Below are 338,043 nucleotides of genomic sequence, written 5' to 3'. Positions count from 1 at the left end.
CCAAATTCCGAAGTCTGACGCGTGTCGCATGCCAATGCCTCATGGCAGCCGCAGCCCAGAACATCAAGAAGATCGCAATCGCCCTCACAAGGGCCACTCAGCCAGCCATGGCATGAGGCAGAAGGATCTTCATTGCCTCATTCGAACGCGGCCGGCAAACCCGGTGGTTCGCATAAAACAAAACCCCGCCAAAAAATGACGGGGTTTGTCAGCGGTCTGAGCCGCCTGGAAACAGGCGGCTTTTGTGTGTTTTGGGGCGTCGTCATGCTTCTTGAGTGTCAGGAACAGCCACAAGCATAAATGACCATGCATGAGCGCGATCGCCGAGTTGCGGTCGACAACCATCCTGCGACATGGCGGCCATGAAAATCGGCTGCGTCCCCTCGATGGAATAAAGCTGCGACGTGCTTTATGTGTCTTTCCAAAGTCCGGAACTGAACGGGAGGCTGGATGATACGGCGGTCTTTTCTCACCCTTTTGCTGGCGACCCTGACACCGGTTGCCGGTCCGCGTCATGCACGAGGTGAAGACATGAATGCCGATTGGCTGATCGCCCCCCACCATGGAATAGGGCGCCTCACTTTTGGCCTTTCTGCAGATGAAGTCGCCGCGTTTGCCCCTGTCTACGGTGAACAGGGTAGCCTCATTACCTATGCCGAAAAGCCCGCCGCGATCGAGGAAATGATCGCCCTTAATCGCTCATCTTTGTCGGACGAGACAATTGAAATCCTCAGACAGTCCGCACGAGATCTCGAAAACCGGGCTTCACAGAACCTGACGAAGGGGCGCGTGCCGGTCCTGCTCGAATATCAGGACAACAGACTTGATGGCGTTGCCGTCGAAGCCGGACATACAGAGGCCCATTTTGCGGGGCAGCGGGTCTTCTCACTCGACGCCCGCGAGGTTCTGGCGTTGTTCGAGTGCGCCAATGGAGCGCCCGGTCGATACAATTCCACCGAGGCGGCGTTCGACAATATTGCGGTTTCTCTCTTCTCCTTCAGCATCACGTCGCCATCGGGAAAGGTTTATCCGATGCCGAGGACCAATCCGAATTTTCAGGAGCGCTCAGTGACAGTGCGCCTTGCCCCCTACAGGCCTGCGCACGAACTCGATCAATTCGTCGAATTCTCGTTTAAATAAGGCGATGTACAGCGGAAGCACCGGGAGTAACATGCTTGCAGAGTTTCTGAGAACCGGAACCATATTCGGCATCACCAACGACGACATGTTCGATGACGTGCTCGGCAAGGTCCGACGCAGCGACTATCACCTCGATTCCCATAATCAGCATGACGTAATACTTCATAATCAGCTTCGGTGGGAAATCTGGTGGGAGACTGGTTACAAGACCGGCAGGATCTGGATCCATTTGAGAGGACTTGCCCGAAGGTTGGGGATCACCGGACAAGAGGATCTGATGGCCTGCCTCGCACGGTACGATCTGAGCGTCTCGGAAATACGGAAGACCTCCGATGAAGAGAATCTCATCTGCCTTTCAAATGAACTGCAGATCGTGGTGGAAACCGGGACTGGCGGATTTGAGATCATTTATGTAGCGAGATCTTATTGCTAAAGCGGCTGGCATTCGCTTGGGAACGTGTGGATCTCACCGCCACCCCCCATTTCGCTGATGGACGCCATCACAAACTTTGGCTGGTCGTCCAACCCTCTCCCCGCTAGTCATGACTGACAAACGTCAAATCCGCGGGAGAATACCCATGCCGACCGTCCGTTATGTCACCCTCGATGTTTTCACGCAGACGCGTTTCACCGGCAATCCGCTCGCCGTCATTCTCGATGCGCAGGGTTTGAGCAGTGCGGACATGCAGGCCATCGCCACGGAATTCAACTATTCCGAAACGACCTTCGTTCTGCCGCCGCAGGATCCGCAAAACAGCGCGCAGGTGCGCATCTTCACCCCCACGATGGAAGTGCCATTTGCCGGCCACCCCAATGTCGGCACCGCTTATGTACTTGGCCAGCAGGCCGAAATCTTTGGCAGGCCGGTGGGCGAGACACTGCGTTTCGAGGAAAAGGCCGGTCTTGTCGAAGTGGCGCTGAAACGCGAAAACGGCAAGGTGACGGCTGCCTCCATCCGCGCGCCGCAGGCTCTGAGCACCGGCAGCACGGTGGATGTGCAAAGCGTCGCCGATTGCCTGTCGCTCGATCCCGAAAACATCCGCACGGAAAATCACCAGCCGCGATACGCATCGGTCGGGCTGGCATTCGTGTTTGCCGAACTGGATGGGCTGGAGGCGCTCGGAAGAGCGCAGCCCGATCTGGCTGCATTCAAGACGGCGGCGAAAAAATATCCCGGAGAGGGCCTCGATTTCCCGATCTTCCTTTATGTCCGCGACCCATCCCGCCCCTGGCATATTCGCGCCCGCATGTTTTCGCCGCTCGACAACGTGCCGGAAGACCCGGCCACCGGCAGCGCCTCGGCCGCCCTTGCCGCCTATCTGGTCGAAACCAGCAGCGATCTTGAGCCAGACGGCACGACTGCCATCACCATCGAACAGGGCGTGGAAATGGGCCGCCGCAGCCTCATCCAGCTTGAGGTCACGAAGCGCGCCGGCAAGGTCAGCGATGTTCTGGTCGGCGGGAGCTGCGCCATGGTGATGCGCGGCGAACTGGATTGCTGAAAGAGCGGTTCACGTAAAATCTCGGAGCAGCAGCGTCACCGCCCACAGCACGAAGGCCAGCACGGCCAGCTTCCAGAAATCGGCACGCCGCTTCAGCCCCGGCAGGCCGAGCGGCTTGATGATCTGCACCACCATGGCGGCCAGAAGCAGCAGTCCGATTATCTTCGTCATTCAAACCAGCATTTCTTGCAAACCAGCATTTCTTGCGTGCCCGCCACAGGCTGGACATTTTTTGGATCGACCACAGATAGGCTCAGGCAGCGGGATTCGGAACGACTTTTTTCATAACTCCGAACCTATAGTCCGGCAGCCCTCCATTCGCTGCCCGACCAGCTTAGACGGTCGGGCGTGCTGACACACGAACAGTACGGTCGAACATACGCATGAGACGCAATCTTCTGCCTGTCCTCGCCCTTCTCTCCGGCACGCTTTTCCTCTTTCTCGGCAATGGCTTGCAGGGCCTTCTCCTGCCCCTGCGCGGTTCGCTGGAAGGTTATTCCAACGAAGCACTCGGTTTTCTCGGCACATCCTGGGCCGCCGGTTTTGTGGTCGGCTGTTTCGTGGCGCCCAATGTCGTCAGGCGCATCGGCCATGTGCGCGCCTTTTCCGGCTTTCTCGGCCTCATCTGTTTGAATGTGCTGCTGACCGGCATTCTGGTCGACCAGACGGCATGGCTGACCTTGCGCGCCATCACCGGTTTTTCGACTGCCGGCACCTCGATGATCATCGAAAGCTGGCTGAACGAACGCGCCACCAATGAAAGTCGCGGCGCGATCTTCTCCTTCTATATCGCCATCACCCTGTTCGGCGTGGTCGGCGGCCAGATGATGGTGATGTTCGCGGATGTCTCGACGCCGCTTCTCTTCATGCTCTGCGGCATTCTTTATTGCGTGGCGCAATTGCCGACCACGCTCTCCAAGGCGGCCTCGCCGCAACCGCTCAAACGTGTGCGGCTGGATCTGCCGAGCCTTTACGCCCATTCGCCGATTTCCTTCATCGGCATCCTGCTGATCGGTATTGCCAACGGCGCCTATGGCACGCTCGGCGCGGTTTTTGGCGCCCGTGCCGGGTTGGACCAAACCTCGATCGCCGCCATGGTGTCGATCACCATTTTTGCCGGCGCCATCATGCAGTTTCCGGCCGGCCGCCTCTCCGACCGTATGGACCGCCGTCACGTTCTGGCCGGCCTTTCGGCAGCCGCCGCGCTCGCGGCACTTATCCTGCTCATCGTGCAGCCCAACAATGTCACGGCCATCATCATTCTGGTCGCCATCTATGGCGCCATGGCGAACGCGCTTTATCCGATCGCCGTTGCCCATGCGAATGACTTTGCGGCGCCCGAAGACTTCGTAAAGGTGTCCGGCGGCCTGCTTCTCCTGTTCGGCATCGGAACGATCATCGGCCCAACTCTCGGTGGCCCGGTGATGACGGCACTTGGGCCTTACGCCCTGTTTGCTGTCACGGCCGGTGCGCATATACTCATTTCGGTTTACGCGATCATTCGCAGCCGCATCCGTGCGGCCGTGCCGGTCGATGAACGCGACACCTATACGACCGCGCCGGCCGGCAATGCCCTGCTCGGCACGCCGGAGGGCCTGGCGCTTGATCCGCGCGCCAGCGCCAATGTTGAAGCCGGCAGCGATGCGACTGAAGAACAACGCCGCGCCACGGCCTGACACTGGAATCACAAGGTCAAACGGGAGGACACCATGACCTTTCTTGATGACGACCGCCCGAAAAAACCGCTGGCCCACGAGGTCGGCCAGGACCTCTCCACCCTGTCCGTCGATGAACTCGACAAGCGGGTAACGCTGCTGCGCGAGGAAATAGCAAGGCTGGAGGCGGAAAAGGCCAGAAAGGCATCAGGCAAGGCGGCAGCGGAAAGCCTCTTCAAATCCTGAACCGGATAGTCAGTCGTGGAGCAGAATAATTGATAAAAATAACATTAAATTCGGCTGTTTTAACCGAATATTAAGCATTCTAATTCATTACTATCCACATCCAGTTCTTCTGGTGTCAGACGGTTTTCCCTTTGGTGAAAGGGTCTGATTTTCTCCCTGTTTTACCTTGAGAGCCGCCTTTGCGGCTCTTTTTTTTGGGTTTACGCAGCTATCCTGTGGGAATTAACCCTTCCTTAAGAATTGGCTTGCGGTTTTAAGCTATCAGTACCATCTTGATGCGGAAGACAGACGAGGGCGGAACCTTTGGGCCTCCTTCGTCATTGCCTGATCAAGTTGATGCGTTAGCAGGATTTACCCCATGTCAGAACAGGTATTGAATACCGTCAGTTTCGCAGGCCGCGCAGCTTCGTCCTCGCAGTTCAAGTCTCTGTATTCTGAAGGTATGTCGCTGGTGGAAGAAACCGCCGGTTACCTGGATGGCACGGGCCGCGCAGCGTCCAAGGTTCTGCCGCGCATGGCATCGGTGCTTTATGCAGCCGAATCCATGCGGCTGACCACCCGCCTGATGCAGATGGCCTCCTGGCTTCTGCTGCAGCGTGCGGTCAACAATGGCGAGATGAGCCGGGATCAGGTGATTTCCGAAAAGAGCAAGGTTCGCCTCGACGGCTTTAACGTCGATCGCAACGCTCCGGGCTGGAATGATCTTCCGGAAGGTTTCCGTGATCTGGTCGAACGCTCGCTGCGCCTGCAGAACCGTATCGCCATTCTTGATCGCGAGATCTACCGTCCAGGTGAAGCCAAGCTTCCCGACAACGAAAACGGCGTGCGCGCCCAGCTGAACCTGCTGAGCACCGCGTTTTCGAACTGATCCACTTTCTACGCATCCAAGCACAAATTTTTCAAAGCGGACTTCGGTCCGCTTTTTTTTATGCTGAATCCTTGGTTATTCCCCGGGTCCGCCGCGCTCAGTGATATCGGCAAAAATGCCGGCCATGTTGCGCAAGGCGGATTTCGACAACGAGCCGAGCACATGTTCGTTCGGCGCATGCTGGCAGCAGCCGCCATAGCTATGCGGCACCCAGACGGTGGGCAGGCCGAGAATTTCGGAGAACGCGTCATTGGGAAGAGAACCGGCCAGATTGGGCAGGACATGCGGTGGCTTGCCCTCTGTCCGCTCCAGCGATTCGGTCACCAGCCGTACCCACGGATGATCCGGTGAAACACGTGTCGCCCGAAACGCTTCGCCACGCGTGGCGCGCAGCTCGACTCTCTCGAAACCATGGGAATCCAGATGCCGGCGCAGGGCGGGCAGAATGTCTTCCGGCTCGGTACCAACCACAAAACGCAGCTGGCAGGTGGCCCGCGCCACGCCGGAAATGGCATTGACCGGACAATCCGGCACACCACTGGTCATGGCGAGCACGGCAAAACTGTTCCATCCGAAGGCACGCTCGGCCGGTGTCAGCCCCTCCTCGCCCCAATTTTCTTCGACCGGAGGACCGTCGCTGCCCATCGGCAGACCGGCAAGCGCTGCGCGAACATCTGATGTCAGAGAGGTCGGTCGCCATTCCGGCACCCTTATCTGTCCGCGCACATCGGTGATCAAGGCAATCGCATGCAGAAGCACGATGGCCGGGTCGGAAATCAGCCCGCCGAAATTACCGGAGTGATAGGCACCCGGCCGAAAATCGGCGACGAGTTCAAAATTTAGCGCCCCGCGCGAGCCCATGAACACGGTGGCGGTGTCGGCCTGCAAACGCGGCCCGTCGGAGGCAATCAGCACATCGGCGCTGAGAAGCTCCCGGTTTGCGCGGAAAAACTCGCGCAAGCCAGCCGAACCTGTCTCCTCCGACATCTCGACGATCACCTTGACGTTGAAGCCGAGCTTTCCGCGCTCGGCGAGCAGAAACCCAAGGGCGCGAAAATTGATGAGATGCTGCACCTTGTTGTCGGCGGTGCCACGCCCGTAGATGCGGTCGCCTTCCACAACCACATCAAACGGCGAAAGCCCCTCCCGCCAGGCGCCTTCCTGCGGGTTGCATACATCACCATGACCATAAATCAGCACCGTCTTCAGCGCCGGATCCTCAATGCGAGAGCCGACAAGCAGCGGCGCACCGCCGGGCAGCGGATTGTCAAAAATCTGCGTGTGAAAATCCATCTCCCGCAACATCGGCTCGATGGCATCGGTGAGATAGTCCATCAGGAACGGCGCCTTGGACGGATCCTGACTTTCGCTTCGAATGGCGACAAGGCGGGTCAGGTCGGCAAGAAAGCGGCCATCATCGAAATAGGTCTCGGCGCGGGAAATAACCGCCTCACGCTCACCGGCCTTCGACTGACGTGTGTTCGCCGCATCCATCGTCCCGCTCCGTGTTGTTTTGGTTGTGGAGAGTGTAGCGTCGCGAAAGGATCGAAGGCCAGCGGAAATCGAGCGCGAGGACCGTGGTTCGGCCACACTTGCCGAAAACCCGGCAAGCGCTTATATTTCTGGAGCAGGAGACAGAGCGCAAGCCCTGCCTCCCGTCTCTTAGGCAAGGAATTGGACCCGCACGGATACCAGCCAGGTCGTGCGGGTTTTCCTTACCGTCAGAGTGATACTAAATGGGATGAACCACATAGATCATCTCCAGTTCAGCAGCGAGGCCTTCGCCTAAAGGCCGGAGCGGCCCATCCTCCCCGGTGCGCCCTGGCAATGCGCATCTGCTTTCGCTGCGGAAGTCATTATTCTCATCGCAGCTATCCACACACGTGAAAGCAGCCACAAAACAACCTTAGATTTAACTCGTAAATCTGCAAGCAGCAGATTTATCGCCGAGTGGATCGGCTCTTATGGTCTCGCGCCAAATCCAGGAACCTTGTCTTGATGGCGGCAAACAGGCCCGGCGGAATGAAGCCGTAAGCGAACGGGCTGTCAGCCCCGGCAATCCGGGACAGACCGGCATTCGGCCATTCATCGACATTGTGCTCGGAAACGATGACCCAACTGGGCAGATCATCCAGACCAAGCGCACGCTTCACGGCCGCCGGAATTTCAACTCCAACCACGGCGCCGGAAGGCGGACTATGGGTGATTGGCAAAAGAACCACGTATCGCGGTTGCACAACTTTATCGCTCGCCGCGACCAGACAGGCGGGCCGGTCTTTCCCTTGCTCGCGACCGCCGGCGGCTTCGTCCGCCCAGACATAATCATAGCGCACGACAAGACCAGGCTTCGGGTCCGGCAGCGCCATCAGCCACCTATTTCAGAAGATCATCGAGCACCTTGTGCTCAGGCGCCATCTCCGCCGTGTCGACGGCATCGATAATGGCGTCCAGCGCATCGGCCGTATGGTGTTTTCTCTGCGCCGCCGCCCGCAACCAGTCGTAATGGTCTGCCGACATCAGCACGAGTTCACGACGCCCGTCGCGCGTGATCTCCACAGGCTCCTGCTGGGCCTGCCCCTGATACTCTTCGAGCTTGCGCCGGAATTCGGCCGAGGCCACCTTGCGCATGAGCGCCATCCTTTTCGCGAAAACCAAGCTAGAATTATATGGCGATGCTGCAGATCAGCAAGGCGGATATTCTCGCCGCCCAAAACACAAAAAAGCCCGGCTTGCGCCAGGCTTCTTGCATTCCAAAACAAGCAGGAATTAGAGGCCGAGGCCGCCGAAACGCTTGTTGAACTTGGAAACGCGGCCGCCGCGGTCCAGCATCTGCTGGTTGCCGCCGGTCCAGGCCGGATGCGACTTCGGGTCGATTTCGAGGTTCATGACCTGACCTTCCGAACCCCAGGTCGAACGGGTTTCGTACTCGGTGCCGTCGGTCATGACGACTTTGATGACGTGGTAGTCGGGATGGATGCTGGCCTTCATGACACTCTTCCTGATAGAGGGCTCATTTGTCACAGTGAAGCGCCGAGCCCTGAACGATAAATTGAAGCCTGGACCGGTTTCCGTTCCGAGCTTCCCAATTTGATGCGGAGCCTATACAGGAAGGTCACCGAGAGTACAAGTGCCCGCAACCGACCGTCGGCACATGACCGATCAAGAGGACTATTGTGGCCGATATCCAGGAAAACCAGACCAAGACCCGCCGTTCACCGCAGCCTTTGATGCGTCTTATGCCGCATGTGCTGCGCTATCGCGGCATGGTTTGCGCGGCAATCCTCTTCCTGACGCTCGCCGCCATCACCACGCTGGCCCTGCCCTTGGCGGTGCGCCGTATGATCGATCATGGTTTTGCCGCCGCAGACGGCGGATTCGTCAACAACTATTTCGGTATGATGCTGGTTCTGGCCTCGCTTCTCGCGCTCGCCAGCGCCATGCGCTATTATTATGTCATCACCATCGGCGAGCGCGTCGTCGCCGATATCCGCCGTGAAGTTTTTTCCCGCATCGCGGCGCTCTCCCCGTCCTTCTTCGACGTCAACCAGTCCGGCGAACTGGTTTCGCGCCTGACGGCCGATACGACCCAGATCAAGTCCGCCTTCGGCTCCTCGGCCTCGCTGGCGCTGCGCAATCTCATCCTCTGTCTCGGGGCGATGGTGATGATGATCTATACCAGCCCTGCCCTTTCCGGCATGGTGCTGGGTGCGATCCCGCTGATCGTTTTTCCGCTGGTCGCCTTCGGCCGTTCCGTGCGCCGCCGCTCGCGCGCGGCACAGGACAAGCTTGCCGAAACCTCCGCCTTTGCATCGGAAACCATCGGCGCGGTGCGCACCATCCAGGCGTTTAACGGCGAACAGGAAGCCGCTACGCGCTATGGCGCAACCGTCGAATTCGCCTATGACGCCGCCCGCAACGCCATCCGTTCACGCGCACTTCTCACCGGCGTCGGCATTTTGCTCGTGTTCGGCAGCATTGTCGGCGTGTTGTGGTATGGCGCGCAGAACGTTCTGGCCGGCACGATGAGCGCCGGCACGCTCGGCCAGTTCGTGCTTTACGCCGTGCTTTTGGCAAGCTCGCTTGGCCAGCTGTCGGAAGTCTGGGGCGATCTTTCGCAGGCCGGTGGTGCAGCCGAACGGTTGATGGAACTGCTCAACGAAGTCCCGGCCATCCGTGATCCTGAAACACCCGTCGCCCTGCCCTCGCCGGCGCGCGGCGAAGTCGAGTTCGACAATGTGTCTTTTGCCTATCCGAGCCGCGTCAGCGCCGTCACGCTCAACAGCCTGTCTCTGAAGGTGAAGGCCGGCGAAACCGTCGCCATCGTCGGCCCGTCGGGCGCCGGCAAGAGCACGATCCTCTCGGTTCTGCTGCGTTATTACGATCCGATTGCCGGCAGCGTGAAGCTGGATGGAATCGACGTGAAACAGGCACGCCTCACCGACCTCCGTTCGCGCATGGCCATCGTACCGCAGGATGTCACCATCTTTGCCGCTTCGATCCACGACAACATCGCCTTCGGCAAGCCAGACGCCACACGGGATGAAGTCCGCGCCGCCGCCATCGCCGCACAGGCCGATGGTTTCATCTCGGCGCTCGACAACGGTTACGATACGCTGGCCGGCGAACGCGGCATCACGCTCTCCGGTGGCCAGCGCCAGCGCATCGCCATTGCCCGCGCCATCCTGAAAGATGCGCCGGTGCTGCTGCTTGACGAAGCCACCTCGGCTCTCGATGCCGAAAGCGAAACGCTGGTGCAGAAGGCGCTGGACGGGCTGATGAAGGATCGCACCACGATCGTGATTGCCCATCGCCTTGCGACCGTTCTGAAGGCCGATCGTATCGTCGTCATGGAGAACGGCCATATCGTCGAACAGGGCACCCACCACAGCCTTGCCGCCGATGACGGGCTTTACGCCAAGCTCGCACGCCTGCAGTTCGACCGCGGACTGGAACGCCCGAACGGCCTCACCCACTGAAACGCAGTTAATATACTGCTAATACACTCATGTTAGCCTGACCTAACGATCATCCATTTGCCGAATTGTCTCGGCATGGATGACCGGTGGCTTTCTCGCCCCGGAGAACGAACGGCCCGGCGAACGGAAAGACATGCAGCGTTCCGATTCTCAGAAGGGCTCAAGGCGTTTCGACGGCATGGATGTCACCACCCAACTGGCCCACGCGCCAGCCTCCCTCCCCCTCGATGCACTTCTCGATGAGGTGCAGTACCGCACATTTCTGTATTTCTGGGAGGGCGGCCATCCGGAAACCGGCCTTCCCTTCGAAAAGCGCCGTGCCGACGGTTACATGGCGACCGATGCGGTGGCGATGAGCGGTGTCGGTTTCGGCCTGATGGCGCTGCTGGTCGGCTCCGAGCGCGGCTGGATTTCGAGAGAAGAATGCCTCGAGCGCACCGCCCTCATCGTCAAGAACCTTTTTCGCGCACCACGTTTCCACGGCGCATTTTCCCATCTCATCCATGGCACGACCTGCGATGTCCTGCCCTTCTCGCAGAAGGACGACGGCGGCGATCTGGTTGAAACCGCGCTGCTGATGCAGGGCCTGATCTGCGCCCGCGAATATTTTGCCGGTGACAACAAAGCCGAAAACGAACTGCGCGAAAAAATTACCCGCCTCTACGACGAAACCGACTGGCGCTGGTACACCCGCGGCGACGATGACGGCCCGCTTTACTGGCACTGGAGCAAGGACCACGACTGGATCATGAACCTGCCGATCACCGGCTGGAACGAATCGCTCTCGGCCTACATCCTCGCCGCCGGCTCCAACACCCACCCCATCGATCCGCAAAATTATCATTCCGGCTGGACGCGTAACGGCGCCTTCGTCAACGGCGAGAGCTATTTTGGCACCCGCCTGCCCTTCGGCGAACCGCTGGGCGGGCCGCTGTTCATGTCGCAATATTCCTTCTGCGCGCTCGATCCGCGCGGGCTGGAAGATCGTTATGGCGATTATTGGGAGCAGGTGGTGGCGCATGCGCGCATCAACCACGATTATTGCCTCACCGTGCCGGAATACCGCAAAGCCAATGTCTGGGGCCTGACGGCCTCGGAAATCCCCTATGGCTACGCCGCCAGTTCACCCACCGAGGATTTTGGCGCGATTGCCCCGACCGCCGCGCTCTCCAGCTTCCCCTTCCTGCCGCGCGAGGCGGAAAAAGCCCTGCGCGCCTTCATGGCCTTCGACAATGGCGCCCTCTTCGGCCCACTCGGTTTTGTCGATGCCTTCACCCCATCAGGCGACTGGACAGCCCCACATTACATCGTCATCGACCAGGGCCCGATCGTCGCGCTGATCGAGAATTTTCGCACCGGACTTTTGTGGGACCTGTTCATGAAGGCGCCGGAAGTGCGGCGTGGGCTGGCAAGGCTGGATTTTCAGGTGGGCAACCAGCATTCGAGGTGAATGCTGGAGAGGGTTGGATCAGCAAGCGAAATCGAATTTCATGTCGCGGAAATCCAACTGCGCATTGCCTCCACCAAAATTGTACCCTCCAAAGTCCTCTTCGAATTCGATGTAATACGGACTGAAGTCAGGCGTGTTCTGCGCAGGGCGCATTGTACCGCCAATGTGGTTGGCCGCATGGCCATCAGCCCATTCATGTTCCCGCCAGTTCTCGATTTCGGTCTTTCCATCAAGCCAATAGAAGAAAGGTCGATAACCGCCTTCCTCTGGCTCTTCGCCGTAATAATCACGTGGCGGCATACCGGCATTGGGATCATTGGCTCGTGCAGTCCATGTCAACGGCCGGTGGACATGCCTGTCGCCCACCTCTTCACCAGAGGAAGCGGGGCTCGCGGTAAAAAAGTCCGAAGAATTAAAAGCACCTTTCGACAACCACAGAGGTGGCGGCACCATGCCGACCAAAGAACTGTCGACGGCAGGCGGCGGCATACACGGTCCGGCGTCAAACTCCTCGCGTGTCAAAAGGATAACCGCATAAGCACAATCCAGTATGTCGTACATCCGGTGGGTTCTGGGATGCGCCATGCAGGCCCGCTCCCAGAACGGCCGGAGTTGCGGATCGCCGGGCGGAGCATCGCCGGGTATTTCGATCACAGATCTTGTGCCCTCATACCCCTGAACATGCGACCCGTCATTGTGATCGGGTGAGGTCGCGAAGAAGGAGAGAGCGGCGATTTCAGACCCGTGAATGCGATACTCTTCGGGCAGCAAAATCGTGAAACCGTGCATCATCGGATAACCGCTCCACGGATCGAGCGGCCACTCTTCGGGACCGATGCCGGGAGGAAGGCCATAACACCAGCCTTGTCCGCCCTGCTGTTCCGGCGCAAGCACCAGCTCTGAAACCTCGATATCGTAAGCTTTCATCTGCCCTCTCCAACAAGCATTCACGCCCTCTTGCATTGAGGAACAGTCAATCAACTTGCCGCTACCCTCATCGCTCCGTCAACTTCAACTCGATACGCCTGTTCTGTGAACGCACATCCGGCGTGTCGCCCTCGGCGATAGGCTGAAATTCACCAAAACCGGCAGCAACCAAACGATTGGCCGGCACGCCTTTGGTGATCAGGTATTTCACCACGGAGGTCGCGCGCGCCGACGAAAGTTCCCAGTTGTCGCGATAACGGCCTGTGCCAGAGAGCGGCGCATTGTCCGTATGACCATCGACGCGCAGCACCCAGTTGATCTCGGCCGGGATTTCCTGCGCCAGTTCCAGAAGCGCCGATGCCAGCTTGTCCATCTCGACGCGGCCGGCATCGTCCAGTTCGTTGCCGCCGACCGGGAACAGCACTTCCGACTGGAAGACAAAACGGTCGCCGACGATGCGGATGTTTTCGCGGTCGGACAGGATTTCACGCAGACGGCCAAAGAAGTCGGACCGGTAGCGGTTGAGTTCCTGCACGCGCTGCGCCAGCGCAACGTTGAGGCGGCGACCGAGATCGGCGATACGCGCCTGCGATGACTGGTCCTTGGCTTCCGACGCCTGCAAGGCACCTTCGACAGCAGCGATCTGGGCGCGCAGTGCGGCGATCTGCTGGTTCAAAAGTTCGATCTGGCTCGAGGCGCGGGCAGAAATCTGCTTTTCCTGGCTAAGCTCATCAGTCAACCTGCCAACACGGGCATTGGCCGCATCGCCGGCACCAGCACCGCGATCGAGCAACGATTGCAGCCGCGTCCGTTCGTTCTCCGAGGTGACGAGTGAGGATTGCAGGTTGGCCAGCGTATCTTCGAGATCGGTCTTGCCGCTCTTTTCCAGCGCCAACAATTCCGTCAATTCGGAAATCTGGCTGTTCAGGCGGTTCAGCACCTCGTCGCGGCCGGATATTTCACGGCTCAGGATGAACTGCGCCAGCACGAAAACCGTGAGCAGGAACATGATGGCGAGCAGCAACGTCGACAGCGCGTCGACGAAACCCGGCCAATAATCGACGCCGCGCTCGCTGCGGCGGTTTCTGCCGAGCGCCATCGCTTATTTGCTCCCGCTTTTGTCGGTAGCCGGCTTTTCAGAGGCCAGCTTTTCGCTCAGCCGGTCGAGCGACTTGCGCATCGCCTTCGATTCCTCCTGCTGCGCCTCGATCCAGTCACGCAGCATCTGCTGTTCGCCGCGCATGTTCTTCACGAGGCCCTGAATGCCCTCGGCGAGATTGGCCATGGCCGACAGCGAACGTTCCGCCTGCGGCCCCCCTTGCGCCTGCGCCTGTGCGGTGGCCAGTTTCTGCAACTGTTCGGTCAGCGCACGCAGTTCATCGACGGAGGCAGGTGCGGCCGGCACGACGCCGGGGGTCACCAGATGCTGATGTTCGCTGCCGACTTCGGTCACGGAAGACAGCCAGTTTTCCAGTTCCGTATAAAACCGGTTCTGGGCGCGACCGGCCTGCAGGTCGAGGAAACCGAGGATCAGCGAACCGGAAAGACCCAGCAGAGAGGACGAGAACGCCGTGCCCATGCCGGACAGCGGCGCGGTCAGTCCGCTTTTCAGTGCGGTCAGGATATCGTTGTTATTGCCGGAGGCCGGGTCCAGGCCCTGAATAACCTCGCTGATCGAGCCGATCGTTTCGATCAGGCCCCAGAACGTGCCGAGCAGGCCGAGGAAAACGAGAAGGCCGATGAGGTAACGCGAGGTGTCGCGTTTTTCATCAAGCCGCGTGCCGATCGAATCGAGAATGGATTGCAGCGTCGCGGTCGACAGCGCCACCTTGCGGCGACGGCCGAGAAGCGCGCGCATCGGCGCCAGCAGTTTCGGCTCGCGACCCACCTTGTCGGCGCTGCCGGCGGCGCGGAACGAGTTGAACCAGCGCACTTCCGGGATAAGCGAAACGATCTGCGCATAGACCAGAAACACGCCGATCAGGAGAACGCCGAGAATCAGGCCGTTAAGGCCCGGATTGGTCATGAAGGCGTGCTGCGCCTGCCGGAACAGGATGGCGGCGATGAAACCGATGATGATCAGGAAGATCGTCATCGTCCACAGGAAGGGGATCGGGTTGGAAAGCTTGTGGCCGTAATCGCGCGGAGCAGATTCGGAAACGTCCACATCCCCCAAACTATCATTCGTCATAAAACAGCCTCCGCAAATCGTGAACGGAAGCTATTTTATAATTGCGACGAATTGAAGTGCCGAAGCACTGGAAAAGCATGAGGATTTTACCCCGCCCGGCAATCTGCCGGGGTGGGGCATCATATCATGCCGCGCTTTTTTAGCGGCTCGGAACCGGACGGTTGGAGACTTCGAGCAGCGCCTTCTGGATCAGTTCATTGCCGGCAACCACGGTCTTGGTCTCGAACATGTTCTGGCCGCCCTTCATGTCGGAGGCAAAACCGCCGGCTTCCTTGATGAGGATCAGGCCGGCAGCCATGTCCCACGGATGCAGTTCGGCTTCCCAGAAACCGTCGAGACGGCCGGCAGCGACATAAGCGAGATCGAGGGCGGCAGCGCCCATGCGGCGCACGCCGGCAACTTCGCCCATCACGTGGCGCAACTCAACGAGGAACTTGCCGTGATTGCCACGGCCGAGATGCGGCACGCCGCAACCGATAACGCAATCGGACAGAACGCGGCGGGCAGCCACGCGCAGGCGACGGTCATTGAGGAAGGCGCCACCGCCCTTTTCGGCAGTGAAGAGTTCGTCGGTCGCCGGATTGAAGATGACGCCGGCAACGATTTCGCCATTGCGCTCCAGCGCGATCGAAGTGGCAAACTGCGGAATGCCGTGCAGGAAGTTGGTGGTGCCGTCGAGCGGATCGACGATCCAGCGATGCGCGCCGTCGGTGCCCTTTTCCTCGCCGCCTTCCTCACCGAGGAAACCGTAGGTCGGACGCGCCTTCATCAGCTCGTCATGAACGATCTTTTCCGCCTTGAAATCAGCCTGCGAGACGAAATCGCCCGGTCCCTTGACGGAAACCTGCAGGTTCTGCACCTCGCCGAAATCGCGGGTGAGAGACTTGCCCGCCTTGACGGCAGCCTGAACCATGACGTTGAGAAGGGCGGAGCGTGCCATGCGGATATCCTTGGGATTTGCCCCGCGCACTCGTCGGGCGGGACGTCTTTTTGTCAGTTTGTCGTGATGTGCGGCTTCATGACCATAAAACCGCGAGAAATTCAAGTGAGGCGCGACATAGTTGACACTTGCCAGTTCATGTCACCTTTGCGACAAGCGCGCCAACACGGGCCGAACTTTCCGGCCGATGCCGCACCAGCAGGAGTTCAAAACTTGCCCATCGCATTGCCGCTGTTCGTCAGCCTTGGCCTGCTGATCACCATGAGTTCTCTTTCGATCGGGCTTGGCGTGGCGCTGCCGGCCGGCACCGAGCTGCCGATCCATTTCACGCTCTGGGGCGAACCAACGACATTCGCATCGGCGGGCGTGGCCTTGTCGGTCCTGCCTGCCGCTGCCGCGTTTGCCACGCTTGTGTTCGCGCTCGCGCCGAGGCTCGACAAGCGTGTTGCCGCCGTTCAGGGCCGCTATCTCATCCTGTGGCTGGCAACCGTGTTCATTCTCGCCATCGCCCACGGCTTCATCATCCGTGGCGCGCTGTTTGCGCTCAAGGCATCGCTGAACTGATCAGCTGCGGCGGAACCGGTTGGCCGCCTCGATCGCCTTTTTCTGCACGTCCTCGCTGATGCCGAGATAAAAATCCTCCAGCGCCGGATCGGGCAGACCGGCACGGCGCGACAACACATACCACTTGGCCGCCTCGACCGGATCCGGCCGCGTGCCGAGCGCATTGATATAAAGATGCGCCAGCTTGTTCTGGGCCACCACATTGCCACGCACGGCAGCGACCCTCAGCCAGGTGAAACCCTTGTCGAAATCGCGCTCGCCGCCGACGCCGTTCACCAGCCAGATGCCCATGTCGAGCTGCGCCGTATCGAAACCGGCCTTGGCGGCCCGCTCCAGAAATTCGCGTGCGCGCCGCGTCTTTTCCGGCGGCAGGTCCTTGATGGCCACATAAAGCTGCGACACCGCATATTGCGCATCCGCCAGCCCCTGCACCGCCGCCTTTTCATAATAGGGCAGAGCCAGCTTCAAACCCTTTTCGCCGGGGTTCTGGGAAATCAGGATCTGGCCCCAGTTGAACTGCGCGGACGAATTGCCGGCTTCGGCCGCCTTGTGCATGTATTCGTCGGCCTTGGCCTTGTCGTGTTTGACGCCGCGGCCGGAAATCAGCATCAGCGCATACTGGAACATCGCCGACGGATCGCCGCCCTCGGCGGCCTTTCCGAACCAGAACGCCGCCGAATTGATATCCTGCTTGATGCCCTGCCCACGCAGGGTCATTTCCGCGACCAGCGCCTGCGAGGCGGCATCGCCCTTTTCCGCCTTGGGAAGCGCGATCGAAAGCGCTGTCACGTAAAGTCCGCGCTGATAGGCGCCGTAAGCTTCATCGATCTTGCCCGTGAACGGTTTTTCCGGCGGCAGGTCCGGCAGTGCCGTTCCCATGCGCTGATAAAGCGTGATGCCGCTCGAAGGAATATCGCCGCCCTGCCCGTTTTCGCCGGCATCACGCGCACCGCGAAACGACTGCGCGCCGGTTTCGAGCGGGCGCGACACCGCGCGCGGTGGCGTTTTCGACTGCTGGGCCTCGGCGACGATCGGCACGAGCGCCGAGACGATTGCCATGGCGGGCATCAGTTTTTTGTACATCGATGGTTTACGGGCGCGGCTCATGAAGCTCATCAAGCGTCAAACCGTGGCGCTTTTTCGTCCAAGGACGCGTTGATTTGTTGAACGGCCGCACGCGGACCTTCCGGGTGCGAAAATACACCCAGGCGCATGGCCACGAATTCGGCGCCGGATTCGGCAACGATCACGGCAGAAGACGCGTCCGTGCCGCCCATGACGATGCAGGGAATTTCCACCATCGCCGCCCACCATTCGCCGAGCGCCACGTTTTTCGGATGCGCTTCCGGCTTGATGTCGCCATCCAGCTTGCCGAAGAAAATGTAATCCGGGCGCAACTCGCCGACTTCGAGCGCCTTGTGGCGATCGGCCGCCGCACCGGCGCCGACCATCAGTTTCGGCGTGAACTTTTCGATCGCCTCGCCAAGCTCTTCCAGCGGGCCGGTGATGTGCAGGCCATCGGCCTTGGAGCGACCGGCCACGCGGGTATCGCCACAGATCATCGCGGCGGCACCTGCCTCCTGAATAAGCGGCACCAGCTTTTCGGCGCGCGCCTGAAAGGCCTGCTCGGCCAGATCATATTGCGGTACGATCACCGATGCGACATCGCCGCCTTCAAGCGCTGCGGAAAGTTGCTCCACAAGCGCTGCGTCATCAGCCAGATCGGGCAGGATCAGCACGAGGCGGCAGCGGTCTTCGGATGCGGACATGGGTGTTTCCATTTCTTTGGTTGCGAGGCGAACCGTTTCCCGGCATCGCGCCCTCGCCTTGTTCTGGCAAATTCGATAAACCGGAGCGGCACAAGGATCAACACCGCTTCATGTTTCTCCCTTCGCTCGATTTCTTTCTGGCGGCCATCCCGGCCGTGATTCTCGTCGGTCTTTCCAAGGGCGGCCTTGGCGGCGCGCTGGCGCTGATGGGCGTGCCGCTGATGGCGCTGGTCGTCGGCCCGGTGGAAGCGGCGGCGATCTTTCTGCCCATCCTGATCGTCATGGATATCGTCGCATTGTGGGCATGGCGCAAATTCAACGACCGCAAAACGCTGCTGATGATCCTGCCCGGCGGCATTGTCGGCATCGCGCTCGGCTGGGCAACGTCTGCCATGGTCTCGGCCGATGCGCTGCGCGTCGTCATCGCGGTTGCCACCATTCTGTTCGCGCTGCGTTATTTCCAGCAGAAATGGATGACGCCCGCCGACCACGAAACTCCACCTTTGCCGCACCGGCCGGTGGCCGCGAACTTCTGGGGCATGCTGTCCGGTTATGCCAGTTTCGTCGCTCATGCCGGCGGCCCGCCCTTCCAGATCTATGTCATGCCGATGCGGCTTGATCCGCGTGCCTATACCGGTGCCAGCGTGCGCTTTTTCGCGCTGGTGAATGCGGTCAAAGTCGTTCCCTATTTCGCACTCGGCGCTTTCGATACGAAAAACCTGACCGCTTCCGCCACGCTTCTGCCTGTCGCCTTTCTCGCCACCATGGCCGGCGCCGCGCTGGTGCGGCGCATGAAGATAGAGCTGTTTTATCCGCTCATGTATGCGCTGGCGCTCGCCGCCGGTCTCAAGCTGCTCTGGGACGGCCTGATGTAAACACCTGCACACGAGAGTGTGACGGGAACAAACATCGCTGCGGTGCACAATGTGTCTTGCTGGGACAGGACCCATGCCCTAGCCTGCCCGCCATGACAGCGATTGATCCCTTCACAGCCATCGCCGACCCCAACCGGCGCCACCTGCTCGAGGAACTCCGGCGAGCGCCGAAAACCGTCAACGAACTGGCGAAGGGACTGCCGATCAGCCGTCCTGCGGTGTCGCAGCACCTGAAGGCCCTGCTCGATTGTAATCTGGTCACGGTGACATCCGAAGGCACACGCCGCATCTATGCGATCAATGTCGGCGGTTTCGACCGGCTGAACCTGTGGCTCGACCAGTTCTGGGGCGAAGACGCCTGAGCCCACCGTTCATTCTCTGCGTTAACCTGCTGAATTTCTTTGCCAACAAATGCCACTTAAGCATCTGTTTACCATAAATATTCTCCTCAGATCCCGAGAACGAAAAAGCCGCCGCTCAAACCATCTCATCATGGGCGATCCGGCGACGGCTCGAAACTCGTTACGTCTTAAATGGGATTAGTGACGCGTAGAACCTTTCAGGCGTTCCAGCTCATCTTTGATACGCAGCTTGCGTCTTTTGAGGTGGGCGATCGCCTGATCGTCCGTGGAGGGAGACGCAAGAACACTCTGAAGTTCGTCCTCAAGACCTTCGTGTTTCTTCTCAAGCGATGCAATATGAGCCTGTACGGTCATGTGGCATTTCCTTCCTTTTCGTACCTGCCTCCAGCCATCCAATCGGTTGGAGGCCTCAGGTTTACGAAGGAAGTGTGACACGATCCGGGTCCGTTGTCGAAGGTGAAATCTTGATAAGAACGGGGCAAAACCGTGGCATTGATAACGAATTATGATCGATTTCTAAAATTAAATTGCGTTCCGTTATTCCGCTACCACCGGCACGCTGAAATCGGCCCGATTTGGTGCTCGGCGCAAGCACCAAGCGACAACATCCGTTCACCATCGTGACGGAAGTTGTGATCAGCGGTAACCGTCACTTCATTTGACGCCTTGTCAGGCTAGTCCTTCTCACCTTTTGATGGTAGGAGCTTGCCCAATATTTAAGGGTCCAAAAGGGCCCGGGCATGAATGGGGACAAAGGTCATGGCCGATCAGGAGCAGGCGGATATCAGGCTCGCACTTGCACGCCTCCGTCAGGAGCACGAGGATTACGACGTCGCCATCAATGCCATGATCGAAGTCGGTGCCGAAGCTCTGCGCGTGCAGCGCATGAAAAAGAAGAAGCTGGCCATCAAGGACAAGATGACCCAGCTCGAAGACCAGATCCTTCCCGACATCATCGCCTGAAAGGTTTTGCCGTGACCGACAGACCCGCCGTCGCCATCATCATGGGTAGCCAGTCCGACTGGGAAACCATGAAGAACGCCGCCGATACACTTGATGCGCTCGACATCGGTTATGAAGCCCGCATCGTGTCTGCCCATCGCACGCCGGACCGCATGTATGAATTTGCCAAGGGCGCCCGCGACGAAGGTTTTAAGGTCATCATCGCCGGAGCCGGTGGTGCCGCTCACCTGCCGGGCATGACCGCATCGCTGACCCCGCTGCCTGTCTTCGGCGTGCCGGTGCAGTCCAAGACCATGAGCGGCCTCGACAGCCTTTATTCGATCGTGCAGATGCCGGGCGGTATTCCTGTCGGCACCATGGCCATCGGCCGCGCGGGCGCCATCAACGCCGCCCTCATGGCCGCCGCCGTACTGGCGCTGTCCGACGAAGATCTGGCCGACCGGCTGGACACCTACCGCGCCGAGCACACCGCATCGGTTGCCGAATATCCGAGCGACGAGGCTCCCTGACTCGAATGAGCAAGACCATGAAGACGATCGGCATTATCGGTGGCGGCCAGCTGGGCCGCATGCTGGCAATGGCCGCTGCCCGCCTGAATTTTTCCACCATCATTTTGGAACCGCAGGCCGATTGTCCCGCTGCCCAGGTAGCGAATGCTCAGATCACCGCCGCTTACGACGATCCGGCCGCATTGGCCGAACTGGCGAGCCGCTGCGATATCGTCACCTACGAATTCGAAAACGTGCCGGTGACCGCCGCCGAAACGCTGGCCCGTTCGGTCCCCGTCTATCCGCCGGCCAAGGCGCTGGATGTGGCGCAGGACCGCCTCACCGAAAAACGCTTCCTCAACAGCTGCGGCATCGAGACGGCCAAATTCCACGCCGTCAACAGCCAGACCGAACTGGAAACGGCACTTGCCGATTTCGGCGGACAGGGTGTCCTGAAAACCTGCCGCATGGGTTATGACGGCAAGGGCCAGCGCGTGTTTCGCGGCGGCGAAGACCTGACCGGCGCATTCGACGCGCTCGGCGGCGTGCCGCTCATCCTTGAAAGTTTTGTCGCCTTCGACCGCGAAGTCTCGATCATCGCTGCCCGTGGCATCGACGGTTCTGTCGAATGTTACGATCCAGCCGAAAACGTGCACCGCAACGGCATCCTCCACACCTCCACCCTGCCCGCCCGCATCGATGATGCGACGGCGCAGACCGCCCGTGACGCAGCGACAAAACTGCTGGCCGCACTCGATTATGTCGGCGTCATCGGCATGGAGTTTTTCGTGATGCCGGATGGCGGCCTGATCGCCAACGAGATCGCACCGCGCGTCCACAATTCCGGCCACTGGACGGAAGCGGCCTGCATCATCTCGCAATTCGAACAACACATCCGCGCCGTCGCTGGTCTAGCCCTCGGCAATCCGGTGCGTCATTCCGATTGCGTGATGACCAACCTGATCGGCGACGATATCGACGCGCTGCCGGAATGGCTGAAGAGCACGAACGTTTACGTTCATCTCTACGGCAAGGCCGAAGCCCGCCCCGGCCGCAAGATGGGCCATGTCACGCAGCTGGTCGATTAAGCCTGCTCCGCTCTCGGCTGCTTGATGAAACAGGTGGCCGACGCGCTTGCCAGCAGATTGCCGTCCGCATCCTTCAGTGTGCCCTCGGCTATGCCGATCGACCGCGAAAGATGCGTCACCCGCGCCTCGGCCACCACATCCTGATCACGCGGTACCGGCCGCATCATCTTTACCCCGAGATCGACCGTGCCGAAACCGATGCCGACATCGAGCATGCTGTGCACAGCGCAGCCTGTCACCGAGTCGAGCAATGTCGCGGCAAACCCGCCATGCACGCCGCCGAGCGGATTGAGATGGCGAGAATCGGCGCGGGCATGGATGACTATCCGCCCCTTTTCCACCTCCATGCCCTTCATTCCCATGGTCTGCGAGATGCTGGCGGCCGGAATCAGCCCCGCCGCGGAGGCCTGCAGCAGTTCCAGCCCCGTCATTTTCATGAAATCCACCACTCTTCCTCCCGTCAAACCATGTATGAGGGGCAGGATTTGCGTTCATTCCCGCATTGTCAATCGCGGTAAAGGCGCATCAACCTGTGGCAAAGCTGCGGAAAATCGGTGCCGACGCCACGAGAAGCCCCGGAAAACCGCGTCATATGGTTGACATGCGCCAACGCTGATTGTATCTCGACGCCAACCTAAAGGCGCGCCATCCTTTGATGAACAAAGCGGTGCGCTTTTGATTGATAGAGACAAGCGGCTTAACGGCCCACAGACTGCTGGATCAGTACAATGAAGATCAAGAACTCGCTTAAGGCGCTGAAGGCTCGTCACCGCGATAACCGTCTGGTTCGCCGCAAGGGCCGCATCTACATCATCAACAAGCAGAACCCGCGCTTCAAGGCTCGTCAGGGCTGATTGCGGATTGCGGCTTTCAACGGAAAGCCGCTGCTTATCACATTGTTGATAAAAGACCGATTTCGGTTTGATATTGAGCGCAGGCGGATTATCTTTTCCGCCATGCGCTTTTTCCGTTTTGCCACCCCGCTGGCCTTCGCCCTCGTTTCCATGCCGCTCGCCGGCCTGATCCCGCCTGGCCCCGCCTATGCGCAGGAAACCCCGAATGGCGCCGCACCGGGCAATAACGACCTGCCGGGCGTAACCATCCCGCCGCAATCCCATGCCCCCGATCAGCCGCTGCCGCCCCTGCCCGAGCGGCATGTGGAAACACCGCCGTCACCGGGAGCGAAACCACAGGAACAGCAGCAACAGGCGCAGACACCCCCAGCCCCTTTGGCCGCCCCGCCCACGGAAAACCTTTCACCAGCGGCAAAAATCGACAGCCTGCTTGCCCAACTGAAACGCGAGAGTAACCCGGACAAGGCAAAAAGCATTGCCGAAGAAATCCAGACCGATTGGAGCGAGTCGGGCAGCCCGACCGTCGACCTTCTGCTGCAATGGGCATCCGAGGCCGTGGAAAAGAAGAACAACGGCGCTGCGCTCGATTTCCTCGACCGCGCCACGATCATCGATCCCGATTTCACCGGCGCATGGCACCAGCGCGCCACGCTGCATTACACGATGGGCGATCCGCGCAAGGCGATGGCCGATATCAGTGAAGTGCTGAAACGCGAACCCCGCCATTTCGGCGCCATCGCCGGCATGGTCGCAATCCTCATGGAAGCAGAGGAAGATGGCGCAGCAGAAAAGGCGCTGGCGCAATATCTCGCCATCTACCCGGCCGACAGGCAAGCCCGCGAGCAGATGGAAAAACTCTCGGAAAAGATCGCCGGCAGCCGTACCTGATCGCTTGGCGCGGCCTGACCGGGCTTCCGCTTTCCGCAATGAGTCGTTTTCAAAACAATAATGACATCTGTGCGGCTGAAACTCGCCGCCCTATGTCTTCGTTATATCGAACATGCATCGCCGCGCCCCCGCCACCGAAAACCCCTCCAGACATTTTCTCCCGATGATCACAGCCCTGATCTGCATCGCTTTTCTTATCGCCGCCGCATTCGCCTTCACCGCATGGCAGTCAGCCGCCATAGAGCGGCGTTTTCCCAATATCGGCACCCTGACGGATGTCGGCGGTTACCGCATGAATGCGCTGCATGTGCCGGCCAGCGACAAGGCCGATCTGCCGCCTCTGGTGTTCATCCACGGTGCCAGCGGAAATCTTCGGGATCAGGAGGCGGCCTTTCTCGCCCCCTTGCGTGGGCGCGCCGAAATGCTGTTCATCGATCGCCCCGGCCACGGGTATTCCGAGCGCGGCGGACCTGAAAACGACACGCCGGACGGTCAGGCCGCCGCCATCGCCAAACTGATGGATGCCTACGGCATCAAACGCGCCATCATCGTTTCGCATTCCTTCGGCGGCGCGATTGCCGCCAGTTTTGCCGTCTTCCATCCGGAAAAGACGGCCGGCCTCGTTTTCCTATCCCCCGCCACCCATCCATGGCCGGGCGGCGTCGACTGGTATTACAGCCTCGCGCCAAAACCGGTAATCGGCTGGCTGTTCACCCGTCTCGTCTCGCTGCCGGCCGGAATGTTCCTGATGGATGGCGCCACCAAATCCGTGTTCAGCCCCAACCACCGCCGCGACCGCTATGTCGAGGAAGGCGCCCCCGCCCTTATCCTGCGCCCCGCCACCTTCCGCGCCAACGCCACCGATGTCTTCAATCTGCATGACTACGTGACCCGCATCGCGCCGCGCTACAAGGAGATCAAGGCCCCAACCGTGATCATCACGGGCGACAGCGACCCGGTCGTACTCGAAGAAATCCACTCGCAGGGCCTTGCCCGCGATATCGAAAGTTCTGAACTGATCATGGTCCACGGTCTCGGCCACAAGCCGGATTACGTCGTTACTGATCTCTGCATCGCGGCCATCGAAAAGGTGGCGGGGCTGGAGCGGGATTTGCAGGCGACGGCACGAGTGGCGGAGGCACGGTTGATGCAGAGCGGTGAGCCGGCCAAGCCGGCGGTGGGCGTAACGATCGAGCGGAACTGATCGCGTCGCTTACGGGCGCGCATGCCGATACACGAGATCGGCCGGATCATGCCGTGCCGCATCCTTGTCTAGCACCGCGCCCAGCCGTTCCGCCAAGCGGCACGAGGCCGCGTTTTCGGGATGGATGTAGCTCACGAGCGTCTCAAGCTTGAGCGTCCGAAAAGCCCAGTGGCGCATCCGGCTGGCTGCCTCGAATGCATATCCTTTGCCTTCGAAACCGTCGTAGAGCATCCAGCCAAGCTCGTGCTCGGGAAACAGCGGCCCGGCATTGATACCTACCTGACCGATACATTGTCCGGCGGCAGCCTCACCTTCGCCCGCCTCGATCATCAGCGAACCGTGCCCAAGAAGATGCCACTGCGCCACATCGTGGCAGAACATACCCCAGGCGATTGCCTCCTGATGCGGGCCGCCCATGTAGATGGAACGATCCGTGGCCATGAAGGCGCAATAGGCCGACCAGTCCTCCATGCGCGGCGCGCGCAGTGTCAGTCGGGTGCCGGCAAGTGTGGGGATCGCGGCAGTCGGCAAATGCATCGTCGAGAAACCCCTTGAAACAGAAACGGCCGGATTGCTCCGGCCGCTCGAATGTCGTGATCAAACCCGAGAAGGCTCAGGCAGCGCTCTGGCCGTCTTCGCCAATGTAGGCGATGCGGACCATGTTGGTGGCGCCCGGCGTGCCGAGCGGAACGCCGGCCGAGATGATGATGCGGTCGCCGGCCTTGCCGAACTGTTCTTCGGCAACGATGCGGCAGGCGCGGTTGACCATGTCGTCGAGGTCGGTCGCATCATGGGTAACCACACAGTGCAGGCCCCAGCAGACCGACAGGCGGCGTGCGGTCTGCACCTTCGGCGAAAGCGCCAGGATCGGAACGTTCGGGCGTTCGCGCGAGGCGCGAAGACCGGTCGTGCCCGACGAGGTGTAGGTGACGATGGCGGCCAGGTTCAGCGTTTCGGCAATCTGGCGGGCAGCGAGCGAAATCGCATCGGCACCGGTTGCCTCAGGCGTGGCGCGCTGTGCGTAGATGATGCTCGGGTAAAGCGGATCCTGCTCCACCTGATGCGCGATCGACGCCATCATCGACACGGCTTCGACCGGATACTGGCCGGAAGCCGATTCGGCCGACAGCATGACGGCGTCTGCGCCTTCGAACACGGCAATCGACACGTCCGACACTTCGGCGCGGGTCGGCACCGGGGCGGTGATCATCGATTCCAGCATCTGCGTGGCAACGACGACCGGCTTGCCGGCGCGGCGGCAGGCGCGGGTCAGCTGCTTCTGGATGCCCGGAACCATTTCGATCGGCATTTCGACACCGAGGTCGCCACGGGCAACCATCAGTGCGTCGGAAAGCTCGATGATTTCCTCGATGCGCTCGAGAGCCTGCGGCTTTTCGATCTTCGACATCAGGCCGACGCGACCACCGGAAATGCGACGCACTTCGACCAGATCTTCCGGGCGCTGCACGAAGGAGAGCGCAACCCAGTCGACATCGTCGGTGGCGAGAACGGCGTCCAGATCGGCGCGGTCCTTGTCGGTCAAAACGCCGACTTCGAGCAGCGTATCCGGCAGGCTGACGCCCTTGCGGTCGGAAATGCTGGTGCCGGCAACGACCGTACAGGTGATCGACTTGCCATCCACCGCCGTTGCCTTCAGCGCCAGCTTGCCGTCGTCGATCAGCAGGCGGTCGCCAACCTTCACGGAAGACAGGATTTCCGGATGCGGCAGGAATACGCGGTTTTCGTCGCCCGGCTCTTCATTGTTGTCGAGCGTAAAGGTCTGACCGGGGGCCAGCGTCACCTTGGTATTGGCGAACTTGCCGACGCGCAGTTTCGGGCCCTGAAGGTCGGCGAGAATGCCGATCGGGCGGCCGGAGCGGGCTTCAACGGCACGAATACGCGTGATCAGCGTGCGCATCATGTCGTGGCTGGCATGGCTCATGTTGATACGAAAGAGATCGGCGCCGGCTTCGTGCAGCTTCTCGATCATCGCCTCTTCGGACGATGCCGGACCGAGAGTTGCAAGAATTTTTACCTTGCGATTACGCTTCATCAGTTCTGGCCTTCTTGCGCGCCGGGTGTGTCGGAAAGCTGGACCATCCAGCTCCCCTGCCGGCCTGTGTCATATTCCTTGAAGCCCATCTTCTGGTAACCGCGGGCAAAGCAGTCTCCGACACCGGTAATCTTGAATTCGTTCTCGGCGACGCACATGCTGACTTCGCCGGTCCAACGGCCACCACGGGCTGAATCCTCGGCATAGAGATAATAATAACGTGATTCCAATTCGCCCTCGATGAGAGTGGCGCAGCTCGAGGCAGGAACCTGCCACCAGCCTTCGGAAATCCATCCTTCCTGGGCGCGGTAACCGATACCGACACCGACGAGATTCTGGGTTCCGTTACACACACGGAAATCGGCGCGCGCTTCGCTGGGCGCGAAAAGCGACACGCCAGCGGCAAGCGCCAGCCCGAAAAGAGTTGGCGACAAAAGGGCGGACATGGAGAACAAGGACGATTTTGACACGGTGTGTGGCGGGGTCCCCTGCTAAATCAGATGCGACTGTCTTGGCGCGATGACGACCGAAAGTCAAACGAAAGTCTAATCGTTTAGCGTCCGTTTGAGAGCCGAATCCTTGTGTTTATGACGCCTTCGCCTTGCCTATCCGCAATCTGCGTGCGATCAAGCTCGCGATTAAAAATCACACAAAACAAACAATTGGTAAGTCGGGCAGCCAGCAATGCAGGACTTCGGTTCCTACGAAATTCTACAGGGAAATTATGACGGCGGGATGGTGCTGCTCGCAGATCACGCCATGAACCGGCTGCCACCCGGTTATGGTTCGCTCGGTCTCGATGAAGCCACCTTCGCACGCCACATCGCCTATGACATCGGCATCGAGGGCCTCACCCGCCGGCTGGCCGCCATGCTCGACATTCCGGCCGTGCTTTGCGGTTTCTCAAGACTGCTGATCGACCCGAACAGAGGCGAGGACGACCCGACCCTGATCATGCGCATTTCCGATGGCGCAATCATTCCGGGAAACCATCCGATCACAAACAGCGAATGGGAGCATAGACTTAACAGCTTCCACCGGCCCTATCATCAGGCCGTCGATTTGACGATCGTCAAAACCGCAGAAAAAAGCGGCAAAACGCCGCTGGTTCTGTCTCTCCACTCCTTTACGCCGACCTGGAAGGGAATTCCTCGCCCCTGGCACGCGTCCGTCCTGTGGGACAGCGATCACCGCGCCGTTCAACCGCTTCTCGACATGTTGCGCGCCGACCCGAACCTGTTCATCGGTGACAACGAGCCTTATGATGGCGCCTTGAAGAACGACACCATGTATCGCCATTGCATGCGCCCCGGCATTCCGCATGCGCTTCTGGAAGTGCGGCAGGATTTGATCGGTGATGACAGGGGCATGGACGAATGGGCCGAGCGGCTGGCGCCGATATTTGCGAAAATGAATGCCGATCCGGCATTGCACGAAACGAAGATTTTTCCGTCGCGCACCGGTCCCTACCCGGCCTGAACGACGCAGACATGAATAAGGAGATCGCATGATGAGCGAACTTACCGAACAGCAGAAAACCGAACTCGAGGCCGCAGCCTTCCGCCGGCTGGTGAGCCATCTGCGCGAACGCAGCGACGTTCAGAATATCGACATGATGAATCTCGCCGGTTTCTGCCGTAACTGCCTGTCCAACTGGTATCTCGACGCGGCGCAGGAAAAGGGCATCATGCTCACCAAGGACGCCTCGCGCGAAATCGTCTACGGCATGCCGTATGAGGATTGGAAAAACCTGCATCAGGGTGAAGCGTCCGACGCTCAAAAAGCCGCATTCGAGAGCAACAAGCCCTCCCACGGGTAAGCCCATGCGCGATTTGGCTTGACCTTGCCCGCACTTCACGGCAGGTGACACCACCCGTAAAATTGTCGAGACTATTTAGGAGGCCCCGATGTCTGATGCCCATGGCGTCGCCCGCGACCAACTCCGCGCCTTTATCGAGCGCATCGAAAGACTGGAAGAAGAAAAGAAGACTATCGCCGACGACATCAAGGATGTCTATGGCGAGGCAAAGTCGATGGGCTACGATACCAAGATCATGAAAAAGGTCATCGCCCTTCGCAAGAAGGACGACCAGGAGCGCATGGAAGAGGATCTCATCCTCGACACCTACCTCTCCGCTCTCGGCATGATCCCGGGCGCCGGCACCGAGGAAGAAGAAGCAGCCTGATCGGCTGCCTTCATCTCCGGACTTTTCATAAAAGGGCGGCAGCGTTTTTCGCGGCCGCCCTTTTCCGTTTCCGTTTCAGGCCGATTTTTCGTTTTCTGCCAGAGCCCTCAACCTCGCCACATCGCGCACCAGCAGTTTCTGGCGCCCGCCGGTCACCAGCCCCCTGCCTTCCCAGGCACTCAGGATGCGTGACACGGTGTGAAGCGTCGTGCCCGTCAGCTCCGCAATGTCCTGCCGGGTGATCGGGAAATCGATGCGCAAACCATCGCCCTCCTCGCGCCCCGCCTGCTCGCTCAGCCGCAGCACCGCATGCGCCACCCGCCGCTCCACGTCCTCGGTCGAAATTTCGCGAATGCGCGTATGGGCCTCCTGCAGGCGCTGGCCGATCGCCGTCATCGCCGTGACGGCCAGCCGCGGATTTTGCTCGATCATCTGCGACCACAGATCCATCGGCCAGCAAAGAGCCACGGCTTCGGACACACAAAGCGCCGTGCCAGGGTAATCGGTTCGCTGCAGAGCCTTGGCGATCCCGAAAAGATCACCGGGATTGACCATGCGCACGATCACCTGCTCGCCCTGCGGCGTAACCTGGCTCACCTTCAGCCGGCCATTCAGAAGCAGAAAGAAATGCGAGGCCGGCGAGCCCTGATCGAACACCGCATCGCCCACGGCGATCCGCCGCGAAACTGCATGTGAAAGCATCACCTCGATATCGCCATCGGCCATGTCGGCGAAAAGCGGAAGGTGTTTGACCAGACCGATATCGAGCTTCACATCCGACCTCCATATTGACCCGCCTCTGCAAGCCTTGGGACCTGACTAACTGCCTCATCTTCATTTTGCTTGCGATTCATCAACGAAAGCCGGAAATTTTCAAGCCAGATCAGGCGAGCATCTTCAGGAGCCTCGCCATGTCCCCCATCGACCAGAGCATTCCCACCCGACGCGGCGCCGTTCCGCGCGGACTTCTGCAGACCGGGCCGGTGCTGTTTTCCTACGGCTTTCGACCGTTTTTCCTCGGCGGCGCCATCTGGGCCTGCATCACCATGGTTCTGTGGATCACGGCGCTTACCGGCCAGATCGAAATCGCTGACGCTTACGGGCTTTACGCCTGGCACGCGCATGAAATGCTGTTCGGTTTCGGCAGCGCCATTCTCGCCGGCTTTTTCCTCACCGCCGTTCCCAACTGGACGGGCCGCCTGCCCGTTTCCGGCTGGCCGCTCGCCGGGTTGTTTTCGCTCTGGTGCCTTGGCCGGCTCGCCATGCTCGCGCCGGACGTGATCGGTGTATTACCGGCCGCAATGCTGGATGCGCTCTTCCTGCCCGCACTCCTCATCATCAGCGCCCGCGAAATCATCGCCGGCAAGCAGTGGAAGAACCTGAAAGTGCTGATCGGGGTTGGTGTGCTCACCGCCGCCAATCTCGGTTTTCACTACGAAACCATTGCCATCGGCGCGCCGGATTACGCCTCGCGCTTCGGCATTTCCGCCTATATCGCCCTCGTCTGCGTCATCGGTGGCCGCATCATCCCGAGCTTTACCCGCAACTGGCTGGCCAAACAGGGCGCGACGCGGTTTCCAACACCCTTCGACCGTTTCGACATGATCACCATACTCACGTCGGTAGCGGCACTTCTCATCTGGTCCGTATCGCCGGAAGGACGCATCACAGCTATCGCCGCAGGCATTGCCGCCGCGATACAATTTGCCCGCCTCTATCGCTGGCGCGGCTGGACGACGACGCGCGAAACGCTGGTGACCATCCTCCATGTCGCCTATCTGTTCGTGCCGCTTGGTTTCATGGCCATCGCTGCTGCCGCACTCGGCTGGATCGACCGGGCATCGGCCATGCATGTTCTGACCGTCGGCACGATGTCGGGCATGATGCTGGCCGTCATGACCCGCGCCACACGCGGCCATACCGGCCGGCAGTTGACGGCATCGAAAATGACGAACCTCTGCTACGCCGCCATTCTTCTCTGCGCGCTGATCCGCCCGCTCTCCGCCATCCTGTCCGCGCATCTCGACGTGATCTATGCGTCGGCCGGCCTGCTCTGGCTATCAGCATTCGGGCTTTATCTCATCGAATACGGCCCGATGCTGATACGCGTTCGCCGCCAGACGATGGGCTGAACCGCAGGGCTATCGCATATGGCACTCGGACGGTGCGCCCAGCCGATCTCCGCCCTTGAGGGGGAGATGTCCGGCAGGACAGAGGGGGTGTTTCTGGTGTGAAGGCCGCTTTCGAAACATCTGCCGCACCGTTGCTCCCCCCCTCTGTCACCTTTCGGTGACATCTCCCCCAAGGGGGGAGATCATTTGGAGCAAGCTGCACCCTCCCAATCCACATGCGATAGCCCCGGGCCGAACCGCGCGCACCACGCAAAGAAAAAGCCCGTGAGGATCGGTCCACACGGGCTTTTGTTGTTTCAGAGGAGTCGGCTCAGAACCGGCCGGGATCGATCGCCACCGGATGCGCCGGTTTGAAACCGTCGTTCATGGCGGCGTTGTCGGTGCTGAACGAACGCGCGGACGAAGCGACACGCGGCGCCTTTGCCGAAGCTTCCGCCTTGCCCTTGCTCTGCGCCCACTGGGCCAGCTTGTCACCGGTCAAAGCGTTGTCGGCAGGAGCCGCATTGGCAGCCGGCGTGACCTTGGCCTGCGTTTTGGCAACCGGCTTCGGCGCATCAAAACCGTCACCGAATACACGGGCAGCGCCGTTCACGGAAGACGGATTGGCAAGTGCCACCTGAACCGGACGCTTGCCCGGAAGCGGAACGGATGCCTCATTCGAGCGGCCATGTTCGGCGCTTCTGGCAAGGGCGGCGACCAGTTCCGGCGTCAGCGCCTGCGAACCTTCGGCCACCTGACCGCCTGCGGCCAGATGCTGCGCCTGCGCGTCGAGCGTGTTCGGAGCCGCTTCGGGTGCTGCGGCGGCCAGCTGCTGCGATTGCTGCGACTGCGGTGCAGGCAGCGATGCATTCATCGGACCGGCAGAGAAGGCCGGACGATGCGCCGGGACCGGCATGGCGGAACCGTTCATTTCGGCCCGGTTGATGGCCGCAGCATAGGCCGTGACCGTGCTGCTTTCGGCATCGCCCCTCATGCCGCGCGGGCCAAGCAGGGTCGGAACCGGGATGTTATACTGCTGCAGATCGGCAAAATTCTCGCCATTCTGCTGGGCCGGCAGGGCTGCCTGAAGCGCATCCTGAGCAGCACTGCGGCCGCCTTGCGAATAAAGCGCATTGGCAAGGCTGGTGCCGTTGTCCTGACGGAAGGCCGGGCGCGACTGCGGAACCGGTGCATCGATATCCGGCGCCTGCGGCTGCGCGGAAGCAACCATGACCGGCGCGCTTTCGCCCTCGTCTGCCGTTGCCGGCGCAGAAGGACGGCCCGGCGCTGCCGGTGCCGGCGTGGAGATGGCATCGGGATCTTCATCCTCGTCGCCGCCGCCAAACAGCATGGCCAGCAGGTTCTTCTTTTTCTTCACGGTCGCGGAAGAGGATACCGATCCTGCCGTGCTGGCAATCTCGATCGAATCCGCACCGACACGCTTCTTGTAATCGGCCAGAGCCTGATCATAACCCGGCAGCGGCTTGCCGTCGGACGGAAGATGGATCGTGTTGCCCTTCGGGAAAAGACGGGCCAGTTCATCACGCGACATGCGCGGCCAGGCGCGAACGCCGCCGACATCGAGATGCACGAAGGGCGAACCGGAGGTCGGATAGAAACCGACGCCGCCGACCTGCAACTGCATGGCGGTGGCGCGCAGGGTCGACAGTTTCACGCCGGGGATGAAAAAGTCCATCGCCTTGCCCTGAGTGTGCTGGCTGTTCTTGGCGACACCCTTGGTGCGCGAACGCAGCATGCCGTTGGTGGCCGGCGAACGGTAGGCGGAAACGATGTGGATATAATCCTTGGCACCGACGCGGCGGTAGACTTCCCAGACGAGGTCGAAAAGACGCGGGTCCATCTTCGTCGGCTCGTTGCGGCGCCAGTCACGCAGGAACTGGTTGAGCTGCGCCAGACCCTTGGGGTCAAAACGGCCATTGCGCTTGAAGACGATCTCCGCCTTTTCGCGCGTATGGGTGTAATAAAGCTTCAGGCTGCGGGTCTCGGCAGACGCAGAGGTCGCCGACACCGCCGACATCAATGGCAGCGCAACCACGCAAAGCGAGGCTGCGGCGACAACGCGCTTGGAAAACGACAGGCAACGTGCAGCGAACCCGCTGCGCCCTGTCCCATTTCCGGGCGTGGTGTTTTCATTCTGATACGGCAAGTCTATCCCCGTCCGATTGACAGCAAAGCCAATGCTGCCTCACATGACTGTGAAATGCGGTGACACCATGGCAAATCCGCCACATGTCCACAAGCAATTCTTTTATAGTCAACAATCGACTTATAAAAGATTGACAGTGTTTTACCAGCCCAGACTTGCGTCAGGATTAACAGGAAAGATCGCCAGGACGGCGACCTCTATGGACCATAACTGGTCTTGATGCCTTTTTCGCACGCTTTACGAGCGGATCAGGCGGCCTCGCGCAGCGGATTGTCCGGATCTATACCGTAGTCCTTGAGCTTGCGATAAAGGGTCGAGCGGCCGATGCCGAGCTTGCGCGCCACCTGGCTCATCTGGCCGCGGTAGAATTTCAGCGCGAACCGGATCAGTTCCTCTTCCACATCCGCCAGTTTGCGAACGTCACCGGTATCGTCGGTGCTGACGATGACATTGTCCGGCACATGCAGCGGCATGTGCTGAGAAGCCATGTCCAGACGTTCGTTGCCGTAGGAGACCGTATCGTCTGCCCGACCAGCACCGGCCGATGCCATCTGCGGCATTTCGACGGCAATCGCCCGCAGTTCTTCCGTGCGGAATTCCGGCAGCTGGGCGGCGATCTGCGGAAAATCCTCTTCCGTCAGTTCGTCGCCGCTTGCCAGAACGACCGCGCGGAAGATCGAGTTTTCCAGCTGGCGGATATTGCCCGGCCAGTCATAGGCGGTCAGCAGCGCCAGCGCGCCGGCGCTGAGCGTCAGCGTGCGGTCGAGCTTCTGCTCGGCGGAAAAACGCTCGGTGAACACGCGGGCGAGATGCGGAATGTCTTCCTTGCGGCGGCGCAGCGCCGGAATGGTAATCGGGAAGACATTGAGGCGATAATACAGATCCTCGCGGAAACGCCCGGCGCGAACCTCTTCGATCAGGTCCTTGTTGGTGGCCGAGATCAGACGCACGTCGACCTTCTGGGTTTTCGAAGACCCGACAGTCTCGATCTCGCCCTGCTGCACGGCGCGCAGCAGTTTTACCTGCACATCGAGCGGCAGGTCGCCGATCTCGTCGAGGAACAACGTGCCGCCATCGGCTTCCACGAACTTGCCGGTATGGCGATCGATCGCGCCGGTGAAGGCACCCTTCTCATGGCCGAACAGGATGCTTTCGACCAGATTGTGCGGGATGGCGCCGCAATTGACGGTGATGAACGGTTTTCCCGAACGGTCGGAACCGCTCTGGATGGCGCGCGCCACCATTTCCTTGCCGACGCCGGATTCACCTTCCAGCACGACCGGAATGCCGGAATGGGCGGCCCGTTCGGCCAGATCGATGACACGCAGCATGTCGGGGCTGGCCGACACGATATCGGCAAAACCGATCGGTCCGGTGCGGCCCTTGCGCACGGTGCGGGTCTTCGTTTCCTTCTGGTCCAGTTTCAGCGCATTGGCGATCGAAGCCGCGATGCGTTCCGGCGAAACCGGCTTCACCACGAAATCGAAGGCACCGGCGCGCATGGCCTGCACCACCGTCTCGATCGAGCCCTGCCCGGTCTGCACGATGATCGGAATATTGAGGTTCAGTTCGTTAGCGGCGTCGAGGAAACCAAGGCCATCGAGTTCCGGCATCATGAGGTCGAGAACGACCGCATTGAACTGCGCGCGGTTGCGCCGAAGGAACTCAAGCGCAATCCGGCCGTTTTCGGCCAGATGGCAGGAATGACCATGACGCTCCACGGCGTTCTTCAAAAGACGACGTTGTACCGGATCGTCGTCCACGACAAGAATGTGCGCAGTCATGCTCGCTCCTGAAATCGTGTTCAGTGCCGTAATGGCACCCATACAGGAGGTTGTGTCATGAAAGGCTTGAACATCCCGTTTTGAGAAAGGCTTGCATTTTAACGGCTTGGCCTCAAAACAGATCAACACGCCCGAAACCTGCTTAGTATATGGCCGGAAACGGCACTTAAGAGATTTAACAGGAAGGAAACCTGCACGATGACGTCCCACGTTCGACCGAATGGCATCAATATCCGCCGCGGTATCGTGGTCGCAGCCGACAGCGCTGCCACATCCGCCGCGACAACGGAACTCGGCGACCTCCCGACATGGCGCCTTGAGGATCTTTACGACAGCCGCGACGGCGCCGCCTTGAAGGCAGACCTCGACAGCGCGACCGAGCGCGCCCGCAATTTCGAAGCCGCGTGGAAGGGTAAGCTGACGGACGCCGCACAGAAAACCGGGGCACAGGGGCTCGGTCCGGCGATTGCCGAATATGACGAACTCGACGATCTTTTTGGAAAGATCGGCTCCTATGCCGGCCTGACCTATTTTTCCGATACGTCCAATCCGGCCAACGGCAAGTTCTACGGTGACGTGCAGGCCAAGCTGACGGACCTTTCCTCTCACCTGCTCTTTTTTGCGCTGGAACTGAACCGTATCGATGATGCCGTCATCGACGCCGCCATTGCCCGCGATCCGGCCGTCGCCCATTACCAGCCATGGATCGTCGATCTCAGGAAAGACAAGCCTTTCCAGCTGGAAGACAAGCTGGAACAGTTGTTTCTCGACAAGTCGATGACCTCGGCCGCCGCCTTCAACCGCCTGTTCGACGAGACCATGGCCGACCTGCGTTTCGAGGTGGATGGCGAAAAGCAGTCGCTCGAAATCACCCTCAACATGCTGCAGGAGCCGGACCCGGAGGTTCGCGCCAAGGCCGCGGCCGCCCTGTCCGCCACCTTCAAGGACAATCTGCGCGTCTTCACGCTGATCACCAATACGCTGGCCAAGGATAAGGCGATTTCCGACCGCTGGCGCGGTTTCGACGATATCGCCGACAGCCGCCACCTTGCCAATCGTGTGGAACGCGAAACCGTCGATGCGCTGGCAGCAGCCGTAAAAGATGCCTATCCGCGCCTGTCGCACCGCTATTATGCCATGAAGGCAAAGTGGCTCGGCATGGAAACCATGAATTTTTGGGACCGCAACGCGCCGCTGCCGGAAACCCCGAATGCCGTCATTCCATGGGCCGATGCCAAGGACACGGTCCTCTCCGCCTACGGCGCCTTCTCTCCCGAAATGGCCGATATCGCCCGCCGTTTCTTCGACGAACAATGGATCGATGCCCCTGCCCGCCCCGGCAAGGCACCGGGCGCCTTCGCGCACCCGGTTGTGCCTTCGGCGCACCCGTATGTTTTGGTCAACTACCTCGGCAAGCCACGTGACGTGATGACGCTCGCCCACGAGCTTGGCCACGGCGTGCATCAGGTTCTGGCCGGCGGTCAAGGCGCGCTGATGTGCCAGACACCGCTGACTTTAGCAGAAACCGCTTCCGTGTTCGGTGAAATGCTGACGTTCCGCGCGCTTCTGGAAAAGACGAAGGACAAAAAAGAACGCAAGGCCATGCTCGCCCAGAAGGTGGAGGACATGATCAACACGGTCGTGCGCCAGATCGCCTTCTACGAATTCGAACGCAAGGTGCATACGGCCCGGAAAGAGGGCGAACTGACCGCCGACCAGATCGGTGAATTGTGGCTATCGGTGCAGGAGGAAAGTCTCGGTCCGGCGATAAAAATCTCGGAAGGGTATGAAACGTGGTGGACCTATATCCCCCACTTCATCCATTCGCCCTTCTATGTCTACGCCTACGCCTTCGGCGACTGTCTGGTGAACTCGCTTTACGCGGTTTATCAGAACGCAGCTCCGGGCTTTCAGGACAAGTATTTTGACCTGCTGAAAGCCGGTGGATCAAAGCATTATTCCGAACTGCTGAAACCATTCGGCCTCGACGCGTCCGACCCGGCCTTCTGGTCGAAGGGCCTGTCGATGATCGAAAGCCTGATCGACGAACTGGAAGCTCTGGACAAGGCGTAAACATTTGCGACGGCCGTGCTCCAAGCCGATATCCCCCTCAAGAGCAGGGTTCTCGCATATGGGATTGAGGTGGTGCCGCTTGCCTCTTCTCCCCGCGCGCGGGGAGAAGATCCGGAGCGTTAGCGAGGAGATGAGGGGCAGCCGCTGGCGTTGAGTTTGCGGCCCTTGCCCCTCATCCGCCTGCCGGCACCTTCTCCCCGTCAAAACGGGGAGAAGGGTCTATGCCGCACCGTTGCTCCCCACTCTGCCACGTCGTGACATCTCCGCTTCAAGGGGGATCATTGGGCGCAAGCCGCGCCACTACATACAAAAACCTCTTCCGTTTGCAGAACCATCACCGAACGACATCCATGCCAGTGGCAATGCCGCATGGCATTCGCTAAAGCAGGCAAAAAAGGGCAACCGGAATTTCGACAGACATGGCAGCTCCTGCCCGCTACGCTCTCTTTCGCGATGACCGCTCCGGCGAGAGCATGGTTTTTGACAACCCGCGCGACATCATCCTTGCCCGCACCGCCGAAGAAATCCTGCCTGCCCTCAAAAAACTGGAGGCAGCAAGACAGGCCGGGTTCTGGCTGGCCGGTTATCTCTCCTACGAAGCCGGCCACATCTTCGAACCCAAGCTGCGGCCACTGATCGAGGACAACAGGGAAACGCCACTGATCGCCATGGGCATTTTCGATGCCCCCGCCGGCAACGATCATTCGCTGGCTACACCGCCAGCCTATACCGACAGAGCGAGCCTCTCCGATTTCCACGTCGGCTGGGATTTCGAAACCTACCGCAGCCGGTTCGAACGCCTGCACCACCACATCAGACGCGGCGACTGTTATCAGGCCAATCTCACCATGCCGATCACCGCCCGCTGGCAAGGTGATGAAAATGCGCTGTTCTGGTCGCTGATCGAACGCCAGCCGGTGCGTTACGGCGCCCTCATCGATCTTGGCGGCCCGACCATCCTGTCGCGCTCGCCGGAACTTTTCTTTTCCGTCGATACCGGGCGCATGATCGAAACACATCCGATGAAGGGCACCGCCGCCCGCGGCAAAAGCGAGGCGGAAGACCGCGCCATCATCGCCGCTATGCTGGCGGACGAAAAAACGCTCGCCGAAAACCGGATGATCGTTGACCTGCTGCGCAACGATATTTCCGCCATCACCGAGGTGGGAACACTGTCGGTGCCCAAATTGTTCGAGATCGAGACCTATCCGACCGTGCACCAGATGGTCAGCCATATCAGCGCCCAATTGTTGCCGGAAACGGGCCTGCCGGAGATTCTTGCCGCTCTCTTTCCCTGCGGTTCGATCACCGGTGCCCCGAAAATGTGGGCGATGCGCATTTTGTCGGACCTGGAGGACGGGCCGCGCGATGCCTATTGCGGCGCGATCGGCTGGTGCGATCCGGCGGGGCCGATGCGATTTTCGGTGGCCATCCGCACGATCTCCCTTTTCAGGGACGGGAATGCGGTCTTCAATGTGGGTGGTGGCATCGTGTTCGATTCCACGGCAGAGGCGGAGTATGAGGAATGTCTGCTAAAGGCAAGGTTCGCGGCGGGAAGCCAGCCGATCTGTCGCTGATCGAAACCATGCGCTGGGAACCGGATACCGGTTTTGCCCGCATCGAGCAGCATATGCGCCGCCTGAAGCGTTCAGCCGATGCGCTGGGTTTCCGTTCCGGCCCCGATGATCTCTTGCAGCGCCTGAAGCTTGCGGCCGAAGGTGAGGCGCCCTTGCGCGTGCGGCTGGAAATGACGTTTCGCGGCAATATCGACATCACCACTTCAGCCTTCAACCCGCTCTCGGACGACACGATCTGGCGCATCAAGATAGCCGAAACGCGCATGCCGTCCGACGACCTGATGTACCGCCACAAGACCACCCGCCGCGAGGTTTATGAAGCTGCCCGCGCGGAATATTCGGTCGAGGACGTGGACGAGGTTCTGCTGCTCAACGAACGCGACGAACTCTGCGAAGGCACGATCACCAACATCTTTGTCGAACAGGCAGACGGCACGCTGACAACGCCGCCGATCTCATCAGGTCTTCTCGCCGGTATTCTGCGCGCCGACCTCATCCGCGAAGGCCGCGCCAAATCTGGCCTGGTGAAAGAGGCGGATCTGGCGGGCCGACAGATTTTCGTCGGTAATTCGCTGCGTGGGTTGATCAAGGCGGAACTGGTGGGCTGAGTCTTCACTTCCGGTATCCCTCAGCGAGCGACTGGCGTTCGCGGCATCTTTCGGCGACCATCGAACACTTCAATGATCTCCACTTGATCCCCCACAAGGCGGTAGATCAGAGAATAAACGGATTGAGGCACGACAAGACGGCGGACATCGGAAACGGCCGTCGCAACGCCCATATTCGGCTGGTCAGCCAAAAACGCGGAAATATCGAGCAGCCTTTTGGCGATACGATTGGCGGCGACGGGATTGTCTTCGGCAATATGAGCGCGAATGCGGGCAAGATCGACGATCGCCTCTCTTGCCCATATCACCGTCATCGGCGTGTCTTTAAAATATCCGGCTCAGGCGGTGGCAGTTCATCCGGCGTCCCCCAGGATCGAAGCCATTTTTCGACAGCGGCATGCGAAACGAAGTCACCGTCATCGGCGCGATCCACAGCTGCCTGCAGATAAAGCCGCTCGTTTTCACGTTCATCCAGATAGGCTGCCAGCGCATCTTCAACGAGAACATTTGCCGGCCGCTGTGTTGCAGCCGACAACTCATCCAATCTGGTTTTCATCTCTTCAGAAATCTGAAGCGACATGATGTGGGACGTCATCAGCAAACACGCCTCTCGTTTGCGGCATCTCTACCACGAAACGAGAGGCGCGAAAACTATGGCTTTCGCCGGTAAAACACCATGCCGCCATGGTGCAGCACATCGTTGCTCACAAAATCGCCATCGGCGGTGAAACCGGTATCGTCCCAATATTCGATATGCGTGCCGGTCACTTCATAACGGCCCTGATAGGCGCTTTCGCGGGTGCCGCGTGCCTCGTCATAGCGGTTGTTGGGCAGAAGCTCGTGGCGGATGCGGCCGTCTTCCGTCACCCACATGCCCACGTAAGGATGGGTCTGGGTTGCTGTTTGGGCATTGGTATTCATAGTGTCTTCTGCTTTGGCAAGATGGACCACCGCGCCAACGGACGCGCTGGCGATAAGAATGAGGCTGGCGGCGACAAACAGGGGATTGCTCATGGCTTTGTCTCCTCGGTGTTTGAACGACGTTCCTCGAAAAGCTGCGACAGGACCTGCGAGGCCGCGATCGCCTTCGGAAAACCGGCCGGTACGGTCACCATGTAGATGACCTCCTTGAGTTCCTCTTCCGAAACGCCCTTGTTGAGCGCATATCCGGCATGGATCTTCATGAAGGCCGTCTCCCCGATTGCTGCAAAGGCGGCGACGGCGGCGAGCTGGCGTGTCCGGTCATCGAGACCGGTGCGAGACCAGACATCGCCCAGCGCATAGGCTTCGGTCGCTTCGGCGAGAAAGGGAAACTCGCGGCGCATGCCTTCCAGATTGGGCTGCGTCATGCCGTTGTTGAGATGGCGGATGACGGCAGCGCCGCGCTCCTTGCGCTCCTCGGTGGTCTGCGCGACCACCGGTTCTGGCAGGAAGCCGAGGGCCGCCACCGCACCTGCGACGGCGATATGGGATCGGATCTGTTGAAACATCTTGAAACTCCTCCTGGTTTCAAAGGATCAAAAAGCCGCCCGGGTCGGGCGCACGACGATCTCGTTGACGTCGACATCCTCCGGCTGCTCGATGGCGAAGCGCACGGCGCGGCCGATGGCATCCGGCGTCAACGCGATGGCGCGATACGTCTTCATGCCTTCGACGGCGACCGGATCGGTGATCGTCGAGGCAAGCTCGCTCTCCACCACGCCGGGATGGATACAGGTGACCCGCAGCTTGTCGTTTTCCTGACGAAGACCATCGGAAATCGCCCGCACCGCATATTTGGTGGCGCAATAGACGGCTGCCGTCGGCGAAACCACAAGCGCACCCACAGAAGCGATGTTGATGATCTGGCCGGACCCACGCGCCGTCATTTCCGGCAGAACGGCGGCGATGCCGTAAAGCACGCCCTTGATGTTGACGTCGACCATGCGGTCCCACTCGTCGACCTTCAGCGAGGACATCAGCGACAGCGGCATCACGCCGGCATTGTTGACGATGACATCCACGCGGCCGAACTCTTTTCGAGCCACTTCGGCAAAGGCCGCGACATCGGCGCGATCGGTGACATCGAGCTTTCGCGTCATCACCTTAGCCCCGGCGGCGCGGATTTCGCTTGCCACTTCTTCCAGTCGGTCGGTACGGCGCGCGCCGAGCACGACGGTCGCACCGGCACTGGCCAGTTCATGGGCGATACCGACGCCGATACCGCTCGATGCGCCGGTGATGAGAACAACCTTGTCCATGACTTTCTCCCTTGAAATTTTCCCGCCGAATTGCGGTTGCCATGAAACTAGGCCTGAAGCATTGTCGCGATAAGACGCTCATCTCTTCACAAACCGGCAAGAAAAACTAACCAATGCTGCCCGATTTCAATGCGCTTGCTGTCTTCGCCCTTGTCGCCGAGGAAAAGAATTTCCGCGCTGCCGCCGATCGCATGGGCGTTACCCGCTCAGCCGTCAGCCAGACGATCCGCAAACTGGAGGAAACGCTCGGCATCGCGCTCGTGTCGCGCACCACCCGCAGCGTCGCGCTGACGGAGGCAGGAGAGCGGCTTTACGTCGAAACCGCGCCGGCGCTTGCCGAAATGCGCGGCGCGCTCGACAGCGCCGCCAGCCTCCACGACCGTCCGCGCGGAAAACTCAATCTGGCGGTGTCGTCGATTGCCGAAAACTTTCTGTCCGGCCCGCTACTGGCGGCCTTCGCAAATGAAAACCCGGATGTGAAAATGCACATCACCGTCACCGACGAGGAATTCGATATCGTTGCGGAAGGCTATGACGCCGGTGTCAGGCTCGGCGAAGTGATCGCGCAGGACATGATTGCCGTACCCGTCTCGGGCGACCAACGGCAACTCGCCGTCGCCTCCCCCGCCTATCTCGCCCGATTCGGCACGCCCACCCATCCGCGCGAGTTAGCCGACCACCGCTGCATCGGCTGGCGCGTTGGCCCACATATCGCGCCTTATCGCTGGGAATTTGAGGAGGATGGCAAGGAGTTTGCGGTCGCCGTCGCCGACACCATCACCACCACCGATATGGCGCTGATGGTCAGCCTCGCGGTTTCCGGCGCCGGCATTTCCTTTGGCATGGAAGACAGTTTTCGAGAACCGATGTCGCGCGGCGAGCTTGTGCCGGTTCTGGAAGAATTTTGCCCGTGGTTTCCCGGCTTTTATCTCTATTACCCGAGCCGAAAAAACATGGCGCCGAAACTGCGGGCACTGGTGGATTATCTGCGGAAGAAGCGGTGACAAGACTACAGGGCCAACCTTGACACAAAATCACCCTTGAGTTGTATTTCTTCAATCGACTGGGGGATTCTATGGAACTTGACGAATTGTTTGGCGCCGCCGTGCCTCCGCAAGCGCATGGGCTTCGACCCGGAGAATCAATTCTTCCGCCACAATCACTGACACTGATCGGCGGCGAGGCATTATCGGCAGGCTCTCTGGCTTTCATGCTGGCCGTTCAGCGAGGTTGCAACGCTTCGGCATTTTTGTCGGAAAGCACCACGTTACTCTGGATCATTGACAAAGAGGGCACTCTTAGGATTGCCATTGAGGAAGCATTCGACATCAACCAGGACGAGCGACGAATACCGTTCATTAACCAGCTGAAGGCTACATTGCTGCAGGATGGATGGAACAAACTTGGCCACCCCGCATTGCTCGACAGTGACAAGCTCGGACGCATAGGCGGCGAAGTGGTGTATCTGCCCGACGACTATGTGTGGGAGATCAACAATCTCTCCGGCAGATATGGTCTTGGCCTTGACCGCTGCGAACAGCATCTTGAGAATGCCGCGTTTCTGTTGCGTGAATACGGACTCGACGTCATAGTCGATTTCAATCAGCTAAGGACCTGACTTATGCCTGACCTTCAGAGCGAGCTTTATTTCGGCCGTGGCCTCAGGCTGACTCGCTCGCAAAGGGCTCGTCTCAGAACCCGTTTCCAGAAAGCATCTTCCGAGCAGGACTTTTTTATCGGCGCAGTGCGCGAGAAAATCCTCGCTGCGGATAACAGTGATTTCCTCTCCCAAAGCGAGGATTTTTATATTCTCGGCGTTCAGGTTGCCGATGTCCTGCCGAAAGTGACGGCAGACGACCTGTGGGACATGATGCACGGTGTGGGTGCTGATCAGATGTATAACCCGCGTTTCGTGGCTTTTTTCCTCGGCTTCACGGGCCAGGAGTTCGCGGCTATCTCCGACCCGAATGCCATCGCTAAAATTAGGGTTCATCTGGAAAACGAAGATCAATGGATCATGGCAGCGGGCTGATAGCGCTGCGCTGCATTTCACATAATCCGCAGCGCCCCTAACCGCCCGTCACCCCTCGCGCCGCTCGACCTCGTAAACACAGCATTTTTTGCCATCGATCTCGTACCGCCCGCCCGCCTTCCATAAGGAATAGGCCGGTTCCAGATCGAGCGTCGGCGATTCACGACGCAGGCCAAGCCGGGAAATCAGTCCGGTCCGCGGCCTCGGTTTGGGCTCCGGCAGATCGGGCTGCAGCAGAAACAGCATCAGCCAGTCCTGCAGCACGTAATCGGCGGCAATGCCGTGACAGGCTTCCTTGAGGCAGTAATGCCAGCTTGGTCGTTTGGGACCCGAATAACGGACCTCGTCGGCAAAGGCGTCCAGCGCATCGCCGGCATCCTCCCATTCGGGATGTTCCGGCTTGCCAGTCACGAATGTCAGGTTTTCAAGCGCTTCGGCATGGTTCGCCTTGCCGCGTGCGCGCAGAAAACCGGCGCGCTGTGCGATGTCGCGTCGCGCAAGTTCAACGAGAACATCCAATGGACGGGCGTTGCGAACCAGCGGGTGGACATGAAAACCTGCGTTTGCGTCGTCCGATGCCTGTATGGATTGTTTGGGCGGCAGATGATCGGAGAACAGCCGCTTCAGCCTCTCGACAAACCTGCCATTATCCGGAAGGTCAGCGAACAGGGCGGCAAACTGGTCGGGCTGCGTTTCCTGGATCAACGTAATGAATTGGCTGTGATCGTTTTCATTCTCGCCCGTAAAAGTCTGCCGCCAGAGCGTTGCGAGATCGTATGCCTCTTCCGAAGCAGCCTCGGCCACCGGCTCGGGCTCAGAGACCACCTCTGCTGCCGGCTCTTCAGGCGGCTCCGGTTGCGGCTGGGGGGCGGGTTCCGGCCGATCTGCAAAACGATGGAGCGGCAGATAGATGGTGGCGACCTTCATGCCCACAGCACCGACAACGATCTCGGTCCCCTCCGGCCACCACGGGCGGCTGTCACGAACCATTTTCGCGCCCATGACCTGGTCCAACCCGCTCCAGAGATCGGCAAGCCGGCGCGCCCATGCCTGGTATTCCGGCGAATCCCCATCCGCCTGCGGACGCGGAAATTCCAGCACCCAGGCGTCGATCAGGTCTTCTCCCGGCCCTATATCGTCATTGGATGTATGGCGGGTGCCGAGAACAAAGCCCTTGCGCCACTCACCCGCAAAAAACGCCAGCCTGGCATGGTTTTCACCACCCGGCGCATAACTGCCATAGGCGATCAGCGCCGAAGAGGCGTTGTCTGCTTCATTCACTATCGTTGCCTTGCATCACTTGGGAAGAATATCGTTTTCGCGGGCGATGCGGATCATCGCCTCGGACATGGCCCCGTCATCAACGGGACCCGTCAGTTCATAAAGCGCGGCATCGAAATCCTCGCCCTTGGTCGCCATAAAATTGCGCCTCTCTTCGATATCCCGAGGATAGGGCGTCGGGAACATGGCAATCCCCTTGCGCACTGCCTCGGCGTGTTTTGTCAGTCCCCAGCCGGTCAATGCCGCCTCCACCTGCGGCATAAAATTGCCGGATGAATTAAAAAAGGCCTGATGCACCGAACCGTTCAACATCTCGTCCTGAAAATACTTGACGACCATGATCTGCGAATAGGGCTTTGGCAGGGCGACGAGACGCGAAAGCACTGCGTCGACGTCGTCATAGGGATCGACACAGGCAAAAATGCCACCAGACAGACGGCGAAAACGGGTTTCCTCCGGCATGTTCGCGCGGATCGGTTCGTAAATGGCTGTCAGCTCCGGTGAGGCTTCGATGCGTTTGACAGCTTCGTCGAGGAGACGAGGCAACTGCCGGAAGCGGGCGTCAAGTTCCTTGAAATAGCGTTCGAAGTCTTTGTCGAGATCGCCTTTCCCTCTGTTCCAGCGCCTGTAGCGCTGCAATTCGGTACCGTAATCTGGGCCGAAATATGCTTTTCCTTCTCGCAGTAGCGCGGCATGCTGGTTCAGGCCTTCAGCATCGAGAACAGCCAGTAGTTCATCCACATGAATGCTGTTTCTCGAAACAAAGAAGGCCTTCAAACCGCCCGGCTTACTGGTCCATTGGCTGCCTGCCACCAGCATGAGGATCGGCCTTTGAATTTCTGGAAAGGTTGCCAAGCCACGCGTGAGTGCCTGTCGTCGTTTGACCGCAGCTTCCTCGCTTTTCACATACTCAAACGTGAACTCGTCGGGAGTTGGTGTCACTTCGCGATCCCTGAAAAAAATATCCGGCAAACCGATTGGAATGGCGTGCTGCGCAATCGCAAACGACATCGGATAGCGTTTCAACCCCTCCAGATCGCAAGCCTTCCTCTCCTCATCCGCCAGCGCCGCCGCCATGCCGCAGCCGAGGAAAAGCACCAGCCAGAAGGCCAGCCACAACGCCCAGCGCGGCAGACCCGCATTGTCCTTCACGGCAGCAATCACCCTGCCCGCTTGTGCAAAAACCATCAAAACCGCCCCGGCAGATACGCCGTCATGTCCATGCCCGATAACCCGCTTTTCCACGTTCTAGGGCGCGGCTTCGAGGTTCCAAGGGCGAAGGGTATATTTCCATGCAGGCAACCGGACATTGACAAGCGACCGGCACACAGCCAGCCTGCGCCTCATGACACCTGCCCAAACGCCACCGACCTACACGCCTTATGACGGTTCATCGCCGCTTTTCACCATCGGCCTGTCGCCGCTCGACCCCGAACGCTGGTTCGAGCCGGATGAAAACCTCGCTTTCGAGCTGGCCGAAAAGCGTCGTCTGGTGGCCGAACATGGCGAAAAGGTTTTGCAGGCAGAAGCGGACACGGAAGACGCTCAACGCGAAGTGCTGGAACGGCTGGCAAACTATCTCCCCACCCGGCACCCCGAAATCTATCGCCGCGAGGGTGACCGCATTCACATGGCCGGGCAGACGGTCGATCTGGCCGACGAGACCATGCTGCCCCTCCACCGTGCCGGTCTTCTGGTGCAGGACGATCTGGTGATCATGCGCCGGGGGGAAAACGGCTGGCGTATCGCCGCCGCCTTTCTCGCCTTTCCCTCATCCTGGAAATTGTCGGAGAAATTCGGCAAGGTGATGGACGAGGTGCATGCGCCGGTTCCCGGTTTTGAAGGTGGAAGCCGCAATGCCGAACTGATCAACCGCATGTTCGACCGGTTGCAGCCCGGCAATCCGGTCAAGCGGATGAACTGGTCGATCAACTGGCGCCACGCGCTTTACCACCCGGTGTCGCTTCCGGCGGATGTGGTACGCGCGACCCCGCCGGAAAATTCGGTGATCCGTGTCGAACGCCAGACGCTGACCAAGCTGCCAATGACGGGCGATATCCTCTTCACCATCCGCATTTATCTCGATCCGATGGCCGCCATCCTTACCCAGCCGGACGCGCAAAACCTTGCCGTCGGCATGGCAGATCAGTTGGAAAGGCTTTCGATCGACGAAGCCGAATATAAGGGTGTGAGCCGTAAACGGGCGGAACTGCTGGCGCTTCTGCGGCAATCGCAACCGGCCTTTGCCGAACCGCAAAAAACGCTTGCAGAATAGTGTCTTGAATGGGCCTTGGAGATGGAACAAACGCTTTATTGTGACGATGAAATATGATCTAGCGCACGCACCAAAAACACGCGTCACAATATCCGTCACATTGGCCCATTATGCGTGAAAGCCTGGCTGCGGCGAAACAACGGCAGTCGATCGTTAGGGAGCATGACATGTCTGACCAGAACTACCCGGTTTATGCCGAAATCACCGGCCCGATCGTGATGATCGGCTTTGGTTCGATCGGACGCGGCACGCTGCCGCTGATCGAACGCCACTTCAAGTTCGACAAGAGCCGGATGGTGGTCATCGACCCGCGCGAAGAACCCGCCGACATGGAAATCCTTGCAAAGCATGGCGTGCGCCACATCAAGGAACACGTCACCAAGGAAAACTACAAGGAACTCCTGAAGCCGCTTCTGACCGAAGGCGAAGGTCAGGGTTTCTGCGTCAACCTGTCGGTCGATACCGGCTCGGTCGACCTGATGAAGATGTGCCGCAAGCTCGACGTGCTTTACATCGATACGGTTGTCGAGCCATGGCTCGGCTTCTATTTCGACACCAACATGAAAAATTCCGAGCGCACCAACTATGCGCTGCGCGAAACGCTGCGCAAGGAAAAGGCCAAGAACCCGGGCGGCACCACCGCCGTTTCCACCTGCGGCGCAAACCCGGGCATGGTCTCGTGGTTCGTCAAGCAGGCGCTGGTCAACCTTGCCAATGACACCGGCGTAAAGTTCGAAGAGCCGGATCAGCATGACCGCGAAGGCTGGGCCAAGCTGATGAAGAAGCTCGGCGTCAAGGGCGTTCACATTGCCGAACGCGACACCCAGCGCACCAAGCACCCAAAACCGCTCAACGTGTTCTGGAATACATGGTCGGTCGAAGGCTTCATTTCGGAAGGCCTGCAGCCGTCGGAACTCGGCTGGGGCACCCACGAAAACTGGATGCCGAAAAACGCCAAGAAGCACAAGAAGGGCTGCAAGGCGGCGATCTATCTGGATCAGCCGGGCGCCAACACCCGCGTGCGCACCTGGTGCCCGACACCGGGCCCGCAATACGGTTTCCTCGTCACCCATAACGAGTCGATCTCGATTGCCGACTATTACACGGTCGAGAAGGACGGCGAAGTCGTCTATCGCCCGACCTGCCATTACGCCTACCACCCGGCCAATGATGCGGTTCTGTCGCTGCACGAAATGTTCGGCAATGGCGGCAAGCAGCAGCCCGTCCTGCACGTCCTGAACGAGGACGAGCTTGAGGATGGCGTCGATGAACTCGGCGTGCTCATCTACGGCCATGAAAAGAACGCCTACTGGTACGGTTCGCGCCTGTCGCTGGAAGAAACCCGCCGCATCGCGCCTTATCAGAACGCCACCGGCCTGCAGGTGACCTCGGCGGTTCTCGCCGGCATGGTCTGGGCGCTGGAAAACCCGAAGGCCGGCATCGTCGAGGCCGACGAGGTCGATTACAAGCGTTGCCTGGAAGTGCAGATGCCTTACCTCGGCCCGGTCGAAGGTCATTACACCGACTGGACCCCGCTCGAAGGCCGCCCGGGCCTGTTCCCGGAAGATATCGACGAGAAGGATCCCTGGCAGTTCAAGAACGTGCTGGTGCGCTGAGCGGGCTGGACATGGAATTCGTCAAACGCCCGCCATCGTGCGGGCGTTTTTCATGTTGAAGAATTGGTAAACCGGCCTTTCAAAGCCAAGCGCTTGCGTTACATAGGGTTTGACAGCATGGTTCCGGCAGCGAGCCGATTTGCGGAGATTAAGAGAATGAAGCTGAAACTGAGCCTGGCGCTGGTTGCCCTTGCCACCTTGAGCGCCTGCGTATCCTCTCCCCCGCCGCGCCAGATGGCAGCCGCCCCGCAACCGCAGGGCGTCGAAGGCACCTGGTCGGATCCGAACGGCATCATCTCCACCTTCCAGGGCGGCACGTTCAACACCCGCTCGACAGACAACAACGCGCTTTTGGCATCGGGCAATTACGTCACCCTGTCGCCGACGCTGGTCGAGATCAACATGACCTCGCTGGTGCGCAAGACGCAGTCCAAGGTCAACTGCGCTCTCGTCAACCTGAACCAGCTCAACTGCACCGCCGACAGCGGCTCGCAGTTCTCGTTGACGCGCCGCAGCTAAGCTTTCGGCCGGGTATACCCGGCAACGACAATCACGGAAAACCGCTTGCGACACGAATGTCGCGGGCGGTTTTTTCTTTTCCAGCCTCACCTGCATTGCAGACCGGAAAAATACCTTATTTCACACCCGGCAGGCGAAACGGCCGACCGGCGCATTGCCGCCTCTTTGTCCGCTGCCATATTCCGCCGTGACCAAGACGGGGAAAACCATGACGACCACCAGCCACACATCCGCCCAGCCGCAATGGACGCTGGCCGATTTTCTCTGCACCTACCGTTATTGGGCGCTGTTTCTGGCCTGGCTGCTGGTGGCTTTCGGCACACAGAGTTTCAGCATCATCATGCCGGCAATCGCATCCACGGCCGGCATCAGTTATACACATGTCGGCCTGTATTATTTGGGTTTCGGCGCCGGCTGGTTCAGCGCAGCAATCCTCGCCTTCGTCGTGGCAGGCAGGTCCGGCAAGGCTGCCCTCATCTGGCCCATGACGATCTGCGCCATCGTCCTTGCCGCCTTCATGCTCATGCCGTCCCTGTGGGGCGCGCCATTGTTCCTCCCCCTGCTGGGGATGTGCATGGGCACGGTGGCAGCGCTTTTCCCGCTCGCAACGGCCGTTTTTCTCCTTGGCGGGCGCCCCGGCAAGATCGACTTCGCCGGTGCCCTGGTGCTGTTGTCGGCGGCCCTGCTCGCCTCCTTCATCGGCCCGATTTTCTCATCCATTCTTCTTGAAATCCTTGGAGCGATATCGGTCATCGCGGTGATGCTCGCCTGCGTGATCATCGCCATGGCACTGATCCTGCCAGCCAAGAACATCGCCTTCGATGATGCTCCGCGCCCACGCCATCAGCCGCTTGCACCGCGAAAACGATCCCCCCTGCTAGTCGCGGTCATCCTGATGGTCGGCGCTATCCTCTGGCTGGCACTTGTCGTCGGCTCCGGGATTTTCGGTCTGAACATGTTCATGTCGAACGAACCATCCGCCGCCGCATTACTCTTCTCGCTGGCGCTGCTGGTGACCAGCTTCGCGGTCGTGATCTATCTTCTCTACTGGGTCTATCGCATCCATGGCGAACTCGCCGGCGCTCAAGCCTCGCAACGCCTTGTCACACCGCTGCCGGCCATGTTCATCGCCCTCCTCGTCCCGCTCGGCCTGCCGGTGCTCATCATGACTTTAGGTGAACTGCTCAACGACCGCGCGACGGACAAGGGGCAGAAACGTCCCCTGTCGATCGGCTGGCTGGCCTTCTGGACATTTTGCGTGCCGCCGATCGCAATCGCCATGATCCAGAATGCGGCAAACCGGAGTTATGAGGGTGGTCAGGCTGTCTGATCACTCACTCTTTTTGACCCTCGGCAAGCGCTTCGTATCACCTGGCCTGCCTTGCTTTTGCGTGCACCGTGGACATCCCGCACCACTGTCATATTTCCGCTTGAACACCCCTTCTGTTGATGAAAGCATGCGCCCCGGAAAGCCTGTCATATTTAAAAACTAGAACGAGGCGGAACGGCTTCGACAGGGGCCTTTTGTAAATGGAGAGAGATATGTTGAAGAGATTGAAGACCGGCCTTCTGACCGTATCGGTCCTGGCCCTTTCCACCGGCGCGGCATTCGCCGATTTCGAACTCAACATCCTGCACATCAACGACCTGCATTCGCGTATCGAGCCGATCAACAAATACGACTCGACCTGCACGCCTGCCGAGACCGAGAAGAACGAATGCTTCGGCGGCATCGCCCGCGTGAAGTCGGCAATCGACGCCCGCCGCGCCGAGCTGCAGGGCAAGAATGTTCTGGTGCTCGATGCCGGTGACCAGTTCCAGGGCTCGCTGTTCTACAGCACCTACAAGAGCGCACCGGTTGCCGAATTCATGAACGGCATCGGTTTCGACGCCATGGCGATCGGCAACCACGAATTCGACGACGGCCCGGATGAACTGCTGAAGTTCATCACCGCCCTGAAATTCCCGATCATCTCCGGCAACACTGTCGCCAAGCCCGGTTCGCTTCTGGCCGACAAGTACAAGGGTTATGTGATCAAGGAATTCGGTGATCAGAAGGTTGCCGTGGTTTCCGTGCTCGCCACCGACACCAATGAAACCTCCTCCCCCGGCCCGGACATCACCTTCGAGGACGAAATCACCTATCTGAAGAAGGCCGTGACCGAGCTTCAGGGCCAGGGCATCAACAAGATCGTCGTTCTGTCGCATGTCGGTTACGTCAAGGATCAGGCGATTGCAGCAGCGGTCGATGGCATCGACGTCATCGTCGGCGGCCACAGCCACACCTATCTGTCGAGCACCGACACCAAGGCTGCCGGCCCCTATCCGACGCTGGTCAAGAACCCGGCAGGCGTCGAGGTTCCGATCGTCACGGCTTACGCCTATTCCAAATATCTCGGCGATTTCACCGTCGTTTTCGATGACAACGGCGCCGTCAAATCCACCTCGGGTGCACCGAAACTTCTGGATGCCAGCGTCGCGCAGGATGAAGCGTTTGTCGCCAAGGTGAAGGAACTCGGCGGCCCGCTCGAAGAACTGAAGAAGAAGGTCGTCGGTTCGTCCGAAGGCATTATCGATGGCGACCGCGTCAATTGCCGCGCCAAGGAATGCACGATGGGCAACCTGCTCGCCGATGCACAGCTTGATCGCGTCAAGGATCAGGGCATCACGCTCTCCATCCAGAATGGCGGCGGCCTGCGTGCATCGATCGATGCCGGCGACGTCACCATGGGCGAAGTCCTGACCGTGCTGCCGTTCCAGAACACCATCGCCACCTTCCAGCTCAAGGGTTCGGATGTGGTGGCAGCACTCGAAAACGGTGTCAGCCAGATCGACGAAGGCGCCGGTCGTTTCGCGCAGGTCGCCGGCATGAAATATTCCTTCGACAAGTCGAAGCCGGCAGGCTCGCGCGTCAGCGACGTGCAGGTCAAGGAAGGCGATGTCTTCGTTGCCATCGACCCTGCCAAGACCTATGGCGTCGTCACCAACAACTACGTGCGCACAGGCGGCGACGGCTACAAGGTGTTCAACACCAACGCCCAGAACGCCTATGATTTCGGCCCCAACCTCGAAAACGCCGTGGCCGACTACATTGCCGCCAACAGCCCGTACAAGCCCTATACGGACGGCCGCATCACCGACCTGACGCCTGCCGATTACAAGCCGGCGCCGAAGGCTGATGCCAAGCCAGCCGCTCCCGCTGCAGCCCCGGCAACCACGGCGCAGGCACCGGCAGCACCCACGCCCGCAGCTCCTGCACCGGCGGCACCGGCCACAACGACCACGGCTCCGGCCGCTGTCGAAGCACCGGGCCAGACCGCGCAGCCGGCCAGCGGCCCGAGCAAATACACCGTCGTCAAGGGTGACTCGCTGTGGACGATTGCCGAAAGCGCCTATGGCGACGGCACGCGCTGGAGCGAAATCTCCAAGGCCAACGAACTGCGCCACCCGGATCTGATCCAGGTCGGCAAGGAACTGGACCTGCCGGCCAAGTAAGGTCCGCCGGGTTAAGACGATTTGTCCTATGCTAAACAGCGGTCCGGGGCTTTCCCGGGCCGTTCTTTGTTTCTACATAAGGGGATAACTGCCGCGCATTCATGCGCGCGAACATCTCGAATTGAGCCGGAAAGCCTTCAATGACCTCTTCCACAGCCGTTTTGCCCGCCAGTCACCCCAAGGTCACGTTCGGCAAGGTGGGCGTGTTGCTCATCAATCTCGGCACACCTGACGGCACCGACTACTGGTCGATGCGCCGTTATCTGGCAGAATTCCTGTCCGACAGCCGCGTCATCGAGTGGTCGAAGCTCTACTGGTACCCGATCCTCTACGGCATCGTGCTCAACAAGCGCCCGCAAAAAGTCGGCAAGGCTTACGAGGAGATCTGGAACAAGGATCTCGACGAAAGCTATCTGCGCACCTACACCCGCAACCAGGGTGAGTTGATGGCCGAGCGCCTGAAAAACCTGCCCAATGTCGTGGTCGACTGGGCCATGCGTTACGGCAATCCGTCGATCGCTTCGAAAATCGATGCGCTGAAGGCGCAAGGCTGCGACCGCATCGTGCTCTTCCCGCTTTATCCGCAATATGCAGCGGCAACGACGGCCACCGTCAACGACAAGGCGTTCGAGCACCTGATGAAGATGCGCTGGCAGCCCGCCGTGCGCACCGTGCCGACCTATCACGACGACCCCGTCTATATCGAGGCGCTCGCCAATTCCGTGCGCAACACGCTGGCCACGCTCGACTGGGAACCGCAGCTGCTGATCACCTCTTTCCACGGCATCCCGCAATCCTATTTCAAGGCCGGCGATCCCTACCAGTGTTTCTGCCAGAAGACCGCCCGCCTGCTGCGTGAAAAGCTCGGCTATTCGGAAAACCAGCTGCGCATCACCTTCCAGTCGCGTTTCGGCCCGGAAGAATGGCTGCAGCCCTATACTGATAAAACGATGGAGGGGCTGGCTGCCGAAGGCATCAAGCGCGTCGCCATCATGAACCCCGGTTTCGTGTCGGATTGTCTCGAGACGCTGGAGGAAATCGCCGGTGAAGCGGGCGAGATCTTCATGCATCACGGCGGCGAGAAGTTCGTCCACATCCCCTGCCTCAACGATAGCGTCGATGGCATGAACGTGCTGGAAGCGGTGGTGCGCCGCGAGCTGCAGGGCTGGGTGTGACAAACGGGGGGAGAGAGGCTTGAAGCGCTCATGGATTTGGCCCGCAGCCCTTCTGCTGGTGAGCGCGGGTATTGCCGGACCATCGTTCGCGGATAATGAGGCCGAAAACAGGATCCGTTTTGCGGAAGCCGAATGCCCCTTCACGCTTGATCTGCCCAGCGATTCCGTGACGACGCATAGCGGTATCAAGACAACGCGTGAGGATACGGCGCATATGGTGACCGGCTTCTGGAGCAGCGCCGCCGCCGATTTTCTCGTCATCTGCCTGTCGGTGTCGGATTACAAGCTGCCGCCCGATGCTGTTGAAAAGTTTTGCAGCGCCGAAAACCCTAATATGGTGGACCGCAGTGAATGTGGTCGCGCCAAACAGTTCGACGGGGTCGAAATCGCTTTTCCGAAAACCGGCCCGGCGGATGGCGTGGCTTATTTCTGGAACTATGAAGCCCACAAGCAAGGCAAGGGCAACATCGGATTCAGGGTCGCTTCGAAACAGAAGGCCCCGGATGAAGCCGAGAAAAAGCGGATCGATGATCTGGCGCGATCTCTTTTCAGCACGATCCGCTGAATGGGTGAACGGCCAGACGATCGCCGTCGATGACGGCATGACGAAGAAGATGATCTACGCCGAATAAGCTCGCGCTTTCGCTGGCAACGTAATGCCGTGGTCGGAAAAATACCGCTCCAGCGCATCCGGCCGTGCCGCGTGGGCGGCACTTGCCACATAACTGTCCGGCCGCATCAGATAGGCGGCATCACGGCCGATCCCCGCCTCCTCGAATTGCGATTGCCACGGAAACACATGTAGAGGCAGGCCGTTTTCACGGCACCATTCCTCCACGTCCGCGCCGGCATAACCATAAACATGCACCTGCCAGCAAAGGTCTCGAAAACCGTCATGGTTGGAGCGGCCGTCACCCAAATCGAACCATGGCAGCCGGTCGCCGCCATGCACGTCGCCCGCCTCGCCACGGCTTAAGTATTCGCCACGATAATTGATCATCAGCTGCGACACCGTGCGGAACATGTAGTCCTTCACCGGCTCGATCTGTGTCGCCACAGGCAAGACCAGTGGCACCAGTTTCGTACGCACGAAACGCGCCATCCAGCCATCGGCAGTCGCCAAGGAAAAGGCCTGGTCGGTGGTGCGCATCAGCTTTCGCGCAAACGCGATCCGTTCGGCCTCGAATGTGTTGAGCAGCCGGTTGGCGGCCGCCATGTCATGCACGCCACCGGACAGAACGGCTTTCAGTTTCCAGGCGAGATTGATGGCATCGCCGATGCCGGTATTCATGCCCTGCCCGCCCGCCGGGCTGTGAATATGCGCGGCATCGCCGAGAATGAAGGCACGGCCCTTGCGAAACCGTTCGGCCACCCGGTGATGCACCCGGTAGGTCGAGAACCAGTTGACCGCCTTTACCTCGATGCCGAGATGGGCGACCGCCCGGTCGTTGAGGTCCTCGAAACGCAGCGCGCCGGCATGCGCCTCGTCCTCCTCCACCGTGCCGACCAGACGGGCGCGACGGCCTTCATCGAGCGGGAAGACAGCCAGGAAATCGGCGCTGTCGAGCGCAATATTGAGTTCACCATTCATCGGCGGCCCGGATGCCTCGACATCGGCGACATAAAATGTCTGCTCGTAGGTGCCACCCGGAAAACCGGCTGAGATGCTTTTGCGCACCACTGAGCCGGCGCCGTCGCAACCGGCAACGAAGGCGGCCTCATACACAGCCTCGTTTCCATCCGGCAGGGTCAGCCGCGCCGCGATGCCATCGGTCGCCTCATCGAATTCGATGAAGCAGGTGTTCCATTCAACCGAGACGCCCAACGCTTCCAGCCGCGACAGGAGCAGCTTTTCATGCACATCCTGCGGATAGATATGCAGGAAGGGATAGGGCGTCAGCCCGCCACCGATCTCGCCGAATTCCGCGCGCGCCTTGCGGTCGCCCTTAACCCACAGATTGACACCGGCGACATGGTGCCCCTCGGACACCACGGCATCGGCCAAACCAATCTGATCATAAAATTCCAGCGTGCGCGCATGCACCGCAAGCGCCCGCGAGGCCGTGCCCGGTCCCGGTGCCTTGGAGATGATACGCACGGCCACACCCATTTTCGTCAGCCATAAGGCAAGAACCAGCCCCGTCGGCCCCGCTCCCACGATCAGCACATTCTTGCGCATGCCTTCCTCCTCCGTATTTCCCGCCGATAAATCTAGCGCAACGGCGACAAAGGCAAAGAAGGAAGGTCAAACGCCGCGTTTGTTGCCCCAGAGGAGAACGTGAAGCTGCGGCAGCACGGTCGCGTAGAACCAGCGATCGGCCGTTACCTTGTCCACCAGCCACAGCATGCGGTCCATGATGCCATCGAGATCGATACGGGCATCGTCGTCATCCGGCGGTGGCGGCGTGTGGTTGCCGGGCTGCAGATAGACGGGAAGATCGGGCAAACGTGCCGCTGCATCCTTGGCAAAGGCATAGTCGGCATCATCGAAGACCACGAATTTCAAACCAATGCGTGGACCGCCTCCCGCGGTGGCGAGACAGTCGGCCAGAATATCCCAATCCGTCTTCATGCCGCTCGATGGCGGTTTTGGCGACAGGACGAGAAAATCGAGGTCGGCAAACCAGTCACGCGCGACACTGCCCTGCGTTTCGATGGCGAACCGATAGCCGTCCTGCTTGCCTCGCTTGATAAGCCCGCCCAGCGGCTGGATGGCAGGGTTACCGCCGGAGAGCGACACGGTCAGCGGCACACCGCCCGACAGATAATGCACCTGGCTCCAGATCGTCTCCACTTCCATGGCCAGCCAGTTATGCCGATATTCGCTATCGACCGCATGCAGCGTATCGCACCACGAACAGCGATAATCGCAGCCGCCGGTGCGCACGAACACGGTCGGCTGGCCGATCAGCATGCCCTCGCCCTGAATGGTCGGCCCAAAGATCTCGCTGATGCGGATCTTTTCTGAAACTCCGCTCATGGACGATACTCGGCCCATGTTTTTGGTGTCTCGCTGACGCGTACGGCAGAGGTTTCCGGCAGGCGGGCCTTACACCAGTCGTAAAAATGTTTCGCCAAAAATTCCGAAGTCACCTTTTCATGGCCAAAAACGTCATTCAGGTGCCGGTGATCGAACTCATCGTCGATATACTGTTTGAGTGGCTTCAGCTCGTGATAGTCGCGCACGAAACCGTCATCATCGAGTTCAGCGGCCGCAAGCTCCACCACCACGATGTAATTATGCCCATGCAGGCGCGCACATTGATGGTCGGCCGGCAGATGCGTCAGCTGGTGCGAGGCGGAAAAGTGGAATTCCTTGGTGATCCGGTACATCAGCGCACCTCCTCGGCCGAAAAGCCGGCCGTGGCGGCCTTCCAGAAATCCGGGTCGGCATAATCCGTCGGGTCGTCGACACCGGCCAGATGAAACGCCTCGCGCCGTTCGACACAGGTGCCGCAACGCCCGCAATGTTTTGTCTCGCCCTTGTAGCAGGACCATGTCTCCACGAACGGCGTCTTATGCTTGGCGCCATCGCTGACAATATCGGCCTTGGAGCCGTTCACATAAGGCGCCAGCAGTTTTACCGAGGCATAACCATCGAGTGCATGTCGCTGCATGGCATCAAAACTGTCGATGAAATCCGGCCGGCAATCGGGATAGATGAAATGATCGCCGCCATGCACGGCGATCGCCACCGCTTCCGCAGCCCGCGCTGCCGCGACGCCAAAAGCGACCGTGAGCATGATCGCATTGCGGTTGGGCACCACGGTGATGCGCATGGTCTCTTCGGCATAATGACCGTCCGGCACATCCAGATCGTCGGTCAAAGCCGAACCGGTCAATTGGCTGCCGATGGCGCGCATGTCGATGATCTGGTGAAACACGCCCAAGCGCTTGGCACAGGCGGCGGCATATTCGAGCTCTACTCTGTGGCGCTGGCCGTAATCGAAGGAGATGAGGCCCATAAGATCGCCCTCTGCGGCGATGCGGTGGGCAAGCGAAACGGAATCGAGTCCGCCTGAGCAGACGACGAGTGTCTTCATGATCGGTGTCCTTGTTTTGTCCGGGTAGGCTGCGACCGGCATTTCTGGGCGGCTGTTTAACCCCTTCGTCCGGGATTGCAAATAACCTTTTCCAACATTGTGATAATCACATCAATTTCGCCCGTTGATTGTATTTTTCACAAACACATATTGAAATACACAACCAAAAAGAGATAATTAATAAACACACCCGCAGGAGATGATTCTTTGCCAGGCCGTACACCTCAGAAGATAGATCGCGATCGTGGCAGGCGACTGAGACAGGCGCTCGGCGCCCGCGGGCCGCAGAAGATGATGGCGCTCGCTGCTGATCTCGGCATTTCGCCGGCGGCGGTCTCCAAATGGATGCAGGGTCACGCCATGTCGATCGACAATGCCAGCCGGCTGGCCGATCTTCTCGGCATATCGCTCGACTGGCTATTATCCGGCGCACCCAACACCACCGACATGACGGGCGCGAAATTGAGCGGCCTTGAAAAGGAGCTGATCGAGCATCTGCGCGACCGCCCCGCCCACGTTCTGCCGCTTCTGACGCGCCTGATCCGCGAAATTCCGGCAAATCCGCAGCGAAGCTGATGAAATCACACCGGAATCTACCCTCTATCCCCTTATTGCTTGTCTATGCCAAGCCGCTTGCATAGGATCGCCGCCGATCAAATGTGAGTTGAAGGGGGTATCCCATGCTGGACCTGACCGGGTTCGATATTTTCGTCATTGGCATCGTCATCCTGGCGATCCTGTTGCTGTTCGCGCTGGTGAAAACGGTGCCGCAGGGCTATTGCTACACCGTCGAGCGTTTCGGCAAATACACGCGCACGCTGCAGCCGGGCCTCAATATCCTGACACCGTTCATCGAGCGTATCGGCGCGCGCATGAACGTGATGGAACAGGTACTGCATATTCCCACGCAGGAGGTTATCACCAAGGACAATGCCAGCGTTTCTGCCGATGCCGTCGCCTTTTATCAGGTGCTCAACCCGGCGCAGGCCGCTTATCAGGTCACAAATCTGGAAGTGGCCGTCCAGAACCTGACCATGACGAACATCCGTTCCGTGATGGGTTCGATGGATCTCGACGAACTCCTCTCCAACCGTGATATCATCAACGACCGCCTGCTGCGCGTCGTTGACGAGGCAGTACAGCCCTGGGGCATCAAGGTCACGCGTATCGAAATCAAGGACATCCAGCCGCCGGCCGACCTCGTCGCCTCGATGGGCCGCCAGATGAAGGCGGAGCGTGAAAAGCGCGCCCAGATTCTTGAGGCCGAAGGTGCCCGTAACGCGCAGATTCTGCGCGCCGAAGGTGCCAAGCAGGCAGCCGTCCTGCAGGCCGAAGGTGAACGCGAAGCCGCCTTCCGCGACGCCGAAGCCCGCGAACGTCTGGCCGAAGCCGAAGCCCGCGCAACGCAGGTCGTGTCGGAAGCCATTGCGGTGGGTGACGTGCAGGCGATCAACTACTTCGTCGCCCAGAAATACACCGAAGCACTGGTGGAAATCGGCAAGGCCAACAATTCGAAAATCGTGCTGATGCCGCTGGAGGCGTCCTCGCTGATCGGTTCGCTCTCCGGCATCGGCGCGATTGCCAAGGAAGTGTTCGGTGGGGACGGCAACGGCCCGACCTCTACTCCATCGGCACCACGCCAGCCGACCATCCGCCGCCCGCCGACCGTGCCGCCGTTCGGCTCCACCGAAAGCTAAGGCGATGGTGATCGAACTCTGGAACAGTTTTGGGCCGTGGAGCTGGTGGATCGTCGGGCTTATCCTGCTCGCGCTCGAGCTGGTCGTGCCCGGCTTTTTCCTGATCTGGATCGGAGCGGCAGCCGTCGTGCTCGGCGCGCTGTCGCTGGCGTTGTGGAACACCAGCTTCTGGGGCTGGCATGTACAGCTTCTGCTGTTTGCCACCCTGTCGATTGCCTTCGCGCTGGCCGGTCGCCGTTTTTACAGCGGCAGCGGCACCAAGACGGACGAGCCCTGGCTCAACCGTCGCGGCGAAAGCCTTGTGGGCCGCACCGCCACGCTTGCCGAACCGATCCTCGAAGGCCGTGGCCGCATCAAGCTCGATGACACGACATGGACCGTGATGGGCCCTGATATGCCGACAGGTACGCGCGTAAAAGTCACCGCGTCGAGTGGGCGCGATCTGACGGTCGAGCAGGCCTGAATTTTGAAAATGCGATCGGCGTCAGGCGACGCCGATCCGCAAAAGGTCGTGGAAATGAATGAGCCCGAGCGGCCTATTATCATCGTCGACCACGATCAGCGCACCGATCTTGTACTGATTGAGCTGCGCCAGCGCCGCCGTTGCCAGAACAGACGGTTTGATCGTTTTCGGCTGGCGGGTCATGATGTCGTCGACACACAGTTCTCCAAGATTGCGCGTCAGATTGCGCGCCATGTCGCCCTCGGTGACGATGCCAGCCAGACGCCCGTCTTCATCCAGCACGCCGACACAGCCAAAATGCTTGTGCGACAGAACGGTGATCGCCTCCACCATCGGCGTGCCCTGGCTGACCAGCGGTACACGGTCGCCGGTATGCATGATGTCGCGCACATGCATCAGGCTCGCTCCCAGCTTGCCGCCGGGATGGAACACGCGAAAATCGGTGGGCGTGAAGCCGCGCGCCTCCAGAAGCGCCACGGTCAGTGCATCGCCGAATGCCATCTGCAACAGCGTCGAAGTGGTCGGCGCCAGACCGTGCGGGCAGGCTTCCTGCGCGTCCGGCAAAAGCAGCACGACATCGGCAGCGCGACCGAGCGAGGATCCCGCATTGCAGGTGAGCGCGATCAGCGGAATGGAAAAACGCCGGGTATAGGCAACGATGCTTTTCAGCTCGGCGCTTTCGCCACCCTTGGAAATGGCCAGAACCACGTCATTCTGAGCGATCATGCCGAGATCGCCATGCGCCGCTTCCGCCGCATGCACAAACGAGGTCGGCGTGCCGGTGGAGGACAGGCTTGCCGCCATTTTCACGCCGACATGGCCGCTCTTGCCGACACCGGTGATGATGACACGGCCGCTCGTTGCAAGGATGACGTCGATCGCCTTGCGAAAAGGCTTTTCCAAACCATTGGTCAAGGCCGCTTCCAGCGCATCCAGCCCCTGTTTTTCAAAGGCGACCGTCCGCAAGGCGGATTCGATGACATCGGCCTGAGATGCAGTTGCAGCGGTGGTTTCGGCAGCGTTCTGGGTCATGGCGTGCATGTAGCGCCGTTGCGATCTGTTGTCTATCGCAACGGCAAGCGCGGATCGCCGCACAAGAAGCCTCAACACATAAGCAACGGATCATTAACCATAGCGCTTTAGGATTGGATAATATCTACCCCTTGCAGGCGACGCGATGTACGGCACAGGAAAACAGGCTCGATCGGGAGCGCCCCGCCAGCGGGCGGTGTTTTCGCACGCAGTCGTGACGCCTAGCCCGGCACCATCCTCAAGCCCTGCCCGCCCGACATGGCAGAACAGCCCGGCTCTGAGCCGCGGCCCGATGCTCCTGCTGCTTGCCTCGACCGTGCTTGCGCCCGGCCAGCTCATGGCCCAGGCACCCTATCCCGGCACCGCCACCACCCGCACGAGTGCCTATTCCACCACGGCCAATGGCGGCACCGGATACGGCACCTCCGCCACTTCGGGCAGATCGGCCACCGGCGCGCTCGGCTCGAACAACGGCATCAGCCCGGTCGCGGGCAACTCGATCCCCACCGATCCCCATGGCGACCCGAACGCTCAGGACGATACTGCGAACGACCCCAACCAGCCGCTCAACGGCCGGCAGGCAGCCGACCAGCAGGGGCTGGTGGACGAAAACGCGCAGGCCGCCGAACTCGATCTCAACCAGCCCGCCGAAGGCCCGCTCAACCCGCCCGAACTCAACCGCGACGGCGTGGAAGATCCCCTCACCCGCACCGATGACGGCATGGGCGTGCGGCTCGGCACATTCACGCTGCGCCCCAGCGTCAACCAGAGCATCAACCACGAGACGGAGCGTACCGGCGCCGGCAAGGCCAGCCGCAACTATCTCTCCACCGCCATTCGCGGCACGCTGTCGTCCGACTGGTCGCGCCATGCGCTGACGGTGACGGGCGAAGGCACGTTCGAAAAGACACTTTCCGGCCGCACCAGCAACAGCGCCGATTTCGAGCCGGAAGGCCGCATCGATACCGATCTGCGGCTCGACCTGTCCAATGACACGATCGCCAATATCACCGGCAATTATGCGCTGGAGCGCGAAAGCAACAGCGATCCGAATGCCGTTTCGGGCGCAGCCACGCAATCGACCGTGCAGCGCTTTGGCGGCGGCGCCTCGATCCAGCGCGATTTCGGCGTGATGCGCGGCACGGCTGCCGTCTCCGTGGCACGCTCTGTTTATGGCGATGTCGATCTTTCCGATGGCACCAGCGTCAGCCGGTCCGACCGCGACCGCACCGGTTTCGACGGCCGCCTGCGCGTCGGTTACGAACTGTCGCCGGCCATCATTCCCTTCCTCGAAGTAGCCGCCGGTCGTGCCGTTTATGACGAGCGTTTCGATTCATCCGGTTATCGGCGTTCGTCCAACAATTACGCCGTCCGCAGTGGTGTCGAATTCGATTTTTCCGAAAAGCTGCGCGGCGAACTGGGCGTCGGCTACATCCTCGCCAAATATGACGACACCCGCCTCGACGATCTCGGCGCCGTCGCCTTTGACGGCAATGCCACATGGTCGCCCCGCCGCGGCACCGATATCGATTTCGGCCTGCGCACGACATTGCAGGATGCAACGGCCGCCGGCGCCAATGGCTGGGCGGAATACCGCTTTTCCACTGGCCTACAGCACCAGATGCGCAACGACCTGATTGCCCGCCTGTCCGGCGCAACGACCCTGCGCGATTTCCCCTCCGGCAGCAACGAGAGCACATATGAACTCGGTGCCGGCATCACCTACCAGCTCAACCGTTATCTCGATCTGACCGGTGACGTGACCTATGAGCACGAGGAAAACGCCGGCGCATCTCCGACCAAAACGGTCCAGATCGGCGCCGGCCTGACGCTGCGCCGTTAACGCAGCCAAAATCCCCTGAGCACGCCCGGACCTATCAATCTGGCAATCTAATTGAATGCCGGACGGCATTTGGGTAATTTTATTGCGTTGCACCACGCGATTTCAGTATTCTTGTGTCTTTTTGTCCGGTTTAAATCCTGTTTCAGCCACTTGTGGAGCATTAACTTCTGTGGCATATAAATTGAGAAATAGGTCAGAAAGACTGTCCTATTTCAGGGAAATCGGATCGGCGATAGGCCGGTTTCACCGCTGACGTTGGCGCCGATCCGGGTTATGCTGCCTCTTTAAGAGGTCGCGGTTCGCCCGGGCGGCGCAGTTGCGTGACGTCAGAACTGTCGCATGAATTTTGGGATGATGTGCGACACCCGTGCCTCGTTCTGCCGAAATAACAGATGCCACCTTGCCGCCTTTCGCGGCCAACAGGAGGAATGACCATGACGAAGACGATTGCCGACATCTCCGGTTTGCAGGCGGTAACGCCCGTGAAAAACGAGGAGAGCGTTCCGTTTGTCGCCTCGGGCATTCCGGGGCCCCAAGGTCTTTATGATCCGCGCAACGAACACGATGCCTGCGGCGTCGGCTTCATCGCCCATATGAAGGGTCAGAAGTCGCACCAGATCGTCAAGGACGGCTTGTTCATCCTCGAAAACCTGACGCATCGTGGCGCTGTTGGTGCCGATCCGCTGATGGGCGATGGCGCCGGCATTCTGGTGCAGATCCCGGACCGTTTTTTCCGTGAGGAAATGGCGAGCCAAGGCGTCACCCTGCCGAAGGCCGGCGAATATGCCGTCGGGCACCTGTTCATGCCGCGCAAGCCGGAAGAAATCGAACATTACCGTCAGGTCGTGAAGGATGTCATCGCCGAAGAAGGCCAGCAGTTCCTCGGTTTCCGCGATGTGCCGGTTGACAATTCCTCACTCTCCAAGGCGCCGGAAATTGCCGCGACTGAACCCTATCACTGTCAGGTCTTCATCGGGGCCGGTCGCGATGCCGCGACCAACCTCGAATTCGAACGCAAGCTTTTCCTGATCCGCAAGGTGATCTCGAACCGCATCTATGACGCGTTCGGTGGCGTCGATCAGGGTTTTTATCCGGTCTCGCTGTCGTCCTCGACCATCGTCTACAAGGGCATGTTCCTGGCCTATCAGGTCGGCGCCTATTACAAGGATCTCGCTGACCCGCGTTTCGAAAGCGCCGTCGCACTGGTCCACCAGCGTTTCTCCACCAACACGTTTCCGTCGTGGAAGCTGGCGCACCCCTACCGCATGGTCGCCCATAACGGCGAAATCAACACGCTGCGCGGCAACGTCAACTGGATGGCGGCCCGTCAGGCCTCGGTTTCCTCGCCGCTGTTCGGCGACGATATTTCAAAACTTTGGCCGATCTCCTATGAAGGCCAGTCGGATACGGCCTGTTTCGACAACGCGCTGGAATTCCTGCTGCGCGGCGGCTACTCCATGGCGCATGCCGTGATGATGCTGATCCCGGAAGCATGGGCGGGCAACCAGTCCATGTCGAAGGAGCGCAAGGCGTTCTACGAATACCACGCCGCCCTGATGGAGCCGTGGGATGGACCGGCTGCCGTCTGCTTCACCGATGGCAAGCAGATCGGTGCGACGCTCGACCGTAACGGCCTGCGTCCGGCCCGTTACCTCGTCACAGATGACGACCGTATCATCCTCGCCTCCGAAGCCGGCACGCTGCCGGTGGCCGAGGAAAGCATCGTCAAGAAGTGGCGCCTGCAGCCGGGCAAGATGCTGCTGATCGACATGGAAAAGGGCCAGATCATCTCCGACGAGGAGCTGAAGACCGAGCTTGCCACCAAGCACCCCTATTCCAAGTGGCTGGACAATACCCAGCTCATCCTCGAAGAACTGAAGCCGGTTGAACCGCGCGCGCTGCGCCGTGACGTGTCGCTGCTCGACCGCCAGCAGGCCTTTGGTTACACCCGCGAAGACACAAAGATCCTGATGTCGCCGATGGCGACCACCGGTCAGGAAGCCGTGGGTTCGATGGGTACCGATACGCCGATCTCGGCCATGTCGGAAAAGTCCAAGCTGCTTTACACATACTTCAAGCAGAACTTTGCGCAGGTCACCAACCCGCCGATCGACCCGATCCGCGAAGAGCTGGTGATGAGCCTGGTGTCCTTCATCGGCCCGCGCCCGAACATTCTCGACCATGAGGGTGCGGCCAACGCCAAGCGTCTGGAAGTGCGCCAGCCGATCCTGACCAATGGCGATCTCGAAAAGATCCGCTCCATCGGCCACACGGAAGACCGTTTCGACACCAAGACGCTGGACTTCACCTACGCCATCGAGCGTGGCGCCGAAGGCATGCCAGAAATGCTCGACCGTCTCTGCGAGCGCGCCGAGGCTGCGGTCAAGGGCGGTTACAACATCATCGTGCTTTCCGACCGCCAGATCGGCCCGGACCGCATGGCCATTCCGGCGCTGCTGGCCACCGCTGCCGTGCACCATCACCTGATCCGCAAGGGTCTGCGCACCTCGGTCGGCCTCGTCGTGGAATCCGGCGAGCCGCGCGAAATCCATCACTTCTGCTGTCTCGCCGGTTATGGCGCCGAAGCCATCAACCCGTATCTCGCCTTCGACACGCTGACCGACATGCATATGCGCGGCGAATTCCCCAAGGAAGTCGATGCGCAGGAAGTGGTCTATCGTTACATCAAGGCTGTCGGTAAGGGCATTCTCAAGGTCATGTCCAAGATGGGCATTTCCACCTACCAGTCCTATTGCGGCGCGCAGATTTTTGATGCCGTCGGCCTGTCGTCCGAACTGGTCGAGCAGTATTTCTTCGGCACGGCCTCCTCGATCGGCGGCATCGGCCTCGACGAAATCGCCCGCGAAACCACGGAACGCCACACGTCGGCTTTCGGCAAGGACCCGGTTCTCGCCTCGACGCTCGATATCGGCGGCGAATATGCCTATCGCATGCGTGGTGAAAGCCATGCCTGGACGCCGGATGTTGTCGCCACGCTTCAGCATGCCGTGCGTGGAAACAGCCAGGACCGCTACCGCGAGTTCGCCGGGCTGGTCAACGATAGCGCCGTTCGCATGAACACCATCCGTGGTCTCTTCAAGATCAAGTCTGCGGAAGAGCTTGGCCGCAAGCCGGTCTCCGTCGATGAGGTTGAGCCGGCGGTCGAGATCGTCAAGCGGTTCTCCACCGGTGCCATGTCCTTCGGTTCGATTTCACGCGAAGCCCATACCACGCTTGCGATTGCCATGAACAAGATCGGCGGCAAGTCGAACACCGGTGAAGGCGGCGAGGAAAGCGATCGTTACCTGCCGCGCCGCGACGGTTCGATGAACCCGGAACGCTCGGCCATCAAGCAGATCGCATCGGGCCGTTTCGGCGTGACCACCGAATATCTGGTCAATGCCGACATGTTGCAGATCAAGGTCGCGCAGGGCGCAAAGCCCGGCGAGGGCGGCCAGCTGCCCGGCCACAAGGTCGATGCGACGGTTGCGAAGACGCGTCACTCGACGCCGGGCGTCGGCCTGATTTCGCCGCCGCCGCACCATGACATCTATTCGATCGAAGATCTGGCGCAGCTGATCTACGACCTGAAGAACGTCAACCCGACCTCCGACATTTCCGTAAAGCTTGTGTCCGAAGTGGGCGTCGGCACGGTTGCCGCCGGTGTCGCCAAGGCGCGCGCCGACCATATCACCGTCTCCGGTTTCGATGGCGGCACGGGCGCATCGCCGCTCACCTCGCTCAAGCATGCCGGTTCGCCATGGGAAATCGGCCTTGCAGAAACCCAGCAGACGCTGGTGCTGAACGGCCTGCGTTCGCGCATCGCGCTGCAGGTGGATGGTGGTCTGAAGACCGGCCGTGACGTCATCATCGGTGCGCTTCTGGGTGCCGATGAGTTCGGTTTCGCAACGGCTCCGGTCATCGCTGCCGGCTGCATCATGATGCGCAAGTGCCACCTGAACACCTGCCCGGTGGGCGTTGCCACGCAGGACCCGGTGCTGCGCAAGCGCTTCAAGGGCACGCCGGAACACGTCATCAACTACTTCTTCTTCGTCGCCGAAGAAGTCCGCGAAATCCTGGCATCGCTCGGCTTCACCAAGCTGGACGAAATCATCGGTTCTTCGGATTTCCTCGCCAAGGACGAGATGCTCGACCACTGGAAGTCCAAGGGTCTGGATTTCTCGAAGATCTTCCATAAGGTGGAAGCACCCAAGGAAGCCACCTACTGGACCGAGCGCCAAAAACACCCGATCGACGATATTCTCGATCGCAAGCTGATCGAAAAGGCCATGCCTGCCTTGGAAAACAAGGAGCCGGTGGTTTTCGAAGCCTCGATCAAGAACGTCGATCGTTCGGCCGGCGCCATGCTGTCGGGTGAGCTTGCCAAGCGCTGGAACGAAAAGGGCCTGAAAGACGACACGATCCGCGTGACACTGACTGGTACCGCCGGTCAGTCCTTCGGCGCCTTCCTCGCACGCGGCATCACCTTCGATCTCGTCGGTGACGGCAACGACTACGTGGGCAAGGGGCTGTCGGGTGGCCGCATCATCGTGCGCCCGCCGGAAAATTCGAAGATCGTTGCGGAAAATTCGATCATCGTCGGCAATACCGTGCTTTACGGCGCAACCTCGGGCGAATGTTATTTCCGTGGTGTGGCGGGTGAGCGTTTCTCCGTCCGTAACTCGGGTGCGATAGCCGTTGTCGAAGGCGTGGGCGACCACGGCTGCGAATACATGACCGGCGGCATTGTCGTCGTTCTGGGTGAAACCGGCCGCAACTTTGCAGCCGGCATGTCGGGCGGCGTTGCTTATGTGCTGGATGAAGTCGGTGACTTCGCCAAGCGCTGCAACATGGCCATGGTCGAGCTGGAACCGGTTCCGGAAGAAGACGACATGCTGGAAAAGCTGCACCACCGCGGCGGCGATATCCAGCACAAGGGCCGTGTGGACGTGTCGGAAGACATGACCCGCCACGACGAGGAGCGTCTCTATCAGCTGATCTCCAACCACATGCATTACACCGGCTCCACCCGCGCCAAGGAAATCCTGGATCGCTGGGGCGAGTACCGTCCAAAATTCCGCAAGGTCATGCCGGTCGAATACCGCCGTGCGCTTGAGGAAATGGAACGCATGCGGATGGGCGTGGCTGCGGAATAGTTCAACTGTCGGCGCCTTATGGTATCAGAGATGATCTGATGATGGAGGTGCCGATGCGTCCTGTATCGCTCAACATGAAAAGCAAGATCATCCGAAAAGACGGTGTTCGGATGGTCGTCATTCCCGAAGAGTTCTTCTTGGTGGGTGAAGAGGTTGATCTTCTTCAGGATCGAGACGGTGTGATCTCGATCTCTCCCGGCGAGGAGTGGGCAAGGGAAGAGTTATGGGCTCGGTTCAATCCATTCGTTGAATGGCAAAATGGGACTTGGCCGAAAGAGACCCCCAAGGGGGACGAAGATTGACCTGACCACTTTGAAACGAGTGGTCTAGACGGTTCAGGTAAGGAAAGAAGCATGGGCAAGGTAACGGGTTTCATGGAAATCGACCGGCAGGTGGCGAAGTACCAGCCGGCCTCCGACCGCATCCGCCATTTCCGCGAGTTCACCATCCCCATGTCGGATGCCGAGGTCACCAAACAGGCGGCCCGTTGCATGGACTGTGGCATTCCCTATTGCCATGGTCCGACCGGCTGTCCGGTGCATAACCAGATCCCCGACTGGAACGATCTCGTCTACAGCAACAAGTGGGAAGAGGCGATCCGCAACCTCCATTCCACCAACAACTTTCCGGAATTCACCGGTCGCGTCTGCCCCGCCCCTTGCGAGGAAGCCTGCACGCTGAACCTCGAAGATGCGCCGGTTGCCATCAAGACCGTCGAGCAGGCGATCGCCGACAAGGCCTATGAACTGGGATACATCGTGCCGCAGCCGGCGACGGTGAAGACCGGCCGCAAGGTCGCGATCATCGGTTCCGGCCCTGCCGGAATGGCGGCTGCCCAGCAGCTGGCCCGCGCCGGTCACGAAGTGCATGTCTATGAACGCGAGACGAAGGCCGGTGGCCTGCTGCGTTACGGCATCCCGGACTTCAAGATGGAGAAGAACTTCATTGACCGCCGTGTCGAGCAGATGACCGGCGAAGGCGTCACCTTCCACTACGGCGTCAATGTCGGCGTCGACAAGCCGACGGAAGAACTGATGGCTGAGCACGATGCCGTCATCTATTGCGGCGGTTCGGAAACTCCGCGTCCGGCCGGCATTCCCGGCGTCGACCTGCACGGCGTATACGATGCCATGCCGTATCTGGTGCAGCAGAACCGCCGCGTCGGCCGTGAAAATATCGACTCGACCGGCTGGCCGGCTGAACCGATCCTCGCCGGTGCCAAGCATGTCGTGGTTGTCGGCGGTGGCGATACCGCGTCGGACTGCGTCGGCACGGCTTTCCGTCAGGGCGCTGTCAAAGTGACCCAGCTCGACATCCGCCCGATGCCGCCGGAAAAGGAAGACAAGCTTGCCGTCTGGCCGTTCTGGGCCACCAAGATGCGCACCTCGTCGTCTCAGGCTGAAGGTGCCAACCGCGAATTCCAGGTGGCGACGCTCGAATTCGTCGGCGAAGATGGTGTTCTCACCGGCGTGCGCTGCTGCCAGGTGGATGAACGCCGCAAGCCGATCGCCGGCACGGATTTCATCATCAAGGCCGATCTCGCCTTCATCGCCATCGGTTTCTCCGGCCCGATGAAGACCGGCGTTGTTTCCGAACTGGAAGGCAAGCTGACGCTCAACACCGACCGTCGCGGCTCCACCAACGTCGTTGCCAACGATCGCGATTACAAGACCTCGATCGACAAGCTCTACGTTGCCGGCGACGTGCGTCGCGGCCAGTCGCTGGTCGTCTGGGCGATCCGTGAAGGCCGTCAGGTGGCACGTGCAGTGGATGAGGCGCTGATGGGCGCTTCGGTTCTGCCGCGTTAAACGCAGCCGCTTCGTTATCGAATATCGGCCCTCTCGCTCACGGCGAGAGGTTTTTTTCTGCCGTCATCGTTTGACGGACAAGCGGAATCACCGCACCTTCATTGCCATGTACATCCTCAAGCGCGGCATCAAGAAGAACCCGGAAAAGCGATGGGCCCTGCCCGATCGCATCTTCTTCGGGCATGGGGCCTGCGCATTGTTGGCAGGCACTTTTCTGCGTTTGCCTCCGCTGCCCGGTTTTCATGCGGAGCGCATCATTCCTGCCGAGGATTTTGCGGGTGGACATGCCTATGTGACGGATGGCGTCATCGTCTTTGACTACCATGGATATTCATTGCGCGAGCGGTTGCTGGCGCACCATGCCAAGGGCTGGTCGAAGAGATATCCCGGATGGAGCTGTTCAATCGAAACCGTCGATTTCGATCTGCTCGACACAGCGGAGTTGAACAGCCGCAAAATGCTGGGGCCGGATCAGTATCTGCATGATGCCATCCCACGCGCGCAGGCTTTTATCGACAAGGTCGATCATGCGGTGGCTTCCGCCAGAGCGCGTGCCCTGCTTACTGCGTCGCCTTGTTGATCCGGTAATCATCCACCCGGCCGGCCGGCGCTTCCGGCAGTTCTCCACGCGTCACCAGAAGATCGCGCGGTGACTGCGTCGTGGCGGGTGCCGGCGCAGTGCCGCCGAGCAGATCCTTGCCGCCGTCGAGGTCCGGATCGGACAGCGCAATCGGCTGGGTGGAAACCACAGCGGCCATCGGTGTGCCTGGCAGCACCGGCAGGGCCGGCAGGTTGCTGCCGTCGAGATTGACCATTTCGACCGGCGGAACATCGCCGAGATAACGCCGCGCGACCTTTTCCACGTAGAAGGCCAACTTTTGGCGCCCGGCCTCGGTCATGTTGATACCGTCGGCGCTGCGCAGGCGCACCTGCTGGCCGTTGACGTCGGAGCCGGTGACGATGAACTTGCCCTCCTCGTCGACAAACCCGTCCCAGATATCGACGAACTCGCCACCGATCTCTTCGGCCTGCGTGCGAAAGATGCCGTTGAGCGTCACCGCATCCGCCGTCATGGATGCGGACTGGAAGGCCGGCAGGCCGACCCAGAGCAGCGGCAGATCGTGGTCGCGGGCAATCTGGCCGAACTCGTTGACGCGCTGCTTGTAGATTTCGAACCAGCGCTCGGTGCGGAATTTTTCGCGCGCATCATTGCTGTCGATCTGCTGGCGGTCATTGGCGCCGATCATCACGACGACGAGCGACGGTTTTTCATTGGCAATCAGTTCCGGCAGCGCCTGCGGCCAGTCGTAATGATCCTGTCGCACCAGACCGGACGCGGTTTCGCCGTGATCGACCACCATGACGCCGGGATTTTCGGCAAAGGCCGTTTCAAGCCCGCCGGCCAGCCGCCCGGCGAAAAAATCGCCGACGACCAGCACCTTTTTGGCATTTTCAAGCTTCTGGACGGGTTCGGGTTTCGGCGGGGCGGCAATCACCGGCGCAACGGCCGGTGCCGTGCGAACAGGACGGCGCGGCGCAGCGGCAGGCGCCGCACGCCGTTTTCGCCGAGGTTCCATCTGGATCACCGACGGATCACGCCTGCGCCGATCGTTGAAGAACAGGTCCATCAGCGTGCGCCGTTGCGGGCGCTCGTAACGACGGTCCTCGAGATAATAACGACGCTCCTGAGCCGCGACAGGCGCAACGAACTCCGGCAGGGCCGTGATCATGGCCACAATCACGAGAATGCCCCGCGTGCCAAAAGTCTTCAGCCGTTTTCCGAGGCCAAGCCCTGCAGCTTTCATGTCCCTGCCGTCCATTTCTTCCGGGCCGCGAATGGACCGCAGCCCGGTTCCAGAGAAAACGTTGCGATCATAATGATGGCATCGTGATGTCAGCGGATGGCCTTCAACAGCGAATGCGACGGTTCGCCATCCTGCTGCATGCCGAGGCGCTTCTGGATGGCGGAAATGGCGGCCTTCGAACCGGAGCCGAAATTGCCGTCGACCTCGCCGTCGTAATAACCTAGCTCCTTCATGCGCGACTGCAACTCGAATTTTTCGGTAATGTCGAGCGTACCTGCCGGGCGCGGCCAGCGCTGCTGCATGCCACCGTAACCGGCGATCTGGTCGGCCAGAAGGCCAACGGCGAGCGCATAACTGTCGGCCGCATTGTATTTCTTGATGGTGAAGAAGTTTTTCATCATCAGGAAGGCCGGCCCGTTCGAACCCGCCATCAGCTTCAGCGTCGCGCGGTCACCGCCGCGTGGAAAACCCTTGCCATTGGGGCGAGTGAAACCGAGCGCTGCCCATTGGGCGATGGTCTTGGTCTGGCCTTCGTATCTGGCGGCACCAGCCGGCAGGGTGGCTTCGTAGCCCCAGGTCTTGCCCGAGGTCCAGCCGTTCTTGGCAAGCAGGTTGGCAGCGGTCGCCAAGGCATCCGGGATCGAATGCCAGATGTCGCGCTTGCCGTTGCCATCGGCATCGACCGCATAAAGCAGGTAGCTGGTGGGGATGAACTGCGTGTGGCCCATGGCGCCGGCCCAGGAGCCGGTCAGCTGTTTTGGCGTCACGTCACCGGCCTGCAGGATTTTCAGCGCCGCGATCAGCTGGGTGCGGCCGAATTTCGAGCGCTTCGGGTCCGCCCATGCGAGCGTGGCCAGCGCCTGCGGCACGTGGTGCAGGCGTTCCGGGTTTTCCAGCGCTGCGCCATAATTGGATTCCATCGACCAGATGGCGAGAATGATGTGCTGATCGACCCCGAACTGCCGTTCGATGGCGTTCAGCAGGCGACCGTGACGGGCCTTCATCTCGCGGCCGATCTTGACCGTATAGGGGTTCACGCGGCTGTCGAGATAATCCCAGATCTTAGACTTGAATTCGGGCTGGTACTGCGCCTTCTGCAACACGTCCTGATCGGGCGTGCTGATGCCTGCAAACGCTTTATTATAGGTTGCGCGGGTAATGCCGCTCTTGGCTGCCGTCTCATAGAAATTTGCGACAAAAGCCTTGAAACCTTGGTCTGCCTGAGCATGTATCGGAGTGACCGCGAGCGTCATGCCTGCGATCATCGAGAGAGCGAGCGCTTGAAAGCGACGGGGGCTGGTCATAGTCATGGACGGCGTATCCGTTGTTCTTCCAGTCAGGGTTTTCACCGGTGATGGCGGCCGGGTTACGGTCAATGTAGAACATCAGAATAAATAAATTCTTTACCATCATAACATCGCTCTGTCATTGCCCCGAAAAGGTTGAAATATATCCCTAGAGACCGGTTCACGGGCGACCGACAGAAAAACAGACTGTGCTTTTAGGAGGCATGAGTGGGACACCAAAAGATTCGTAAGGCAGTATTTCCGGTAGCAGGCATGGGTACGCGCTTCCTTCCCGCGACCAAGGCCGTGCCGAAGGAAATGCTTACGGTCGTTGACAAGCCCGTTATCCAGTATGTGGTGGATGAGGCAATCGAGGCCGGTATCGAACATCTCGTGTTCGTCACAGGCCGCGGCAAAGGCGTTATTGAAGATTATTTTGATATTCAATTTGAGCTGGAATCGCTCCTGAAGGAGCGCAACAAGAATGCCGAACTGACCATTCTGTCCGACATGCTGCCGCAGGCCGGCATGGCAAGCTTCACCCGCCAGCAGTCGCCGCTCGGCCTTGGTCATGCCGTCTGGTGCGCGCGTGATATCGTTGGCAACGAGCCGTTTGCCGTGCTGCTGCCCGACATGATCATGTCCGCCGAAAAGGGCTGCCTCAAGGGCATGGTCGAGCTTTACGAAAAGACCGGTGGCAACATTCTCGCCGTCGAGGAATGCGATCCGGAACAGGCTCACAAATATGGCATCGTCGGCGTCGGCGACGCTGTCGGTGACGGCTTCAAGATCACCCAGATGGTCGAAAAGCCGGCCAAGGGCACCGCGCCTTCGAACTTCTTCATCAACGGCCGCTACATCCTGCAGCCAGAAGTGTTCGACATTCTGGAAACCCAGGAACGTGGTGCCGGCAACGAAATCCAGCTGACCGACGGCATGCTGACGCTTGCCAAAGCCCAAGAATTTGCGGCCTACAAGTTCACCGGCGAAACCTATGACTGCGGCGCCAAGGATGGCTTCATCCTGGCCAACGTAGCCTTCGCCCTGAAGCGTGCGGATATCCGTCCGACCGTCGAGAACGGCCTGAAGGCATTGGTTTCCAAGCTCGGCTGAGTTCTGATTATGTGAAAACAAAAGGCCTCGGAATGATCTTCCGGGGCCTTTTTGTTTGATCCCGGCGGCAAATGCCGTAAGGTCGAAACCTCTCCCGCACCGCTGCGCATTTCGTAACAGGACCCTCCATGTTCTTCGCATCCGACAACTGGGCCGGCGCCCATCCTGCCATCAACGAACGCCTTTCGAAGGAATCCACCCGCTTCGCCTCGGCCTATGGCTCCAGCGATCTCGACAAGTCGATCGAGCTCCGTTTCAACGAGATTTTCGAGCGCGAAGTGGCCGTCTTCTTCGTCGCGACCGGCACCGCCGCCAACTCGCTGTCGCTCGCCAGCATCGCGCGTGCCGGCGGCCTCACCTTCTGTCATTCGGAAGCGCATATCATCGAGGACGAATGCGGCGCGCCGGACTTCTTTTCCGGCATGCGCATGGTCGCGGTCGAAGGCCCGGACGGCAAGATGCTGCCGGAAAATCTCGTCAGCCGCATCGCCCGTTACCCGCAGGATGCCATCCACCACGGCCGCGCCGCCGCCATTTCGATGACACAGGCAACCGAGGCCGGCACCGTCTACACGCTGGAGGAAATCGACGCGATCGCCAAGATCGCCAAGGATAATGGCCTGCCGCTGCACATGGATGGCGCCCGTTTTGCCAACGCGCTGATGGCGCTCGGCTGCACGCCGGCGGAAATGACATGGAAACGCGGCGTCGATGTTCTCTCCTTCGGCGGCACCAAGAACGGCTGCTGGTGCGCCGAGGCGATCGTGTTTTTCGATCCGCAACTTGCCAAGGATTTTGCCTTCCTGCGCAAGCGCACCGCCCAGCTGTTTTCCAAATCGCGTTTCATCGCCGCCCAGTTCGATGCCTATCTGAAGGACGACCTGTGGCTGAGCCTTGCCGGCCACGCCAACGAGATGGCCAACCGCCTGCGCGCTGGTTTCGGCTCGCTCAACAGCGCCCGCCTGGCATGGCCGACCCAGGCCAACGAAGTATTCGCCATCCTGCCAAAGCCCTCGGCAAAAGCGGCGCAGGAAAAGGGTGCCAGATTCTACGACTGGCTGGAACCGCGCGACATGCCGGAAAAAGTTGCCGGCGACGAAGCGCTGATCCGCATGGTGACGAGCTTTGCCACAACCGAGGAAGACGTCGACCAGTTTTTGGCGATCTGCGCTTCGGCTTGATAAAGGTTTGATGATGGTGCGCCCAGCCGATCTCCCCCCTTGAGGGGGAGATGCCCGGCAGGGCAGAGGGGGGTGTTTCTGGCACAAACTTCGCCTTCGTGTCATGTGCCGCAACGTTGCTTACCCCCCTCTGTCACCTTTCGGTGACATCTCCCCCTCAAGGGGGGAGATCATTGGGAGCAAGCGGCACGCACCCAATTTCATAAGCAATCGCACCGCATGCGGAAAAAAGGGAACTCCCTTAACTCACGGCACAATCCGCGCCGTGATCAAACTCGACACCGCCTCCACCAGTGCCGCGTCGGCCCCCCTTCGCGGCACCAGCACGAATTCGATATCCTCCAGATCCGGCAACCGCCCCGGCGCAATCTCCCGCAGACCTGCCGGCGCCATGCTGCGCGGCTGCACCAGCACACCCATGCCGGCCCGTGCCGCCGCCGTCAGGCCGGCAAGACTGCCGCAGGTGCAGACGATCCGCCAGGCGATATTGCTCTGATCCAGCGCCTGCTGCGCCACTTTTCGGGTAATGCTCGGCGGCGGAAAGGCAATCAGCGGCACGGTTTCATCACGCAACAGAACATCGGCATCGCGCGCCAGCCAGACCAGCGGCTCGCGATAAAGCAGACGTCCATGCGTCTCTCCGATATGCCGCTTGGCGAGAACCAGATCGAGTTCGCCGACCTCCTGCATCTGGAAAAGAACGCCGCTCAGCGCCACGGTCAGTTCCAGATCCACCCATGGATGCAGGCGACTGAAATCCTCCAGAATGGCGGTCAACCGGTTGGCGACGACATCTTCCGAAACGCCCAGCCGCAGACGCCCGCGCAAGCGGCTTTCGCCGAACAGCGACGCCACCTTGCCGTTGAGATCCAGCATGCCACGCGCATACCCCAGCAGCGCCTCGCCATCCGCCGTCAGCCGAACCTGATGGGTATCGCGCTGCACCAGTTGCCGACCGAGCGACCTTTCAAGCCGCTGGATATGCTGGCTGATCGTTGATTGCCCGATGCCGAGCCGCTCGGCAGCAGCCGTAAAACTGCCGGCCTGTTGCAACATCACAAAGCTTTCGAGATGATGGAGATTGAGCATGCTTATCCCACTTCATGATAACTGTTAATTCTTGCATCGCACATCATGATAAGAGAAGACGCTCCCCAATCGAAGTAAAATCAGTTTCAGGACATGCCCATGAGCCGCTTCATGCCGGACCGTTTCACCATCATGCTGGTCTGCGCGGTCATCCTCGCTTCCTTCCTGCCGATCCATGGTGAACCCGCCTACTGGTTCGGCATCGCCACCGACATCGCCATCGGACTGTTGTTCTTCCTGCACGGCGCCCGCCTGTCGCGGGAAGTCGTGGTCGGCGGACTGTTGCACTGGCGCCTGCACCTGACCATCCTCGCCACCACATTCGTCATCTTCCCGCTGCTTGGCCTTGCCATCGGCTTTCTGCCTGAAAGCATTTTGCCCGCCCCGCTTTACGCCGGCATTCTTTTCCTCTGCGTGCTGCCTTCCACCGTGCAGTCATCGATCGCCTTCACCTCGATGGCAAACGGCAATGTGCCAGCGGCGATCGTCTCGGCCTCCGGCTCCAACCTGTTTGGCATGTTCCTGACACCGCTTCTGGCCGGCCTCCTGATGTCGACGACAGGCGAAGGTGGCGGCGTCTCCGCCGATGCCATCGAAAAGATCGCGCTGCAGCTTCTCGCCCCCTTCGTCATCGGCCAGCTTCTGCAGCCCTTCATCGGCAACTGGATCCGCGCCCGCAAAAAACTGCTGGCGCCGGTCGATCGCGGCGGCATCCTGATGGTGGTTTATCTGGCTTTTTCGACGGCCGTCATCGAAGGCATCTGGCGCACATTTTCGCTCACCGATATCGCCGCCGTCATCGTGACGGACATGGTACTTCTGGCGGTCGTCATGGTCATCACCATGTATGGCAGCCGCCTTCTCGGCTTCTCCAAGGAAGACGAGATCGCCATCACCTTCTGCGGCTCGAAAAAATCGCTGGCTTCGGGCGTGCCGATGGCCAATGCCATCTTCGCGGGCCAGTCCTCGGCGATCGGCGCCATCGTGCTGCCGATCATGCTGTTCCACCAGATCCAGCTGATGGTCTGTGCGGTGCTGGCCCAGAAATATGCGCAGCGCAAGGTGAAGGTGGAAGACAAGGCAACGGCGGCGGCTTGAGACAAACCGAGGCGATCAGCTGCCACCAATCAGCTTGATCGCCTTGGCCCGGACCTGCTTCAATATGGCGTCAGATGCCCGACTTTTGAGTTGGGCATTTCGCTTGCGCCAATCCACACTTTTCACCTGATCAGCCAGAACGATACTGCCATCTTCTACAACGACCTCGAACGGATAGCCTTTGCGCTTGGTCGTCATAGGGCAGCACAACATGAGGCCGTGCCGGTTATAGATCGCGGGCGTCAGCACAAAAGCGGGGCGGCGCCCGGCCTGCTCGTGACCGGTCTGCGGCGAAAAATCCAGCCAAACAATGTCACCTGTTTCAGGGACATAGCCAGCCGCCGACATCAGAGCCGCTCTCTGCCTACGGGCGCGCCAAAATCGATTTCGTCATGGAGGTTTTCAGGCGTGATCCGAGAGATCATCTCATCGAGATCCAAATCCTGATCTCGCGGTAATTCTATAATCACGCGCCCATTCTGCTCGCTGACATCAACCTCGGTGTCGACGGAAAGATTGGCCGCTTCCATGATCTCGCGCGGGATCGGAATGGAGGCGCTGTCGCCCAGTTTCTTCACGGTCACACGCATGGCAGCCTCTCGCTCAAAGCTCGGGCACATACTATGTCGCGCACCAAATCGCGTCAAACCGCCCAAACAAAAACGCCCCCTTCCGGTGGGAAGGGGGCGCCGTTTTGGCCATTTGACGTGGAGGTCGTCGTCCTGGGAGGATTTTTGGCCTTGCGTTAGTTGAGCTGAGGCTCGCTGATCTGCGCCTCGATGGTTTTGGGCGTATCGACCGGTTCGGCGGCAATCGCGATGCGGCGCGGTTTCATCGCCTCCGGGATCGACCGCAGAAGATCGATGTGAAGCAGGCCGTTCTTCAGCTGCGCGCTCTGAACTTCGACATGATCGGCCAGCTGGAAACGGCGCTCGAAGGCGCGCTTGGCAATGCCGCGATGGAGAAACTCGCTCTTGGAAGCGGCTTCGTCCTCGCTCTTTTCACCCTTGACGTGCAGCACATGCGCACGGGCCTCGATGCTCAGTTCCTTTTCGTCGAAACCGGCAACGGCCATGGTGATGCGATAGGTGTTCTCACCGGTCCGCTCGATATTGTAAGGCGGATAGGTCTGCGCCTGATCGGGCTGGCCAAGGCTGTCCAGCATGGTGAAAAGGCGGTCGAAACCGACGGTGGAACGGTAAAGGGGGGAAAAATCGACGTGACGCATGATGTCCTCTCATGAAGCGACGAGTTGCGGTTTTTGAAGCGCGACATCCCGTTCTGGCGATGCCCGGCCTCTGTTTGCGGACCCGTCATCGGCGCCCGCAGAACCAAGATGGGAATTGCCCTTTCCGCCTTCAAGACCCTTTTTCGCGTTTCCTGCATATGCGACTTTTGCGCGAATTTTAGAAATACTGAAAACGCTCCCACGCAAACCCGACGTCGGAAGCGAATGGCTCCATCTGGCCAGTTTGTCGCAGCCAGAGCGCCGTCAATCCATTCGATGATTGCCAAAAAGCAAATAACCAGTCACAAAATGAACTATCGTCAAAATTGCAGAAACGGATTGTCCTGAAGCCTTCGCATCAGTCGTTTCTGCGATATCGATAGGAACAAAACGATGCATTCCGCTCACCGAGCCGGATGGCTCACTCTCCCCCTGCCCCTTCTCGCCGCCGAACCGGCCGCAGCCCATGTCAAATGGTTCGCCCCCTATATCGTCGGCGCGCCGCCGCAGCCGATCAGCGCCACGCTCACCGACACATGGTTCTGGGCCGGCATCGCGCTCGTGCTGGTGTTTTTCCTCGCCACCCGCGCGGTCGAACAATCCAGCGCCGGCGAACGCATTCTTCTCGGCATGGACCGGATCACCGATCCGCTTTACGGCCGCCTCGACGATTTCGTGCGCTGCGTGGTCGGCGCCTTTTTCATCGCCATCTTTGCGGTCGGCGGTGTTTATCTCACACCGGATCTGAAGACCCCTTCGGAGATCGTTTCATGGGGTCAGCTGCTGATCGCCATGCTGATCTTCTTTCGCCGCACCCAACCGCTTGCCGCCGCCGGCATCATCCTCCTGTGGCTGCTGGCGCTGCGGGATTACGATATCTTTCACCTGCTCGACTATCTGGCGCTCGGCGTCGGTGTCGCCGCCTATCTGGTGATGGAAGCCTCGTCCAATGAAGAACTTCGAAAACACCGTTTTCAGGCACTGCGCTGGGGCGTCGCCATCGCGCTGATGTGGTCCAGCCTCGAAAAATTCGCCTATCCCGACTGGTTTTACCCGCTGGTCGCTGAAAAGCCGTTCCTGACCTTCGGCATGCCGCGCGACGTCTTCATCCCGATGGCCGGCGTTGCCGAATTCACCATGGGTTTCGGTCTGTTGTGGACGCCGCTGGTGCGCCGCCTTTCGGCCGTGGCGCTGTTCGTCATCTTCAATGCCGCCGTCTACCCGTTCGGCCGTATCGACCTGATCGGCCATGCGCTGATCATGGCCGTCATCGTGGCGATTGCCGCCGACCATACCCGCGACGTGTTTTTCGTTCCAAAATTCAAGAATCTGATGGCGGGCGTGCCGATCGGCATTGCAGCGGCACTGGTAATTTTTGCCTCATCCTATTGGGGCCTGCATATCGCGCTTTACGGCCATGAGGGCGATGTGGCGGCAATCCACCGCACCACGCACAGCCCCGACCCCGATCATCCGCACCCGACCGATGCGGCAGATGCGACGCCAATGGCGCCGCAGGGTGGTGGGGGCGAGCATCAGCATTGAAGCGGTGCGGCGTGCCTCTATGACGCCCAAGCAAGCGGAACGGGAAGTCCCCCTCTGGCCTGCCGGCCATCTCCCCCACAAGGGGGGAGAAAACCGGAGGCGACCGCCTGCCTCGATTGAGCTTCAACGGAACGGCCGGGTTAAGCCCCTCCCCCTTGTGGGGAGGGGTTTGGGGCGGGGTCTTCATTACTTGCTCAATGTTTCGCCGAACACCACCGACACCATCAAGCCGCTGCCCTGCCGGTTTTCGATCGACAGCATCAGCCCATAAACCTCACAGATTTCCTTGACGATGGAGAGACCGAAACCGGTGCCCGGCGTCTGGCTGTCCAGCCGCACGCCACGCTCGGTCATGCTGCGGATCTTTTCAGGGTCCACACCCGGCCCGTCATCGGCCACCACCAGGCGGCCATCCTTCCACGAGATGCACACCTCGCCCGAGGCCCATTTCACCGCGTTTTCGGTGAGATTGCCGATCAGTTCGCGCAGATCATGCGCATCGAGCGGGACATTCGGTGGCGCACCGATTTCGATCGTCCATTGCAGCCCCTCGCCCTTAGGCGTGCGCTGCAACGTTTTCACCACCTGCCCGACGATCTTTTCGATATCGGCATCGGTCTGGCGCATATCGGCATTCGCGACGATGCGGCTGCGGGCCAGTTCGTGCTCCACATGCCCACGCATCAGCCGCACCAGTTGCTCTATCTCGTCGGCGATCTCTTCTTGCCCGCGCTCCCGCAGGGTCAGTGCATCGTTGGAAAGCACGGTGAGCGGCGTCTTCAGCCCATGCGCCAGATCGCCCGCCCGTGCCCGCGCCTTGGCCAGCGACTGCGCCTGCTCGCCCAGCAGCCGGTTGACCGCCTCCTCGACGGGAACGAATTCCACCGGCAATGCTCCTTCCAGCCTGCCGCTACGGCGCTCGCGAATGCGGTCGAGCCCCTTGGTCAGGTCGGCGAGCGGTTTCAAGCCATAAAACACCTGCACCAGCGACGCGCCGATCAGAAATGCCGCCAGACCGGCGAGATAAGGCAGAATATCCAGCGCAAATCCACGGCTCGCCTCGTCCAGCGTCTTGGTGTCCGACGCTACCGAAATCTGTACCGGCTTCAGTCCGGCAGGCGCGCTCACCATGATCTGCCGTTCCAGCACGATCAGCCGCGTATCGTTCGGCCCATCCGCTTCATAACGATGCACGGCACCATCATCCGGCACGTCGTCCGGGCTCGTAAGGCTTGTGTCCCAAAGAGATTCCGAACGGAACATGGCGGGCGTCGTGGCATCACCGATCTGCCAGTAAAGCCCGCCATAGGCTTCGGTAAACCGCCGGTCCATTAGGCTGAACGGATGTTCGATACGGCCATCGGCACCAAGGCGGATCGAGCCGGCAATGGTGTTGATATGCCCTTTCAGTTCCTCTTCCAGCCGCCGTTCGAGGCTGGCCGAAAACATCGAGGTCATGAACAGGGCGGCCAGCGCCAGCGCCGAGGGAACGGCAATCAGCGAAACGAGAAGAAAGCGGACGCGGATCGAAAGCGGCCGCTTCATGCAGCACCGATCCGGTAGCCATAACCACGGCGGGTGGTGATCAGGTCCTTGCCGAATTTCTTGCGCAAACGCCCGATCAGCACCTCGACCGAATTGCTCTCGCGTTCAAAGTCCTGCGCATAAAGCTGTTCGGTCAGTTCCAGCTGCGAGACATGCCGTTCGGCATTGGCCATCAGGTAATGCAGGCAGCGATATTCGAGCGGCGTCAGGTCTGCCGGCTCGCCATCCAGCGACACGGTCCGGCTGCGCGGATCGATTTTCATGCGCCCCGCCGACAGGACCGGGCTTGCCGTGCCCTGTGAACGGCGGATGATCGCCCGCAACCGCGCCAGAAGCTCCGGCATCTGAAACGGCTTGGCGAGATAATCGTCAGCCCCGGCATCGATGCCTTCGACCCGTTCCTCCCAGTTGCCGCGTGCGGTCAAGATCAGCACCGGCAGCTCCCGCTCGGCCGCTCTCCAGCGTTTCAGCACGGAAAGCCCGTCCATGGTCGGCAGGCCGAGATCGAGCACGACGGCGGCGAATTCCTCGCTGTCGCCGCGATACCAGCCGTTTTCGCCGTCATGTTCGTGTTCCACGAGATAACCGGCACGCGTCAGGTGATGCGTGATGTCGCGGGCGATCAGCGGGTCGTCTTCAACAAGCAGAATGCGCATGGGCCTCAGTCGTCATCATCATCGTCAACATCGAGAATGGCGCCATCCTTTGCGTCCATCTCGATCTCGTAAAGCCGGCCGTTTGCCTGCAGCACCTTGAATTCGTAAATAAAGCGACCGTCATCCTCATCCAGTTCGACACGGATGATATCGCCCGGATAACGCGCGCGCAGCTTTTTCTGCAGCACGGAAAGCGGCAGCACATCGCCACGCTTCACCGCATCGCGCAGCGTGTCGAGATCCTTCGCAACGCCGGCCGCCGGAGCGGCAAGCAGCAGCGCGGAAATCAGCGACGCTTTTATGAGGACATGGTTCAACATGGACACACAACTAACATTCCCAAACTGAAATTTGGCTGACACCAGCCGTCAGTTATCGATCAGTGGCCGTGACTTAGGGTGGCTTCATCGGCAGGGCAATGGTGCCCGCCATAGACGCCCAAGGAGACCACCCATGAAAAAGCTCGTCCTCGCCGCCACTATTGCCGCCGCCACGCTCACCGCCCTTGCACCGCTATCCATCGCCCATGCGGATGATCGCGACGACCGCCGCTGCGGCAATGTCCAGCTCGACAAGTGGATGACCGAAGCCCAGATGCGCGACCGCGCCACCGGCATGGGCATCGAGGTGCGCGACATCGATATCGATGACGGCTGCTACGAAGTGTCCGGCCGCAACAGGGATGGCCGCAGCATCGAGGTCAAATTCAACCCGGAAACCGGCGAACAGGTTTCCATCGACAGCGACGATTGATATTTTTGACAATGGGCACCGGCGATGGCCGGTGCCCGAAACCAATTTCCCCTTGACCGCAAAAACATTCCGCCTATCGCTTGTGCCATGAGCGAAGCAGAAACCACCACGCCCGAAATCCTGCGGTCGACACCCGACAATCCGGTGCCGCCGAACCATTTTGCCGGTTTTTTCACCGGCCATCGCGGCGCAAAGCTGCGTTATGCCGTTTTCCGTTCGGACATTTCACCGGCGCGCGGCACGATCGTTCTGCTGCATGGCCGCAGCGAATCCATCGAGAAATATTACGAGACGATCCGCGATTTCAACGCCATGGGCCTGTGGGTGGCAACCTACGATTTGCGCGGTCAGGGCGGCTCCGACCGATTGCTGAAAAAACCGAAAAAGGGCCATCTGCGCCGCTTTTCCGATTATGAGCGTGACCTCGACCTGTTTCTCGAACAGATCGTGCTGCCGGATACCCGCCTGCCGTTTTTCCTTGTCGCGCATTCCACCGGTGCCCTGATCGCGCTTGGCGCCGCCCCAAAGCTTACCAACCGCATCGATCGCATGGCGCTGGCAGCGCCATTCGTGGGCCTGACCGGTCAGGCCGTGTCGGAAGGTCTTATCCGCCTCATCGCGGGTTCACTTACCAATATGGGCCTTGGTCAGTTATCCGCCGGCAAGGACCAGAACAACCGGCCATTTGCCGGCAATCCGTTGACATCGGATCCAAAACGGTTTGCCCGCAATGGCGCCATCGGCAAGACGTTTCCGGAGCTGGAACTCGGGCCCCCGACCATGCGCTGGCTGAAGGAAACGCTGAAGGCGGGCCGTCGTATCGCCTCGCAGGCACATCTCACCAACATCACCATCCCGACACTGATCCTGGCGCCGATGCGCGACGGCATCGTGCCCTACGGAAAGCAAGAGGAACTGGCCCGCAATTTTCGCGCCGGCCAACTGGTGAACATTATAGGTGGACGCCACGAACTGTTCAGCGAGGACGATGTGTATCGCGCCCAGGCGCTGGCGGCGATCGAGGCTTTCATCCCCGGCAGCGATGCGGCGCCACTCGTTTCCGACGACGCCGCGGCCTGATCAGAGGATCAGCGGGCGAGCAGCGCCCGCGCCTCTTCATAAACGGCACGGCTGCCGGCGGCGATGATATTGCCGCCCTCTTCCGGCCGCCCGCCATCCCAGGTGGTGATAATGCCACCCGCCTGTTCGATGATCGGGATCAGCGCACCGACATCATAAGGCTTCAGGTTGTTTTCGATAACGAGATCGATATGGCCGCCGGCCAGCAGCGTATAGGCATAACAATCGGTGCCGTAGCGGAACAACCGCACCTTTTCCTCGACCGCCTTATAGGCCGCGAGATCGCTGCCCTCAAAGATATGCGGCGAGGTGGTGAACAGGATCGCGTTCGATAATCCACCACAGTCGCGCGTGCGGATTTGCTGTTCACCGTCCGGGCCGCGATACCACGCCTTTTCACCATCGGCGAAATAACGCTCACCGGTAAACGGCTGGTCCATCATGCCCATTGAGGCGCGACCATTCGAGCGCAGGCCGATCAGCGTGCCCCATGTGGGCAGGCCGGAAATGAAGGCACGCGTACCATCGATCGGGTCGATCACCCAGACATGTTCGCGGTCCAGCCCGATGTTTTCGTGCTCTTCCCCCAGAATGCCGTGATCCGGAAAGTTTTGCTCGATCAGCGCCCGGATGGCGGTTTCGGCGGCCCGGTCGCCTTCCGTTACCGGATCGAAACCTCCCGCCAGCTTGTTGGTGACTGAAGTGCCGGTGCGAAAGCGCGGCAGCGTTTCGGCCTTGGCCGCATCGGCCAGCCTATCGAAAAACGAACGATCTGGAAGCATGGTCACCCCGAAAATTGTGTGCCCGCCCATAGACCACAGTTTTTGACTGAGGCCAATCGGGGCAGATCCGATAGGCAAATGCACATATTTTATGCATTTTAAATTTGTGCTTGACGATTGTGCAATGCGGGAGTAGTTTTCTTCTCGCAGTCTTCGGACTGTAATACCCTCCTTGGGTGTTTCCTCCCTAGACTTGACCGCGCCTCGAGCGCGGTTTTTTTTGGCCGTGCAAAACCGCAGCCTCGCCGGGAAGCGTCCGAAAGAAATCTGGAAAATGAGAAGAGTTATTCGGCAGCCAGAGCCGAATCAGGGCCGAACTCGGCGGCATAATCCGCCATCGAGCCCATGAATTCGGTGAGCGCACGCGCCAGATCATCGAAATCCGGCCGTTTTTTCAGCGTCACTTCGTCGATATAAAGCGCGCGGTTTATCTCGATCTGCAGCGCATGCAGTCCGCGCACCGGCCGGCCGTAATGCTCGGTGATGAAACCACCGGCATAAGGCTTGTTGCGCACGGCGGTAAAACCGAGCCCCTCGAGAAAATACATCGCCGCGCGAGACAACTCGGCGGCGGCACTGGTGCCGTAACGATCACCGATGATGAAATCCGGGCGGATATCCGAACCGGAAAGGCGGATATTGCCGGGCATGGAATGGCAGTCGATCAGCACCGACATGCCGAATGCCGCATGGGTGCGGGCAATCAGCCGGCGTAGGCAGGCGTGATAGGGCTTGTAGATCGTCTCGATGCGCGAAATCCCCTCCTCCACCGTGAGGCGGCGGCGATAAATCTCCATGTTTTCCGCGACGATCCGCGGAATGGTGCCGAGCCCGCCGGCCACCCGCATGGAGCCGATATTGACGTAAGGCGGCAACGCGCCATCGAACATGCGCGGGTCGAGCTCGTAAGGCTCGCGGTTCACATCGAGATAGGCGCGCGGGAAATGCGCAAGCAGCAGCGGCGCCCCGAGATTGGGCGCATGCGAAAACAGCTCATCGACATAATGATCTTCGGAGCGCCTGATCCCCATCTCGTCAAGCCGCGACTCGCTTAAGAACTGGGCGGGGTAATGCCGTCCGCTATGGGGTGAATTGAAGACGAAGGGAATGGTCTGCGACGTCGGCTCCCTCACCTCGAATAGGTCGATTCCGCCCGTCACTCCGCCCATCCACCTTATCCGAAGCCGCCTTTACCATATCGGTAACTTGTTCGTAACGTCATGTTGCCAGTTGCCAGCGGTGAAGTCCATACTATGTAATGACCCACCAATGGCACTCTACACGCCTTCACCGGTTCTTTACCGCGAAATGGCTAATGTAGGGCTAAGAGCCAAATTTTAAACACGACCCACTGACGGTTTTTCAAGACGATGCAAAAAATCCTTCTTGCTGAAGACGATAACGACATGCGCCGCTTCCTGGTGAAGGCGCTTGAAAAGGCCGGCTACAAAGTGTCGTCCTTCGACAACGGCGCCAGCGCTTACGACCGCCTGCGCGAAGAGCCCTTCTCGCTTCTGCTGACCGATATCGTCATGCCGGAAATGGACGGCATCGAACTTGCCCGCCGCGCCACCGAACTCGACCCGGATTTGAAGGTGATGTTCATCACCGGCTTCGCGGCCGTTGCGCTGAACGCAGATTCGAAGGCTCCGAAGGACGCGAAAGTGCTCTCCAAACCCTTCCACCTGCGTGACCTTGTGGAAGAAGTGAACAAGATGCTGGACGCCGCCTGAGGCAAAAGCCTTGTGTCATAAGGGGTTTGAAAAAACTTCAAAAAATCGACACAAAACCAGTTGACGGCGGCACGGCCATATGGTCTATGCCGCCTCACGGAAGGGCGTGTAGCTCAGCGGGAGAGCACTACGTTGACATCGTAGGGGTCACAGGTTCAATCCCTGTCACGCCCACCATCCGTACCCTTGCAAGGCCCTGTTCACACAGGGCTTTTTGCATTTTTGGGCCTCGACACGACATACTGACCTAGAGGTTCATTGAACCTCGTCCGGCACGTCATACCGGCGGCAATTCCCCTCCCCCGAACTGCCGATAGGATACCTGTTTTCGCTCCCACTCATCCCCACTGCCACGCGCATAAAAAACGACAAAAAGTCACATTAAAAAGAATAAACAGCACCGATGCACAGCATCAGCCAATATTACAACATTGCTTTAAACTAAAATTACTAAATAAGAATATTCGAATCTATGTGGCAACTTCGCTACATCTTTTGGGGCAGAGAAAGAATAAAAAGGAACATCGGTTTCGGGAGGATACCATGTTCAAGATAACTGCAATCGCATTGCTTGCCCTTTCTGCCTCGACGTCAGTCTTCGCAGCGGATGCCGTCCAGCAGATCCCGCAGGCGCCCGCCGCGGTCGAGATCGCGCCCTTCAGCTGGTCCGGCGCCTATGTCGGTATTCAGGGCGGCGGCGGATGGCTCGATGCCGACTTCTCGACCGGGTTTGGCAGCGCGACCGAGGATTTCAACGGCGGCATTTTCGGCGGCTTCGTCGGTTACAACTGGCAGTTCAGCAATGGCTTCGTCCTCGGCATCGAAGGCGATGCGGACTACAACTGGAACGAACAGGACGATCTGTTCGGCCTACCCGGCCTTGAAGCAGGCACGGAATGGTCGGGCTCCGTGCGCGGACGCCTCGGTTACGCTTTCGATCGCGCCCTGATTTATGGCGCAGGCGGCTGGACGGCGACACGCGCCTATCTGGAAACCCCGTTCGACAAGGAAAGCGAAACCTTCAGCGGCTGGACGATCGGCGCCGGCGTCGATTATGCCGTCACCGACGATGTCTTCATTCGCGGCGAATATCGCTACAACAATTTCGGCGACAAAGAGATTGCGCCGGGCCTCAATGTCGATCTCGATCAGCACGTCGTGAAAGCCGGCATCGCCATCAAGTTCTAGAGGCTGTCCCCACAGCCCGTGAGAGCCTCGGCGATACCAATCGCCGGGGTTCCGTGCTGTCAGGCGTCCCGCCGAAAGGACATGCACCGCCTCACTCCCCCGCCTTCATCTTTCGTTCGCCATAACAGTCGCTTAGGGCGCGCAATCATTGCGCGTACGGTAAAAACCCCCAGGCGAATTTCCGACCGATTAAAACTTTTGGTCGAATAAAGGCAGGCAAGCGATTGTCAGGTCAGTCGCTTGTTGTCCGGCCGTTTTTTCCGCAGGCCAGGCATTGTGGGGGTAGGCATCAGCCATGACAGGGAACCCGCCGATGATCGGCGCACCACGTGACCGTTCGCTCGTGTTCATTTCAGGATTCCCTCTTCATGATCGACTTTACATCCACGCCCGCCTCAAACGGCCAATCCGAAACCAAGACGCTCGGCTATGTTGCAGCAGCCCTTTTGCTGTTTTGCGCACCGGCAGGCCTCATCCTTGCCTATATCGACCGTAGCAAGGCATCGCCGCTCCTGGCCTCCCACTACAATTATCTGATCGGCACCTTCTGGAAGGGCCTTCTTTTCGCCGTCGTCAGCGTGATCCTCAGCATCATCCTGATCGGCGTGCTTGCCGCCTTCGTCACCTCGATCTGGTATCTTGCGCGCTGCATCAAGAGCATCGTTTATCTGCACCGCGACGAAGCCATCGCACAGCCATCCACCTGGCTGGTCTGACATGATGTTTGCCAGGCATTTTGCACTGAGATCGGCCGGGGCCTGTGCCCTGGTCCTTCTTCTCGCCGGCTGCTCGTCGGAGCCTTCCGCCAGCGACATTACCGATGCGCTCAACCGCGCAATCGAGATGGAAACGCAACAGCTGAACCAGCTTTCCGGTGCGTTTGGCGGCGGGGCCATGAAAAACCCGATGACCGGAATGATGCCGACCGAGGTCACCGATCTGGAAAAGGTCAGCTGCGAGGAAAGCGGCAAGAAGGCCTACATCTGCAATGTGCGCTACACGATGGTCGGCGGCATGTTCGGCAAGGCGGGCCAGACCATGGCGGTTCCGCTGCGCGTCATGCAGACCGATGACGGCTGGATGGCGTCGGCACGCTGATATTCTTCATTTCAAGACGGCGGTCGGTTGCGAGCAGCAAGCGTCCGCCCTTCCCCTTTTCATCGAAAGAGTTTTTGATGCGCCCGCTTCTCGTGTCCCTTTATGCATCCGCCGCACTGCTCGCCGCCTCTGCGGCACATGCCAGCGATGCCGATAATGTCTATTATTCCGGCCGCTTCGCCTGCCATTCGGAAAACTACCTGACCGACTGGAAGATCTCGAAAGATCTGACCGGCAAGATCAAGACCACGGTTTATTACCAGGTTTCCGGCGATAGCTATGTGCGATGGATCGACATGGTCGAGACCAGCACCGCGGATGGCAATGTGCTGGCCGATGAAAAGGGCAATCCCCGATTGGCGGTGGCAGCCGAAGGCAGAACGATCCGCGCCGCATGGCTGAAAGGCGCGCCGGGCCACGAATGCCAGCAATTCACCGTCACGCGCGCAGAAACCCCGCGCGAACGTTTCGACGCCCTGTTCACCGCGCTGGAAACGCCCGCCCCGGACGCTGCTGCCGTCGCGCGCGTGGAAGACCTGTCGAAACAGGTGCCGATCGAATTCACCCTGCCGCAGCTTGACCGGCAGGCCTATATGAAGCGTTATCGGGAAGGCATGGGCAGCTTCTGGAAACGTTATCAGGACAAGGTTGTCGCCGATCTTTCCGCGCTGCCGGTTGCCACGCCCGCAGACCGCACGGTGTTTGCCGAAACCCTCAACACGACCTTCTCCGACAATCTTGCCGGCCTGACCCGCAACGACGATTATCTTTCCGCCGCCCTGAAACTGCTCAGCGCCAGCGCTGACCGCATCGTCGTGGCCGGTGGCCAGCCGGCCAGCGATCTCTACCAGGGCGATGCCACCGAGATGTGCAGCCGCTTCACCGTCCTGCAGGGTGTCAACCAAGGGTTCAATCTGGACAAGCTGGAACTGGCGACCAGCGTGCCTTTCGATTACTGGACACGCGACATCGCCGAACGTTATCTGGCGGCCGCCCCCGCATGCCCGGCCATGCCGGAAGACTATTCAAAGCGGCTCGTGTCGCAATGGCCGAAAATACAGGAGCGGCAGGAGCTGATCGGCGCGCTGCGCAAGGAACAGCAGCGGCTGGCCGCGATGCCGGCCAATGCTGCCACGCTGATTGAGACGAACAACCTGAAGCCAGACCTGAAGGGCATTTCCACAGGCTGGGGACAGTCCGATCTGGTGGCGCGTTTCGTCGAACAGCCGCTCGACATACGCCGTACGGAAGTTTTTGACGGTGCGGTTGCCGAAATCGACACGATTGCCGCCGCCTATACCCCTGACCAGCCCGAGAGCGGCAAGAAGCTGGATGAGGTGTGCAGCGGCCTGCGCGGCCTCTACAGCCTTCCCAACGACCGCACGAAAACCATTCGTGATCGCTGCGAAACGGCGCTGGAAGGCGTCGCGACGAAACAGTCGGCTGCGGCCGTCGAGAAGATCGAGGCCGCCTTCGTCAATGTCGAGCCGGATACGCCGGAGGCCGAAAAGGCCCTGGAACTGTGCCAGACCCTGCCGAGCGACATGCGCCGCAACGCGGCCATGCCGGTCTACCAGCTCTGCCAGACAAAACAGAACGCCCTGCAAAAACGTGCGGCGGACCTGCGTTGCAATGCGGCCCTGACGGCATCGGGCGCCGGTGACGACCTGCTCGACAGCACCATCCTCGTCGCAAAGCTCGGCGGCGACGGCAATGTGAAGGTCCGCGACCTCGTCTGCCAGGTATCGGAACGCAACACCAAGATCACCTTCGAAACCAGCGGCATGCTCATGTGGAAGACCCAGAAGATGCTGATCCATCATGCGCGCGACGAAAAGAAACCGGGTGAACTCGTTCTGGCGCCCCTGGAAGACGGAAAAGCCGACTGGGCGATCACCGTCGAAGACCCGGAAACCAAGTCAGAAATGGAGCAACAGGGCATGACCGCCGACAAGCTCTCCGCCTGCATCACCGGCGCCAGCGGTTGCACGCGCTGAAAACGCGGGATCGGGGGAGCATCACCTTCCCCGACCGACCTTGAGGGACATGGGAGATCGTCATGAGAGCAAAGCTCGGCTTCACCGCACTCGTTCTGGCAGCCAGCCTTGGCAGCTTCGCGCAGGCAGCGGCGCCACATTCCACCTATAGCGAAACGCGCAAATGCCCGGTCGTGGCCGAACGGCCGGACGAGTTCATCCGCGAATGTTCGGGACCGGGCGGCGTTACGGCGATCCTGCATTATGTCGAGGGCAAACTGGGCATATTTTATATGCCGGTCATGAAGGACAAGGATGTGCCGCTCGAACACATGATCGAGCTTTCGACGTCCGCCAGTTATCCCTATGGCGCAAAGCTCGAATGGCGGGTGAATGGCAAGACCGCCTGCGCCGCCGTGCTGCGCACCTATCTTCCTGCGGGTGAAAGGCTCGTCGTGCACGATCTTTCCAACGGAGAGCGACTGGGGCTGGTCAGGACCAACAAGGAGGCACAAACGCTCGCCGACCGCGCCTGCAGCCAGAGGCAGACAAGCCCTGCCCTGACACCGGTCGTTGCAAGTGCCGCCAGCACGCAGACGCCGACAGCCATGCCTGCGCCAGAGGGTGCGCAGAACTTGCAGGAAGCGCTGAGCAAGGGCACGGAACGGTTCGACAAGACCTATATCCAGACCGGCATATCCGGCGTGCAGGATGACGTCACCGAGTGTTACGCGGCACTCAAGCCGCAAGGTCCGCTCGATGCTCTCGCCGAATGCGCCGCACTCGATCTGCGTGCGAAAATGGTGGACCGGGCCATGACCCGCAACATGCCGGATCTCGCCCAGCCCTTTTTCAGCGAACGGCAGGTGCACGGCCGCATCCTCGCCGCAGCCGACCAATTGGCGGGAGGCCAGGCCGCAGCCGGTGCGCTTTTCGCCGAGATAGGGTTGGAAGCGAACATGTCCGGCAGCCAGCCGGAAAACCCGGCACCACGAGGGGAAGACAAGGCGCAGGCGGCATCGTCCGTTTTCGATTTCTCGAAATAGCCGCAGTCAGGCGCAGCAAAACCACAGCCGCCGCTTCAGACACCTTGCAACCAGCCATCACCCATCTACTAAGATGCCCTCCGCAGATATTTCATGAGAAGGGCACGCATGGACAGGCTCGATTGCGACAGGATGTTCGTGGCGGTGGCGGAAAACGGAAGTTTCGCCGCCGCCGCATCCCGTCTCGGCACCAGCACCGGACAGGCGTCCAAACTGGTATCGCGGCTGGAGGCGGAGCTTGGCGTGCAGCTTCTCACCCGCACCACCCGCGCCCTCTCGCTCACCGAAGCCGGGCGCGGCTACCTTGAAGGCATCAAGCCGCTTCTGGAGGATTACGAGGCGCTCGACACCGTCACGCGGCATGCCTCCGGCGCACCTTCGGGAAGGCTCAGGATCAGCGCGCCGATCACATTCGGCACCGCCCAGCTGGCACCGATCTTAATAGACTTTGCCAAACAATACAGCGACATACAGCTGGATGTTAATTTTTCTGATCGAAACGTTAATCTGGTGGATGAAGGTTTTGACGCGGCAATCCGCGTGGGAAAACCGGCCGACAGCAGCCTGATCGCGCGAAAACTCTGCGACAGCCGCGTCGTCGTGGCCGCCTCCCCCGCTTATCTTGCCACCCGCAGCACGCCGAAAACGCCGGCCGAACTGGAAGGCCATGACTGCATCATCGACACCAATTTCCGCGAACCGTTTCGCTGGCAGTTTGCCCGCGACGATGGCGGCACGGATACGGTGATGATGAAGGGACGGCTGCAATTTTCCAACGCCGAGGCCTGCCTTGCCGCCACGCTCGCCGGTTTCGGCATCGCCCGCCTGCCGAGCTTTATCGCCGGCTCATGCCTGCGCGACGGACGATTGACACTGCTGCTTTCCGAGCGTGGTTACGACGATTTTGGCATCTACGCGCTGTATCCGCCGGGGCGGCATCTGGCGCTAAAGGTGCGGGTGCTGGTGGATTTTCTGACCGCGGCGTTCAAGGGGCGGCCGGATTGGGACAAGGGGTGGTAGGAAGGGAAAAATGCGCAAATCAAAAGACATCAAGGAAGATCTGCTTTTATCACTGGCGTCGAAAGCGGATAGCGGATTTCTTGCGAAAGGCTTCAATCGTGCGAGCCGTTCACTTGATTACAAACGAAAGCTTTCGGAAAGCAGTCACTCGCTTTCGCTCAGCGTCAGCTTCAACCCACGCTACGACAATGGAAAAGAAGTCGCTTTTCATCCTTGGATAAGAGTTACGATGCCTGCTGTTGGGAAAGTTCTCGCCGGCCTCATCGACAAGCAGACACATCTTATTGCCGGCAGTGCTGACATGGTCTTGGTGCAGCCAGTCCATTTTGGCGCCCCAAAACCTGAGTATCGCCGGTGGAGCGCTACTGGCGTGTCAGAGATGGAAAATGCGTTGAGCGATATCGCCAGTTTCTTCGAGCAATGGGGGGAACCACTCCTCGGACAATTACAGAATGCTGCAAACTTGCTCGAAATGTACGAAGCGAAGAACACACATTTTATGATAACTCACGACACTTATCTTCGTGCCGCCGCGGCAGCAATTGCCGTTGGAAAGCCGGATAAAGCGATGCAAATTCTAGACGAAAATCTTGGGAAGCCTGGCTTGAGGAAGAAGTATCAAACAATATTTGATGCGGTTGCCAGCTTGAATACGACACCTATTCCCTGATCACATCCGGCCAGGTTTTCCACCTCAATCATCATAACCGCAGCCCGATGAAACTCGCTGATCTCCAGATCGGTCATCAGCACTTGACGTCACGAGGCGGGCCATCCCGTTCCTCCGACCAAGATCTCGCCATTCCTTCCAAATCAGAATCAATCAATCTCATCCCAACCGGATAATCATCACCACGGAACGAGTGCATAACCGGCAACATCATTGCCCCTAACGCAAGGTTTTGCACCCATGACCGACACCCGCACCGCTCCTTACGCCGCCCTCATTCTGCGCCTCAGCCTCGGCATCCTGTTTCTCGCCCATGCCGGCCTGAAGATTTTTGTGTTCACCCCGGCCGGCACGGCTGGTTTCTTCTCTTCGCTCGGCCTGCCGGGCTGGCTTGCCTATGTCACCATCGCATGGGAACTGATTGGCGCCGTCGCGCTCATTCTCGGCGTGCTGCCGCGTCTGGCCGCCCTTGCCATGATTCCGGTCCTGCTCGGCGCCATCTTCACCGTGCATGGCCCGGCCGGTTTCTTCTTCACCAACGAAAATGGCGGCTGGGAATTTCTGGGTTTCTGGATCGTCGGCCTTCTGGCTCTGGCGCTGATCGGCGATGGTCCTTACGCGCTGCGTCCGACAAAGCGGTAAACGACAACAGGCAGGATATCCCGTGATATCCTGCCGCTCCCCGACCGGAAGACAGGAACAGAAACATGCTCGTGGATGGAAAATGGACAGCCGAATGGCACCCGGTTCAGGCAACCGATGCCAAGGGCGGTTTCGTGCGGCAGGTCTCCGGTTTCCGCCACTGGGTAACGCCGGATGGTTCAGCCGGCCCGACGGGTGATGCCGGTTTCAAGGCGGAAAAGGACCGTTACCATCTTTATGTCGCGCATATCTGCCCCTGGGCCTCGCGCACGCTGATCGGCCGCAAGCTGAAAAAGCTGGAAGACGTCATTTCCGTATCCGTCGTCGAGCCAAAACTTTCGGATGAAGGCTGGCGGTTCGGCACCTGGCCGGGTGCAGACACCGACACGCTGAACGGCGCCACCTACATGCACCAGATTTATACCATGGCCGATCCGCATTATACCGGCCGCGCCACGGTTCCGGTGCTGTGGGACAAGCAGACAAAAACGATCGTCAACAACGAATCCGCCGACATTCTGAAAATGCTCAACAGCGGTTTTGGCGCGCTGGCGGATGACACGATCGATCTTTACCCGGCCGATATCGCCGCCGAGATCGATACGCTGGCCGAAGCCTTTTATCCGAAGCTGAACAACGGCGTTTACCGCGCCGGTTTCGCCACCACGCAGGGCGCTTATGAAGAAGCCTTTGCCGACGTCTTCTCCATGCTCGACACGCTGGAAGCGCGGCTTGCCGATGGCAGAAACTTCCTGTTCGGCGATCGGGTAACGGCCGCCGATGTGCGGCTGTTCGTGACGCTGATCCGGTTCGATGCCGCCTATCACGGCATCTTCAAGTGCAACCTGCGCCGCATCGCCGATTATCCGTCCTTGCAGGCCTATACGCTGCGGGTTCTGGCGCTGCCGGGCGTGCGCGAAACGGTCGATATCGACCATATCAAGCAGGGTTATTATTCGATCAAGGCGCTCAATCCGAACGGCATCGTGCCGGTCGGGCCGTTCATTCCGGGCGTGACGAATTAAACTGCGCGTGCCAGTTCCGGCTGCGGCTCCAGTGTCACGGCGTTGCGGCCGGCCTTCTTGGAGCGATAAAGGGCGCTATCGGCGCGACCAAGCGTTGCTTCGAAGGTTTCGCCATCACCGACCAGAGCGATGCCGAAACTGGCGGTGACGGCATCCGCCGAAGCGATGCCGCTCAGCGCCGCCGGCACGCCCTCGCGCAAATCTTCCACCAGCGCCACCGCCTCGTGGATTTCCCGCCCCGGCAAGACCATGGCGAATTCCTCGCCACCGATCCGAGCCACCAGATCGCCCTTGCGGCCGGCCGAATGCAGATGCGCGGCAAAAGCGCGGATCACCGCATCGCCGGCGGCATGGCCAAGCCGGTCGTTGATCGATTTGAAATGGTCGATATCCGCCAGCACCACGACCAGCGGACGGCGGACGGCGCGACCGGAGGCAAAAACCGGCGCCACCTGCTGTTCCAGCCCGCGCCGGTTCAACAGCCCGGTCAGCGGATCAGCGATTGCCTGACGCCGCAGGTCTTCGGCCAGATCTGCGGCAACGATCAACAGGGTCAGAAGGCCGGTGGCAATCATGCCGGTCGGCGTGCCGATGGAAAGAACCGCAAAAAACATCGGCCCACCGATCAAACCGCCATCACGCGCCAGCCAGGCGGCGATGGCAACGCTGCAGATATAGGCGCCGTAACCTGCAAACAGAAAACGCAGCGCCAGAGCCCGGCGGCTTGTGGCCCTGATGGTGACGATGATGATGCCGACCATGGCGGCATCGCCGGCGGCGGTGATGATGCGGTTCAGCATCCGCCCTTCGGCCCCGCCGATGATGAAATAGCAATACAGCAGCGCCGCTGTCGCCACGCCCCAGCAGGCAAATGTCAGGTGGTTGTCGCGCGCCGCACGCAGCCGAAAACCCCAGGCGAGGAAAGCGAAACTGGCAACCGAAGCATGGCAGGCCAGCATGGCCAGCAGATCGCTATGGCCCGACAGCGGCCCGCCGACGATGCGCACGCCATGGCCGATGGCCGCCGCCATGAAGGAAAAGGCCCAGATCAGCGCATGGGTTCTGCGCGCGAACTGCCACCAGGCAACGAACAATGCAAAGCCGATCAGCAGGCTCGCAATGGCGAGGCTGGAGGACGTGATGAGAGCTGACAACATGGCGCTTACGTAAAGCTTTACTCATAAAGAAAAAATTACGGGACGGAAAAAAGCACGGGTTATCCCCCGTTCATGCCGACAAACCGGGGCCAAGACGCGTTCCACCCTCCGCATTGCGACTTTGACAAAAGCCGGTTGCATGCATCCGAAACCGCCTTGCAATCTTTCCCCGCATTGCACAAACTCGCGTCAACGAACATGCGACCGGCCCATTTCACGAGGCTGGGCAAGGGGCGCCCGCAAAGGGCTTTAAGGGGAACGATGTCGATCAAGGCAAGCGTCTACCATCTCACCCATTATATCTACGATAAGCCGGTCCGGCTGGGCCCGCAGATCATCCGGCTCAAACCCGCCGCCCATTCCCGCACCAAGGTTCTGTCGCATTCGCTGAAAGTGAGCCCTGAAAACCACTTCGTGAACCTGCAGCAGGATCCTTACGGCAATTATCTCGCCCGTTTCGTTTTTCCCGACCCCGTCACCGAGTTGAAGATCGAGGTCGATCTGATTGCCGACATGACGGTCTACAATCCCTTCGATTTCTTCGTCGAGGAAGAAGCGACGAAATGGCCGTTCCGCTATCCGCAAGAATTGGCCGAAGACCTGTCGATCTACATGATACCGGAACCGCCCGGCCCGGCCTTGATCGATTACCTGAAGGAACTGGACCTTTCCCCCGAGCAGCCGACCGTGGACATGGTGGTCGGCATCAATGCCCGCCTGCAGCAGGCGATCGGTTATGTCATCCGCATGGAACCGGGTGTGCAGACGCCGGAAGAGACCCTGCTGTCGGCCATCGGTTCCTGTCGCGATACCTCGTGGCTGCTGGTGCAGATCCTGCGCAATCTCGGCTTCGCCACCCGTTTCGTGTCCGGTTACCTGATCCAGCTGACGCCGGACCTGAAGGCGCTCGACGGCCCTTCCGGCACGGAAGTAGATTTCACCGACCTGCATGCCTGGGCGGAAGTTTATCTTCCCGGCGCGGGCTGGATCGGCCTCGACCCGACCTCCGGTCTTCTGACCGGTGAAAGCCACATCCCGCTCGCCGCCACCCCGCATTACAGCAATGCCGCGCCGATTTCCGGCGGGTATTTTGGCGAGGCGAATACGTCCTTCGATTTCGCCATGAACGTCACGCGCGTCGCCGAACATCCGCGCATCACCAAGCCGTTTTCCGATGAAAGCTGGGAGGCGCTCAACGCACTCGGCGAAAAGGTGGACCGCGAGCTTGCCGCGGGCGATGTGCGCCTCACCATGGGCGGCGAACCGACGTTTGTCTCGATCGACGATTTCGAATCCGACGAATGGAACACAGCCGCTGTCGGCCCGACCAAGCGCGAAAAGGCCGATATCCTGATCCGACGCTTGCGCGACCGTTTTGCGCCGGGCGGTTTCCTGCATTACGGCCAGGGCAAATGGTATCCCGGCGAAAGCCTGCCGCGCTGGACCTTTTCGCTCTACTGGCGCCGCGATGGCCTGTCCGTCTGGAACGATCCATCACTGATTGCCGGCGAAGGCCGCAATTATCAGGTGAGCGAAGACGATGCCAGCCGGCTGCTGAGCGCGATTGCCGATGAACTCGATATCGATCCGGATTTCGTCGCCCCCGCTTTCGAGGATCCCGGCGAGTGGCTTCTGAAAGAGGCAAACCTCCCCGACAATGTCGACCCGGCAAACTCCAAGCTGGAAGACCCGGAGGAGCGCAACCGCATGGCCCGCGTTTTCGAACGCGGCCTGACAAAACCAACCGGTTACGTTCTGCCCGTTCAAGCCTGGAATGCGCGCGCCGGCGGCCGCATCTGGCAATCGGAAAAATGGTCGACACGACGCGGCCGTATCTTTCTGGTGCCCGGTGACAGCCCCGTCGGATATCGCCTGCCGCTCGGGTCGCTGCCCTACATCCCGCCAGCGCAATACCCTTACATCAACCCGATGGACCCGACGGTCGAGCGCGAAGAATTGCCGGATTTCGCCAAGGATGCCGGTCGCGCCCAGCAGACGGCGAGTTTTCAGGCGTTTTCGCCGGATCAGCAGCCGCAGCAACGCAACGATGCCGAGATCGGCGGTCATGTGCGCACCGCCATCTCCGTCGAACCGCGCGACGGGCGCCTCTGCGTGTTCATGCCGCCGACCGTTTCGGTCGAAGAGTATCTCGACCTGATCGCATCCGCCGAACGCGCCGCCGCCTCGCTCGACCTACCCGTCCATATCGAAGGGTATGCGCCGCCGCAGGACGAACGCATCAACGTCATCCGTGTCGCACCCGATCCCGGTGTCATCGAGGTCAATATCCATCCGGCCTCCAGCTGGCAGGAAACCGTCGATATCACCACCGCCATCTACGAAGAGGCCCGCCAGAGCCGCCTCGGTGCCGACAAGTTCATGATCGATGGCCGCCATACCGGCACCGGCGGCGGCAACCATGTGGTGGTCGGCGGCGCCAACCCGAATGACAGCCCTTTCCTGCGCCGGCCGGACCTTCTGAAAAGCCTCGTCCTGCACTGGCAGCGCCACCCTTCCCTCTCCTACCTGTTTTCCGGCCTGTTCATCGGCCCGACCAGCCAGGCGCCGCGCATCGACGAGGCCCGCCACGACTCACTCTACGAGCTGGAAATCGCCATGGCGCAGGTGCCCGCCCCCGGTCAGGGGCAAGCGCCTTTGCCCTGGCTGGTGGATCGCCTGTTCCGCAACCTCCTGACCGATGTGACCGGCAATACCCACCGTTCGGAAATCTGCATCGACAAGCTGTTTTCACCGGATGGCCCGACCGGACGCCTCGGCCTCGTGGAATTCCGTGGTTTCGAAATGCCGCCGAATGCCCGCATGTCGCTCGCCCAGCAGCTTCTGGTGCGCGCCCTCATCGCCCGCTTCTGGAAAAATCCGGCACAGGGCGGTTTCGTGCGCTGGGGCACGGCATTGGCCGATCGGTTCATGCTGCCCACTCATGTCTGGGCCGATTTCATGGATGTGCTGCGCGACCTGCGCGACAACGGTTTCGACCTGCGCCCCGAATGGTTCGAGGCGCAGCTGGAATTCCGTTTCCCCTTCTTCGGCGAGGTGGAGCATGAAGGCGCCAAGCTGGAACTGCGACAGGCGCTGGAGCCATGGCATGTGATGGGCGAACAGGGCGCGATCGGCGGCACCGTGCGTTATGTCGACAGCTCCGTCGAACGCCTGCAGGTAAAGCTCGAAACATCAAACCCCGAACGTTACACCGTTGCCTGCAATGGCCGGGCGGTGCCGCTGAAGGCCACCGGAACCTCCGGCGTGTCTGTTGCGGGCGTGCGCTTCAAGGCATGGCAGCCGGCCTCGGGCCTGCACCCGGTTCTGCCGGTTAACACACCTCTTACATTCGACATCTATGATAGATGGTCTGGCCGATCGATCGGCGGCTGCAGATATCATGTTGCCCATCCGGGCGGGCGCAATTATGAAACCTTCCCGGTCAACGGCAACGAGGCGGAAGCACGTCGGCTCGCGCGGTTCGAACCTTGGGGGCACACGGCCGGAAACTATACGTTGATGGCCGAAACGCCCTCGCCCGAATTTCCGCTGACGCTCGATCTGCGCCGGCCACTTGGAGCATGACGAAGCCTTATGTCCACCGGACCGGCAGCCGAACGTTTGACTGACGATGCGCGCGCAAAAGAACCGACCCTCGGTTATGCGGCGCTGCCCGGCGTCGCCGACGAGATGCTGGACGCACACGGCAATATCAGGCCGGTCTGGCGCAAGCTGATCGCCCATCTCGAACGCCTGCCGGTGCGCGAACTGAACGAACGTTTCGCCCGCGCCGACCGTTACCTGCGTGATGCCGGCGTGTTCTACCGGACCTATGACAACAGGGACAATGGCGAGCGCAGCTGGCCGATCAGCCATGTGCCGGTCATGATCGACGAGCGCGAATGGGAAGCGATTTCGCGCGGTCTGGTGCAGCGCGCCGATCTGCTCGAAGCACTGCTGGCCGATATCTATGGCGATAACCGGCTGGTACAGGACGGCATCCTGCCGCCGCAGCTGATCGCCAACAATCCGGAATTTTTGCGCCCGCTCGTCGGTGTCAAACCGGTCGGCGGCCATTACCTGCATTTCTGTTCCTTCGAGATCGGCCGCGGGCCTGACGGCAACTGGTGGGTTCTGGCCGACCGCACGCAGGCGCCATCCGGTGCCGGTTTCGCGCTGGAAAACCGCGTCGCCACCACCCGCGCCTTTTCCGATCTTTATGCCGAAAGCCATGTGCATCGGCTGGCCTCGTTTTTCGGCGCCTTCCGCGATGCGCTGCAGGGCCACCGGCACAACCCTGATGACCGCATCGCCGTCCTTTCCCCCGGCCCGGCCAACGAGACCTATTTCGAACACGCCTATATCGCCCGTTACCTCGGTTTCATGCTGCTCGAAGGCGAAGACCTGACGGTGGTCAACAACCGCGTCATGGTGCGCACCGTGGCGGGCCTGAAACCCATCGGCGTGCTCTGGCGCCGCCTTGATGCCTCCTATGCCGACCCGCTGGAACTCGACCAGAATTCGCATATCGGCACGCCGGGCATGGTGCAGGCGCTGCGCTCAGGTTCGATGACGCTGGTCAACGCGCTCGGCTCCGGCATTCTCGAAACCCGCGCGCTGATGGCCTTCATGCCGACCGTCTGCCGCAGCCTGCTCGGCGAAGAGCCGCTGATGCCCTCGGTTGCCACATGGTGGTGCGGCCAGAAGGCCGAGCGCGAGCACGTGGCGAAAAACATCGACCGTATGGTGATCGGCCCGGCCTATTCCCGCCAGCCCTTTTTCGAGGACAATGGCCAGTCGAAACACGGCACCGCCTGGAGCAAGGTCAAGCAAGGGTCGCTGAACACGTGGCTTGCCAATGACGGTGCAAATTTCGTCGGGCAGGAAGTCGTCACCCTTTCCACCACGCCTGTTTATGTGGGTGGCAAGCTGACGCCACGCCCGATGTCGCTGCGCATCTTTGCCGCCCGCACCGAAAAGGGCTGGCAGATCATGCCGGGCGGTTTTGCCCGCATCGGCTCGGGCGATGACGTGACGGCGATCGCCATGCAATCCGGCGGTTCGGCCGCCGACGTCTGGATCGTCTCCGACAAGCCGGTGCCGAAACCAACGCTTCTGCCGCCGGAAGAAAGCTTTACCCGCAACATGCCGGGTTCGCTGCCGAGCCGCGCCGCCGACAATCTCTATTGGCTCGGCCGTTATATCGAACGCGCCGAAGGGGCCTTGCGCATCCTGCGCGCCTGGAACGTGCGTTACGCTGAATCCGCCGATCCGAATGCGCCACTACTGGCCGATGTCACCCGCTACATGAAGGGGCTGGATATCGACATGCCAAAGGAGGCCATTCCGGCCACCCTGATCCGCAATCTCGACAGCGCCATCTATTCCGCCAGCAACATTCGCGACCGCTTTTCGCCGGATGGCTGGCTGGCGCTGACCGACCTTGCCAAGACGGCAAAACGCTTCCACGAAGTGGTCAAGCCGGGTGACGATGCGGCGCATGCCACCACCATTCTGCTGCGCAAGCTCGCAGGGTTCGCCGGTCTGGTGCATGAAAACATGTACCGTTTTACCGGCTGGCGTTTCCTGTCGATCGGCCGCCATCTGGAACGCGGCCTGCACATGTCCGGCCTGCTCGGCCACATGTCCGGCGCCGACGCACCTGATGGTGCGCTCGACATGCTGCTCGAAATCGGCGACAGCGTCATGACCCACCGCCGCCGCTACAATGTCGCGACCGCACGCCTCACCATCAACGACCTTCTGGGCCTCGATCAGCTCAATCCGCGCTCGATCCTGTTTCAGCTGCACGAGATCCGCAACGAGGTGGAACAGCTGCCCAATGCCAAGCTGAACGGTCAGATGTCACCCTTCCTGCGCGAGGCGACCCGCCTCTATTCCGGCCTTGCGGTGATGACGCCGGAAGCTATGGATGGCGACGTCTACAAACGGCTGGAAGCGGATCTCGAAAAACTGTCCGACATTCTCGGCCAGACCTATCTGCATTGAGGTTCAGTCAGCCGGCCCCATCGGCAGCTTGACGTGACATCACATACGATATCATGTTAACGTCATGATCGTTGTTGACGCAAACGTTCTGCTTTCGGCCATGCGCTCATCGCAAGGAGCGTCGCATTTGCTATTGCGGGAGATGCTTGCTGGAAAAATTCCCTTTGCCGTGTCGCCGCCTGTGGCCTTCGAATACGAAGACCTGTTGAAGCGAGACGGTATTTTCGGTGACGAACCGTGGATCACCCCGGACGAGATCGACACTGTGCTGGATGCACTCTTCAGCCAGGCTCACCTCGTTTCCCCATGGTTCCGGTTCAGGCCGTTTCTGAGCGATCCGAAAGATGACATCTACATCGAATGCGCTTTGACAGCCGGGGCGACATTCATCGTGACGCATGACAGACATTTCCGACATCCAAGCGTGAGTGCATTCGGGATATCGGTCCCGACGCCCGCAGATTTTCTAGCCGAATTCAAGAGAAGGAGATAACCGAGATGAGTACCTACCCTCTCAGAATTGCAGATCATGTCATGGAAGAAGCAAGGCGCGCAGCAGCGGAGGACAACGTATCGTTGAACCAGTTGCTTGCAGCTTTCATCGCTGACGGGATCGGTCACAGGCGCGCCATACTGAGCCTGAAGGAACGCGCAGCGCGCGGCAATATCGAGGCGGCGATTTCAATCCTTGACCGTGTACCCGATATCGCCGCCGAGCCGGGCGATGAACCGGTCAAGGCGCAAACACCCTCTGGCGCCCGTGCGTCTCGTTCATGATAACGAAACCCCCATCTTTCTGCCCTCAAGGAGAGATACCGGCATGCTCTACGATCTCTCCCTGCATATGGGCTACGTGTATGACGTGCCGGCATCCGGCGCGCGCCATGTCATCCGCGTGCTGCCGCTATCCCTGCCCGACCGCCAGCGGCTGATCGCCGGTTCGGTCACGGTCACGCCCAAGGCCGAGGAAAAAACGAGCTTTATCGATTTTTTCGGCCAGCAGGCCACCTCGATCTTTCTGCGCAGCCCGCATGAGAGGCTGGATATCCGCATGCAGGCCCGCGTCTCGGTCGAAACCCCGGCCATCACCGCCGATCTTTCCCCAACACTGGACGTGTTGCGCGAGGAACTGGCGGACCTTCGATCCATCGACGCCGCCTCCCCCCATCACCTGACGGGGACAAGCCCGCGCCTGCGTGAAAACCCGCTGATATCGGCCTATGCGCGCGAGGCCGTGAAGCCCGGCCAGACAGTACGAGAAATTGCCACCGCGCTCTGCCGCCGCATCCACAAGGACTTCACATACGACCCCGAAGCGACCTCGGTGGATACGACACCGGGCGAAGCCTTCGACATGAAACGCGGCGTCTGCCAGGATTTTGCGCATATCATGATCGTGGCACTACGCAGCCTCGGCATTCCGGCCGGTTATGTCTCCGGTTTCCTGCGCACCATTCCGCCGCCGGGCAAGGAAAGGCTGGAGGGCGCCGATGCCATGCATGCCTGGGTGCGGGTCTGGTGCGGTGAAACGACCGGTTATGTCGAGCTCGACCCCACCAACAATATCCCCGCCGGCAGCGACCATATCGTGGTCGGTTACGGCCGTGATTATTCCGATATCGCCCCGGTGATCGGCGTCCTGAAAACCTATGGCAGCCATCAGACGGTGCAATCGGTGGATGTCATACCGCTGAAATAGACGATTTTGTATCGGATTCGGCAAAATCCATAAAATGCTGCGGAATGCTTTAACCGCTCGCCAACGATTGCCGCCGTATGCACGTTATAGGGGAATATAGCGGGTGGGATTGCAATGGACATCGCAGGTAGCATTTCGCGTTTCATTCATGATCGCGCCGGCAACTTTGGAATGATAACGGCAATTCTGGCGCCGGTCCTTCTCGGCGTCGCAGGCATTTCCATCGATATCACCCGCGCCGTGCAGATCCGGGCCGAGATGCAGGCGGTCGCCGATGCCGCGGTGCTGGCCGCAGCGACATCGCTTTCGAACAAGGATGACTTTACCGAAGCAAAGGCGAAGGAACTCGTCAAAACCTTCTATGCCAGCCAGATCATCCAGATCTACAAGATCGGAAAGGAAACGGACGAGCAGCTTCTCGCCCAGGTCAAGGCCATCAAGGATGCGACCAATGTCACGGTCCTCACGAAGCCGAACGGCGCCAAGGGCAAGCTCTACGACGTGATCATCGACTCGAGCTACGTCATGCCGGTCAATTCGCTGACCGCTCTTGTCACCGGCCCATCCATCACGCTTGGCACCAGGAGCGCATCCTACAGCGCCACCGAAAGCCAGAACGCCCTGTCGATGTTCCTCATCCTCGATCAGTCCGGCTCCATGGGCTACAACACCAATACCGTGGAATGCATCAGGAACAACTATTACGGAAATTGCGCCGCTTACGGCTACGTCAAGAAAATGGACGCCCTGAAAAGCGCCGTGGCCAGCCTCCTGCAGGTCATCGAGGAAGCCGATCCGGAACATATATACGCACGCCTTGGCGCCGTTTCATACAACGAAAAGATGCAGTCGCCGACGGGCATGGCCTGGGGCACCAGTGCTGTCGAAAAATATACCAAGGCCCTCAATGCAAATGGCTGGACTAATTCCGGCGAGGCAACGGCATTGGCTTATAATACACTTGCCCCCACCGGGGCCAACTCCGAAAACGCGTTTCACAAGGCGAAGAACGACCAGACGCCCAGCAAGTTCATCATCCTCATGACCGATGGAAAGAACGAAAACGGCAACGGCGCCTTGCTGAGTGCCGACAACAAGACAAAGGCCGCCTGCGATCTGGCCCGCAAGGACAGCAGCAACAGGATCATCGTCTATTCCGTCGCCTTCATGGCGCCGCCGGAGGGTCAGAACCTTCTGAAATATTGTGCAACGACATCGTCCCACTATTTCAACGCCGACAATTCGGCCGAACTCATCGCGGCTTTCAAGGCGATCGGCCAGGAAGCAGCAAAGGGAATGACACGTCTTACGCAATGAGAGATGACGGCAGACCGAACCCATAAATCCTGCCGTTTTATTCGAAATACAGCCCGGACAGGTCGCCCACCTGTCCTAAATAGGACCGATTTTTCCCATTTTCGTCAGGTGACTAAAATGCAATGAAATAATTTAGCCTCCCATCTACGCATTGCCGATAAACCCGCATCCATGGGTTCCAATGGATTGGGCTGGGGCAATGATATTCTCGCATTCTTTCACGCGTCTTCTCAAAGACCGCGGTGGTAACTTCGGCATGATGACCGCGATCCTTGCGCCGCTGGCGCTCGGCTCCGCCGGTATCGCCATCGATCTTACCCGCGCATTTCAGACCAAGACCGAAATGCAGTCGCTGGCCGATTCGGCAGCGCTTGCAGCGGCTTCCATGCTGTCGGAAAAGGACGTCTCCCAAGCGGAGGCAATCGAACGCGCAAAAAATCTCTACGCCGCGCAGATGGTCAACTATCTGAAGACCGGCAAGGAGAGCGACACTGAAATCGCAGCAATGGTTGCCGCACAAAAGGCAGCCTTGACGGTCACCGTCACGGAAAAGGCCAATGGCTCGCGCGGCAAGGCCTTCACGGTCGCGGTGTCTGCGAAACAGGACATGTCGGTCAACGCCATGACGGGTCTGGTCACCGGCAACTCGATGAAACTTGCTTCTGGAAGCACGGCCACGAGCGCGTCGGAATCGACGACTGGTATCTCGATGTATCTTGCACTTGACCGTTCCGGCTCGATGGCATGGATTACCGATACCAAGGATAAGAACAACAGCCGATGCGACAACTATACGGAGCAGTACTGGCCGAACGTAGCGTTTAAATCGCCTTGCTACATCAGCAAAATTCAGGCGTTGAAAACGGCCGCCAACGCCATGTTCAGCTCCCTGAACGCGCTCGACAAAAACTCGAACCTCGTTCGCGTTGGCGCCGTTTCCTATACACACAATACGCAGTCGCCCTCCACCATTGGATGGGGTACGAGTAAAGCAGCCAATTATATCAATGCGTTGCCACAAAAGCCCGTAGACGGAACAGATGCCAATGGCGCCATGACCATCGCATTTAACGCCCTCAAAAGCGAGGATCCGTCAGAACCTGGCGTTCGTAACAAGGACACCGAGGCAAAGATACAAAAGGACAAGGGCAACGATGACGTCAACCGCTACATCGTCCTCATGACCGATGGTAAAATGACCGGTAATAGCGCAGCGACCAACTGGAGTCTTGATCGAGGCGTTCGCCAAAAATGTGCGGATGCAAAGGCTGATGGCATCAAGATTTTCACGGTTGCCTTCATGGCTCCGCAAGAAGGTAGAAACCTGCTGACAGAATGCGCCAGCGACAGCAGCTACTATTATGAGCCGGAAAATATGGAAGATCTGGTCAAGGCTTTCGGCGAAATCGCCGAAAAGGCCGCCAAGGCGACGACCCGCCTGACCAACTGATCCTTCGCGATCACCGCGCTACCAATGACAAGCCCTCGCTGCCCGCAGCGGGGGCTTTGTTATTTCTGGCAAATTTCCAATCATGACCTTGTCGAATGAAGCCGCTCGCCGATATTGCCAGTCCATCATAAGAATGCATAAACTGTGGCTTACTGCATGCCAGACGACTGAATCGGACGACCCTCCCATCCGCTCCTCCAGCAAAGTTGGCGATATCATGAGTACTACCGTCTTTTCCAATGACCTTCCTCATCCCGCTCCGCGTTCCTCGCGCCCGGAAATCATGGCCGAGGAGATCATCGAACGTCTCACCTACCGTATCGGCAAGGACGTACAGGTCGCCAAGCCGCATGACTGGCTGACCGCCACGATTCTCGTGGTGCGCGACCGCATCATCGACCGCTGGATGGAAAGTACCCGTCAGGCCTACAAGACCGGGCAGAAGCGGGTCTATTATCTATCGCTGGAATTTTTGATCGGCCGCCTGATGCGCGATGCCGTCTCCAACCTCAACCTAATGACCGAAATCCGTGATGCGCTGACCTCGCTCGGCGTCGATATCAATGTCATCGCCGGCCTCGAACCCGATGCCGCGCTTGGCAATGGTGGTCTTGGCCGCCTGGCTGCCTGTTTCATGGAGAGCATGGCAACGGTAGAAGTCCCCGCCTACGGGTATGGCATTCGTTATATCCACGGCCTGTTCCGACAGCAGATGGCAGACGGCTGGCAGGTGGAACTGCCCGAAACATGGCTTGCCCACGGCAATCCATGGGAATTCGAGCGCCGCGAAAGCTCCTATGAAATCGGGTATGGCGGCTCGGTCGAAACGGTGGGCGGTTATGACGATGCGCCGCGTTACGTCTGGAAACCGGCCGAACGTGTTATCGCCATGGCATACGACACACCGGTCGTCGGCTGGCGCGGCAAGCGCGTCAACACGCTGCGCCTGTGGTCGGCCCAGCCGATCGATCCCATCCTGCTCGATGCGTTTAATGCCGGCGATCATATCGGCGCACTGCGTGAGAGCAACAAGGCCGAGGCGCTGACCCGCGTTCTCTACCCCGCCGATGCCAATCCGGCCGGTCAGGAACTGCGCCTGCGCCAGGAATATTTCTTCTCGTCGGCCTCGCTGCAGGACATTCTGCGCCGCCACCTGCAGCAATATCCGGACTTCACCAACCTGCATGACAAGGTGTCGATCCAGCTCAACGACACGCATCCGGCCGTCTCCATCGGCGAACTGATGCGTCTTCTCGTCGATGTGCACGGCATGGAATTCGAGGAAGCGTGGGAGATCACCCGCCACACCTTCTCCTATACCAACCACACGCTTTTGCCCGAAGCACTGGAAAGCTGGCCCGTACCGCTGTTCGAGCGCCTGCTGCCGCGCCACATGCAACTGGTTTACGCGATCAACGCAAAAATCCTGCTCGAAGCCCGCAAGGAAAAGCAGTTCGGCGAAGCCCAGATCCGCTCGATCTCGCTGATCGATGAAAGCGGCGACCGTCGCGTACGCATGGGCAATCTCGCCTTTGTCGGCTCGCATTCCGTCAACGGCGTCTCGGCGCTGCACACTGACCTGATGAAGGAAACGGTGTTTGCGGATCTGCACACACTCTACCCGACCCGCATCAACAACAAGACCAACGGCATCACCCCGCGCCGCTGGCTGATGCAGTGTAATCCGGGCCTGACGGGCCTCATCAAGGAAGCGATCGGCGACAAGTTCCTGGATGATACGGAAGCGCTGAGCGAACTCGACAAGTTCGCCGACGACAAGGCCTTCCAGGAAAAATTTTCCGCCGTGAAGCGTGCCAACAAGGTGGCGCTCGCCCAACTGGTCGGCAGCCGCATGGGCATCCGGCTTGATCCATCAGCCATGTTCGATATCCAGATCAAGCGCATCCACGAATACAAGCGCCAGCTTTTGAACATCGTCGAAGCCGTTGCTTTGTATGATCAAATTCGCTCGCATCCGGAACTGGATTGGGTTCCGCGCGTTAAGCTCTTCGCAGGCAAGGCAGCCCCCAGCTACCACAATGCGAAACTGATCATCAAACTCGCCAACGACGTGGCGCGGGTCATCAACAACGACCCGGCGGTGCGCGGCCTTCTGAAAGTGGTTTTCGTGCCCAACTATAACGTCACGCTGGCCGAGACCATGGTCCCGGCCGCCGACCTGTCCGAGCAGATCTCGACGGCCGGCATGGAGGCGTCGGGCACCGGCAACATGAAGTTCGCGCTCAACGGCGCACTCACCATCGGCACGCTCGACGGCGCCAATGTCGAGATGCAGGAACATGTCGGTGCGGAAAACATCGTCATCTTCGGCATGACGGCGGAAGAGGTCGCGGCAAAACGCGCCAGCGAATACAATCCGCGTGAGGTCATCGAGGGCTCACGTGAACTGTCGCAGGCGCTGCATGCGATTGCATCCGGCGTCTTCTCGCCGGATGATCGCAACCGCTTCACCGCCCTGATGGACGGCATCTACAACAACGACTGGTTCATGGTCGCCGCCGATTTCGACGCCTATGCGAAAGCGCAGCGCGATGTCGACCAGATCTGGACCGATACCGCGTCCTGGTACTCCAAGACGATCCGCAATACCGCTCGGATGGGATGGTTCTCGTCCGATCGCACCATCCGTCAATATGCGACGGACATCTGGAGAGCCATATGACGAAATCGCCAAAAGAGCTTGGAGAAAAGGAAGCTCTGGATAAGACCAGGGCTCCCGGTGAGATTCCCCTCTCCGAGATCGAGGCGATCATCAATGGCAAGCACACCAATCCCTTCGCCGTTCTGGGTGTCCACCAGATCGGCGAGGGTTTTATCGCCCGCTGCTTCATTCCCGGTGCCGAGGAAGCCATCGTGCTCACCCTCGACGGCAAGGATCTGGGCGAACTGAAACTGCGCCACGAGGCCGGTTATTTCGAGGGCATGGTGGCCGTCACCAGCCAGCAGCCTTTGCGTTACCGCGCCGCCCGTGGCGATGTCGAATGGGCCGTCACCGACCCCTATTCCTTCGGCCCGGTTCTCGGCCCGATGGACGATTATCTGCTGCGCGAAGGTTCGCACCTGCGCCTGTTCGACAGAATGGGTGCGCACCCGCTCAAACACGAAGGCGTCGAGGGTTTTCACTTCGCCGTCTGGGCCCCGAATGCGCAGCGTGTTTCCGTTGTCGGCGAGTTCAACAACTGGGATGGCCGCCGCCATGTCATGCGGCTCAGGCAGGATACCGGCATCTGGGAAATCTTTGCACCCGACGTGCGCGCCGGTGCAGCCTACAAATATGAAATCGTCGGTGCCGACGGCACGCTTCTGCCGCTGAAGGCCGACCCTTACGCCCGCCGTGCCGAAATGCGCCCGAACACGGCTTCGGTCACCACACCGGAACTCGAGCAGAAATGGGATGACGCCGCCCACCGCGAGCACTGGGAAAAGGCCGACCATCGCCGCCAGCCGATTTCCATCTATGAAGTGCATGCCGGTTCATGGCAGCGCCGCGACGACGGCACGTTCCTCTCGTGGGACGAACTGGCCTCGCAGCTGATCCCTTATGTCACAGATATGGGTTTCACCCATATCGAATTCCTGCCGATCACCGAACACCCCTATGATCCGTCATGGGGTTACCAGACCACCGGCCTTTACGCACCGTCGGCCCGTTTCGGCGAGCCGGAAGGGTTTGCCCGTTTCGTCAACGGCTGCCACAAGGTCGGCATCGGCGTCATCCTCGACTGGGTACCGGCGCATTTCCCGACCGACGCGCACGGCCTTCGTCATTTTGACGGCACCGCCCTTTACGAACATGCCGATCCGCGTCAGGGCTACCACCCCGACTGGAACACCGCGATCTATAACTTTGGCCGCGTCGAGGTTCTTTCCTACCTCATCAACAACGCGCTCTACTGGTCTGAAAAATTCCACCTCGACGGGTTGCGCGTCGATGCCGTCGCCTCGATGCTCTATCTCGATTATTCACGTCGCCACGGCGAGTGGGTGCCGAACGAATATGGCGGCCGCGAAAACCTCGAATCCGTGCGTTTTCTGCAAAAGATGAATTCGCTCTCCTATGGCGCGCATCCCGGCGTCATGACGATTGCCGAAGAAAGCACGTCATGGCCCAAGGTTTCGGCTCCCGTTCACGAGGGCGGCTTGGGTTTCGGCTTCAAATGGAACATGGGTTTCATGCACGACACGCTGTCCTATATGGGCCGCGATCCGGTGCACCGAAAGTTCCACCACAGCGAGATCACGTTTGGCCTCGTTTACGCCTTCTCCGAAAATTTCGTGCTGCCGATCAGCCATGACGAAGTCGTGCACGGCAAGGGCTCGATGATCGCAAAAATGGCCGGCGACGACTGGCAGAAATTTGCCAACCTGCGCTCCTATTACGGCCTGATGTGGGGTTATCCGGGCAAGAAACTGCTGTTCATGGGCCAGGAATTTGCCCAGTGGAGCGAATGGAGCGAGGAGCGCGCGCTCGACTGGAACCTCTTGCAATACCACATGCACGAGGGCATGCGCCGCCTGATCCGCGACCTGAATTTCTGCTACCGCTCGAAACCGGCCTTGCATGCGCGCGATTGCGAAGGCGAAGGGTTTCGCTGGCTGGTCGTCGATGACGACGACAACTCCGTCTATGCATGGCTCAGAATGTCGCCGGGAGAAAAGCCGGTGGCGGTGATCTGCAATTTCACGCCCGCCTACCGCGAAAACTACCGAATTTCCTTGCCGAATGCCGGTCGCTGGCGCGAAATACTCAATACCGATGCCGAGATCTATGGCGGCAGCGGCAAGGGCAATGGCGGCCGCGTGCAGGCGGTCGATGCGGGAGGCACCATCTCCGCCGAAGTGACGCTGCCACCCTTGGCGACCATCATGCTGGAACTGGAATAAAAGCACGCAAGAATTCGAAATTTGGGGAGGATGAAATGACCACGAAACGCGTTCAACCACTCGCACGTGATGCCATGGCCTATGTTCTGGCCGGCGGCCGGGGAAGCCGCCTGAAGGAACTGACCGACCGGCGCGCCAAACCCGCCGTCTATTTCGGCGGCAAGACCCGCATCATCGATTTCGCGCTCTCCAACGCGCTCAATTCCGGCATCCGCCGCATCGGCGTCGCGACACAATACAAGGCGCATTCGCTGATCCGCCACATGCAGCGCGGCTGGGACTTTTTCCGCCCCGAGCGTAACGAAAGTTTCGATATTCTCCCCGCCTCCCAGCGCGTTTCCGAAACGCAGTGGTATGAAGGCACGGCCGATGCCGTCTACCAGAACATCGACATCATCCAGGATCACGGCGTCGAATACATGGTCATCCTTGCTGGCGACCACGTCTACAAGATGGACTACGAGCTGATGTTGCAGCAGCACGTCGATTCCGGCGCCGACGTCACCGTCGGCTGCCTGGAAGTGCCGCGCATGGAAGCCGTCGCCTTCGGGGTCATGCATGTCAACGCCAAGGACGAGATCATCGATTTTGTCGAAAAACCCGCCGACCCGCCGAGCATTCCCGGCGACCCGGACCATGCGCTGGCCTCGATGGGCATCTATGTCTTCCATACCAAATTCCTGATCGAAGCGCTGAAACGCGACGCCGCCGATCCGAATTCCAGCCGCGATTTCGGCAAGGACATCATCCCTTACATCGTTGCCAACGGCAAAGCCGTCGCCCACCGTTTCGCCAATAGCTGCGTGCGCTCCGATTTCGAACGCGAACCCTATTGGCGCGATGTCGGCACGATCGATGCCTATTGGCAGGCAAATGTGGACCTGACCGCCGTCATCCCGACGCTCGACATCTACGACAAGTCCTGGCCGATCTGGACCTATCAGGAAGTCACGCCGCCGGCGAAATTCGTGCATGACGACGAGGACCGCCGCGGCTCGGCGATTTCCTCGGTTGTGTCGGGCGATTGCATCATTTCCGGTTCGTCGCTGAACCGCAGCCTGTTGTTCACAGGTGTGCGCGCCAATTCCTATTCACGCCTCGACGGTGCCGTAATCCTGCCGAATGTGCGCATTGGACGGCACGCTCAGCTTCGCAATGTCGTCATCGATGCCGGTGTAACCATTCCGGAAGGACTGGTGGTCGGTGAAGATCCCGAAATCGACGCAAAGCGGTTCCGGCGCAGCGAAGGCGGGATCTGCCTGATCACCCAGAAGATGATCGACAAGCTCGACATCTGAAGACGAAACGGGGTTTTGAAAACGAACATGCAGGTTCTGGCCGTCGCATCCGAACTGTACCCGCTGGTGAAAACCGGCGGGCTTGCCGATGTGGCCGGTGCGCTGCCCTTGGCGCTCAAACATTATCGTGTCAGCACCAAAACCCTCATCCCCGGTTATCCGGCGGTGATGGCAAAACTGCGCGGCGACACCACGCAGCGCCTGCATTTCGACAACCTGCTGGGCGTCTCCGCCGATATCATCGAAACCCATATCGACGGTCTCGATCTTCTCGTTCTCGACGCACCGGAACTGTTCAACCGCCCCGGTGGCCCTTATGCCGATGCGACCGGCGCCGACCATGCCGACAACTGGCGCCGTTTCGCCGCCCTGTCCTTGGCCGCAGCCCGCATCGCCGCTGGCGAGATGGAAGACTGGCAGCCGGACCTCGTGCATGTGCATGACTGGCAGGCCGGTCTCGTGCCCGCCTATATGCGTTATGGCGACACGCCCGAATTGCCGAGCCTGATCACCATCCACAACATCGCCTTTCAGGGCCGGTTCGATGCCAGCGTTCTGCCGCATATCGGCCTGCCTGCGCATGCCTATGACATCGATGGTGTCGAGTTTTACGGTGGCGTCGGTTATCTCAAGGCCGGGCTGCAGACGGCTTGGGCGATCAACACGGTCAGCCCGACTTACGCCGAGGAAATTCTGACACCGGAATTCGGCATGGGCCTCGAAGGCCTGCTGACCACCCGCGCCGAACACCTGTCCGGTATCGTCAACGGCATCGATACCGATGTCTGGGATCCACGCTCCGATGCGGCTTTGACGACCCATTACAGCGCCGCCACCTTGAAAACCCGCGTCGTCAACAAGCGCGGCGTCGAAGCCCGTTTCGATCTCGATGAAGATGATGGCCCGCTGTTCTGCGTCGTCTCGCGGCTGACCATGCAGAAGGGCATGGACGTGCTGGCCGAACTTGCCGACGATATCGTCGCCATGGGCGCGCGTCTCGCCATCCTCGGCTCCGGCGATCCGTGGCTCGAATCCGAACTTCTCGCCGCCGCCATCCGCCATCCCGGCCGCATCGGCATCAACCGTGGTTATGACGAGCCGCTGTCGCACCTGATGCAGGCCGGCTCCGACGCCATTCTCATTCCGTCCCGTTTCGAACCCTGCGGACTGACCCAGCTTTACGGCCTGCGTTACGGCTGCGTGCCGGTGGTCAGCCGCACCGGCGGTCTCAACGATACCGTCATCGATGCCAACCCGGCCGCAATATCGGCCGGAGCCGCAACAGGCGTGTCCTTCAACGCCGTCACCACCGATAACCTGCGCCGCGCCATCAGGCGCACTGTCGGCCTTTACCAGAGCCCCAAGATCTGGTCGGTCATGCAGAAGCAGGGCATGAAATCGGATGTCTCCTGGGACAAGAGCGCCGGGCTTTATGCCGACCTCTACGCCCAACTCATTGCAAATAAAGGATGACCATGTTCAAGACCGTCACCACCGCGCCTTACAAGGATCAGAAACCCGGCACTTCGGGCCTGCGTAAAAAGGTTCCGGTTTTCCAGCAGGAAAACTACGCCGAAAATTTCATTCAGGCGATTTTTGACAGCCTTGAAGGGTTTGAAGGCAAGACGCTGGTGATCGGCGGCGACGGCCGGTATTATAACCGCGAAGTCATCCAGAAGGCGCTGAAAATGGCAGCCGCCGCGGGCTTCGGCAAGGTCATGGTCGGTCAGGGCGGCATTCTCTCGACGCCTGCTGCGTCCAACCTCATCCGCAAATACAAGGCCTTTGGTGGCATCGTGCTGTCGGCCAGCCACAATCCCGGCGGCCCGACCGAAGATTTTGGCATCAAGTACAATATCGGCAATGGCGGCCCGGCTCCCGAAAAGATCACCGACGCGATCTTTGCCCGCACGCAGGTCATCGATACCTACAGAATAGCTGACGTCGCCGATATCGATCTCGATGCGATCGGAACGTTCGATCTTGCCGGCATGACGGTGGAAGTGGTCGATCCGGTCGCCGATTACGTCACGCTGATGGAAGAACTGTTCGATTTCCCGGCCATCAAGGCGCACATCGCCGGCGGCTTCAAGGTGGTGATCGACAGTATGGGCGCCGTCACCGGCCCCTACGCCGTGGAAATCCTCGAAAAGCGCCTCGGCGCCCCTGCCGGTTCGGTGCGCAATTCCACGCCGCTGCCGGATTTCGGCGGTCATCACCCGGACCCGAACCTCGTTCACGCCAAGGAGCTGTATGACGACGTCATGAGCCCGACCGGCCCGGATTTCGGCGCCGCTTCCGATGGCGATGGCGACCGCAACATGGTGGTCGGCAAGAACATGTTCGTCACCCCTTCCGACAGCCTCGCGATCATCGCCGCCAATGCGACGCTGGCACCGGGTTACGCCAAGGGCATTGCCGGCATCGCCCGCTCCATGCCGACCAGCGCTGCCGCCGACCGTGTGGCGGAAAAGCTCGGCATCGGCATGTACGAGACCCCGACCGGCTGGAAATTTTTCGGCAACCTGCTCGACGCCGGCAAGGCCACCATTTGCGGTGAGGAAAGCTTTGGTACCGGCTCCGACCATGTTCGCGAAAAGGACGGTCTCTGGGCCGTGCTGTTCTGGCTGAACATCTTGGCCGTGCGCAAGGAAAGCGCCTACGACATCGTCACCAAGCATTGGGCCGAATATGGCCGCAACTACTATTCGCGCCACGACTACGAGGAAGTCGACAGCGACGCCGCCAACGGCATGATTGCCGCCCTGCGTGAAAAGCTCTCCACCCTGCCCGGCCAGACATTTGGCGCACTCAAGGTCGAAGCTGCCGATGACTTTGCCTATAACGACCCGGTCGATGGCTCGGTCTCGAAAAACCAGGGTGTTCGCGTGCTGTTCGAAGGCGGCAGCCGCGTCGTTTTCCGCCTCTCCGGCACCGGTACATCCGGCGCCACCATCCGCCTTTACGTCGAACGTTACGAGCCGGATGCATCCCGTCACGCCATCGAAACGCAGGAGGCACTCGCCGACCTGATTGCTATCGCCGACGAGATTTCCGAACTGAAGAAGCGTTCGGGCCGCGATGCTCCGACGGTCATCACCTGAGGTTGTTGCTGCTGAAAACGAAAGGTCGGCGGATGTCGTTACCCCCCTCTGCCCTGCCGGGCATCTCCCCCTCAAGGGGGGAGATCGGATGTGGCGATCTCGTACCCTTTTCGCTTTTCAGCACTGGCAGCAACGACGCATACCGAGATAACACGGCGAGCACGCTTCCAGCGGATCTCCCTTCTTATGGGCAGGGCTATCACACATGGATTGCTCAGGTTGCCGTTCAGCCGATCTCCCCCCTTGAGGGGGAGATGTCCGGCAGGACAGAGGGGGGTATCTGATGCCCTCAAGTCTGACACCCCACCTCGGCGCCACCCTCACCGATACCGGCGCCACCTTCGCCATCTGGTCCTCATCCGCCAAAGAGATCAAACTCTGCCTCTTCGACGATACCGGCGAAACCGCCCGCCACACACTGACGCGCGGCGATGACAACGTTCACCACATCACCCTCCCCGGCATCATCGCCGGCCAGCGTTACGCCTTTCGCGCCAACGGCACCTACGATCCCGATCGTGGCCTGTGGTTTGACCCCTCCAAACTACTGGTCGATCCTTACGCCCGCGAACTCGACCGCCCTTTCCGCCACGATGTCCGCCTGATGCGTTTTGGCGAGGACACCGCCGCTATAGTGCCCAAAGCCATCGTCACAGCGGGCAACCCTATCAAGGTCACAGCGCCAAAATTCAAACCCGGCGGTTTTGTCTACGAAGTGGCGGTGCGCCCCTTCACCATGCTGCACCCTGACGTTCCGGCACATCAGCGTGGCACCATCGCCGCACTTGCCCACCCCGCCGTCATCGCGCATCTCCAAAAAATCGGCGTCGATGCCATCGAACTGATGCCGATCACCGCCTGGATCGATGAACGCCATTTAGCCCCGCTCGGCCTCACCAATGGCTGGGGTTACAATCCGGTCGCCTTCATGGCGCTCGATCCGCGCCTCTGCCCCGGCGGCATGGTTGAACTGCGCGAGACGGTGGCGACATTGCATGAAGCCGGCATCGGCACCATTCTCGATCTCGTTTTCAACCACACCGGCGAAAGCGATCGTTATGGCGCAACGCTCTCCATGCGCGGTTTCGACAATCTTTCCTATTATCGCCATCTGCCGGATGCGCCTGACGTGCTGGTCAACGATACCGGCACCGGCAATACAGTCGCCTGCGACCACCCGGTCGTCCAACGCCTGATCATCGACACGCTGCGCCATTTCGTGACCGAAGCCGGCATAGACGGTTTCCGCTTCGATCTCGCCCCCGTTCTCGGTCGCACGGCAAACGGCTTTGTCCGAGATGGCGGCACGCTGTCGGCCATCCTCGCGGATGACGTTCTGGCCGACCGCATCATGATCGCCGAACCCTGGGATATCGGTCCCGGCGGTTACCAGCTCGGCAATTTTCCTCCCCCATTCCTCGAATGGAATGATCGCGCCCGCGACGATTTTCGCCGTTACTGGCGTGGCGACAACGGCCTGACCGGAACGATTGCCAACGCGCTCGCGGGCTCATCGGAAATCTTTTCCCGCCACGATCTGACGCAAACCCGCAGCGTCAATTTCCTCGCCGCGCATGATGGTTTTACGCTGATGGACCTCGTGTCCAACCAGCACAAGCACAACGAAGCCAACGGCGAAAACAACCGCGACGGCCACGGCGAAAATTTTTCCTGGAACAACGGTACCGAGGGCACGACCGACGATCCGTCCATCCTCGAAAACCGCCGTCGTGATGTCATCGCCCTGCTCTCCACCCTGTTCGTCTCTCGTGGCACGGTGATGCTGACGGCCGGTGATGAAGGCGGCCGCTCGCAGGGCGGCAACAACAACGCCTATTGCCAGGACAACACCATCACCTGGGTGGACTGGGCAAAACTCGATCCGGCCATCATCGCCCACACGGCTTTTCTCTCTGGTCTGCGCAAACGGTTCCCGGCCTTTGCCGACACGACGTTCCTGACCGGCAAGGGCGATGTCGAATGGTTTTCCGCCCGCGGCGAGATCATGACCGTCGAAGACTGGGAACGCAGCGATGTCTCCACGCTGACCATGGCGCTTTCCACGCCCGACCAGACCACCGGCCGCAATGTGCGCGTCGCCGTCCTCTTCAACCGTGGCCATCAAAACATCGAGGCTCGCCTGCCCGGCAACAACTGGCAGACGCTGGCATGTGACGGTTTTATCGATACAATCATGCTGTCGCCGCGTTCTGTCGGTTTCTGCATCGAAACCTGATCTCGCAACCACGCAGTCATTCTTGAATCATGCAATTTTTACAAAGCTCTAGAACACTGGCCGGACATCATCGAGCCATTCAGCCGAGGACAGAACATGCGCCATGAAATTTCACTGAGGGATGTGAAGGATCTCGTCGGAACCGAGATCGGCGTGTCCAGCTGGATGACCGTCGACCAGACAATGATCGACACCTTTGCCGATGCCACCAACGACCACCAGTTCATCCATGTGGACCCGGAACGCGCCGCAGCGGAAAGCCCTTTCGGCGGCACCATAGCGCATGGTTTCCTGACCATCTCGCTGCTGTCTGCCATGAATTACGAAAGCCTGCCGGTCATCCGTGAACAGACGATGGGCCTCAATTACGGTTTCGACCACATCCGCTTCGGCTCACCGGTGAAGACCGGCAGCCGCATCCGCGGCCATTTCACGCTGAAGGAAGCCCGTTTTCGTGGCGGCGCCATGCTGATGACCACCTATGACATCTCGATCGAAATCGAGAACGAAAAGAAGCCGGCGCTCACCGGAAGCTGGACGACGATCGTGCAGTTCGACCCAAAGGATCGGCCCGAGGACGCGTAACCGGAAAAACTGCAATTTTCTGATGCATGCCAGACATTTGCAGTGCTAGGCTGGGAACATTCATCCCCGCTTCCGGAGGCCGCATGTTTCCTCTCTCGCATATGATGAAATCCTTTATCCGCAATGGTCGCCTTACGGTGATCGATGCCGATGGCAAGCGCCATGTCTTTTCCGGCACGTCGGGTCTCGAAGTCACCATGCGGCTGACCGACCCAAAGCTTTACAAAAGCCTCGTCTTCAATCCGGAACTTGCCGCCGGCGAGGCCTATATGGACGGTACGATGCGGTTCGAGGAAGGCTCAACGCTGCAGGATTTTCTCACCCTGTTTTCGGTGAACCGGCTGTCGCTCGGCTCCTACCCGCTGCAAAAGGTGTTGCGGGCGATCAAGATGCGGTTCCGCAAACGCCAGCAGTCCAACCGCAAGGGTCAGGCGCAACAGAACGTCGCCCACCACTACGATCTCGGCAACGAATTCTACAAACTCTTCCTCGACGACAACATGCTCTATTCCTGCGCCTATTTTCGCGAGGAAGGCGAAACGCTGGAACAGGCGCAGCGCAACAAACTGCGGCTTCTGGCAGCAAAACTCGGTCTGAAGCCGGGCATGAAAGTGCTGGATATCGGCTGCGGCTGGGGTGATCTGGCGCTGTATCTCGCCGCCCTCGAAGACGTGCAGGTTCTGGGCGTGACGCTGTCCAAGGAACAGCAGGCGCTGGCATCGCAGCGGGCGCAGAAGGCCGGTTTGGCCGACCGGGTCAAATTCGAGCTTCGGGATTATCGCGACGTTTCGGAAAAATTCGATCGCATTGTCTCGGTCGGCATGTTCGAACATGTCGGCGTGCATCACTACGACGAGTTTTTTGCCAAGATAAACACGCTGATGCCGGATGAGGGCGTGATGGTGCTGCACTCGATCGGCCATATGAGCCCGCCCGGCATGGCAAGCCCGTGGCTTCGAAAATACATTTTTCCGGGCGCGTATTCCCCCGCCCTTTCGGAAGTGTTCGAGGTGGTGGAACAGAACAGTCTCTGGGTGACGGATCTGGAGTTTCTGCGCGTGCATTACGCCACCACTCTTGCCCATTGGAACAACCGCTTTCAGGCGAACCGCGACAAGGTGATCGAACTCTATGACGAACGTTTTGCCCGCATGTGGGAATTTTATCTGATCAGCGCCGAGATGATGTTCCGCACCGGCAGCCAGATGGTCTTTCATATGCAATTATCCAGAAAGCGCGATGCAGCCCCGATCGTGCGCGATTACATCACCGATAGACAACGCGATTATATCGAGCGCGAGAAGCGGCTCGACCTATCCCTTTGAGGCAATGCAGGAGGAACCATATGGCCCATAAGACAGATCGCGAAACCGCCGTGCGTGATGCCTTTCGCAAGCAGATCAAGGCAGCGACGGAGCTTGGCTCCCCCTTCGTCGCACATCTGTGTCGCCTCTTTGCCGAACGTCTGGATCATGGCACCGCTGTCGGCCGCGCCGTGCTGGATTGGCCGGGCGACGCCTCGATCAATAACGATATCATACCGCTGCGGCTGGCCGGCTCACTCCATGCGCTCGTTCTGTCGAGCGAGGACAAGGCCCTGAAGGCGGTTTATCCGCCGAACGAAACCGATGACGACAGGCTATGGCATGCCTTGCTGAACGCATTCGAAAAGCATGCCGATTTTATCACAGAACGACTGCAATCGGCGCCGCAAACCAACGAAATCCGCCGTTGCAACGCGCTTCTGCCGGGTTTTCTCACCATCGCCGATCTGTTCGGCAAGCCATTGGACCTGCTTGAAGTCGGCGCCAGCGCCGGGCTCAACCTGCAATGGGATCGCTACCATTACGATCTCGGCGGTTTCGAATGGGGCGATCCGGCCTCGCCCGTGCATCTGAAGCCGGATTGGCAGGGGCCGCTGCCTCCCGATGCCGAAATCACCATCGCAAGCCGACTCGGCTGCGACTTGAACCCGCTCGACGTCACCTCGGAGGATGACCGGTTGCGGCTGAAATCCTATGTCTGGGCGGATCAACCCGACCGTATGCAACGTCTCGACGCGGCACTCATGCTCGCCGTCGATAACCCGCCACCGGTGGAACGCGCCGATGCGCTGGAATGGCTGCCGCGCGAACTGGTAAAACCACCGACAGGCGCCGTGCGGGTCGTCTACCACTCTATCGCCTGGCAATATCTGCCGGCAGCCTTGCGCGCCCGCGGCGAAGCCACCATTGCCGAAGCCGGCAAACGCGCCACGAAAGACCAGCCGCTTGCCCGCCTGCAGATGGAAGCCGACGACAGACAGGATGGCGCAACGATCAGCCTGCAGATCTGGCCGACGGGCGAAATCCGCGAACTGGGGCGGGTGGATTTTCACGGGCGCTGGGTGAAGTGGAAGGGGTGGTGGTAGATCGCCTCACGATACCGATAGACCGTACGATTTGACGGCACCAAAACACAACCTATGCTCGCATTCATAAGAGTAAGGCTGAGACTATGAGCGGGCTTGATGTCGCGGAAATCGAACAGACAAAACTGCTGGCGAATGCACTGGATCGTGCCTCAACAGCGTGTTTTACGGTAGGAATTGCAACGCCGCTCGCCGGATATGCTTATAACCTTGCTGCGTTCACAACTCTCTCGACGCCTCGAATGGCCGTAACCATCACAGCTTGGCTTTTAGGCGCGGTGATATTACATTACCGTGCCAGACGGATACTCAGGAGACTGGCTTGATGGACTTCTGGTTCTTTTATTCGATTGTTCTGCCCGCAATCGTTGTTCTGCTTGGTTATGTTGCATCCCGCCTGCACGAATGGGACCTCGACCGCCGGCAAAAACTGAAACATCGCCAGCCCGGCGAATGACTTTTCGCGGCGCCCTCAGAGCGCCGCGTCCCTCGCGCCTTCCGCCAAAAGCCCGAACGCATAAGTCGAAAACGATCGCCACACTTCGACCCGGAACGCATCGTCCGCCGTCCGAAGCAGCACGATTTCCACCTTGCCCAAATTGGTGCGCGAGCAGGCACCAACCGGAAACACCGCCAGCGACAGATCCTGCGGGCAACCGGTATTGATGGCAGCCGCCGCACCGGGACCCGATACGATGATTGCCGTGTTGCGGTGGGAAACGTCGGTTGCCGAATGCGGCACGGCGGCTTTTGACGCCGCCTCCACCAAAGCGCTTCCGGTATCCCCGGTACCTTCCGCGATCACCAGCCACTCATCCGGGCCCAGCCACAGCGCCGTGCGACCATTGGCGGAAGCAGATGTTTTCGGTCTTGTCGGAAGATCGACACCGAGTGCCGCCGACAATGCGGCAACATCGGCAGCCACCACCCGCAACGAGATGCGTTCGGCCGGTGCCGCCAGTTCAAGCCGGGCGACGGACGAGCCGCCGTGAGCACCCGACAGCGGAAGGGTCCTTGTTGCGATCTCAGCCCCAAAATCAACCATTGATACGGCCTCCTTCCTTGTCCACGAACACGACGTCGGTCACTTCGACAGCGATCACCTTGTCCTTCATCGGCACGTAAAGAGTCTCGCCCATTCTGGCGCGGCCACTGGCCACCAATGCCATGGCGATCGACCGGCCGAGATTTTCCGACCAGTAGGACGATGTCACATGCCCAAGCATGGTCATCGGCTTCGGCTGGTTCGGATCGGCAACGATCTGGCCGCCCTCCTCCAGCACTTCGTTCGGATCCTTTGTCAGCAGGCCGACCAGTTGCTTGCGCCCCTCCCGCACGAGATCCGGGCGTTTCAGGCCACGGATACCGACAAAATCGGTCTTCTTCCTGGAGACCGCCCAGCCGTAGCCGGCATCGTCCGGCGTGACCGTGCCGTCCGTATCCTGCCCGACGATGAGATAGCCCTTTTCGGCGCGCAGCACGTGCATGGTCTCGGTGCCGTAAAGGCAGGCACCCAAACTTTGCGCACGCTCCCAGATCGCCGACCACACGGCCGGACCGAAATCTGCCGGCACATTGACTTCGAAGCCGATTTCACCGGTAAACGACACACGGAACAGACGCGCCGGCGCGCCCATCACCGTGCACTCGGCAACCGACATATGCGAAAACGCTTCGTTGGAAATGTCGAGACCTTCCACGAACGGCGCGATGATTTCGCGCGCCTGCGGACCCTGAACGGCAATCACCGCCCATTGTTCGGTGGTCGAGGTCAGCCAGACCTTCAGATGCGGGAATTCGGTCTGCAGATAGTCTTCCATATGCTGCAACACGCGCGGCGCACCGCCGGTCGTGGTGGTCACATGAAAACGATCCTCGGCCAGACGCCCGACGACACCGTCGTCATAGATGAAACCGTCTTCACGGGTCATGATGCCGTAACGGCTTTTCCCGGGTTTCAGCGTATCCCAGGCATTGGTGTAGAGCAGATTGAGGAAAGCGGCCGCATCCGGACCCACGACCTCGATCTTGCCGAGTGTCGAGGCATCGAACACGCCGCCGACTTCGCGCACCGTCCTGCATTCGCGGTTAACGGCGGCGTGCATATCCTCGCCGCGGCGCGGAAAATACCAGGCGCGTTTCCAGTTGCCGACATCCTCGAACTCGGCACCCTCAGCGGCTTCGAGATCATGCATCGGCGTCTTGCGGGCCGGATCGAACAGTGGTCCACGCGAGTGCCCGACCAGCGTGCCGTAAGTCACCGGCGTATAGGGCGCGCGAAACGTGGTGAGACCCACCTGCGGGATCGGACGACCCAGCATTTCCGATGCAATGGCAAGGCCATGCATATTGGACAGCTTGCCCTGATCGGACGCCATGCCATTGGTGGTGAAACGCTTGATATGCTCGATGGAATGCATGCCCTCGCGCACGGCAAGGCGAATGTCCTTGGCAGTCACGTCATGCTGGAAATCGACAAAGGCCTTGACTGTCGTATCAGGTCCCGCCCCTTCGGCCGCACCGATCATGCCGCCGGTCCATTCATAGAGATTGGAGCCGGCAAAAGCGATGGCATCGATGCTGTCGGCCCCCTTGTGGCCGGCCATCTCGGCACCGGCGGACAAGGCTTCGCCGATCAGCGTCGACAGATCGTCCGTGCCATTGCAGGCGCCGATGGAGATGCAATCCTGCGCATAGATATCCGGCAGGAAGCGGTCGTTTTCGGCATCGAAACGCAGTTTTCCGCGAGACTGAGAGAAAAGGTGCACCGAAGGCGTCCAGCCGGCCGAGACCAGCAGCGTATCGACCTTGAGCTTGCGGCCGGACTTTTCGCCGTTGCGGGCAACGGTGATGGACGAGACGCGATGACGACCGGCCGTATCGAGCACGGAATGGCCGAGCAGTACCTCGAGCCCAAGCGAACGGGCCTCCGTCAGCACCGCCTCGCCCGGCAGTTTTCGGTTATCGACAATGGCAACCACATCGATACCGGCGCGCTTCAGATCGAAAGCGGCCTCATAGGCGCTGTCATGTGCGGTGTAGACGGCCACGGCGCGACCGACGGCAACGCCGTGATGGTTGAGGAAGGTGCGCGCGGCAGAGGCGAGCATGATGCCGGGACGGTCATTGTTGGCGAACACCATGTGGCGTTCGATCGAGCCCGTGGCGAGGACAACCTTTTTCGCCCGCACCTGCCACAGGCGTTCACGCGGCAGATCTTTCGACGGCAGCGCCAGATGATCGGTAACGCGCTCCACGAGGCCGAGAAAGCCGTGGTTGTAATACCCGAACACGGTGGTGCGGTTGAGCACCGTCACATTCGGCATCGCCTTCAGCTTGGCAGCCGTGGCCTGCGCCCAGTCATAACCATTTTTGCCATCAATCTCGGTCGATGTATCGAAATGCAGCGCACCGCCCACTTTCGGCTGTTCATCAACGAGGATGACCTTTGCACCGGTGGCAGCAGCGGAAAGCGCCGCTGTCAGGCCGGCAACACCGGCACCGGCGATCAGCACATCACAGTGCTCGTAACGGCTGGCGTAATGATCCGTGTCGCCTTCCTTCGGCGCTTCACCAAGCCCTGCGGCACGACGGATGATCGGCTCATAGAGTTTGTGCCAGGCCTCCTTCGGCCACATGAACGTCTTGTAGTAGAAACCGGCGGCAAAAAACGGCGACAGCAGATCGTTGAACGCGCCGATATCGTGTTTCAGCGACGGCCAGCGGTTCTGCGAAGCGATCTTTGCGCCGTCAAAAACTTCCTGCACGGTGGCGCGCACGTTCGGCTGGCGACGGGATGCATCACGCGAGACATCGAGCAGCGCATTCGGTTCTTCCGGCCCAGCGGACAAGATGCCGCGCGGGCGGTGATATTTGAACGAACGGCCAAGCAGATGCACGCCATGCGCCAAAAGCGCGGAGGCAACCGTATCGCCTTCCAGTGCCGTATAGGTCTTGCCGTCGAAGGTGAAACGGGCGGTGCGGGCTGGTGTGTGACGGCCCGCGCCCTTGATGCGGAACGCACCTGAATTGGAGGAAGCGCTCATCGGGCATCTCCTTCCGTCTGTTCCCACGTTTCTATTGTCTTTTCCTCGGCAATCGCCTCGGCTTTTGCGGCGGCTGGAATGGGCTGTTTCGGAAGGCCTGCCTTGTAGGTCATCAGGAACTTGTCGCTCACCGTATCGCGCGCCGCGTTGAAGAAACGACCGCAGCCATGGATATGCCGCCACCGTTCATAGGTGAGGCCCTTTTCGTTGTTGCGCAGGAAAAAGAACTCGGCGAACTCCTCATCCGAAATCGCGGAAATGTTGTCCGGCCGGGCAATATGCGCCTCGCCGGCCCAGCGGAATTCCAGCTCGGACCGCTCTTCCTCGCAATAGGGGCAGTGGATCAAAAGCATCTGGTCTATCCCCTCAAATCAATGCGCAACGGCGGCAGCTGCCGCTTCGTCGATCAGGCGGCCGGTGCGGAAACGGTCGAGATTGAGGCCAGCGGCCAAACGATGCGGCTCGCCTCTGGCGATCAGATGCGCGAACAGGTTGGCGGAACCCGGCGTCGCCTTGAAACCACCCGTGCCCCAGCCGCAATTGACGAACAGGCCCGGCACCGGCGTGACACCCTGGATCGGTGAACGGTCGGGTGTGTTGTCTGTAATGCCGCCCCACTGGCGCATCATTTTGACCCGGCGGAAGATGGGAAACAGTTCGCAGATGGCATCCAGCGTATGCGTGATGATCTGCAGGCCACCGGTCTGGCTGTAGGAATTGTACTGGTCGGTACCGGCACCGATCACCAGCTCGCCCTTGTCGGACTGCGAGATATAGGCATGCACGGTGTTGGACATGACCACGCAGGGGAAGATCGGTTTCAGCGGTTCCGACACCAGCGCCTGCAACGGATTGGAATGCAAAGGCACGCGCACGCCTGCCATTTCCATCACCACGGACGAATGGCCGGCAGCCGACACGCCGATCTTCTTGGCGCCAATGAAACCCTTGGAGGTTTCGACACCCTGAACCTCGCCGCCCGGCCCGCGGCGAATACCGGTGACTTCGCAATTCTGGATGATATGCACGCCACGATCCGCAGCAGCACGCGCGTAACCCCAGGCGACGGCATCGTGACGGGCCGTGCCGCCGCGACGCTGAAGGGCCGCACCATTGATCGGATACCGCGCCGTCTTGGAGATATCGAGGACGGGAACAAAAGCCTTGGCCTGTTCCGGCGACAGCCATTCGTTGTCGATGCCGTAAAGCCGGTTGGCATTGATGTGTCGCTTGAACGACTGCTGGTCGTGGATGTTGTGCGACAGCATCATCACGCCGCGCGGCGAATACATAGTGTTGTAATTGAGATCCTGGCTCAGGCCTTCCCACAGTTTCAGGGAATGCTCATAGATATCCATGCTCTCTTCATAGAGATAGTTGGAGCGGATGATGGTGGTGTTGCGGCCGGTATTGCCGCCGCCGAGCCAGCCCTTCTCGATCACCGCGATATTGGTGATGCCATGTTCCTTGGCGAGATAATAGGCAGCCCCCAGACCATGCCCGCCAGCACCGATGATGATGACGTCGTAACTGGAGCGGGGTTCGGGCGATGTCCATTGCTGGTCCCAGCCCTTGTGAGCACGCATTGCCTCGCGTGCGATGGCGAAAACCGAATATCTGCGCATCTGGCCTCTCTTCCTTGCTCCACCTCAAGGGTCTTTCGACCACCTTGAATTGGGTAATGTCATACCCATCGCAAATCAATATGCGCCGCAATGGCCACTTTGCGACGCCTGAGAGGTTTGTTTCGACACGGAGAAAAACGTAGCTCGCTGCAATTGCATTTTTACACATTAACCACCTGCCGGAGATTGTCTTGCAAGACCCGTACATTTGCGGCTGATTGCGGCAGGAACGGGCGGGGGCATCGCATGGAAAAGCTGTATTCCATTCAGTATCTGCGCGCGCTGGCGGCACTTCTTGTCGTCGTCGCCCATGCCTTTTCGCACCAGATAGGCGTCGACAATGCCCTTGTGGTTCTGGCAGGCCGATTGGGCGTGGTGCTGTTCTTCGTGATCAGCGGCTTCATCATGGTCTATATTTCCGGCTCGGGCGCGTTTTCGCCGGCAACCTTTCTGAAACGCCGCATCATCCGCATCGTGCCGCTCTACTGGCTGTTTACCGGCCTCACCGCGCTGATTGCCGTTGCCGCGCCAAGTCTTTTGCAGACAACCGTCTTCACCTGGCCCCATTTTCTCCAGTCACTGCTGTTCATCGTGCATGAAGCGCCGGGCAGAGGCGGCACCAGCCCCATTCTGTCACTCGGCTGGACACTGAATTACGAGGCCTATTTTTACCTCGCCTTCGCAGCACTGGCCTTCATGGCCGCCACATCCCGCATCCTTCTGCTCACCGCACTGTTTACCGCCACATGGCTGCTGGGCCTCGTCCTTGCGCCACAGGATCCCGTCCTGCAATTTTACCTGAACGCCTCGCCACTCGCCTTTGCGGCAGGCGCCTGGATCGGCTGGGCAAGGTTGAATGGCCAAAACCTGCTCGATCCGCGCAAGGCCGTTCTGCTCGGCGCCATTTCGATGATCGGCCTTGCCCTCGCCCTCCGCGACGACGGCAGCATCCTCTCCGCCAATCTGGGCTTTGCCGGGCAGGTGTTGTGGGCCACCGGCATGGTGATGATCGGCCTGTTTCTGGAGCCGCACCTCAAACGGATATCCCTGGCCGAACAGCTCGGCGACTCATCCTATGCACTTTATCTGTCGCATATGTTCGCCATCGGTGCCGTCACGCAGGTGGCCAAACGCACGATCGGCACCGGAAACAACCTCACGCTGATCGCGACCACGATTGCCTGCATCATCACCGCCTGCCTTGTCGCGATCCTTGTCCATAGCCTTGTCGAAAAGCCTCTGCTTCGCCTCTTTGCCGGGAAACACCCGGCCAACCGGCCTTCCCGGACGAACAGCGTGCCGGCAGCGGGATAGGTCCGCAAAGCTGAAACACCATGAGGTTGAGAGGCGGACGATACATGCCATTTTCCACAATCGCCTCGACACCATCTGGACTTGCCGACAATCTCCTGTTATGAGGCCTGCAAAATCGCACGGTTAACGCCGCGCGCTCGAAACTCTATCGCCGAAAATCCTGCTGAGGACCGGGCGAACACAAACCAAAGGAACGGGATTTCACGTGCAGGTACTAGTCCGCGACAACAACGTTGATCAGGCACTCCGCGCTCTCAAGAAGAAGCTGCAGCGCGAAGGTGTTTTCCGCGAAATGAAGATGCGCGAAAGCTATGAAAAGCCTTCGGAAAAGCGCGCTCGCGAGAAGGCTGAAGCTGTTCGTCGCGTTCGCAAGCTGGCCCGCAAGCGCATGCAGCGCGAAGGCCTGCTGCCGCAGACCCCGCGTCCGGCACGCCCGGCTCGCTAATCTGTCGTTTTTTCGACGTTTTCTCATGCTTAAGAGCGGCGGCGACCTGACGGACGCCGCCGCTTTTTGATTTCTGTCTGGATCCCGCCCTGTCTTTCGGGCCGGCATCCCTGCTCATATGAGGACAAGCGCCTGATGGCTGCCATGACTGCCGCTCACTCCATTTCGCATGGTGTTTCGCATTCCACAGCCACACGGCGCCGCGGCATCGCTCCCATTGCCCTCATTCTGCTCGCAGCAAGCGCATTGACCGCCTGCCAGTCGACTGTGACGTCGATGGACACGATCCGCCTCGACCGGGCTCAAGGGTCTGAACAGAACATCGCTTCCCTGACCTCGGTCATCAACGCCAATCCGCAGGATCCCGAAGGCTATAACGTCCGTGGTTCGGCTTACGGCCGCGCCGGCGATTTCCGCCGCGCACTCGACGATTTCAACCGCGCCCTGCAGCTCAATCCGCAGTTCTATCAGGCCTATGCCAACCGCGCCCTCGTCTATCGCAACATGGGCAAGCCGGTCGAAGCGGCCAATGACTACAACGCTGCCCTGCAGATCAATTCGAATTACGACGCCGCCTATATCGGCCGTGGCAACATCTACCGTCAGGCCGGCCGCACAAACGACGCCTTCAACGATTTCACCAAGGCGATCCAGCTGGAAACCACGGATGGCCGCGCCTATCACGGCCGCGGCCTGATCCTGCAGAGCCGTGGACAGCACGCACAGGCGATCGACGATTTCTCCAAGGCGATCTCGCTGTCATCCACCTCGCCGGAGCCATATAACGGCCGTGGCGTGTCCTATGTCGCGCTCAACGATGACGAAAACGCGTTTGCGGATTTCAACCACGCGATCGAGCTGGACGACAAGATCGCCGAATCCTGGGCCAACCAGGCGCTGGTCTATGAGCGTCGCGGAGACCGGGCACGCGCGGCCAAATCCTATTCGCACGCAGCACGCCTCGATCCGAACTACAAGCCGGCCAAGGACGGCCTCGCCCGCACACGCGGCGGCGCGTGATCCCCGCCAAGCAAAAGCACGGAAAATCGTTCTCGGCCTCGCGTATGCGGGGCCGAATTCGTTTCAGAACCTGAAAACAGAGGCCTCAGCGCAGCAGGAACACGCCGGCGACATTGAGGACGATGAAGACGATCAGACCGCCCAGGAAACCGGCACCGGAAAAGAAACCGGCCGCCATGGCAATCAGCAACACGACAGTGACCATCGTGCCCCATTTGGTACCGGCCAGAAAACCGTCATAGGTCTTTTCGTGCTCGCGATAATCCATCTCGGCGCCCGTCTCGATCGGCCCGCTGCGGTGATGCTCCATGCTCTCTCCTCCAAGAATAAGCACCGGACGACCATATGGCGCCCCTGTGCAATTGATCAATGCGGATCGAAGATCTGTCAAGACTAACTGTGTCTTCGCCGCAGCAGCAACGAAAGTTGCATGAGCGCCATCTTTCAATTTGACGGTCATTTTGTTAAATCGCGAGGAGAGGAAAAGGATGGAAGAGGAACCATCCGGGGGGACAAATGTCGGCATTGCTTCGTTTCAGCAGCCTGATCGACAGGCTTAGCGAGATCATAGGAAAATTTTCCGGTTATCTCGTCTTGTTCTGCTGCCTTGTCAGCGCCGGCAACGCTCTCATCCGCTACACCTTCAACATCAGTTCGAACGGCTGGCTGGAAATCCAGTGGTACATGTTCGCCTTCATCGTGCTGATGGGCGCCGCCCATACATTGCGGCTGAACGAACATGTGCGGGTCGACCTGATCTATGGCGCCGTTTCCGACACAAAACGGCTGTGGATCGACATCGTCGGCTTGACGGTGTTTCTCATCCCGGCCTGCGCCTATCTCGCCTGGATCTGCTTTCCGTTCTTCTGGTTGTCATGGATGCAGGGCGAGGTTTCGTCCAATGCCGGCGGCCTCATCCGCTGGCCGGTCAAGCTGATCATCTTTGCAGGCTTCGCGCTGCTCGTGCTGCAGGGTCTGTCGGAACTCGTCAAGCGCATCGCCGCCTTGATGGGGCTGGCCGCCGTCGACACGACCTACGAAAAACCGCTGCAATAACCACACCGGGAGAGAGACGATGTTCGCTTACGGTGTGATGCCGCCCCTGATGTTCCTCGGCATGATCTGCTTCATGCTCTACGGTTTTCCCGTCGCCTTTTCGCTGGCGGCGGTCGGCCTGTTTTTTGGCATACTTGGCGTGTTTACCGGCCATTTCGAGGAAGTGTTTCTGCAGGCCCTGCCCTTCCGCATCTTCGGCATCGTTTCCAACGACCTGCTGCTGGCCATTCCCTTCTTCACCTTCATGGGCTCCATCCTTGAGCGATGTGGCCTTGCCGAAGACCTGCTCGAAGGCACCGGCAAGCTTTTTGGCGCCATCCCCGGCGGGCTTGCCTATGCGGTCATCGTCGTCGGCGCCATCCTCGGCGCCATCACCGGCACGGTTGCGGCTTCCGTCATCACCATGGGCGTGATCTCGCTGCCGATCATGCTCAAATACGGTTACAACCCGCGCCTTGCCACCGGCGTCATCGCCGCATCCGGCACCATCACCCAGGTCATTCCGCCATCGCTGGTTCTGATCGTTCTCGCCGACCAGCTTGGTCGCTCGGTGGGCGACATGTATCTCGGCGCCATCGGCCCCTCGATCCTGCAGGTGACGATCTTCCTGCTGTTCATTCTGGCGCTGTCGATCTTCCGCCCCAAGGACGTGCCGGCCCTGCCGCCGGAAGCGCGCGGCGAGATGAATGCAGCCTTGGTGATACGCGTACTCTGGGGCATGATCCCCTCGATCGTGTTGATCTTCATCGTGCTGGGAACACTGTTTCTTGGCCTTGCGACGCCAACCGAAGCCGGCGCTCTCGGCGTCGTCGGCGCCATGGGCATTGCCGCCATGCACCGCCGCCTGACATGGGACCTCACCAAGCAAGGCATGCAGACCACCATGCGCATCACCTCAATGGTGGTCTTCATCCTGATCGGCGCCACCTGTTTCAGCCTCGTGTTCCAGGGCATGAACGGCGGCCTGTGGGTCGAACATCTTCTGTCTCACGTCCCCGGCGGCGCGCTCGGCTTCCTGATTTTCGTCAACATCTTCATCTTCTTCCTGGCCTTTTTCCTCGATTTCTTCGAGATCGCCTTCATCGTCATCCCGATGCTGGTACCGGTTGCCAATGCTCTCGGCATCGACCTGATCTGGTTCGGCGTGCTGATCTGCATCAACATGCAGACGAGCTTCATGCACCCGCCCTTCGGTTTTGCGCTGTTCTACCTGCGCTCGATCGCTCCGAAATCGGTAAAAACGAAGGACATCTATCTCGGCGCCATACCGTGGCTGTGCATGCAGCTGATCCTCGTTGCCATCGTCATCTTCTGGCCGGAGTCGGTCACCTACTGGCTGGAAAAGGCCCCGGTCGTGGATCTCGATTCCATCAAGATCGAAATACCCGGCTTCGGCAATGGCGGCGGCACCGGTGGCATGCCCAATTTCGGCCTGCCACCCATGGACGGCGCACCGGCCCAACAGGGCGGCCTGCCGGGAACACCCAATTTGGGCGAGCCGCCAAAAATAAACCCGTAAGGGTTGCCCTTGTCGGAAATGGATAGCGCGCGTATATTGGCGGAGTGAGGGCAGAGTTGGAGCTCTGCCCTCATTTACTACTTGTTGAGGAAGTTGATCCGGAACGTAACTGACCAGCTAGTCCGGGTCTTCCTGAAATGCAGTGTAATGCTCAGTGGTTTCCACATCGCATCACCTCCGGTTCGAGAGCAAGGCTTATGCCTAAGTCGGTGAAGCCCGTCTTCACCGATGCTCCGGCTGGCCTCGGAGCTTTCTGCTTTTTTTTGCTCTCCAACATCTCGACTGTATTCCATGCGTTATCGAACGCAAATAAATACACGCAAAAATTGTATTTGTGGCTATAAAAAATGCCCCGACCTTTCAGCCGGGGCACCTGTGTTCGATCATTCGTTCAGAGCTTGCCGTTGCGCTGCTGGATCATCATGAACGTGTCATAGGTGTATTCGGATAGCTGCATCCACAGATAACCTTCCTTCTTGAAGGCAACCTGATCCTCATAGATCTTCTTGAACCACTCGTTACTGGCCGAAATATCCTTGTAGACCTCCATGGACGCATTAAAGCATGCGTCGAGGATATCCTGGCTGAATGGCCGCAGCACCGTGCCCTGGCCAACCAGCTGCTTGACAGCCAACGGGTTTTTCAGGTCGTATTTCGCCATCATGTTGGTGTTGGCATAAGCGGCGGCATCGGTCAGCGCCGCCTGATATTGTTTCGGCAGGCTGTTCCACTTGTCGAGATTGACGAAGGCATGGATGGCCGGACCGCCCTCCCAGAAGGCCGGGTAGTAGTAATATTTGGCAACCTTGTAGAAGCCGAGTTTCTGGTCGTCATAGGGACCGATCCATTCGGCGGCATCGATCGTGCCCTTTTCCAGCGCCGGATAGATATCGCCGCCGGCGATCTGCTGCGGCACCACACCGAGCTTTTCGACAACACGGCCGGCCAGACCGGCAATGCGCATCTTCACGCCCTTGAGATCATCCACAGTGTTGATCTCCTTGCGAAACCAGCCGCCCATCTGCGCGCCGGTATTGCCGGCGATCATGCCGTAAAGCTTGTGGTTGGCATAAAACTCGTTGAGCAGCTTGTTGCCATTGCCCTCGTAGAACCAGGCATTGGTCAGCCGCGCATTCAGCCCGAAGGGAATGGCCGTGCCGATCGCAAATGTCGGGTCCTTGCCGACATAATAGTATGAGCAGGTATGGCACATCTCGACCGTGCCGGCGCTCACCGCATCCGCCGCCTGCAGGCCGGGCACGATTTCGCCGGCCGCATAGGTCTGGATGGTGAAATTGCCGCCCGTTGCCTCGCTCACACGCTTGGCGATGTCTTCGGCACCGCCCCAGATCGTGTCGAGCGACTTCGGAAACGACGATGTCAGCCGCCAGTTGATTTTCGGGTTTTCCTGCGCAATCGCAGGCGCCGAAAGAACACTTGCGGCAGCGGCACCCGCCCCCGTCACAGCTGCCTTCTTGAAAAATGCACGACGATCCATGTTCACCTCCCGTTGAACTTTTGGCTGAACCTCGCATTGGCATTTCGTCGAACCGGTAACGGGCCTCTCTCCAATCCCGCGACCACATATGAAACAACCATGACGCTTGTTCACTGGCAAGCGCGGCAACCGTGTTTTCGAATGAAGCAGGCGCTGTCGGGCATGAGACTTTGGTCTTAACCGGCACGGCACTATGGCTTTTCAAAATGATGGATATGCAGTGAAAGGTTTCAAACCATCCTTCGACGGCGGCAAGCATAAGCCGGCTTGACTTCCGTCTATTCGCAGCGCCAAAAGTCTCTACCAGACCAGCCTTTCGGAGCCTCCCGCATGCCAAAACCGATCGTCGCCATTCCCGCCGATATCAAGGAGATCGAAGGCGCTCTCTGGCATGCCACACCCAATCAATATGCCAATGCCGCCCTTCATGTGGCGCAGGCCATGCCGATCATCGTGCCGGCCTTCGAAGACGGCAACGATATCGACAGCCTGCTCGACCGTGTCGATGGCGTGCTGATCTCCGGCGCGGCCAGCAATGTTCATCCGTCGCGTTACGGCCTTGAAGCCACCGACAAGGACGGCCCGTTCGATCTGGCCCGCGACGCCACCTCGCTGGAACTGATCCGCCGCGCCATCGATCGCGGCATCCCGCTTCTCGCCATCTGCCGCGGCATTCAGGAACTGAATGTTGCGCTCGGCGGCACGCTGGCGAGCGAAATTCAGGAGGCAGAAGGCATGTGGGATCACCGCATGCCAGAGGACCAGAGCCGCGACGTGCGCTATTCGATCCGCCAGCCTGTCTTCGTCAAGGAAGGGTCGTGTATCGCCAATTATCTCGGCGTGGCCGGCGAAGTGCAGGTGAACTCGCTGCATCGGCAGGCGATTGCCAAGACGGCCCCTAGCCTGCAGGTCGAGGCGACGGCAGCGGATGGTACGATCGAGGCGGTGTCGGTTATCGATGCCAAGAATTTTGCCGTTGGTGTGCAGTGGCACCCGGAATACTGGGCGGCAACGGATCAGCCGTCGCGGCAGCTGTTCGAAGCGTTCGGCGATGCGGTGCGGGCTTATGCGGCGGGAAAGACAGCAGAACCGGCCCGCTAGGTCGCAGTCTGACCTTGCTTTCAGGAATGGTCGGGGTGGTCGATCTCGCCAATATATCGAAGGCGAAGATCGGGCAGGTACAGATCGCGCGGCTGCCTGATCTGGCGATGATCGCCGAACCGTTCATGGCGGTCGATGCCGACCATGACGACGGCATTCGAGTGTTCGATCTCTTGCGCCGGTAACAGCGCGCGCAAGACCGGCGCCCACTCCCTCACCCATGAATGCGCTGCGAAGCGGGTTTCCAGACTGTCGCCCGGTCCGGCATAACTGTATTCGAGAAAATCGTGATCGTATGACGCCTGCCCCATGACTTGCGCAAAGGCGGACAAGGCCAGATGGTCCGGCGTCCCTTCCCGCTCGGCATTCTCATCCGAATAATAACCGTCGCGCTCTACAAACAGGGCGCTCAACGCTTCCTCACTTGCCGCATGGCCGATCCAGACCTGTTGCGTCAGTGTGCGGTCGGGGATGGCATCCGGCGGCACGAGAGGACCTTTTGATATCTCGGTGAGGTCGAGAGACCGCGAAATGCCCAGCAACCTGCGCCACCATACCGGCGAAATCTCATGGAGGGACAGAAGAAGGACACGGCCTTCCGGCAAACACATGCGTCGCGAGAAACCGCTTCCATCCGAAGCCGTGACGGTGATCGTCGCAACACCCGGTTCGCAAGAGACCTGCTTCACCTCGGCGTCATCAAGATCGAACACGGTCCTGTTGTCGATGGAAACCGTCAGCCGGCCCCATGCCTCGGCAATCTCCGGCTCTCGCCTGATCTGCAATCTGCAACGGCTCATGGGCAGGTTTCCGTCAGGCCGGCGTTTCCGGCACCGGCGTAAACACCTGCTTTTCAGCAAACCAGCGGATCAGGTTGTCGACCACGAGATCGGCCATGGCATTGCGGGTCGGCACCGAGGCAGAGGCGACATGCGGCAGCAGCGAGGCATTGTCGAGATCGAGGAAATTGGCGGCCGTGGTGGGTTCCTCGTAAAACACGTCGAGACCGGCGGCGGCGATCGTGCCATTGCGCAAGGCCGCTTCCAGCGCCGCTTCATCCACACTCGAACCACGGCCGACATTGATGAAAACGCCGTTGGGTCCAAGCGCCGTCAGGATTTCGGCATTGATGATCTTGTGGGTAGCGGCAGTGCCCGGCACGATGCAGATCAGCGTATCGACCGCTTCCGCCATCTCCTTCAATGAGTCGAAATGCGTGTAGGACACGTCGGTGCGGGGCGTGCGGGTGTGATAGCTGATCTTCAGCTTGAAGGCTTCGAGCCTCTGCGCGATCTCCAGCCCGATACGACCAAGCCCCAGCAGACCAACATGGCGCCCCTTCAGCGACAGCGGAGACAGCGCAAACGGGCCATCCGATTTCCAGCGGCCACTGCGAAGCCAGTCTTCCGCCACCGGCAGGCGGCGCACCGTGTTGAGCAGAAGACCGATCGTCGTATCGGCCACTTCGTCGTTCAGCACATCCGGCGTATGGGTGACGACAATGCCTTTTGTTGCTGCATAAGCCGCATCGACGCCATCATAACCGACACCGAAATTCGAGACGATTTCGAGGTTCGGCAGAAGATCCATCCATGGCTTTTGCAGCGTGCCGAACAGCGCAACAGCACGCACCTTTGCACGTGTGGCTTCATCCAGCTCCAGTTCGCCGCCCTGACCGGGCACCGTCACCACATCAAAATCCTGTTCCAGCCGCTGCAGCACACGCGGATGAATGCGTCCGGGAATGAGGACGGTGACGGGCTTGTCGGTCATGCTCTGTTTCCTGTGCTTCTCTGGAAAATTGTGGGGCTTATGCGCGCGGGCGATGCGGCCCCGTCGACTGGCGGATGCGCATTTCCGGCTTGATCAGGTGGATGCCGTCAGGCTCATGGCTTCCGGCCAGACGATCGAGCAGCGCACGCGCCGCCAGACGGCCGACCTCGGCCTGCTGGTTGGAAACGGTGGTCAGCGCCGGCACCGCGATCGAGGCCTGTTCGAGGTCGTCGTAACCGGTGACGGAAATATCCTGGCCCACCACGAGGCCAGTGCGGGCAATACCGTTCATCAGGCCGATGGCGACAAGATCATTCCAGCAGACGGCCGCCGTCGGCTTCTGCGGCAGCGAGAGGAAATTCACTGCAGCCTCGAAACCGCCCTGCATGGAACGGGGGCCGGGAATACGCAACTCGGGATCGACCTCGATACCGGCCTTGCGCAGCGCGTTGACATAACCCTGATAACGGTCGCGGCCGGTCGATGTCTGGTCGGTACCGCCGATCATCGCAATGGTCTTGTGGCCAAGCCCGATCAGATGGTTGGTGGCGAGCGAAATGCCGTAACTGTCATCACCGCGATAGGTCGGCAGAGCCGTGCCTTCCATCGAACGGGCAACGAGGATCAGCGGCATGCCATTGGTTTCCGCCAGCCGCACATCCTCGATCGGCGTGCCGATGGCAGGCGACATGATGACGCCATCGCCACCGAGCTGCAGCAGCGTTTCGATGAAATTGCGCTGCTTTTCGACCGAGTCGTAATGGTTGGAGAGAATGAAGGTCTGGCGGTTGCGGTCCAGCTCGGTCTCGATGGCTTTCAGGATTTCGCCGTAGAACGGGTTCATGATGTCATGCACCACGACGCCGATAATGCCCGAGCGCGATGTGCGCAGGCTGGCGGCACGGCGGTTATAGATATAACCCAGCGCGCGTGCCTGTTCCTTGATCTTTTCGCGGGTATCGGAGGCCACCAGCGGGCTGTCGCGAAGGGCAAGCGAAATGGTTGCAGTCGAAAGCCCCAGGCTTTCGGCGATCGTCGACAGCTTGATCTTTTGGGCCACGGGTCCTCCGGCAGTGAGCTGCACCAAACGGAGGCGCAATCGGGAATTAAATTATTAAAACAATTTAATTCCGTTTCGCAAGCTTTGAAATACGGTTTATGTGCGACCTTCAGTCGTCGGCGGGCTGCAGGTTTTCATCCACCGTCCGCAACAGCTTGATCAGCGTCTTGATCTCCTTGTCGGACAGGCCCTTGGCCGCCAGCGCGCCGCAACCGGCGGCGGATCGTTCGATCTGCTCGACACTCTCGCGCCCCAGATCGGTCAGGTAAACCTTGGCGAGACGGCCATCGCTGTCATCGGCACGCCGCTCCAGAAAACCCTGCGCCTCCATGCGGCCGATCGTGCGCGTCATGGTCGGCGCCTTCACGCCCAGCCCGTCGGCCAGATGCCCGGGCGTCATGCCATCCTCTTCGGCCAGCAGCATGATCACGCCGTCCTGGCCGGCATAAAGCCCGCTTTCCGAAAGCATGTGGCTGAGTGCGGTGCGCATGGAACGGGCCGCCTGGATGATCGCCGGAGCGATATCGACAGCCTCGTAAGCGCCCTTCTTTTTGCCGGCCTTGTTTTTCTTCTCGGCTTTTTTCTTGCTCATGCCCTCACCCATTTCTGCCAAGGCGGCTTTGCCTCACCAACGCCTTCCCGGTATAGAAGCCCATCCATAGCGAAAGCCGGGAACCATCGCCAGATGTCCAATGCCGAGATCACGTCCGCCCAGCATCCGGCACGCCGTTTTGCCATGAACGATCCGGCCTTGTCACCCGATGCCCGCCGCGACTGGATCGCTGTCCTGCCGCTCGGCGCGCATGAACAACACGGTCCCCACCTGCCCTTCGAAACGGATGCGCTGATTGCCGAAGGCCTGATCGAACGCATCATCCCGCAGCTGCCCGCCGACCTGCCGGTGACATTCCTGCCCGTCGAATCAATTGGTTATTCGATAGAGCATATGGATGTGACAGGCACAAAAACGCTTGAGTTCGCCGAGGCCATCGAGCGCTGGCTGGGCATGGCCGAAGACCTGCACGGCCAAGGCATCCGCAAGTTCGTGATGCTGAACGCCCATGGCGGCAATTCCCCGCTTCTGACCATCGTGGCGACGGAAGCACGGGTGCGTTTCAACATGCTGGCGGTGGCAACAAGCTGGACTCGTTTCGGCCAACCGGAGGGCTGGATCAAGCCGCAAGACAAGGCACTCGATATCCATGGCGGCGACATTGAGACCTCGGTGATGCTGGCGCTGTGGCCCGACCGGGTGGACATGGCCAAGGCGCAAAGATTTGGCTCGAGGCAGGCGGAGTTTGCGGAAAGCTTCAAACACCTGCGCGCCTATGGCCCGCATGCGTTCGGCTGGAAGATGAGCGACCTGAACGAACAGGGCGTGGCCGGCGATGCGAACGCCGCCACTGCCGAGCGTGGCGAGCAATTGGTGGCGCATGCGGTGGCTGGGATCATCGAGCTTCTGCAGGATGTGGCGCGGTTTGACCCCTCGGTTTTGAGGTAGCGGCAAAACTGGCGATATGCGACAATGCGACCTTCGCTTGAGGCCAAACCGATGACGCTGAATATTCGGAATGAAAAAGCAGATATGCTGGCTCAGGAACTGGCACGGCTCGACGGCACATCGGTGACCGATGCCGTGATCACTGCGCTGGAAGAAACACTTGGAAATCGCGCGTCTGCTTCCCATCGCAAGACGAAAGCTCCCGACGCCGCACCGGAAACCGTTGTGCTCTCCATGGCCGAACAAAAAGCCAGACTGGTTGATCGTCTGCAGAAAGAAATCAGCGCTAAAAAACTCCCGGCCGGTCCGGATGCCGCCCGCAGCCAGGATTTCCTCTATGACGACCACGGTTTGCCCAAGTGATCGTCATCGATAGCTCCGCTTTGGTGGCAATGCTGACAGACGAAGCCACCGCATCCTCATGCCGAACCGTATTCGAAAACGAAAACCTTATCTATATCTCTGCCGGAACAGTCCTTGAGGCATTGATCGTCGCTTTGCGCCGCGGCTTTTATCCACAAATGCAGGAAATTCTGGCCAGTCCCGGCATGGTCGTTGTACCGGTAAACGCGGCGCGCGCCCAACTGGCTGCCTCAGCCTACGCCAAATGGGGCAAGGGCATCCATCCCGCCGCCCTCAATTCTGGCGATTGTTTTGCCTATGCCATGGCGCAGGAATTCGACTACCCTCTCCTCTTCATCGGTGACGACTTTTCCCGCACCGACATCAAGCCCGCCGTCGCAGCCTGATCACCCCGCCGTCATCTTATAACATTAAACCCTTTGAACTCGTCCCGGCTTGCTCTTATATGGGGCGGACCGGATGTCCGGGTCCTAAAAATTTCGCGCCCTAGCGCCACAAAATCTCTCGAGGTTTCCATGACCGAAGCAGCCACCGCAAAGCCCGTTCCTGTTACCGTGCTGACCGGCTATCTCGGCGCCGGCAAGACGACGCTCCTCAACCGCATTCTTTCCGAAAGCCACGGCAAGAAATACGCCGTCATCGTCAACGAGTTCGGCGAAATCGGCATCGACAACGACCTGATCGTCGAGTCGGACGAAGAAATCTACGAAATGAACAATGGCTGCGTCTGCTGCACCGTGCGCGGCGACCTGATCCGCGTCGTCGAAGGCCTGATGCGCCGCCCCGGCCGCTTCGATGGCATCATCGTCGAAACCACCGGCCTTGCCGATCCGGTTCCGGTCGCCCAGACCTTCTTCATGGACGACGATGTGCGCGCCAAGACCGAACTCGACGCCGTCGTTGCACTGGTCGATGCCAAGCACCTGCCGCTGCGCCTGAAAGATAGCCGCGAAGCCGAAGACCAGATCGCCTTTGCCGATGTCATCGTCGTCAACAAGACCGACCTCGTGACGGCGGAAGAACTGTCGGTGATCGAAGAGATCGTGCGCGCCATCAACCCGACGGCACGCATCCACAAGACCAACCGTTCGCGCGTCGATCTGTCCGCCGTCCTCAACCAGGGTGCCTTCAACCTCGAGCGCGCGCTGGAAAACGATCCGCATTTCCTCGAGCACGGCCATGACGACCACGTCTGCGGCCCGGATTGCGATCACGACCATGATCATGGGCACCATCATCACCACGATCACGACCACACCTGTGGTCCGGACTGCGGCCACGATCATCACCATGATCACGGTCACGGCCACCACCATCATTCGCCGGGCGCCGTTGCGGCCATCCATGACCTGACGGTCAAGTCCATCTCGCTGCGCGGCGGCGAGATGAACCCGGAGCGCTTTTTCCCGTGGATCCAGAAGATCACCCAGACGGAAGGCCCCAACATTCTGCGCCTCAAGGGCATCATCGCCTTCAAGGGTGATGAAGAACGTTATGTCGTTCAGGGCGTGCACATGATCGTGGAAGGCGATCACCAGCGTCCGTGGAAGGAAGGCGAAAAGCGCGAAAGCCGCCTCGTCTTCATCGGCCGCAATCTCGATTTCGCCAAGATCGAGCAGAGTTTCCTCGCCTGCCAGGCGACGGAAAAGACACCGGCCTGATCCCGACCGAGCGGTCACTGACGAAATCCATGCGTGAAAGACATATCCACTGATGCCGACTGTTGCACCGCTTGATCTTGAAGGCCATGTCGTCGGGGTTCATTTCCTCGGCGACATTCCGTTCTTTGCCACCGCCGCGGGCACGATCCACCGTCTCGATGGCGGCGAAAAGGTCGAGGAAGCCCATCAGGGCCTGATCACCTTCGTGCGCGATCCATTCAGCAATTCGCTGCTGACAGGCGGCGAAGACGGCAAGGTGCTGCGCATTACGCCGGATGGTTCTGCCACGCTGGTGGCCGAAGCGCCGCGCAAGTGGATCAATGTCGTGGCCGGTGGCCCGCAAAACGCGGTCGCATACGCTTACGGCAAGTCGAGTTTCGTCAAACTGGCAGACGGCACCACCAAGGAGTTCACCGAGGAACGCAGCGTCGAGGCCATCGCCTTCGCGCCAAAAGGCATGCGTATTGCTGCTGCCCGTTATAACGGTGTGTCCATGCACTGGGTCGGCACCAATGCACCGGCGCAGGATCTGGAATGGAAAGGCGCCCATACCGGCGTCACCTTCTCGCCGGATGGCCGTTTCCTCGTCACCATGATGGTGGAAAACGCCCTGCATGGCTGGAAGCTGGACGGCAAGGCGGGTGATGCCCGCCATATGCGCATGACCGGTTATCCCGCCAAGGTGAAATCGCTGTCCTGGTCACCCAAGGGCAAGTGGCTGGCCTCCTCCGGCGCACCGGCCGCCATCGTCTGGCCGTTTGCCGGCAAGGATGGCCCGATGGGCAAGGCACCGCAGGAACTCGGCACCCGCGCCAATATCATGGTCACGCAAGTGGCTTTCCACCCGGCCGAAGAAGTTCTGGCCATCGGTTATATCGACGGCATGATTCTCGGCGTGCGCCTGTCCGATGGCAAGGAAGCGCTGCTGCGCCGTCCCGGCAAGGGCGGCATTACCGGCTTCAGCTGGAGCGCGGATGGCAAGCGCCTCGCTTTTGCATCCGATGCCGGCGATTGCGGCGTGATCGACATTTCCGCCTGATCCTTGTCAGGCGGCCTGAACCTCAAGCCGCCTGCAATTCCTCCGAAAACACATCGACTCCGTCGCGGCCCTCGCGCTTGCGGCGGTATAGTGCCTGATCCGCCTTGTGCAGGATTGCATGCAGCGTTTCCGGCGCGTCGGCCTGTCCGGTCGCCACACCAATGCTCAGCGTCGGACGAACGCAGCAGGCCTGCGCCATGCCGGCCATCGCCACGGCAAATGCACTACGGATGTCTTGCGCCAGCATGGCCGCCTCGTTCAGTGTCCGATCCGGAAGCACGACCACGAATTCATCGCCGCCATGGCGCGCCACAAGGTCGCCCGGCTGAAGCGTATCATGCGCAGCCGAAGCAAAGGCCTTCAAAACATCGTCACCCATGGCATGGCCGCAACTGTCGTTGAGTTGCTTGAAATTGTCGACATCGATCAAAAGCACGGCCAGCGGTCGGCGCGACAGGGCGGCGAAAGCGCAGCTCATGCCGGCACGGTTGAGCACACCCGTAAGTGGGTCATGATAGGCGGCATTTTCCAGCTGCACCTGCGTGCGCTCCGTCGCCATCATCATGATCACCATGCAGCGCAAGGTCAGCAGCAGCATAGCGACGAGACCGAGAGCCGCATGCATCTGGTCACCATTGTGGAACAGTGGCCCGCCACCGAGACTGCCCCACCAGCCCATCACGGCACGCGCGGCATAAAGCGTGGCCGTCAGCGCGAAAAGACCGGAAGCCAGTTCTGCCGAATAGAGCTTTTCCTCGCGCGCCATGCGCCGCGCTTCCCAGGCCACAGCCATGTCGAACAGCGCACAGACGGCCGAAAGGAACACGATGCGCGGCATGGATTGCGACGGTTCGGTAAAGATCAGGAAATAGGGAAGGCTCGGCAGTCCCGCCATCAGAACCACGCTCAAGGGGCTGATCCTGCGGCCGGCGAATTCACGGATTGCCACGACCAGGAATGCGCTGCCGACAATCGTCAGCGTATTGCCGACCGAAATCGACAGGAAATCCGGCGCGATTTCGCGTAGCACGATGAGGCAGGAGGCCAGCCCGAGCAGGATATTGTTGGCACTCCACCACGCCAGCCAGCGGCCAAACCGGTTGGTCGAAAAGGCGGCAAGCTGCACGGCGCCCATGATCACACAGGCGAGTGCCGTCATCGCGTAAACCGTGCGCAGATCGAATGCCATCCCTTCACCCCATCTTCCCGAAGCAAAGTGTAGGCAACTTGTCCTTTACAAAAGATGACAATCACTCGCGTAATGCGAGCAATTCCTAAAGGATTCTTCAGAATGACCGCTAACCCGTTTTTCCGACTAGGGATTTTTTCTCCTCATTGCGATAATGCGCCCGAACCGTCATAACGCCGGCACGGCAGGTGCCGCAGACGGAGAAAACCATGATCCCCTGGATAGTGCTCGACACGGCAAATGTGCCCGGTGGCCGCGACGAGCTGCGGCTGAAACAGCGCGGCTCGGAATTTTCCATCATGCTCGGCACCAACGAATTGATGAACAGCCGTCTCAGCGGTTCCGAGGAAGCCTTGGCAAAACTCTCTTGGGAGAAGATCAAGGGACGCGCGAAACCAAAGATGCTGATCGGCGGCCTCGGCATGGGTTTCACGCTTCGCGCCGCATTGAAGGAACTGCCGAAGGATGCCGAGATCACTGTCGCCGAATTGGTGCCGGCCGTGGTGCGGTGGGCACGTGGTCCGATGGCGGACGTTTATGGCGACTGCCTGTCCGACCCGCGCGTGACGATCCAGGACGACGATGTCGCCGACCTGATCAATGCGCGACCCAAAGCATGGGATGCGATCCTGCTCGATGTCGACAACGGCCCGGAAGCGCTGACACGCGATGAAAACGACCAGATCTATGCCTCACGTGGCCTGCGCGCCGCAAAAACGGCGCTGACGCCGGGCGGCGTGCTCTCCATCTGGTCTTCTGCACCCGATCCGAAATTCACCCGCCGACTGCAGGCCTGCGGTTTTGCGGTGGAAGAAGCCCGCGCACATGCCAATGGACGCGGCAAGGGCGGCGGCGCGCGTCACATGATCTGGTTGGCCACGGCCTGAGATCAGGCCGAGCGCACGGCACCGATGATATTACCGAGCAGCGTATGCAGATCGTCGCGATAGCCGTTGCGCGCAGACGGACCGCTTTCGTTCGAGGTCATCACCACGGTCATCTGCAATGACGGCACGACATACACCATCTGGCCGCCATACCCCCAGCCGAACCAGAGATTTTCGCCGCCGATATTGCGGTTGAACCAGCCATAACCATACCCATCGCCTGAAAAGCGGGAATTCGTGCGCACCTGCCACGATTTGGCGATCCAGTCGGCCGGAATGACCTGTCGCCCCTCGCCCGTTTTGCCGCCATTACGATACAGTTCGCCGAAGGCCAGCAATGATCGCGCCGTCATCGCCATCTGGTTGCCGCCGAGATAGATGCCCTGTGGATCGCGCTCCCACGAACCGATGCGGAAATCTTCCACCGGCGCGAACCATTCGCGCGCCAGTTCCAGCGTCGACTTGCGCCCAACCCTTGTCAGGATGGCGGAAAGCAGATGCGTGGATGCAGTGGAATAGAGCATGTCGCCGCCCGGTTCGCCGTCGAACGGTTCCGACAAGGCAAACCGCACCCAGTTGCCGCTCGAAACCCAGCGCCCGTAATTCGGCCCCGACATCCGCGAAAGCCCCGCCTGCATGGACAGGAGATTGCCGATGGTAATGTCGTTCAGACGCGGATCGGGATTTGCAGGCAGAGCCGACCTGAGGATCGGTGCGATCTTCTGGTCCGGCCCGTCCAGCAGTTTCTTGCCAATGGCGATACCGACCATGGCCGAAATGATCGATTTCGACGCCGACTTGATATTGGTGGAGCCGTTGAGGGAGTGGCCATTAAAGGCACGCTCGGCCAGCGGCTTGCCCTCGCGGTTCACCAGCACGACCTTTAGCGGCGACAGGTCTGCGGCATTGTCGAGCACGGCCTTCAGGCCCGTGGCGGCGGGCTGTCCCTGCGCAAACGCATGGGCGGCGGGAATGAGAAAAGGCAGCGATGCGAGTGCGGAGCGACGTGTCAACATCCCCACAAGCTAGGGCGGACAATGGGCATCACCATGGCGGGAGGCCGTTTTTCACACCAAGGTGAAACACCGTGAATCCGAAAAATGAAAACCCCGCCCCGACATCATGTCAGGACGGGGCTTCAGGGCGTCATGCCCGAGTGTCCCACAGGAGGACACGCCATATTTGTACTTTCGAAAATATGATTACAAGTCGAATAAATGTCAAGCGAGCGTGTTTTTCGCGATCAATCGCAAAAGACAGGCCATCAACGCAAAAACGCGAGCGCCGTTTCCGGCGCCCGCGTCCAGCCTCGTCAAAAAAGGAGTGGCCGGCGCCGCCTCCGTTGCGCCGGCCGGCCCCCTACCGGTCAGTTCTCGCGTCAGAACCGGTAGGTGACACCTGCGCCGATCAGCCACGGATCGATCTTGGCCTTGCCGGAAAGCGGGCCGAGAGCGTCATGGGTGGCGGTCCATTCGGTTTCGAGGAAAATCTTTTTCACGTCGAAGTTCAGACCCCAATGCTCGTCGAACATGTAGTCGAAGCCGACCTGCAGGACGGCACCGAAATCATCCTCGACGTCGACATTGGAGAAGTCGCCCTTGTCGGACTGGTTGTAGAAGAACGAATAGTTCACACCGGCACCGACATAGGGCTTGAAGGCGCCGAAATCGGTGAAGTGATACTGCAGCATCAGGGACGGTGGCAGCAGCCAGGTCTTGCCGACATCCAGATCGCCAAGCGCACCGGTGGTGTTGATCTTGGCATAGGTCGTGCCGAGGATCAGTTCGGCGGCAAAGTTTTCAGTGAAGAAATAGGTGATGTCCAGTTCGGGTACGACCGTATCGCTATATTCAAGACCGACACCGGGTTGACCGTTTACCGAACCCTTGTCTTCGGTGATGACGCCAAGGGCGCGAACGCGAAGCTGCCACGGGCTTTTGGTTGACAGCGCTTCATAGGCTGTCGGCGCTTCCTGCGGTGCTGCCAGATCGGCAGCGGCAGCGCCCATTGCGAAAAATGCAACGCTTGCGCCAGCCAGACAGCTGAGAACCCGTGCGCGATTGATAGTCATAACCCTCTCCTTCAAATCATTGATGATCAAGGATTAGGCGCATGCGGCAGAGTGACGTTTGATCCGGATCAAACACACAAGTGTCGTTGTTCCGACTGCGGCCAAAAGGTCACAGTCGGAACGGATGCATGGGGTTAGTTGGCGGGAACGCCCTTCTGCCAGACGGCCCAGTCGGCAATCACAGCATCGGCCAGCTTGGACCCGACCCGGTAAGCATTGACGGTCGAGGGCATGAAACCACCTGACTTGGCGCTGAGTGATTCGGCTGCCGTCTTGCCTTCCGGCTCGCGGTCGAAATTGGAGGCGGTGCGCAGGACCACGATCCGGTCGAACTGCAACAGACCGGCATCGCCACCGCGCTTCAAGGCGGTCAGCGTGGCATTGTCCTCCATCTGCGTCGTGCAGTAATTGCCCTTGCCCTCGGTCATCAGCGACACCCAGTCGGCCATGCCCTCGGCAATTTTGGTTCCGTGCCAGTAGGTATCGGTGGAGAGCGTGTCGCAGATACTGACAGCGGGAGCGGCACTGCCCGGCTCACCCTTCTTGTAGGCGGCGCGATAGGCTTTCGAATCGTCGTTATCCGAAAGCTCGGTATCCTTGGTGAGCGCAAACGCTCGCTGCAGCAGAGGCTCGTTCAACTGGTAAACTTCGGTGCCCGAGCCCCAAGTCGCCTTTTCACCGGGCTTTTTGGCGCCCAGCGCAACCACGCCATTCGGCCAGTCGGCCGGCACCTGACGCGGATCGATCTCGTGACGCAGACCGGCGTCGACGGCATACCGCGCCCAATGGGCGGAGCCAAGCGTGCCATCGGTCGGGTCTACACCGGCAATACCGGCGATCAGGAAATAGGTATTCTTGAGATCGAATTTGTCGCTATAGACCAGTGCCGAAACCGAGCTGGCCGCATTGGCGAACCCCATGGCCGTCGTCATGACGCACAGACCGGCGGCATCGCAGGCCACCTCGGGATATTCCCTGGAAAGACCCGGAACCGCGATCTTGGTGTCCAGCTTGCGCTCGGTCAGCCACGGCTTGGCCTCGCCGCCGAACATAGTGATGACCATGACTTTTGGCGCGACCGGCTCGCCGGCAACGGCCGGAATCGCCGCCAATGTCATGGAAGCCGCGAAAACGGATGTGGTGAAAAGTGCAGGAATACGCATGAAACCCCTCTTATGATTTTTGAAAAGATTGAACCCGAGAACAGGTCCCCTCCTTTCAATCCATCATCCGGGGCGGGTCAAGCGCCAAAACAAAAACACCCCGCCTCCCTTTTGGGGAGACGGGGTCGGGCAGGATCGGAGATACGCGGAGCCGTGAAGCCCCATCTTGCAAAAGGTGTGCCGCCACACACCTTCCCTGTCTCATGTCATGAATGCAAATACCGGAAGGCTGAACACCGCCGGTTTCTGCGATGACACGTATCAGGCCAGCTTGCGTCCACTCGCCACGATCATGCCAGCGGCATCATCCAGCCAGCCGGCCTTCAGCTCCAACCCCAAAAAACGGGCGCGGTCGCAGGGGCCGGGCATGACGAGATGCCGGGTCTTTTCGGCGAAGAAGCCGAATTTCTGGTAATAAGGCGCATCACCAACGAGGATGATGGCGCCGTGGCCACGCTTGGTGGCTTCGGTGATGGCAGCACGTATCAGCGCGGCGCCAATGCCCTTGCCTTCGCGGGCCGGATCGACCGCGAGCGGGCCGAGCAGCAGCGCATCGACCGGAGCACCATCGGCGGCAACGCCGGCTTCGATGTTCCACAGGCGAACGGTGCCGATGACATGGCCGGTCGCATCACGCGCAACCAAAGCCAGGCCTTCTGCCGGCAGACGGTTGTTGCGGATCTTCTCCGACGACTTCTTGCGACGCTCGGCACCCATGGCGCGATCGAGCAGGTTCTCGCGGGCAACGATATCGGCGGCATTTTCAGCCGTGATCGTGAAGGATTTGGATTTCGGCGCAAGAAATGCGCGTACAGAATCAAGAACAGCGGCCATCTTGGCCTCCCGAACTCAAAACCGTTTCAAACGGTGTCGTCAGATCATTGTGGATTTGCGGCCCCCGCCTGGAGGATCGGGAACCGCGAACTGTTTTACGTCAGGTTTAGATGACGTAGGCCTTGAGCGGATCAAAGCCGTTGAAGGCAACCGCCGAATAGGTCGTCGTGTAGGCGCCGGTGCCTTCGATCAGAACTTCGTCGCCGATCGAGAGCGTGAGCGGCAGCGGATACATGTTCTTTTCGTACATGACGTCTGCCGAATCGCAGGTCGGGCCGGCCAGAACGCAGGGCTCCATCTCGTCCTGATCGCGCGTGGTGCGGATCGGGTAACGGATCGCCTCGTCCATGGTTTCGGCGAGACCGCCGAACTTGCCGATGTCGAGGAAAACCCAGCGATGGTTGTCATTGTCCGACTTGCGCGACACGAGAACGACTTCCGCCTTGATGACGCCGGCATTGCCGACCATGCCGCGACCCGGCTCGATGATCGTCTTCGGCAGGTTGTTGCCAAAGTGCTTGCGCAGCGAAGCGGAGATCGCCTGGCCGTATTCTTCGGCCTTCGGGATGTCGCGCAGGTACTTGGTCGGGAAACCGCCGCCCATGTTGACCATCTGCAGGACGATGCCCTGCTTGGCCAGCGACGAGAAGACGCGCTTGGCATCGGCGAGAGCCGAATCCCAGGCATCGACCTTGGTCATCTGCGAACCGACATGGAACGATACACCGTAGCTTTCGAGGCCCAGCTGGTGCGCGTAGACGAGAACGTCGACAGCCATCTGCGGCACGCAGCCGAACTTGCGGCTGAGCGGCCATTCGGCGCCTTCACCATCGGTCAGAACGCGGCAGAACACCTTTGCGCCGGGAGCGGCACGGGCGATCTTTTCGACTTCCTCGTGGCTGTCGACCGCGAACAGGCCAACGCCAAGCTCGTGAGCGCGAGCAACGTCGCGTTCCTTCTTGATCGTGTTGCCGAAGGAGATGCGGTCAGCAGTGGCGCCGGCGGCCAGTGCCATCTGGATTTCGGCAACCGAAGCGCAATCGAAGCTCGAGCCCATGGAGGCGAGCAGTTCGAGGATTTTCGGTTCCGGGTTTGCCTTGACGGCATAGTAGATCGAGCTGTCCGGCAGTGCGTGGCGGAAAGCCTTGAAATTGCCGCGCACGACGTCGAGGTCGACAACAAGGCAAGGGCCTTCTGGACGCTCGGTACGGAGGAAGTCGAGGATACGTGCAGTCATCGTTCAAACCCTCTGGAGCACCACGCTCCGGCAAGAGGACAAAGGACGTAATGAGTATGCGCCAGCACCGGCCTTTGGAGATGCCGATACCTTGCACGCTCAAACGCGCGATCGATGGACCAACGCCCTGCCAAGAGCTTTGATCCGCTTTGTCTGCCATTGATTGGAGGGTTGTCCCTACCGCACTTCCGGCAATTCAGGTGTGCCTCTACAGAATTGCATGCTGATGGAAAGCATGCAGAGACTTAAAAGGCCCGCACCGTCGTTGCTTCAGGCGTCCTCGCATTTCCCGGTTGGCCGGAATAGCGACTGGAGGGGTTAGTTCCAGGTACCTTACCGATGACCTCACCTTAGAGATAAATCTCAATTCGAGGGTCGGCGGACACCCATGGGCACGTGCGACTTTGGGCAAGGCGGGAGATAAGAATATTCGCTGTCATAATCAAGCGGTTTTTTGAACCTTGGCCAAAATTCTTGAACAAGCGCAGGCAGGGAGAATTTGCATGAATAATGGGGCGAAATTAGACAGGCATATGAAAACGAACCCCTTGTGTTTCCGGGCCGGCTGACGTCTTGCTGGCCGTGAACGCCAATTTGCGAACCGGAGCAAACACTTCGATGGATACACTCACCCGCATGCGCGCCTTTATCGACGTGGTCGAAGCGGAAGGTTTTTCCGCCGCCGCCCGCCGCACCGGCCGCTCCAAGGCGCTTCTGTCGAAATATGTGCGCGAGCTGGAAGACGATCTTGGCGCGCTTCTGCTCAATCGTACGACCCGCCAGTTTTCGCTGACGGAAGCAGGCCACACCTATTTCCGCACTGCTGCCGACATTTTGAAGGAAATCGACAACCTCGCCGACCTCGTGCGCGAGAACAATGCCGATCTCAAGGGCCGCATCCGCGTGTCGGTGCCGCGCACCTTCATCGATGCGCCGGTCGGCCAGTCGCTGATCGATTTTGCCGCCGCCAACCCGGAAATCGCGCTGGAAATCGTCGCCGAGGATCGTTTTGTCGACCTGATCGAGGAAAGTTTCGATCTCGCCATCCGAATCACCCGCCTCGAAGATTCAGGACTGATTGCGCGAAAACTCTCGGATTTCCGGGTCTATGCCGTCGCCACGCCGGATTTCGTTGCCCGCTTCGGCCCGTTCGATCACCCGAGCGACCTGACGGGCAAACCCTTTATCGTCGACACCAATACGCGCTCGCACAACAATATCCGTTTTCAGGATCCGAATGGCGGTGCGCTGTCCGTGCCGGTTGCAGGTCCCATCGAGGTCAACAGCCCGCAGGCAACGCTGCGCGCCGCACAGGCCGGTCTCGGTGCTGCCATCGTGCCGGATTTCATCGTGGCTCCCCATATCCAGTCCGGCGAACTGGTGACGCTGTTCGACGACTATATCGTCAAGGACCGCGGCATCTATGCGGTTTATCCGCACCGCCGCTACCTGCCGGCCAAGGTGCGCAGCTTCGTGGATTTTCTCACCGCATGGTTCCGCAAGGCTCAGGCATGACCAAAAGGGCATGATGTCGAAGCGATAACACGACTGTCATCAGGGAGCCGAAATTCCGTCTTATTTGCGGGTCACTCCACTGGCCTTGATCAGGCCGCATCATTTTGGGCAAAGATAAGCAGACATGAAAATTCTTCGCGCGATATCGACGGCTGCCGCACTCTGTGCCCTGCCCCTGCCCGCTCTGGCGCACCCGCATATCTTTCTGGATGCCAGACTGGAAGCGGTCGCGACTGAAGACGGCCACCTGGCCGAGTTGCGCAATGTCTGGCGATTCGACGAGGTGTTTTCCTCCAGTGTGCTGCTCGATTTCGACAAGAATTCCGACCTGAAGCTCGACAATGAGGAACTGGCCGAACTCGGAGAGGTCATGCGCGCCTCGATGGAGGATTTCAATTATTTCACCACCATCTCGGTCGATGGAAAGGACGTGCCGGTCGCCAAGCCGGGCATTATTCATGTGTCCTGGCAGCACGGCCAGATCCATGTCATTTTTGCCATCAAACCATCGAGGCCGGTGCCGCTCAAGGGCAAGCTCGCCTTCGGCATCTATGACCCATCCATGTACACCGCCGTCAATTTCCCGACGGATAATGACCTGAAGGTCGAAGGCAAGGCATTTGCCGCCTGCAAGCATACCGTGGTGCGCCCCGATCCGGACGAGGTGATCGCGTCGAACAAGGACACGCTGACCGACGCCTTCTTCAACGACCCGACAGGCACCGACATGACCAAACTGTTCGCAACCCGCATGGAGGTGACATGCTGAGCCTGCGCAGCCTCGCGCTCATCGTTTTCGGCACGCTGTTGATCGCCACGGCCGCCCACGCCCAGTCTCCGCTCGGCGTCGGCTCGGCCGAGCCCAGCTTTTCCGTCGGCGGACCGCTGGCACCCTATTTCCAGTGGATCAACACCTACCAGCAGAGTTTCTACCGCTCCCTGACAGGCGCATTGAAGGCGATGCGCGAAGACCCTTGGGCACTGTCCGGCCTGATCGGCCTCTCGTTTGCCTATGGTGTTTTCCACGCTGCCGGCCCCGGCCACGGCAAGGCTGTCATTTCCTCCTACATGATCGCCAACGAAACCGCGCTGAAACGTGGCATGGCGATCTCCTTCCTTTCGGCGCTGCTGCAGGGCGTTGCGGCCATCCTCTTGGTTGTCGTCGCCTATTTTGCCCTGCGCGGCACCGGCATCACGCTGACCCGCGCCACATGGGCGATGGAGGTCGCAAGTTTTGCCATGATCGCGCTATTCGGCCTCTGGCTGCTGACGCGAAAAATCTGGTCGCTGCGCCGCACTGTGCCTCTGCAAGGCCTCGCCATGGCCGCCCCCACCGGCCCGACCGGCCTGCGTTTCGAAGCGGTCGAAGTGCATAGTCATGACGATCTGGAACCCGGCAATGTCTGCGCCGATTGCGGACAGATGCACATGCCGGATGCCGCAGCCATGGGATCCAAGGATTTCAGCCTGCACGAAGCATGGTCGGCGATCCTGGCCGTCGGCATGCGCCCCTGCTCCGGCGCCATTCTGGTGATGACCTTTTCGCTTCTGAACGGGCTTTATCTCGGCGGCGCGCTTTCGGTGCTCGCCATGTCGATCGGCACCGCCATCACCGTCTCCATCCTTGCCACACTTGCCGTGACGGCAAAGGACCTTGCGGTTCGTTTCGCCGGTACGGGCTCCAACCGCGCGCAAAAAATCACGCTCGGCGTCGAGATCGTCGCCGCCCTCTTCCTCGTGCTGATGGGCCTATCGTTGCTGGGCGCCTCGCTACAGGTGTGAGGCTCGACTTCTCCGGCAGCGCAGCCATATTGCCGAGGGGAGACCAGGGCATGAGACAATGAGCGCGGCGACAGGACCGGCACAGGCACATTCGCTCGCACGGCAATGGCTGTCGAGACTGGCCGTCGCCGTCATTATGGTGGCTGGCTTTATCGGCGGCAATTCACTTGCAATGGGCGGACTGCCCGATCTTGAGAAGGCTGGACCTTACTGGCTGGCATGGGCGGGATTCCAGCTCGTGTGCCTGCTGCTTGGCAAGGCATGGGCGCGCAGCTGGAAAGGAAACGACGCCTTCGTAGCCGGCTTCTGCTGGAAGCTGAAAAAAATCCGCGTGCGCATGCGCCGCCGTTTGTTCCCCAATCGGAACTGGGAAGATTATCGCCGCGCCGAACAGTCCATCATTGTATTGTGTGTACCCGTCTCGTTCGTCGCCTTTATTCTGATTTCACTCAGCTTAAAGGTCGGCCTGCTCGTGGGTTTTGCGGTAGTTTTTGCACTGTTGTTGGTCGTGCCTTATTATCGAGACGCCGCCGAAACCCCGATCAACAATGTCATCTTTGCCGGCCTTGTCAGCCTCGCATGGGGCTATCTCTTCGCCACAAGTCTCTAACGATCCCGCCGACGCTGATACTTTGCCCGCAGCCAAAAGATCCAGAAAAAGCAGAGGATCAGCAGCGTGCCGACGATGACCGCAAGCACCGGCGAAAAACCGCCGATCCACAGCACCAGCGACGGCATGAAATAGATCACCACCATGGCGCCGCCGAGAATGAGGGCGGCGGCAATCGCCTGCGATTTCGCTTCGGGCGTCATGCGGTCACCTTTGCGATCTCGGCGCGAATATCTTCCAGCTTGCGTTTCTGCTGGCCTTCTGCGTCAAAATTTTCCGGCGCAAGCCAAGCCTCAAAAGCCTTTCCGATCACCGGCCATTCACTGTCGATCATCGAAAACCATGCGGTATCGCGGTTTTCACCACGCGAAATCAGGTGCTGCCGAAAAACGCCCTCGAACGAAAAGCCGTAACGTTTGGCCGTCACCTTGCTCGGTTCGTTTTCGTTATGGCACTTCCATTCGTAACGGCGGTAATCCAGCCCCTCGAACACGTGTTTCGCCATCAGGTAATGCAGTTCGGTCGACATCGGCGAACGTTTCATCGCCACGCCATGCGCCACGGAGCCCACCTCGACCACGCCGTTTTTCGGGTCAGGCCGCATGTAGCTTGCCATGCCGACCACTTTGCCACCGGCGTTTTCGCGGGCGACCAGCGTCACGAAGCTGGATTTGTCACGCACATTGTCCAGCCATGCGCCAAACGCTTCCGGGGTGTCGTAATGGTCGTTGGGGAAGTAGCGGATCAACTCGTTGATGGCATCCGCGCCACCCAGCGCTTCCCACAGGTCCGCCAGATGTTTTGCCCGATCATAAGGCTCGAGGGTGACGAAACGGCCCTTGAGCGTGACGGGCGCCGGAGCGGCTGGCTTGTAGCTGGAAAGATCGCGCATGAATGCCTCTGCAATTGATCTTTGGGAAGCTAAGCGAGGGTCCTGCGAAAGGCAACGGCAAAGCGGTCGAAGGGCAATCAGGGTATTTTCCCGCTTCGTTTTGGGGTGGACAAACGGGGCAAGGAACCTAATTTGCGCACCGTTGAACAAAATCAAATGACTGTCATCTTAGCCGACGGCAACGACCGGCCGGCGCTTACGAAAGATATTTTCGCTCATTCGATCAACAGAAACGGACGGGAAACACGATGGGACCAGGATCAGCAATGAGGGACGCAAAGCTTGCGACCCAAGCCCCAAAGCAGCAGTCGAAAGCGCCCCAAGGTTTTCGCGAGATCAATCTCAACGTCAACCCTGTCTTGAGCGGCTGCGGCCCGGGCGCGACAGCAACCGGCATTACCTTTGACGGTTATTCGGCCGATGACAGCTATCTGAACAGCCAGTTCCAGTGCGGCGGCAAATACAGCCTCAAGGGCTCGCATTACGAAGGCGTGGCCGGCATTACCGACGACGGCACGACGATCTTCGCCGTCAACAGCCGCATCAACGGCACCTATCGCACCATGATGGGTGCCTTCGATATCGACGGCAAACCGAAGGCACCGACCACGGCACAGGAAAAGATCCTGGCCGGCCTTCTGAAAAATTCCGAACGCCGCATCAAGCCTGACGCCAAGAGTTCTGGCGTGCTGGGCGTGGCAACGAACGGCACCAATCCGCGCGGTGGCGTTTACGTCGGCGACAGGAAGATCGTCTACGATTTCGGTTTCCGCATCAGCGATGATCCGGCGGCCAATGACCCCAAGAAATACGTGGATTTCAGCACAAGCGTCGAAACCGATTTCAACAATCGCGTTACCAGACAGTCCTACGACATCAAGGCGCGCAACGACAAGCTGACCGGTTTCGTCGGCATGGATCGCAACGGCAATGGCAGCAATATGGGCTACCGCGCCGGCGTCGGCTATGCCGATGTTTCAGCTTCCGCGCGCCACACCAACAATGGCGGCGTCAAGACCAGCGAAGTCGATCTCGCCTGGAACATCAACAAGGAAATGACGCTGACGGCATCGTGGCGCCCGGACAATCGTCCGCCGACCGCGCTTCCGGCCTCCACGTTCAAGAACCCCGGCGCGTTTCAGGATTTTTCCAACTATTCGCTGAAGCTCGAAATCAAGCTTTGAGCTGACACAATAAGACAAGGCCTCCCGCGACACACGCGGGAGGCCTTTTTCATGTCCGGCAACCGGTCTTGATCAGGCCTGAACCTTGGCCGCAGACACGGTCGCATCGATATGATCGACCAGCGCATCCGGCAGGTTGAGACGGCCGGCGAGCAGATCGAGATAACCGCGCTCGGCGCGCGTATCCGGCTCGATGGTCAGGCGGGTCGCGGTATAAAGCTCGACCTTCTGTTCTTCCGTGCGGGCTGCGGCAACAAGCTCATCGATATCGACCGGGTTTGCCAGTTCATCGCGGATGAAGGCTTCGGCTTCCGAGCCGAGATCGACTTCATGAACCTTTTCCATGATGTTGGCACGTTCGCTAGCATCGATATGGCCGTCTGCCTTGGCGGCGGCGATCATGGCGCGGATCAGCGTCAGGGCAAAATCGTTGGAAAGCTGCGGTGATTCCAGGCTGAAGGCGCTGTCCGGCGGCGGCAGGGCGATCGGCTGGTTGCTGGCCGGTGTCGGCTGCGGGGCGGCTTCCGGTGCCTTGCCCGACTGGTAATTCTTGTAGGCGAGGTAACCGAGGCCGGCGACAGCAGCGATACCACCAATCGTCGCCACATTGCCGGCCAGCTTGCGGCCGGTCTTGGTGCCGAGAATGGCAGCGGCGAGACCTGCCGACTTCAGGGGATTGTTCTTCGCGATATCGCCGAACTGGCCTGCCCGGTCACGAACGCTTCCCGAAAGACCGGGCACCTGCGAACCGAGGAACTGGTCTAGAAGCTTCTTGGCGTCGAACATTCAAATCTCCTGATCGTGAAACACTGACCCGGAGATAGGGATTGCTGCGCCGAAATCAAAAAAGATGACGAAAATGTCATGAAGCGGCCCGCATGGCGGACCGCCTCATGAAAATCATTCGGCTCAGGCCTTCAGCGCAAAGGCTTCCGAAGCAAGCTTGGTGATGCCGACCCAGTCACCGGCCTCGATCAGTTCCTTCGGGGCAACCCAGGAACCGCCAACGCAGACGACGTTGGGCAGCGACAGGTAATCCTTGGCATTCTTCAGCGAAATGCCGCCGGTTGGGCAAAACAGCGTGCCGGCAAGCGGCGAGGACCATGCCTTCAGCATGGCGGCGCCACCGTTCTGTTCGGCGGGGAAAAATTTCATCACGTCATAACCGGCTTCGCGCAGCGTCATGACGTCGCTCGGCGTGGCCGTGCCCGGAAGCAGCGGAACGGCGCTATCGTTGGCGGCAGACAGCACGCTCGGCGAAACACCGGGCGACACGATGAAGGTGGAGCCGGCCTTGACGGCTGCTTCGTAATCCCTGGAGTTCAGGATGGTGCCGGCACCGACATTGGCGCCTTCCACTTCGGCGGCTACGGCCTTGATGGCGTCGAGCGCTGCCGGGGTGCGCAGCGTGATCTCGATGGCGCGCAGACCACCGGCAACCAGCGCCTTGGCAAGGTTCACCGCCGATTTCGCGTCGTCCACGATCAGCACCGGAACGACCGGCTGCAGCTTGAGGATGGAAAGGACTTTTTCTGTCTTACCGCTCATCATCTTATCCGTTTGAAACGATTAAAGTGGGCTTTGAAATACTCCCCACACCTGACGATGTCGAGAGAAAATGCCGTTGCGACACAATGCGGGGCTGGTCGAAAGTGTCGCATTGCCATAGGTTTGCTGTCAACAAACGGGGTAGAGATGGCCAAGGAAATCGAGCGCAAGTTTCTGGTAGACAATGATGGCTGGAAGGCCGGCGTCAGCGCCACGAATACGTTTCTGCAGGCCTATATCGCGACCGGCGACGATCGCTCGATCCGTGTGCGCATCATCGACGGTAGCAGCGCCCGCCTGACGATCAAGATCGGCCGCGACCTCCTGGTGCGCGACGAGTTCGAATACGACATTCCGGTCGCAGACGCCGAGGAACTGATGCAGGCGGCGATCGGCATCGTTCTGGAAAAGACCCGCCACAAGGTGGAGTATCGCGGCTTCACCTTCGAGGTCGACGAATTCGCCGGTTTCTATCACGGCCTGATCGTTGCCGAAGTGGAGATGCAATCCACCGAAGACCGGCCGGACCTGCCCGCATGGCTTGGCCGCGAGGTGACCGGCGACAAGCGTTATTCCAACATGGCAATGGCGACGAACGAGGATCTGAGCGCGGAGTTGGGCCATGGCCTATCGAATCCGCCCCTCTGAACCGCTCACACAGGAGATTCGCGCGGTTGCGGAAAAGCAGCTTGGCCGTGCCGTCACCCTGTTGGAAGAGCAGCCGGACGGCCAGCACAAGGCGATCCACGATGCCCGCAAGCGGTTCAAGCGGGTGCGCGCGCTCTACCGGCTGATCGAACCGGATGCCAAGGCGTTTCGCAAGGTCGAAAACGCCCGCATCCGCGATATCGCCAAATCGCTGTCGACCGCCCGCGATGCCACGGCCCTGATCGAAACCACCGAATATCTGGTGAGCGATGCAACATCGGCGGAAGAGATCGCCGCGCTCACCTTCGCCTCCAATGCGCTGATCGAACGCCGCGATCGGATCGTGGCGGACGAAACCGATCTTGAGGAAAAAATCACAGCCGCCATCGCGGAAGGTCGGGCGGCCATCGATGCGTTGCAGACACTCGATCTCGGCGACAGCGCCGCCAAGGCGGCAAAATGCCTTGGCAAGGCATGGCGCAAGCAGCGCAATGCGGCCGCATCGGCGCTTGCCGCATGCCATGCCCAGCCGGAAGCCGACGTCTTTCATGAATTGCGCAAATCCGGCCAGATCTACTGGATGCATCTGTCGCTGCTGCGCGACCTCTGGCCATCGGCGATGCGCGCCAAGCACGACGACGCGAAGGTGCTGGTCGAAATTCTCGGCCACGAACACGATCTTTCGGTGCTGACACAGCTGATCAACGAACAGCCGGAGCTGTTTGGCGATGGCGATACGATGGCGCGGCTTCTGGGCGCTGTGATATCCAAACAGCAGGCGCTGCGACATCAGGCACTACGGATGGCCGACTCCGTATTTGCCGATGATGGCGAAGAGGAAAGCCGGATCATCGCCATGCTCTGGAAAGCTGCCGCAGCATCCTGATCGGCAGCATCCTGATCGATTGTCACGATACAGGCCATTGCGAAGACGCGGCCAAAATTGTATTTCCACGCCCATGACCGAAAACCAGACCCTTCCGCGCCCCGAGGCTACGGGCAGCTTTCTCGTGGCCGCCCTCTATCATTTCGCCCGCTTCGACCGTTTCGAAAGCGTGCAAAAGCCGCTGCAGGCCTTTTGTGATGAAAATGGTATCAAGGGCACGCTGCTGATCGCGCGCGAGGGCATCAACGGCACGGTAGCCGGCACGGACGGAGCAATCGCAAAGCTGCTCGCCCATCTACGCGCCATGCCGGAATTTTCCGGGCTGGAGCACAAGGAAAGCCGCGCGTCCAAAATGCCGTTCGTGCGCATGAAGGTGAAGCTCAAGAAAGAGATCGTCACCATGGGTGTCGAGGATATCGACCCCAACCGCATCGTCGGCACTTATGTCGATCCGAAGGACTGGAACGCGCTGATCTCCGATCCGGAAACCATCCTGATCGACACCCGCAACGACTACGAAACGGCGATCGGCATTTTCAAGGGCGCGGTCGATCCGAACACCAAGACATTTCGCGAGTTTCCCGACTGGGTGCGCAACAATGCCGGTCTGCACAACAAGCCGAAAATCGCCATGTATTGCACCGGCGGCATCCGCTGCGAAAAGGCCACCGCCTTCATGAAGCAGGAAGGCTTTGAGGACGTCTATCACCTCAAGGGCGGCATCCTGAAATATCTCGAGGAAGTGCCGCAGGAAGAAAGCCTGTGGGAAGGCGCCTGTTTCGTGTTCGATGAACGCGTCTCGGTCGAGCATGGCCTGAAGGAAGGCAATCACAAGCTCTGCCACGCCTGCCGCAACCCGATCACGGCAGAAGAGGTCACCTCGGAAAAATACGAGGAAGGCGTATCCTGCTCCAACTGCTATGACAGCCGCACGGAAGAAGACCGCCTGCGCTACCGCCAGCGCCAGCTTCAGATCGCGCTCGCCAAGAAGCGCGGCCAGAAACATATCGGCGGCTGATGAAAAACGTCCTGTTCGTCTGCAGCCAGAACAAGCTGCGCAGCCCGACGGCCGAACAGGTATTTTCCGACTGGCTGGGTGTGGAAACCGCCTCGGCCGGCACCAATAACGACGCGGAAAATCCGCTTTCCTCAGAACTTGTCGAATGGGCGGACATCATTTTTGTGATGGAGCGGATGCACCGGACAAAGCTGCAGACGCGCTACCGGGCGGCGATGAAAAAAGCGCGGTTGATTTGTCTGGATATTCCAGACGATTACCAGTTCATGGAACCGGCGCTGGTGGAGTTGTTGAAGGTCAAGGTGGCGCGGTATTTGTGAGGATGCCGGAACGAAAATGTTCGTGCCATTGGCCCCTCAAAAAGACGGGTTGCAGGCATCTGCCTTTAAACACATAATCGCATAATAAACTCTGCATCACTCAGGGTTGCGACAGGGGAGCCAGGATGAATGCACAACGCCCCAGTCAGGCGACCAAGGATAACCCGACTCATGCGCTCAACGAGCAGATCATGCAGTCGCTCATGGAGATCCAGCGCGAACTCTCTTCTGTCACGACAAAGACGGATCGTGTCATCACTGATATCGGCAGGCTGGATGATCGCCTCGACAAGGTCAGAAGCAAGATTTCGCGCTTTGAAGGTGTCGCATTTGGTGCCGGGATCGTCATCGTGCTGTTTGCCAGCATGTTGTGGTGGCTGGTCGGTGATCAAATGACGCAGATCAGGGATCAGCTGCACAGTTTTCAGCAGCAGACCACGCAAAAGGCTCCCTGATCAGCCCCCAACCTCGCGCTGCTCCATCACCATCCGCCCGATCGCATCCCCCGGCATCGGTCTGCCGAAGAAATATCCCTGCAATTCATCGCAGCCGCTGAGCCGCAAGATCTTTGCCTGATCCTCGGTCTCCACGCCTTCCGCCGTCACCGGAATATCGAGCGCGCGCGCCAGCGCCACGGTTGCCTGCAACAGGTCGACGGCACTGCCGCCTTCCGCCACCGTCGCGACCAGTGACTGGTCGATCTTCATGCGGTCGAAACCGAACTGGCGCAGGTAACCGACGCTGGAAAAGCCGGAACCGAAATCGTCGAGCGCGATCTTCACGCCGATCGCCTTCAGGCTGTCGATGGCGGCAAGCGCGCGGGCCGGATTGCGGATGAAATAGCTCTCGGTCATTTCCAGCGTGATACGATTGGGATCGACATCGATATCGCGAAACGTCCGGGCGACATGACCGGCAAAGGCCGGATCGCGGAACTGGCCGGGCGAAATATTGACGGCAAGCCGCAGGTCCGGCCATTGCCGCACGGCCCGGCAGGCGGTGCGCAACACGCTGAGGCCCAACTGATCGATCATGCCGGTCTGCTCGGCAACGCCGATAAAGATTTCCGGGCTGACGGGCCCATGCCCCGGCCGGTTCCAGCGCGCCAAGGCCTCCACAGACACCATGCGCCCATCACGCGCATCCACGACCGGCTGATAAACGACGCCGATCTCGCTGTTTTCGATCGCCCGGCGCAGATCGATTTCCAGCTGGTTGCGCTCCTCGCGCTCGGCATCCATGCAGGGTGAATAGACCGTCCAGCGGCCGCGACCGGCATCCTTGGACTGGTACATGGCCATATCGGCACGACGCAGCAACTCTTCACCGGACACGCTGCCACGCGCGGACACCGCCACGCCGATACTGGTGCCGACCACGGCAACACGCTCGCCGATGACGAAAGGTTCGGCAAAAAAGCCGAGAATGCGCTCGCACAGTTCCGGCACCACCGTTTCCTGCGCGCGCGTGTTCATGGCAATGGCGAATTCATCGCCGCCGACGCGGGCGATGGTCGCTTCCCTGCCGATCAATGCCAACAGGCCGGCAGAAACGCCTCGAATGAGGTTGTCGCCGGTGCCGTGGCCATAGGCATCGTTGACTTCCTTGAACCCGTCGAGATCGAGATAGAGCAGAAGCACGTCATCATTGCCGTTTTGCGCCAACGACACCAGATCGCGCAGGTTGGCGAACAAGCCATAGCGGTTGGAAAGCCCGCTCAGCGTATCGAGCCGCGACAGTTCCACCGCCGCCGCCTCCTCCGCCTTGATCTGGCGCAGCAGCCGTGCACCGCTGACGAACAGCAGAACGAAATAGATCGCCACCATGGCGACCGCACCCAGAACAAGCGGCTGCACCTGTTGAAGGCTGGCGCTGCCCGGCAAGCGCGAGGTCCATGTCAGCCCGCCTATCGGATTGCCGTCGGCATCGCGGATTTCGACGTGATTGGCCCGCCGCTCTCCATTGCCGACAAGGCTGAGGCCGGAGACCACATAGGTCCGCGCCATGGCCGTGATTTCGTTTTCATGCAGATGCCGCAACAGGACGAGATACCGGCGATCGGCCGGCTCGTGATCGATGCGACCACTTTTCTGGCGGACGAGCCCGATGGCGACGGCTGCGATGCCCCGCGGGGTGCGGATGAAGGCATTGCCCTCCGGCATCGCTTCCGGTGCCGAGTTGCGCACACCATCGAACAATGTCGCAAACGAGGGGTCGAAATAGCTCTTGATGGCCCAATCCGCCGGCTCGCCGCCCTCATAGGTCATCAGCGCATGGCCTTCGGCATTCAGAACGACGGCGGCATCAAACAGATTGTTGTTGGCGGTCATCTCGCCAAAATTGCTGATCACCCAGTCCATGCCGTCGTCGGCATAAACATAACGATCGGCATCGTCCCAGGCGGCATAGTCGTTCAGCGTTGCGCCGAGATGGTTGCGAAAGGTCAACAATGCGCCGATCGTGGTCTCGCGCGAGCGTTCGTCGTCCAGCCGGTTGGCGTGTTCACCGACACGATCGAGCGCTGTCAGCACCATACTGGTGACGATGACCATGACAGCCGCAAAGATGACAAGCAGCGAACGCACGAGCGAACGACGCTGCGCGACAGAAGACTGTTTTGGACGCGAAGATAGAACCCGCATATTTTCCCCCGAACCGACGATACGTTGCGAGGGTTCAAATTTTGTTTATCGCGGCGAAATCGCGGGCGCAAACCCCGCCAACGGAAAAGGCGGCCCGACATGGCCGGACCGCCTCTTATAGCAGTGGATGAAGCGACCGGTTTTACCAGGAAGCGATCAGCGCACCCTTGTATTCTTCCTCGATGAACTTGCGGATGCTGTCATCGTGATAGGCTTCAACCAGCGTCTTGGCCCAGGCAGCGTCCTTGTCGGCAGTGCGGACAACGATGACGTTGGCGTAAGGCGACCGTTCACCTTCGATGGCGATCGCGTCCTTCTTCGGGTTGAGGCCCGCTTCCATGGCATAGTTGGTGTTGATGACGGCGGCATCGACGTCATCGAGCGAGCGCGGCAGCTGGGCTGCATCGATTTCGGCGAACTCGATCTTCTTGGTGTTCTCGATAATGTCGGCAGGCGTTACCTTGATGCCGGCATCGTCCTTGAACTTGATCAGGCCCTTGGCGGCCAGAACCAGCAGCGCGCGGCCGCCATTGGTCGGGTCGTTCGGGATGGCGACGGTCGAACCTTCCTTCAGTTCGTCGAGGCTCTTCACCTTCTTCGAATAGACGCCCATCGGGGTGGTGATGGTCTTGCCGATGCTGACGAGATCGAACTTGCGGTCAGCGATCTGGTTGTCGAGGTAAGGCTGGTGCTGGAACGAGTTGGCGTTGATATCGCCATCGTTCAGCGCCTGGTTCGGCACGACATAGTCGGAGAACTCGACGATATCGATGTTGAGGCCCTTGGTCTTGGCGACTTCGGCAACCTTTTCCATGATCTTGGCATGTTCGCCGGCCGAAACGCCGACCTTGATGTCTTCGGCAAGAGCGGAGCCGGCAGCAAGAACTGCAAGCGTAGCTGCGATGATCAGTTTCTTCATTCTGGTGTTTCCTTGTGGTCGGTATGTGGGAGGTATCTTTTTGTTATTTCTGGTTTTTGGCAGAATTCAGTTCTTGCGATTGCGCTTGTCGAAACTGCGGGCCAGCGCATCACCGGCGCTCTGCACGAGCTGGACAAGCACGATCAGCACGACAACGACGGCGAGCATCATTTCCGGCATGAAACGCTGGTAACCGTAACGAATGCCCAGATCGCCCAGGCCACCGCCACCGACGGCACCGACCATGGCCGAATAACCGATCAGGCTGACCATGGTCATGGTGAGTGCGGCCATCAGCGCCGGACGCGCTTCGGCGAGCAGAACCTTGAAGACGATCTGCATCGGGGTTGCTCCCATGGCACGCGCCGCCTCGATCAAACCCTTGTCGATTTCGCGGATCGCCGCTTCCACCAGACGCGCGAAAAACGGGATCGTCGCGATGGTCAAAGGCACGATGGCGGCATTGGTGCCGATCGAAGTGCCGGTGACGAACCGCGTGAACGGAATGATCGCCACGACCATGATGATGAAAGGCGTCGAACGGGTAGCATTGACGATCAGGCCAATGATGCGGTTGACCATTGGTGCCGGGAACAGTTCGCCCCTGCCGCTGGTGGCGAGGAAAATGCCGATCGGCAGGCCGATCAGCGAGCCGAGAAGGCCGGAAATCGCCACCATCTGGCCCGTCTGGCCGAGCGACTTGAGGATAAGGCTGATCATCATCTCAAGCGACATAACCGAGAACCTCCGTGGTCAGGCCGGTTTCGGCATAAAATTGTTCGGCACGCGCAACGACGGCCGGATCGGCGGAATAGGAGACGACCAGCGAACCAAAGGGTTCGCCACCGATTTCCTCGATACCTCCGGCGAGAATGTTGACGTCGGAGCCGAGCTCGGCAACCAGACGGCCGGTCAGCGGCTTGAAGGCGGTCTCGCCAAAAAACACCAGACGAACCAGAACACGATCACCAGCGGACGGCACCTGCTTGATGCTGTTGCGCAGCCATTCCGGCAGGTTGAGCGCCGAGGCCAGAAGCGTGCGCGTCGTCTCGTGGCTCGGGTTGGCGTAGACGTCGAAGGTGCGTCCGGATTCGACGATACGGCCGGCATCGATCACCGCCACATGGCTGGCGATGGTTTTCACCACTTCCATCTCGTGGGTGATCAGGAGAACCGTGAGGTTCAGCTCGGCATTGATGCGCTTCAACAGTTCGAGGATCGACTGCGTGGTTTCCGGGTCAAGCGCCGAGGTCGCTTCATCGGAAAGCAGCAGCTTTGGATCGGTCGCCAGCGCACGGGCAATGCCGACACGCTGTTTCTGGCCGCCCGATAGTTCGGAAGGATAACGGTTGGCCTTGTCGCCAAGCCCGACGAGATCGAGCAGCGGGCCGACCTTGGCCTTGATCACCGCCTTGTCGACACCGGCGATCTCCAGCGGCAGCGCCACGTTGTCGAAAGCCGTGCGCGACGACAGAAGGTTGAAATGCTGGAAGATCATGCCGATCTGGCGGCGCAGACCACGCAGGCTGTCTTCGCCCAGCCCACCGACCTCGATACCATCGACGATCACCTTGCCGGTCGTCGCCTTTTCAAGGCCGTTGACGAGGCGGATCAGCGTGGATTTTCCGGCGCCGGAGCGGCCGATAATGCCGGTGATGGCGCCGCGCGCAACGGTGAGATCGATATCGGCAAGTGCCGTGAACCCGCCTTCGCCGGCAGGGCCAAAACGTTTTCCGACGCCTTCGAAGGCAACCATCGGCACCGCCGATACGCCGGCCGAATGATCGGCCCCGGGCGCGGTGCGGGCAGCCGCTTGTTGGATCGTCATGTCTTACTCTCGGGTGTTGGTCTTCAGAAACTGGCGGCTCTATAGCCGCTTATGCACGCTTTAGCCAATCAGGCGGCACATTCGAAGACAGACACGGACAGCAAGCATTTTTGACGGCTTTCGATACAGGCGATTGCGGCAGAGGATTTCGCACCTCTCTTGAGCGGCATATATGCCTTCAGCGCCGACCGCTGCGAAGGGATGGTTTTCCGTTTGTGCGGCGCGGCAGGAAATAATCTTCCCTCTTTTGCGGATTGGAACCTACTCGTTTGACGATCCGAAAGTCGAGGCCAGCGTGCTGTACCAGTTGCCGCTTTTCTTGATGGTCCGGGCCTGGGTTTCATAGTCCACATAAACGAGGCCAAACCGCATGCGATACCCTTCCGCCCATTCGAAATTGTCCATCAGGCTCCAGGCGAAATAGCCTTTCATCGGATAACCGCCCTTCACCAGATCGGCGACGACACCCAGATGTTCGCTGTAATAGCCGAGGCGCATATCGTCTTCGATCTTGCCATCGACCAGCTCGGTATTATCGCAGGCGCCGTTTTCGGTGACGTAACAATCCGGCAGGTCGTAACGACGGTAAAGATCCTCGACGAGAGACTGCATCGCCGGCGCATAAATTTCCCAGCCGATATCCGTCACCTGATCATTCACGAACGGCGCCGGTTTCGTTGCCGGGAATTCCGCACCTTCAGCCGGATCGGCGGAAACACGCATCGGCGTGTAATAATTGAGACCCCACCAGTCGAGCTTCTGGGAGATGACGGCAAGATCACCCTCCTCCACGACCGGCATGCGATCACCGAGCGCATCAAGCAGCGAGGCCGGATATTCGCCCTTGAACACCGGGCCGAAAAACGCGCCATTGTGGAAATCGAAAGCCCGTTCAGCCGCCGCCTTGTCCTCAGCGGCATCGGTGCCCGCAATGACCGAATGCGCATTCAGCACCAGCCCGACAGGCACTTTTGGCGCGACATGGCGGATGGCTTCGACGCCGAGACCGTGCGCCAAATTGGTGTGATGCATGGCGGCAAGTGCGGCCTCCATGTTGCGTTCACCCGGCGCATGCACGCCGTAAAGATGTGACAGCCAGACGGAGCACCAAGGCTCGTTGAAGGTCGCAACCGAATCCAGCCGGTCGCCGAGCCGCGCCATCACCACCTTGGCGTAACGCTGGAAGGCATAGGCCGTCGAACGCGCCGCCCAGCCGCCTTCGCCCATCAGCGCCAGCGGCAGGTCCCAATGGTAGAGCGTCGCATAGGCCTTGATGCCACGCACCTGCATGCCGTCGAGAAGACGGTCATAGAAGTCGAGCCCCTTCTCGTTGATGCGGCCGGTCCCATCCGGAATGATGCGCGGCCAGGCGATGGAAAACCGATAGGCCTCGACGCCCATGTCCCTGATGAGATCGAGATCCTGTTCGAACCGGTGATAGTGATCGCAGGCGACATCACCGTTATGGCGACCGTAGACACGTCCGGGCATGTTGCAGAAGGCATCCCAGATCGAGGCCTTTCGGCCATCTTCTTTTGCCGCGCCTTCGATCTGGAAAGCGGCGGTGGCGACACCGAAAAGAAAGTCCTTGGGAAAACGTGCGGCGAGAAGCTTTGGATCGGTCATGGAAAGACGCCTGTCTGTCTCTGGAAGCCGGATGCCCAAGCGGTGTAGCCAAGCGGAACCCGCTTGTACAGCACGCAGACGGCAATTCCTCCGGGCAAAAACACGCTCAAGAAATACCACATTTTCAGAAGGATATCAGCTCGAAGAGATGAGAGCATAGGTTTTGCCATCCGTGGCAAATGCGAACAAAGATTGCAGAATATTATGCACATGCGCAAAATTTGCCTGCCAATAGATGTCAATACAACAATTTCAACCAACGCGTTATTGCGCTTTGCCGATGTGCGGCGTAGGGCCGCAGCGTCACATTGCCCTGCGCCAAATTGACGCGTCAGTTCCTGACCCGCCGCGTGGGGCATCTCATGCGGACGAAGGAGCATAAAATGAGAGACGTTCCGGGGCTGCCGTCTCGCCGAACCTTTTTGAAGGCATCGGCGGCAAGCGCAGCCATCGCGGGTATCGCAGCAGTACCTGCCAAAGCTGAACAGAAGCCAGAACCGGTGGCACTCACCGAATACAAGCCGGACTGTCTCACGCCCAGTGAGTGGGCTTTCGTGATGGCAGCAGTGGCAAGACTGATCCCGTCGGATGGCGAAGGCCCCGGCGCGATCGAGGCGCGCGTTCCGGTCTTCATCGACAAGCAGCTTGCAGGCGATTACGGCCGCGCCGCCGACTGGTACATGCAGGGCCCGCACGATGCGGCGGCAAGCCCGCTGCGCGGCTGGCAGACCCCGCTCAACCCGCTGCAGATCTACCAGCAGGCGATCCCCTTCTTCGACGCATGGTGCAAGACCACCCACGGCAAGATCTTTGCCGAACTGGATGCGGAAACCCAGGACAAGGCGCTGACCTCGCTGCAGAAGGACGAGATGAAGATCGCACCGGAACTGCGCGACTTCTTCACCATCCTGCTCGCCAACACCAAGGAAGGTTATTTCGCCGACCCGATGTATGGCGGCAATCACGGCATGGAAGCCTGGAAATATATCGGCTTCCCGGGTGCGCGCGGCTCCTACAAGGAATGGGTCTTGAAGCATAACAAGCCTTACCCGCTTGGCCCTGTCTCCATCTCCGGCGAAAGGGCTTAAAAAACCATGGCACGCACAGAAAAGAAAAAAGACGTCGTCATCGTCGGCCTCGGCTGGACCGGCTCCATCCTCGGCATGGAACTGGCGCAGGACGGTCTGGAAATCGTCGCGCTGGAGCGCGGTCACGACCAGGATACGGTTCCGAACTTCCAGTATCCCAACATGATCGACGAGCTGAAATACGGCGTCCGCCTCGGCATGATGCAGAAGCCGCACAACTCGACCGTCACCATCCGCCGCGATGTCAACGAAACCGCCCTGCCCTACCGCAGCCTCGGCTCGTTCCTGCCCGGCATCGGTGTCGGCGGTGCCGGCACGCACTGGAACGGCCTGAACTGGCGTCCGCAGCTGTCGGAATACCGTCTGCGTTCCTATGTGGAAGAGCGCTGGGGCGCCGGCATCATTCCGGAAGACATGCAGATCCAGGACTACCCGGTCACCTACGATGAACTCGAACCCTTCTTCGATCGTTTCGAGCATGTTGCCGGCATTTCCGGCATGGCCGGCAACGTAAAGGGCAAGATCATCGAGGGCGGCAACCCGTTCGAGGCACCGCGTTCGCGCGAGTATCCGATGCCGGCCATGCCGACCACCTGGGATGGCGCAAAGTTTGCCGAAGCCGCCAGGGCTGCCGGCTGTCATCCGTTCCCGAGCCCGGGCGGCATCGCCTCGCAGGCCTATGTGAACGAATACGGCATGCAGATGGGCCCGTGCAACCACTGTGGTTTCTGCGAGCGTTACGGTTGTTACAACTATTCGAAATCCTCGCCGCAGACGGCCATTCTCGATGCCCTGAAGCGCAAGCCGAATTTCGAATATCGCACACAGGCCGACGTGCTGCGCGTCGAAATGGCGGCCGACGGCAAGACCGCGACCGGCGTCACCTATTACGACTACAAGACCGGCGAGGAAGTTTTCCAGCCGGCCGATCTGGTCATTCTCGCCGCCTACCAGCTGCACAACGTCCACCTGATGCTGCTGTCGGGCATCGGCCAGCCCTATGACCCGGCAACGGGCGAAGGCGTCACCGGCCGTAACTATGCCTACCAGATGAACGGCGGTTACACGCTGTTCTTCAAGGACGAGCACTTCAACCCGTTCATCGGCACCGGCGCGAACGGCATGTCGATCGACGATTTCGGCATGGACAATATCGATTTCGGACGTGAAGGCTTTATCGGCGGCGCCTACTGGCGTTCCGGTCAGACCAATGGTCAGCCGATCCGCTCCATGTCGCTGCCGAAGGGTTCGCCCTCCTGGGGTGCGGGCTGGAAGCAAGCCGTTGGCGAATGGTACGGCCATTCGATGAATATCGGCTCGCACGGTTCGCACATGTCATACCGCGGCAACTTCCTCGATCTCGACCCGACCTACAAGGATCCGCTCGGCCGCCCGTTGATGCGCATGACCTTCAACTGGAACCCGAACGATATCCGCATGACGCAGTTCATGAAGTCGAAGATGGAACCGATCGCCGCCTCGATGAACCCGACCTCGATGCAGGAAGGCTTCAAGAAGGAAGGCGCCATGTACGACGTGCGTCCTTACCAGACGACGCACAATGTCGGCGGCTCCGTCATGGGGGCCGATCCGAAGACGTCTGCGGTCAATCGTTATCTGCAGGCCTGGGACAAGCACAACATCTTCGTGCTGGGCGCCGGCGCCTTCCCGCAGAACACCCAGTACAACCCGACCGGCATGGTCGGCGGTCTCGCCTATTGGGCCGCCCATGCCATCCGCACGGATTACCTGCGTAATCCGCGTCCGCTGGTGTGAGGAGAACATCGATGAAAAAACTCATTCGCGTTCTCGGCGTCCTCGTCGTTCTGGGTATCGTCGCCCTTCTCGCCTTCATCTTCGTGCCGGTGCAGCGCACCGGCCCGGCCACCCAGCTGGCAGCCGATTTCAAGCCGGCCAAGGGCCAGGGTGAATATGTGATGCGCGCTGGCGACTGTCTGGCCTGCCATACGACGGAAGGCGGCAAGCCCTTTGCCGGCGGCCGTGCAATCCAGAGCCCGATGGGCGCGATCTGGACCACCAACATCACGCCCGACAAGGAAACCGGCATTGGCAACTGGACGCTCGACGATTTTCGCGCGGCCCTTTACGATGGCGTGACCCCGAACGGCACACATCTCTACCCGGCCATGCCGTATGAGAACTACCGCAAGATGTCGGAGGAGGACATTGTTGCCCTCTACGACTACTTCATGAACGAGGTGGAGCCGGTCTCCAACAAGGTCGAGGAAACCAAACTCGCCTTCCCGTTCAACCTGCGTTTCGGTCTCAGAGCCTGGAACTGGCTGGCTGCCAATTATGAACCCGGCTTCAAGCCGGTTCAGGGCCAGGACGAGCAGTTCAACCGCGGCAAATATCTGGTTGAAGGTGCAGGCCACTGCGCCGCCTGCCACAGCCCGCGCAACCTGTTCATGGCGCAGGACGGCATCGACGATACGTCGAAGGCCTTCCTGACCGGCGGCGAGATCGACGGTTATTCGGCACCGGATCTGCGCGGGAACAACAGCGCCTCGCAGAAGTGGACGACCGAGCAGATGGCGGCCTATCTCTCGACCGCCCGCAACGCCCATTCCACTGCCACCGGTGAAATGATGCTCGTGGTGCGTGACTCGCTGCAGTACATGACGAAAGAGGACAACATGGCGATCGCCACGTACCTCAAGACGATCAGCGGCGGCCAGTTGCTGAAACAAGCCCCCCCGATCGAAGTCACCGAAACCGAAAAGATGCTGACGGAAGCCAAGGCTGACATGCCGCTCGGCCCCCGCCTGTATCTCGACAATTGCGGTGGCTGCCACTTCGTCACCGGCAAGGGTGCTCCGGAAATTTTCCCGGAACTCGACGGCAACTCGCTTGTCACCGCCAAGTCGCCTAAGGGCCTGATCAGCGTCATTCTGCACGGCGCGGAACTGCCGTCCACGGCCGACCGCCCGATGAAGCTGCGCATGCAGGGCTACGACAACCGTCTGTCGGATGAGGAAATCTCGGCGCTTGCCACCTTCCTGCGCGAAGGCTGGAACAACCAGGCACCGGCCGTTTCGGCAGCCGACGTGAAGGCCGTCCGCGACCTTCCGAAACATTGACAAAAACCCTGCCCCGCCGCGTAAAAATGGCGGGGCAGACACATGATTTTGGGCTCTTTACAAGCGCATTTGAACATGTTCAAAAGCATACCGTAAATTTAATTAGCAATTCAAAATCAAACACATGCGTGAATAAAAACTGAGCAATTGTAATAAATCCGATCACGAAATCGAGAAAAATACCCTCTTTCGGCACAACATGAAAATGTGACCGCCTATTTAAGTAATTTATTTATAGTCTTGACTGTCAAATCACCCTGTAATTCGAGGAATGATTGGCGTGATACTTCGTTTTCCCAAAAATCTTGTTCAGGCCGGCCTTTATATTGAGGCCGTCGAATGCCCAAGTGCCGAATTTCCGCGTCGGCGTTTCATGCTGGAGTCGGAAGAGGATCTGAAATCGATCCTGCTCTCCTCCGCCGTTGACGTGCTTGTCAGCCAGCAGAAAAGCCGGGTGGATGTCGCAGCGCTTCTTGAGCGCGCCCCTGCGGGTTATTTCAAGCCTGCCCCCTTGAGCGAGCCGATGCGGCTGGAAACCAGCGCCGCGCTGGAAGGCGCGATGGATGCCATGCGCCAGGGCCTCGAAGCCATGGTCGATGGCAATATCGACATGACGCATATCACCGAGGCCGCCATCGCTGCCCGTCGCGGTGTCGAAAACGCGCCGGAGCTTTTCGTCGAGATGACCCGCCTGAAGGCCAAGCACAAGGCGACCTATCTGCATTCCGTCGTCGTGGCCGGCCTGATGGCGCAGATGGCCGTGCTGCTTGAATATGATGATGAGATGGTCGAGGAGATCGGCCGCGCCGGCATCTTGCACGATATCGGCAAGCTGCTGATCCCCAATGCCATTCTCAACAAGCCGGGCAAGCTGAACGCCGTCGAATGGCGGATGATCCGCAGCCACCCGGAAATCGGCTATCGCCACATGAAGGATCTCGGCGGCGTTTCCGAACTCATCCTCGATGTCTGCCGCCTGCACCATGAGGCGCTCGACGGCAGCGGTTATCCGCTCGGCCTCAAGGACGACCAGATCATCCCGGTCGTGCGTATCTGCACCGTCTGCGACGTGTTCGATGCTCTCACCAGCGTGCGCCCCTACAAGAAGGCATGGTCAACCGCCGACGCTTTGACCTGGATGTACGACCAGCCGCACATGTTCGACCGCAAGCTGATCCTGCGGCTGGGTTCGATGTTTCGGTAAGGCATCAGCCTCTCCCGCGCATCGGCAATTCCAGCCTGCGCGTGATGCCGATCGCACGGAAAAACGCCTCGTCATGGCTGATGACAAGCAGGGCACCGTCATAGGCGGCAAGTCCCTGCTCCACCATCGCGATCGAATCGAGATCGAGATGGTTGGTCGGCTCATCGAGGATCAGCAACGAGGGCGGGCGTGTTCCGCCCAGCACACAGGCAAGCCCCGCCCGCAGCAATTGACCACCGCTCAGCGTGGAAACCAGCTGCAGCGCCGCATCGGCGCGGAACATGAAACGGGCCAAGGCTGCCCGGCCCGCATTGTCGTCGGCTTGCGGGTTGAGGCGGCGAAAATTATCCCGGATCGTTTCGTTGGCATTCAGCAGGCTCACCGACTGATCAAGCAGCGCATGATCCGTGAACACGCGCACGGTGCCCTGGGATGGCGCGACAGCACCGGTAATCGCCCGTATCAGCGTCGTTTTGCCCGATCCGTTGGCGCCGATGATGGCAACCCGCTCCGGCCCGACCATATCAAACGAGACACCCGACAGGACAGGCGAGCCATCACCATAACCGACGCTCAGATGATCGACCCGCAACACGACCTTGTGGGCCGGCAATCCGGTCGGAGCAATCTGCACTGACAACGGCTGCAATATCTCGATCCGCTCTCTCGCCTCCACAATCGCTGCCGACGCCTGTTGTTTGCGCCGCACCGCCAGCCTGGCATTTTCGCCGCTGGTGACCTCGCTCTGCATTTTTCGCCCACCCGCGGAAATCCGCGGCATGTCGCCCCGGTCTGCCTTGCGTTTGCCGGCGCCATCCCTGCGCGCCTTGCGCTCCACCTGCAATTGAGCGGTCCGGGCGATCTCGTCAAACGTCTTTTCCGCATCCGCCAGATCGTGCTCGGCGGCAGCAAGCTCCAATTGCTTGCGCTCCTGAAAACGGCTCCAGTTGCCGCCATAACGCTTGGCCCCGAGCGTCGTCAGTTCGACAATCGCATCCATGCAGTCGAGCAGTTCACGGTCATGACTGACGACGATCGCCCCCGCCTTCCAGCGTGACAGCAATTCGATGACAGCGATCCGTCCCTCCCTGTCGAGATTGTTGGTCGGTTCGTCCAGCAGGAGAAAATCCGGCTCGCGAAAGACAAGGGCCGCAAGCCCCGCACGCGTGCGCTGCCCACCGGAAAGGGCTGCAAGACGTGTCTCCGGCCCGGCATCGAGACCGACGTCAGAGAGTGCCGCAGCGATCCGTTCTTCAAGCAGCCAGTCGATGGTTGCGATTTCCTCGACTGTCGCGTTGCCCGCAACGGCCTTGCCGAGAAGCGCAAGCTCGGCCGTGACGCCAAAAAGATCGGCAACAGTCGCGCCGTCATCGACCTGCACGCTCTGGCGCATCATGCCGATGCGACCTTGAACGGAGACTGACCCCGTCAGCGGCTGAATGTCTCCGGCAACAAGTTTCAGGATCGTCGTCTTGCCGACGCCATTGCGGCCGACAAGCCCGGCACGCTCAGAACCGAAACTCAGATCTATATTGGAAAAAAGCGGGCGGCCGTCAGGTGTGGACCACGAAAGATTGGACAGCGTTATGGAAGCAGGCATCTATATGATTTCCCTGGATTGCAAGGCAAAGCGGCGTTGCGATCGAGATGAAATCCATGGCTGCACACATCCTGTTGGTGTTGCTGACTGACGGTTTTCTATTCGTGGATAGAGACCAAAGCAAGGCGGGCGGCATCAGGTCTGCCGCCCGTCAGAAGGATCAGAGTTTGACCCAGGCGCCGTTCTTTTTCGAAGAGGCCACGCAGGCCTCGACAAAGGCGACACCCTTCACGCCGTCATCGACGGTCGGGTAGATCACCGCCTTGTCGAGCTTGGTACCGTTCTTTTTGGCGTTGATGGCCAGCGCCGCTTCCGAATAGATCGTCGCAAACGCTTCGAGATACCCTTCCGGATGACCGCCGGGAATACGCGACACGCGGGCTGCGGCAGCCCCTGCGCCTGCGCCATTGCGGGTGATCAGCCGCTTCGGCTCACCGAACGGCGTGTACCACAAGAGGTTCGGGTTTTCCTGGCACCATTCCAGCCCGCCCTTTTCGCCAAAAACGCGCAGTTTCAGGCCGTTCTCATTGCCCGGTGCCACCTGGCTGCACCACAACATGCCCTTCGCGCCTTCCGCGAAACGCAGCATCACATGCGCATTGTCGTCCAATCTCCGGCCCGGCACAAAGCTGTCGAGATCGGCGGCGAGGCTTTCCAGCGTCAGGCCGGTGACGAAGGAGGCCAGATTATAGGCATGCGTGCCGATATCGCCGGTCGAGCCACCAGCGCCAGACTGCGCCGGATCGGTGCGCCACACGGCCTGTTTGGCGCCCGTCTCTTCGGCCGCTTCCGTCAGCCAGTCCTGCGCATATTCCACATTCACCACACGCAGCTTGCCGAGTTCGCCATTGGCGATCATTTCTCGCGCCTGCCGCACCATCGGGTAACCGGTGTAATTGTGGGTGAGGATGAACAGAGCATCGCTTTCATCCGCCAGCTTCTTCAGCTTCTTTGCATCCGCCAGATTGGAAGTGAGCGGCTTGTCGCAGATGACATGGATGCCGCGTTTCAGAAACTCGCGCGCCGCTTCGAAATGCACATGGTTGGGCGTGACGATCGACACCGCCTCGATGCCATCCTTCAGTCGCGCCTCGCGGATCGCCATGTCCTTGTAGGAACCATAGGTGCGAGCCGGATCGAGCCCGAGTTCACGGCCCGATGCCGCTGCCTTTTCCGGTGTCGATGACAGCGCGCCTGCGATCAGATCATACCGGTCGTCCAGCCGTGCCGCCATGCGATGCACCGCGCCGATAAACGCGCCCGAACCGCCACCCACCATGCCGAGACGGATGCGCGGCTCACGCGCCGCTTCCTGTTTACCTTCGATTGCCATGAAATATCTCCTTGAAATGTCTGTGGAGCGGTTGCCCCGCAAGCGGCCGAACGATTGCAAATGGAACTGGGCTCGTGCCGCTTGCTCCCTCCAATCTCCCCCCTTGAGGGGGAGATGTCAGCGAAGCTGACAGAGGGGGGTGAGCAACAGCGCGGCAGATGGATCAAAAGCGATATGCGCACCAGATCCCCCCTCTGCCCTGCCGGGCATCTCCCCCTCAAGGGGGGAGATCGGCTGGGCGCGCCCTTGGCACTCCATATGCAATCACCCTGCCCACCTACGGGGAAGAGGGTGAAGCGCAGCATGCTGCGCTCTTGGTGAGGGGCAACCTATCAGTCCCCTTAAAGCCCCAGCATCCGCCTATTCGCCGCGTCATCCGTACCGCCGGCGGCAAAGTCGTCGAATGCGTGTTCCGTCACCCGAATGATATGCGCCTTGACGAATTCCGACCCTTCTCGCGCGCCATCCTCCGGATGCTTCAGCGCGCATTCCCACTCGACCACGGCCCAGCCGTCAAAATCGTTGGCCGCCATCTTGGAAAAGACCGCGCCGAAATCCACCTGTCCGTCGCCGAGTGAGCGGAACCGGCCGGCGCGCTCTACCCAGCCCTGATAACCGCCATAAACGCCCTGCCGGCCGGTCGGATTGAATTCCGCGTCCTTGACGTGGAACATTTTTATCCGGTCCTTGTAGATGTCGATATTGTCGAGATAATCGAGGCATTGCAGCACGTAATGCGACGGATCGTAGAGCATGTTGGCGCGCGGATGGTTTTTCACGCGCTCCAGAAACATCTCGAAGGTGACGCCGTCATGAAGGTCTTCACCCGGATGGATTTCGTAAGCTATATCGACGCCGTTGGCATCGGCATGGTCGAGTATCGGCGTCCAGCGCCTTGCCAGTTCGTCGAAAGCCGTTTCCACCAGTCCGGCCGGCCGCTGCGGCCACGGATAGATGTAGGGCCATGCCAGCGCCCCGGAAAAGGTCGCATGCGCACCGATGCCGAGATGTTTCGAGGCGGTGATCGCCATCTTGACCTGCTCGACTGCCCATTCCTGCCGTGCTTTCGGATTGCCACGCACTTCCGGCACGGCAAACCCGTCGAAAGCCTCGTCATAAGCCGGATGCACCGCGACCAGCTGGCCTTGCAGATGGGTGGAAAGCTCGGTGATCTCCACGCCGTTTTCACGCGCCACACCGGCCAGTTCGTCGCAATAATCCTTGGAGGTCGAAGCCTTTTTCAGGTCGATCAGCTGGCTCGCCCATGTGGGCACCTGCACGCCGAGATACCCCTTGTCGGCCGCCCATTTGGTGATGCCGTCCCAGGTGTTGAACGGTGCCGCGTCACCTGCAAACTGGCCGAGAAAGATGCCCGGTCCCTTGATCGTCTTCATCAAAAATACCTCCGCTTATACACTTCAGAACATGGAACGAGCGCGCCGGCAAACAACCATGCGCGCTCGAAAAAGGCCGGTCAGAACGGCGAGTCAGGGAAATAGAATTCCTTGGCGTTATCCTTGGTCACCAGCGTGGCATCGAGAATGTATTCGCCGCTGACCGGGACCTGATCGTAGAAACCGCCGGCCGTGAGCTGCATGGCTGTCGCCACCATGGCCGGCGGGTAAAGCACGTCGACCGGCATCATCTTGTCGCCATCCATGACGCGCTTGATCATGTCCTTGGAACCGGCACCACCGACGACATACTGGATGTCGGTGCGCTTGGCCTGCTCGATGGCCTCCAGCACGCCGACAGCCATGTCGTCATCCTGGCACCAGACCACGTCGATCTTCGGATATTTGGTGAGATAATCCTGCATCACGCGAAAGGCGTCGTCGCGGCTCCAGTTGCCGTACTGGCGATCGAGAACCTTGACTTTCGAGCCTTCGATGCCCTTGTCGAAACCGTCCTGACGCTGCTGGTCGATCGGGATCGGCAGGCCGCGAATGATGACGACTTCGGCTTCCGGCGTGGTTTCGGCAATGTATTTGCCGGCGACTTCACCAAGCGCCGGATTGTTGCCGGCCACATAGAGATCGCGGATGGTGTTGTCGTTGACGGAAGGCGCGCGGTCGACCAGCGCCACGAATTTTCCGTCATCCTTGACCTGCTGGATGGCCGAAACCAGCTGATCCGGATCGGTCGGCAGGATGACCAGCGCATCGATGCCCTGAACGGCCAGATCCTGCACGGCATTGGCCTGGCTTGCCGGATCTGCCGATGTTTTCACGATGACGTTGAGCCCCGGATGTTCGGTCATCAACAGCTTGGCGACACGTTCGGCATGGAACACCACGCCAGCCGTCCAGCCATGGTCGGCCGCCGGAATGGACACGCCGATCGTTACCTTTTTTGCTTCCTGCGCCCAGCTGAGCGTGGGTGCCATCACCACCGAGGCGGCCAGTGCCGCTGCGGCAATCCCAAAAGTTCTTCTGCGCATGTTCTCTCTCCCAAGATGAACGGGGTCTCTCCTCCCGACCGGACCCGCCCCAGATGGCCCGGCGTAACCCTAAAACCCGCTATTTCCGCATCAGCGTACGCTGTACCAGCATGGCGATGATGATGATCGCTCCCTGGATCGCGCCGATCAGATATTCGCTGACAAAATTGGAAAGCAGCATGATGTTGCCGACAATTTCCAGAATGAACGCCCCGCAGATCGTGCCCCAGATACGGCCGACGCCACCCCGAAGCGCCGTGCCACCAACAACGACGGCGGTGATCGCCTGCAATTCCCACAGAATGCCGGTCGTTGCCGAGGTCGAACCCAGACGCGGCACATAGATGATCACGGCAACGGCAACGCACAGGCCCTGAATGATATAGGCAATCGTGCGCACCTTTTTGACGGAAATGCCGGAATAGCGCGCCACTTCTTCATTGGACCCGACGGCAATCACATGACGGCCATACCGGGTGCGATAAAGCACGAAAGCGGCGATGGCAGCGGTCACGAAAATCACGATGATCGGGATCGGCATGCCGAACACATCGCCGAAATAGACCGGGCGATACAGCTGCTGCAATTCGCGGTCGCGCACGGTGATCGAGCCGCCTTGGCTCAGCCATGTCGTCAGGCCGCGATAAATGCCCATCATGCCGAGCGTGGCGATAAATGGCTCGATCTTGCCGACCGTGGTGATCAAACCGTTGGTCAAGCCGCAGGCAGCACCAAGGATCAGCGCGAGCATCATCGCCGTAATCAGCATCAGCATCGGATCGGCGACCGCGCCGGAATTCATGAACAGGATCATCAGGCTGGCGACAAAAGCCACCATCGCGCCGACAGAAAGATCGAGCCCTCCCGATGAAATCACATAGGTGGCACCCAGCGCGATGATGGCGATGAAGGCGCTGCGGGTGATGACATTGGTGAGATTGGCGACCGATACGAAATTCGGGTTGGCGAAATACCCGAGCACCAGCAGCAGCGCCAGCGCCACGAAGGGCGCGATTGCGGCCATGTCCCAGTCTTTTGAGGTCTTTGGCGCCTTGGTCGTGTCCGTTGCCACCGCGTTCATGCCGCTTCCCCCGCGCCGGTTTTCACACCTGTCGCCAGCTGCACGATCTCGTTTTCGTTCATGTGGTCCCCTTCCACTTCGCCAACGATCCGGCCCGCGCGCATGACATGGATGCGGTCGCAGATGCCGATCAGCTCCGGCATTTCGGAGGACACGACGATGATCGAGCGCCCTTCCCCGGCCAGACTGGCGATGAATTTATAGATCTGTTCCTTGTTGCCGATATCGATGCCGCGCGTCGGCTCGTCGATGATGACGACCTGCGGATCGAGCAGCATCATCTTGGCCAGCAGCAGTTTCTGCTGGTTGCCACCGGAAAGCTGGCCGGCGAGAATGTTTTTCGTGCCGGTGCGGATATCAAAATCCTCGATCGCCTTGTCCAGAGCATCGCTCTCGCGTTGGCGATCGATCTGGAACCCGCGAATGAATTTGCCGAGCGATGCCAGCGTCAGGTTGGTGCGCAGGTCTTTTGTCAAAAGCAGGCCCTTGCCCTTGCGGTCTTCCGACAGATAGGCGACGCCGGCTTTCAGGCTGGAATGGACACCGGTGAAAGCGACCGGATGACCGCGAAACGTCACTTTGCCTCTTCCCGGACGCAGGCCCACCAGACCTTCCATCAGTTCGGTACGACCGGCGCCGATCAACCCGGCGAAGCCTAAAATTTCGCCCTTGCGCAGGTTGAAGCTGGCATTTTGCGCATAACCCGGCACATCGAAATTTTGGACATTCAGAACTGTCTCGCGCGCCTCGGCCGCATGGCGGTCGGGGTAAAGTTTGGCCACATCGCGCCCGACCATCAGCCGCGCCATATCGGCCGGTTGAAGCTCGGAGGTCTCATGCGAGGCCACCAGCCGGCCATCACGCAGCACGGTGACGCGATCGGCGATCTCCTTCACCTCCGGCAGGCGATGCGAAATGTAGAGCACACCAACGCCCTTGGCGCGGATGTCGCGGATAACGTTCAGCAACGCCTCGGTCTCATGCGGCGTCAGCGAAGCTGTCGGCTCATCGAAAATGACGATGCGATGCGGCACCAACAGCACGCGGGCGATCTGCACCAGCTGCCTTTGCGCAATGGAGAGGCGGGAAACGATGGCATTCGGATCGAGATCGCCCCCAAGATCACGAACCGCCCTGGCGGCGCCCTCGTTCATTGCCCGGTCATCGAGTGCCAGGCCTTTGCCGAGTTCGCGGCCGAGATAGATGTTCTGCGCAACCGTCAGGTCCGGGGCCAGCAGGATTTCCTGATGCACCAGCACGATGCCGTGTTCTTCCGCATCCACCGGCCCGGCAAAGCTCACGGGCTTGCCATCGATGCGCAGCTCGCCACGGGTCGGCTGGTGATTGCCGGCGAGGATCTTCATCAGCGTCGACTTGCCGGCACCGTTTTCGCCGATAATGGCGTGAACCTCGCCTGCCCGCACGGTCAGGTCGATATCCTTCAAGACGTCGACAATGCCAAAAGTCTTGGAAAGGCCGGCGCCTTCCAGCAGCGGCACGGCATGATCCGTCGCTCCCCCGGGCGCAAAAACGCTCATGGGCAGGCCACCAAATTCAGATGCGTCGATACGCGTTTAAACGGAAACGCAGATCGAACGCCAGCCTCCTCGCAAGCGGTCGAATGCATTGATAGTCCTCCTGAATGTGGAGGCTAGCCAAGATTATGAGGTACGTAAAGCAGGAATTGTTGATCAAGCCTCAACCAAATGTGAGCACATAAGATGACAGATTATCAACAATCTTTGCGCGCATTTCCGTTGACGAATTAGTTTATTCTAATATAAATTGCATTTGACTGAAATCGCAGCCGAGGCCCGGCGCGGCGGACCCTCTTCATGAGAGGCGTCGGGCTTCTGGCGCGGGTCAGCCTATTATGAACTTCAAATATTTACGGGCAGAAACGAATTTCGTTTCTGCCCGTAAATGCGCTTTAGCCGCCGATCAAACGTAACGGTTGACGACGTTTTCCAGAAATTCCTGACGACCCGATTTCGGCTCGGGATTGATGTTTTCGCGCTCCACCTTGGCGGCAAGCTCTTCCAGCTTGTACTCACCGCGCAACATCTTTTGCGCGTCCGGGCTGTCCCACTTGGCATAACGCTCGGCCAGCGGCTTCGACAGCGCGCCATCCTCCAGCATCTTCGCCGCAGCTTTCAGACCGCGCGCGCAAGAATCCATACCGCCGATATGGCCGATCAGCAGATCTTCGGGATCGATCGACTGGCGGCGCAGTTTGCTGTCGAAATTGGTGCCACCGGTGGTGAAGCCGCCCGCCAGCAGGACCTGATAATAGGCGAGCGCCATTTCCGGCACATTGTTGGGGAACTGGTCGGTATCCCAGCCGGACTGGTAGTCGTTGCGGTTCATGTCGATCGAACCGAAGATGCCGTGCGCATTGGCGAGCGCCAGTTCATGCTCGAACGTGTGGCCGGCCAGAATGGCGTGGCCCTGTTCAATATTCATCTTCACCTCGTTTTCGAGGCCGTATTTCTTCAAGAAACCGTAGACCGTGGCGACGTCGTAATCGTACTGGTGTTTGGTCGGTTCCTGCGGTTTCGGCTCGACGAGAATGGCGCCCTTGAAGCCGATCTTGTGCTTGTAATCGACCACCATGTGCAGCATGCGCGCCATCTGGTCGAATTCGCGGGAAAGGTCGGTGTTGAGCAGCGTTTCGTAACCCTCGCGACCGCCCCACAGAACATAGTTTTCGCCGCCAAGTTTCTGCGTGGCGTCCATGCAGGTCTTGATGGTGGCAGCCGAATAAGCAAACACATCCGGGTCGGGATTGGTGGATGCGCCCGACATGAAACGGCGGTTGGAGAACAGGTTGGCCGTGCCCCAAAGCAGCTTTACGCCGGTCTCTTCCTGCTTTTGGGCAAAGTAGTCGACGATCTCTTCGAGGTTCTTCGTGTTTTCTGCAAAGGTCTTGCCTTCGGGACGCACGTCGGCATCGTGGAAGCAGTAATAGGGCGCGCCGAGCAGCGAGAACATTTCGAAGGCGACATCGGCCTTCAGCTTGGCCTTCTCCATCTCGCCGTCGTACCAGGGGCGATCGAACGTGCGGCCGCCAAAGGGGTCGCCGCCTTCCCAGGCAAACGAATGCCAATAGGCGACAGCGAAACGAAGATGATCCTCCAGCCGCTTGCCGGCGACGATCTCGTCGGGATTGTAGAAACGATAGGCCAGCGGATTGGTGCTGTCCGGGCCTTCATATTTGATCTTCTGGATATCGCCGAAAAAGCCGGTTTTCATATGGGTCTCCTCCCTGAAAAGATGACTGCAATGTTTATGCATAAATTTGAGGTACGTAAATCATAATATGACGTACGTACCTCATTGCAAGATAAAAGTCGCCGCAGGGCAGCGATATTCAGTTTTGAGATCATTTGGCGGTGAGGTTTCGGCACTCACCGCGTGAGGGGATCGCTCCGTTGAGAAATCAGCCGGCCAACGCCCGGATGGCTGGATACGCTGCGCGGTAACGGGCGTAGGCCGCCTCATAACCCTCGCTCAGGCCGGAGACCGGATCGATGGTCGTTTCCGTCTTCGGTGCGGTGCAGACGGCAACCGGATCGGCACCCGTGGCAGCAATCAGGCCAAGACGGGCTGCACCGAAAGCGGCACCGAAATCGCCATCGGCCGGAATATCCACCGGCACGCCGAGCGAGGTGGCGATCGAGGCCAGCCAGTAGCGCGAGCGCGAACCGCCGCCGATGGCGGTGACCCGTTCGATCTGCGTGCCCGCCGATTTCAGCGCTTCGAGATTGTCACGGATGGCGAAGGTGACGCCTTCCAGCACGGCCTGCGTCAGCACCGCACGGCTCGATTCATGTTCCAGACCGAGGAAGGCACCACGAATGACGGCATCGTTGTGCGGCGTGCGTTCGCCGGAAAGATACGGCAGGAAGGTCACGCCGGACGGCGCCTTCAGCGTCTCGCCGAGTTCCGCCACCAGATCGGCGGCGGGCTTGCCGCTGACCTCCGAATGCCAGTTGAGCGCATCGGTGGCCGAAAGGATGACACCCATCTGGTGCCACGTTTTCGGTAGCGCGTGGCAGAAGGCATGCACGGCGCTTTCCGGCTTCGGCAGGTAGCTGTCGGTGGCGGCAAACAGCACACCGGATGTGCCGAGCGACACGAAGGCAGCGCCGTGGCTGACCGTACCCATGCCGATGGCAGACGCGGCATTGTCCCCTGCCCCGCCGGCAACGACGACACCGTCCGCCATGCCCCATTCGGCAAGCAGTTCGCCGCGCAGTTTTCCCGCCTGATCCGTGCCTTCCACCAGCGACGGCATCTGCTTTTCGGAAAGATCGGTCGCAGCCAGAAGCTCCGCCGACCATTTGCGAGCACCGGTGTCGAGCCAGGAAGTGCCAGCGGAATCGGACATTTCCGAAATATGCTCGCCGGTCAGCCAAAGACGCAAAAAGTCTTTCGGCAAAAGCACCTTGGCGACCTTGGCAAAGATGTCGGGCTCGTTGTTCTTCACCCATGCCAGTTTTGGCGCGGTGAACCCGGGGAATACGATATTGCCGGTCAGCTTGCGGAAGATCGGATTGGCATCGAGCGCGGCTGCTTCCTTGTGTGAACGCGTGTCGTTCCACAGGATGCAGGGGCGCAAAACCTTGTCATCGGCATCCAGCAGCGTCGCGCCATGCATCTGGCCGGAAAGGCCGATGCCTTTGACTGCCGCCAGTTCCTTCGGGAACTTTTGTTTCAGCCCGGCAACCGCTTCCTTGGTGGCACGCACCCAGTGCTCCGGGTCCTGTTCCGACCAGCCGGGATGCGGACGCGACACATCGAGCGAACCATTGGCCGAACCGATGATCTTCTGATCGCCATCGATAAGCAGCGCCTTGACGCCGGACGTGCCGAGATCGAGACCGAGATACATGCTGTTTCCTTTCCTCCCGCCGTTACGGCAGGTTGTCCTTCAAGAAAATGTCTATGCGAATACGTTCCTGCGCGGCGATGACAGGTAGGCCATCGGCCTTCGCCTTCAAGACGCGAATGGCGCTGCGCACCTCGTGCCCGGCATCCTGGTTGAGCACGGCGTCAATGGTGCCGTTTTGCAGAGCCGCACCGGTTGCTTGCGTCAGTTCGTGCAGGATCACCACGGGCGCAGGCGAAAGTGGCTGCGCTTCCAGCACCGGCAGAAGACCGCTATTGCCCGCACCAAGACTGTAGATGCCACAGATATCCGGATGCTGCCGCAGCACATCGCCCATCAGCTTTTCCACCAGCGCCGCGTCATCCCTGCCTTCGACAGCGGGAAGCAGCGTAAAATGCGGAAAATCCTGCACCATGACGGCGGAAAACCCTTCAAGACGCTCGCGGTGGTCGCGCACCATCAAGGAACCGGCCAGCGGCACGATTTTTCCTTGCCGCGCCCCTAGAAAGCGCCCCATCAGCGTGGCGGCGGTGCGCCCGGCGGCGATATTGTCGATACCGGCATAATGATCGCGCGGCGATTGGCTGAGATCGGAAACCAGCGTCACCATCGGAATACCGGCGGCGGCAACACGGCCCGCTGCCTCGCGCACGTCAGGCGCATCGACGGCAACGAAAGCGACACCGGCGGCATCGCCTGCCGCCACCTTGTCCAGCGCGGCAACGAGGGCTGCACTTTCCAGCGCCGGCACATCGATCACTTCAATCCGCGTACGCTCCACACCCGAACGGGCAATCGCCTCTTCCACCTCGCGGCGCAGGCCTGCCATGAAGGGGTTTTCGTTGACCGGCAGGATGAAGACGAAGGGATAAACACGGCTCTTGGCGAGATTGGCGGCAGCAACATCGCGCACATAACCGAGGGCGGCAATCGCCTCCTCGACCTTTACGCGTGTGCCTTCGCGCACGCCCGGCCGGGCGTTCAGCACACGGTCGACGGTGGCAAGGCTGACGCCCGCACTTCTGGCGATGTCATGGACCGTCGGCTTCATGCGCACTCCTCCGCCCGTGTGGTAGCGAAAAAGCTGAGGTACGTAAATCAGATTTTTGGTGCGCGGAGCGGGCGTAAACAGCAAAACGGGGCCGCTGTAGACAACAGCGACCCCGATACGCGCGGTGGATTCTTCGATAAATCAGTGGCCGCCGCCACCACCTCCGCCACCTTGCGGCGCAGGCTTGGAGATTGCAGCAACACCCAAAATCATCATGCCGAACAACACGGTGAGGATCATGAAGACATCACTGAACGACATCACCACAGCCTGCTTGGTTGCCATCTGCACCATCTGCTTGATGGCGCCTGTTGCTCCATCGAGACCGTAGGAATTCAGATTGGCGGCCATGCTGTTCAACTGGTTCACCGCCGCCTGATTGCCCCAATCGAGGTTTTCGCGCAGCCGTTCGTAATGCACGTCCTGACGGTTGGACAGGAGCGTGCTGATGATGGCCAGGCCGACGGCACCACCGAGGTTGCGCGTCAGGTTGAACAGGCCGGACGCACCACGGATACGGGCGGGCGGCAACGTACCAAGCGCGATATTGTTGATCGGCACCATGCACATCATAAGCCCGAAACCGCGCAGGATCTGCGGGATGAACAGCTCATAGAAGTCCCAGTCGGCGGTGATGCCGGTCATGATATAGGTGCCGGCAGCAAAGCTGATGAAGCCCATCACCATCATCGCCCGCAGGTCCATCACGGTCGAAAGCTTGCCCGCAATTGGCGCGGTGAAGAACATCGCCAGACCCGAAACGAACATGGTCTCGCCGATCATCAGACTGTCATAACCACGGATGCGGCCGAGATAGACCGGATAGATATAGGTCAGGCCATAAAGCCCGATGCCCATGACGAAGGAAAAGATCGAACCGAAGGCAAAGTTTCGGTTGGCAAAGGCGGTCAGGTCCACCACCGGAAATTCCGAGGTAAAGGCCCTGTAGAAGAACACGATGGCACCGATACCCGAGGCGATCGCGCCGATGACGATCATGTGGTCGTTGAACCAGTCGTTGGAATTGCCCTCTTCCAGCACATATTCCAGCCCGCCGAGGAACACGCCCATGGCGGCAAGGCCCCACCAGTCGAATTTCTTGAACAGCGACAGTTCGGGCTTGTCGAAATCGATGAAATTCCAGGTGACGATCGACACGATGATGCCGGGAATGATGTTGACCAGAAACAGCCAGTGCCACGAGAAGGCATGGGACAGATAACCGCCGACCGTCGGTCCGATGGTCGGCGCAAGCGTGGCAATCAGGCCGATGATCGGCGAGACGATGGCGCGTTTCGACGGCGGGAAGATCGTGAAGGCCGCAGCAAACACCGACGGGATCATGCCGCCGCCGATAAATCCCTGAATGGCGCGGTAGACGATCATCTGGTCGATATTCGTCGCCGTCGCGCAAAGCGCGCTGGCAATGGTGAAACCGGCCGCCGAAAAGGCGAACAGATACCGCGTCGAGACGATACGCGCGAGCGTGCCCGAAAGCGGGATCATGATGACCTCCGCGATCAGGTAGGATGTCTGCACCCAGCCGATCTCGTCCGAACCGGCGGAAAGGCCGGCCTGGATTTCCGACAAGGATGCCGAAACGATCTGGATATCGAGGATCGACATGAACATGCCGAGCACCATGGCGAAAAAAGCGATCAGCTTTCTCCGGTCCATGGGAGCATCCGCCGGCATGGCTGCCGCAGGCGCAGATCCTGCAGTTGTCGTTGCGCTCCCAGCCATGGGACCACCTCCGCCCGATCAAGGGCCGTTAGATCATCAGAGCCAGTGCTTAGTTCTGCGGTGCCGTGCGCGTGTCGACATCGACGACGACGCTCAAGCCCGCGCGCAGACGGCCGCTATCAAGCGCATCCTGCGGCAGGGCGATACGCACCGGCACGCGCTGGATGATCTTGGTAAAGTTGCCCGTGGCGTTTTCCGGCGGCAGCAGCGAGAAGACCGAGCCGGAGGCCGGCGAGATGGACTCCACCGTGCCGGTGATCGCATCGTCGCTATAGGCATCGACATGCACCTTCACGTGTGCGCCCGGCTCCAGATGCTGGATCTGCGTTTCCTTGAAATTGGCGTCGATATAAAGCTGGCGTGTCGGCACCAGCGCCATCAGCCGCTGACCGGAAGAAACGAGATCGCCTTCCTGCACCGAACGATTGCCGACGACACCGTCATACGGCGCCTTCAGGATGGTGAAGGAGAGATCGCGGGCCGCCTTGTCGCGCTGCAGTTCCAATGTGCGGATCTGCCCCTCGGCTTCGCGCTTCTGGGCGTCGAGGATCTTGATATTGGCCTGCGCGCTGGCAATGGCTGCCTGACCACCGACAAGGTTGGCCTTCGCCTGGTCGAGCGCGATATTGGCGCTGTCGAGATCGGCGGCAGTGCCGGCCGACTTCGCCTGCAATTCGGCCTGACGCTTCTGGGTGATTTCGGCACCGCGAACGGCCGCCTGCAAGGCAACCTGCTGGGCTTCAGCCTGCTCGACACTGGCATTGCCAGCGGCGATCTGCGCATCGATGCGCGTCAGCGACAGTTTTTGCGTTTCGATGGCGGCATTCGCCTGATCGAGTGCATTCTGGTAATCGCCGTCATCAAGCGTCAACAGTGTGTCGCCGGCCTTGACCTGCTGGTTGGCAACGACGTTGACCTTGGAAACGAAGGCCGTCACCTTCGGCGTGATCGTGGCGATATCACCTTCGATATAGGCATCATCGGTGGAAACCATAAAACGGCCGGTCGTCCACCATTCATAACCATACCATGCACCACCGGCGAGAAGCGCCAGCACAACGATCGGCAGAACCACACCGCGCTTCTTTTTCTTCGGCTCGGTTTTCTGCTCGGCGGTTGCCGCAGCCGTCGCCGTGGGCGCTGTCGGCGCATTGGCCGGGGCTTCCGTGCGGGCTTCGGCCTTGTCGTCTTCGACAGCTTCGAGCTTTACGGCACGCTTGGCACCGGAATTTTGAGATGCGTTCATGGTATCGACCATCTACATAGGGAGAGCGGGGCACCAATCGAACCGATCGGTTTAATCGGGCTTGACTTAGAACTTTGCAAAACACATATCAAGGGCCAATCGAACCGATCGGTTCGAAATGATGAAAAAAGGTAAAATGGACAGTTCGAAGACATTGCCGGTTGCTGAAGCCTCCGCGACATCGGGCCGTTTTGCCGCAGGCTCCGACCCGGCAAAGCGCGAGCAGATCGTCGACGGTGCTAAACGCGTGTTCATGCAAAAAGGTTTCGACGCCGCCAGCATGAACGACATCACCCGCGAGGCCGGCGTGTCGAAAGGCACGATCTACGTCTATTTCGACAACAAGGAAGACCTGTTCGTCGCCATGGTGGAGCGCGAGCGCGCCGCCTTCCTGGCAGCACTGCGCACCGTGTTGAAAGACAACGAGAATGTCGAAACCGGACTGCGCGAATTCGGCATCAAGTTCCTCGAACACCTGACCGATGACAAGATCATCACTGCCATGCGCACCGTGCTCGGCGTGCGCGAGCGTATGCCCGATCTCTGCGCCCGCTTTTTCCGTGGCCCGCAGAATTTGCGCACCGTGTTGATTGATTTCCTGACGCTGCATGTCGAGGCCGGCTCTCTCAGGATCGACGACATAGACCTCGCAGCCGGACAGTTCCTCGATCTCGCCAGCGGCAGCTTCTTCAAGTTCCGCCTGTTCGGCACCATGCCGGAAGCCCCGCCCCGCGAAGAGATTGAACGCGTCATCCGCGGCGCCATCCATGTTTTCATGGCCGCGTACGGACAGAAAAAAACAGAACTGCCTGCGGAATAACAGTCATGGAGCGTGCGTATATGCATCACGCGCGCTTGTTTCTCTGAAATCGGCGGCAATATACCTTGTCCAATACGTCACGCCGTTTCAGGAGAACGCTCCCCCATGCAGGACATCATGCTGCTTATCCAGGATCCCACCGCCTGGGTCGCGCTCGTCACCCTTGTCGTCATGGAGGTGGTTCTCGGCATCGACAACCTCATCTTCATCTCGATCCTCACCAACAAGCTGCCGCCGGAACACCGCGACAAGGCACGCAAGATCGGTATCGGCCTGGCACTCGTCATGCGTCTCGGCCTGCTCGGCACCGTTGCCTGGATCGTCCAGCTCACCAACCCGGTTTTCGAGGTGTTTGGCCATCCCTTCTCGTGGAAGGACATGATCCTGATCGCCGGCGGCCTGTTCCTGCTCTACAAGGCGACCAAGGAGATCCACCACAGCGTCGATCCGGTCGACCACAAGGAAGACATGGTCGGCGCCGGCGAAAAGGCCGTGCAGATCACCTTCTCGGCCGCCATCACCCAGATCCTCATCCTCGACCTGGTGTTCTCGATCGACAGCATCATCACCGCCGTCGGCATGACGCCGCACCTGCCGATCATGATCGTCGCCGTCGTTGCCGCCGTCACCGTCATGCTGCTGGCAGCAAACCCGCTCGCCAACTTCATCGAAAAGAACCCGACCATCGTCATGCTGGCTCTGGGCTTCCTCTTGATGATCGGCGCGACGCTGATCGCCGAAGGTTTTGGCGTGCACGTGCCGAAGGGCTACATCTACGCCGCCATGGCCTTCTCTGCGCTGGTCGAGATTTTGAACATGGTCTCGCGTAACGCCAAAAAGAAGAAAACGAGCGGCGATCAGACGCTGCATTGATGAAACGAGAAGGGCGCCGCGAGGCGCCCTTCTTCATTCCGATATCAAGTTGATTTCCAATCTAGAACCCGTAGCGCTCGCATAACGCCGTAACGTCGAAAGCGATGGCGAAACACCGCCACCTTCCAGCCTTGCAATGGCGGATTGAGTGGTGCCGATCTTCTTCGCAAGCTCAGCCTGCGAGAGATTGGCATTGCTGCGGGCACGAACGAGCGCCTCGATCAGGCTGAATTCCGCATCCGCCTTCTCATATTCCGCACGGAACTCCGGGTTCGCCATCAGCTTTTTCTTGAGTTCTGCTATCCGGGTCATGGCTTCACTTCCTTCATTCGTTGCCTGGCAATCGCGAGAGCACGCGGTGGCATCTTCTGTGTTTTCTTGACGAACACGTGCAGGACCAGAACTTTTCGCCCTGTCACCGTCACATAAATACCGCGCGCAATTCCCTCCGACGCTTTCGCACGAAGCTCCCAAAGCTTGCCTTCAAGATGCTTCACATGCGGTTCATGGAGCTTGTCCAGACCAACATTCTCGATCAATTCGATAAGACGGATAAGGCGCGCCTGAAGACCGGGCGGCAAAGCCTCGATCTCGGGATCAGCCGCTCGTGCGTGTCAACGATCCATCTCATGGATGCTATATAGCATTTATGCTATACTCCATCAAGACACCCAGAAACTCACCCCTTCGCCAGTTCCCGCTCCACCGCGTCGACCACACAGCTGTCCTGCGGCTCCACATCCGGTGCAAAGCGCGCGACCACTCGACCATCGCGGCCGATCAGGAATTTTTCGAAATTCCAGACGATCTCGCCGCCATCCTGCAGTTCCAGCCCCAGCGAGCGCAGGCGTTCCTTCATCGGACCATCGCCGGTCGTCGGCAGGTCAATGGATGTCAGCGCCTTGTAGAGCGGATGCTGGTCGCGACCCTTCACCGAGATCTTGGAAAAAATCGGAAATTTCACATCATAGGTCAGCTGGCAGAATTCGACGATTTCCGCATCCGTGCCCGGTTCCTGCTCCTTGAAATTGTTGGCCGGAAAGGCGGCAATCACCAGACCTTCAGCCTGCTTGTCCTCATAAAGCTTTTCCAGCCCCTCATACTGTTTGGTCAGGCCGCATTTGGAGGCGACATTGACGACCATGATGACCTTGCCCTTGTACTCGGAGAGCGCTGTCTGACGCCCGTCGGCCAGCGTGACGGGGATGGACAGAATATCGGCCATGGAAATCTCCTGATGCGGCAATGCGAATGGGCGCACTTTATTCCTTGGCTACCCATTGTCCAGCACGGTAAAAACCCTCAACCATGCGCAGTTGTTTGAAACATTTTTTTCATTGAGGCATTATCTCGCCACTTCCATGCCTCGACCACCCCCCGGAGCCCCATGACAACTCAGCAGATCCTCGCCTTTGCCGTGATTGCGGCGATGATGGCCGTCTTCATCTGGGATCGCTTTCGGTATGACGTCGTCGCCTGTTGCGCGCTGGTTCTGGCCGTGACCGTGGGCGTGGTACCATTCGACAAGGCCTTTTCCGGCTTTTCCGATGATATCGTCATCATTGTCGGTTCGGCGCTGATCGTCTCGGCGGGCGTCGCCCGTTCCGGCATCGTCGATACGGCAATCAAGAAGTTCTTTCCCAACCTCAATGCGCTGCATACCCAGATGGCACTGCTGATGATCGTGGTGGCGCTTTTGTCCGCCTTCATCAAGAATATCGGCGCGTTGGCGATCATGATGCCGGTCGCCTTCCAGTTCGCCAAGAAATCCGGCGTGTCGCCATCGAAATACCTGATGCCGATGGCGTTTTCCGCCCTGCTCGGCGGTTTGATGACGCAGATCGGCACCTCTCCCAACATCGTCGTGTCGCGCATCCGCGAAGAACTGACCGGCCAGTCCTTCACCATGTTCGATTTCACCCCGATGGGTGTCATCCTCTGCGTTGTCGGCATTACCTTCCTGCTGTTCTTCCACTGGCTGGTGCCGAGCCGCACCAAGCAGACACACTCGCTGGAAGAGGCGGTAGAGATCAGCAATTACACGTCCGAAGTGACGATCACGCCGCAATCCACCGTGCTGGAAAAGGCATTGGGCGAACTGCTGAAACTCGGAGATGGCGAGGTAATCGCCAACGCTGTTCTGCGTGGGCATGCACGTATGGCGCCGTTCCCGGATCTGAAACTGCGCGAAAACGATATCGTGCTGCTGGAAGGCCCGTCGAAGGCGCTAGACCGCATTGTCTCCGGCGCAAAACTACAGCTTTCCGGCAAGCCGCTGATGGAAAACGGCAAGGACCAGGCGGATGTGATTTCCATCGAGGCGATCATCAGTCAGGAATCGCCGCTGAAAGGCCTGTCCGCCAAGGAACTGGCGCTGTCCTACACGCGCGGCGTCAATCTTCTCGCCATCAGCCGCCACGGCGAACGGGTGAAGGAACGCCTCAGCACGCTCACGCTTGCGGCCGGCGACGTGATCGTGCTGCAGGGGTCTCGCAAGAACATGCCGGGCATCATGCAGGATTTTTCGCTGTTTCCGCTGGCCCAGCGTGAGGTCTTGCTCGGCACCCGCCGCCGCGCCGTCATTCCGTTGATCATTCTGGCACTCGCCATGGCCGCCACCGCCGTCGGCCTTGCGCCGGTTCCGGTCGCGTTTTTTGCCGCAGCGCTCGGCATGGTCGTCTTCCGTGCCATCCCGCTCACCGATTTCTACAAATCGGTGGATGGCCCGATCCTCGTCATGCTGGCGGCGCTGATCCCGGTCTCGGACAGTCTACGCACAAGCGGCGGCAGCGAACTGATTGCCGGCTGGCTGGGTCAGGCGGCGGCCATGCTGCCGGCATGGGGCGCGCTCGGACTTATCCTGATCACCGCCATGGCCGTGACACCCTTCCTCAACAATGCCGCCACCGTGCTGGTCATGGGGCCGATTGCCGCCAGCTTCGCCACCAATCTCGGCTTCAAGCCGGAAGCCTTCCTGATGGCGGTGGCGATCGGCGCGGGCTGCGATTTCCTCACTCCCGTCGGCCACCAGTGCAACACGCTGGTATTCGGTCCGGGCGGCTACAAATTCTCCGATTATCCGCGTCTCGGCCTGCCACTATCTTTCCTGATCATCCTCGTCAGCATACCGGCGCTGCTCTGGATATGGCCTGTGGGCTAGTTTCGGCCTAAAAATCTTGACGCTGTCCCCTGAATATGGCCTAAGCCTGCACCAATCCCTATTCCCGGAACAGGCTTGGCGCCGCCCGATCTCTGCGGGCAGCGCGCCTTGAAAAAGAGCAGCACAATGATCCATCCGACCCCGCGCGTCCGTATCGCTCCCTCGCCGACCGGCGAACCCCATGTCGGCACCGCCTATATCGCCCTTTTCAACTACCTTTTTGCTAGGAAGCATGGCGGCGAGTTCATCCTGCGTATCGAAGATACCGATGCCACCCGCTCGACGCTGGAATTCGAAGAGCGCGTTCTCGATGCGCTGAAATGGACCGGCCTGACATGGGCGGAAGGCCCGGATGTCGGCGGTCCTTACGGCCCGTACCGCCAGTCCGAGCGCAAGGACATGTACCAGCCTTACGCTCAGGACCTGCTCGACAAGGGCCATGCCTTCCGCTGCTTCTGCACACCAGAGCGGCTGGATGAGATGCGCGAAGGCCAACGCGCCGCCGGCAAGCCGCCGAAATACGATGGCCTGTGCCTGCGCTATAGCGCCGAGGAAGTAACCGCCAAGATGGCCGCCGGCGAAGGCTCCGTCGTGCGCATGAAAATCCCGACCGAAGGTTCTTGCGATTTCACCGACGGCGTTTACGGCGACGTGTCGATCCCGTGGGATTCGGTCGACATGCAGGTGCTCATCAAGGGCGACGGCATGCCGACCTATCACATGGCCAACGTCATCGACGACCACCTGATGAAGATCACCCATGTCGCGCGCGGCGAGGAGTGGCTGGCATCGGTGCCGAAGCACATCCTGCTGTATCGCTACTTTGGCTGGGAAGCGCCGGTGTGGATGCACCTGTCGCTTATGCGCAATGCCGACAAGTCCAAACTGTCGAAGCGCAAGAACCCGACCTCCATCAGCTACTATTCCGCTCTGGGTTACCTGCCGGAAGCCCTGATGAACTTTTTGGGCCTGTTCTTCGTGCAGATCGCCGAAGGCGAAGAGCTGCTGACCATGGAAGAGCTGATCGGCAAGTTCGACCCGGAAGCACTCTCCAAGGCCGGCGCGATCTTCGACCTGCAGAAGCTCGACTGGCTGAACGGCCGCTGGCTGCGCGAAAAGCTGTCACCGGAAGAATTCGTTGCCCGCACGCTGGAATGGGCGATGGAAAATTCCCGCCTGACGGAAGGCCTGAAACATTCGCAGAGCCGCATCACCAAGCTGGGCGACCTGCCGAACCTCGCCGGCTTCCTGCTCGCCGCCGACGTCAACCTGACGCCTGCCTCGTTTGCGGGCCTCAAAACCTCGCCGGAAGATACGCTGCTGATCATCAACACGGTTCAGGCCGACATCGAAAAGATGATCGAATGGAACGTGGAAGCCATCGACGCCGAACTGCGCGCCGTTGCCGACAAGCTGGAAAAGAAGCTGCGCGTCGTCACGCCGCCGCTGTTCATCGCCATGTCCGGTTCGTCGCGTTCGCTGCCGCTGTTCGATTCGATGGCGATCCTTGGCCGTTCGGTGGTGCGCCAGCGCCTGAAGATTGCGGCCACTGTCGTTTCGTCCATGGTGGGCGGCGGAAAGTAATTGCCCAGGTGGCAATTTTGCGCAGACGCCGCTTCGCTCTCAGCCGTCATCCTCGTCCTCGGGTTAAACCCGAGGATGACCCGAGGATCTGCAAGGGTAGCTAAGGATGAGGCGGGGCGGCCCGGCGGAAATGTGATTAGATCCTCGGGTCAAGCCCGAGGATGACGGATGCGGAGAGGTTTCGTCCCCACGGCGCCAGAATGCACCCGGTAACCCCAACGAACACAGCCCTTAAAGGCGAACAACCATGACCGACACCAAGACCGAAACCGCCCTCTCCTCCGACGCCACCGAAGTGCGCGCGCAAAAACTTGCCAAGCTGCGCGAAACCATCGGCGACGTTTATCCGGCGCATTTCCACCGCACCATCACCAACGCGGAACTGGCGGAGAAATACAAGGACCTCGAGGCCGACGTCGAAACGACCGATGTCGTCACCGTTGCCGGTCGCGTTTATTCTTCGCGCAACTCGGGCATGTTCATGGATATCCATGACGCCGGCGGCAAGATCCAGATCTTTTCCCACAAGGATGTGACGCCCGAAGAAGCCCGCAACATGCTGGCCATGATCGACCTCGGCGACATTATCGGCGTCACCGGCATCGTGCGCCGCACCAAGCGTGGCGAACTGTCGATCAGCGCCCGCGAAATCACCATGCTGACCAAGTCGCTGCTGCCGATGCCGGAAAAGTGGAACGGCATTGCCGATGTCGAGATCCGCTATCGCAAGCGCCACCTCGACATCATGAGCAACGAGGAATCGAAGCTGCGTTTCCAGCAGCGCTCAAAAATCGTCTCCGGCATCCGCCGCTTCATGGAAGAAGACGGTTTCATGGAAGTCGAAACGCCGATGCTGCATTCCGTCTATGGCGGTGCAACGGCCGATCCGTTCAAGACCCACCACAACACGCTGAAGCAGGACATGTACCTGCGCATCGCGCCGGAACTGTTTTTGAAGCGCACGCTGGTTTCCGGCCTCACCGACAAGGTTTTTGAGGTCAACCGCAACTTCCGCAACGAAGGCGTTTCCACCCGGCACAATCCTGAATTCACCATGATGGAATGCTACTGGGCCTATGCCGATTACGAGGACATCATGGACCTCGTGGAACGCATGTTCGCCGAACTGGCGGTCAAGATCCACGGCTCCACCGAGTTCATGTACGGCGACAAGGAAATGTCGTTCAAGGGCCCGTTCAAGCGCGTGCCCATGCCCGACGCCGTCAAGGACGTCACCGGCATCGATTTTCTCGCCATGAAGACCGACGAGGAAGCCCGTGACGCCGCCAAGGCTGCCGGTTTCGAAGTCGAAAAGGACTGGACTTGGGGCGAATGCCTCGCCTTCATCTTCGAAGAGAAGGTGGAAGGCACGCTGATCCAGCCGAGCCACGTCACGCATTTCCCGAAGGACATTTCGCCCTTCGCCAAGGAAGTGCCGGGCGAACCGCGCCTCGTCGAGCGTTTCGAGACCTATTGCAACGCCTGGGAACTGGGCAATGCCTTCTCCGAACTGAACGACCCTGAAGAGCAGCGCAAGCGCATGGTCGAGCAGCTGGAACAGGCCCATGCCCGTGGCGAAAAGGACAAGCAGTTGGACGACGAGTTCCTGGATGCGATCGACCAGGGCATGCCGCCGGCCGGTGGCCTTGGTATCGGCGTCGACCGCCTGACCATGCTGCTCACCAACGCCCCGTCGATCCGCGACGTCATCCTCTTCCCGGCCCGCAAGGCCAAGGCGGACTGAGGTCATTTTGGGAACGCGCATCCGCGGGGTGCGCGTCTCGGCCCAGCAAACGAAAACGGCGTCGCTGACGAAGCGGCGCCATTTTCGTTTCATGACATTTCGTCATCCTCGGGCTTGTCCCGAGGATCTAATCACATCAACAATATCAGGCAATTGCAGATCCTCGGGTCAAGCCCGAGGATGACGGAGGAGGCCTCAATGCCCCGCCGGTTCGGTCACTTTTGGCTCAGCTGCCTTGGCCTCATGACCGGCATTGTCCGCCGCATGCTCACCGGCCGCCGCCGTCGTGTTTTCATCGATAACCGGCGCTTCGTCTTTCTTGTCACCAAAAAACATGCCGGTGATGGAGGCAATAAAACCCTTTTCCTGCGGTGTCGAGGCAACCACTTCGCCGCCATCTGGCGGCCCGTGTCCTTCGGCAGCAGGCGCATCATGCCCTTCGGCCGGCGCGGCATCGTGGCTTTCGGCGGCCGGTGTTTCGCCATGACCACCGCCATGACCGGAAGCCTCACCGCCACCATGGCCACTTTCGCCGCCCTTGGCTTTCGCGGAACCGCCATGCCCGCCCTCGGCACCGGCAACCACCGGCTCGATGCAATCGGCAAAATCCGTCAGGCTGGCTGCCATGCCGTCGATATCCTCGTAGGGCAGATCGACGCGCATGCCGTAATATTGGCCTGTCGCATCGGCCGTGCCATCGAGATAGAAAGCGGCGAGCGGATGGTTCATCACACCATCGGGCACTTTTGAAGGATCGGGTGTGTAGATGACCTGCGCGCCAATGGCGCGGCCGCGCATGGCGGCGCGGTCGGTCGGGCCGGACTTGTCGAGAATGGCAACCTGCACGAGATCGGCCTTTTCCGACTTCTGCACAGCCTTGGCCACCCGCACGGCGGTGCGAATGCGCGCCGGACCGTCACCGGTATCGGCAACAACATATTTGCGCACCCAGTATTGATCATCGCGCTTGATCTTCACCGTCTGCACGGTGGAACAGGTGAGGCCATTGATATTGGCGGAAGAGGAGCCGAGATAACCGGCATGGCTGGCGTAAAGCGCTGCCGCACCGCTGCCACCGCCGAGCACGACGATGCCACCCAGGATCAGGGCAAGCTTGCGCGAGAGCCGGATCTTGATGCCTTTCACGTACCAAGCCCCGGCATGGTCTACCCCAACTACTCACTACACATCTGGAATACAGAGCCGATACTCACCTATTCCTATTGAGGAAACTTTAATTCGCTAATGTTTTCCACGCGAAAATGCTGCCAATATTGGTTGTATCCGTGCCGGAATGGCGCAGACAGCCGCTTTTTTGGCACCACCCTGCCCCGTACCCGTTCCGCTCACACCCCCGTGGAACAGGCGGCAAACCCGAAGCCACCATTCGGATGGCTGCTTATTGCGAATAATTCGCAATAGCATTGACAGGATCAAAATCTGCGCTAGTCTTACTTGCAAATGACTTGCAACAGCAGAAACGGTTTCCATGTCCCTTTTGAGAATTGCATGCCTTGGTTTTGGCCTTCTCGCCCTGCCCTTCACCGCGATCGCGCAGGAAAAGCCAAAAGTCGTCACCACTTTCACCATCATTGCCGATATGGCGAAGAACGTTGCCGGTGATGCCGCAACGGTCGAAAGCATCACCAAGCCGGGTGCCGAAATCCACAATTACCAGCCGACGCCGCGCGATCTCCTGCGCGCACGCGATGCCGATCTGGTGCTGCGCAACGGCCTCAATCTTGAACTCTGGTTCGAACGGTTCCTGCAGAATCTTGGCGACGTGAAGAATGTCACCGTTTCGGATGGCATCACCCCGATGCCTATTGCCGGTGGCTCTTACGAGGGCAAGCCCAACCCGCATGCCTGGATGTCGCCGGAAAATGCCGTCATCTACGTTGAAAACATCCGCAAGGGCCTGACCGAGATCGACCCGACCAATGCCGAAACCTATGCCGCCAATGCAAAGGCCTATACGGACAAGATCCGCGCCCAGACTCAGCCGATCCGCGATGCGCTGGCAAAGCTGCCGGAAGACCACCGCTGGCTGGTCACGAGCGAAGGCGCGTTTTCCTATCTCGCCCGCGATTTCGGTCTGAAGGAGCTTTATCTCTGGCCGGTCAATGCCGACAGCCAGGGCACGCCGCAGCAGGTGCGCTCCGTAATCGACGCCATGCGGGAGCATAACGTCAAGGTGATCTTCTCCGAGAGCACCGTGTCCGACAAGCCGGCCAAACAGGTGGCCTCGGAAACCGGCGCATCCTATGGCGGCGTCATTTATGTGGACTCGCTGTCGGAATCCGACGGCCCGGTCCCGACCTATCTCGACCTCCTGCGGGTGACCACCGAAACAATTGCCAAGGGTCTTGCACAATGATGATGGGCAAGACCAAACCAACGGCTACCGGCATCCGCCTCGATAATGTCAGCGTCGCCTATCGCAATGGCCACACCGCGCTGAAACATGCCAGTTTCGAAGTGCCCAAGGGCACGATCACCGCACTCGTCGGCGTCAATGGCGCCGGCAAATCCACGCTTTTCAAGGCCATCATGGGCTTTGTCTCGGTCAACGAAGGTTCGGTCGAGATCCTCGGAATGACCGCCCGCGAGGCGTTGAAAAAGAACCTCGTCGCCTATGTTCCACAATCGGAAGAAGTCGATTGGGATTTCCCCGTCCTTGTCGAGGACGTGGTGATGATGGGTCGCTACGGCCACATGAATTTTCTCCGCATTCCTTCACGCCGTGACCACGAGATGGTCACCCAGGCCCTGAAGCGGGTGAACATGGAGGAATACAGAAAACGCCAGATCGGCGAGCTTTCCGGCGGTCAGCGCAAACGTGTGTTTCTTGCCCGTGCTCTGGCGCAGGAGGGGCAGGTCATCCTGCTCGACGAACCCTTTACCGGCGTCGACGTGACAACCGAGGAGCAGATCATCGCGCTTTTGAAAGCGCTGCGCGACGAAGGCCGCGTCATGCTGGTCTCCACCCACAATCTCGGCAGCGTCCCGGATTTCTGCGACCGCACGGTTTTCGTCAAGGGCACGGTCCTCGCCTATGGCCGAACCGAGGACACGTTCAACGAAGCCAATCTGGAAAAAGCCTTTGGCGGCGTTTTGCGCCACTTCATTCTCGGCGGCCGCGACCTGCATGACGATGAAGACCCGCGCCACGTAAAGGTGTTTACCGACGACGAGCGCCCCTTTGTCACCTATGGCAACGGCAAGGAAAAGCAGACGGAGGCCAAAAATGCTCCAGACGCTTCTTGAACCCTTCACCTACGGCTACATGCTCAACGCCATCTGGGTTTCGGCCCTTGTCGGCGGTGTCTGCGGTTTCCTGTCCGCCTATCTGATGCTGAAGGGCTGGTCGCTGATCGGCGATGCCCTCTCCCACTCCATCGTCCCCGGCGTTGCCGGCGCCTTCATGCTCGGCCTTCCCTTTTCCATCGGCGCATTTCTCTCAGGCGGGCTCGCCGCTCTCGCCATGCTTTTCCTCAACCAGCGCACACGGCTCAAGGAAGATGCGATCATCGGCCTGATCTTTACCTCCTTCTTTGGCCTCGGCCTGTTCATGGTTTCGCTGTCGCCCACGTCGGTCGATATCCAGACCATCGTCATGGGCAATGTTCTCGCCATCTCCCCCGGCGATACACTGCAGCTGATCATCATCGGCACCGTCAGCCTCATCGTGCTGGCGCTGAAGTGGAAAGACCTGATGGTCGCCTTTTTCGATGAAAACCACGCCCGCACCATCGGCCTCAGACCCGATGCGCTGAAGGTGATGTTTTTCGCGTTGCTCGCCGCCTCCACCGTCGCCGCCATGCAGACGGTCGGTGCCTTCCTTGTCGTCGCCATGGTGGTGACACCCGGCGCCACGGCCTATCTGCTCACCGACCGCTTTCAGCGCGTCATCCTGATGGCGCTCGCCATCGGTGCCGGCACCAGTTTTCTCGGCGCTTACCTCTCCTATTTCCTCGATGGCGCCACCGGCGGCATCATCGTCGTCGCCCAGACGGTGATATTCCTGATCGCCTTCGTGTTCGCCCCCAAACACGGCATGCTCGCCTCGCGCCGCCGCCTGAAAGCATCTCTGGAGGCAGCACAATGAGCGATACGATCGACCTCCTGCTTTTCCCCTTCCAGATCGATTTCATGCGCACCGCCTTTGCCGTGACGCTGATGATCGCGCTGCCGATGGCCATCCTCTCATGCTTTCTGGTGCTGAAGGGTTGGTCGCTGATGGGCGATGCCGTCAGCCACGCCGTCCTGCCGGGCGTGGTGATCGCCTATATTCTCGCGATCCCGCTTTCCATCGGCGCTTTCGTGGCTGGCATGGTCTGCGCGCTTGCGACCGGTTTCCTCAAGGAAAACAGCCGCATCAAGGAAGACACCGTGCTCGGCATCGTGTTTTCCGGCATGTTCGGCCTGGGCCTGGTGCTATACGTCAACGTGCAGGCCGATGTGCATCTCGACCACATCCTGTTCGGCGACATGCTGGGCATTCTGCCGTCCGACCTCATCGAAACGACGCTGATCGCGATTGCCTCAACGATCTTCCTTCTCATCTTCCGCAAGGACCTGCTCGTCCACGCTTTCGACGAACAGCATGCAAAAGCCATCGGCCTGTCGACGCGCATCCTGCATTACGGCCTGCTTGCCGTGCTGTCTCTGACGGTTGTCGGCGCGCTAAAAGCGATCGGCATCATCCTCTCGGTCGCCCTTCTTGTCGCCCCCGGCGCCATCGCCTTCCTGCTCACGCGCCGGTTCACGACGATGATGATCACGGCGGTCGCGGTCGCGCTCGGCTGCTCGCTTTTCGGCATCTATCTCGCCTTTTTCCTCGACAGCGCCCCTGCCCCGACCATCGTGTTGTCGATGACGGTCGTGTTCATTCTGGCCTTCGTGAAGACGGTAGTGACAGCGAAAAGAGTGTCAGCCAGTTGAACGCAGAAAGGCCCGCCATTGGCGGGCCTTTGTTCATATCGCATCCGCTAAACCGTCATCCTAGGGCTTGTCCCTAGGATCCAACCACGCCGCCAAACCCGCTGCGTTGCAGATGCTCGGGACAGGCCCGAGCATGACGACCGTTGGACCTTACGCAGCAGCCAGCTGCAGTTCCTTCTTCACCAGATCGCGCAGAGCCACCAGATCCTTGGCGAACAGGCGGATACCGTCCGAGAGCTTTTCGGTCGCCATCTGGTCTTCGTTCAGCATCCAGCGGAAGGTCTTTTCGTCCATCTTGATCGGGGCAACGGCCTCGAACTTTTCAGGCGACAGCTTGCGCTCCAGCGTGCCTTCGGCCTTGTCCAGCTCGTCGAGCAGGTTCGGCGCAATCGTCAGGCGGTCGCAACCGGCCAGCGCTTCGATTTCGCCGACATTGCGGAACGAGGCGCCCATGACGATCGTGTTGATGCCATTGGCCTTGTAGTAATTGTAGATCGAACGCACCGAAACAACGCCCGGATCGGTTTCCGAGGTGTAGTCCTGACCGGTCGACTTCTTGTACCAGTCAAGGATACGGCCGACGAAGGGCGAGATCAAAAATGCCTTGGCATCGGCACAGGCAACGGCCTGGGCGTGGGAGAAGAGAAGCGTCAGGTTGCAATCGATACCTTCGGCCTGCAGCTTTTCGGCAGCGCGAATGCCTTCCCAGGTGGAGGCCAGCTTGATGAGAATGCGCTCACGCTCGATGCCGCGTGCCTTGTAGGCGGCGATGATCTCGTGGGCCTTCTTGATCGAGGCTTCGGTATCGAAGGACAGGTCGGCATCGACTTCGGTCGAAACGCGGCCCGGAACGATGGCGGCGAGTGCGGCACCCACGTCAATAGCCAGACGGTCGGCTACGGCTGCGGCGACGGCGTCTTCATTGCCACCCTGGCTGCGGCCCCAGGCAACGGCTTCCTTCACCTTGTCGGCGAAGATGGAAGTGTTGATCGCCTTCAGGACGATGGACGGGTTGGTGGTGCAATCCACCGGCTTCAGGCGTGCAACGGCTTCAATGTCACCGGTATCGGCGACAACGGTGGTCATGGCGCGCAGCTGCTCTAGTTTCGATGTCATCCGGAAAATCCTCGCTTTTGAAAACCCAACGCCCCACGGGCGTTTCCGATCCCTGGACAGTTAAATGGATAAGATCCGGGGCGGGGTGAGAAGTCAAGACATTTGTCTTCTTGATTTGACATATGTTCCATCCATGACGATATCATGGCATAGACACGAGATAGTGCGCCTGCGGGCAAAAGCGAGGATGCCTTGGCCAAACTCAGACGCGACACCCATACCACCGTTTCGGATTCGAGCTCGCAGCGCCTGCGCGCCGCCTGGCTGTATTACAATCAGGGCCTCACACAGAAGGATGTGGCCGAGCGCCTCGGCATCAGCCGCTCCACCGTCATCCGCATGCTGGACGAGGCGATGAAACGCTCGGAAGTGCAGATCTGGATCAGCGAAGGCGTCGATAGCTGTCTGGAACTCGCAACCCGGCTGGAGCGCGCTTACGGGCTGGACGAAGCGGTTGTCGTGCCTGCCCCCAAGGATGACAGCGCCGAGGCGCTCGCCAGTGCCGTCGGCCTCGCGCTGGGTCAATTCCTCTCCGAGGTCATCCAGAACGACATGACCATTGGTGTCGGCTGGGGCCGCACCATGACGGCCTCGCTTTCCAGCTTTCGCCCGCCGCGCCGGGAAAACTGCAAGGTGGTGTCGCTGCTCGGCGGCATCGTCGCGGTGCAGAAAACCAATCCCATCGATTTCACCTGGCGTTTTGCCGGCCAGCTGGGGGCGGAATGTTTCATGTTCCTCGCGCCCCTTCTGGTCGACAGCGTCGCCACCAAACGCGCACTGATCGAAAAATGCGGCCTCGATGCCGTCTATGATCTCGCCGAAAATCTCGACCTCGCCGTCGTCAGTTGCGGCGATATCGGCCCACATTCGACCTCGCTGTCGGAAGGGTTTATTTCGAAGGCCGAGCTCGACCGGCTGATCTCTGCCGGCTGCGTCTGCGACACGATGTTCAATTTTCTCGATGCGGATGGAAACTCGGTCGATCACAAGCTCAACGAGCGCGTGATGTCGATCGATCTCGACACGCTGAAAAAGGCAAAACACGTCGTGCTCTCCTCCGGCGGCGCCCACCGCGCCACCGCCATCCGCGCCACCATCCGGCGCGTGGGCTGCAATACGCTGATCACCGATGAAGCGGCGGCAATGGAGTTGTTGCGGTTGACGGAAAGCGGCGAACAGACCGCGTCGTGACAACCTGACATTGCTTTTTGCAGGAAATAAAAACACCACCGAAAGCAACCACTGGTTGACTTTATTGCGGCACGTATCGCAATCTCCCGACGTGATCATGAATCACATTTTTTTCACAGGGGGAAGATGAAGATGGATGGACTGCGGTTTATCTGGGCCACGATAGATCCCAACGGCAACGTTCTTGCAAGCAGCGAACAAGTAACAGTAAAGCGTGTGGATACCGGTATTTATGGCATTCAGTTCGGACTGCCTTATAAGGTATTGCCGACTGTCATGGGCTCACAGGTCCTTTTTGGAGGCGATAACCAGAACCCGCTCGACAACGTCGTTTTCCCGATGGTCAGCGAAAACGGCATCACCGCCATCACCGGTGACGCCAGCGGCAGCCGCTCGGATCGCCATTTTTCATTTCTCGCCCTCGGCGTGTAAAACGCGGTTCGTCTTACGTTGAAGGCAAGGGCACATTCTTCGGCGAAACTGAAGGATGTGCCTACCCTTCGATGCGGTAATGCCGCTCCAGCTGATGCCAGCTTTCATCCATCGCGTAAGCCGCCGAAATCAGCGGAATACCGACATGACCGAACAGGATGGAAAGCTGCCGTTCCGACTGCGCTTCCGGCAGTCCGGCCACCTGATTGCTGTAAATCACGGACACAAGCCCGGTACGATCGGCGCCCGACAGGCAATGGATGAGAATGGGTTTTGGCGCATCCTTCAAAAGCGCCACCAGCCTGTCGGCCTCCGGGCCGGTCAGCCGTTTATAGGCGGACATGCCGAAATCGATATGGCGAATGTCCAGCTTGCGGGCCGTGGCCACCTCATCGGCATACCAGGACTGGTTTTCGTTTTCACCGCGCAGGTTGACGATGGTGCGAATGCCGTATTGCTGCACATACCGCTCGATCTGTCCCGGTGACGGCTGTGCCGAACGGTAGAGTTCACCGGCGATGACGGTGTGAAAATTGCCGCTGATCTGCAGGAAACCAAGATAACCGCCACCGACCAGAACGCAGGCGAGCACGCCAGCACCGACACGCCGGACAATGGTTTTTCGCCACCAGGTTTTGAAAACCATGCCATCCGCTCCTTCACCTTCATGCAGGAAAATCTGCCGGTGAAGAAGCGGATAGAAGGCCAAGCTGACAGGATGCTGAAGGCATCCGCCCGTCAGATATCAGACGTTGCCGGCCTCCCAGCCGAGGATCGCCCGCTTGCGGGTCAGGCCCCAGTGATAACCGGTAAGCGCACCACTCTTGCCGACAGCACGGTGGCAGGGCACGACGAAGGAAATCGGGTTGGCGCCGACCGCAGCCCCTACTGCACGGCTCGCCGTCGGCTGGCCGATATCGCAGGCCACATGCGAATAGGTCACCGTCTTGCCGAACGGAATTTTCAAAAGGCTGCGCCAGACTTTCACCTGAAAATCGGTGCCGATCAGCACGATCTGCAAGGGCCGTTCCGCCGACCACTGCGAACGGTCGAAGACGCGAACGATGTAATCCGCCGTCCCTCCGGCATCTTCCACATAAACGGCATTCGGCCAGCGCCGGGTCATGTCATCGAGACAGGCCTGCTGGTCCTCAAAGCCATCGGCAAAGGCGAGACCGGCAAGGCCGCGATCGGTGGCCATGACAAGCGCCCGCCCGAACGGAGACGGATGAAAGCCGTAACGGATGGTCAGCCCGCCGCCCCTGGCCTTCCACTCACCCGGCGACATCGCCTCGTGGGTGACAAAAAGATCGTGCAGACGGCCGGGACCGGACAAGCCAAGCTCATAGGAGGTTTCCAGCAGCGGCAGCCCTTCCACACCCAGAAGCCGCTTGGCATGATCCAGCGTCACCGCTTGCAGAAATGCTTTTGGAGACAGTCCGGCCCAACGTGTAAAAACCTTCTGCAACTGCGTCGGCGACTGACCAAGGTCGGCGGCAATGGCGTCGAGCGACGGCTGAGCACGATAATCGAGCGTGATCAACTCGATCACCCGGCGCACCGTGTCGTAATCCATGCCCTCCGGCGTCACATCCACGGCCGGGCTGGAAATCTTTGCAAGAGCGTTCATGGCATCTCTCCTTTGTCCGGAAGATGGCGGCATGCGGCCGCCAACACCACCCGTTTCTTGCGGTATCGCTTGATTACCCGCTAGATTCTGCGCTTCACCGTGGCAAGCGCGCCCTTAAAAGCCTTGGCAAAACTCTCGCGGTCATCCGGGTTGAGCAAAGAACCGACATCCGTGCGCCTGCCCTCACCCGTCACATACATGCCGGTAATGCCGAATTCCTCATGGCGGTTCACGCCAAAACGCGCCCAGAACGGGTTGAACCGATGCTCCACCGCTTTTCCCGCCGGCGAAATCTTTAGGATCGACAGGTAACTGCGGGTCACCGTCACTTCCTCGCGCGCTCGGCCGGAGCGATAATTCAGTCGGAAGGCACCATAGAGCAACAAAAAATCGAGCCCGAAAAATAGCCCAACCGGCCAGGCGCCGCTCACCATGAAGAACAGGCCGTAGAATAAACAAACGACGCCGGACACGCCGAGCAACACGCGAAAACCCTTAGCACTCAGCGAGCGGTGAGCGGTCAGTTCGGCGGCAAAAACCGGCCGGTCTTCGGAGGCATCCACGTTGCTTTTCTCCGGGTCGAATGGCAGTAAAAAGCCATGGCCATTTCCAAGCTCAAATCCAGCACCCAAACCTTGCAAAAGTCAAATGCAGCACCTGCGACCCGCCGTCGCAAACCCCTGCCGCGCTCCGTCTATTCGAAGGAGGAACGCGAGGAAATGTTTCGCCGCTTCTCCATCCAGCGGCCGGAACCGAAGGGCGAGCTGGAGCATGTGAATCCGTTCACGCTGGTCGTGGCGGTGGCGCTTTCGGCGCAGGCAACCGATGCCGGGGTGAACAAGGCGACACGCGAGCTTTTCAAGATTGCTGACACGCCGGAAAAGATGCTGGCGCTCGGCGAAGACGGCGTGATCGCCCATATCAGGACGATCGGGCTTTTCCGCAACAAGGCCAAAAATGTCATCGCGCTCTGTCGCATGCTCATCGATGAATTCGGCTCGGAAGTCCCCAGGACCCGCGAGGAGCTGGTGCGCCTGCCGGGCGTCGGCCGCAAGACGGCGAATGTGGTGATGTCCATGGCCTTCGGCGTGCCGACGATGGCGGTCGACACACATGTGTTTCGCATCGCCAACCGCATAAAACTTGCGCCCGGCAACACGCCGGATGACGTTGAAGACATTTTGATGCGGGTGATCCCGGAACATTATCTTTACCACGCGCATCACTGGCTGATCCTGCACGGGCGTTACACCTGCAAGGCGCGACGTGCCGAATGCGAACGTTGCGTGATCGCCGATATTTGCAAATATCCGGGAAAGAGCAACGACATCCCCGCGCCCTTGGTGGAGTTGCCGCCGCAGGTGATTGGCATCTGAGCGACAGTACGGCGCGTCTTCAGGGTGAGCCTCTAAGCCATCACCGGCGAGCAGATATGTTTGAGGAAGAACAATGCGTGATGTCTACAAGGACGAGGACTATTTCAGGGCTCAACTCGAGAATGCCGAACGGCGGCAGACAAAATTTCGAGGCCTCATGCAGCAGGACGAAACGGAGCAGGCGCATCAAGCCTCACTGAACTCCCTGTATGACATCCAGCAGAACATTGCCCTCAGTCTGTTTTGTATCGGTACTGGGACCGAAGAGGTCAAGGCTGAACTCAACAAGGCATGGCCGCTCTTCGTAGACCTCATGAGCTACTCTCTTTCGACCTCTTTATCTGAGATGGAGAGAAAGCAATTCGTGCCAGGCGGGAAAGTATCGATTTTCCCGCTGTTGGTCCTGAGTGACTGCGATCCTGTAACCGCGGGATCAATCTTCGCCCTTACCAATTCGGACCTGAATTACCAACTCGACAAGGATCTCAACCGCATAGACGCCGGCTTCGATCCGTTTACCTATGAGTTCGCACGATATTTCGATTTCAAAACCGCGCGCGTCCACCCGGATCTATGCTGGCCGGACCTGTACGGCCCACTTCATGAATGCTTTTCCGCACCAGAAGAGGATAGGTCGCGCATCCTCGCCCTCTATGTCGAAGGCTGGCAGCGCAGGGGGATCAAGGAAGACATTTACATGAAGGATGCCCACACCAAGGCGACCAACAGGAATTTCCGCGGCTACTGGTGCTTCCTCGCTGCCGCGGTTGCCAAGATACTCGATATCGATGACAGCGTCCTGAAATCCCATCCGCACTATCCCTATGACCTGCGCCATGGTGGATCTCTGGCGAGATCTTGAAAAGACGTGTCAACATCCCAGCGCCGCTGGCGGAACTGCCGCCACGGATCGTCGAGCCTATCACCGGGTAACGCTTACCCCACAAAACTCGGGTCGCGTTTCGACAGCGCCTTGTGCAGATGCACCATCAGGCCGGCAGCAAACAGCGGCGTCAGCAGGTTGACGAAGGGGATGGCCAGGAAACCGGCGATCAGCATGCCGGCGAGAAATACGGTGGAGGAATGTTTGGCGCGAAACGCCTTGGCTTCCGCCACTGGGCGAAAACGCATGGCAGCGAATTCGAAAAACTCGCGACCGAGCAGGTAACCGTTGACGAGGAAAAACGCGATCAGGTTGACACCGGGAATAAACAGCATCAGCAGCGCGATGATGTTGCCGACAATGATCACGCCCAGAAACTGGATCGATCCGACAATGGCCTGCCCGAGCGGCAATTCCTTGCCAGGCGGATCGGCCGGATAATCGCGTTTTTCGATCACCTGCGCGACATCATCGAGAAACAGGCCGGCGATCAGGGCCGTCACCGGCGCGATCAGCAGTGCCAGTGCCAGCGCAAGCCCGACACCGAACAGGATGCCGGCGATCAGCGCCAGAAATCCGCCGAATTCCGGCATGGAGGGCAGAAACGCGGCAAACCACGGCCAGACATAGGTGAGCAAAACCTCACGCAGACCGAACCACAGCCCGGCAAGGATCAGCAGCGTCAGACCCAAAGTCTTGAGAAAAACGGCCCGGCTTTCCGGGGCGAAAAGGTTTGTCAGCGAGCGGCGTGCGGCGTCGAGGATCATCGGCGTCTCCTTAGGTCCGCGCTGATATGGGATTTGGCAAGGCTTTCAGCAAGATACGCAAGCGACCGCGATACGATTTAGCCGAGCTGCGCTTCGATCGCCACCTTGTCTAGCACCGAGCGCACGTCGACGATCAGTCCGTTTTCAAAACGATAAAACACGTTTTCCGCAAACCGGATGCGTCGACCGTTCACATCCAGCCCCAGAAAACGCCCCTTGGGCGAGCAGTCGAAGGCAAGTCGGCTGGCCACATGCGGCGGTTCGCACACCAGTCGATCGATATTGAAGCGCAGGTCGGGAATCTGTTCGAAATCATTAACCAGCATGTCGCGATAACCGGAAAGCCCCAGCAACCGGCCATTGTGATGGGCGCTCTCACCGACGAAGCGGCCAAGACCACCCCAGTCCTGGCGGTTCAGGCAGTCGATATAACCACGATAGATCTCGGCAAGCTCAGGCGGCGTCATCATCCAGTCTCCGCAATTCCTCACGGTGCCGGACCATGGCGAGGAACCGCTTGTAATCACGGTGATAGGCCTTGGTCTGCACCGGATCGGCAGCGTGCTCCACCCAGCCCTGATCCATGGCACCGGCTGCGACCTGTAGCGTCTCGTGCAGGCCACCGGCCACGGCTGCCGCCATCGCCGTGCCGAGCAGCACCGCATCTTTCGTGTTCGGCACCACCACTTTTCGGCCGGTCACATCGGCGTAAAGTTCCAGCAGAAGCGGGTTTTGCACATGGCCGCCGGTAATGTGCAACGTCTCGAAGCGGTAGCCATATTGCGAAAGCGCTTCGAGGATATGGCGGATGCCGAGCGCTATTGCCACCGAGGTGCGCCAATAGACACGGCACAGGCCATCGAAGGACGTATCCAGCGTCAGGCCGGAAATCACGCCGGTGGCGCGCGGGTCGGCAAGCGGCGAGCGGTTGCCGTGGAAATCAGGCAGCACATGCAGGTCGGGAGCGAGGTTCGGCCCCTCTTCTGCCCTCAGTTCGGCAATGCGGGCAACGATGCGGGCATGCAGATCGAGCGTCGGCTCACCACCGGCCGCATGCATGCGCACCATATGATCCAGCAGCGCGCCGGTGGCGGATTGTCCGCCTTCCACCAGCCAGTGGCCGGGCAGAAGCGCGTCGTAATACGGCCCCCACAGGCTCTGGCCCGGTTTGGCCTCAGCGTTGAAGGCGACGATACAGCTGGATGTGCCGGCGATCAGCGCCACGCTCTGTTCCAGCGCCTCACCATCCGCCGCCTTGCCGAGCGCACCGAGCGCGCCGGCATAGGCATCGATCATGCCGGATGTGACGACGCATTTCGTATCGAGCCCAAGATCGGCGGCAGCGGCTTTCGTCAGATGACCGATAACGCCACCGACCGGCACCGTCTCTTCCGGCAGGCTGGCGCGCTCCAGCAGATCTTCCAGACCGGCTACACTCAAAAAATCAGCCTGCCAGCCGGGCGTTTCGTGCGAGAGATAGTTCCATTTGGAGGTCAGCGTGCAGCGCGAACGCGCCGCCGATCCGGTGGCCTTCCAGGTCAGGAAGTCGGCGAGATCGAAGACGAAACCGGTGTTTTCCCACGTCTGTTTGTGGTGTCTTTTCAACCACATCAGTTTTGGCATCTGCATTTCCGGCGACAGCGTCTCGCCGGAATATGTCAACACCCTATGGCCGGAAGCATTGAGGATTTCCGCCTCGTTAATCGCGCGGTGATCGAGCCAGACGATGGTGTCGAAACGGCTTTCTCCGCGCGGCGAGACGGACAGCGGCTTGCCCTTTTTATCGCGCACGACCAGCGAACAGGTGGCATCGAAACCGAGCGCGGCGATCTGATGTACGGCAATACCGGCTTCGAAAAGCACCGCCCGCACGGCGCCACAACAGGCAGCCCAGATGTTTTCACTATCGTGTTCGGCGTGGTTTTCGCGGGGGCGGATCATCTCGATCGGCTGTTTGGCACGCGCCAGCAAGTGCCCGCTGCGATCGAAAACCGCAGCCCGCGCGCTCGTGGTGCCGACATCCACCGCGACGATGTGATCACGCATCCGGATTGGTTTCCTGCCCCTATGACCTCGATGAAACCTGCACCCGTTCAGATCGAACGGCTGACGGCAGGTCCCTTGCGACCATCACTATATTTTTGGACAAGGTGGAGCAAATCCGGCATGGCGTCAAATATTGCGTCGGGCTGAAGTTCCTCGATGCGTTCACGATATCCGGCAACATGCGTGTGCGAGCCGCCGGTAAAGGCGAGCGCCGTCATGCCCGCCCTCTGCGCCGCCTCGATGCCGGCCGGGCTGTCTTCCACGACGATGCAGTTGGCGGGGGCATAGCCCATCTTTTCTGCGGCATGGAGAAAGAGATCTGGCGCGGGCTTGCCGTTCTCGACCATCGAGGCGCTGAAGATGTTCGGCTCGAATTTGTCGATGAGGCCGGTCAGCGACAGTGACAGGCGGATGCGTTCCGGCTGGCTGGAGGATGCGACGCAATGGTCGCAGCCGAGCCTGTCCACCGTATCGGCTATGCCGGAAATCGCCTGCAACTCGGTCTTGAACCGTTCATAGAGATCGACACGCAGGCTTTCGAGAAATTCCGGCCCGGTGTGAAATCCGTATTCCTCTTCCATGACCTGGGTCATGGTGGCGAGGCTGCGGCCGAGGAAGCGCGTATAGGCTTCCTCCTCGGCCATATCGATGCCATGGCGATTAAGCGCCGTGACGAGAACACGAACCGAAACCGGCTCACTGTCCACAAGGACCCCGTCACAATCGAAAATCACCAAGGGCCGGTCATTCATGGGATGAAGCCCTTACTTGACGAGTTCGTCGGCGAGATAGAGTTCCAACGTCTTCGCCGTACCCTCAGTCCAAAGCGTCTTCAGCGCATGCGCAAAACGCTTGCGGAAAAGCTCGTTGCCGGAGACTTCGCCAAAGATTTCGTCGAAGACGAGAAAAGCGTCCGGATCTTCCTTGGCCTTGATCGCGGCTGCCTGCAGCTTTTCTGCGCTGGTGTCGTTGAAGGCGATCTTGCGGCCCGAATCCGATGTGCCGGCGAAATAACGGCACCACAAGGCAGACACCAGCGACAGACCGACGATATCGAGGCCTTGATCGAGACGATCACGTGTCGACGGCAGGATGAATTTCGGCTGGCGGTTGGAGCCGTCCTGCGCCAGACGCGGAATGGTATCGCCGATTTTCGGATTGAGGAAACGGTGTTCGATCAGGTCGAAATAGGCGTCGAGGCTGGTATCCGGCACCGGCGGCACGATCGGGATGATCTCTTCCTTCTCCAGCTTGGCGAGGAAGGCGCGGATCAGCGGGTGTTCCATCGCCTCATGCACGAAGTGGATATCGAGCAGTTCACTCGGATAGGCGATCGTTGCGTGACCGCCGTTGAGGATGCGCAGCTTCATCAGCTCGTAAGGGGCAACGTCGGGCACGAACTGCACGCCGACCTCTTCCAGCGCCGGGCGACCGAGCGGAAACTTGTCTTCCATCACCCACTGCTTGAATTCTTCGCAGAACACCGGCCAATTGTCGTCGATGTTGAAATCTTGTCTGAGGATGTCGATTTCGCGCTGACCGGTGGCCGGCGTGATGCGGTCGACCATGGAGTTCGGGAAGGCGACGTTTTCGTGGATCCAGTGGGCGAAATCCGCATCCGACAGCTTTGCCAGACCGATGACCGTGCTTTCGGTCACTTCACCATTGCCCGGAATGTTGTCGCAGGACATGATCGTGAAGGGCGCGATGCCGCGTTCCTTGCGAACCTTGAGGCCAGCGAGGATCAGGCCGAACACGGTTTTCGGCGCCGTCGGGTTCTTGGCATCCTCGACCATTGCCGGATGGGCCGGATTGAAATGGCCCGCCGCGTCGATGAAATAACCACCCTCGGTGATCGTCATGGAGACGATACGGGTCGCCGGATCGGCCAGCTTTTCGATCAGAGCCGCAGTCTCGCCCGGCGCGATGATATCGATCATCGGGGCGGTGACGCGGGCGCCGGTCTTGTTATTGTCCTGCTCGACAACGGTGGTCAGAAAATCCTGCGCCTTCAATTTTTCGCGCATGGCCGCGTCTGACGGCATGACGCCGGCACCGGTGATCGCCCAATCATGACCCTTGCCGGTGTTGAACAGGTCGTCGAGATAGATCGCCTGATGGGCGCGGTGAAAATTGCCGACGCCGAAATGCACGATGCCGTGCGACAGCGTTTTGGGATCATAGGCGGGAATGGCAGCGGTTGCCTTGGCCTGATCCAGCGTGGCCAGCGAAAGTTTTACGGTCATGTCTCGGTCCTCAAGGGTCCAGAAATTTCTGTCTGTGGCCGATCGCCCTCAAGGGGCGGTCAGCCAGCGTGCCCTAACGGGCATCAGCTCATCCAGTTGCCGCCATCGACATTGTAGGTCTGGGCGACGACATAATCGGCATCGCGGCTGGCCAGGAACACGGCCATGCCGGTCAGGTCTTCCGCCGTGCCCATGCGGCCGAACGGTACGGCCTCGCCCACCAGCTTTTTCTTTTCACCGCGCGGGCGGTTCTCGTAGCTGGCAAACAGCGCATCGACGCCATCCCAATGCTCGCCATCGACGACGCCGGGGGCGATCGCATTGACGTTGATGCCGTGCTTGATCAGGTCGAGACCGGCGGACTGGGTAAAGCTGATGATCGCCGCCTTGGTGGCGCAATAGACCGCGACCAGCGCTTCGCCACGACGACCGGCCTGGCTGGCCATATTGATGATCTTGCCGCCCTTGCCGCGCGCAATCATCGACCTGGCGACGGCCTGCAGCATGAACAGCGAACCGGCGACATTGATCGAAAACAGCGTGTCGTAGCTTTTGCGGGTGATCTCGACGATCGGCGCCAGATCGAACAGCGCCGCATTGTTGATCAGGATATCGATGCCACCGGTCTTTTCCTCCACCGTGCGGATGGCCGCATCGATGGATGCCTGATCGGTGACATCCAGCTGCACCGCATAGGCTTTCGGGCCGATTTCCTTGGCGGTCTGCTCGGCGCGTTCGATATTGATGTCGGCGATCGCCACGGTTGCGCCTTCGCGAACATAGGCTTCGGCGAAGGCGCGGCCGATGCCGCGCGCCGAACCGGTGATGATTGCCGACTTGCCTTCCAGTCTACCTGTCACAGTCTTTTTCCTTGATATGACAATCGTATTCTCAGCCGGCGATGCGCAGGCCCTTGTCGTCGAAACGGTGCAGCCTCGTCTCATCCGGCGTGAGGTAAACGGTATCGCCATGATGGGCGCCGAATTCGCCGCTGGCGCGCGCCGTCATCTTGCCGATGCCATCGACATCGAGATGCAGGAACGTGTCGGCGCCGAGATGTTCGGCAACCGAGACCGTGCCTTTCCAGAGACCGCTTTCCTTGGACAGCGTCATGTGCTCGGGGCGGATGCCGGCGGTCTTGGCGCCCTTCGACTGCGCGTATTCGCCCTCGATGAGGTTCATGCGCGGCGAGCCGATAAAGCCGGCGACAAACAGGTTGCGCGGCGTGTTGTAGAGTTCCATCGGCGAACCGACCTGCTCGATATTGCCGCGATTGAGAACGACGATCTTGTCGGCCATGGTCATGGCTTCGATCTGGTCGTGGGTGACGTAGATCATCGTCGTTTTCAGCTGGTTGTGCAGATCGCTGATTTCCAGACGCATCGTGCCGCGCAAGGCCGCATCGAGGTTGGACAGCGGTTCGTCGAACAGGAAGGCCGACGGTTCGCGAACGATGGCGCGGCCGATGGCGACACGCTGGCGCTGACCACCGGAAAGCTGGCCGGGACGGCGCTCGAGATAGTCGGAGAGGTTCAGAATGCGGGCGGCATCCTCGACCTTCTTGTCGATTTTCGACTGTTCCATCTTCGCCATCTTCAGCGGGAAGGCGATATTCTTGCGCACGCTCATGTGTGGGTAGAGCGCATAGGACTGGAACACCATGGCAAGGCCACGCGCGGCCGGTGCGGCTTCCGTCACATCCTTGCCGTCGATGGTGATCGTGCCACCGGTCACGTCTTCAAGGCCTGCGATCAGGCGGAGAAGCGTGGACTTGCCGCTACCCGATGGGCCGACGAAAACGACGAACTCGCCATCGGTGATTTCCAGATCGACAGACGGGATGACCTTGGCCTCGCCGAAATGTTTCTGGACGTTCTTGAGAGTAATGCTGCCCATGAGACCAATTCCTTACTTAACCGCGCCAAACGTGAGGCCGCGAACGAGTTGCTTCTGGCTGAACCAGCCGAGGATGAGGATCGGCGCAATCGCCATGGTGGAGGCCGCCGAAAGCTTGGCCCAGAACAGACCCTGCGGCGAAGAGAACGAGGCGATGAAGGCCGTCAGCGGTGCCGCATTCGTGGTCGACAGCTGGATGGTCCAGAAGGCTTCGTTCCAGGCAAGGATGATGTTGAGGAGCAGCGTGGAAGCGATGCCCGGCACCGCCATCGGCGTCAGCACGTAGACGATTTCCTTCCACAGATTGGCGCCGTCCATACGTGCCGCTTCCAGAATTTCGCCGGGAATTTCGCGGAAATACGTGTAGAGCATCCACACCACGATCGGCAGATTGATCAGCGTCAGCATGATCGTCAGGCCGATACGGGTATCGAGCAGGCCAAAATTGCGGAACAGGATGTAGATCGGCAGAAGAACCGCGACCGCCGGCATCATCTTGGTGGAGAGCATCCACATCAGGATGTCCTTGGTGCGGCGGGTCGGCGCAAACGCCATCGCCCATGCCGCCGGAATGGCGAAGATCAGGGCGAGAATGGTCGAACCGATCGACAGGATCACCGAGTTCGTAAACGGCTTGAAGTAATCGCGCTGCGTCTGCACCGTGATGTAGTTCTCGAACGTACCGGACGGGATCAGGCTGAACCCGTCGATCGCTTCCGGCTCCGTCTTGAAGCTGGTGATGACCGCATAGAGGATCGGGAAAAAGATCACCAGCGCCACGACCCATGCGATGACGGTCCAGACGATCTTGCTTTGCGTGGTGGATTTGCGAGCCATGACCGTCTCTCCTACTTGTCCAGGTTCTTGCCGACGGCGCGCATCAGGAAGATGGCGACGATATTGGCGAGAACGACCGCGATGATACCGCCCGCAGCACCGCCGCCGACGTCGTAACCGAGACGTGCCGTGCGATAGATCAGGAAGGTCAGGTTGGTGGACGCGTAACCGGGGCCGCCATTGGTGGTGACGAGGATTTCCGCATAGATGCCGAGCAGGAAGATCGTCTGGATCAGGATGACGACCGTGATGGCGCGGGAAAGATGCGGCAACGTCAGGTAGATGAAGCGATTGACGAAATTGGCGCCGTCCATCTCGGCGGCTTCCTTCTGCTCGCCGTCCAGCGATTGCAGGGCCGTCAGCAGGATCAGCGTGGCGAAAGGCAACCACTGCCATGCAACGATGACGATGACCGAAAACAGCGGATATTGCGCAAACCAGTCGACCGGCTGCAGCCCGAAGAATTTCGCGATATCGGCCAGCACCCCGTAACTCGGGTGCATGATCATGTTCTTCCAGATCAGCGCCGCCACCGGCGGCATGACGAAGAACGGCGAGATCACCAGAATGCGCACGATGCCCTGGCCGAAGATCGGCTGGTCGAGCAGCAAACCGATGGCAATGCCGCCGATGACGGTGATGGCCAGCACGCCGACCACCAGGATCAGCGTGTTCCAGATCGCCGTGAAGAAGGCCGGATCCGTGTAAAAATACTGGTAGTTGAAGAAACCACCGAAGCTGACGTTTTGCGGCGTCAGGAGATTGTAGTTCTGGAAGGAGTAATACAGCGTCATCGACAGCGGTATGACCATCCAGACGAGGAGTGCAATGACGGAGGGCGCCATCATCAGCCGCGCCAACGTCTTCGTATTCTGCGTTGCCATTTCAGCGACCCTCCCTTGAGTGGCCACGCGCATCGCCTCGGCGGGAGGCGCGCGCTTGGGTATATCTTCTTGTTATGGCTTTTGCCCTTGAACCGTGGGCGGCGGGTGCAGTTGCCCGAAAGAAAGCGGGCAACTGCTGTCCTTGGGAGGACTTTTTACTTGATGTAACCGGCGCGGGTCATATCGCGGGTTGCCGTTGCCTGAGCGGCGGCAAGCGCGTCGTCGACCGTGGACTGGCCGGCGATGACAGCCGAGAACAGCTGACCGACCGTGGTGCCGAGAGCCTGGAATTCAGGGATCGCGACGAACTGGCCACCGGTGTAAGGCACCGGCTTGACGGTCGGCTTGGTGATGTCGGCAGCGTCCATCGCGGCAAGCGTCGGAGCGGCAAACGGTGCAGCCTTGGTGTACTCCTCGTTCTTGTAGAGCGAGGTACGCGTGCCCGGAGGAACGTTGGCCCAGCCTTCCTTGGAAGCGACGAGCGCCGTGTATTCCTTGCTGGTTGCCCAGGAGATGAATTTCTGGGCCGATTCAGCCTTCTTGGAAGAAGCCGGTACCGCAAGGTTCCACGACCACAGCCACTTGCCGTGGTTGTCGATGCCTTCCTTGTTCGGGAACATGGCATAACCGACCTGATCGGCAACCTTGGAATCCTTCGGGTTCGACACGAAGGATGCGGCGACGGTTGCGTCGATCCACATGCCGCACTTGCCCTGCTGGAACAGCGTCAGGTTTTCGTTGAAGCCATTGGAAGAAGCACCGGACGGGCCGGCATCCTTCATCAGGTCGGCGTAGAACTGCAGCGCAGCCTTCCACTCCGGCTGATCGAACTGCGGCTTCCACTGCTCATCGAACCAGCGACCGCCGAACGAGTTGTTCAGAGCCGAAACGAAGGCCATGTTTTCGCCCCAGCCGGCCTTGCCACGAAGGCACATGCCGCTGATATCGGCCTTGCGGTCGGTGGTCTTGCGGGCCGCGTCTGCAATGAATTCCCAGGTCGGCTTTTCCGGCATGGTCAGGCCGGCTTTTTCGAACAGGTCCTTGCGGTACATGATCATGGCGGATTCGCCGTAGAACGGTGCCGCATAAAGCTTGCCGTCCATCGACAGGCCACCGCGGATTGCGGGCAGCAGGTCGTCCATGTCGTATTTGTCACCGAGGCCTTCGAGCGGCAGAAGCCACTTCTGCTTGGCCCAGATCGGAACTTCGTAATTGCCGATGGTGACGATGTCGTACTGGCCACCGCCGGCGGCGATGTCGGTCGTCACGCGTTCGCGCAGGACGTTTTCTTCCAAAGTGACCCACTCGACCTGAATGTCGGGGTTCGCCTTGGTGAATTCGGACGTCAGGCTCTGCATGCGAACCATGTCGCCGTTATTGACAGTCGCGATGGTGAGGGTTTCGGCAGAGGCCATACCGGCAAACGCCAGTGCCGAGCAGGCGCCCAGCAGAACGGTCTTCAATGTCATATCTTCCTCCCGAGAAGATTGGATGCGAGCATTCGCTTTGCTCGTGGGCAATTACTTATCAACGCATGACAGAAGTCAACACGGATTCGTCGCTGCACTGCGACTAAAACGTTTTAAATAATTGAATTTAAACGGTGAAATTTTTGCTCACAGGGAGAGCAACTGCTCAGCAGCCGATTCATCCGTAATCAAGCCATTGATTAGCTTACCCTTGAGGGCCGCAGCCATGGCGGGAATTTTGCGACGACCCTGCGCAATTCCCACAACCGAGCATGTATTCCGCGACGGGATAGGCACGGAAGCGACACGCCCGTTGATGGGGTTGTCGAGCAGTTTTCCATCGTGATCGAAGAACCAGCCGCAGATTTCACCCGCCGCTCCATTCTCAACCAGCATCTGCATTTCCTCACGCTCGAGAAAACCATCGAGGCAGAGTGGGCCGTCCGGCCCAAGCTCGCCGATGCCGACGAAGGTGACATCGGCCATGGCGCCAAGCTTGATGGTGGAGCGCACCAGCGCCTGATCATGCAGCGTCTCGCGTTCCTCCACCGAGGTACACATGACCGGCAGCGGCATCGGGAAATGCCGCGCCTTGATGGCATCGGCCATGGAAAAGATGACGTTGTAATAGGCGGCCGATCCATCCGGCCCGATATTGCCGGTGAGCGACACGATTCGGTGCTGCGGACATTCCATCGGCGGCAGCTGATCGACGGCTGCCTTCAACGTGCGGCCCGTACCGATGGCAACGATGATCGGATCCGGCCGTTTCAGCCAGCGCTCGATTTCGGCTGCAGCCGCTTCGGCAATACCAACCGTGGTCGAAACGGCGGCCGGATCGCTCGGCACGATCTCGATATATTTCAGGTCATGTTTGGCCTTCAGCGCCTCAGCCAGTTCCAGGCAGGCGGCAATCGGATGATCGAGCCGCACCTTGATCAGACGCTCGGCAACGGCGAGCGACACCAGCCGCTGCGCCGATTGTCGCGAAATCCCCATGGCGGAAGCAATCTCGTCCTGGGTGCGCCCCGCGACGTAATAAAGCCAGCCGGCGCGCGCCGCATCGTCGAGCCGTCCCTGCGAATCCGACCGTTTTGCCATGACAGAAAATCTCCTCTGCGATTTGCTGACATGTTTTGGGAGGGACTGTCAAACAATGAAAGATAACAGGCATCAAGCTTTGCAATCAGCTCTCGTTATCCCGGTCGACAGTCCGTAAGGTACGGGCATGGGCTTTCTCACGGATCTGATTGAAAACCTGCTCGCCAAGCGCATGGGGCAGCGTACCGAAAAACCACTCCCCTTTGCGGGCTGGCGTGATGCCGTACGGAATACGATCACGCGCCCAGTTCAAGCGATTGATCTGATCGGTCTTGATCCATGATTGCTCATCATCGAGACCAAGATACCTTGCAACGGCAGCTGGAATTTTGATGGCGGTTTCGGCATGGCCCGGAGGTGCGTGGGTGATGGCACAGAGCAGAACATCCTTCGAACCATCGGCCTTGTCCTTCGCCACCAGCACGATCGCACATGGGCGATCCTTGCCGCTCTCCAAACCCGCATCTGCCTCCTCCTTCCAAAGGAAGTCATAACGAACAACCAAACCGGGTTTAGGTTCTATCGCCACATCATTTCATCAGGTGATCGAGATGCGGCGTCGGCTCTCCCTGGTAACCGCTTTCCAAGTCGGCAAGAATGTCACCGGGCAGAGAATGGACGTAAAAGGCCTGTCGTGTGTCAATGGCTTTCAGCCGGCGATATTCGTCCGCCGAGAGCAGGACAAGGCTTTCCTTGCCATTGTCCGTGACAGATACCGGCTCGCGCTGAGCGAGTTCTTGATAATGCTCGAAATGGCTCTGGAGTTCGGCAGCTGTCACCTTGGCCACGTGATCTCTCCTAATGGCTTTTCAACCTAGCAGAACTTAGGTTTTCCGGCAACGGATGCCGGCAATTCCATGCCAAAACGTGGCTGTCACTAGGCCATCACTTCGGATAGGTTCTCACCCGCTCTATCGACACCGCCACACCATCCTGCATACCGACGAAGATCAATATGCGCGGCGTGAACGGCTCGAAAACATTTTCCTTCGGCCGGGACAACATGACATGCAGATCACCGGGCTTGATGTTGGCATCGCCCTGTTGCGCCGCCTGCTCCGGTGGCGGTACGAAATCTAATTCCATCACCTGAACGTCGGAAAACGGGCCGGCCTCAAGCGCTTCGCGGATCTCGGCTGCCGTCTTGCCGATGATGGTCTGCACCGCCTTCGCTTCAAGTTCCTGGAGCGCTTCTGCCTCGGAGAGGTCATCAGTCTGCGCCCTCCCCTGACCTCCATCAAAAGCGGGCGAAACCAGAACGGCAAAAGCGGCGAGAACAATCCCCGCCGCCCTTTTTATCCGCGATGACCGCGCTCGCCTCATGCCACCTGCACGAGATGCCCCTCGGACACCTCGCGGTACTGCCGGATCGGGGCTACATAATCCACCGGGCGGATCGGGCTCTTGATCTCGTCGGTCGACATGTTGCGCTTGATCGAACGGCGCGACGGATCCGGCACCGGCACGGCGGCGATCAGTTTTTGCGTATAGGGATGCTGCGGATTTTCAAAGACAGCCGCACGCGGCCCGATCTCGACGATTTCGCCCAGATACATCACCGCCACCCGGTGGCTGACCCGCTCCACCACCGCCATGTCATGGGAAATGAACAGAAAGGCCAGTTTCAAATTTTGCTGCAGATCGAGCAGAAGATTGCAGACCTGCGCCTTGATCGACACGTCGAGCGCCGACACCGCCTCATCCGCGACAATGACCTTGGGATCAAGCATGAGCGCACGCGCAATCGCCACACGCTGGCGCTGACCGCCGGAAAATTCATGCGGAAAACGCCGCATCATGTCCGGTGAAAGACCTACCTTGGCCATCAGGTCGGCGGCCTTTTCGCGCGCCTGTTGTTTGGTGCCGAGATTGTGCTCAACGAACGGCTCCATCACCGCCGAACCGACGCTCATGCGCGGGTTGAGCGAGGCGAACGGATCCTGAAAGATCATCTGAATCGACCGGCGCATGGTGCGCAGTGCCGACCGGTCGAGCTGCATCACCTCGTAACCGTCCAGCGTCACCTTGCCTTCGGTCGGCTCGACCAGACGGGTAATGGACCGGCCGGTCGTCGACTTGCCGCAACCCGATTCACCCACGAGAGACAGCGTCTCGCCGGCAAAAAGCTGGAACGACACCTTTTCCACCGCATGAACGGCGCCCGATTTGCGCGAGAACAGGCCGGAGCGGATATCAAACCGTGTCGTCAGGTCTTTCACGTCGAGGATCGGTGTCTTGCCCTTGGCAACCGTGTCGGCGACATCGGCCATGACGATCTGTTCGCCCGTCGTGGTATCGACGATCGGAAACCGCAGCGGCAGTTTTCTTGTCCCCATCGAGCCGAGCTTTGGCACGGCGGACAGCAATGCGCGGGTATAGGGATGCTGGCCGCGGTGAAAAATGTCGTCGGTCGCGCCGGTTTCCACCTGTTCGCCACGGAACATCACGATCGTGCGGTCGGCCACCTCAGCCACCACGCCCATGTCATGGGTGATGAAGAGAACGGACATGCCCTCCTCTTCCTGCAACACCTTGATGAGGTCGAGGATCTGGCCCTGGATGGTGACGTCGAGCGCGGTGGTCGGTTCGTCGGCGATCAGCAGTTTCGGTTTGGTGGCAAGCGCCATGGCGATCATCACGCGCTGGCGCATGCCGCCGGAAAACTGGTGCGGATATTCGTCGAACCGGTTTTTGGCATTGGGAATACGGACCTTTTCCAGAAGCCGGATGACTTCCGCCTTCGCCTCCGCCTTGGAGATATCACGATGCACCATCAGTGCCTCGGAAATCTGCCGACCGATCGGGAAGATCGGGTTGAGCGAGGTCATCGGCTCCTGAAAGATCATGGAAATATCGTTGCCGCGCACACGCCGCATCTGCTCTTCCGGCAGAGACAAGAGCTCCTTGCCGCCGAGCGTCACCTTGCCCTCGATCTTGCTGGTGGCTTTCGGCAAAAGCCGCATGATCGACAGAGACGTCACCGACTTGCCCGAGCCGCTCTCGCCCACGATCGCCACCGTCTCGCGCGGCGCAACGTCGAAGGAGACATTGCGCACGACGGATTTCCACTCGTTGTTCACACGGAACGACGTGGTGAGGTTCTCCACCGACAAGATCGGGGCGACGCCCGTTAAAGAAGGCTGCATCCCATATTCCCCTTGGTTCTTATTTCTTGAACAGTCCCTGTCATTTCCGTTGCCGGCCTCAGGCCGGAAGCGAGGTCTCCGCCAGCGTCACCCAGTAGCTGATGCCGTAAGGTAGCGCCTCATCGTTGAAATCGTAAGCGGCATTGTGCAGGTTGGCGGTGTCGCCATTGCCGATAAAGATGAAGGCGCCGGGGCGCTTTTCCAGCATGTAGGAAAAATCCTCGGCCCCCATATGCGGCGCCATGCCGGTATTGACGGCGCGCTCGCCGGCCACTTTGGCGGCAACGCCTGCTGCAAAATCCGTCTCGGCATCATGGTTGAAGGTCACCGGATAACCGCGACGATAATTGACCTCGGCGGTTGCGCCATGGGCGATGGCTGTGCCTTGCGCGATTTCCGTCAGACGTTTTTCGGCAAAATCGCGGGTTTCCGGCAGAAGCGTGCGCACCGTGCCGGTGAGCTTGACAAAATCGGCAATGACATTGCTCGCCTCGCCGCCATGGGTGGTGGCAACCGTCACGACCAGCGATTTCAAGGGATCAGTCTCGCGCGAAACGATCGATTGCAGGGCGATGATGATATGCGCCGATGCGACCACCGGATCGATGGAACGATGCGGCTGGGCGGCATGGCTGCCGCGACCGTTGACGGTGATCTCGAATGTATCGGCCGCCGCCATTACGCCGCCCTTGGCTGTGGCGAATTGGCCGACCGGCAGCTTTGGCTCATTGTGCATGCCATAGACCTGGTCGATGGCATATTTGTCCATGAAACCGTCATTGATCATGGCAAGCGCACCCGCCCCGCCCTCTTCAGCGGGCTGGAAGATGACGGCGACGGAACCCTTGAAATTGCGGGTTTCGGCAAGGTATTGCGCAGCACCCAGCAGCATCGCCGTGTGCCCGTCATGGCCGCAGGAATGTGCCTTGCCCGGTGTCTTCGAGGCCCATTCCTTGCCGGAGGTTTCAAAAATCGGCAGCGCGTCCATGTCGGCGCGGAAGCCGACCACTGGGCCATCCCCATGCTTGCCCTTGATGATGCCGACGACACCGGTCTTGCCGATGCCGGTTTCGACCGTGTCGCAACCGAACGATTTCAGCTTGTCGGCAACGAAGGCTGCCGTCTCGTAAACGTCATAAAGAAGCTCGGGATTCTCATGGATGTGGCGCCTCCAGCCGGCGACGGTTTCCTGCATTTCGGCGGCACGATTGAGCACTGGCATTCGCAAGACCTCGTTGTTTTATCGTTATTTCCCACTCTATTTTCAGGGATATTGCGACGCGACCGGACCCTTTTGCAAGCTGCAAATTTCCATCTTGAACGAAAAATAGGCCCGTGCTTAGATGGCACAAAATTTGATCACAAGCGCATGGGAACGCAGTGATCACGTTCCTGAACACAAGCCGGCAAGGAGGAATGGAAAAGCATTTCGACTGTAAAAGCAGAGGCTTGAACAACAGCCCCTTGATCGTCGATTTGCATTCTGCGCGTACATCAGCGCATTGTCATATTCACAACTCATAAGAGAACAACAAGGGGAATGGCAAATGAAAAATCTGAAAACGCTTCTGGCCGGCACGGTGGCCGCGCTGGCCTTGGCGATCGGTCCGGCACATGCCGAACGGGGAACGGACGGTGATCTGAAGATCCTGTTCTGGCAGGCCGTCTCGACGATGAACCCGTTCCTGTCCGCCGGCACCAAGGAAATGCTTGCCTCCTCTATTGTCATCGAGCCGCTGGCCCGCACCGATGAAAAGGGCGAGCTGGTGCCGTGGCTGGCCACCGAGATCCCGACCGTTGAAAACGGCGGCGTCGCAAAAGATCTGCTGAGCATGACATGGAAGCTGAAGCCCGATGTCAAATGGTCGGACGGCACGGCCTTCACCGCCGAAGACGTGATTTTCACCTGGAAATATTGCACGGCGCCCGATGGTGGCTGCGCCCAGCGCGCCCAGTATGAGGGTGTGAAAAATGTCGAGGCCGTCGATCCGCACACGGTCAAAATCACTTTCGAAGAACCGAAACCCTACCCCTATTCCGCCTTTGTCGGCGGCCAGTCACCGATCATCCAGGCGGCTCAGTTCAAGGATTGCCTCGGCACCAAGGCACCCGGCTGCACGGCCGCCAACTTTGGCCCGATCGGCACCGGCGCGTTCATGGTCACCGATTTCAAGCCGAACGACGTCGTCACCTTCAAGGCCAATCCGAATTACCGCGATGCCGCCAAGCCTGCTTTCGCCTCCATCACCCTGAAGGGTGGCGGTGACGCGGCATCCGCTGCCCGCGCCGTTCTGGAAACCGGCGAATACGACTATGCCTGGAATGCGCAGGTCGAGCCGGAAGTGCTGGAAACCATGATGGCATCAGGCAAGGGCCGTCTGGAAATCTCCTTCGGCACCCAGGTCGAGCGTATCAACCTCAACTGGACCAATCCGGACCCGGCGCTCGGGCCTAAACGCTCCACCGCCGAAGCCGGCCCGCATCCGGCGCTGAAGGACCCGGCCGTGCGCCGCGCGCTGTCGCTCGCCATCGACCGCGATATCATCGTCGAGGCCGGTTACGGCAAATCCGGCAAGCCGACCTGCAATATCGTGCCCGCACCGGAAGCTGTCGCCTCCACCAAGAATGACAGCTGGTGCCTGAAAGCCGATGTCGAAGGCGCCAACAAGCTGCTGGATGATGCCGGCTGGGTAAAGGGTGGCGACGGTATTCGCGCCAAGGACGGCGTAAAGCTCAATTTCCTCTATTCGACCTCCACCAACTCCGTGCGTCAGGCAACGCAGGAACTGGTGAAATCGATGTGGGCGGAGATCGGCGTCGGCGCTGAACTGCGCAACGCTTCCGCTTCCGTGTTCTTCGGCGGCGATCCGGCAAGCCCGGATACGTTCCAGAAATTTTATGCCGACGTGCTGATGTATACCAACAATTTCGACGGCACCGACCCGGAAAAATATCTGGCGGAATGGCTGTGCGACAAGATGCCGGGCCCATCCAACGGCTGGCAGGGCCAGAACATTCCGCGTTATTGCAACCCGGAGTTCGACAAGCTGGTCGGCACGCTCTCCAAGACGGCAGAGCTGGAAAAACGCGCTGAACTGGCAAAACAGCTCAACGACATGCTGACCGAAGAAGGCGCGCATATCCCGCTTGTCCATCGCGGCGATCAGTCCTCCTTCGCCGTCACGCTGGAAGGCATCAAGATGAACTCCTGGGACAGCCAGGTCTGGAATATCGCGGACTGGCATCGCAAGAAGTGATGGTCGCCGCCGGGCCTCCTGCCGCTTCAGGCCCGGCCGCACCCTATCTCCGCGCTGCCGCATCGTCCGCTTGATGATGCGGCGGTCTTGTAAACCTGCAGCCACCGCCGGTGCCGGAAATGGCCGGCCGTGCTGCAGTCTGGAGACCCCGGATGTTCACATACACATTGCGGCGATTGTTTTTTGCAATCCCGACCCTGCTGGTCATCAGCTTCGTGATTTTCGCGCTGCTGGATCTCGCCCCCAACGATCCGACCGGCGATCTGCCGCTCACCATTCCACCGGAAGTGCGAGAACAAATCCGCGCCTCGCTCGGCCTCGATCAGCCTTTTCTCATCCGTTACATGAAATGGCTGCAGCAGTTTTTCATCAACGAACCGATCAACATTTTTGAAAGCCTCACCGGCTGGCAGTTCGGTGATGGAGAGCGCATGCGCGTCCTGTCATGGGCCACCCGCAGCCCGGTGGTCGATCTCATCGTCCAGCGCCTGCCGCAGACGCTCTGGGTCGTCGGCCTCGCTTATCTGTTCGGCATCCTCATTGCCATCCCGATCGGCGTCATCTCGGCGTACAAGCAATATTCGATCTTTGACCAGATCGGCACATTCGTTTCGATGGTCGGTTATTCGGTACCGACCTTCTTCACCGGCGTGCTGCTGATCGTCATCTTCTCCTCCTACCTGCAATGGTTTCCCTCGGTTTACGACACCAATCTGCGGGTCACGGATTTTGCTAGTTTCATGGCGCAGATGAAACAGATGGTGCTGCCCGTCGCCGTGCTGGCGCTTTACAACGCCTCGCAGATCACCCGCTTCGTGCGCGCCTCCATGCTGGATAACCTGCATCAGGATTATGTCCGCACCGCCCGCGCCAAGGGCGTCAAGGAAAAGGCCGTTCTTCTGGTGCATGTGCTGCGCAACAGCCTGATCCCGGTCGTGACCGTGATTGCGCTCGGCGTGCCGACGATCTTTTCCGGCGCCATCATCACCGAACAGATTTTTCGCGTGAATGGGCTCGGGCAATTGCTGATCACCGCCGTTCAGGGCGCCGACATGCCGCTGGTGCAGACGCTCACCTTCATCTTCGCGGTGCTGATCGTCCTCTTCAACCTGATTGCCGATGTTCTCTACGGCATTCTCGACCCGAGGATCCGTTATGACTGATGTTACAATCACAACCACACCCACCGTGGCGGCCACACCCGCCCGCTCGGCATTCGGCGATATATGGCACCAGTTCCGCGCCCATCGGGGCGGTGTCGTCGGGCTGGGCGTCTTCATTTTCATCGTGCTGGCCGTGTTTGTGGGGCCTTACATCCACACCGTCGCGCCCAATGCCATCAACATTCGCGACAAGAACCAGTGGCCGTCGCTGGCGCATCCTTTTGGCACCGACAATCTCGGCAAGGACATGCTGGCACAGGTTCTGGCCGGTGGCCGCATCTCGCTTGCCGTCGGTTTCACCGCCATGCTGCTTGCCCTGTTTCTCGGCACGCTGGTCGGCCTTCTCTCCGGTTATTTCCGCCGCATCGACGGGCCGCTGATGCGCCTGACCGACCTGTTTCTGGCACTGCCGCTATTGCCGCTGCTGCTGGTGGTGATCATGCTGTTTCGCGACACGCTACGGGCTGCCTTCGGCCCGGAAACCGGCATCTTCTTTCTGGTCGTTTTCGTGATCGGCATTACCAGCTGGATGCATACTGCCCGCATCGTGCGCGGCGATGTCTTGGCTGTCAAAAGTCAGGAATTCGTGCTCGCAGCGAAATCCAGTGGCATGCGAGAATACCGCATCATCCTGCGGCACATCCTGCCCAATGTCCTGTCATCGATCATGGTATCGGCAACGCTCGGCATTGCCTCGGCGATCATCACGGAATCGGCGCTCAGCTTCCTCGGCCTGGGGTTTCCATCCGATTTCCCCACTTGGGGACGCCTTCTTTTCGACGGCGCCAATTTTCTGCAGCTGACGCCATCGCGTGTGCTGTGGCCGGGGCTGGCGATTTCGGCAACCGTGCTCAGCGTCAACTATATCGGTGACGCCATTCGCGATGCGCTCGACCCGCGTGCATTGAAGCATTGAGAAATGCCCAAAAAAGAACTGGCCCGGTTTCCGAGGGAAACCGAGCCAGATCGTCTCTTCGAGGGGGATGAAGAGTTTACCTGGAAGCTTGAAGGGCGGGGGACGGGGGCGCTTCCAGATATAGTGATAACGGACTTGCTCAAAATTGGTTCCGGCGGCTCACAGAAAAAATTCGAAAGTGACCGATTTTTTTAAGCTCCGGCCGGAAAGGCCAACAAAATCATTCCGCAACGTCGAGCGGAAAAGTCAGGCTGTAGGAAATTTCCTTGTCGGAAATCGCATACTGCGCTTTGCCGTTGACCGAGGCCGGAACGACACGCTCGAGAACGGTACTGCCGAAATGACCCTTGAGCGTTTCTTCGTTGACGAGACTGTCATTGGCCGAAGGATCGAGCTTTTCCAGCCAGAACACTTCCAGACTGTCGTGACCATCCACAAGCACACGGCTGCAAGTCACTTCGATGGCGCGGCGGGAGGTCAGAAGCGAGCCGTGGCTGACGGCATTGACGATCAGCTCGTGCAAGGCGAGACCGATATGCAACGAGGCATTCGGCGTCAAAAGCACATCGTCGCCCTTGACGACGACCAGATGCGCATTTTCCGGCAGATATTTCTGGGTCTGCTGTTCGACAAGCTCGCGGAAATACGCGCCGCGCCAGCTACTGTCCGTGATGAGGTCCTGGCTCTGCGACAGTGAATAAAGCCTGCCGCGGAACTTGTTGAGGAACCCGTCCAGCGTGCCGGAATAACGCGCCGTCTGCAGCGCGATGCTCTGGATGATGGCGAGCAGGTTTTTCGAGCGATGGCTGACTTCGCGCAGGAGCGCGCGCAAAAGCCGCTCGCGGTGGCGCTCTTCGGATCGATCGATGATCGTGGTAACCAGATGCATGTCGCCCTGTGATAGGCTGACGGCCTGAACACGGAATTCGAACACATCTTCGGAACCGACGGCGATTTCGATATGCGCCTTGTCGCCGCTCTTCTTGATCGCATCCTTGATCGTGCGCAGCTTGTCGGCGATTTCGTCACCGAACAGGCTGCGGTCGCAGGGCTTTCCACTCGCCGGGATTTCCCAGGTCGACGGCAGATTGGTCACGAACAGATAATCGCGCGCAGCATTCTGGATGATGATGCTGGCGCCGAGATCCACGAGCGCGGGCATGAAGAAGCCTTGGAGCTTGTCATCACTCTCACCGGCCTGCTGCCATGTCAGCTGATGCTGCAACTGCATCACCCCGCCTGCTTGTCTAACTGAAAGGAAGTACCGAATGCCGGGAACCGGCATCCGGTTGATCAAGAATATTTCTTATATTTAGTCAGGTTCGCCTGAACAAGCCGAGAACCAGAGATATGAGCAGAAGAACCAGAAACACATAGAACAGGATCTGGGCAATGCCCGCCGCCGTTCCAGCCACTCCACCAAACCCGAGAGCGCCGGCAATCAGCGCGATCACGAGAAACACCAGAGCGTAGTACAACATGGCGATTTCCTTTCGTTTTCTTGCGAAAGAACGTCGCCATGCCTGCTTTGTTCCTGATCTCAATCAATATCCCGCTGGTCCCGTCAGGCGGCTGCCTTGACGGCCTCATTGAAGAACAGCGCCTGGCTGATCAGCGCCTTCACCATGTCCGGGTTGAACGGCTTGGTGACGAGGAAGGCCGGCTCCGGGCGTTCTCCGGTCAAGAGACGTTCCGGGAATGCGGTGATGAAGATCACCGGCACGCTGGAGGTCTTGAGGATCTCGTTGACGGCATCGATGCCCGAGCTGCCATCGGCGAGCTGGATATCTGCCAGAACCATTTTCGGCTGCGAGGTCTGGAACAGCGAAATCGCTTCCTTGTGTGTACGGGCGACACCGGTGACGCGGTGGCCGAGATCCTGAACCATCTGCTCGATATCGAGCGCGATCAGCGGCTCGTCCTCGATGATCATGATGTCGGTGGCCACCTGGCGGGAAATCTCACGCGATGCTTCGTCGAGAAGCTGTGTCGTCTCATCGGCGCTGATGTCGAGAATTTCGGCGGTTTCCTCGATGGTGAAACCTTCGACCGAGATCAGCAGGAATGCATGACGTGCCTTCGACGGCAAAGCAGAGAGATTGGCGACGGCGCGCTGTTCCCAAGCAAACGGGGATTCGATCGGGCGGATTTCGATGGATGTGGAACCAAAGATCGCAACGAAAAGTTTATACAGCGAAACGCGATCCTTCGACGTCTCGGGAAAGATCGAGATATCGGCAATCAGGGCTTCGAGGACCGCGGCAACATAGGCGTCACCTGATGTCTGCGATCCGGTGACGGCACGAGCGTATCGACGCAGGTAAGGAAGGTGAGACGCGACGCGCGTGGTGAGTGACATAAATAAATTCTCCCCTGAGCCCCAGCGGGCAACTAACTGGCTTGAAACGGTCGGCGACAAAAAAAGTTCCGACCGTAACGGAACTTTTTTGGTCGTCGTGCATTCTGTTGTCAGTGATATCGCAACAGGCTGCCCGCGTGATGAGTGAACAAGATAGCAGAAAAAAAGAAAAAACAATGACGACAGCGCAAGCGAAAGATTACAGGCCCGGTGCGATGCTTCCCAACGCGGCAATCTCGCGCAAGCTGCGCGATTTTTATGATGCCGTACAGGAAGAAGGTATTCCTGACCGTTTTCTCGACCTTCTCGAACGCCTTGAACAGGCCGAGAAAAACGCGAAATCGGGGACGTAACATGACAGAGCAGGAACTTGCCGACCGCGCTTTCAAGCGCGACCTCCTTGCATCCCTGCCTAATCTTCGTGCCTTCGCGGTGTCTCTCACCGGCCGACACGACAAGGCGGACGATCTGGTGCAGGACACGATCATGAAAGCCTGGGCCAACCAGACCAGCTTTACCGCCGGCACCAACATGCGTGCCTGGCTGTTCACCATCCTGCGCAACGAATTCTACAGCCAGATGCGCAAGCGTGGCCGTGAAGTGCAGGATAGTGACGGTCTGTTTTCGGAGCGCTTTTCCGTGCATCCGGAACAATATGGCCGCCTCGACCTTCAGGATTTCCGCAAGGCGCTGGACAAGCTGCCGGACGACCAGCGCGAAGCCATCGTTCTCGTCGGTGCCGCCGGTTTTGCCTATGAGGAAGCTGCCGAGATCTGCGGTTGCGCCGTCGGGACGATCAAGAGCCGCGTCAGCCGCGCCCGCACCCGCCTGCAGGAACTGCTGGGCGTGACCGGCGAAAGCGACTTTGGTCCCGACCCGGGCGATGCCGCCATCACGGCCCGCGCCTTCGGCAGCTGAGCCGCTAGCCCGGACAGCCTCTAAAAGTTAAGTGCGAGGAGAAGAAACGCTGCGATCACTGGTCGCGGCGTTTTTTACCGTTTCGATCAGCGTCTTGTCGTCAAAGGGTTTCAGCACCACCGGCACGTCCGGCCATTTGGCAAAACCGTTGGCATTCACATGCGACAGGCTGGAGAGAACGACTTTTGCTCCGGTCGCGGCAATGCGCCGTGCGGCATCGGCGACATCGTCCTGAATGATGCGCACATCGATCAGCACCACATCGAAATGACGGTTTTCGAGAATATCCGGATAATCGCGCGGCATGGCGATTTCCACGGTGCATCCCAGCGTATCGGCCAGCGCATCAGAAAGCACCTGTTCGCCATCGAGCGCTACCAGGTATTCGGGGTCGACAATGAGAACACGCAAATTCCGGGCGTCCTGATGGTGGTTTGGGCACGAGGCCATCAGGGGTCTAGATCACCCAAATGGGGGTGGGTCTTTATAAAATGATACATTGGATGGATGTTGTCCTCAAATGGTCACAAAAATGGGACGCGAACCAAAGGCCGCGTCCCATTCTGATCATTATGAGTGACGAGTATCAGGTCTCGTCGCTGGAGCCGCCACCCATCATCTTGCCGAGCACCATGGCCAGACCACCGGCAACGGCCACAGCCGCGAGCGGTTTCGAACGGATCACCATCGGCAGGGCGGACATCGCCGCCGTCAGCATCATCGCCTTGCCGCTATTGGCGGCAGCGGCCTGACGACGGCGTTTTTGTTCAGCCCGGTTGGACAACATGATCGCCAGGAAAAAGATCAACGCCACGATAAAGGCCGCGAAAGCCACCACCGCAGCAGCAGCAGCCGGGTGCATCATCGTTGCGAGATAGATGCCGAGAGCGGTCACGCCCGCAACATAAGCCGTCAGCATGAAAAATCCGGCGATCGCATAAAGCACGGCGTTGCGGCGCATTCGCTTGGTGAAAGCGCCGATATCAACCGCAAGCAGCGATGCCAGGATAGGGGCCAGCCCCCCCATGATCAGCGCCGTGCCAGAAGCGCGAACAGGAAGCCGGCACCGGCGGCAATCGCCACCGACTGCAGCGGATTGCTGCGAATCTGGCGTTCGAGGTCCTTCTCAAGCGACAGCGCCTGTTCCCGCGCGGCCTCGACCATGTTGAGCGACGCATCGGCGGCCTCATCCGTGGCACGCTTTACGCGACGGCTGACATTTTCTGCCTTCTGTGAGCCTGCGGCAGCAACAGTGCGTGCGAGAACGGCAATGTCCTCACGCAACTGCGCCAGCTGCAATTCGATCTCCTGCGCATATACTGCCGATGCAGCTTCGCCGGGAATATCCTTGGTTGAATTTACAGGCGCCATGTCAATCTCCTTTGACGATCGTCGAATGGGCGGCTTTCACCGCAATCGAGGACAAAAAGGGGATGTCAGGAAAGCTGACGGCAGATGAAAACCTGCCGAAAAATGCCCCACGACGACCGCCCCAAAACATGTGCCTCTAAAAGGGCACAGGTTTCCTGTCTTCGGTTCACCGCATCAACGCCGGGTCGGGACTTTTGTTCCGAACGCCCGCAGAAATGTAGAGATCACCCGGCAATCGGAGGTTCCGGCCATTTCGGCACGCCGCCAGTCCACGTTTCGAACGCTTTCGACAACCGCAGCACCGTCATATCTGCAAATCTAGGCCCGACGATCTGCAGGCCGATTGGCATGCCGGATGTCGAAAATCCGCAATTGATCGAGGAGGCCGGCTGTTCCGACATGTTCCATGGCACGGTGAAGCCGATATGTTCGAACGGTCTTGCCGGATCGTTGGTGGGCGAGGCCCAGTCAGCCGGATAGGAGACAATCGGATTGGTCGGCGAGATCACCGCATCGACCGTGGAAAACAGTTTTGAACATGCCTGCCGCATGGCGATCGTCTGGTTGAAACCGCGCACCGCCTCGACGCCGGAAACATCCGCCCCGCCTTCCGCCCAGTGCAGGATATAGGGCAGGATTTTCGCCCGCCGCTCCGGGGACAATGCCTCGATATCGCCCCAGAACCGCGCCCGCCAGAACACGTCGAGCCCATCCAGCATGGCGCGCGTCATCACCGGTTCAACCGGCACGATGATGGCACCGGCGTCCTCGAACCGTTTCGCTGCGGCAATCACCGCGTCGCGCACCTCAGCCTCTACTGCAAGGCCGACGCCGGCATCGAGCATCAGGCCGATCTTCATGCCCCTGACGTAGATATCGAGATCGAGCCAGTCGATGTTTTCCGGCGGCAGCGATGTGCCATCGCGCCAGTCAGGCCGGGAAAGCGTCGCCATCGAAAAGGCGGCATCCTCGACTGTGCGGGTCATCGGCCCGGCGCAGCGCCCGACATAATAGGGATCGACCGGAATGCGGCCATGGCTCGGCTTGAAACCGAAAAGCCCGGTCCAGCCGGCCGGAAGCCGCACCGAACCGCCGATATCCGTGCCGATATGCAGGGGCCCTAAGCTGGCGGCACCGGCAGAGGCGGCACCGGCGCTGGAACCGCCGGGGTTTTGGGAAAGGTCCCACGGGTTGCGGCTCAAATGGTGAAAACTGGAAAGGCCGGAGGACAACATGCCGTAATCCGGGCATGTGGTTTTGGCAAAGATGACGGCGCCGTCTTCCTTCATGCGCGCGGCAATCGGTGCGTCCGTTAAAGCAGGCGTCAAGTCCATCGCAGCCGTGCCGAGCGGCACCGGCTGGCCTTCGGTTGCGATCAACTCCTTCAGCGTGACGGGGATGCCATCGAGAGGCCCCAAAACTTCGCCCCTCGCCCAGCGTTCGGTCGAGTTTTTTGCCTGCGCCCGCGCACTTTCCGGATCGTAGAGATAAAGCGCCTGCACATGCGGCTCGAAAACTTCGACACGTGCCTCGATGGCCAGCCAGTATTCCGAAGGAGACAATTTTTTATCGCCGAAAAGGCCGATAAGCTCGCGAATGCTCAATGTCAGAAGATCGTTCATGGCAATATCTTCGCTTTGAAAAGAGTTTGTCGTTCAGTTCCTGTCTCTGGGATCGAGAAGATCGCGCAAACCATCGCCCAGCATGTTGAAACCGAGCACGGCCAGCGCGATGGCCAGGCCCGGCAACAGCGCCAGCCACGGCGCCTGACCGAGATAGGTCTGCGCATCGGCGAGCATCCGTCCCCATGTCGGCGCCGGTGGCGGCATGCCGAGACCGAGGAAACTCAGGCCCGCTTCGGTGAGGATGGCGAGGCCAAGCTGGATGGTGACCTGCACGATGATCTGGTTGGAAATATTCGGCAGAACGTGGGTGAATGTGATCGCCATGCCCGACCGCCCCATGCCGATTGCCGCCATCACGTAATCGCGGGTCCAGATCTGCAGCGCCGCGCCAAAGGTGAGACGGGCAAACACCGGGACCATGAAAGTGGCGATCGCCAAAATGGCGGTGAACCGCCCAGCGCCCAGAAACGCCCCGAGCATCATCGCAGACAGGATCGGCGGCAGCGCAAAGATGATGTCGCAGATGCGCATGACGATCACTTCCGCCCAGCCGCGCTGCGCCGCAACGAAAACACCTACAGCCGTGCCGATACTGGCGCCGATCGCCACCGCCACCAGCGCCGTCGACAGCGAGTTCCAGGCTCCCACCATCAACATGGAGGTGAGATCGCGGCCAAAATGATCGGTGCCCAGAAGACCGGCGGCAAGCGGCGGTTTCAGCTTCAGCAGGATCTGCATTTTCGAAGGTTGCGCCGGCGTCCACACCAGCGACAGAAGCGCGATGGCGACAAGCGCCAGCGTGACGACGAGGCCGGTGACGAGAACCGGGCGGCGCAGGATGTTTGCGATCATTGCGCCTTCGCCCTCAATCGCGGATCGATCACCAGATAGGCGAGATCCACGAGGAAATTCATGATGATGACGAGGCCGGCGAAAAACAGAACAACATTCTGCATGACGATGATGTCGCGTTGCGACAGCGCCTGATAGGCAAGCCGCCCCAGCCCCGGCAGGTTGAAGACGTTTTCGACAAGCACCGCACCGGCCACCAGAAAGGTGAATTGCAGGCCGAGCATGGTGACAACGGGAATGAGTGCATTCGGCACCGCATGCCGCCAGAGTGCCGCCCCCTCACCCAAGCCTTTGGCGCGGGCGGTGCGAACAAAATCCTCACCCATCACTTCAATCACGGAGGTGCGCGCCACGCGCGTCAACACGCCGGCCTGCGCCAGTGCCAGCGACACGGCGGGCAGAAGTAGCGCCTTCAGCCCGGCGCCGATACCGGCATCCCAACCCGGAAAACCACCGGCCGGCATCCAGCCGAGATGTGAGGAAAACAGCAGGATCAGCAGCAGCCCGACCCAGAACCCCGGCATGGCGATGCCGGCATAGGAAAACAGGCCAATGAGAAAATCGACAGGTCCATTGCGATAGCGCGCGGCGGTGACGCCGAGCGGTACGGCGATCGCGACTGACAAAACAACGGCCATCAGCGCCAGAGGCAGCGTCACGGCCAAACGCTCTACGATCAGGCCGGCGACCGGCACGCTATAGGTATAGGAATTGCCGAGATCACCCTGCAGAACGTCGGACAGCCATGCGAGGTAACGCAGAGGCAGCGGCTGATCGAGCCCCATCTGTTTTTGCAGCGCCGCCAGCGTATCGGGGCTGGCCGAGGTGCCGAGCATGATCGACGCCGGATCACCGGGCAGCAGGTTCATGACGGAGAAAACGAGCAGTGAGACGGCGAGAAGCGTGATGATGAGGCTGAGAATGCGGCGGGTGAGGATGGTGATCATGGGAGGGCCGCCATGATTTTAAACCTCGTCGAGGAAGCGACGTCAACGCGGCAGGCGCGAGCTGGTCCCCCCCGCAAGGGGGGAGATCGCTGTGCGGCGCCCTCCTCTCCCCACCAGGAAAACTGCGGCATCACTGCCTGCCCCAACATCACCCTCACTCTTCCCAAAACACATCCGTCAGCACGTTCGACGGGATAGGCTCGTTCTCCCAAAGCCCCTTCAACTTCCCATCCCAAACCCCAAGCTTCGGCATCACGAACAGGAACAGCGACGGCACATCATCGGCCAGAATCTTTTGGGCCTCACCATAAAGCTTCGCCTGTTCCGCCGGATCGGCCGTCTCCTGCACCTTTTGCAGCACATCGTTGAAGGCCGGGTTCTTGTAGTTGAAGTAATAGGGATCGCGGGCGTAGATATCGAGATCCATCGGTTCGGCATGCGCCACGATGGTCATCTCGTAATTGGCCGCCTTCAACACATCCGAGACCCATTTTGCAGGAAACTCGGTGGTTTCGATATTCATCGTCACTCCGATTTCGGCAAACATCGCCTGCAGAACCTGTGCGCTGCGCTGCGCATAGGCCATTTGCGGTGCCTTGATGGTGAAGGTCAGGCCGTTGGCATAACCGGCTTCGGCCAAAAGCGCCTTGGCCTTTTCGACATCATAGGGCCAGGTGCCGGTGAGATCGACATAACCCGGATCATTCGGCGTGTAATGGCTGCCGATCGCAGTGCCGAGACCCGACCACGCACCTTCGATGACGGTGGCACGATCGACCGCCATCATCAGCGCTTGGCGCACCCGTTTGTCGTTAAAGGGCTTGATGGCATTGTTCATGCCGGCAACGACCTTCAATTCGGTATTGCCGATCTCCGTCACCAGCCGCGCATCGCCTTTAAAACTGTCCATCAGTTCCGGCGCGCCGAATTCCGGGAAACCATCGACATCACCCGCCTTCAGGGCAGCGGCCTGCGCCTGCGGATCACCAATGAAACGGAAGGACGCCTTATCGAGCTTTACCGAAACCGCCTTGTTCCAGTAATCGGCATTTTTGACGAGATCGACCTGCGAACCCTTGGCCCAATTGGCGAACTTGAACGGGCCGGTGCCGACGGGTGTCACCTTGTTGTTATCCGCCGTCTTGGGCGCCACCATCACCGAGGCCGGCCAGCCGAGCCAATAAAGCAGGCTGCCGGTCGGCTGTTTCAGCTTCAGCACCAGCGTGGCCGCATCCGGTGTTTCGATCGTGTCGATGGTGGAGAAATAGCGTTTCTGCGGATTGACGCTGTCAGCGCCACGCGCACGGTCGAGCGTGAATTTTGCCGTCAAGGAGTCGAACGCCTCGCCATCGTGGAATTTCACGCCCTGACGCAGCTTGAACGTATAGGTCAGCCCATCGGGCGAGACAGTCCAGCTTTCGGCCAGAAGCGGCACGACCTTGCCGTCGCGGTCGATCGTCGTCAGGCCTTCGAACACGTTCTGCCAGGTCACCTGACCGATCATCACCTGCGCGCCGATGGTCGGATCAAGCCCGCCCGGTTCGACCGCCATGCCCAATGTCACCGATGTTTTTGGCGCTGCAAATGCGTGGCTCTGCGCCGCCAGAACGGCGATACCAGCAACGGTGAGCCCGAGCACCGCGCGACGCGTTACCGATACGAAGGAAGAAAAAGCCATTCGCGTTCCCCATTTGGCAGGTCATCCGATGCCCAAGAACCATCGCCGCCTGTGATTGACAAAAGACTGTCATGTTGCAAGTGCACACACAATGCAGATTTTTGTGGTCTCTGTGTAGCCGAAATCGCTACACGGGGCATTTTGTCAGGATGTCTTCTTGGGCGTCGCCTTTTTCGTGACGGCACCGCGCATAAAGGCTTCGATAAAATCGACCAGTTTTCCGGCGGCAAAGGACAATTGTCGGTCGGGGGCGACACACAATTCCATCGGCGTTTTTACAGCCTTGGCCCCGGCAATCGGCACCGCCACCAGCTGCCCGGCATCGATCTCGCGTTTGACCGAAAGCGCTGGCAGGAGCGTCACCGCCGAGCGCCGCAGCACCAGTTCCTTGAGCATTTCCAATGCGCCGGTGACGAAGACCGGGTCAAGCTCCAGTCCGGCTTTCGAAAACACCTCCTCGAAAGCCTGCCGGGCGCTAAAACTCTTGTCCGGCAGGGCAAGCGGCATCTGCACGAGATCGCGCAGCGTAAATTCCTTTGCACCCGCTGCCGGGTGATCGGCAGAGAGGATCACGTCATAAGTCAGTTCGGAGCGCACCCGCACCTTCAACCCGGATATTTTGGGCGCAAACAGCGCCACCACGACATCGGCCTCGGCGGAAGCCAGCGCCTCTACCGCCTCGCGCGCCGAAGTGATGGCCACCTCGAACCGCAATTTCGGATATTTTAAGCTGAACTCGGCGAGCACGGGGGCGAGCAGGTTCGCCACCGTCGCGCCATTGGCATAGATCACCACCTTGCCGCGCTGCAGGCCCTGCAGATCATCGATCAGCTGATGCACATGCTCCAACTCGCGCAATGTCTTGCCCGCCCGCGCTGCCAGCAGCTCACCGGCAGCGGTCAGGCGGATGCCGCGATTGTTGCGCTCCACCAAGGGCGTGCCAAAGTAATGTTCGAGGTTTTCGATCTGGCGGCTGACGGCGGTGGCGGCCACGCCCATGTTTTCCGCCGCAGCGCGCATGGAATTGGTGCGCACCAGTTCGTCAAAATACATCAGGGCGCGAAGCTGCATGCGGAAAATCCAATATCTGTCGCGGCAAAAATTTAGCCGCGACGAAACCCTTCGCTGGCGACCAGAAGCTGGCGCGTATAATCCTCTGAAAACGCGCGCTTTTCCAGTGCCTCGACCGGCACCGTTTCGACAATCCTGCCGTTTTTCATCACCGCCACCCGTTCGCACATATGGCTGATAACGCCAAGATCGTGGCTGACCATGACGAAGGTCAGGTTTCGGTCTTTTCGGGCCTGTTCCAGCAGGTTGAGGATTTCCGCCTGGATCGACGCATCGAGCGCCGAGGTCGGCTCGTCCAGCAGCAAAATTTTTGGCTCCAGGATCAGCGCCCGCGCAATGGCGATACGCTGGCGCTGACCACCGGAAAGCTGGTGCGAATAGCGGAAACGGAAACCGGCGCCCAAGCCAACCTCATCCAGCGCACGAGCAATACGCCCGTCGATATCGTCGAAACCGTGGATGGCCAGCGGCTCCAGCAGCAGACGGTCCACCGTCTGGCGCGGATGCAGCGATCCGTAAGGGTCCTGAAACACCATCTGCACGGTGCGGTAAAATTCCTTGTCGCGACTGCCGCTCCGGTAAGTGCGACCATCGACGCTGAGCGTGCCCTCGTCGAACCGGTTGAGGCCGGCGACGGCACGCAACAATGTCGATTTTCCGGAACCGGATTCGCCGACGATGCCAAAGCTCTCGCCGGTGGCGACATCGACGCTCACCTTGTCGAGCGCCACATATTCGTCGAAGGTCACGACCATGTCGCGGACGGAAAGTGCGGTCCTATCTGTCATTTTGCCCATCTTCACGCCGACCACTCCGCCTTGCGCTCCAGAACCGGCAGCGGATGCCGGTCGGTGCCGATGGTCGGCAGGCAGTTGAGCAGGCCTTGCGTATAAGGATGTTTCGCCTGCGCCAGATCGGCCGACGGCAGTTCCTCGACGATACGGCCGGCATACATGACGATGACGCGGTCACAGAAGGAGGAAACCAGCCGCAGGTCGTGGCTGATGAACACCAGCCCCATGCCACGTTCGGCCACCAGCTTGTCGAGGATGGACAGCACGTCGAGCTGCACGGTGACATCGAGCGCCGAGGTCGGTTCGTCGGCGATCAGCATTTCCGGCCCGCAGATCAGCATCATGGCGATCATCACGCGCTGGCCCATGCCGCCCGAAACCTCGTTCGGATAAAGCCCGAACACACGCTCGGGATCGCGGATCTGCACCGCTTCCAGCATTTTCAGTGCCCGTTCACGCGCTTCGGAACGGCTGAGCTTTTCATGCGCGAGCAGCGTTTCGATGATCTGCTTGCCGATCGTCATCACCGGGTTCAGCGAATACTTTGGATCCTGCAAGATCATGCCGATGCGTTTGCCGCGAAGATCCCGCCGCTGTTTTGGCGTGGCTTTCAACAGGTCGATGCCGTCGAATTCCAGCTTTGAGGCGGTGATCTTTGCATGGCCCGGCGTCAGCCCCATGATGGCGCGCCCGGTCTGGGATTTGCCCGACCCGCTTTCGCCGACAATGCCCAGCCGTTCGCGACCGAGCGTGAACGACACGCCACGCACCGCCTGCACTTCACCGGTGCGGGTTGGGAAAGTGACGCGCAGGTCGTCGACCGTCAGGAGAGGTGCACTCATTGGCCGGCCTCCTTCGGATCGAGCGCATCGCGCAACCCGTCGCCCAGCAGGTTGAAGCCGAGGCTAACGATCAGGATGGCAAAACCCGGCATGGCCGCGACCCACCACTGGTCGAGAATGAAGCGACGGCCGGAAGCGATCATCGCCCCCCATTCCGGCAGCGGCGGCTGTGCGCCGAGGCCGAGGAAACCGAGACCGGCGGCCGTCAGGATGATGCCGGCCATATCCAGCGTCACGCGCACGATCAGCGACGACAGGCAGAGCGGCATGACATGGCGCAGCACGATGCGGAAGGGCGACGCGCCCATCAGCTTGACGGCCGAGATGAATTCCGAATTGCGGAATGTCAGCGTTTCGGCACGGGCGATACGCGCATAAGGCGGCCATGAGGTGACGGCGATGGCGAGAATGGCGTTTTCGATACCGGGGCCGAGAGCGGCGACCAGCGCCAGCGCCAGAACCAGTTTTGGAAAGGCCAGAAAGATATCGGTTATGCGCATCAGGATCGCATCGATCCAGCCGCCGGCATAACCGGAAACGGTGCCGACGATCAGGCCGATCGGTGCGGCTATGACCGCCACCAGCACGATCACCATCAGCGTCAGCCGCGAACCATGGATCAGGCGGGACAGAATATCGCGGCCCTGATCGTCGGTGCCGAGCCAATATCCCGGCGAACCGGGCGGCAGCAGGCGGGCATTCATCAGATCGCCCTGCACCGGGTTGTGCGGCGCCAGCACATTGGCAAATGCGGCAACAAACAGCAGCAGGATGATGATGCCGAGACCGACCAGTGCCAGCCGGTTTTCGGAAAACCGCCGCCAGATCACATAGGCGCGGCCAAGCCGTGCCTGATGGCGCGAAGTGGGGCGGTCGGAGAGCAGCCAATCGCGGCTATAGGGTTTTGGGGTCTGTTCCACGACGCTCATCGGCTGCGTGTCCTTGGATCAAGCGTGCGGTAAAGAAGGTCGGACAAGAGGTTGATGGCGATGAAAACGGAGCCGACGATGATCGTTCCGCCCAAAACCGCATTCATGTCCGCATTCTGCAGCGAATTGGTGATGTAGAGGCCAAGTCCCGGCCAGGAAAAGATGGTTTCGGTCAGGACCGAGCCTTCCAAAAGACCGGCATAGGAAAGCGCGATCACGGTGATCAGCGGCACGGCGGCATTGCGTAGCGCGTGGAACCAGATGATCCGCGTTTCGGACAAGCCCTTCGCGCGAGCGGCAACGATGTACTCTTGCTGCAGCTCGTTCAGCATGAAGGAGCGGGTCATGCGGCTGATGTAGGCGAGCGAAAAATAGCCGAGCAGCGCGCCGGGCAGAATGATGTGGCGGAACGCATCCCAAAAGACGTCCCACTGGCCCTGAACGAGACTGTCGAACAGGAAAAACCCGGTGATCGGCGTAAACGTGTATTCATAGACGATATCGAGACGGCCGGGATAAGCCACCCAGCGCAGCTTTGCATAAAACAGCACCAGCGACAGAAGCCCGAGCCAGAAGATCGGCACGGAATAGCCGATCAGCCCGACAACACGAACGATCTGGTCGGCGATGCTGCCACGCTTGACGGCGGCGAGCACGCCGAGCGGGATGCCGAACAACGCGCCAAAGACGGTGCCGACCGTGGCAAGCTCCATCGTCGCAGGAAAGACGCGGCGGATATCCTCCATCACCGGATTGGTGGTGAGAACGGAGGTGCCGAAATTGCCGGTCAGTGCGTCGCGGACATAGAAATAGAACTGCTGGTAGAGCGGCAGGTTGAGCCCCAGCTGCTCACGCACGCGTTCCACCACATGCGCCGGTGCGCGGTCGCCGACAATGGCAAGCGCCGGATCGATGGGGATCACGCGGCCGATGAAGAAGGTGACGGCGAGCAGGCCTAAGAATGTCGTGACGACAGTCACCAGAAAACGGAGAACCGCCTTGCCGGTGGAGGAGGACCGGCTACGCTTGCGCCGTGTCGCTGCCGTCGTATCGTTGAGAGTCAAGAAGATCTCCTAGAGCGTGATGCCTATGGATTTGAGGCGGTGCGGCTGGCTCCCAAAGATCTCCCCCCTTGAGGGCGAGATGTCAGCGAAGCTGACAGAGGGGGGTGAGCAACGGTGCGGCAGATGGTTCGAAAGCGGCATTTGCGCCAGCATTACCCCCCTCTGCCCTGCCGGGCATCTCCCCCTCAAGGGGGGAGATCAGCTGGGCGCACCGCCCTCATTCCATATCCGCCGCAATCAGTCCTTCGAGACCGTATGCACAAAGTTCGTATCAAAGCTCGGGCCAAGCTTGTAGCCCTTGAGCTTCGACGAATAGCCTGCCACTTCCGTCTGCTGGAAAACGATCACGAACGGGCTGACCGCCGCCACCTTCTTCTGCAGGTCCTGATAGATGGCGGCGCGCTTGGCGGCATCCTTTTCCAGAAGCGCGCCCTTGGAAGCGTCCGACAGTTCCTTCGGCACGTCCCAGGCATTACGCCAGGCCAGCGTCTTGCTCTTGCCCTCGTCGGAATTGTCAGGGTTGACGGTAAAGGTCTCGGCATTCGAGTTCGGGTCGAAATAGTCCGAACCCCATTGACCGATATAGATATCGTGGGTGCGGGCGCGGTATTTGGTCAGCGTTTGCTTGCCGTCGCCCGGAATGATGCTCAGCTTGATGCCGGCCTGCGCCAGCGTCTGCTGTACGCTTTCGGCAATGCCGGTCACCGGCTGCGTGTTGCGCACGTCCATGGTGACGGAGAAACCGTCCTTCAGGCCTGCCTTTTCCAGCAGTTCCTTGGCCTTGGCGACGTCGAGCTTGTAGGGCTTTTCATCGCTGGCGCCGAGCTGGCCCTTGGGCAGGAACGTCTGGTGGATCTCGCCGATGCCCTTGATCAGCGTCGCGCCGATCGCATCGTAATCGACCAGATATTTCATCGCCTCGACCACTTCCGGCTTGGCGAGGTTTTCGTTTTTCTGGTTGAGGCTGAAATAATAGATCGTGCCTTTTGGTGCCGAGGTGCTCGAAAGGCCGTCCTTGCCTTCGATGGCCTTGAGGTCGTTCGGCTCAAGATTGCGGGCCACATCGATATCGCCGTTTTCAAGCGCAAGGCGCTGGCCCGAGCTTTCCTTCATGTGGCGGTAGATGACGCGCTTCAGCTTCGGCTTTTCACCGTAATAATTCGGGTTGGCCTCCATGATGACGGCTTCGTTGGCGCGCCATGCCATCGTCTTGTACGGGCCGGAGCCGGCGTAACCGGTCTTCATCCATTCATTGCCGAAATCGGTGTCGTATTTGTATTCCGCGCTCGGCGTCATCGGCTTGGCATGTTCCATCACAACCTTCTTGTCGACCACGGAGGCGACGGTGGCTGTGAGAACGTTGAGGACGAAGCTCGGCGCATAGGCCTTGTCGACGGTAAAAGTGAAGGTCGTGGCGTCGGTCGCCTTGGCCTTTTCCGTCACGTTGTCGCCGGTCAGACCGAACTGGGTGAGCAGGAAGGCCGGCGACTTGTCGAGCTTGACGGCACGTTCGAACGAGAAGGCGACGTCTTCCGCCGTCAGCGGGTTGCCGGAGGCAAATTTCAGGTCCGGCTTGAGCTTGAACGTATAGGTCATGCCGTCATCCGACACCGTCCAGCTTTCGGCGAGATCGCCGACCACTTTCGACGTATCGGCCGGATCGAGACCGACCAGCTTGCTGTAGCTGTTGGCGGTCACTTCCGCCGTCGACAGCTCAAAGGCCTCGCCCGGATCGATGGTGATGATGTCGTCGATAGCAAAACCTTCGACCAGCGTATCGGCCGGTGTCGCGGCAAAGGCCTGTGGTGCTGCAAGCGTGATCAGCGCAAGCGCCGCACCTGCGGAAAGAATGCGAACGCGTCTGTTGAGAGAGTTCATCATGGTCGTCGTTCCCGTTGTTTTGTTGCCCGTTATTGTCTTTGTTTTCGGATCAGAAAATGTGGCGGGTCAGGCCTTCTCGCGCCAGGCCTCCCCCAGCACACGCAGCCAGTTCTCCCGGCACAATTTAGCAATGTCTTCAGAAGCGTAGCCCGCGTCCCGAAGGGCTGCAACCAGTTTCTGGTTGCCGGCCGCATCGTGAATATCGGCCGGTACGGTTGCACCATCGAAGTCCGATCCGAGCGCCACGCAATCGATGCCCATGCGCTCCACCATGTAATCGATATGGCGGATCATATCGGAGAGCGGCGTGGCGGCATTGTCGCGCGCATCCGGGCGTAGCATGGTGACGGCATAGTTGAGACCGGCAAGGCCGCGACTTTCCTTGATCGCATCCATCTGTTTGTCGGTGAGATTGCGCGCCACCTGTGTGAGCGCATGCGCGTTGGAATGGCTGGCGATCAGCGGCTGGTCGGTTGTTTTTGCCACATCCCAAAAACCCTTTTCGGTGATGTGGGCGAGATCGATGAGGATGCCGAGCCTGTTGCAGGCCTTGACCAGTTCGAAACCGATATCGGTCAGCCCCGGTCCGGTATCCGGCGACATCGGATAGGCAAACGGCACGCCGTGACCAAAAATGTTGTGACGGCTCCAGACCGGACCGAGCGAGCGCAAGCCGGCCGCGTAAAATACGTCGAGTTCGGCGAGATCGGCGCTGATCGGCTCGCAGCCTTCCATATGCAAAACGGCGGCAAACACGCCGTCTGCCATGGCCCTGCGGATATCGGCGGTGTTGCGGCAGAGGCGCCATGCGCCCGCCTGTTCCAGACGCAGCGCGATAGACGCCTTTTCCATGCCGATCTGCAGCGAGGATAAATATTCCAGCGGGGCGGCGAGCGGCGTCTCGTAATGGCCGTTGGCGTCCGGTTCCTTCAAGATCAGGTCGCCGGAGGGAATGTAGATGGCGCAGATGCCACCGGCGAGACCGCCGATTTTTGCGCGCGGCGCATCGATATGGCCTTGGCTCGTGCCCTTGGCAAATTCGGCGACGGGGTCCCCGCCCCCCTTCATGGTCCTCCAAAGCCGGAGAAGCACGTCGTTATGGCCGTCGAACACCAGTTCCATGAATTTTCCAGATCTCTGCTGCGAATGCGAAGCGCTGATCCTATTCAGAACTCCACACACTCGGCAAGCCGGAAAAAATCATCTTTATTTGGTCCAATGCCCGTCATCGGTCCTGCTCAGCATCGGCGTTCTGAACACACCGACGATCAGGTCGCGCCACTTCGGATCGATATCGGCGATGGTGCCGCGCCAGCGTTCCGATTGCAGCATGGCGGCACCGATCACCACAGGTTCGATACCGATCGCCTCCATCAGCGACAGGCCGGCGAGAATGGAGGAACCGCTGGAAATCACATCGTCGATCAGCGCGATACGGGTGCCGCGCAACAGAGGCAGCATGCGCGGATCGGCATAAAGCCGCTTGCTGTATTCCGGCGTGGTGATCGACGACATCGGCACTGACAACTCGTCGTCGTACCAGAATTTGCGCGAGGTCCCGAGCGGCACGTAACGGCCATGGCCGAGACGGCGGGCAACGGCAGCTGCAAGCGTGAGGCCCAGCGTCGGCAAGCCGACGACGATTTCCGGATCATAGGGTTTGAGTTTTGCTGCCAGCGCATCGGCCAGCGCATCCTGCACGGCAAAACTCGCTTGGTTGATGATCAGCGAAGCGAGCGCATTTTCACCATTGGAGAGATGCCGGATCGGCAGCATGATCTGCCGGCCATCCTCCAGCACCGCCGGATAGAAGGTCTCGAACGGGCCTGCCGGATCAAACGTGTCGGCGGGATAGATTTCCTGCCAGAAATCGTGCGGCTGCATGCGGCTCTCCATCCACGAAATACGGGTTCACGCGAAATAGGGTTCATCGCGATAACGGCCGATCTCCTCGACCAGCCATTCACGGAAAACGCTGACGGGTCGGGAATCGGTCTTGGCGACGGGTGCTACCGCATAATAGGCGCTGGGACTACGCACCTGATGCGGAAAAGCCTGAACAATCTCGCCATTGCGCAATTCGGACTCGATCAGGAACAGCGGCATCAAGGCGACACCAAGCCCGGCAATGCAGGCCTGCGCCACACTGGAAAACTGTTCGAACCGCATGCCCTGCGACGGCGCATCGCGAAGCCCAAGACTCTGGAACCAATGGTTCCACGCCCCCGGCCGCGACGCCATATGCAGCAGCGGTAACGCACGCAGATCCTCTGCACCATTGACCGGATGCGCGGCCAGAAAGGCGGGGCTCGCCACCGGCGCCACCATCTCATCCATCAGAAAGGTGCATTCCGCCCCCGGCCAATCCGGCAGGCCGATATGGATGGCCATATCCAGCCCGTCCTTCTCGAAATCGAAAACGCCGATACGGGTGGCGAAATTCAGCGTGATTTCCGGATGGCGTTCGACGAACCGCGGAATGCGCGGCATCAGCCAGCGCGTGCCGAAAGTCGGCAGGATGGCGAGATTGAGCTGGTCATTATGCGTTTTCGTCATGGCCTTCAGCGAGGCCGAGCGGATCAGCGACAAGGCATTGCCGATCGATTTGGCATAATCCACACCCGCCACCGTCAACCCGACACCACGGCTGGTGCGCTCGAACAGAAGCACGCCCAACTGGTCCTCAAGCCCGGAAATCTGGCGGCTGACGGCGCCTTGCGTCAGCGAAAGCTCATCGGCCGCACCGGAAAAACTGCCGAGCCGCGCCACCGCATCAAAAGCGGCCAGCGCACCGGTAGAAGGCAGCAATCTTCGGCTAGCAGTGATCATGATCCATTCCTATATCTCATGGCGAAATGAGTAAACAACGCTTGCCGTCCGTCAATCCCTCCCGGACAATGCCGGCCACACCTGATATCGGAGGCATCATCGTGAGTTCGCGCACCGCATTTTCCTGGGAAGACCCGTTTCTGCTCGATGAGCAGATCAACGAAGACGAGCGGATGATCCGCGATACGGCCGCAGCCTTCGCCAAGTCCGAACTTTTGCCGCGCGTTCAGGAAGCCTATCTGGACGAAACGACCGACAAGGGCCTGTTCAAGCTGATGGGCCAGACCGGTCTGCTCGGCGTCACCCTGCCGGAAGAGTTCGGTGCCGCCAACGCATCCTATGTGGCTTATGGCCTCGTTGCCCGCGAGATCGAGCGCATCGACAGCGGTTATCGCTCGATGATGAGTGTGCAGTCCTCGCTCGTCATCTACCCGATCTTTGCCTACGGCTCCGACGAGCAGAAACAGAAATATCTGCCGGGTCTCGTTTCCGGCGAACTGATCGGCTGTTTCGGCCTCACCGAACCGGATGCCGGCTCCGACCCCGGCGGCATGAAAACCCGCGCCGAAAAGATCGAGGGCGGGTATCGCCTGCGCGGCGCAAAGACATGGATCTCCAACGCGCCGATCGCCGACGTTTTTGTCGTCTGGGCCAAGTCGGAAGCACACAATAACGAGATCCGCGGTTTCGTTCTGGAAAAGGGCATGAAGGGACTGTCGGCGCCAAAGATCGGCGGCAAGCTTTCGCTGCGCGCCTCGATCACCGGCGAGATCGTGCTGGACAGCGTCGAAGTCGGCGAAGATGCGCTTCTGCCGAATGTGTCCGGCCTCAAGGGCCCGTTCGGCTGCCTCAACCGCGCCCGCTACGGCATTTCCTGGGGTGTTCTGGGGGCCGCCGAAGACTGCTGGTTCCGCGCCCGTCAATATGGTCTGGACAGAAAGCAGTTCGGCAAGCCGCTGGCCGGCATGCAGCTTTACCAGAAAAAGCTGGCCGACATGCAGACCGAAATCACCCTCGGCCTGCAGGCAAGCTTGCGCGTCGGCGAATTGATGGACGCGCACAAGATGGCGCCGGAAATGATCTCCATCGTCAAGCGCAACAATTGCGGCAAGGCGCTCGACATCGCCCGTCAGGCGCGCGACATGCATGGCGGCAACGGCATCCAGATCGAATACCATGTCATGCGCCACGCGCAGAATCTTGAGACGGTGAACACGTATGAGGGCACGCATGATGTGCATGCGCTGATCCTGGGCCGTGCGCAGACGGGCATTCAGGCGTTTTTCTGAGTGCATCTCGTCCGACGGAAGGAAGATTGAGATGAACCAGCCGGATCTGGAATACAAAAGGTCACAATATGATGTGGCCTGGGATTTCATGGTGTTCGGCGGACCGAGACAAGACAGCAGGCTCAATTATCGGATTGAAGATTTCAAGGAGTGGGTGAATGCAAATTTCACCCTCACCAGTTGGGGATATCTGGACCGGTCCATACTTCCCTTTCCACAGTACACGTTCACCCTTCTGCATTCCCATCCAAACCATCTGAAACTGCCCGTTCCATACGAAAGTGAGGAGATAGAAATCGAAGGGCTTGCCTATGACGATCTGAAAAAAGGCTTGGAATTCGAGGTGGCGACACCTCGGTTTATCGGTGGTTTCGTCCGCAAATTCCAGGAACGCTTCCCCGAAAATACGGACATCATCATTGGCATTCACACCCTGACCTTTTCCCGCTTCAACGCTTCGCTGTCGGAGGACGAGGCAATGAACAATATGTTGACCGACGATCTGAACCTGATGCGCGAGCTTGGGATGATCGAATAAGGTCCACCAACCGATCGGCATCAGACCGCGCCCCGTAAACAAATCCGGGCGCACAGGGCGCCCGGACTTTTTTCAGTTCACGTCATGCGACGGATGTCAGAATTCCTGCCACTCGTCCTTCGACGTATCGATCGCGGCATTGCCGGAGAAAGCTGAGGCAATCCTGCGGCCGAGCGCCCGCGCCGGCGATGCGACAGGTGTCTCTGTCGAGCGCGCAACACGGGCGGATGCGAGCATCTCCGAGCCAAGCTTGAACTGGCCGAGCAACTGGTTGAGCGATGCCACTTCGCGCGCCAGACCATGGCTGGCAGCCGTGGATTCCTCGACCATGGCCGCGTTCTTCTGCGTGTCCTGATCCATCTGGTTGACGGCCGTGTTGATCTGCTGAAGTCCCGACGACTGTTCGTGGGCGCTCTCGACGATCGCCGCCACGTGACGGTTGATCTCCTGCACCTCGACCACGATCTTTTCCAGCGCCGTGCCGGTCGCACCGACCAGATCGACACCTTCCTGAACCTGCTCGTTCGACGTGGTGATCAGCGTCTTGATCTCCTTGGCCGCATTGGCGGAACGCTGCGCCAGTTCACGCACTTCCTGCGCCACCACCGCAAACCCCTTGCCGGCTTCACCGGCGCGTGCCGCTTCGACACCTGCATTGAGCGCAAGCAGGTTCGTCTGGAAAGCGATGTCGTCGATGACGCCGATGATATTGCCGATCTCGCTCGAGGACTTTTCGATCCTCTCCATGGCGATGACGGCGCGGCGCACCACTTCACCGGAATGCTCCGCTTCCTGACGGGTGCGCGACACGAGGCTTCCGGCCTCCTGCGCACGTCGGGTGGAATCCTTCACCGTGGTGGTGATCTCTTCGAGTGCGGCGGCGGTTTGCTCGACGGCAGCCGCCTGCTGTTCGGTGCGCTTGGCCAGATCGTCGGCCGCGGCCTTGATCTCGTTCGTGCCGGCATCGATGCCGCGGGCATTCTGCGACACCTGCACGAGTGCCATCTGCAGCTTTTCCGCCGACTGGTTGAAATTGCCGCGCACGCTGTCGAGGCTCTGCGTGAACGGCTGGGAGATGCGATAGGCAACATCGCCATCCGAAAGTTTTGCGAGGCCACTCGCAAGGCTGTCGACGGCAAACTGCACGTCGGCCGCTTCCTGTGCCTTCTGCTTTTCGCGCTCGATACGCTCTTTTTCCGACAGCGAACGGTTGGCTTCGGTTTCCTGTGCAAGACGGTCGCGCTCCAGGGCGTTTTCACGGAACACCTGAACGGCCTTGGCCATTTCACCCACTTCGTCCTTGCGGCCCATGCCGTCGATCTCATCGGCCGTGTTGCCGGCAGCCAGCGACAGCATGCGCTCACGCAAGCGGATGATCGGCGTGGTGATGCCGTGAGACGTCACGAACAGCGCTGCGCCGATGACCGCCAGGAAGATGGCGACAACCGTGACAAGCGTCGTGGTGATCAGCGAACTGTTGTCGGCGGTCAGAACCTTGCTGCGGCTTTCGACGTCGCCCATGCGTGCCAGCAGGAAGGACAGGATGTCGTCGCTGAGCGGATTGACGAGGGCATCCGCCTTTTCCAGTGCAATCTTCGCCTGCGCATCATCCGAGCGGGCTGCAAATTCGATTGCCTTGTCGGTCTGCGCGATGACGGCACGCATTCTGGTGATCAGGCCATCCAGCGCCTGCGCATGTTGCGGCAGCAGGTCACGTGCCCGCCCGAGCTGGGTCACCACATATTCCTTGGTGGAAACATAATCATTGGCAGCGAACTGATACATCGGGTGCTGCGGCTCATAAAACGTGGTCTGGTAGGCCGTCATCGTCAGGCCCACGAGATTGCGGTTGGCGCGCGCCACTTCCAGCGTTGCACGGTTGTCGCGGCTGATGAAGTCGAAATAGGCCTCATCCGACGCCTTGAATTCGGAGGAGAGATAGGCAACGGCGCCAAGGCCCGCGGCACAGATAAGAAAAATGATCGAAAGGATCTTGGTTCGAATACCGGTCTTTTCCAGAAGGGTCATTTTTATTCCAAAAGAGATGATCCGCTCCCTTCCCGTGCCGAAGGTTGGCGGTTTCAGATTTGGCAGAGCACGTCTTCACCCAGTCATTGGGAAGCGGCGCATTGCGTTTGACCGAGACAAGACAAAAAACGACCGGGACCGGCGTCGTGAATCAAAATCGGATGTGCAGACCGCGGCCTCGATATGATTCTTAGCGATAAACAATGTCTTACGAAATTAGTTGAATCGCTGATTATTTTGTGCGGCGCATCAAAATTTGCACCGACTTTGGTGGTGGCGGCCAATTTGCCAGCGATGTCTCGCAGAGATCATTTAGTATTACTTTTCGTCAAGCCGTTGATTGTCGCGTCCATCTATCCTACGTCAGGTCCGCTATTCTTTTCGAGCCGGCCTCCTCCCGGCTTTGTCTACAGCCTCCCGAAAACGAAAGTTGACACCATGACCACTTATCCCGACGTCAAGCTTTTTATTGCCGGCGAATGGCGCGATGCCGTTGCGGGTGAGACCATCGAAGTCACCGATCCGGCGACGGACGAAGTGATCGGCAAGATCGCCCATGCCCGTAAGGCCGACCTCGATCTGGCGCTCGAAGCTGCCGACAAGGGTTTCAAGATCTGGCGTGATACCTCGGCTTTCGAACGCTCCAAGATGATGCGCAAGGCCGCCGATAACCTGCGTGAACGCGCCGATGCGATCGCCTACATGATGACCCGCGAACAGGGCAAACCGCTTGCCCAGTCGAAGATGGAAGTGATGGGCGCCGCCGACACGATCGACTGGTTTGCCGAAGAAGCCCGCCGCACCTATGGCCAGATCATCCCGGCCCGTTTCACCGGCGTTTCGCAGATGGCGATCAAGCTGCCGGTCGGCCCGGTTGCCGCGTTTACGCCGTGGAATTTCCCGATCAACCAGATCGTCCGCAAACTGTCCGCAGCACTCGCCGCCGGTTGTTCGATCATCGTCAAGGCACCGGAAGAGACGCCGGCATCGCCTGCCGAACTGATCCGCGCCTTCGCCGATGCCGGCGTTCCGGCCGGCGTGATCGGTCTGGTTTACGGTGTTCCGGCCGAAGTGTCGGAATATCTGATCCCGCATCCGGTCATCCGCAAGATCTCGTTCACCGGCTCGACGCCGATCGGCAAACATCTCGCTGCTCTCGCCGGCAAGCACATGAAGCGCGCCACGATGGAACTCGGCGGCCACGCTCCGGTGATGATCTTCAACGATGCCGATCTCGACAAGGCGATCGAAATCACCGCCATGTCGAAATTCCGCAATGCCGGTCAGGTCTGCGTCGCACCGACCCGTTTCCTCATTCAGGATGGCGTGGCCGACAAGTTCCTCGACGGTTTTGTGAAGGCCGCCGAAGCCATCAAGGTCGGCAACGGCCTTGAGGCCGACACGGTCATGGGCCCGCTCGCCAACGAGCGCCGCATCCCGGCCATGGAAGCCCTCATTCAGGACGCCGTTTCCGCTGGCGCAGAGCTGAAGACCGGCGGCAAGCGCATCGGCAACAAGGGCAATTTCTTCGAGCCGACCGTTCTTGCGAACGTGCCGACATCGGCCAAGATCATGAACGACGAGCCGTTCGGCCCGGTCGCCATCGTCAACCGCTTCTCTACCTTCGAGGATGCCGTTGAAGAAGCGAACCGCCTGCCCTTCGGCCTCGCGTCCTACGCGTTCACCGGTTCGGTCAAGACTGCCCATGAGCTCGGCCGTCAGGTCGAGGCCGGCATGCTGACCATCAACCACAACGGCCTTGCCCTGCCGGAAGTCCCGTTCGGCGGCATCAAGGATTCGGGTTACGGCACGGAAGGCGGCTCGGAAGCCGTTCAGGCCTATCTCGAGACCAAATACGTCAGCCAGATGAGCTGATCCACCAGCTTCATGTGAATGACGGGACGGCCGGAGTGAAAACTCCGGCCGTTTTGTTTTTGGGATTGTGTGTTCGGGTGAGTTCGAATACGAACAAATAGTGAACATAAAAACGTTGGAGAATGCGACATCTCCCCTTCTCGACGTCATCCTCGGGCTTGACCCGAGGATCCAAAACCAAGCGCTCTGTGGGTGCGGCGTGGATCCTCGGGTCAAGCCCGAGGATGACGACGGGGGAGGATGGATGCCACCCAGCTAATAGCACTGGAAGCCTTGATGACCGATGCCGCGACCGAGGCCGCGCCTCTTCTGAAGGAAATCTTCAATCGCAATCGATTGGAGCATTTCGCCAACGAGACTGCCGCAATCCATCCGGGCTTCGACGGAGAACGGTTTCTGGCACTGGCGTCAGAAGGGCTTGCCGAACTCAGCATCATGCAGCGTCTGCGGCAGATCGCAGTGTCCTTTCACGCCACCCTGCCCGGCCCCTATGAGAAAAACATCGAAATCCTCTGGACGCTGGCTCCGCGCATCAATCACGGTTTCGCCTCCATCACGCTACCGGAATATGTGGCGCTTTACGGCCATGATCATTTCGACCTCTCCATGCAGGCTCTGGCTTTCTTTACGCAGTTCGGCTCATCCGAATTCGCCATCCGCCATTTTCTGCAAAAGGATCAGGCCCACACCCTGAAGGTGATGGAACACTGGTCACGGGACGATAACGAACACGTCCGCCGCCTTGCCTCGGAGGGCTGCCGCCCGCGTCTGCCATGGTCGTTCCAGTTGAAGCCGCTGATCGCCGACCCTGCGCCGGTCGCAAACATCCTTGAAAACCTGCGCAGTGACCCGGCGCTTTACGTCCGCAAATCCGTCGCCAACCATCTGAACGACATCACCAAGGATCACCCGGACTGGGTGCTGCAAAAGATCGCCGGCTGGGATCAGACCAATGCCCACAGCGCCTGGATCATCCGGCAGGCTCTGCGCACGCTGATCAAGAAGGGGGACACGCGGGCCCTGCATGTGTTGGGTGCCGGACAAAAGGCCGAGGTGACGGTCGGCAATTTTACGGTGACGCCATCAGAACTGAAACTCGGCGGCGCGGTAAAAATTTCCGCGCAACTGACCTCGACGGCATCGGCGCCGCAAAAGCTCGTGATCGATTACGCCGTGCATTACGTGAAGAAGGCCGGCGGCACCTCGAAAAAGGTGTTCAAGTGGAAAGAGATGACGCTGGATGACGGTGCCGATATCGAGCTTTCCATCAGCCGCGCCATTCGCGATTTCACCACACGTGTGCATTATCCCGGCAGGCACACGGTGGACTTGATCGTCAATGGCGATGTGCTGGCGGAAGGCGCGTTCGAGATTCTCCCTTAGCGGGCAGCGGAACCTCAGTCGTGTCGCCCGAGTATTCTTGACCGGACCGAATTCATGGGAAATGCCGGACCGGGATCACTCTTGCGTGCCCATGAAATGTCATCATGTCCCAGGATATCGAGAAACCTGAAGCGAGCCTGCAGGGCATGAGCAACCGAAATCAGTGTCTCAAGCTGCTTCTGCGGATACGTGTGCCACCCGCGAAGAGGCCCTCCACGTTCATGCACGGCCTCCATGACCTCACCATCGGGAACTTCCTTGCCAAACCATGTCACGAACTTGCCATTGGCAAGCTTGGTCAACACGCCATAATTGGAAAGCTCGATGCCAATCGAGTGAGAATTGAGTCCGGAAATTTCCCCCCATTGGCTTTTCCCCGCATGCCAGGCTACGCGGTTGAACGGGACGATCTGAGCAATTTTTCCATCGCGTCCGATCAATAAATGAACGGAGGCCTTCGTTTCGTTATCTTTCGCCAATGATTTAAGGTCGGAATCGAACGACGCCCCGGCAGTATAGTGGATCACCAGAAAACGAGCGTTCAAGACACCGCCCATTTTGCTGGTCTCAACCTGATCAACACCACCGTCGGTGGATGTCAGTCTGTTATTCGCGACAGAAAATGCCATGCTTCCCTCCCCAACTGATGCCGAGGTCGATGGCAACATCGCAAAGCGCACAAAAACGTGGCCCACGAACAAGTCTGCGGACTGTTGGCTTTGCGATGAAAATCGAATGTATCGGCACAAGATCCCGATATATTCGATAGCAAACTCAATCAAAGATTGCAATAAAATATGATAGTTGCAATTTTATACCGGAAACACTTTTGCCCTTCTCAGCGTCACGAAACCCGCCTCACCGGCCTTCACTATCCGTTCCGGCTCGACATCGAATTCCAGAGTCTCACTCGCTACGGTCGTTGCGAGCACGCGGCGACCATCGGCGCGGTCGAGCACGCGCGAAATCGTCGCGGCGATGCCCGGCCCTGCGTGAGACCAGTCGAGATCGCTCGGGCGCGCATAAAGCTCGGCCCTGCCATCCGCAACACCTTGAGCCTCGACGGACACATCACCGGCATAGGCACGCCCATCGCGCACCTCTGCAGCAATCACGTTGGCATCGCCCAAAAACTTCATCACGAAGGCCGATTGCGGATCGCGGCACACCTCTTCCGGCGTGCCCTGCTGCACGATCTGGCCATCCTTGAGGATCACCACGCGGTCGGCAAGGTCGAGCGCCTCTTCCTGATCGTGGGTGACAAAAAGCGTGGTAATGCCGAGTTCCGAATGGATTTCCCGCAGCCAGCGGCGCAGGTCACGCCGCACGTTTGCATCGAGCGCACCAAACGGTTCGTCCAGCAGCAGAACTTTCGGATCGACAGCAAGGGCACGGGCGAGCGCCACGCGCTGCCGCTGGCCGCCGGAAATCTGTGCCGGAAAGCGGTCACCAAGCCCTTCGAGGCGGACAAGGCGCAGCAGGTCGGTCACGCGGGCATCGATCGCCGCCTTGTCGCGCTTGACCTTCGAGACCTTCATGCCGAAGGCGATGTTGTCGGCCACCGTCATATGCGGAAACAACGCGTAGTGCTGGAACACGAAACCGACACCACGGTCGCGCACCGGAATGTCGGTGGCATCCTGATCGCCGAAATGGATCGTGCCGCCATCGGAATATTCCAGCCCCGCCACCATGCGCAGGATGGTGGTTTTTCCCGAGCCGGAAGGGCCGAGCAACGCGACAAGTTCGCCGCTGTCGATATCCAGCGACACGTCTTTTACGGCGCGAAAGGTCTCAAAGGTTTTGACGACGTTTTCGAGGCGGATCTTCATGATGTTTTCTCAGCCGGGTTGGCGGTTTTGCGGACGCGGCCCGCACCTTGGCGCTCGAGCAAAACCTTGGCGATGATGGTGAAGACGGCAAGCAATGCCAGAATGGAGGCGGAGGCAAAGGCGCCGGCCGCCTGATAATCGTGATAGAGCAGTTCGATATGCAGCGGCAGCGTATTGGTCTGGCCGCGAATATTGCCGGAAACGACCGACACCGCGCCGAACTCGCCCATCACACGCGCATTGCAGAGAATGACGCCGTAAAGCAGCGCCCATTTCACATTGGGCAGTGTGACAGACAGAAACGTGCGGAAACCGGAAGCGCCGAGCGAGGTGGCCGCCTCTTCCAGATCCCTGCCTTGCGCCTGCATCAGCGGGATCAGTTCGCGTGCCACGAAGGGAGCCGTCACAAACATCGAGGCGATGACGATGCCCGGAATGGCAAACAGGATTTTGATATCCCACGCATCCAGAAGCGGGCCGAACAGGCCCTGCAGACCGTAGACGAACAGGTAGGCAACACCGGCGACAATCGGCGAAACCGAAAACGGGATTTCGATCAGGACCAGCAGAAACCGCTTGCCCCAAAAGTCGAATTTTGTGATCGCCCATGCGGCCGCAATACCGAAGGCAGTATTCACCGGCACGGCAATCAGCGCCGCCAGCACGGTGAGCATGATGGCATGCAGCGTATCGGGATGGATGATCGTGTCACGATAGGTGGCCCAGCCCTTCGAAAACGCCTCGACACCAATGATGATCAGAGGCGCGACGATGACGAAGGCGACCAGCACGAGCACGATGCCGATCAGGCTACGGCGGAAGATGGGATTGTCGCCGACACGCGGCGGCTTTTTTCGGGTGGCGAGCGTACTCATGATTATCCCTTCACCGTATAACGCAGCGCCCGCGCCTGCAGCCAGTTGGTGACGCCGAGCATGAAGAAGGCGGTCAGCAGCAGCACGGAAGCGATGGCGGCGGCCGCCTGGTAATCGTATTCCTCCAGCCGGATGAAGATCAGCAGCGAGGTGATTTCCGTCGACATCGGCTGATTGCCGGCGATGAAGATGATGGCGCCGAATTCACCCAGAGAGCGGGCGAAGGAGAGCGATACGCCAGCCAGAAGCGCAGGTGTCAAAAGCGGCAGGATGACCTTGCGAAAGATCTCCCAGTCCGAACCGCCGAGGGACTGTGCCGCCTCTTCCAGTGCCGGATCGAGGTCTTCAAGAACCGGCTGCACGGTGCGGACCACGAAGGGGATAGAGGTAAAGCACATGGCCACCATGATGCCGAGAGGCGTATAGGCGACCTTCATGCCAAAACCTTCCAGCACCGAACCGAACCAGCCATTATTGGCAAACAGTGCCGTCAGCGCGATACCAGCGACGGCGGTCGGCAGCGCGAAAGGCAGATCCACCATCGCATCGACGATACGTCTTCCGGGAAAGCGATACCGGGTGATGACCCAGGCAAGCGCGAGGCCGAACAAAAGATTGAACAGCGTGGCACCCAGCGCCGACAGCACGGTGACGCGATAGCTCGCCACCGCCCGCGGCGACGACACGATCTGCCAGTAATCGGCAGGCCCCAGGCTCGCGGCCTTGATGACCAGCGCCGCCAGCGGCAGCACCACGATCAGGCCGACATAAAACAGGGTCACGCCCAACGATAGCGGCAGGCCGGGCAGGACATTACGACGTCTCACGCAGTCGGTTCCTTACTCAAAGCAAATCCGGCGGATGGACATCCGCCGGCGGGAAGATGACAGAGCCACCGCACCCTTGCCGTCATCCTCGGGCTTGTCCCGAGGATCTGCTGTGCCCTCGATCTGGCGGCGGCAGATGCTCGGGACGAGCCCGAGCATGACGAAAGAATGAGGCGTCTATTTAAAAATTATCGGCTGCCGTAAAGCTTGTCGAGCGTGCCGCCGGAGGCAAAATGTTCCGACTGGATCTTTGACCAGCCACCAAACACATCATCGACATTGACGAGGCGGATTTCCGGGAACTGATCCTTGAACTCGCCTGCAACCTTCTCGTCATGCACGCGGTGGCCGAACTCGGCTGCAACACGCTGGCCCTCTTCCGTATAGAGGAAGTCGAGATAGGTCTTCGCCAGTTCTTCGGTGCCATGCTTTTTGGCGACCCTGTCGACCACGGCAACCGGGAATTCGGCCAGCAGGCTGACGGGCGGGATGACGCTCAACACCTTGTCCTTGCCATACTGCTTTTCGATGCCGCGTGTTTCGGCCTCAAAGGTGATCAGCACATCGCCCTGACCACGCTCGACGAATGTCGTGGTGGCAGCACGGCCACCGGTGTCGAACACCGGAACACTGTCAAAGATCTTGGTGATATAGGCGTCGATCTTTTCGGCGTCGTCCTTGAACTCTTCCTTCGCCCAGGCATAGGCTGCCAGATAGGTGTAACGCGCATTGCCGGACGTCTTCGGGTTCGGGAAGACGGCGTGAACGTCGTCACGGCCGAGATCAGCCCAACCCTTGATATTCTTCGGATTGCCGGCGCGCACCAGGAAGGCCGGGAAGGAATAGAAGGGCGACGCGCTGTTCGGGAAAGCCTTCTGCCAGTCCTTGGAAACAAACCCCTGCTTCACCAGAAACTCGACATCGGTCACCTGGTTGAAGGTCACCACATCGGCTTCCAGACCTTCGACGATCGAGCGGGCCTGCTTGGAGGTGCCGGCATGCGACTGGTCGATGGTGACGCCCGGATGCGCTTTCACAAAGGCCTCGTTTTCGGCGACGAAAAGCTCGCGGGCGATATCGTAGGAGGCGTTGAGGAGTTTCTGCTCCTGCGCGAAGGCCGGCTGCACGAAAAGAGCGGCGATTGCTGTGCCGAGTATCAGGAGGCGGTTCATCAAAAGTCTCCGGTGGGATTTACGATTGACGCCAACATATGCGGCAATATCGCAGACCACGAGAAACGCGCCACCACACGGCGAGCCGGATTGAGAATTTTACACCAAAGCAGAGGCGGTTTGGCGAGGCCTGTTCCAAGAAGATGAAACAGGCCCCGGATTGCCTCATTCCGCAGCCATCGGCAGGTCGAGTTGTTGCGGCTCGTTCTGCTGGTCGGAAGCGCCATCCTTCTGCTTCGGTTCACGACCGAAAAACAGCGCATAACCGGCCGGCAGCACGAAGATGGTCAGCACGGTGGCGACCATGATGCCACCCATCATCGCATAGGCCAGCGGCCCCCAGAACAGACCCCAGGAGATCGGGATCAGCGCCAGAACCGCCGTCATCGCGGTCAGCATGATCGGCCGGAAACGTCGCACGGCAGCGCCCACGATCGCTTCCGCCCTGTGCATGCCCGCCGCGATATCCTGGTCGATCTGGTCGATCAGGATGATCGAGTTGCGGATGATGATGCCGAGCAGCGCGATGACGCCGAGGATCGCCACGAAGCCGAAGGGCGCACCGCTGATCAGAAGCGCTGCAGCCGCACCGATGATGCCGAGCGGACCGGTGGCGAGAACCAGCATGGATTTGCCGAAATGCTGAAGCTGAACCATCAGCAGCGCCACGATGACCAGCAGCATGACCGGCACCTTGGCAGCGATCGACAGCTGGCTTTCGGCCGCATCCTCAGCCCCACCCTGGATTTCCAGCCGGTAGCCGGGCGGAAGTTCGGCGCGGATATCGCCAAGCTGGTCGTAGAGTTTCACCGAAAGATCGGTCGGCTCGACACTGTCCGGCACGGTCGCCTTGATGGTGATGGTCGGCAGGCGGTCGCGGCGCCATTCGATGCCGTTTTCCAGCACCGGCTCGACACGGGCGATTTGCGAGACCGGCACGAAGGCGCCGCTATCGGTCGGGATATAGACGCTTTCGACAGCCGACAGCAGTTTTCGGGTTTCCGCCGGTTCGCGGGCAACGATCGACACTGTTTCCTCGCCATCGCGGAAATCACCCAGCGGCGCACCGGTCGTGGCGGCATAGAGCATCTGCCGCACGCGCTGCGACGAGACACCGAGCGCACGGGCGCGGTCCTGATCGATGACAAGCTTCATCGACGGCACCTTTTCCAGCCAGTCGTCATGGACAGCACCAAGAACCGGGTTCTGGTGGAAACGTTCCTTCACCTGATCGGCGATACGGCGCACTTCGTCACGATCAGGCCCGAGCACGCGCATCTGCACCGCCCAGCCGACCGGAGGGCCGAGGAACAAGCGATCCACCTTGCCGCGCACCGTCGGGAAATCTTCCGCCAGCGTCTTGCGCAGTTTTTCGATCAGGCGCTCGCGGGACTCGACGTCCTTGGCCATGACGAGCAACTGTGCATAGTTGGGATTGCGAAGCTGCTGGTCGAGCGGCAGGAAGAAGCGCGGTGCGCCCTCGCCGACATAGGTGGCGACAAAGGTCTTGTCCGGATCGGGCAGGATACGGTCTTCCAGCGCCCTTGCCTGCCGTTCGGTTTCCTCAATGGACGTGCCTTCCGGCAGCCACATATCGACCAGAATTTCCGGTCGCGACGATTGCGGGAAAAAGCTCTGCGGAATGAACTGGAAGGACCAAAGGCTGCCGGCGAACACGCCGATCGTGGTCAGCAGCACGATGATGCGGTGCTTGACCGCCCAGCCGACCGAATGGCGCAGGCCGCGATAGAAACGCGTGTCATAGGCATCATGGTGGGTGCCGACATGGGCGCGCTGTTTCAGCAGCATATAGCCGATCCAGGGCGTGAAATAGACGGCCACGAACCACGAGACGACCAGCGCTATACCAACGACGTAGAACAGCGAGCGCACATATTCGCCGGCGGTGGAATTTGCAAAACCGACCGGGATGAAGCCGGCAACGGTGATCAGCGTGCCTGTCAGCATCGGGAATGCGGTGGAGGAATAGGCAAAGGTGGCGGCTTCCAGCTTGGGCAGTCCCTCCTCCAGCTTGCGCTCCATCATCTCGACGACGATCATCGCATCGTCCACCAGAAGTCCGAGCGCAATGATCAGCGCGCCGAGCGAGATGCGCTGCAATTCGATGCCTAAAGTGTACATGATGGCAAGCGTTGCCGCGAGAACCAGCGGAATGGCGATGGCGATGATGATGCCGGAGCGCCAGCCGATCGAGATCAGCGATACGGCCAGCACGATCACCAGCGCTTCCATCAGCGCCTGCGTGAACTCGCCGACAGCCTCAGTGACCACTTCCGGCTGGTTGGAGACCTGATCGACCGACACGCCGACCGGCATTGAGGCGATGAACCGTTCATAGGTCGCCTCGACGGACTTGCCGACATCCGTGACCTTGAAGCCCGGCGCCATCACGACACCAACCTGCACGCCGTCATGACCGTTGAAGCGGTATTTGCGCTCGTAAGGGTCGACAAGACCGGAGGATACGGTAGCGATATCGCCGAGGCGAATGACCTGAGAGCCGGTGCGCAGACGCAGTTCACGCACATCTTCCGGTGTCGTCACGCCTCCCTCCACCGCGATCCGGACGGAACGACTGGAGGTCTCGATATTTCCGGCCGGATCGACGGTGTTTTGCCCTGCAAGGGCGCTCTGGAGGTCGTTGAAGGTGAGATTGTGCTCGGCCAGCACCTTGGACGAGACGTCGATATAGATCTTTTCCGCCTGGTCGCCGAGAATGACGGCCTTTTCGACGCCGGGCGTGGCGAGCAGCATGTCGCGTGCCTGGATGGCGTATTTTTTCAGCTCGGGATAACCATAGCCATCCCCGCTGATCGCATGCAGGGTGATATAGGTATCGCCGAATTCGTCGTTGAAATAAGGCCCGAGCAGACCGCTCGGCAGATCTGTAATGTCACCGACCTTCTTGCGCACCTGATAGAAGGCATCGGCCACGTCACGCGCGGTCGTATCGCCCTTGATCTGCAGCGTGATGATCGTGCTGCCGGCGCGCGAATAGGATTTCACCCAGTCGAGATGCGGGGTTTCCTGCAGCTTGCGTTCGATCTTGTTGGCAACCTGATCCTGCATTTCCTCGAGCGACGCCCCCGGCCACACGGCCTGCACGACCATGACGCGGAAGGTGAAATCGGGATCTTCCTTCTGGCCCATATTCATGATGCCGAGAACGCCGATGATGATGATCAGGCCGAACAGGAAACGGCCGATGCTCGGATGGGCGATCGCCCAGCGCGACAGGTTGAAAGGCTGCTTTTCGGGCACTTCGCCTATGCCGGAATCTGCGCCGGACGGTGTGTGATCGGAGGACGACATGATCTTTTCCCTTTGCCGAGCCGGTTACGAACGGTCAGCGCTGGCGGGCGCCGTCTGCGTATTGCCTTCAGCCTCCGCCGTGGTGGCTCCCGGCACCTTCACCTTCATGTCTTCCGCCATGAACTGTGTTCCGGCCGCAACCACCGCTTCACCGGGCTTGACGCCCTCAGCGATGCGCACGCCGTCATCGGTGAAACCGGCAACGGTCACGATGCGCGAATGCACGGTGCCCTTGGCCTTGTCGACGATCCAGACGATCTTTTTGCCATCCTTTTCGGTGACGGCAGCAAGCGGCACGGAATAGGCGGCCACCGCGCCATCGGTGCGGGCGGTGATCATGCCGGTCATGCCCAGCCGCAACTGCTCGTCATCCGGCAGACTGACACGGACGGCAAAGGTGCGCGACTGGGTGTTGGCGCTGCCCGCAACCTCGCGCACCTTGCCTTCAAGCGTCAGGTCCCGATAGGACCAGAAACTCGCCGACACCGTCTTGCCCGGACGGAACTGGGCGATGTCGTTTTCCGGCACCGCGATCTCGATTTCCTTTTCGCCATCGACGGCCACGGAAATCACCGGCGTGCCGGCGGAAACCACCTGCCCCGCTTCGGCGCTGACGGCGGTGACGATACCGTTCACATCCGACTTGAGTTCCGCATAGGCCACCTGATTGCGGGCCTGTTCAAGCGCCGAGACGGCAGACTGGCGGGCCGACAGTGCCTGGTCGGCGGCGAGCACGCTCTGCTCGAGCTCCGCCTGCGGCGCGATGTTCTTGGAGGCAAGGTTTTCAGCACGACGACGGGCCAGCGCGGAAATCTCCACCTGCTTTTCGGCGGATGCCAGATCCGCCTCGGCGCGGCGCACGGCCAGTTGCAGATCGACCGCATCGAGACGCGCGAGAACCGTGCCGGGCGTCACCCGTTCGCCGACATCGACCAGCCTTTCGGTGATTTTTCCCGCCACGCGAAAACCGAGATCCATCTGCTTTCGCGCCCGCACAGAGCCGGAATAAACGAGGGCCCGGCCTTCATCGGCAGCACCGATTTCGGCAATCTTAATCGGCCGCAAAACTTCTGCAGCTTCAGGCTTCTTCTCTTCCGAACACCCGGCAAGAAGGACGAGCGTGGACGCCAGGGCAAAACCGATGGACAATTTCGAAAACGACGACATGACCGCACTCCCATGCGATTGAAACCCGGCGCACCTGCCCCTCCAGGGATCAGCGCAGCGCCCTGACAGCGAATTCAACAAGATCTTCCGGCGTTGCGTGCCGGCGTTCTGCAAGACAATCTGCAATGATCTGAGGGTGGCACAGCGACACAGTCGCCTGCATGAAACAGTCCGATGCGATTTCGACATCCTGCTGGCGGAACTCGCCGGCCTTGATGCCCTGATCGATCAGCTCCGCGACAAGGACGCGGATCCGCTCGATATGCTCTTCAATCACCTTCCATTGCTGCTCGATGGCCACAACAACCATTTCGTGCACTTTATTCTCATGCAACATGGTTTCAAGTGTCATGCGATGCTGGCCAAGCGCGTAAAGGCGCAAGCCCTCGGCGGCTGTTTTGCCGCTGCGGACATTGGCAACCGCCAGATCATAACTGGCAGCCAGCATGCGCCGGGCCAGCGCCTGATGGATCTCCGCCTTGGAGGCAAAAAATCGGTAGATATTGGCCGGCGACATGCCGAGTTCCTTGGCGATATCGGCCACATTGGTCTTGGTATAACCGTAGTGCCGGAACAGCCGTTCGGCAGTGTCCAGAATGCGCGTAATATTTTCCGACCGCACATCGCCCGCGTGAGAAGGGCCTGCCTGGGCGTTTGCGACGGCATGACCGGCCTGAAGACTGTCGCTCATGTCTGCTCCATTACGACTGACGAATTTTAATTTTCGTCAGTCGTAATTCGACATCACGCCTTTGTCAATTCCTCGGCAACCCTTTCCGAGGAATTATCGGATTCGGAACCAATTCCGTATTAGAGTATTCTTGTGAGATCTTGAGGGAGCGACGGGACGACCATGAATCTGGCCAAGGGCCATCCGGCAATGCTGACGAGCGACGGGCTCTACCAGACGCTTCTGGATTCCATCACCGATTACGCCATCTACATGCTGGATGCAGACGGCCACGTTTCGACGTGGAATTCCGGCGCCGAGCGCATCAAGGGATATAGCGCCGAGCACATTATCGGCCGACATTTTTCGCTCTTCTATACCGAGGAAGACCGTACGCGCGGGGAACCGCAGCGCGCTCTGGCGACGGCCCGCCGTGAGGGACGTTTCGAAAAGGAAAGCTGGCGCCTGCGCAGCAATGGCAGCCGCTTCTGGGCACATGTCGTCATCGACGCGATCCATGACGACAATGGCCATGTGATCGGTTTTGCCAAGATCACCCGCGATAACAGCGAACGCATGGAAGCCCAGAAGGCGCTGGCAAAGGCCCGTGAGGAGCTGTTTCAGGCCCAGAAGATGGAAGCGATCGGCCAGCTGACCGGCGGCGTCGCCCATGATTTCAACAACTTGCTGATGGCGATCATGGGCAGCCTCGAAATGCTGCGCAAGCGCCTGCCGGAAGACCCTTCGCTGCTGCCACTGATCGACAATGCCATTCGCGGTGCCGAACGCGGCGCGGCGCTGACCCAACGCATGCTGGCCTTCTCGCGACGGCAGGAACTGAACGTGTTGCCGGTAGATGTCCCGAAACTCGTATCCGGCATGCGCGATTTCCTGAAAAGTTCGCTCAGTCAGACGCTGACCATCGAGACCGATTTTGCCGACAACCTGCCCTATGTGCAGACCGATCCGAACCAGCTTGAAACTGCGCTGCTGAACCTCATCGTCAATGCCCGTGATGCCATGCCGCAAGGCGGCACGATCACCATTTCGGCGACACCGCAGGATATCACCGAAACGGATGGGCGGCTGAAACCGGGCCGCTATCTCTCAATCAGCGTCAAGGATGATGGCGAAGGCATGGACGCCGAAACCTTGGCGCATGCGACCACACCTTTCTTCACCACCAAGGGTGTGGGCCGTGGCACCGGGCTTGGCCTCTCCATGGTGCAGGGCCTGATCGAACAATCCGGCGGCGCGCTCAGCATAGAGAGTGCGCGCGGCGCAGGCACGACGATCTTTCTCTGTCTGCCGGTCGCCGGTGAGGACGAGGAAATCCTCGAGCCCGAACTGCCGCTGATCCTGCCGGAAGAAATCAGCCGCCCGCTTACCATTCTTGCCGTCGATGACGACGCGCTGGTACTGATGAACACGACGCTGATGCTGGAAGACCTCGGCCACACCGTGATCGAAGCCTATAGCGCAACGGACGCATTGTCGGTGATCAACAGCGGCGAAAATCTCGACCTCGTCATCACCGACCATTCCATGCCGCAGATGACCGGCTCGGAACTGGCACAGGAAATCGCAAGATTGCGCCCCACCCTGCCGGTGATCCTGGCGACCGGTTACGCCGAACTGCCGGCCGGCTCCGACCAGCAACTGCCGCGTCTGGCAAAACCCTTTACGCAGGCGCAGTTGAAAGAGATCGTTGGTACGGCGACACATTGAACCAATGCCCGCCTCCTCGCGTTGATCTGTCGAGAGACAACCAAGGAGGAACGGTCATGGTTTTCAAACCGCCGATGTTTTACGACAAGGAACCGACGATCGAGGTGGAGAACCCACCCGCCGCCGAACTGGAAACCCGCGTCGCCGACGCACTCGCCACCAATTTCGGTGTCGATGCCAGCGATGTGACAGTGGTGGCCGACGGCACGCAGATCACGCTGACCGGTACGGTGCTGGATGGCGCCGAGATTTCACGCGCGACAGAGGTTGCGGCCTGCGTGGATGGCGTCAGCGAAGTGCGCAATTTCATCCGCAGCGGCGGATTTCTGCATTAGGCGACGCCTATCAAACCGGCGGTGTCGCCCTTTGCGCGGCGGCACCCAATATGCCGAGCAAGGTGATCACGAAGGCAATGTAATTCAGCCTTGAAGCGGAATAGGAAGCCACGGCCGCCGGTCCGCGAATGAGGCGCGTCGCGAAATAAATCACGCTATGCGTCACATAGAAAAAAACGAGCGGCCCGAAGAAGAGCTGGCCGACGGCCTCCCCCCAGTTTCCATCTGAAGCCATCTTCGCTGCCGCCACCGCATTGAACAGAACGGCGACCACAAGCAGGATGGAAAAACAAATCAATTGGTGCATAAAACCCCCGGTAAGTACACAGGCCACACCATCATGACCTGACGACACAAAGAAGCCGGGAAGCATCCCGGCTCCTTTCCTGTGCAAACTTCCCCTTACCGCGGCAACGCATAGGCGATCACATAATCCCCCGGCTTGGTGCCGACCGAGCCATGTCCGCCCGCCACCATCACCACGAACTGGCGACCATCTTCCACCGCATAACTCATCGGTGTCGCCTGACCACCGGCCGGCAGCCGTGCTTCCCAGAGCTGCTGACCATTGGTGAGATCATAGGCACGCAGGTAATCGTCGACCGCAGCACCGAGGAAGGCGACGCCGCCCTTGGTGATCATCGGGCCGCCGATACCGGGCACGCCGATCTTGAAGGGCAGCGGCAGCGGCGTCATGTCGTAGACCGTGCCGTTCTTGTGCTTGTAGGCCGTTTCGCCGGTGCGCAGATCGACGCCGGCGACATAACCCCAGGGCGGCGCTTGGCAGGGAACCTGCAGCGGCCCGAGGAACGGCCCCATCTTGACGCCGTAAGGTGCGCCATCATTGCGGTTCAGGCCCTGTTCGCTGCCCTTTTCGCCCTGTCCCTTCGGCGGGATCTGGTCGCGCGGCACCAGTTGCGAAGTAAAGGCGAGATAGGTCGGCATGCCGAACATCACCTGCCGTTCCGGATCCACCGCGACACCACCCCAGTTGAACGTGCCGAAATTGCCGGGATAGATGATCGAGCCTTCCAGCGATGGCGGCGTATATCGGCCATCATACCGCAGCGAATGATAACGGATGCGGCACACCATCTGGTCGAACATGGTGATGCCCCACATGTTGCGCTCTTCCAGTTTCGGCGGCTTGAAGCTCAAACCCGAGGTCGGCTGGGTCGGCGCGGTGAAATCACCGGCAATAGCACCTGTCGGTGCAGGCTCTTCGGTCATCGGAATGATCGGCTCGCCCGTGCGGCGGTCTAGCACATAGATATCGCCCTGCTTTGTGGGGCCAACCAGCGCCGGCACCGTGCTGTTATCGGCCTTTTTCAGGTCGATCAGCGTCGGCTGCGCCGGTACGTCCATGTCCCACAGGTCGTGATGCACGAACTGTTTGACCCAGCGGTCAGCGCCGGTATTCAGATCGAGCGCGACGATCGACGAGGAATATTTCTCGACATGTTCGCTGCGGCCCATGCCAAGCTGGTCGGGCACCTGGTTGCCGAGCGGGATGTAAACGAGGCCAAGCGCTTCATCGACGCTGAACACGGACCAGCTGTTGGGCGAGTTGACGCTGTATTTCTGGCCTTCCGGCAGCGGCGTCGTCTGGCTCGGATTGCCGCTATCCCAGTTCCAGATCAATTGCCCCGTATTGACGTCGAAGGCGCGGATGACGCCCGACTGCGACTGGGTGGAATAGTTGTCGTTGACGGCGCCGCCGACAATGATCTTGTTGCCGGCAATGGCGGGTGGCGAGGTAGAGTAATAATATCCGGCCGGGTTATACGGCATGCCGGTTTCCAGTTGAAGCGTGCCCTTATCGGCAAAACTTTCGCAAATCTGGCCGGTGCCGGCATCGAGCGCGATCAGGCGGGCATCCGAGGTCGGCAGATAGACACGGGCGGCGCATTGGCTGCCGGCGGCGGCTGCCGTATCGGCATAATAGCTGACGCCACGGCAGGTCTGGTGCTGACGGTCCGGGTTGAGGCCGACATTCGGGTCGAATTTCCAGATCTGCTTGCCGGTGGTTGCATCCAGCGCGATCGCCCAATTGTGCGGCGTGCAGAGGAATAGCGTGTTGCCCACTTTCAGCGGCGTCACCTGATAGGTGGTCTCGCCGACATCGTCCGGCAGTTTCACGTCGCCGGTCTGGAAACGCCAGATTTCGGTGAGCGACGCGACATTTTGCCTGTTGATCTGGTCGAGCGGCGAATAACGCTGGCCGTAAGGCGTGCGACCGTATTGATGCCAGTCGCCCGGAGGCACATTGCCGCCAAGGTTCGGCGCTGCCGCAACAACCTCTTCCGGCAGATTACCGGACTGGTCATGCGGATGGAACATCATCGACACCAGCGCCACAAGCACGGCAATGCAGACGGAAACGGCGAGCGGCCGCACGTCGGCGCCATACCGGAAACCGGTGGTGGGGCTGGAAAAACCGAGCGGCCTGCGGATCCATGGCGTCAGCAGCCAGATGCCGAGCACGATGATGACGCCACCACGCGGGCCAAGCTGCCACCAGTCGAGCCCGACCTCCCACACAGCCCAGCCGAGCGATCCGAGAATGATGGCCGCATAAAGCCACAGCGCCAGCGGCCGGCGCATGAACAGCAAAATGGCGGTGAGAACGAATGCGATGCCGGTGATGAGGTAATAGGCGCTGCCGCCGATCAGCATCAGGTGACCGCCACCGGCGGCCAGCGCGATCCCGATCAGAGTGAAAAGGATCGCGGTAATGGTGATCGCCATGTCGGCCCCCTGCTGGAATAGCGGTAACTGTTTTTGCAAATTGCGCAGTTCTGCCGCCCGTCAACCCGACAGGCGGCAGAAATTTCAGCAGCAGCTTATTCGATCACACCACAGGCCAGCCGGTCACCGGCGGCACCGGAAGGCTGCGTCTTGTAATCGTCCGGCTTGGCGTGAACCATCAGCGCGCGACCGACAATGCCCGCCTCGCCCTTGTCGAGCGTCACCGCATCATTGATCACCTGCGCTCTGAGCACGCCATCGGCACCGACATACTGGTTGGGCATGTCACCGGCATGCGGGCCGTTGGCGGCCTCATAACCGTGTTCCTTGCCATCCGGATTGAAATGCCCACCGGCGGATTCATGATGCGAGGCGGCATCGCAGGTGCCGGTTTCATGCACATGGAAAGCCACCCATTGCGAAGCGGGCAGGCCCTTGATCTCGACATTGATCAGCACGCCCGCCGGCGTCGTGCTCAAATCCGCCTTGCCGGCATCCTCTCCCTTGGCACCGACGAATTTTGCCGTGCCCGTGCCCGTAGTGGTGGCGGGCGCCACCTGATCGGCGGCAACCGCAAAAGTGGCGCTGGAAGCCAGAGCGATGGCGGCAAAGGTTGCGATGGTTTTCATGGTGTCTCTCCCTGTTGTTATCGGACGACGTCCGTCAGACGTGGGTCGCCTCGTCTTCGTTGTCCTCGCCCAGTTCAGCCAGGATCTGGTGGCGGGCGCGGTTGAGGCGGCTTTTCACCGTGCCGACGGCGCAATTGCAGATTTCGGCAGCGGATTCGTAACTTTCGCCAAGGATCGCCACCAGCGTCAGCACTTCGCGATAATGTGGAGGCAGTTTCTGCAGCGCTCGCTGCACTTCCTTGGCGCGTGCCGCCACTTCCTGCGAGGCGGCGATCGGTGTGTCGCCGGAGACGTTTTCCTCCAGCCCCGGAGCCTCGCGGCCCAGCACCTTGGCGCGGGTGTAAAACGTGTTGCGCATGATGGTGAACAGCCACGACTTCAGCTTTGTTCCTGGCTCGAATTTGTCGAGATTGCCGAGCGCCTTCATCAGGGTTTCCTGCACGAGGTCGTCGGCATCGGTGGGATTACGGCAGAATGTTCGGGCGAAGGCACGAAGTGCGGGGATCAGCCGGACGATATCGGCGCGTGCAGGATCACTTTTCAATTGTGATTCAGACACCGGGGCGCACCTCTTGCAAAAACTCGACTACGGGATTGACGGGTGCAAACGTCCGCCTGCCGCATTTGGTTCCGCTGGCGGATGACGCTGTCGCATTCGCGCATCAGCCGCAGCGCGAATTGACCGCACGCCCTGCTGCATGGGTGCTTTGCACAGGCCGAGCATTGACTCGGGCCGCCATTCTGCGCTTTCGAATAATTAAACATGTGCCCCTAGGATGAGGCGCTTGGGAGCGATCCAAGAGGCGAGAATGACGAAAGACAGCACGCTTGTTCCCGAAGAACCCGCAACCCTCGGCAGCCGGGTAACGCAGGAAGTCGCCGTTCTCCTCACCGAGATCGAGAAGGAAGACGTGCCGGACCGTCTGCTGAAGCTGGCACAGGACCTGCAAAAGGCGCTTCACGACAAGCTGGCCGACAAGGCCTGACCCTACACGACGGCTCCAACATTTTCCCTTTCGTACGGTTCCGGACAAACGGGAACAATCCGACATCCTGCCGGTTTCTTGGCGGTCGATCAAACGCGACAATTCCGCAAGATCACCCGAGAAAACCAGGAGGACGCCCGTTATGGCAACGACGAAGACGTTGGAAGATCTCTTTTACGAAACCCTCAAGGACATCTACTACGCCGAGCGCCAGATCGTGAAGGCGCTGCCTAAAATGGCCCGCGGCGCACAGGACGAAAAGCTGAAACAGGCCTTTCTCACCCACAAGGAAGAAACCGAAGGCCAGATCGACCGCCTGAAGCAGGTTTTCGAGATCATCGGCAAACGCGCACAGGGCAAGACCTGCGATGCGATCGAGGGCATTCTTTCCGAAGGCGAGGAAATCCTGGACGAGTTCAAGGGCACGCCCGCCCTCGATGCCGGTCTGCTTGCCGCGGCACAGGCTGTAGAACATTACGAGATCAGCCGTTACGGCACACTCGTCGCCTGGGCAAAGCAGCTCGGCATGAAGGAAGCCGCAGCGCTTTTGGCCGAAACACTTGCCGAAGAAAGCAAGACCGACGAGGCACTGACCACGCTTGCCACGAAGGCCGTCAATTCCGCCGCGAAAAAGGCCGCATAATCCAGTTGCACCGCAACATGAAAAGGCCCGCCAACGGCGGGCCTTGCCTTGTCGGATACGATGTCATCCAGATGTCTTTTCAGGGGCGTATCTGGGGATAAGGCGTCGTCACGTTCTGGTCGCAAGGAGCCATTCCGCCATCAAGTTCCTGTCGGCGGAAAACCGGTTTTTGCAGTCTGTGGCGATCGCGTTCGGCGTGCAGATGCGCGGCTTTCAGGCATAGGGCATAGCTTGGATAGGATGCCGACGGCATGCCGCCGATCACGTAAATCCAGCCGGTCGAGTGTGGCAGTATATCGAAGTAGTTTTGCATAACAGATCTCCTCCCGATGCTCGAACGAAGAGATCTGAAAAAGGTTCCGGCAAAAAAAGAAGCACCGCACAAAAATTTGCCTTGCGTAACGGAACTTTTGCGAGTGTCATCTGTTGTGACAATCGGGCGAACGGAGACGTAATCATGGCGGAATCCGAACACGAGTGGATCAGTAAGCGTGCCTACGCGTTGTGGGAAGAAGAAGGTTATCCGACAGGCAAGGATAACGAACACTGGGACAGGGCGCGGCAGGAATATCTGCTGTTTGCACCGCTCGGTGTGACCAAGGGTCTGCCGAAGGGCAAGAAACCCAAGGCCAATGGTGCGGCACCAGAAAAGGTCGCAGCGAAAAAGCCTGAAGCCGTGGCGAAGACGGCAAAGCCGAAAGCGGCGAAAGCAGATGCCAAATCGGTAGATGCAAAGCCGGCTGCGGCCGAACCCAAACCTGCACCGGCCAAATCCGCGCCGGCAAAGCCAGCTGCAAAAGCCGCCAAGCCGGCAAAAGCCAAGGCGATTGCCGCCGAAGCAAAACCGGCTGCCAAGACCAGATCCAAGAAGCTCACCGCGAAATAACACGGTGCCGGCTCTTCTAGTACGCATGGCGCTGCCGCGGAGGCCTCCGCGGCAAACGCATTGTTATGTCTTTATTCGACGAGTTTTGTTGTGAAGCAATGGTTTCGTTTACCTTATGCGTGGAACCTTGAGGTGGACGGCGACGCCCCTTCCCGAGCAGGTCTCAGGCACGTCCGCATGAGCCCCTGCAGGCAGGCATCGAAGGGGCTGCTCATGGGAGGCGGGCATGACCTTTAATGCACCTGTAACCTTCGAACAGGCCGGTTTTCGCGACAAGGCGCGCGGCGCCATCGTTGCACGCAAGAATGTCGGCCGAACGAGCGGCCAGCTGTTTCGTAAGGGGGAAATGCAGTCCATGCGCGTGCTTTCAGTGACATCCGAGGTTTTTCCGCTGATCAAGACAGGCGGTCTCGCAGATGTCACCGGTTCGCTTCCCAAGGCACTCCTGCCTTTCGGCATCGAAACGACGACGCTCGTGCCGGGTTATCCCGCTGTCATGCGCGAGATCGGTAACCACGTACCGCTGCTTGTGTTCGAGGATCTGCTGGGCGAGCGCGCGTCGCTGCTGCATTCCAAAGTTGGCGATCTCGATCTTTTCGTTCTCGACATCCCGACACTCTATGACCGCCCCGGCGGCCCTTATGTCGATGCTTCGGGCAACGACCATGCCGACAACTGGAAACGGTTTGCAGCACTTTCGCTTGCCGGCGCCGAAATCGCCGGTGGCATCCTGCCCGGCTGGCTGCCGGATATCGTCCATACCCACGACTGGCAATCGGCGCTGACCTCGGTCTACATGCGCGAAAAAGGCTGCAAGACACCGGTCGTGCTCACCATTCACAATCTCGCCTTCCAGGGACAATATGCGGCAGATCTGCTGCCGTTCATGGGCCTGCCGGCCAGCACGATGTCGATGGATTGTCTCGAATATTTCGGCGATATCAGCACGCTGAAGGGCGGGCTGCAGACGGCGGATGCGATCATCACCGTCAGCCCCACCTATGCCCGCGAAATCCTGACGCCGCGTTTCGGCATGGGTCTCGACGGCGTGCTGAACGAACGCGTGACCATCCTGCGCGGCATCGTCAACGGCATCGACATGGATATATGGGATCCGGCCACCGACGAACATATTCCCCAGACCTATGACAGCACCAGCCTGCGCCGCAAACGTGCCAACCGCAACGCCCTGCTCGACCATTTTGACCTCGACCGTGGTGACGGGCCGATCTTCTCTGCCGTCAGCCGCCTGACATGGCAGAAGGGCATGGATATGCTGGCCGATACGGCCGACGAGGTGATCTTCAAGGGCGGTCGCATCATCGTGTTCGGCCAGGGCGACCACGATATCGAGCAGAAGCTGCTGGAAACCGCCGCGCGTTTCCCGGGTCGCATGGCCGTGCATATCGGTTATGGCGAACCGACAGCCCATCTCATCCATGCCGGCTCGGATGCCATCGTGCAGCCGTCGCGTTTCGAGCCCTGCGGCCTCACCCAGCTTTACGCCCTGCGCTATGGCTGCGTGCCGGTCGTGTCGCGCACCGGCGGGCTTTCGGAAACCATCATCGATGCCAATGACGCGGCGATCTCCGCCCGCGTCGCCACCGGTTTCCAGTTCCATCCGGTCAATACCGATGGCCTGCGGCTGGCGCTGCGCCGCACGCTGGATGCCTATGCCGACCCCCGCAGCTGGGCCCGCCTGCAGAACCAGGGCATGAAAACAAAATTTTCATGGGAACGCAGCGCCGAGCAATATGCCAATGTCTACAACAGTCTCGTGCGCGGCACGACGACCAGCGATAACAATACCCGCCGTCAGGTCTACTGACGGCGGGCCCGGCGCCGGGCTCGCTTGGTGCGCATCTCGGTGATCGGCAGGCTGGCGGATGGACGATTTTCCAAGGCCATGAAAAGCCGCAGCAGCAGAAACAGCGGCAGCGCCACGATGGCAAGAATAATGCTGCCTTCATGGACCGAAGTCCTGTCCACCCAGATCTCGACGCGAGCCGGACTGCCAAAAATGCCGACCAGCAGCAGCACTGTGCCCAACACGGCGATGGCGACGGCAATGATGCCACCCAGCCAGCCGAGCGAAAGTTTTTCACTCCATTCGAGCAGCACCGCCCCTACCCCGCCGCTTGCAAGGATGAACCCGAGCGTGATCAGATAACTGCGCAGGAAGAGGGTCATGGATCATCCTCATGGCCGCGCCCCGTCAGCTGCTTCCGGATGTGACGGGCGTTCACATAAACGAGGCAAAGCCAGCTGATCGCATAACCCACCGCGCAAAGGGCCATATAGGCGAACAATCGACTGGAAAGTCCGTACCATTGCATCTGCTGCGCAGCAAAACCCGACAGCATCAGAATGACGATTACCACCCAGAATGCGGCGGTAATTTTCCACGGCATCGAAAACTGACGCGAGCCCCCAAGAGAAAACACGGATTTCTGCTTGTTTTTGCCGGCGGTTATGATGCGTCTCCTTCGCGTAAATCTTGGCGAGGGTGATCGCAAAATAAGGCGGGTCAATCAACCCGCCTTACAAGAAAGAAATATTCGACATATTCCGCAAACGTCTTCCTCGGGCCTGTCCCGAGGATCTGATCACACTGCCACGAATTCGACGCAGCAGATGCTCGGGACGGGGCCCGAGCATGACGGCAGTAGAGTGTCTCACGGCCTCCGGAAAAGCACCAGACTTCGGCCTTCCAATTCAAAATCCTTTTCCTTGGTGATCACCTGACCACGTTTGGTCACATCCGCCGTGGTCAGTTCCAGCACCCAGCCGCCCTCGCCGAATTGCGGGATGCGGAACGGCACCGTGCCTTCGAACGGATTGAACAACATCAGCACATCGTGCCAGATGCCCTCTTCTTCCTTGAGGTCGCCACGACCGAGATAAAGGCCGATGGTCGAGCCTTCTTCCCATTGTTCCGCCGTCTGGAAACCACCGCCGGCATTGAACCATTTCACATCCAGCCCGTCGCGCCAGTTTTCGCGGCGAAGCAGCGGCTGTGTCTGCCGGAGACGGATGAGCTGGCGCGTAAACTCGCGCAGCTCCTCGCAGGTCTCCGGCAGGTCCTCCCAGTGGACCCATGAAATATCGCTGTCCTGGCAATAACCGTTGTTGTTGCCCATCTGGCTGCGGCCGAATTCATCACCGGCAAGCAGCATCGGCGTGCCATGTGAAAACAGCAGCGTGGCGAGGAAATTGCGCTTCTGGCGCTCGCGCACCGCATTGATGCCCTCGTCCTCGGTCGGGCCTTCCGCGCCGTAATTGTAGGAGCGGTTATCGCTATGGCCGTCGTTATTGTCCTCGCCATTCGCCTCGTTGTGTTTCTCGTTGTAGGAAACGAGGTCGTTCAGCGTAAAACCATCATGGGCGGTGACGAAATTGACGCTGGCCCACGGACGGCGGCCGCGCTGGTCGTAAAGATCGCCGGAACCGAGCAGTCGTGCGGCGAAATCGGTCGGCACGTTGTCGCCCTTCCAGTATTCGCGCACCGTATCGCGATATTTGTCGTTCCACTCAGCCCAGCCCGGCGGGAAACCACCGACCTGATAACCGCCGGGACCGATATCCCAGGGCTCGCCGATCAGCTTTGTTTTAGACAGGACCGGATCCTGCATGACCGCATCGAAGAAACCGCCGCGCTGGTCAAACCCTTCCGGCTCGCGGCCCAAAATGGTGCCGAGATCGAAACGGAAACCGTCCACATGCATATGTTCCGTCCAGTAGCGCAGGCTATCCATCACCATCTGCAAAACGCGCGGATGCGAGGTGTTCACCGTGTTCCCGGTGCCGGTATCGTTGATGTAATACCGGTGCTGGTCCGGCAGCGTGCGGTAATAGGAAAAGTTGTCGATGCCCTTGAAGGAGAGTGTCGGGCCAAGCTCGTTGCCTTCGGCCGTGTGGTTATAGACCACGTCGAGAATAACCTCGATGCCGGCATCGTGGAAGGCGCGCACCATGTCGCGGAAACCGGCAATGCCGTTCGGGCCGTAATACCGCGAGGCCGGGGCAAAGAAGCCGATAGAATTGTAACCCCAGAAATTATTGAGGCCCTTGTCCAGCAGATGCTGATCCTGCGGGAATTCGTGGATGGGCATGAGTTCGACAGACGTGATGCCGAGGTTCTTGATGTAATCCACGGTCGCCTTGTGGCCCATGCCTTCAAACGTGCCGCGCAGGTTTTCCGGGATCGCCTTGTTCAGCTGCGTAAACCCTTTCACATGGGTTTCGTAGACGATGGTCGCTGGCCATGAAACATTCGGCGAGGCATCCTTGCCCCAATCGAAACCGTGAGGGTCGATGACCTTGCATTTTGGCGTATAGGGCGCGCTATCGAGCTCGTTGAATGTGAGGTCCTTGTCTTCGGCGAGAAGATCATAGGCAAAATGTGCCTCGTTCCACTTGAACTCGCCCACCAGTTCGCGGGCATAAGGATCGAGCAGCAGCTTGTTGGCGTTGAAGCGGTGGCCGGCTTCCGGGTCGAAGGCGCCGTGAACGCGGTAGGCGTAAAGCTGGCCGGGTTTCAGGCCCGGCACATAACCATGAAAGATCTCGTTGGTATATTCCGGCAGTGTCAACCGGGCGATCTCGTGGGTACCGCTATTGTCGAACAGGCACAGTTCGACGCGTTCGGCATGGGCGGAAAAGATCGCAAAATTCGTGCCCTCGCCATCGAAATTGGCGCCGAGCTGGGTCCATGATCCTGCCGTGATCTCGAAATTCTTCACTGTCATATCCATGCCGCGCCACTGAGGGTTAAGATGAGGGTTGAAGGTTCGGCGCAGTAATGATGCAGCGCGGCATTTCGTTCCCTCCTGGCACACGGAAATATGGCAGGTGATGCCCAAAACCTTCCCTCGCTCCAACTCTCCTCTATGTGCGAAGCATGAGCGCACACGCGACAGGAGGAATTTATGCCCGCACTTTCCCCGGAAGAACTGGAAGGCCGCCTCAATGCTCATCGCGAGCTGATGATCACCTGGCTGGCGGCGATGATGGGTGGCGAGGAAACCACGAAAGCCTTGCTGCACAGGCTGACCGAGGACGACACCTTCAAGGATCATGAAGAGGATCCGGGCATTGCACCGGGCGAAGGATTTGCCATCGAAACGGCGGCGGCGCGCGAAAGCCGGTCCATTCTTGAGGCCGCCCGTGCGCGCATGAAAGCGCAGCTGGCACTGGACGGCGCTCAATAAGCTTCCGGACACATATATGGCAAATGTGTGGAACAGAAATGCGCGATCCTCGTTCTTTACTTCACAGTCAGGGAGTAAAAAACAATGACCAAAGAATGGTTCGAAGCCGCCAGTGTCGTTCTTGCAGTTGCCATGTGCGCCATGCTGGTCGTGCCGATCTGAGCGCCGATCCGACACATAAAACCTGCCGACCGTGAGCGGTCTTTTTTAGCGAGATCGCTCCACCGTTCCGATGGAACTTATCCCCACGCCCATGGTTAGCTCTTCATGGAAAAGGTTTCCTTTCGGGAGCAAGACCTTTTCGGGCGACGGGAGAAACACGATGACCCATATTTTGTGGAGACTGAGGCGTCTCTTTACCATTGCTCGGGTGCGGCAACCGGTGAAAACCGGGCTGGGCACCAATCCGGGCCACGAGCCTCATGTGGTCGTGCCGGAAGCTGTCGAGCTTCCGCTGCCGCGATCCCCTCGGGAAGAAATGAGCGTCCCCGCCTCGATCAACGGACGCGATCTTTCCACCGGCCGCCTGTGACACCACGGGCTTTGAACACGGGTAAGGGCCGCAACAGACAACAAAAGGAGAATTGCATGACACAGATCGATTCCGCGCGCATCCTGATCCTCGCGACCGACGGCTACGAGCGCTCCGAACTGCGCGTGCCGCTCGATGAACTGAGGAACATGGGCGCCGATGTGAAAATCGCATCGATCAAGACCGGCCAGATCAAAAGCTGGGACGAGACCGACTGGGGCGACAGCGTCACGGTCGATCTCGAGGCCGCCAATGTCAACGCCGCGGAATTCGACGCGCTGGTTCTGCCCGGCGGGCAGATCAACCCGGACAAGCTTCGTGCCGACCAGAACGCCATGAAGGTGGTGCGCGATTTCGTGCGGAGCGGCAAGCCGGTGGCGGCCATCTGCCACGCGCCCTGGCTGCTGATCGAAGCCGATGCGCTGCGTGGCCGCAAGGCAACCTCCTACCATTCGATCCGCACCGACGTGAAAAATGCCGGCGCATCGTGGAAGGATGAAGCAGTGGTGGTCGATAACGGCATCATCACCTCGCGCTCGCCGGATGACCTGCCCGCCTTTGTCGGCAAGATTGTCGAGGAAGTGCAGGAAGGGCTGCACAGACGCGCTGCCTGAGGCTGTTTGGCATGGAATGAAAGAGACGCTCGCCAGTTTTTTGGCGGGCGTTTTTTCTTTCGAGAGCCCTCAAAAACGGCCTTCATACTCGGGGAGCGTCCCGAGCGTCCGCCGCGGCGCGTTTTATGGCGGCCGGGTTAGATCCTCGGGACAAGCCCGAGGAAGACGAGAGAGGGAGACCTCCGCTACTTACTATTCGCTACTCAGTATTCACTTCCTCATCCCACAAGTTTCAAAAACGCCAGCAGCCGCCGCTCATCAGCCTTGAGACCACTCGTCTCCTTTTCCAACAGTTTTGGCGTCGCCATGATCTTTTCGAGCGGCGACACATCCTCTGCCAGCGCCAGAATGCCCGGATGGATGTAACTCGAGCGGCATACTGCCGGCGTGTTCTGCAATTCCTGCGAGGCAGCCGCCGTCAGCATTTTTATCTTCACGGCTTCATCGTCCGCCACTGCCTTCCAAGCCGCCATGAAGGCGGCAAGGCTGCCGCCCCAGGTGCGAAAGGTTTTGGCCGAAATCGGCAGGCCAGAGGCGGCCGCGAGATAGGCATTCAGCCGCCCGCTGTCTATGCCGCGCGGCACGCCGTCCTCGTCCGGCCAGGAAAACAGCTGGCGGCCCGGCAGATCGGCAATGGTTTCCAGAATGCGTTGCAGTCGTGGATGGCGGATCGTATGGCTGACGCGCTTGCCGCCCTTGGCGGTGAATTTCAGCACCATGCTGTCATCTGACAGGACCATGTGCCGTTTCAAAAGCGTGGTTGCGCCATAGGTCTTGTTTTCCTTGGCGTAAGCGCGGTTGCCGACCCGCAGATGCGTGGCGTCCAGCAGCGCCACCAACGCGGCAATCACCGCCTGCGGACCGACAAGTCCTTCGCCAAGATCGCGTTGCACCTTGCGGCGTATTCTCGGAAGCGCCTCGGCGAAACCGATCATCTGATCGTATTTCAGTTCGCTGCGAAACGATTGCCAGTCGGCGTGGTAGCGATACTGTTTTCGCCCACGGCTGTCGAAACCGGTGGCCTGCAGATGACCGCTCGGATCGAGGCAGATCCAGACGTTTTCATAGGCCGGCGGCAGGCCAAGCGCGCCGATGCGCAGCTTGTGCACCTTGTCCGATAGATGAGAGCCATCCGGCAGCTTGTAGCAAAAACCCTTGCCGCGCCGCAGACGCCGGATGCCCGGCGCGCTGTCGCTGACATAGGTCAGGCCGATGGTGGAAAGAATGGCAAGCCCTTCGCCGGGCTCGGATACGGAATTGGATGAATACGCGTCCATGCGCGCTGAACGGCGATATCGCCCTTCCGGTTCCGTCACGTTTCCGTTCGGTACGGTGGCGGCGAAGCCGAGGCTCTATGCCAGTCACTCTATGCCAGTCGGGCAGCCTCGCGCTTGCGGTCTTCCGCCGTGCGCTCCAGCTGATCGCGGGGTGCCGTCAGCGTCCAGCGGAAACCTTCGACGGGGTATTCGGCATCCGCCCGGCCGCCAAAGGCAGCAGCGGCATGGCGTTTGATGATCGTCGTGCCGAAACCGGTGGCGGACGGTGCGCGCACCGGCGGGCCGCCGCTTTCTTCCCACACCAGCCGCAGCGTCCGTTCGCCGCTTTCGGTTGCGACATCCGACCATGAAATCCGCACCCGACCGTTCTGCGAGGACAGGGCACCATATTTCATCGAATTGGTCGTCAGTTCATGCAGCACGAGGCCGAGATTCTGCACCGCCTCCGCCTTCAGTACAAAATCCTCGCCGCGCATATCCACCCGATCCAGCGTTTCGGAGAAGTTGGACAGATGGATTTCGACGACACGGCGCATCGGCACACCGGCCCATTGTTCGCGCGCAAGAGCCTCGATGGAGCGGCCCAGGCCCTGAAGGCGGGTGCTGATCGCCTTCTGGAACTCCTCCATCGTGGTATCCTGCCGCGCCAGCTGGCGCATCATCGCCTGGATCAGCGTCAGGATGTTTTTCGTCCGGTGCACGAGTTCATGCAGGATCAGATGAATGCGGTCTTCCGCCTGGCTGCGGTCGAAGGAGGCGTTGGAGAGCGCGATCGCCACATGATTGGCTTCGATGATCCTGGTTTCGACCGGCGAGACGATCTCACCCTTGCCGATGCGATCTGCCATCTCGGAGATCTGGCGGATCGGCACGCGCAACTGCCGGGCAACCAACCACGCAAAACCGAAGCCGATCAGCAACAGAAGCGCACTGCCGGCGATCAGGTAACGCCATGTGCTCAGAATGCTTTCCTGCGCAGACGCAATCGGTCCCCAGACGATCACCCGCCAGGATGAATCCGGATGCGTGTAATACCCGTACATCTGGCGCGGCGACCCGCCGACATCCTCGATCGTGCCGTTCTGGCCGCGCATCAGCGACAGCATGCTGGCCGGAAACGGGCTTGCCGCCGTCAGTTCGGTTGCGCCATCGGCCACCACGACCTTGCCTGTCTGGTCGACGATGGCCACCGACCAGTCCTTCGGCAGACCTTCTGTCGACAGCACGTTCTTGAGGTCGGCAACATTCTGCGTCAGGATCAGTGCGCCGACATCGCCGCGCATCTCCTTGGGCAGCGGCAGGGTGACGTTGAACACCCAGTTGCCGCTGGTGGCGCCGCGAAACACTTCCGACACTTCCGTGCGACCCGAACGAAGGGCGGAGGTCAGCGATGGAATATTTCCCATCTTGCCGAGCGCGGTTTCGAACGGCACGCGGGTATTGAGAAGAAGCTGCCCGTCTTCAGCCACCAGAAGCGCATAAAGCGACGTTCCGCGCAGACTGTTTTGCGTGCGGCGGTGAAACGCTTCCAGTTCGCCGCGCTCGATCTCCGGTGAATTGCCAAGCAGACGCAGCGTCGTTGCCATGTCGCGCAACTCGCGATCGATGGCGCGGCCGAGCATCTGCGCGTCTTCCGCCGTTTCGCCGTTGAGTTTTTCGCGCTCGCTATGCTCCAGCTGGAACATCAGGAAGATGACGAAGGCGAGAAGCGGAAGTGCGATGACGGCGGCAAACGCGATCAGATAGGCACCGATGCTCGCCTTGGGGAACAGGTGCGAAAACCTACCCATGCGATACGCTCAACTCTTTCGAGTCCTGCGAATTTTTCGCGGCCCCCGCCAACTGCATTTCGATAATCCCGACCCTCGTCCCGTCCAAAGAGGTTAACGCCTTCTAACCGAATTCGAGCTCGAGGCCAAGTTGGATTGTGTGCGATGCTCATGAAATCGAAATTTTCGTCCGGAATAAACCTATAATTTAAAAGGCTTTTTAGCGATCTCCCGGTTCACGCCCGCTCATAAATGCAAAAGGGAAGCCGCAGTATAACCGGGCTTCCCATGATAAAGAGCAAATACAGAAAAGACTAAAGTCGCAGCCCGCTCTGCGGATCGAAGACGACCGCCTTGTCGAGATTGAAGGCAAAGCGGAATGTATCACCCGCCTGGCAGGATACTTCCGCGCGGGTGCGGGCGGTAAAATGTTTGCCCCCGAGTTCGGCCGTGACAAAGGTATCGGAACCGGTCGGCTCGGTCATGATCACGGGCGCCTCGATCTGGGTCACCGAGCGCGCCTGCGGATCGGCCAGGCCGGTATCGGTGATCGCTTCCGGGCGCAGGCCGAGCAGAACCGACTGCCCTTCGCTCAATGCACCGGCGGCCACCGTCGGCGGAACCGGCACGGTGATCGACTGGTCGCCGAACAGCGAAATGCGGGCCTCAGCGCCGGTGCCGACCACCTTGCCATCCAGCATGTTCATGGCCGGAGAGCCCATGAAATCGGCAACGAACAGGTTGGCCGGAAGATTGTAGATTTCCGCCGGCGTGCCGATCTGCTGCACGGTGCCTTCCTTCAGCACGACGATCTTGGTCGCCAGCGTCATCGCCTCGATCTGGTCGTGGGTGACGTAAACGATGGTGGCATGGGTGTTCTGGTGCAGCGACTTGATTTCGGCACGCACTTCGACGCGCAGTTTCGCATCGAGGTTGGACAGCGGCTCATCGAACAGGAAGACACGCGGCTTGCGCACCAGTGCGCGACCCATGGCGACACGCTGGCGCTGGCCGCCGGACAACTGGCTCGGACGACGGGTCAGCAGATGTTCGATCTGCAGCGTCTTGGCCGCCACTTTCACCGCCGCCGCGCGCTCATCCTTCGGCACGCCGCGCATTTCCAGCGCGAAAGCAATATTCTCTTCCACCGTCATGTTCGGATAAAGCGCATAGGACTGGAACACCATGGCGATGTCACGCTGCGACGGATGCAGGTCGTTGACCACCTGACCGTCGATGACGATATCGCCCGAGGTCAGCGGCAACAGGCCGGCAATGGCGTTGAGCAGCGTGGACTTGCCGCAGCCGGACGGGCCGACGAGAACGAGAAACCCGCCCTTTTCCAGCTCGATATCGATGCCCTTGAGGACTTCGACATTGCCGATCTTCTTGCGCAGGTTCCTGATTTCAAGAAAGCTCATTGTGTTATCCCTTGACTGCGCCGGCCATCAGGCCACGCACGAAATAGCGTCCGGCGACGATGTAGACGAACAGTGTCGGCAGCGCCGCGAACACCGCAGCGGCCATGTCGACATTGTATTCTTTCACGCCGGTGGAGGAGGCAACGAGGTTGTTGAGCGCCACCGTCATCGGCGAGGAACCGCCGGATGAGAAGGACACACCGAACAGAAAGTCGTTCCAGATATTGGTGAACTGGTAGATGACGGTGACGACGATGATCGGTCCCGAGGTGGGCAGCAGGATGCGCCAGAAGATGCGGAAGAACCCGGCACCATCCATCATCGCCGCCTTGATCAGCTCGTCCGGAAACGCCTCGTAATAGTTACGGAAGAACAGCGTGGTGAAACCGAGGCCGTAGATCACGTGGACGAAGACAAGGCCGGTCGTGGTGTTGGCGATGCCCATCATGCCCAGCATGCGCGCCATCGGGATCAGCACTGCCTGAAACGGGATGAAGCAGGCAAACAGCATCATGCCAAAGATGATCTTGTGGCCCGGAAACCGCCATTTTGTTAGCACGTAGCCATTCAATGCGCCGAGAAGCGTCGAAATGATCACCGCCGGAACCACCATCTTGATGGAGTTCCAGAAATAGCCCTTGATGCCGGTGCAGGTAACACCGATGCAGGCTTCGCCCCATGCCTTGGTCCAGGCCGCGATCGATGGCGAGGACGGCAGCGACAGCATGTCACCGCCACGGATCTCGTCGAGCGATTTCAGCGACGTGGTGAGCATCACATAAAGCGGCAGAAGATAGATGGCGGCGAGCAGGATGAGCAGGCCATAGATCACCACGCGGGCGGTTTTTGCCGAGCCGCCGCTGACGGTTTCTTGGACAGCGCCGCTCATCAGCGTTTCTCCCTGAGTTCGGAATAGAGATAGGGAACGATGATCGCCGTGATGCCCATCAGCATCATCACCGCACTGGCCGAGCCGACAGCCATCTGGCTGCGGGTGAACGTGTAGGAATACATGAAGGTGGACGGCAGTTCGGTGGCATTGCCGGGGCCGCCGCCGGTCAGCGCAATCACGAGGTCATAGGATTTGATCGCCATATGCGCGAGCACGATGAAGGCCGAGAGAAACACCGGGCGCAGCATCGGAATGATGATGCGGCGATAGATCTTTGTCAGCGGCGCGCCATCGATCTGAGCGGCCTTGATGATCTCGCCATCAATGCCGCGCAAGCCCGCCAGAAACATCGCCATGACGAAACCGGAGGCCTGCCAGACACCGGCAATGACGACGGTATAGATCGCCATGTCCGGGTTCACCAGCCAGTCGAACTTGAAACTCTCCCAGCCAAGATTGTGCATGGTGTTTTCGATGCCGAGGCCGGGATTGAGAAACCATTTCCAGGCCGTGCCGGTCACGACGAAGGACAGCGCCATCGGATACAGAAAGATCGGCCGCAAGATGCCTTCGGCGCGGATGCGCTGGTCCATCAGTATGGCAAGGCCAAGGCCGATGGAAATGCAGATGCCGATATAAAGCACGCCAAAGATGGCGAGGTTTTTCATCGCCATGTACCAGTTCGGCTGCGACCACAGGCGCACATAGGCATCGAAGCCGACCAGTTTATAGACCGGCAGGATGCGCGAATTGGTGAAGGACAGATAGACGGTCCACAGGATGAAACCGTAGACGAACAGCAGGATCACCGCGAAGGATGGCGCCAGTACGAGCTTTGGAAGCCAGCCGCGCAGGCTGTCGGCAAAATTTCGGCGCGGCGGTGAAGCAGTGGCCGGTTCGATTGTGGTCATGATGATCTCCGGCAGAGTTCGGATAGGCCGCATGTCATTGATACAGAAAGGTTATTCACCCGGCGCCAAACATTCTGACTGTTGCATAGTGCTTTGCGACGGCGCCGCTTGCTCCCGATGATCTCCCCCCTTGAGGGGGAGATGTCACCGAAAGGTGACAGAGGGGGGTGCGTTACGGTGCAACAGATGGTTCGAAAGCGGCATTTGCGCCAGAATTACCCCCCTCTGCCCTGCCGGGCATCTCCCCCTCACGGGGGGAGATCGGCAGGATGCATCCGTTCAGTCCGTCCACAGCCTTCCAAGGAGAGGCGGCAATGACAAACGGAGCTCACCCCGCAGCCCAATCACTTCGCAGCAGCAACCGCTTCCGGCAGACGCTTCAACGCCGTGGCCGTATCGATCTGGCCGTTCAGGTGCTGGGTGATGACGTCGAACACGGCTTCCTTGACGGCGCCGGGCTGGGCGTAACCATGGGCCAGCGAACCGACCAGCGTGCCGGCCTTGGCGGCATCGGCAACATCCTTGATGCCCTTCTTCCCGCAATCGTCGAACTGGTCGCCGGGCACGTCGGTACGGGCCGGGACAGAACCCTTGACGGTGTTGAAGGCGATCTGGAAGGCCGGATCCTCGACAGCAGACGCAAGCTTCATCTGCGCGTCGCGCTTTTCCTCACCCACATCGAACATCACGAACTGGTCGGCGTTGAAGAGAACGTTACCCTGCGTGCCGGGGAAGCGCATGCACACGAAATCGGTGCCCGGCTTCTTGTCGGCGCGCAGCCATTCGCCCTTCGACCAGTCACCCATCTGCTGGGCGCCGGCCTTGCCTTCGATGACGAGGGCGGTGGACAGGTTCCAGTCACGACCGGAGAAGTTCGGGTCGAAATAGGTGCGAAGCTTCGACATCGTGTCGAAGACCTGCTTCATCTGGTCGCCCGAAAGAGCGGCCGGATCGAGGTCGATGACGGCCTTCTTGTAGAAATCCATGCCGCCGGTGGAAAGAACGACGGATTCCCACAACGTGCCGTCCTGCCAGGGCTGGCCGCCATGGGCGAGCGGGGTCAGGCCCTGTTCCTTGAACTTGTCGAGCAGCGCGATCAGCTCTTCGATGTTGGCAGGTTCCTTGCCGCCGGCCTTGTCGAAGGCGGCCTTGTTCAGCCACAGCCAGTTGGTGGAGTGAACGTTGACCGGAGCGGCGATCCAGTGATCGTCGTACTTCGAAAATGCCTGCAGCGCTTCCGGAATGACCTTGGCCCAGCCCTGCTTTTCAGCAAGTTCGTCGAGATTGCCGACAACGCCCTGTTCGGCCCAATCGCGGATGTCGAAACCGAGCATCTGCACAGCGGTCGGCGGATCACCGGAGGTGACGCGGGCACGAAGCGCCGTCATGGCCTGAACGCCGGAACCACCGGCAACCGGCATGTCCTTCCAGGAAACGCCTTCCTTGGCGAGATTTTCCTTCAGCACGTTGAGCGCTGCGGCTTCACCGCCGGCAGTCCACCAGTGCAGGACTTCAACTTCTTCCGCAGCTTTTGCCGAACCGGCAGCCAATGCAATGAGTGCAGCACCAGCAGCGAGGCTGGCGAAGTTACGCATATTCATGATGTCTCTCCCTCAAATCCGGGCTCCTCTCCGGATATGCAAATTTATAACGATACAACTACGGTAGGTGTCAACCCGTCATTTGCAGTTTGTCAACGAATGTACATATTCATTTAAATAATTGATTTTGTTGAAAAAGAATGGATAGCAAAAACAGAACTTGAAATATCATTTGGCTTTTGCAACGTTTTCACAATGTCGTGCGGCCTCCAGCTAGCCGTGCGTCGTGGAGGAGGATTGCTTATGCCGCTGGAGGATCTTGAGGAGCGCCGGCCCGCACGACGCACGAAAGGTGCCGGACGCGGTAGCGATGCCGCCAAACCCACATTGAGAACGATTGCCGAGCTGACCGGCCTTGCCGTCACCACCGTGTCGCGGGCGCTGGCCGACGCACCACAGATAGCGCTCGAAACCCGCCAGCGCGTGGCGCAGGTGGCGGCCGAAATCGGTTACCTGCCGGACCGTGCTGCCCAGCGTCTGCGCACCGGCCGCACCAACGTCATCAGCCTGATCCTCGATCCGCACGAGGAAATCCTCGGTTACGCCACATCGATGATCAAGGGCGTTACGGCGGCCCTGCGCGGCACGCCCTATCACCTCGTCATATCACCGCATTTTTCCGACAGCCCGCAAATCGAGCCGGTCGAGCACATCATTCGCAACCGGCTTGCCGACGGCATCATCTTCACCCGCACCGAGCCGATGGACCAGCGCGTCAAACTTCTGATGCAGAACGACTTTCCGTTTATCTGTCATGGCCGCACGGAACTGGCGACACCACATCCCTTCGTCGATTACGACAATTACGATTTCGCCTATCGGGCCGCCAAAAAGCTAATCGCCTCCGGCTGTGCAAAACTGACGATCGTGCTGCCGCCGGAGACTTTCACTTTCGCCCACCACATGCGCCACGGTTTCATGACGGCGGTGCGCGAGGAAGGCGTCGGTTTCGAGATCGCCACCGGCATTACGCTGGACAGCAAGTCGGACGATATAAGACGTTATTTCGACAAGCGGCTGAGCCAGCCCTCGCCGCCGGACGGCTTTGTCTGCGGTGGTGAAGTGGTGGCGATGGCGATCATGGCCGCATGCTACGACCACGGTCTATTGCCCGGCCGCGAGGTGGACTTTGTCGCCAAGCAGACGTCCGGGCTGTTCGACCAGATCCGCCCAAGGGTGGAGACGATTTATGAGGATCTGACCGAGGCTGGATTGCTGATGGGGCAATTGCTGTTGCGGCGCATCGCTGGACCGGTGGCGGTCGGCGAATTGCAGCATTTGCAGAGGCTGGCCGAGGAACTGCCCCCCTCTCCGCCGTCATCCCGGCCTTGAGCCGGGATCCAGCGATCGCGCGTCTGCGCGGTCAAAGAGTCTTTCCAGCCCAAAGACTTGGGCTGGCTGGATCCCCGCCACAAGGGCGAGGATGACGATGGTGGAGGTTTCACACCCGAGGCGAAACCCTCAATCCTCTTCCTGGAACACCACTTCGCGCTTGGCCTTGACCGCCGGCAGGAAGACCACGACCAGAACCAGCGCCGCGATCAACAGCAGGCCAGCACTGATCGGCCGGGTAACAAAGGTGGTCGCATCACCTCGCGAAAGGATCATCGCTCGCCGCAGGTTTTCCTCCAGCAGCGGGCCGAGCACGAAGCCAAGCAGCAGCGGCGCCGGCTCGCAGCGCAGTTTCACCAGCACGTAACCGATGAAGCCGAAAAACGCGACGGCATAGAGGTCGTAAACGTTTGAATTAACGCTATAAACCCCGATCGAGCAGAAGGCCATGATGATCGGGAACAGCACGTAATAAGGAATGGTCAGGAGTTTTACCCACAGCCCGATCAGCGGCAGGTTGAGGATGACCAGCATCAGGTTGCCGATCCACATCGAGGCGATGATGCCCCAGAACAGAGCCGGCTGTTCGGTCGCGACATTCGGACCGGGCACGATGCCCTGGATGATCATCGCGCCGATCATCAGCGCCATGACAGGGTTGGCCGGAATGCCGAGGGTCAGAAGCGGAATGAACGAGGTCTGCGCACCCGCATTGTTGGCACTTTCAGGCCCTGCCACGCCGGCAATTGCGCCATGGCCGAACTCCTCCGGATGTTTGGAAACCTTCTTTTCGATCGTATAGGAAGCGAATGCCGCCAGCACGGCACCGCCGCCCGGCAGGATGCCGAGAATGGAGCCGACCGCCGTGCCGCGCAGGATAGGGGCGATCATCGCCCGAAAATCCTCGCGGCTCGGCATCAGCCCGCTGACCTTGGACATCAGAACCGAGCGCGTGCTTTCGTTTTCGAGATTGCGCAGGATTTCGGCAATACCGAAGATACCGACGGCGACGGCGACAAAATTCAGGCCGTCGGAATATTCACGAATGCCGAGCGTGAAGCGTGGCGCACCTGTGTAAATGTCGGTGCCGACAAGGCCCAGCAACAAGCCGAGCGACACCATGGCCAGCGCCTTGATGATAGATCCATGCGCCAGCGCGATGGAGGAGACGAGGCCGACCACCATCAGCGAGAAATATTCGGCGGCGCCGAATTTCAGAGCCACTTCGGTGAGCGGCGGCGCAAAGATGGCAACGAGGAAGGTCGACACCGTGCCCGCGAAAAACGAGCCGATGGCAGCGATTGCCAGTGCGGCGCCTGCCTTGCCCTTGCGTGCCAGCTGGTAACCGTCGATGGCGGTCACGGCCGACGAGGATTCCCCCGGCATATTGATGAGAATGGCGGTGGTGGAGCCGCCATATTGCGCGCCGTAATAGATGCCGGCCAGCATGATCAGCGAGGAGACCGGCTCCAGCTGAAAGGTGATCGGCAACAGCATGGCGATGGTGGCGGTGGCACCGATACCCGGCAACACGCCGATCAACGTGCCGAGCAGCACGCCGATCAGGCAGAAAAGCAGGTTTTCGATGGAGCCTGCGGTCGAAAATCCGAGCGCGAGATTGCTGAAAAGTTCCATGTCGCGCTGATCCTAATAACCGAGCCAGGGGCCGAAAATGCGGAAAGGCAGGCCGAGGCCATAGGTGAATACCAGTATCGAGAAGATCGTGATCGCTACCGACAGGGCGATCGCCGGCAACACTTTCATGCGTGATGAGGCAAAGCAGGCCAAGAAGGAGCAGATAAACAGCGACGGACCGAAACCGAGGCCGCGCACGGTGATGCCGAACAGGATGGGTGCGGCGAGAATGAAGAACATGCCGCGCCAGGCGATGCCGCTGATCGGCTCATGCACCACCCGCAGCGACTGCACCAGAATGATGACGCCGAACAGGATGAGGGCAAGCGCCAGGATGAACGGGAAATAACCCGGCCCCATGCGAAACGCCGTGCCGAGTTCGAGATCGAGCGATTGCAGGGCAAAAAAGATGCCGAGGCCGACAAAGATCAGCCCGCAGATGAGATTGGTTCTGTCGAATTTCAGAGAGTTCATGGTGTCTCCGATGCGTGTGGATCGGGTGATTTTGTCGTCTGCCTCCAGAGGTTTCGTCCCCTCGTGACCAGAGCTGTCGCATGTTGATTTCGGCGATGCCGTTCGGCCGATCTCCCCCCTTGAGGGGGAGATGCCCGGCAGGGCAGAGGGGGGTGGTTCCGGCGACATGCCATTTCCCACGTCTCCGCCGCACCGTTGCTTACCCCCCTCTGTCACCTTTCGGTGACATCTCCCCCTCAAGGGGGGAGATCACGGGGAGCACGCGGCTCCATCACAATTTCAAAGCGATTGCCTTCCACATGCTGCAGGGTTGAAGACAGGCAACGACCAGCAAAAAACCTCAGTCCGCGTACTGGCCGGCCGCCTTGATGACCGGTTCCCAACGGGCGATTTCGCTTTCCAGCTTCGCCTTCAGCGCAGCCGGCGTGCCATCCGTTTCCGGCGAAGGCAGCGTGCCGAGTTCGGCAAAACGGGAAGCGATGTTCGGGTCCTTCAGGGCCACCTGCAAGGCCTTCGACAGGCGCTCATTGGCCTCTGCCGGCGTGCCCTTCGGCGTGTAGATACCGTGCCAGATGCCCACCTGCATGGCCGGCATGCCTTCTTCGGCAACCGTCGGGATATCCTTGAAGATCGCAAGACGTTCCGGCGAGGTGACGGCATAGGCCTTGATCGTGCCGCCCTGGATCTGCTTGGTGGTGTTGGTGGTCTGGTCGCACATGATATCCACCTGACCGCCCAAAAGGTCGGTCATCGCCGGGCCGGTGCCCTTGTAGGGCACGGTGACGAGAGGCGTTTCGATGGCCGACATGAACAGCATGCCGCACAGGTGCGAGGCAGCGCCGATACCGGCATTGGCCACCGTCACCTTGTCGCTATTGGCCTTGGCATATTCCACCAGACCCTTGAAATCCTTGACGTCGAGATCCTTGCGAGCAACGACGGTCATCGGCACGTCGGTGACGAGGCCGACATATTCGAAGGCATTCAGCGTGTCATAAGGCAGCTTGCGGTAAAGCGTGGCGCTTGTGGCCATGCCGATATGGTGCAGAAGCACGGTGTAACCATCGGCATCGGCATTGGCGACACGACCCGCACCCAGCGTGCCACCGGCGCCGCCGACATTTTCGACGATGATCTGCTGGCCGAGATCCTTCGACATGGATTCGGCGACAAGACGCGCCACCGTATCGGTCGGGCCACCGGCCGCGAACGGCACGACCATGGTGATCGAGCGTGTCGGATAGGTCTGCGCGAAAGCGGCAGACGCGATGACGCCAGCCGTTGCAAAGGCCGCGGCGCCCAGAATCGTATTCAGGATTTTCATCGTTACCCTCCCAGATAAACTTGACCGAACGGTCACGGCTCCTCCCGCTGCGTCCGAATGTTTTATCTGTCCGCAGCTTGAGGACGCCGCGCAATAAACCGCTTTGCACTTGCCAGTTTTTCGGGGGGATCAGAGAGGGCAATGGGTGGAATTTCACCCATGACGGGCATGGCATGGGTGGATTTCGACACATCGGGTTTATGAGCTGGCCGAGTACGGTGCGACATCCTCCCTTCTCCCCGTTTTACGGGGGTCCGGAGGACGGGACGGGGCAAGCGACCCGTCCCCGGTAGGTGCCGGCAGGCGGATGAGGGGCAAAGGCCGCGAACTCAGAGCTTGAGGCCGCCCCTCATCCCCTCGCTTTCGCTCCGGACCTTCTCCCCGCGCGCGGGGATGAAGAGGCAAGCCGCACCCTCAAACTTCCAAACTCACCCCTCTAAATCACCTCCTACCCCCAACTCCGCCCCCAGCAATTTCTTGTCCAGCCCATGCCGCTGCATCTTTTCGTAAAGCGTCTTGCGGGAAATGCCGAGCTGTTCATAGACGGGCCTCAGCGCCCCGCCATGGGCGGCAATCGCATCGGCAATCACGGTGCGCTCGTATGCCGCCACCCGTTCCGCCAGACGCCCTTCCGGTGATTTCCCCACACCCGGAATGTCAGCCGGATTGAGATCGAGCCCGAGCACCAGCCGGTCGGCGGCATTGCGCAATTCACGGACATTGCCCGGCCAGTCGCGTTGCGCCACGGCCGACAGGAGTTCGTGCGAGATCGGATGATCCTCGCGGCCATAACGCGCCGCCGCCTCACGCACCAATTGCAGGTATAGCAACGGGATATCGGCCCGTCGTTCCCGCAAGGACGGCACGTAAACGGTCGCGACATTCAGCCGGTAAAGAAGATCGGCGCGAAAACGCCCGGCCAGCACTTCCGCCTCCAGATCGACCTTGCTCGTCGCGATAAAACGCACGTCCAATTCCACCGTCTCGTTGGAGCCGAGGCGGTTGATCACCCGCTCCTGCAAAACCCGCAGGAATTTCGCCTGCAAGTCAAAAGGCATGGAACCGATCTCGTCGAGCAAAATGGTCCCGCCCCGCCCGTGTTCGAATTTGCCGTAACGCGGCCGCAGCGCCCCCGGAAAAGCGCCCGGCTCATGGCCGAAAAGTTCGCTCTCGATGAGGTTTTCCGGCAGCGCCGCGCAGTTGATGGCAACGAAAGGCCGGTTGGCGCGTGGGCTGACATCGTGCAGGGCGCGTGCCACCACTTCCTTGCCCGCCCCGGTTTCGCCGATGACCAGCGTATCGGCATCCGTCGGCCCTATGGCGCGAATGGCATAACGCAGATCGACCATGGCCTGCGTGCGCCCCGGCAGCCGGGTTTCGAGATCGTCACGCTTGCCCGCCACCGCCTTCAGACGGCGGTTTTCCAGCACCAGCGCTCGGCGATCGAGCGCCCTGCGGATGATGCCGGCCAGATGCTGGATGGTGAACGGTTTTTCGAGGAAGTCATACGCCCCCTCGCGCATTGCCTTCACGGCCAGCTGCACATCGCCATGGCCGGTGACAAGAATGACCGGAATTTCCGCATCGAGTTCACGGATCCGGTGCAGCAGCGTCATGCCATCCAGCCCCGGCATGCGGATATCACTGACGACGATACCGTCGAAACTGAACCCGGTCAGTTCCAGCACATGATCGGCATTGGAAAAGGTCTGCACTTGCAGTCCCGCCAGTTCCAGCGCCTGGCTGGTGGAGCGTCGCAATTCCTCCTCGTCATCGATCAGAAGCACGCGCTGCTCGCTCATTCGGCAGCCCTCCCGATGGCGGCATCGGCCGAGGTGAGTTCGATGGCAAATACCGCACCGCCCTGCGGGTGATCGGTCACGCTGAGGCTGCCGCCAAAATCCTTGATGATGTTGTAGGAGATGGAAAGACCAAGCCCTAACCCCTTGCCCACACCCTTGGTGGTATAAAAGGGATCAAAAATCCGCTCGCGAATGGCGACCGGCACGCCCGGACCATGATCGCGCACGCTGATCACCACGCGCCCGTCATCGCTGCGTGTGGCGGAGACGATAATCCGCCGGTCCTCCAGCCCCTCGATGGCATCGGCGGCATTGGTGATGATGTTGACCAGAACCTGTTGCAGGCGCACGGCACCGGCCAGTACCACCGGCGGCGGCCTATCCATCTCGATCGTCAGGACCGCATCGGCAGCGCGCAGCCGGGCATCGACGATTTCCAGCGTGTCGCGCATCACATCGTCGAAGGACACGACCGACAGCTTTTCCTCCGGCTTGCGGGCGAAATTGCGCAGGTGTCGGCTGATCGAGGCCATGCGGTCGATCAGCGCGGAAATGCGCCGCAGATTGTCGCTCGCCTCACCCGGCCGGCCGCGCTCGATCAGCAGCGCCGCGCTGTCCGCATAGGTTTTGGTTGCAGCCAGCGGCTGGTTGAATTCGTGGCTCAGCGCCGCCGACATCTGCCCCAGCCCCGCCAGTTTTCCGGCCTGGATGAGGTCCGCCTGCGTGCGCCGCAAGCGCCTTTCGGTCAGTCGGCGTTCGGCGATTTCCTGCTTGATCTGACCATTGACGCGGGCGAGATCGGCGGTGCGTTCCTCCACCCGGCGTTCCAGATTTTCCTGCGCTTCGGCCTGCAGTTTGATGCGTTCCGCCAGCCGCATGCGCCGCTGCACCAGAATGGCGCCGCCGAGAAAGGCGAGGCAGACGAGAAGAACCGCAACGATGGTGGCAATCTGCGCCTGCGTGCGGACGGACGCCGTATCCATCAGCACCGCCACCGTCCAGCCCGCTTCCGGCATGGGTTGCGACAGGACCAGAAATTCCTTCTCCGTCCCCTCTTCCGAAATCGACAGCATGGCGTGCTCACCATCCTGAGCGCGCTGAACGGGAAGTTCGCGCAGAACCGCATCGGAATAACGACGGGACGCTTTCGAATTGGCCAGCCGCTCCGGCGTCAGCGGCCAAAAACTGCTGTAGAGCCAGTTCGGCGTGCCGGTCATGAAGATGATGCCTTCGGGATCGGACACGACAATGCGGCTGTCGCTATTGCCCCACGAGGCCTCGATACCGTCGATATCGACCTTGAAGACGATGACGCCATAAATCGTGCCGCCGATTTCGATCGGTGAGGAGAAGTAATAGCCACGTTTGGCGGACGTGGTGCCGAGCGCATAAAAGCGCGATTGCTGCCCGGCCGCCGCCTCCTGAAAGTAAGGTCGGTAACTGAAATTTTCGCCGACAAAACTCGTATCGCTGTCAAAGTTGCTGGCTGCGATCGTCATGCCGTCCAGGGTCATCACATAGATATCCGAGGATTTCAGAAGCGCGTTTATCTCTTTCAGATAGAGATTGGTGGCATCGCGCAGGCCCTCATTGGCGGGATCGACGATCAACGCCTCGACATCGTCATGGTCGGCAATCAGCGCCGGAAGCGCCTCGAAGCGACGCAAGTGTCCGTCGAGCGCGGAAACAGCAAGGCGCAAGGTCGTGCCGGCCTGTTCGGATGCCTCGCGCATGTAACTTCGCCCGGCAACATGACTGCCGTGCACGATCAGCGCCAGCACCACGGCTGCCAGCCCGCCCACAATCAGGACAAAACGGTTTTTCAAGAAAGCCCGGGCTCCTCCTCCCGCACTTAGCGATAACATCATTGTAATGAAGACGTGAGGATTGTCACCACGCCGCAAAAGATCGTCCAAATTTGACGATTGAAAAATGCAGCTTTCGCGAGAAGCTGAACAGTGCTTATCTCTGCAACGGCTGCGAGCGCAGTGCGATCCTGTCTGGCCGCAGCATTCGAGAGGGAGTGGGGTTTCATGACATATCTGCTTGCGCTTCTCATCGGTGTGGTCGCCGGCCTCAGGGCCATGACCGCACCCGCCGCCATCAGCTGGGCCGCATATCTCGGCTGGCTCAATCTCTCCGGCACATGGCTGTCTTTCTTCGGCTCGGTCTGGGCCGTCGCCATCTTTTCCGTGCTTGCCATTGTCGAACTCGTCACCGATCAGTTACCCTCCACACCAAGCCGCAAGGTGCCGCAGCAGTTTGGCGCACGCCTCGTCATGGGTGCGCTGACCGGGGCCGCCATCGGTGCCGGCAGCGGCGTGTGGATCGGCGGGCTGGTTGCCGGCATCATCGGTGCGGTCATCGGCACCTATGGCGGGGCAGCAGTGCGCGCCAAACTCGCTGCGGCCTTCAAAAAGGACCTGCCGGCAGCGCTGATCGAGGACGCGATCGCTATTATCGGCGCCTATCTGATCATCTCCGCCATCCCGGCCGCAGTGGTCATGCCATGATCCAGAAATTCGACGCCATCATCATCGGCACCGGTCAGGCAGGTCCTTCGCTGGCCGGCCGCCTGACCGAGGCCGGGCAGACGGTCGCCGTCATCGAACGCAAGCTCGTCGGCGGCACCTGCGTCAATACCGGCTGCATGCCGACCAAGGCGCTGGTGGCGAGCGCCTACGCCGCCCACCTCGCCCGTCGTGGTGCGGATTACGGCGTGACGATCGGTGGCGATATTTCCATCGACATGAAACGGGTCAAGCAGCGCTCGCATCAGGTAACGCTGAATGCCCGCAACAACAACGAGACATGGCTGCGCGGCATGCAGCGCTGCACCTTCATCGAAGGCCACGCCCGGCTGGAAAGTCCCAACACGGTGCGCATCGGCGATCAGACGATCACCGCTCCAAAAATCTTCCTCAATGTCGGCGGCCGCGCCGCCATTCCGGATTTTCCCGGCATCGATGAAGTCCCTTATCTCACCAACACCTCGATCGTGATGCTGGAGCATGTGCCAGAACATCTGGTTGTGGTGGGCGGCAGTTATATCGGTCTGGAATTCGCGCAGATTTTTCGACGTTTTGGCGCGGAAGTCACCGTCGTCGAAAAAGGCCCGCGTCTGGTGTCCCGCGAGGACGAGGACGTATCGGATGCGGTGCGAAAAATTCTCGAGGCCGAGGGCATCACGGTACGCACCGGCGCTGAATGCATCCGTTTTCGCCCCCATGAAAACGGCATCGCGGTTGGCGTGAACTGCACCGAGGGTGACCCCGAAGTGATCGGTTCGGATGTGCTGCTCGCCGTCGGTCGCCGCCCCAATACGGATGATCTCGGCCTCGACAAGGCCGGCGTCGAAACGGATGAGCGCGGCTATATCAAGGTCGATGACGATCTTGCCACCAATGTCGAAGGCATCTGGGCCTTGGGAGATTGCAATGGTCGCGGCGCCTTCACCCACACCGCCTACAATGATTTCGAAATCGTCGCCGCCAATCTGCTCGATGGCGAGAACCGAAAAGTCTCCGAGCGCATCCTCGGTTACGCACTTTACATCGACCCGCCGTTCGGCCGTGTCGGCCTGACGGAAAAGCAGGCGCGAGACAGCGGCAAAAACATCCTTGTCGGCACGCGACCGATGAGCCGCGTCGGCCGCGCCATCGAAAAGGGCGAGACGCAGGGCTTCATGAAGATCATCGCCGATGCCGACACGCGAAAAATCCTCGGGGCCTCCATTCTCGGCACCGGCGGCGATGAGGCGATCCATGGCGTGCTCGACATGATGAATGCCGGTGCGCCTTACGATGCCTTGCGCTGGGCGGTGCCGATCCACCCGACCGTTTCCGAGCTTTGGCCGACGCTGATACTGTCGATGCGCCAGCCTTAACCGGCAATTTACCGCGTTTTACATCTGCGCGGGAGAAACGCCCCCCATTAACCGCCCTTGCAGCCGGGTTTGCTTAGGTGAGTTCTGGTGCTGAGGGTTTTTCATGTGTGGTTTTGCGGGCTTTCTGGGTGATGGCGTGCCGATGGAGCAGTCGCAAGGACTGCTGACGTCGATGGCGCAGGCAATCGCCCATCGCGGCCCCGACGAACGCGGCATCCATGCCATCCCCGGTCTCGGCCTTGCCCATGTGCGCCTGTCGATCGTCGGTCTCGGCGATGGCCAGCAGCCCATGCACCTAAAGGACGGCGACGAAGACCTCACCATCGTCTTCAACGGCGAGATCTACAATTACGTCGAACTGCGCGACGAGCTGAAGGCGGCCGGCCATCGGTTCCGCACCGGCTCGGATACCGAAGTCATCCTGCATCTCTATCAGGCTTATGGCGATGACTGCCTGCAGCGCCTCAACGGCGATTTCGCCTTCGCCATCTGGGATGCCCGCCGCCACCGCATGTTTCTGGCGCGCGACCGCATGGGTGTCCGCCCGCTGTTTTATGCAGCACGCAACGGCACATTCTATTTCGCCTCCGAGGTGAAGGCGCTGCTGCAGGTGCCCGGCATCGTCGCCGAACTCGATCCTTTCGCGCTCGACCAGATCTTTACGCTCTGGGCACCGATCGCACCCCGCACCGCTTTTCGCGACATCTTTGAGCTGGAACCGGCAAACCGCATCATCATCGAAAACGGCAGTATTGATATCCGCCCTTACTGGCAGCCGAAATTTGCCGATGCCGGCGATCATGTCGCAATCGCCGAAGACGACGCGGTGGAAGAACTGCGCGCGCTTTTGACCGATGCCACGGCCTTGCGCATGCGCGCCGATGTACCGGTCGGCGCCTATCTGTCCGGTGGTCTGGACAGTTCGCTGATCACCGCAATCGCAGCACCGATGGCGCCTTCCGGCCTCGACACATTCTCCGTCACCTTCGACAGCCCGGAACATGACGAAAGCCTGCACCAGATGGCAGTCGCCATGGCGCTCGGCACACGCCACAACGCCATCACCTGCGGCCCGACAGAAATCGCCGGCAGTTTTCCCGATGTCATTCGCTACACCGAACGGCCGGTCATTCGTACCGCCCCAGCGCCCCTCTTCAAGCTCTCCGGTCTTGTCCGCGAAAACGGCATGAAGGTCGTTTTGACCGGTGAAGGTGCCGACGAAGTGTTTGCCGGCTACGACATTTTCAAGGAAGCCAAGGTGCGCCGTTTTTGCGCCCGCCAGCCGGGTTCAAAGATCCGACCCCATCTGTTCAAGAAACTCTACCCCTACCTGCCCGGCCTGAAACAGCAGTCCGCCAGCTATCTCTCCTCCTTTTTCGGCGTGACGAAGGATGACGTGAACGACCCTCTGTTTGCGCTGCGCCCGCGCCTGCGCAATACCGGATCGGCCAAAATCTTCTTCTCCGAAACCCTGAAGCAACAACTCGCGGGTTATGACGCGGCGGAAGAACTGGCCTCGCGCCTGCCTGCCGATTTTTCGCGCTGGCATGTGCTCAATCAGGCGCAATATCTGGAAATGCGCTTTCTGCTGCCGGGTTACATTCTCTCCAGCCAGGGCGACCGCATGGCGATGGCGCATGGCATCGAGGGACGTTTCCCTTTCCTCGATCACCGCCTCGTGGAATTCGCCAACCGCCTGCCGCCCGGTCTCAAGCTCAAGGGGCTGGAGGAAAAACACATCCTGCGCCGCGTTGCGCGCGACCTTCTGCCGCCCGTGGTCGCCAACCGTCCAAAGCAGCCCTATCGCGCACCGGACAGCGCCTCTTTCTCGACCAGTGCCGGACAGGCCTATGTCCCTGCGATCCTCAACGAAACGGCGATTGCCGAAGGTGGATTGTTCGATCCTGCGGCCGTTGCCATGCTCGCTCGCAAATGTGCCGCGAAACCGGCAACCGGTTTTCGTGACAACGCCGCCTTTGTCGGCATCCTTTCGACCGAACTCTGGCGCCGCGCCTTTGTCACGCCCGTGCTCGGCGCCTCGCAGGCGGCATGAGGTTTCCACAGTTTGTCAAAGCCGACAAATAATCAACATTGCTAAATTAACCTGTTTTTCATGCGATTGAAACATTCTGGAGGGGTGTGAATTCTTCCCGCGCGCGGGATGGAGGATGAGTATGTTCCGCTCCAACGAGCCTGAAGACAATCGCCGTGCAGTGCGGGGAAATGCCGCTTTGAAGCGTGCGCCATCGACCGGCTCGTTGCTCGATCAAGCGGAATCGGACCCCGCCTCAAACGACGCCGAACCGGTGCGCCGCACTTATCGTGACAATCGGCCCGCGCTGGAAAGCGCACCGCAGCCGGATCCCGCATGGGATGACGATGGCTCTTCCGCGCTGGAGGCCCGCCTGCAGGCACAGTGGCAGAGCGTGACGCAGATCGGCATCGGCCATGTGTTGCGCTGGCTGCAGCGCGGCGTGGCGCTTATCCTGTTCATGGCCATTCTCGGCGCGGTCATCGCCTTCGGCTACACGGCCACGACAACACCGCGCTACACCGTGTTTACCGACCTGATCGTCGATCCGTCCAACTTCAACGTCACACCCGACGATCTCACCGCCGTCAACCCGCAGCGGGATTCGCAGCTTCTCGAAGTCGACAGCAAGATCCGCGTCATGACCTCCGGCAATGTGCTGCGTCAGGTCATTCGCGACATGAAGCTGACCGAGGATACCGAATTCTTCAAACCCAGCCTCCTCTCCTCGCTTCTCGGCAGCAGCGGGGGCGACACCTCGCAGGAAGCCCGCGAATTGTCGGTTCAGCGTGCGCTCGAGGAACGCATCAAGGCGACGCGTGAGGAACGTTCCTTCGTTGTCGTCCTGTCGGTCTGGACCTCGGATCCGGAAAAATCCATCCGACTGTCGAATGCTGTGGTCGAAGCGTTTCAGGCGCAGCTTTTCCAGTCGTCTTCAGAAAGTGCCGGCCGTATTGCCGCCAGCATCAATGCCCGTCTCGACGAGTTGCGGACATCCGTCACCGCGTCGGAAGAGAAGGTCGAGCAGTTCAAGCGTGACAACAAGCTGCAATCGAGCGCCGGCGAGCTGACCAGCAGCCGCATTTCCAGCGCGCTCGACACACAGGTTCTCGATGCGCAGCAGCGGCTGATCCAGGCCGAGGCACGTTATAATCAGATGCGCGCAGCCGTTGCCGATCGCCGCACCGCCAGCGCCAGCATTTTCGATTCCGCCGCCATGACGACGATGCGCGGCAATTTCACCGTTCTGGAACAGCAGATCGGTGCCATGGCCCGCACCTATGGCAGCCGCCATCCGCGCCTTGTCGCCCTGCAATCGGAACGCGCCACGCTGGAAAACGCGATTGCCGAGGAAGCCGACCGTATTCTGCAGCAGGCAAAACAGGACAGCGATCAGGCCCGCGCCACGCTGGCGCAGCTGCGCAGCCGCTCGGACAGCGAACGCGCCACCGTCTACACCAACAATGATGCGCAGGTGCAGTTGCGCGAGCTGGAACGCGATGCCCGCGCCAAGGCCGCCGTTTACGAAACCTATCTCGCCCGCACCAACCAGATCAGCGAACGGCAGGAAATCGACACTAGCAATGTGCGGGTGATCTCCAATCCGGTTCCGCCGAAGTCGAAAAGCTGGCCTCCGGCGACGCCGGTTCTGATCGCCGGTGGCGCCATTGCCGGTGCGATCATCGGCACCGGTCTTGCTCTGGTTTTCGGCCTTCTCGGTTATCTCCGAAACGCCCGTCCGCGCTACATTTCCGCCTGATTTGACGCGGTTTTGGACGAGTTTTGAGGGTCGAAAACGGCATCTCGCAATTTTGTGAAAAGCAGGTCATCGGGCGTTTTTGTCTATGAGAAACGCCGGAACATCGTCAATAAACCGAATGTTTTCAGCGTTTTGGCACGAGGAATAGCTGACAGGGATTCATAACGGCACCAGAAGCCCGCTCAGCCCTGCATCCTGCCCGCGTCCGTTACCGTACCGCAGCATGCATTTGCCTTGCAAAGACCCTGCAAAGGCGTAGGCTCAACCCATCGACGGCCAGGACGAAAAAGGGCGGCCGCGACTGGAAGAGCAGGCCGATCATTGGTCTGGATAACTTTCGCCCCCCATGTGGAGGCAGAAACATGTATTCATCCATGGCATACCCGACGCTCGATCCGAACGAGCTGGCATTCCTGCAGAAATTCTACGATGACACCCGCGCAGAACAGGGTTTTGCCGGCGACAGTCTCGCAGCACAGGATCTGGCGGCGCGCATCATCCTTTTTTACCAGAAAGGCGCGCGCACCAAAATCGACATCGAGCGCGCACTGACCGCCTGACCGCTGTCCAGACCTGCAAACGTGGCCGCCAGCCTCTTTCAACTGGCGGCTTTTTATTGCGCGAGATCAGCGTTTGGCCTGCAGATCCCGTTCGTCCCGCATAAGGTAGATGCGTGTCAGCACATCGAGATGATCATGCAGCCAGCCGGCCATGGCGACTTCCTGCTCCATGATACGCGACAGCACGTCTTCGGCCTCCGTGTCGCCCAGTTCATCGGCTGCCGCTAAGAGAACCTGATAGCTGGCGATTTCGCCCTGCTCGAAAATATAGGTCGACATGGCGCTCTTGATGATCTCGTCGCCGGCCAGCATGCCGCTGATGCCCTGCGCGGCGGTGCTGAGACGCCCCGCAACGGTGCGGATCAGCGGAGGTCCTGCCGTTCGCTCCAAAAGCCCGCGTAAAAGCTCCTGTTGTGCCTGGGTTTCAACGAGATGGTCCTCCACGCGCGTTTTCAGATCCGGATAATTCTGAATACGCTTGGCCAGACTGCTCAGCATGGTGATCGACTGGCCCTCGGCTGCGAATGCATCGCGAAGCCAAGCATCGAAATGGATTTGGACATGGGTCATCGCTCAACCTTTCCTCTCTGCTTTACGTGCATTTCAATCATGCCGATAACGCAGGCAGGTTTAAGGCGGTTCCCTGTCTCCGGGTTTTGACCGGAACCTTCACGGCCTTTTCCGGGTTTCGAAAGAGACTGCGCAAAACAAGGATCATACCATGCCGCACCCGCAGGAACCGATCGAGCCGCCACCGATGCCACCGCCGGACTGGAAACCGGAACCGCCGCCGATCGACGAGCCGGAGCCCGACCGCCTGCCCGACGAAATGCCGGTTCCCAATCCGGACGAAAACGATGCGCCGCCAATGCATGCAGAGGCTAGAGACGAAAGTGTAATCATCGACGGAACGAAAACACGCTAAGCGTGTTGAGAGACTGTGCCGGCGCTTCCAACCGCGACGGCGCGTCATGGATACCTCCCCGTCTGCCGCTTCCCTCACCCGAGGGAAGCGCCTTTCTTTTTGGGAAGATCGGGCTTTTGGGAAAGATCAGGCGCCGCGGCTGGGAATACGGTTTTCGAGAAAACGGAAACCGGCCACCAGAATACCGGTCAGGATCAGATAGATCAGCGCCAGAAGCAGAAGCGGCTCATAGGTCAGGAACGTGTCCTGACGCACCTTGGAAATCACCGCATAGGTATCCACCACGGTAATGGTGGCCACCAGAGGGGTCGATTTCAGCTGCAACACGGTTTCGCCGTTCAGCGTCGGCAGTGAGCGCTGGATGGCGCGCGGCAGCCAGATGCGGCGGAACATGGTGAAACGGCCCATGCCGAAAGCGCGTGCCGCCTCCAGCTCGCCGCGCGGCACGCCGGCAAAGGCACCACGCATCACTTCGCCCTCATAAGCGGCGAAAGACAACATCAGGGCCGTGAAACCATAAGGCCATGCCTGCCGCAGATAAGGCCACATGAAGGACTGGCGGATTTCCGGAAACTGCGCAAACAGCGAGCCGAGACCGTAATAGAGCAGCCAGAGCTGCAAAAGCAGCGGCGTGCCACGAATGATCGTGCAGAAACCATTGGCCAGCCATTTCAACGGCCTTGGCCCGGTGACCTGCGCAAGACCGAGCGGTACGGCCAGCAGAAACCCGAAAAATGCCGTGGTGAACAGCAGGACCAGCGTTTGCCAGATGCCCGCAATCAGGCGGTCCTGATACTTTGGCAGCCAGTCCCAGCGCATGTAGATGACGGCACAGGCGAAAATACCGGCAAACACCGCCATCAGGAACAGGCGATGCGGCTCCAGAAGGCTGCGGGCCTTCGGTGGCTTGTAGGCGGGCAGAATGGTGGCTTCATCCTTGATCATGACCTCACGCCTCCCGCACCATGCCACGGCGCGCACGTTTTTCGATCATGCCGATGATGACATTCGAAACGAGCGTGACGGCGAGATAAAGCGCACCGGCGGCAAGGAAAAAGGTCATGTAATGTTTGGTCGAGCCGGCCGCCTGCCGGGTAACCAGCGTCAGTTCCGAAAAACCGACAACGGCCAGCAGCGCCGTATCCTTGGTGGCAATCAGCCAGAGATTTGACAAGCCCGGCACCGCATAGGGCAGCATGGCCGGCAATGTCACGCGGCGCAACGTCAGAAGCGGCGACATGCCGTAAGCGCGTGCCGCCTCGATCTCACCGGCCGGAATGGCCTTGATGGCGCCGCGCAAGACCTCGGTCGAATAGGCGCCCTGCACCACGCCGATGACAAAAATGCCGGCGGCAAGGCCGCTGATATCCATCGACGGCAGGCCGAGCAGATGCATCAGCTGATTCACCAGATCGGTGCCGGCGTAATAAAGCAGCAGGATCAGCACCAGTTCGGGAATGGCGCGCACCAGCGTCGTATAGACTTCCAGCAGATCACGCACGATCGGCCCGCCATAAAGCTTGCCGGACGCACCGCCGATGCCGATGACGAGGCCGAGCAGATAACCGCCGACGGCAAGCTGCAGCGAACTGAAAAGACCGGCCAGCAGAACGCCGCCCCACCCCGGGGGAGAAAGAGCAAGCAGGCTCAGGTCCATGATATTACCGCCATTCCAGGCTCGGCTCCGTCGGGAGGATCAAAAAAACGAACGGTTCCGGCGCGCAGGCGCCGGAACCGCAGGGTATCGGGCAATTACTTGCCGTAGACGTCGAAGTCGAAATAGTTCTTGGAGAACTTCTCGTAGGTACCGTTATCGCGGATCGCCTTGATGGCGGCGTTGAGCTTGCCCTTCAGCTCGTCATCGCCCTTGCGCAGGCCGAAACCGATGCCGGCACCCAGAACGGCCGGATCATCGGCCACATCGCCCTTCTTGTCGCAGCAGGCCTTGCCCTGTTCCGAGTTCAGGAAGGCATCGAGCGTGATCGCATCGGCAAAAACGGCATCGAGGCGGCCGGCAGCCAGATCGTTATTGGCTTCGTCCAGCGTCTGGTATTCCTTGATCTCGCTGACCGCATCCTTGAAATGTTTCTGCGCATATTCGGCATGGATGGTGGAGACCTGCACGCCGAGGATCTTGTCCTTCAGACCGGCTGCATCCGCCGTGAAGCTTGCTTCCTTCGGGCCGGCAAGCGATGCGGGCGTGTTGTAATATTTGTCGGAGAAATCGATCGTCTTCAGGCGCTCGTCGGTGATCGACATGGACGACAGGATCGTGTCGATCTTCTTGCTGGTCAGCGCCGGAATGAGACCATCCCAGGCGATCGGCGTGATTTCGCATTCCAGCTTGGCTTCGGCGCAGACGGCATTCATCAGGTCGACTTCCCAGCCGACCCACTTGCCGCTGGCATCCGGCGAGGTGAAAGGCGGATAGGGTTCAGCGGCAACGCCCATCTTGATCGGTGCGGCAGATGCGGCGCCGACGGAGGCTACGCCAACCAGCGCTGCGAGCGCCACGGTTTTCAAAATGCTCTTCATGATATGTCCCCTTGTTTCAGTACTGTTGTTTCAATGCAGGTTTTTTGATGCTTCAATGAATGGAGCTGATGAATTTCTTCAGCCGCTCCGATTTCGGATCTTCGAAAATAGCCTGTGGGCTACCCTGCTCCTCGATGATGCCGCCATGCAGGAACACCACATGGCTTGCCACCTGGCGGGCAAACTTCATTTCGTGAGTCACGAGGATCATCGTGCGTTTTTCGCGCGCCAGATCGCCGATGACGGTGAGAACCTCGCCCACCAGTTCCGGGTCAAGCGCCGAGGTCGGTTCGTCAAACAGCATCACCAGAGGCTGGATGGCGAGCGCACGCGCAATCGCCGCACGCTGCTGCTGGCCGCCGGACATGAAGGCCGGATAGGCATTGCGCTTTTCATAAAGCCCGACGCGCTTGAGCAACGTCTCGGCCACGGCAATAGCCTCGTCGCGCGGCTGTTTCAGCACATGTACCGGCACTTCGATGACATTCTGCAGCACCGTCATGTGCTGCCAGAGATTGAAACTCTGGAACACCATGCCGAGCTGGCTGCGGATGCGCTGCACCTGACGGCGGTTGGCAGGCATCAGGCCGCCGTCACCATCGGGCTTCATCTGGATTTCTTCGCCATGCACCGTGACCGAACCCGCGCTCGGCAATTCCAGCATGTTGATGCAACGCAGAAGCGTCGACTTGCCGGAACCCGAACCGCCGATAATGGCGATCACGTCACCCTGATTGGCCGTCAGGGACACACCCTTCAGAACCTCAAGCGGGCCAAACCGCTTGTGGAGGTCTTTGACCTCGATGGCTTGCGCCGTATCACTCATTCACACCGTCACCGCCGGGCTTATCCTTTGCCCGATCTGCTGTTTTGACTTGTTCCCCCAGCGCATATCTCTGGACCACACCGCTGGTATTGCAGCCCTATTTTGATGCAACTTTTGCACTTGTCCAAAAATTACTCAAGCGTATAATAAGGTTTGAGCATGGCCCTGCGGGGCTTTCGCGCCATCCACAGATGATCCACCCACACATTTCCAGGGGTTATTAGATGAGTGATTACGGTTGCCAGGCCATGTCGGAGCGGCTTTTGCGGGTCGTCATGCGTCGACCGGGAAAGAGCCTTCTCGCCGCCGATGCGGCAAAGTGGCACTACGGCCCGACTTTCGACGCAGCCAAGGCCATCGAACAGCACAAGGTGTTCGCGAGCCTTGTGGAAAAGTCCGGCACGGAAGTTCTGTGGATCGAGGACGACGGCGATGGACTGGCCGACGCCATGTTCACCCACGACCCGTCGCTGATGACCGACAAGGGTGCCGTGATCCTGCGCATGGGCAAGCCGCTCAGATCAGCAGAGCCCGACCTGCACGAAAAGACCTATCGCGATGCCGGCATCCCGATCCTTGGCCGCATCGAAGCGCCGGGTACGGTGGAAGGTGGCGATTGTATCTGGGTGGATCACGAAACCCTGGCGATCGGCCGCGGCGTGCGCTCCAATCAGTCCGGTATCGAGCAGATGCAGGCCATCCTTGGCAATATCGGCGTCACCGTTCTCGGTTTCGACCTGCCGCTCTGGCAGGGCGAGGAAGCCTGCCTGCACCTAATGTCGGTGATGAGCCCGCTTGCGCCGAAACTGGCGCTGGTGCACGCACCGCTCATGCCGGCCGCCTTCTATATGCTGCTGCGCGAGCGTGGTTACACGCTGATCCACGCGCCGGAAGCGGATTTTGCGGAAAGCAACGGCCTCAACCTCAACGTTTTGCCGGTCACACCCAACCATGTCATCATGGTCAGTGGTTTCCCGGCCACCAAGGCGGCGATGGAAGCGCATGGTTGCACGGTGGAAACCTTTGAGGCAGATGCATTGTGCATCGCCTGCGAAGGCGGGCCGACCTGCCTGACCCGACCGATCTTGAGGGAGAAAACTCCCGCCTAAGGAGACAGAGTGAGCCGACGGACCTTTCACCGGGCAAGCGAAGCGGAGCGGCGTGAGGACCTCATCGCCGCAACGCTCGACTGTATCGCCGAATTCGGCATACAGGGCGCAACCGTGCGCCAGATCGCCGCCCGCGCCGGCGTCACCGGTGGCCTGATCCGCCACTATTTCGAGAGCAAGGACCAGATGATGCAGGCCGCTTATCGCGAGATGATGGCGGCCATGACGTCAGGCTCGATCGAGGCAGCCAACAGTGCGGGCACCGCAAAACAGCGGCTCGGCCGTTTCATCGATGCCAACCATTCGGCCACGGTCACCGATCCGCGCATGCTGTCGCTATGGGCGGCGTTTATCGGCCATATTCCGCACGATCCGGTGTTTGCCGCCATCCACCGCGAGCACTATACGGCCATCCTGTCGGCGCTCGAAAACCTGCTGCGCGATTTCTTCGCAGAGAACGGACAGCCGGACGAAATCGCCCGCTGCCGTCACCACACGGTGGCACTGACCGGCCTGCTGGATGGGCTGTGGCTGGAGGCGACTTTGGCCAACGACCTTTTTGCCGAGGGGGAATTGTCCACCCTCGCCTTTCGATCCGTGGAAGCTCTGCTCGGCCTCAAATCCGGCGAACTTTCCCCATCAGAACACACCGCACCGGGCCCGGAAAACCGCTCGGTCATCGCACCAACCGAGAAAGACATTTGATGCGTTACGCCTCCATCACCGACCGCCTCGCCCATCTCGGCTCCGGTCGCTGGGCCCTCCACACCAATGCGCGCCGCATGAAGGCGGCCGGCGAAGACATTATCGAACTGACGATCGGTGAACCGGATGTCGCCCCCGATCAGGCGCTGCTCGATGAAGCCTCGCGCGCCATGTATGCCGGCCGCACCCGTTATTCCAACGGCCGTGGCGAACCGGCGGTGCTGAAGGCGCTGGTCGAAAAGTATTCGAAGCGTCGCGCCGGCGTCAGCGAACGCAATTTCCTCTGCTTCCCCGGCACCCAGACCGCGCTTTACGGTGTGATGACCGGCCTTGTCGAACGCGGCGATGGCGTGCTGGTCGGCGATCCGCTTTACGCGACCTATGAAGGCGTGATCGCCTCCACCGGCGCCCACATGATCCCCGTGCCGCTGCGCCCGGAGAAAAAATTCCACCTGCAGGCCGCCGATCTCGAACGCGCCATCACGCCGGAAGCCCGCGTGCTGCTGCTCAACACGCCGCACAACCCGACCGGCGCAGTGCTGAGCGAGGCCGAGATCGTCGCCATCGGCGAAGTCTGCCGCAAGCACGATCTCTGGATCGTCTCCGACGAAGTCTATGAAGAACTGATTTTCGACGGCGTCAAATTTGCGTCGCCATTCGATATCCCGGAACTGGCCGACCGCACCATCGCCGTCTCGTCGATCTCGAAATCGCATGCCGCACCGGGCTTCCGCAGCGGCTGGGCCGCCGGCCCGGAGGAATTCTGCGAGAAGGTTCTGCCGGTTTCCGAAACCATGCTTTTTGGCGTGCAACCGTTCATTTCGGATATGACGGCGCTGGCGCTTTCAAAACACTTCGATACGGCCGATGTGATGCGCGCCAATTACGCACGCCGTGCCGCCATCGTCGCCAAAAGTTTTGAAGGCAGCAATCTGGTGAAACCGATGATGCCGGAAGGGGGCATGTTCATCCTGCTGGATGTGACCGCCACGGGATTGGGTGGCGAAGAGTTTGCCTGGGAATTGTTGCGCGAGGAGAAGGTGGCGGTGATGCCGGGCACATCCTTCGGCGATCAGGCGGCAGGCTTTTTACGCATTTCGCTGACCGTGCCGGAAGATGTGCTGGCAACCGCGATGGAACGGGTTGCGGCACTGGCGAGCAGGCTGGCGGCAAAGGGTTAAGGCAATACGGCGCGGTTGCGCATGGCGGTGCGGCTTTCTCCCAAAAATCTCCCCCCTTGAGGGGGAGATGTCACCGAAAGGTGACAGAGGGGGGTGAGCAACGGTGCGGCAGAGATTTCCGAAGCGGCCTTGGCGCCAGAACCACCCCCCTCTGTCCTGCCGGACATCTCCCCCTCAAGGGGGGAGATCGGCTGGGCGCCCCCCACCGTTCCACATGCGATAGCCCTGCCTCTCAAGGGGGGAGATCATTGGGAGCAAGCTGCACCGTCCTCAATCCACGATCAACAACGTTGAGGCCCCTACTCCGCCTCATCCCCCCGACGCCTTGCCTCGCGTTCCACCGGATCGTCATCCATGTCGATCTCGTAAGGCGCAACATACCCGCCGGAATCCCCGGCATCGACGATGTGGCTGACATGACCCGCCGGCCGATCGCCCTCGAATTCCTTCTTGGCGCGACGAAGATCCGCCGTGATCGGGTCACGGGCGTGATGCGGCGCCTCGCCGGTACCGCACGAGCGGGCGATATTCGGTTGGCTGCTGCCGAACTTTCGGGCTTCGTGATTGTCGCTTCCGGTACGATCCTGCATGACGGTTCCTCCTGCCGTTTGCCGCAGGATAACACTGTCCAGAAATCTTCGTTCCGAAAAAGATCAAATACCGAGATAACGATCCTGCAGGTCGGATGTCAGCGCCTGCGGCTGGCCCGACCACACACTGCGACCGTTTTCGAGAATGACGCAACGATCCGCCATCGGCAGCAGTTCCGACAGCGTCTTGTCGATAACGAGAATGGACAGTCCGTCCTCTTTCAGCGACCGGATCGCCCGCCAGATATCCTGGCGGATGACGGGGGCCAGTCCCTCGGTCGCCTCGTCCAGTATCAGCAGGCGCGGATTGGTCATCAGCGCGCGGCCGATCGCCAGCATCTGCTGTTCGCCGCCCGACAGCGACCTTGCCATCTGCGCATGCCGTTCATCGAGACGCGGAAAGAGGTCATTGACCCGTTTTAGCGTCCAAGCACCCGGACGTGCGGCAGCGACGAGATTTTCATGTACGGTGAGGTTCTGGAAACAACGCCTGCCTTCCGGCACCAGCCCGAGCCCCAGCCGCGCCACCTTGTGCGGCGGCAGTTTTGCGGTGGCCTGACCGGCAAAAGCGATATGACCGGATTTCGGCGGCATGAGATTGCAGATCGACTTGATCGTGGTCGATTTGCCCATGCCGTTGCGGCCCATCAGCGCCACAACCTCGCCTTCCGCGACGGACAGATCGACACCAAAAAGCGCCTGGCTGCTGCCGTAAAAGGTGGTGATGTCCTGAACCTCGAGCAGCATCAGGCGTGATCTCCGAGATAGGCGGTGCGCACGGCAGGATCTCGACGGATTTCCTCCACCGTGCCGGTGGCGATGACGCGGCCATAAACCAGCACGGAAATGCGATCGGCGAGCGCGAACACCGCATCCATGTCGTGTTCTACCAACAGGATCGGCGCTTCGTGGCGAAGGGTATCGAGAAAGCCGGTCAGCCGCTTGGAGCCTTCCGGCCCCATGCCCGCCATCGGTTCATCGAGCAGAAAAGCCTTCGATCCAAGTGCCAAGGCGATGGCGATTTCCAGCTGGCGACGTTCGCCATGCGACAGTTCCGCCGCCGGAATTTTTGCACGGCCGGCAAGGCCAACGCGCTCCAGCATGGCCCTCGCCTGATCGATCAGCCCACGGTCACGCATCACCGGCCTGAAGAAACGAAAACTCGATCCGGCCCTCGCCTGCACCGCCAGCATGACATTGCGCAGCGCGGAAAATTCCGGTGCCAGCGACGACACCTGAAACGTCCGCCCCAGCCCGAGCCGCGCCCGTTCGGCGACGCCCAGACGGCCGATATCCTGACCGGCAAAGTGGATCGTGCCGCTATCCTGTTTCTGCGTGCCGCAGATCTGGTGGATCAGCGTCGATTTGCCGGCACCATTGGGGCCGATCAGCGCATGAACTTCGCCCGAACGCAGGTCGAGTGTCACGCCATCACTGGCCCGTAGAGCGCCAAACGTCTTGACGAGATCGGTAATTTCCAGAACCGGACTTTCAGTCATGACGCGCCTTTCCGGCCAGAAGCCCGATCAGCCCGCCACGCGCAAACAGCACGACACCTAGCAGGATCAGCCCGAGAAAGAACTGCCAGCGTTCGGTCAAACCGCCGAGCGCGAATTCGAAGATGACGTAAAGCATCGCCCCCGCCACAGGACCGAACAGACGACCGGTACCGCCGAGAATGATCAGCACGATCAACTCGCCCGACATGTGCCAGGAGAGCATGGATGGGCTGACGAACTTGTTCAGATCCGCATAAAGCGCGCCGGCGAGCCCCGTCATCATCGCCGAGACGACGAAGGCCGCCAGCCTTATGCCATAGGGCGAGATACCCACCGCCGCCACCCGCACCTCGTTCTGCCTTGCTGCCTGCAATGCAGCGCCGAAACGCGAGCCACGCAGCAGGGCGAACAGGCCGATACAGGCGATCAGCACGCCGTAACAGAGCAGAAAGAAGCTCAAGGGCAGCATGGTGTTGATGCCCGGAAACTGGTTGCGCACCAGAATGGAGAGCCCGTCCTCGCCACCATAGGCCGGCCAGGAAATGGCGAAATAATAGATCATCTGCGCAAAGGCGAGCGTGATCATGATGAAATAGACGCCTGAAGTGCGCAGGCTGATCGCACCGATCGCCAGACCTGCAAGGCCGCAGGCGATGACGGCAAAAATCCAGATTACCGGCATCTGGTTGCTGCCTTCGAAACCGAACATCATCGGTTCGCCGGAAAAGACGTGGCTTGCCAGAATGCCGGCCGCATAACCGCCGATGCCGAAAAACACGGCATGGCCGAAGGACACCAGTCCGCCGAGACCGAGCGCGATATTGAGGCCGGTGGCGGCGAGCGCCAGAACGGCGATGCGGGTGGCGAGCGTGACGGTGAACGGCTGCCCCATCTGGCTGGCCGCGACCGGCACGACCAGCAGCAACAGCGCCAGAACGAGATTGATGATGTTTTCGCGTGAAAGAGCCATGCCGGTCATGCCTTTGCCGGAAAAAGGCCGCGCGGGCGAAACGCCAGAACCAGCGCCATGACGATATAGATCAGCATCGCCGCCAGCGATGCACCAACCGTACCGGCAGTCGAAGCCGGCAGGATCAGGCCGAGCAGAGACGGCAGCAGAAAGCGCCCGAGTGTATCGGTCAACCCGACGATAAGCGCTCCGACCAGCGCCCCCTTGATCGAACCGATACCGCCGATGACGATGACCACGAAAGCGAGGATCAGCACCGGTTCCCCCATGCCGACCTGCACCGATTGCAACGCACCGACCAGCGCACCGGCAAGCCCTGCCAGTGCAGAGCCGAGCGCGAAAACGACGGTATAAAGCGTGCGGATATCGACACCGAGTGCGGCGATCATTTCGCGGTCGCTTTCACCGGCGCGGATGCGCATGCCGAGCCGGGTTTTCGAGATCAGCAGGTAGAGGCCAAAAGCCACCAGCGCGCCGACGCCGATAATCGCAAGGCGATAGAGCGGATAGGCCTCGATGCCCGGCAGCGGCACGGCGCCGGACAGAAGCGGCGGAATATCGAGATAGAGCGGGAACGAGCCGAACAGCCAGCGCGCGCCTTCGGAAAAAATCAGGATCAGCGCAAAGGTGGCCAGCACCTGATCGAGATGGTCGCGGTCATAAAGCCTTCGAATGACCAGAAACTCGACGATGGCCCCGGCTGCCGCCGCACAGACGAGGCTTGCCGCCAGCCCGAGCCAGAACGAACCGGTAGCAGCCGCCACGACCGCGCAGGCGAAGGCGCCAACCATGTAAAGCGAACCATGGGCGAGATTGATCAGGCCCATAACGCCAAAGATCAGCGTCAGCCCGGCCGCCATGAGAAACAACATGACGCCGAGCTGCAGGCCATTGAGCAGCTGCTCGAGGGCAAGAGACAGGATCACCAAAAATCCTTACATCTTGCAGTCTTTGGCATAGGCATCACCGTGATCGGTGAAGATCTTTGACACCGTCTTGTTGGTCAGCACGCCATCTTCCTTCACCACTTCCGTGACATAGATGTCCTGGATCGGGTGCAGGTTGGTGTTGAACTTGAATTTTCCACGCGGCGACTGGATGTCGGCGGCCTTCATCGCTTCACCAAATGCCTTGGCATCCTTGACGCTGGCCTTGGAGGCGGCCGACAGGATCAGCTGCGCCGCATCATAGGCCTGTACGGCGTAAAGCGAAGGCAAGCGGCCATATTCCTTCTGGAAGGCAGGCACGAATTTCTTGTTCGCCTCGTTGTCGAGGTCCTTTACCCACTGGCCGGACGCTTTCACGCCAAGTGCTGCATCACCGATCGCCGGCAGCACATCCTGGCTGAAGGAGAAACCCGGTCCCATGATCGGCGTTTTGACGCCAGACTGGGCATATTGTTTCATAAAGGAAATACCCATGCCGCCGGGCAGGAAGGCAAACACGGCATCGGCACCGGACGCGCGGATCTGGGCGATTTCGGCGGCATAATCGGTCTGGCCGACCTTGGTGTAAACTTCGGCTGCCAGTTCACCCTTGTAATAACGCTTGAAGCCGGTCAGCGAGTCTTTGCCGGCCGGATAGTTCGGCGCCATGATAAAAATCTTCTTGTAGTCCTTGTTGGCATATTCGCCCATGGCTTCATGAAGATTGTCGTTCTGGTAGGCGGCATTGAAATAGAGCGGATTGCACTTTGCACCCGCAAGCGCCGCCGGCGCGGCATTGGTGGAAACGTAGAATTTTCCCTGCGCATTGGCAGAGGGAGCAACCGCCATCAGCAGGTTCGACCAGACGATACCCGTCAAAATATCCACCTGATCGCTCTGGATCATCTTGTCGGCGATCTGCACGGCCAGTTCCGGCTTCTGCGCGTCATCCTCGGTGATGACGGTGATGTCCTTGTTGCCCGCTTCCTTGATGGCCAGCATGAAACCGTCACGCGTATCGACACCGAGGCCCGCGCCACCGCCTGACAGCGTGGTGATCAGGCCGATCTTGATCGGCTCGGCAACCGCAAGCGAGGAAACGCTGAGGCTGAGCGCCAGCGTGGCGGCGGACAGGAAGGTCTTCATGGCATGCTCCCGTTGGTTCGACTGTTCCATGGTCTTGTGGCCGCCGGCATTCTGTGTCCGGGCTGGCTTTTTTCTTCCCTTCTCACAGTTGGAACAAAACTTCCACATGCCAGATCCGCCTTTTGCGTTTCAGACCCCGCAGGCAGTCGTTTTTACAAGGCTTTGCTCTCCACGAGAGGCAAAACCGGGCACCCGTTTCGCTCAAGGCAAGCCGTTTACACTTTTGCGTTATAAAGAGTTGCGGAAGCCCGCATCCCGCTTGTTGTAATGGAATGATTGCATGGCGCAGATAACCGAGAGCGAAAGCCAACTCGCCCAGCTTGAAATAGACCCGTCGCATTTCGGTTTTCTGGCTCAGTTGCGGATGATGCTCGGCGCCTTCTGGAACACGAAGATCAAGGCTCGCATCGTTACGCTCGCCATCGCGCTCCTCGTCATCATCCTTGCCACCACCTACGCGCAATATCGCCTCAACAGCTGGAACGCCCCGTTCTACGACAGCCTGCAGCGCCGCGATCTCGATGCTTTCCTGATCCAGCTGGAAGTGTTTGCAGTCATTGCCGGCGTGTTGCTGGTGCTGAACGTCATTCAGGCCTTTCTCAACCAGATGATGGCGCTTTCCATGCGCGAGGGCCTGACGCGGGATCTGATCGACCAGTGGATGAAGGCCGGGCGAGCCATGAAACTCGCCAACTTCGGATCGATCGGCGTCAACCCGGACCAGCGCCTGCATGAGGATGCCCGCAATCTGGCGGAAATCACCACGTCGCTGTCGATCGGTCTCGTCAGCTCGTCGATCCTGCTGGTCTCCTTTATCGGCGTGCTCTGGGAAATTTCGGCGGATTTCGCCTTCAATCTTTATGGTCACCATATCGCCATTCCGGGCTACATGGTCTGGGCAGCGCTGATCTATGCCGGCACCGCCTCGCTGCTCAGCAGTTTTGTCGGCCGCAACCTGCCGGATATCAATGCCGAGCGTTATTCCAAGGAAGCCGAACTGCGCTTCTCGCTGATGCATGCGAATGAAAACCTCGCCTCCATCACGCTCGCACGCGGCGAAGGCAGCGAACGCGGCCAGATCCAGAATGCGGTCTCGACGGTTCTCGCCGTCATCTGGCGGCAGGCGATCGCCATCACCAACCTCACCTGGGTCTCCTCCGGTTTTGGCTGGCTGACGCTGGTGGCGCCGATCCTGATCGCCTCGCCGGTCTATTTCAACGGCATGTTGTCCTTCGGCTGGCTGATGGTGGCGGTCGGCGCGTTCACGCAGGTCAATGCAGCCTTGCGCTGGTATATCGACAACTTTCGCCAGATCGCCGACTGGAAGGCAGCACTCTACCGCGTCTCCACCTTCCGCAAGGCGCTGCTGGAAATGGACAAGCCCGATATCGCCGAAACCGATCTGGCGCAGAGTTTTGGCGAGGACCAGAAAATGGTCCTGCGTGACCTGTCGATCCTGCCCGGACCGCCCGGCACACCCACCGATCGCGGCCTGAAAATCCCCGAGGCAGAAATCATCATCACCCCCGGCGAGCGCGTCATGGTCAACGGCGATGCCAGTGTCAACCGGCACCTTCTGTTCCAGGCCATGGCCGGCCTTTGGGCCTGGGGCAAGGGCGAGATCCTCATGCCGCCGCAGGACGATATCCTGTTCATGCCGCAGAAACGCTATTTCCCGGATACGCCCTTGCGGGCGGCTGTCGCTTATCCACGCGACCCGTCAGGTTTTGACGATGCAACAATCACCGACGCGTTGAAGCGCGCAGGACTGGAACGGCTGGCGAGCGACCTCGACCGGCACGAGCGCTGGGACCGGGTGCTGGAAGAGGACGATCAGGCCCGCCTGCGATTGGCCAACGTGTTGCTGACGGCACCAAAATGGCTGGTTCTCGATGATGCGCTGGAAGGGCTGGAACCGGAAACGCAGGGAGAGATTTTGAAGGTGATGGACGAGCTGAAGGACAGCGCCATCATCTATATCGGCCGCCAGGAACTTTTTCAGGAAGTCATGAAGTCACGGGCGATCCATTTGCAGCCGGTGTGAGGGGTTGGGTCATTTGCGTGTGGAATTGGACGGTTCCTCCAGCCGATCTCCCCCCTTGAGGGGGAGATCATCGGGAGCAAGCGGCACCGGCTCAATTCCTTATGCGACTGGGCTGGTCACCCAAAAACTCAATCCAGCAACGCCCGCATCTGCGCCGCCAGTTCCCGCGCCGTATAAGGTTTCTTCAACCATGCCGAATGTTCGGCAAATTGCTGCAACGCCACTTCCGGCTCCGCAAAACCTGACGTGAACAGTACCTTGATATCCGGCCGGCGCTTGCGCACTTCCTGCGCCAGCTTGTCACCCGACATGCCGGGCATGGCGACATCGGTAAACAGCAGCACGATGTCCGGATTGTTGGCGAGAATTTCCAGCGCCTCCACGCCACCACCGGCCTGATGCACGGTGTAACCGGCCGTTTCCAGCCGCGCGACCGCAATGCGGCGCACGCGCGCATCGTCTTCCACGACAAGCACCGGCTCCCTGCCGCCGACGATGACGGGCTGATCAGCCATGCTTGCGCCTTCCTCGACCGCCGCCGTCTGGCGCGTCACCGAAGGCAGAAACACACGCAGGCTTGTCCCCTGACCGAGTTCGCTTTCGAGCTGGATATGGCCGCCCGACTGGCGCACGAAACCATAAACCATGCTGAGGCCCAGCCCCGTTCCGCCGCCGCCATGCTTGGTTGTGAAGAAGGGCTCGAAGGCACGCACCTTCACATCCTCGCTCATGCCCATGCCGGTATCGGTGACCGCGATCAGCACATATTCGCCGGCGCGCATTTCCGGGTACATCTGCGCATAATCCTGATCGAGATAAACGCGGCTGACCTCGATCGACAACTCTCCGCCTTCCGGCATGGCGTCGCGGGCGTTCAGCGTCAGGTTCAAAAGCACGTTCTGCAATTGCGGCCCGTCGACCAGCGCCTCGTTGGCGCCGCCCGTCACAACGGTGCGCAACTCGATGCGATCACCGATCGTACGGCGGATCAGCTCCGAAAAACTGGCGATCATCTGGCCGAGATCGGTGAGTTTCGGGTTAAGCGGCTGCTTGCGGCCGAATGCCAATAGCTGACCGGTCAGCTTGGCTCCATCATCGGTAGCGCCCTGCGCCTCGCGCAGCAGAACCTGCACCTTGGGATCGGTCACCTTGGCCTCCGCGATTTCCAGATTGCCGCTGATGATGGTGAGCAGGTTGTTGAAATCGTGGGCGAGACCGCCGGTCAGCTGGCCGATCGCCTCCATCTTCTGCGCCTGGCGCAGCTCTTCCTCGATCTTGTGACGGCTGGTGAGGTCGCGCACGAAACCGGTGAACACACGCTTGCCGTTCGACACCGCCTCGCCGACCGCCAGTTCCATCGGAAATGTCGTGCCGTCCTTACGCAGGCCCTTGACCACCCGGCCGATGCCGATGATGCGGCGATGGCCGGTGGCGAGATATTTGCCGATGTAACGGTCGTGGTTTTCACGGTCCGGGTTCGGCATCAGCATGGAAACGTTGCGGCCCTCGACCTCGCTCGCCTCGTATCCGAACAGGTCTTCGGCGGCGGAACTGAACGAGGTGATGATGCCGAGTTCGTCGATGACGACCATGGCTTCAGGCACGGTCTGGAGGATGGAACGGAAATGTGCCTCGCGCGCTGCCAGATCCTCGCGGATCGAGGCTGCGGCATCGAAATCCTCGTTGACCTGCATGATCAGCGGCGGCTGGCCATTTTCCCCTGGCAGGTGCAGCCAGCGGCTCAGCACCGAAATCGGATGACCATCACGATGGCGATAGACGAGATTGCCCTTCCAGCGTCCATACATGCGGATGACGGCATCGATCTCGGGGATCGACAGGGTTTCCTCAGGCGCCAGAATATCGGTCAGCGTACGGCCAACCGCATCCTGCGCGGACCAGCCGAACAGCCTGCCGCTGCCGGTGCTCCAGTTGCGGATCACGCCATCGGCATCGTGCACGACGACGTGGAGGGGATCGAGTGCAGACAATTTGAGGGCGAGGTCGCCCTCGCCCTTGTCGATGATTTGGTCGTCCATGCCGTATCCCAATCCTGGCCCTTAATGCGGCCAGATCGCCTGCCGCATCTTCGGCTCGCGGTCGATCGTATCTTCGTAACTATCGCCATCACCGCAGAGCGCAAGCAGTTTTCCCGGTTTGCAGATCGCAAAATCGTGGCGACCTTCAGGGCTGATGACGCCGCGCGCGACCAGCTTGGTGATGGTGCGCGAAACCGTTTCGATGGTGAGGCCGAGATAATCGGCCATGTCGAGGCGGCTCATCGGCAAATGAATGCGGCGGCCGATCGGGTGGCAGCCATGCAGGCGGCGGGCGAGCAGCATCAGGAAGGTGGCGACACGTTCTTCGGCGCTCTTGCGCGACAGAAGCACCATCTGGTCCTGGGCGGTTGCCATTTCGTCACAAACGCGGGCAAAGAACTGCGGGCGCAGGTCCGGCCATTTTTCCAGCGCTTCGGCAAAAGGCTTGCGGGCCAGGCGACGCAGGCGAACCGGAGTAACAGCTTCGGCGCTGTAGAGATACCGATCCTTCAGCGACAGACCGACAAGGTCACCGGCATAAAGGAAGCCGGTGATGACGCGGCGGCCGTCCGCAATGATCTTGAAGACACGAAGCACACCTTCCGAGACCTTGAAGACATGGTCTGCCTGATCGCCTTCCCAGAAGACGCCTTCACCGGCTTCGAAAGATTCACGCGGTACCGCACAAAAAAGCTCTTCAAGCCGTTCCGGCTGCGGAGCGAGCCTTGCTGCGTTTAAGTGTTTTGCTTCAGCACTATATGCAACCGACAGCATCGCGAAATCCCCTGAAACCCAATAGCATTTGACAGGTTCTCTTTTGCTGCGTCGCGGTGACACGTTGATGCCGTGCATGTTACCGTGCGTTAAATCGTGTGACGGTGTGTAACAGAGACTTTGAGTCGGGCTGCGAATGGCAAAGATCGAAAAACGTGCGGACCATATCCTGATCGTGGATGACGAGGCGAGAATTCGCCAAATGGTCGCACGCTACTTCGAGGATGAGGGGTTCGTCGTGCACGGCGCCGCAGATGGCACGGGTATGCGCAAGCTGATGGCAGAACATACGATCGACCTGATCCTGCTCGATCTCGTTCTGCCGCAGAGCGAGGACGGGCTGACACTGGCGCGCGAAATCCGCACCACATCGGACATCCCGATCATCATGTTGACCGGCCGCGACGACGTACTCGACCGCATTGTCGGGCTGGAAGTCGGCGCCGACGATTACATGGCCAAGCCGTTTCACCTGCGCGAAGTGCTTGCCCGCGTGCGCAGTATTCTTCGTCGTCGCCGTCCGGCGGAACTGCATGCGGCGGAACCATCCGATGCCATCGTATTCGACGGCTGGAAGCTGGAGCAGTCACGCCGCCGCCTGCTCGATCCGACGGGTCAGGAAGTGGAACTGACCACCGGCGAATTCGACATGCTGACCGTGCTTGCCCGCAATGCCGGCCGCGTTCTTACCCGTGAAGTTCTGATGAACCAGACGCGCGGGCGCGATCTCGACGTGTTCGACCGTTCGATCGACGCCCAGGTGGCGCGGCTGCGCAAGAAGATTGAAGTTGATCCGGCCAAGCCACACCTGATCCGTTCGGTGCGCGGTGTCGGTTACATGTTTGCCGGTGCCATGTCGCCGGAGACGAGGTCCTGACCCCCGTCTCCGGCGATAGCATCAGCGCAGCGTCTCGATGACGGGCGTTTCCAGAAGCTTGCCGGTGATGACGTCTGCGACGCCCCGGTCAGTCTGGTGAGGCCCGGCATTACAGGCGAGCGTTGCGCCGAAGCATGCCTTGAAAACGAGATAGGGCGGCTGCCATTCAACGATCGTGTCCATGGCGGAACGAACGGCCGCAAACCCTTCCGCGATCTCCGCCAGCGGTGCATCGGACACCAGTCCCGACAGCGGCAGCGGCAGAATGGCGATCACCTTGCCTTCAGATGCAACGGCCAGACCGCCACCGGCTTCGATCACCGCATTGGCGGCAACCGCCATATCGGCGGCATTACCGCCGAACACGGTGAGGTTATGGCTGTCGTGAGCGACTGTGGTCGCAAACGCGCCGCGCCAATTGCCCCAGCTGCCGAGGAAACCGACCTTGGTCGAGGTTTCGGCAATACCGTGGCGGTGTGTAACGGCGATCATCGTCGTGCCTTCGGGCGGCACGACGTAACCGTCGACGACATCGGCTTCGGCTTCCGCCCATTGCGTGAAGCGTGGGCGGTCGATAACGGCCAGTTTCACCCGCGAACCATTCGAGGCAACGCGGAAATCGTTTTCAGACAGAGCCGAAAGCTTGACGGAATCCGTCAGTGGTCCCGTGTCGATCAGCGGCGTTGCCAACATCATGCGGCCTGCCTGCGCCACCTCCGTGCCGCTCGCAAACACATGACGGGCACGAAAATCGACAATATCCTCGAAGATGACGATATCGGCGCGGCGACCGGCAGCGATCAGGCCGAGATCGGCGCGATCGAGACGGTTGGAGGCATTGATGGTGGCAGCCTTCAGCGCCCATTCCGGCTTCATGCCGTAACGCACCAGACGGCGCACGACATCATCCAGACCGCCCGCCTTCAGGAGATCGTCGGGAAATACGTCATCGGTGCAAAGCGTCACGGATGACGGCAGATGGCCGAGCGTGTTCAGGGCTTCGACGAATTCCGGCAGCAGATGATCGTGCGAACCGCGCAATTCGATCGTCAGGCCCGCCCGTAGCTTTTCCATGAGGTCGGCCGCGGAGGTCAGCTCGTGATCGGAGGTGACGCCTGCGACCATGAAGGCGGCCAGATCACCGCCGGTGAGGCCACGCGCATGGCCGCAGACCAGCTTTTCCGACGTCAGGGCGGCCTGCATGATGGCGGCCATGCGCGGTTCGCGGCTGATCACGTCGCGCATGTTCATGACTTCGGCCAGCCCGCCGATCTTCGGCCAGAGCAGCAGTTCCTCGATCACCGAAGCATCGAAATCCGCACCTGCGGTCTCGAAACCCGGCGCCGAGGGCACGCAGGATGGCGCCAGCACGACGGAGCGCAGCGGCAGTTGCTTGATCGCCTCCACGGCCCAGCGGACGCCATCGACGCCGTGGACATTGCCGAATTCATGCGGATCCCAAACGATGGTGGTGACACCACGTGGCATGACCGAGGCGGCGTAAGTGGCCGGCGTCACCATCGAGCTTTCGATATGCATGTGCATGTCGATCAGGCCCGGCGTGATGAAAGCGCCGGTGGCGTCAATGATCTCGTCCGCATCCGCGCGGCTGCCCGGCGCATGCACGCTGGCGATGATCGGGCCGACGATGCCGATATCGGCAGGGCGGCGCTCTTGCGTCATCACGTCGACCAGCGTGCCGCCGGTGATCAGGATGTCGAACGACGCATCACCACGGGCGGCTGCAATGGCGCGGCTGCGCAGGGCGGGATCGGTGAATTTGTGGACGTTGATGATGATGTCGTTCAACGGCTTCCCTCCAGTCGCAATGTTTCCAGAATGATCGACCGCGCAGGGTCGACCGCAATAGTGGCCGCATAGGCGGCGTTGAATTCAGCCTTGCCGGATCGCGTTTCCACGACGGTGCGACCGCGCGTGAAAGTGCCGGCCAGTTCGGCATCAATGCGCGCAGGGCGCCATCCGACAAGGTTTTCGTCGATAAAGGCGACGGCCGCGACGGCATCGTAAAGTGCCATGGCGGGGCGGCCACGGCTGGTGGCAATGGCGATGAAACCGTCGAGCAGATCGGCGATGAGAGCCGCATTACGCCCGCCTGCCGCACGAACCGGCGCGACATCCGAAGGCGTTGCCAGAACCTGACGGCAGAGATCGAGATCGACCATCCGGAACGGAATGCCGTGCGAAAGAACGATGGCAATCGCTTCAGGATCGGCAAAGGCGTTGAACTCGGCCGACGCCGTGTGATTGCCGGCCGTGACCGCCCCACCCATCCAGACAAGATCGGTGATACGCGCGGCAAGATCGGGCCTTGCCAGCGCAACAGCTGCGATATTGGTGAGTGGGCCAAGCGCCAGAATACGTTTCGGCCCCTCGCCTTCCAGCCAGCGGCACAGGGCTTCGAAGGCATCGCCCATGGCGGGCACGGCAACATCCGGCAGGCGTTGGCCGGCAGTCGGCATGCCATGATCGCTGAGGATGGATGTGGCCGTTTCGAGTTTGCCCAGAACCGGCAGGGCGCGTCCCGAATAGACCGGAAACCGCCAGCCAAAAGCCTGCACAGCGCCGGCCGCATTGCGCTTCACCCGGTCAAGCGGCGCATTGCCGAGTACCAGCGATATACCGTCGATGGAAAATTCAGGCCGCGAACGGGCTGCGGCATCGACCACCATGATGGCGGCGATGTCGTCAAAACCCATATCGGTATCGATCCACACACCCATGCGCCTGCTCCGCCCTTACCCGAACGTGCTAAGCTGTGCAGCCGTACCGACCGGCAGATCGAAAGCCAGTTCGGCACCCAGTTCATGCGGCGGCAGGGCAGCATCGACTTCGGCCTTGATGGGCCCAAGTGGCGTATCGAGCAGGTATTCGCGGCTGTTGCCGGCAAAGGATGCACCGCGCACGGTTCCCTGGAAAGGACCTGAGCCCAGGGTTACCATGCGCGGCCGCCAGGCCAGTCCCGCCGCTATCGGGACTGGTCCGGAAAGTTCGACCGGACCCTTGGGGGTCTTCAGTCGTCCGTCTGAAAGTTCGAAGATATTCTCGAAGCCAACGAAGTCTGCAACGAAGGCGGAAGTGGGGCGGTTATAGATATCTTCCGGTGATCCTATCTGTTCTATAGCACCACGCTTCATCACAACAATGCGATCAGCCAAAGAAAGTGCCTCTCCCTGATCGTGTGTGACAAAAATCATCGTCACGCCGGTTTCCTTCTGCACGCGCTGCAGTTCGGAGCGCATGTCGAGGCGCAGGCGGGCATCGAGGTTGGACAGCGGCTCGTCGAGCAGGAGAACCTTTGGTTCCATCACCATCGAGCGGGCCAAAGCGACGCGCTGCTGCTGGCCGCCCGAAAGTTCGCCCGGCTTGCGATCGGCATAATCGGAGAGGCCGACGGAGGTGATGCCGGCACGCACGCGCTTGTCGAGTTCGGCCGCCGGCGTCTTTTTCAAACGCAGACCGAAGGCGACGTTTTCATACACCGACAGATGCGGAAACAGCGCGTAGGACTGGAACATCAGGCCGACATTGCGCTTGTTGGCCGAAACGCGGGTGATATCCGCTCCATCCAGCTTCACATGGCCGGAAGCGGGCGAGAGCAGGCCGGCGATTGCGCGCATGGTCGTGGTCTTGCCGCAGCCCGATGGCCCGAGAAAAGCGACGAGTTCGCCCTTGCCGATGGTGAGGTTCAGGTCCTTGACGGCAACGGTGTCACCGTAGGCAAGCGTCAGGTTTTCGAGGGTGAGGAAATTTGGATCAGACATAACGGGAGAACCCCAGAAAACGTTCGGCGAGGAAAACGATGCCGATGGACATGAAGGCGAGCAGCGCGGAGAGGGCTGCGACGGAGGGGTCGAAGACGATTTCCATATAGGCGATCATGTCGACCGGCAGTGTGCGCACACCGGGACCCGAAAGAAACAGCGAGACCGGCACCTGATTGAACGAGGTGACGAAACCGAGAATGAAGGCCGACATGATGCCGCCGCGGATGTTCGGCAGCACGACACGGAAGAAGGCACCGAGACGCGACGAGCCGAGCAGCACCGCCGCTTCCTCGATATCGGAGCGCAGGTTGCCGAGGCTGGCCGAGACGACACGCACCGCATAGGGCAGGATCAATGCCGTATGCGCCAGAAACAGCGCCAGCGTGATGCCGACCTGAAACGGTACGACGATGTAACGCAGGAGCGACAGACCGACGATGATGCCGGGCACGATGATCGGCGCGGAGACGATGGTGCGGATGGTTTCCGCCCCCGGCAGCTTGTAGCGCGACAGCGCGTAGGAGGCAGGAATGCCGAGGATCAGGGCCGCAAGCGTGCCGCCGATGGCGAGAAACATCGACATGTAGAAACTGTCGCGGAAACTTTCGACGGTGAAGACCTTGGCGATCCAGCGCAGAGAAAAGCCCTGCGGCGGAAAGGCCAGTGTTTCGCCGGCCGAAAACGAGGCGGCGACGATGATCAGGAACGGGCCGATCAGGAAGGTGATGACCAGGCCGAGCGTGATCGGGATGAAAAGGTTACGGGCCATCATTGTGCGGTCCCCTTGGTATTGCGCATTGTCTTGTTGCGCGCGGTGGCGACACGTTTCAGCAGAATGTTGGCGGCAAAGCTCATGACGATGAGGATCAGCGCGATGACGCTGGCGGCGACAAAGTTGTTCGAAACCGTCACCTGTTGGTACAGCAGCGTTTCCAGCATCAGCACCTTGGAGCCACCGAGAATGGCAGGCGTGATATAGGCGGTGAGGCAGCCGGTGAAGACCAGCGTGCCACCGATGACGACACCTTCCTTGGTGAGCGGCAGGATGACCTTCCAGAACACCTGGAACCAGTTGGCACCCAGCACGCGGGCCGCCGGAATGGCATCCTTCGGCATGTTTTCAAGCGCCGAGATCAGCGAGATGATCATCAGCGGCAGGAAAAGCTGCAACAGGCCGATGAAGATGGCGGTTTCCGAAAACAGGATGCGCAACGGCGCTTCACTGATACCCAGCGCCTGAAACGCCTGATTGACGATGCCGGTGCGGCCGAGAATGACGATCCAGGCATAGGTACGCGCGACCGGCGAAATCATCAGCGGCAGCACGATGAGGCCAGTAACCTTGCCCTTTTTGCCCGGTTCAAGGCTGACGATGGCGAATGCCGCCGCATAACCGATGACCGCCGCCACGATGGTGACAAGCACACCGAGCTTCAGCGTGCGCAGGAAGACCGCCTGATTGAGCGAGCTGGAGAAAAATTCGGTATAGGCCGAAATCGTCCAGCCGCCGCCGGGCGCCCTGAAACCATCGGAGAGGAGGATCACCACCGGCGCAATGAAGACCGCTGCTGCGAACAGCGCGGCCGGCAATGCCAGTGCGAGGGCCTCGGCCCTGTTTTGGAACATATTTTGTCTTTCTTCGGTGTCGTTCGATATCTGCCGTCGCAAATGAGGCCCGCCCCTCATCCGCCTACCGGCACCTTCTCCCCGCAAGCGGGGGAAGATATTTGTCAATGCGTTGCCCCAGCCGATCTCCCCCCTTGAGGGGGAGATGTCCGGCAGGACAGAGGGGGGTGATCCTGGCGCTAAAGCGCTTTCGCCCCGTCTGCCGCACCGTTGTTTCCCCCCCTCTGTCACCTTTCGGTGACATCTCCCCCTCAAGGGGGGAGATCGAAGGGAGCAAGCGGCACCAGCTCAATTCCATATGCGATTGCCTCCCCCCAATTCACGGAGAAAGGGCTGGGGCAACTTGCCCCAATCAAAGAAGCTTACTGCCCGACCTTCTCGTTCCAGCTCTTCAGCCAGCCGGCACGGTTGTCGAGAGAGGTGGCCGACGGGATCAGCTTCAGGCTCTTGGCGGTTTCCTCGCCATAGGTGAGGTTCTTGGCAGCCGCTTCGGAAACCTTGGCCTCCTTGTTGGCCGGGCTGTCGATCAGCGCTTCGGCCAGCTTCGACTGCGTGTCAGCGGACAGCCAGAAATCCATGAACTCAAGCGCCAGATCGCGGTTCTTGGAATTCTTGGTGACGATCATGACGTTCATGCCGCCGGTCTGGCCTTCCTTCGGCGTCGCCCATGCGATCGGCATGTCGAGCTTGGAGAAAGGCGCCCAGGTGAAGCGGCCGATCGGCGCTGCCCAGATTTCTTCCTGCTGCATCAGCTGAACCAGCTGCGACGACTTTTCATAGAAGGTGACGATGTCGTCCTTGGCGGCGCCAACGGCTTCGATCGGGGCGGCCAGATCCGGCGTATCCTTGCCCAGCGCGAGGCCCAGCATATAGAGCGACGGCGGGCCCTGATTGGTGGTGACGTTAGGCCATGCGATATGCGCGGCATATTCCGGCTTCAGGAGGTCGGCCCAGCTTTCGATCTTCATCTTGTCGCTGCGGTAAGCGATCGAGGTGGCATAGAAGGTGTAACCGATGCTCATGCCGTCGCCATTCGGGTCCTTGGCGATGTCGTAGAGATCGTTGAAGCTGGCGATCTTCGACGTATCGATCGTGTCGATCAGGCCGGCACGTGCTGCCGACAGAGCATCCGCCATCGAGACAACGGCCATGTCGACCACCGGATTGGCCTTGTTGGCATCCATCTTGGCAATGCGCTCGACGCTGTTGCCGGTTTCGACAACCAGCTTGCAGCCGCATTTTTCTTCAAACGGGGTGTAGACGATCTTCTTGTATTCGTCCTGCGCCAGCGCATAGACGGAAATCGTCAGGGTCTTTTCCTGCGCAAGTGCCGAATGGGCAGCGCCCATGGAAAACATCAGGGCGACGCCCGATGCGAGCATGACCTTGTTCATTGTATAAGTTCTCCTGCTGTGAGGTTGTCTGTTTTATTATCGTTTGGGTATGCGGATTTTCTCGCCGGTCCGGTCGACTGGCGCACCACCAGTTCCATCGGCACTTTCGGCTGGCTGGCGATCACGGTATCGCCATCAGTGCCGCGTGAACCGGCAACATGGGGTTGATTGATCGCATCGAGCACGGCGGCGATGGCGATATCGGCGATGGTCGCGACATCCATGCGCATCGTCGTCAGACCCGGCGTGATCACCGAGGACCAGATCAGGTCGTCGAAACCGGTCACACTCACATCTTCCGGCACGGCAATACCGGCGCGCTGCAATTCGGTGAGCGCGCGCAAGGCAACCAGATCGGAAATGGCGGCAATTGCCGTCACGCCACGCGCAACCGCTTCGGCAAGGCCCAGCGAACAGCCCTGCCCCGACTGCGCCTCCAGCTTTTCGATCCAGATCGTCTCGACTTTGGCGCTGCCGAGACCGGCCTTCACGCCGCCGAGACGGTCGTTCTGCACGTTCGATGCGGTGCTATTGCCGAGCAACAGCACATGTTTATGCCCGAGGGAATAAAGATGAAGGCCAAGACCCTGCCCGCCGGACCAGTGGTCGGCGGCGACCGTGTTGCCGGGCGTCGAAGGGCTGTCGATGACAGCCACCGGACAGCTGGCACCCGTTACCCAGGTGCCGCGACGCGGAACGACGATCATGCCATCCACACCACGTTCGATCAGCCGTTCGATCGCCTGCGTCTGCGCCGTCACATCACCATGGGAGTCGGCGATCAGAATGCCATAGCCGACCTTGGCGGCGGAGTTTTCAATGGCCTGCGCGAGCTTCGGAAACAGCGGGTTGCTGATATCGGCAAGCACCAGACCCAGAACGCCGCTGCGGCCGGTGCGAAGCGCACGGCCAGCGACGCTTGGTACATAACCCAACTCGGCCGCCGTCGCGCGAATACGTTCCGCCAGCTCGGGCGACACGCGCCCCTTGCCGGAAAGCGCATTGGAAACCGTGGCGGTGGAAACGCCAAGGGCATCTGCGATTCTTGCAAGCCTAGGTTTCTGACGTGACATCAAAGCAACGTTCGCCGAGTGGACAGTAATGCAGGTGATTAATCGTTTAACCGGTAACGAATGTCGGTGTTCTTGTCGAATCGAAAATGCAGCATCACTCGCGTTTTACGACAGTTATGTGGGGATTGGTAAATAAGCGGCCTCCCGATCACGATCGGGAACCTCTGGCCGCCACGCTGGTTGTTCTTTTGAAAACAAGGACAAGGAGGCAAGGACATGCCCAATCGCGACCCGATCCCGACACCGGAAGCAGACACGCCGCGCGGCCCGACGCCGACACCCGGCATTCCGGACCGCGTCCAGGAAAAACCACCGGTTCCGCCGGTGAAGGATCCCGGCGACAGCAAGAACCCCAACGATCCGCCGCTCGACCCCGCTCTTCTGCCGATCGGCGATCCGGCCGGCGCCGCCTGACGGGAAGCAGAGACCTGAAACGACAAAACCGCCGCCCGTTTTCACAGGCGGCGGTTTTTGTTTGAAAGCCTTGAGAAACTTAAGCGGCAGCCGACTTTGCGAGCGGCACTTCCGAGATCGTCTTCAGAACCTGGGAAGCGATCTGGTAAGGGCAGCCCTGGCTGTTCGGACGACGGTCTTCAAGGTAACCCTTGTAGTCGTTCTTGACGAAGGAATGCGGAACGCGGATCGAGGCGCCACGGTCGGCAACGCCGTAGGAGAACTTGTTCCACGGAGCTGTTTCGTGCTTGCCGGTCAGACGCTTGTCATTGTCAGGACCGTAAACGGCGATGTGTGCGTCGAGGTTCTTTTCGAACTGCGCCATCAGGGCTTCGAAATATTCCTTGCCGCCAACTTCGCGCATGTACTTGGTCGAGAAGTTGCAGTGCATGCCCGAGCCGTTCCAGTCGGTGTCGCCGAGCGGCTTGCAGTGGTATTCGATGTCGATGCCGTACTGTTCCGTCAGGCGCTGCAGAAGGTAACGGGCCATCCAGATCTGGTCGGCAGCGCGCTTCGAGCCCTTGCCGAAGATCTGGAATTCCCACTGACCCTTGGCCACTTCGGCATTGATGCCTTCGTGGTTGATACCGGCAGCAAGGCAGAGATCCAGGTGCTCCTCGACGATTTCACGGGCAACCGGGCCGACATTGGCAGAGCCGACGCCGCAATAATACGGACCCTGCGGAGCCGGGTAACCCTGTTCCGGGAAGCCGAGCGGACGGCCGTTCTCGTAGAAGAAATATTCCTGCTCGAAACCGAACCATGCATCTTCGTCGTCGAGGATGGTTGCACGGCTGTTGGACGGATGCGGCGTGACGCCATCCGGCATCATGACTTCGCACATGACCAGCGCACCATTGGTGCGGGCCGGATCCGGATAAAGAGCGACCGGCTTGAGAACACAGTCAGACGAGCGGCCTTCGGCCTGCATCGTGGACGAACCATCAAAGCCCCAGAGCGGCAGCTGTTCCAGCGTCGGGAAGGCATCGAATTCCTTGACCTGCGTTTTACCGCGAAGGTTCGGAACCGGGGTGTAGCCGTCCAGCCAAATGTACTCGAGCTTAAATTTCGTCATCTGTTCTCTCTACTGATGCTGTCTGAATGAGCGCAACACCAAACGGCCGACCACACATTGGGACCGGTCCATCATGGATGCCAGATACGATGCATGCGCCGTGCCAGATTCAATTTCGATCCTAAAAATTCGATTCCGCAGCGCACAAAATCCGTCGCCGAAGCCACATTGAAAGCGGTGAAAAAATCGGCGTGACGATTTTTGCGCCAACTTCGGATCCGGAACCAATCACAACCGGCAAGCGTTGAATTAGAAACAGGCATTTCCGCCCTGCCTACAATCAAAATCATACAAATGATTAAATCATAGGCATAATGCACATTTATTCAGCCGATTCTTGACTTATTTTCAGGCTTATGGAATAAATGATGGGCAAATACGGCCGTGCGGACGTAACCACACGACATCGGACGAAAATCATGGCGACGAATTTCGAAAGACAGACAGCAACGGTTTTGCAATTTCCAGTCGGCGGCCGCACAGGCTGGCACGCAACACAGGCAAGCCGCATCCAGACTGCGGCAACGCCCAAGACCAGCCCGAGCGTCGAATTTTCCGACCTCGCTTTTGGCGGCTCCTGGTATCATGAAGAAGCACTTCATGACGGCGACGGCAAACCCGGCCGCACCAACTGATCCAAAAAAGCGCCGACTTTTTATGCAAAAAGTCAAATAATGGGCATTCGTGCTGATTTTTTGGTCGACGCCGCAATCCGGCGCCGACTATCGTATGGGCAGAAAGCCTGTTTCGGACTCAGCGCCCGATCGCATGCGCCAGCTTGTCGGCGATATAGATCTCACGCAGTTTCAGTGTCGAAGCACCCGGTCGGCCCGAACCGATCGCCTTGCCGTCGATCGATACGACCGGCATGACGAAATTGGTCGCGGAGGTGACGAAGGCTTCCGCCGCATCCAGCGCTTCTTCGACAGAAAACGCACGCTCCTCGAATTGCAGATCGGCCTTGCCGGCCAGCCCAAGCACCGAACCGCGCGTAATGCCATGCAGCAGCGCGTTGGAAAGGTGACGCGTCACCAGAACCCCGGCCCGGGTGATGATGTGGAAATTCGCCGAACTGGCTTCGGTGATGAACCCGTCCTCAACGAAGATGACATCATCGGCACCCTGTTTTTTCGCTTCCATCTTGGCCAATGACGAATAGAGCAGCTGCACCGTCTTGATCTGACGGTTGACCCAGCGACCATCCGGCATGGAAACGACGGTGATGCCGCTTTCCACTTTCGGATTGGCGAGAACTGGAAAGGCCTGCGTGAACATCGAGAATGTCGGCTTCAGGTCTTCGGAATAGAGAAAATTGCGATCCTCCGCACCACGCGAGACCTGCAGGTAGATCAACCCCTCATCAACGCCGTTTTTCGCGACGATCTCGTGGTGCAGATCGAGCAGCTCGTTTTCGCCGACCGGCATCGGAATACCGATCGCTTCCAGCGAACGTTTCAGCCGCGTAACATGCCCCGGATAATCCAGCAGTTTGCCGCCGATCACCGCCGTCACCTCATAGATGGCATCGGCAAATGTATATCCACGGTCGAAGATCGAGACCTTTGCTTCATCCTCGGGCAGCCACTGGCCATTGAGATAAACGATGCGGGACATGGGCGATTTTCCTGACTGAATTGAGCGACGAAGCAGCGATAACAATCGATAACATCGCCCCGACCTCCGCGCTATATCATCATCCTATTGAAATATAACGGGCAATGATTGGAAGCATTTGGCGCTCATGCTATGGCTGAAAAAGACCATTGCGCCCAAACAGTCATTTTCCGGAAAGATGCCAGGATGCCAAAGCCGCTTGCCCTCGTCACCCGCTCGGATGCCGCAACGGAGGCCGTCTGGAAGGAAGCGCTCAGCGATGCGCTGCCGGAAGAAACCATTCTTTCCTTCCGTGACATGAGCGCCGAACAGCGCGCCGAGGCGGAACTGGCGATCGTTGCCAATCCCGATCCGGCTGATGTGGCTGAGCTTCCCAACATCCAGTGGATCCACAGTCTGTGGGCCGGCGTCGAGCGTCTGGTGGCTGAACTGGGACCGGGTGCCGCGCCGATTGTGCGCCTCGTCGATCCGGAACTTGCCCGCGTCATGGCGGAAGCCGTGCTCGCCTGGACCTATTACCTGCACCGCGACATGCCGGCCTACCGGACAAACCAGCAAAAGGCCGAGTGGGCACCGCTGGATTATCGCCACCCGCGCGATGTCACCATCGGCCTTCTCGGCCTTGGCGAACTGGGCAAGGCCTCGGCAGAACGCCTCAAGGGCGCGGGCTTCAACGTGATTGGCTGGAGCCGCAGCAGCAAAACGGTGGACGGGGTGGAAACCATGTCCGGCGACGACGGTTTCGATCGCATTCTGGGCACCAGCGACATTCTTGTCTGCCTGATGCCGCTGACGGCGGAAACACGCGGTTTGCTGGATGCCCGCCGGCTCAAGCAGATGAAACCGGGGGCCGCCATCATCAATTTTGCCCGTGGCCCGATCATCGTCAATGCCGACCTGATCGCAGCACTCGATGCAAAACACCTGTCGCATGCCGTGCTCGACGTGTTCGCGCAAGAGCCGCTGCCAGCCGCCTCGCCGTTCTGGGCACACCCATCGGTGACCGTGCTGCCGCATATTTCCGGCCCGACCGATCGTTTTACCGCCGCCGGCATCGTTGCCGCCAATATCCGTCAATGGCGCCAGACCGGGCAATTACCAAAAACCGTGGACCTCAAGGCGGGGTATTAAAAACGCAACCTTTGGCAAGAAAAGCCATTGGTGACGGATGAAGGCAGTTTGGAGGACCTTCCGCGACATGAGCAAAACCGGAGGAAATGAACTGAAGCTTGTCCTGCGCGTCGATTTTCCGGGCGCAACACGGCTCGGGCGCGGCAAGGTCCAGTTGATGGGCCTGATCCGCGACACCGGATCGATCTCCGCCGCAGGCCGCGCCATGGACATGTCCTATCGCCGCGCCTGGCTTCTGGTGGACGAGATGAACCACATGTTCAGCGAGCCGGTGGTGGAAAGCCAGCGTGGCGGCCAGCGCGGCGGTGGCGCTGCCCTGACAGCCTTTGGCGAGGAATTGCTTGCCCGCATGCAGGCGCTTCAGGACAAGGCGGCCAAAGCCATCGATGCCGATCTGGCATGGCTCGCCAAGCACCGGGCACCGGCAGAAGCCACAGACACACCAAAAGACTAACGCCGCTCCAGCGCTGCCGTCTTGATGGCCGCAAACACCTCACGCCCCGGAGCAAGCCCCAGCACGCTGCCGGAAAAGGCGGTGATGCGGGCAAGAATGGTCTCGCTGCCGCAGGTGATCCGCACGCCGATCATGCCGTCGCCATCCGCATCGATACGCTCCACCGTGCCCGCCAATATATTGAGCGCGCTTAAGCCCTCGGGCCTTGTGGTGGCGATCATCACGTCGCGCGCCGGCACCAGAACACGAACGGTCTTGCCCACCTGCGCCTGCTCTGCCGGCACGAGCAAAGTGCCGGCACCGGTTTTAACCCGCGCCAGCCGATGAACCGCATCGACATCCTCGACCGTGCCCGAAAGAACACTGGCCGCTTCGCGCGTATCGCCGCCCAGATCGCGCAGCACTTCGGATGCACTGCCGGTCGCCTCGATGCGACCATCCTTCATCAGCACGACACGATCCGCCAGCCGCGCCACTTCCGCCACCGAATGGCTGACATACACGATCGGCAGGCCGAGTTCGTCGCGCAGGCGCTCGAGATAAGGAAGCACTTCGTTTTTGCGGCTTTCATCCAGCGCCGCCAGCGGCTCGTCCATCAACAGAAGACGCGGCGCAGAGAGAAGTGCGCGCCCGATCGCCACACGCTGCTGTTCCCCACCCGACAATTTGCCGGGCCGCCGATCGAGAAGCGTTTCGATGCCCAACAATTCGACCACCTGATCGAAATTGTTCGAACGCGCGGTTTTGGGCGCAAACCAGCGCCCGTAATTGAGGTTTTTGCGAACATCCAGATGCGGAAACAGCCGCGCTTCCTGAAACACGTAACCGAAACGGCGTTTGTGCGGCGCTCGAAAAACGCCGCGCGACGTATCCACCAGCACGTCGCCATCCAGCGCAATGCGCCCCTGATCCAGCCGCGATAGGCCTGATATCATGCGGATAACCGAGGTTTTTCCCGAACCGGAACGGCCGAACAGCGCCGTCACCCCCTGTTCGGAGGTGAAGGAGACATCCAGCGAAAATGTGCCAAGCTTGGTTTTGGCCTCGACGGTCAGCGTCATTAGAGCCTCGTCCGCTTGCCGACCATATAGGCCATGAATTCCGAGGCGAGCAGCGCTGCCATGGAGATGATTACCGCAACGATGGTGAGCCTGAGCGCCCCGGCATCCCCACCCGGCACCTGCGTGAATGTGTAGATGGCGGCAGACAGCGTCTGCGTTTCACCGGGAATGTTGGACACGAAGGTGATGGTGGCGCCGAACTCGCCCATCGCCTTGGCAAAGGACAGGATCGCACCGGCAATGATGCCGGGCAGAATCAGCGGCAGCGTGACGGTGAGGAAAACCCAGGCCGGGCTGGCACCGAGCGTACCGGCCGCCTCTTCCAGCTTCGTATCGACAGCCTCGATCGACAGGCGGATGGAACGCACCATCAGCGGAAACCCCATGACACCGCAGGCAAGTGCTGCACCCGTCCAGCGGAAGGAGAGTACTATGCCGAGATATTGATCGAGAAAGGCACCGATCACGCCGCGACGGCCGAACAGGACGAGCAGAATGAAACCGGTAACGACGGGCGGCAGGATGAGCGGCAGATGCACGATGCCGTTCAATATCGATTTGCCCCAGAATTTTCCGCGCGCCAGAGCCAGCGCGACCAGAATGCCGAAGGGCAGACTGACGAGCATGGCAATGCCCGAAATCCGCAGGCTGAGGTGGATCGCCGTCCATTCCTCATCGCTGAGTGCCAACCAGTCCAATGTAACCCAACCCGTATCAAAAAGACGGCCCCCATCTCTCGGCGGGAGCCGCGATTTATCAATAAACTATAAGAGGCTTACTTCTTCAGAACCGTAAAGCCCTGGGCTTCGAAGAAAGGCGCTGCCCTGTCCGACTTCAGGAAGTCGAGATAGGCGGCTGCATCGGCGCTCTTGCTTTCAGACAGAAGTGCGACCGGATAGATGATGGCCGGGTGCGAATCCTCCGGGAAGGTGCCGACGATCTCGACGCCCTTATCGGCAGCGGCATCCGTCTGGTAAACGATGCCATAAGCGGCTTCGCCGCGCGAAACGAGGGCCAGAGCAGCACGAACGCTTTCAGCACCCGCCACCTTCTTTTCGACAGCCGACCAGGCGCCCAGCTTTTCAAGCGCGGCCTTGCCGTATTTGCCGGCCGGAACGCTATCGACCGCGCCCATGGCGAGCTTGCTGTCACCCACCAGCGTGGAAAGATCGAAACCCGCCTTGATATCAACCTTCTGCGCCGTGCCCTTTTCAGCGACGAGCACGATGCGGTTGCCGAGCAGGTTGGAACGGGTATCGGCCTTGATCAGCGATTTCTTGGCGACATAATCCATCCAGTCGAGATCGGCGGAGATGAAGACGTCGGCCGGCGCACCGGCTTCGATCTGCTTGGCGAGAGCCGAGCTGGCGGCATAGGAAACGGTGACCTGAACGCCACTTTCCTTCGACCATACGGCATCGGCGGCATCCAGCGCATTTTTCATGCTGGCAGCGGCAAACACCGTGACCTTTTTCTCCTGCGCCGCGGCGGGTGCGGCCATGACCGTGAGACCGAGCCAGAGCGCTGCAGCCGAAGTGGCAGCGATCTTCAACCAGTGACGACGTTGGGTTTGCATGGGAATTCTCTCCGAAAGCGAAATGTTTTCGTAGATATATCGAGTGTGCCTTGTTTGCAAAGCATTATGTTTGGACGAACACAACGAATTCATCTTCGTCGGTTTTTGTCGATTGCCACGCAAGATAACTGCACTGGTGAGGAAACGATCGAGAAGAAATCAATCTTTTGCAGCAGAGTCATCGGCGCCGCCGTGTAGCGAAACTCAACTATTTACCAAAAGTAGAAATTGTGTATTATCACTCGCGCAAGGATGGTTTGGTTTTTTGAGATCAAACACCGAAAATCGGTGGATTTCCCAAGTGGTCGATCATCGGTGAAGACATGCTTCCGCGGCCTCCATTTCTCCGCCGATCTGCCAGGGGAAGTGTTTATCGACGTATCTGTCGGACCGTGCAGCCAGGATGCAATAGCGATCGAAATACTGCGCGCGACGATGCGCAGCGATGCAGCAGCCAAGACATGCGAACATGAACCCGAAACGCAGCCGACGATCCGGAAGGATCACGGGATGGTTCAGGCTGTCCTGATACACCAAAACAAATGGGAGAGTGACGATGGCAGAGGATTTCAGACCTGTTGGCATTGATGACGTCGTTGCATCGGCCGCCAATGGCGTGTTGCGTGCACTGGAAGCCCGCAAGATTGGCGGCGATCGATTGACCATCGATAAACTCGTCCAGTCGGGTTTCACCGTCAAATTCGAGATCTGGGCAGGAGGTCCCTGGCTGCGCCAGCTGTCCGAGCAACAATTGCAGAATGTCGATGTCGGCCGCGTAAAACAGGGCTAGCCCGCCGCGCAACCATGCCGCGGTTTACGGTAACGACAGCAGGACAACAGTGACCTCAAACGTCGTGGTGCGTCCGCAGGATCGCGCAACGCGCGAGGCCGATGGAGGTTGACCCGTGACGGAGCAGAAGCAACTCGCCTGCCCGAGCGCCGCAGCAGATTGGCCGGACGCCCAACTGTTCGGCGTCGTTGAGGGCGATGCCAGACAACCAAGGGTGACATATGTCGCCCCGAGGCCGGTCACCGAGGCGCTTCTGGCACTTGTGCCCGCGGAACTGCAGGCGGAAGAAGTGTTTCGTTTCACGGCCCCATGTCGAGGCACAGGTTGCCCGCAATTTCAGGGCGGACGCTGCGGCGTGGCGCGTGCCGCGGCGCAGTTTCTTCCCGAGGCGGAGGGTCATGCGCTGCCCGCCTGCCATCTGCGCTCAAATTGTCGCTGGTGGGCGGAGGAAGGGGTTGCCGCCTGTCGTCGCTGCCCGACGGTCGTCACTGCCGACAAGGCAAGGGTCGGAACAGCTTATGCGGACGCCATTCCCTTTTCTGCCTCAACAGAAAGGACGTGACATTTTTCCTGCAGGTTCAGCCTTCGGCGCGACATGAGCCGGCAGAACCGACATTGATATTGCCGAGCCGTCGCGCATGGCAATTCGGCCGGAGCATGTCGGCCATGCCGGTTACAGTCACCCTTCCCCACCCGGGGCAAATCTCGCCACCAGCGCATGCCGGTCGCCGGGATAGGTCAGCCGTACCGATGTGACCGGTCCGGCCGGGCTCCAGGTGCGGCGTTCGATGACGAGGCAGGCCGTGCCTTTTTCGATATCGAGCAGGCCGGCAACAGAGGCATCGGCAGAAACCGCCGAGATGCGGTTTTCGGCAGCACTCCAAGGCACCTGTTTCAGCAGCCATGTGCCGGGCGAAATTTTTGCAAATGTTTCCGCCTCGGCTTCCGGCACGGTGGCAAGGCTGATCAGGCGCTCCTCCAGACAAAAGGGCGCGGAAGCGGCATGGTGGATAGAGGTGATATCCAGCACCGATGCGGCTTCCGAAAGCTCCAGCCGTTGTTTATCGTCCGCATTGGCGCGGCGTTTGGTTCGGGCATGCACACTATGCGAATAAGCCAGCCGCAGCGACTGCACTTCAGCCTCGATTTCGGCGATCGCCAGCACTGCCGATTGCGCGCGTGGCTGCGCGACAAAACTGCCGGATTTTTTGCGGCGCTCGATCAGGCCGGATTTGGCAAGCTGGGTCAGCACCTTGTTGGCGGTCATGCGCGAGCAGTTGTAATCGGCAGCCAGATCCACCTCGAACGGGATGCGGTGGCCCGGCGGCCATTCGCCCGACACGATGCGCGCCTCGATATCACCGAGGATACGCTGGTGCAGCGTCGCATCCTTCACAATGGTCATCCCGCCAGAAGCTCCTGCATAACCGCCTTGAACCGACGGTTGATTTCGTCGCGCCGCCTGTGCCGACCGCCCGACACCTGACGCACACCCCGCGCCCAGACACAATCGACCGCCACGCCACCTGCAAACAGCCAATGATCGAGAATTTTATCCCGCGCAAGATAGGGCACGGCATCGGCATTCAACGAAACCATGTCGGCCGGATTGCCCGCAACAAGACCGGCCGCCGTGCCCAGCGCCTGCGCCCCGCCGGCAAGTGCCGTTTCAAACAGTTTTTGGCCGGTCGAGCCGCCACTTTCTGCCACGACGTTGCGGGCGCGAAGACCGAGGCGCTGCGAATATTCAAAGGTCCGCAACTCTTCCGGCAGAGAGATAAGAATGTTGGAATCGGAACCGATACCGAACCGTCCACCCTCCTCCAGAAAGGCCGAAGCAGCAAAAATGCCGTCGCCGAGATTGGCTTCGGTGATCGGGCAAAGACCCGCCACTACGCCACGCCTGGCCATCATGCGCGTTTCGGCGTCCGTCATGTGGGTGGCGTGGATCAGGCACCAGTTTTCATCGACCGGCGCATGGTCGAGCAGCCATTCGACCGGCCGCGCGCCCGACCATGCAATGCAATCCTCCACTTCCTTCACCTGTTCGGCGACATGGATATGCACCGGACCGTTTTTGGCCAGCGGCACAACGGCAGCAAGCTCTTCGGGCGTAACGGCCCGCAGCGAATGCGGTGCGACGCCCAGAACAGCACCATCAAGCCCAGCCACCAGACCGGCGCAGGAGGTCATCAGCTTTTCAAAAGCATCCAGCGAATGGATGAAACGCCTCTGGCCTTCGGCAGGAGCATCGCCGCCAAAACCGGAATGGGCATAAAAGACAGGCAACAATGTCAGCGACAGGCCGGTTTCCACGCTCGCGGCGGCAATGCGCGCAGCGAGTTCGGCCAGGTTGGCATAAGGCGACCCATTTTTGTCGTGATGCAGGTAATGAAACTCGCCGACGCGGGAAAAGCCGGCCTCGAGCATTTCCATATAAAGCTGGGCGGCGACAGCCTCGACATGGTCCGGCGTCATCGACAGCGCAAAATTGTACATGACGGTGCGCCAGCTCCAAAAACTGTCGCTGGAAGGACCGCGCACTTCCGCCAGCCCCGCCATGCCGCGCTGAAAGGCGTGGCTGTGCAGGTTGGGCATGGCCGGCAGCAACACGGCATGGCGCTCGTCATCGGCCTGCGCATCCACGCCGGTCTCGATGGAGGCGATCCGACCAGCATTCATCGTCAGCCGGACATTTTTGGCCCAACCGCCTGGCAACAAAGCCGACTGCGCTTGAA

Annotated in this window: 326 protein-coding genes, 1 tRNA gene and 3 pseudogenes (1 of these 330 cut by a window edge); 151 read left to right on the top strand and 179 right to left on the bottom strand. The window is 59.9% G+C overall.

Going from position 1 to position 338,043, the window contains the following annotated elements:
• Window positions 1-450: 450 nt before the first annotated feature.
• The 3 genes from J2T09_RS04775 to J2T09_RS04765 all read left to right on the top strand — a co-directional run bounded on the left by J2T09_RS04775 (window position 451) and on the right by J2T09_RS04765 (window position 2,642).
• On the top strand, window positions 451-1,140 hold the full coding sequence (locus tag J2T09_RS04775; RefSeq protein WP_306831649.1) for a hypothetical protein: 690 nt from the start codon (window positions 451-453) through the stop codon (window positions 1,138-1,140).
• Window positions 1,141-1,171: 31 nt separating this feature from the next.
• A complete protein-coding gene (locus tag J2T09_RS04770) occupies window positions 1,172-1,573 on the top strand; it encodes a hypothetical protein (RefSeq protein WP_306831646.1) in 402 nt (133 codons plus the stop codon).
• A gap of 145 nt (window positions 1,574-1,718) precedes the next feature.
• On the top strand, window positions 1,719-2,642 hold the full coding sequence (locus J2T09_RS04765) for a PhzF family phenazine biosynthesis protein (protein ID WP_306831644.1): 924 nt from the start codon (window positions 1,719-1,721) through the stop codon (window positions 2,640-2,642).
• A gap of 9 nt (window positions 2,643-2,651) precedes the next feature.
• Here the strand turns inward: J2T09_RS04765 and J2T09_RS04760 are convergent, their stop codons facing one another.
• Entirely contained in the window at window positions 2,652-2,813 is a 162-nt protein-coding gene (locus J2T09_RS04760; protein WP_306831641.1) for a hypothetical protein, read from the bottom strand.
• 212 nt (window positions 2,814-3,025) lie between these two features.
• On the opposite strand from J2T09_RS04760, the gene J2T09_RS04755 reads away from it, so the two are divergent.
• From J2T09_RS04755 to rcdA, 3 genes are all read left to right on the top strand, one after another.
• Entirely contained in the window at window positions 3,026-4,318 is a 1,293-nt protein-coding gene (locus J2T09_RS04755) for an MFS transporter (RefSeq protein WP_306831639.1), read from the top strand.
• 33 nt (window positions 4,319-4,351) lie between these two features.
• Window positions 4,352-4,543, top strand: a complete 192-nt coding sequence (locus J2T09_RS04750) for a DUF1192 domain-containing protein (RefSeq protein WP_306831637.1) — start codon at window positions 4,352-4,354, stop codon at window positions 4,541-4,543.
• A 358-nt stretch (window positions 4,544-4,901) separates the two neighbouring features.
• On the top strand, window positions 4,902-5,411 hold the full coding sequence (rcdA, locus tag J2T09_RS04745; protein WP_306831635.1) for a protease adaptor protein RcdA: 510 nt from the start codon (window positions 4,902-4,904) through the stop codon (window positions 5,409-5,411).
• 75 nt (window positions 5,412-5,486) lie between these two features.
• On the opposite strand, the gene J2T09_RS04740 is transcribed toward rcdA, so the two are convergent.
• The 4 genes from J2T09_RS04740 to rpmE all read right to left on the bottom strand — a co-directional run bounded on the left by J2T09_RS04740 (window position 5,487) and on the right by rpmE (window position 8,399).
• A complete protein-coding gene (locus J2T09_RS04740) occupies window positions 5,487-6,905 on the bottom strand; it encodes a M20 family metallopeptidase (protein ID WP_306831633.1) in 1,419 nt (472 codons plus the stop codon).
• 446 nt (window positions 6,906-7,351) lie between these two features.
• Window positions 7,352-7,777, bottom strand: coding sequence for a hypothetical protein (locus J2T09_RS04735; protein WP_306831631.1), 426 nt, complete (start codon window positions 7,775-7,777; stop codon window positions 7,352-7,354).
• Window positions 7,778-7,784: 7 nt separating this feature from the next.
• Window positions 7,785-8,039, bottom strand: a complete 255-nt coding sequence (locus tag J2T09_RS04730; protein WP_306831629.1) for a type II toxin-antitoxin system prevent-host-death family antitoxin — start codon at window positions 8,037-8,039, stop codon at window positions 7,785-7,787.
• A 138-nt stretch (window positions 8,040-8,177) separates the two neighbouring features.
• On the bottom strand, window positions 8,178-8,399 hold the full coding sequence (gene rpmE / locus J2T09_RS04725) for a 50S ribosomal protein L31 (protein ID WP_132271598.1): 222 nt from the start codon (window positions 8,397-8,399) through the stop codon (window positions 8,178-8,180).
• 239 nt (window positions 8,400-8,638) lie between these two features.
• On the opposite strand from rpmE, the gene J2T09_RS04720 reads away from it, so the two are divergent.
• Together J2T09_RS04720 and J2T09_RS04715 are read left to right on the top strand one after the other, a co-directional pair.
• Window positions 8,639-10,387, top strand: coding sequence for an ABC transporter transmembrane domain-containing protein (locus tag J2T09_RS04720; protein ID WP_306831700.1), 1,749 nt, complete (start codon window positions 8,639-8,641; stop codon window positions 10,385-10,387).
• Window positions 10,388-10,520: 133 nt separating this feature from the next.
• Window positions 10,521-11,837, top strand: coding sequence for a glucoamylase family protein (locus J2T09_RS04715; protein WP_306831625.1), 1,317 nt, complete (start codon window positions 10,521-10,523; stop codon window positions 11,835-11,837).
• Between the two features lie 18 nt (window positions 11,838-11,855).
• Here J2T09_RS04715 and J2T09_RS04710 read toward each other — a convergent pair whose 3' ends face one another.
• The 4 genes from J2T09_RS04710 to J2T09_RS04695 all read right to left on the bottom strand — a co-directional run bounded on the left by J2T09_RS04710 (window position 11,856) and on the right by J2T09_RS04695 (window position 15,895).
• Window positions 11,856-12,764 carry a hypothetical protein gene (locus tag J2T09_RS04710; protein ID WP_306831623.1) on the bottom strand — a complete coding sequence of 303 codons (909 nt, stop codon included), beginning with the start codon at window positions 12,762-12,764 and terminating at the stop codon, window positions 11,856-11,858.
• Between the two features lie 67 nt (window positions 12,765-12,831).
• Window positions 12,832-13,863 carry a peptidoglycan -binding protein gene (locus J2T09_RS04705; RefSeq protein WP_306831622.1) on the bottom strand — a complete coding sequence of 344 codons (1,032 nt, stop codon included), beginning with the start codon at window positions 13,861-13,863 and terminating at the stop codon, window positions 12,832-12,834.
• A 3-nt stretch (window positions 13,864-13,866) separates the two neighbouring features.
• Window positions 13,867-14,955 (bottom strand): flagellar motor protein MotA, encoded by a 1,089-nt coding sequence (locus tag J2T09_RS04700; RefSeq protein WP_306831620.1) that lies wholly within the window; start codon window positions 14,953-14,955, stop codon window positions 13,867-13,869.
• 139 nt (window positions 14,956-15,094) lie between these two features.
• Window positions 15,095-15,895 (bottom strand): inositol monophosphatase family protein, encoded by an 801-nt coding sequence (locus tag J2T09_RS04695; protein ID WP_306831618.1) that lies wholly within the window; start codon window positions 15,893-15,895, stop codon window positions 15,095-15,097.
• Window positions 15,896-16,108: 213 nt separating this feature from the next.
• On the opposite strand from J2T09_RS04695, the gene J2T09_RS04690 reads away from it, so the two are divergent.
• Entirely contained in the window at window positions 16,109-16,459 is a 351-nt protein-coding gene (locus J2T09_RS04690) for a hypothetical protein (protein ID WP_306831616.1), read from the top strand.
• Here J2T09_RS04690 and J2T09_RS04685 read toward each other — a convergent pair whose 3' ends face one another.
• Together J2T09_RS04685 and J2T09_RS04680 are read right to left on the bottom strand one after the other, a co-directional pair.
• The gene (locus J2T09_RS04685) at window positions 16,460-17,566 is read right to left on the bottom strand and encodes a tetratricopeptide repeat protein (RefSeq protein ID WP_306831615.1); all 1,107 of its coding nucleotides are present in this window, start codon (window positions 17,564-17,566) and stop codon (window positions 16,460-16,462) included. It abuts the gene before it with no gap.
• Between the two features lie 8 nt (window positions 17,567-17,574).
• Window positions 17,575-18,228, bottom strand: a complete 654-nt coding sequence (locus J2T09_RS04680; protein ID WP_306831613.1) for a thiamine phosphate synthase — start codon at window positions 18,226-18,228, stop codon at window positions 17,575-17,577.
• 110 nt (window positions 18,229-18,338) lie between these two features.
• On the opposite strand from J2T09_RS04680, the gene J2T09_RS04675 reads away from it, so the two are divergent.
• On the top strand, window positions 18,339-19,103 hold the full coding sequence (locus J2T09_RS04675; RefSeq protein WP_306831610.1) for a sulfite exporter TauE/SafE family protein: 765 nt from the start codon (window positions 18,339-18,341) through the stop codon (window positions 19,101-19,103).
• A gap of 92 nt (window positions 19,104-19,195) precedes the next feature.
• Window positions 19,196-19,465 (top strand): ArsR/SmtB family transcription factor, encoded by a 270-nt coding sequence (locus J2T09_RS04670; protein WP_306831609.1) that lies wholly within the window; start codon window positions 19,196-19,198, stop codon window positions 19,463-19,465.
• Window positions 19,466-19,642: 177 nt separating this feature from the next.
• On the opposite strand, the gene J2T09_RS04665 is transcribed toward J2T09_RS04670, so the two are convergent.
• The gene (locus J2T09_RS04665; protein ID WP_306831607.1) at window positions 19,643-19,819 is read right to left on the bottom strand and encodes a YdcH family protein; all 177 of its coding nucleotides are present in this window, start codon (window positions 19,817-19,819) and stop codon (window positions 19,643-19,645) included.
• 405 nt (window positions 19,820-20,224) lie between these two features.
• On the opposite strand from J2T09_RS04665, the gene J2T09_RS04660 reads away from it, so the two are divergent.
• The 3 genes from J2T09_RS04660 to J2T09_RS04650 are packed head-to-tail and all read left to right on the top strand — an operon-like array spanning window position 20,225 to window position 22,004.
• On the top strand, window positions 20,225-20,428 hold the full coding sequence (locus tag J2T09_RS04660; protein WP_306831605.1) for a YdcH family protein: 204 nt from the start codon (window positions 20,225-20,227) through the stop codon (window positions 20,426-20,428).
• A gap of 41 nt (window positions 20,429-20,469) precedes the next feature.
• Entirely contained in the window at window positions 20,470-20,937 is a 468-nt protein-coding gene (purE, locus tag J2T09_RS04655; protein ID WP_306831698.1) for a 5-(carboxyamino)imidazole ribonucleotide mutase, read from the top strand.
• 5 nt (window positions 20,938-20,942) lie between these two features.
• Window positions 20,943-22,004: a 5-(carboxyamino)imidazole ribonucleotide synthase gene (locus tag J2T09_RS04650; protein ID WP_306831604.1), complete on the top strand. Its 1,062-nt coding sequence runs from the start codon at window positions 20,943-20,945 to the stop codon at window positions 22,002-22,004.
• Here J2T09_RS04650 and J2T09_RS04645 read toward each other — a convergent pair.
• Window positions 22,001-22,441: a PaaI family thioesterase gene (locus J2T09_RS04645; RefSeq protein ID WP_306831696.1), complete on the bottom strand. Its 441-nt coding sequence runs from the start codon at window positions 22,439-22,441 to the stop codon at window positions 22,001-22,003. The two genes, J2T09_RS04650 and J2T09_RS04645, sit on opposite strands and share 4 nt — an antisense overlap.
• A gap of 291 nt (window positions 22,442-22,732) precedes the next feature.
• Between J2T09_RS04645 and ykgO the strand changes: the two genes are divergently transcribed.
• The 3 genes from ykgO to J2T09_RS04630 all read left to right on the top strand — a co-directional run bounded on the left by ykgO (window position 22,733) and on the right by J2T09_RS04630 (window position 24,950).
• Complete coding sequence (ykgO, locus tag J2T09_RS04640) at window positions 22,733-22,858, top strand: type B 50S ribosomal protein L36 (RefSeq protein ID WP_006726873.1); 126 nt, start codon at window positions 22,733-22,735, stop codon at window positions 22,856-22,858.
• 102 nt (window positions 22,859-22,960) lie between these two features.
• Entirely contained in the window at window positions 22,961-23,746 is a 786-nt protein-coding gene (locus tag J2T09_RS04635; RefSeq protein WP_306831576.1) for a tetratricopeptide repeat protein, read from the top strand.
• A 163-nt stretch (window positions 23,747-23,909) separates the two neighbouring features.
• The gene (locus J2T09_RS04630; protein ID WP_306831574.1) at window positions 23,910-24,950 is read left to right on the top strand and encodes an alpha/beta fold hydrolase; all 1,041 of its coding nucleotides are present in this window, start codon (window positions 23,910-23,912) and stop codon (window positions 24,948-24,950) included.
• Between the two features lie 9 nt (window positions 24,951-24,959).
• Here J2T09_RS04630 and J2T09_RS04625 read toward each other — a convergent pair whose 3' ends face one another.
• From J2T09_RS04625 to J2T09_RS04615, 3 genes are all read right to left on the bottom strand, one after another.
• Entirely contained in the window at window positions 24,960-25,487 is a 528-nt protein-coding gene (locus J2T09_RS04625) for a GNAT family N-acetyltransferase (protein WP_306831572.1), read from the bottom strand.
• Window positions 25,488-25,563: 76 nt separating this feature from the next.
• The gene (pyk, locus tag J2T09_RS04620; protein WP_306831570.1) at window positions 25,564-27,003 is read right to left on the bottom strand and encodes a pyruvate kinase; all 1,440 of its coding nucleotides are present in this window, start codon (window positions 27,001-27,003) and stop codon (window positions 25,564-25,566) included.
• On the bottom strand, window positions 27,003-27,449 hold the full coding sequence (locus tag J2T09_RS04615) for a DUF1036 domain-containing protein (RefSeq protein ID WP_306831693.1): 447 nt from the start codon (window positions 27,447-27,449) through the stop codon (window positions 27,003-27,005). Before J2T09_RS04615 ends, pyk begins: the two co-directional genes overlap by 1 nt.
• Before the next feature lie 238 nt (window positions 27,450-27,687).
• Here J2T09_RS04615 and J2T09_RS04610 point away from each other — a divergent pair, with 238 nt between their 5' ends.
• The 3 genes from J2T09_RS04610 to J2T09_RS04600 all read left to right on the top strand — a co-directional run bounded on the left by J2T09_RS04610 (window position 27,688) and on the right by J2T09_RS04600 (window position 29,189).
• Window positions 27,688-28,482 (top strand): N-formylglutamate amidohydrolase, encoded by a 795-nt coding sequence (locus J2T09_RS04610; RefSeq protein ID WP_306831568.1) that lies wholly within the window; start codon window positions 27,688-27,690, stop codon window positions 28,480-28,482.
• Between the two features lie 31 nt (window positions 28,483-28,513).
• Window positions 28,514-28,822, top strand: coding sequence for a DUF1244 domain-containing protein (locus J2T09_RS04605; RefSeq protein ID WP_306831691.1), 309 nt, complete (start codon window positions 28,514-28,516; stop codon window positions 28,820-28,822).
• 88 nt (window positions 28,823-28,910) lie between these two features.
• Entirely contained in the window at window positions 28,911-29,189 is a 279-nt protein-coding gene (locus J2T09_RS04600) for a DUF2312 domain-containing protein (protein ID WP_139677141.1), read from the top strand.
• Window positions 29,190-29,264: 75 nt separating this feature from the next.
• On the opposite strand, the gene J2T09_RS04595 is transcribed toward J2T09_RS04600, so the two are convergent.
• Window positions 29,265-29,915 (bottom strand): Crp/Fnr family transcriptional regulator, encoded by a 651-nt coding sequence (locus tag J2T09_RS04595; RefSeq protein ID WP_373458375.1) that lies wholly within the window; start codon window positions 29,913-29,915, stop codon window positions 29,265-29,267.
• Between the two features lie 185 nt (window positions 29,916-30,100).
• Between J2T09_RS04595 and J2T09_RS04590 the strand changes: the two genes are divergently transcribed.
• Complete coding sequence (locus J2T09_RS04590; protein WP_306831561.1) at window positions 30,101-31,321, top strand: NnrS family protein; 1,221 nt, start codon at window positions 30,101-30,103, stop codon at window positions 31,319-31,321.
• 310 nt (window positions 31,322-31,631) lie between these two features.
• Here J2T09_RS04590 and J2T09_RS04585 read toward each other — a convergent pair whose 3' ends face one another.
• The 3 genes and pseudogenes from J2T09_RS04585 to J2T09_RS04580 all read right to left on the bottom strand — a co-directional run.
• Complete coding sequence (locus J2T09_RS04585; RefSeq protein WP_306831559.1) at window positions 31,632-33,467, bottom strand: DUF882 domain-containing protein; 1,836 nt, start codon at window positions 33,465-33,467, stop codon at window positions 31,632-31,634.
• Between the two features lie 248 nt (window positions 33,468-33,715).
• A pseudogene (locus J2T09_RS27565) lies at window positions 33,716-33,898 on the bottom strand (helix-turn-helix domain-containing protein); the annotation flags it as partial.
• 161 nt (window positions 33,899-34,059) lie between these two features.
• Window positions 34,060-35,251: pseudogene (locus tag J2T09_RS04580) on the bottom strand (sigma-54-dependent transcriptional regulator); the annotation flags it as partial.
• Window positions 35,252-35,449: 198 nt separating this feature from the next.
• Here J2T09_RS04580 and J2T09_RS04575 point away from each other — a divergent pair.
• The 3 genes from J2T09_RS04575 to J2T09_RS04565 all read left to right on the top strand — a co-directional run bounded on the left by J2T09_RS04575 (window position 35,450) and on the right by J2T09_RS04565 (window position 39,509).
• A complete protein-coding gene (locus J2T09_RS04575; protein WP_306831555.1) occupies window positions 35,450-37,324 on the top strand; it encodes a M3 family oligoendopeptidase in 1,875 nt (624 codons plus the stop codon).
• A 419-nt stretch (window positions 37,325-37,743) separates the two neighbouring features.
• The gene (locus J2T09_RS04570) at window positions 37,744-38,901 is read left to right on the top strand and encodes an aminodeoxychorismate synthase component I (protein WP_306831553.1); all 1,158 of its coding nucleotides are present in this window, start codon (window positions 37,744-37,746) and stop codon (window positions 38,899-38,901) included.
• Window positions 38,850-39,509 (top strand): aminotransferase class IV family protein, encoded by a 660-nt coding sequence (locus tag J2T09_RS04565; protein ID WP_306831550.1) that lies wholly within the window; start codon window positions 38,850-38,852, stop codon window positions 39,507-39,509. The genes J2T09_RS04570 and J2T09_RS04565 overlap by 52 nt, the downstream gene beginning before the upstream one ends.
• Before the next feature lie 20 nt (window positions 39,510-39,529).
• Here the strand turns inward: J2T09_RS04565 and J2T09_RS04560 are convergent, their stop codons facing one another.
• From J2T09_RS04560 to J2T09_RS04540, 5 genes are read right to left on the bottom strand one after another with little or no spacing between them, the layout of a single operon-like run.
• The gene (locus J2T09_RS04560) at window positions 39,530-39,823 is read right to left on the bottom strand and encodes a type II toxin-antitoxin system RelE/ParE family toxin (protein ID WP_306831548.1); all 294 of its coding nucleotides are present in this window, start codon (window positions 39,821-39,823) and stop codon (window positions 39,530-39,532) included.
• Window positions 39,820-40,104, bottom strand: a complete 285-nt coding sequence (locus J2T09_RS04555) for a CopG family ribbon-helix-helix protein (RefSeq protein WP_306831546.1) — start codon at window positions 40,102-40,104, stop codon at window positions 39,820-39,822. Before J2T09_RS04555 ends, J2T09_RS04560 begins: the two co-directional genes overlap by 4 nt.
• Before the next feature lie 56 nt (window positions 40,105-40,160).
• Window positions 40,161-40,523, bottom strand: coding sequence for an Atu4866 domain-containing protein (locus tag J2T09_RS04550; RefSeq protein ID WP_306831545.1), 363 nt, complete (start codon window positions 40,521-40,523; stop codon window positions 40,161-40,163).
• Window positions 40,520-40,999 carry a carboxymuconolactone decarboxylase family protein gene (locus J2T09_RS04545; RefSeq protein ID WP_306831543.1) on the bottom strand — a complete coding sequence of 160 codons (480 nt, stop codon included), beginning with the start codon at window positions 40,997-40,999 and terminating at the stop codon, window positions 40,520-40,522. Before J2T09_RS04545 ends, J2T09_RS04550 begins: the two co-directional genes overlap by 4 nt.
• Before the next feature lie 27 nt (window positions 41,000-41,026).
• Complete coding sequence (locus J2T09_RS04540; RefSeq protein ID WP_306831542.1) at window positions 41,027-41,749, bottom strand: SDR family oxidoreductase; 723 nt, start codon at window positions 41,747-41,749, stop codon at window positions 41,027-41,029.
• A gap of 113 nt (window positions 41,750-41,862) precedes the next feature.
• On the opposite strand from J2T09_RS04540, the gene J2T09_RS04535 reads away from it, so the two are divergent.
• From J2T09_RS04535 to J2T09_RS04525, 3 genes are all read left to right on the top strand, one after another.
• Window positions 41,863-42,753, top strand: a complete 891-nt coding sequence (locus J2T09_RS04535) for a LysR family transcriptional regulator (protein ID WP_306831541.1) — start codon at window positions 41,863-41,865, stop codon at window positions 42,751-42,753.
• 71 nt (window positions 42,754-42,824) lie between these two features.
• Window positions 42,825-43,367 (top strand): hypothetical protein, encoded by a 543-nt coding sequence (locus J2T09_RS04530; RefSeq protein ID WP_306831539.1) that lies wholly within the window; start codon window positions 42,825-42,827, stop codon window positions 43,365-43,367.
• A gap of 126 nt (window positions 43,368-43,493) precedes the next feature.
• Window positions 43,494-43,781, top strand: coding sequence for a hypothetical protein (locus J2T09_RS04525; protein ID WP_306831537.1), 288 nt, complete (start codon window positions 43,494-43,496; stop codon window positions 43,779-43,781).
• A 48-nt stretch (window positions 43,782-43,829) separates the two neighbouring features.
• Here the strand turns inward: J2T09_RS04525 and J2T09_RS04520 are convergent, their stop codons facing one another.
• Window positions 43,830-45,062 carry a hypothetical protein gene (locus J2T09_RS04520; RefSeq protein ID WP_306831534.1) on the bottom strand — a complete coding sequence of 411 codons (1,233 nt, stop codon included), beginning with the start codon at window positions 45,060-45,062 and terminating at the stop codon, window positions 43,830-43,832.
• A gap of 15 nt (window positions 45,063-45,077) precedes the next feature.
• Window positions 45,078-46,139 (bottom strand): DMP19 family protein, encoded by a 1,062-nt coding sequence (locus J2T09_RS04515; protein WP_306831533.1) that lies wholly within the window; start codon window positions 46,137-46,139, stop codon window positions 45,078-45,080.
• Window positions 46,140-46,407: 268 nt separating this feature from the next.
• Between J2T09_RS04515 and J2T09_RS04510 the strand changes: the two genes are divergently transcribed.
• The 7 genes from J2T09_RS04510 to J2T09_RS04480 all read left to right on the top strand — a co-directional run bounded on the left by J2T09_RS04510 (window position 46,408) and on the right by J2T09_RS04480 (window position 54,707).
• Window positions 46,408-47,337, top strand: coding sequence for a heme-dependent oxidative N-demethylase family protein (locus J2T09_RS04510; protein WP_306831530.1), 930 nt, complete (start codon window positions 46,408-46,410; stop codon window positions 47,335-47,337).
• Between the two features lie 167 nt (window positions 47,338-47,504).
• Window positions 47,505-48,953 (top strand): homospermidine synthase, encoded by a 1,449-nt coding sequence (locus J2T09_RS04505; RefSeq protein WP_306831528.1) that lies wholly within the window; start codon window positions 47,505-47,507, stop codon window positions 48,951-48,953.
• A gap of 156 nt (window positions 48,954-49,109) precedes the next feature.
• Window positions 49,110-49,472, top strand: a complete 363-nt coding sequence (omp10, locus tag J2T09_RS04500) for an outer membrane lipoprotein Omp10 (protein ID WP_306831526.1) — start codon at window positions 49,110-49,112, stop codon at window positions 49,470-49,472.
• Between the two features lie 208 nt (window positions 49,473-49,680).
• The gene (locus J2T09_RS04495) at window positions 49,681-50,802 is read left to right on the top strand and encodes a hypothetical protein (RefSeq protein ID WP_306831524.1); all 1,122 of its coding nucleotides are present in this window, start codon (window positions 49,681-49,683) and stop codon (window positions 50,800-50,802) included.
• 212 nt (window positions 50,803-51,014) lie between these two features.
• Complete coding sequence (locus J2T09_RS04490; RefSeq protein WP_306831521.1) at window positions 51,015-52,967, top strand: 5'-nucleotidase C-terminal domain-containing protein; 1,953 nt, start codon at window positions 51,015-51,017, stop codon at window positions 52,965-52,967.
• A gap of 140 nt (window positions 52,968-53,107) precedes the next feature.
• On the top strand, window positions 53,108-54,142 hold the full coding sequence (hemH, locus tag J2T09_RS04485) for a ferrochelatase (RefSeq protein ID WP_306831519.1): 1,035 nt from the start codon (window positions 53,108-53,110) through the stop codon (window positions 54,140-54,142).
• Between the two features lie 214 nt (window positions 54,143-54,356).
• A complete protein-coding gene (locus J2T09_RS04480) occupies window positions 54,357-54,707 on the top strand; it encodes a hypothetical protein (RefSeq protein WP_306831517.1) in 351 nt (116 codons plus the stop codon).
• Between the two features lie 54 nt (window positions 54,708-54,761).
• Here J2T09_RS04480 and J2T09_RS04475 read toward each other — a convergent pair whose 3' ends face one another.
• The 4 genes from J2T09_RS04475 to queC form a co-directional block, all read right to left on the bottom strand.
• Window positions 54,762-56,321 carry an FAD-dependent monooxygenase gene (locus J2T09_RS04475; RefSeq protein ID WP_306831515.1) on the bottom strand — a complete coding sequence of 520 codons (1,560 nt, stop codon included), beginning with the start codon at window positions 56,319-56,321 and terminating at the stop codon, window positions 54,762-54,764.
• A gap of 66 nt (window positions 56,322-56,387) precedes the next feature.
• Window positions 56,388-57,140 carry a 7-carboxy-7-deazaguanine synthase QueE gene (gene queE, locus J2T09_RS04470; protein WP_373458370.1) on the bottom strand — a complete coding sequence of 251 codons (753 nt, stop codon included), beginning with the start codon at window positions 57,138-57,140 and terminating at the stop codon, window positions 56,388-56,390.
• A complete protein-coding gene (queD, locus tag J2T09_RS04465) occupies window positions 57,119-57,475 on the bottom strand; it encodes a 6-carboxytetrahydropterin synthase QueD (RefSeq protein WP_306831510.1) in 357 nt (118 codons plus the stop codon). Before queD ends, queE begins: the two co-directional genes overlap by 22 nt.
• The gene (gene queC / locus J2T09_RS04460; RefSeq protein WP_306831508.1) at window positions 57,475-58,185 is read right to left on the bottom strand and encodes a 7-cyano-7-deazaguanine synthase QueC; all 711 of its coding nucleotides are present in this window, start codon (window positions 58,183-58,185) and stop codon (window positions 57,475-57,477) included. The genes queD and queC overlap by 1 nt, the downstream gene beginning before the upstream one ends.
• Window positions 58,186-58,392: 207 nt before the next feature.
• Here queC and J2T09_RS04455 point away from each other — a divergent pair, with 207 nt between their 5' ends.
• The 3 genes from J2T09_RS04455 to J2T09_RS04445 all read left to right on the top strand — a co-directional run bounded on the left by J2T09_RS04455 (window position 58,393) and on the right by J2T09_RS04445 (window position 60,345).
• Complete coding sequence (locus J2T09_RS04455) at window positions 58,393-58,761, top strand: helix-turn-helix domain-containing protein (protein ID WP_306831505.1); 369 nt, start codon at window positions 58,393-58,395, stop codon at window positions 58,759-58,761.
• A 107-nt stretch (window positions 58,762-58,868) separates the two neighbouring features.
• Window positions 58,869-59,882 (top strand): SPFH domain-containing protein, encoded by a 1,014-nt coding sequence (locus tag J2T09_RS04450; protein ID WP_306831689.1) that lies wholly within the window; start codon window positions 58,869-58,871, stop codon window positions 59,880-59,882.
• A 4-nt stretch (window positions 59,883-59,886) separates the two neighbouring features.
• Window positions 59,887-60,345 (top strand): NfeD family protein, encoded by a 459-nt coding sequence (locus tag J2T09_RS04445; protein ID WP_306831502.1) that lies wholly within the window; start codon window positions 59,887-59,889, stop codon window positions 60,343-60,345.
• 21 nt (window positions 60,346-60,366) lie between these two features.
• Here J2T09_RS04445 and J2T09_RS04440 read toward each other — a convergent pair whose 3' ends face one another.
• The gene (locus tag J2T09_RS04440; protein ID WP_306831500.1) at window positions 60,367-61,377 is read right to left on the bottom strand and encodes a KpsF/GutQ family sugar-phosphate isomerase; all 1,011 of its coding nucleotides are present in this window, start codon (window positions 61,375-61,377) and stop codon (window positions 60,367-60,369) included.
• Window positions 61,378-61,669: 292 nt separating this feature from the next.
• On the opposite strand from J2T09_RS04440, the gene J2T09_RS04435 reads away from it, so the two are divergent.
• The 5 genes from J2T09_RS04435 (at window position 61,670) to J2T09_RS04415 (ending at window position 70,764) form a co-directional block, all read left to right on the top strand.
• Complete coding sequence (locus J2T09_RS04435) at window positions 61,670-63,220, top strand: outer membrane beta-barrel protein (protein WP_306831499.1); 1,551 nt, start codon at window positions 61,670-61,672, stop codon at window positions 63,218-63,220.
• Window positions 63,221-63,612: 392 nt separating this feature from the next.
• Complete coding sequence (gene gltB / locus J2T09_RS04430) at window positions 63,613-68,376, top strand: glutamate synthase large subunit (RefSeq protein ID WP_373458369.1); 4,764 nt, start codon at window positions 63,613-63,615, stop codon at window positions 68,374-68,376.
• Between the two features lie 38 nt (window positions 68,377-68,414).
• Window positions 68,415-68,678: a hypothetical protein gene (locus J2T09_RS04425; RefSeq protein WP_306831497.1), complete on the top strand. Its 264-nt coding sequence runs from the start codon at window positions 68,415-68,417 to the stop codon at window positions 68,676-68,678.
• Window positions 68,679-68,729: 51 nt separating this feature from the next.
• Entirely contained in the window at window positions 68,730-70,184 is a 1,455-nt protein-coding gene (locus J2T09_RS04420; protein ID WP_306831496.1) for a glutamate synthase subunit beta, read from the top strand.
• Between the two features lie 106 nt (window positions 70,185-70,290).
• Window positions 70,291-70,764, top strand: a complete 474-nt coding sequence (locus J2T09_RS04415; protein ID WP_306831687.1) for a hypothetical protein — start codon at window positions 70,291-70,293, stop codon at window positions 70,762-70,764.
• Here J2T09_RS04415 and J2T09_RS04410 read toward each other — a convergent pair.
• Window positions 70,745-71,989: an SGNH/GDSL hydrolase family protein gene (locus tag J2T09_RS04410; protein ID WP_306831494.1), complete on the bottom strand. Its 1,245-nt coding sequence runs from the start codon at window positions 71,987-71,989 to the stop codon at window positions 70,745-70,747. The genes J2T09_RS04415 and J2T09_RS04410 overlap by 20 nt on opposite strands.
• 89 nt (window positions 71,990-72,078) lie before the next feature.
• Window positions 72,079-73,299, bottom strand: a complete 1,221-nt coding sequence (locus tag J2T09_RS04405; protein WP_373458368.1) for a lytic murein transglycosylase — start codon at window positions 73,297-73,299, stop codon at window positions 72,079-72,081.
• 204 nt (window positions 73,300-73,503) lie between these two features.
• On the opposite strand from J2T09_RS04405, the gene galU reads away from it, so the two are divergent.
• Both galU and J2T09_RS04395 read left to right on the top strand, forming a co-directional pair.
• Window positions 73,504-74,388, top strand: a complete 885-nt coding sequence (gene galU, locus J2T09_RS04400) for a UTP--glucose-1-phosphate uridylyltransferase GalU (protein WP_306831492.1) — start codon at window positions 73,504-73,506, stop codon at window positions 74,386-74,388.
• Between the two features lie 128 nt (window positions 74,389-74,516).
• Window positions 74,517-75,569, top strand: a complete 1,053-nt coding sequence (locus J2T09_RS04395; RefSeq protein WP_306831490.1) for a threonine aldolase family protein — start codon at window positions 74,517-74,519, stop codon at window positions 75,567-75,569.
• A gap of 246 nt (window positions 75,570-75,815) precedes the next feature.
• Here J2T09_RS04395 and J2T09_RS04390 read toward each other — a convergent pair whose 3' ends face one another.
• Window positions 75,816-76,658 carry a LysR family transcriptional regulator gene (locus J2T09_RS04390; protein ID WP_306831488.1) on the bottom strand — a complete coding sequence of 281 codons (843 nt, stop codon included), beginning with the start codon at window positions 76,656-76,658 and terminating at the stop codon, window positions 75,816-75,818.
• Between the two features lie 99 nt (window positions 76,659-76,757).
• Between J2T09_RS04390 and J2T09_RS04385 the strand changes: the two genes are divergently transcribed.
• The gene (locus tag J2T09_RS04385) at window positions 76,758-77,756 is read left to right on the top strand and encodes a bile acid:sodium symporter family protein (RefSeq protein ID WP_306831486.1); all 999 of its coding nucleotides are present in this window, start codon (window positions 76,758-76,760) and stop codon (window positions 77,754-77,756) included.
• A gap of 15 nt (window positions 77,757-77,771) precedes the next feature.
• Here J2T09_RS04385 and mazF read toward each other — a convergent pair whose 3' ends face one another.
• From mazF to J2T09_RS04370, 3 genes are all read right to left on the bottom strand, one after another.
• Window positions 77,772-78,104 carry an endoribonuclease MazF gene (mazF, locus tag J2T09_RS04380; RefSeq protein ID WP_306831483.1) on the bottom strand — a complete coding sequence of 111 codons (333 nt, stop codon included), beginning with the start codon at window positions 78,102-78,104 and terminating at the stop codon, window positions 77,772-77,774.
• On the bottom strand, window positions 78,104-78,346 hold the full coding sequence (locus J2T09_RS04375; RefSeq protein WP_306831481.1) for an AbrB/MazE/SpoVT family DNA-binding domain-containing protein: 243 nt from the start codon (window positions 78,344-78,346) through the stop codon (window positions 78,104-78,106). Before J2T09_RS04375 ends, mazF begins: the two co-directional genes overlap by 1 nt.
• Before the next feature lie 155 nt (window positions 78,347-78,501).
• Window positions 78,502-78,984, bottom strand: coding sequence for an Hsp20 family protein (locus tag J2T09_RS04370; RefSeq protein WP_306831480.1), 483 nt, complete (start codon window positions 78,982-78,984; stop codon window positions 78,502-78,504).
• 393 nt (window positions 78,985-79,377) lie between these two features.
• Here J2T09_RS04370 and J2T09_RS04365 point away from each other — a divergent pair, with 393 nt between their 5' ends.
• Window positions 79,378-80,529, top strand: a complete 1,152-nt coding sequence (locus J2T09_RS04365; protein WP_306831477.1) for a hypothetical protein — start codon at window positions 79,378-79,380, stop codon at window positions 80,527-80,529.
• 186 nt (window positions 80,530-80,715) lie between these two features.
• Here the strand turns inward: J2T09_RS04365 and J2T09_RS04360 are convergent, their stop codons facing one another.
• Genes J2T09_RS04360 through J2T09_RS04350 form a run of 3 tightly spaced genes read right to left on the bottom strand, consistent with a single transcriptional unit; the run spans window position 80,716 to window position 83,050 of the window.
• Window positions 80,716-82,074 (bottom strand): sensor histidine kinase, encoded by a 1,359-nt coding sequence (locus J2T09_RS04360; RefSeq protein ID WP_306831475.1) that lies wholly within the window; start codon window positions 82,072-82,074, stop codon window positions 80,716-80,718.
• Entirely contained in the window at window positions 82,071-82,730 is a 660-nt protein-coding gene (locus J2T09_RS04355) for a response regulator transcription factor (RefSeq protein ID WP_306831472.1), read from the bottom strand. The genes J2T09_RS04360 and J2T09_RS04355 overlap by 4 nt, the downstream gene beginning before the upstream one ends.
• A 5-nt stretch (window positions 82,731-82,735) precedes the next feature.
• Window positions 82,736-83,050, bottom strand: a complete 315-nt coding sequence (locus J2T09_RS04350; RefSeq protein WP_306831470.1) for a PepSY domain-containing protein — start codon at window positions 83,048-83,050, stop codon at window positions 82,736-82,738.
• A gap of 133 nt (window positions 83,051-83,183) precedes the next feature.
• On the opposite strand from J2T09_RS04350, the gene J2T09_RS04345 reads away from it, so the two are divergent.
• Window positions 83,184-83,483 (top strand): PepSY domain-containing protein, encoded by a 300-nt coding sequence (locus J2T09_RS04345; RefSeq protein WP_306831467.1) that lies wholly within the window; start codon window positions 83,184-83,186, stop codon window positions 83,481-83,483.
• A gap of 87 nt (window positions 83,484-83,570) precedes the next feature.
• Window positions 83,571-84,563 (top strand): alpha/beta fold hydrolase, encoded by a 993-nt coding sequence (locus J2T09_RS04340; protein ID WP_306831465.1) that lies wholly within the window; start codon window positions 83,571-83,573, stop codon window positions 84,561-84,563.
• A gap of 8 nt (window positions 84,564-84,571) precedes the next feature.
• Here J2T09_RS04340 and hisN read toward each other — a convergent pair whose 3' ends face one another.
• Window positions 84,572-85,345, bottom strand: a complete 774-nt coding sequence (hisN, locus tag J2T09_RS04335) for a histidinol-phosphatase (RefSeq protein WP_306831463.1) — start codon at window positions 85,343-85,345, stop codon at window positions 84,572-84,574.
• A 284-nt stretch (window positions 85,346-85,629) separates the two neighbouring features.
• Complete coding sequence (locus J2T09_RS04330) at window positions 85,630-86,514, bottom strand: N-formylglutamate amidohydrolase (protein ID WP_306831461.1); 885 nt, start codon at window positions 86,512-86,514, stop codon at window positions 85,630-85,632.
• 201 nt (window positions 86,515-86,715) lie between these two features.
• Here J2T09_RS04330 and cpdR1 point away from each other — a divergent pair, with 201 nt between their 5' ends.
• The 3 genes from cpdR1 (at window position 86,716) to J2T09_RS04315 (ending at window position 88,266) form a co-directional block, all read left to right on the top strand.
• Entirely contained in the window at window positions 86,716-87,078 is a 363-nt protein-coding gene (gene cpdR1 / locus J2T09_RS04325; protein ID WP_112728645.1) for a response regulator CpdR1, read from the top strand.
• Window positions 87,079-87,180: 102 nt separating this feature from the next.
• A tRNA-Val gene (locus tag J2T09_RS04320) sits at window positions 87,181-87,255 on the top strand.
• Window positions 87,256-87,621: 366 nt separating this feature from the next.
• A complete protein-coding gene (locus J2T09_RS04315) occupies window positions 87,622-88,266 on the top strand; it encodes an outer membrane protein (RefSeq protein WP_306831458.1) in 645 nt (214 codons plus the stop codon).
• 189 nt (window positions 88,267-88,455) lie between these two features.
• On the opposite strand, the gene J2T09_RS04310 is transcribed toward J2T09_RS04315, so the two are convergent.
• On the bottom strand, window positions 88,456-88,617 hold the full coding sequence (locus J2T09_RS04310; protein ID WP_306831456.1) for a hypothetical protein: 162 nt from the start codon (window positions 88,615-88,617) through the stop codon (window positions 88,456-88,458).
• 17 nt (window positions 88,618-88,634) lie between these two features.
• On the opposite strand from J2T09_RS04310, the gene J2T09_RS04305 reads away from it, so the two are divergent.
• From J2T09_RS04305 to J2T09_RS04270, 8 genes are all read left to right on the top strand, one after another.
• Entirely contained in the window at window positions 88,635-88,982 is a 348-nt protein-coding gene (locus J2T09_RS04305) for a DUF4870 family protein (protein ID WP_306831454.1), read from the top strand.
• 1 nt (window position 88,983) lies between these two features.
• On the top strand, window positions 88,984-89,364 hold the full coding sequence (locus J2T09_RS04300; protein ID WP_306831451.1) for a hypothetical protein: 381 nt from the start codon (window positions 88,984-88,986) through the stop codon (window positions 89,362-89,364).
• A gap of 77 nt (window positions 89,365-89,441) precedes the next feature.
• Window positions 89,442-91,361, top strand: a complete 1,920-nt coding sequence (locus J2T09_RS04295) for a hypothetical protein (protein WP_306831449.1) — start codon at window positions 89,442-89,444, stop codon at window positions 91,359-91,361.
• A gap of 62 nt (window positions 91,362-91,423) precedes the next feature.
• Window positions 91,424-92,386, top strand: a complete 963-nt coding sequence (locus tag J2T09_RS04290) for a hypothetical protein (protein WP_306831446.1) — start codon at window positions 91,424-91,426, stop codon at window positions 92,384-92,386.
• Window positions 92,387-92,494: 108 nt separating this feature from the next.
• Window positions 92,495-93,406, top strand: a complete 912-nt coding sequence (locus J2T09_RS04285) for a LysR family transcriptional regulator (protein ID WP_306831444.1) — start codon at window positions 92,495-92,497, stop codon at window positions 93,404-93,406.
• Window positions 93,407-93,416: 10 nt separating this feature from the next.
• Entirely contained in the window at window positions 93,417-94,076 is a 660-nt protein-coding gene (locus tag J2T09_RS04280; RefSeq protein WP_306831442.1) for a hypothetical protein, read from the top strand.
• Window positions 94,077-94,316: 240 nt separating this feature from the next.
• Window positions 94,317-94,718 (top strand): DoxX family protein, encoded by a 402-nt coding sequence (locus J2T09_RS04275; protein ID WP_306831440.1) that lies wholly within the window; start codon window positions 94,317-94,319, stop codon window positions 94,716-94,718.
• Between the two features lie 65 nt (window positions 94,719-94,783).
• Window positions 94,784-95,743 carry a glutathione S-transferase family protein gene (locus J2T09_RS04270; RefSeq protein WP_306831436.1) on the top strand — a complete coding sequence of 320 codons (960 nt, stop codon included), beginning with the start codon at window positions 94,784-94,786 and terminating at the stop codon, window positions 95,741-95,743.
• Here J2T09_RS04270 and J2T09_RS04265 read toward each other — a convergent pair.
• Window positions 95,740-96,900, bottom strand: a complete 1,161-nt coding sequence (locus J2T09_RS04265) for a GGDEF domain-containing protein (protein ID WP_306831434.1) — start codon at window positions 96,898-96,900, stop codon at window positions 95,740-95,742. The genes J2T09_RS04270 and J2T09_RS04265 overlap by 4 nt on opposite strands.
• Window positions 96,901-97,161: 261 nt before the next feature.
• Here J2T09_RS04265 and J2T09_RS04260 point away from each other — a divergent pair, with 261 nt between their 5' ends.
• The 17 genes from J2T09_RS04260 to J2T09_RS04180 all read left to right on the top strand — a co-directional run bounded on the left by J2T09_RS04260 (window position 97,162) and on the right by J2T09_RS04180 (window position 122,370).
• Window positions 97,162-100,485, top strand: coding sequence for a transglutaminase family protein (locus J2T09_RS04260; RefSeq protein ID WP_306831432.1), 3,324 nt, complete (start codon window positions 97,162-97,164; stop codon window positions 100,483-100,485).
• A gap of 9 nt (window positions 100,486-100,494) precedes the next feature.
• Window positions 100,495-102,909, top strand: a complete 2,415-nt coding sequence (locus J2T09_RS04255) for a circularly permuted type 2 ATP-grasp protein (protein WP_306831430.1) — start codon at window positions 100,495-100,497, stop codon at window positions 102,907-102,909.
• Between the two features lie 64 nt (window positions 102,910-102,973).
• Complete coding sequence (locus J2T09_RS04250; RefSeq protein WP_306831428.1) at window positions 102,974-103,402, top strand: PIN domain-containing protein; 429 nt, start codon at window positions 102,974-102,976, stop codon at window positions 103,400-103,402.
• A 5-nt stretch (window positions 103,403-103,407) separates the two neighbouring features.
• Window positions 103,408-103,686, top strand: a complete 279-nt coding sequence (locus J2T09_RS04245) for a hypothetical protein (protein WP_306831426.1) — start codon at window positions 103,408-103,410, stop codon at window positions 103,684-103,686.
• Between the two features lie 43 nt (window positions 103,687-103,729).
• The gene (locus J2T09_RS04240; protein ID WP_306831424.1) at window positions 103,730-104,608 is read left to right on the top strand and encodes a transglutaminase family protein; all 879 of its coding nucleotides are present in this window, start codon (window positions 103,730-103,732) and stop codon (window positions 104,606-104,608) included.
• Between the two features lie 114 nt (window positions 104,609-104,722).
• Window positions 104,723-105,925: a vWA domain-containing protein gene (locus J2T09_RS04235; protein WP_306831423.1), complete on the top strand. Its 1,203-nt coding sequence runs from the start codon at window positions 104,723-104,725 to the stop codon at window positions 105,923-105,925.
• Between the two features lie 256 nt (window positions 105,926-106,181).
• Window positions 106,182-107,375: a vWA domain-containing protein gene (locus J2T09_RS04230; protein WP_306831421.1), complete on the top strand. Its 1,194-nt coding sequence runs from the start codon at window positions 106,182-106,184 to the stop codon at window positions 107,373-107,375.
• 217 nt (window positions 107,376-107,592) lie between these two features.
• Entirely contained in the window at window positions 107,593-110,058 is a 2,466-nt protein-coding gene (locus tag J2T09_RS04225; protein WP_306831418.1) for a glycogen/starch/alpha-glucan phosphorylase, read from the top strand.
• Complete coding sequence (gene glgB / locus J2T09_RS04220) at window positions 110,055-112,280, top strand: 1,4-alpha-glucan branching protein GlgB (protein ID WP_306831417.1); 2,226 nt, start codon at window positions 110,055-110,057, stop codon at window positions 112,278-112,280. The genes J2T09_RS04225 and glgB overlap by 4 nt, the downstream gene beginning before the upstream one ends.
• Before the next feature lie 35 nt (window positions 112,281-112,315).
• Window positions 112,316-113,578 (top strand): glucose-1-phosphate adenylyltransferase, encoded by a 1,263-nt coding sequence (glgC, locus tag J2T09_RS04215; protein WP_306831414.1) that lies wholly within the window; start codon window positions 112,316-112,318, stop codon window positions 113,576-113,578.
• Window positions 113,579-113,605: 27 nt separating this feature from the next.
• On the top strand, window positions 113,606-115,051 hold the full coding sequence (gene glgA / locus J2T09_RS04210) for a glycogen synthase GlgA (protein ID WP_306831683.1): 1,446 nt from the start codon (window positions 113,606-113,608) through the stop codon (window positions 115,049-115,051).
• A 2-nt stretch (window positions 115,052-115,053) separates the two neighbouring features.
• A complete protein-coding gene (locus tag J2T09_RS04205) occupies window positions 115,054-116,682 on the top strand; it encodes an alpha-D-glucose phosphate-specific phosphoglucomutase (RefSeq protein ID WP_306831682.1) in 1,629 nt (542 codons plus the stop codon).
• Between the two features lie 283 nt (window positions 116,683-116,965).
• Entirely contained in the window at window positions 116,966-118,918 is a 1,953-nt protein-coding gene (gene glgX, locus J2T09_RS04200) for a glycogen debranching protein GlgX (RefSeq protein ID WP_306831412.1), read from the top strand.
• A gap of 96 nt (window positions 118,919-119,014) precedes the next feature.
• Window positions 119,015-119,503 (top strand): MaoC family dehydratase, encoded by a 489-nt coding sequence (locus J2T09_RS04195; protein ID WP_306831410.1) that lies wholly within the window; start codon window positions 119,015-119,017, stop codon window positions 119,501-119,503.
• A gap of 83 nt (window positions 119,504-119,586) precedes the next feature.
• Window positions 119,587-120,828, top strand: coding sequence for an SAM-dependent methyltransferase (locus J2T09_RS04190; protein WP_306831408.1), 1,242 nt, complete (start codon window positions 119,587-119,589; stop codon window positions 120,826-120,828).
• A 20-nt stretch (window positions 120,829-120,848) separates the two neighbouring features.
• Window positions 120,849-121,913 carry a DUF2332 domain-containing protein gene (locus J2T09_RS04185; RefSeq protein WP_306831407.1) on the top strand — a complete coding sequence of 355 codons (1,065 nt, stop codon included), beginning with the start codon at window positions 120,849-120,851 and terminating at the stop codon, window positions 121,911-121,913.
• 325 nt (window positions 121,914-122,238) lie between these two features.
• Complete coding sequence (locus tag J2T09_RS04180; protein ID WP_306831405.1) at window positions 122,239-122,370, top strand: hypothetical protein; 132 nt, start codon at window positions 122,239-122,241, stop codon at window positions 122,368-122,370.
• A 15-nt stretch (window positions 122,371-122,385) separates the two neighbouring features.
• Here J2T09_RS04180 and J2T09_RS04175 read toward each other — a convergent pair whose 3' ends face one another.
• Genes J2T09_RS04175 through J2T09_RS04160 form a run of 4 tightly spaced genes read right to left on the bottom strand, consistent with a single transcriptional unit; the run spans window position 122,386 to window position 127,584 of the window.
• Window positions 122,386-122,958 carry a sarcosine oxidase subunit gamma gene (locus tag J2T09_RS04175; protein ID WP_306831403.1) on the bottom strand — a complete coding sequence of 191 codons (573 nt, stop codon included), beginning with the start codon at window positions 122,956-122,958 and terminating at the stop codon, window positions 122,386-122,388.
• Window positions 122,951-125,959: a sarcosine oxidase subunit alpha gene (locus tag J2T09_RS04170; RefSeq protein WP_306831401.1), complete on the bottom strand. Its 3,009-nt coding sequence runs from the start codon at window positions 125,957-125,959 to the stop codon at window positions 122,951-122,953. Before J2T09_RS04170 ends, J2T09_RS04175 begins: the two co-directional genes overlap by 8 nt.
• A complete protein-coding gene (locus tag J2T09_RS04165) occupies window positions 125,956-126,312 on the bottom strand; it encodes a sarcosine oxidase subunit delta (protein WP_306831400.1) in 357 nt (118 codons plus the stop codon). The genes J2T09_RS04170 and J2T09_RS04165 overlap by 4 nt, the downstream gene beginning before the upstream one ends.
• 18 nt (window positions 126,313-126,330) lie before the next feature.
• Window positions 126,331-127,584 (bottom strand): sarcosine oxidase subunit beta family protein, encoded by a 1,254-nt coding sequence (locus J2T09_RS04160; protein WP_306831398.1) that lies wholly within the window; start codon window positions 127,582-127,584, stop codon window positions 126,331-126,333.
• A gap of 246 nt (window positions 127,585-127,830) precedes the next feature.
• Between J2T09_RS04160 and J2T09_RS04155 the strand changes: the two genes are divergently transcribed.
• From J2T09_RS04155 to J2T09_RS04145, 3 genes are all read left to right on the top strand, one after another.
• Window positions 127,831-128,898, top strand: a complete 1,068-nt coding sequence (locus J2T09_RS04155; protein ID WP_306831396.1) for an acyltransferase family protein — start codon at window positions 127,831-127,833, stop codon at window positions 128,896-128,898.
• A gap of 205 nt (window positions 128,899-129,103) precedes the next feature.
• Complete coding sequence (gene rpsU / locus J2T09_RS04150) at window positions 129,104-129,343, top strand: 30S ribosomal protein S21 (RefSeq protein WP_112728665.1); 240 nt, start codon at window positions 129,104-129,106, stop codon at window positions 129,341-129,343.
• 135 nt (window positions 129,344-129,478) lie between these two features.
• Entirely contained in the window at window positions 129,479-130,363 is an 885-nt protein-coding gene (locus tag J2T09_RS04145; RefSeq protein ID WP_373458367.1) for a tetratricopeptide repeat protein, read from the top strand.
• 85 nt (window positions 130,364-130,448) lie between these two features.
• Here the strand turns inward: J2T09_RS04145 and J2T09_RS04140 are convergent, their stop codons facing one another.
• On the bottom strand, window positions 130,449-130,673 hold the full coding sequence (locus J2T09_RS04140) for an aa3-type cytochrome c oxidase subunit IV (protein WP_306831393.1): 225 nt from the start codon (window positions 130,671-130,673) through the stop codon (window positions 130,449-130,451).
• A 206-nt stretch (window positions 130,674-130,879) separates the two neighbouring features.
• Here J2T09_RS04140 and J2T09_RS04135 point away from each other — a divergent pair, with 206 nt between their 5' ends.
• Entirely contained in the window at window positions 130,880-131,419 is a 540-nt protein-coding gene (locus tag J2T09_RS04135; protein ID WP_306831391.1) for a TRAP transporter small permease subunit, read from the top strand.
• Window positions 131,420-131,438: 19 nt separating this feature from the next.
• Complete coding sequence (locus tag J2T09_RS04130; protein WP_306831389.1) at window positions 131,439-132,938, top strand: TRAP transporter large permease; 1,500 nt, start codon at window positions 131,439-131,441, stop codon at window positions 132,936-132,938.
• Between the two features lie 391 nt (window positions 132,939-133,329).
• Here the strand turns inward: J2T09_RS04130 and J2T09_RS04125 are convergent, their stop codons facing one another.
• A complete protein-coding gene (locus J2T09_RS04125) occupies window positions 133,330-134,436 on the bottom strand; it encodes a TRAP transporter substrate-binding protein (protein ID WP_306831387.1) in 1,107 nt (368 codons plus the stop codon).
• A gap of 330 nt (window positions 134,437-134,766) precedes the next feature.
• On the opposite strand from J2T09_RS04125, the gene J2T09_RS04120 reads away from it, so the two are divergent.
• Window positions 134,767-135,537 (top strand): gamma-glutamyl-gamma-aminobutyrate hydrolase family protein, encoded by a 771-nt coding sequence (locus tag J2T09_RS04120; RefSeq protein ID WP_306831385.1) that lies wholly within the window; start codon window positions 134,767-134,769, stop codon window positions 135,535-135,537.
• A gap of 20 nt (window positions 135,538-135,557) precedes the next feature.
• Here J2T09_RS04120 and J2T09_RS04115 read toward each other — a convergent pair whose 3' ends face one another.
• The 4 genes from J2T09_RS04115 to J2T09_RS04100 form a co-directional block, all read right to left on the bottom strand.
• Complete coding sequence (locus J2T09_RS04115; RefSeq protein WP_306831383.1) at window positions 135,558-136,337, bottom strand: hypothetical protein; 780 nt, start codon at window positions 136,335-136,337, stop codon at window positions 135,558-135,560.
• Window positions 136,338-136,350: 13 nt separating this feature from the next.
• On the bottom strand, window positions 136,351-137,310 hold the full coding sequence (locus tag J2T09_RS04110) for a 2-hydroxyacid dehydrogenase (RefSeq protein WP_306831381.1): 960 nt from the start codon (window positions 137,308-137,310) through the stop codon (window positions 136,351-136,353).
• Window positions 137,311-137,347: 37 nt separating this feature from the next.
• A complete protein-coding gene (locus J2T09_RS04105) occupies window positions 137,348-138,370 on the bottom strand; it encodes a LacI family DNA-binding transcriptional regulator (RefSeq protein ID WP_306831379.1) in 1,023 nt (340 codons plus the stop codon).
• A gap of 109 nt (window positions 138,371-138,479) precedes the next feature.
• A complete protein-coding gene (locus J2T09_RS04100) occupies window positions 138,480-138,962 on the bottom strand; it encodes a MarR family winged helix-turn-helix transcriptional regulator (protein ID WP_306831376.1) in 483 nt (160 codons plus the stop codon).
• Between the two features lie 144 nt (window positions 138,963-139,106).
• On the opposite strand from J2T09_RS04100, the gene J2T09_RS04095 reads away from it, so the two are divergent.
• The 5 genes from J2T09_RS04095 to J2T09_RS04075 all read left to right on the top strand — a co-directional run bounded on the left by J2T09_RS04095 (window position 139,107) and on the right by J2T09_RS04075 (window position 142,934).
• On the top strand, window positions 139,107-139,871 hold the full coding sequence (locus J2T09_RS04095; protein ID WP_306831679.1) for a creatininase family protein: 765 nt from the start codon (window positions 139,107-139,109) through the stop codon (window positions 139,869-139,871).
• A 51-nt stretch (window positions 139,872-139,922) separates the two neighbouring features.
• Window positions 139,923-140,234, top strand: coding sequence for a type II toxin-antitoxin system VapB family antitoxin (locus J2T09_RS04090; protein WP_306831374.1), 312 nt, complete (start codon window positions 139,923-139,925; stop codon window positions 140,232-140,234).
• On the top strand, window positions 140,231-140,620 hold the full coding sequence (locus J2T09_RS04085) for a type II toxin-antitoxin system VapC family toxin (RefSeq protein ID WP_306831371.1): 390 nt from the start codon (window positions 140,231-140,233) through the stop codon (window positions 140,618-140,620). Before J2T09_RS04090 ends, J2T09_RS04085 begins: the two co-directional genes overlap by 4 nt.
• 129 nt (window positions 140,621-140,749) lie before the next feature.
• Window positions 140,750-141,895 (top strand): CobW family GTP-binding protein, encoded by a 1,146-nt coding sequence (locus J2T09_RS04080; RefSeq protein ID WP_306831369.1) that lies wholly within the window; start codon window positions 140,750-140,752, stop codon window positions 141,893-141,895.
• Window positions 141,896-141,947: 52 nt separating this feature from the next.
• Window positions 141,948-142,934 carry a WD40 repeat domain-containing protein gene (locus J2T09_RS04075; protein ID WP_306831367.1) on the top strand — a complete coding sequence of 329 codons (987 nt, stop codon included), beginning with the start codon at window positions 141,948-141,950 and terminating at the stop codon, window positions 142,932-142,934.
• A gap of 22 nt (window positions 142,935-142,956) precedes the next feature.
• Here J2T09_RS04075 and J2T09_RS04070 read toward each other — a convergent pair whose 3' ends face one another.
• A complete protein-coding gene (locus J2T09_RS04070; RefSeq protein WP_306831365.1) occupies window positions 142,957-144,123 on the bottom strand; it encodes a GGDEF domain-containing protein in 1,167 nt (388 codons plus the stop codon).
• Between the two features lie 209 nt (window positions 144,124-144,332).
• On the opposite strand from J2T09_RS04070, the gene J2T09_RS04065 reads away from it, so the two are divergent.
• Window positions 144,333-145,010: a spermidine synthase gene (locus J2T09_RS04065; protein ID WP_306831363.1), complete on the top strand. Its 678-nt coding sequence runs from the start codon at window positions 144,333-144,335 to the stop codon at window positions 145,008-145,010.
• A gap of 2 nt (window positions 145,011-145,012) precedes the next feature.
• Here J2T09_RS04065 and J2T09_RS04060 read toward each other — a convergent pair whose 3' ends face one another.
• The 5 genes from J2T09_RS04060 to odc2 all read right to left on the bottom strand — a co-directional run bounded on the left by J2T09_RS04060 (window position 145,013) and on the right by odc2 (window position 150,315).
• Complete coding sequence (locus J2T09_RS04060) at window positions 145,013-146,026, bottom strand: serine hydrolase domain-containing protein (RefSeq protein WP_373458366.1); 1,014 nt, start codon at window positions 146,024-146,026, stop codon at window positions 145,013-145,015.
• Between the two features lie 362 nt (window positions 146,027-146,388).
• The gene (locus J2T09_RS04055) at window positions 146,389-147,081 is read right to left on the bottom strand and encodes an OmpW/AlkL family protein (RefSeq protein WP_306831361.1); all 693 of its coding nucleotides are present in this window, start codon (window positions 147,079-147,081) and stop codon (window positions 146,389-146,391) included.
• A 134-nt stretch (window positions 147,082-147,215) separates the two neighbouring features.
• Window positions 147,216-148,199 carry a purine-nucleoside phosphorylase gene (locus J2T09_RS04050; protein WP_373458374.1) on the bottom strand — a complete coding sequence of 328 codons (984 nt, stop codon included), beginning with the start codon at window positions 148,197-148,199 and terminating at the stop codon, window positions 147,216-147,218.
• 306 nt (window positions 148,200-148,505) lie between these two features.
• A complete protein-coding gene (locus tag J2T09_RS04045; protein ID WP_306831358.1) occupies window positions 148,506-149,078 on the bottom strand; it encodes a GNAT family N-acetyltransferase in 573 nt (190 codons plus the stop codon).
• Between the two features lie 106 nt (window positions 149,079-149,184).
• Window positions 149,185-150,315, bottom strand: coding sequence for an ornithine/lysine decarboxylase (gene odc2, locus J2T09_RS04040; protein ID WP_306831355.1), 1,131 nt, complete (start codon window positions 150,313-150,315; stop codon window positions 149,185-149,187).
• Window positions 150,316-150,933: 618 nt separating this feature from the next.
• Here odc2 and J2T09_RS04035 point away from each other — a divergent pair.
• From J2T09_RS04035 to J2T09_RS04020, 4 genes are all read left to right on the top strand, one after another.
• Complete coding sequence (locus tag J2T09_RS04035) at window positions 150,934-151,830, top strand: LysR family transcriptional regulator (RefSeq protein WP_306831353.1); 897 nt, start codon at window positions 150,934-150,936, stop codon at window positions 151,828-151,830.
• A gap of 124 nt (window positions 151,831-151,954) precedes the next feature.
• Window positions 151,955-152,599: a DUF1007 family protein gene (locus J2T09_RS04030; RefSeq protein ID WP_373458365.1), complete on the top strand. Its 645-nt coding sequence runs from the start codon at window positions 151,955-151,957 to the stop codon at window positions 152,597-152,599.
• A complete protein-coding gene (locus J2T09_RS04025) occupies window positions 152,593-153,612 on the top strand; it encodes a nickel/cobalt transporter (protein ID WP_306831350.1) in 1,020 nt (339 codons plus the stop codon). Before J2T09_RS04030 ends, J2T09_RS04025 begins: the two co-directional genes overlap by 7 nt.
• 58 nt (window positions 153,613-153,670) lie before the next feature.
• Window positions 153,671-154,222, top strand: a complete 552-nt coding sequence (locus J2T09_RS04020) for a hypothetical protein (protein ID WP_306831348.1) — start codon at window positions 153,671-153,673, stop codon at window positions 154,220-154,222.
• Here J2T09_RS04020 and J2T09_RS04015 read toward each other — a convergent pair.
• Entirely contained in the window at window positions 154,219-154,425 is a 207-nt protein-coding gene (locus J2T09_RS04015; protein WP_306831346.1) for a hypothetical protein, read from the bottom strand. The two genes, J2T09_RS04020 and J2T09_RS04015, sit on opposite strands and share 4 nt — an antisense overlap.
• The gene (locus tag J2T09_RS04010; RefSeq protein ID WP_306831343.1) at window positions 154,422-155,114 is read right to left on the bottom strand and encodes a GNAT family N-acetyltransferase; all 693 of its coding nucleotides are present in this window, start codon (window positions 155,112-155,114) and stop codon (window positions 154,422-154,424) included. Before J2T09_RS04010 ends, J2T09_RS04015 begins: the two co-directional genes overlap by 4 nt.
• Window positions 155,115-155,380: 266 nt before the next feature.
• Here J2T09_RS04010 and J2T09_RS04005 point away from each other — a divergent pair, with 266 nt between their 5' ends.
• Window positions 155,381-156,298, top strand: coding sequence for a hypothetical protein (locus tag J2T09_RS04005; RefSeq protein WP_306831341.1), 918 nt, complete (start codon window positions 155,381-155,383; stop codon window positions 156,296-156,298).
• A 72-nt stretch (window positions 156,299-156,370) separates the two neighbouring features.
• Here J2T09_RS04005 and J2T09_RS04000 read toward each other — a convergent pair whose 3' ends face one another.
• Both J2T09_RS04000 and J2T09_RS03995 read right to left on the bottom strand, forming a co-directional pair.
• The gene (locus J2T09_RS04000; RefSeq protein ID WP_306831339.1) at window positions 156,371-157,084 is read right to left on the bottom strand and encodes a tellurite resistance TerB family protein; all 714 of its coding nucleotides are present in this window, start codon (window positions 157,082-157,084) and stop codon (window positions 156,371-156,373) included.
• 123 nt (window positions 157,085-157,207) lie between these two features.
• On the bottom strand, window positions 157,208-157,846 hold the full coding sequence (locus tag J2T09_RS03995) for a 2-dehydro-3-deoxy-phosphogluconate aldolase (RefSeq protein ID WP_306831338.1): 639 nt from the start codon (window positions 157,844-157,846) through the stop codon (window positions 157,208-157,210).
• 147 nt (window positions 157,847-157,993) lie between these two features.
• Here J2T09_RS03995 and J2T09_RS03990 point away from each other — a divergent pair, with 147 nt between their 5' ends.
• From J2T09_RS03990 to J2T09_RS03970, 5 genes are all read left to right on the top strand, one after another.
• Window positions 157,994-158,494, top strand: a complete 501-nt coding sequence (locus tag J2T09_RS03990; protein WP_306831335.1) for a CYTH domain-containing protein — start codon at window positions 157,994-157,996, stop codon at window positions 158,492-158,494.
• On the top strand, window positions 158,469-159,380 hold the full coding sequence (locus tag J2T09_RS03985; protein WP_306831333.1) for a CHAD domain-containing protein: 912 nt from the start codon (window positions 158,469-158,471) through the stop codon (window positions 159,378-159,380). Before J2T09_RS03990 ends, J2T09_RS03985 begins: the two co-directional genes overlap by 26 nt.
• A 73-nt stretch (window positions 159,381-159,453) precedes the next feature.
• Window positions 159,454-160,398: an oxygen-dependent tRNA uridine(34) hydroxylase TrhO gene (gene trhO, locus J2T09_RS03980; RefSeq protein WP_306831331.1), complete on the top strand. Its 945-nt coding sequence runs from the start codon at window positions 159,454-159,456 to the stop codon at window positions 160,396-160,398.
• On the top strand, window positions 160,398-160,718 hold the full coding sequence (locus J2T09_RS03975) for a low molecular weight protein tyrosine phosphatase family protein (protein WP_306831329.1): 321 nt from the start codon (window positions 160,398-160,400) through the stop codon (window positions 160,716-160,718). The genes trhO and J2T09_RS03975 overlap by 1 nt, the downstream gene beginning before the upstream one ends.
• 125 nt (window positions 160,719-160,843) lie before the next feature.
• The gene (locus tag J2T09_RS03970) at window positions 160,844-161,173 is read left to right on the top strand and encodes a hypothetical protein (RefSeq protein ID WP_306831327.1); all 330 of its coding nucleotides are present in this window, start codon (window positions 160,844-160,846) and stop codon (window positions 161,171-161,173) included.
• On the opposite strand, the gene J2T09_RS03965 is transcribed toward J2T09_RS03970, so the two are convergent.
• The 5 genes from J2T09_RS03965 to J2T09_RS03945 form a co-directional block, all read right to left on the bottom strand.
• Window positions 161,174-163,360, bottom strand: coding sequence for a bifunctional diguanylate cyclase/phosphodiesterase (locus tag J2T09_RS03965; protein ID WP_306831324.1), 2,187 nt, complete (start codon window positions 163,358-163,360; stop codon window positions 161,174-161,176).
• Window positions 163,361-163,502: 142 nt separating this feature from the next.
• Window positions 163,503-164,279, bottom strand: coding sequence for a MetQ/NlpA family ABC transporter substrate-binding protein (locus tag J2T09_RS03960; RefSeq protein ID WP_306831322.1), 777 nt, complete (start codon window positions 164,277-164,279; stop codon window positions 163,503-163,505).
• Between the two features lie 66 nt (window positions 164,280-164,345).
• Entirely contained in the window at window positions 164,346-165,014 is a 669-nt protein-coding gene (locus J2T09_RS03955) for a methionine ABC transporter permease (protein ID WP_306831320.1), read from the bottom strand.
• Window positions 165,004-166,035, bottom strand: coding sequence for a methionine ABC transporter ATP-binding protein (locus tag J2T09_RS03950; RefSeq protein WP_306831673.1), 1,032 nt, complete (start codon window positions 166,033-166,035; stop codon window positions 165,004-165,006). Before J2T09_RS03950 ends, J2T09_RS03955 begins: the two co-directional genes overlap by 11 nt.
• Before the next feature lie 333 nt (window positions 166,036-166,368).
• Window positions 166,369-167,733, bottom strand: a complete 1,365-nt coding sequence (locus tag J2T09_RS03945) for a GH1 family beta-glucosidase (RefSeq protein ID WP_306831318.1) — start codon at window positions 167,731-167,733, stop codon at window positions 166,369-166,371.
• Between the two features lie 383 nt (window positions 167,734-168,116).
• Between J2T09_RS03945 and J2T09_RS03940 the strand changes: the two genes are divergently transcribed.
• The 4 genes from J2T09_RS03940 (at window position 168,117) to J2T09_RS03925 (ending at window position 173,126) form a co-directional block, all read left to right on the top strand.
• The gene (locus J2T09_RS03940; RefSeq protein ID WP_306831316.1) at window positions 168,117-168,821 is read left to right on the top strand and encodes a gluconate 2-dehydrogenase subunit 3 family protein; all 705 of its coding nucleotides are present in this window, start codon (window positions 168,117-168,119) and stop codon (window positions 168,819-168,821) included.
• A gap of 6 nt (window positions 168,822-168,827) precedes the next feature.
• A complete protein-coding gene (locus J2T09_RS03935) occupies window positions 168,828-170,597 on the top strand; it encodes a GMC family oxidoreductase (RefSeq protein WP_306831315.1) in 1,770 nt (589 codons plus the stop codon).
• Between the two features lie 11 nt (window positions 170,598-170,608).
• Window positions 170,609-171,922: a cytochrome c gene (locus tag J2T09_RS03930; RefSeq protein WP_306831313.1), complete on the top strand. Its 1,314-nt coding sequence runs from the start codon at window positions 170,609-170,611 to the stop codon at window positions 171,920-171,922.
• Window positions 171,923-172,202: 280 nt separating this feature from the next.
• Window positions 172,203-173,126, top strand: coding sequence for an HD-GYP domain-containing protein (locus J2T09_RS03925; RefSeq protein WP_306831312.1), 924 nt, complete (start codon window positions 172,203-172,205; stop codon window positions 173,124-173,126).
• A 4-nt stretch (window positions 173,127-173,130) separates the two neighbouring features.
• On the opposite strand, the gene J2T09_RS03920 is transcribed toward J2T09_RS03925, so the two are convergent.
• The 11 genes from J2T09_RS03920 to J2T09_RS03870 form a co-directional block, all read right to left on the bottom strand.
• The gene (locus J2T09_RS03920; protein WP_306831310.1) at window positions 173,131-174,726 is read right to left on the bottom strand and encodes an ABC-F family ATP-binding cassette domain-containing protein; all 1,596 of its coding nucleotides are present in this window, start codon (window positions 174,724-174,726) and stop codon (window positions 173,131-173,133) included.
• Between the two features lie 160 nt (window positions 174,727-174,886).
• A complete protein-coding gene (locus J2T09_RS03915; RefSeq protein WP_306831308.1) occupies window positions 174,887-176,059 on the bottom strand; it encodes a Gfo/Idh/MocA family protein in 1,173 nt (390 codons plus the stop codon).
• Window positions 176,060-176,400: 341 nt separating this feature from the next.
• The gene (locus tag J2T09_RS03910; RefSeq protein WP_306831306.1) at window positions 176,401-177,453 is read right to left on the bottom strand and encodes a sugar phosphate isomerase/epimerase family protein; all 1,053 of its coding nucleotides are present in this window, start codon (window positions 177,451-177,453) and stop codon (window positions 176,401-176,403) included.
• Between the two features lie 80 nt (window positions 177,454-177,533).
• Window positions 177,534-178,499: a substrate-binding domain-containing protein gene (locus J2T09_RS03905; RefSeq protein WP_306831304.1), complete on the bottom strand. Its 966-nt coding sequence runs from the start codon at window positions 178,497-178,499 to the stop codon at window positions 177,534-177,536.
• 79 nt (window positions 178,500-178,578) lie between these two features.
• A complete protein-coding gene (locus J2T09_RS03900) occupies window positions 178,579-179,580 on the bottom strand; it encodes an ABC transporter permease (protein WP_306831302.1) in 1,002 nt (333 codons plus the stop codon).
• Window positions 179,577-181,118, bottom strand: a complete 1,542-nt coding sequence (locus J2T09_RS03895; RefSeq protein ID WP_306831300.1) for a sugar ABC transporter ATP-binding protein — start codon at window positions 181,116-181,118, stop codon at window positions 179,577-179,579. The genes J2T09_RS03900 and J2T09_RS03895 overlap by 4 nt, the downstream gene beginning before the upstream one ends.
• 403 nt (window positions 181,119-181,521) lie before the next feature.
• On the bottom strand, window positions 181,522-182,832 hold the full coding sequence (gene xylA / locus J2T09_RS03890) for a xylose isomerase (protein ID WP_306831296.1): 1,311 nt from the start codon (window positions 182,830-182,832) through the stop codon (window positions 181,522-181,524).
• Window positions 182,833-183,019: 187 nt separating this feature from the next.
• Window positions 183,020-184,474, bottom strand: a complete 1,455-nt coding sequence (gene xylB, locus J2T09_RS03885) for a xylulokinase (RefSeq protein WP_306831292.1) — start codon at window positions 184,472-184,474, stop codon at window positions 183,020-183,022.
• Between the two features lie 22 nt (window positions 184,475-184,496).
• Complete coding sequence (locus tag J2T09_RS03880) at window positions 184,497-185,522, bottom strand: LacI family DNA-binding transcriptional regulator (RefSeq protein ID WP_306831291.1); 1,026 nt, start codon at window positions 185,520-185,522, stop codon at window positions 184,497-184,499.
• Between the two features lie 141 nt (window positions 185,523-185,663).
• Complete coding sequence (locus J2T09_RS03875) at window positions 185,664-187,265, bottom strand: DHA2 family efflux MFS transporter permease subunit (RefSeq protein ID WP_306831288.1); 1,602 nt, start codon at window positions 187,263-187,265, stop codon at window positions 185,664-185,666.
• A gap of 49 nt (window positions 187,266-187,314) precedes the next feature.
• Window positions 187,315-188,511 (bottom strand): HlyD family secretion protein, encoded by a 1,197-nt coding sequence (locus J2T09_RS03870; protein ID WP_306831286.1) that lies wholly within the window; start codon window positions 188,509-188,511, stop codon window positions 187,315-187,317.
• Window positions 188,512-188,647: 136 nt separating this feature from the next.
• On the opposite strand from J2T09_RS03870, the gene J2T09_RS03865 reads away from it, so the two are divergent.
• A complete protein-coding gene (locus tag J2T09_RS03865; RefSeq protein WP_306831283.1) occupies window positions 188,648-189,331 on the top strand; it encodes a TetR/AcrR family transcriptional regulator in 684 nt (227 codons plus the stop codon).
• 105 nt (window positions 189,332-189,436) lie between these two features.
• Entirely contained in the window at window positions 189,437-190,204 is a 768-nt protein-coding gene (locus tag J2T09_RS03860; RefSeq protein WP_306831281.1) for a TerC family protein, read from the top strand.
• A gap of 33 nt (window positions 190,205-190,237) precedes the next feature.
• Here the strand turns inward: J2T09_RS03860 and J2T09_RS03855 are convergent, their stop codons facing one another.
• The 3 genes from J2T09_RS03855 to J2T09_RS03845 all read right to left on the bottom strand — a co-directional run bounded on the left by J2T09_RS03855 (window position 190,238) and on the right by J2T09_RS03845 (window position 191,429).
• Entirely contained in the window at window positions 190,238-190,516 is a 279-nt protein-coding gene (locus J2T09_RS03855) for a helix-turn-helix domain-containing protein (protein ID WP_306831279.1), read from the bottom strand.
• Window positions 190,513-190,785: a type II toxin-antitoxin system RelE/ParE family toxin gene (locus tag J2T09_RS03850; protein ID WP_306831277.1), complete on the bottom strand. Its 273-nt coding sequence runs from the start codon at window positions 190,783-190,785 to the stop codon at window positions 190,513-190,515. The genes J2T09_RS03855 and J2T09_RS03850 overlap by 4 nt, the downstream gene beginning before the upstream one ends.
• 98 nt (window positions 190,786-190,883) lie before the next feature.
• Window positions 190,884-191,429: a glutathione peroxidase gene (locus J2T09_RS03845; protein WP_306831274.1), complete on the bottom strand. Its 546-nt coding sequence runs from the start codon at window positions 191,427-191,429 to the stop codon at window positions 190,884-190,886.
• A 162-nt stretch (window positions 191,430-191,591) separates the two neighbouring features.
• Between J2T09_RS03845 and J2T09_RS03840 the strand changes: the two genes are divergently transcribed.
• The 3 genes from J2T09_RS03840 (at window position 191,592) to lysS (ending at window position 196,692) form a co-directional block, all read left to right on the top strand.
• Complete coding sequence (locus tag J2T09_RS03840; protein WP_306831272.1) at window positions 191,592-193,364, top strand: SLC13 family permease; 1,773 nt, start codon at window positions 191,592-191,594, stop codon at window positions 193,362-193,364.
• Between the two features lie 126 nt (window positions 193,365-193,490).
• The gene (gene gltX / locus J2T09_RS03835; RefSeq protein WP_306831271.1) at window positions 193,491-194,948 is read left to right on the top strand and encodes a glutamate--tRNA ligase; all 1,458 of its coding nucleotides are present in this window, start codon (window positions 193,491-193,493) and stop codon (window positions 194,946-194,948) included.
• 247 nt (window positions 194,949-195,195) lie between these two features.
• Window positions 195,196-196,692 carry a lysine--tRNA ligase gene (gene lysS / locus J2T09_RS03830; RefSeq protein ID WP_306831269.1) on the top strand — a complete coding sequence of 499 codons (1,497 nt, stop codon included), beginning with the start codon at window positions 195,196-195,198 and terminating at the stop codon, window positions 196,690-196,692.
• Between the two features lie 195 nt (window positions 196,693-196,887).
• On the opposite strand, the gene J2T09_RS03825 is transcribed toward lysS, so the two are convergent.
• The gene (locus J2T09_RS03825; protein ID WP_306831268.1) at window positions 196,888-197,838 is read right to left on the bottom strand and encodes a hypothetical protein; all 951 of its coding nucleotides are present in this window, start codon (window positions 197,836-197,838) and stop codon (window positions 196,888-196,890) included.
• 343 nt (window positions 197,839-198,181) lie between these two features.
• Between J2T09_RS03825 and J2T09_RS03820 the strand changes: the two genes are divergently transcribed.
• The 4 genes from J2T09_RS03820 to J2T09_RS03805 are packed head-to-tail and all read left to right on the top strand — an operon-like array spanning window position 198,182 to window position 201,636.
• Entirely contained in the window at window positions 198,182-199,069 is an 888-nt protein-coding gene (locus J2T09_RS03820; protein WP_306831266.1) for a metal ABC transporter substrate-binding protein, read from the top strand.
• The gene (locus J2T09_RS03815; RefSeq protein ID WP_306831264.1) at window positions 199,066-199,959 is read left to right on the top strand and encodes a manganese/iron ABC transporter ATP-binding protein; all 894 of its coding nucleotides are present in this window, start codon (window positions 199,066-199,068) and stop codon (window positions 199,957-199,959) included. Before J2T09_RS03820 ends, J2T09_RS03815 begins: the two co-directional genes overlap by 4 nt.
• Window positions 199,940-200,800 (top strand): metal ABC transporter permease, encoded by an 861-nt coding sequence (locus tag J2T09_RS03810; RefSeq protein ID WP_306831261.1) that lies wholly within the window; start codon window positions 199,940-199,942, stop codon window positions 200,798-200,800. The genes J2T09_RS03815 and J2T09_RS03810 overlap by 20 nt, the downstream gene beginning before the upstream one ends.
• Window positions 200,797-201,636, top strand: a complete 840-nt coding sequence (locus J2T09_RS03805; RefSeq protein ID WP_306831259.1) for a metal ABC transporter permease — start codon at window positions 200,797-200,799, stop codon at window positions 201,634-201,636. Before J2T09_RS03810 ends, J2T09_RS03805 begins: the two co-directional genes overlap by 4 nt.
• Window positions 201,637-201,786: 150 nt before the next feature.
• Here J2T09_RS03805 and tal read toward each other — a convergent pair whose 3' ends face one another.
• Window positions 201,787-202,752, bottom strand: coding sequence for a transaldolase (gene tal, locus J2T09_RS03800; RefSeq protein WP_306831257.1), 966 nt, complete (start codon window positions 202,750-202,752; stop codon window positions 201,787-201,789).
• Window positions 202,753-202,944: 192 nt separating this feature from the next.
• Between tal and J2T09_RS03795 the strand changes: the two genes are divergently transcribed.
• Both J2T09_RS03795 and J2T09_RS03790 read left to right on the top strand, forming a co-directional pair.
• Window positions 202,945-203,943 (top strand): sugar-binding transcriptional regulator, encoded by a 999-nt coding sequence (locus J2T09_RS03795; RefSeq protein ID WP_306831255.1) that lies wholly within the window; start codon window positions 202,945-202,947, stop codon window positions 203,941-203,943.
• A 132-nt stretch (window positions 203,944-204,075) separates the two neighbouring features.
• Window positions 204,076-204,375 carry a hypothetical protein gene (locus tag J2T09_RS03790; protein ID WP_306831253.1) on the top strand — a complete coding sequence of 100 codons (300 nt, stop codon included), beginning with the start codon at window positions 204,076-204,078 and terminating at the stop codon, window positions 204,373-204,375.
• Between the two features lie 61 nt (window positions 204,376-204,436).
• On the opposite strand, the gene J2T09_RS03785 is transcribed toward J2T09_RS03790, so the two are convergent.
• The 3 genes from J2T09_RS03785 to J2T09_RS03775 all read right to left on the bottom strand — a co-directional run bounded on the left by J2T09_RS03785 (window position 204,437) and on the right by J2T09_RS03775 (window position 206,568).
• A complete protein-coding gene (locus J2T09_RS03785; protein WP_306831251.1) occupies window positions 204,437-205,021 on the bottom strand; it encodes a dual specificity protein phosphatase family protein in 585 nt (194 codons plus the stop codon).
• 99 nt (window positions 205,022-205,120) lie between these two features.
• A complete protein-coding gene (locus J2T09_RS03780) occupies window positions 205,121-206,005 on the bottom strand; it encodes a bifunctional helix-turn-helix domain-containing protein/methylated-DNA--[protein]-cysteine S-methyltransferase (RefSeq protein ID WP_306831249.1) in 885 nt (294 codons plus the stop codon).
• Window positions 206,006-206,085: 80 nt separating this feature from the next.
• On the bottom strand, window positions 206,086-206,568 hold the full coding sequence (locus J2T09_RS03775; RefSeq protein WP_306831246.1) for a DUF2244 domain-containing protein: 483 nt from the start codon (window positions 206,566-206,568) through the stop codon (window positions 206,086-206,088).
• Window positions 206,569-206,604: 36 nt separating this feature from the next.
• Here J2T09_RS03775 and nth point away from each other — a divergent pair, with 36 nt between their 5' ends.
• Both nth and J2T09_RS03765 read left to right on the top strand, forming a co-directional pair.
• Window positions 206,605-207,381: an endonuclease III gene (gene nth, locus J2T09_RS03770; RefSeq protein ID WP_306831244.1), complete on the top strand. Its 777-nt coding sequence runs from the start codon at window positions 206,605-206,607 to the stop codon at window positions 207,379-207,381.
• A gap of 73 nt (window positions 207,382-207,454) precedes the next feature.
• Window positions 207,455-208,243, top strand: coding sequence for a PoNe immunity protein domain-containing protein (locus tag J2T09_RS03765; RefSeq protein WP_306831242.1), 789 nt, complete (start codon window positions 207,455-207,457; stop codon window positions 208,241-208,243).
• A 74-nt stretch (window positions 208,244-208,317) separates the two neighbouring features.
• Here J2T09_RS03765 and J2T09_RS03760 read toward each other — a convergent pair whose 3' ends face one another.
• The 16 genes from J2T09_RS03760 to J2T09_RS03685 all read right to left on the bottom strand — a co-directional run bounded on the left by J2T09_RS03760 (window position 208,318) and on the right by J2T09_RS03685 (window position 223,878).
• The gene (locus J2T09_RS03760) at window positions 208,318-209,031 is read right to left on the bottom strand and encodes a sulfate transporter family protein (protein ID WP_306831240.1); all 714 of its coding nucleotides are present in this window, start codon (window positions 209,029-209,031) and stop codon (window positions 208,318-208,320) included.
• 77 nt (window positions 209,032-209,108) lie between these two features.
• Window positions 209,109-209,498 carry an ester cyclase gene (locus tag J2T09_RS03755; protein ID WP_306831671.1) on the bottom strand — a complete coding sequence of 130 codons (390 nt, stop codon included), beginning with the start codon at window positions 209,496-209,498 and terminating at the stop codon, window positions 209,109-209,111.
• Window positions 209,485-211,077, bottom strand: coding sequence for an FGGY-family carbohydrate kinase (locus J2T09_RS03750; RefSeq protein WP_306831238.1), 1,593 nt, complete (start codon window positions 211,075-211,077; stop codon window positions 209,485-209,487). Before J2T09_RS03750 ends, J2T09_RS03755 begins: the two co-directional genes overlap by 14 nt.
• Before the next feature lie 47 nt (window positions 211,078-211,124).
• A complete protein-coding gene (locus tag J2T09_RS03745) occupies window positions 211,125-211,829 on the bottom strand; it encodes an HAD family hydrolase (RefSeq protein ID WP_306831236.1) in 705 nt (234 codons plus the stop codon).
• A 12-nt stretch (window positions 211,830-211,841) separates the two neighbouring features.
• Window positions 211,842-213,323, bottom strand: coding sequence for a mannitol dehydrogenase family protein (locus tag J2T09_RS03740; RefSeq protein WP_306831235.1), 1,482 nt, complete (start codon window positions 213,321-213,323; stop codon window positions 211,842-211,844).
• 83 nt (window positions 213,324-213,406) lie between these two features.
• Complete coding sequence (locus tag J2T09_RS03735) at window positions 213,407-214,183, bottom strand: L-iditol 2-dehydrogenase (protein WP_306831233.1); 777 nt, start codon at window positions 214,181-214,183, stop codon at window positions 213,407-213,409.
• A 31-nt stretch (window positions 214,184-214,214) separates the two neighbouring features.
• Window positions 214,215-215,219, bottom strand: a complete 1,005-nt coding sequence (locus J2T09_RS03730) for an ABC transporter ATP-binding protein (protein ID WP_306831230.1) — start codon at window positions 215,217-215,219, stop codon at window positions 214,215-214,217.
• A 12-nt stretch (window positions 215,220-215,231) separates the two neighbouring features.
• On the bottom strand, window positions 215,232-216,056 hold the full coding sequence (locus J2T09_RS03725; RefSeq protein WP_306831228.1) for a carbohydrate ABC transporter permease: 825 nt from the start codon (window positions 216,054-216,056) through the stop codon (window positions 215,232-215,234).
• Window positions 216,057-216,067: 11 nt separating this feature from the next.
• Complete coding sequence (locus J2T09_RS03720) at window positions 216,068-216,940, bottom strand: carbohydrate ABC transporter permease (RefSeq protein WP_306831225.1); 873 nt, start codon at window positions 216,938-216,940, stop codon at window positions 216,068-216,070.
• A gap of 155 nt (window positions 216,941-217,095) precedes the next feature.
• On the bottom strand, window positions 217,096-218,409 hold the full coding sequence (locus J2T09_RS03715) for an ABC transporter substrate-binding protein (protein WP_306831222.1): 1,314 nt from the start codon (window positions 218,407-218,409) through the stop codon (window positions 217,096-217,098).
• A gap of 147 nt (window positions 218,410-218,556) precedes the next feature.
• A complete protein-coding gene (locus J2T09_RS03710; RefSeq protein ID WP_306831219.1) occupies window positions 218,557-219,510 on the bottom strand; it encodes a sugar-binding transcriptional regulator in 954 nt (317 codons plus the stop codon).
• An 85-nt stretch (window positions 219,511-219,595) separates the two neighbouring features.
• On the bottom strand, window positions 219,596-220,039 hold the full coding sequence (locus J2T09_RS03705) for a type II toxin-antitoxin system PemK/MazF family toxin (RefSeq protein WP_306831217.1): 444 nt from the start codon (window positions 220,037-220,039) through the stop codon (window positions 219,596-219,598).
• Window position 220,040: 1 nt separating this feature from the next.
• Window positions 220,041-220,298 carry a type II toxin-antitoxin system Phd/YefM family antitoxin gene (locus tag J2T09_RS03700; RefSeq protein ID WP_306831215.1) on the bottom strand — a complete coding sequence of 86 codons (258 nt, stop codon included), beginning with the start codon at window positions 220,296-220,298 and terminating at the stop codon, window positions 220,041-220,043.
• A 97-nt stretch (window positions 220,299-220,395) separates the two neighbouring features.
• Entirely contained in the window at window positions 220,396-220,674 is a 279-nt protein-coding gene (locus tag J2T09_RS03695) for a hypothetical protein (protein ID WP_306831212.1), read from the bottom strand.
• Window positions 220,675-220,829: 155 nt separating this feature from the next.
• On the bottom strand, window positions 220,830-222,656 hold the full coding sequence (locus J2T09_RS03690; RefSeq protein ID WP_306831210.1) for an ABC transporter ATP-binding protein: 1,827 nt from the start codon (window positions 222,654-222,656) through the stop codon (window positions 220,830-220,832).
• A 58-nt stretch (window positions 222,657-222,714) separates the two neighbouring features.
• Complete coding sequence (locus J2T09_RS03685; RefSeq protein WP_306831208.1) at window positions 222,715-223,878, bottom strand: M20 aminoacylase family protein; 1,164 nt, start codon at window positions 223,876-223,878, stop codon at window positions 222,715-222,717.
• 325 nt (window positions 223,879-224,203) lie between these two features.
• On the opposite strand from J2T09_RS03685, the gene J2T09_RS03680 reads away from it, so the two are divergent.
• The 3 genes from J2T09_RS03680 to J2T09_RS03670 all read left to right on the top strand — a co-directional run bounded on the left by J2T09_RS03680 (window position 224,204) and on the right by J2T09_RS03670 (window position 227,992).
• On the top strand, window positions 224,204-225,913 hold the full coding sequence (locus tag J2T09_RS03680; RefSeq protein WP_306831206.1) for a peptide ABC transporter substrate-binding protein: 1,710 nt from the start codon (window positions 224,204-224,206) through the stop codon (window positions 225,911-225,913).
• Between the two features lie 152 nt (window positions 225,914-226,065).
• A complete protein-coding gene (locus J2T09_RS03675; RefSeq protein WP_306831204.1) occupies window positions 226,066-227,076 on the top strand; it encodes an ABC transporter permease in 1,011 nt (336 codons plus the stop codon).
• Window positions 227,069-227,992, top strand: a complete 924-nt coding sequence (locus tag J2T09_RS03670) for an ABC transporter permease (RefSeq protein WP_306831202.1) — start codon at window positions 227,069-227,071, stop codon at window positions 227,990-227,992. The genes J2T09_RS03675 and J2T09_RS03670 overlap by 8 nt, the downstream gene beginning before the upstream one ends.
• Before the next feature lie 220 nt (window positions 227,993-228,212).
• Here the strand turns inward: J2T09_RS03670 and J2T09_RS03665 are convergent, their stop codons facing one another.
• The 3 genes from J2T09_RS03665 to J2T09_RS03655 form a co-directional block, all read right to left on the bottom strand.
• A complete protein-coding gene (locus J2T09_RS03665; RefSeq protein ID WP_306831201.1) occupies window positions 228,213-229,223 on the bottom strand; it encodes a sensor histidine kinase in 1,011 nt (336 codons plus the stop codon).
• An 85-nt stretch (window positions 229,224-229,308) separates the two neighbouring features.
• Window positions 229,309-229,473 (bottom strand): DUF1328 domain-containing protein, encoded by a 165-nt coding sequence (locus J2T09_RS03660; protein ID WP_306831199.1) that lies wholly within the window; start codon window positions 229,471-229,473, stop codon window positions 229,309-229,311.
• Window positions 229,474-229,556: 83 nt separating this feature from the next.
• Complete coding sequence (locus tag J2T09_RS03655; protein ID WP_306831197.1) at window positions 229,557-230,351, bottom strand: response regulator; 795 nt, start codon at window positions 230,349-230,351, stop codon at window positions 229,557-229,559.
• Window positions 230,352-230,527: 176 nt separating this feature from the next.
• On the opposite strand from J2T09_RS03655, the gene J2T09_RS03650 reads away from it, so the two are divergent.
• Together J2T09_RS03650 and J2T09_RS03645 are read left to right on the top strand one after the other, a co-directional pair.
• Window positions 230,528-230,704 carry a NepR family anti-sigma factor gene (locus tag J2T09_RS03650; protein ID WP_306831669.1) on the top strand — a complete coding sequence of 59 codons (177 nt, stop codon included), beginning with the start codon at window positions 230,528-230,530 and terminating at the stop codon, window positions 230,702-230,704.
• A 1-nt stretch (window position 230,705) separates the two neighbouring features.
• The gene (locus tag J2T09_RS03645) at window positions 230,706-231,269 is read left to right on the top strand and encodes an RNA polymerase sigma factor (RefSeq protein WP_153358050.1); all 564 of its coding nucleotides are present in this window, start codon (window positions 230,706-230,708) and stop codon (window positions 231,267-231,269) included.
• Between the two features lie 27 nt (window positions 231,270-231,296).
• Here the strand turns inward: J2T09_RS03645 and J2T09_RS03640 are convergent, their stop codons facing one another.
• The 16 genes from J2T09_RS03640 to J2T09_RS03565 all read right to left on the bottom strand — a co-directional run bounded on the left by J2T09_RS03640 (window position 231,297) and on the right by J2T09_RS03565 (window position 247,152).
• Complete coding sequence (locus J2T09_RS03640; RefSeq protein ID WP_306831192.1) at window positions 231,297-231,680, bottom strand: hypothetical protein; 384 nt, start codon at window positions 231,678-231,680, stop codon at window positions 231,297-231,299.
• 175 nt (window positions 231,681-231,855) lie between these two features.
• The gene (locus J2T09_RS03635) at window positions 231,856-232,296 is read right to left on the bottom strand and encodes a hypothetical protein (protein WP_306831190.1); all 441 of its coding nucleotides are present in this window, start codon (window positions 232,294-232,296) and stop codon (window positions 231,856-231,858) included.
• Between the two features lie 2 nt (window positions 232,297-232,298).
• Window positions 232,299-232,640 carry a DUF883 family protein gene (locus J2T09_RS03630; protein WP_306831188.1) on the bottom strand — a complete coding sequence of 114 codons (342 nt, stop codon included), beginning with the start codon at window positions 232,638-232,640 and terminating at the stop codon, window positions 232,299-232,301.
• Window positions 232,641-232,864: 224 nt separating this feature from the next.
• Entirely contained in the window at window positions 232,865-234,262 is a 1,398-nt protein-coding gene (locus J2T09_RS03625; RefSeq protein ID WP_306831186.1) for an amidase, read from the bottom strand.
• A gap of 33 nt (window positions 234,263-234,295) precedes the next feature.
• Complete coding sequence (locus J2T09_RS03620; protein ID WP_306831184.1) at window positions 234,296-235,117, bottom strand: ABC transporter permease; 822 nt, start codon at window positions 235,115-235,117, stop codon at window positions 234,296-234,298.
• A complete protein-coding gene (locus J2T09_RS03615) occupies window positions 235,114-236,064 on the bottom strand; it encodes an ABC transporter permease (protein ID WP_306831183.1) in 951 nt (316 codons plus the stop codon). Before J2T09_RS03615 ends, J2T09_RS03620 begins: the two co-directional genes overlap by 4 nt.
• Before the next feature lie 154 nt (window positions 236,065-236,218).
• Window positions 236,219-237,742 carry an ABC transporter substrate-binding protein gene (locus J2T09_RS03610; RefSeq protein WP_306831181.1) on the bottom strand — a complete coding sequence of 508 codons (1,524 nt, stop codon included), beginning with the start codon at window positions 237,740-237,742 and terminating at the stop codon, window positions 236,219-236,221.
• A 144-nt stretch (window positions 237,743-237,886) separates the two neighbouring features.
• Window positions 237,887-238,813: a LysR family transcriptional regulator gene (locus J2T09_RS03605; RefSeq protein ID WP_306831179.1), complete on the bottom strand. Its 927-nt coding sequence runs from the start codon at window positions 238,811-238,813 to the stop codon at window positions 237,887-237,889.
• A gap of 32 nt (window positions 238,814-238,845) precedes the next feature.
• Complete coding sequence (locus J2T09_RS03600; RefSeq protein ID WP_373458364.1) at window positions 238,846-239,601, bottom strand: ABC transporter ATP-binding protein; 756 nt, start codon at window positions 239,599-239,601, stop codon at window positions 238,846-238,848.
• 11 nt (window positions 239,602-239,612) lie between these two features.
• Window positions 239,613-240,449 (bottom strand): ABC transporter ATP-binding protein, encoded by an 837-nt coding sequence (locus tag J2T09_RS03595; protein WP_306831178.1) that lies wholly within the window; start codon window positions 240,447-240,449, stop codon window positions 239,613-239,615.
• Entirely contained in the window at window positions 240,446-241,378 is a 933-nt protein-coding gene (locus J2T09_RS03590) for an ABC transporter permease (protein ID WP_306831176.1), read from the bottom strand. The genes J2T09_RS03595 and J2T09_RS03590 overlap by 4 nt, the downstream gene beginning before the upstream one ends.
• Window positions 241,375-242,442: an ABC transporter permease gene (locus J2T09_RS03585; protein WP_306831174.1), complete on the bottom strand. Its 1,068-nt coding sequence runs from the start codon at window positions 242,440-242,442 to the stop codon at window positions 241,375-241,377. Before J2T09_RS03585 ends, J2T09_RS03590 begins: the two co-directional genes overlap by 4 nt.
• Before the next feature lie 237 nt (window positions 242,443-242,679).
• Window positions 242,680-244,323, bottom strand: coding sequence for an ABC transporter substrate-binding protein (locus J2T09_RS03580; RefSeq protein ID WP_306831172.1), 1,644 nt, complete (start codon window positions 244,321-244,323; stop codon window positions 242,680-242,682).
• A 66-nt stretch (window positions 244,324-244,389) separates the two neighbouring features.
• Window positions 244,390-245,445 (bottom strand): dipeptidase, encoded by a 1,056-nt coding sequence (locus J2T09_RS03575; RefSeq protein WP_306831170.1) that lies wholly within the window; start codon window positions 245,443-245,445, stop codon window positions 244,390-244,392.
• 84 nt (window positions 245,446-245,529) lie between these two features.
• Window positions 245,530-246,207, bottom strand: coding sequence for a phosphoribosyltransferase (locus tag J2T09_RS03570; protein ID WP_306831169.1), 678 nt, complete (start codon window positions 246,205-246,207; stop codon window positions 245,530-245,532).
• A 27-nt stretch (window positions 246,208-246,234) separates the two neighbouring features.
• Complete coding sequence (locus tag J2T09_RS03565) at window positions 246,235-247,152, bottom strand: LysR family transcriptional regulator (RefSeq protein WP_306831167.1); 918 nt, start codon at window positions 247,150-247,152, stop codon at window positions 246,235-246,237.
• Window positions 247,153-247,253: 101 nt separating this feature from the next.
• Between J2T09_RS03565 and J2T09_RS03560 the strand changes: the two genes are divergently transcribed.
• Window positions 247,254-248,441, top strand: coding sequence for an acyl-CoA dehydrogenase (locus tag J2T09_RS03560; protein ID WP_373458363.1), 1,188 nt, complete (start codon window positions 247,254-247,256; stop codon window positions 248,439-248,441).
• A 31-nt stretch (window positions 248,442-248,472) separates the two neighbouring features.
• Window positions 248,473-248,979, top strand: a complete 507-nt coding sequence (locus J2T09_RS03555) for a hypothetical protein (RefSeq protein ID WP_306831163.1) — start codon at window positions 248,473-248,475, stop codon at window positions 248,977-248,979.
• Window positions 248,980-249,075: 96 nt separating this feature from the next.
• Here the strand turns inward: J2T09_RS03555 and J2T09_RS03550 are convergent, their stop codons facing one another.
• On the bottom strand, window positions 249,076-251,007 hold the full coding sequence (locus J2T09_RS03550) for a methyl-accepting chemotaxis protein (protein ID WP_306831160.1): 1,932 nt from the start codon (window positions 251,005-251,007) through the stop codon (window positions 249,076-249,078).
• Between the two features lie 438 nt (window positions 251,008-251,445).
• Between J2T09_RS03550 and J2T09_RS03545 the strand changes: the two genes are divergently transcribed.
• Window positions 251,446-252,882, top strand: a complete 1,437-nt coding sequence (locus J2T09_RS03545) for an NAD-dependent succinate-semialdehyde dehydrogenase (protein WP_306831158.1) — start codon at window positions 251,446-251,448, stop codon at window positions 252,880-252,882.
• A gap of 276 nt (window positions 252,883-253,158) precedes the next feature.
• Window positions 253,159-254,265: a DNA alkylation repair protein gene (locus tag J2T09_RS03540; RefSeq protein ID WP_306831156.1), complete on the top strand. Its 1,107-nt coding sequence runs from the start codon at window positions 253,159-253,161 to the stop codon at window positions 254,263-254,265.
• A 14-nt stretch (window positions 254,266-254,279) separates the two neighbouring features.
• Here the strand turns inward: J2T09_RS03540 and J2T09_RS03535 are convergent, their stop codons facing one another.
• From J2T09_RS03535 to J2T09_RS03500, 8 genes are all read right to left on the bottom strand, one after another.
• A complete protein-coding gene (locus tag J2T09_RS03535; protein ID WP_306831154.1) occupies window positions 254,280-254,894 on the bottom strand; it encodes an N-acetylmuramoyl-L-alanine amidase in 615 nt (204 codons plus the stop codon).
• Between the two features lie 183 nt (window positions 254,895-255,077).
• On the bottom strand, window positions 255,078-256,097 hold the full coding sequence (locus J2T09_RS03530; protein ID WP_306831152.1) for a sulfate/molybdate ABC transporter ATP-binding protein: 1,020 nt from the start codon (window positions 256,095-256,097) through the stop codon (window positions 255,078-255,080).
• Window positions 256,094-256,972, bottom strand: coding sequence for a sulfate ABC transporter permease subunit CysW (cysW, locus tag J2T09_RS03525; RefSeq protein ID WP_306831149.1), 879 nt, complete (start codon window positions 256,970-256,972; stop codon window positions 256,094-256,096). The genes J2T09_RS03530 and cysW overlap by 4 nt, the downstream gene beginning before the upstream one ends.
• A 2-nt stretch (window positions 256,973-256,974) precedes the next feature.
• Window positions 256,975-257,799, bottom strand: coding sequence for a sulfate ABC transporter permease subunit CysT (gene cysT, locus J2T09_RS03520; protein WP_306831147.1), 825 nt, complete (start codon window positions 257,797-257,799; stop codon window positions 256,975-256,977).
• A gap of 188 nt (window positions 257,800-257,987) precedes the next feature.
• Window positions 257,988-258,971, bottom strand: coding sequence for a thiosulfate ABC transporter substrate-binding protein CysP (cysP, locus tag J2T09_RS03515; protein ID WP_306831145.1), 984 nt, complete (start codon window positions 258,969-258,971; stop codon window positions 257,988-257,990).
• Between the two features lie 165 nt (window positions 258,972-259,136).
• Window positions 259,137-262,304, bottom strand: a complete 3,168-nt coding sequence (locus J2T09_RS03510; RefSeq protein WP_306831143.1) for an efflux RND transporter permease subunit — start codon at window positions 262,302-262,304, stop codon at window positions 259,137-259,139.
• A gap of 24 nt (window positions 262,305-262,328) precedes the next feature.
• Window positions 262,329-263,471, bottom strand: a complete 1,143-nt coding sequence (locus tag J2T09_RS03505) for an efflux RND transporter periplasmic adaptor subunit (RefSeq protein ID WP_306831141.1) — start codon at window positions 263,469-263,471, stop codon at window positions 262,329-262,331.
• A gap of 49 nt (window positions 263,472-263,520) precedes the next feature.
• Window positions 263,521-264,162 (bottom strand): TetR family transcriptional regulator, encoded by a 642-nt coding sequence (locus J2T09_RS03500; protein ID WP_306831138.1) that lies wholly within the window; start codon window positions 264,160-264,162, stop codon window positions 263,521-263,523.
• Between the two features lie 162 nt (window positions 264,163-264,324).
• Between J2T09_RS03500 and J2T09_RS03495 the strand changes: the two genes are divergently transcribed.
• Together J2T09_RS03495 and J2T09_RS03490 are read left to right on the top strand one after the other, a co-directional pair.
• A complete protein-coding gene (locus tag J2T09_RS03495; protein ID WP_306831136.1) occupies window positions 264,325-265,869 on the top strand; it encodes a PAS domain-containing sensor histidine kinase in 1,545 nt (514 codons plus the stop codon).
• Window positions 265,870-265,925: 56 nt separating this feature from the next.
• Window positions 265,926-266,204, top strand: coding sequence for a BON domain-containing protein (locus J2T09_RS03490; RefSeq protein ID WP_306831134.1), 279 nt, complete (start codon window positions 265,926-265,928; stop codon window positions 266,202-266,204).
• A gap of 10 nt (window positions 266,205-266,214) precedes the next feature.
• On the opposite strand, the gene J2T09_RS03485 is transcribed toward J2T09_RS03490, so the two are convergent.
• The 4 genes from J2T09_RS03485 to J2T09_RS03470 all read right to left on the bottom strand — a co-directional run bounded on the left by J2T09_RS03485 (window position 266,215) and on the right by J2T09_RS03470 (window position 270,140).
• Complete coding sequence (locus J2T09_RS03485) at window positions 266,215-266,577, bottom strand: hypothetical protein (protein ID WP_306831132.1); 363 nt, start codon at window positions 266,575-266,577, stop codon at window positions 266,215-266,217.
• Between the two features lie 29 nt (window positions 266,578-266,606).
• Window positions 266,607-268,952 (bottom strand): glucose/quinate/shikimate family membrane-bound PQQ-dependent dehydrogenase, encoded by a 2,346-nt coding sequence (locus J2T09_RS03480; protein ID WP_306831130.1) that lies wholly within the window; start codon window positions 268,950-268,952, stop codon window positions 266,607-266,609.
• 95 nt (window positions 268,953-269,047) lie between these two features.
• Window positions 269,048-269,581: a superoxide dismutase family protein gene (locus tag J2T09_RS03475; RefSeq protein ID WP_306831129.1), complete on the bottom strand. Its 534-nt coding sequence runs from the start codon at window positions 269,579-269,581 to the stop codon at window positions 269,048-269,050.
• Between the two features lie 34 nt (window positions 269,582-269,615).
• Window positions 269,616-270,140 carry a sigma-70 family RNA polymerase sigma factor gene (locus tag J2T09_RS03470; RefSeq protein WP_306831127.1) on the bottom strand — a complete coding sequence of 175 codons (525 nt, stop codon included), beginning with the start codon at window positions 270,138-270,140 and terminating at the stop codon, window positions 269,616-269,618.
• A 250-nt stretch (window positions 270,141-270,390) separates the two neighbouring features.
• On the opposite strand from J2T09_RS03470, the gene J2T09_RS03465 reads away from it, so the two are divergent.
• Together J2T09_RS03465 and J2T09_RS03460 are read left to right on the top strand one after the other, a co-directional pair.
• Window positions 270,391-270,567, top strand: coding sequence for a hypothetical protein (locus J2T09_RS03465; RefSeq protein WP_306831123.1), 177 nt, complete (start codon window positions 270,391-270,393; stop codon window positions 270,565-270,567).
• A 142-nt stretch (window positions 270,568-270,709) separates the two neighbouring features.
• Window positions 270,710-271,210 (top strand): YciE/YciF ferroxidase family protein, encoded by a 501-nt coding sequence (locus J2T09_RS03460; protein ID WP_306831121.1) that lies wholly within the window; start codon window positions 270,710-270,712, stop codon window positions 271,208-271,210.
• A gap of 79 nt (window positions 271,211-271,289) precedes the next feature.
• Here J2T09_RS03460 and J2T09_RS03455 read toward each other — a convergent pair whose 3' ends face one another.
• The gene (locus tag J2T09_RS03455) at window positions 271,290-271,523 is read right to left on the bottom strand and encodes a hypothetical protein (protein ID WP_306831119.1); all 234 of its coding nucleotides are present in this window, start codon (window positions 271,521-271,523) and stop codon (window positions 271,290-271,292) included.
• A 144-nt stretch (window positions 271,524-271,667) separates the two neighbouring features.
• On the opposite strand from J2T09_RS03455, the gene J2T09_RS27560 reads away from it, so the two are divergent.
• Together J2T09_RS27560 and glgA (J2T09_RS03445) are read left to right on the top strand one after the other, a co-directional pair.
• A complete protein-coding gene (locus J2T09_RS27560; protein ID WP_373458362.1) occupies window positions 271,668-272,096 on the top strand; it encodes a DUF2934 domain-containing protein in 429 nt (142 codons plus the stop codon).
• 355 nt (window positions 272,097-272,451) lie between these two features.
• Window positions 272,452-273,924 (top strand): glycogen synthase GlgA, encoded by a 1,473-nt coding sequence (gene glgA / locus J2T09_RS03445; RefSeq protein WP_306831665.1) that lies wholly within the window; start codon window positions 272,452-272,454, stop codon window positions 273,922-273,924.
• Here the strand turns inward: glgA (J2T09_RS03445) and J2T09_RS03440 are convergent.
• The 3 genes from J2T09_RS03440 to glgX (J2T09_RS03430) form a co-directional block, all read right to left on the bottom strand.
• On the bottom strand, window positions 273,918-274,286 hold the full coding sequence (locus tag J2T09_RS03440; RefSeq protein WP_306831117.1) for a hypothetical protein: 369 nt from the start codon (window positions 274,284-274,286) through the stop codon (window positions 273,918-273,920). The two genes, glgA (J2T09_RS03445) and J2T09_RS03440, sit on opposite strands and share 7 nt — an antisense overlap.
• The gene (locus tag J2T09_RS03435) at window positions 274,283-274,540 is read right to left on the bottom strand and encodes a hypothetical protein (protein ID WP_306831115.1); all 258 of its coding nucleotides are present in this window, start codon (window positions 274,538-274,540) and stop codon (window positions 274,283-274,285) included. Before J2T09_RS03435 ends, J2T09_RS03440 begins: the two co-directional genes overlap by 4 nt.
• Before the next feature lie 231 nt (window positions 274,541-274,771).
• Window positions 274,772-276,844, bottom strand: a complete 2,073-nt coding sequence (gene glgX, locus J2T09_RS03430) for a glycogen debranching protein GlgX (protein WP_306831663.1) — start codon at window positions 276,842-276,844, stop codon at window positions 274,772-274,774.
• Window positions 276,845-277,024: 180 nt separating this feature from the next.
• On the opposite strand from glgX (J2T09_RS03430), the gene J2T09_RS03425 reads away from it, so the two are divergent.
• The 3 genes from J2T09_RS03425 to J2T09_RS03415 all read left to right on the top strand — a co-directional run bounded on the left by J2T09_RS03425 (window position 277,025) and on the right by J2T09_RS03415 (window position 278,452).
• Window positions 277,025-277,306: a hypothetical protein gene (locus J2T09_RS03425; protein WP_306831113.1), complete on the top strand. Its 282-nt coding sequence runs from the start codon at window positions 277,025-277,027 to the stop codon at window positions 277,304-277,306.
• Window positions 277,307-277,628: 322 nt separating this feature from the next.
• Window positions 277,629-277,838 (top strand): hypothetical protein, encoded by a 210-nt coding sequence (locus tag J2T09_RS03420; protein ID WP_306831111.1) that lies wholly within the window; start codon window positions 277,629-277,631, stop codon window positions 277,836-277,838.
• Between the two features lie 56 nt (window positions 277,839-277,894).
• Window positions 277,895-278,452, top strand: coding sequence for a type 1 glutamine amidotransferase domain-containing protein (locus tag J2T09_RS03415; RefSeq protein WP_306831109.1), 558 nt, complete (start codon window positions 277,895-277,897; stop codon window positions 278,450-278,452).
• Window positions 278,453-278,670: 218 nt separating this feature from the next.
• Here the strand turns inward: J2T09_RS03415 and J2T09_RS03410 are convergent, their stop codons facing one another.
• From J2T09_RS03410 to J2T09_RS03385, 6 genes are all read right to left on the bottom strand, one after another.
• Window positions 278,671-279,729, bottom strand: coding sequence for a DNA topoisomerase IB (locus J2T09_RS03410; RefSeq protein ID WP_306831661.1), 1,059 nt, complete (start codon window positions 279,727-279,729; stop codon window positions 278,671-278,673).
• A gap of 89 nt (window positions 279,730-279,818) precedes the next feature.
• Window positions 279,819-281,519 (bottom strand): sensor histidine kinase, encoded by a 1,701-nt coding sequence (locus tag J2T09_RS03405; RefSeq protein WP_306831107.1) that lies wholly within the window; start codon window positions 281,517-281,519, stop codon window positions 279,819-279,821.
• A 293-nt stretch (window positions 281,520-281,812) separates the two neighbouring features.
• Window positions 281,813-282,919, bottom strand: coding sequence for an ABC transporter ATP-binding protein (locus J2T09_RS03400; RefSeq protein ID WP_306831105.1), 1,107 nt, complete (start codon window positions 282,917-282,919; stop codon window positions 281,813-281,815).
• Between the two features lie 4 nt (window positions 282,920-282,923).
• Window positions 282,924-283,808 (bottom strand): carbohydrate ABC transporter permease, encoded by an 885-nt coding sequence (locus tag J2T09_RS03395; RefSeq protein WP_306831103.1) that lies wholly within the window; start codon window positions 283,806-283,808, stop codon window positions 282,924-282,926.
• Window positions 283,808-284,722 (bottom strand): carbohydrate ABC transporter permease, encoded by a 915-nt coding sequence (locus tag J2T09_RS03390; RefSeq protein WP_132271361.1) that lies wholly within the window; start codon window positions 284,720-284,722, stop codon window positions 283,808-283,810. The genes J2T09_RS03395 and J2T09_RS03390 overlap by 1 nt, the downstream gene beginning before the upstream one ends.
• Window positions 284,723-285,066: 344 nt before the next feature.
• Entirely contained in the window at window positions 285,067-286,317 is a 1,251-nt protein-coding gene (locus J2T09_RS03385; protein WP_373458373.1) for an ABC transporter substrate-binding protein, read from the bottom strand.
• Window positions 286,318-286,566: 249 nt separating this feature from the next.
• Between J2T09_RS03385 and J2T09_RS03380 the strand changes: the two genes are divergently transcribed.
• On the top strand, window positions 286,567-287,655 hold the full coding sequence (locus J2T09_RS03380; protein WP_306831095.1) for a LacI family transcriptional regulator: 1,089 nt from the start codon (window positions 286,567-286,569) through the stop codon (window positions 287,653-287,655).
• 129 nt (window positions 287,656-287,784) lie between these two features.
• On the opposite strand, the gene J2T09_RS03375 is transcribed toward J2T09_RS03380, so the two are convergent.
• The 5 genes from J2T09_RS03375 to J2T09_RS03355 all read right to left on the bottom strand — a co-directional run bounded on the left by J2T09_RS03375 (window position 287,785) and on the right by J2T09_RS03355 (window position 294,716).
• Window positions 287,785-289,290, bottom strand: coding sequence for a tripartite tricarboxylate transporter permease (locus tag J2T09_RS03375; RefSeq protein ID WP_306831093.1), 1,506 nt, complete (start codon window positions 289,288-289,290; stop codon window positions 287,785-287,787).
• Window positions 289,291-289,302: 12 nt separating this feature from the next.
• Window positions 289,303-289,764, bottom strand: coding sequence for a tripartite tricarboxylate transporter TctB family protein (locus J2T09_RS03370; RefSeq protein WP_306831091.1), 462 nt, complete (start codon window positions 289,762-289,764; stop codon window positions 289,303-289,305).
• Between the two features lie 340 nt (window positions 289,765-290,104).
• Window positions 290,105-291,088: a tripartite tricarboxylate transporter substrate-binding protein gene (locus tag J2T09_RS03365; protein ID WP_306831089.1), complete on the bottom strand. Its 984-nt coding sequence runs from the start codon at window positions 291,086-291,088 to the stop codon at window positions 290,105-290,107.
• A gap of 428 nt (window positions 291,089-291,516) precedes the next feature.
• A complete protein-coding gene (locus J2T09_RS03360) occupies window positions 291,517-292,890 on the bottom strand; it encodes a sigma-54-dependent transcriptional regulator (RefSeq protein WP_306831087.1) in 1,374 nt (457 codons plus the stop codon).
• Window positions 292,887-294,716, bottom strand: coding sequence for a sensor histidine kinase (locus tag J2T09_RS03355; RefSeq protein WP_306831085.1), 1,830 nt, complete (start codon window positions 294,714-294,716; stop codon window positions 292,887-292,889). Before J2T09_RS03355 ends, J2T09_RS03360 begins: the two co-directional genes overlap by 4 nt.
• Window positions 294,717-294,923: 207 nt before the next feature.
• On the opposite strand from J2T09_RS03355, the gene J2T09_RS03350 reads away from it, so the two are divergent.
• The 5 genes from J2T09_RS03350 to J2T09_RS03330 all read left to right on the top strand — a co-directional run bounded on the left by J2T09_RS03350 (window position 294,924) and on the right by J2T09_RS03330 (window position 301,127).
• Window positions 294,924-295,403, top strand: a complete 480-nt coding sequence (locus J2T09_RS03350; protein WP_306831084.1) for a DUF4126 family protein — start codon at window positions 294,924-294,926, stop codon at window positions 295,401-295,403.
• Entirely contained in the window at window positions 295,400-296,776 is a 1,377-nt protein-coding gene (locus J2T09_RS03345; protein ID WP_306831081.1) for an FAD-containing oxidoreductase, read from the top strand. Before J2T09_RS03350 ends, J2T09_RS03345 begins: the two co-directional genes overlap by 4 nt.
• 103 nt (window positions 296,777-296,879) lie before the next feature.
• Window positions 296,880-298,829, top strand: coding sequence for an asparagine synthase (glutamine-hydrolyzing) (gene asnB, locus J2T09_RS03340; protein ID WP_306831078.1), 1,950 nt, complete (start codon window positions 296,880-296,882; stop codon window positions 298,827-298,829).
• Between the two features lie 121 nt (window positions 298,830-298,950).
• Window positions 298,951-300,567, top strand: coding sequence for a GumC family protein (locus J2T09_RS03335; RefSeq protein ID WP_373458372.1), 1,617 nt, complete (start codon window positions 298,951-298,953; stop codon window positions 300,565-300,567).
• A 362-nt stretch (window positions 300,568-300,929) separates the two neighbouring features.
• A complete protein-coding gene (locus J2T09_RS03330; protein ID WP_306831074.1) occupies window positions 300,930-301,127 on the top strand; it encodes a hypothetical protein in 198 nt (65 codons plus the stop codon).
• A gap of 66 nt (window positions 301,128-301,193) precedes the next feature.
• Here J2T09_RS03330 and J2T09_RS03325 read toward each other — a convergent pair whose 3' ends face one another.
• The gene (locus J2T09_RS03325) at window positions 301,194-301,697 is read right to left on the bottom strand and encodes a ferritin-like domain-containing protein (RefSeq protein WP_306831071.1); all 504 of its coding nucleotides are present in this window, start codon (window positions 301,695-301,697) and stop codon (window positions 301,194-301,196) included.
• A 151-nt stretch (window positions 301,698-301,848) separates the two neighbouring features.
• Between J2T09_RS03325 and J2T09_RS03320 the strand changes: the two genes are divergently transcribed.
• Window positions 301,849-302,052: a hypothetical protein gene (locus J2T09_RS03320; protein WP_306831070.1), complete on the top strand. Its 204-nt coding sequence runs from the start codon at window positions 301,849-301,851 to the stop codon at window positions 302,050-302,052.
• Between the two features lie 126 nt (window positions 302,053-302,178).
• On the opposite strand, the gene J2T09_RS03315 is transcribed toward J2T09_RS03320, so the two are convergent.
• From J2T09_RS03315 to J2T09_RS03300, 4 genes are all read right to left on the bottom strand, one after another.
• Complete coding sequence (locus J2T09_RS03315) at window positions 302,179-302,994, bottom strand: ABC transporter permease (protein WP_373458371.1); 816 nt, start codon at window positions 302,992-302,994, stop codon at window positions 302,179-302,181.
• A 7-nt stretch (window positions 302,995-303,001) separates the two neighbouring features.
• Window positions 303,002-303,709: an ABC transporter permease gene (locus tag J2T09_RS03310; protein WP_306831065.1), complete on the bottom strand. Its 708-nt coding sequence runs from the start codon at window positions 303,707-303,709 to the stop codon at window positions 303,002-303,004.
• A 95-nt stretch (window positions 303,710-303,804) separates the two neighbouring features.
• Window positions 303,805-304,587, bottom strand: coding sequence for a transporter substrate-binding domain-containing protein (locus J2T09_RS03305; RefSeq protein ID WP_306831063.1), 783 nt, complete (start codon window positions 304,585-304,587; stop codon window positions 303,805-303,807).
• A gap of 52 nt (window positions 304,588-304,639) precedes the next feature.
• The gene (locus tag J2T09_RS03300) at window positions 304,640-305,413 is read right to left on the bottom strand and encodes an ABC transporter ATP-binding protein (RefSeq protein WP_306831061.1); all 774 of its coding nucleotides are present in this window, start codon (window positions 305,411-305,413) and stop codon (window positions 304,640-304,642) included.
• Window positions 305,414-305,637: 224 nt separating this feature from the next.
• On the opposite strand from J2T09_RS03300, the pseudogene J2T09_RS03295 reads away from it, so the two are divergent.
• From J2T09_RS03295 to J2T09_RS03285, 3 genes and pseudogenes are all read left to right on the top strand, one after another.
• Window positions 305,638-306,342 (top strand): annotated as a pseudogene (locus J2T09_RS03295) (dimethylarginine dimethylaminohydrolase family protein); the annotation flags it as partial.
• A 189-nt stretch (window positions 306,343-306,531) separates the two neighbouring features.
• Entirely contained in the window at window positions 306,532-307,227 is a 696-nt protein-coding gene (locus tag J2T09_RS03290; RefSeq protein WP_306831058.1) for a TetR/AcrR family transcriptional regulator, read from the top strand.
• A complete protein-coding gene (locus J2T09_RS03285) occupies window positions 307,227-308,408 on the top strand; it encodes a pyridoxal phosphate-dependent aminotransferase (RefSeq protein WP_306831055.1) in 1,182 nt (393 codons plus the stop codon). Before J2T09_RS03290 ends, J2T09_RS03285 begins: the two co-directional genes overlap by 1 nt.
• 299 nt (window positions 308,409-308,707) lie before the next feature.
• Here the strand turns inward: J2T09_RS03285 and J2T09_RS03280 are convergent, their stop codons facing one another.
• The 6 genes from J2T09_RS03280 to J2T09_RS03255 form a co-directional block, all read right to left on the bottom strand.
• Window positions 308,708-308,998, bottom strand: a complete 291-nt coding sequence (locus J2T09_RS03280; protein WP_306831053.1) for a hypothetical protein — start codon at window positions 308,996-308,998, stop codon at window positions 308,708-308,710.
• 63 nt (window positions 308,999-309,061) lie between these two features.
• The gene (locus J2T09_RS03275) at window positions 309,062-309,748 is read right to left on the bottom strand and encodes an ABC transporter ATP-binding protein (protein ID WP_306831659.1); all 687 of its coding nucleotides are present in this window, start codon (window positions 309,746-309,748) and stop codon (window positions 309,062-309,064) included.
• A complete protein-coding gene (locus tag J2T09_RS03270) occupies window positions 309,745-310,497 on the bottom strand; it encodes an ABC transporter ATP-binding protein (RefSeq protein ID WP_306831051.1) in 753 nt (250 codons plus the stop codon). The genes J2T09_RS03275 and J2T09_RS03270 overlap by 4 nt, the downstream gene beginning before the upstream one ends.
• Window positions 310,490-311,467: a branched-chain amino acid ABC transporter permease gene (locus J2T09_RS03265; protein WP_306831049.1), complete on the bottom strand. Its 978-nt coding sequence runs from the start codon at window positions 311,465-311,467 to the stop codon at window positions 310,490-310,492. Before J2T09_RS03265 ends, J2T09_RS03270 begins: the two co-directional genes overlap by 8 nt.
• A 5-nt stretch (window positions 311,468-311,472) precedes the next feature.
• Window positions 311,473-312,393, bottom strand: coding sequence for a branched-chain amino acid ABC transporter permease (locus tag J2T09_RS03260; RefSeq protein WP_306831046.1), 921 nt, complete (start codon window positions 312,391-312,393; stop codon window positions 311,473-311,475).
• 9 nt (window positions 312,394-312,402) lie between these two features.
• The gene (locus tag J2T09_RS03255) at window positions 312,403-313,539 is read right to left on the bottom strand and encodes an ABC transporter substrate-binding protein (RefSeq protein WP_306831044.1); all 1,137 of its coding nucleotides are present in this window, start codon (window positions 313,537-313,539) and stop codon (window positions 312,403-312,405) included.
• 280 nt (window positions 313,540-313,819) lie between these two features.
• Between J2T09_RS03255 and J2T09_RS03250 the strand changes: the two genes are divergently transcribed.
• A complete protein-coding gene (locus J2T09_RS03250; protein ID WP_306831042.1) occupies window positions 313,820-315,583 on the top strand; it encodes an ABC transporter ATP-binding protein/permease in 1,764 nt (587 codons plus the stop codon).
• Between the two features lie 128 nt (window positions 315,584-315,711).
• Here the strand turns inward: J2T09_RS03250 and J2T09_RS03245 are convergent, their stop codons facing one another.
• Window positions 315,712-317,622 (bottom strand): hybrid sensor histidine kinase/response regulator, encoded by a 1,911-nt coding sequence (locus J2T09_RS03245; RefSeq protein WP_306831039.1) that lies wholly within the window; start codon window positions 317,620-317,622, stop codon window positions 315,712-315,714.
• 21 nt (window positions 317,623-317,643) lie between these two features.
• Window positions 317,644-318,396 (bottom strand): Crp/Fnr family transcriptional regulator, encoded by a 753-nt coding sequence (locus J2T09_RS03240; protein WP_306831037.1) that lies wholly within the window; start codon window positions 318,394-318,396, stop codon window positions 317,644-317,646.
• A 136-nt stretch (window positions 318,397-318,532) separates the two neighbouring features.
• Here J2T09_RS03240 and J2T09_RS03235 point away from each other — a divergent pair, with 136 nt between their 5' ends.
• Window positions 318,533-319,273, top strand: a complete 741-nt coding sequence (locus J2T09_RS03235; RefSeq protein WP_306831036.1) for a response regulator — start codon at window positions 318,533-318,535, stop codon at window positions 319,271-319,273.
• Window positions 319,274-319,294: 21 nt separating this feature from the next.
• Here J2T09_RS03235 and J2T09_RS03230 read toward each other — a convergent pair whose 3' ends face one another.
• The 7 genes from J2T09_RS03230 to J2T09_RS03200 all read right to left on the bottom strand — a co-directional run bounded on the left by J2T09_RS03230 (window position 319,295) and on the right by J2T09_RS03200 (window position 327,151).
• Window positions 319,295-321,082, bottom strand: coding sequence for an adenine deaminase (locus J2T09_RS03230; protein ID WP_306831034.1), 1,788 nt, complete (start codon window positions 321,080-321,082; stop codon window positions 319,295-319,297).
• Window positions 321,079-322,014, bottom strand: coding sequence for a nucleoside hydrolase (locus J2T09_RS03225; protein ID WP_306831032.1), 936 nt, complete (start codon window positions 322,012-322,014; stop codon window positions 321,079-321,081). Before J2T09_RS03225 ends, J2T09_RS03230 begins: the two co-directional genes overlap by 4 nt.
• A gap of 15 nt (window positions 322,015-322,029) precedes the next feature.
• Window positions 322,030-323,055, bottom strand: a complete 1,026-nt coding sequence (locus J2T09_RS03220) for an ABC transporter ATP-binding protein (protein WP_306831030.1) — start codon at window positions 323,053-323,055, stop codon at window positions 322,030-322,032.
• Window positions 323,048-323,827 (bottom strand): ABC transporter permease, encoded by a 780-nt coding sequence (locus J2T09_RS03215; RefSeq protein ID WP_306831657.1) that lies wholly within the window; start codon window positions 323,825-323,827, stop codon window positions 323,048-323,050. Before J2T09_RS03215 ends, J2T09_RS03220 begins: the two co-directional genes overlap by 8 nt.
• Window positions 323,827-324,684 carry an ABC transporter permease gene (locus tag J2T09_RS03210; RefSeq protein WP_306831028.1) on the bottom strand — a complete coding sequence of 286 codons (858 nt, stop codon included), beginning with the start codon at window positions 324,682-324,684 and terminating at the stop codon, window positions 323,827-323,829. The genes J2T09_RS03215 and J2T09_RS03210 overlap by 1 nt, the downstream gene beginning before the upstream one ends.
• Before the next feature lie 362 nt (window positions 324,685-325,046).
• The gene (locus J2T09_RS03205; RefSeq protein ID WP_306831026.1) at window positions 325,047-326,078 is read right to left on the bottom strand and encodes an ABC transporter substrate-binding protein; all 1,032 of its coding nucleotides are present in this window, start codon (window positions 326,076-326,078) and stop codon (window positions 325,047-325,049) included.
• Window positions 326,075-327,151, bottom strand: a complete 1,077-nt coding sequence (locus tag J2T09_RS03200) for a LacI family DNA-binding transcriptional regulator (protein WP_306831023.1) — start codon at window positions 327,149-327,151, stop codon at window positions 326,075-326,077. Before J2T09_RS03200 ends, J2T09_RS03205 begins: the two co-directional genes overlap by 4 nt.
• A 216-nt stretch (window positions 327,152-327,367) precedes the next feature.
• On the opposite strand from J2T09_RS03200, the gene J2T09_RS03195 reads away from it, so the two are divergent.
• Window positions 327,368-327,565 (top strand): hypothetical protein, encoded by a 198-nt coding sequence (locus J2T09_RS03195; protein ID WP_306831022.1) that lies wholly within the window; start codon window positions 327,368-327,370, stop codon window positions 327,563-327,565.
• Between the two features lie 79 nt (window positions 327,566-327,644).
• On the opposite strand, the gene J2T09_RS03190 is transcribed toward J2T09_RS03195, so the two are convergent.
• Complete coding sequence (locus tag J2T09_RS03190) at window positions 327,645-328,679, bottom strand: glutamine synthetase beta-grasp domain-containing protein (RefSeq protein ID WP_306831020.1); 1,035 nt, start codon at window positions 328,677-328,679, stop codon at window positions 327,645-327,647.
• Between the two features lie 419 nt (window positions 328,680-329,098).
• Between J2T09_RS03190 and J2T09_RS03185 the strand changes: the two genes are divergently transcribed.
• Window positions 329,099-329,314, top strand: a complete 216-nt coding sequence (locus J2T09_RS03185) for a DUF2735 domain-containing protein (RefSeq protein WP_306831018.1) — start codon at window positions 329,099-329,101, stop codon at window positions 329,312-329,314.
• Window positions 329,315-329,432: 118 nt separating this feature from the next.
• Here J2T09_RS03185 and J2T09_RS03180 read toward each other — a convergent pair whose 3' ends face one another.
• The gene (locus tag J2T09_RS03180; protein ID WP_306831016.1) at window positions 329,433-330,293 is read right to left on the bottom strand and encodes a D-amino-acid transaminase; all 861 of its coding nucleotides are present in this window, start codon (window positions 330,291-330,293) and stop codon (window positions 329,433-329,435) included.
• Between the two features lie 186 nt (window positions 330,294-330,479).
• Here J2T09_RS03180 and J2T09_RS03175 point away from each other — a divergent pair, with 186 nt between their 5' ends.
• Window positions 330,480-331,424 (top strand): 2-hydroxyacid dehydrogenase, encoded by a 945-nt coding sequence (locus J2T09_RS03175; protein ID WP_306831014.1) that lies wholly within the window; start codon window positions 330,480-330,482, stop codon window positions 331,422-331,424.
• A gap of 67 nt (window positions 331,425-331,491) precedes the next feature.
• Window positions 331,492-331,878, top strand: coding sequence for a winged helix-turn-helix domain-containing protein (locus tag J2T09_RS03170; RefSeq protein ID WP_306831012.1), 387 nt, complete (start codon window positions 331,492-331,494; stop codon window positions 331,876-331,878).
• Here the strand turns inward: J2T09_RS03170 and modC are convergent.
• The 3 genes from modC to modA all read right to left on the bottom strand — a co-directional run bounded on the left by modC (window position 331,875) and on the right by modA (window position 334,515).
• Complete coding sequence (gene modC, locus J2T09_RS03165) at window positions 331,875-332,939, bottom strand: molybdenum ABC transporter ATP-binding protein (protein WP_306831010.1); 1,065 nt, start codon at window positions 332,937-332,939, stop codon at window positions 331,875-331,877. The genes J2T09_RS03170 and modC overlap by 4 nt on opposite strands.
• Complete coding sequence (gene modB / locus J2T09_RS03160; RefSeq protein WP_306831008.1) at window positions 332,939-333,637, bottom strand: molybdate ABC transporter permease subunit; 699 nt, start codon at window positions 333,635-333,637, stop codon at window positions 332,939-332,941. Before modB ends, modC begins: the two co-directional genes overlap by 1 nt.
• Window positions 333,638-333,714: 77 nt before the next feature.
• The gene (gene modA / locus J2T09_RS03155; protein ID WP_306831007.1) at window positions 333,715-334,515 is read right to left on the bottom strand and encodes a molybdate ABC transporter substrate-binding protein; all 801 of its coding nucleotides are present in this window, start codon (window positions 334,513-334,515) and stop codon (window positions 333,715-333,717) included.
• A 556-nt stretch (window positions 334,516-335,071) separates the two neighbouring features.
• Between modA and J2T09_RS03150 the strand changes: the two genes are divergently transcribed.
• Window positions 335,072-335,305: a hypothetical protein gene (locus J2T09_RS03150; RefSeq protein WP_306831005.1), complete on the top strand. Its 234-nt coding sequence runs from the start codon at window positions 335,072-335,074 to the stop codon at window positions 335,303-335,305.
• 115 nt (window positions 335,306-335,420) lie between these two features.
• A complete protein-coding gene (locus tag J2T09_RS03145) occupies window positions 335,421-335,867 on the top strand; it encodes a hypothetical protein (protein ID WP_306831003.1) in 447 nt (148 codons plus the stop codon).
• Between the two features lie 117 nt (window positions 335,868-335,984).
• Here J2T09_RS03145 and hutC read toward each other — a convergent pair whose 3' ends face one another.
• Both hutC and J2T09_RS03135 read right to left on the bottom strand, forming a co-directional pair.
• The gene (hutC, locus tag J2T09_RS03140) at window positions 335,985-336,710 is read right to left on the bottom strand and encodes a histidine utilization repressor (RefSeq protein ID WP_306831001.1); all 726 of its coding nucleotides are present in this window, start codon (window positions 336,708-336,710) and stop codon (window positions 335,985-335,987) included.
• Window positions 336,707-338,043, bottom strand: partial view of a formimidoylglutamate deiminase gene (locus J2T09_RS03135; protein ID WP_306830999.1) — the 3' portion only. The gene runs 10 nt beyond the window's last position; only the last 1,337 of its 1,347 coding nucleotides appear in the window; its start codon lies off the right edge, out of view — the gene reads right to left on this strand; its stop codon occupies window positions 336,707-336,709. Before J2T09_RS03135 ends, hutC begins: the two co-directional genes overlap by 4 nt.

The organism is Neorhizobium huautlense (assembly GCF_030811685.1).
Taxonomy (GTDB): Bacteria; Pseudomonadota; Alphaproteobacteria; order Rhizobiales; family Rhizobiaceae; genus Neorhizobium; species Neorhizobium huautlense_A.
Note: the sequence above shows the minus strand (reverse complement) of the source record. Positions and strands in the feature narration are given on the sequence as shown.

Coding starts and splice junctions, on each gene's coding strand:
- J2T09_RS03375 (WP_306831093.1), bottom strand. CDS start 289,290: ATGGAACTTTTCAGCAATCTCGCGCTCGGATTTTCGACCGCAGGCTCC.
- J2T09_RS04660 (WP_306831605.1), top strand. CDS start 20,225: ATGGCCGATCAGGAGCAGGCGGATATCAGGCTCGCACTTGCACGCCTC.
- J2T09_RS04435 (WP_306831499.1), top strand. CDS start 61,670: ATGCTCCTGCTGCTTGCCTCGACCGTGCTTGCGCCCGGCCAGCTCATG.
- J2T09_RS04395 (WP_306831490.1), top strand. CDS start 74,517: ATGTTCTTCGCATCCGACAACTGGGCCGGCGCCCATCCTGCCATCAAC.
- J2T09_RS04535 (WP_306831541.1), top strand. CDS start 41,863: ATGCTGCCCGATTTCAATGCGCTTGCTGTCTTCGCCCTTGTCGCCGAG.
- J2T09_RS04700 (WP_306831620.1), bottom strand. CDS start 14,955: ATGACGAATGATAGTTTGGGGGATGTGGACGTTTCCGAATCTGCTCCG.
- J2T09_RS03405 (WP_306831107.1), bottom strand. CDS start 281,519: ATGGGTAGGTTTTCGCACCTGTTCCCCAAGGCGAGCATCGGTGCCTAT.
- J2T09_RS03510 (WP_306831143.1), bottom strand. CDS start 262,304: ATGTCGTCCTCCGATCACACACCGTCCGGCGCAGATTCCGGCATAGGC.
- J2T09_RS04540 (WP_306831542.1), bottom strand. CDS start 41,749: ATGGACAAGGTTGTTCTCATCACCGGCGCATCGAGCGGTATCGGCGTC.
- J2T09_RS03610 (WP_306831181.1), bottom strand. CDS start 237,742: ATGGCTTTTTCTTCCTTCGTATCGGTAACGCGTCGCGCGGTGCTCGGG.
- J2T09_RS04680 (WP_306831613.1), bottom strand. CDS start 18,228: ATGTCCGCATCCGAAGACCGCTGCCGCCTCGTGCTGATCCTGCCCGAT.
- gltB (WP_373458369.1), top strand. CDS start 63,613: ATGCCACCTTGCCGCCTTTCGCGGCCAACAGGAGGAATGACCATGACG.
- J2T09_RS04315 (WP_306831458.1), top strand. CDS start 87,622: ATGTTCAAGATAACTGCAATCGCATTGCTTGCCCTTTCTGCCTCGACG.
- J2T09_RS04310 (WP_306831456.1), bottom strand. CDS start 88,617: ATGAACACGAGCGAACGGTCACGTGGTGCGCCGATCATCGGCGGGTTC.
- hutC (WP_306831001.1), bottom strand. CDS start 336,710: ATGACCATTGTGAAGGATGCGACGCTGCACCAGCGTATCCTCGGTGAT.
- trhO (WP_306831331.1), top strand. CDS start 159,454: ATGACCGAAAACCAGACCCTTCCGCGCCCCGAGGCTACGGGCAGCTTT.
- tal (WP_306831257.1), bottom strand. CDS start 202,752: ATGACATCGAAACTAGAGCAGCTGCGCGCCATGACCACCGTTGTCGCC.
- J2T09_RS03220 (WP_306831030.1), bottom strand. CDS start 323,055: ATGTCTGATCCAAATTTCCTCACCCTCGAAAACCTGACGCTTGCCTAC.
- J2T09_RS03670 (WP_306831202.1), top strand. CDS start 227,069: ATGACTGATGTTACAATCACAACCACACCCACCGTGGCGGCCACACCC.
- J2T09_RS03210 (WP_306831028.1), bottom strand. CDS start 324,684: ATGTTCCAAAACAGGGCCGAGGCCCTCGCACTGGCATTGCCGGCCGCG.
- J2T09_RS04490 (WP_306831521.1), top strand. CDS start 51,015: ATGTTGAAGAGATTGAAGACCGGCCTTCTGACCGTATCGGTCCTGGCC.
- J2T09_RS04005 (WP_306831341.1), top strand. CDS start 155,381: ATGAGGGACGCAAAGCTTGCGACCCAAGCCCCAAAGCAGCAGTCGAAA.
- cysW (WP_306831149.1), bottom strand. CDS start 256,972: ATGAGTACGCTCGCCACCCGAAAAAAGCCGCCGCGTGTCGGCGACAAT.
- J2T09_RS03575 (WP_306831170.1), bottom strand. CDS start 245,445: ATGGAACTGGTGTTCGACGGCCATAACGACGTGCTTCTCCGGCTTTGG.
- J2T09_RS03855 (WP_306831279.1), bottom strand. CDS start 190,516: ATGACCCGGATAGCAGAACTCAAGAAAAAGCTGATGGCGAACCCGGAG.
- J2T09_RS03650 (WP_306831669.1), top strand. CDS start 230,528: ATGACGACAGCGCAAGCGAAAGATTACAGGCCCGGTGCGATGCTTCCC.
- J2T09_RS03630 (WP_306831188.1), bottom strand. CDS start 232,640: ATGGCGCCTGTAAATTCAACCAAGGATATTCCCGGCGAAGCTGCATCG.
- J2T09_RS03410 (WP_306831661.1), bottom strand. CDS start 279,729: ATGGACGCGTATTCATCCAATTCCGTATCCGAGCCCGGCGAAGGGCTT.
- J2T09_RS03185 (WP_306831018.1), top strand. CDS start 329,099: ATGGCGACGAATTTCGAAAGACAGACAGCAACGGTTTTGCAATTTCCA.
- J2T09_RS03710 (WP_306831219.1), bottom strand. CDS start 219,510: ATGGCAAAACGGTCGGATTCGCAGGGACGGCTCGACGATGCGGCGCGC.
- J2T09_RS03195 (WP_306831022.1), top strand. CDS start 327,368: ATGCCCAATCGCGACCCGATCCCGACACCGGAAGCAGACACGCCGCGC.
- J2T09_RS03420 (WP_306831111.1), top strand. CDS start 277,629: ATGACCCATATTTTGTGGAGACTGAGGCGTCTCTTTACCATTGCTCGG.
- J2T09_RS04425 (WP_306831497.1), top strand. CDS start 68,415: ATGATGGAGGTGCCGATGCGTCCTGTATCGCTCAACATGAAAAGCAAG.
- J2T09_RS04230 (WP_306831421.1), top strand. CDS start 106,182: ATGATGACCGCGATCCTTGCGCCGCTGGCGCTCGGCTCCGCCGGTATC.
- J2T09_RS04270 (WP_306831436.1), top strand. CDS start 94,784: ATGCTCGTGGATGGAAAATGGACAGCCGAATGGCACCCGGTTCAGGCA.
- J2T09_RS04530 (WP_306831539.1), top strand. CDS start 42,825: ATGGAACTTGACGAATTGTTTGGCGCCGCCGTGCCTCCGCAAGCGCAT.
- J2T09_RS04035 (WP_306831353.1), top strand. CDS start 150,934: ATGGATACACTCACCCGCATGCGCGCCTTTATCGACGTGGTCGAAGCG.
- J2T09_RS04135 (WP_306831391.1), top strand. CDS start 130,880: ATGTCGGCATTGCTTCGTTTCAGCAGCCTGATCGACAGGCTTAGCGAG.
- J2T09_RS03310 (WP_306831065.1), bottom strand. CDS start 303,709: ATGGACCTGAGCCTGCTTGCTCTTTCTCCCCCGGGGTGGGGCGGCGTT.
- J2T09_RS04675 (WP_306831610.1), top strand. CDS start 18,339: ATGTTTCTCCCTTCGCTCGATTTCTTTCTGGCGGCCATCCCGGCCGTG.
- J2T09_RS04255 (WP_306831430.1), top strand. CDS start 100,495: ATGTCCACCGGACCGGCAGCCGAACGTTTGACTGACGATGCGCGCGCA.
- J2T09_RS03625 (WP_306831186.1), bottom strand. CDS start 234,262: ATGAACGATCTTCTGACATTGAGCATTCGCGAGCTTATCGGCCTTTTC.
- J2T09_RS03285 (WP_306831055.1), top strand. CDS start 307,227: ATGCGTTACGCCTCCATCACCGACCGCCTCGCCCATCTCGGCTCCGGT.
- J2T09_RS03945 (WP_306831318.1), bottom strand. CDS start 167,733: ATGACCGATCCAAAGCTTCTCGCCGCACGTTTTCCCAAGGACTTTCTT.
- gltX (WP_306831271.1), top strand. CDS start 193,491: ATGATCCATCCGACCCCGCGCGTCCGTATCGCTCCCTCGCCGACCGGC.
- J2T09_RS04765 (WP_306831644.1), top strand. CDS start 1,719: ATGCCGACCGTCCGTTATGTCACCCTCGATGTTTTCACGCAGACGCGT.
- J2T09_RS04235 (WP_306831423.1), top strand. CDS start 104,723: ATGGACATCGCAGGTAGCATTTCGCGTTTCATTCATGATCGCGCCGGC.
- J2T09_RS03600 (WP_373458364.1), bottom strand. CDS start 239,601: ATGACAGATAGGACCGCACTTTCCGTCCGCGACATGGTCGTGACCTTC.
- J2T09_RS04090 (WP_306831374.1), top strand. CDS start 139,923: ATGACGCTGAATATTCGGAATGAAAAAGCAGATATGCTGGCTCAGGAA.
- J2T09_RS04025 (WP_306831350.1), top strand. CDS start 152,593: ATGCTGAGCCTGCGCAGCCTCGCGCTCATCGTTTTCGGCACGCTGTTG.
- J2T09_RS03765 (WP_306831242.1), top strand. CDS start 207,455: ATGCGTGATGTCTACAAGGACGAGGACTATTTCAGGGCTCAACTCGAG.
- J2T09_RS04360 (WP_306831475.1), bottom strand. CDS start 82,074: ATGAAGCGGCCGCTTTCGATCCGCGTCCGCTTTCTTCTCGTTTCGCTG.
- J2T09_RS03190 (WP_306831020.1), bottom strand. CDS start 328,679: ATGACGAAATTTAAGCTCGAGTACATTTGGCTGGACGGCTACACCCCG.
- J2T09_RS03755 (WP_306831671.1), bottom strand. CDS start 209,498: ATGACGCCGCCTGAGCTTGCCGAGATCTATCGTGGTTATATCGACTGC.
- J2T09_RS03760 (WP_306831240.1), bottom strand. CDS start 209,031: ATGATCCTCGACGCCGCACGCCGCTCGCTGACAAACCTTTTCGCCCCG.
- J2T09_RS03345 (WP_306831081.1), top strand. CDS start 295,400: ATGATCCAGAAATTCGACGCCATCATCATCGGCACCGGTCAGGCAGGT.
- J2T09_RS04265 (WP_306831434.1), bottom strand. CDS start 96,900: ATGTTGTCAGCTCTCATCACGTCCTCCAGCCTCGCCATTGCGAGCCTG.
- J2T09_RS03745 (WP_306831236.1), bottom strand. CDS start 211,829: ATGAATGACCGGCCCTTGGTGATTTTCGATTGTGACGGGGTCCTTGTG.
- J2T09_RS03990 (WP_306831335.1), top strand. CDS start 157,994: ATGGCCAAGGAAATCGAGCGCAAGTTTCTGGTAGACAATGATGGCTGG.
- glgC (WP_306831414.1), top strand. CDS start 112,316: ATGACCACGAAACGCGTTCAACCACTCGCACGTGATGCCATGGCCTAT.
- J2T09_RS04110 (WP_306831381.1), bottom strand. CDS start 137,310: ATGACCGACAAGCCCGTCACCGTCCTCATTCCCGGACGCATTCATCCG.
- J2T09_RS03490 (WP_306831134.1), top strand. CDS start 265,926: ATGGTTTTCAAACCGCCGATGTTTTACGACAAGGAACCGACGATCGAG.
- J2T09_RS03645 (WP_153358050.1), top strand. CDS start 230,706: ATGACAGAGCAGGAACTTGCCGACCGCGCTTTCAAGCGCGACCTCCTT.
- J2T09_RS04345 (WP_306831467.1), top strand. CDS start 83,184: ATGAAAAAGCTCGTCCTCGCCGCCACTATTGCCGCCGCCACGCTCACC.
- J2T09_RS03880 (WP_306831291.1), bottom strand. CDS start 185,522: ATGAAGCCGACGGTCCATGACATCGCCAGAAGTGCGGGCGTCAGCCTT.
- J2T09_RS04000 (WP_306831339.1), bottom strand. CDS start 157,084: ATGTTCGACGCCAAGAAGCTTCTAGACCAGTTCCTCGGTTCGCAGGTG.
- J2T09_RS04295 (WP_306831449.1), top strand. CDS start 89,442: ATGCGCCCGCTTCTCGTGTCCCTTTATGCATCCGCCGCACTGCTCGCC.
- J2T09_RS03305 (WP_306831063.1), bottom strand. CDS start 304,587: ATGAAGAGCATTTTGAAAACCGTGGCGCTCGCAGCGCTGGTTGGCGTA.
- J2T09_RS03265 (WP_306831049.1), bottom strand. CDS start 311,467: ATGGCTCTTTCACGCGAAAACATCATCAATCTCGTTCTGGCGCTGTTG.
- J2T09_RS03590 (WP_306831176.1), bottom strand. CDS start 241,378: ATGAGCGTCGTGGAACAGACCCCAAAACCCTATAGCCGCGATTGGCTG.
- J2T09_RS04240 (WP_306831424.1), top strand. CDS start 103,730: ATGCTCTACGATCTCTCCCTGCATATGGGCTACGTGTATGACGTGCCG.
- odc2 (WP_306831355.1), bottom strand. CDS start 150,315: ATGACTGCACGTATCCTCGACTTCCTCCGTACCGAGCGTCCAGAAGGC.
- J2T09_RS03915 (WP_306831308.1), bottom strand. CDS start 176,059: ATGGCAATCGAAGGTAAACAGGAAGCGGCGCGTGAGCCGCGCATCCGT.
- J2T09_RS04715 (WP_306831625.1), top strand. CDS start 10,521: ATGCAGCGTTCCGATTCTCAGAAGGGCTCAAGGCGTTTCGACGGCATG.
- J2T09_RS04445 (WP_306831502.1), top strand. CDS start 59,887: ATGGTGATCGAACTCTGGAACAGTTTTGGGCCGTGGAGCTGGTGGATC.
- J2T09_RS03380 (WP_306831095.1), top strand. CDS start 286,567: ATGCCGCTGGAGGATCTTGAGGAGCGCCGGCCCGCACGACGCACGAAA.
- J2T09_RS04645 (WP_306831696.1), bottom strand. CDS start 22,441: ATGAAAATGACGGGGCTGGAACTGCTGCAGGCCTCCGCGGCGGGGCTG.
- J2T09_RS03175 (WP_306831014.1), top strand. CDS start 330,480: ATGCCAAAGCCGCTTGCCCTCGTCACCCGCTCGGATGCCGCAACGGAG.
- J2T09_RS04440 (WP_306831500.1), bottom strand. CDS start 61,377: ATGACCCAGAACGCTGCCGAAACCACCGCTGCAACTGCATCTCAGGCC.
- J2T09_RS04290 (WP_306831446.1), top strand. CDS start 91,424: ATGAGAGCAAAGCTCGGCTTCACCGCACTCGTTCTGGCAGCCAGCCTT.
- J2T09_RS03920 (WP_306831310.1), bottom strand. CDS start 174,726: ATGCCTGCTTCCATAACGCTGTCCAATCTTTCGTGGTCCACACCTGAC.
- J2T09_RS04560 (WP_306831548.1), bottom strand. CDS start 39,823: ATGACGGTGATATGGGCAAGAGAGGCGATCGTCGATCTTGCCCGCATT.
- J2T09_RS03950 (WP_306831673.1), bottom strand. CDS start 166,035: ATGGTTGCCTTCGAAGGCGTCGGAAAACGTTTTGGCCCTGCCGGCGAA.
- J2T09_RS04300 (WP_306831451.1), top strand. CDS start 88,984: ATGATGTTTGCCAGGCATTTTGCACTGAGATCGGCCGGGGCCTGTGCC.
- J2T09_RS03320 (WP_306831070.1), top strand. CDS start 301,849: ATGCCGCACCCGCAGGAACCGATCGAGCCGCCACCGATGCCACCGCCG.
- J2T09_RS04015 (WP_306831346.1), bottom strand. CDS start 154,425: ATGACGCCCGAAGCGAAATCGCAGGCGATTGCCGCCGCCCTCATTCTC.
- J2T09_RS04050 (WP_373458374.1), bottom strand. CDS start 148,199: ATGACATTGGCGGCGATTCCGGCCGTTGCCGGCGAGCCGGTCGCGCCA.
- J2T09_RS04635 (WP_306831576.1), top strand. CDS start 22,961: ATGCGCTTTTTCCGTTTTGCCACCCCGCTGGCCTTCGCCCTCGTTTCC.
- J2T09_RS03780 (WP_306831249.1), bottom strand. CDS start 206,005: ATGAACGCTCTTGCAAAGATTTCCAGCCCGGCCGTGGATGTGACGCCG.
- hemH (WP_306831519.1), top strand. CDS start 53,108: ATGACCTCTTCCACAGCCGTTTTGCCCGCCAGTCACCCCAAGGTCACG.
- J2T09_RS03660 (WP_306831199.1), bottom strand. CDS start 229,473: ATGTTGTACTACGCTCTGGTGTTTCTCGTGATCGCGCTGATTGCCGGC.
- J2T09_RS04330 (WP_306831461.1), bottom strand. CDS start 86,514: ATGGGCGGAGTGACGGGCGGAATCGACCTATTCGAGGTGAGGGAGCCG.
- J2T09_RS03930 (WP_306831313.1), top strand. CDS start 170,609: ATGAAAAAACTCATTCGCGTTCTCGGCGTCCTCGTCGTTCTGGGTATC.
- J2T09_RS03940 (WP_306831316.1), top strand. CDS start 168,117: ATGAGAGACGTTCCGGGGCTGCCGTCTCGCCGAACCTTTTTGAAGGCA.
- glgA (WP_306831683.1), top strand. CDS start 113,606: ATGCAGGTTCTGGCCGTCGCATCCGAACTGTACCCGCTGGTGAAAACC.
- J2T09_RS03965 (WP_306831324.1), bottom strand. CDS start 163,360: ATGCGGGTTCTATCTTCGCGTCCAAAACAGTCTTCTGTCGCGCAGCGT.
- J2T09_RS04665 (WP_306831607.1), bottom strand. CDS start 19,819: ATGACCGTACAGGCTCATATTGCATCGCTTGAGAAGAAACACGAAGGT.
- J2T09_RS03325 (WP_306831071.1), bottom strand. CDS start 301,697: ATGACCCATGTCCAAATCCATTTCGATGCTTGGCTTCGCGATGCATTC.
- J2T09_RS04615 (WP_306831693.1), bottom strand. CDS start 27,449: ATGTCCGCCCTTTTGTCGCCAACTCTTTTCGGGCTGGCGCTTGCCGCT.
- J2T09_RS04185 (WP_306831407.1), top strand. CDS start 120,849: ATGGCCCATAAGACAGATCGCGAAACCGCCGTGCGTGATGCCTTTCGC.
- glgB (WP_306831417.1), top strand. CDS start 110,055: ATGACGAAATCGCCAAAAGAGCTTGGAGAAAAGGAAGCTCTGGATAAG.
- J2T09_RS04515 (WP_306831533.1), bottom strand. CDS start 46,139: ATGGCGGCGGCGCTGGCGGATGAGGAGAGGAAGGCTTGCGATCTGGAG.
- J2T09_RS04570 (WP_306831553.1), top strand. CDS start 37,744: ATGGCAGCTCCTGCCCGCTACGCTCTCTTTCGCGATGACCGCTCCGGC.
- J2T09_RS03985 (WP_306831333.1), top strand. CDS start 158,469: ATGGCCTATCGAATCCGCCCCTCTGAACCGCTCACACAGGAGATTCGC.
- J2T09_RS04475 (WP_306831515.1), bottom strand. CDS start 56,321: ATGCGCAAGAATGTGCTGATCGTGGGAGCGGGGCCGACGGGGCTGGTT.
- J2T09_RS04495 (WP_306831524.1), top strand. CDS start 49,681: ATGACGACCACCAGCCACACATCCGCCCAGCCGCAATGGACGCTGGCC.
- J2T09_RS03555 (WP_306831163.1), top strand. CDS start 248,473: ATGAACCAGCCGGATCTGGAATACAAAAGGTCACAATATGATGTGGCC.
- J2T09_RS04610 (WP_306831568.1), top strand. CDS start 27,688: ATGCAGGACTTCGGTTCCTACGAAATTCTACAGGGAAATTATGACGGC.
- modC (WP_306831010.1), bottom strand. CDS start 332,939: ATGACGCTGACCGTCGAGGCCAAAACCAAGCTTGGCACATTTTCGCTG.
- rpmE (WP_132271598.1), bottom strand. CDS start 8,399: ATGAAGGCCAGCATCCATCCCGACTACCACGTCATCAAAGTCGTCATG.
- J2T09_RS03725 (WP_306831228.1), bottom strand. CDS start 216,056: ATGGCTCGCAAATCCACCACGCAAAGCAAGATCGTCTGGACCGTCATC.
- J2T09_RS04695 (WP_306831618.1), bottom strand. CDS start 15,895: ATGGCACGCTCCGCCCTTCTCAACGTCATGGTTCAGGCTGCCGTCAAG.
- J2T09_RS04080 (WP_306831369.1), top strand. CDS start 140,750: ATGACCGAAGCAGCCACCGCAAAGCCCGTTCCTGTTACCGTGCTGACC.
- J2T09_RS03580 (WP_306831172.1), bottom strand. CDS start 244,323: ATGATGAACTCTCTCAACAGACGCGTTCGCATTCTTTCCGCAGGTGCG.
- J2T09_RS03620 (WP_306831184.1), bottom strand. CDS start 235,117: ATGATCGCAAACATCCTGCGCCGCCCGGTTCTCGTCACCGGCCTCGTC.
- J2T09_RS04045 (WP_306831358.1), bottom strand. CDS start 149,078: ATGGCCGCTGTTCTTGATTCTGTACGCGCATTTCTTGCGCCGAAATCC.
- glgX (WP_306831663.1), bottom strand. CDS start 276,844: ATGACAGTGAAGAATTTCGAGATCACGGCAGGATCATGGACCCAGCTC.
- nth (WP_306831244.1), top strand. CDS start 206,605: ATGGCCATTTCCAAGCTCAAATCCAGCACCCAAACCTTGCAAAAGTCA.
- J2T09_RS04275 (WP_306831440.1), top strand. CDS start 94,317: ATGACCGACACCCGCACCGCTCCTTACGCCGCCCTCATTCTGCGCCTC.
- hisN (WP_306831463.1), bottom strand. CDS start 85,345: ATGCTTCCAGATCGTTCGTTTTTCGATAGGCTGGCCGATGCGGCCAAG.
- cpdR1 (WP_112728645.1), top strand. CDS start 86,716: ATGCAAAAAATCCTTCTTGCTGAAGACGATAACGACATGCGCCGCTTC.
- J2T09_RS04775 (WP_306831649.1), top strand. CDS start 451: ATGATACGGCGGTCTTTTCTCACCCTTTTGCTGGCGACCCTGACACCG.
- J2T09_RS04125 (WP_306831387.1), bottom strand. CDS start 134,436: ATGGATCGTCGTGCATTTTTCAAGAAGGCAGCTGTGACGGGGGCGGGT.
- J2T09_RS04410 (WP_306831494.1), bottom strand. CDS start 71,989: ATGAAAGCTGCAGGGCTTGGCCTCGGAAAACGGCTGAAGACTTTTGGC.
- J2T09_RS03785 (WP_306831251.1), bottom strand. CDS start 205,021: ATGGTTTTCAAAACCTGGTGGCGAAAAACCATTGTCCGGCGTGTCGGT.
- J2T09_RS03370 (WP_306831091.1), bottom strand. CDS start 289,764: ATGAACTCTCTGAAATTCGACAGAACCAATCTCATCTGCGGGCTGATC.
- J2T09_RS04595 (WP_373458375.1), bottom strand. CDS start 29,915: ATGGCCGATGGCGATATCGAGGTGATGCTTTCACATGCAGTTTCGCGG.
- J2T09_RS03365 (WP_306831089.1), bottom strand. CDS start 291,088: ATGAAAATCCTGAATACGATTCTGGGCGCCGCGGCCTTTGCAACGGCT.
- J2T09_RS03840 (WP_306831272.1), top strand. CDS start 191,592: ATGACAACTCAGCAGATCCTCGCCTTTGCCGTGATTGCGGCGATGATG.
- J2T09_RS04350 (WP_306831470.1), bottom strand. CDS start 83,050: ATGTTGAACCATGTCCTCATAAAAGCGTCGCTGATTTCCGCGCTGCTG.
- J2T09_RS03935 (WP_306831315.1), top strand. CDS start 168,828: ATGGCACGCACAGAAAAGAAAAAAGACGTCGTCATCGTCGGCCTCGGC.
- J2T09_RS03425 (WP_306831113.1), top strand. CDS start 277,025: ATGCCCGCACTTTCCCCGGAAGAACTGGAAGGCCGCCTCAATGCTCAT.
- J2T09_RS03480 (WP_306831130.1), bottom strand. CDS start 268,952: ATGGCGATCACCATTACCGCGATCCTTTTCACTCTGATCGGGATCGCG.
- J2T09_RS04550 (WP_306831545.1), bottom strand. CDS start 40,523: ATGAGCAATCCCCTGTTTGTCGCCGCCAGCCTCATTCTTATCGCCAGC.
- J2T09_RS03200 (WP_306831023.1), bottom strand. CDS start 327,151: ATGTCACGTCAGAAACCTAGGCTTGCAAGAATCGCAGATGCCCTTGGC.
- J2T09_RS03440 (WP_306831117.1), bottom strand. CDS start 274,286: ATGACCCTCTTCCTGCGCAGTTATCTGATCACGCTCGGGTTCATCCTT.
- J2T09_RS03860 (WP_306831281.1), top strand. CDS start 189,437: ATGCAGGACATCATGCTGCTTATCCAGGATCCCACCGCCTGGGTCGCG.
- J2T09_RS04650 (WP_306831604.1), top strand. CDS start 20,943: ATGAGCAAGACCATGAAGACGATCGGCATTATCGGTGGCGGCCAGCTG.
- J2T09_RS04670 (WP_306831609.1), top strand. CDS start 19,196: ATGACAGCGATTGATCCCTTCACAGCCATCGCCGACCCCAACCGGCGC.
- J2T09_RS04190 (WP_306831408.1), top strand. CDS start 119,587: ATGTTTCCTCTCTCGCATATGATGAAATCCTTTATCCGCAATGGTCGC.
- J2T09_RS03815 (WP_306831264.1), top strand. CDS start 199,066: ATGATGATGGGCAAGACCAAACCAACGGCTACCGGCATCCGCCTCGAT.
- J2T09_RS04505 (WP_306831528.1), top strand. CDS start 47,505: ATGTCTGACCAGAACTACCCGGTTTATGCCGAAATCACCGGCCCGATC.
- J2T09_RS03395 (WP_306831103.1), bottom strand. CDS start 283,808: ATGAGCGGCGCTGTCCAAGAAACCGTCAGCGGCGGCTCGGCAAAAACC.
- J2T09_RS03225 (WP_306831032.1), bottom strand. CDS start 322,014: ATGGGTGTGTGGATCGATACCGATATGGGTTTTGACGACATCGCCGCC.
- J2T09_RS04245 (WP_306831426.1), top strand. CDS start 103,408: ATGAGTACCTACCCTCTCAGAATTGCAGATCATGTCATGGAAGAAGCA.
- J2T09_RS04285 (WP_306831444.1), top strand. CDS start 92,495: ATGGACAGGCTCGATTGCGACAGGATGTTCGTGGCGGTGGCGGAAAAC.
- J2T09_RS03240 (WP_306831037.1), bottom strand. CDS start 318,396: ATGCTGTCGGTTGCATATAGTGCTGAAGCAAAACACTTAAACGCAGCA.
- J2T09_RS03975 (WP_306831329.1), top strand. CDS start 160,398: ATGAAAAACGTCCTGTTCGTCTGCAGCCAGAACAAGCTGCGCAGCCCG.
- J2T09_RS03540 (WP_306831156.1), top strand. CDS start 253,159: ATGACCGATGCCGCGACCGAGGCCGCGCCTCTTCTGAAGGAAATCTTC.
- J2T09_RS03675 (WP_306831204.1), top strand. CDS start 226,066: ATGTTCACATACACATTGCGGCGATTGTTTTTTGCAATCCCGACCCTG.
- J2T09_RS03655 (WP_306831197.1), bottom strand. CDS start 230,351: ATGTCACTCACCACGCGCGTCGCGTCTCACCTTCCTTACCTGCGTCGA.
- J2T09_RS03180 (WP_306831016.1), bottom strand. CDS start 330,293: ATGTCCCGCATCGTTTATCTCAATGGCCAGTGGCTGCCCGAGGATGAA.
- J2T09_RS03205 (WP_306831026.1), bottom strand. CDS start 326,078: ATGAACAAGGTCATGCTCGCATCGGGCGTCGCCCTGATGTTTTCCATG.
- J2T09_RS03820 (WP_306831266.1), top strand. CDS start 198,182: ATGTCCCTTTTGAGAATTGCATGCCTTGGTTTTGGCCTTCTCGCCCTG.
- J2T09_RS04735 (WP_306831631.1), bottom strand. CDS start 7,777: ATGGCGCTGCCGGACCCGAAGCCTGGTCTTGTCGTGCGCTATGATTAT.
- J2T09_RS04130 (WP_306831389.1), top strand. CDS start 131,439: ATGTTCGCTTACGGTGTGATGCCGCCCCTGATGTTCCTCGGCATGATC.
- J2T09_RS04555 (WP_306831546.1), bottom strand. CDS start 40,104: ATGACGTCCCACATCATGTCGCTTCAGATTTCTGAAGAGATGAAAACC.
- J2T09_RS03865 (WP_306831283.1), top strand. CDS start 188,648: ATGGACAGTTCGAAGACATTGCCGGTTGCTGAAGCCTCCGCGACATCG.
- J2T09_RS04605 (WP_306831691.1), top strand. CDS start 28,514: ATGAGCGAACTTACCGAACAGCAGAAAACCGAACTCGAGGCCGCAGCC.
- J2T09_RS03960 (WP_306831322.1), bottom strand. CDS start 164,279: ATGAAGAAACTGATCATCGCAGCTACGCTTGCAGTTCTTGCTGCCGGC.
- xylB (WP_306831292.1), bottom strand. CDS start 184,474: ATGTATCTCGGTCTCGATCTCGGCACGTCCGGCGTCAAGGCGCTGCTT.
- J2T09_RS04355 (WP_306831472.1), bottom strand. CDS start 82,730: ATGCGCATTCTGCTTGTTGAAGACGACCCGCTGATCGCCCGCGACATC.
- J2T09_RS04260 (WP_306831432.1), top strand. CDS start 97,162: ATGTCGATCAAGGCAAGCGTCTACCATCTCACCCATTATATCTACGAT.
- J2T09_RS04115 (WP_306831383.1), bottom strand. CDS start 136,337: ATGAGCCGTTGCAGATTGCAGATCAGGCGAGAGCCGGAGATTGCCGAG.
- J2T09_RS04720 (WP_306831700.1), top strand. CDS start 8,639: ATGCGTCTTATGCCGCATGTGCTGCGCTATCGCGGCATGGTTTGCGCG.
- J2T09_RS03790 (WP_306831253.1), top strand. CDS start 204,076: ATGGATGGACTGCGGTTTATCTGGGCCACGATAGATCCCAACGGCAAC.
- J2T09_RS04405 (WP_373458368.1), bottom strand. CDS start 73,299: ATGACTATGACCAGCCCCCGTCGCTTTCAAGCGCTCGCTCTCTCGATG.
- J2T09_RS04145 (WP_373458367.1), top strand. CDS start 129,479: ATGGCTGCCATGACTGCCGCTCACTCCATTTCGCATGGTGTTTCGCAT.
- J2T09_RS04590 (WP_306831561.1), top strand. CDS start 30,101: ATGTCCCCCATCGACCAGAGCATTCCCACCCGACGCGGCGCCGTTCCG.
- J2T09_RS03665 (WP_306831201.1), bottom strand. CDS start 229,223: ATGCAGTTGCAGCATCAGCTGACATGGCAGCAGGCCGGTGAGAGTGAT.
- J2T09_RS04340 (WP_306831465.1), top strand. CDS start 83,571: ATGAGCGAAGCAGAAACCACCACGCCCGAAATCCTGCGGTCGACACCC.
- J2T09_RS03495 (WP_306831136.1), top strand. CDS start 264,325: ATGAATCTGGCCAAGGGCCATCCGGCAATGCTGACGAGCGACGGGCTC.
- J2T09_RS03235 (WP_306831036.1), top strand. CDS start 318,533: ATGGCAAAGATCGAAAAACGTGCGGACCATATCCTGATCGTGGATGAC.
- J2T09_RS03680 (WP_306831206.1), top strand. CDS start 224,204: ATGAAAAATCTGAAAACGCTTCTGGCCGGCACGGTGGCCGCGCTGGCC.
- J2T09_RS03280 (WP_306831053.1), bottom strand. CDS start 308,998: ATGCAGGATCGTACCGGAAGCGACAATCACGAAGCCCGAAAGTTCGGC.
- omp10 (WP_306831526.1), top strand. CDS start 49,110: ATGAAGCTGAAACTGAGCCTGGCGCTGGTTGCCCTTGCCACCTTGAGC.
- J2T09_RS04065 (WP_306831363.1), top strand. CDS start 144,333: ATGATCCCCTGGATAGTGCTCGACACGGCAAATGTGCCCGGTGGCCGC.
- J2T09_RS04705 (WP_306831622.1), bottom strand. CDS start 13,863: ATGGCGCTCGGCAGAAACCGCCGCAGCGAGCGCGGCGTCGATTATTGG.
- J2T09_RS03150 (WP_306831005.1), top strand. CDS start 335,072: ATGGCAGAGGATTTCAGACCTGTTGGCATTGATGACGTCGTTGCATCG.
- J2T09_RS04600 (WP_139677141.1), top strand. CDS start 28,911: ATGTCTGATGCCCATGGCGTCGCCCGCGACCAACTCCGCGCCTTTATC.
- J2T09_RS03465 (WP_306831123.1), top strand. CDS start 270,391: ATGACGAAAGACAGCACGCTTGTTCCCGAAGAACCCGCAACCCTCGGC.
- queD (WP_306831510.1), bottom strand. CDS start 57,475: ATGTACCGGATCACCAAGGAATTCCACTTTTCCGCCTCGCACCAGCTG.
- J2T09_RS04100 (WP_306831376.1), bottom strand. CDS start 138,962: ATGAGCAAGAAAAAAGCCGAGAAGAAAAACAAGGCCGGCAAAAAGAAG.
- pyk (WP_306831570.1), bottom strand. CDS start 27,003: ATGAAGCGTAATCGCAAGGTAAAAATTCTTGCAACTCTCGGTCCGGCA.
- cysP (WP_306831145.1), bottom strand. CDS start 258,971: ATGAACCGCCTCCTGATACTCGGCACAGCAATCGCCGCTCTTTTCGTG.
- J2T09_RS04510 (WP_306831530.1), top strand. CDS start 46,408: ATGACACCTGCCCAAACGCCACCGACCTACACGCCTTATGACGGTTCA.
- J2T09_RS03545 (WP_306831158.1), top strand. CDS start 251,446: ATGACCACTTATCCCGACGTCAAGCTTTTTATTGCCGGCGAATGGCGC.
- J2T09_RS04160 (WP_306831398.1), bottom strand. CDS start 127,584: ATGCGCAGATATTCGGTTTTCGCCATCGCACGCGAGGCAATGCGTGCT.
- J2T09_RS03270 (WP_306831051.1), bottom strand. CDS start 310,497: ATGACTGAAAGTCCGGTTCTGGAAATTACCGATCTCGTCAAGACGTTT.
- J2T09_RS03720 (WP_306831225.1), bottom strand. CDS start 216,940: ATGGCAACGCAGAATACGAAGACGTTGGCGCGGCTGATGATGGCGCCC.
- J2T09_RS03955 (WP_306831320.1), bottom strand. CDS start 165,014: ATGTCGCTTGAGATGATGATCAGCCTTATCCTCAAGTCGCTCGGCCAG.
- asnB (WP_306831078.1), top strand. CDS start 296,880: ATGTGTGGTTTTGCGGGCTTTCTGGGTGATGGCGTGCCGATGGAGCAG.
- J2T09_RS03750 (WP_306831238.1), bottom strand. CDS start 211,077: ATGCGTGATCACATCGTCGCGGTGGATGTCGGCACCACGAGCGCGCGG.
- J2T09_RS04070 (WP_306831365.1), bottom strand. CDS start 144,123: ATGGCATTCGATCTGCGCACGGTTTACGCGATGACGGCACTCGCCTGT.
- J2T09_RS03805 (WP_306831259.1), top strand. CDS start 200,797: ATGAGCGATACGATCGACCTCCTGCTTTTCCCCTTCCAGATCGATTTC.
- J2T09_RS04750 (WP_306831637.1), top strand. CDS start 4,352: ATGACCTTTCTTGATGACGACCGCCCGAAAAAACCGCTGGCCCACGAG.
- J2T09_RS04155 (WP_306831396.1), top strand. CDS start 127,831: ATGGAAAAGCTGTATTCCATTCAGTATCTGCGCGCGCTGGCGGCACTT.
- J2T09_RS04630 (WP_306831574.1), top strand. CDS start 23,910: ATGATCACAGCCCTGATCTGCATCGCTTTTCTTATCGCCGCCGCATTC.
- J2T09_RS04575 (WP_306831555.1), top strand. CDS start 35,450: ATGACGTCCCACGTTCGACCGAATGGCATCAATATCCGCCGCGGTATC.
- xylA (WP_306831296.1), bottom strand. CDS start 182,832: ATGAAAACCGGCTTTTTCGGCGATATCCAGAAGATCAAATATGAAGGC.
- J2T09_RS03690 (WP_306831210.1), bottom strand. CDS start 222,656: ATGCAGCCTTCTTTAACGGGCGTCGCCCCGATCTTGTCGGTGGAGAAC.
- J2T09_RS04420 (WP_306831496.1), top strand. CDS start 68,730: ATGGGCAAGGTAACGGGTTTCATGGAAATCGACCGGCAGGTGGCGAAG.
- J2T09_RS03870 (WP_306831286.1), bottom strand. CDS start 188,511: ATGAACGCATCTCAAAATTCCGGTGCCAAGCGTGCCGTAAAGCTCGAA.
- J2T09_RS04365 (WP_306831477.1), top strand. CDS start 79,378: ATGCATTCCGCTCACCGAGCCGGATGGCTCACTCTCCCCCTGCCCCTT.
- J2T09_RS04375 (WP_306831481.1), bottom strand. CDS start 78,346: ATGCGTGTGACCGTGAAGAAACTGGGCGACAGCGCCTCCATTCCGATC.
- J2T09_RS04755 (WP_306831639.1), top strand. CDS start 3,026: ATGAGACGCAATCTTCTGCCTGTCCTCGCCCTTCTCTCCGGCACGCTT.
- modA (WP_306831007.1), bottom strand. CDS start 334,515: ATGCAAACCCAACGTCGTCACTGGTTGAAGATCGCTGCCACTTCGGCT.
- J2T09_RS03360 (WP_306831087.1), bottom strand. CDS start 292,890: ATGAGCGAGCAGCGCGTGCTTCTGATCGATGACGAGGAGGAATTGCGA.
- J2T09_RS03685 (WP_306831208.1), bottom strand. CDS start 223,878: ATGCCAGTGCTCAATCGTGCCGCCGAAATGCAGGAAACCGTCGCCGGC.
- J2T09_RS03460 (WP_306831121.1), top strand. CDS start 270,710: ATGGCAACGACGAAGACGTTGGAAGATCTCTTTTACGAAACCCTCAAG.
- J2T09_RS03250 (WP_306831042.1), top strand. CDS start 313,820: ATGGCGCAGATAACCGAGAGCGAAAGCCAACTCGCCCAGCTTGAAATA.
- J2T09_RS03485 (WP_306831132.1), bottom strand. CDS start 266,577: ATGCTTCCCGGCTTCTTTGTGTCGTCAGGTCATGATGGTGTGGCCTGT.
- J2T09_RS03535 (WP_306831154.1), bottom strand. CDS start 254,894: ATGGCATTTTCTGTCGCGAATAACAGACTGACATCCACCGACGGTGGT.
- J2T09_RS04385 (WP_306831486.1), top strand. CDS start 76,758: ATGAGCCGCTTCATGCCGGACCGTTTCACCATCATGCTGGTCTGCGCG.
- J2T09_RS04120 (WP_306831385.1), top strand. CDS start 134,767: ATGCCAAAACCGATCGTCGCCATTCCCGCCGATATCAAGGAGATCGAA.
- J2T09_RS03170 (WP_306831012.1), top strand. CDS start 331,492: ATGAGCAAAACCGGAGGAAATGAACTGAAGCTTGTCCTGCGCGTCGAT.
- J2T09_RS03300 (WP_306831061.1), bottom strand. CDS start 305,413: ATGAGTGATACGGCGCAAGCCATCGAGGTCAAAGACCTCCACAAGCGG.
- J2T09_RS03500 (WP_306831138.1), bottom strand. CDS start 264,162: ATGAGCGACAGTCTTCAGGCCGGTCATGCCGTCGCAAACGCCCAGGCA.
- J2T09_RS03715 (WP_306831222.1), bottom strand. CDS start 218,409: ATGACATTGAAGACCGTTCTGCTGGGCGCCTGCTCGGCACTGGCGTTT.
- J2T09_RS03730 (WP_306831230.1), bottom strand. CDS start 215,219: ATGGGCAGCATTACTCTCAAGAACGTCCAGAAACATTTCGGCGAGGCC.
- J2T09_RS04075 (WP_306831367.1), top strand. CDS start 141,948: ATGCCGACTGTTGCACCGCTTGATCTTGAAGGCCATGTCGTCGGGGTT.
- rcdA (WP_306831635.1), top strand. CDS start 4,902: ATGTCAGAACAGGTATTGAATACCGTCAGTTTCGCAGGCCGCGCAGCT.
- ykgO (WP_006726873.1), top strand. CDS start 22,733: ATGAAGATCAAGAACTCGCTTAAGGCGCTGAAGGCTCGTCACCGCGAT.
- J2T09_RS03475 (WP_306831129.1), bottom strand. CDS start 269,581: ATGAAAACCATCGCAACCTTTGCCGCCATCGCTCTGGCTTCCAGCGCC.
- lysS (WP_306831269.1), top strand. CDS start 195,196: ATGACCGACACCAAGACCGAAACCGCCCTCTCCTCCGACGCCACCGAA.
- J2T09_RS04770 (WP_306831646.1), top strand. CDS start 1,172: ATGCTTGCAGAGTTTCTGAGAACCGGAACCATATTCGGCATCACCAAC.
- J2T09_RS03390 (WP_132271361.1), bottom strand. CDS start 284,722: ATGACCACAATCGAACCGGCCACTGCTTCACCGCCGCGCCGAAATTTT.
- mazF (WP_306831483.1), bottom strand. CDS start 78,104: ATGTCGGCGGCTGGCTATGTCCCTGAAACAGGTGACATTGTTTGGCTG.
- J2T09_RS03875 (WP_306831288.1), bottom strand. CDS start 187,265: ATGGCTGGGAGCGCAACGACAACTGCAGGATCTGCGCCTGCGGCAGCC.
- glgA (WP_306831665.1), top strand. CDS start 272,452: ATGCGCGTGCTTTCAGTGACATCCGAGGTTTTTCCGCTGATCAAGACA.
- J2T09_RS04205 (WP_306831682.1), top strand. CDS start 115,054: ATGTTCAAGACCGTCACCACCGCGCCTTACAAGGATCAGAAACCCGGC.
- J2T09_RS04480 (WP_306831517.1), top strand. CDS start 54,357: ATGGTGACCGGCTTCTGGAGCAGCGCCGCCGCCGATTTTCTCGTCATC.
- J2T09_RS03810 (WP_306831261.1), top strand. CDS start 199,940: ATGCTCCAGACGCTTCTTGAACCCTTCACCTACGGCTACATGCTCAAC.
- J2T09_RS04030 (WP_373458365.1), top strand. CDS start 151,955: ATGAAAATTCTTCGCGCGATATCGACGGCTGCCGCACTCTGTGCCCTG.
- J2T09_RS03330 (WP_306831074.1), top strand. CDS start 300,930: ATGTATTCATCCATGGCATACCCGACGCTCGATCCGAACGAGCTGGCA.
- J2T09_RS03530 (WP_306831152.1), bottom strand. CDS start 256,097: ATGAAGATCCGCCTCGAAAACGTCGTCAAAACCTTTGAGACCTTTCGC.
- J2T09_RS04415 (WP_306831687.1), top strand. CDS start 70,291: ATGTACATCCTCAAGCGCGGCATCAAGAAGAACCCGGAAAAGCGATGG.
- J2T09_RS27560 (WP_373458362.1), top strand. CDS start 271,668: ATGGCGGAATCCGAACACGAGTGGATCAGTAAGCGTGCCTACGCGTTG.
- J2T09_RS04545 (WP_306831543.1), bottom strand. CDS start 40,999: ATGTTTCAACAGATCCGATCCCATATCGCCGTCGCAGGTGCGGTGGCG.
- J2T09_RS03400 (WP_306831105.1), bottom strand. CDS start 282,919: ATGAGCTTTCTTGAAATCAGGAACCTGCGCAAGAAGATCGGCAATGTC.
- J2T09_RS04170 (WP_306831401.1), bottom strand. CDS start 125,959: ATGAGCGCTTCCTCCAATTCAGGTGCGTTCCGCATCAAGGGCGCGGGC.
- J2T09_RS03335 (WP_373458372.1), top strand. CDS start 298,951: ATGTTCCGCTCCAACGAGCCTGAAGACAATCGCCGTGCAGTGCGGGGA.
- J2T09_RS04020 (WP_306831348.1), top strand. CDS start 153,671: ATGAGCGCGGCGACAGGACCGGCACAGGCACATTCGCTCGCACGGCAA.
- J2T09_RS03455 (WP_306831119.1), bottom strand. CDS start 271,523: ATGCAAAACTACTTCGATATACTGCCACACTCGACCGGCTGGATTTAC.
- J2T09_RS04710 (WP_306831623.1), bottom strand. CDS start 12,764: ATGAAAGCTTACGATATCGAGGTTTCAGAGCTGGTGCTTGCGCCGGAA.
- J2T09_RS03255 (WP_306831044.1), bottom strand. CDS start 313,539: ATGAAGACCTTCCTGTCCGCCGCCACGCTGGCGCTCAGCCTCAGCGTT.
- J2T09_RS04180 (WP_306831405.1), top strand. CDS start 122,239: ATGGACTTCTGGTTCTTTTATTCGATTGTTCTGCCCGCAATCGTTGTT.
- J2T09_RS03845 (WP_306831274.1), bottom strand. CDS start 191,429: ATGGCCGATATTCTGTCCATCCCCGTCACGCTGGCCGACGGGCGTCAG.
- J2T09_RS04685 (WP_306831615.1), bottom strand. CDS start 17,566: ATGAGCCGCGCCCGTAAACCATCGATGTACAAAAAACTGATGCCCGCC.
- J2T09_RS03615 (WP_306831183.1), bottom strand. CDS start 236,064: ATGATCACCATCCTCACCCGCCGCATTCTCAGCCTCATCATCACGCTT.
- purE (WP_306831698.1), top strand. CDS start 20,470: ATGGGTAGCCAGTCCGACTGGGAAACCATGAAGAACGCCGCCGATACA.
- J2T09_RS03385 (WP_373458373.1), bottom strand. CDS start 286,317: ATGCGTAACTTCGCCAGCCTCGCTGCTGGTGCTGCACTCATTGCATTG.
- J2T09_RS04095 (WP_306831679.1), top strand. CDS start 139,107: ATGAACGATCCGGCCTTGTCACCCGATGCCCGCCGCGACTGGATCGCT.
- J2T09_RS04370 (WP_306831480.1), bottom strand. CDS start 78,984: ATGCGTCACGTCGATTTTTCCCCCCTTTACCGTTCCACCGTCGGTTTC.
- J2T09_RS03905 (WP_306831304.1), bottom strand. CDS start 178,499: ATGCGCAGAAGAACTTTTGGGATTGCCGCAGCGGCACTGGCCGCCTCG.
- J2T09_RS03900 (WP_306831302.1), bottom strand. CDS start 179,580: ATGAACGCGGTGGCAACGGACACGACCAAGGCGCCAAAGACCTCAAAA.
- J2T09_RS04760 (WP_306831641.1), bottom strand. CDS start 2,813: ATGACGAAGATAATCGGACTGCTGCTTCTGGCCGCCATGGTGGTGCAG.
- J2T09_RS04305 (WP_306831454.1), top strand. CDS start 88,635: ATGATCGACTTTACATCCACGCCCGCCTCAAACGGCCAATCCGAAACC.
- J2T09_RS03245 (WP_306831039.1), bottom strand. CDS start 317,622: ATGGACGACCAAATCATCGACAAGGGCGAGGGCGACCTCGCCCTCAAA.
- J2T09_RS03215 (WP_306831657.1), bottom strand. CDS start 323,827: ATGGCCCGTAACCTTTTCATCCCGATCACGCTCGGCCTGGTCATCACC.
- J2T09_RS03970 (WP_306831327.1), top strand. CDS start 160,844: ATGAATGCACAACGCCCCAGTCAGGCGACCAAGGATAACCCGACTCAT.
- J2T09_RS03550 (WP_306831160.1), bottom strand. CDS start 251,007: ATGACCCTTCTGGAAAAGACCGGTATTCGAACCAAGATCCTTTCGATC.
- J2T09_RS03505 (WP_306831141.1), bottom strand. CDS start 263,471: ATGTCGTCGTTTTCGAAATTGTCCATCGGTTTTGCCCTGGCGTCCACG.
- J2T09_RS04740 (WP_306831633.1), bottom strand. CDS start 6,905: ATGGATGCGGCGAACACACGTCAGTCGAAGGCCGGTGAGCGTGAGGCG.
- J2T09_RS04390 (WP_306831488.1), bottom strand. CDS start 76,658: ATGCTCAATCTCCATCATCTCGAAAGCTTTGTGATGTTGCAACAGGCC.
- J2T09_RS04250 (WP_306831428.1), top strand. CDS start 102,974: ATGATCGTTGTTGACGCAAACGTTCTGCTTTCGGCCATGCGCTCATCG.
- J2T09_RS03635 (WP_306831190.1), bottom strand. CDS start 232,296: ATGGGGGGGCTGGCCCCTATCCTGGCATCGCTGCTTGCGGTTGATATC.
- J2T09_RS04165 (WP_306831400.1), bottom strand. CDS start 126,312: ATGCTTTTGATCCACTGCCCCTATTGCGAGGAAGAGCGGTCCGAGCTG.
- J2T09_RS03910 (WP_306831306.1), bottom strand. CDS start 177,453: ATGAAGACGATCAAGGGACCGGGCATCTTTCTCGGCCAGTTTGCAGGT.
- J2T09_RS03565 (WP_306831167.1), bottom strand. CDS start 247,152: ATGATCACTGCTAGCCGAAGATTGCTGCCTTCTACCGGTGCGCTGGCC.
- J2T09_RS04625 (WP_306831572.1), bottom strand. CDS start 25,487: ATGCATTTGCCGACTGCCGCGATCCCCACACTTGCCGGCACCCGACTG.
- J2T09_RS04055 (WP_306831361.1), bottom strand. CDS start 147,081: ATGACTATCAATCGCGCACGGGTTCTCAGCTGTCTGGCTGGCGCAAGC.
- J2T09_RS04280 (WP_306831442.1), top strand. CDS start 93,417: ATGCGCAAATCAAAAGACATCAAGGAAGATCTGCTTTTATCACTGGCG.
- queE (WP_373458370.1), bottom strand. CDS start 57,140: ATGGGCCGAGTATCGTCCATGAGCGGAGTTTCAGAAAAGATCCGCATC.
- J2T09_RS04175 (WP_306831403.1), bottom strand. CDS start 122,958: ATGGTTGATTTTGGGGCTGAGATCGCAACAAGGACCCTTCCGCTGTCG.
- J2T09_RS04565 (WP_306831550.1), top strand. CDS start 38,850: ATGTCTGCTAAAGGCAAGGTTCGCGGCGGGAAGCCAGCCGATCTGTCG.
- J2T09_RS03740 (WP_306831235.1), bottom strand. CDS start 213,323: ATGACCGTAAAACTTTCGCTGGCCACGCTGGATCAGGCCAAGGCAACC.
- J2T09_RS03350 (WP_306831084.1), top strand. CDS start 294,924: ATGACATATCTGCTTGCGCTTCTCATCGGTGTGGTCGCCGGCCTCAGG.
- J2T09_RS04195 (WP_306831410.1), top strand. CDS start 119,015: ATGCGCCATGAAATTTCACTGAGGGATGTGAAGGATCTCGTCGGAACC.
- J2T09_RS04225 (WP_306831418.1), top strand. CDS start 107,593: ATGAGTACTACCGTCTTTTCCAATGACCTTCCTCATCCCGCTCCGCGT.
- J2T09_RS03570 (WP_306831169.1), bottom strand. CDS start 246,207: ATGCAGCCGCACGATTTCTGGCAGGAAATCTATCCCGCCGACACGTTT.
- glgX (WP_306831412.1), top strand. CDS start 116,966: ATGCCCTCAAGTCTGACACCCCACCTCGGCGCCACCCTCACCGATACC.
- J2T09_RS03895 (WP_306831300.1), bottom strand. CDS start 181,118: ATGAGCGTTTTTGCGCCCGGGGGAGCGACGGATCATGCCGTGCCGCTG.
- J2T09_RS04140 (WP_306831393.1), bottom strand. CDS start 130,673: ATGGAGCATCACCGCAGCGGGCCGATCGAGACGGGCGCCGAGATGGAT.
- J2T09_RS04060 (WP_373458366.1), bottom strand. CDS start 146,026: ATGTTGACACGTCGCTCCGCACTCGCATCGCTGCCTTTTCTCATTCCC.
- J2T09_RS03595 (WP_306831178.1), bottom strand. CDS start 240,449: ATGAGTGCACCTCTCCTGACGGTCGACGACCTGCGCGTCACTTTCCCA.
- J2T09_RS04010 (WP_306831343.1), bottom strand. CDS start 155,114: ATGCGCGATCTTTCCAGCTACAAGCCAGCCGCTCCGGCGCCCGTCACG.
- J2T09_RS03605 (WP_306831179.1), bottom strand. CDS start 238,813: ATGCAGCTTCGCGCCCTGATGTATTTTGACGAACTGGTGCGCACCAAT.
- J2T09_RS03415 (WP_306831109.1), top strand. CDS start 277,895: ATGACACAGATCGATTCCGCGCGCATCCTGATCCTCGCGACCGACGGC.
- queC (WP_306831508.1), bottom strand. CDS start 58,185: ATGAAGACACTCGTCGTCTGCTCAGGCGGACTCGATTCCGTTTCGCTT.
- J2T09_RS04730 (WP_306831629.1), bottom strand. CDS start 8,039: ATGCGCAAGGTGGCCTCGGCCGAATTCCGGCGCAAGCTCGAAGAGTAT.
- J2T09_RS03995 (WP_306831338.1), bottom strand. CDS start 157,846: ATGAGCGGTAAGACAGAAAAAGTCCTTTCCATCCTCAAGCTGCAGCCG.